Raw genomic sequence first — 461,373 nt, 5'->3', positions numbered from 1 at the left:
CGATAATGTTTGAAAATGGAAGAGTTAAGCATATTGAATTTTTAACTAGAGAAAATTTATATTCGAGCGTGCATTTAACCATTTTTCGTGATGTGAGTAAAAATCTTGAAATGCAGGAGCAAATTCGGAAATCAGATACCTTAAATGTTGTTGGTGAACTGGCTGCAGGGATTGCCCATGAAATTAGGAATCCAATGACGGCTTTAAAAGGGTTCATCCAATTGCTTGAGGATGGTGTCAAGGGTGATTTCTCTACATATTTTCATGTTATTACCTCTGAAATTAAGCGGATTGAAACCATAATCACTGAATTTTTGGTGTTGGCAAAGCCTCAAGCACTTAAAATTTTCAAACAAGATGTCCATACAATTCTGAAGGAGACGCTTGAGTTGCTTGCCGCTCAAGCTCTACTGGAAAATATTCAATTTGAGACGAACTTTGAAGAAGAAGAGTTTACTGTTTTCTGCGAAGCAAATCAGCTAAAACAAGTATTTATTAATATTATTAAAAATGCATTGGAAGTCATGCCGGATGGCGGTTCTGTTCGTATTAAGACGAGAAGATTTTCCGAGAAGTACGTTTGTATATCAATTATCGATCAAGGGATGGGAATCTCGGCGGAAATGCTGAAAAAGTTGGGTGAACCTTTTTATACGACAAAGGATAGAGGGACAGGGCTGGGGCTTATGGTTAGCTATAAAATTATTGAGGAACATAAGGGCTATATCGAAGTGGAGAGTAAAGTTGAGAAGGGGACTAGCTTTCATATATATTTACCATTCGCGAGTTAAACAGGAGGATGAAGATAGGTTGCTTGCAATTTGAAGAGTAGCAGATGAATTTTCTTCCCCTATTTTGTTATTTTTTCAGAAAGCATAAGTAAGTCTGAATGTTAAGAAGGAATCCCTCTTCAATGGATTCCTTTTTTGAATTTCATACCTCAACGCTAATTTCATTGAAATTAACGGAGGATTCAAATTTAGAATCTAATTGAGATTTACAGGTTTAATGTAAAATCCAACGGTTATTGCTTGCCATTTTGTTAATGAAATTCTATTTTCCTTGAAGTGAATGAATCTCTTTATGCACTCTATTAACTTATTACTTATTGATAATTTCGTTCTAGTTTGCTAATGTGGTAAACTGTCGAGGTATTTTAGCAAGTAACAAAACAGTGAAAATTAAATATGAATAATATTGGCTCAAGGTCCAGAGTTAGCAGTATGTAAAAACGATTTAAGACTTAGGATCCTAAATCAAAACAAGTAGATTATGATAAGAAATTCCCGTCATATCATGTCCGCTGAAGGGTCAGGCTTTATCGCAATTTAAGAAGTTTTGTCTTTTTTTGCGAATCTATTTACATATAAGGCATATTTTGTAATACTTCATTATTATAATGTAACTTTAAAAGGGCAGGAGTAGTGAGTGTTGTTATGAATTCTAGGAGTACTACGGAAATTTGTTCTGAAATTCGAATGAAGCGTTGGGAAATGATGGAGTTGGCAAAAATGTATGGGATGAGTCATGAGTATACCCTTCGCCAAAGCGAGCAACTTGATAAACTGATAAATGAGTATTTAATCCTTCAACATCATTCGTCAGTTGAAGTGAGAAATAAACGAGAAGAAATGGTTGTTATTGTACAGAAGCCCTTTAATGATGATTTTACATATTAAATGGATCTGAATGAAATGACTTTGTAAATTAGAAATGGAAAAACATAAAAGGGAGTAAACTCTCATATGGTGTATATATTTTTTTTCAATCCTGTTAGTAATGAACTATGGAAACATAAGAACAAGGATGGAATATAAATATATATATGCGGAGAGAGAAGCCGGGCTGCTTTGTTTTAAGAGATTGATGAACGTTGTGATGTGCTGTCTGCTTATATGATTTCAAAAGATTTGATACAAAGATCATTAAAAATAAGGGGATAGTTTATATTTATTTTTCTCTTAGTTTGGACAACTTGCAGAGGAGTGAACAGAGGAAGACTCTGAGGACATTCTTTGTGTTGCAGGAAAAGTTCAATTTGGTTAAAAAACTAGAAAAGTTCAATTAGTTGGGAAAATAGAGTGTTAGGTTTATATGTCGGAGTAAGTTAACTCAACAGAGGTACATAGTATTCTTTTATGATTGAGGGGTTCAATAACTAAACCACTTTCTAAATATACAGAAAATTACAGGTGGTTACTTGTATGAAGGCAGCTTCATAGGTGTATCTGGCTTAAATGACAACTTTAAAAATATATCATTAGTCTGAGATGCAAAAACTAAAGGCTGACTCATTTTAAAGGGCCAGCCATGAATGCACGAGAATTATAAAATTTCCAATAATATAACCATAAACAATAGGCCGACAATGAAGGAATAGGTGGATGTGCGCTCATTTCCATCCCCATGGCTTTCAGGGATTAATTCTTTATAGACGATGAAAAGCATAGCACCAGCGGCGAAAGCGAGGCCGTATGGAACTAAAAAACCAATGTAAGAAGTTAAATAAAAACCTATTAGGCCTGTGATTATTTCGATGGTACCGGTTAATGTGGCTATGATGAACGCCGTAAACTTTCCGATTTTTTGATTGATTAAAAACAAGGCGACAAGCAAACCTTCCGGAGCATTTTGCAGACCAATAGCAAAAGCAATTAAATTGCCCGTATCAGCTGCATCTGAGGCGTAACTGACCCCAACAGAAAGACCTTCCGGGATATTATGCAGTGTAATGGCTGTAATGATAAGCAAAGCCTTTTCGTCGAATTGAATGCCACTCTTCGTATGACCGAGATCGATATGTGGAATGTTTTTCTCCATAATTGTTAATGTCATGACCCCGAGAAAAACCCCAATAACAAGCTGAATATACCCCCCAGTGGCTAAAGACTCGGGAATCAGGCTCAGTAACGAAGCAGCCATCATAATACCGGCAGTAAATGCCAGAAGCGTGTCTCTAAAGCGATGTGTGATTGAACCTTGAATGAACAAGATGGGTAACGCACCGGCCCCTGTAGACATAGCAGATAGGATGCTGCCTAATAAAACTCCACTCATAAATTTCTCCTTTGTATGGTACTTATCGTTACTTTTGTGTGTTTTCTGAGTGAAACAATATATTGTATTGAGATGATAAAAATAGGTTCCAGGAAAAACTCATTTGGTAGTACTGTAATTCTTTATGTGTTTTATTCTTCGGCATACCATTTTTTTAGAGTGAGATCAGTTGGAAGCAACAAACTGATGATTCCTAACAAAGGCAAGAATCCTACAAGCTTAATCATGGATGCGATTCCGATGACATCTGCAATTGCCCCCAATGAAACAGATCCTATGGCGCCCATTCCAAATGCTAGGCCGACGGTCAAGCCAGCCATTGTTCCTACTTTGCCTGGAACTAGTTCCTGTGCGTAGATTACGGTAACTGAAAAGCTGCTCATAATAATAAATCCCGCGATCAATAATAGGATAAAGGCGGCTGTAGGCGGGACGAATGGCAACAGAGCGGTTATAGGCGTACTGGCAGCGAAAGAAAACAAAATCACGTTTTTACGGCCGAACCGGTCCGCAAGAGGTCCGCCGAAAAACGTTCCTACAGCCCCAGCAGCTAAAAAGGCGAATAGGAAGATCTGTGCGGATTTTATCGTGAATAAATGCTGCTCGATTAAATAAAAACTGTAAAAGTTCGTCATACAAGAGACATACCAGGAACGGGCAAAAATAATGAATAAAATTAAGACCAGAGCTTTGGCCACTTTATGGGAGCGCTCTTTATTAATTACTTTAGCTGCAACCTTTTTCGGCTTGAAGTGCACCAGCTTTTGAGAATACCATTTGGCAATATACAGTAATAGCATAACGGCTGTAAAGGCAACTAAGGCAAACCAAAGTGCACCTTTTTGACCAAATGGAACAAGTACGATGGCAGTAATGAGAGGGGCGAGAGCTTGCCCGCTATTCCCACCAACCTGATAAATTGATTGTGCCAGGCCTCTCCTAGGACCTCCAGCCATGTATGCAACCCGGGAGCCTTCCGGATGGAAAATGGCTGACCCAAAGCCCATTAGAATGACTGCACCAAGGATTATAGTATAGTTTGGTGCAAGTGCGAGAACGATGACCCCGATTAAAGTGCTGGTCAATCCAATAGGTAATGCAAAGGGAAGTGGCTTTTTATCTGTATAAAAGCCAACAGCAGGTTGGAGAAGCGATGAGACGATATTCAAGCAGAATGCAATCATCCCTAGCTGTGTATACGTTAGAGACATTGATTTTTCAAGAATGGGAAACATGGCCGGTACAACGGCCTGAAGGGAATCATTCATTAAATGACATATTCCTATGATAATCATGATCTTCAGTGTCATATCTTTTTTTTGCGGTTCTGGTTTAAATGCAGTGATACTTGCCATATGTATATTTCCTTCTTTCTAAAATAAGAATCTTACATATTCCAATCATTCGCTCGCAAGTGTGCTCTGTATGTATTACACCCTTGTTTAAATCAATTGTTAGTGTTCGTATTGCCCAACATATGAGAAATAAACTCATAAATGATCGTATTACTCCAAGTTGTCATTTAATATGGGTAAACTAATAATAACTGTTGTACCTTTTAAAGGTTTACTTGTAAGCTCGATCGTTCCATTAAAAAGTTCAATAATTCGCTTGCACACGAAAAGACCTAATCCAGTTCCTTCTTTTTTGGACGTGTAGAATGGCTCGAACACTTTACTGATGTCTTTTTCATTCAGCCCATGCCCAGTATCGATGATTTCTATTTTTGCCTTTTCATTTTCTCTGTAAATTTGTATGGTTAGCTTTTTGCCAAGTTCCATTGCCTCCAGGCCATTTTTGGTAATATTAAGAATGACTTGTTTGAGTTGGTCCTTTGTACAATAAACCATGATTGGTTCCTTTACGATGTTCCATTCCAGCTCAATATTTAAGTAACGTGCTTCGGATTCTATTATTGGTCTTAATTCAGCAATAATACTGCGAATATCGTATAAGGATAAAGTATGTACTATGGGTTTTCCTAAAATTAAAAACTCGCTGACAATGCTATTTATTCGTTCAATTTCTTTCATGATGACAGAATAATAAAACTGGTCTTGTTCTTCAGGGTGTTTTTCAACAAGTAATTGGACTAGTCCCTTAATGCCGGTGAGGGGATTTTTTATTTCATGTGCAGTACTAGCCGCCAGTGTACCGACAAAATCAATTTTCTGCATTTCGTTTAATTGCTTTTGTTTTTTCTTCTCTCTACGAACTATTTGTTCCTCCACAACTATATATATCATGTGAGTAATAAAGAATGTGAAAAAGACAAAAATTAAAAAAACATTCATGTTGATGGTGTTAAGCCGGTCGGGCATTTTAACGGAAAAAGTCCAATCTACTTCAGTCAAAGGAACATTCACCCATGTTGAATTTCCAGTAACTCCTTCGGCATTTATCTCCAGAATGCGAGTTTTATTGCTCGTTTCTAGTTTCACCGATTGATTAGGGATAAGCATTTTTAAACCGTTTTCTATATAATCCAACCTAATATGTGCCAATAAAAAACCTTGAACCTTTTTGTCGTTATCCAAAATAGGGGCGAAAATGGTAAAATAATTAAAACTCGAGTTATTTAGCTCCCTCTTCCCAACAACAACGGCTTTTTGGGTTTCAACTGCCTTGTCTATATCATCCTGTTCAATTAAAAAGTAATGGAGGAAATCCTTATTTGTCCCTGAAATAGAAATGCCATCTTGATTTAGCCAATATACTCCTGCGTACCTCGGATCTGTATCTTTAATCCAGTTCATAAGGAGTTTTGTTTTTTTATCCTCCATATATAGAACAGAACTGCTAAGACTTAGCAGTTCCAGATTTTCTTTCGTTTCACTGATAACTTCGTCTATGTATTCTTGACAAACTGATCCAACCCATTCAGCTTGATCTTGTCGCTCTTTATGGATGGATTGTTCTAAGTACATCCAAAAAATGATAGATAGAATAATTAATGGTAAAATAACAATAAGCAGATATGTGGTAAATTTATGCCTAGTTTTCATGATTGTCACTACTTTAGCTTTTTTTTCTAGTATATCAAACTGTATGATTAAACAATAGTACATACTGATTAGTCAAATTGACAAAGAAGCCGTAATGTCATATAATAACTTTTAATTCAAGATATTTTAATTAAAAATTTTAAGGTTGTGAAGTTATGGAGAATAATAACATCCAACAGTCTTTAAAGCTGTTTATTGTGATGTCGAGAGCTCATCGGTCCATTAATGATGTTGTAAATAAACATATAGCTGAAGAGGGTTTGAATCCAACAGAGTTTGCAGTACTAGAATTGCTTTATCATAAAGGTGATCAACCTCTTCAGCAAATAGGTGGAAAAATCCTGCTCGCGAGCGGTAGTATAACATATGTCGTGGATAAGCTCGAACAAAAGGAATATCTACAGCGGATAGCATGTAAAGAAGACCGCCGTGTAACTTTTGCCAAAATAACGGATAAGGGAAAGGCCTTTATTGAAGGAGTATTTCCTGAGCATGAAAAAAGAATCGATGATATCATGAGTGTTCTCACAAAAGAGGAAAAGGCTACCGTGATAGAATTACTTAAAAAAATTGGTTATTCCGCTCAAAAGTAGCTTATTAAACCAGCACCTTTAATTAATAAATTAGGTGCTGGTTTTTTTTTGGTCGTTTTATCGATTTTCTCGCACAAATAAATCTGTGGGTTTACCTGGTTTGGTTAGCACATACAAGGGGAAACATGGCTAGGGAAATCCGTATTTGTTTCTAGGTATAGGCAGGTTTTTCTTTTTACTGTGGCGAATTTAACTATATCACGATAACCATTAAAAGGAGGATGTATAAGACGGCTTCTATTGATGGTAATTGTGGCATTTAGGCAAATGTCTTAGATAAAATGTATAAAAAGGAGTGTACATATGAAATTTAATGAGTATGAATATAGACGTCCTGAAATGGATGAAATCAAATCGAAGTTCACGAAAGTTTTGGAGAAGTTTAGGGATGCACAAGAAATAGACATACAAGTGAAAGCGATGGAAGAAATAAATGAAATTCGAAATTATGTAGGTACCATGTTAAATTTGGTCTATATTCGACATTCCATTGATACAAATGATGAATTTTATAAAGCTGAGAACGACTATTTAGATGAATTCTCTCCTGAAATGGAGGAGCTGACTTCCATATTTTATACTGAGCTTGTTCGGTCGAAGTTTCGTCGGGAGCTTGAGATGAAATGGGGGAAACAACTATTTGACTTGGCAGAGGCCCAACTCAAAACGTTTTCACCTGAGATTATTCCGCATCTGCAAAAAGAAAATAAACTATCAAGCGAATATTCACAGTTAATCGCCTCTGCAAAAATTGAATTTGAAGGAGAGGAGCGTACACTTGCACAACTTCAGCCTTTTATGGAGTCAGCGGACCGTGAGCTAAGAAAAAATGCAAGTGAAGCATATTACAGCTTCTTTGAAAAACAACAGGCAGAATTGGATCGAATATTTGATGAACTTGTGAAAGTACGGCATGAGATTGCGACTATGCTAGGGTATAAAAATTTCGTCGAGCTCGGATATAATCGAATGACAAGGACTGATTATAATGCGGAGATGGCTGCTGCATTCCGTAAGCAGGTGAAAGAGGATGTGGTACCGCTTGTTACCCGATTGAAGGAACGTCAGCGTGAACGACTTGGATTGGAGAATCTATGCTATTTTGATGAAAATTTTCAATTTAGAACGGGGAATGCGATCCCTAAAGGTGATGCTGAGTGGATCATCGAAAATGGCAAAACGATGTACCGTGAACTTTCAACTGAAACGAATGAGTTTTTTAATTTTATGATAGATAACAATTTGATGGACCTTGTGGCGAAGAAGGGAAAAGAAAGTGGTGGTTACTGTACCTTCATAGAAGATTACAAAGCTCCATTTATCTTTTCAAATTTCAATGGGACCTCCGGAGATATAGATGTTTTAACACATGAGGCGGGTCATGCATTCCAAGTATACCGGAGCCGTAACCACGATATTCCGGAATATTACTGGCCTACATATGAGGCTTGTGAGATCCATTCGATGAGCATGGAATTTCTTACATGGCCATGGATGGAGCTGTTTTTTAAAGAAGATACAGAAAAGTATAAGTTCTCTCATTTAAGTAGCTCACTTGTATTCCTGCCATATGGGGTAGCTGTGGATGAATTTCAGCACTTCGTCTATGAAACTCCCGACGCCTCTCCACTTGAAAGAAGACAGGCGTGGCGTAAAATCGAGAAGGATTATTTGCCTCACCGTGATTATGAAGGAAATGAATTTTTAGAAAATGGAGGATATTGGCAGCGCCAGAGCCATATCTATCAGTCTCCATTTTATTATATCGACTATGCATTGGCTCAAATCTGCGCCTTCCAATTTTGGAAAAGATCAGTAGAGGGGGATGTGGCGGCTTGGGAAGATTATTTGAATCTGTGCCAACTTGGAGGCAGCAAGTCTTTCCTTGGTCTCGTAGAATCGGCGAATCTGAAGTCACCATTTGCTGATGGGACAGTTCAGTCCGTTGTCAAGGTGATCGATGAATGGCTTTCCTCCGTCGATGATCAAACATTATAAAAGGTGATGAGCTGAGTTTTAAGTGGAAATAAGTATCACAATAAATTCCATGATGAGCCACAACTTAATCGTTGTGTTAAAACGCTTGAGGATATTTTTCCTTAAGCGTTTTTTTACGTTCCCTGCCAAGTGAACTAACTTGTATCTATTGTTTTGGTCTATTAGATACTATTCATTTCTCATTTACTCAGTGCTGTGTTAAAGGTTAATGTTCTTAGAAAGTTTAAAAGGGGCAGCTCTAAAATAAGTCTACTTTATATATTGTTTGAAAGAGTTTAATATCAACAAGATTATTTTACAGAGCCTAAATCAATAGGGAATATTACTTGGCTTGTCTTAAATGCCTCCACCTGACATATAAATGTAGAGAGGAGGGGAAAGTATGCTGTCAAGGTGGTCAGGGATTTTTCAGATTGCAGCCGTTTATGTAGGTACAGTCGTTGGAGCTGGTTTTGCAACTGGAAGAGAGATTGTCGAGTTTTTTACCCGTTATGGCATTTATGGCTTTATCGGGATTTTAATAGCAGGTTATATTTTTATTTTTACCGGAACGAAGATCATGCTTATTTCTACAAGGATAAGAGCTACTTCTTATGAAGAGTTCAATCAATTTTTATTCGGTAAGAAGTTAGCAGGAATCATCAATATCTTTTTCCTTATCATGCTGTTAGGTGTGACGGCCGTCATGATTTCGGGTTCAGGGGCAGTTTTCGAGGAACAACTTGGCGTTCCTAAAAGTGTGGGAAGCTGGTCTACCATCATCTTGGCATCATTAGTTCTGATGATGGGGATGCGCGGCGTTTTCACAGTCAATTCTTTTGTTGTTCCAATCATGATCTGTTTTAGTTTGATTCTCTTTTTCTCTACTTTGGGAAATGGTGACTTTTTGTCTTTTCTTACGCAAGTTCCTGATGAAGGGATTTCCTTGAAAATGATTTTCTCTCCATTTGCATATACAGCCTTTAACCTGGCTTTAGCGCAGGCCGTTCTGGTTCCGGTTGCCAATGAAGTCCGCGACGAAAAGATTATTAAGCATGGGGCCATCCTTGGTGGTATCTTTCTCACAATAATCTTACTAACTGGGCATTTTTCACTTATGACACTTCCAGATGTAACTAGCTATGAAATTCCCTCGGCGGTTATTATGAGAACTGCAGCTGGGCAGTTATATTGGATGTTTATTTTGGTGATTTACGGAGAAATCTTCACTTCGGTTATTGGGAATATTTATGGATTACAAAGGCAAATTAGCAGCTATGTTAAAGTACCAAGCATGCTAATCATAGCTATTATTTTTTTAATAGCTTTGATCATCAGTGAATACGGATATGGAAGGCTATTAGGATATATCTATCCGGTATTTGGATACATAAGTCTGCTTTTTTTAATGCTGGTCTGGAAAAGCAAGGCAGGGAAGGAGAAATGAAAAATGGAGGGAAAAGAAGGTATGAGCTTTTCCCTCCGTCTGGAGTCAATGAATTATTATTTTCTCATCAGCGTTTTAGCCATCTCTAGAAAGGCATCTCGGTAATCTTGATTCCTCTTAGTGAACATTGTTAAGCGGACAGGGGATTTTTCACTTTTGAGCAAAATGGATGTAATCACATCATCCCCTTTTACGACTTCAAATCCCGACCCGTTATCAACGTCAAGTGCTGGATCCTCAATTGTTTCTGAAAGACTTTTAAGTTGGGTTTGGACATTTTCTTCGACTTCATCCCAATTAACATCACCCGTTAATAATTCAATTCTCATAAAAATGGAGTCATCTGTAGTCAGGAATACTATATCTTTACCTGGTTCCTCAGCACTTAACTTATATTGCTGCAGAACATAGAGGCTGAATGGTTGATTATCGCTATTTTTTAAGAAAGCTGTTTCTTCTTTAGCCTCCCCATTACTTGTATATTGCAGATTTTGTTCCATTAGTCTTACTTTGTTGTTATGGTCGGAACTGCTATCATTGCCATTAGAAGCACCGCCTTTGTTCTCTTCCTTCACTGAATCTTCCTGTGGCTCAGCCGTCTTCTCATCTGTGGTTGTCCCACAGCCAGTCAGCAGAAATGCAGCCAATGTGGCTCCACCTAAATAAGGTGTCCAATTAGTCATCTTTTTTCCTCAACTTTCTGGAATGTTTTCTAATGTGTGTTAAGTGATTTCATGCCTTCCAAAGGTCTGGTGACGAATCAACTTTTATATATAGACGGTATGAAATGAAAAAAAGTTACAAAAAATAACAGATTTGAACGAATTATTAATTAACTAAAGTGAAAACGGAATGGTTTAAGAAACCATTCCGTTTGATTACGTTAAATTACCCTATGATTTTATAGTTCTTATGATTGACGACCGTTTTCTGTTCAAGTTCTAAATCACGGTAATTTTCCATATACGTGACGTCCACGATTACTGAGTTCTCGTTCACTTTCTCGACGATTCCTTGTAAGCCTTCTCTAAATTCAATGATATTTCCGACTTCCGCTTTCTTCATGGTAATCATCCTTTCCCATTTCATTTTCAATGATCAAAAAGTAACTATGGAGTAATTGGATTATTCGAACATCTTGCCGTTTAGATTTTGACCTGGGGAGTGCAAGTAAGAGAATTAGATATCTCTTCGGTCGGCAGAGCAGTAGGTTGAACTTTTAAAGAAAGTAAAAATTGAATAAAGCAGTAGTAATGATATGGCATATTTTGGTATCTTATGTAAGCGCATGACTATGCCAACCTGTATGTAAATAGATGGTATTTAAAATGCCAATCAATTTACATTATGATATTTTACTATACAGTTTGCACTATTTTGGGTGATTCGTAAAGAATAATGTAGTAAAGTAAGGAACAAAAAAATCTGATTTATATTTGGAGTTAGGCTTATGTTAAAATAGAAACGGAATTTCTCCTGTCTGATTATTATTGAAACGATTAAAAATTAAGGAGGATATTAGAATGGATGCTCAAGAAGCGAAAGATGTACTTGATAAATTGGCAAACCGTGAAATGAATGAATTCAGGATAAAAAAGGAAGACTTTTTAGGTTTTCGTGAAGTGCTTGTGAAAAGAGAAGACTTTAAACATTTTCGAGGAAATGCCCAGCATAACGGTGAAATAATTTATACTTATTTAGAAGAAGCGAGAAGTTAAGGGAATGGATATTAGGGGTGGCTCAGTATGATGAGCCACCCCTTTTCCTATTTACCAAGAAAAATCCGTTTTTTTCCTTAATTTAAGGAGGGCGGATTTGCGCCATGATTTAACGGCTGCAGTGGTTACCTGATACATATCAGCAATTTCGGATGTGGTTTTATTCCCAATAAATGTATGGAGTAGCCACCGTTGCTGGTTTAGTGTCAAGGTTTCCGTATAGATTAAGATATTTTCTAAAACGAAAGCCTCTTCATGCATTGTAAAACGGTCCTTAACTTCAAGGATAGCGGAATCAAAGGGCCTGGTATGTGTTTCATATTTATGATGACGCTTTAGCTCGTTAATGATCCTGCCTTTTATTACGGTATAAGCAAAGTTCGAGAATTTTCCGTTTTCTTCATTGAACTTCTCATATGACTCCCATAAGGCAATCAAACCAATTTGAAAAAAATCATCCTTATTTTTATAGATTGAGAGAGAGCGGATAATGTGATGAATCATCGGGGTGAATTCAACCGTTACAGCTGAGAAATCTTCCATTAGGCAACACCTTTGGAAAAGTGCACTTTACATGTATTCCCGGGTGCTTTTACCTTAAGTAATTCTCCCAGCAATAGCGAAATAGCCTAATGGTAAAATGGATGAAATTAAAGATGAGTTTTATGACTTTAAATAGTAACTTAATCAAGTGAAGGGTGAAATTTAGAAGTATTGTAAGGTGTTTTGTATGTTCGGGATGATCAAATAAAAAACACATCCAAATGCTTGGATGTGTCAGACTGTAGACAAACTCGATGAAAATCGAGTTTGTCTACAGTTTTTTTGAGGGGTTGTAAAAATTCGACGTTGATTTCCACTCCAGGCACTCGCTTTCCGCGGGCGGTCAGGGAGCCTCCTCGGCGCCTTTGCGCCTGTGGGGTCTCCCTTGGACACGCATTTCCCGCAGGAGTCTCGCACCTTCCGTTCCAATCAACTTTGTTTTAACAATTAGATATAACCACTTTTGCCTACAGTCCTTTTTGTTTTAATATAGAAGTATTAAAACTTGAGGTGATGACGATGCTTTCGAAACATAATTCTATTCAGCGAGATCAACTTGAAATGATTACTTTGGATCAACTGGTGCCAGCGAACCATTTGGTTCGTAAAATTGAGGGAGCCATTGACTTCACTTTCATTTATGACTTGGTGAAAGATATGTATTCAGAGATAGGGCGCCCAAGTATTGATCCAGTTATTTTAGTTAAATTGACATTCATTCAATATACCTTCGGTATTCGTTCGATGCGTAAAACGATTGAAGAAGTTGAAACGAATATGGCTTACCGTTGGTTTTTAGGTTACGGTTTCCATGATAAAGTACCTCACTTCTCAACGTTCGGGAAAAATTATGAGCGTCGCTTTAAAGATACAGACCTGTTTGAACGGATTTTTTATCGTATCTTAATGACAGCTTCAGAAAGAAAGTTAATAAGTGCAGAGCACGTATTCGTTGATTCAACACATGTGAAAGCCAGTGCGAATAAGCGAAAATTCGAAAAGAAAATCGTTCGTAAGGAAACACGAGCATATCAAGGACGCCTTCAAGAAGAAATAAATCAAGATCGTGAAAACAATGGAAAGAAGCCTTTTCCACCGGATAAATTTGATAAAGAAGAAACCAAAGAAATTAAAGAAAGTACAACTGACCCTGAGAGTGGCTACTATGTAAAAGATGAACGAACAAAACAGTTTGCCTATTCATTTCATGCGGCTGCGGACCGCAACGGTTTTGTGCTGGGGACGATTGTAACACCGGGAAATACGCATGATAGTCATATCTTAGAGCCTCTTGTTGAACAAGTGATTGAGAAAGTTGGAAAACCTGAAGCTGTTGCCGCAGATGCAGCTTACAAAACACCAGCCATTACAAGCTACCTTTTTGGGAAAGAAATCACACCAGCTTTACCCTATACACGTCCACGAACAAAAGAAGGGTTCTTTCGCAAGCATGACTATGTTTACGATGAACATTTTGATTGTTATCTCTGCCCATCGGGCGAGATTTTAAAGTACTCAACAACAAATAAAGAGGGCTATCGCGAGTACAAATCACCCAAACACACTTGTGCGACATGCTCATTTTTATCACAGTGTACAGTAAGCAAAGACCATCAAAAAGTGGTGACACGCCATATCTGGCAAAATTATATGGAAGAAGCAGATCATCTGCGTCATCACAAGGATGTAAAACCTATATATGCGAAACGTAAAGAAACAATAGAGCGTGTATTCGCAGATGCAAAAGAAAAGCATGGTATGCGTTGGACTACTTTAAGGGGACTTAAAAAATTGTCGATGCAGGCGATGCTTACTTTCGCTGCCATGAATTTAAAGAAGATAGCCAATTGGACATGGCAAGGTCCAAGAATGGCTTAATAAAGTGGGCTCGTAGAGGCCCAATCTCTTAATCATGAGCAAAATTCAAAGGGAATTTCAAAAGGGGTCCGGAATTAAAACATTCCGAACCCCTTTTGTCTACAAACTGACACATCCAAATGCTTGGATGTGTTAAATAAATATACTAATTCATTTTCCGACAGGTTTTCAGATCTGGTTGATGACTTTTCATCTTCATTCAAAGTAAAGCCGTAAACATATGAGGCTATTCTTTTCTTTTACCAGATAATTTTCTCACGCAGTTTAATGTCATCACTATTAATTATAAAAGTAAGTAATAGATAGAGGTCGACTTTCTTGAGTAGTTGAAGAGTAGTCTGGAATTTTACATAGCGGGAACTAATACTAAGAACAGATATGTACCCATTTCACCTTTTGTATTTTATGTGAGATCTAGCAAAAATAATTCAGGGTGATGTATTTTGTTAACGCTGCGATTTACGGAATCCAGCATTTAGAGCGTCTTGTTCGGTACAAAAAAGTTCTTCTGGTTTAGTTATTTCGTAATATTGGCCAGTAGGTATGTGATAGATTTTATCGCCCTTAGAATTTATATTACCTTTAATTTCAGGTTTACTGCAAGATGTGCTTTTAGCGTTTTTTTTCTCTGTTACTACTTCAGTATTCGAATCATCAAATCCTTTTGAGGTTGCATAGTTTTCTATCGACCAGATGCCTATTTCTTCTTTTTTGGCTTGTTTCTGAATACCCTCTAATTCATCAATATATTTTGTGTTCGGGGCATAAACATAGGCGACACGGGCTAGTCCTTTTTCAAGCAGGAGTTTATTCACCATTTTTCCATCTACATAAAAATAGGCTAGCAGCCGTCCATATTTATCTCTCTCACTGATGCCGGTTTCTACTTCGACTTCCGAGCCTGCAGGCATTAACTCTTTGGTGAACTTGCTTGCTTCAGGTCCAAAAGGCTGAACAGGCTTAGAGGGATGTACGGTTTCTGGTGTATCTATTAATAGAAGCCTGACCGTTTCTTCATTTCCACTCGGCAGTTTAATTTTTACTGTATCTCCGTCGATGACCCTGACAATCTTGGCCGTGAACGTCTTGCCTTTTTCTTCATTTGAAGAATTGCTGCTGGATTTTGTGTCTGAATTGGACGTCGAATCCTCTTGTTTAGTTGATTCATTAGTTAGGTTATCTGATACCTCCTGACAGCCAAATAAAGTGATCATGCAGATGGCAATTAGGAGAAGCACATGCAGATAAGAATGAGATAAGGAATTACGGTTCATTATTAAGCCTCCAGTTCAAAGATATTTTCCATGTAGTCATGGATATGTGGGCAGGAATAATACTAACCTATTAAAATGGGAAAGAAAATGAAAACTCATCAAGTTTTTACAAACTTTACTATCTACTATGACGAATGTTTCTTATAATAAAATCGTGGATAATGAAAGGTAGGCTTGAAAAAGTATGTTTAGGCTAGAAAAGATTAGATATAAAGGTATTTTAAATATTGATAGTATGAAAATTTCAGCAAATAGGGTTACGTGTTTGACTGGAGAAAGTGGAGCCGGAAAAACTTCACTGCTCCGATTATTGAACAGAATAAATGAACCGGACAGCGGCTCGGTATTTTATCAAGATCAGTTGCTAGATAACCTTAATCCGATAGAGCATCGTCGTAAAGTCACGATGCTGTCTCAGACACCTTTCACTATACCGGGCACGATTGAAGAAAATCTTCAATTGGGTCTAGAATTGACAGATAGAGAAAAGAAATCGAAGGCAGAGTTCGTGAAAGCCCTTGATACGGTTCTATTGCAGAAGTCTTTATCCGATGATGCGGAGATTCTGTCTGGCGGTGAGAAACAAAGGCTGGCACTGGCAAGATTACTTTTGTTAAAACCCGAAGTGTATTTGCTGGATGAGCCGACAGCTGCGCTTGATGAGGAAACAGAATTGAAGGTCATGAGCAGATTTTTAGCAGAAGTGAAGCGAGGAAAAGGAACGGTCATCATGATTACCCATTCCAAACAACTTGCGGACATATGTGCTGAAAAGATGATCATTCTGAAAAAGACGAAGGAGGGGGACTATTAATGGACAGTAACGGGATAATAGATATTGAGTTCTGGCGTCTATGTGCGGCCTATCTATTTGTTGTGCTGCTTCTTATTATCGTGAAGTGGCGCGGCATTTCACGGGAAAAGCAAATCATTCTCGCTACGGTTCGGATGACTGTTCAACTCATTCTCGCCGGTTATGTATTGACGTATATATTTGAAAATCCAAACCCATTACTTTCTATAGGGTTTTTATGTGCGATGTCCCTTTTCTCAATCCATAATATTTTTAAGCAAATATCATTTACGCTTAATAAGAAAATAAAACGAATGGTTATTCTTAGTATGCTGACGGGCCCCTTGGCCGCTTTGTTTTATTTTAATCTAGTCGTCATACATTTCACTCCATGGTATGAGCCGAGGTATTTTATCCCGATTGCAGGAATGATTGTCGGGAATGCGATGACTGGGGTTACATTAGCGTTAAAAAACCTGCATGACGGGATTACTAGTAATCGTGAGAAGGTAGAAGCAATGTTGATGCTTGGAGCCACTCCAGCAAAAGCGGTCAAAAAATATGTCGATGCAGCATTTGATTCAGCCGTGCTGCCCACCCTGAACAATATGCTTGGTATGGGAATTATTTTCCTTCCAGGAATGATGACAGGGCAAATTCTGTCGGGGATCAGTCCACTCATCGCAATTGAGTACCAAATTGCCATACTGATTGGTATTCTCGGCAGTGTTTCGCTAACTGTGATTCTTTTCATTATGCTGAGTTTTAGAGCTTTTTTTACCAAAAATGCACAGCTATCCATTTAAACATTAAAGAACCTGAAAAGTAATAGTTGCAGTTCTATCCATATTTTTGTACTATTTTTTAGGTACTAGATAGTTTTGGTTTGTTTGTTGGGTATGATAATGCTATTCTGAAAAGGAAGAGGGCATTTCTTTTTTCGTTACTTTTTCTAACTGAATAGGGAATACCGCTTACATAACCTATTTTTTGTTATTTTATCTTAAAGGAGATTGATTTATATGGTAGAAAAAACATTTACAGTAACTGCAGAAACAGGTATACATGCTCGTCCAGCTACATTGCTTGTACAAGCTGCCGGAAAGTTTGATTCAGAAATTAACCTTGCACATAAAGAGAAAAAAGTGAACCTTAAGTCTATTATGGGTGTAATGTCTCTAGGTATTGGTAAAGGAGCAGAAATTACTATTTCTGCTGAAGGAAGCGATGAAAATGATGCTCTTAAAACACTAACTGACACATTGAACAGAGAAGGATTAGCAGAATAATGTCCACTTTGATAAGTGGAATAGCAGCTTCTAACGGAATAGCCATCGCTAAAGCCTATCGACTAATTGAACCAGAATTATCAGTTGAAAAAAGAAGCATAGAAGATGTCGAGGCGGAAATATCCCGTTTTAAGGAAGCTATTCAAAAATCAACAGTTGAATTAAAAGTAATAAGGGATAAAGCCGAACAGGATTTAGGAGCAGATAAGGCTGCCATTTTTGACGCACACCTACTTGTATTGGCTGATCCGGAACTTATAACTCCAATTCAGGATAAAATTCAATCGGAAAACGTCAATGCTGAGTTTTCTTTACATGAAACTGCAAGCATGTTCATTACTATGTTTGAACAAATGGATAATGAATATATGAAGGAACGTGCTGCAGATATTCGTGACGTTACGAAACGGGTGCTGTCGCATCTTTTAGGCGTACATATTCCAAATCCTAGCATGATTGCTGAAGAAGTGATCATCATTGCTGAGGATTTGACGCCTTCTGATACAGCTCAATTGAACCCAGTTTACGTTAAAGGATTTACGACCGATATCGGTGGACGTACATCTCATTCAGCAATTATGGCACGTTCATTAGAAATCCCAGCTGTAGTTGGGGCTAAATCGGTAACCGATTCCATTGTAAATGGCGATTTGATCATTGTAGATGGCTTGAAGGGTGAAGTGCATATTAATCCTACTCCTGAACTCGTGAAACGCTATGAAGAGGCCCAGGAAGCCTATGCTTCACAAAAAGCTGAGTGGGCGAAGCTAGTTCATGAACAAACGGTTACACAAGATGGTCATCATGTTGAACTGGCTGCCAATATCGGCACGCCTAAGGACCTAGAAGGTGTTCGCCAAAATGGCGGTGAAGGAATCGGCTTATATCGGACGGAGTTTCTTTATATGGGCAGAAATGACTTTCCAAGTGAAGAAGAGCAGTTCGAAGCATACAAAACCGTACTGGAAGGGATGGCAGGAAAGTCTGTTGTCGTCAGAACGCTTGATATAGGCGGAGACAAAGAGCTGCCATATTTACAGCTTCCTAAGGAAATGAATCCATTCCTTGGATACCGCGCGATTCGTCTCTGTTTAAATGAGCAAGAGATTTTCCGGACCCAGCTTCGTGCCCTGCTTCGGGCAAGTATCTACGGAGACTTAAAGATCATGTTTCCGATGATTGCTACATTATCTGAATTCCGGGAGGCTAAAGCCATCTTGGCAGAAGTGAGGCAAGAATTACTTGATAATGGTGTCCAAGTTGCTGAGAAAATTGAGGTCGGAATCATGGTTGAAATTCCATCAACTGCAGTTATGGCAGACATTTTTGCTAAAGAAGTCGATTTCTTTAGCATAGGCACGAACGACCTGATTCAGTATACAATGGCTGCTGATAGAATGAATGAGAGAGTTTCTTATTTATATCAGCCATATAATCCAGCGATTCTACGCCTGGTTAAAATGGTCATTGATGCAGCTCATAAAGAAGGAAAATGGGCTGGAATGTGTGGCGAGATGGCAGGAGATGAAGTAGCTATTCCAATTTTAATCGGAATGGGTCTCGACGAATTTTCCATGAGTGCCACTTCGATTCTAAAAGCACGCTCCTTGATTAGCCAACTTTCGCTTGATGAGATGAAAAAACTGTCTCAGGATGTTTTGGTGATGGATACAAATGATAAAGTGAAAGAAGCTGTACTTAAAGCAGTAAATATATAATCAAAAAAGTCAGCACTTCATCCACAGAGAAATCCTCGGATGAAGTGCTGTAAAATTTTATATTACTTTTTTAAAAATATGTTTAATGAAACACCATGTGGGTATATAAAAGCAAGCACAGTTGTTTAGCTCGATTAGAGCAGCTGACATTCTCATTTCCCCTTTGACGCCGGTTGGGCTTCCCAACCGGCAATTTTTTGTGTGTTTTAAGAGAACTTCAAAAAAACACATGAAAAATGATTATTCAGATTTTTCACTTTTCAAATGAAACGATATAATGAAAGTATATTTTAATGAAAATGGGGGAGTTGGAATGGACTTACATTTGCAAAAGAAAAATGCTTTGATTTTGGCTTCAAGCCAAGGATTGGGGAAGGCAATAGCGGCAGAACTAGTTAAAGAAGGAGCCAATGTCATGCTTGCCAGCCGTGATGAAAAAAAACTTGCGGTTGTGCAAAGAGAATTATCACAGCTTGGGGCAGGCAAAGTGGCTTATATGGTAACGGATATAACAAAACCTGAAGATATTAAAACCTTAGTTGAGCAAACTGCAGTAGAGTTTGGGGGTATTGATATCCTTATTAATAACGCTGGAGGTCCTCCAGGGGGTGCATTTTCTGATTTCAATGATGAAGAATGGCAACAATCTTTCGAACTGAATTTACTGAGCTTCATTCGGACGATTCGAGAGAGCCTGCCACATCTAAAAAAACAAGGTGGTAAAATTGTTAATATTGCTTCTTCGTCTATTAAGGAGCCGATTCCAGGACTTGTATTATCGAATACATTCCGGACTGCAATTGTTGGATTATCAAAAACGTTAGCAACTGAGTTAGCTCCAGACCAGATATTAATCAATACGGTTGGTCCGGGTAGAATCGCAACAGACCGCATTCAGCACCTTGATCAATTTAATGCAGAGAAACAGGGAGTCACTACTGAAGAAATTACTGAAAAATCGATAAATAAAATCCCTCTTGGCCGTTATGGGGAGCCTGAGGAATTTGCGAGATTCGTTACTTTCCTTGTCTCAGGGGCTAATACATACTTAACTGGCCAGTCCTATTTAGTTGATGGAGGCATGGTAAAGTCTATTTAATAAAGTAATTAATATAAGTAGAATTGAGGAGATTGGTCTTGACGAAAATGAACACAGTAATCGGATTTATTGGTATAGGAGTAATGGGAAAAAGCATGGCCGGAAATCTACTAAAGGCAGGATATGAGGTATATGTCTATACTAGGACGAAAGAAAAGGCTAGCGATCTAATCTCTCAGGGGGCAAAATGGGCAACAACACCTAAGGAAATCGCACAGCAAACTAACGTAATTATCTCCATGGTTGGATACCCAAGCGATGTCGAAGAAATATATCTTGGTGAACATGGGCTTATCGAGAATGGGAAAAAGGGTACCTATTTAATTGATATGACTACCTCCACGCCTTCTTTGGCCGTAAGAATAGCTGAAGAAGCGAAGAAAAAAGGCATGGAAGCACTTGATGCCCCCGTTTCTGGAGGGGATATCGGTGCACGGGATGCAAAACTTACCATTATGGTCGGCGGAGACATTAAGGCTTTCGAAGCTATTCAGACAATTTTTGATATCATCGGCAGCAATGTTGTCTATCAAGGTCCAGCGGGATCGGGACAGCACACGAAAATGTGTAATCAAATTGCAATTGCATCTAATATGATCGGGGTTACTGAAGCGATCTCTTATGCCAAAAAGGCCGGTTTGGATCCAGACCGCGTTCTGCTGAGCATATCATCGGGGGCTGCCGGAAGCTGGTCATTGTCTAATCTTGTACCTCGAATGGTAAAAGGTGATTTTGAACCTGGTTTTTATATCAAGCATTTTATTAAAGATATGAAAATTGCACTTGATGAAGCGGAAAGAATGGGAATGGATGCTCCTGGATTAACCTTGAGCAAATCCTTATATGAGAACCTTGCAGAGGCTGGCGAGGAAAATAGCGGTACTCAGGCTTTATATAAACACTATAATAAATAAAGTGCTACCTTCTCTTTCTTTTGAATAAGCTGAAAGCGACAGCCTTTACAAAAAGGAGCGATCGTTTATGGGCGAATTCGATGACATTAACATGAAATTTCAAGAATTAGAAGATGGCCGATACATTGTCCGGATTGAAGGTTTTAAACGCGAAAAAACCATTAACCAAACAAAGCCCATTCGATGGGAGTTAAAATTAATGAATGAAAGTCCACTAATTCTGCCGGTGAAATTCAGCCATATTGAAACAAATGCCGGTTTCCAGATTCTGATGCGTGAGTTAAAAAGTTTAGGTCATTCGAAGCCGCGCTCCGCAAAGGAATTTGAAGAAGTGATGGCAGATTTACTTGGATCAATCGTTGAGGTGAGCCTTACGACAACAAATAAGGAAGAAGGTTATCGCGAAATTCGGTTTTTACGGAGATTATATTAACCAAATAAAAAGTTTTGTGGAGAATTGTTAGTAGCATGAAAATTTTTAAGAATAGGAAAGTGGCCTTCAATAGTTCAATCAATTGAAGGCCACTTTTTTGTTCAATTATTCTTAAGTAAAAAAGCTTCAATACGGTCTAAAGCCATTTTCAGAGTTTCCATTGAATACGCATATGAAATCCTAAAGTACCCTTCACCTAGTGAAGAAAAAGCATCACCGGGGACTACAGCCACTTTTTCCTGTTTCACAAGTTTGAGACAGAATTCAAGTGAAGAAGTGAAACCTTCAGGCAGCTTCACAAAGAAGTAAAAGGCACCATTTGGTTTGACTATTTCTAAATTCATTGCTTGTAAGCGGTTGTATACGTATTCTCTTCTCAGGGCATACTCGGACTTCATGGGAAGGGCATCATCCTTGCCAGCTGTTAAAGCAGCCAGAGCAGCCCTTTGAGAAATGGAAGAGGCACAGGTCACATTATATTGATGGACCTTTAGAATATGCTGAGAGATAGCTACAGGCGCAAATAGAAGGCCAATTCTCCAACCGGTCATCGAATGAGACTTGGATAAACCGTTTAAGACGATGGTTTGGTCCTTTAAATAAGTGGCAATCGATACATGTTTTTGATCAAATACGAGCTCGCTGTATATCTCATCCGCCAAAATGAAGATATCTTTGCCCCGTACGAGCTCGGCGATATCCTTTAATTCGTCAGCAGACAATGTGACTCCAGTTGGATTTGAAGGATACGGCAGAACGATGCATCGTGTATTATCAGTTATGTATTGTTCAATGATATCTGCAGTTAAACGAAATCCATTTTTGGTTGTATCCGCATAGATAGGGGCTGCTCCACACATTTTGATAATCGGTTCATAACCTGGATATACAGGGCCAGGGAGTATCACTTCATTCCCGGGGGTGAGAATAGTCCGGAATGTAACGTCGATACCCTCGCTTGCACCTGAAGTCACTATGACTTCATTCGCTGGATCATAGGTAAGCTGGTATTTATCTTTTACATATTCAGATGCGGCTTCCCTTAATTCTAAATAACCGGCATTATGAGTATAAACAGTATAATCATTATCAATAGCTTGTTTGGCCGCTTCTTTAATATGCAGCGGGGTTGGAAAATCTGGCTGTCCTATCGTTAAGGAAATGGTTCCTTCGATATCTGCGACCATATTGTAAAATTTACGGATTCCTGATATTTGAACTTCTTTTACTAGAGGGTTTACTAAATGCTCCATCTATGAATATCCTCCCTTTTCATACTTCATGAGATTATGTACTATGTTTGACGGATTCACTCTATTTTATCATTTAGTTTGGATGGGGGAGAAATACTTTTTGAGATTAATGAAATAAAGGTATAATGAGAATTAAGAAAATTTTGAGGGTTGATACATATGATAAGGACTTGCGCTATAACTTCAGATCAGGAAGTCAATTTTGATTTGCCACTAGTAGAAATGAATAATCCGGATATTGAGTGGTATTGGGTAGATTTTTCAAATCCTACAGAAAAGGAAATTGAACTTTTATCGAGTCATTTTCACTTTCATCCGCTGGCTATTGAAGACTGTCTGGATGACTTTAACCAGCGTCCAAAAATGGATTTTTATGAGGAGTACCAATTTATTGTTATACATGCTCTCAGGCAAAAGGTCTTTAGAGCTGTCGAACTTGATATGTTTGTGGGCGAAAAATGGTTAGTCACATTTCATAAGGAGGAGCTGCTGGAACTTGAGACGGTGTGGAAGGAAATCCATCAAAATAACATGCTAAAGCAGGGTCCTTTTTTTCTAATGCATAGATTGATTGATCGGATCGTCGATGAATTTTTTCCACCTGTATATAAAATGGAAAGCGAATTAAGTAGTATCGAGGATAATACCGAAAATGAAACCATTACAGACTTGATGGATCAGTTATTTGATTTACGTACGGATATGTCAAAACTTCGCCGAACTATACTACCGATGCGTGATTTACTTTACAGGATGATTTCGTCCGAGCGGCTAAATTATTTAAAAGATCAGCATCTGTATTTTAATGATGTTTACGATCACCTACTTAAATTAACGGAAATGTTGGAATCATACCGGGATTTTTCATCTGATATCCGGGATAGCTATTTGTCTGTTAACTCTAATAATATGAATTCGACGATGATGACTTTGACTGTCATTACTACCATTTTCATGCCGCTGACTTTTATAGTAGGTGTGTATGGGATGAACTTTCAATATATGCCCGAATTAAACTGGCACTATGGCTATTTCCTGGTCCTCGGAATGATGGGGGGAATTGCGCTGATGATGTTTTTATACTTTGTTAAAAAAGGTTGGCTGAATCCTAGAAAAAGATCAAGAAAGAGCTAAAAATATCCAGCCAATCAGCTTTTTCAATGAAATCTATATTAATTTGATACTTTATTTTGATATAATTTAAAAAAAGAATAAAATACCAAATTTATGAATATGAGGTGTTTGAATGGAAGTTGGGGTTGTTGAAAGGCCAGCAGTGGAAAGAGGAGAGTATGCTGGATTTTGGTCGCGCTTTGGCGCGAATATTATTGATGGTATTATAATCGGAATCCCTACCGGAATCATATCGGTTATTGTAAGTATTTTTTGGAGTGGCGCGATGATGGAATTACAGGAATCGACAATCGATCCTAATTACGAGGCATCATTGAGTGATATATTCGTTTTCATGGCAGGAGCAATTATCATTCTATTTTTATCTTTACTTATAAGCTTTCTTTATTATACTTTATTACATTCCTCGAAATGGCAAGGCGACTGTCGGAAAAATACTCCTAAATATTAAAGTGACGGATTTAAATGGAGGACGAATAGGGTTTGGTAGAGCTACAGGGCGTTATTTTGCGACGATCATATCAGGGATGATCTTTTATATCGGCTATATCATGGCAGGGTTTACATCGAAAAAACAGGCACTTCACGATATGATTGCAGGAACGGTAGTAGTCAAAAAATGATCATGGAAAAAAGGGGACTCTGATATGAGCTCCCTTTTTTTGTTTGGCTTAAATAGATAATCTCTTCTTGATTCTATTTTTCTTACCATTGCACTAAACAAAAGACGAAAGAAACCGAATTATTAGGTATGAGTTCATTTAAAATATCATCGTAGGTCTATTTGACCAAAAAAAATATTTTATTAGATAATGGATATATATGAAAAAGTAAGGGAAGGGCGAGATAAAGCAATGGAAGCAAATAAAGGGATTTTACTAGAAAGTGGAACGAATGAGCTAGAGATTGTTGAATTCGGCATAGGAAAGAATAAATTTGGCATTAATGTAATTAAGGTAAAGGAAATCATTAATCCAGTACATATCACGCTTGTTCCTCATTCACATCCAAATGTTGAAGGAATTATTGAGCTTCGCGGGGAGGTACTACCGGTTGTAAATGTAGCGGATGCCCTAGGATTTCCAGCATCGGGAACACCAGAGCAAGATAAATTCATAGTCGCTGAATTCAATCAGCAAAAAGTGGTGTTCCATGTCCATACGGTGACACAGATACACCGCATCTCTTGGACTCAAATTGAAAAGCCTTCGGATATGTATCAGGGATTGGAAAGTCAGATTATCGGTGTAATAAAATTAAACAGTGAAATGATTTTATTACTTGATTTTGAAAAAGTAGTGGTTGAAATCAATCCGGATTCAGGAATCAGCGTCCAGCAGGTCAAAAAGCTGGGTCACCGGCAAAATTCAGAAAAGAGAATACTTATTGCAGAGGATTCTCCATTACTGAGAAAGCTACTGTTTGATACATTGTCAGAAGCGGGGTTTAAACACCTAGTGTTTTATGAAAATGGGCTAGATGCATTAAATTATTTAGAGAGTTTGATCGAATCAGGAAAGCAGGTTGTTGAAGAAGTGCAATTGGTGATTACTGATATTGAGATGCCTCAAATGGACGGTCATCATCTAACTAGAAGAATCAAGGAAAATAGCGAACTTACTGTATTGCCAGTCATTATTTTCTCCTCATTGATTACGGATAGCCTGCGCCATAAAGGGCAAGTCGTCAGGGCTGATGCACAAATCAGCAAACCTGAAATTGCTGCTCTAATAGATTTGATAGACAAATTTGTTTTATAGTATTGGAAAACGGGCCGAGGGTGTATAATCTCTCGTCCCGTTTTTATTATCCAATTTTTACCCTTTAATACTTGGAACCTTTTCCTAAAAAAGAGGAGGGGAATGGATTATGAAATGGCTGCTTGACCGGGCCCCGTCCGTAAGGCCTTTTCTCAGTATTGGTAGAGTTCGGCTGCTTTTCACCTGCTTGTCCAACGTAAGTTTGTAAGATTTGCTTTGCCTTGGATAATGACAAGGAGGCTTTAGGGTTCCGTATGGATGCTGCCCTGCTGCCGAGGTGGGGTAGATTTTTCAAGTCTTCCTTAGTAGGAGGTAGGTGAAAAACATATGATCCGCATTCGACAATTACGTCGGATTGTTGTGCGGCAAAGCGAGGGTTATCAGAGAAATGAAGTCCAATCTTCTTCGCTTTTCCTTCTTGCATTAGCTTGTTTAATGCAAGCCGTTTTAAATTATATAAATTTTTAGGTTCCAATGCAGTCTTCGCATGTTTATTTACAATAAACACGGCCTGGGCAAGGGAGTTAATCGAAAACTCATCCATTTCAGAATGTCCTTTCGTGTGGTTCATTATAGAAACTCCTTTTCTTCATAAGGTGAGAAGGAAAGAAACATGCTTCCTTCAATAATTTCCTGCTTTTATAGTAATAATAAATAGAGACGGTGCCTAAGAGCCTGATTATAATATGAAATAAATGCATTTACATCTCTAGGGGATGACAATCCATTCCCAACACTTTACCATCTATGCATTTCATATTATACCACTTCAAAATATATAAGGAAGTAAAATTCTATTTCACACCAATCATTCATTAAGAATGGGGACTAGAGAAACAGGTTGTACCAACTATATGGAAAAGAAAAAAGAAGGCGTTTCATGACGCCTTCTGTGCAATCGTTAATGTGTGTATATATTAATATTTTCAGACACTCCAGCCTGTGCGCCAAATTGTTGCGGATATCCAGCCTGTGCGCCAAATTGTTGCGGATAGCCCTGAAAACCTTGATAAGCAGGATAAGGAGGATAAGCGGGCGGATAGGGAGGAGGATATGGCGGGTAAAGTGGACGGTTGTTGAATAGCAAGGGGCCTATTGCTAATCCTGCAACAAAAGCAACAGGCGCTAATAAAGGAAAGAAAGGAAAGAATCGTTCGTCATTCCAATGTTCAGGTCCATATTCATTTCCGTATTCATTCGCGTATGCATTTCGGTATTCATTCTGTAGCATTATAGTTTGTGGATAGGGGTAGTAAGGAAAATACTGTGTTTGCATAAATAGCCTCCTTTTCTCAAATTCTTTACATAGTATGGTTTTTTTTCAGAAAAGAGCCTGTATCATCTTAATCTGTTATAATGAATCTACTTGTGAGAAAAAATTTGAGGTGATTACAATGTTACGGTTTAAAAGTGTTTTGGCCGTAGGTTTTGGAGGAGCAGTCGGAGCGTTGCTGCGTTATTTAGTTATCTTGACAACTGCCCACTCCTTCTTCCCATTTGGAACCCTCTTAATTAATATAGTAGGAAGCTTTATACTTGGATTGTTAAACGGCTATTTTGCTACAAAGAAAAATTCGCTTGTTTTTTTAGCCTTGGGCAGTGGGCTATGTGGGGGATTCACCACGATGTCCACATTTTCACAGGAAATAGTGAATCTTTTGCAGATATCATTGATTTATACAGGAATGTATCTGGGAGCCACGGTTTTATTTGGTTTAATTGCAGGTTTTCTGGGACTGAGCTTTTTTGATAGACGAAGAGGTGAGACCGTTTGATTCAGGTTCTTTCAGTTTTTATTGGAGGTTTTTTGGGTGCTGCCTCGAGGTATGTATTACAAATTATTTTTAATAAGCTGTTGCCAACAGGCTCCATTCCTATTAGTATTTTACTGATTAATCTAATAGGCTCTTTTGGTTTAGGAATCATCTTTCCTAATAAAGAAGATTGGGCTTTATCGTTGCAAGCTTTTCTTACAATTGGTTTTTTAGGAGCATTTACGACATTTTCCACATTCAGTATGGAAACGCTCGAACTTATGAGAAAACACCGTTACATAGAAAGTCTTATCTATGTAACAGTGTCGGTTTTAGGTTGTATTGGTACTTTCCTATGTGGCTATTTAAGTATGATATAACTTTTTATTTTGTTTACTCCATGTCTTTCTGGTAAAAAAATCCTGGTTATTCAAATATTCTTCTAATGCTATAATTCAAAAGGATACATTAGGAATAATGAAGAGTAACCAGTTGTTTTCTTCGCACAGGTTTTGTTAATAAGTCTGGCGACTTTCCTCTGTGTACTTTTCATCTCACTATTCTGCCTGGAATTCATAAATTGTTAACTCAGGACGTGAAAGAAAACGATACGGAAGCCGAGTTGTGCCAAGCCCTCTATTAACATGTAATGTTAACGAATCAATTTCATACGTGCCTTCACGATACTTTTCTGCATATGGAGGAGTGACAAGGGCTCCTGCAAAAGGAATTTGTACTTGGCCTCCATGACTGTGACCGCTTATTTGATATTTGATGTTGTACTTACTTGATATGTCAGCAAGGTCAGGAGCATGCGAAAGCATAATGACGTACACTTCTTCTGGAATTCCTGAAAGGGCTTTTTCAAAATCTGGTTGTCCAAGCATCGCATCATCTACCCCGGCTATGTAAATTTCTTCAGCCGTTAGTAATGAAATCTTAGTAGAGGTATTTTGCAACATGGTAAAATGGGATTTCTTCATGATATCGCTGTATATCTCAGAGCCATACCCCCCATGATCATGGTTACCGTAGATGCAGAACTTTCCAAGAGGCGCTTTGAGCTGATTTAAAACAGGCGGGATTTTCTGTTGAGCATTGTATTTATTAGGCTCGTCCATTAAATCTCCGGTAAATAAAATAACATCCGGATCTAATTGGTTTATCTTATTGACAATTGCTTGTAAATCATTAAGCTGAAATTGAAAGCCTAAATGAGTGTCACTGAATTGAATCATTTTCATACCATGAAAACCTTTTGGGATAAGAGGGTGGCTGATAATGTTATGCTTGATTTCTAACCATTTTGGTTCCACATTGTGGGCATAGTACCCTCCGCCAATACTTAATCCGGTTACGGTAGCCAATGTGCGAAGGCCTTTTTTTAAGAATGTTCTTCGGGAAATGGATTCACTCAAATTAATCAACCTATCTAATTTTAAAATGTTACTTCCTCATATTAACAAACAATATACATAAAATGAAGAAAATATCTTCTATACGCATATGAAAAACATGTAAACTGGAGTTTAAGAATATCCGGTTTTAAATTGAACATCTATACGGAGGTAACATGATGATCGAACCAATGTTTATTACACTGATTATACTTCTATGCGCAATTGCGCTTTTTATACAAGGAAAATTTCGCGCGGATTTAATTGCACTTGGTGCATTAGCAATATTGGGATTACTGGGAATACTTACATTGGATGAACTTATAGCTGGGTTTGCGAATCAAGTCGTAATAATGCTTGCGGGATTATTTATCGTAGGGGCTGGTCTGTTAAATACAGGAATTGTAGAGAAAGCGGGAAATAAGCTGTTAGGCTTTTGTGGTGGAAGTGAATGGAAATCGCTGTTAATTGTCATGGTGACGGCAGGAATTTTAAGTGCGTTTTTAAGTGGCGCAGGTATTGTTTCCATTTTGCTCCCGCTCGTAATGAGTATGGCTTTACAACAAAAAACTAGCCCGACAAGGTATTTATTGCCACTTGCCTATGCATGTAGTATTGGTGGGCTGCTAACACTGACTGGAACACCCTCCAATATGATTGTAGCTGATGTATTAAAGCAAAACGGTATAGAAATTTTATCTTTCTTTGATTTTACACCTATAGGCTTAATCGCTTTTGCATCGGGTCTATTCTTTATGTTAACGCTTGGCCGTCTGTTACTTCCGGAAAAAACAATTGCAGCCAACAATAGTGTAAAAGGGTTGTCTGCAGGGGAACTTGCTGGTATGTACAAAGTGTATGACCGTTTGCACTATCTGCACATACCTGCTACTTCCGATATTGTTGGAGAAAGGTTGTCCGACCTACAGCTTCCTATTCAGTATGAATTAACTTTGATCGAAATTCAGCGGAAACCAAAAGATAAGCAATTGCCGCTGTTGCAAAAACAACTAACGATATCGGCCAGAGCGGATGAAGTACTTCATCCTGATGATATTATTCTGGTGTTTGGAGAGGAAGAATCTGTTGAGAGATTGGCGCTTAACTATGAACTAGAGTTTAAACACTTTAACACTGAACAAATAAAAAAACATTTTCTGAGCAGTAGATTTGGATTGACTGAAATTTTGATTGTTCCGAATTCGGATTATGAGAATCAGACACTAATTGACGTTCATTTTCGTGAAAAATATCAATGTAATGTATTGGCAATTAATCGGAATGGTGAATATATTCAAGCGGATGTTGGTACTGAACGGCTAAAACCTGGCGATGCAATTCTGATACATGGAGAATGGGAAAACATCGAGAGGATCTCCTCGGATTTACAGGATGTTATTGTAATAGGCAGCACCTCAGATGATGGATTAACAGTCGAATCTAAGGCTAAAGCATGGATTGCTTTATGCATTACTGCACTAATGGTCATACTTTTGTCGATAGAGTCTATTCCTGCTGTTCTATCGGTATTGACGGCTGCTTTGTTGATGGTAGTCACCGGCTGTGTCCGTTCCATGGAGGATGCCTATCAAAAGATAAATTGGGAGCCTGTACTATTAATTGCAGCTATGTTTGGAATAACAGCTGCATTGGACAATACTGGTGGCGTGAGAATGATAAGTGATTGGCTGGCAGTGCTATTCAGTAATATCGGTGCACATGGTGTATTAGCTGTTTTTTATCTCCTGACTTTAATTTTAAGCCAGTTTATCCCGTATGGAGCAGCGACAGTGATCATGGCACCTATTGCTTTAACTTCCGCGGTGAATCAAGGAATTGATCCTGTTCCTGTGTTTCTATGTCTTGCTGTTGCAGGCAGTCTGTCGTTATCCACTCCAAGGGTTGCTACGACAAATGCCCTTGTCATGACAGCAGGCGATTATAAGTATAAGGACTTTATCCTGATTGGGATTTCCATACAAGTCTTTATCGGTGTTATTATGGTCATCACGATTCCATGGTTTTTTCCGTTTTAATGCATAAGGCATTGTTCTGTAAATGGACAATGCCTTTTTTCATTGGAAATCTTTTTTTATTTGAAAACAACTAGGAGGCTGAAAATATTACTAAAATAAAAAGGAGTTATTGGGTAGGAATTAAAATTATTTATTATCAACAATAGAAACTAATGGTATAATTTTTGCATATTGGTGTTTCGTAATTAGGAGGAATACATCATGGATGCAGAAAAAATATTAAAGAATTTAGACAGGGTGACACCATTCTTTCAACCGATTTTCAGCGCAGATCAGCATCAAGTTATCGGTTATGAAATTTTAGGACGCTATGAGGAACAGTCAGAATATAAAAGTCTTGGCACGTTTTTTCACGATTCTTCTGTGCCGGAAGAGTATAGAGTGGAAGTGGATAATTACGTTCTAGAAATAGCCCTTGAAAGAATAAAGGACTATGGGGAAGACTTTCTTATCTTTATTAACAGAGATCCAAATATGCTTATGCTAGATCATGGAGAAGAGTTCATGGAGATTTTGCATCGTCATTTTCAACCGGAAGAAATGCATCGGATTGTTCTGGAATTATCAGACACCATCAGTGCGGAAAACTTTGATCCTTTACAGCATGTTCTCGCTTACTTTAAAACATATGGCATCAAAATAGCTTTCGATCATTTAGGGAAAGATACCCAGCTTGATCAAATTGCACAGATTTCTCCGAATATTTTAAAAGTTAACTTAAACCAACTCCGTATTTCAGGTGGAGATGCGTATCAGGTCATCCTTTTTTCTCTAAGCATGCTTGCTCGTAAAATCGGCGCCAATTTATTGTTTGAGAACATTGAGTCTGAGTACCAGCTCCGCTTTGCTTGGAAGAACGGAGGCCGTTATTATCAAGGTTATTTTTTGGCTAAACCGGACGGCGAGTTCATTAATAAAGATTTACTTCGTGAAAAATTCCATCAAGAATGCCAGTCCTTTATTTCATTAGAAACAAAAAAGCTGGAAGCTGTTTATCAAAAGACTTTGCAATTCAACGAAAATATGCAAACCTTTTTAAAACAGCAAAAGCGGGTTGGCTCACATGAAGAATTTCTCGGGATTTTGGCAAAAAAATTAGATTCAGTAGGATTCCGTCTTTATATTTGTGATGAAGAGGGATATCAAAAATCCCCTAATATTCTTAATAAGGATGGGCAATGGATAGTACAGCCTAATTATATGAATAAAAATTGGAGCTGGCGACCTTATTTCCTAGAAAATATCGTCAAGATGCGCAATGAAAAAAAGGAATTCTATCTGATTTATACAGTGATATTGAAACAGGAGAAACCATTCGAACCTTTTCTTATCCATTGAATAATAAGGAATACATATTCTTTGATCTATCATATAGCTATCTATACGAAAATGAAGCATTGTTATAAAAATAACTATTGTATATAATTGCTCAAAATGTGTAACGATAAGCAAAAATAATGCGCTTGGAGGAGACATATTTTGAGCACGTATATCTGGATTCTACTCATAGTCGTAATAATCATGGCGTTATATCTGCTCTTTTATACATATTCTGTAGCAAAGACACAGAAAGTAAAAGAGAGATATGATTCAAGTATCGATGAATCTGTTAAAGAACATCCTTATTTAAGGAACCCGGTTTTTGTTTCTCTCTTCATTGGAACAATTTTAATTGCCGGTTTTATTTTTTACTATGCATTTCAATAAAAGAGTGAGAAGGGGATTTCAGTACAATGAAATCTTCTTTTTTAATACAAAAAAGTAAGACATGTTTAATTAGGTTTCAGAATGCACTTTGATCTAGTATTTTTTGTTTTGGCTTTGTTCTGTTCGGGTATTGAAAAGCATAGACAATAAACATATCCATTCGAAGACAATCTATAACTAGGAGATGATAGTATGAGGAAATACTTAGTTGCGTGCATGGCGGGTGCTTTTCTTTTTTTAGGGGGTGGGTTCACAGTTTCTGCGGAGGGCTTACATAGAGAAGAAGTGCTCTCTTTTGTACAGGAGGCACTGGTGAATCAAGGATCAATCAGTGAGGAAGTACGCACGAAAAAAGCGATTAAAGAGAAATTGGATACCCATTTCTCCGAGGATTTCATCGAGAAGTTTGTCGAAGCGAATGTGGTGAAAGTTAATGGAGGGTTTACTGCATCTGGATCTGATTTTGCTCCCTATTATATTCCATTTTTTAGTTACGATGAGAATACAAAAGTCGTATATGGTAAGGGCGGTGAATTCATTTATGTTCAGGAAGAATTCCCAGTATCAGAGGATGGACCTGTTTCAACGGGTAAACATGTTGAATCTGTTACTTTGAAAAAAGTGAATAATGAATGGAAGGTAGCGGACGTGAGGTATGAAAGTGAAAATCTAAAATAAAGAGCACACCAAACAAAAGCTTCTTTTGTAGTCGCCTAAACTATTTGAAGAAGATGGGGGAATATAAAGTAGGTAAAAGTCTAAAGGAGGTTCAGGCCTTCTTTAGACTTTTTGTTGTTAAATATTCAGTTCTTTTTTGATTTCGTCAAGTTCAAAGCCGATAATAGCTTTTCCATCAATTACGACAGTTGGCGTGGAATAAGCGCCATATTTATTTGTTAGTTCTTTACGTGCATTCCCATCTGCTTTAATATCTTTTTCTTTATATTCGATATTGTTATCATCAAAGAACATTTTCATGATCTTGCAGGGAGGGCAATCCGGTTGGGTATAAAGGGTAACGTCTTTCATTTCATTCCTCCAGGTATGCTTAAAGTGAGTACTTTCTAATTATAGAGAATACCCTTCCATTTGAATAGAGATATACATTATATGTCTGCCTATTTATTCTTTTCGCGTTTTTCCAAGTAGTCAATCAAACCCATAGAACAGACCTTAAGGTCCAGGCGAATTATTTCAAAAACGGAATGATCCTTTGTGATGCCCTTTTCTCCTAAATGAGTAGCGACTGTATTGAATATATTTTTGCTGGTTGCGGCGACCTGCTCCTTAAAGCTTGTGTATTCTTTGAAGGCTGTTTCTGCTGTCTCAACAAAAATAGGCAACCAGTAATGAAGTTGCTTATAAACTTCGTTTGGATTTTCCGATACGCCGTAATGGCCAAAATATATCCGTTCAACTCCAATACTCGCATACAGGTCTGCTGCAGCAAGCATCGCTTCAGGATTAAATTGATTTGGTGATGTGGAAGGTAGATAAAATTCAATGCCATCTTCATTTAGCTCACGATAGTAAATACCTACTGTATCACCGGAAAACATACCTTTTGAAACAGAATCGAATATGCTGAAGTGGTGATTGGCATGCCCTGGAGTGTCATAAAAGGTCAATGTAGACGAGTCGCTCGTTTGAAGAGATTCCCTATCTTGTTTAATAATCATTTTATCGTGCGGTATAGGCAAAATCGGGTCAAAAAGTTTGTTGAATTCTTCACCATAGACTGCTTTAGCTCCAGCAATTAATCTTGTCGGGTCTTCTAGATGTCGTGCTCCTTTTGGATGAACAATTACTTTGGCATTCGGGCAATGCTGTAAAAAAAGTCCAGCTCCCCCTGCATGGTCCAAGTGAATATGGGTAAGAATGATATATGTAATATCCTCGGGGGTGATTCCCAGGTCATCAAGTCCCTTTAATAAATGGGGGATAGATGGGCTGGCGGACGTTTCAACTAAAGTTATGTCCTTATCGGCAATTACATATGTACCTGTCCGATTCTTTCTATTCAAATCAAAACCATCGATTAAATAAATCCGATAACCAAGTTCACTAAAGTTTTGCAATAGAATCTACCTCCAGGAAATTTTTTATGTACAAAATCCAATCCTTATTTTATTCTGTTAATAGTGTCATGTAAAGAATGAAGTTTTAAATTATTCTGAATTTATTTCAGCGTGGCTACTGGATAGAAAAGTATGGTATAGTGAAACCTATCGAAAAGGTTTTATTCAGAAAGGAGAGTGAGTATGTCTCAATTACAGGGCATTCTTACCAGATTAAAAAGTCTTCAAGAGCAAGCAAAGGAATCTGAATCTGCTCAGCGTTTTTTTGAAATAGATGGCGTGAAAAAATGCCAGGTTACATATTTCAGCAAAACAGAAATGTTCGAGCTTGAAGTATACAGTGATAAAGGGAAATCATCCAAATATCAGTTCGATAATATTGATATGATTACCATTGAAATCTTTGATCTTCTTCAATCTTAAAAAGATTACGAAAAAAGCCGCATTCCTTTTGGGAATACGGCTTTTTATTATTGAAAAATCAACTCACTTTTTACTTCGTGTATGAAGAAGGGATTTTTACGACACCTTAATAATTGGAGGGATGTAAATGAAAAACCCTATGGTAATATGCCCTGCTTGCGGTGAGGAAAGGGAAATGGCAGATGTATTGACGGCACAGTCCAACCAAAATGTAATATATCAATGCCCGGAATGCGGGTTTAAACAGGTTAACATTAAAACTAGTAAAGGCTAAGTATTTCTTTAGAGAATCCTCAGTTTGGGATTTTATAGGTATTGGAATGAGTCTTTTCTGCTTACATATGTTAAACTAGAAAAAGAGCTGTATATAAAAACATATGGTAAGGGGTTTTAACATGATCGGTACTCATGATGGGGATTTATTGGAATCCAGCGTGAAAGACTTAATGATTTCTTCTGAACGCGTGGCCCACGTGCAGGTAACCAATAATTTAGAACATGCACTATTGGTATTAACAAAGAGCGGTTATACGGCCATTCCTGTGTTAGATCCGATGTATAAACTGCATGGCTTAATTAGCACACCAGTCATTCTTGACTCGATTTTGGGACTGGAACGAATTGAATTTGATAATCTAGAGAATAAAAAAGTTTCCGAAATTATGAATATAGACATACCTCGCCTGCATATTGAAGATACCTTGACTAAAGGTGTAGAATTGTTAATTGACCATCCGTTTGTCTGTGTAGAGAATGATGAACACCTTTTTGAAGGAATCCTAACGAGAAGAGCTATCTTGAAAAAAGTATTTAAACAAAATACATTACCTGAATAAATATGTCAACGCTAAACAGTACAGTTTACCTAAAACTCGCCAATTGGCGAGTTTTCTTGTTTTTACATATTCTATATAGAGGGCGGTAAACCCTAGAGCTATTACATATTTAGGAAAGGATGCGAAAATTGGTACAATCAGTAAATACTTCGGAAGTACAGAATAAAAAATTGAAACGTCCATTCATCCTAGCTGCTGCCATCATGATGGCTATGTTTATGAATGCAATTGAAGGAACTATCGTTTCGACGGCAATGCCGGCTATTGTCAGTGATTTGGGTGGTTTTTCTCTATATAGCTGGGTGTTTTCTGGATATTTGCTAATGAACGCCGTGACAGTCTTAATTTATGGAAAGCTATCCGATATTCTTGGAAGGAAACCTGTTTTATTATTTGGAATTATTGTCTTCTTAATTGGTTCCATTCTCTGCGGTTTCTCCAATTCGATGACGGAGCTCATTATTTATCGCTTTGTACAGGGTTTTGGGGCGGGGGCAGTAGCACCTGTTGCTTCAACAATTGTGGGGGATATTTATAAAAATGAAGAGAGGGCCCGTGTTCAAGGGTATTTATCAAGTGTATGGGGCATTTCAGCGGTAATCGGACCGGCACTGGGGGGCTTGATTGTTGAATCACTTACATGGAAGCTTGTATTCTGGGTCAACATTCCTCTTGGCTTACTTTCTTTTGTAGGGATTTGGTTCTTCCTTCATGAAAATATCGAAAAGAAAAAACGTGATATTGATTACTTGGGTGCAACGCTATTGACGTTATCGATATCCACCCTTATGGTGGTTCTCGTACAAGGAGGCGTAAAGTGGTCTTGGGCTTCCACACCGGTTGTCTCCCTTGTAATAGTGGCTGTTATAGCCTTTGTCTTGTTTATTGTACAAGAAAAGAGGGCATCCGAACCAATGATGCCATTTGAAATCTGGCAGGAGCGCTCCATCTTAATCGCAAATCTTGTTTCCTTGACAACTGGGGTGATGATGATTGGATTAACGAGTTTTCTTCCGACATTTGTTCAGGGAGTGATGGAACGTTCTCCAACAGTAGCAGGTTTTACACTAACCGCCATGTCAATTGGCTGGCCGATTGCATCTATGGTTTCAGGTAGACTGTTGTTGAAAATAGGTTTTAAAACAACTTCGCTTCTTGGAGGGTGTTCGCTAATTCTCGGAAGTTCGATTTTAGTATTGATGAAGCCTGAGGCAGGGCCGCTTATCGCTGCGATGGGATCCTTCTTTGTTGGTGTGGGGATGGGCTTGACCTCGACTTCCTTCATTGTTGTTATTCAGAAAACGGTCAGTTGGGAACGTAGAGGGATTGCGACTGCTTCGAATATGTTCATGCGTAATTTAGGAAATACGGTTGGAGCTGCTTTGCTAGGGGGAATTATGAATACAAGGCTTCAAGCATATTTAAACGAGCATGCACCAGTCAATTCGGGAGTGACAATTGACACCGCAAATAAGCTATTGAACAGTAAAGAAAGGGCTTTGCTTCCTGAAAATGTTGTGAAGGTTTTACAGGAAGGACTTACATTGTCGCTACACACGATTTATCTCATTGTCCTAGTCTTTTCTGTAATTAGCTTCATATTACTGACGAGACTACGCAAGAAACAGTAGACCTGTGGCAGTCTAACTAAAGAGGCTGCCATGTGTTAAGAAATGAAATTCATAATCAAAGCAACTGTCAAATCAAAAGAAGTGAAGGCATACCAGTTAATCCGCCGCTTCCGGCCAATGTGCCTATAAAGGATGCTGTAAAACTGATAATCAGCAATAAAATGATCGTCATGGGTACCACTCCGTTTCTTTTCTCTTGTATTATAAGCGGACTTTGTTGATAATTAAATTTAAATAAATTTAATCAACAAGATAAGAATTAATTATCAAGAGGCTGGTGTGTATGTCATTTTCAGAATTTCATTTATTATCCGTACTTGCTCAGGAAATGAATATGAGAAAAGCAGCTGAACGGTTATTTGTTTCCCAACCTGCTTTATCTCAGCGTTTACAAACGATTGAAAAGGAATGGGGCTCAAAGCTGTTTCTCCGTTCGCAAAAAGGTCTTTCGTTGACACCTGCTGGAGAAGCAGTTATTCGTTTGGCCAATGAAGTTTTAGAAAAAGAAGAAAAGGTTAGAGAAAGTATCCAGGCGATGGATCATGAAGTATATGGTACTTTGAAAATTGCCTGTGCCTCAATAGTAGGACAGAATTGGCTGCCTCAAGTTTTGAAAAAGTTTGTCCAAAAATATCCGTATGCCAAAATCTCTTTAATCACGGGCTGGAGCAGTGAGATTTTAAAGTCCTTGTATGAAGGCCAAGTACATATTGGTATCATTAGGGGAGCACCAGATTGGAAAGGGGTAAAACAGCATTTATTTACGGATATGCTTTATTTGGTCGACACTGAAATGAAGGAACTGAACCAAGTATTCGAAACAGACCGGCCATTCATTCAGTTTAAAAGCGATTCAAACTATTATCAGGAAATTCAGGACTGGTGGCACCGGCAATTTAAAACGACCCCAAAAAACACCATCGTGGTCGATCAAATCGAAACATGCAAACAAATGGTGTTTAATGGGATAGGATATGCTATTCTCCCAGCAATCACTTTACATGATAAAGATACAAATATATTCAAAATCCCCCTTTTAGATGGGCATAATCATTCAATTGAACGAGATACATGGCTTTGTGGCTATGATTCTGCTTTTCAGCTTAAGCAGGTCCAAGCATTCACAGAAGTAGTGAAAGAGCATATTAGGGACCAAGGAATGTTATAGTTCATTTGCCGAAAATGTCAATGGGGTAGAATAATATATATCAATGACATTCAACTTGTCTTGCCGTCAGTTGTCTGGTAAATTAAAGACGAGTAATGATACATATTTAGGAGGTTTTTCGAGAATGAATAAAATGGATGCAAACGAAATTATTTCTTTTATCTCAAATAGTAAAAAATCAACACCTGTAAAGGTATATATCAAAGGTGAATTAGAAGGCATAGATTTTGGTCAAGCTTCTAAAACTTTCATTACAGGTAATACCGGAGTTGTATTCGGTGAGTGGTCTGAAGTTGAAGTGGCTATTGAGACAGCTGGAACAAAAATTGAGGATTATGTAGTTGAAAACGACCGTCGTAATTCCGCTATTCCTTTATTGGACTTAAAAGGCATCAAAGCTCGTATCGAGCCTGGCGCAATTATCCGTGACCAAGTGTCAATCGGAGATAACGCAGTGATCATGATGGGCGCATCGATCAATATTGGATCTGTTATTGGTGAAGGCACAATGATTGACATGAACGCAATACTTGGTGGACGCGCAACAGTGGGTAAAAACTGTCACGTAGGTGCAGGCGCTGTTTTAGCAGGTGTTATTGAGCCTCCTTCCGCGCAACCTGTTATATTAGAAGACGATGTATTAATCGGAGCTAATGCAGTTGTTCTTGAAGGTGTAAAAATCGGTCAAGGTTCAGTTGTAGCGGCAGGCGCAATTGTAACGAAAGACGTTCCTCCATACTCGGTGGCTGCTGGTATTCCAGCAAAAGTGATTAAACAAATTGACGAAAAAACTAAATCTAAAACTGAAATCATGCAAGAACTTCGTCAACTTTAATTTCTAAAGTAAATAGGTGTCAAGAGCGTGGATAACTATATCCACGCTTTCTGTATAGGGAGGGAATAAGATGGAAACAAGTCCGTTTGCCGCCATCCGGCGTGATTTGCATAAAATACCGGAGATAGGTTTTCAAGAATTTAAAACGCAGCAATATCTACTGAATTACATAACGAAATTGGCGTTAGAGCGAATGGAAATAGAGACTTGGCGAACAGGGATATTTGTGAAAATAAAGGGACGGAACCCCCGAAAAATAATTGGCTATCGTGCGGATATAGACGGTCTACCGATTAAAGAGGAAACTGGATTACCTTTTACTTCTAATCATGAGGATTATATGCATGCTTGTGGCCATGATTTTCATATGAGCATAGGTCTAGGAGTTTTGACATATTTTGTGGAAAACCCGATTGATGATGACTTACTATTTATTTTTCAGCCGGCGGAAGAGGGGCCTGGTGGAGCTGAACCAATGCTGAAATCCGAAACGATGAAAAAATGGAAACCGGATATGATTCTTGCTTTGCATATAGCTCCAGAGTATCCGGTTGGAACGATTGCCGTTAAAGAAGGTCTTTTATTTGCCAACACATCTGAATTATTTATTGACCTGAAAGGGAAAGGTGGGCATGCAGCTTACCCTCATCATACAAATGACATGGTCATCGCTGCCTGCTCACTTGTCGGGCAACTACAAACTATCGTTTCCCGCAATGTGAATCCGCTTGATTCAGCTGTCATAACTGTTGGAAAGATTACCGGAGGCACCGTCCAAAATATCATTGCAGAGACAGCGCGCTTAGAAGGGACAATACGCACGCTTAATCCTGAATCAATGGTAAAGGTTAAGTCACGGATTAAAGCACTTGTAGATGGTATTCAAGCGGGTTTTGAATGCGTGGCAGAGATTGACTATGGCGCGATGTACCATCAGGTATATAATGAGGAGCAGTTGACACAGGAATTTATGGAATATACGGAGCAGTCATCAGAGGTCTATTTATATCGCTGTACCGAAGCGATGACTGGTGAAGATTTTGGATACATGCTAAAGGAAATTCCAGGTTTCATGTTCTGGCTAGGGGTTTCATCCGAATACGGTTTACACCACGCTAAGTTAACTCCGGATGAAAAAGCAATTGAACTTGCCATCAATCATTTAACAAATTATTTAACGTTTAAAGGCAATAAAGCTTAATTGCTTTTCCGTACTAGGATAGGAAGTGTGCTTTAAGGAGCGAGACGCTGTATATCCTAATAGAATGAAAGATGTTGGAGGGCTTACTGTGAAAAAGGAATTTGCAGTGATTGGACTTGGTCGTTTTGGCGGCAGTATAGTCAGGACGCTAGCTGAAGAAGGTTTAGGAGTTCTGGCTATCGATGCAAATGAAGATCGTGTCAATGAATTTGCTAGAATTGCTTCACATAGCGTAGTAGGGGATACGACTGATGAAAGTGTCCTCAGAAATATTGGAATTCGTAATTTTGATCACGTCATTGTAGCGATCGGTGAAAATATTCAGGCGAGCATCTTGACGACGCTTATGCTTAAAGAGTTGGGTGTCAGCAATGTTACGGTAAAGGCGCAGAATGATTATCATGAGAAGGTACTACGTAAAATCGGTGCTGACTTTGTTGTGCACCCGGAGCGAGATATGGGGAGAAGGATTGCCCATAATATCGGGTCTAATAATATTCTCGACTATTTGGAGCTTTCTGATGAACACTCCATTGTTGAAATTGTAGCAAGCCAAAAGATGAATGGGAATTCAATATTTGATCTTGATATCCGTGCTCACTACGGGCTAAATATTGTCGCTATTAAAAGAGGAAATGAAATCAATGTCTCTCCACAAGCAAACGATTTAATTCATAAAGGCGATATATTGATAGTTATTGGAGCAGATTCCGACATCAATCGTTTTGAGAAAAAGATTGTAGAATGAAATTGAGACCTCTTCCATATCGAACAGGCTCACTTCTTTAGGAAGCTTTTAACCTATAGTGTACGTAGAATGTAAGGAAATAGTATTAAACTAAAAAAAGCCCCAGCCAGTGTAATGGCTGGAGGCTTTTTTTAGTTTATTGAACCTCCATGATGATCGGTAGGATCATCGGACGGCGTTTTGTTTTTTCATATAAGAATGGAGACAATGTATCTGTAATTTCATTTTTAATTTCGGACCATTGAGTAGTTTTGCGATCCATTACTTTATTCAGGTGCTTAGTGATTAAGGATTGAGCATCGCTAATAAGGTCTCCAGATTCTCTCATATAGACAAATCCACGTGAGATGATGTCCGGACCGGATGCAATTTTGAATTCCTTCATATTAATGCTGACAACGACAACGACAAGACCTTCTTCAGAAAGAATCCGACGGTCGCGTAAAACGATGTTTCCGATATCGCCGATGCCGCTTCCATCAATATAAACAGAACCTGAAGGGATTTTCCCAGCGATTTGTGCTGTGTTTTCACTTAACGAAAGCACTTCACCATTATCCATGATAAAGCAATTTTCTTCAGGAACCCCGCAATCAACTGCATGTCGGGCATGAAGTTTCTGCATCCGATATTCACCATGAATTGGCATGAAGAATTTTGGCTTAATTAAACGAAGCATAAGTTTTTGTTCTTGTTGGCCGCCATGCCCGGATGTATGAATATCATTCAATGGACCTGAAATGACGTCTGCGCCTGCACGATATAATTGATTAATTGTTCTAGAAACACTGATTGTGTTACCTGGAATAGGTGAAGAAGAAAACACAACTGTATCACCAGGTATAATTTGGATTTGACGGTGAGTACCGTTCGCAATCCGCGAAAGGGCTGCCATTGGTTCACCTTGGCTACCTGTACAAAGGATGGTTACTTTGTTAGCAGGCATCCGATTTAATTGCTGCACATCAATAAATGTATCTTTAGGAGCTACAATATAACCAAGGTCTTGACCAATAGCAATAGCTGAATCCATGCTACGGCCGAAAACAGCAATTTTACGGCCATTTGCTACAGCTGCTTCTACTACTTGTTGAAGACGATGGATGTTTGATGCAAATGTTGCAAATATAATCCGTCCGTCCACTTTACGGAAAATGTCTTGAATGGTATCGCCAACGCGGCTTTCAGACATCGTGAAGTTCTGTACTTCACTATTCGTACTGTCTGAAAGTAAGCACAATACTCCTTCTTTACCGATTTCCGCCATCTTAGTTAAGTTTGCAGGTTCGCCTACAGGTGTAAAGTCGAATTTAAAATCACCAGTATGAACAATTTGTCCAGGCGGTGTTTTTACAACGATTCCATAAGAATCCGGGATGCTGTGAGTTGTGCGGAAGAAAGAGACGGAAGTTTTCCGAAATTTAATCACTTCATCTTCACTGATTTCGATCATGGTTGTCTGACGTAAAAGACCGTGTTCTTCCAATTTATTACGAAGTAATCCAAGTGCTAGCTTACCGCCATATACAGGGACATTCACTTTTCTTAATAAATAAGGAATCCCGCCAATGTGGTCTTCATGGCCATGAGTGATGAAGACACCTTTAATTTTATCTACATTTTTCTCTAAATAACTGTAGTCAGGAATCACATAGTCAATTCCGAGAAGTTCGTCTTCCGGAAATTTAATTCCAGCATCAATAACGATGATTTCGTCTTGAAATTGAACAGCATATGTGTTCTTACCGATTTCGCCTAAACCGCCCAAGGCGAATACAGCTGTTTGATCATTTTTTACAAATTTCATAAATTATAGCTCCAATACTTTATAATCTTCATTTTGTTTTTCATATTCTAAATATGCTCCAGTTACTGCTGTTACGAATTCTACGTTATAAGGTTCTTTTTTTAATTTTAAACGAACGTCACGAACGGATTCACCTTCGACAAACATTGTTTTAGTATTCTCCCTGATGGGAACCTCTGCTATGGTTACTTGATAGTATACCTTAAATACCATTTTAATCTCTCCTCACTTGTTTGCATTGCTTTTTTCATTATATATAAAAACAACAATTTTTTCATGTTTTTCAACATCATGTAAAAATAAACCCAGCTCCGCCATAAAAACGGAAGGGGTTTTAGTTAACTGATTATACCAATGTCTTAAAAGTATATAAAAAATAGTCAGCCGAATCAGGTATTCAATTCATCGCGGCCTTCTCTATTCTTTTATCCTATCCGTTTTTACTATGTGTAAAACTTAAATCGATAAAGAAAAGTTTTTGGTCAACTTTTTTAGGGTGGAAATCAGTTTGACTGCGTTTATTCTATTGTGTTACGAAGTCTTTTTTCGCAACCGATTTCTTGCTTTAAGTGTCTAACCCTTAGTACAGCGTTCCATTAAGAGACAACGCTTCATATTCCGAATGCAATATGTACTTACTTGAAATTTTCAAAGCCAAGATAGAAGAAGGCTTAACAAGAACTTTACAACAAGGAAGAAGCCCTCCGCAAGTTTTTGAAGGGCTGTACGAAAAAAACTCGCATTTGGATGACGGCCAAGGCACAATAGGTACGGCAGTTCATGCGATTGATTTTTTTCTTAAAAGATCATTCCACTGTTTTACAAGCTTTTTACGAAGCTTTTTTAACATGGCGATCACACTCCCTTAATTATTATTGTATAGGATTATTCAATAAAGTAAATATGTCTTTACAAGTACTTGGCCCATTTTTGTAAAAAAAGGCGTAATACTCAGTAGATAACTAGGCTTTTAGAGGTAATATAGAAAAGGTGCAGATTTGGGAGGAGAGAGTAGGAAGAATAAGTTGAGCTTTAATGAATTTTATTTACAGTAGTATATGCTCATTTGTAAATAAAAAACGTAGCAATAAATGTTAATTGACAGGTGTGGGTTACTTGACTTATCTTTATGACAATTATTAAATGGGTACATATTAAAAAAGGAAAACTGAATGAATTGGAAGTGAAGAGTTAGTGAAAATCGTATTCTTTGATATTGATGGAACATTGCTAGATCATGAAAAAAAGTTACCTGCCTCAACGAAAAAAGCTATTAAGCAATTACAAGACAATGGGGTTTTTGTTGCGATTGCTACAGGTAGGGCTCCGTTCATGTTTGAATCTTTAAGGGAAGAGCTTGGCATCGATACATTCGTAAGTTTTAATGGACAATATGTTGTTTTTGAAGGTGAAGTCATTTACAAAAATCCTTTAAGTTTGTCTGAAATAAAAAGGCTTCACGAACATTCTGAAAAAAATAATATACCAATTGTATTTATGAATGAAGAGACAATGAAATCTAGTGTACCGCATCATAGCAGAATTGAGGAGGCATTAAGCAGTCTGAAGTTTCCACATCCAGAACTTCATGCCGATTTTTACGAAGATCATGACATATACCAAGCGTTATTATTTTGCTCTGAGGATGAAGAAGGGAAATTTGTTGGTCAGTATGATAAATTTCATTTTATTAGATGGCATACGTATTCGACGGATGTACTTCCATTCGGTGGGTCAAAGGCAGAAGGTATAAAGATATTAATGGAAAAAGTCGGATTTGGCCTTGAGGATGTTTATGCATTCGGGGATGGGTTAAATGATATAGAGATGTTAAAAGTAGCGGGATATGGCGTGGCAATGGGGAATGCCAGTCAGCTTTTGAAGCAGGAGGCCGACTTTGTAACGAAGGATGTCGATAATGATGGTATACTTTACGGATTAAAAGAACTTGATCTGATCTAGAACTAAAAACTCCCGTCAACTGATGGGAGTTTTTTATCACTTAGTTAGCTCATCTTTCTACCGCAACGGAATTTTCTGGAATGGTAAAGGGATCTTTTGGATTAATATGATCATAAAACAAGATTCCGTTCAGATGGTCGATTTCATGTTGAAAGCAAATGGCTGGGGTCCCTTTTAAGCGGAGCTGAACCAGTGTTCCATCCAGAGTCGTACCTGATACCATTATTCGAGCATAACGTGATACATAACCAGAGATTGGACGATTAACTGAAAGACAACCTTCACCTGTCGTTAAGTAGGCTTTCTCCACTGAATGGCTAATGAGTTTAGGATTGAAAAGAGCGTAGCTATACAGTTCACCATTTTTATCTTTTAAATGAACGGCAATCATCCGTTTTGAAACATTTACCTGTGGTGCGGCCAAGCCTATCCCAGCTCTTAAACCATATTGAGCTGAAATTTCAGGATTCTGGCTATTTTGGACATATTCCATCAAGCTGGTTAAAAGTTGCTTATCTTCATCAGAAGCCGGCAGTGGTACTTCCAACGCGACTTTTCTTAATATTGGATCGTCTTCGTTAACAAAATCATCCATAGTAAGCATAATCTTTCACCCCATTAAAAATTTATAATATATGTATAGGGTTATTTTAACAAAAAAAATACGAAAAGTTAATGGACTGTATACTTAGGCTTTTGGATTGATAAAAGAGAACATGATAGGGATAGGATCAATACTCAAATCCCTATCCCTATCATGATTGTATAAACCGATTGTGATCTTTTTTTAAAAATCATTCATTTTTTTGTGAAATCAGGGTAAATAGATAACATATTCGGGTAAAGGTAGTAGTAATTATCTGTTTAGCAGAAGCAGGCGCCGACAATGATAAGCAGGATGAAAAGGACGATGATTAGAGCAAAGCCGGATCCAAAGCCGCCTCCACATCCCCCTCCACCTCCCCCATAACCATAGCTGGGTGCGACGGAAACCGGATAACAACAATCCTGGGTGTAACCTCCATACATAATTTTATACCTCCGTTTTTATATTGTTAAAGTATTGACCACTCTAAGTTGAAACGGTCTCTACAGCCTATGCAATACGGTTTAAAGGGTGTAGGCTAAAGCCTAGTAATGGAAAATTCCTGCTTAGAATATGATTAGTACAAGAGTCTGCAATCATCTAAAACAGATGAGTAGAAAAATATCCTACTTCAAAGAACTATCAGGAGGAGCTGTCGATGTTGAAACGTTTTCGTCTATATTTTGTTTTACTTCTTTCCTTAACAATTATGACCGGTTGTTTTAGTAGTTCACCGGAAGAAAAAATCCATAAAATTCTTGAAAAAACTACGGAGAAGGAAAGTGATTTTACCGAGCATCAAGAGCCACTTAATAAATTGGAGAATAAAGAAAAAGAGCAATATGATAAAATTATTAAACTTGGAATGAATGAATATGAACAAATCGTTGAACTTTCAGATGAAGCAACTAAGAATATTGATGAACGCGAGGCTATTATTGAAAAAGAACATAACAGTATGCAGGCCTCAAAAAAACAATTTAATAAGATAGAAGAACAAATTGGGAAAATAGAAGATAAGAAGGTAAAAAAAGAAGCCACTGAAATGAATAAGATAATGAGTGAACGATATAGCACGTACGATACCCTATATGAAGCTTATCAGCAAAGCTTAGAGTATGATCGTGAATTGTATGAACTATTTAAAAAAGAAGATTTGAAAATGGATGAGTTACAAGGCCAAATCAAGAAAATCAATACCTCATATACAAAAGTGTTGAAAACGAATAGCCAATTTAATGAATTAACTGAAAAATCTAATCAGAAAAAAGAAAGTTTTTACAACAGTTCAGGAATAGAAATGGCAGATTCAACCAAAAAATAATTATTTAATGGGCTGTGGGTAATACCCATAGCCTATTTTTTATGCATTCATTAGTTTATTAACTAAAAAATTCTAGAATAATTTTTTTATTCAATATATAAAAGAACTCCTAAATATAAAAAATGAAGAAACTGTACTAAAAAAATTCTAAAATAGAAAATCTAACAGCAGAATGAAATGAAAGCGTTTAAAAATTTTCTCGAAATATTATTTTAAAGTCTCAAATGCCTTTAGTTAAAGCAATTTGGGAATCGATTGGATAGTCAATAGAAGTGTAATATTATACTTCAGTACCTATAAATTAAAAAAAGGAAGAAAATTTATAGTACAGTTACAAAATCAAAACTAACACAGTGATGAAGATTTGGCGTTGGAAATTCTATTGAATCTTAAAAATAAGGAAATACAAGTGATTGACTTGACGTGAATGCATCTTGTAAACTAAATTTATAAAAGTTCTTGTATCATTTTTCTTGATTTTTTTTATGGTACAGAATAAGATTGAGACATATTAACCATATCCACGTTTGAGGGATTAGGCTTAAGGGAAAAATAAAAGAATGCATTGTTGAAGAAACTATAAAGCAAAATATTTTTGCTTATAGAATAATAATAGCAAACCTTTTTAATGAAAGGATGAGGTGCCAAATGGCTCAAAAAACTAAACAAGCTAAATTTAATGTTCAGAATCAGCTTAAGAAAGTGGAAGAACAATTTGAAACTTTTCAAATTATAAATGAAGAAGGAGAAGTCGTTAACGAAGCGGCAATGCCTGATTTAACTGATGAACAACTACAAGAATTAATGCGCCGCATGGTTTATACGCGTATCTTGGATCAACGTTCAATTTCATTGAACCGTCAAGGGAGATTAGGGTTCTATGCACCGACTGCCGGTCAAGAAGCCTCGCAAATCGCTTCCCAGTATGCATTGGAGAAAGAAGATTTCATTCTTCCAGGTTATCGTGATGTGCCGCAAATTGTTTGGCATGGTCTGCCGCTTTGGCAAGCATTCTTATTCTCAAGGGGACATTTTAAAGGGAATCAAATCCCGGAAGATGTTAATGTAATTTCACCGCAAATTATTATCGGTGCTCAGTATATTCAGGCTGCAGGTGTAGCTTTAGGTATGAAAAAACGCGGTAAAAAAGCAGTAGCAATCACATATACGGGTGACGGTGGTACATCACAAGGGGACTTCTACGAAGGAATCAACTTTGCAGGTGCATTTAAAGCACCAGCTATTTTCATCGTACAAAATAACCGTTTTGCAATCTCAACACCTGTTGAATTGCAATCAGCATCGAAAACATTAGCCCAAAAGGGTGTGGCTGCAGGTATTCCTGGCATCCAAGTTGATGGTATGGATGCGTTGGCCGTTTATACAGCAGTTAAAGAAGCTCGTGAACGTGCAATTAATGGTGAGGGCCCTACATTGATTGAAACATTAACTTACCGTTATGGACCACATACGATGGCTGGAGATGACCCGACACGCTACCGTACTTCTGATATGGATAATGAGTGGGAATTGAAAGATCCATTGGTTCGTTTCCGCAAGTTCTTGGAAAACAAAAAACTCTGGAATGAAGAATTAGAGAACGAAACAATAGAAAAAGCAAAAGACGATATTAAAGAAGCAATCAAAATGGCAGATGCAGAACCTAAGCAAAAGGTGACAGACCTTATTGAAAACATGTATGAAGAAATGCCTTATAACTTAAAAGAACAATATGAAATTTATAAAGAGAAGGAGTCGAAGTAAGCCATGGCTCAATTGACGATGATTCAAGCAATTACAGAAGCATTACGTACAGAACTTAAAAATGACGAGAATGTACTCGTTTTTGGAGAAGATGTTGGTCTTAATGGTGGAGTTTTCCGTGCAACGGAAAATCTTCAAAAAGAATTCGGCGAAGATCGTGTATTCGATACTCCTCTTGCTGAATCTGGAATCGGTGGATTAGCGGTCGGTCTTTCTTTACAAGGTTTCCGTCCTGTTCCTGAAATTCAATTCTTCGGTTTTATATATGAAGTAATGGATTCCGTAAGCGGTCAGCTTGCTCGTATGCGCTACCGTTCAGGCGGACGTTACAGTGCGCCGGTTACAATTCGCTCACCTTTCGGAGGTGGAGTGCATACTCCGGAAATGCATGCTGATAGCTTAGAAGGTTTAATGGCTCAGCAACCAGGGTTAAAGGTAGTTATCCCTTCCACTCCTTACGATGCTAAAGGCTTATTGATTTCAGCGATTCGTGATAATGACCCTGTCATTTTCCTTGAGCACATGAAATTGTACCGCTCTTTCCGTCAGGAAGTTCCTGAGGAAGAATATACAATTCCATTAGGAAAAGCAGATGTAAAAAGAGAAGGAACGGATTTGTCCATTATTACGTATGGTGCGATGGTACAGGAATCAATCAAGGCAGCTGAAGAATTGGCTAAGGAAGGTCATTCGGTTGAAGTTGTTGACTTAAGAACTGTATCTCCATTGGATATTGATACAATCATTGCATCAGTGGAAAAAACTGGACGCGCTATCGTTGTTCAAGAAGCACAAAAGCAAGCTGGCATAGCAGCGAATGTTGTCGCGGAAATTAACGAACGTGCTATTTTAAGCTTGGATGCACCAGTACTACGAGTGGCTGCTGCTGATACAGTATTCCCGTTTTCTCAAGCTGAAACAGTATGGCTCCCTAATTATAAAGACATTATTGAAACGGCGACTAAAGTCTTGAAGTTTTAACTATCTTGAGTAATCGGAATGGTAGTAACTGCTTGAGGAAGTAATTCGCATTAGAAGAATTACAAGATAAAGGACTTTATTCAAAGCACTAAGTATGATTTAATATAGGAGGTTGAACTCAGTGGCATTCCAATTTAGACTCCCTGATATCGGAGAAGGTATACACGAAGGTGAAATAGTGAAATGGTTTGTTAAACCAGGAGATAAGATCCAAGAAGATGACGTGCTTTGCGAGGTTCAAAACGATAAAGCCGTTGTTGAAATTCCATCACCAGTGGAAGGTACCGTGGAAGAAATCCTTGTTCAAGAAGGAACGGTTGCCGTTGTCGGTGATGTACTTGTAACATTCGATGCTCCAGGTTATGAAGATCTTCAGTTTAAAGGGGATCATGGAGAAGAAGCGAAGGCAGAAGGTGAGAAGAATACGGAGGCCCAGGTTCAAGCTACGGCTGAAGCTGGACAGGAAGTCAAGAAAGAGGCTGCTCCGGTTCAAGAAAATAGTGCAGAAACGGGCGCGGGATCACAACCACAGGTTGAGGCGGATCCTTCACGACGTATTATCGCCATGCCTTCTGTTAGGAAATATGCACGCGAACAAGGGGTAAATATTCGTGAGATTTCTGGTTCTGGGGATAATGGCCGCATCATGAAAGAAGATATCGATGCTTTCAAAAACGGCAAAACGGCTCCACAGCAACCAGCAGCTCAAAGTGAAGCTTCACAACAAAACGATACGGAAACAACCGAAAAACAAAAAGTTTCAATTCCAGAAGGGCAATATCCTGAAACTCGCGAGAAAATGAGCGGTATGAGAAAAGCGATCGCCAAAGCAATGGTTAAATCCAAACAGACAGCTCCACATGTAACATTAATGGATGAAGTCGATGTGACGCTACTAGTTGCTCATCGTAAGAAATTCAAGGAAATTGCTGCAGAAAAAGGAATTAAGCTTACATTCCTACCTTATGTTGTTAAAGCGTTAACAAGTGCATTGCGTGAATTCCCTATGCTTAACACATCGTTTGATGATGAGGCAAGTGAAATTATCCATAAACACTATTACAATATCGGAATTGCGGCAGACACAGACAAAGGACTGCTCGTTCCAGTTGTAAAAGATGCAGATCGTAAATCAACTTTTGCTATTTCACAAGAAATTAATGAATTAGCTACGAAAGCTCGTGACGGAAAATTGGCTCCTAACGAAATGAAAGGTGCTTCATGTTCCATCACGAATATCGGTTCCGCAGGCGGTCAGTGGTTCACACCTGTAATCAATCATCCAGAAGTTGCCATTCTAGGGATTGGACGCATTGCCGAAAAAGCAATTGTACGCGACGGGGAAATTATCGCCGCTCCAGTTCTGGCATTATCACTGAGTTTTGATCACCGCATGATTGACGGGGCTACTGCTCAGCATGCATTGAATCACATCAAAAAGTTATTGAACGACCCAGAATTATTGCTAATGGAGGCGTAAACAATGGTAGTAGGAGATTTTCCAATCGAAACAGATACTTTAGTGATCGGTTCAGGCCCAGGGGGATATGTTGCGGCAATTCGCGCAGCACAGCTTGGACAGAAAGTAACGGTCGTTGAAAAAGGAACAATTGGCGGAGTTTGTTTGAATGTAGGCTGTATCCCATCAAAAGCTTTAATTTCAGCGGGACACCGTTTCCATGAGGCTCAACATTCAGAAGACATGGGTATCTTTGCAGAAAAAGTTACTGTTGATTTTTCTAAAGTACAAGCTTGGAAAGGTACTGTTGTAAAAAAATTAACTGGCGGCGTAAGCAGCCTGTTAAAAGGTAATAACGTTGAGGTTGTAACAGGCGAAGCTTATTTCGTTGATGAAAACAGCATCCGTGTTATGAATGATGACTCAGCTCAAACATATACATTTAAAAACGCAATCATCGCTACTGGTTCATCACCAATCGAGATTCCGTCCTTTAAATATACGAAACGTGTACTTAATTCTACTGGAGCTCTTGCTTTGGAAGAAGTTCCAAGTTCTATCGTAGTAATCGGTGGAGGTTACATTGGTACAGAGCTTGGCGGCGCATTCGCCAGCTTTGGAACTAAAGTGACTATACTTGAAGGTACGGAAGAGATTCTTTCTGCAGGCTTTGAAAAACAAATGGCAGCACTTGTTAAACGTAACCTTAAAAACAAAGGTGCTGAAATTGTTACTAAAGCAAATGCTAAAGGTGTGGAAGAAACTGAAACAGGCGTTACCGTTACTTATGAAGTAAAAGGCGAAGAGAAAAAAGTCGAAGCCGATTACGTTTTAGTAACAGTAGGTCGTCGTCCGAACACTTCAGAAATTGGTCTTGAACAAGTCGGAATCAAAATGACTGACCGTGGTTTAATCGAAACTGATAAACAATGCCGTACAAGCGTGAAAAACATTTACGCAATCGGTGATATCGTTTCTGGACCACAATTGGCTCATAAAGCTTCTTATGAAGGTAAAATTGCAGCTGAAGCCATTGCAGGACATTCATCAGAAATCGACTATCTTGCTATTCCGGCTGTTGTATTCTCTGAACCAGAACTTGCTTCTGTCGGATATAATGAAAAAGAAGCGAAGGAAGCTGGAATCGAAGCGCTTGCTTCTAAGTTCCCATTCGCTGCAAATGGACGTGCTCTTTCATTGAACAATACGGACGGATTTGTGAAGCTAATCACTCGCAAAGAAGACGGATTGGTTATTGGAGCCCAAATCGCAGGACCAAATGCTTCTGATATGATTGCAGAACTTGGTTTAGCTATCGAAGCAGGAATGACTGCTGAAGATATCGCGATGACAATCCATGCACATCCAACTTTAGGAGAAATCACTATGGAAGCTGCTGAAGTAGCCCTAGGAACTCCAATTCATATTATTAAATAATTGATACCAAAAAAAGCGTGTCGCCATTTGCAGTGCGCTTTTTTGGTTTTTATAAATAAAAAATAAATTAAAACTGGTACAAATTTAATGTCTTCTCCCAAATTAGGATATTTTCTTTACTCAATTTAAATGAAAAGTGCAAAATGCGCATAAGCTATACAAAGGTCTTCATACTTTTTTTCTATAAAAGGTTTAAATTGAGTAAAAGAGGAAAAAAATAGAAAGAGCGATGTACTGAAGAATAAGGATGCCGATTAAACAAAGTGGCTGATTATTCAATTTAAATGGGGTGGATCACTTGAAAAATTATCTGGTAATCCTCTTTCAACTAATCGTTTGGAGCGGATATACATTGGTTGAATGGCTTTCTGTTAATGATCGTTTTGTTTTTAAGGTATTTATGTTTCTGGTTTTTTCTTATTTGGCCATTTACATTGGTAAAATGATTTTAAAATCCAACAAGCGGACAATGCTTGTTACCATAATCAGTTTACTATGTTACGGTGTAATGCAAATTCTTTTGGAAACGTTAGTACCCATTTATTGAATTTTGAATCTTTACAATGACACATGAAAAACACGGAGGAAACATGATCACCAAAGTAGTAGTTATGTTTGTATTTGCTTCACTTTTATTAATTGGTTGTAATAATTCAGTTTCCAATCAAACTGAAAAAAAAGAACCAAAAAGTGTGGAAACAACTACCACTATCCAAGATGAAACCAAACAAGAGCAAGATATGAAAGAAGAAGCTTCAAAAACAATTAGGAATTCAGAGAAAGAAAATTTTCAGGCCGAGTACCGGTTGAACAAAGATAATTGGTCATTTGAACCAATTCAGGATGCAGAACCTAAGGTTGTCTTGTTGACGTTCGATGATGCACCTGATAAGTACTCGTTAGAAATTGCAAAAACACTTCAAAAACTTCAAGTGCCGGCGATATTTTTTGTAAATGGACATTTTCTTGAAAGTGATGAAAAGAAATCGATGTTAAAAGAAATTCATGATATGGGCTTTTCCATCGGTAATCATACTTATTCTCATGTCAATTTGAAAGAGCTGACAGAAGAAGAGCAAAAGCGGGAAATAGTAAAATTGAATAATTTGGTGGAAGGCATTATCGGGGAACGCCCTAAGTATTTTAGGGCGCCTTTTGGATCTAATACCGATTTTTCCAAAAAAGTTGCTGCAAATGAAAAAATGCTGGTCATGAATTGGACATATGGATATGATTGGGAAAAGGAATATCAAGATAAAAAAGCATTGAAAGAGATCATGTTGAACAATCCTTATTTATCCAATGGAGCCAGTTTACTGATGCACGACCGAAAATGGACGAGAGAAGCGATAGAGGATATTGTGAAAGATTTTCATAAGAAAGGATATAAGATTCTTGACCCAAAATTAATTGAAACGCCTGAATGATTTGAAGTTACGGCCACTATCAGTTTTTTATTTTCTTGGATAGTAATACATCACTCGCTTGTTAAAGAGATGGAGCTGTGCTCGTAACTTCTTTGCAAGGAATTTGCATAATTCATTAGCTTTCCCTTTATCACCGAATGTTGCCGTTTCTGGGAGGGTGAATTGGATATAAGATTGAATTCGCTCTAGTCCATCTTCGTCCTGTACGATTTCTTGGTCGACTCCGATTAGTATCATGTGATATCTGTCCACATTGGATTGGAGATAAATTACTTTATCTTTCATCTTTTCAGGCTCTTTCATTTCATAAGGAAAGGCCTTCTTATCATAATCCCAATTGAGTTGTTTTCCCGTTTTAGCGGTGATCATTTGGTAATATGTGAGTAATTCCTTCACGTCTTCAATGGTTACGGCTTCTTTCACAGACTCAGGAACGAGCTTGATATAGGCATTTTCAACCATTTGAATCCCCCTTAGCTCTATAGATTTTAATTGTATTTTAACATTTTATGGTTGTTTTATATACTTATCTATATGTAAATTTAAAGGTAAAATTCCTTTTTCACTCTGCTAGGTTAGTTTGTTAATGTTTTTAAAAATTGTTAAAGTGTGTTGGCTTCCAGTTTTTATTTCGATGTAAAATTTATACAGATGATAGTTAATAAGAGGTGGGAATCATGAATATATTATGAATATACAATTTGATGAAGATATTAATGTTTTACAAAAAAGGGGCTGTATCACTTAATTTAAAGCGATACAGCTCCTTTACTATGTTAAAGGGGTGTAGGGGATGATGCTTACCGGTAAAGTTTTAACAATAAGTCAATCAAAAAATCATTTTTAATAAAGAGATGGTCACCCTTTCTCCCAATATCCCCTTATTTTTGATGAAGGAGAAACTGTGATTTCAGGGGAACTTTCATGGTCAACCTCTTGCATTTGCAATGGATTTTTTTAAGATGGGTGTTGCAGAAATTGCTAGTATATCAGAACGGAGGATTGAACGACTCGTAAATCCACAGCTGAATGATCTGCCGCCTTTTTTGAGCGCAAGACCTGGGCTACAGTAAGGTGCAATGATTATGCAATATTGTGCGGCATCGCTCATATAGGAAAATAAGGCGCTGGCCCATCCAGCAAGTGTAAGACTCCATTCCATCTTCAGCTAATCAAGAGGACATGTGAGCATGGGTACGATTGCAGCAAGACACGCATACCAGATCATTCAAAATATACATGGCATGTAGTTGGCGATTGAATGTATTACAGCGATGCAGGGGGGCGAATACCGGGGAATCGAACGAATGGCTCCGAGAACCCTTCGTTTCTTTGAAAAGGCCAGGGAGATTGTACCGAGTATTACAAAGGACCGTATGTTTTCCACTGATATTGAGGCATGTGCGTCCTGGTTGAAGACTTACGATTTTGATGAACTAATGCAAGTGTAAGCATGAATTTATATATAGGGTGAAAAAGGTCACAAATGGACAAAGAAGAATTATTTACAGGGGTTTATAAAACAGACAATAACAATCACTGGAGAACTCGTAACTGACATTCTGCCGCCTATGATTATGAGGAGGTTAATTTCAGGGTGTTGACAGATTCAACATCTACTCAGGATACTTTGTATGGATAAATACCATGTTTAGGTTAGACCGTAGAACAAGCTAAACGACTTCGAATAGCCTAACCTTTAACCAGCTACTTTAATATGGAGAATGGAAGAGTCGTTGGATTCGCTTCGTGATAAAATGTATCAGCCTACTGTGAAGCTTTGAGTCTCTGTCCTTCTAACCATTTTAAGGGGGCTTCAATCCAGAGAGAAATAAATCAAAGGCATTGAATGAAATGAATTTAAGGGAATTTTATATATGTTATACTTAATAGCTTGAAATTATAAATGTGTTATATTATAATTCATATAAAGCGGTTACATTTAATGATTAATGCATACAATATAGAGGAAGGGGTTGTAAAAATGGGAACTATCGTATGTCAAACTTGCAATAGCACGATTGAACATTTTGAAGATGAAAAAGTAAGTGTACTTTATACACACAATCACAACTGCCACAGCTGTGATACGGCTGCCTCTGAAAAATAATAAAAAAGATAATCTCAGATATTAATAGAATTCGAGGGTGTTTCAGGAGCTGTAACCTGGGGCACCCTTTTTTTGCTTGTACAGTAGGAACTCAGAATTTGGCAAATCCCTTTCTGAACTTTATCTGTGTAAAGCACGGGCAACTGGAATGGGGTGGGCCTTTGGAGTCGCATAAAAAAACCAGAGCAGTTTGTTTATGCTCTGGTTTTTGATATTCAATCAGTTTTTAATAATTCGTAAATATTTAATTTCTGGATCCTCTGGACCTTGAACTGGTAGACCAACCTCGATATTTTTCTGAATGTATGTGATATTATCTTCTGTTATCAGTTCACCAGGTATAAAAATTGGAATCCCTGGCGGATAGACCATGATGAATTCAGCACTGATTTTGCCAACAGATTCCTCGATAGGAACCACTTCAGTTTCTGCGTAAAATGCATCTCTCGGTGATAAAGCAAGAGGTGGTGTATCGGGAAGCAGGACTTCGATTTTTTCATGATCAGCAGCCATTTCTTTAAACTCATCCGATAAGTCTTTAAGGGCAGCGATTAACAAATCTGCTTCTGTTTTAGAGTCCCCTGGTGTGATTAGGCAAAGGATGTTATACAAATCAGAAAGTTCTACTTCAATATTATGTTTTTCTCGAAGCCATTTCTCAACGTCGTATCCGGTTATATTCAATTCTTTAATGGAGATGATTAGTTTTGTCGGATCATAACTATAGGTTGCCTTACTACCTAAAATTTCGCTTCCAACACAGTATAAATAAGGAATCTCATTAATAGCTGTCCGGATATACTCTGCAAGCTTGATAGCACCATCTATCATTTCTCTGCCAACGGTCGCAAGTTGTCTTCTTGCGGTATCGAGAGATGCAAGAAGAATATAGGAAGTTGAGGTAGTAGTGAGCATACTCAAAATTGCCTGGACCCGATTGGCAGAAATTAAACCATTCTTAACATTTAAAATGGAACTTCCTGTTAGTGATCCACCCAGTTTATGAACACTCGTAGCGGCCATATCAGCTCCAGCTTGCATAGCGGACATAGGCAAGTCTTCGTGGAAGTGAATATGAACACCATGGGCTTCATCAACCAGTACAGGTATTTGGTAGGAATGAGCAACTTCTACAATTTTCTGCAAATCAGCAGAAATGCCGAAATAGGTCGGATTGATTACGAGTAAGCCTTTTGCATCGCTGTGTTCCTTTAATGTTTTTTCAACAGCATCAATGGTAATTCCATGTGAGATTCCCAAGTCTTTGTCAATTTCAGGATTGATGAAAATAGGAACCGCTCCTGAAAATACAATAGCAGACATAACAGATTTATGTACGTTCCTCGGGACGATGATTTTATCCCCAGGACCGCAGACTGCCATGACCATCGTCATGATTGCACCGCTTGTTCCCTGAACGGAAAAGAATGTATGGTCGGCCCCAAATGCTTCTGCAGCAAGGTCCTGGGCTCTTTTAATGATTCCCTTTGGCTGGTGGAGATCATCGAGTGGTGCGATATTGATTAAATCTATAGATAGTGCATTTTCTCCAATAAAATCACGAAAATCAGCGTCCATTCCTTTTCCTTTTTTATGACCTGGAATATGAAATTGAACGGGATTTTTTTTGGCATGCTGTAATAAGGCAGTATATAATGGTGTTTCATTCTGTGACAATTCTTTGTGGCCCCTTTTCAATATAATAGGTACGAAATATCCAGGGAAATATACTCCCTTTCTATTTACAGTCGTATGTTTCTCCTATTTGGAGTAACCTTAAAAAACGGTTAGTAAGCTCTTGTGGATAGACATAAAACAAATGAATTATAGCACGTCTTACATATAAATGCCTAGCGTGAGTTTAATGTAAAAAATAACAGCTTGAGTTCTATTGTACATACCTTGTAATAGCAGGAAGGAATATTTACCAGTTCAAGAGTTTTTCTTTTAAATCAAAAACAATTTGAACTATGAGTTTTAAAATTGAATGAAAAAACAATATTTGCCATAATAAAGGTGTAATAGAGAGTGTTCATTAATAAAACTCACTCAGAAGTAAAAGGGGGATGAAGATTTTGAATTGGAAAACTCGTGTGACTGATTTGTTAGGGATTCAATACCCGATTGTGCAAGGAGGATTGGCGCATTTAGCTTATGCAGAACTAGCTGCGGCTGTTTCGAATGCAGGGGGCCTAGGGCAGGTAACAGCGATGTCGTTGGATAACCCTGATCAATTGGTAGAGGAAATACGAAAAACAAAATCATTGACGGACAAACCGTTTGGCGTTAATTTTGCAATTGGTCAGCACGGAAGACCATATGAACATATGCTTGAAGCAGCACTAAAAGAGGAGATTGCCGTTGTTTCTGTAACTGGTGGGAATCCAGCGCCATTTATCGATTATGTTAAGGATACTCCGGTGAAAAAACTTGTGCTAGTTGCGGCAAGAAGGCAGGCAATCAAGGCTGAGCAGCTGGGTGCAGACGCAGTGATGGTAGTTGGTCAGGAGGGCGGAGGACATTTAGGACGCGATGATATCGGAACCTCTGTATTAATTCCTCAAGTGGTAGACTCCGTGAAAATTCCAGTCATCGCCTCAGGTGGTTTCGGTGATGGGCGCGGGTTGATGGCGGCGTTGGCACTTGGAGCCGAAGGGATTGAAATGGGCACCAGGTTCATTGCAGTAAAAGAATGTGTTCATGCCCATGAATTATACAAAAATGCCTTGGTTTCCGGTACAGAAAATGATACCGTTGTCATTAAGCGGTCTATTGGTGCACCAGCCCGTGTTATTGCAAATGGTTGGACTGATAAAATTCTTGAAATAGAAAAGGAAGACGGCGGATATGAGCAACTGCAGAATTACATAAGTGGAAAAGCAAACCAGCGTTATATCCATGATGGAGTTGAAGGTGAAGGATATGCTTGGGCTGGACAAGTAATGGGTCTGATTCATGATGTACCAACGACGGCTGAGCTATTCAGTCGGATTATCAGCCAAGCAGAGGCAATTCGCTCAAAATGGGCAGACTGATAATAGTCTCCCAAGCAACAGGAATAACTATCTAGAAGGAGCGTGTAAGCATGGATTATCAATATCCAATGGATCTTGATTGGTCAACGGAAGAAATCGTCGATGTTATTAAATTTTTTGAAGCAGTCGAAAAGGCATATGAAAGTAAAATACAAAAAGAAGCTTTTATGAAAGCATATCGAAGGTTTAAGGAAATAGTCCCCGGCAAAGCGGATGAAAAAAAATATACGGATGAGTTTGAGTCTGTCAGCGACTATTCCGCATATCTTGTTATTAAGAAAGCAAAAGAAATCGAAGACGATGACTGGATACGAATGAAATAATAAAAATATTATTTTTAGAAAACTCCATTGACTTCATGAATAGATTGTTTTAACATAATAATCAAGAAATGATAAAGGCAATGACGAAGAAGAGTACCTTAATGCTGTTCTGCAGAGAGCCAGTGGTTGCTGAAAACTGGTGAACAAATTTAAGCGAATGGACTTCCGAGCCCCAAACCGAAACGGATTGACGGAGTAGGCTTTGGCGATTATCTCATCGTTAATGGAGATAGGCATATAATATTTATAATGCCGTAAAGTGAGCTTATTAAGCTAATTAAGGTGGTACCACGGGTTCCTCGTCCTTTGGATGAGGGCCCTTTTTGTGTTTTTTTAAAATGGATAATTAAATCTATGATTAAGAGTAGTAATCTTTTTAGAGTCGTCACAGAGAGCCGGAACAGGTGGAAACCGGTACGATATAAGAAGGTGAATGGACTTATGAGTGGTTTCTTGAAATAAGTAGGGAAACTCGGCTTCCACCGTTAATGGGTTTGGCAAGAAATGTATAATTTCTTGCTTGAGAGGGGAAAATAATATGTTTTTCCAACTTGAGGTGGCACCGCGGTATACCGTCCTCTGCAGACACATAATTTGTGTTTGCAGGGGGCTTTTTTTATGCATTTACAATTATTGTGAAGATGAACTGGAGAAAGATTTTAGAGAAAAAATATAAACACAACTCCGAATATGTTTGCCTAAAGGTATAGCAATCGGAAGTTTTCATTATTGGATTGAAAATTAGGAGGTAATATTAGATGAATCATTTGGATGAAAAAAAGATACTCCGTTTCAAAATGGAAACGATTGAAGGGGATATTCATACACCGATTGCCATTTTTCAAAAATTGGATGAAGAAAAGAAGTTTTTATTGGAAAGTTCGAATTCACATCATGATAATGGTCGCTACTCCTATCTAGGATCAAACCCATATTTGGAGGTGACGTCATTAGGTAATCAAGTATATGTGAAGGATTCTAATACAGGTGAGAAACTCGTAAGGAACATCAATATCATTGAATTTCTGAAAAATCAATTGTTGGTAGAAATAGAAGATTCCCCAGTTCATCTTCCGCCATTTAATGGTGGGGCAATCGGGTATATGGGCTATGATATTATTCGTCTTTATGAAAACATCGGTCCGGTGCCACCTGATTCTCTTCAAATGCCGGATGCTCATTTCCTTTTCTTTAAGGAACTGTATATATTTGATCATGTACTTCAAAAGATTCATCTTTTGACTGCGGAAGAGGATAGCGAAGTAAGCCTAATGGGAATGAAGGAGAAAATCAATCGGCCTAGTAAACCCTCAAAGGAAATATCGTCAGAATCTTTAGAATTTAATTCTAATTTCAGCCAGGATGAATTCGAGAAAATGGTACTTGAAGTAAAGGAAGCGATTGTGGCAGGTGAAGTTTTCCAAGTCGTCTTGTCACAAAGGTTTCAGGCCGACTTTGATGGAGAGCCTTTCGATGCTTACCGCCGTCTCCGCTTAGCCAACCCATCTCCCTATATGTTTTATATCGAATTTGGTGACTATACTATTATAGGTTCCTCCCCTGAAAGTTTGATCAGTGTTTCAGCAGGAATGGTTCATGTTAACCCCATTGCCGGTACACGACCAAGAGGGAAGACGGATGAAGAAGATAAAGGCATGGAAAAAAGCCTGCTGATGGATGAAAAAGAACTCGCTGAACATAGAATGCTTGTTGATCTCGGAAGAAATGATCTTGGGAGGGTTTGTGAAATAGGCTCAATCCACCTTACCGAGGAAATGGAAATTCAAAGATATCAACATGTCATGCATATTGCCTCAAAGATTAGCGGAGAACTTAAGGAAGGATTCACGAGTTTAGATGCATTAACGGTATGTCTTCCTGCAGGTACTGTCTCAGGAGCCCCTAAAATTAGGGCAATGGAGTTGATTAACGAACTTGAAAATTGTAAACGCGGGATCTATTCAGGGGCAATAGGATTTATCGGTTTTGGTGGAGATCTAGATATGGCTCTTGCAATCCGGACGATGATCATAAAAGATGGCAGTGCGTATGTACAGGCCGGAGCAGGAATTGTATATGATTCAGATCCAAAAACAGAATATGAGGAAACACAAAATAAAGCACGAGCGCTCATGGAGGTTAACACAAAATGATTTTATTAATTGATAACTATGACTCGTTTACTTATAACCTTTATCAATATTTAGGGGAAGTAGAAAAAGAAATCATCGTGAAAAGAAATGACGAAATCACCATTGCTGAAATTGAGGAAATGAATCCTAAGGCAATCGTTATTTCACCAGGGCCAGGCCGTCCAGAAGATGCTGGAATTAGCATGGAAATCATACGTTCTTTTTATAAGAAGCTTCCGCTTTTAGGTATTTGCCTTGGTCATCAGGCTATTGGTGCAACCTTTGGGGCAAATGTGATTGGGGCCAAATATATCATGCACGGCAAAACATCGGTTATCGAACATGACGGAACAGGGGTATTTGTCAATCAGAATCCACAATTTCCAGTGATGCGTTACCATTCCTTAGTAGTTGAAAGGGAAAGCTTACCTAATGAATTAACTGTTACGGCGAGCGCAGTGGATGATGGAGAAATCATGGCTTTAAAACATCAAGATTATCCGCTTTACGGTTTACAATTCCACCCTGAATCTATTGGAACGAAAATCGGTAAGGAACTATTACATGAATTTTATAAGATTGCCGAGACATATCAATTAGAGAAGAAAGAATCCATTTTATAATCACAAAAAACAATTGGGGGAGTTAGTAGTGAAGGAGTATTTAGAAAAGTTAGCAGAGCGTCAAACATTGACGGAAGATGAGATGAGTATAGCAGCCCAAGCGTTATTTTCTACAGATATTACGGAAAGCGAGATGGCGGCTTTCATTATTGCTCTAAAAGCAAAAGGTGAAACGGCAGGTGAAATTGCAAGCCTTGTCCGAGTCATGAGAAAAGAAGCAAGAAGTGTGAAAACAAACTGCCTTAATGTGATGGATAATTGCGGAACTGGTGGAGATGGCTCACAAAGCTTCAATATTAGTACCGCTTCAGCCTTCGTGCTGGCTGGTGCAGGTGTTAAGGTTGCCAAACATGGAAACCGCAGCATTTCAAGTAAAACAGGAAGTGCAGATGTTTTGGAAGAGCTCGGTGTTAATTTGTTCTTAGAACCAGAAATGATGAAAGAACTGTTAGAGGAAAATGGAATCACTTTCTTATTTGCCCCTTCTGTACACCCTAATATTGCCCGAATCATGAAAGTGAGAAAAGAATTGAAAATCCCGACAATATTTAATCTGATAGGACCATTAACGAATCCCGTTCAGCTCGATACACAATTATTAGGTATTAACCGCCGTGATATGCTCGAGCTATTTGCAGAAGTACTTCATAAATTAGGCAGAACACGTGCGGTTGTCATCAATGGTGCAGGTTTTATGGATGAAGCCAGCCTACAGGGAGAAAATTCACTCGTGCTTCTGGAGCAAGGGGATATTATCCCTTTTACACTCCATCCTGAGGAAGTGGATTTGCCGATTTACGGAAATGACGCAATCCGTGGCGGTGATGCAAAAGAAAATGCTGATATTATGCTCCGTCTCTTAAAAGGAGAAAAAGGTGCATATCGTGACACCGTTTTATTGAATGCAGGTTTGGGTTTATACGCCCATGGAACGGCAGCGACGATCAAAAAAGGAATTACCTTGGCGGAAGAAAGTCTGGACAGCGGATCGGCTCTTAAAAAATTAGAAAATCTAATTGCCTATGGCAACAGAAATAAGGTGGTAATGTAAATGGATAATATTTTAACGAAAATTATTGAACAGAAAAAAGTAGAAGTAGCACAGTTAAAAGAAATGGGTTTAGATGATGGGGAAATGATCAATACAGTCAGACCTTCTCTTGTAGAAAAATTGAAAACGGCGAAATCAATCGCGGTTATCGCGGAAATTAAACGAGCATCCCCATCAAAAGGAGACATTAAAATGAATGTCGATCCAATCGAGCAGGCTCTTTCTTACGAAAAAGGTGGAGCCGCAGCCATATCGATATTGACGGATGAGGTCTTCTTTAAAGGGTCAATTGCCGATTTAAAAAACGTGAGCCAGGCTATACAAATTCCAAGGTTATGTAAAGATTTCATCATTGATGAAATTCAAATCGACCGTGCCTATCAAGCTGGTGCGACTATCATTCTATTAATTGTGGCAGCTCTTTCAAAAGAACGCCTTCATGATTTATATCAATATGCAAAACATAAAGGGCTTGATGTATTAACAGAAGTCCATGATGAAGCCGAGTTAAAGCAAGCACTTGAGCTTAATGCAGAGCTGATAGGTATTAACAATCGAAATTTAAAAACATTCGAAGTGGATTTGGCGGTTACGGAACGACTTGCGAAGCTACTTGATCCAAAACGTCACATCATTATCAGCGAAAGTGGAATCAAGACAAAAGAAGACGTACAGCGTGTGAGGGAAGCAGGGGCGAGGGGCATTTTAGTTGGAGAAACATTAATGATATCTCCTAACCTTCCAAATACGATGGCAGAACTGCAAATGAGTTTATAAGGAGATTAATATGTTTGTAAAAATTTGTGGGATAAAGACATTAGCAGCGGCTCAGACAGCTGTAACATTCGGTGCAGACTTTATTGGGTTCATTTTTGCAGAAAGTAGCCGGAAAGTTCATCCCGAAATAGTATGTGAAATAGCAGGGAATCTCCCTGCACACGTAAAAAAAGTCGGAGTGTTTGCTAATCAAACCGAACAAGAAGTGATACGAAGTGCTGAAATTGCCGGATTGGATTATATTCAGCTACATGGTAACGAGTCTGCCAGTTTTGCTGAGAGAATGCCTCTCCCGGTTATTAAGGCCTTTGCCATCCAGTCAGAGAAAGATCTTGAAAGCCTTCACGATTATCCGGCTGATTTTCTACTAGTAGATCTTCCTAAAGGAAATTCTGGTAAGGGAATGACTTTGGATTGGGATATGCTTCGTAAAGCGGGCTTACCAAAGGAGAAAATTTTTCTAGCTGGAGGATTGACTTCAGAAAATGTCGGAAAAGCGATTACTGCCGTATCACCATTCGCAGTTGACGTAGCGAGTGGTGTCGAAACAAATGGATTAAAGGATGCTGCAAAAATAAAAGCTTTTATTACTAAGGCGAAAAATACAGCCGGAAAAGAGGAATAAATAGATGAGTACTTATACACAGCCCGACCAAACTGGTCATTTTGGAGCATATGGTGGCCGTTTCGTTCCGGAAACCTTAATGGCGGCAATAACAGAGCTTGAAGAAGTATATGAACAATCAAAAAAAGATCCAGAATTCCAAAAGCAACTGAATTACTACCTTACTCAATATATTGGCCGTGAAACGCCCCTTTATTTTTCAGAAAATTTAACGAAACTTGCTGGTGGTGCCGATATTTATCTGAAGCGTGAGGACCTAAATCATACGGGTGCCCATAAAATCAATAATACGATTGGTCAGGCTTTGTTAACACAGAAAATGGGCAAGAAAAAAGTCATTGCCGAAACAGGTGCAGGACAGCATGGAGTGGCAACGGCGACAGTTTGTGCTTTGCTGAAGTTAGAGTGCATCATTTTTATGGGAGAGGAAGATATCAGGAGACAGAAATTAAATGTTTTCCGGATGGAACTTCTGGGTGCCAAGGTTATATCTGTATCACAAGGAAGCGGGACACTAAAGGATGCAGTCAATGAGGCGTTACGGTACTGGGTAGCTAATGTGGAAGACACTCATTATATTATGGGGTCAGTCCTTGGGCCGCATCCATTCCCTGTTATTGTACGCGATTTTCAAAGCGTGATTGGCAAGGAAACGAAGCGTCAGTATTCCGAAGTGGTACATGCCCTTCCTGATGCCATAGTCGCTTGCATAGGCGGTGGCAGCAATGCAATGGGTATGTTTTATCCATTCATTGAGGATGAAACGGTTAAATTATATGGAGTAGAAGCAGCAGGTCATGGTCTTGATACACCGTTACATGCTTCAAGCTTAACAAAAGGAAAGCCAGGGGTGCTTCATGGGGCATTCATGTATGTATTGCAGAACGAAGATGGCCAGATTCAGGAGGCACATTCGATTTCAGCAGGGTTAGATTATCCGGGGGTTGGACCGGAACACAGTTTTCTAAAAGATACAAATCGTGTGACATATACTTCAGTTACCGATCAAGAAGCCCTAGAAGCTCTCGTTTTGCTTTCAAAGGAAGAAGGGATCATACCTGCATTGGAAAGTTCACATGCCATCTCCTACGGTTTAAAACTTGCCAAAGAAATGGAGAAAGGGACAGGCTTGGTAATTTGCTTATCTGGCCGTGGCGATAAGGATGTTGAAACGGTCCAATCTATATTAGGGGGTAGCGAACATGAATAAATTAACAAAAGCGCTGCAGGAATGTGAATCTAGGGGAGAAAAAGCATTTATTCCTTACATTATGGCAGGAGATGGCGGTCTTGAACGGCTAAAGAGCCAACTTATATTCCTTGAAAAAAGCGGGGCAACAGCTGTCGAATTAGGTATCCCATTCTCTGACCCTGTTGCTGATGGACCGGTTATCCAACAGGCGGGAATCCGTTCTTTGGAGAATGGTACAACTTTAAAAGATATCCTAAAAAAAGTGACTGAAATCAAAGGGGATGTAAACATTCCAATCATTTTAATGGGGTATGCAAATTCTATTATGGCATATGGCCTTAAAGAATTCACAGAAGATTGTCTTCAGGCAGGAATCGCCGGATGTATCATCCCTGATTTGCCAATTGAAGAAGAAGCTGTCTTTTCAACTATAAAAACTGCAGGGATTGTACTGATCCGTCTCGTGACGCTCACGTCTTCTAGAGAACGGATTACTCAGATTACGGCAGGGGCAGAGGGTTTTATCTATGCTGTGACTGTAAAGGGCATTACGGGGACCCGTGATGCCTTTGGAGGAGAACTCGGAGGCTATTTAAAACAGGTAAAAGACCTAAGCCCTGTTCCTGTTCTTGCCGGATTTGGCATCTCTACTCCAGATCATGTCCGCAATACGGTGCAATCCTGCGATGGTGTCATCGTCGGAAGCAAGATAATCGAATGCTTTGAAGCGGGTAAAGAAAATCAAATAAGTGAATTGATACAAGCAAGTAAAGAATTGGTGCAAAAATAAGAAAAGGAGAGCCTTTAATGGCTCTCCCTTTTCTTTATTTATATTAAAGTATGAATGCTCTATTCATCTATTAATTCCAATGCAATACGTGGAATATGTGTTTATTTTAATTTATATAAGGGTAAAAGATGCTCAAAAGCATCATTAATGGTTTTAATGAAATCATCATCATTTAATTGAATGGCTTCTTCGCGAGAAATTCTTATCCCGCAAAGAATTTCAGCTTTCTTTACTGTCTGCAAACGATTAAACATTGAATTCAAATCATCAACCGAAAGGCCATCATGAGGGATTACTTCAGGTTTCGTATGATCCATCGACCAAACATAATGTGAGGGAATATTTTTTATGAATTGCTTCGCATTTTGCTCTAGATGCCTCCCGATTTCAACTTTATTAGGAGCTTCATAAATGACTGCGAACCAAATGAACATATGTGTTTCCCACAAACCAATTTGGAAATGTGGCATCATTTTATAACCTCGGCTGTTGGCAGCAAAGGCAACCCAAGTGTCGTTAGGAGGGTTTACTTTCCTTCTAGCATGCTTAGCAACATGAGGGAACATCTCTTCGCCGGTCATCACAGATAATTGTTGTGAAAAGTGCTCACCAAGTGCTTGTAGCTTGGGTTGGATCTGCTCTTTTAAGGCATCCATTCGCGGTTCCAATCCATCAATTTTAAAAACATTAAAATCATCAGCTGAAAAACTTGCTATATTCATTATCATCTCTCCTACCGTAATATCTGCACATATTGTAGCATAAGTAAAAGTAATAATTGAAAAATAACGATTTAGTTCATTATCGAAAAATTCCTTTAAGTTAAAAGAACAAATTAGTTGCTATTTGTGGTAGGAAGACATATGATAAAATAAAAATAAATTCAGAAAATTAAGTTAATTGACGAAGGGAGAATGTTAATTATGAAACAAGTCATGAACCAAGCATTAAAAGCTAAAGAAGTTGAAAGACATAGAGCTGCAGTGTTAAGAATGGAAATGGACTATGAATTAGCAACCCTTTTTGAAGCAATTAGTGAAGAGAATGATCAAAAGAGGTCACAATGCAAGCAAAGGCTTGAGCGTATCCGGTTAGAATTGCTAAAACTTAAAGCCTTGTAAAATGATAAAGCTGCAGAGATCGTGAAGGAGAATTAATGAACGAAATGAATCAAATTCAATACAAGAAATTCTATTATAGATGATGAACGGACACTTATTTTATAAAAAATAATGTGTCCGTTTTTCGTTAAATGAACAAAATAGTAGTAAAAGCTGGTCTTTGATTTTTAAAATGGACTACTTTCCTGTTAATTAGGAAAAAAATTATCAAAAGTATACAAAAAATGCATGAGGATAATTAGCTTATAAGCTTAAATGGAGTGAAGAATCGTGAATTAAATAACCCTTATTATTCAAAGGTATTTTAAAAATTGGTAAATTTATGATGTTAAAAACTTGAAGACTTGATATATTTGCTTTAATCTTTAGTAGAGCATGTTAGTGTAGTTTCTGATTACAAAGGACGGGGATATAATAATGGCATCGGTTAAGGAAATGGATTCATATGCGAAATTATGGATGAAAGAAGCAGGGTCGAAGCTGAGAGCGTCCTTTGAAACCAAGCTGAATATTGAAATTAAAACGAATCCTAATGATTTGGTTACCAATATGGATAAGGCAATAGAAACGTTTTTTTGCGATAAAATTACCGAAACTTTTCCCGAACATCGTATATTTGGGGAAGAGGGAATAGGTAATGAGATAAAAGATTTAAAAGGAACGGTGTGGATTCTTGATCCAATTGATGGAACATTGAACTTTATTCATCAACAGCGGAATTTTGCGATTTCTCTTGGGATTTATGAGGATGGTATCGGGAAAATAGGTATGGTTTATGATGTCGTAAATGATGAACTGTACCATGTAATTAAAGGGGAGGGGGCATTTATGAACGATCAAAGACTCTCTCCGCTGAAAGAGGTATCGGTTAGCAAAGCCATCCTTTCCATGAATGCAAGCTGGGTAACGGAAAATCGCCGGATTGATCCGAGTCTTCTAGCCCCGCTTGTGCGTGATGCGCGCGGGACCCGTTCATATGGCTCAGCAGCATTGGAGTTAGCATACGTGGCTGCAGGCAGGCTAGATGCTTATATAACTATGCGGCTTATGCCTTGGGACTTTGCCGGTGGAGTTTTACTGGTTGAGGAAGTGGGCGGAGAAGTAAGCAATATAACTGATAAAAAATTGGATTTTTTAGAGGGAGATTCATTATTTGTCTCTAAGCCTGGACTGCACAAAGAGGTTTTTGAGAAATATTTAACAGGTAATACTAGCCTTTAATACCCCTGGCCTAAGTCATTGGTAATGTTCAAAAAGGATATTAAAATGGATAAAGTAAGACTAAAGACTTAGGGGAGTGGAGAATATATTTTACTTGAAAAAATTAGCAAAAAAAAACTCGCTGTTTACAGCGAGTTTTTTATATTATAACTTTCCTGCTTCGCGTAATTTTTTCTTTTGAGTAAAACCAAACCCCATAATCCCGCAAAGTACAACGATTGCAGACTAAGATTCCAAGTAAGCTTTTTTCAGCAATAAAGATGCCTATAGAGCCAATACTTGATGCTGCTAGTATCGCTAATATTAAGAAATTCCATTTAATATTCATTAATATCACCCCTAATATATCTATTGTACATAATTTCTGTATTTGTTTCTACTATGTTTGTGATATAATATGTAAGTTAATACTAGTGATACGTTATACACAAACTTTTTTAGGAGTGAATTTTTTGAAATTAAGAGAAAATATTCGTAATATAGCCATCATTGCCCACGTTGACCATGGTAAAACAACTTTAGTGGATCAGTTGCTTAAGCAATCTGGTACATTTCGTGAAAATGAACATGTGGAAGAACGTGCGATGGATTCTAATGCTATTGAAAAAGAACGCGGAATTACGATTCTTGCGAAAAATACAGCAGTTCAATACCAAGATACAAGAATCAATATTTTGGATACACCTGGTCATGCTGACTTTGGTGGTGAAGTAGAGCGGATCATGAAAATGGTTGATGGTGTTTTACTTGTTGTTGATGCATATGAAGGATGTATGCCGCAAACTCGTTTCGTGTTGAAAAAAGCATTGGAACAAAAAATAACGCCAATCGTTGTCGTGAATAAAATTGATAAAGACTCTGCCCGTCCAAACGAAGTTGTGGACGAAGTAATTGACTTATTCATCGAACTTGGAGCTGAAGAAGAACAATTAGAATTCCCTGTTGTCTTTACTTCAGGTATTGCTGGTACAGCAAGCTTGGATTCAGATCCTACCAAACAAGAAAAAGACATGACCCCATTATTCGAAACAATCGTCGAAACGATCCCTGCACCAATTGATAACACTGATGAACCACTTCAATTCCAAGTGGCTTTACTTGATTACAATGATTATGTAGGACGTATTGGTGTTGGCCGTGTATTCCGTGGGAAAATGCATGTAGGTCAACAAGTTTCATTAATGAAACTTGATGGATCAGTTAAGCAATTCCGTGTAACGAAAATCTTTGGTTATATTGGCTTGAAAAAAGTTGAAATCCAAGAAGCTGTTGCCGGTGATTTAATTGCTGTTTCTGGTATGGAAGATATTAACGTTGGGGAAACAGTTTGTCCTATTGAACATCCTGATGCCCTTCCAATTCTACGTATCGATGAGCCAACATTACAAATGACTTTCCTTGTAAACAACAGCCCATTCGCAGGCCGTGAAGGTAAATTCGTAACAGCTCGTAAAATTGAAGAGCGTTTGAAAAGCCAATTGCAAACTGATGTTAGCTTAAGAGTTGAAAATACAGATTCTCCAGATGTCTGGGTTGTTTCCGGTCGTGGAGAGCTTCACCTTTCTATCTTAATTGAAAACATGAGACGTGAAGGTTATGAACTGCAAGTTTCTAAACCTGAAGTTATCGTTCGTTTGATTGATGGAGTGCGTTGTGAGCCAGTTGAACGTGTTCAAATCGATGTACCTGAAGAGCACACTGGTTCTATCATGGAATCCATGGGAGCTCGTAAAGGCGAATTGTTAGATATGACTAATAGCGGAAGTGGTCAAGTTCGTTTACTATTCACGATCCCAGCTCGTGGACTTATTGGTTATTCTACTGAGTTCTTAACAATTACACGTGGTTATGGTATCATGAACCACTCATTTGACAGCTACCAACCAATGGCCCAAGGTCAAGTCGGTGGAAGACGTCAAGGTGTACTTGTATCAATGGAATCTGGAAAAACTACACAATATGGTACGATGCAAGTAGAAGACCGCGGTGTCATTTTCGTTGAGCCAGGTACGGATATTTATGAAGGTATGATTGTCGGAGAACATAACCGTGATAGCGATTTGACTGTTAATATCGTAAAAGCGAAACAAATGACAAATATGCGTTCAGCTAATAAAGACCAAACTTCTTCAATGAAAAAACCAAGAATTATGTCTCTTGAAGAAGCTCTAGAGTATTTGAACGACGATGAGTACTGTGAAGTAACTCCGGAATCAATCCGTCTTCGTAAAAAGATTCTTGATAAAAACGAACGTGAAAGAGCAGCTAAAAGAAAAAAAGTTGCTGTTGAAGAAAAATAAATAGCAAGAGGAGGAGAAAAGATTGGATATCCAAGAGCGATTATCATTTTTTGCAGCTTTGTACAGAGTGGATGAAAATCCTGAAGCAGGAATGTGGTATTTATATTTAACGATTTTTGGATTATGCATCCTTGTCTATCAGCTAGGTTTTGCCAAAAAGTTACCTTTGCTAAAAAATGTGATTATTTACGCGGTAATGGCACTTGGGTGTACCCTTCTTTCTTTCTTTGCAGTGTTTCTGCCAATGGGGGAAGCATTAGTCATCGCATCGCTTGTTCTAGGGATTTATAGAATTCGTCTTCATAATTCGAGAAAAGAAGAACAGGCATAAGATGATGAAATCATTACAAGATGCTTTATACAATTGGTTGACGATTAGAGTTGTCTGTGATGCAAGACCTGATGATTCAGCTGCGCGCGAAACAGAAATGTTTTTCATGCAGATGCTGAAAAATGATCATCAAGTAATCATTGATTCCGTTTCAAAAATAGAACCTTTTTATTTCGTTGAATTTCTAATAGGAGACGAAATGAAAAAGCAACGTTTTCCTATTGAATTGATTGATATTATGTTGGATCAAATACAACTAGAACCAGATAAGTATAAAAATATTGAGTGATGATAAAAAGAACCGTGCGAATTTCGCACGGTTCTTTTTATATTGCTTTTGGAAGAAATATCGCGTAAATAAGATGTAAGAGAGACCACAAAAAGAAAGCAGCCAGATCGAATGGATGGGCAACTTCCGTTTGTGAAAGCAAGGATAATGGAAAATAAAGCAGAATCACAGGAGTGATGATGCAAATAGCAAGTGTGTATGTTTTCCATTTGCGAAATATGCTCCAAGTATGAAGGATATATACATAACTAAAAGTAATTGTAAGTGAGACAAGGAGATGGAAAAAGAACAACGTTGCCTCACTCCAGGGGATTGCCCCGATTACTGGAAGGAAATCTACATTTAATAAAAGCTGATACACTTGTTTTCCTGAATACATTTCCATCCACTTCATTAAGAAGCCGAGCATGATCCCATTAATCAGGCCAATCAAACAGACCTTTTTTAATGTTTTACCATTCATCTTCATTTTTGATAGTGCGGTAAAGACGGAAATTCCCGGTGGCAATCCGTTCGTTTGTACGCTCTTCTATGCGTTGATTGCATGTATTGCACATATAGGTATGTATAGGACGGTTACGAAGTTTCTTTGCTTCTGGACTATCATCTGGTATAGATTCAATTTGATCACATATTACACATTTAACCTTCATATTATTTGAACCTCACTTCAATTTCAATATGCTTTTAAGTATACCAATATTTTTATGGTAAAACGAGGATAAAGTGAAACTTACATGTGAGTGACTAATCATTATTAAGGTTATGACTGTATAAAAGACAAAAACCCGAAGGTCTCTTCGGGTTGGGGTTATTTACTCTTTATAGTGATTAGCTTGATCATTTTGCTCCTCATCAAGCTGTTTTCTTTCCTTTTTATCTTTAAGTTTAGCCTTTTCGTTTTCAATGACTTTTGTGGGCGTTGGGGTTAAAATATCACCTGGAACCTCAGGAATGACTCGACTGGTGATGTCAGCCAGTTCATTTAGTATTCCTCTTACAGGTTTGCCATTATTAATATCCTTAGCCACCTCCCTAATTCGTTCATTTATATCAGGATCAGCGACGATGATAGCATTTGCTCCGTTTGGATCTTTTTTGAAGCTTTCACCAACCGAGTATTTAATCGTTCCTACCTGTGAACGTTCAATGTCTTGGTCAATATCAATTCCGACTATGGCATATTTGCCAAGTACGACTGCAGTGGCATCATTCACCTCGGGAATGGATTTAGCCAGACCAGTGAGTCTTTTTGCTGTTTGCTGACCAGTTTTTCTATCCGTTTCCTGAACAGACGAATTATTAACTTTAGTTAGATTACTTTTTGTGTTATCTTGTGACTGTTCATTATTATTATTCATCGAGCAGCCTGTCATTAACAGAACAGTAGCAAGAGATAAAATAAGTTTCCGCAAATGTCCATCCTCCTTTTAGGAAATTACCTTTCCGTTAATTACAGCCTGTCCACTCCAACTAAGTCTGATGCATAAATTGCAGTAAACCTGCTGTGTTCCATATGATCAAAGCTCACTTTGCAGGAAGTTTTCTTTATAGTCTGTAAATGTTCTTCTATCTTTATGCAAAGGAACATATATTTTATCAACAGTCTCGTCCGCTACATAACTGCTGAGTGCAGTCAATGGTAAGACATATCCGATAAAGAGCAGGCAGGAGGCGTCATATTGGGGAAAAAAATCTATGTTTTAGATACGAATGTCCTGTTGCAGGATCCGTATGCGATTTACTCATTCGAAGATAATGAAGTAGTCATTCCAGCAGTTGTTTTAGAAGAATTGGATTCGAAAAAAAGGTATATGGATGAAATCGGAAGAAATGCCAGGCAGGTATCAAAATTGATCGATAGCTTTCGTGAAAAAGGAAAGCTTCATCAAAGCATTCAGCTTCATAATGGAGGTAGCTTAAGAATTGAACTTAATCATCGTTCATTTCATAAACTTCAGGAAATTTTCGTGGAGAAAACAAATGATAATCGAATATTAGCAGTTGCAAAAAATTTATCTTTAGAGGAAGAAACAAAGGAAGATGGGAAGACGGTCATTCTTGTCAGTAAAGATACTCTAGTGCGTGTAAAAGCTGATGCGATAGGGCTTGAGGCGGAGGATTTTTTAAATGATCGTGTTGTTGAAATGGACCATATTTATGGAGGGCATAAAGAAGTTTTTGTGTCGATTGACAATCTGAATAAGTTTTATGAAAAAAGTCATCTTAAGCTTGAAGAACTGACAAAAGATTTATACTACCCTAATCAATTCTTGCTGATGAAGGATACATTGGGAAGTTCAGCCTCAGCGATTGGGATTGTAGATGAGAACTGCAGATATGTTAAGAAACTAATGTATGAAGGAGAACATATTTGGGGAATTAAGCCGAGAAACGTTCAACAGACGATGGCCCTTGATTTGTTACTTCGTTCTGACATTCAGCTTGTGACGCTTATTGGTAAGGCTGGGACAGGAAAAACGCTATTGGCATTGGCAACAGGATTGATGCAAACAGAAGATTTATCTCAATATAAGAAGCTTCTAGTAGCTAGGCCTATTGTTCCGGTCGGTAAAGATATTGGTTATTTACCTGGGGAAAAAGAAGAGAAGCTTAGACCTTGGATGCAACCTATTTTTGATAATCTGCAATATTTGTTCAATACGAAAAAACCAGGGGAATTGGACGCAATTCTAGCTGGCATGAGTTCGATTGAAGTAGAAGCTTTAACCTATATCAGGGGTAGGAGTATTCCGGATCAGTTCATCATCATAGATGAAGCGCAGAATCTAACGAAACATGAAGTGAAGACCATATTAACAAGAGTAGGGGAGCGGAGTAAAATTGTTTTGATGGGGGATCCGGAGCAAATCGATCATCCTTATTTAGATGAATATAATAATGGTTTGACCTACGTTGTAGAAAAATTCAAGACCGAGCGTATTGCTGGCCATGTTAAACTGATAAAAGGAGAAAGATCCGGTTTAGCTCAGCTTGCTGCTACACTTTTATAAAAAAACGGCAAGGGAAATTTCCCTTGTCGTTTTAAATAATGCATTCAGGCTTCTATAACTATGGTACATGTACTTTTATTTAACAGTGAAAGATCGTACATTCTTAATTGGGTTATTGATATTAGAGGCATCTCCAAAATAAATTTCCATAGGTCCGCCCTCGGTTACTTTAATTGGCTTTCCATCCTTGGAAAAGCCAAGGAAAAATTCAAGCGCTACTTCGAATGGAAATGTAAGCTCTTTTTCATCAGTTGTAACAATAACTTCTGTTACACCGGTTTCAGGTTCGGCGTTTTTCAAAAAAGGTTCAAAAGGAATGCCAAAAGTCCCCTCCATCAATCTTTGCTTCTCAAACTTTCGTTCCGTTTTTAATGTAGGAGGCATGGTAGCGCCCTCTTGAATTTCCTTTTGCCAATGTTTGGACGCTGCAATTGTATACTCTTCTAATTCATTGACTTGAACTCTCTCAGCATTGAAGTATGTATCGATTTCAATTTTACGGTCATCAAAAATCCACACTCCAGGATCTAGAGTAATTGGATATTTCACTTTTCCATTAATAAACACGATGGGTTCCAAATATCTCATTCCTTTCTGTTGCTAACATTCTTATATAAGTATAATCAATTATATAAGAAATGTCACATTATCTAGGATAGTGATTATATCTACTGCCGGGTTTATGAGTATAGAGGCTGATTGTGTTATTTCAGTGTTTGGATTATTCAATTTGTTTGTCAATGTCCTTGCTTTTTCACACAACAAAAGGTAGAATTTAATGATAAGATAAGTTAAGATATAATCGCTCTGAGCGGGGGGATTTAACATGGCATCTGATATGCTTGTCAATCATCGAGAAAAAGCTTATGCTTTATTAAAAGCAGATGCTGACAAGATTCTAAAACTGATAAAAGTTCAAATGGAGAATCTCACTATGCCTCAATGTCCTTTATACGAAGAGGTACTTGATACACAAATGTTCGGTCTATCACGAGAAATTGATTTCGCCGTACGTTTAGGCTTAGTAGAGGATACAGAGGGCAAGTCCCTTTTGGAAACTCTTGAAAAGCAATTGTCAGTTTTGCATGAAGCATCATTAAAAAAATAATATACAAAACATACTAACTCAAACAAATCTCGATGATTGTTTGAGTTTTTTATTTATATACAATACTAGGTAATAGTGTTATACTATAATTCAATAGTGTTATACTAATTAGTGCGATTGAAGCTCAAAATGAGCTTTTTTATTGGGTATGGAATGTTAATAGAAATAATTTCGGGAAAATCTATCACCACATATTCGAATTCGCATTTTAGTTGATGAACTCTTTTTTCATAAATAGAAAAATGGAGTAAACTTGTGCAGATTGTAAGATGATCTTCAATCAGTATTGAATCTTTAGTTCTAGAACTATAGATATTGAGGGGTCAAAAGACGGAAAATCCCTGTGCTTTTATACGAATATACATAATTTTTTATTTTTTTATTGTATTCAGTTTATTTTAGTATTATGGTTATATTAATTGTTGAAAAAATACAAAGTTAACATATTGATAGTATATTATAATAATTTCAATGTATTTTAACTAATTGGCAAAGTTCTATTTTTGTGTATTTATTTTTCAGAAACGTATAAATGCATAACTGAAAAATATATCGAAATATAATTATGTTGAGGAACGACGATTTTAATAGGACTGTCTCCATTGTTGGAGAAATAAACGTGTGAATAAAAAGTTGTGAAGTTTATCACGCTTTTTTTCTATATATTCAATAAAAATACATATTGATTAGGGTGGTAGCAATGGTGAAACGTATAGAAAAAGTACTTGCGGCAAATCGTGGAGAAATAGCGATTCGGATTTTTCGGGCGTGTACGGAATTAGATATTAGTACAGTTGCAATCTATTCAAAAGAAGATTATGGATCTTACCATCGATATAAGGCGGATGAAGCATACCTAGTTGGGGAAGGCAAAAAGCCGATTGATGCATACCTGGATATTGAAGGTATTATTGCAATTGCTAAGATGAGCGGAGTCGATGCGATTCATCCTGGTTATGGTTTCCTTTCAGAAAACATTGATTTTGCTAAACGTTGTGAAGAAGAAGGCATTATCTTCATTGGACCAGAATCAAGGCACCTAGATATGTTTGGAGACAAAGTAAAAGCAAGAACACAAGCAGAACTAGCTGATATTCCGGTCATCCCGGGTAGCGAAGGTCCTGTAACAAGTGTGGTAGAAGTGAAAGAATTTGGTGAACAATACGGTTTTCCAATTATTATAAAAGCGTCTCTAGGCGGCGGCGGGCGCGGAATGCGAATCGTTGAGAAGGTTGAAGATGTTGAAGAGGCTTATGATCGCGCAAAATCTGAAGCCAAATCAGCCTTTGGTAATGATGAAGTCTATGTAGAGAGATTTATTCAAAATCCAAAACATATTGAAGTTCAAATTTTGGCTGATACTCACGGGAATATCGTGCATTTATACGAACGTGACTGTTCTGTTCAGAGACGTCATCAAAAAGTTGTAGAAGTGGCACCTTCTGTTTCGCTTTCAGAGGACTTACGTGAAAGAATTTGTGAGGCAGCAGTCAAATTGTCAAAAAATATTGACTATGTCAACGCGGGTACTGTCGAATTCCTTGTTGCAAATGGTGAATTTTACTTTATTGAAGTCAATCCAAGGGTACAGGTTGAGCATACCATTACTGAAATGATTACAGGTATCGATATTGTTCAATCACAAATCATGATTGCTGAAGGACATGAACTTCATGGCAAAAAGATTGGGATTCCTGAACAAGCTGGTATTAAAACACATGGTTTTGCAATACAGTCACGGGTAACAACTGAGGATCCATTGAATAATTTTATGCCAGATACTGGAAAAATGATGGTGTATCGTTCTGGTGGAGGTTTTGGTGTTCGTTTGGACGCTGGTAATGGGTTCCAAGGGGCTGTTATCACACCATATTATGATTCACTTCTCGTTAAACTTTCGACACATGCGCTTTCATTTGAACAGGCTGCATCAAAAATGGTTCGTAACCTTAAGGAATTCAGGATTCGTGGAATTAAAACGAATATTCCATTCCTTGAAAATGTTGTAAAACATGAGAATTTCATTAGTGGTGAATACGATACTTCCTTTATTGATTCAACACCGGAACTATTTACCTTCCCAGTCAGAAAAGACCGTGGAACAAAAATGCTTTCATATATCGGTAATGTTACGGTAAATGGATTCCCAGGAGTGGAAAAAAAGAAAAAACCTGTTTTCGATTTAGCGCCAATTCCAAATGTTGCCGGACTGCCGCTTATCTCGGGTACGAAGAATATTCTGGAACAACAAGGTGCAGAGGGGCTTGTTAATTGGATTAAAGATCAGAAAGAGGTATTGATTACTGATACGACTTTCCGTGATGCACATCAATCTTTATTGGCAACCAGAATTAGGTCGAAAGATATTCTTGATATCGCTGAGCCTACGGCGAAACTTCTTCCTAATTTGTTTTCTATGGAAATGTGGGGCGGGGCAACTTTCGATGTAGCTTATCGGTTCTTGAAAGAAGATCCATGGGACCGTCTATTAAGCTTTAGAAAAAAAGCACCGAATGTGCTTTTACAAATGCTATTAAGGGCTTCAAATGCAGTGGGTTATAAAAATTACCCTGACAATGTCATTCGCGAATTCGTTGAGAAATCAGCGGATGCAGGAATTGATGTTTTCCGGATCTTCGACAGTTTAAACTGGGTAAAAGGTATGGAAGTGGCGATAGATGCAGTCCGTCAATCGGGTAAAATTGCTGAAGCGGCCATTTGTTATACTGGGGATTTAAATGATCCGTCACGTAGCAAATATAATATCGAGTACTATAAAAATATGGCGTTGGAGTTAGAACATGCCGGTGCTCATATTTTAGCTATTAAGGATATGGCTGGACTTCTGAAACCGGATGCTGCTTACCGTCTGGTATCAGAATTGAAAGAAACAACTTCCCTTCCAATCCATCTGCATTCTCATGATACGAGCGGAAATGGAATTTACATGTATTCAAAAGCGATTGAAGCTGGCGTGGATATTGTTGATACGGCGATTGGATCTCTAGCAGGATTGACTTCACAACCAAGTGTACAAACGCTTCAATATGCATTAGAAGGCTCAAGCAGACAGCCTAAATTGGAAGTTGATTCACTAGAGCGGTTAGGCGAATACTGGGGAGAAGTCAGGAAATTTTATCATGACTTCGAAAGTGGAATGAACGCACCTCATACTGAAGTATACAAACATGAAATGCCTGGTGGTCAATACAGTAATCTGCAGCAGCAGGCTAAAGCGGTAGGGCTAGGAGAACGCTGGCATGAAGTTAAAGAAATGTATCAGCGCGTTAATGCAATGTTCGGAGATATCGTTAAAGTAACGCCTTCTTCTAAAGTTGTAGGAGACATGGCCTTATTTATGGTGCAAAATAACCTATCTGAAGAAGATGTCCTTACAAAAGGCCAAACCATTGATTTCCCTGATTCCGTAATAGAGTTATTCGAAGGCTATTTGGGTCAACCGGTTGGGGGATTCCCAAAAGAGCTTCAGGAAGTTATCTTAAAAGGAAAAAAACCTATTACTGTAAGACCGGGTGAATTGTTGGAAGACGTAGATTTTGGCGCTTTAAAAGAAGAATTGTTCAAGGAATTGGGACGTGCTGTCACAGATTTCGATGTACTTGCATATGCCCTATATCCAAAAGTATTCTTAGATTACAATAAAACTATTGAATTGTTCGGCGATGTTTCAAACCTTGATACGGCCACTTTCTTATATGGCATGAGATTAGGGGAAGAAATCGAAGTTGAAATTGAAAAGGGTAAAACGCTTATCGTTAAATTAGTATCAATCGGTCAACCATTGGCTGATGGAACTCGTGTTGTGTATTTTGAATTGAATGGTCAATCTCGTGAAGTAATCATTAAGGATGAAAACATTAAATCTTCTGTTCAATCCAAAGTGAAAGCAGACTCAAAAAATAAAGAGCAAATCGGTGCAACAATGCCTGGTACGGTAATTCGTGTTGTCGTCGAAAAAGGGGATCAAGTTAAGCAGGGTGATCACCTAATAATTACGGAAGCCATGAAAATGGAAACAACCGTGCAGGCGCCATTCTCTGGGACTATTAAAGACATTTATGTTAAAGATGGTGAAGCGATTAGTACTGGTGATTTATTGATTGAAATAACTAAGTAATACCACTGACTAAGGACATTGTTATCGAAGTTGGGCATATTAGTACCCTTGAGATTTCAAGCTGCTGTATGCCCTCCTTTGGGTTAAGTTGGTTACATCGAATTTGTCTTTCTTATACAAAAAAGCCATCATTCTGAGGAAATGATGGCTTTTTTTGAATCTATTAATTGAACAATCAGACATTAACGAGCGGGTATGGTTGGTGTTATTTCTTGTTCATCCTGTCCGTTGACGGTATGTGTTGCACTCCCTTTTTTAACGGCTAATGCATTTTTTTTGCTTCTAGAAGTCAGCAGCATTAAATAGCTCATTACGCCAAAAAAGCAAGCTATGAATAAGGCATGTGCCAATGCAATATATAAATTCTGTCGTGAAAAAATAATAAAGGCTCCAGCGGTAACTTGTAAAAAAACGAGAATGAATGCAGCAATCCAACCGCCATATATTACTTTTTGATGTTTGTAGTATTTATGGGCAATAAATGACACGTAAGATACCCAAATGAATAATGCCCCAGCAATGGCTCTGTGACCCATCTGAACCCATTCATATAGGTTGGAAGGGAGTGCAAGACTGTCATTTACACATAAAGGCCAATCCTTACAGATTAAACTAGATTCTGTATGTCTCACAAGTGCACCCGTATATACGACTATTAGGGTGAAAATTAGTATGCCAATAATATGAAATCTCATCCGCTTATCAACTATAAGTTTTTCAGCTTCGAACTTCTTGTCTACTTCAAAAATCAAAAGTGTTAATAAAAAGACAGAAGCAAAGGAGATTAGTGATATACCAAAATGGAGAGCCAGAACGAAATCAGATTGTGACCAAAGAACCGCTGCTGCTCCAATAAGCCCTTGAAGAACTAGAAAACTAAAAGAAATAACAGATAAAAAGCGTGCTTCACGAATATGCCCTATTTTTCTCCAAGACATATAAGATAAAACTAAAACCATGAATCCTCCAGCACCTGAAACAAGTCGATGGGAAAACTCAATAACTAATTCAAGCGTAATTTTGTCAGGGATCAATTGACCATTACATAATGGCCAGGACCTGCCACATCCCATGCCGGAATCCGTCTTAGTGACTAAAGCTCCACCAAGTAAGATGAAAAGCATTACAATCGTAGTTAAAACAGCAAACCATTTAAGAGACGATTTCACTAGAAGTCCCACCTTTTTCTCTGGAGCCAAATTAGTTAGTTCCATAAATTTCATACTTAAATAATAGCATAAGATATTGCATAAATATTTGTCGAACTTTCTTGATATTACACAAAATAGAATGATTTTACAAGTTCAGTTAATATTATACCTATTAAATAAAACGCCTGAAATAGTTGAAAGTTACAAGAGACTTTGATAGAAATAAAGGGAGTGTAAATCTTTAAGTAGGAGCAAAATAGAGATATAGCCTAGGGGGATGATGATAATAACTGACTATATATGTTATTAATAAAAGACATGAAACACCAGCAAACACAGTAAAATTCATGCGACACAAATTGGTCAAAAATTATCCAAAAAAATTTCACAAAAGCTTCCAAAAATGTGTTTTAATATATTGAAGAAATGATTTTACTAAATTTTACTGTTATTAAGCATGATATAAAGAATAAAAGCTCTAGAAGGATTCCATTGACAACGGTCATTGGTAAATAGTTTACTTTTTGTTTACGCTTCTTTGGTTACAAATATCGAAAAGTATGAAATAATGTTCTATAGTATCGTAAGTAACTTTTTTTACATTTGCGTCTTTGGTGAATGATTTAAAGGAGGAAAACAAATGTCAGAAACAAGGGGTATGTCAGAAGCTGTCATGAAGGACAGTAAAGCCGCCCTTCAATCGGATATACCGGAAACAACAGTTTGGAAGGATTTTCTCTCACTTATTAAAGTGGGGATTGTCAATTCAAATATAATTACAGCTTTTACCGGAGTATGGTTAGCCCTTCATTTTTCAGGGCTTAGCTTTTTAAGTAATCTTGATGTAGTGTTTTATACGCTTGCAGGCTCGGCGCTCATTATGGCTGGATCTTGCAGTTTTAATAATTACTATGATCGTGATATCGATCATTTAATGGAAAGAACGAAAAATCGGCCAACAGTAACTGGAAAAGTACAGCCTTCAAAGGTATTGGTGTTAAGCTTTGGCTTGATTGCTGCTGGACTAATTTTACTGGCTTTGACTAATATGACAACTGCCATAATCGGTGCATTTGGCGTATTTGCCTATGTTGTCTTATATACTATGGTTTTTAAGCGGAGATTTGTCTCAAATACAATTATAGGCAGCATTTCCGGTGCCGTTCCTCCACTTATTGGCTGGGCTGCCGTTGATCCTGGTCTTGATACTATGGCGTGGGTTTTGTTCGCTATTATGTTTTTGTGGCAGCCTCCTCATTTTTATGCGCTTGCAATGAGACGTGTCGAAGAATACCGTGCAGCGGGAGTGCCAATGCTTCCAGTTGTAAAAGGGTTCAAGGCCGCAAAAAGATCGATTATGTTATGGATTATTGTATTAATGTTTATTCCTTTCTTTTTAACACCTTTAGGTACTCCGTTAGTTGTTCTGGTCGCTCTATTGAGCACAGGTTGGCTTATTTTAGGAATAAAAGGGTATAGAAAGAAAGATGATGTTAAATGGGCAACATCCATGTTTGTATATTCTTTAAACTATATGACCATTTTATTTGTAGCGATGGTTATTGTCACACTCATTTAGTATTAGTTAAATAATGTATATTGCGACCTGTTCTTTGACAGGTCGCGACTTACTTATCAATAATTGTCCACTAACCGCCAACCATACATATAAACTGAGAACGCATCAAGAGAGTACTTCATAAGAGCGGTTACATGAGCCATTTTAATAATTCCTTAGATTAGGGATTCTTTCTTTTTTTAGAAATTGACATAGAGAGAATATTCGCAATTGCGCCCATTTTTATTTTTGTGAGAAAATTTTGACGAAAGAGGGGTTTCTGAAGCTATGAAAAAAAGGCTGCACAAATGGCGCCTAATTGCTTTGCTGGGTATTGTAGGACTTGTCCTTTCGGGCTGCGGCGAACCATTCCTATCCGCGCTGAAGCCAGCTGGCAATGTTGCGCAATCTCAGTATGATTTACTGATATTGAGTACGTTAATCATGGTACTGGTTATTATTGTTGTGGTTATTTTGTTCGTTGTAGTGTTACTGCGCTTCCGCCGAAAGGAAGGCGACGAAACAATACCGAAACAAATTGAAGGAAGTCATAAACTTGAAATTATCTGGACTGTTATTCCTATCCTTCTTTTAATTGTTCTGGCTGTTCCAACTGTCGTCACAACTTTTGACTTAGCTGACACAAAAGCAATGGATAAGAAAGATAAGGATGGAAAGACGAAGGACGCACTTGTAGTAAATGTTAGGGCGAACCTTTATTGGTGGGAGTTTGAATATCCAGACCTTGGTGTTGTTACAAGTCAGGATTTGGTCGTACCAACTGACCAAAAAGTGTATTTCAATTTAACTGCTTCAGATGTTAAGCATTCATTCTGGGTACCGGCTGCCGGAGGAAAGATGGATACAAATACAGATGGAGTTAATCAGTTTTTCTTAGAATTCGATAGTAAAAAGGCAGAAGATTCGAACAATTTATTTTACGGGAAATGTGCTGAGCTTTGCGGACCTTCCCATGCTTTGATGGATTTTAAGGTGGTAACAAAATCTAAATCCGACTTTGAAGCATGGACTAAGGATATGAAGTCTGCAAAAGAACCCACTGTTACTGGTGATTTAGCAAAACAGGGTGAAGACGTCTTTAACCAAAGCTGTATCGGTTGTCATGCGGTTACGCCTAATGACAGTAGACCTGAGGCTGCCCGTCAAGCTCCGAATCTGGCTACATTTGGTGAACGTGAGAAAGTAGCTGGAGTTTTGGATCATACTGAACAAAATGTGAAAAATTGGATCAAGGATCCTGAGAAGTATAAACCGGGTAACACGATGACCGGTACTTACGGTGAACTTTCAGATTCACAAATTAATGCACTAGCAGCTTATCTTTTACAGCTGAAGGTGGAAGGAAAATAGAACATTGATTAAGGAGGTTAAATCGTGAGTACGTACGCTAATAAAAAAGGATTTGGCGCTACGATTTGGGATTATCTGACAACGGTAGACCATAAGAAAATCGCCATCTTATATCTTATTTCTGGCGGATTGTTCTTTGTGATCGGCGGTTTGGAAGCGATGTTTATTCGTATCCAGCTTGCAATCCCAAATAATGACTTTGTAAGTGCCGGATTTTATAATGAAATTTTGACCATGCACGGCACGACGATGATATTCCTGGCAGCCATGCCATTAGTATTCGCTGTAATGAATGCAGTTGTGCCATTACAAATAGGGGCTCGTGATGTTGCGTTCCCATTTTTAAACTCATTAGGTTTTTGGTTATTTTTCTTTGGAGGTATATTCTTAAATCTTTCATGGTTTCTAGGAGGAGCACCTGATGCAGGCTGGACATCGTATGCATCACTTTCTCTGCACTCTGAAGGCCATGGTATTGATTTTTACGTCCTAGGATTACAGATATCCGGACTGGGAACATTAATTGCAGGGATCAACTTCCTTGTAACCATTATAAATATGCGTACGCCAGGTATGACCTACATGCGTATGCCGCTGTTTACATGGTCAACGTTTGTTGTTTCTGCATTAATATTATTTGCTTTTCCTCCACTTACTGTAGGATTAGTGTTAATGATGTTTGATCGGATGTTTGGCTCAAATTTCTTTGATGTAGCAGCTGGAGGTAATACGATTATTTGGGAGCATTTATTCTGGATATTCGGTCACCCAGAAGTATATATTCTGATTCTTCCGGCGTTTGGTATTTTTTCTGAAATTTTTGCGACATTCTCTCGAAAAAGATTATTTGGTTATTCATCGATGGTATTTGCAACCGTTTTAATCGGTTTCTTAGGTTTCATGGTTTGGGCCCATCATATGTTTACCACTGGTTTAGGTCCTATCGCAAATGCAATCTTTGCGGTGGCTACTATGGCTATCGCTGTACCAACGGGTATTAAGATATTCAACTGGATTTTTACGATGTGGGGAGGAAGCGTCAAGTTCACGGTTCCAATGCTTTATGCAGTTGCCTTTATTCCTACATTTACCATGGGTGGCGTAACAGGTATCATGCTCGCATCCGCACCTGCTGATTATCAATACCATGATAGTTATTTCGTTGTTGCACATTTCCACTATGTAATTGTCGGTGGGGTTGTATTAGGTTTATTGGCTGGAATCAATTTCTATTGGCCGAAGATGTTTGGAACTATGTTAAATGAAAAATTGGGGCAGATCACATTTTGGACGTTCTTAATTGGTTTCCATCTAACATTCTTTATTCAACATTTCTTAGGGCTAATGGGGATGCCTCGTCGCGTATTTACATTCTTGGACAATCAAGGTCTCAATACAGGTAATATGATTAGTACCGTTGGAGCCTTCTTAATGGCATTTGGTGTCTTGGTAATGGTCATCAATATAATCATTACATCTGTGAAAAATGAAAAAGTAGGCAATGATCCATGGGGAGATGGTCGTACGCTTGAATGGGCTATTCCATCACCACCGCCATTTTATAACTTCAAACAACTTCCGCTTGTGCGTGGTTTAGATCCTTACTGGGTTGAAAAAATGGAAGGAAAAACGGAAATGACTCCTGCAGAACCACTTGGGGATATCCATATGCCAAATTCATCTATTCTTCCTCTAACGATTGCTTTCGGTTTATTTGTAGCCGCATTCGGTGCTTTATATAATATGGATGATAAGACATGGACCCTACCTATAATCATTGTTGGACTTTTGATTACATTTGGTTCAATGTTAATCCGTTCCGTTAAAGACGATCATGGATACCATATTCATAAAGAAGACCTTATGGACGATAAAGATAAGGGAGGTAAGGCATAATGCAAGCAGATGAAAGATTCACGGATGCTACTTGGCCTGCTTCTCCCGAGAAAGCGACTTTAGAAGGTAAAAATAAGTATTTGGGATTCTGGTTGTTTCTTGGTGGAGAGACGGTATTATTCGCCTCACTATTTGCAACTTACCTTGCTTTAAAGGATAAAGTTCCAAATGGTGATGCAGCCCTAGCAAAAGATTTATTCGAATTACCACTTACTTTTGTTGCGACTATGCTGTTATTGACTAGTTCATTAACTAGTGTGTATGCAATGTATCATATGAAAAATAATCACTTTAAACAAATGCAGGCTTGGCTTGTGATTACGGTTGCACTTGGTTTTGCTTTCCTAGGTCTTGAGATTTATGAATTTAATCACTATGTTCATGAATATCATCATACTTTTACGAGTAGTGCGTTCGGCTCCGCTTTCTATACGTTAGTCGGCTTTCACGGAGGACACGTTGCTTTCGGTTTGATGTGGATTATTTCGCTGATGGTTCGTAATGCAAGAAGGGGCTTGAATTTATATAATGCGCCTAAATTTTATGTTGCGAGTCTATATTGGCATTTCATTGACGTAGTCTGGGTGTTTATCTTTACAGTCGTATACTTAATGGGAATGGTGGGATAACTGATGGCGAATGAACAATCAAATTCAGCGAACCCGAATGTCGATTTAAAATATCGCCGTAAGAAAAATGCTGAAGAGATGAAACATCAAGTGATATCATTTACACTTATGATTTTCTTTACATTAATTGCTTTTGCTGCAGTTGGAATTGAAGGATTTTCACATTGGTTCATTAAACCAGTCATTTTGCTACTGGCAGCCGTACAAGTGGTTTTCCAATTGTATTATTTTATGCATATGAAGCACAAAGGGCATGGTACTATTGCATTGTTTTTATTCTCTGGCCTTGCAGTCGGCTTAATAACTGTCCTTGTTTTCACAACGATTGTTTGGTTATAAACCATAAAGAAAATCGGCTATTGATTAATAGCCGGTTTTCTTATGTCTCATTCATTTGTTAGGAAAATAATCCAAGTTTATCTATATTTGTTACTAATTTTTATTTTAGGTATAATGAAAGTAAGAAAAAGTTTATGACGAGGTGATTTTTTGTCTATTGATATTTTCGGCTTTCGTGCTTTGTGGAGTCCATACTATTTTGCCGCCCTCGTACTTATAACGGTTGGATATTTTTGGTTGGCGACAAAATACAGAGGGAAGTTTCCGGGTAGTTCATCGCTTTCCGTAAAGCAGGTAACTTATTTCTTAATAGCAATGTTCCTTCTTTATATGGTAAAGGGTTCCCCGCTGGATTTATTGAGTCATATCATGTTCAGTGCCCATATGTTTCAAATGGCTCTGCTTTACTTGGTGATTCCGCCATTATTTATCATTGCGATACCAGACTGGTTCTGGAGATCTTTCATAGGTTCAAGGGGAGTGAAACCGTTATTTCAGTATTTCACGAAACCCCTCGTGGCTCTTTTGCTATTTAATGTCCTTTTCTCTTTGTACCATATCCCGTTAGTTTTTGACTTTATTAAAACGGGGATATGGTTTCATGCTGGCTACACGGCGATCTTATTTACAACTGCAGTTCTGATGTGGTTTCCTCTTGTTAATCAACTTCCAGAACAAGAAAGTCTATCAGGTGTTAAAAAAGTAGCTTATATTTTTGGCAGTGGTATTTTAATGACACCAGCTTGTGCATTAATCATTTTTGCTAATTATCCGATGTATGATACGTTTACGAATGCGGAATCATGGGCCAGTGCGATGGAGCTTTGCGTGCCTGCTTCAGCATTGTCCAATTTATCACTCAGTGGTCCAGAAATGTTTAATGGGCTGCCGTTACTTGAAGACCAGCAGCTTGGCGGGGTACTTATGAAGGTTATTCAAGAAATCGTTTTAGGATATGTTTTAGGAGTCATTTTCTTTGCATGGTTCAAGAAGGAAAATGGAGAGCAAAATGGGATTGATCCGATTCCTTCAGAATTTCAGACTGTAGAATAGTCGTATCATAAAGGACTTGTCTAGTAACGGACAAGTTTTTTATGATGTCATCGCCATTACGGTGCTGCCTAACGAAGACTTTAATAGGGATAAGAGGCCACCTTTTTTATAAATCGTAAAAGCTAGTGATTAGTCTTAGCTTTTCTATAAAAGTGAGCATTCTGTTAAAAATCCTTGATTTTATTGTATTTTATGATTACCTCTTATAAAATGGTAGTTGATTAATAAATATAGAGAGGACTACAATTCTTATGTCTTTACCAATCCTTCCAACGATAAGTACAGCTTTCATTGTATTAAGTGCCATCACTGTTGCAATAGGCTGGTATCAAATTAAACAGCGCAAAATCGAGACCCATAAGAAGACAATGATGGTAGCTGCAGTTTTTGCGGTAATCTTTTTCACTATCTACCTTTCACGAACAGTCTTTATTGGCAGTACGTCATTTGGTGGACCTGATGACATTAAAATTTACTATACGATTTTTTTGATTTTCCACATAACGCTTGCTACGACAGGAGCTGTTCTTGGAATTATTATGCTTACCACTGGGTTTAAAGGCAATTTTGCCATCCATAAAAAAATTGGGCCTACGACAAGTATTATTTGGTTCTTCACTGGAATCACTGGAGTAGCCGTTTATATTCTGCTTTATGTCATTTATCACGGTGGAGAAACAACATCTTTAATAAAGGCAATTCTAGGGTTTTAAAACAAAGAAAAAGCCTGGTGCAAAAAAGCATCAGGCTTTTGTTATAGGTATTAAAAAAAGAGAGAGCATCTATAGACACCCTCTTTTTTTACTGTATTTTTTGCTAAAGGCTTTTACAGGCCATTAAATTGTGTGAGTTCTTCTTTGATCTGAGCAAGGATTTTTTCACTTTGCTTCACTAATGAAGCAGGGAAGTCCTCTCCTTCGCCGTATTCAACGCCGTGTGGATAATAGTGTTTTCCTAATAGAGGAACCATTAGTTTGATGACGGCTCTGTGAGCGCCTACATCGCCTTCTGTAGCAAAGCCAAGTATTCGCAGATAGAACGTGCCTTCTTTTATTTCAAATTTACGATCGAAACTAACTCTTTCGTAATCCCATTGTTCTGCACGTATTAAACCATATTGCGGCATTAGGTCATCTAGTCGGTTTAAGTCGGCTGTGATGTTCTCGATTCCAAAGCTTTCAAATTTCACGAGTAGTACCTCCTATGTTTACATTTGAGAATTAAAATGACATACCAGGAAAATGTTATGTACATAAAATATTTAAATAATTCTCCAGTATGTTTATAATATACCATTTTATCCTATATTTTATAATAGTACGAAATGGTGGAAGTTGCAATGAACTCAAACATGGTATTTTCATCATTCACAAAAGTTACACTTTTTAAAAATAAATTAAATGGAGTGGCATTCCATTGTAAATTAGAAAATTATGATTGAACAATGATATAATCAGGAAAGAAAGATGTGAGCATTGTATACATAAATTAGATAGAGAGAGGGAGTGTTCCTCTGCGCGGGTTAGGTAAGGTAACGGTATTAATTATTATTTTTTTTGTAATCGGTATTTATCTTAATATCGGCGGTGAAGATGAAGGTAATCCCCTAATTGATGGTAACAAAGGTGTTAACCCTAATGAACATATAAATGAGAAAAGTACTTCTTCTGAAAAAGAGGTGACTGAAGCTACAGAAGGTTTGGCAGTTACAATTGGGAAAAATGCGAAAGAGATAGAAAAAGAATTCGGAGAACCTGATCGAATTGATATGTCCGCTTATGGCTATGATTGGTGGGTTTATAAAAAAGACTATAGTAATTATTTTCAATTAGCCATTGAAAATGAAAAAGTGGTTTCTGCATATGGTATAGGTGATAAGGTTAATGTTGCGCCATTTAAAATCGGACAATCCATTGATGCCATCTATTCTAGTTTGTATGTAGAACCAACTGTTGATATTGAGGTTGGGGATAGTTCCTATCGTTTTGAATTGTCGGAGGAAGATATGAACATGAGGCCTTTGATTGAACTTGGGGATATTCATGTACAGTTGTATTTAGATAAATTCTCAGGAACGGTTTCAAGTGTTCGGTTTTTGAATGATTCTACCCTTTTAAAACAACAGCCTTATGAGTTGACCTACCATGGTAAGCTTGTGAAGGTGGAGGATCTTTCTGAGAAAGACTGGGAAAAGGTGGAGGAAGGCAACGAACAGCAAATATTCGATATTACGAATATCATGCGTAGCAGATTTGATTTGAAGCCTCTAGAATGGGATGATTCTGCAGCGGAAGTTGCTTACCTTCATAGCCGTGAAATGAGGGATACTCCTGAAGGGACAAAGGTCCCTGAAACAAAAGGGGATTTGGAAAAGCGTCTGAACGCAGGTCACGTTAAATACAGTGCAGCAGGTGAAAATATTGCTAAAGATTACGTGGATGCAGCGGCAGTCATGGAAGGCTGGCTAAATAGTAAGGGCCATCGGGATGCGATGCTGAATGAGGACTTTACAGGTTTGGGTGTAGGGGTTTATAAAAAGTATTATACACAGAATTTCATAAGAAAATAAAAATGGATCCCTTATGGGATCCGTTTTTATTTTCTAATTATTATATTTTCAAGATGAAAAAGTTGCCTGTCGATACCGCGCAAAGTTCGCCATCATCGCGGTATACCTTTCCTTCGACGATAATCGTTTTATTGCCTCTATGTATTAACTCACACTTACATGTTAAATGATCACCAATAGCGGGTTTTACATACCGAACTTGTATATCTGTCGTTACTGTAGCGTACCCTTCTGGAACTGTTGAGTTGGCAAGGTTCCCCATACACGAATCTATCATGGTAGCAATCATTCCGCCGTGGGTAATGTTCAATTCATTATGTACAAGTGGTGTGTTAGGCATGGTCATTGTAAGTGAGGTATCCTGTTGGCTTACATCCTTATTTAACTGCAATAGGCTTGAAATATAGGAATACTTCTTTTGTTCTCTTTTTACTTGTATTCCTGAGATTATTCCCGATAAAACGGCTAACTCTGTTTCATCTGCTGACTTTGCCAGTTTTTGAAAGTCTTCGACTAAATCCCTGAAATCTATCATGAAAATACCCCCTCATTTTCTAATATTATACTATAAGGAAATGTAATTAAATTCGGAATAGAAATGCCATGCACTTTTTATTTCATTTTAGCATATGGTGAACATAGGCGATGTCTTAGTGTGAGGTGAGAGTAATGGCAAAAAAAAAGCGCCCCTCCGTCGATGGATTTCGGGAGTTTGTCAAGGAGCATCCTTATTTAGTAAATGAAGTGAGAAACAAGCAAGCAACATGGCAGGAACTTTTTGAAGAATGGTACTTACTCGGAGAAGATCATTCACGCTGGCAGGCTGACGGCAGTGTGAATGAATCTATAGTGAAGTCTGAACCTCAATCACAGCCGGTAGAAAAGGGAGATCAAAGTACGGAGTTGATAGGTTCGTTAATGAGTGCAGTTAAAAATATGGATATGGGTCAGATACAACAATATATTACAAATGCCAATCAGGCAATTGGGGCAATACAGGGAGTGCTATCGGCTTTCCAAGGGAATAAATCAGGTGGTGATTCCAATCCGCCCCCGAAGGACAATGGGAAGAGAGCGAATCCATTTATATTTAACAAAGATTAAGTAGTGAAGAGGGGAGGGCTTTTCATGCGCCAGAATGTATATGAATTCATTCAAACAAATGAAGATATGCGTAATTACTTGAGGGTTCAACCTGCATGGTACAAAAGGTTAATGCGGAATCCACATGAAGTGGACGTATTCGAAACGGAAGCGAAATACTATTTTGAGAAGTCGATACCACATCGGGTTTCTAAATTTTCAGAAAGCGTTCAGGTTGCTTCTATGATGCTTCATATGTTTCAAGCGATGAATACTCCAGGAGAATGAAGAAAAAAAGAGTAAATTACTCCTTTTGGCGAACAATAAAGGCAAAAGGGGGACGATGATATGAGAAGATTCATTATGGTTCTAACAGTGTTGATGGCAGCGACAGGTTGTGGAAAGAAAATACCGGAACCTGAAAATTTAGGAGCAGCTCTACAAAATGTTTCTAACTTAAAAGCTGCCACCACTGTCTCAACCGTCCAAAATTTGGATGAGAACTTTCAGGTGAAAACTTTTGTGAAAGGGAACTCTGTATATGTTGAATGCTACCTAAAGGATTATGGTTTTTCTGAAACAAATCCTAAACAATTGGCAACTGTGTCGGTATCTATTGATAATCAAAAGAAAAAAGATATGCGGACAGCGGCTTTTATCTTAAAGGATGTTCCAAATGGCATGCATAAGATTAAGCTGGAGATTTTAAATGGTTCAGGTAAAAAAACAGGATTACAAAAAGAGTTTGAGGTACATATCACTTCCTCTATTTAATCAAACCATTAGCATCTGATAGTAAGAAATGTTAAAATGATGGTGGAGGTGAGCTTGTTTATGCTTGCTACTATGGAAATTATCGACATTTTACAACAGGCTGACGGATTAGCTGAAATAATCCTTCATTCTGAAATAGGAGAAGAATATCTCCTTAGTTTATATAAATTACAGAGCGACAAAGAGGCACAGCAGAAGATTTCAAAGTTTACTTCTTTAAAGGATCTGTTTGAAGATGTTCAAAGGTTCGGTAAATATCATCCGGACTACAAACGTATCAATTTAGAGACTAGAGAAGCTAAACGAGATATGGATATGCATTCTACCGTTGCCCAGTTTAAGAGGGCAGAGACGGAATTGCAATCCGTTCTTGACGAAATCAGCGGACGAATTGGCCGGGCAGTTTCTGAGCAGGTTAAAACCCCTGCGGGAAATCCATTTTTTGTATCTTCAGGTGGGTGCTCAACCGGAAGTTGCGGTACTGGTGGAAGTTGTGGATGCTCTGCTTAATAGGAAAAAGCCTGGTCCTTCCAGGCTTTTTTTTATTGCAGTGTTAACTTCTAAATAGAATGCAGTCCGGACAGAGATTCCCACAGCAAAACATCTTTTGTTGTGGTACATAAAAACGGTGGCGGAATACAAATAATTGGTTTTCCTGCCGGACGAAAATGGTTTCGCAATGGAGTTGCTTGCCTCTCATTGAACGGCTTGTCGCTTTTTTATTAAGAGAAAGAGATTATTTTTTTCGTTTTCCTTATCCTTCTGAGAATAATGAATATATATAAATGGAATGCCCGTAATTTTCTTTAGCGAGGCTTGGCTTATCTCTTCATTATCTACTAGATGTCCGATAAATTGATTCCAGATTTGGTCTAAATCCATCTCTTTTTAGGCTCCTTTCTTATTATTTATATTCATAATAGTAAGAGAATTTAGTTTATAATCTTTTTTTCTTGGTTGAAAGTACAGATTCTGCTATGCTAAACTTAGTTAAAACCTTTATAAAAGGGAGTTATTGATATGCTTGGAGCGAGACAAGGAATTATCGTCTATTTACATACATTAAAACAAGCCAAAATGCTTAGGAAATTCGGGAATATCCATTATGTTTCAAAAAAATTGAAATATGTAGTCCTTTATACAAACATGGATGAAGTCGAACCACTGGTAGAAAAGCTGAATAATTATTCGTTTGTAAAAAAAGTTGACCTATCTTATAAGCCTTTTTTGAAAGTGGAATTTGAAAACTCCAAACCAGATAAAGCGAAAGAATATGATTATAAGATGGGAATTTAAAAAAAGCTGACTCATGCGGAGTCAGCTTTTTTAATTCAGGACATCTATTTTTCTTCAACCTAATGGAGGTAGATATCTATTCATTCGTAATATACCAATCAAATGCTGATAGTATAACTCGATTTCTGCAAAGAGGACTGAAGATTTTACATCGATTTCAATAATGGATTTATCTAGTTCCTCTGCTAATTTCTCAAAAAGCTCATAGCGTTTGTTTACGGTAACATGAGGGTTAGGAATTCCTTCACGGCAAATATAAAGCGGCTGGAATTTCCCTGGATCTGTAGGTTGCATGACAACAACTAATGAAGTTACCTTTTTATCATTTATCGTAGTGTGTAGAGCTAAAAGCCTTGCAACACGATGCTTTTGATTGCGTCCTACTTCAAGCAGCTCATATATATCAGAATAACCTTGTCCAAGTTCAATAAAACGTTGAATCAATTAAACCTCTCCTAACTAACTTATTATTCATTACTTTATCATTATCTCCTTTAAAAGAGAAGGACAATTTCATTGTCTAATCATGACAAAGCCCAACGAGTAATGGAGGTTTATCAAAAAAAAGCCCTGCAAAAATCTGCAGGGTCCTTCTATGTCTAACTTAGGACTAGAAGGCAAAGGGAGAGGAGAAACCGGAGGAAGAACTTATGGGGAAACGTAAGCCTTCTCCGCGGTTGGCAACAACACCTAATAAGGAATGTTGTTATTCACATTATTGCCAAATACAACTTAAATATTCAAAATGTAAGAGATTTATAAAAAGAATGGATGAAGAATAGGTGTTGTAATTGGGTGTAGGAAAATATAATTTGATGTTTGTCTTAGGAAGAAGGTTGGCTTTTATTATTGGCTAGATTTTTCTAATATGTTAGGATAGGAAAGTAACAGAAATTTGTCATAAAATGTGGTGAGAATGATGAGGGTCGTTTCTGGAATTTGTAAAGGAAGACCACTAAAGGCTGTACCGGGAACAGGAACCCGGCCGACTACGGATAAAGTTAAAGAATCCATTTTTAATATGATTGGTCCTTATTTCGAAGGTGGGCTCGTACTTGACTTGTTTGCTGGTAGCGGTGGACTAGGAATTGAAGCATTAAGCAGGGGAATGGATAAAGCCATATTTGTAGACCGAGACTTTAAAGCAAATCAAACGGTTAAGGCAAATTTGGAGATATGTAAGTTTTCAGAACGTGCAGAGGTTTACAAAAATGATTCAGAACGTGCATTGAAAGCTTTGGTGAAAAGGGAAATAACCTTTCAATTAATCTTTCTTGATCCACCTTATAAGAAACAAAAGCTTGTGGATTTACTTGAAGAAATACATAAAAACCGATTGCTAAGCAATACGGGGTATATTGTTTGTGAGCATGGCCATGATGTTACATTGCCTGAGCAAGTTGGTGACTTTACTGTTAAGAGAAAAGAAGTTTATGGTGTCATTGCTGTTACGATTTATCATTGGGGGAACGTAAACGAACAGGGGGAACTATGAATGTCAAAAATAGCGATTTGTCCGGGAAGTTTTGATCCAATCACATTTGGTCATCTTGATATCATTCAGAGGGGAGCGAATGTATTTGATGAGGTATATGTGGTCATTGTGAACAATTCAGCAAAAAATTCATTGTTTACGGTAGAAGAAAGGCTGGAGTTAATTACAGAAGCAACGGCTCATATGCCAAATGTTAAGGTGGATTTCTATCAGGGACTGACGGTCGACTATGCTGAAAGCGTTTCCGCGAATGCGATTATCCGAGGATTACGGGCGACTTCTGACTTTGAATATGAAATGCAGGGAACTTCAATGAACCGTTTCCTGAACAATAACATAGAATCGTTCTTTATCATGACAAAAAATCAATATTCTTTCTTGAGCTCAAGTATCGTGAAAGAGGTTGCGAAATATGGCGGTGATATTTCTGAACTAGTGCCTCCTGTCGTCCAAAAAGCCTTGACTAAGAAGTATGAGCAACAAAAAGAATAGAAAAAAGAGCATTGCCGACCTAGGCAATGCTCTTTTTTCTATTTAAGAAAGTCCTTTGAATAGTCGTTTGGCGAATATCATGATGTAAAGGGTTAAAAAAGCGAGGGTTAACAACGGGCCAAAATCAAGCATATTCTGATAAAGAGAGCTTGCACGTTCACCTGTCGATCCGCTGACTGGGAAGGCATTAAATGGGTTGCCGCTGTAATTATTGCCTTTATAGAATGGCTCCCAAAGCAATACAGTGAAAATGGATGCAAGAAAACCATGTGCTATTCTAGCTAGAAAAAATGGCATGAACCGAATGTCTGTTGCGGCTATAATACTGGCTACTTGCGCTTGAATGCTGAATCCATTGAAAGCTAGGATGAAACTTGTCATTACAGTCTGCTGAAGGAGGCTCGCATTTTCGACTGAGCTGGTTAATTTTGAGCCAAGAGTCATTTCAAACAACCCTGAAATGAACGGGAGGCTTAAAGAATCAGGGAAATTCATAATATGTAATATTCCTCCGACCCACGAGGCTAGCAGTCCGGTAATATTCATATGAAATAAAAGTTTATTGACTACCGAAAAAAGAATGATGAATCCACCAATCATTAGAAGAGTTTGGATGGAGGATAGAACAGCATCTCCAAGCAAACTTCCAAATGGTCTCTTTTCTTTTAGCCGGGTTCGATGCATCTGGCTAAAGGCTTGTCTAATGGAAGGTAGTTTGGTGATTCCTTTTGACTGGGACTTTTCCTCTTTCCAACGGTAAAAGCGCATTAAAATTCCTACACAAAAATTTCCTAGGTAGTGGGAGAGTGCAAGGATGATACCTAATTGAGGATTATGGAAGAACCCTACAGCAACGGCAACAAACAGGAATAATGGATTTGATGAATTAGTAAAGCAAACAAGTCTTTCAGCCTCAATGCGGGTCACCTGTTTCTCTTGACGAAGCCTTACGGTGAATTTGGCTCCGGCTGGAAACCCAGAGGCAAGTCCCATCGCCCAGACAAAACCGCCCACTCCGGGTACCCGAAATAAAGGGCGCATGAACGGCTCGAGTATGACTCCAATGAATCTGACAACACCAAAACTGATTAATAACTCTGAGAAAATTAAGAAGGGTAGGAGAGAAGGAAAAACAATTTTCCACCACATATTCAGCCCACCTTTGGAAGCTTCAAAAGATTCCTGGGGGAAAATGATTAAGCCAATTGTCATTATCGTGACGGTGAGAGCTAATAATACTGTTTTAGATTTTGATTTAAGCAAAGTTCAGCCTCCTCTTGAAGGGATACTAAATAAGGGCAGTTCGTTTCGTCTATATAAAATACGAACTTCCTTTTCTCTAAAAGTAATGCACAGTATGGGTTATCGATTGTAAAAACATGATAAAATGAAGATACTAGGTACTAGAAATGGCTGTAATATTTCAATTTCATTACATTGGGAGTCTTTGTTCGTGCTACCATGCTTGTTTCACTGTCAATATAAACAATATGCTTCTATAAATCTGTTTAAGACCATAACTTTGTATGAGTGTTATTTCAATATTTTGAACTTCTTACAGAGAGGGGGGATTTCTTTGTCAAAACCAAAGATTGGGCTTGCACTTGGGTCTGGAGGAGCAAGAGGCTTTGCCCATATTGGCGTGATAAAGGTGTTGAAGCAAGAAGGCATTCCGATAGATATGATTGCTGGAAGCAGCATGGGGGCGATGGTTGCTGCCTTTTATGGCGCAGGTTCAGATATTGAGAGGCTCTATAAGCTGTCGAGGGCTTTTAAACGAAAATATTATTTAGACTTTACGATACCTAAAATGGGTTTCATTTCAGGTAAACGGACAAAAGATTTAATTAGAGTATTTACATATGGAAAGAAATTTGAAGAACTTGATATTCCTGTAGCAGTGGTTGCTACGGATATAAAGACTGGGGAAAAAGTCATTTTTCAGGAAGGTCCTATTGCCCCTGCTGTCAGAGCAAGCATCTCAATTCCTGGTATCTTCATTCCGGAAAAAATCGGAAATAGACTTCTTGTCGATGGAGGCGTTGTTGACAGGGTTCCTGTTTCTGTAGTGAAGGATATGGGAGCGGATATCATAATAGGAGTAGATGTTGCTCATGTTAAACAAGATATGGAGATAAACTCTATCTATGATGTTATCATGCAAAGCCTCGATATCCTTCAAATGGAATTGGTTAAAAGCAGGGAATTTGCCTCAGACGTCATGATCCGTCCTAGGGTTGAGAAATACAGCTCGAAATCATTTACAAACATACAGGAGATAATTAGTATTGGAGAAGAAGCTGCAAGAGGAAAGATCGATCAAATTAAGCAAAGCATTGTTACTTGGAAGGAGTCATTTGAAGATGAGCCGTAAAATGTATGTACGCACTTTCCTGGTGGCCGCTATACTACTGATAGCATCTGCTCTTTATTCCCTACCTTATTATGTGTCAAAACCAGGAATGGCTAAAGAATTAGAGCCAATTATTGAGGTTTCCGGTGGTGATGAAGCGGAAGGTAGCTTTATGCTGACCACGGTAAGGATGGGCAAGGCTAATATTTATTCCTATATGCTGGCAAAGTGGAGTGATTATCAGGAAATTTATCCGGAGACATCGATTCGTAGCGAGGATGAAACCGATGAAGAATATAATATTAGGCAGTTGCATTTGATGGATGGTTCTAAAAATAATGCAATCCAAATAGCTTATGAAAAAGCAGGGAAAGAAGTGGATTACGAATACTTAGGTGTATATGTTTTGGACGTGCTAAAAGGAATGCCAGCTGCTAAAGAACTGAAGGCGGGCGACCAAATCATTCAGGTGGATAATGTGAAATTTAAGTCCGCAGAGGAATTCATGGATTACATTAATGGGAAAAAGGCTGGAGACGAAGTTGAATTAGTGTATAAGAGGGAAGAGACAGAGAAAACAGCTCATCTCTCGTTGCAGTCTTTTAAAGATGATCCAAGTAGGGTTGGGATAGGCATTTCTCTCGATGATAATCGAAGGGTCATAACGAAACCTGCCATCGCCATAGATTCTGAACAAATAGGTGGTCCTTCAGCTGGATTGATGTTTTCTTTGGAAATTTATAATCAATTAACAGAGGGAGATCTCACAAAAGGCTACGATATTGCGGGGACAGGAACGATGTCAGATGATGGAACAGTTGGCCCAATAGGAGGGATTCAGCAGAAAATTGTCGCTGCCGATAAGTCCGGAGCGGAAATTTTCTTTGCGCCAAATGAAAATGGAGCAGCTGGTTCGAATTATGAAGACGCATTGGTTGTAGCAAAGGACATTGAAACAAAAATGAAAATTGTCCCGGTTGACAATTTTGAAGATGCGTTAGATTATCTAACGAAATTAAAGGAAAAAGAAGAATAAAAAAAGCGCAAGCAGTTCATCTGTTTGCGCTTTTTTTTGTTAAATTTCGATGTCAAAAACACTGCTGAATTTCACTGCGAAATAAACTGGTGGGACTTGGCGGCCTGGGTCAACCTGTATTTTCTTTATTTGATAATAATTGGTGATTCGTATTCTCGTTTCATTAAGGAAGCTTGATATGGGTCAGGTAAGCCCAATGCATATACCTGTGCCGCCCGTAAGTCCGTTTCAATGCCATGCTTTTGATATGCTGATAGTTTAGAGATGAGCGGAACCGGCAAGCCTTTCTTGACGGTGCGAAGGTACTCCTGCCCCCGGGCATTCATGCCAAGGAGTCTGATATATGAAGGTAGATCATTGTGTATCATTTTTCCCTTTAAGGTATGTGTGAAAATATGGACGCACATCCGCTGGAGTCGTGTCCAGGTATAGCGCTTTGTCTTCATTGCGGCCATGAAGTCTGAAAAGGTTGTAGCTTGTTTTGCCATTTCCTTAAATCGGTGCTCAATGCCTTCTTCGATTTCGTAAATTTCTGCCAACTCCATGAGTGAAGAGGATAGAATCCGGTATTTCAACATAGGCCAATACATTTCCCAGTCATGTAAGGTACGGTAGGTCGATAAATAATGCTCAAGGCCGATTCTTGTTGATTGTGGAATATAGCCAGCAACAGGATCCAATTCCTGTTTTTGTTCCATGATGGCTTTCCGGATTCCTGTTGCACTTGCTATCGACTCGGAAGATAACTGTGTATCATGGTATCCGGCCGCAACCCGTTGAATCGTATAGGGTTGAATTGAAAAACCGTTTTTTAGGGCAACACTAACATATTCTTTACCAAGAATATTATTTGGCTTCGTCAAATCCAGAACATCATCATTTTGGATTATTGATTGAAAAGCCAGGGAGGCACTTGTCGGATAGCTGTTACCGGCATCCATGGCCGATTTAATGGCTGCATCGAATGCTACAGAATTGTCAGAAAGAATTTTATGTGCCGTTATGAATGGTTCAATTCGGCCATCCTCGCTTCCAAAGCAAAAAGAGTCGCAGCCAAGGTATTCCAAAAGAGAAATCGAGCCTTTTGCAAAGATCTCCGCCTTCTGGGTTGCAAAGGCATAGGGAAGCTCGATGACAAGGTCAATGCCGCCGCGTAAAGCCATTTCTGCCCTTGCCCATTTACTGACAATAGCAGGTTCACCGCGCTGTAAGAATGGTCCGCTCATAACCGCTACCACGACATCTGCCCCTGTATTTTCTCTACTTTCTCTAGCATGTAAAACATGTCCATTATGAAAAGGGTTATATTCGACTACTAAACCGCAAGCTTTCATTCCTTCACCTCAGAGAAAAACTTTGTATTTTTTCAACTTAGTGCTAAAATAGTATTTCAAGTAAAATTACTATAATGATTCTTCGTGATTTTTTGTTTAAAATGAATCATAAACTTGGATAATCAGTTAGGATGACTACATTATAGTGTAAAGAAAAAATATTGACAAACTTATAATTGAAAGCTATAATTATTTTTGTTGCCTTGAGGTGATTTCATTTGAAATGGACGATTAGTCAACTTCAAAAAATTCGGGACAAAGATTTACGGTTTGATGAACTAGTGGATGTCTTAGACATTAAGGAAAGAGACCCGCAAATTCGCGATGTTTCTCCGATTAGAGTAGCAGGAAGAGCTGATATCAACTCGACCGAGATTACTTTTCACTTGCATCTTTCAGGTGAATTAACATTACCATGCTCCCGTACACTGGTAGACGTGAAATATCCGATTGATATTGATACAAAGGAAACCTTTCTTTTAAAGGCAGAAGACACTGATTTCTACGGAGATGATGTCACTGTTGTGGAAGGCGATGTTGTAGACCTTATACCGGTAATTAAAGAAAATTTATTGCTAGAAATTCCGATGCAGGTTTTTTGTGAGGATGTCGATTCGAACGAAGCTGCTCCTCAATCTGGGAAAGACTGGGCTGTTATTTCTGAAGAAGAAAGTAAACATAAGGTTGATCCGAGATTTGCAAAGCTTGCCGACTTTTTTGACAACAATAAAGAATCTTGATTGGAACGAAAAATCGTTAATTCGATTTTTCCAGCTTTTTTATATTTTTTAAGGAGGTGGGAATAATGGCTGTACCTTTTAGAAGAACGTCGAAAACTGTAAAAAGAAAACGTCGTACACACTTCAAGCTTCAAGTACCTGGTATGGTAGAATGCCCAAGCTGTGGTGGAATGACTCTTTCACATCACGTTTGTAAAGAATGTGGAACATACAAAGGAAAAGAAGTTGTCGCAAAATAATTTCTTGACCTACTTGAAAGCTTTGCTTTCTTGATGCAACACGCTAATCAAAGCACAGAGATATTTCTCTGTGCTTTTTTTACTAAGATTTTTGGCAGAATATTTAGAATTTTTTGCAGCTTGACAGACAATTTATTGGAGAAGGTGTTTACATGAATAAGGTGCTAATTGTTGAAAAGGATGTACGCGGTTACATGAAGATTTTATTTAATAGACCGGAAAAAAGGAATGCTGTGAATTATCAATTAATGGACGAACTTGAGGCGGTTTTGTCAAAAGCGGCAAGCGACGACGAAGTAAAGATGCTGGTCCTGACAGGGGCAGGCTCTCAGGCGTTCTGTTCAGGTGGGGATTTAAGCGAGTTTCATGACCTCTACACAGAGGAAGAGGCCTTTACCATGTTATCAAAAATGGGTAAGATTCTTTATTCACTAGCGGTTTTTCCAAAACCTACACTAGCACTTCTTAATGGGAGTGCTGTCGGTGGCGGGTGTGAAATAGCGACTGCTTGTGATTTTAGATTGGCAAAAAGTGGAGTGAAACTTGGTTTTGTACAGGGGACACTTGGGATTACGACAGGATGGGGCGGTGCTTCGCTTTTACTTGAGAAAATACCAGAGCAAAAAGCGCTGAAACTATTGTTGGATGCAAAAATACATAAAGCTGAAGAAGCCAGGGAATTTGGTTTCGTAGATAAGATAATCGAAGAAGATACGAATGGATGGGAAGAATTTGTAGAAGATTTACTTCGTCATGAGACAGGAGTACTGATGGCTTATAAAAAATTATTGGTCAAGAAATGGAAGGATAGCGGGATTAAAGGAAGAATGGAAGCGGAAATTCGTGAATGTGCTAAACTATGGGCGACTGATGCACATCATGCTGCAGTCGATCGATTTTTAAACAAGAAAAAATAAATGTTACACCCTCTATATTTCTTCTATCTTTCCTAGCATGTGCATATTATGAAGTAAAACTTGCTGGGAGGTAGAGAGATGTCACTTACGAGACAAGATGCATGGACACAGGATGAGGATTTGTTGCTGGTTGAAGTGGTATTAAGGCATATTCGAGAAGGCAGTACACAGTTAAGGGCATTTGAAGAAGTAGGGAAGCAGGTATCGAGAACATCAGCCGCTTGTGGATTTCGTTGGAATTCTTTTGTAAGAAAGCAATATAAATCAGGAATTGAGCTGGCCAAAAAGCAAAGGAAAGAACAGGCTGTAAAGGAAACCGAATTTGAAATGGAAACTGTAGTAGCAGAATTCAAGACTATTGAACAAAAGACAAACGAGGAAAGGGAAAATGAATCTATTACCTTTCAGGAAGTTATATTATATTTAACGAAAATGGATGAATTAATCCAACTTGATAGTAAGGAAAAAGAACGAATTTCTGAGCACTCACTTTTACTTGAACAGGAAAATGATCGTTTACAGGATGAAAATAGACTGCTGAAAGAAAACTTGAAAGTGGTAGAGGAAGATTATCGTGCGTTAATGCAAATTATGGAGCGGGCTAGAAAGCTCAGTGTGCTAGAAGACGAAAAGGCGAATCCGAAAGTTAGTTTCCAAATGGATAAAAACGGAAATTTGGAAAGGGTTAATAAATAAAAAAAGCGGGTGGAAATATCCGCCCGCTTTTTTTATCAGCTTATTCTTGTGTATCTATGTTAATGTTCTCTTCTTGTTTGACAAATGGGCTCCAAATTAGCGGGTTTTCTCCAAGGTCCCGGTCCATATCATAGGAAACAGCAGAGAAATCCATTTTTTTCCAAAAGTCTTGTGAATGAACTCTTGGGTTCGTTTTGATTGGCATGTTCAGACTTTTAGCGAATTCAACTAAAGCTCTTCCATAACCTTTTTTCTGATAGTTAGGCAAGACTTCAAGTTTCCAAAGAACGAGGAAGTCTCTTGTATTATCAAAATACTGGTCAAAATTAGCACTTTTTTTGTACAGACTCATCCTTGCTACAAGTTTGTCACCATAAAAGATACCGTAAAAAGGTGATTGGCTGTCATTTTCAATGATGTTACCTTCTAAATCATCGAGCATTGACAGTTCCTGTATCCCGTATTCTTTGAATTTTTTGAATTCCTCAAGCGTTTTAAAATTTACAAGTAATCTCTCCACCTTGTATTCCATAAAAAAGCTCCCCCTTAATTCTGATAAACCTCTTCCAACAATACCTTTGAAAGTACCTCAATGCTAAGTTATCATGTGGAATTCCAGCTTAAGGCATAAATCTAGTGTGGCATCAATCGATTCATCCTTGCTGACTAAATGCTTACAGCCGAGTATCCCCCGCCCTTTTTCCTTCGATTTCTCGTCGGCGTAAGATTGGAGGTATCTTTTGTTCCTATAAAGTCAAAAAAATGGCTCGGCTTTTATATCTAATATACCATTAATTTATCTCATAAAGAAGGAAATAAAACTTAGGCTGTCGTATTTATAATTCGCTCCCCTTATTTTTATAGCGAGCGGAAAAGAGCATGGGGATAGCGATGCAGGGGTTTCTTCGATCGAGGGGAGGAATCGCCGCAGGTTAAAAAAGAAAATGTGTTAAAATAGTAAATATATATCAAAAAGTAAGGAAGGTTATTATGAGAATTGGAATCATAGGGGGCGGGGCAATCGGTTTGTTGTTCGCATCTCGTTTGAGTGGGAATCATAGTGTTACTCTTTATACTCGTACAATGGAACAAGCATCCATTATAAATCGTGATGGTCTGTGTCTTATTGAGAATGGGGAAAGCCGGTTGCTGACAGGGATAGTTTCGAAGGCTATGGAAGAAGGTACATCGAGTGAAGATCTTATCATAATAACTGTTAAGCAATATCACCTTTCGCAAATCTTACCCGTTATTGAACGAATACAAGTTCCATTGCTATTCTTGCAGAATGGCTATGGACATATATCTTATTTGAAACAGCTGCAATCACCAGTCATCTATGTTGGGGTAGTGGAGCATGGGGCACTGAAACATGACCAGAATACTGTGGAGCATACGGGACTCGGTATCACGCGGGTGGCATCCTTCAAAGGAAGTCTTGATCAGCTGTCGTTATTAGATGAAAAAATCAATCGTTTTCCTTTTTCTAAGAGTGAGAACTATCACTCTATGCTGATAGATAAGCTGATCGTTAATGCAGTTATTAATCCATTAACAGCGATACTATCTGTGGAAAATGGAAAATTAATCAGTAATCCCTTTTATTATCAGCTGTTTCAGGCTCTTTTCGAGGAAATTTCTGCTATTTTAGAATTGCCAAATAAGATGGGGTCATTTGAACATGTAAGATCCGTATGCTTTGCAACAGCAGAAAACCGATCTTCCATGCTTAAAGACATAGAAAATGGCAGGAAAACGGAAATCGATGCTATTTTGGGTTATATCCTCTCGGAGGCAAAGAGGAAAGAGAAAAGTGATTGCGTAACGGCTTCTCTATATAAGATGGTTAAAGGAAAAGAGTTTCAGGGGGGATGAGGGTGTGCCGAACTTTGTATCAAGTCTTGCTGCGATTTTTATTACCTTGCCCTTTATAGGGTATATTCTATTTTTTATCGGTGCTAAACAATTCACTGGAAACCATAGACGATCCGTTCAATTTGCGATGGATATGAGTACATTGCTTTTCGTTTTATCAGTCCATTATTTAATTATTACAATTTGGGATATACATATTCTTTGGGTGATCATGCTGATCATGATTGTCAACGCATTTGTTGTTGTTCTTGTCCATTATAAGGTGAAAGAAGAAATCATTTTTCATAAGGTTTTAAAAGGTTTTTGGAGAGTGAATTTTGCTTTCTTTTTTTGCGCTTACCTACTATTATTTTCCATTGGTTTGATTACAAGTATTACGAAGATATTGACTACATAACATAGAACATAACATCAATTTTCTGCTGCTGGGCAACTTCTTTTGTTTTCTTAAAACAGAATGTTATACTCTAAAAAGAATTGTAGTTGCAGAGAAAGGGAGAACAGAAATGGAGATGAAAGATCTCGCGTTACCATCTTTAAATCGATTTGCATCGGACTATTTACAAAACCGTCTTGAAACTGAGGAGTATTTTCACTATGACCTGTCCAATCCGGACATATATCGTAATAGATACCTTGAATTGATGAACCGTTCGTTTTTACGAGGGGAGTTATCAGATTACATACAACAATACATGTCTCGTTTTCCAAGCAGTGATGCTGTTAATGGAAATATTGAAAGGTTGCGCAGTAACGATTCAGTGGTCGTGATTGGCGGGCAGCAGGCTGGTTTATTGTCAGGTCCGCTTTATACGATTCATAAAGTGATATCAATCATTAAGCTTGCTGAAGAACAAGAAAAAGAACTAGGGAAGTCTGTAATTCCTGTTTTTTGGATAGCTGGTGAAGATCATGATTTAGCTGAAGTCAATCATGTTTATGTGATGAAAAACAGTAAACCTAATAAAAAGACATACCCTTCATATCAGCCATATAAAACAATGGTTTCGGATATGGAGCTTGATACGGAAAAGGCAGATAAGTGGTTCGAAGAAATCATTGAAACTTACGGAGAAACAGCCTTTACGAATAAACTTCTTATTGATATTAAAGAAACAATCGAGCAATCGAACACATTCGTCGACTTTTTTGCCCGTCTGATTCACGAATGGTTCCATGAATATGGCCTTTTACTTGTCGATGCTGGTGATCCGAAACTAAGGGAAATAGAAACAGGCTTCTTTGAATCGATGATTAAAAAAAGTGAACGGATTGCAGAAGTTGTCGTGGAGCAACAATCATATATGCATGCTCAAGGCTATGCAAAAATGATAGAAATGGATAAACAGGCAGCTAATTTATTTTATTATGATACAGATAAAAAAGATCGATGTTTACTCGAACGGGTAGATGGTATGTTCAGCGGGAAGAACGGAGAGGTTTCATTTTCTGAGCAGGAACTCTTGCAGATAGCCAAAGGTCATCCAGAACAACTAAGCAATAATGTCATTACTCGTCCGCTTATGCAGGAAATGCTTTTCCCGGTATTAGCCTTTATTTCTGGACCGGGGGAAATTGCTTATTGGGCAGAATTGAAACAGGCATTTGAGTTGTTTTCAATGAAGATGCCGCCAATCGTTCCGAGGTTAAACATCACGCTTGTAGAGCGTGGCGTTCAAACTGATCTTGAGGAAACAGAACTCGAGTTGGAGACCGTGTTGACTGAAGGAACCACGAATGCTGTTCGATGTTACCTTGATACTGTGAAGGATGAGACGATTGATCAATTATTCGGGCAGTTGAAATCGCAACTTGAAGATAATCATGAAAAGCTATCAGTGCACGCTGTTTCGTTAGATAGAGGTCTTGAGCCGATGTTGAATAAAAATATCGAATTCATCCAAAAGCAATTGGATTTCATGTATGGGAAAATTGGTGACCGTACTAAGGAACGCCACTCGGTTGTATTGAAAAAGTTTGAACGGATAGCAAATTCGCTGTATCCTCTTGAATCACCACAGGAGAGGATTTGGAATGTTTTTTATTACTTGAATCAATATGGACCAGATTTTGTTCGGGAAATTATGAAACTGGATTATCAGTTTAATAACCAGCACAAATTGATTTTTTTGTAGAAAAACTCACCTGATTGGATGAGAGTGGTGGGCTAATGATTTTGAATAAAGAGACTCACCTACCTTTAGGAAGAATGGGAGTATAAAAATCAGCAGAAAGACAGGCGGCCAGCCTGTCTTTTTTTTGTTGGTGGCCATTTGCATGTAAGCCTTCGACAGTATTAGTGTGACTGTGTCTTAGTGTGCGTTAATTCGAGTGAAATGGTGTTGTCTTTAAATAAATTGGCTAAATAAACTTAAGGAGAAAAGAAGGGAATTTTTACTTATAAGGAGAAAGTAAAAACAAGTGGAGAAAGGTGGGGGAATGTGGTACATTGAGATTAGAATGTGGGGGTTGTGGGTATGTTCATGGGAGAGTACCATCATAACATCGATATAAAAGGCCGTCTGATTGTCCCAGTTAAATTCAGGGACAACCTTGGGGAACAATTTGTACTGACCCGTGGACTTGATCAATGTTTATTTGGTTACCCTATGGAAGAGTGGAAGCTGCTTGAAGAGAAGCTGAAAGCCCTGCCTTTAACTAAAAAAGATGCCCGAGCCTTTACCCGTTTTTTCTTTTCGGCAGCAACAGAATGCGAAATAGATAAACAAGGGCGAATAAATATTCCCACGCCGCTTACTTCATATGGCCAATTGGAAAAAGAATGTGTAATTCTTGGTGTTACCAATCGTATTGAGATTTGGAGCAAATCCCTTTGGGAAAACTATTTTTCAGCTTCAGAGGATTCTTTCGCTGAGATAGCAGAAAATATGATTGGCTTTGATATTTAAGGCTGCCCTCAGAAATAGAGTTACTCAATAACCGATTGGAAGGATGTCTAGCATGTTTCAACATACAACAGTGTTATTAAAAGAGACGGTTGATGGATTAAACATCAAACCTGATGGAATTTATGTAGATTGTACTTTAGGAGGGGCAGGTCACAGTCAATACTTGCTCTCACAGCTATCTGACAAGGGCAGACTTTATGCTTTTGATCAGGATGAGACGGCGATTCAGAATGCTAAGGCTAAATTAGAAAGCTATGGAGACCGTATTGTACTCGTTCCTAATAATTTTAAATACTTAAAAGAAGAGTTGAATGCCCGGGGAATCGAGAAAGTGGATGGGATTCTTTATGATTTAGGTGTGTCATCTCCACAGTTGGATACACCAGAGCGAGGATTCAGTTATAACCATGATGCGCCACTGGATATGAGGATGGATCAGAGTGCTGCTATTTCTGCATATGATGTTGTGAATACTTGGTCATTCCATGAATTGATGAGAATCTTCTTTCAATATGGAGAAGAAAAATTTTCTAAGCAAATTGCCAGGAAAATTGAAGCAGCTCGTGAAATAAAACCGATTGAAACAACGTTTGAGCTTGTAGAGCTAATTAAAGATGGAATTCCTGCACCGGCAAGAAGAAAAGGCGGACACCCCGCGAAACGAGTATTTCAAGCAATACGAATTGCTGTAAATGATGAACTTGGTGTCTTTGAAGATTCTTTAGAGCAAGCTATTTCCCTATTGGATATAGAAGGAAGAATATCTGTCATTACATTCCATTCACTAGAAGATAGAATTTGTAAAACAGTATTTAAAAAAGCCAGTGCCTTGCCTGACCTTCCGCATGGACTTCCAGTTATTCCTGATGAATTTAAACCGCCTATGAAATTAATCACGAGAAAACCAATCTTACCTTCAGAAGAAGAATTGGAAGGGAATAATCGTTCCCGTTCAGCTAAGTTAAGAATTGCCGAGAAACAATAAATATAGAAAAATCAGTAAGGGGGAGCATGAATGAGTTCCATAGCCAAAAAAATACAAGAACAGCAATATGAAGACCAGCAGCAACAACAGACACATCAAACAGTGGTCATCCGTAAAGCGAAGATATCCATTGGTGAAGTAATCTTACTATGTGCCCTTGCTATTATGGTTACCTTTTTGGGAGTGAAAATAGTTTCTAACCAAGCGGCCATTTATGAAACGAATAAAGAGATCCAGCAAGTCGAAGTATCAATTGATAAACAGAGTAAAGTGAACGAAGATTTGAAAGTGCAGGTTGATGAACTCAGTACATACGAAAGAATTTGGAAAAAAGCTGAAGAGCTAGGGTTCAAGTTAAATAAGAATAATGTGAAGGGTGTGCAGTGATAATGCAGAAACAAAAAAATATGAAGCATGGAGCAGCCGGATTATTCTTCTTATTCGGCCTGCTCTTTTTTGTATTAATCTGCCGCTTTTTGTATATTCAGGTGACAGGCACAGCCGGTGGTGAGGTATTAGCTTCGAAAATCGACAAGAAATATGAAAGAGAACAGGTCATAGAAGCTAAAAGGGGAAGTATCCTCGATACAAAGGGTGAAGTCATTGCCGAGGATACTTCTTCCTATATTTTAAGGGCTGTACTTAGTGAAAAGGAAACTGAACATGTCAAAGACCCAGAAATGACGGCTGCTAAACTTGCTAAATATATAGATATGGATGAGCAGGACATCTATGAGCGCCTTACGAAAAAAGGGGCATACCAGGTGGAGTTTGGGAAGGCCGGCAAGGATTTGACTCAGGTTGTCAAACAGAAAATAGAAAAATTGGAACTGCCGGGAATTACATTTGGAAGAACGAATAAACGCTTTTATCCGAATGGAATCTTCGCTTCGCATCTAATTGGCTATGTAGAAAAAGATGAGAAAACCGGAGAAATGGCTGGTAAGTTCGGAATAGAAAAGTACCTCAATAAAGAATTGCAGGAAACGGATGGAAAACTGACATATGACAGTGACAAATGGGGAATTCTTTTACCGGATACGAAGGAAAAGGTGGTAGCTCCGGATAATGGTAATGATGTAATGCTGACCATCGACAAGAAAATACAAACTTTCTTGGAAGATTCGTTGAGTAAAGTGCAAGAAAAGTATGATCCCGAGCAAATCATAGCGATTGTATCCAATCCCAAAACGGGGGAAATTGTAGCGATGGGGCAAAGACCTACCTTCCATCCGACAACGAAAGAGGGGCTTACGGATACGTGGCGTAACCTTGCTATCGAAGAATCATTCGAACCAGGCTCAACCATGAAAACGTTCACCCTTGCAGCTGCTGTGGAAGAAGGGGTCTTTAATCCCAATGAAAGTTTTACTGCCGGCACTTACAAGACGGGAGCGGGCTCCATCGGTGATCACAGCGGAATCGAAAGAGGAAAAAGTATGACCTTTCTTGAAGGTGTACAACGTTCTTCCAATGTCGCTTTTGCGACATTGGCAATGGATAAAATCGGTGCAGATACCTTCCGAGAATATTTGACGAAGTTTGGTTTCGATAATAAGACGGGGATTGATCTGCCGAATGAGATAACTGGTAAAATTCAATATAAGTATAAGCTTGAAAAGGTTACAACATCTTTTGGGCAAGGCTCAACCGTTACACCGATTCAACAAATCCAAGCAGCCTCGGCAATTGCCAATGATGGAAAAATGATGCAACCGTATGTGATTAAAAGTATTTCCGATCAGGATACCGGAAAAGTATTGAAAACGACAAAACCAAAAGTATCAGGTGAACCGATTTCAGCAGAGACTGCTAAACAAGTACGTGACTATTTGGAAACGGTAATCTCTGCGAAAAAAGGAACAGGGAAAAAATATGCAATTGAAGGATACGAAGTAGCAGGGAAAACAGGTACAGCTCAGATTGCCGGTCCAACAGGCCGATATTTAGAAGGGAAGAATAACTATGTATTCTCCTTTTTAGGTATGGCTCCAAAAGATGACCCACAACTGGTCATCTATGTGGCGGTCAAAAAGCCAAACTTAGGTGCCACTTATGTAGGAGCGGATCCATTGTCTGAGATATTTAATCCTGTCATGCAAAATAGCCTGCAATATTTAAATATAAAGCCTTCTGATGTGAAAAAACAAACAGCCAATAAAATTGAAGACTATACTAATCAATCTGAGAGTTCTTCTGTTAAGGAGCTGGAACAGTTAGGATATGAAGTTAGTACGATCGGAAGCGGTCGGAAAGTTCTCGATCAATCACCTAAAGCAGGGAGCACCCTCTTACAGGGTGAAAAAATAATCCTTCGAACAGAAGGTGATATGAAAGTTCCTGATATGAAAGGATGGTCCTTACGTGATGTAATGAAATTAGCTAAGGTTGCGAAGCTGGATCTCCAAACTTCAGGAACAGGTTATGTGAGTAAACAGAATATCAAGGTAGGTAAAAAGGTTAAGGAAGGGGACTCTTTCAATGTTGAATTGTCCCAACCCGAAGGCGCTGCCGATAATTTATCAAGTAATGAGAATAAAGGGTCTGATTAAAAATATAGATATAAAAAAAAAGAGGGTGATCCAAATAGATCACCCTCTTTATTTTTTTTGATTGTTTTCTTAGTCTAGCATTGAGTAGACAAGCATATATATTGAAGCATGTATGAAATGGAGGTGCCTGTTTTTGCGTGTTTCAAATGTTACGGTCCGAAAAAGGCTGGCAATCGCATTGGCAGTAGGTCTCATTGTGTTTTTTATCATTGATATCCGCTTAGGGATTGTTCAATTTTATCTTGGGGACAAGTTGACCGGTTTGGCTAAGGATTCCTGGAGCAGGAATATTCCTTTCGAGGCCAAACGTGGTGAGATTTTAGATCGGAATGGTGTCGAACTGGCAACGAATATATCAGCACCTACAGTATATGTCATCCCGAGACAGATTGAGAACCCCGGTGAGACGGCGGAACAGCTGGCTTCAATATTAGATATGACGAAGGAAAAAGCTTATCAATGGTTAACGAAACAGGCGATGAGTGTCAGAATTCCGGAAGGTAGAAAGATATCTCATGAAAAGGCGAAAGAAATTAAAGCATTAGGGATAAAAGGCGTGTATATCGCCGAAGATTCAAAGCGTCATTACCCATTTGGGGAATACCTCTCGCATGTGCTTGGCTTTACGGGTTCGGATAACCAGGGATTGATGGGAATTGAATTATCCTATGATAAGGAGCTAAGTGGGGAAAAAGGATTTGTGAAATTTTATTCAGATGCCAAAGGGAAAAGGCTTGAGAATATGGCAGATGACTATAAGCCGCCTGTTGATGGAGATAACTTGAAACTGACGATTGATAGCAGAATTCAGACAATAGTCGAACGGGAGCTCGATAATGCAGAGGCGACTTATAATCCTGATGGTCTTATTGCCATTGCGATGGATCCTAATACCGGGGAAATATTGGCGATGTCGAGCAGGCCGACTTTTGACCCAGCTAATTTTCAAAATGTACCCTCTGAAGTGTATAATCGCAATTTACCAGTTTGGAGTATTTATGAACCGGGTTCGACTTTTAAGATCATCACCCTTGCTGCAGCGCTTGAGGAAGGGAAGGTCGACTTACAAAATGAACACTTTTACGATTCCGGGCATGTGGAAGTCTCAGGGTCCACGCTGCATTGTTGGAAAAGGGGAGGACATGGAGACCAAACTTTTCTAGAAGTTGTTGAGAACTCATGTAACCCTGGTTTTGTAGAGCTTGGTAACCGTCTTGGCAAAGATAAGCTGTTTAAATATATTAATGATTTCGGTTTTGGACAAAAAACTGGAATTGATTTAACAGGAGAAGGAAAAGGAATCATGTTTAATATGGATCGGGTAGGCCCAGTTGAGCAGGCAACAACTGCGTTTGGACAAGGTGTTGCTGTAACACCTATTCAGCAGGTCACAGCGGTTTCGGCAGCAGTTAATGGAGGAACATTATATACACCTTACATTGCAAAGGAACTGGTTGATCCAAAAAATGGCGATGTACTAATGAGAAAGACCCCCCAGGCGAAAAAAAGGGTGATTTCAGAAGAAACTTCCAAGAAAGTCCGTGAAGCACTTGAATCCGTTGTTGCAAAAGGAAGCGGTAAAGGAGCATTCGTGGAGTCGTATCGGGTCGGTGGGAAAACGGGTACTGCCCAAAAAGCGGAAAATGGCCGATATTTAGAAAATAATTTTATACTCTCATTTATTGGTGTCGCTCCGGCGGATGATCCGCAAATCGTCGTCTATATAGCGGTTGATAATCCTAAAGGAACGGTTCAATTCGGTGGCGTTGTTGCCGCACCAATCGTCGGAAATATCATGGAAGATTCATTAAGAGCCATGGGTGTAAAGCCAAGGAAAAACCAGATTGAAAAAGAAACGCTCTGGACGGATCCTGTTATGATCGAGGTACCAAATGTTGTAGGTATGAGCAGGAAAGAGCTGCAAACCCAGCTCATTGATCTTAAACTTGATATAGCCGGTAATGGGGATAAAGTCATAAATCAAGCTCCGGATGCAGGGGTTAAAGTAAAAGAAGGCTCTACAATAAGAATTTATCTTGGCGAAAATACAGAATAAGTATAAAATAATATATGATTAGTTAAGGCGGCTGAAGAATCATCAGCCGCTTTGTTTACGGAGTCGTGTAAACCCCGTATAATAAAAATTGGTTTCTCGACAAGCCAAAGTTAATCACATATAATGAATCCTCAAATTAAGTTGAGAGGGATGGAAAAATGAAGCTTCACAAATTACTATCTTATTTACACTCCTTATTTAAGTATGAAGGAGAAAATCCTGAGATCACCTCCATTGAAAATGATAACCGTAAAGTCAAAGACGGAAGTTTATTTGTTTGTATAAAAGGTTATACAGTCGATGGTCATGATTTTGCCCAATCAGCTGTCGAACATGGAGCTTCGGCAGTGATCGCCGAACGGCCGCTTGACTTGAATGTTCCAGTAATTGTAGTCCGTGATTCAAGCAGAGCCATGGCAGTCCTTGCAGATGCATTTTTCGGCCATCCGACCCAAAAGTTGCGCTTGATTGGAATTACAGGTACGAACGGCAAAACGACGACCAGTCATTTACTTGAAAAGATTTTCGAGGATCAAAAGGAAAAAACAGGATTGATTGGCACCATGTATACGAAAGTTGCTGACAAGGTGTATGAAACTAAGAATACGACGCCAGATAGTGTTACGTTACAGAAAGCTTTTCATGAAATGACCGAAGCAGATGTCTCAACGGCTATCATGGAAGTTTCTTCACATGCGCTTGAGCTTGGGCGTGTCCACGGATGTGATTATGATATTGCCGTTTTTACAAATTTAACGCAGGATCATTTGGATTTCCATAAAACCATGGACAGATATAGGCAGGCAAAATCATTATTTTTCTCCCAGCTTGGCAATGCCTACATAGAAAATCGTCCCAAATATGCTGTGCTTAATGCTGATGATGCTGCAACAGATGATTTCATCAAGGTGACCGCTGCTACAGTTGTTACATATGGAATTGACAAAGAAGCTGATATTAATGCCAAGGATATAAAGATTGATGCAAAAGGCACAGCATTCACCTTGACTGCAGGTAAAGAAGAGCGTGAAGTTCAGCTGCAGCTAATTGGTAAATTCAGCGTCTATAATGTTCTAGCAGCCATTTCTGCTGCTCTATGCGCCGGGAACGATTTGGATGAGACCATAAAATCTATTGAGGAAATAGAAGGTGTTGCCGGCCGTTTTGAGCTTATTTCGGCGAATCAGGATTTCCCGGTCATTGTTGACTATGCTCATACTCCGGACAGTTTAGAAAATGTTTTAAAGACAGTCGGGGAATTTGCTGAAAAGAAAATTTTTGTAATAGTGGGCTGCGGTGGAGATCGTGATAAAACAAAGCGTCCAATCATGGCTGAAATAGCTTGCAGATTGGCGTCTGACCCTATATTCACTTCAGATAATCCCCGTAGTGAAAATGCCGCCCAAATCCTGAGGGATATGGAAGCTGGTGTAGCTGGTAAAGAATATACGGTTATCGAAGATCGCAGACAGGCAATCGATTATGCTGTTTCCAAAGCCAAAACAGGCGACGTTATCTTAATAGCGGGAAAAGGACATGAAACGTATCAACAAGTCGGTGACGAAGTACTTCACTTTGATGACCGTGAAGAAGCAGAAAAAGCGATTCAAAGAAGGTTGGGTTCAGTCTGAATCATAGATATTTGACCCACCGGACAAACATGAAACGACAACAAGTAGAATTTATATTTGAATTGTGTTAGGAATGAGGGAGTAAGGAATGTTGGAACAAGTAATTTTTTATACAATTTTGGTGGCGTTTTTAGTAACCGTTCTTCTATCGCCGATTTTTATCCCGTTTTTAAGAAGATTGAAATTCGGGCAAAGTATTCGGGAAGAAGGCCCACAATCACATCAAAAGAAAACAGGAACACCTACTATGGGCGGACTGGTTATATTATTATCGGTGACCATCGCTACATTAATAATGACTTTTAAATTTTCGGTACCATCTACCGAAACGTATTTATTATTATTCGTTACTTTAGGATTTGGTTTATTAGGTTTCTTGGACGATTTTATCAAAGTGGTCATGAAGCGGAATCTAGGCTTGACTTCGAAGCAAAAACTATTGGGCCAAATCGTGATATCAGTCATTTTTTACTTCGTCTTTAAGCAGACAGACCGTTTTAATCCGGAATTGACGATTCCTGGTACTGATTTTGCGATTGATTTTGGCTGGTTTTATCTCTTTATCGTGATTTTCTGGCTAGTCGGTTTTTCTAATGCCGTCAATTTGACGGATGGGCTTGATGGACTTGTCTCAGGTACGTCTGCTATTGCTTTTGGTGCTTTTGCAGTACTAGCTTGGAGTCAGTCACAATATGATGTTGCTATATTTTCTGTAGCAGTTGTCGGTGCTGTTTTAGGTTTCCTTGTCTTCAATGCACATCCTGCAAAGGTATTTATGGGGGATACAGGGTCCTTAGCTCTTGGGGGAGCGATTGCTACCATTGCCCTGTTAACTAAACTTGAAATACTGCTGGTAATCATTGGTGGCGTCTTCGTCATTGAAACGCTATCGGTCATTTTACAAGTAGGATCGTTTAAAACCACTGGAAAGCGTATTTTTAAAATGAGTCCGCTTCACCATCATTATGAGCTTTCTGGCTGGTCGGAATGGCGCGTCGTCGTGACTTTCTGGACAGTAGGGCTACTGTGTGCGGTACTTGGAATCTATTTAGAGGTGTGGATATAATTGAAAGAGACTGTAAAGTATTCAGAGAAAAAAGTATTGGTATTAGGATTGGCGAAAAGCGGAGTGATGGCAGCTTCGCTTCTACATAAATTAGGTGCTTTCGTGACGGTTAATGACATGAAGCCATTATCAGAAAATCCGGAGGCGCAGGGGCTTCTTGAACAGGGAATCAAAGTCATTTGCGGTAGCCATCCGATAGAACTGCTTGATGAAGGATTTGAACTGATTGTAAAAAATCCAGGAATTCCCTATCGAAATCCACTTGTTAAAGGTGCTTTGGAAAAAGGGATTCCGGTTATCACGGAAGTTGAACTTGCCTATCAGATCAGTGAGGCTCCTTTCATAGGCATCACGGGTACAAATGGGAAAACGACAACGACAACGTTGATTTTTGAAATGTTGAAGACCGGTGAAAAATCACCACTTATTGCTGGGAATATTGGGACGGTTGCCTCTGGTGTTGCTGAGAAAGCAAAATCTGATGACGCGATTGTCATTGAATTATCATCTTTCCAGCTGATGGGGATTGAGGAATTCCGTCCTGAAATCTCAATCTTGACGAATTTATATGATGCGCATCTGGATTATCATAGCTCCAAGCAGGAATATGCTGAAGCAAAGGCTGCGATTACGAAAAATCAAATAGCTTCAGATTTCATGATCTTTAATGCAGATCAAGATGCTGTTTTGGCTATGGCAAATAAGTCCAAGGCCGAGCTTGTACCATTTTCAACTGAAGTAAAACATGAGAATGGAGCATATGTCGAAGATTTTGCTGTCTTTTTCCGAGGGGAAAAAGTGATTGATGTTTCAGATATCGCCCTTCCTGGAAAACACAATTTGGAAAATGTGCTCGCGGCAATTTCAGCGGCCAAACTTAAGGGTGTTGCTAACGAAGCTATTCAAAAAGTATTAAAAACGTTTTATGGTGTAGAGCATCGTCTGCAGTTTGTGGCGACGGTTGAAAATCGTAAATTTTATAATGATTCGAAAGCCACAAACATTCTTGCTGCCTCCAAAGCTCTAACATCATTTACAGAACCTGTAATCTTATTGGCAGGCGGGTTGGATCGTGGAAATGAATTTGACGAGTTAAAACCTGCTATGAAAAATGTCAAAGCCGTGATTACGTTTGGTGAAACGGCAGAAAAAATTGAACGGATAGCCAAAGAAATAGGAATAACGAATATAAAACGTGTCGATAATGTAGAAAAGGCCGTACCGGCTGCTTTTGATTTATCAAATGAAGGCGACTGTATTCTCCTCTCCCCGGCTTGTGCAAGCTGGGATCAATATAAAACTTTTGAGCAAAGAGGAGACATGTTTATGGAGGCCGTGCATAAACTGAAATAAGAGCTTTCGCAGAAGGAAGTGAACCTGCTTCTACGTTGACATCTTGGAAAAAAGCGATAATGAGCCGTTATCGCTTTTTTTTTGACTAAAGTGCTGACAAGCAATCAGCATACATGTTTTATATTCGTACAGGCTCGAAAAACTTCCTAGAGGTGGATGTCCGTGCCATTAAAAAAATCCAATCCTGATCTCATTCTCATTATCGTCACCTTAAGTCTCTTGACCGTAGGTTTAATCATGGTTTACAGCGCGAGTGCCATTTGGGCGACTTATAAATTTGATGATTCCTTTTATTTTGCAAAAAGACAGCTGCTGTTTGCCTGTGTTGGGGTTATAGCAATGTTTTTCATCATGAATGTGGATTACTGGACGTGGAGAACTTGGGCCAAAATCCTAATCATCATTTGTTTCATTATGCTACTGGCTGTCCTGGTTCCTGGTATCGGAATGGCGAGAAATGGTTCTAGGAGCTGGATTGGTGTAGGGGCCTTTTCGGTTCAACCATCAGAGTTCATGAAGCTAGCGATGATTGCTTTTTTAGCTAAGTTTTTATCTGAACGGCAAAAGTTGATCACCTCCTTTAAAAAAGGGATGCTCCCATCTTTGGGCCTTGTATTTTTAGCATTTGGACTAATTATGTTACAGCCCGATCTTGGGACGGGAACGGTCATGGTTGGAACATGTATCGTGATGATTTTTATTTCAGGAGCAAAAATCAGCCATTTTGTTGGCTTAGGGTTAATCGGGGTACTAGGTTTTGTTGGTCTGATTTTGTCGGCTCCGTACCGGATAAAAAGGATCACTTCGTTTCTGGATCCATGGGAAGACCCTTTGGGGAGCGGCTTTCAAATGATTCAATCGTTTTATGCAATCGGACCCGGGGGATTGTTTGGTCTCGGTTTGGGCCAAAGCCGGCAGAAGTTTTTCTATTTACCAGAACCACAGACCGATTTTATTTTCGCAATACTTTCTGAGGAACTTGGCTTCATCGGAGGCTCGATGATTATCTTGTTATTTTCGCTTATGCTCTGGCGGGGCATTCGAATCGCTCTTGGTGCACCAGATTTGTATGGGAGCCTTGTAGCGGTGGGGATCATTGCGATGGTCGCCATTCAAGTGATGATCAATATAGGTGTTGTCACTGGTTTGATGCCTGTTACTGGAATTACCTTGCCGCTTTTAAGTTATGGGGGTTCATCCCTAACGCTCATGCTGATGGCCATCGGTGTACTACTGAATATTAGCCGCTATTCAAGGTTCTAACCATAATAAAACATGTGTTATATCAAAAGGAAGCCCTGTTCAAATGAACTGTGCCCCATTTTACGGACAGTATAAAAAAGTGCCTAAGCGGCTAATAAGTGGTCCCGGTATTGTACCGGGGCCATTTTCTTTAGCCCCCATTGATAACGATGTTCATTATATTCTTCAATAACTCGATCAATTTCTTCCTTCACATCCGTTAAATTAGTACATGTTTTATATTCTGCCAAATCCTTAAAGTGGCCAAAGAAACTTTCCATTGGCGCATTATCCCAACAGTTTCCCTTGCGGGACATGGATTGGGTTATCCCAAGTTCCTTCACTTTGCGTTGAAATAGCGGATGGGTGTAATGGAACCCCTGGTCAGAATGAAGGATTGCACTCGGGTGGAACTCGTGACACACAGCCTGCTTTAGCTTATTTAAAGTCTCGTAAGCGATATCCATTTCTAATGAAGTAGATAAATGGTACGTAACGATTTCTTTTGTGGCGGCATCTTTTACGCAGGATAAATACGCTTTTTGGCCTTTCCCATAATAAAGATAGGTAATGTCAGTAAGCAGGACCTTCCCTGGCACCTCCTGATTGAATTCACGATTAAGGAGGTTTGGACAAGTAAGGTGCTCCTTGGTTGCCTTGGCCATCTTCCGATACGGGTTGGCCCTTCTGATTTTCGCTAGGAGATTATATTTTGTCATCAACCGTCTGATTTTCTTATGATTCATTACGGCCGAGTAGTCATTCTCCATAATCATTTTGATTTGGAGGGCGCCTACTTTTTCCTTTTTACTGATGAAGATATTTCTGATCAATTTTATGTCCAATTCATCCTGTTCTTCACGAAGCTCACGGTAAGGAGCTGCCTTTAACCAATCATAGTAGCCACTTCGACTTACACCAGCCAATTTGCATAGATAAGAAACAGCCTTCTTTAATTGGTGTATTCTGATCGTCCTTTCAATCAGATAGAACTTCTCAGCAGCAGTTAGAATCATTTCTTTTTCAGAGCCTGCCTTTCTAGCTCTTCCAGCTTTTTTAGGAAGTCATTTTCTGCTTCAAGGAATTTGATTCTCGCCTCGGCCTTCCTAAGTTGATCCTCTACAGACTGTGGCTTGGAAGTGGGGCGTCCTGTACTTCCTTTTCCACGGCGTTCCGTAAGGAAGCCTTCCTCACCAAACCTTTCAAAGGTACTACGCCAGCGCTGTAGACAACGTTTGGGTTGTTTCTTTCCAATTATTTCGAGATTAATTCCCTGGTCAATGAAAATTTGAGAGGGGGCTTTCCCCTTTTTATATTCCTTAACAGCTTTTGTCTTAAATTCAGGACTATAGGAAATAGATCGCTCGGAAGCACTAATGATATTTGGATTCTTTTCAAGTTCTTTAATCTGAAATTCAGTATATATATTCTTACTCATAGAAACCCTCCGTCCATACTCATTACATCTATTGAAACATAAAAAAACCCGGATAAGGGACACTTTTTTATGTGTGTCCGTTATCCGGGGTATAGTTCACAAACAGTAGGCTTCCTTTTTTATTCTTTAGCTGAAAACCGTTGTGGGGAAGATAGTAGCGGGTACATTGATGCAATTTAGAAATATCTGAAATGCTACATAAAAATTACCATGTATGAATGTTAGGGATTCTATAATAAATATTGGCAATACGGCTTTGTTTAGACTATAGTATAAGAGGGTTAGGCCGCATTGGCGCTTACTTCTGCTCATATTTCTGCTTTTAAATAAAAGGTGTTATTATTTTTGTATAATAAGAGACCTCGTAGGGTGAGGATATGAAAATTATAATTTGGAATTTTTGGAACAACAAGGAGGTTTATCATGAATAAAATGATAAAACAATTAACAGAACTGCAAATCGGCAAAGTTCTTGAACAGGAACCACTTGCGAATCATACAACTATGAAAATTGGGGGACCGGCTGATTTATTCATCGTGCCATCATCCATTGAAAATATAGAAAAAACGATGCAGGTCATCAAGGAACATGCCACACCTTGGAGAGTGATTGGTAGGGGCTCGAACCTCTTAGTCAGCGATGGCGGAATTGAAGGTGTAGTGCTGAAATTGGGCAAAGGACTTGACCATCTTGAGATAAATGGCCCGGAGATTAAAGCAGGGGCTGGTGTGTCTCTTGTTAGCTTGTCTGTACAAATTAGCAAAAAAGGATATGCAGGTCTGGAATTTGCCAGTGGAATTCCTGGCTCAATTGGTGGAGCGGTCTATATGAACGCTGGTGCACACGGTTCCGATATGAGTGAAATTCTAAAGGAGGCGCATGTTCTGTTTGAAGATGGAACGTTGGCCTGGCTTTCTAAGGAGGAAATGGAGTTTTCTTATCGAACTTCAATACTTCAAAAGAAAAAACCAGGAATCGTACTGGAAGCCATTTTTCAACTAACTGAGGGAAATAAAACTGAAATAGTAGAAAGAATGCAGAATAACAAAAACTATCGTAAGGATACCCAGCCGTATAATCTACCATGTGCCGGGAGCATATTTAGAAATCCGCTGCCACATCATGCAGGGAAATTAGTGGAGAATGCTGGCCTAAAGGGACACTCCATTGGTGGAGCACAGATTTCCCCTATGCATGGGAACTTTATCGTTAACACAGGAAATGGAAGTGCAGCAGATGTTCAAGCATTGATACAGCACGTGAAGGACACTGTGTATGACAAGTTTGAAATTGAATTGGAAACCGAAGTGGAAATAATCGGACGGAAATAAAAGAAGATTTATTTTTCATATCCAAATATTGTGGTATAATGTGTTACCTGAAAAGTATAGTAATAAGTTTTTCTTAAATTTGTCATGATTTAATATAGTGTCAAAAACCATCCATTTTTTCAGGAAGAGGTGAAAGGGATGGAAAAGGGGAAAATCGTTTCTATTGAGGACCGCATCCCGAAACTAAAACAATTAAGAAAAAGTAAAGCAAACAGACGACTTGTTCTTTTGCTTTCCCTTTTCTTCATTCTGATTGCTTGTGTGTTATATTTCTTATCCCCTTTGAGCTATGTTCAATCCGTGCAGGTAGAAGGGAATCGTTATATTACTTCTAAGCAAATTGTTAAATTAAGTGAAATAAAGAAGGATCGAAGTATTTGGAAGGTTGATACAGGATCAACAGTAGCAAATATTAAAAAAAATCCGGAAATAGCGAGCGTTAAGGTTACACCTATATTTCCCAATTCTATAAAAATTACAGTTTCTGAACATAATAGAATGGCGTATCTATCCAATGATGGGAAGTTTTCACCTATTTTGGAAAATGGTTCTGTTTTGGAAGAGTTAGCAACTGGTGAAATTCCAGTATTTGCCCCGGTTTTAATTGGCTTCAAAGAGGGTAAAGCATTAAAGTTGCTTTTAGAGGAGTTGGACAAGCTTCCTGTCGAGATTCAGAACGCTATATCGGAAATCCATCATGCTCCAACTAAAACTGATGGTTACCATATCGTAATGTTTATGAATGATGGATATGAAGTAAGTGCTACAAGTCGAACTTTATCCGAAAAAATGATTCACTATCCATCGATTGTCAGTCAGTTGGATCCGAAGGTAAAGGGTGTCATTGATCTAGAAGTCGGTTCTTATTTCAAAGCCTATAAACCTGCTGAACAAAAGGAAGACACTAATGAGGAAAATTAATAGCAAACAGGTGATTTTATCCCTTGTTAGTGTTGTTCTAGGATTTATGATTGCCTTTTCTTACAATTTAACGAAAGATGGTCAAGGAGTAGTGAAAGATAAAGCGTGGGATCAAGAATATGAACTCAGGCAGCAATTAATAGAGCAAGAGAAGCAGAACCGGGAACTACAGAAGGAACTCCTTCAAAAGCAAGCAAAAGTATCCAACATAGAAAAAGATTTAGCACAGGAAAAGCAGCTGTTTTTCAATCTAGCAAAGGATACCGAGAAATATCGGATGTACCTTGGAAAAGTGAAAGTGAAAGGTACAGGCCTTCAGGTAACACTTGAAGATGGTTCCGATATTGATTCAGAAGCCAATGTGAATAATTACCTGGTTCATGAACAGCACGTCTTCAAGGTTGTCAATGAATTATACATATCAGGGGCAGAGGCTGTCGCGATTAACGGTCAGAGGCTAGATCATGATTCGTATATAGTCTGTAATGGACCTGTGATTACAATCGATGGTCATCAGCACCCTGCTCCATTTATCATTTCGGCGATTGGGGACCCCGATATCTTAGAGGCTTCCTTAGATATACCAGGTGGTATAAAGGAACAGTTGGTTAATGAAAATGTTATTTTTACTATGGAAAAGCAAAAGAAAATCATTTTTGATCCAATTATTGGAGGGTGAATAATCGCCGGATTCGATGAAAGATTGGTGAAACACTGGAAATGAGAAAAAAGCTATCTTTTAGTTTGATTACTTTGATTGCTGGCTTCATGCTTGCTATTCAATTCAATTTGGTAAATCAGCCAGTAGTTTCTGATACCAGAGATATGTGGCAACTGAAAAATGATTTATTAAAAGAACAGCAGTCCCAGGTTGAATTATTAGAGAGTATTAGTAAGCTTGAGGAGAAAATTGCATCCTATGAAACAAAGAAAAATGAAAGTAAAGAAGAATTATTGCGTGAAACACTTTCTGAATTTAAGACTGACGCAGGTTTGACTGAGATAACGGGAAAAGGAGTCAGTGTGTCTGTCCAACCTATAAAAGAAGGTCTCCTACTTGGTGAGAAGATAGAGTATATTTCCCCTGTATTATTAAGAAGGCTCATTAATGAAATGTATATGTTTGGCGCAGATGAAATTTCCATTTCGGGACAACGGTACATTTCTACATCAGTGATTCGTGATATTAATGGGAAGCCAAAAGTAGACGGATATTCGCTCACTGATTACCCGCTTGAAATACAAGCCCTAACCGTTAATCCCAAAAAACTAAAACAGCGTATTCAAGGTTCTGAACTAATGGATGATTTCTTTATAGATAATTTTGAAGTTCAAATTACAACTCCATCTAGTGAACTGACATTGCCAGCATATCAAAATACGATTAATGTGGAACACATGGAGCCCATTATAGATGGAGGGGAATCGTAATGTGGCTTCCAGTTTTTGGACTGTTAATTGGGATTACCCTAGGCTTTTTGGTGGATTTTGATATTCCTCATGAATATTCAAATTATCTTTCCATTGCCGTCCTTGCTGCTTTTGATACCTTATTTGGAGGAATACGGGCACATTTGCAAAATCTTTATGATGAAGTTGTATTTGTAACGGGATTCTTCTTTAATATTGTTTTAGCCGCAGGTTTGGCTTTTCTAGGTGTACATCTTGGTGTAGACTTGTATTTAGCCGCAATCTTTGTGTTTGGCGTTAGACTCTTTCAAAATATCGCACAGATTAGAAGAATATTAATTGATAAATGGTCGATTTCACGGAAAAAACAGAAAAAAATCTATAATTTTAAAGGGAATTACGTGATAAATGACGAATAGTTTAAGGCAGTATCTAGTTTGGAAATGATATCCGTTTTTTTGAGAAGCGAACAATAACCATCATAAAGAGCTAAACCTACGAGTTTTATCCAAAACATATTAGATAATCTAGTTTATTATCATATTAGCGAGTTGCAATTAGGTTTGTTATTCAATTATGAATAGGTCTTTCAATATAAAAATGTTATTCTACTAATACATGTATAAAACCGAAGGAGGTGCCATGGAATGAACAGCAACGAAATTTACGTAAGTCTTGACATCGGTACATCCAGTGTAAAAGTTATCATTGGGGAAATGGTCAATGACACATTAAATATAATCGGCGTAGGGAATGTTAAATCAGAAGGGCTCAAAAAGGGTTCGATCGTCGATATAGATGAAACCGTCCAATCTATTCAAAAAGCTGTAGAGCAAGCTGAGCGAATGATTGGGATGGAGATAAAAAAAGTAATCGTCGGTATCAGTGGAAATCACGTCACGCTTCAACCTTGTCATGGGGTGGTAGCAGTATCCAGTGACAATAAAGAGATTACTGAGCATGACGTTTTCCGTGTTAGAGAAGCAGCGGAGTTAATAACGATACCATCCGACAGGGAAATTATCGACGTGGTACCGATTCATTACAAGGTTGATGAACTTGATGAAATCAGTGATCCAAGGGGCATGATAGGTGTTCGTTTGGAAATGAGAGGGATATTAATCACGGGTCTGCGGACAATCTTACATAATACTCTGAGGTGTGTGGAAAGAGCTGGGTTAGAAATAACCGATATTGCTCTTCAGCCCTTAGCAGCAGGTGCCCTTGTATTATCCAAGGATGAAAAAGAACTTGGTGTGGCACTTGTCGATATTGGCGGAGGTTCTACAACTCTGGCAATTTTCGAACAAGGCTATTTACAATATACGTCTGTGATTCCTATAGGCGGGGAGACTCTTACGAAAGATCTTTCCATCGTTCTAAGGACAACGATGGAAGAAGCTGAAAAAATTAAAGTTAAGCATGGACATGCCTATTATGATGACGCGTCTGAAGATGAAGTATTCCAAATACCAATCATCGGCAGCGACCAGCAGCAGCCCTGCAATCAGTTAATGCTTTCAGATATTATTGAAGCAAGGGTGACCGAAATATTTGAGCTGATTCAAGATGATTTGAGGAGACTTGGCTTCCAGGATGTCCCGGGAGGTTTTGTGTTGACCGGTGGTGTCGTCAAGATGCCAGGAGTCCTGGAGCTTGCTCAATATGTGTTCCAAAATCGTGTGAGGACGGCAGAACCGAATTATATCGGAGTTAGAGAGCCTCAATACACGACAGCTGTAGGTCTGATTAAACACGCATGCAAGAAAGAGAGAATGCAAAAAAACACCGCTAATAAAACTCCTGTAGCAGCTGGACAAGCACAAGAAAATAATGACCAGCGCAGTCAAAAAGTTTCTCAGAAAAGTAAAGAGAACACGGCTAAAAAACAAGGTGAAAAAGGTGAATCTAAATTCAAAAAAATCCTGGGTTACTTTTTTGAATAACAATCATAAAGAATCGGGAATTTCGTCAAAATAGGAGGATTGTCATGTTGGAGTTTGATTCTAATTTAGAACAATTAGCAACGATAAAAGTAATAGGTGTTGGCGGCGGCGGAAACAATGCGGTAAACAGAATGATCGAGCATGGCGTACAAGGTGTTGAGTTTATTTCAGTCAATACTGACGCGCAGGCTCTTAATCTATCAAAAGCAGAAATCAAAATGCAAATCGGTGGTAAGCTTACACGTGGATTGGGTGCTGGTGCCAACCCGGAGGTAGGAAAGAAAGCCGCAGAAGAAAGCAAAGAACAAATTGAAGAAGCGCTTAAAGGTGCCGATATGGTTTTCGTAACTGCTGGAATGGGTGGCGGAACAGGTACAGGAGCTGCGCCGGTTATTGCTGGTATTGCTAAAGATTTAGGAGCACTTACGGTAGGTGTAGTCACACGTCCATTCACATTCGAAGGCCGAAAACGTGCAACTCAGGCACAAGGCGGTATTTCTTCCATGAAGGAATCGGTTGACACACTAATCGTCATTCCAAACGACCGTCTCCTCGAAATTGTTGATAAAAGTACGCCAATGCTTGAAGCATTCCGTGAAGCGGATAATGTTCTTCGTCAAGGTGTACAAGGGATTTCAGATCTAATTGCCGTCCCTGGTCTTATTAACTTAGACTTTGCCGATGTTAAGACAATCATGTCCAACAAAGGTTCAGCTCTTATGGGCATTGGGATTTCCTCAGGGGAAAACCGTGCAGCAGAAGCAGCGAAGAAAGCTATTTCCAGTCCCCTCCTTGAAACATCCATTGATGGTGCTCAAGGCGTCCTGATGAATATTACTGGTGGAACGAACCTAAGTCTTTTTGAAGTTCAGGAAGCAGCCGATATCGTGGCTACTGCATCCGATCAAGACGTAAACATGATTTTCGGTTCGGTTATCAATGAAAATCTTAAAGATGAAATCGTCGTTACAGTTATTGCAACTGGATTTAACGAGGTTGAATCTTCAATACGGCCTGCTGGACGTCCAACGCTTGGACAACAGCAGCAACCTAGACCTCAGACACAACAAACGCCACAGTCAAATGTTAAGCGTGAAGTGAAGAGAGAAGAAGTCAATGAGCAGCCTGTGCGTAATACTAATCAAGGTGATGAGGCTCTGGATATTCCAACCTTCCTTCGTAACCGTAATAGAAGGCGTTAATTTCTTAACCATAATGAACCGTTCCCAATGGGAACGGTTTTTTTGTGTTTAAAAAAATCTCTGCTGAAAAGCTGAATTTTGATTGAAATCATCAGATAAGCGCATTAAATACTCTATGGCCTTCAAAAAGGTACTATCAATAGCTTTACACGGTTTCTCTGTATCTGACTAATGGGTTTCTAACTAAGAGTAAACTGAGAAGTGGCTTAGGGTTATTCATTGCACTCAATGCCCTATTTTAAACGTAGTAAAAACAACTAGACATTCTCATTTGAAAAATAGGTGAAGGACGTTTCCGAGCAGACGTTCTATTTGTATTTTGAACTTTCATCATCTTAAGGAGAAAAAGATAACGGGCGGGAAGAAATTCTTTATCTTTTGAAACATAAATCGACAGCAATAAAAGGGAGCAGGATAGTCTCTATGACTTAATTGAAAATATCAATAGCTGTTTTTCTACAAAAAGGGAAAAAATGACTGAAAAACTCTTAAGTTTTCAGTACAAAAAGTGACACACTTTCTAAGGGAAGGTACGCTATACTTTTTGCAAGTGGAAGGTTAGTTCCTAAAAGGAGGGGAGGGTTTTTGACCTTATATTTAGATGTGATCTGGTTGTTGAATTGGTCATTTGACTGCCTCCTTCTATATTGGACTGCAATTATTCTCAAACGAAGGGTTGCTCTATGGCGGGTTTGTGTCGGTGGGCTGATTGGTTCCTTCATTATCGTATTGGCGTTCACTCCTTTTTATGCAATTGCCGACCGAGTTTACATGAAGATTTTAGTTTCTCTATTTATGGTTCTGGCTACCTTTGGGTTTAATAGGTTCAACCTTTTCATGAAGTCGGTAGCTACTTTATATTTTGTGACGTTTTTATCGGGAGGAATCCTTCTTGGCCTTCACTATTTGTTTGAATTTCAAATAGTTTCCAAGGACACTAGCCAATATGCTGGAATCAATCGTTTTGGTGACCCTGTCAGCTGGATATTTGTGATGATTGGGTTCCCGCTTGCTTGGCAATTTTCCAAGCGCACACTCGAGGGGATGGAGATGACAAAGCTTACACATGAACAAATGGTTTCAGTATCGGTTAAAATTTCAGACTTTGAAGGAACATTTAATGGGCTGGTGGATAGTGGAAATCAGTTATATGATCCGATTACCCGCTCTCCAGTAATGATTATCTCCCTTTCAGGGGGGGAAGAAGGAATCCCAGCAGATATGCTAGACCTGTTTAAAAACCCTGATAGCCTGGTTCAGCAGGAGGAACAGCCTGAGTATTCGTGGACTGGACGAATGCGAGTTATCCCTTATAAAGTTGTCGGTCATGAACATCAATTGTTAACTGCGATTAAGCCGGATTTTATTAAAATCGTTCAAGGTGAAAAAGAGTATCATGTCAAGCAGGGACTCGTTTCGTTTACCTTTCAGCAACTTTCTCCCGACAATAGCTATCAATCTATTGTTCATCCAAAAATGTTAACCGGCATACCGGTGCAAAATGCCTCCTGAACCACTGATTCATTCAAAAATTTTACCCATTAACCGTTTATTTAGAAGGGAGAATTATTTTGAAGAAATTCATTCTTCGACTCACTTATTTTTGGTACAAACTATTGTTCATGCTCGGATTGAAAACGGACGAAATATTTTATATAGGAGGGAGTGAGGCGCTGCCACCGCCGCTTTCAAAAGAAGAAGAGGCAATACTGATTAATAAATTGCCTAAGGGCGATGAAGCTGCACGATCGATTTTAATCGAACGAAATTTAAGGCTGGTTGTCTATATTGCAAGGAAATTTGAAAATACAGGTATCAATATAGAAGACTTAATCAGCATCGGTACCATAGGTTTAATTAAGGCTGTAAATACATTCAACCCCGAGAAAAAAATTAAATTAGCTACATATGCCTCTAGATGCATAGAGAATGAAATTTTAATGTATTTACGAAGGAATAACAAAATACGTTCTGAAGTGTCTTTTGATGAACCACTGAATATTGACTGGGATGGAAATGAGCTCCTGCTATCGGACGTCCTTGGTACTGACGATGATATAATTACGAAGGACCTGGAGGCAAATGTGGACCGCAAGCTGCTAACGAAGGCTCTAACGCGACTCTCCGAACGTGAAAAACAGATAATGGAGCTTCGTTTTGGACTTGCAGGTGGAGAAGAAAAAACCCAAAAAGATGTTGCCGATATGCTGGGAATTTCCCAATCTTATATTTCACGTTTGGAAAAAAGAATTATTAAGAGGCTTAGAAAAGAATTTAATAAAATGGTGTAAAAAAAATGATGGGCGCAAATACCAATTAAATCAATGCTTTGAATGCAATAATGAAAAATAATGGTGATTTTCTGTTCAAGCCTTGTGCATATTTTTTTCTCCCGCGGAAATACTGTTTTTTGTACAGCGCTCCTGTGAGGAGGGAATAATTTTGTCTCGTAATAAGGTTGAAATCTGCGGTGTGGATACATCAAAATTACCGGTTTTAAAGAATGAAGAAATGAGAAAACTCTTTAAAGAACTGCAAGATGGCGATATTTCAGCAAGAGAGAAACTGGTAAACGGGAATCTTCGACTCGTTTTAAGCGTTATTCAGCGCTTTAACAATCGGGGAGAGTATGTAGATGATCTATTTCAGGTAGGCTGTATAGGGTTGATGAAGTCGATAGATAACTTTGACTTAGGTCAAAATGTTAGGTTTTCAACGTATGCTGTACCAATGATTATTGGAGAAATCAGAAGATATCTCCGTGACAATAATCCGATTCGAGTTTCCCGTTCTTTAAGAGACATTGCTTACAAAGCTTTGCAGGTTAAAGAAAAGCTCATTAGCCAAACTCTTCGAGAGCCGACAGCTGAAGAAATCGCCAAAGTGTTGGAGGTACCTCATGAAGAAATTGTTTTTGCATTAGATGCAATACAAGATCCAGTTTCCCTTTTTGAACCGATTTATAATGATGGCGGGGATCCGATTTATGTACTCGACCAGCTGAGTGATGAGAAAAACAAAGATAGTACTTGGATTGATGAAATAGCAATAAATGAAGGCATGAGACGGTTGAATGACCGGGAAAAAATGATTCTTCGAAAACGGTTTTTCCAAGGGAAGACGCAAATGGAGGTAGCTGAGGAAATCGGCATTTCACAAGCGCAGGTCTCCCGATTGGAAAAAGCAGCAATTAAGCAAATGAATAAAAATATCCAACAGTAGAAGCTGAGCATGAGAAAAAGTTGGCTGAAGCGGGTAGGGACAAAACGTCCAACTACCCGCTTATCAGCAACTTATCCATAGCGGCTTTTTTATTATGTTTAAAAACTCTGAAGAAGTACTTCACAAACACCATGAAGGTACGTTTATTTATTGTAATCTTCATCCTTAAGTGAATCATGTCATATACATAGAAATAGGACCTTCATTTATGATGAAAATTTGAGGAGCTGAGTGAAATGACTAGAATTTCTGAATTTCAAATTAAGGATATCGTCAATATAGCTGATGGGAAGAAATTAGGTAATATGTCAGATCTTGAAATCAATACAGCTACAGGGAAGATTGAAGCGATTATAGTCTCCAATGGCACCAGGTTAATGGGGTTTTTCGGGAGGGAACAGGACATCGTGATTCCTTGGCGTAAAATAAAAAAAATCGGTGCGGATGTCATTCTTGTTGAACATCAGACAGTATTTCAAGCAGAACTGAAAGATGAAAGGTTTTAGAGGGTGCAGGGTGCAAATATATGATACACTAGACTAAAAATAAAGAGGTTTAAATCATGAAAGAACCATTTGTTATAATAGAAGACCAATATTTGCTCATTGACAGCTGGAGACATCAAAACCTCCAGCTTGTAGCGGGCTTCTCCACGAAAGATGGGGGAGTTAGTTCTGGAAACTTTAAAACGTTGAATACCGGTTTTCATGTAGGGGATAAGCTAGATGATGTCCAGGAAAACCGCCGAATTTTAGCAGAAAAGCTATCTTTTCCGCTCGATGAATGGATAGGAGCCGAGCAAACGCATGAAACATATATCCAGCAAGTGACCAGTCTCGATGCCGGGAAAGGCGCAGCAGATTATGCTTCAAGCTTTAAGGCTACCGACGGGTTTTATACGAAGGATAAAAATGTTTTATTGACCCTTTGCTATGCTGACTGCGTGCCCTTATATTTTCTGGCTCCAGCACATGGTATGATTGGAGTGGCGCATGCTGGCTGGAAGGGTACCGTTAATGGAATTGCACGAAAAATGGTTGAAGCTTGGCAGAGTAAGGGTATAAAGTCAACGGAGATATTTGCTGTAATTGGACCATCGATTTGTTCAAAGTGCTATGTTGTTGATGATAAAGTGATAGATTTGGTGCAGAATTTGCTGGAAGATAATGACGAAAAGCCCTATAATTTAATCAGCGAAGGACAATATCATTTAGACCTTAAACAGCTTAATGCAATGGTTCTTCAAAAATCGGGAATTCCAAAAAGTCAGATTGACGTGACATCATATTGTACAAGCTGTAATCATGACTTGTTTTTTTCGCATCGCCGTGATAACGGAAAGACAGGTAGATTGATGAGTTTTATTGGTTGGAAGGAGGATTTAGGGAAGCAGTGAAAGTAGTAGATAATTTAAAAAACATCGAAGAAAAGATAAATAAAGCATGTGAAATTAGTGGAAGGAACCGTGATGAGATAAAGTTAATCGCGGTGACGAAATATGTTTCCATTGAGAGAGCAAAAGAGGCCTTGGAAGCAGGCATATTCGATTTAGGTGAAAATCGAGATGAGGGTTTATTGAATAAATATGAAGTGCTGAAGGATGAACCAAACTGGCATTATATTGGCTCCATGCAAACACGCAAAGTAAAGAATGTCATTGATAAAATTTCGTATATTCATTCATTGGATCGTATTTCTTTGGCAGAAGAAATACAAAAACGGGCAAATGAGCCGATAAACTGTTTAGTCCAGGTTAACGTTTCAGGTGAAGAATCTAAACATGGAATAGATCCTGAAGCGGCACTTGATTTTATACAAGGGCTATCGACTTTAGATAAGGTAAATGTTGCTGGATTAATGACAATGGCGCCTTTGACAGATGATGAACAATTATTGCGCAGATGCTTCCGAAAATTAAAGGGACTTCAAGTGGAATTCCAAAAAGCTGGCTTAAGACATGCTCCATGCACTGAATTGTCCATGGGGATGTCCAATGATTTTACGATTGCGATTGAGGAAGGCGCTACAATGATTCGCATTGGTACAGCACTGGTAGGCGAAGAATTATAAGGAGGTACGCATAGATGACGTTCGTATCAAAATTTAAATCTTATTTCGCGCTGGATGATGAGTATGAGTACAAGGAAGAAGTGGTGGAAGAAGAGGAGGCTGAACAAAAAGTCGTGAAATCAGGTAAACAACAGCAGCCCGCTTCTACAGGAAATAACTCCAATAAGAATATCGTAAGTTTGCAAAGCGTACAGAAATCTTCTAAAGTAGTATTGTTGGAACCTCGTGCTTATGCAGAAGCCCAAGAAGTTGCGGACCATTTGAAAAACCGTCGTGCCGTTGTTGTGAACCTTCAGCGGATTCAACATGACCAAGGAAAGCGAATCATTGATTTTTTAAGTGGAACTGTCTATGCAATCAGCGGGGATATCCAAAAAATTGGAACAGATATATTCTTATGTACTCCGGATAACGTCGATGTTTCGGGTAATATTACCGGTTTCGCCGCCGAAGAGGAGTATGAAGAAGCGAGGTGGTAATGTTTAATGGGTTTAGTGCTTCAAGGTTTATATTATTTAATTGAAATTTATTCAATGGCATTAATCGGTTACATATTAATGTCATGGTTCCCTAATGCTCGGGAAACATCGATTGGCCAATTCCTGGAAAAGATTTGCGAACCTTATTTAGAACCGTTCAGAAAATTTATACCACCCCTTGGCATGATCGACCTTTCACCGCTTGTGGCCTTGTTGGTTCTTAACTTTGCCAGCGGATATGGAATCTATTATCTGCAAACTTTAATCGGGTGATTAACTTTTAATCTGAAAATGCGTATTTCTTACTACACAGTTGGATAATGCCCCACTGTGTAGTAGCGCAACGAAGAAGTCAATATTTATATCCTGATGAGCGACCATTAATTAGACAAGTAAGGAGCAATTATTCAATCATGAGTATTTATCAGCATTTCAGGCCGGAGGAAAAGGATTTTATCGATCAGGCAGTGAATTGGATTGACCAGGTGAAAAATTCTTATGCTCCAAAACTTTCTGATTTTCTCGATCCGCGTCAGCAGGAAATCCTTTCTTCCTTATTAGGGAATGATTCGGATGCAAAGCTGCAATTTTATGGCGGGAGTGATTTCGTTGAACGAAAACGTGTGCTCATTTACCCTGATTATTACTCTCCTGAACCATCAGATTTCAATATCTCCTTATACGATATCTCCTATCCAAAAAAATTTGTTACATTAGAGCACAGGCAAATACTTGGAACCTTGATGTCTCTGGGGGTAAAACGTGAAAAATTTGGTGATATAATAGTGACAGATGAGCAAATTCAATTTCTCGCTGCCGAAGAGATGGATTTATATCTCGTAGGAAACCTAGAAAAAATCGGTAGCGCTTCCGTTACGATTAAAAGGCTTCCCATCGAGAATATCATCAAGTTGAAAGAAAATTGGGAAGAGCAAGTAACTACTGTTACTTCTTTAAGGCTTGACAGTGTTTTATCGTCCGTCTTGAATATTTCTCGTCAAAAAACACAAGTGCTGATAACATCGGGAAAAGTAAAGGTGAATTTTAAGCAAACAGATAATGTTTCGGAAGAATGCCGCGAGGGTGATACACTTTCTATCAGAGGTTTTGGTAGATGTAAATTAGCCTCAATAGATGGAAAAACCAAAAAGGATAAGTGGAGAATCTCATTAGGCAGACAAAAATAATTCAATCGCAAGCAGGATTCATACATTTATTGTCGAATATAGAGTTTTAACATACTAGAGTAGAAACCGTTCTGGAGGTGCCGTAATGCCCTTAACCCCGATAGATATACATAACAAGGAATTTGGTAAAGTATTTCGAGGGTATGATGAAGATGAAGTAAATGAGTTTCTCGACCAGGTCATTAAAGATTATGAACTGATTTTGAGAGAGAAAAAAGAACTTGAAGAAAAATTAAACGAAACTTATGATCGTTTAGGACATTTTACGACCATTGAGGGTACACTTAATAAGTCGATTATTGTCGCACAGGAAGCAGCAGAAGAATTAAAGCGCAATGCTCAAAAAGAAGCCAAGCTGATCATTAAGGAAGCTGAGAAAAATGCTGATCGGATCGTCAATGAGTCGCTTGTGAAAGCAAGAAAAATAGCGATGGATATTGAGGATTTGAAAAAGCAGTCAAAAGTATTCCGGACACGTTTTAAAATGCTTGTCGGAGCACAGCTTGATTTGCTGGACAATGACGATTGGGATCATCTTCTTGATTATGAAGTAGATGCGACTGAAATAGAACTAAATGAAAGAGTGGAAGAGGAAATTTAAAGGTTTCCTTGACTTTAAACACTTTTTTCGCATATAATTTTTTAACAATACTATTCATGATGACATTAGACGATGACAGGGACAGTAGATTCTTCAAACACTTATATTTAGCGAGCCGGGGATGGTGCAAGCCCGGAATAAGCGAAGAATTTGAATATCACCCTTGAGTTCTGAGTTGAACCTGCTGTTGCAGTAAGTAAACGATGCGTTTCATTCACGTTACGAATGCTCGAGAGGATGGATTCGCTTTATTGTGAATCTTTCTAGCCAGGGTGGTACCGCGGGAAGCAAAGCTTTCTCGTCCCTTTTTTAGGGATGAGAGGGCTTTTTATTTTGTCCGGATATCAAGTCATCGGTTCGAATGAATTTGTGTAAAGACGGATGGAGGATTTTATAATGGAATATAAAGATACCTTATTGATGCCTAAAACTGAATTTCCAATGCGTGGTAATTTACCGAAACGTGAGCCAGAAATCCAGGAAAAGTGGAAAGAAATGGACATTTATAAAAAAGTGCAAGAACAAACTGAAGGACGCCCTTTATTTATTTTGCATGATGGACCTCCATATGCAAACGGCGATATCCATATGGGCCATGCAATGAATAAAGTTTTAAAGGATTTCATTGTCCGCTTTAAATCAATGAGCGGTTTTCAAGCACCATATGTACCGGGCTGGGATACGCACGGACTACCGATTGAAACGGCACTAACTAAAAAAGGTGTAAAGCGGAAAGAAATGAGCGTAGCTGAATTCAGAAAGCTATGTGAAGAGTATGCGTACGTACAGATCAACAATCAACGTGAGCAGTTTAAACGTATTGGGGTTCGCGGAGATTGGGAGAATCCTTATATTACCCTAAAACCTGAATATGAAGCACAACAGATCAAGGTTTTTGGTGAAATGGCGAAAAAAGGCTATATCTACAAAGGAAAAAAACCTGTTTATTGGTCTCCTTCAAGTGAATCAGCCCTAGCGGAAGCTGAAATTGAATATCAAGACAAACGTTCTGCATCTATCTATGTTGCTTTTGAAGTCACAGATGGAAAAGGTGTAATTGAAGAAGGCGTAAAAATCATTATTTGGACAACAACACCTTGGACGATTCCAGCTAACCTTGGAATCTCATTGCATCCACAATTAAATTATGTGGTGGTATCTGTCGAAAATGAAAAATATTTAGTAGCTGAAGCTCTTCTTGAATCAGTTACAGAAACTCTAGGCTGGGATAACCCAACTATATTGAAATCGGTAAAAGGTAGCGAACTGGACCGTGCCGTTGCTAAACACCCTCTTTATGACCGGGAATCACTTGTTATGTTGGGCGAGCACGTAACAACTGAGGCTGGTACTGGTTGTGTTCATACTGCACCTGGACACGGGGAAGATGACTTTATCGTCGGGCAAAAATATGGCTTGGATGTTCTTTGTCCTGTAGATGAAAAAGGTGTCATGACAGAAGAAGCAGGGGAATTTGCAGGATTATTTTATGATCAAGCAAACAAACCAATTACGGAAAAATTAACAGAAGTGGGCGCACTATTGAATTTGACGTTCATTACCCATTCTTATCCACATGACTGGCGGACGAAGAAACCGACTATTTTCCGTGCAACGGCGCAATGGTTCGCGTCAATTAAAGACTTCCGTGGTGAACTGCTAAAAGCGATTGAAGAAACGAAATGGGTGCCGGCATGGGGTGAAACACGCCTGTTTAATATGGTCCGTGACCGTGGAGATTGGTGTATTTCCCGTCAGCGTGCATGGGGCGTGCCAATTCCAGTATTTTATGCAGAAAATGGTGAACCAATCATCACGGATGAAACAATCAACCATATTTCAGAATTATTCCGCGAACAAGGGTCAAACATCTGGTTCGAACAGGAAGCGAAAGATCTTCTTCCAGAAGGGTTTACCCATGAAGGCAGCCCGAACGGTATCTTCACGAAGGAAACGGATATCATGGATGTATGGTTTGACTCAGGTTCTTCCCATCAAGCAGTACTTGAAGAAAGAGATGATCTGCAGCGTCCTGCTGACCTTTATTTAGAAGGTTCGGATCAATACCGCGGCTGGTTTAACTCATCTCTTTCAACAAGTGTGGCTGTAACAGGAAAAGCACCATATAAAGGTGTGTTAAGCCACGGGTTCGCTTTGGATGGTGAAGGCCGTAAAATGAGTAAATCGATTGGGAACGTTGTACTTCCATCTAAAGTCATGAACCAACTTGGCGCAGATATTTTACGCCTTTGGGTTGCTTCTGTGGATTACCAATCAGATGTAAGAGTTTCAGATCCGATTTTAAAACAAGTTTCTGAAGTGTATCGCAAAATCCGCAATACATTCCGCTTCCTGTTAGGTAATTTGGATGGCTTTAATCCTGATACTGATAAAGTGGTATTCCAAGAATTACGTGAAGTCGATCAATATATGCTAGTAAAATTGAATAAGCTGATTACTCAATCGAAACAAGGCTATGAGAATTATGAGTTTGCTACAATTTATAATATGGTCAATAACTTCTGTACGCAGGACTTAAGTTCGTTCTACCTTGATTATGCGAAAGATATTTTATATTGTGAAGCACCTAACGGTAAAGATCGTATGGCGATCCAAACGGTTCTTTACGAATCATTGGTCGGCTTAACGAAATTGGTGTCACCAATTCTTTCTCATACAGCTGATGAAGTATGGGCGTTCATTCCAGGTGTAACGGAAGAAAGTGTACAATTGACATTGATGCCCGAAGCAATTTCAATCGATAATGCTGAAGCCATTGAAGAAAAATGGACGGCATTTATGGATGTCCGTGATAATGTCTTAAAAGCATTGGAAGAAGCTCGTAATCAGAAAGTTATCGGAAAATCACTGAACGCAAAAGTGATGGTATATGTAAATGAAGAAACAAAGAATCTGCTTGATAGCATCGAAGAGAGCTTTGAACAGTTATTCATCGTATCCGAGTTTGTAATCGCTGGCGATGTGGCAAGTGCCCCAGCAGAAGCGGTAAAACTTGAGGATATTGCTATTCTTGTAACAAAAGCAGAAGGTGAAACGTGTGAACGTTGCTGGAATGTTTCAAAAGAAGTAGGCCAAGTGGAAGAACATTCAACACTTTGTCCACGCTGTGCAACTGTAGTGAAAGAGCATTATGTGAATCAATAATTTAAAAGGAGGGCCGGTTCCCATTAGATGAGGGGACCGGCCTTTTTCATGGGAAATGGTATCTAGTGTGTGAAACAACCAAAATCATTTGCGAAAATAAATTGTTTCCTAAAAAAGGAAAAGAGCACCTTGTCAGCCCAAGCTTATATTCTCCACGTGCTGATTGAGGTCTTCTGTTTTTCGTATTAGTCATTATTTCTAGTTTATGCTACAATTCAAAAGTGAAGATTTGATTAGTTTGGGGGAAAAAATGTGTTTTATTACTTAATTGCCCTTTTGGTCATAGCTTTCGATCAGCTGACAAAATGGATGATTGTGAAAAAAATGGAGTACGGAGAAAGCATTGAAATTATTGAAAACCTTCTATATATCACCTCGCATCGTAACCGTGGGGCCGCATGGGGAATTCTACAAGGTCAAATGTGGTTTTTCTACATCATCACCATCGCTGTCATTATTGGACTTGTCTATTATATTCAGAAAATGGCGAAGGAAAGCCGTTTGCTTGGAGTTTCACTTGCGCTCATGCTAGGCGGTGCGATTGGTAATTTTATCGACCGTGTTGTTCGTCAGGAAGTAGTCGATTTCGTTCATACCTATATATTCAGCTATAGTTTCCCGGTATTTAATGTTGCTGATGCTGCGCTTTCAATTGGTGTCGGACTGCTCGTGATTCATATGTTTTTAGAAGAAAAAAACGCTAAGGAGTAAGATAATGGATAAAAGGTTATACAGCATCGATGAAACACTAAAAGGCGTTAGGATTGATAAGGCTCTTTCTACATTAAATGAGGAATGGTCACGTACTCAAGTCCAGCAATGGATTAAAGATGACCACGTTTTAGTTAATGGGTCTGCAATAAAAACGAATTACAAATGTATTACAGGCGATACAATTGAAGTAACGATTCCTGAACTTGAGGAATTGGATGCAGTCGCTGAAGAAATGAATTTGGATATCTATTATGAAGATGCAGATGTGCTGGTTGTTAATAAACCGAGCGGTATGGTAGTCCACCCAGCGCCAGGACATGTATCTGGTACCCTTGTAAATGGATTGATGGCTCACTGCCAGGATCTTTCTGGAATCAACGGTGTAATGCGTCCAGGTATCGTCCACCGAATCGATAAAGATACATCAGGTTTATTAATGGTTGCTAAAAATGATATGGCGCATGAAAAGCTTGTTCAGCAACTGGTTGATAAAACTGTTACCCGTAAGTACCAAGCTGTAGTTCATGGGGTTATCCCGCATGACTTCGGAACGATTGACGCTCCAATTGGCCGTGATAAAAAAGAACGCCAAAGCATGACGGTGACAGACTCTAACTCCAAAAATGCTGTAACTCATTTCCGTGTCATCGAACGTTTCACTGCTTTTACTTTGGTGGAATGTCAGCTTGAAACAGGAAGAACTCATCAAATCCGTGTTCATATGAAATATATCGGATTCCCGCTTGCAGGAGATCCAAAATATGGTCCGAAGAAGACGTTGAAGTTAGATGGACAAGCATTGCATGCCGGTTTGCTTGGTTTCGTTCATCCTCGTACAAATGAGTATATGGAATTCGAAGCACCAGTTCCGGAAGAGTTCGAAAATCTTATTAATCAATTACGTAGAAGTAAGGATTGACAATAGAGTTTTTATGATATATTATAATAATAACTTAATGAGAACCTTTAACACAGTCCAGAGAGACTGAGAAGGAAACGGATACGCTAAATGGGATAATTGTACCCATAGCGATGAAATCCTCACGCCTTCTGGGTGTGAGGATTTTTTGTTAAAGGGGACCAATCAGATGAAAGAATTCGGGGTGGCCAATATGTTGAATGAGAAAGCAATAGTACTTGATGAACAGGCCATTAGCAGAGCCTTGACGAGAATTGCCCATGAGATTATTGAGAAAAATAAGGGGATTGAGGATTGCGTCTTAATTGGGATTCGTACACGCGGGATTTTCTTGGCTGACCGACTTGCAAAGCGCATCAATCAAATAGAAGGTAAAGAAATTCAGTTAGGTGAACTTGATATTACACTTTACCGCGATGACCTATCGAAAAATACGAATGATGGTGAACCGGTCGTAAAAGGTTCAGACATTCCAGTCAATATTAGCGATAAGAAAGTGATTTTAGTAGATGATGTTCTCTTTACCGGTAGAACCGTTAGGGCGGCAATGGATGCACTTGTGGATCTGGGAAGACCTTCACAAATCCAGCTCGCAGTATTAGTTGACAGAGGACATAGAGAGTTGCCGATCCGTGCAGATTTCGTTGGGAAGAACGTTCCAACATCACAATCGGAAAAAATCACCGTTACTTTAACAGAAGTAGATGAAGTAGATCAAGTCACTATACTAGAAAAATAAACAACAACATGAAAATTAAATAAAACCCTTTTAAAGACAGTCCAGAGAGGCTGGCAAAGGGGAGTGAATTGGGAGATCTATGCCTATGTATAGGTAATGATCTTCTGAGAAACCCTCTTTGTGTAATACTGCAAAGAGGGTTTTTGCAGTTTTGATGCAATTTTCATGAGGGGGATATGAAAATGGAAGAAATAAAAAGTGACGTCGTACTTGATGTTGAAGACGTACCTAGAGTTGGCCAGTGGATAACATTAAGTATCCAGCACCTATTCGCAATGTTTGGTGCAACGGTGTTAGTGCCATTCCTAGTAGGGTTAAGCCCGGCTGTGGCTTTGGTTTCAAGCGGCTTAGGAACATTATCCTACTTGTTGATTACCAGAGGTCAAATACCTGCTTATCTCGGTTCATCCTTCGCCTTCATCACGCCAATTATTTTGGCAAAGGCGTTGGGCGGACCGGAAGCGGCCATGATTGGCTGCTTTGCAGCAGGACTCATATATGGAATAGTAGCCTTGATTATCCAAAAAGTCGGTTTACGCTGGTTAATGAATTTGCTGCCTCCGGTTGTGGTTGGACCAGTTATCATTGTAATCGGGTTAAGCCTCGCTGGAACGGCTGTAGACATGGCGATGTATGATCCGCAAGATAAATACAGTGTCACATATATTATAATAGCGCTAATAACTTTAGCGGTAACCATTATCTGTAACGTTTTCTTTAAAGGATTCATTAACTTGATTCCCATTTTAATGGGGATTATAGTTGGCTACAGCTGTTCAGCAGTTGCGGGAATTATAGATTATGAACCAATTAAATCTGCACAATGGTGGGAAATGCCGAAATTCATGTTTCCTTATATAACCTATACACCAATCTTTTCATGGGAAGTCATTGCTATCATGGTCCCTGTGGCCGTCGTCACATTATCAGAACATATCGGCCACCAGATGGTACTGAGTAAAGTAGTTGGCAGAAACTTTTTGGAAAAGCCCGGTTTACATCGATCCATCCTAGGGGATGGAGCCGGAATCATGATTGGTTCCCTCATCGGTGGGCCACCACTAACATCATATGGTGAAAATATCGGCGTCCTGACGATGACAAAGGCATTTAGCGTGTATATCATCGGCGGAGCTGCTTTAACTGCAATCGTCTTTGGCTTTAACGGTAAGATTTCAGCAGTCATCAGCTCGATTCCTACAGCTGTGATGGGTGGAATATCAATCTTACTTTTCGGTATCATCGCTTCAAGCGGATTAAGGATGCTGATTGATAATAAAGTTGATTTTGATAAAAAACGCAACATGATGATAGCTTCAGTCATCCTGGTACTTGGAATCGGCGGAGCGTTTGTACAATTATCGGATAAGGTATCGCTATCTGGAATGGCACTTTCAGCGATTGTTGGAATCTTGCTTAACTTGATATTACCGGACAGAGAAAAAATTTCCGGAGACATCTTTGAAAAATAAGTTAAACTGTATCACACAATATATCACCTTTTAAAAGAAGTCCAGAGAGGCTTGAAAGGGTGTTGCTGTAAAGACAAATGAGAACGGGAAATAAACCAGTCCTAGTTCTTGTAAGTCTTTATTACCTACACCCTGTCCTTATTGGCGGGGTGTTTTTTTTTACCCCGCATCACAACAAATTGTGAAAGGAGCAGGATCAATGAAAAAATTATTGACGATGAATGAATTGACCATAACTGAAATTGAAAAAATTCTACAAGAAGCAGAGGGGTTTGCTAATGGAACGAGCTGGAATCCTAAACAGCAGACCATGGTTGCCAATCTATTCTTTGAACCGAGTACACGTACGAAATCAAGCTTTGAAATGGCTGAAAGAAAATTAGGTCTTGAGGTCATTCCTTTTGATGCCGGGACATCATCCGTTTTAAAAGGAGAAACCTTATATGACACAGCAAAAACGTTTGAATCAATAGGTGTCAATGCCTTAATTATCCGCCATGAACAGGATAATTACTTTGATGAACTAAAAGAAAAACTCAACATTCCAATAATCAATGCAGGTGATGGTTGCGGAAATCATCCAACGCAGTCATTGCTGGACTTATTGACGATAAAACAAGAGTTTAATAGTTTTACCGGTCTGAAGATTGCAATAATTGGGGACGTAATGCATAGCCGAGTGGCAAAATCGAATGCAGAAGCCTTAACTCGTCTAGGAGCGAATGTCGTATTTTCAGGTCCGCCTGAATGGTTTGATAGAAACAACAGCTTAGGGAGATATGAAGACATCGATCAAGCGATAGCGACATCGGATGTGGTTATGCTACTTCGGATTCAGCACGAAAGACATAATGAAAAATACAATCAGGCAAATGGGGATTATTTGGAAAGATTCGGTTTAACCAAACAACGTGAAAAAAATATGAAACCGGGTGCGATCATCATGCATCCTGCACCAATAAATCGCGGCGTTGAAATTGACAGTGATTTAGTCGAATGTAGCCGTTCAAGAATTTTTAAACAAATGCAAAATGGTGTGTTTATTAGAATGGCCGTATTAAAAAATGTGCTAGAACAATTTGAGGGAGGAATCATCCATGAAAACTGTCATCAAAAATGGAGTATTGCTAGATAATCAAAATTCATTCAAGAAAGCAGATATTGAAATAGAAGGAAAAATCATCACGAAAATCGGAGAGAACCTGGCAACAGAAAATTGTGAGGTAATAGATGCCAAAGGGTTACTTATTACACCAGGATTTATTGACCTGCATATCCATTTACGCGAGCCAGGCGGCGAGCATAAAGAAACAATAGCAACTGGAACGCTTGCAGCAGCAAGAGGCGGTTTTACCACTGTAGCAGCGATGCCTAATACAAGACCTGTTCCTGATACAATTGAAAATCTTGAAGCACTTAACCGGAAAATTGAAGAAACAGCACATGTTCGTGTACTGCCTTATGCATCCATCACGATTAGAGAGGCTGGCAAAGAATTGACTGACTTTTCTTCTTTAAAACAAACTGGGGCTTTCGCCTTTACAGACGACGGCGTTGGTATCCAAGAAGCCGGAATGATGCTGGCTGCGATGAAACAGGCTGCCGCTCAAGATATGGCTATTGTTGCTCATTGTGAAGATAATAGCTTAATCAATAAAGGCTCTGTACATGAAGGAAGATACTCCAAAGAACAAGGAATCAATGGAATCCCATCTGTATGCGAAGCTGTACATATAGCCAGGGATATCCTGCTTGCGGAAGCAGCGGACTGCCATTATCATGTCTGCCACATTTCTACGAAAGAATCGGTGAGAACTGTAAGAGATGCCAAACGCGCCGGTATCCGGGTCACAGCGGAAGTTACACCTCATCACTTATTGCTGTGTGAAGATGATATCCCAGGACTTGATCCGAATTATAAAATGAATCCGCCTTTAAGAGGAAGAGAAGATCGTGACGCATTGATCGAAGGCCTGCTGGACGGAACAATCGACTTTATTGCTACAGATCATGCTCCGCATACAGCTGAGGAAAAAGCTCAAGGGATGCAGCTAGCTCCTTTTGGAATTGTGGGACTAGAAACGGCCTTCCCGCTGCTTTACACAGAATTAGTCAAAAAGGATGTAATCACCTTAAAGCAATTGGTCGACTTCATGACCATCAAACCATCTGAGAGTTTCTCACTTCCTTATGGACAGCTAAAGGAAGGTGCTACTGCTGATATCGTATTAATCGATTTGGATACTGAAAAAGAAATTAATAAAGAAGAGTTTGCTTCAAAAGGTAAAAATACACCTTTTAATGAAAAGAAATGCTATGGCTGGCCAGTTATGACGATTGCAGAAGGAAAAACAGCTTGGGAAAAAGGACGTGTTCAAGGATGAAAAGACAGCTTATTTTAGAAGATGGAACGGTATTCCTCGGCGAAGCATTCGGAGGGGACGTAGAAAAAATAGGTGAAGTTGTTTTTAATACAGGGATGACAGGATATCAGGAGATTTTATCTGATCCATCCTATTGCGGCCAAATAGTTACGCTAACTTACCCGCTAATCGGAAACTACGGAATAAACCGAGATGACTTTGAATCTATCAATCCAGCGATATCAGGGTTCGTCGTTAAGGAAACAGCTGATCTTCCTTCCAACTGGCGCAACCAATTATCTCTTGATGAATATTTGAAAATGAAGAACATACCTGGCATAAGTGGAATTGATACGAGAAAGCTGACAAGAATCATTAGGAAATCAGGTGCACTTAAAGGAGCGCTCTGCAATATCAATAAAGATGCTGAAGAGATTGTTTCCCAGCTAAAAGCAACGGTGATTCCTTCTAATCAAGTGAAGCAGGTTTCAACAAAAGCTGCCTACTCAAGTCCTGGAAGAGGCCCCCGAGTCGTTCTTGTTGATTATGGCATGAAGCATGGTATTTTACGCGAGTTGACGAAGCGTGGTTGTGATGTTGTGGTTGTACCTTATAACGTTACGGCAGAGGAAGTGCTGCAATATCATCCAGATGGAGTGATGCTTTCAAACGGCCCTGGAGACCCGAAAAGTGTTCAGGAAACGCTTGAAATGATTCGTATAGTGCAGAAAGAAGTACCGCTATTTGGAATTTGCCTGGGTCATCAGTTATTCGCGCTGGCTAACGGTGCAGATACAGCAAAATTGAAATTTGGTCATCGAGGATCAAACCATCCGGTTAAAGACCTTCGTACTGGAAAAGTATCCATCACTTCTCAAAATCACGGATATACAGTCGAGGAGCTTTCTATTGAAAACACTGACCTTGTTGTGACACATACAGCATTAAATGACGATACAATTGAAGGCTTACGCCATAAAAAATATCCGGCTTTCACAGTTCAATATCACCCGGAGGCTTCACCTGGTCCGGAAGACGCCAACTACTTATTCAATGAATTTTTACAAATGATTGAAGCTGCACCTACGAAGGGGGAAAAAACATGCCAAAACGCACAGATATAAAAAGCATCCTAGTAATTGGTTCTGGTCCAATCGTAATCGGCCAGGCTGCTGAGTTCGATTATGCAGGAACTCAAGCATGTATTGCCTTAAAGGAAGAGGGTTACCGAGTAATCCTAATTAACTCAAATCCTGCTACAATCATGACAGATAGCGAAATGGCGGATGCGGTATATATCGAGCCGATTACTCTGGAATTTGTTAGCAAAATCATCCGTAAAGAGCGCCCTGATGCTCTGCTTCCGACTCTAGGAGGACAAACGGGTTTGAATATGGCTGTTGAACTAGCCGATGCAGGGATTTTGGAAGAATGCAATGTGCAGATCCTTGGTACGAAGCTTTCCGCTATCCAACAAGCAGAAGACCGTGATTTGTTCCGAACCCTGATGAACGACCTTGGGGAACCTGTTCCTGACAGCGATATTATTCATAATTTGGATGAGGCTTATACGTTCGTGGAACGAGTCGGCTATCCAGTTATCGTACGCCCAGCCTTTACACTAGGTGGAACAGGCGGCGGGATTTGTGATAACGAAGAGCAGTTAATCGAGATTGTTGAAGGTGGCCTAAAAAGCAGCCCGGTTCATCAATGTCTGCTTGAGAAGAGTATTGCCGGTTTTAAAGAAGTGGAATATGAAGTAATGCGTGACTCCAATGACAATGCGATTGTCGTTTGTAATATGGAAAACTTTGATCCTGTAGGAGTACATACAGGAGACTCTATTGTTGCGGCACCAAGCCAAACGTTAAGTGACAGAGAGTATCAAATGCTTCGAAATACGTCATTGAAGATTATCCGCGCCTTGAAAATTGAAGGCGGATGTAATGTTCAGCTTGCGTTAGATCCAAACAGCTATCAGTATTATGTCATCGAAGTTAACCCAAGGGTTAGCCGTTCGTCAGCACTTGCTTCAAAAGCGACGGGATATCCGATTGCAAAGCTTGCGGCCAAGATAGCAGTTGGTTTAACGCTTGATGAAATGATGAACCCGGTTACAGGCAAAACATATGCCAGCTTTGAACCTGCGCTTGACTATGTAGTCACGAAAATTCCACGCTGGCCTTTTGATAAGTTCGAAAGCGCCAACCGTAGACTCGGTACACAAATGAAAGCGACTGGAGAAGTCATGGCAATCGGTCGTACATTTGAAGAATCAATTTTAAAAGCTGTGCGCTCCCTTGAAGCAGGACTTTATCATCTCGAGTTGAACGACGAGTTCGAGGATGAAAAAATAGAAAAAAGGATTCGGAAAGCAGGAGATGAGCGGTTATTTTATATCGGTGAGGCACTAAGAAGAGGCAAAACAATCGAAACCATTCACGAATGGAGCCAGATCGATTTATTCTTCCTGCATAAGCTGAAAAAGATTATAGACTTTGAAAAAGAGCTTCGTGAACATTCATTCGATTGTGAAGTCCTGAAGAAGGCTAAGGAACTTGGCTTTTCTGATAAAACGATTGCAGATATATGGGAAGTTACTGAAAAGAAAATTTATGAGTATCGGAAACAACAAGGAATTGTGCCGGTTTATAAAATGGTCGATACATGCGCAGCGGAATTTGAATCGGAAACACCATATTTTTACGGAACATACGAAGATGAAAATGAATCAATTGTTACAGATAAGAAAAGTGTCATTGTGCTAGGATCGGGTCCAATACGGATTGGACAGGGGGTAGAGTTTGACTACGCGACCGTTCATTCAGTCTGGGCCATCAAAGAGGCAGGCTATGAAGCGATCATCATCAACAACAATCCGGAAACGGTTTCGACGGATTTCAGTATATCTGACAAGCTTTATTTCGAACCATTAACACTTGAAGATGTGATGCATGTTATCGATTTGGAAAAACCAGAAGGTGTTATCGTCCAATTTGGTGGTCAGACTGCCATCAATCTTGCAGATGGTCTTGTTGAAAGAGGAGTGAAGATCCTAGGTACTTCTCTAGAAGACTTGGATCGTGCGGAGAATCGTAATAAATTCGAAAGTGCTCTTAAGGATTTAGGAATTCCGCAACCAAAAGGTAAAACTGCCACATCTGTAAATGAAGCTATCGTCATAGCTGAAGATATCGGCTATCCAGTTTTAGTAAGACCTTCGTATGTTCTCGGAGGAAGAGCAATGGAAATCGTCTATAAACAAGAAGAATTGCTGCATTACATGAAAAATGCGGTGAAAATCAATCCGGATCATCCTGTCCTGATTGACCGTTACTTAACGGGGAAAGAGGTCGAAGTCGACGGGATTTCTGATGGCGAAACGGTAGTTATTCCTGGAATCATGGAGCACATCGAGCGCGCAGGCGTCCACTCCGGTGATTCGATTGCCGTCTACCCTCCGCAAAGCCTAACGGAAAAACAAAAAGAAGTGATCATCGATTACACGACTAGATTGGCAAAAGGCTTGAATATTATCGGTCTCTTGAATATTCAATATGTCATCAGTGATGACGAAGTGTATGTCATTGAAGTAAATCCGCGTTCTAGCCGCACGGTTCCATTCTTAAGTAAGATCACGAATGTGCCGATGGCGAACTTGGCCACGAAGGTCATTTTAGGACACTCTCTTGAAAGCCAGGGCTACCAATCCGGTATAGTTCCGGAACAAAGCGGAGTCTTTGTAAAAGTGCCGGTCTTCTCCTTTGCAAAATTAAGAGGTGTGGACATTTCACTCGGACCTGAAATGAAATCGACTGGTGAAGTAATGGGGAAAGACAGTACACTTGAAAAGGCTTTATACAAAGGTCTTGTTGCTTCCGGTTTCAAAATTCAAGGTCACGGTTCAGTCTTGTTAACGATATCGGATAAAGATAAGCAAGAAGCACTATTGCTGGCAAGACGTTTTCATAATATTGGCTTCAAGTTGATTGCCACAAGCGGAACCGCCGCCCTGTTGGAGCAATCTGGTATCCCAACTGCGGTTGTTGGTAAGATTGGTGAAGAGGGAAGAAACCTTTTGGATGTTATCCGAAATGGGGACGCACAATTCGTCATCAACACTTTGACGAAAGGGAAACAGCCGGAACGAGATGGTTTTAGAATACGTCGCGAATCTGTTGAAAATGGAGTGACATGTCTGACATCCCTGGATACAGCAGAAGCCATTTTAAGAGTAATTGAATCAATGACCTTTTCGGCAGAAGCCATGGGGAAAACGGAAAAAAGTCGTGAGGTGAGCTATACATGATCAAGAAGGAAACGATGAAGGTGTTGACTCATAAAGAACTGGCTCCATCCATATTTGAACTTACCCTACAAGGTGAATTAGTTTCAGAAATGAAGCAACCGGGCCAGTTTGTACACGTAAAGACAACTGAAGGCAACGAGCCTTTGTTAAGACGCCCGATTTCGATTTCTTCTTATAACAGTAGTGAAAAACAGTTCACGATGATATACCGGGCTGAAGGGAAAGGAACGACACTGCTGTCACAGTGTAAGCAGGCAGAAGGTGTAGATATCCTCGGTCCGCTTGGCAACGGCTTTCCGGTTCATGAAGCAAATAAGGGAGAAACAGCTCTATTGGTTGGTGGTGGGATTGGTGTCCCACCTCTGTATCAGTTATCGCAGATGTTGGTTGCTAAAGGAGTTAGGGTAATACATGTACTAGGCTTCCAAACGAAGTCTGCCATTTTTTACGAAAAAGAGTTTAGTAAATTAGGTGATACCTATATTGCCACAGTAGATGGATCGTATGGAACAAAAGGATTTGTTACGACAGTAATTGACAAGTTGGATACGGAGTTTGAGACAATCTTTTCCTGCGGGCCGACACCAATGCTAAAAGCATTGGAAGCGGGATATCGTGAAAAAAAACTTTACCTGTCTCTTGAAGAAAGGATGGGCTGCGGAATTGGTGCGTGTTTTGCCTGCGTGTGTCATACAGGAGATGATCCGAATGGTTTCAGTTACAAAAAAGTATGCAGTGACGGACCCGTATTCCGGGCAGGAGAGGTGGTATTATGAGCAGACTTTCAGTTGAGTTACCAGGATTACACCTGAAAAATCCGGTCATGCCAGCATCTGGTTGCTTTGGATTTGGTCGTGAATACAGCCAGTTCTTCAACTTGGATGTACTGGGAGCAATTATGATTAAAGCGACAACTCCTGAGCCGCGGTTCGGTAATCCAACCCCGCGTGTTGCGGAAACTTCTTCGGGAATGCTGAACGCGATTGGTTTACAAAATCCAGGTTTGGCTAAAGTCATCAATGAAGAACTGGACTGGCTAAGTGGGTATGATGTCCCTATTATCGCTAACGTTGCGGGATCTCAAATAGCTGATTATGTAAAAGTGGCTAGTAACATCAGTAAGGTAGGAAATGTGAAGGCTCTTGAGTTGAATATTTCTTGTCCAAATGTAAAAGAAGGTGGCATCGCTTTTGGTACGGTTCCGGAAGTTGCCAAAGAGGTAACCAAGGCAGTCAAGGAAGTCTCCTCTGTGCCTGTTTATGTGAAGCTTTCTCCAAATGTCAGCAATATTGTGGAAATGGCCAAAGCGGTTGAAGAAGGCGGTGCCGACGGGCTGACAATGATTAATACACTAGTCGGTATGCGTTTGGATTTAAAAACAGGTCGACCGATTCTATCGAACAAAACTGGTGGGTTATCGGGTCCTGCGATTAAACCAGTTGCTCTCCGGATGATTTATGAGGTAAGCCAGCAAGTATCGATTCCAATCATTGGAATGGGAGGAATCGCTTCAGCGGAAGATGTCATTGAGTTTTTCTACGCAGGTGCGAGCGCTGTTGCAGTGGGAACCGCTAACTTCGTGGATCCGTTTGTATGCCCAACGATCATTGAAGAATTACCCAATCTGCTGGATGAGCTAGGATTTGATCATATTTCACAATGTACCGGAAGGAGCTGGAAGCAGAATGAAGCAGTCGCTAATTATCGCGCTTGATTTTCCCAACCTTATACAAACAGAACAATTTTTAAAACAGTTTTCATCTGAAAAACTAGCTGTAAAAGTGGGGATGGAATTATTTTATCAGAATGGACCGTCAATCATTTCTTACGTAAAAGAACAAGGCCACGATGTGTTTTTAGACTTAAAGCTTCATGATATTCCGAACACAGTCAAAAAGGCAATGACAGGTCTGGCAGCTTTAGGCGCTGACATGGTAAATGTCCATGCGACAGGTGGCCGAAATATGATGGAAGCAGCTCTGGAAGGTCTAGATAGTGGAACAGCTGCAGGAAAAAAACGTCCGTTATGTATAGGGGTTACACAGCTGACAAGCACGTCACAGGAACAAATGAATCTTGACCAAAACATTGCCGGCTCTCTAGAGGATTCGGTGCTTCATTATGCAAAGCTTACTCAGCAGGCCGGATTAGACGGCGTTGTTTGTTCGTCGCATGAAGTAAAGACAATTCATGAACGTATTAGCCCGGAATTTTTAACGGTCACACCTGGTATCCGTAATGCAGGTGGCCAAACACACGATCAAGAAAGAATTGCCACGCCTGAACAGGCAAGAAATTTTGGAGCTGATGCCATCGTTGTAGGTAGAGCGATAACTGGGGCGAAAGATCCTTTAACAGCATACTTAGATATGAAAGCAACCTGGGAGGGAATATCATGTTAAACCAAACTATAGCCGAACACCTATTAGAAATTAAAGCAGTGTACCTACAGCCGAATGAACCATTCACATGGGCATCTGGAATTAAATCCCCTATATACTGCGATAACCGCTTAACCCTTTCTTACCCTGAGGTTCGTAAGGAAATAGCAGAAGGATTGAAAGTATTAATTGAACAGCATTTCCCTGAGGCTGAATTGATTGCCGGTACTGCAACGGCTGGCATTCCGCATGCGGCTTGGGTGAGTGAAAAATTAGATGCACCAATGTGCTATGTTCGCTCCAAAGCAAAGGAGCACGGTAAGGGCAATCAAATCGAAGGTCGTGCTGTTCCAGGACAAAAAGTTGTGGTTGTGGAAGATTTGATTTCAACCGGTGGAAGTGTAATTACGGCCGTTAACGCGCTTAAAGAAGCTGGCTGTGATGTCCTTGGGGTCGTTTCTATCTTTTCTTACGAACTGGAAAAGGGAAAAGAAAAGTTCCTTGCTGAAGGCATTACGAACTATTCATTAAGTGACTATTCTACCTTAATCAAAGTCGCTAACGAAAAAGGCTACATCACAGAAGGCGAACTGGAAAAGTTGAAAAAATGGCGGGAAAACCCGGAAGATACCGCGTGGATTTTAGCATAAAAAAGTGTGTCCCAATCTTGTAGATTGGGACACACTTATATTTTTGTATTTAAATCAATCCTTTACAGCTTCTGCTTCTTTTAAGCGAATGACTGTATCTGCATCTGGTGTAATATATACGGTTTGCTGCTGTTCATAGATGACAAAGCCGGGCTTCGAGCCATTCGGCTTCTTCACATGGCGAACTTGCGTAAAGTCTACGGGCACCGAACTTGATTGCTTTGCTTTACTGAAGAAGGCTGCTAAAACTGCTGCTTCTTTTATGGTTTTTTCACTTGGTGATTCATTCCGAATCACAACATGTGACCCAGGGATGTCTTTTGTATGAAGCCAAATTTCATCGCGACGTGCAAATTTATTCGTTAAATAATCATTTTGTTTATTGTTTTTCCCGACAAAAATGAGATCTCCATCTGTGGAATAATATGTTTCAAGTTGTGGTTTTGCATTGGCAGGCTTTTTCATGCCTTTTTTCTTTTTTTGACGAATATATCCTTCTTCCTGAAGTTCCTCGCGTATTTCCTCAATATCTTTAGGTGAAGCTGATTGGAGTTGCTGATGCAACGCTTCAAAGTAGGCTAATTCCAATTTTGCTTTCTGGATTTGCTCTTGTACGACACCGACTGCATTTTTGGACTTTTGGTATCTAGAGAAGTACTTTTGCGCATTATCAGATGGGTTTTTTAATGGGTCAAGAGGGATTATGACCATACTTTGTTCATCATCATAATAATTGACCACTTCAATTTCCTTCATGCCTTTTTTCATTTGATATAAGTTAGCTGTCAGCAGTTCACCGAACAATTGGTATTGTTCTCCGCGTTCCGTTTCCTTTAATGTTCGTTCGAGTTTGCCGATTTTTTTAGAGTTCTTTTCAATTTCATTCGCAATGAAACGGTCTACATCCTGACTCTTTTGCTTTACCCGATCTCGCTCTGCCTTTCCAAAGTAATACCGATCGAGCATTTCGCTTAAGGAAGAAAATGTTCGGTATTTTCCAGTCAGGTGCTCTAGCGAAAGCATATAAAACACATCTTTGCTGCCGTCTTGTTTTATAGTTGCGGTATATTTTTGTTCCGATATTTCCTTGATAAGACTTGAAAAGGCCGATGGAAGAGTGGTACTGTTGGCTAACCCTGCCCGATAAACGGCCTCCTTTGCAACTAACGGAGAAACTCCAGAAAATTGGGCAACAAGTTGACGATCGAGTTTTCCCGCATTAAAGTCGATATTTTTCCTTATATCATCCTCAGTAGCATCAAAGGGGTTATGCTTTTCTTGTGCGGGGGGCACTTTGTATTCCTGCCCAGGTAATATCGCCCGATAGCTGTTCACAGCGTAAGAGACATGCTTAATGCTGTCTAATATCATATTCCGTTCTTTATCAACTAAAACAATATTACTGTGACGACCCATGATTTCCACGATTAACTGCTTTTGCGAGACATCACCAAGCTCGTTACGACCCTTCACCTCAAAAATAATCATCCGATCTAGTTCATATTGATAAATATCTTCAATCGTATAGCCTTCGAGATGCTTTCGAAGCAGCATACAGAACATTGGCGGCTCTTTTGGATTTTCATAACTTTCTTCTGTCAACTGTACTCTTGAATAGCTTGGATGGGCTGATAATAAGAGTTTATGGTTCTTACCTCCAGCGCGAACAACCAGGATAACTTCATTTTTATAAGGCTGATGAACTTTATTGATGCGTCCACCTTTTAGTATAGAAGCGATTTCTTCCGTCATCGCTTTCGTAAATAATCCATCAAATGACATTCTATTTTTACTTCCTTTACATAAGATTTTCTATGACTCCATTGATTTTAATTGATGTTAGTTACAGAGAGTTTTTCGTCCTATAATTAACTCGCAAAAATGGCATTTGCAAGTTTAGAAAAACTCGATGAAGCGAGCTTTAAAATGTTCAGGTAAATTGAATTGATCAATTCTTATATGTACCTAGTTTAAACTAGCCAAAGTTTACCTTTTAAGGTGGCCTATTTTTATACGCAGTTGTTCGTCCAATTTTGGATAAGGTTCATTCATCTTTCGCATTTCTGTTTAATTATAGCATTTTTTTGGACGAGTCTGAATAATCATGGAAGAAGAGCAGGTTGTTTTATGTATTTAGTATGCGGACAGGTGTTGGATGAGCAGAGCTAGAGCGCCTGTTTGGTTGTATACAGGGGCCTATTTCATTCTATTCAAAGGGATGTGTGATACTTGATGGAGTTCAAGGAAATGAATAAGCAAGAAATGGAGAGAGCGCTTCAAACAAACGTTACACACGGTTTGGACGATGATGAAGTAAAGGACAGGCTGCATAAGCATGGTTTTAACGAATTAAAAGAAGGAGAAAAACAGTCAGCCATCCTTTTATTTTTCGCACAATTTAAAGATTTTATGGTCATTGTTTTACTTGCGGCGACCTTGGTCTCCGGTATTTTGGGTGAATATATCGATGCGATTGCCATCATGGCGATTGTTTTTTTGAATGGAGTGCTAGGCTTTTTTCAAGAACGAAAGGCCGAAAAATCCTTGGATGCCCTGAAGGAAATGTCAGCACCACAAGTCCATGTTCTTAGGAATGGGCACTGGCTGAAGATTCCATCTAGAGAAGTCGTGGTGGGGGATATCTTGAAATTTTCGAGCGGGGATAGAATTGGCGCCGATTTACGGATTGTTGATAATTCAAGCCTTGAGATTGAAGAGTCGGCACTTACCGGTGAGTCGCTCCCGGCTGTTAAATGTTCTGATCCGATAATTAATGAGTTAGAAGGTATCGGTGATCAGGAAAATATGGCTTTTATGGGAACCATGGTTACAAGAGGGAATGGAGTCGGTATTGTTGTCGCTACAGGCATGAATACTGCGATGGGGAAGATTGCCGACTTGCTTCAGACAGCTGAAACAAAAGAAACACCTTTACAGCGCCGTTTAGAGCAGCTAGGTAAAATTTTAATCGTCACGGCGTTGATATTAACGGTGATCGTCGTACTGACTGGAGTCATTCAAGGACATGATCTCTATACAATGTTTTTAGCAGGCGTTTCTTTAGCAGTTGCGGCGATTCCGGAAGGATTGCCAGCAATTGTGACTGTAGCCTTGTCGTTAGGCGTTCAGCGTATGATCAAACAAAAAGCGATCGTACGTAAGCTTCCAGCGGTCGAAACGCTTGGTTGCGCAACAGTGATTTGCTCAGATAAAACAGGTACACTGACGCAAAACAAAATGACGGTGACTAAAATTTGGAGTGGAGGTAAAACCTGGGATGTCAGCGGGACTGGATATAATCCGATTGGGGAGTTTTCATTAGGTGGAGTTTCCGTTGCTCCGAAAAACCACAAAGCTTTGCTTCAAATGATGACATTTGGACTGCTCTGTAACAAAGCTGAACTAAACGAGAAAGGAAAACAATATGTCCTTGACGGAGATCCGACAGAAGGGGCGATGTTGGTTGCCGCAATGAAGGCAGGTTTGACAAGGGAATACTTATCTACTCGGTTCACGATAGTGAAGGAGTTTCCATTTGACTCGGGCCGGAAAATGATGAGCGTTATAGTGAAGGATGATAAAGAGAATCATTTCGTCATCGTAAAAGGGGCCCCTGATGTATTGCTCGCCCAGTGCGACACGATTCTATGGGAAGGGAAGTCGGGCCCGCTGAATCGGGAAAGTAAGGAAAGAGTTCAACAAGACATGAGTGAGTTAGCTTCACAGGCACTGCGGATGATTGCCGTTGGTTATAAGCCACTTTCAAAAGGAACAATTCTGCTCCATGAAACAGAAGCTGAGCGCAATTTGACCTTCATGGGACTGCAGGGCATGATTGACCCTCCGCGTCCAGAGGTGAAGCAGGCGGTTAAAGAGTGCCGTGATGCGGGAATCAAAACCGTCATGATCACTGGTGACCATGTAATAACCGCAAAGGCGATAGCTAAAGAACTTGGTATTTTAAAAGGGAAAGACCTCGTACTAGAAGGCAGACAATTATCAGATATGGAAGTCGGAGAGCTTGAGGAAATAGTAGAAAGTGTTTCGGTGTTTGCTCGCGTTTCCCCGGAACATAAGCTAAAAATCGTAAAGGCATTGCAAAATAAAGGACATGTAGTAGCGATGACAGGAGATGGAGTCAATGATGCACCAGCAATAAAATCAGCGGATATTGGTATATCTATGGGAATCACCGGGACAGATGTTGCCAAAGAGGCTTCCTCCTTGATATTGGTTGATGATAATTTTGCAACAATAAAATCAGCCATTAAAGAAGGCAGAAATATCTATGAAAATATCCGAAAGTTCATTCGTTATTTGCTCGCATCCAATGTTGGAGAGATTTTGGTTATGTTTTTTGCGATGCTATGCGGCTTGCCTTTACCATTAATTCCGATCCAAATTCTATTCGTGAACCTCGTTACGGACGGTCTTCCTGCGATGGCTTTGGGGCTTGATGCGCCAGAAGACGATGTGATGAAGAGAAATCCTAGAAATGCAAATGAAGGTGTATTCGGCAGAAGACTTGGATGGAAAATTATCTCTCGTGGTTTTCTAATTGGAATTTCAACTCTGATAGCGTTTTACGTGGTATATCGAGCGAACCCTGATAATCTGACTTATGCACAAACGATCGCATTTGCTACCCTTGTTCTTGCTCAACTAATCCACGTTTTCGATTGTAGAAGTGAACGATCAATCTTTTCGAGAAATCCATTTGGTAATCTATATTTAGTGGGAGCTGTGCTGTCTTCCCTTTTGTTAATGCTCGCCGTCATGTATGTTCAGCCCTTGCAAGCGATATTCCATACCGTTCCGATTTCGGGGAGAGATTGGCTTTTAGTATTAGGAATGTCGTCCATCCCAACTTTTTTACTAGCAGGAACTTTTTTAGCAAGAAAAGCACAATGAAATATGATATAATCTTTAAGGTGGTAGAGTCTTGCTCTATTACCTTTTTATTTTTATAGCCTTTTATTTATAAGCTCAAGCGTCCGTGCTGAAGCTGAAATATAATTAATGTAAACGCCAAGTTACTACATTATGCTTGATAGGAAGTGAAGCCATGGTTACCAGTATGACGGGCTATGGAAGAGAAGAAGCAGCAAACGAACAGGTCAAGATTTTTGCCGAAATCAAGACGGTGAACCATCGTTTTTGTGAATATACGATTCGAATGCCGCGCCAACTTTTGGTTTTGGAAGAAAAAGTGAAGAAAAAGGCGAATCAATACATAAGAAGGGGACGGGTGGAAATCTTCATTACAGTAGAAGGTGATAGCCTAGTTTCCAAAAAGGTCAAGATCGATTGGGATCTTGCTGATCAGTATGTGAGTTTGATGGATAAGGTTAAAGGGAAATACAACCTGGAAAGTTCCGTTACATTACAGGATATGCTACAACTTGAATCAATTTTCGTGACGGAAGAAGTACCGATTGTTCCCACCGATTTGGAAGCCTTACTCATGGAGGCTGTTTCGGGGGCATTGGAAAACTTGAAAAAAATGCGGACTCAGGAAGGTCAGGAGCTGGCCCAGGATCTGCAACATCAGCTGAAAAAGTTTGGTGAGATTGTAGTGGGGGTTAAAAACTATGCGCCTTCAGTTGTCGAGAAATATAAAGCACGGTTGGCAATCAAGCTAGCTGAGTTGACAGAAGGATTGATTGAGGATAGCCGTATTGTGACAGAAGCGGCCATTTTTGCTGATAAATGTGATATAAATGAAGAGCTGACGAGACTTGAAAGTCATGTACAGCAATTTTCAGAAACGCTTACACATGGTGAACCAATTGGTAGAAAACTTGACTTCCTTGTTCAGGAGATGAATCGAGAAGTCAATACAATTGGATCAAAGGCAAATGATTCGACCATTACTAAAGAAGTGGTTGAAATGAAAAGTCTGCTTGAAAAATTAAAGGAACAGGTTCAAAATATCGAGTAGTCGGTTTATGATGAACCTATCAAGGTGACAATAGAATATGAATGGGGGACAAAAATGTCAATAAAGCTCATTAATATTGGATTTGGGAATATCGTTTCCGCAAACCGGATCGTATCCATCGTGAGTCCTGAATCAGCTCCGATTAAAAGGATTATCCAGGATGCTCGAGATCGCGGATCCTTAATAGATGCTACATACGGTAGAAGAACAAGGGCCGTTATTATTACAGACAGCGACCATGTTATCTTATCAGCGGTTCAACCAGAAACGGTTGCAGCAAGGCTTCAAGATAGAGATGACAGCGTAGAAGAGGGGTAACTAAAAGAATATGAGAGAAAAAGGTTTATTAATCGTTTTGTCCGGTCCATCCGGTGTTGGTAAAGGAACAGTAAGGAAGGCGATCTTTTCTCAGCCTGGTACGGCATTTGAATATTCAATTTCGATGACGACACGACTGCCACGCCATGGTGAAGTGGACGGAGTAGACTATTTCTTTAAAAAACGTGAGGAATTCGAAGCGTTAATTGAAGAAGGTAAACTGCTTGAATATGCTGAGTTCGTCGGCAATTATTATGGAACACCTGTGGATTATGTTCGTGAAACAATCGACTCTGGAAAAGATGTTTTTCTGGAAATCGAAGTTCAAGGAGCCAAACAGGTCAGGGAGAAATTTCCTGAAGGGCTTTTCATTTTTCTTGCACCCCCAAGCTTGACTGAACTCGAAAGCCGAATTGTAACACGCGGTACCGAGACAGAGGAAGCGATTAAAGGGCGGATGAAAGTAGCTAAAGAAGAAATAGAACTTATGGATCTGTATGATTATGTCGTTGAAAATGACCATGTGGATGCTGCTTGTGCTAGAATTAATGCAATTGTAATTGCCGAGCATTGCCGTCGGGAAAGAGTTGCTGTTTTATATAAAAAAATGTTGGAGGCGGAATAAACTATGTTATATCCATCAATTGATTCCCTATTACTAAAAATCGATTCAAAATACTCACTTGTATCAGTGGCAGCTAAACGTGCCAGAGAAATGCAAATTAAAGATAATTGCCTCATTAATAAACCAGTTTCTCATAAATCTGTTGGTCGTGCCCTTGAAGAAATTCATTCTGGAAAATTGACTTACGATAATTCTTACGAGGAAAACTAAGCGAACACATAAGCTTGACCTATCGGGCCTGACACCCTAAAGCAAACAGGATGCGTTACATTTGAAAGTTGCTTCCTTCCTGCGGCCAAGGTGTCAGGCCTGTTTGTTTTGATTTTTATAAATGCTCCTTAAGCAGACGGAAAGCATTGAAAAAGCAGGCATAGACATCACAATAATGCAAAAAACCATATGTTGCTGCGCATATCAAATGAAATTTCTTCTGTAATCCTTCATAATTAAGAAAAATAGAATATATAGTTAGGGGAAATTTGCATGCTTAACGATAAAAAAGTTCTTCTTTGTGTCACCGGCGGAATTGCTGTATATAAGGCTGCTGCCCTGACCAGTAAGCTCACACAGGCAGGTGCCCAAGTTAAAGTAATCATGAGTGATTCGGCACGTCAATTTGTGACGCCGCTTACCTTTCAAGCACTTTCGAGACATGATGTTTATACTGATACATTTGATGAAAAAGATTCTTCAGTTATTGCCCACATTGACCTGGCTGATTGGGCAGATATCATCCTTGTGGCTCCAGCTACGGCAAATGTTATTGGCAAGATAGCCAATGGAATCGCAGATGATATGGTCACGACGACAATTTTAGCAACGGTGGCTCCTGTTTGGGTGGCACCCGCAATGAATGTCCATATGTACGCACACCCAGCGGTCCAAAAAAATATAGAGACACTTCGTACGTTCGGGTATCAATTCATTGAACCAGGTGAAGGGTATTTGGCTTGCGGATATGTTGGGAAGGGTAGATTGGAGGAACCGGAAACGATTGTAAAACACCTCAATCTATATTTCGGTGAAAGAAAATTACAACCTCTTAAAGGAACGAAATATTTGATAACTGCTGGACCGACTCGTGAAGCAATCGATCCGGTTCGTTATGTGACGAATCATTCCAGCGGGAAAATGGGCTATGCACTTGCTGAGCAGGCAGCTGAGCAGGGGGCTGAGGTGACATTGATTACCGGCCCCGTAAGCTTGACACCTCCTTCAAAGGTCAAGGTCATCCATGTGGAATCAGCAGCAGATATGTATGATGCGGTTTTTGAACAATATAATACTAGTGATGTCGTGATCATGACGGCCGCAGTGGCAGACTATAAACCGAAATTATATCATGCTCAGAAAATGAAAAAGCAGCCGGGTGAAAATGTGATTGAATTTGAACGGACAAAGGATATCCTTAAGGAACTAGGTGAGAATAAAACCCATCAGATATTGGTAGGATTTGCAGCGGAAACGAATAATGTTGAAGAGTATGCAAGAGGGAAATTAGCGAAAAAGAAAGCAGATATAATTGTTGCTAATAATGTTACCGTTGCCGGGGCAGGTTTTGGCACGGACACAAATATTGTGACGATTTTCAATAAAGATGGACGTGCTACCGACCTTCCTAAAATGAGTAAAGCGGATATAGCCAAAAGCATTCTGTCAGAAGTATCTCGCATGCAAAAGGAATGATGTCTTATGGATATTGCATCCGTTATTGTGGATGTACCTGCAAAACAAACAGATCGAGAATTTGACTATCGCATCCCTGAAAAATGGAAACAAGTCATCAAGCCTGGAATGCGCGTCATTGTCCCATTTGGCCCGAGAATGGTACAGGGCTTCGTGACCGGATTAAAATCCAAAAGTGATTTTGCGAAATTACGCAATATCAAAGAACCAATGGATTTGGAGCCAATTCTAAATGATGAATTGCTTAAGCTGGGTGACTGGTTGACCAAAGAGGCCATGTGTTTTAAAATTTCAGCGCTTCAGGCAATGCTTCCTGCTGCAATGAAAGCAAAATATGAAAAAGTGATCAATATCATTGAAGATAAAAAGGAGCAACTTCCACCTCTCATTCAAAAGCTTTTCGGAAAACATGATTCATTATCCTGGAAAGATGTGATTGAAGGTGAGCATGCCTCCCTTTTTCAAAAAGAAGTACAAAACGGCAATTTAGAGCTAATGTATTATGTGAAAAACCGCCTCAATAAGAAGACGGTCCGTATCATTAAACCGTTACTTTCCCCAGAGGAATTGAAAGAAATGGCTTCTACACTTTCCGGTAATGCAAAAAAACAACAAGAACTTCTTCAATACTTTATTGAACATCCAGAACCAGTCTCGCTTAAGGAACTGCTTGAAATGGTTAATGCCTCAAGCGGCACGGTAAAGTCCCTTGTATCAAAAGGGGCTTTAGTGGAACTGGATCAGGAAATATACCGCGACCCCTATGAAAATCGTGTGTTTGAAAAATCCAATCCCTTTACTTTAACGGATGAACAAGCAGCTGCCTTGAAGCCCATTCAGGAGAAAATAAAACATGACGAACATGAAGTTTTCCTTTTATATGGTGTAACAGGAAGCGGGAAGACTGAAGTGTATTTGCAGGCGATTGCCTCTGTCATGGATAAAGGTAAGGAAGCCATTATGCTGGTTCCCGAAATCTCCTTGACGCCACAAACGGTGAAAAGGTTTAAGGAACGCTTTGGTGAGCAGGTAGCGGTCATGCATAGTGGTTTGTCTGTGGGCGAAAAATATGATGAATGGCGGAAAATCCACCGAAAAGAAGTAAAAGTAGTGGTAGGGGCCCGTTCAGCCGTATTTGCGCCTTTTGAAAACCTGGGCCTAGTCATCATTGATGAGGAGCATGAATCCAGTTATAAGCAAGAAGAAACGCCCCGCTATCATGCGAGGGACGTTGCAATTCAAAGAGCGAAATCATATTCATGTCCGGTCATTCTCGGTAGTGCCACTCCGACTCTTGAATCCTTTGCACGTGCCAAGAAAAACGTCTATCAGTTATTGACTCTTAGTCAGCGGATGAATAAAAATGCGTTGCCGGCAGTGGATATTGTTGATATGAGGGAAGAATTAAGGACGGGAAATCGATCGATGTTTTCAGAGCTGCTCTTTACGAAGTTGAAAGACCGGCTTGAAAAGGGGCAACAGGCGGTGTTGATGCTAAATAAACGAGGACATTCCTCCTTCGTGATGTGTCGAAGCTGTGGATTAGTCATCAACTGTCCAAATTGTGACATTTCACTCACCTATCATCGCTTTAATGATATAATGAAATGCCATTATTGTGGATTTGAGGAAGGAATGCCTTCTGATTGTCCTGAATGTGCTAGTGAACATATCCGATTCTTCGGTACAGGTACGCAAAAAGTGGAGGAAGAACTTGCAAAAATTCTCCCAGATGCACGAGTAATACGAATGGATGTCGATACAACAAGTAAAAAAGGTTCACATGAGCGGTTGCTGAATGCCTTTGGTGAGGGAAAGGCTGATATATTACTCGGCACCCAAATGATTGCCAAGGGACTTGATTTTCCCAATATCACTTTAGTTGGAGTCCTTTCAGCTGACACAATGCTCCATTTGCCCGATTTCCGTTCATCGGAAAAAACGTTCCAACTGCTGACACAAGTAAGTGGAAGAGCAGGACGTCACCAACTCCCAGGAGAGGTAGTCATTCAAACCTATACGCCTGAGCATTACAGCATCGAGCTTTCAGCTATGCAGGATTATGATTTCTTTTTTGAGCGAGAGATGTATCTCCGCAGGCAAAGTCATTACCCTCCCTATTATTATGTTGTGCTTATAACTGTTTCACATGAAGACTTAATGAAAACAGTGAGTGTCACGGATAAAATCACAAATTATTTAAGTTCACGATTGAATCGGGATTCTATCGTACTCGGTCCTGTTGCTTCGCCCATTAGTCGAATCAACAATAGATATCGATACCAATGTCTGATAAAATACAAACGAGAGCCGGATCTTAATCAGCATTTACGAACACTTTTAGAGCATTATCAAAAAGAAACGGCCCAAAATCATCTGCAGATTTCAATAGATTTAAATCCGCAGATTATGATGTAATTGTTTTAACATTGGATGATTACCGCGAGCTGTTCAGAGCTTGCGTTTTTATATAGTGAAGTTTTGGTTTTTATATTTAGGAGGGTACCTTTAATTTTGGCTATTTTACCGATTGTCTTGTTTCCTGAAAAAATTTTACAACAAAAATGCGATAAAATAACAAGTTTTGATAAAAAATTGGCTAAGCTGTTAAATAACATGTACGAAACGATGGTTGAAGCTGATGGCGTTGGCCTTGCTGCACCTCAGGTTGGCGTGAAAAAGCAAGTCGCGGTCGTTGAAATAGATGAAGGATCTGGTGTAATCGAACTGATTAATCCAGAAGTGCTAGAAGTGGAAGGCGAACAGACAGCCGTTGAAGGCTGTTTGAGTTTTCCAAGTATATACGGGGAAGTATCGCGCCCATACCGCGTCAAGGTGCGGGCACAGGACCGAAAAGGATCCTTTTTCGAAATAGAAGCGGAGGATTTCCTGGCTAGAGCGCTCCAGCACGAAATAGATCATTTGCAGGGAGTGTTATTTACAAGTAAGGTTTTACGCTATATTACGGAAGAAGAGTTAGAAAGGTTTGAAGAAGAATGACAAAAATTATTTTTATGGGAACACCGGACTTTTCAGTACCGGTACTTAAAAGAATCCTTGACGAAGGCTATGACGTGATTGCGGTTGTTACACAGCCTGACCGTCCAGTGGGTCGCAAAAAGGTGCTAACACCTCCGCCTGTTAAGGTTGAGGCTGAAAAACAGGGAATTCCCGTTTATCAACCCGAAAAAATCCGTGAAAAAGAAGATTTAGAAAAAATCATTGCATTGAAACCTGACTTAGTGGTGACGGCTGCTTTCGGACAAATTCTCCCGAATGAATTGTTGGAAGCTCCAAAATACGGATGTATTAATGTACATGCCTCCCTGCTTCCTGAACTACGTGGAGGAGCACCTATCCATTATTCCATATTACAGGGGAAAGAAAAGACAGGAATAACTATCATGTATATGGCCGAGAAACTTGATGCTGGGGATATATTAACGCAGGCAGAAGTTACCATAGAAGAAGAAGACAATGTCGGCACTCTACATGATAAATTAAGCAAGGTCGGTTCGGATTTACTTGCAGAAACATTGCCAAAGCTTATAAATGATGAGTTAAATGCGATTAAGCAAGATGAAGATAAAGCAACTTTCGCACCTAACATTAGGCGGACGGAGGAAAAAATCGACTGGTCGAAAACAGGGGAAGACATCTATAACCATGTACGTGGCCTGAATCCATGGCCTGTTGCCTATACACTCTTAAATGAATCCATTTTAAAAATTTGGCAGGCAAACAAGCTTGAACATAACAATCAGGCAGTGCCGGGGACGATTATTGATGTACGTAACGATGGTTTCGTCGTTTCGACAGGCAATGAGACGGCTATACTAGTTACGGAACTGCAGCCTTCAGGAAAGAAAAAAATGCCGGCGAAAGATTACTTGCGCGGAGCCGGGTCGTTCATTAAAGCAGGCATGAAGTTAGGAGAACAGAATGAAGCAAACTAAAAAGGGAGTACGTGAAATTGCTCTCGATATTTTGGAATCTGTAGAAAAAAACCAATCCTACAGCAACCTTTTACTTAACAACTTGATTAAAAAGCACCAGTTATCCGGTGTGGATAGTGGGTTGCTAACAGAAATAAGCTACGGTACGATTCAGCGGAAAATGACTTTGGATTACTATTTGAAGCCATTTATTAAGCAACCGAAAAAAACGCTAAGCTGGGTCATCAACCTACTTAGGCTCTCCGTTTATCAAATGATTTATTTAGATAAAGTACCAGATCACGCGATTATTTTTGAAGCTGTCGAAATCTCGAAAAAGCGTGGCCATAAGGGAACGTCTTCAATGGTCAATGGTGTGCTTCGTAATATTCAAAGAAATGGTGTAGCTCCTCTTGATGATATCAAAGATGAGCTTGAGCGCCTCTCAATCGAGGTAAGCCATCCTGCTTGGCTAGTCAAGCGTTGGGTAGAGCAATTTGGCTATGATAAAACCAAGGAAATGTGTGAAATTAACTTAACAGCTCCACTGCAGACGGGAAGGGTTAATTTAAAGCAGATTTCTCGCAGTGAACTAATCAGCATTTTGACAGAAGAAGGCTATGATGTTGAAGCAAGTGATGTTGTTCCAGAAGCAATTGTTAGCTATAAGGGAAATCTTGCTCATTCAGAAAGCTATAAATTGGGGTATCTATCGATTCAAGACGAAAGTTCGATGCTAGTCGCTCATGCGTTAGGAGCCAATGACAATGATGCTGTTCTCGATTGCTGTGCTGCACCTGGAGGTAAGACAACTCATATCGCAGAAGGCTTAACCACAGGACAAGTATATGCCCTTGATCTTCATGAGCATAAGGTTAAACTCATTAAAGAGCAGGCAGAGCGGCTAAAGCTAAGAAACAACATTAAGACAATGGCCCTTGATAGCAGAAACGTCCAAGAACACTTTAATAAAGAAGGGTTTGACCGGATTCTTATAGATGCACCATGTTCAGGATTAGGTGTTATGCGCCGGAAGCCGGATGTAAAGTACACAAAAACAAAAGATGATATAATGAAACTCTCAAGTATACAAAAACAGTTATTGGAATCAGCTGCCCCGCTAGTAAAACAAGGCGGACGGTTAGTATATAGTACATGTACGGTGGATAAAGAAGAAAATGATAAAGTTGCTGCAGCATTTTTGGAAAACCATCCGGATTTTGAAAGTGATACGACATTGGCCACAAGAATGCCTGAAAGTGTTCAGCCATTTATTGAAGGCCATACGTTGCAAGTGTTCCCGCAATATTTTAGCAGTGATGGATTCTTTATTGCGAGTTTTAGAAAGAAGGTGCTGTAAATGGCAGAGATTACTAAATCATCAAGAGTAAAAAAAGACACAACACCAGAAAAACCATCGATTTATTCATTAGAGCTTCACCAAATTAAAGAATGGCTGGTTGAAAACGGCGAGAAGGCATTCCGTGCAGATCAAATTTATGACTGGCTTTACAAAAAGCGTATTTCTAGTTTTGAAGATATGTCCAACCTTTCGAAATCTTTACGCGATAAACTGGAAGAAAAGTTCACATTCACTACATTAAAAACATTGATTCAGCAAACGTCAAATGACGGGACCATGAAGTTTTTATTTGAACTGCATGATGGATATTCGATTGAAACGGTATTAATGCGCCATGAATATGGAAACTCTATCTGTGTTACAACACAGGTGGGTTGTAGGATTGGTTGTACATTCTGTGCATCAACTCTTGGCGGCTTAAAACGAAACCTTGAATCAGGAGAAATCGTTGCCCAGGTCGTTAAGGTACAACAGGCACTTGATGAAGTGGAAGAACGCGTTAGCTCAGTCGTAATCATGGGAATCGGTGAACCGTTTGATAACTATGATAATATGATGTCTTTCTTGAAGAATATAAATCATGAAAAAGGCTTAAACATTGGAGCACGTCATATTACCGTTTCAACAAGTGGTATCATTCCAAAAATTTATAAGTTTGCTGAAGAGAGCATGCAAATCAATTTTGCGGTTTCCCTTCATGCCCCTAATACAGAATTGAGAAGTAAATTGATGCCAATCAACAAGGCCTATAAACTGCCAGACTTGATTGAAGCCATCAAATACTATACAGAAAAAACAGGGCGCCGGGTCAGTTTTGAATATGGTCTATTCGGAGGCGAAAATGATTCAGTGAAACACGCCGAAGAATTAGCCGATTTAATAAAAGACATTAAATGCCATGTCAACTTAATTCCGGTTAACTATGTACCGGAACGCGACTATGTACGTACACCTCGGGACCAAATTTTTGAGTTTGAAAAAACATTGAAAAAGCGTGGTATTAATGTAACGATCCGAAGGGAACAAGGCAGTGATATTGATGCAGCCTGCGGCCAGCTTCGGGCCAAGGAGCGCAAAGAAGAGACGAGGTGACCCTATGAGGGCAATATTTAAAACTGACCGTGGAAAAGTCCGCCAGCATAATGAAGATAATGGCGGAATCTTTAAGAATTCGGAAGGCGTTCGCCTTGCCATCGTTGCAGATGGCATGGGCGGCCACCGAGCCGGAGATGTAGCAAGTGCAATGACGATCGACCTTTTGAAAAAGGGCTGGGAGGAATCCAACGGGATTGATACAGCAAATGATGCAGAGGATTGGCTGAGAAAGAAAATTTTCTTGGTTAATCAATTGCTTTTTGAACATGCCGAGGCGAATACAGAATGCAAAGGCATGGGGACAACTATTGTTGCAGCCATTTGTACTGATAAATTTTCAACTATTGCCAACATCGGGGACAGCCGATGTTATTTGTATAATGAAAGTGGTTTTAAGCAGGTCACTGAAGATCATTCGCTTGTTAACGAATTAGTCCGTTCAGGCCAGATTTCTAAGGAAGACGCCGAGAATCATCCACGGAAAAATGTTTTATTACGAGCCTTAGGTACAGAAATGCAAGTGGAAATGGACATTACGACAGTCATTTTTGAAGAAAGTGATTTACTTTTGCTTTGCTCGGACGGTTTAACGAATAAAGTGAGTGAACAGGAACTTGAAGAAACAGTTACCAATGAGCAATCACTTGAAGAAAAGGCGAATTCGTTAATAGATAAGGCCAATCACTATGGTGGAGAAGATAATATCACCCTTGTGCTTGTTCAATTTGTCGATGAAAGCGAAAGCAGGTGAACTCAATGTTGATTGGTAGAAGAATCAACGGCCGTTATAAACTGATCGAGATGGTCGGTGGCGGCGGTATGGCGAATGTTTACCTTGCAAGGGATATGATTTTGGACCGTGATGTAGCGTTGAAAATCCTTCGCATGGATTTTAATAATGACGAGGAGTTCATCAAGCGTTTTAATCGTGAAGCACAATCAGCAACAAGTCTAGCTCATCCGAATATTGTAAGTATTTATGATGTTGGTGAAGAAGATGCTATCTATTATATTGTCATGGAATATGTGGACGGTTTTACACTAAAGCAATACATACAAAAATATTATCCGATTCCAGTTGAAAAAGCCTTGGATATCATGAAGCAAATTACGGCAGCGATTTCCCATGCCCATCATAACGGGATTATCCATCGGGACATCAAGCCACAGAATATTTTGATTGATAAAGAAGGAACCGTCAAAATTACGGACTTTGGTATTGCATTGGCCCTAAGTGCAACGAATATAACTCAGACGAACGCAGTCTTAGGCTCTGTTCATTATTTATCTCCAGAACAGGCTAGAGGCGGAATGGCCAATAAGAAATCTGATATTTATTCACTTGGTATCGTCATGTTTGAATTGCTAACGGGGAGATTACCCTTTTCAGGTGAATCTGCCGTTTCGATAGCTCTTAAACATTTACAATCAGAAACTCCTTCGCCAAAACGCTGGAACTCTGAAATACCACAAAGTGTGGAAAATATTATCTTAAAAGCGACAGCAAAAGATTCATATTACCGCTATGAAAGTGTAGATTCAATGGAAGATGATATTCGAACGTCGCTTAATCCAGAGCGTTTAAATGAATCTCCTTTTGCTATTCCTGAAGATCATGATGCAACAAAGGCCATACCAATCATCACGGATGATCAACTTTCAAGTATTGATGAGACAATAGTAAGGGGCCCGGAAAAAAACACTCTAGTCTATGCGGATGATGAGGATAGTGAGTCAGAAGCGGACACTAAAACAAAAAAGAAACAGAAGAAACAGAAAAAACAAAAAACAAAGTCAAAACAAAAAGATAAAAAACGAAAAAAATTGTCTACCATTTTAGTTACCATCTTTTTAGTTCTTGCCCTGCTTGCTGTTTTATTTATAACTCTTGCACCGACGATGCTTGATTCGAAGGAAGTTACCATCCCTGATCTTAAAGGGAAAGAGTTGGATGATGCTATTACTGAATTGGTTAATTTGAAACTGGTTGTTGGAAATACGATTGAGATTGAAGATGAAGAGGTCGAAAAAGACCTAGTGATTAAAACGAACCCTAAGCAAGGCAAGACGGTCAAGGTAGGTGCGAAAATTGATATTTACCAGAGTGTTGGTAAAGAAACGATTTCGTTGTCTAGCTATGAAGGCAGAAAGTATTCAGATGTCGAATCCTTCCTTGAAAAAATGGGGTTCAAGGACATTGTCGTGACCGAAGAGTATGATGACAGTGCAGCAGGTACGATAATAAAACAAACTCCTTCGGGAGGTACCGAAATCGTACCATCCGAAACGGAACTAGAGTTTACTATAAGTAAAGGTGCAGATCGATTAAGCTTAAAGAACCTAACCGGTTTCAATGAAGCTGGCCTAAATGATTACTCTAATGACAGTGGAATAAAGATTGAGGTGGAAGATAAAGTCTATAATGATTCCATTGCAGAGGGGCTTGTCATATCTCAGTCACCTGAACCGGCTACTAGAGTCGAACAAGGTAGTACGGTGAAAGTAGTCCTTTCAAAAGGGAAAGAAGAGATCCCTCCAAAAAAGGTAACAGAGGAAATTACGATTGAGTATGATCCAGTAGAGCCAGGCAAAGCGCAAGAGGTCCAAATTTTCATTGAAGATATCAACAATAGCATGACGGAGCCTCAAGAATCATTTTTAATCGTAGAAACGGAAAAACGAAAGATTGATCTAATGGTATCTCCAGATAAGAAAGCCGGATATAAAGTCATGCGGGACAATCAGGTCATTATCGACGAAGCCGTCTCTTATCCAAATTAAATATATTAAATTAGGAGTGTGGCTATGCCCGAAGGAAAAATTATTAAAGCATTAAGTGGATTTTATTATGTTCTTGATGGAGAAGAGGTTTTTCAATGCCGAGGCCGTGGAGTATTCCGAAAAAATAAGGTAACACCTCTTGTTGGTGATTATGTGGTTTATCAGGCGGATAATAAAACAGATGGGACTGTAACCGAAATAAAGCCACGTAAGAATGAATTGATTCGTCCTCAGATATCAAATGTAGATCAAGCCATTCTTGTGTTTTCGGCCGTTGAACCTGATTTCAGCCCAGCCTTGCTTGATAGATTTCTCGTTCTTATTGAAGATAACGAAATCGAACCCATTATCGTTGTAACGAAGATGGACTTAGTGACTGCTGAGAGCAAAGAGAAATTGTCTCAGTATATCAAAGACTATCAGAAGTTGGGCTATACAGTGCTGGAGACTTCTTCAGTTTCCACTGGTGGTATTGAAGAGCTTGTTCCTTATATAGAAGGAAAAACAAGTGTATTTGCCGGTCAGTCAGGGGTTGGGAAATCTTCATTGCTGAATGCAATCAATCCTGAATTGGCTTTAAAGACAGATGATATATCGTCCCACTTAGGACGTGGAAAGCACACCACGCGTCATGTAGAATTGATTCATATTGGTTCTGGACTTGTTGCGGATACACCTGGATTTAGTTCACTTGAATTTATGGAAATGGAAGCTGAACGCTTATCCTATTGCTTCCCAGAAATGCATAAGCATGGAGAAGACTGTAAATTTCGGGCTTGCTTGCATGACAAAGAGCCGAAGTGTGCTGTGAAGGAAGCGGTTGATACAGGAGAGATTCCACGGTATCGTTATGAGCACTATATGCAGTTTTTAGAGGAAATTAGAGATAGAAAGCCGAGGTATTAGAATGGTTAAAATTGCACCATCTATTTTATCAGCTGATTTTGCAAAACTTGGAGAAGAGATTCTGGATGTGGAAAGGGGCGGGGCGGACTTTATCCATGTGGATGTCATGGATGGTCATTTCGTGCCCAATATTACGATAGGCTCATTAATTGTCGATGCTATCCGACCGGTGACAAGGCTTCCGCTTGACGTCCATTTGATGATTGAACACCCTGATCGTTATATCGAAGCATTCGCGAAAGCGGGAGCTGATTATATAACTGTACATGTTGAGGCATGCACGCATTTGCATCGCACGATTCAGTTAATAAAATCTTTTGGTGTGAATGCAGGCGTTGTGCTTAATCCGGCTACTCCGGCTTCCTTAATTCAGCCTATAATCGAAGATATTGACATGGTGTTGTTAATGACTGTTAACCCAGGGTTTGGCGGGCAAAAGTTCATCGCATCCGTACTACCGAAAATTGCTGAAGTGAAGGCGATGGCAGACAAATATAATCCAAAGCTTGAAATTGAGATTGATGGCGGAGTAAATGAAGAAACGGCTAAACTTTGTATCGAGCAAGGGGCAACCGTGCTTGTGGCCGGATCTGCCATATATAATCAAGAAGATCGCCATGCAGCTATTCAAAGGATTCGTGGAAACTAAAAGAAAAAAGCCGACATTATCATATTCGTATGATAGTGATCGGCTTTTTTTACACAGAAAGTATGTGCTAATAAATAAAAACGATGTTTCTGTAACGATATGAGCGATAAGAATATTTTATGAAGAAGGATGATTTCATGATTATTAGTATAATGGCTGGAGGCCCTGAGAATTTGTGGCCGGATTTAACAGTATATAAAGAGATGACAGATTTATGGGTTGGAGTCGATAGGGGAGTGTGGGCGCTGCTTGAAAATGATATAGAGCCTAGGTACGTATTCGGCGATTTTGATTCAGTTTCAGAAGATGAATATATGAGTATTAATCAAAGACTGGAACATATCAATCTATATCCTTCTGAGAAGGATGAAACAGATCTAGAAATTGCTTTTAAATGGGCTGTAGAACAAAAACCAAGTGAAATTCATATATTGGGTGCTACAGGAGGGAGATTGGATCATTTTCTTGGTAATATCCAGTTACTTCAGAAAGAAAGCATCCTTCCTGTTCATAAGGAAATAGATATGTACATAGTTGATAAACAAAATATATTTTCAGTAAAGACACCGGGCTCTTATAAGGTCACTGCATTGAAAGACAAGAAGTATGTGTCTCTACTCCCTGTTACAGCAGAAATCACCGGCATTACACTCTCAGGCTTCAAATATCCGCTAATTGACGCAAGGCTAGAGATAGGGTCGACACTCTGCATTAGCAATGAACTAATTTCTGATTGTGGGAATGTTTCATTTGAGGAAGGCATATTAATGGTGATAAGAAGCAGTGATTAAAATTCATGCTTAGAGCAGATTCGGATATATACGATCATCCTATATCCGCTTAAAAGCTTATGTTGTAATAGAAAAAATTCCACTTCATCTTATTTGTGGGATGCAAAGAGGAGGGGCATGATGAAATTTTATACGATTAAATTGCCAAAAGTTCTGGGCAGTTTGGTAAGGGCTATGCTCGGAGCGTTTAAAAAAGGCTGATACTTATCTCCATAACACCTCTCTATTTAGGGGGGTGTTATTTTTTCGGAATGATTGGAGGACAATGAAAAGAATAGGCAAGCCATTAATGGGTGATGACTTTATTGAATGAGGACTAGGCCAAATCAAATAAAGCATACCCATTAAAAATGCAGCCATTTCAAATAAAAAGGCATCCTGAGAGGATGCCGTAACATTATACGCGTTCTACTTTGCCCGATTTAAGAGCTCTTGCAGAAACGTATACACGTTTAGGTTTACCGTCAACTAAAATACGTACTTTTTGAAGGTTAGCGCCCCATGTACGCTTGCTAGCGTTCATTGCGTGAGAGCGGCTGTTACCAGAACGAGTTCTTCTTCCAGTGATTACACATTTACGTGCCATGTTAAATTCCCTCCTAACTACAACAAGCTTAAGTTTTTCAAAGTCGTCTTAAGTCTTTGTAAAATACTTTAATAATTTATCATACCTACCGTGAGAATGCAATACTTCAGTTAATTACTTTCAAGAAAAAAACCTTGACATACATACTTTAAAATTGAATTATAATAAGAACCGTAAGACATTTACTTTTAAAACAATAGACATTATAGTAAAATGTCTTTAGTTGATTTGATTTTTGGGAGGGAAAAGAAAATGTCTATCGAATTACAAACAAAATATGGACAAATTGATATCTCTAATGATGTGATCGCTACTGTAGCCGGCGGCGCAGCTGTGGATTGCTACGGAATTATAGGAATGGCTTCCAAAAAACAATTTAAAGACGGCATTGCCGAAATTTTAAGAAAAGAAAACTTTACAAAGGGTGTAATAGTGCGTCAAGTAGAGGAAGAAGTTCATATCGATATGTATATTATCGTGAGTTATGGAACTAAAATCTCGGAGGTTGCACATAATGTGCAATCAAAGGTAAAATACACTCTGGACAAAACTGTCGGATTAGCTGTTGAATCCGTTAACATTTTTGTACAGGGAGTTCGTGTGACGAACCCTTAAGCAATAGGAGGAAAGTTTTGTGTCAATTACAAGTTTAAACGGAATGCGCTTTGCAGAAATGATCATTCAAGGAGCCAATCATTTAGCAGCTAATGCCCAAATGGTTGATGCATTGAATGTTTTCCCTGTTCCGGATGGTGATACTGGAACAAATATGAATTTATCAATGACTTCCGGAGCGAAGGAAGTACAAAATAATGTGCAGGAACATATCGGGAAAGTGGGTACTTCTCTTTCAAGAGGCCTATTAATGGGCGCACGCGGTAATTCTGGGGTTATCCTTTCACAACTTTTCCGAGGTTTTGCTAAAGCGATTGAACATAAATCGGAAATTAATAGTGAAGAATTTGCCCAAGCTTTTGATGCAGGTGTTCAGACAGCGTATAAAGCCGTTATGAAGCCTGTTGAAGGTACCATTTTAACGGTTGCGAAAGATGCTGCCAAGCAAGCGGTTTCATCGGCAGCTAAGCACCAGGACCTTATTCAGGTAATGGAAGAAATCGTAGCTGAGGCAAATGCTTCACTAAAACGCACACCTGATCTTCTTCCTGTATTAAAAGAAGTGGGAGTTGTTGACAGTGGCGGACAAGGGTTGGTTTTCGTGTATGAAGGCTTCCTTGCTGTATTGAAGGGTGAAGCTCTTCCTGTCCGATCAGCAAACGGTCCAAGCATGGATGAATTGGTCAGTGCCGAGCATCACATGAACGTGCAAGGACATATGAACACTGAAGATATCGTGTTTGGCTATTGCACAGAATTCATGGTCCGATTGGAAAGTGACAAGCTGGCTAACAATTCGTTTGATGAAGAAAAGTTCCGCAACGATTTAAGTGAATACGGAGATTCATTATTAGTCATCTCTGATGATGAAGTTGTAAAAGTACATATTCACTCAGAACAGCCTGGTAACTGTCTTAATTATGGACAGCAATATGGTAGTTTAATCAAGATGAAAATCGATAATATGCGCGAACAGCATACAGCGATTGTTGGTGAAACGAATGCGTCGCTTCAAACGAAGCCAAAGTCGAAAGAAAAATACGGTGTTGTGTCGGTAGCTATGGGCACAGGTATCAGCGAGCTATTCAAAAGCATCGGTGCTAAATCGGTTATTGAAGGCGGACAAACGATGAACCCTAGCACAGAAGACATTGTTAAAGCAGTCGAAGAGGCGAATGCCGAACATGTCATCATCTTACCTAATAATAAAAATATTATTATGGCTGCCAATCAAGCTGCAGATGTTCTGGGAGATTATGTGACTGTTATTCCTACGAAGACAGTGCCACAGGGCATGGCTGCATTGTTGGCTTTTAATCCATCACAAGATGCTTCTGAGAATAAAAAGGCGATGATTGAAGCCCTTTCACATGTGAAAACGGGTCAGATTACTTATGCTGTCCGGGATACGAACATTGATGGCCTTACAATCAAGACCGGAGACTTCATGGGAATCGATGAAGGAACCATCAAAGTGAAAGATAAAGACAAATCTCAGGCAGCAAAGGACCTTCTTTCTGAGATGATCAATGAAGATTCCGAAATCCTGACCATTTTATATGGAGAGGATGCAACTAAAGAAGAAGTAGAGGACCTTGTTGCATTTTGTAATGATAATTTTGAAGACGTTGAAGTTGAAGTCCATAACGGAAAACAACCGTTATATTCTTTCATTTTTTCAATTGAATAATTAAGGCATCATTAAAATAAGGGACTGAACCGTCGCTTTGTTATGATACTGTAAGAATAAAAGGCAATAAACTGCATATGTCATTAGGCTATGCAGTTTATTTTTGCGATATAGGATAATAAACAGCTTTGATGGAGCGACTGTAAATCTGGGTACTATATAAATAACTCCCAGCGTGTTCCTTTGAGTTCAGTTCTAAAGAAGGAGGAGTAGATCATGAAATTTAGAAGTGTATTTGATATCATTGGCCCAGTAATGATTGGTCCTTCTAGCTCTCATACAGCAGGAGCTGCAAGAATCGGTAGGGTAGCCAGGAATTTATTCAACAGGGAACCAAAATGGGCCCGTATTTCCTTTTATGGTTCATTTGCCCAAACCTATAAAGGCCACGGAACAGATGTAGCCATTGTAGGAGGCCTGCTTGATTTTGATACATTTGACGAGAGAATCAAAGAATCTCTTGAAATAGCTCGTAAAAAGAAAATGAAAATTACTTTTCGGGAAGAAGAAGCCGTCCCGGAACATCCTAATACTGCGAAAATAACGGTGGGAGATGATGATGGTGAGCTTGAGCTTGTCGGAATATCGATTGGAGGGGGTAAGATCGAGATTATCGAATTGAATGGGTTTAAATTGAGGCTTTCTGGCCATAACCCTGCAATACTGGTTGTTCATGATGACCGCTATGGTGCAATTGCCAATGTTTCAAACATTTTAGCTAAGCATCAAATTAATATTGGCCAGATGGAAGTGTCCCGCAAAGAGAAAGGGAAGATGGCTTTGATGACCATAGAAGTGGATCATAATCTAGAAGACCTTGTCATCGATGAAATTGCAGCACTCCCTAACATTACTCAAGTGGCAAGGATTGTTGATTAATAGGGCAATCGTTTCCACTTAGGAAGGAGAGGATAATATGTTTCGAAATGTAGCGGAATTAGTAGAATTAGCAGAATCAAAGCAGAAAAAAATATCAACTCTCATGATTGAACAGGAAATGGAAGTAACGGGTAAAAGCCGTGATCAAATTATCGATCAAATGGGAGTTAACTTGGATGTGATGGAACAGGCTGTTGAAAAGGGACTGCAAGGTGTACGTTCTGTTTCAGGCCTTACAGGTGGAGATGCAGTTCTTCTTCAGAATTACATTAAATCTGGAAATGCTTTATCAGGTGAACTGTTGTTGGATGCGGTCAGCAAAGCTGTGGCAACAAACGAAGTGAACGCAGCTATGGGGACTATCTGTGCAACACCCACTGCAGGTTCTGCTGGTGTGGTACCTGGCACCCTTTTTGCTTTGCAAAATAAATTAAAACCGAATCGGGAACAGAAAATTGAGTTTTTATTTACAGCAGGTGCGTTTGGTTTTGTTGTAGCGAATAACGCATCCATCTCTGGAGCGGCAGGAGGCTGCCAGGCGGAAGTCGGCTCGGCTTCGGGTATGGCGGCTGCAGCAATCGTTGAATTGGCGGGAGGGACGCCAGCACAAAGTGCAGAAGCGATGGCAATTACTCTAAAGAATATGCTTGGTCTTGTGTGCGACCCGGTTGCTGGGCTCGTGGAAGTACCGTGTGTGAAGCGAAATGCAATGGGTGCAGCAAATGCAATGGTTGCCGCTGATATGGCGTTAGCAGGGATTACAAGCCGGATACCGTGTGATGAAGTCATCGATGCGATGTACAAAATCGGACAAACGATGCCGTCAGCTCTGAGAGAAACAGCACAAGGAGGTTTAGCGGCTACACCGACTGGACGGGAGTTGGAAGCAAAGATCTTTGGCTTGCCGCTAAATAAAAAGTGAACGTTGCTTTACAGGAACCCATAACAGCAGTTAAAGGCATTGGGGGTGAAACGGCTGCGGCCTTGCAGGAAATGGAGATCCATACCGTCGTAGATCTCCTTGAACATCTTCCTTATCGCTATGAAGATTATCGATTGAGAGATTTAGAAACGGTTGAACATGATGAGAGGGTTACTGTAGAAGGGAAGATTCATACGGTTCCGACTTTAGGTTACTTTGGGAAGAAAAAATCCAGGCTGACGATCAAATTACTTACAGGCAGATATTTGATAAATGTCATTTTTTTTAATCAGCCTTATCTGAAACCGAAGCTTGCGATTGGCGAAACCGTCACGGTGACTGGAAAGTGGGACCGACATCGCCAAACCATTACTGGCTCCGAATGTCATGTCGGGGACCATAGTCGGGAAAAAGAGTTCGAACCCGTGTATTCAGTAAAGGGAAATATTACTGTAAAAGGGATGCGTCGCTTTATCGCCAATGCTTTTTCTCAATATGGGGCCATGATTGAAGAAAATTTGCCACCACAGCTGTTGGCCACATACAAACTGATGCCGCGTAAAGAAGCTCTTCGCATGATGCATTTTCCTATATCGGCTAATGATGTCAAACAGGCCAGACGCCGTTTTGTGTATGAAGAATTTTTATTCTTTCAATTGAAAATGCAGGCGCTTCGTAAAATACAGCGTGAGCAGTCAAAAGGAACTGGACAGGACATTGAGGGAGAGCAAGTGAATGCATTCATAAAAACCCTACCTTTTCCTTTAACAAACGCTCAAAATAGGGTCGTCGAAGAAATTTTAAATGACATGAAATCTCCTTACCGGATGAACCGTTTGCTTCAAGGGGATGTTGGGTCAGGAAAAACCGTGGTTGCCGCTGTTTGCTTAAATGCAACGATTTCAGCTGGTTTCCAAGGCGCACTTATGGTCCCAACTGAAATTTTGGCTGAGCAGCACACTCAATCATTGAAGGCAATGCTAGAACCCATCGGAGTAAAGGTAGCCTTGTTGACGAGTTCAGTGAAAGGCAAGAAGCGCAGAGAACTATTACAGAATCTTGAATCAGGGGAACTAGACCTTTTGATAGGAACTCATGCATTAATCCAGGATGAAGTGAATTTTAGGAACCTCGGTCTTGTCATAACCGATGAACAACATCGTTTCGGGGTGGAGCAGCGTCGTATCCTTCGTGAAAAAGGCGAAAATCCAGATGTTCTATTTATGACGGCAACACCAATTCCGCGTACGCTTGCGATTACTGTGTTTGGAGAGATGGACGCTTCGACCATTGATGAAATGCCGGCTGGACGCAAAGCTATTGAAACGTATTGGGCGAAGCACCAAATGCTTGATCGGATTTTAACTTTTGTGGAAAAGGAACTTAAGCAGGGTAGACAGGCATACGTCATTTGTCCTTTAATTGAGGAGTCGGAAAAGCTTGATTCTTTACAAAATGTTCTTGATGTTCATGCAATGATGACACAGTACTTTGCGAACCGTTATAAAGTAGGGCTTATGCATGGGCGTTTGCCAGCGGATGAAAAAGACGAAGTAATGCAGCAATTTAGTTCCAATGAAGTGCAAATTCTTGTCTCGACAACGGTTGTCGAAGTTGGCGTAAATGTCCCTAATGCAACGGTGATGGTCATTTATGATGCTGAACGCTTTGGTCTATCCCAGCTACATCAGTTGCGAGGGCGTGTAGGACGGGGAAGTGATCAGTCTTTTTGTATTCTTCTGGCTGATCCGAAGACAGAAGTCGGCAAAGAACGAATGAAAATCATGACCGAGACAAATGATGGCTTTGTCCTATCCGAGAAAGATTTAGAACTTCGAGGCCCCGGGGACTTTTTCGGCAAAAAACAAAGCGGGCTTCCTGAGTTCAAAGTAGCCGACATGGTCCACGATTACCGGACCCTAGAAGTTGCTAGGACAGATGCCGCAAAATTGATTGCCTCACAAAGCTTTTGGCATTCACCAGAATATGCACCTCTAAGGGCTTATTTAGAGAGAACAGGCGTATTAACTGGAGAAAAGCTGGATTAATGAATAATAAAGAAAGCCATTAACAGATTGCGAGAATTTCTACAATATCTTGCAATCTGTTTTTAAAATATATATACTACTATTAGTACCTAGTCATAATACTACGGATGGTGACCTTCAAATGCGAAGAAACAAGAAGGAACGCCAGCAATTATTAATCGAAACGATTAAACAGAATCCTTTTGTAACGGATGAGGAGCTGGCTGAAAAGTATTCGGTGAGCGTCCAAACAATTAGGCTCGACCGTCTTGAATTATCGATACCGGAGCTTCGAGAACGTATTAAAAGCGTGGCCGAGAAAAAATTCAGTGACGAAATTAGAGCTTTGCCTTTGGATGAAATCATCGGGGAAGTAATTGATCTTAATTTAGATGAAAATGCAATTTCTATTTTAGATATAAAAAAAGAGCATGTCTTTAAGCGGAATGGAATTGCAAGGGGACATCACCTTTTTGCCCAAGCAAATTCTTTAGCTGTCGCGGTTATCAATGATGAACTGGCATTAACAGCGAAAGCATCCATTTTATTTACTCGTTCTGTTAAAGAAAATGAAAGAGTGGTAGCTAAAGCGAAAGTTAAAAACGTGGACCACACTACAGATCGTTCCGTGGTGGAAGTCAGAAGCTACGTGGGAAATGAACTGGTTTTTAAAGGCGAGTTCGATATGTATCGCTCTTAACTTTCTAGAAAAGGATGAAAGAACATGAAAATAACGATAGATGCAATGGGTGGCGATAATGCTCCCAAGGCACAGGTGTTAGGGGCAATGAAAGCTGTCGAGGCCTTTTCCGATGTAGAAATAACCTTGGTAGGCAATAAAGCTGAAATTAGTCCATACTTAACGGAACATGACCGGATAAGTGTTATACATACAGAAGAAAAGATTTTAAGTACCGATGAACCAGTTCGTGCAGTTCGCCGCAAGAAAAGTGCTTCGATGGTATTGGCAGCTCAACAGGTGGCTGACGGAGAGGCAGATGCATGCATTTCTTCCGGTAATACAGGTGCATTAATGGCTGCAGGCTTGTTTGTTGTAGGTAGAATAGAAGGAATTGAACGTCCTGCATTGGCTCCGACCTTACCGACAATCGATGGAAAAGGTTTTGTTCTTCTTGATGTAGGTGCGAATTCCGATGCGAAACCGGAGCATCTGCTTCAATTTGCCATAATGGGTTCTGTATATGCAAAAAAAGTACGAGGTATTGAAAAGCCCCGCGTCGGACTTTTGAATATCGGGACTGAAGAAAAAAAAGGAAATGAACTGACGAAGCATGCTTTTACATTGCTGCAGCAATCATCAGAAATTTCCTTTATCGGTAATGTAGAAGCAAGGGATCTCCTTAACGGACCTGCAGATGTAGTCGTAACGGACGGCTTCACTGGCAATATGGTATTGAAGACCCTTGAAGGTACGGCTATGAGTGTCTTTAAAATGGTAAAAACAGCGTTGATGAGCAATCTGAAGAGTAAGATTGCTGCAGCGCTAGTGAAACCGGAACTAAAAGGCATTAAAAATAAAATGGATTACTCGGAGTATGGTGGTGCCGGCTTATTCGGTTTGAAGGCACCTGTCATTAAGGCGCATGGATCTTCCGATGCGAACGCTGTCTATAATGCAATTCGCCAGACACGTGATATGGTTAGCCATGACGTCATTCCAACCATTGCGAAGACGATAGAAAAAGATCAATAATTTATAGAGGTAGGGGATTAACTGATGGGTAAAATTGCTTTTGTCTTTCCAGGACAAGGTTCACAGTCAATAGGAATGGGTCAGAACTTATTTCAGGAAAACGAGCGAGCTCAGCAAATTTTCCGAACAGCGGATGAAAAACTTGATTTTCCACTTTCTGAGCTTATCTTTAATGGAACACAACAAGAATTAACGGTAACCTACAATGCGCAACCCGCATTATTGACTACAAGTTATGCCTTTGTTAGGGCATTAGAAGAAGAAGGCATCAAACCCGATTTTACGGCAGGACATAGTTTAGGAGAATATACTGCATTAGTAGCGTCAGGTGCTATTTCTTTTGAAGATGCCGTTTATACTGTCCGTAAGCGTGGCGAATTCATGGAAGCTGCGGTACCGAATGGTCAAGGCTCAATGGCTGCGATTCTAGGAATGGACCGTGAAGCACTTACTGAAATAACTGCTGAAATTACTGTAACAGGGGAATCTGTTCAATTAGCTAATATAAATTGTCCGGGGCAAATTGTCATTTCAGGGACTACAGAAGGCGTAAAGCTGGCTAGTGCAAAAGCAAAGGAAAATGGAGCAAAGCGGGCACTTCCACTTGAAGTAAGCGGGCCGTTTCATTCAGAATTGATGAAACCAGCGGCTGAGAAATTACAGAATGTACTTGATGAAGTGAGCTTTCAACAAGCGGAAATACCAGTGATTTCAAATGTAACGGCAAACCCTATTACCGCTCCGGCAGAAATTAAAGAAAAATTAATTGAACAGCTGTACTCACCTGTACTTTGGGAAGATTGCGTAAAAAAACTACTTGAATTAGGTGTTGATACGTTCATCGAAGTAGGTCCTGGAAAAGTATTAGGCGGATTAATAAAGAAAATTGATCGTTCTGTTAACATTTACTCAGTTTCCGATCTAGATACTCTAACTAAAACAGTTGAAGCATTGAAGGGGGTATAAGCATGATCTTAGAAGGTAAAAAAGCACTTGTAACTGGAGCATCCCGTGGTATTGGAAGGGAAGTTGCTTTAGAACTTGCTCGACAGGGAGCAGATGTTGCTATCAATTATGCTGGCAGCGAATCGAAAGCCAATGAAGTGGTAAGTGAAATCAAGGCATTGGGCCGTAAAGCATTCGCGATTCAATGTGATGTTGCAAATAGTGAATCGGTAACAAGCATGATCAAAGAGGTCATCGAACAGTTTGGCCGAGTAGATATTCTAGTTAATAATGCTGGTATCACACGTGATAACCTACTGATGCGGATGAAAGAAGAAGAATGGGATTCAGTCATTAATACGAATTTAAAAGGTGTGTTCCTTTGCACAAAAGCAGTCACTAGACAAATGATGAAGCAACGTAGCGGAAGGATCATCAATATGGCATCAATCGTCGGCGTTAGCGGAAATGCAGGGCAGGCTAATTATGTAGCGGCCAAAGCTGGTGTGATCGGCTTGACTAAAACTACAGCCAAGGAACTTGCATCAAGAGGGATTACGGTCAATGCGATTGCTCCAGGCTTTATATCGACGGATATGACAGGGGAATTGCCTGAAGATATCCAAAAAGCGATGCTGGATCAAATTCCACTGGCACGTTTTGGTGACCCTAAAGACATAGCTGCAGTGACGTCTTTCCTGGCTTCAGATGCAAGCAAATATATGACTGGACAAACACTTCATGTTGATGGCGGCATGGTTATGTAGATTTTCTTGATTTTTTTCAAAATTAATTTATAATGTTTTGAGGGGAGGTGAACACATTGGCAGATGTATTAGAAAGAGTAACTAAAATCGTTGTAGATCGTTTGAACGTTGAAGAATCAGAAGTGAAACTTGAAGCTTCTTTCAAAGAAGATCTTGGTGCCGATTCCCTAGATGTAGTCGAACTAGTTATGGAATTTGAAGACGAGTTTGATATGGAAATTTCGGACGATGATGCTGAAAAAATCGCCACAGTAGGTGATGCTGTGAATTACATAAAAAGCACTATGTAATGAAATGTCCTTTGACTAAAAGCTCCGTTTTTTAACGGAGCTTTCTCTTATACTTAAAGAAGCCTGAAGCAGCGGCCGATTTTAAGGGAATAAGTATACATCCAACTGAGCCTCCGTCTGCCTAGCTGTAAGCCGGCCGGCTAGTTTTCATTAAGCGGATTATACTGTATGATGGTACATAGGAAGGCTTGACAGGAATTCCTGCCAAGTTTCTTTTTATATATTGGAAAAATATGTTTTTTTGAACCGTTGTGGAGGGTTTTGTGTGATACGTAGGAACGGAAATAATCGTAAACCATCAATCAAAGATAATAAATTTAAACAGTTACAAGAAAGTTTAGGTTTCTATTTTCAAGATGAAAATTTATTGAAACAAGCTTTTACACATTCATCTTATGTGAATGAGCATCGCCGTAAGCCTTATGAAGATAACGAAAGGCTTGAATTCTTAGGAGACGCTGTACTTGAACTGACTATATCTAAATACTTGTATCAAAAATATCCGATGATGAGTGAAGGGGAGCTTACAAAATTAAGGGCAGCCATTGTCTGTGAGCCATCACTTGTTGCCTTTGCCAATAGTCTTTCTTACGGGGAATATGTATTACTCGGAAAAGGGGAAGAAATGACAGGCGGAAGAGAACGTCCTGCCATGCTTGCGGATGTATTTGAAGCTTATATAGGGGCTTTGTACCTCGATCAAGGATTAGAGCCAGTTGTGCAGTTTTTGAAAAATGTTGTATTTCCGAAGATAGACGAGGGTGCTTTTTCTCATGTGATGGATTATAAGAGCCAGCTTCAAGAGCTCATACAGAGAGATGCTATCGGTGTCCTGCAATATAAAATTTTGCATGAAAAAGGGCCGGCCCATAATCGTGAATTTGTTTCGACTGTCTCTTTGAATGGAGAAGATTTGGGTTCTGGAGTAGGAAAATCGAAAAAAGAAGCGGAGCAGCATGCTGCCGAGCACGCATTGATCGTTTTAAAAGAAAAAAGCTCAACAAGATAGTTGAACAGTAGAGGAGGAAAGGTCATGTTCCTCAAACGCTTGGACGTTGTAGGATTTAAATCTTTCGCAGATAAAATTTCGATTGATTTTGTACCTGGTGTCACGGCAGTGGTTGGACCAAACGGAAGCGGTAAAAGTAATGTGACCGACGCAGTCCGATGGGTACTTGGAGAGCAGTCTGCAAAATCGCTGCGTGGTGCAAAAATGGAAGATATCATCTTTTCAGGAAGTGACACGAGAAAAGCGTTAAATTTTGCAGAGGTGTCCTTGACCCTTGATAACGAGACCAATACCCTGCCGATTGACTTTCATGAAGTCAGTGTGACAAGACGGGTGTATCGATCGGGTGAAAGTGAATTTTTCATTAATAATCAAGGTTGCCGACTGAAAGATATCATTGAATTGTTTATGGATTCTGGTCTTGGTCGCGAAGCATTTTCTATCATTAGCCAAGGGAAAGTAGAAGAAATCCTAAGCAGTAAGGCAGAAGAAAGACGTGTTATCTTTGAAGAAGCAGCCGGCGTCTTAAAATATAAAACAAGAAAACGTAAAGCTGAATCGAAGCTAACGGAAACACAGGATAACTTAAACCGGGTCCATGATATTCTCCATGAATTAGAGGGCCAAGTGGAACCGTTAAAAATTCAATCTTCCCTCGCCAAAGAATATTTGGAGAAGAAAGAGGAGCTTGAACAAATAGAAGTAGCTTTAACCGTTTTTGAAATAGAAGAACTTTATGCAAAATGGGAAAGCTTGTCCCAAGAGCTTGAAAAACATAATGAGATGGAGCAACAAATGGGTGGCCAGCTTCATGAGCGGGAAGAGCATCTCAAAAATGTCCGGGGCAATCTAGCCACACTTGAGACATCAATTAATGGACTTCAGGAAATACTGTTGAATGCAAGTGAAGAGCTTGAAAAGCTTGAAGGCCGTAAAGAAGTATTGAAAGAACGAAAAAAAAATGCTGCCCAAAATAAGTCACAGCTTGAAAAAGCGATCGTAGAAGGCGAAGCAGCGGTTGAGCGTTTGTCTTCACAAAAGGAAAGTGAAACGGAAATTCTAAATGCACTCAACTCCGAAGTAAAGGGCATACAAGAAATTTTACATGAAAAGCAAAAAAGCCTAGGCCTATTCAATAGCGATATCGAAGCCATGATCGAAGTGAAAAAGAGTGATTACATCGAGTGGTTGAACAAGCAAGCATCGGCAAAAAATGAAAAGCAATACCTGCTTCAGCAGCTTACACAGCAGGAACATAAAAATGCCAAGCTTGATCAGGAAAACGAAAAGTTTTTAAAGGAAAGAACAGATATCACCGCAAAAAAAAAGGAATATACACAGCTGATGGAAAAGGTGACCAAGCAGCTTGAAGACCATGTTTCTTTTTTCCGAAATCAGCAGAATAAACTAAATGCAGCAAAAGATACGTATCAAAAACAAGAAACGACACTATATAAGGCCTATCAATTCCTTCAACAAGCAAAATCACGCAAAGAGCTGCTTGAAGAAATGGAAGAGGATTATGCAGGCTTTTTTCAAGGTGTTAAAGAAGTTTTAAAAGCGAAAGAAACCCTTCGAGGCATTGAAGGGGCAGTTGCAGAATTAATTAAGGTTCCAAAGGAATATGAAACGGCCATTGAAACGGCACTGGGTGGAGCGATGCAGCATGTGGTTGTAGAGCGCGAAGAGCATGCACGTGAAGCCATCTCCTTCCTGAAGAAAAATCGGTACGGCCGAGCGACTTTCTTGCCTTTATCAGTCATAAAAGGAAGAGAGATTTCACCGAACCAATTATCGATGCTGAAAAACCATGCTGCTTTTGTCGGGACTGGTTCTTCATTAATCCAATATGATGAAAGACATGCAGCAATCGCGGCAAACCTACTTGGCACCGTCATTATCACGACAGATTTAAAGGGTGCTAATGACCTGGCAAAAATGGTGCAGCACCGTTTCCGCTTTGTAACGCTTGAAGGGGATGTCGTCAATCCAGGTGGTTCAATGACAGGTGGAGCGCTTAAGCAAAAAACAACCTCTCTGCTTTCAAGGAAAACTGAATTGGAAGAACTGCACCAAAAACTTGCCGCCATGGAATCGAAAACGAACCAGCTTGAAAAGCAGGTCAAACAGTTTAAAGTGGATGTTGGTGTTCAAGAGCAAACGCTTGAACAAACCAGAAAAGCAGGTGAAACCCTTCGTTTACAAGAACAATCTCTAAAGGGTGAACTTCGTGAAGTGGAGCTGCAGGAAAGAAATGTGAATGATCGTCTGCATCTTTATGATTTGGATAAAAATTCATATTTAGAAGAGCAACAGCAAAAAACAGCTAGACTGGAAGAATTGGAAGAGCTCTTGGATTCATGTAAAACTGAAATTGAAGAGCTTGACCGATTAATTGCTGATATGACGAAACAAAAACAATCTCAACAAACCTCAAAAGAGAGCCTTTCTGAAGAAACAAATGAGTTAAGAGTTACATTGGCCTCTAAACGTGGACAGCTACAAAACCAAAAAGAAAAGATGGAGCGCCTTGAATCTGATCTTGAAAAAGAAACAAGCAGACTTGCTGAAAATAAGGATGATTTGGGACTCTTGACTAATGAAATGACTGACAGTTCGAGTGGAGAAGAAACACTTGAGGATATGGCACAGCAGAAATTGCTTGATAAAAATAGAGCAATTGAAGAAATTTTTGTGAAAAAACAAGAAAAAGCCGAAATGCAATCGCAGGTTGAAGCGTTTGAAATATCCTTAAAAGAGGAAAGCCGTCTTTATAAGGGTATCGTTGAAGTGATTAAGGATGAAGAGGTTAAACTAACCCGACTTGATGTGGAATTAGAAAATCGACTAGACCATTTACGCGAGGAATATACGCTATCCTTTGAAGGGGCTAAAGAACAGTATCCATTGGTGATGCCTGTAGAAGAAGCTCAAAAGAAGGTGAAGCTCATCAAACTTGCCATCGAGGAATTAGGGACGGTTAATTTAGGGGCTATTGAGGAATACGCGCGTGTGGCCGAACGCTATGAGTTCCTTCTTAGCCAAAAGGAAGATCTTCAGCAGGCGAAAGATACATTATTCCAAGTTATCGATGAGATGGATGATGAAATGAAACGCCGCTTTGCGGATACCTTCTATGCGATTCGTGAAGAGTTTGAGCAAGTCTTTAAAGCGTTGTTTGGCGGGGGTAGAGCTGAGTTGAAGCTGACAAATCAAGATGATTTACTTAATACGGGAGTAGATATCATTGCTCAGCCACCGGGGAAAAAATTGCAGAATTTAAGTCTCTTATCCGGTGGAGAACGAGCGTTGACCGCGATTGCACTTTTATTCTCCATTTTAAAAGTTCGACCAGTGCCTTTCTGTATCCTTGATGAAGTCGAGGCAGCTCTTGATGAGGCGAACGTAGTACGTTTCAGCCAATTTTTAAAGAAATTCAGTAGGGAAACACAGTTTATCGTGATTACTCATCGTAAAGGTACGATGGAGGAGGCAGATGTCCTCTATGGCATTACGATGCAGGAGTCAGGTGTCTCCAAACTCGTTTCCGTCCGCATGGAAGAATCAGAGAACTTTGTAGAAGTATAAATTCATGAATTAGAGGAAGTGGGACAATGAGTTTTTTCAAGAAGCTAAAAGAAAAATTTACGACCCAGGAAGAAAAAGAAGTAGAAGTATCCATTGGCGAAAAATTTAAGCAAGGTTTAACTAAGACGAGGAATTCCTTTACTGGACGGGTTAATGAACTCGTTGCCCGTTACCGGAAAGTGGATGAAGACTTTTTTGAAGAACTTGAGGAAATCCTTATCCAGGCTGACGTAGGCTTCGATACGGTAATGGAATTAATCGATCAATTAAAAATGGAAGTGAAACTCCGCAATATCTCTGATACGAGAGAAGTGCAATCTGTTATTTCCGAAAAACTTGTTGAAATCTATCAAGGTGATGAGGAAGAGACATCAAGCCTGAACATACAAGAAGATGGTTTAACTGTCATTCTGTTTGTCGGAGTGAATGGGGTAGGTAAAACAACGACAATTGGTAAACTTGCTCATAAGTTTAAGGCAGAAGGTAAATCGGTTGTATTAGCAGCTGGTGATACATTCCGTGCCGGAGCGATTGAACAGCTCGAGGTATGGGGAGAACGTGTTGGTGTCAGTGTAATCAAGCAAGGAGAAGGTTCTGATCCTGCCGCGGTTATGTTCGATGCCATTCAGGCTGCTAAGGCACGTAAGGCGGATATCCTGATTTGTGATACAGCTGGACGTTTGCAAAATAAAGTGAATTTAATGAAGGAATTGGAAAAGGTGAAACGTGTAATTGAACGTGAAATACCTGGTGCACCACATGAAGTGTTACTTGCTCTTGATGCAACAACAGGACAAAATGCGCTTATTCAAGCGAAGACGTTCAAGGAAGCGACCAATGTTTCTGGAATAGTCTTAACGAAGCTTGATGGCACAGCGAAAGGTGGAATTGTCTTGGCAATCCGCAACGAGCTATCTATTCCCGTTAAATTTGTCGGGCTTGGTGAAAAAATGGACGATCTTCAGGAATTCGATGCTGAGAAATATGTATACGGCCTCTTTGCTGATATCATTGATAAAGAAGAAACTTAATATTTTTTGGTAGTCCGGAAGGGATTTTCTCTTCCGGATTTTTTTGTCAATTTTTTTGCGCATCTCCATTACTTTTTGAAATTCGCTTTACTTTTTTCCTAAATACTGTATACTTTTTCAGTATTTGGTCGTCTATTTAATTAAAGAAAAGGGGGAGTCAGGTTGTTCAGAAAAATACAGGGAATAGCTGCTTGTTTATTACTTTTTAGCATATTTTTACATATGTTGGCGCCACAGGCAGAAGCAGCTGACCCGAAGATTAAAATATCGATTGAACAAGGTTTTGATGGATACATAAAGCGTTCAATGGCAATGCCAATGAAAGTGCAAATTGAAAATAAGGGAGAGGCCTTTAGCGGTACGCTTATGTTTCAATTTCAATCCACTTATGAGTACGGTGGGGCACAGGCCCTAAAAGTAGAGTTGCCAAAGGGAAGTTCGAAAACCTATTCGATTTCACTTCCGGGCTACACAGATGATAATTACAATGGAAACGTATTGAATAAGTCGATTTATCTCTATGAGGGAGATTGGCAGAATGGTAAAGAAGTAGACTATTCAGGTCCAAAGATATTAACACCGAAATATTATGATGAAAGTCAGGACATAATTGGTGTATTAAGTCAAAAGTACGACCGGTTGACTGAATTAAGGGTTTTGCCATCAACAGACTCCACGATGATTGAACTGACAAAGGAAGAACTACCAAGTCGTTCTATGGGCCTTGAAATGTTAAGTTATTTGATTATTGACGAATATGGAATTGCTGCTTTGGATGCAGCGCAGCAAGAAGCGTTAAAAGGCTGGATCAAATCCGGGGGTATTTTAATTGCTGGAGCATCACCAAATGGAGCACAGCAATATGGATCCATTTATGATCTTCTACCGATGAAAATGGATAAAGAGGTTAAGCTTGAAACTGCTCTTTTTGCCAAAAAGGAAAAGGATAGGCCTTCCTTTAGCTATATACCTGGCTTTATAGGTGATGTAGAGAAGGGAGCGGAAATTCTCACAAAAAGCGGTGAATTTCCGGCAGTTGTGAAAAAACAGTACGGCAACGGGGTAATTGTTCAAACAGGCTTTTCACTTGGAGACCAGCCGCTAGCTTCATGGAAAGGGTATGGTACCTGGCTTGAAAAGATTTTAAATCAGGCAGACATAAACTCATTTTCTTCAACGGAAAATTTCTTGGAGCAGGCGCAATGGGAATTGAATGAGCCCAATAGCTATTTTGATGATACTACCTTATCGATCGGACAATTATTTTTTCTACTGTGTGCTTATATCGTAATTATTGTACCTATTTTATATGTAGTTTTGAAAAAAATCGACAAAAGAGAGCATGCATGGTGGATTATTCCTTTGATTGCCTGCATCACGTCAGTCTTGACTTTTACTGTCGGGGCGAAAGACCGTCTTGCTCAGCCGCAACTGAATCAACTCGGAATCTATCATTCTAAAGATGGTCAACTTGTCGGGCTTCAATCTGATGTCCTCCTCTCCAATAAAGGTGGGGATTATGCACTGTCTTTCCCGAAAAATGAGATGACAGCTTTGCCAATGACGCAGGAAAGCTTAGGAGGAAACATTAAACGGTCACCAATCCTTGAGGAAAAAGCGGTAGATACAGAACTTATCTTTCCAAACGTTGAATATTGGTCAACTCGGTCATTACTTGGAAAAGTTTATAAAGGGAATGTTGGTCAATTCAAGACTGATTTGACAGTTGAAAATAAAACCTTGACCGGAACGATTCATAATGAAACACCATATGACTTTAAAGAATTGCTAATCATGTCAGGCCAAGAAAGAATTAATCTTGGTAAGTTAAAAAAAGGGGAAACGTTAACGGTTAAAGAAAAGTTGAAGGGAGACTTCTTGATTGAGCCTTATGCTGTGACATCAGGACCGATGAATAACTGGAACGCAGGACAAAAAATAGACCTCGATAAAATCCGAAGAGATCAATTGCTTTATGTAACGGAAACTTTTTTCTTTAGCGGGGTAAATGCCGGTACCGACCCTGTCATTGCTGGGGTGACCAGTGATTCAATAGTCGATATTAAAGTATCGAAAAAGCCAAAAAAGAATATAGATAATCTTATTTTTCAAACTTTCGAACCAGAAACAATTTTTTCTGGTGATGTAACCCTGTCGAAAGAAATGTTCAAAAGCTGGGTGGATGTCATCCGCGGTTCTTATGATGAAGAAGCAGGAATCGGAGAACATTGGTTTGAAATAGGTGAATATGAATATATCAGTCAAGTTCCTTTAATCATGAAAGATCATTCGTTTAAAGCGAAGCAATTGTCGATTAAGTTCAGTAAACAAAAAATTCAATATGAACTCTATAACTTTTCAACTGAAAAATATGAACCTATACCTGCTGAAGAACGGTCTATTTCGATTGAAGGACAAGAAGAGATCTCTTCTTATATTTCAAAAGAAGGAGATATTCAAATTAAGATAATTAAAGAAAGGGAAGACGATTCAAGTTTAAGGGTGCCGGAAATCAATGTAAAGGGAGAAGTGACGAAATGATAGAGATTTTACAGTTAACGAAGAAGTATGGCAATTTCACCGCATTGGATCACCTGGACCTGCAAATTGACAAAGGAACCGTGTTTGGATTCGTCGGACAAAATGGTGCCGGAAAGTCAACGACCTTTTCCATCTTGGCTACCCTTCTTGCTCCAACGTCAGGTACCGCCTATATTAATGGCTACAATATTTCGAAGGAGCCAAAACAAGTGCGCAGCCAAATCGGTTATATGCCTGATTTCTTTGGGGTGTACGATCAATTGAAAGCTGAGGAGTATTTGGACTTTTATGGTGCTAGCTATGGAATTCCCCTGTCGGAACGGAGTAAACTGATTCCTCAGTTACTTGAACTAGTTAATTTATCCGATAAACGTGAGTCTTATGTTGACTTGCTTTCGCGTGGAATGAAGCAGCGACTATGTTTGGCACGGAGCCTGATCCATGACCCGGAGGTGCTTATTCTTGATGAACCGGCGTCGGGCCTTGATCCACGTGCTCGGGTGGAAATGCGTGAGATATTAAAAGAGTTAAAGAATATGGGGAAAACGATTTTGATTTCATCACATATTTTACCGGAGCTTGCTGAGATGTGTGATGTACTTGGCATTATCGATCAAGGGAAATTGAAAGCGCAAGGAACTGTTGCAGAAATTCAGCATAAACTTCAAGGCGAAAAGAGTCTTATCGTAAAAGTACATCAGGATGTTGAGCGTTCCATTGCTTTTTTTGAAGACAATCCTGACATTAGTCAAATCAGCGTCCATCTTGATGGGGAAACGATTCAGTTTTTATTCAAAGGAGATGCATTTGCCCAACAAAAACTGTTGAAGTCTTGCATGTTACAGGATTTGCCCATTGTCTCATTTGCTGAAATTGAGACGGATCTTGAGGACGTATTTATGGAAATTACGAAAGGGGTCGAACTGTCATGAAAAGCTGGCTGATGAATCCTGTCTTAAATAAAGAATTTAAACTGCGGTTTCGCTCTTTCAAAAGTTTTTTAGGTGTTTTATTTTATGTTCTTGCTATTGGAGCTATCGTCATTGGCATGATCTTTATCCAATCGCTATCCAATATAGGGGGGCATATTGATCCTGATTCAAGCCGGTCGATGTTCATATTTTTAGCGGTAGTTCAGTTAGCTTTGATTCTTTTCATTACACCAGGGCTGACAGCTGGGGTCATTTCCAGTGAGCGAGAGCGACAGACCTTGAATATTCTATTGACGACGTCGCAAAGCTCCGCGGGTATTATTTTTGGAAAGTTAATTTCATCCATTTCCTATTTGTTATTGTTAGTGGTTGCTAGTTTGCCGCTATATAGCATCGTGTTTTTATTTGGCGGAATTTCACCCGCACAACTTTTAATGGTATTAGGGTTCAATGTTTTTACTGTCATCGTGTATGGCAGCATAGGCGTACTTTTCTCTACACTCGTACGTAAAACAATAGCCGCGATGGTAACCACTTATGGGGTCACATTGTTTTTAGTCGGGGGAACAGCCCTATTGACTTTGCTTTTCTCCAGCATGGCTTTAGGATTGCAGGGGAATTCTGTTACACCTACAACAAACCCTCTGCCTTATATAGCGGCTATGCTTAATACACCAATTGTCATGATCGGTTTCATCGAACCTACTTACTCCGAGGAAATCCAGAAGTTAGCGGGCATTGATTTCCCCCTATGGGCTGCACATTTGATCTGCTATACCTTACTGTTAATCGGCGCCGTTTTACTTAGCGTAAAGAAACTTCGGGTCGGTATGAAGGCTAGACGATGAAAAAGGAAAAAATAAGTGATGAAAGTCAGTTTCTCAAACTTCTAAAGCCAATTAAACAGCAACTTTTAATACAGTTGTTGCTGAAAGAGGGGCAGCTTCTGCTCCTTGCTGTGGCTGTATGGTCATTTTTGCTGTTGTTTATAGCTCGCATAATGGTAATTCCGTTTATTTTACGTTACTTTTTCATAGGTTTAATATGTCTGTTAGCATTTTTTCTATATAGAGTCGTAAAACGGAAACCAGACAAAAAGATGGCAGCTTTGTTGTTTAATAAATTTGTTCCGGATGACAGAGTCGTAACAGGGTTTGCTTTTTTAGGAAACGCTGGTGAACTTGAAACGCTGCAACTTCGAGATGCAATCCGTCATATGAAAATCCATCAAGAGAAAGTACTAAGCCGGAAGAAAAGGTGGTTCTATCCTAAATGGTTGACGTCAGCATTGTGCTTAGCGGTATGTGTGCTTCTGTTCATTTTTTATCCAAACAAGGAAATGAAAGAAGCACAGAAGTTGGAAAAAGAAGTGAAGATTGTTGAAGAAGTGAAAAAAGAGCTTGAAAAAAAAGCGAACGATTCTAAAGAACCGGCAGTTGAAAAGGCATTGAAAGAGGTAAAGAAAAAAATGGCCCTTGAGAAAGATGGCGAAAAGGCGCTTGAGGCCCTCGCTAAACAATCAAGTGAGCTGCAATTAAAAGAGGTGAAGCAAAAAGAAAAGCAAAAACTCCTTGAAGAATGGCAGGAACAGACGAAAAAATCAGGATTTTCCGAGCTTGCAAAGGCACTTGCACAAAAAGATATGTCTAAGGTTGAAAAGGAACTGCAAAAGTTGAATGAAAAGTGGGATGAGCTTCCTGATGAGCAAAAACAGGCACTCGAGAGTTTGACAGAGCAGGAGAATCCATTAAGCGAAGAAGAATTAGAGGCACTAATCAAACAGTTGGAGGAAGCAATGAAGTCAGCTGAGCTTGTAAAGCAGCTAGCTGAGGCCAACCAAGCGGTCCACCAAGCGGGAACGCAACTTCAGAATCAACTGAGTCAAAATGGAATGCCTTCTTCTCAACTAGCCTTTACTAATAACAAGGGAGCACAGGGGAGCAAGGCTGCCAACCAACCATTAGGTCAGCCCTCAACTTCAGCTTCTCCAAACGGGCAGCCTAATTTACAGTCAGGTAACTCGGCTCCAAATCAACAGGGTCAAGGCGGACAAGGACAACAAGGGGGTCAAGGAGGGCAACAAGGCGTCGGACAAGGCCAACAATCAGGACAAGGCGGTAATGGCGGTGGCGGGAAAGGAGGCACTAAAGGCGGAAAGGGTCAAGGAACGAGGGAAATGCTGACAATTCCCGAAATGACTGATGGGAAACAGAATACAGAAACCGATAACGGCCAGCTTGGTGAGGGAAGTGGCGAGGAAGAGGAGGCAGATGGCCCTGTATTAAAGGGGAATCTTCGAAATTATGAAGAGGTCTATCAGCAGTATGAGAATTCTTATCGCCAAAGTACTGAGAGGCTCAGACTGCCGTCAGATTTAAATAATCTTGTCAAAAATTATTTTAACAAGCTTGATCCGGAAAGGTAGTGGGAAAATGAACGAGAAAGAACAGCAATTTAATGAAGCAGCAGTGCTGATTGATAAGGTCAAGCAGGAGATTTCCCGTTTCATCGTTGGACAGGAGGAAGTGACCGAGCAAGTTTTATGGAGTATTTTTGCCGGCGGCCATGTGCTGCTTGAAGGGCTACCGGGACTCGGAAAAACGATGCTTGTTCGGACGATATCAGAATGCATGGATTTAGAGTTTTCCAGGATTCAATTCACACCGGATCTAATGCCATCCGATATTACGGGAACGATGTTGTTACAGCCTGATGAAGACGGGAAGCAACAATTTATTTTCCATGAGGGGCCGCTATTTTCGCATATCGTCCTTGCTGATGAAATCAACCGGGCGACACCAAAGACCCAAAGCTCGCTACTTGAGGCAATGGGTGAGAAAACTGTGACCGTGATGGGAGAAACGAAACAGCTTGAACAGCCGTTCTTTGTGCTTGCGACCCAGAATCCGATTGATATGGAGGGGACATATCCACTTCCTGAAGCACAGATGGACCGGTTTATCTGCAAAATTCATGTCAGTTACCCATCAAAGGAGGAATTGAAGCAGATTGTTCTTAGAACGACTGGCAAAGAAACCATAAGGATTGAAAAAGCAGCTTCAATTGAGGATGTCATATTTTTGCAGAAACTCGTAAAAGAGGTACTTGTCTCAGATGAAATGCTAGATTATGCGGTTTCCATTATTGCCAGTACTCATCCAAATACAGAGGAATCTCCGGAAGTAGTCCAAAAGTATGTGCAATTTGGAAGTGGCCCCCGTGGACTGCAAAGCTTAATAAAAATGGCAAAGGCAAGAGCTCTGTTTGCAGGACGCTATCATGTTTCTGCTGGAGACTTAAAGCAAACGGCTTATCCTGTATTAAGGCATCGACTTTTACTCAACTTTGAAGCGGAAGCAAGCGGGGTGCTGGCCGATTCCATCATTGCTGAAGTCGTTGAATCGGCTTACAAATTAGGTAAAGGACTTTCAGTGTGATGGGTTCTTATGCTTTTTTAGAAAGATTGCAGAAAAAAAGATTACTTGTGAAAACACGGAGACGTGGGATGCATAAAGGCTCAAGGAAATCGAGTGCGTTTGGCACCTCCCTTGAATTTTCCGATTTCCGGGCCTATCAACCAGGAGATGACGTTAGGCAAATTGATTGGAATGTCTATGGACGAACACAAAAGCATTATATTAAACGGTTCCTCGATGAACAAGAGTTGTCGGTAGCTATATATTTGGATGTGACCTCGTCGATGCGTGCTCTCCCGGATAAATGGGAGCTGGCACGCCAGCTTGCAGCTTCGTTAAGTTTTGTCGTCCTTGCTGGTGAGGACCGGCTGGCCTTTATTCCAGTTGCGTCCAAGACTGCCCATCCGATTCGCCGAAAGGGAGCGGTTCACCGAAAAGGCGTTTTTCGGGAGATTGCTGGTTTAGAAGATACCGAGAAAAGTGGTCATTTTTATGATCAGTTGGGCAAGGTAATGTTGAAGAATCATCAGCTGTCAATCATTATTTCCGACGGTCTTGAGCCCCTTGATAAAGTGGAGGCGACCTTGAGGAAAATGCGTTCTGCAAAACAAGAAATCTGGTTCATTCAATTGTTGGGAAAAGAGGAACTAAATCCTGCTTTTAACGGAGACTTAAAACTGGTCGACAGTGAAATGGATACAGCAGTCAACGTAAGCATCCATCCTTCGCTCATTGGAAACTATCAGACTCGTCTTAACAAACATAACCAAAAGCTTGAAGGGGTATGCCGAAGTTTTGGCTGCCATTACATTCTTATCAGTGCTAAAACTGATATACAGACGATTTTATTTCAAGACTTTCCACGCCATGGGCTAATGAATTGAGGTGAAGATATTATGCATATTTCTAATCCGCTCTTTTTTCTATTAATAATCTTTATCGCTGCCGTGATTTTGTTCTATTTTTTCCGGAAGCAATATGAAACGACAACGATTTCATCCAATTTATTATGGGAGCAGGTCCTGAATGAATGGCAAGCTTCCCCATGGCTTCATAAATTGCAGCATAACCTTTTATTCTGGCTACAGATTCTTGTGCTTCTTCTCCTTATGTTTTCGTTAGTCCGTCCCTTTTGGTTTCAAAAAGGAATTCCGGGCGATCACCTTATCCTTATAATCGACACATCCGCTACAATGAGTGCAAAAGATGGGGAACTTACCCGTTTTGAAAAGGCTAAACAAGAATTGATGGAGATGCTTAAAGAAGTAGATAATCAAGAAGTGACTATCATAGAAGCTGGTCAAAAGCCCATCATCCGTGCTAATCATGAGACTAACCACGCTGTACTGAAAAAACAAACAGCAGCATTAGAGTTAACGTATGATCATGAAAATATTGATAAAGCACTGAAATTAGCGGACTCACTTTCCAACGGAAAAGAAACGGTCATCCATCTTTTTTCTGATAGGGTTGTGAAAGATGACCTTAGCGGGCTATCTGAAAATATACCGATTGATGTACATAATTTTAGTAGTCAAAATGACAATCTGTCATTACTTTCATTTGGTACGGCCAACCGCAAAGAAGGCATTACCGGAGTGGCTGTCGTTGAAAATCAAACCAAGAAGGATAAAACCCTAGAATTCCAAGTTACGAATGGAAAAGAAGTTCTTTTTATCAAAAAACTGTCTGTTAAAGCCAATAGTGAGAAAACGGTCGATATTCCAGTACTCAAAGAAAAGCCTTATTACACGGCTTCCATCAATGCGAATGATAATTATTCCGCTGACAACGAAATGACGGCTATTCAATCGGCGATTTATGAAAAGGTTTATGCAGTCGGAAATGTGAATGCTTTTCTCATTAATGCTCTTGAAACAATAGGGCTTGACGTCATCCAACTTGAAGATAAAGAAAAAGTTAGAAAGGATGGGGTTGTGATTGCTCAAGGGATGGAACTAGAAGAACTTGGTTCATATCCGCTGCTATTTGTGAACGAGGCTAAAAAAGGAAAACAAAAATTAACAGAAAAGCTGTTAGGAACGGATGATCCCTTGATGGAGTATGTTCAAACAGAGAAAATTTATATTGAATCAACATCCCCTCCTATCAATAAACAATGGACAAATGTACTCGTAAGCGGCGACCTTCCACTCATTCAAAAAGGAACATATCAAGGCCAACCAATCATTGCCTTGAACTTTTCTGTTGCTGATAGTGATTGGCCGTTGCAGCCGGGTTTTCCAATCTTTTTATATAACTCATTTCAATGGCTGACACAGCAAACGAATTTTCTGGGGTACTACCAGCCTGGTGAAGAAAAGTGGTTGAACCTTGGGAAGGATACACAAAAACTAGCTATTTTCTCTGAGTCTGGAAATAATCTCTATTCCGTAGACTTACAGAAAGAAGGTTTTAAGACTCCAAGTATGCCTGGTACATACGAAGCAGTATCAGGAGATCAGGTGTTTTATTTTTCCGTGTTGCTTGACGAACGTGAAAAAGAAATCATCTCTGCTCCTTCATTCAGTATAAATTCAAAATCGACCGAAATGAAAGTGGTATCCGATAATAAACAGAATTTTTTATGGTATTGGCTAGCATGTGCGGCCCTTCTACTGTTGATGTTCGAATGGGAGGTGTATCGTCGTGGGCGTTGAGTTTACCTATCCTCTGATTTTTCTATTACTCATTCCCTGTGCAGGACTTATTTATTTTTATCTCCTTAAATCCCGACATCAGGCTAAGCGAAAGGAAACGACGGTGGTTGCGGTACTGCGGTCCTTGATCTTTTTACTCATCATCTTAGCTCTTACAGTTCCGCAAATATTACTGCCTCTCAAGGGATCTACGGTCGTTTTTTTAGTCGATCGTTCTGCAAGTGTCAAAGATTCGGAAGCTAAAACGCTTGCCTGGATTGAGAAAAGCACGGAGGAAATGGATAAAGATGACTCGTTTGCGGTGGCTGCATTTGGTGACAGTGCTGTTGCCGAGCAGGCAATGACGACAAAACATTCATCCACTACTCAATATAGTGGCAAAGTTGATGAAGATGCAAGCCGTTTAGAGTCTGGAATTCAGTTTGCCTCATCGCTTATTCCGAGTCACTCAAGCGGCAGGATTGTGCTTTTTTCGGATGGCAATGAAACTTCCGGCAATGCCGTGGAAGGGGCAAAATTACTAAAGAACAAAAACATCGAACTCGATGTGATCCCTTTAATTGAGGAGGCTGGCGAGGACATTGCTCTCAGGAATTTAACGATACCTCCTTCCTTATATCAAGGAGAAAAAACGGAGCTCTCTTTAGAAGTGGATAGTAATTCAGCAAAAAAAGCGACCGTTCGTATTTCACTGAACGATCAGGAAATTATCAAAAAAAACGTGGATGTAAAGGAAGGGTCCAATTTATACACATTTAACCATACTGTAGATGATACAGGTTTACAGGTATACAAAGCTGAAATCATTGCCGAAAAGGACACCTTTACGGAAAATAATCAGCTACAGGCGATTACGAAAGTAAAAGGGACGCCAAAAATTCTGATTGTCGAGGCAGAAGGGACCGGTCGGATTGAAAAAATTCTGAAAGGAAGCGGACTGATTGTTGAGACGACCGTACCAGAAAAGTTGCCGACTACATTATCTGGCTTTTTACAGTATCAATCGATTGTGTTTAACAATGTTTCCGCAACCTCTGTCACGGAAAATCAGATGAAATTAATCGAACAATCCGTCAAGGAATTCGGCAATGGGTTCGTGATGACTGGAGGAGAAAATAGTTTCGGACTTGGAGGGTATTTCAAGACTCCAATTGAGCATCTGCTACCAGTGGACATGGATATCAAAGGAAAAAAAGAAATGCCTTCGCTCGGATTAATGATTGTTCTCGACAGGTCAGGCAGTATGGTTGGCAACAAGCTTTCATTAGCAAAAGAAGCCGCGGCCCGGTCCGTAGAGCTTTTACGTGAGAAAGATACCTTCGGGTTCATTGCCTTTGATGACCGCCCTTGGGAAATTATCGAAGCCGGTCCACTCACGGATAAGGAAGAAGCCATGGGGAAAATCCGTTCGCTTGCTCCAGGAGGTGGTACGGAAATCTACAGTTCTCTTGAGATGGCGTATAACAAGTTAATGGATGAAAAGTTACAGCGTAAGCATATTATTTTGTTGACGGACGGTCAGTCAAATACTTCTAGCGATTATGAAGCATTAATCGAAGACGGGAAGGAAAAGAACATAACACTTTCAACGGTGTCCATTGGCAGCGATGCCGATAAGAACTTGCTCGAGGACTTGGCCGATTTCGGAACGGGGCGTTTTTACGATGTCACGGATGCCTCCTTAATTCCGAGCATTTTATCACGTGAAACGGTGATGGCAAGCCGTTCATATATCGAGGACAATCCGTTTTATCCATCCATACAGGATACTCCTGAATGGAATGGCTTGTTTAATGATGGAGTACCTAAGATGAATGCATACATCGCGACAACGACGAAACAGCGTGCTTTCCTGCCGTTGGTCAGTGAAAAAGAAGATCCAGTCCTCGCTCAATGGCAATATGGAATGGGGACAACGGTGGCCTTCACTTCGGATCTAAGTGGCAAATGGTCTGGCGATTGGCCTGCTTGGGGTAAGTGGGGCTCTTTCCTCAATCAATTGGTCACAATCACGCTTCCTAAATTCGAAAGTGAGCCATATACTCTTACACAGGAAAATAGTGGTGAAGAAACCGTGATTATGCTAGAATCAGCCTCACAAAACAACTTGCCTTTATCTGCAAATGTGGTTTCGGAAAATGGACAAATAGTTGATGCGAATACAAAACTCGTCGCTCCCGGGAAATATGAAATTATTATTCCGAAGCAGTCTGGTATGTATTATATCAGTGTAAAACAGGAAAACAATGAGGGTGGTACGAACCTGTATCAAACAGGTTTCACTGTGCCCTATTCAGAAGAGTACCTGCAGCAAGGTCTAAACAAGTCGCTTATCAAGGAATTGTTGGCTGTTTCGGGTGGCCAGGAGTTGAAAACGGAGGCTCAGGCATTCCGTGATTTACAGACCACATCCAGACAAAAGCAAAGCATTAGCCATTGGCTTCTATTAACGGCGTTCCTACTTTTATTTGTAGAAATTACAATACGGCGTTTTGGCTTGCATAGAGTTATGCACCTATTTGCAGGAATTCCTAAAAAGACAGGAAGTAGATCATTAAAATCGGCTGAAACAGTCAAGAAACTGAAAACTGTGCAAGAAGCGACACATAAAACACGTATAACAGGGAAGGCAAACCTGAAATCAGAGTCTAATAATCAATCTGTAAGACCAGTGACAGAACGCAGGAAACAGAACCAACCTGAAAAGAAATTAACCGAATCAGAACGAGAGAGCCAGATGAAACGCCTTCTGGAAGCGAGAAAACGAAAAAAATAATGCTTTCCAAACAAGTGGTAAGGAGTTTAGCTTGACATCAAATAGGCAACGCTATACAATATAAACTTGTAAAGGGTTTTCACTTAACAGCAGGGAGGCTTGCTAAGATGCTTGAAAAGACAACGCGGATTAACTATTTGTATGACTTTTACCAATCGTTGTTAACAGAGAAGCAGCAGAGCTATATGTCCCTCTACTATCTGGATGATTACTCTCTTGGGGAGATTGCCGATGAATACGAAGTGAGTAGACAGGCAGTCTATGATAATATAAAAAGAACAGAAGCAATGCTTGAGGAATACGAAGCAAAGCTATTGTTATTTCAAAAATTTCAAGAGCGTAACCAGTGGATTGCGAATATGAAGGAACTCATAGAAAAGGAATCCTTTTCAAAAGAGAAGCTGCTTGACGCAATCACAACGCTTGAGAAGTTGGATTAGGAGGCGGCAATATGGCATTTGAAGGATTGGCCGACCGACTGCAGAGCACGATGCAAAAGATCCGCGGAAAAGGGAAGGTCAACGAAGCAGACGTTAAAGAAATGATGCGTGAAGTTCGATTGGCCCTACTTGAAGCGGACGTTAACTTTAAAGTCGTGAAGGAATTTGTAAAGCGTGTAAGTGAACGTTCGGTAGGCCAGGAAGTGCTAAAAAGCTTAACCCCCGGTCAACAGGTAATTAAAGTAGTTAAGGAAGAATTGACGGAGCTGATGGGCGGCGAACAGAGCAAGATAGCCGTTGCCTCGAAACCACCGACTGTCATTATGATGGTAGGGCTTCAAGGGGCAGGTAAAACGACAACCACCGGAAAGCTTGCCAATCTTCTTAGAAAAAAATACAACCGCACGCCATTGCTCGTTGCGGCTGATATTTACCGTCCGGCGGCGATTAAGCAGCTTGAAACACTTGGCAAACAATTAAGCATGCCTGTTTTTTCCCTTGGGGATCAGGTCAGTCCTGTTGAAATTGCCAAACAGGCGATCGAAAAAGCGAAGGAAGAACATCATGATTATGTGTTGATTGATACCGCAGGTCGTCTTCATGTTGATGAAAACCTGATGGGCGAACTGAAAGATATCAAAGAATTGACCAAACCGGATGAAATCTTCCTCGTTGTTGATGCGATGACCGGGCAGGATGCTGTCAATGTGGCCCAAAGCTTTAATGAGCAGCTTGGCCTGACTGGGGTCGTATTAACGAAACTTGATGGGGATACACGTGGTGGTGCGGCACTTTCGATTCGTTCAGTTACCAACACGCCGATTAAATTCGTCGGTATGGGTGAAAAATTGGATGCACTTGAAGCATTCCATCCAGAACGGATGGCTTCAAGAATCCTCGGTATGGGTGATGTATTAACCCTTATCGAAAAAGCACAGGCCAATGTAGATGAAGAAAAAGCGAAAGAATTAGAGAAAAAGATGCGTACCGCTACTTTTACCTTTGATGATTTCCTTGAGCAACTTGGTCAGGTGCGTAATATGGGACCGCTTGATGACATTTTGAAAATGATTCCTGGTGCGAACAAAATGAAAGGGATGGATAACCTTCAAATCGATGAGAAACAGATCGGTCATGTTGAAGCTATCATCCGTTCAATGACAACGCAGGAAAAGGAACATCCAGAAACCATGAATGCATCCCGCAAAAAACGGATTGCCAAAGGAAGCGGCAGATCTATTCAAGAAGTGAACCGTTTACTAAAGCAATTTGAAGAAATGAAAAAGATGATGAAACAGGTTACAAACATGCAAAAAGGGAAGAAAAAGGGATTCAAATTCCCGTTCATGTAAGGTTTATTTTAGGTCGAAACGAGGCGTAAATACAGGCTGAAGCCATGTATTTCAACACTTTTTTTACCTGTTAAGAAAAAAACCTTTACAAACATACAAGACATTTGATATTATACTATCTTGTGTGAAACTATTCGGAGGTGCTTATTTAAAATGGCAGTAAAAATTCGCTTAAAACGTATGGGAGCTAAAAAATCTCCTTTCTATCGTATTGTAGTTGCAGATTCTCGTTCACCACGTGACGGACGTTACATTGAAGTTGTAGGAACTTATAACCCGGTGACTCAACCAGCTAAAGTTGACATCAACGAAGAGCTTGCTCTTAAATGGTTACAAGATGGAGCTAAACCATCTGATACAGTTCGTAACTTATTCTCAACACAAGGCATCATGGAAAAATTCCATGTTGCAAAAAACAGCAAGTAATCGACGGTAGTTGATGAAAGCTTTAATTGAAACAATTGTTTCAGCACTTGTGGATTATCCGGAAGAAGTCATCGTGACTTCGAAGGAAGAGTCCGACCGAATTGTTTATGTCCTCTCCGTTCATAAAGAAGACATGGGCAAGGTCATCGGTAAACAAGGGCGTGTTGCTAAGGCGGTTCGGACTGTGGTATATGCAGCAGGATCCTCACAGCAGAAGAAAATCTATTTGGAGATTTCCGAATAAGGAGGGCTAATACCCCTCCTTTTTTTGTACTTCAAGAAAGTTGAATTCCGACTTTAATCATATTCAAATACGACTCGGAGTTTAAACTTTACGCCTTTTTAAGACGCATCTTTTACCGATTTACGTTATACTTAAGAGAATGACCCCCATTTTTCAAAAAGATTACCCTATCATACATATTTTTTGAATGAAATAAGAAATCATAGATAATAGGAGGTGCTGGAATGAAAATTCTCCAAAATGTAATCGTTAACCAAGTATTAACGGAATCCAGCAAGAATCAGCTCCTCGAGAAGTACAAATCAAAACGTCTACAGCTTCAAAAAGAGAGTGAACAGCTTCGTTTTGAACTGAAAAAACTTGAAAAAACTAGGAACCTTCAGCCCGCTAGTCTCCGTGCTCATTTTGAAAAAGAAATAAACCAAAGGCAAGAAAAAATCAAACTGCTTGAATTTCAAATGGAACAGTTGGAAATCCTTCCTACTGGAAGCGAACTGAAGGAACGGGAAGTTCAAAGTATCATTGAGGTAGAAATTGGGGCAGATTGGGACGAACTTATGACAACGAAGACTATTGTCATTAAAGATGGAATCGTCTCGGAAATTCGTTAGAGGTGAAAGAATGGAAAATTGGTTTAATGTAGGTAAAATTGTCAACACACATGGTCTTTTAGGTGAAGTCCGTGTTATTTCATCAACAGACTTTCCGGAAAAGCGTTTCAAAGTAGGCAATACGCTGTATTTATTTAGAGAAACAGAGAAAAAGCCTTTGCCACTTATTATCAGGTCGCATCGCAACCATAAAAACTTTAACTTATTGACGTTTGAAAACTACTACAACGTCGGTCAGGTCGAGGCTTTCCGGAATGGAGTCTTGAAAATTAAGGAAGCTCAGCTAGGTAAATTGGATGAAGGTGAATTCTACTTCCATGAAATCATCGGCTGTTCGGTGTTTACAGATGAAGGTGTAGAAATAGGGGAGATCATTGAGGTTCTAACGCCGGGCGCCAATGATGTTTGGGTCATTAAGAAAGCTGGCAGTAAGGATATTTTAATTCCATATATTGATCAAATTGTGAAAGAAGTAGATATATCTGCTAAAAAAGTTATCATCACACCGATGGAAGGGCTTTTAGACTGATGAAAATCGATGTACTTTCGCTATTTCCAGAAATGTTCGAAGGGGTATTTGGCTCGTCAATTTTAAAAAAGGCCGCAGAAAAACAGGCTGTCAGCTACAATGTGACCAATTTTCGTGATTATGCAGACAATAAGCATTCGACAGTAGATGATTATCCGTATGGTGGCGGTGCAGGGATGGTATTGAAGGCACAACCCATCTTTGACGCCGTAGAAGCCCTTAAAGGGCACGCTGAGCAAACGCCACGAGTTGTCTTGCTATGTCCACAGGGAGAGCGTTACACGCAGAGAAAAGCTGAAGAGTTTGCGAAAGAAGATCATCTTATTTTCATTTGCGGACATTATGAAGGGTATGATGAGCGCATCCGGGAGCATATTGTCACAGATGAAATATCAATAGGTGACTTTGTGCTTACAGGTGGTGAATTGGGTGCTATGGTTATTATAGACAGCGTTGTTCGCTTGCTTCCGGGCGTGTTAGGAAATGTAGACTCCCCGATTCTTGATTCATATTCTTCTGGTTTGTTAGAGCATCCCCATTATACTAGACCTGCAGATTTCAGGGGAATGAAAGTTCCTGATACGCTTATATCCGGTAATCATAAAAAAATCGATGAATGGCGGATGAAAGAGTCATTACGCAGGACGTGGAATCGACGACCGGATTTGCTCGAAAGCTATGAACTTTCGAACGTTGAAAAAAAATTATTGTCAGAGATTCAAAAAGAAGACTGATGTCTATTGCATCAGCATCTAGAGTATGATAGGATATACCTTGTGACTTGGGCAAAATGCTCAGTCTTATAACGATGTTCCGCTGCAAACAATTAGTATTTGTAAGAGCGTCCAGGAGGAGTTGAAATCGATGCAAAATCTTATTAACGATATCACAAAAGAACAACTTCGCACAGATCTTCCATCATTCAGACCTGGTGACACAGTACGTGTACACGTAAAGGTTATTGAAGGAACTCGCGAACGTATCCAGTTGTTTGAAGGCGTTGTAATCAAACGTCGTGGCGGCGGAGTTAGTGAAACTTTCACAGTACGTAAGATTTCTTACGGCGTTGGAGTGGAACGTGCTTTCCCTCTTCACACACCAAAAATTGCGCAATTAGAAGTTATCCGTCACGGTAAAGTACGTCGTGCGAAACTTTATTACCTACGCGAACTTCGTGGTAAAAAAGCACGTATTAAAGAAATTCGTCGTTAATTCTTCGAATATCTCTATGCGGGTTTGCCATGATTCACATATGGTGAGTAACCAAACAGTATTATGCAAAAAAGGAGCTTGTTTAACAGGCTCCTTTTTTTGCACTTGAAGAAAAAATAATCGCTCATCAGGGTGAAGACTATAAAGAATCCTGCTCGCTATAGCGTCCGCGACATGTTAAAATAATTGTTGATATGCTTTCTAAAAGGGTGGGTAAGGATGACGAAAAAGAAAAATGAATTGTGGGAATGGACTAAGGCGGTCATAATCGCGGTTATAGCAGCCACGCTGATTCGTTATTTCCTCCTGGCTCCGATTGTCGTGGACGGCAATTCCATGATGCCGACATTAAAGGACACGGACCGCATGCTCGTAAATAAAATCTCCTATTCAATTAGTGAACCGAAAAGATTCGATATTATTGTTTTTGAAGCCCCTGAAGGCAAGGATTATATAAAACGGGTCATTGGGTTACCAGGCGAAAAAATAGAATATAAAGATGATACGCTTTACGTGAATGGAAAAGCCTATGCAGAGCCATACTTGGATGAATATAAAAAGCAGTTGATTGATGGCGGGGCTTTGACAGAACCATTTACATTAAGCGATGTTATAGAACAAGAAACCGTGCCTGAAGACCATCTATTTGTCTTAGGAGATAATCGCCGTTTTAGTAAGGACAGCCGCCATATTGGCGTAGGTGTTGTTCCTTACAATAAGGTGTTAGGTAAAACTAAATTAGTTTATTGGCCGATTGAAGATTTTCGATTGGCGGAATAGTAGGAAGGTTGATTCCATTGACAATACAGTGGTTCCCTGGCCATATGGCCAAAGCAAGAAGGGAAGTAACAGAAAAATTAAAACTGATCGATATCATCTTTGAACTTGTGGATGCCCGGATTCCTGCATCTTCACGAAATCCGATGATCGATGAAATCATACAGCATAAACCAAGGGTTATCCTTTTGAATAAGGCTGATATGGCTGATCCGGTAAAAACCAATGAGTGGCTTGAGTATTATAAATCACAAGGTAAAACGGCAATCGCTATTAACTCACAGGCAGGAAATGGCTTAAACCAGATTACAGCTGCCTCTAAGAAACTTTTAAAAGAAAAGTATGATCGGATGGAATCAAGAGGAATTAAGCCGCGTGCGATTCGTGCTATGATTGTCGGTATTCCGAACGTAGGGAAATCTACTTTAATCAATCGTCTTGCTAAAAAAAACATTGCCAAAACAGGGAATACACCTGGTGTTACGAAAGCACAGCAATGGATAAAAGTAGGAAAGGAATTAGAACTTCTGGATACTCCGGGGATCCTCTGGCCTAAATTTGAGGATCAGGAAGTTGGCTTAAGACTAGCGCTAACAGGAGCAATCAAAGATACGATTTTAAACTTGCATGAAGTTTCTTTATACGGCCTTCGCTTTTTGGAAAGAGAATATCCGGATCGTTTGAAATCCCGTTATAATCTGGATGTAATTCCTCAAGAAACGCTAGAACTATTTGATGCAGTTGGAAAGTTCAGAGGTTGTCTAGCATCTGGGGGCTTTATTGATTATGATAAAACCGCAGAATTGGTCGTTCGAGAAATCCGTTCTGAAAAGATGGGGCCGCTCACGTTTGAGCTACCGATAGAAAAAGAAGAAGAAAATACCCCCGAATAACTTCTTTTGAGGTTAGAGAACACAGACATGATTCTTAAAAGGAATGTCTGTGTATAGGGTTGATACGGAGCTGGAGGTAGATGTCAAAAGGTTTTTTTACCTTTTGATGTCTCTTTTCCGCTCCGTATTTTTGTTTAAGCTGTAGAAATGAAACAAGACTGCCGATAATTAAAATGATAGGTGATAAATGATGAAAACTGCCATGAGTATAAAAGAAATCTCTTCAAAATTAAAAACAGTAAGCGAGCCAGAAGATTCGTTCTTAAAAGAATGCCAGGAGGATGGACGAAAAGGAGTAACAGACTTAGTAAGTAAATGGCAAAGAGCCTATGAAAAAGAGCTACAGGTAAAGAATAATTTTATGAAAATGACGGAGTTTGAACGGGAGTTGCGAAAACAGGGATTTTCAGTTCTTGCCGGTATCGATGAAGTAGGAAGAGGGCCGCTAGCGGGACCGGTTGTGACTAGTGCAGTTATTTTACCTGAATCTTTTTATCTACCAGGGCTAAATGATTCTAAGAAAATTCCTGAGTCAAAGAGGGAACTATTTTATGAGACTATCTTAAAGGAAGCTGTATCCATCGGGGTGGGCATTGTACATAGCGAAGAAATTGATGAAATCAATATATATCAAGCTACGAAAAAAGCCATGATTGCGGCGGTGAACAATCTTTCAGAACTCCCGGATCATTTGCTGATTGATGCGATGGAACTTGAAGTGCCGATTCCTCAATTTTCACTCATAAAGGGAGATGCAAGAAGTATTTCTATCTCTGCTGCCTCTATTATCGCTAAGGTGACACGTGACAGGATGATGAAGGGATATGGGGAAGCGTATCCAGAATACGGATTTGAAAAGCATATGGGGTACGGGACTAAACAACATTTAGAAGCACTCGATAATCACGGGCTTACACCTTGGCATAGGAGGAGTTTTGCACCTGTAAAGGAAATCGCCGCACGAACGAACGATTAAGAGAGAGGGCGAGAGAGATGCAATCGATAACAAGCGGTCAATCCGTGTCGTCACCCATTGAAATAAAGGGAAGTACGAGTTTGAAAAACGGACAAATCCTTTTCGGAAAAGTGAATAGGATTTATCCTAACCAAATAACGGAAGTGCAGATTGGCCATCAAAAAATGATTGCCACACTCGATATCCCACTTCAGGCTGGAGAAATGTATTGGTTTCAAGTACAGCAGCCAAATGAGGGGAAGGTTGTGTTAAAAGTACTGGATTCTCCGAATGTGAACTTTTCTAGTTTAAAAGGAGCGGCTGCACAATTGCTCTCTCATCTTGGCATATCTCCAGAACCGGAGGCAGCCAGCCTTGCCGAGTATTTACTGAAAAATCAACTCCCAATTACAAAGGATACTTTTATGTCTGCTTTGCAATGGGTAAAAACTGCTGATGCAAAAGAATATGGCCTGTCTATCATCAAAAGAATGTTCCTTCAGCAATTACCTTTTGTTGAAGAAGTATTTGTAGCGTTGTTAGCACAAGCAAAAGGCGAACCTTTTCACAAATTGCTCAGTGGCCTGCAGCAACAATTAAAGGACAGTGATTCGGAAACATCAGTAAAACTAAAAGGCGTATTAGACTCGTTACATGTAGCTAAACAGGATCAGCTTCAATAAACTGGTCTACAGAAACTTGTTACCACTTGGATCGATTCCAGTGCATCACCTGAATTGAAAACCGGGGCATTCTCCCTGCTTCAAAAGACTGGTTTCATTCAAATGGGGATTACTGAGGCTGGCTTTTTGGAGAAATTAGTTGTCGAATCGGCGGAAATATCAGGATCTACTAAGAACTCAGTGACCGATAAACTACAACAGGGACTGCAATTGCTATCTGATGCAAAAAATGGAACGTTGGGGAAAGTTGAAAAGGTCGAATATAGTCTAAATCGGTTATTGAACGGTCTTGATTATGTAGAAGCAGAAACGTCTACTGATACGAAATCAATTCAGCAAAAAACCATTTCTACAGAAGAACTGTCCGCTCTTGCTTCCCGCTTGCTTGAGCGTACGTTTGCAGAAGCATCAGTCGGAAATAGAATAGCGGGTGCCGAAATAGAGGTAAATGACCTAATAGCCCATTTAAATAAGGATACAGAGAAAGTTACCGAGTCGAAGGGGAAAGTGACAGAACTGTTGATTCAATCGCTTAAGCGACGTCCTGAGGCGCTCTCCGTTACGAATGCTGAGAAACTAGTGCTTACACAAGTGCTGGAAACTGAATTTCAAATAATCGATTTCACGAATGGTGCCTCTGTTGCGCAACAACTTAAAGAGTGGACGAAGATGCTTGGACTACAGTTGGAACATGCTCTTGCTAATATGCCTGGAGATGGTTTGGAAGATTTAATAAAGGATTTAGAGACCCTCAAACCGTTGCTACTTAAACTTCTGAACGAGCAAAATCCGGCATCCGTTAAGGAACTGGCAGAACAAATTTTGAATCGAATTACTGCTCAACAGGTTTTTTCGCAGGAAACGGGCCCCTTGCAGAACTTACTCCTTACATTGCCTCTTAATCTTGGGTCTTCTCAAACGGACTTAACGTTGCAATGGAGCGGAAGGAAAAAAAAAGATGGCAAGATAGACCCCGATTATTGTCGAATCCTGTTTTATTTAGAGTTAGAACGTCTTAAGGAAACGTTCATTGACATGCAGGTTCAAAACCGTGTCATAAAAGTGACGGTCATTAATGAGTATAGTAAAACAATAGAAGCAGCCGCCGACAATTATCTTACACTGTTGAAGGCGAATCTGGAAAAAATGGATTACAGATTATCCGGAGTTTTATTTGAAAATCCAGTGAGCAAAAAAAATACTGACACGAAATTTAAATCCGCCCTTTTTTCAGAAAAAGAATCATATAGTGGGGTGGATATTCGGATATGACGAATGAAAAACGAAAAGAAGCGATCGCTTTAAAATATGACCCGGAGATTTCGAAATCCCCTGTCATCTTGGCAAAGGGGAAAGGTAAAACTGCAGAAAAGATTCTAGATAAAGCAATGAAACTGAATATCCCTGTTCAAAAAGATGAGTCGTTAATCTCCCTTTTGGGGCAATTGGATATTAATCAAACGATTCCGGAAGAATTGTATGAAGCGGTTGCAGAGGTATTTGCGTTTGTTTATAAAGTTGACCGGGACTTGAATCGGTAAGATTCAAATTATTTGGGTTGATTTATGTGAATTTATGGTTGGTTTATGTAGAATTTTAGGAAATGCACTTAAAAATTTTTATTATATTAAAAACATACTAAACTATCAGAAAAAGGATAAAGCTACGGCTTTGTCCTTTTTCTTTTTCTGAAAATTTAAAATTTTTTAGAAAGATAACTATAATGTTTCAGAAAAAGATAGATGAAAAAAATGATGAAAAAAGGCTTGTAAACAAAGTGTTTATACTAAATGAAAAACGGAATGGCTATTTTTAGAATGGAGATTTCGGACCGGGATAAATACTATTTTTAAAAAATAAACATATTAATGGACTATATTTTTTCCATTTTATACACCGACCTAGAAGTATATTGTAATAATTTTTTTAAAATATTACGAAAGAAAATCATGCACGAAGGAGAATTTTGTTGTAATATGATAGAGAAAACACGCATTAAATATAAATGTTGTTTTTTGGTAGTTGGTTTTTAGTAGATAAGGAGGATGGGAAATGAATATCCATGAGTATCAGGGGAAAGAGATTTTGAGACAATACGGGGTATCTGTTCCGAATGGCCGGGTTGCCTTTACTGTTGATGAAGCAGTAGAAGCAGCGAAGGAGTTAGGTACAGATGTTGTTGTCGTCAAAGCTCAAATTCATGCGGGCGGCCGCGGGAAAGCCGGCGGAGTTAAGGTAGCAAAGAATCTTGACGAAGCGCGTACATATGCAGAAGAGATTCTTGGTAAAACGCTGGTGACCCATCAAACAGGACCTTCAGGTAAAGAAGTTAAGCGTTTACTTATTGAAGAAGGCTGCGACATTACGAAGGAATATTATATTGGACTGGTCCTTGACCGTGCAACAAATAGTGTGGTATTGATGGCTTCTGAAGAAGGCGGAACGGAAATTGAGGAAGTTGCTGAAAAAACTCCAGAGAAAATTTTCAAGGAAGTGATCGATCCGGTTGTTGGTTTAACTGGCTTCCAGGCACGAAGAATCGCTTTCAATATCAACATTCCGGCTTCACTAATAAATAAGGCGTCTAAACTGATGGTCAACTTATATACAGCATTCGTTGAAAAGGATTGTTCAATTGCTGAAATCAACCCATTAGTTGTGACAGGCGACGGCAATGTAATGGCACTAGATGCAAAATTGAATTTCGATGATAATGCGATTTACCGCCATAAAGACATTGCGGAGTACCGTGATCTAGATGAAGAAGATGCTAAAGAAATTGAAGCATCCAAACACGGTCTTAGTTACATATCGCTTGACGGAAATATCGGTTGTATGGTTAATGGTGCGGGGCTTGCAATGGCAACGATGGACATCATTAAACACTATATGGGAGACCCGGCTAACTTCCTTGACGTTGGGGGCGGAGCTACAGAGGAAAAAGTTAAAGAGGCTTTCAAAATCATCCTATCTGATCAAAAAGTAAAAGGTATCTTTGTAAATATCTTCGGAGGAATTATGAAGTGTGACATCATCGCGACAGGTGTCGTAGCTGCTGCAAAAGAGCTAGGCTTGGATGTCCCTCTTGTTGTCCGTCTTGAAGGAACGAATGTGGATCTTGGGAAAAAGATTTTGAAAGAGTCTGGTTTAAATATTACGGCTGCTGAATCAATGGCAGATGGAGCACAAAAAATAGTATCACTTGTAGGATAATAGGCAGGGGGGAACATAATGAGCGTTTATATTAATAAAGATACGAAAGTGATCGTTCAGGGAATCACTGGCTCAACAGCATTATTTCATACAAAACAGATGTTGGAATACGGCACGAAGATCGTGGGTGGAGTAACTCCGGGTAAAGGTGGAACAGAAGCGGAAGGGGTACCTGTATTTAATACAGTTTCCGAAGCTGTCACTGAAACCGGAGCAAATGCATCTGTTATCTACGTACCTGCTCCATTTGCAGCGGATGCCATTCTTGAAGCGGTTGATGCAGAACTTGATCTTGTAATTTGTATCACGGAGCACATTCCTGTCCTTGACATGGTTAAGGTGAAGCGATATATGCAAGGCAAAAAAACTCGTTTAATTGGACCAAACTGTCCGGGTGTTATTAGTCCGGAAGAGTGTAAGATTGGTATTATGCCAGGGTATATCCATAAAAAAGGTCATGTAGGCGTGGTTTCTCGTTCTGGAACTTTGACGTATGAAGCCGTTCACCAATTATCACAAGCAGGCATCGGACAATCATCCGCTGTCGGTATCGGTGGGGATCCTGTTAACGGAACTGATTTTATTGATGTACTTAAGGCATTTAATGAAGATCCAGAAACTCATGCGGTGATCATGATTGGGGAAATCGGTGGCACAGCAGAAGAAGAAGCAGCAATCTGGGTGAAAGAAAATATGACGAAGCCAGTTGTCGGGTTTATTGGTGGCCGCACGGCTCCAGCGGGTAAACGTATGGGACATGCTGGTGCTATTATTTCAGGCGGTAAGGGAACAGCTGATGAGAAAATCCGCGTTATGAATGAATGCGGTATTAAAGTAGCCGAGACTCCATCCGTTATGGGCGAAACTTTGATTTCTGTCCTTAAAGAAAAAGACATGTATGAACCTTGCAAAACACACTAATCTAAGATGGGCCGACCTGTTTTTTGGGTCGGTCTTTATTTCACTTCAATCTCCCCGAAACACATCTTAACAACCGCAATTAATCTTCTTTTAAAAATTTCCGATTAGGGGTGCTTCTAATTGAACAGGAAAGAAAAATTAATCCACCTCCATCATTGCCGTGGAGCAGGATGGAAAACGATCCAAACAATTCTGGCCTATAATCCATCCCTTTCTTCTCTTTTCACAACCACGTACACCGAATGGGCTGAAATCCTTCCTATACCTTCAAATAAATTAAATCTCTTTCTGAAAGATTTACATTCTCTTAATACGATTAAAAAGGTAAAGCAATACGAATTTAACCAAATTAAATGTCTAACTATGTTTGATGAAGATTACCCGTTTTTGCTGAAGCAGATATTTGATCCCCCGTGGGTGCTTTATTTTAAAGGCGATAAACAGCTTCTAGAGAAGAAGAGTACTCTAGGTGTCGTTGGAACACGTAAGCCAACCTGGTATGGACTGGAGGCCTTAAAAACGATTTTACCGCCACTTGTGCAGAAAAACTTTGTCATCATCAGTGGAGTGGCAGCTGGAATCGATGCGGCTGCACACAAAGTCGCATTGGATAAAGGTGGAAATACGATTGGAGTTTTGGGCGGGGGACTTTTGCAAATTTATCCAAAATCTAATATCCCGCTTGCAAGAGAAATAAGCAATAAAGGGTTATTGCTTTCTGAGACTCCACCGGCGATGAGGGCGGAACCTTGGATGTTTCCGCTGCGCAATCGTATTATTAGTGGATTATCCAAGGGAGTATTTGTGGTAGAAGCTAAAGAAAAGAGCGGTTCCCTAATAACTGCACAGGCAGCTCTTGATCATGGCAGAGAGGTATTTGCACTTCCAGGTAACGTATTAAGCCCAGAATCATTAGGGGCCAATCAATTAATTCAAGATGGAGCCAAACTTGTTTTGAGTTCGTTACAGATTGAGGAAGAATTTTGAACAATATAATATAGAAGATATACGGAAAAATTGAAGGGGAAATAGCAAAAAAGATGCTTTTTTAGATGAATAGGTTGAAATTTTAGTCAAAAAGGTTGAAAATATTGTAAAACTGTTATAAGTTTTGCAAATGACACCTCTTGTTAAAATACCTAAAATTAAATAAATCAGCATGCTTTGAAAAATAAAGAGGTGTTGACAAATGAAATTTGAATGATTAATAATAGTGAAGATTTATATTACCTCTTTGAGGAGGATTTATTGGATGTCAGAATATTTAGTGATTGTGGAATCGCCCGCAAAGGCGAAAACAATTGAACGTTACTTAGGAAAAAAATATAAAGTAAAGGCTTCCATGGGGCATGTACGCGATTTGCCTAAAAGCCAAATGGGTGTCGATGTTGAAAATGAATATGAGCCTAAATATATAACTATCCGCGGCAAAGGCCCGGTTCTAAAAGAATTGAAAACAGCTGCAAAAAAAGCAAAAAAAATCTATCTCGCAGCTGACCCCGACAGAGAAGGTGAAGCGATTGCCTGGCATTTAGCTCACAGTCTCGATGTCGACATTAATTCAGATTGCCGTGTGGTATTCAATGAGATTACGAAGGAAGCGATCAAAGAATCATTTAAATCACCAAGACCCATTAATATGAAGTTGGTTGATGCACAGCAGGCAAGGAGAATATTGGATCGTTTGGTCGGATACAATATCAGCCCGCTTTTGTGGAAAAAAGTGAAAAAAGGCTTAAGTGCAGGACGAGTTCAATCGGTTGCTGTTCGGATGATTATTGACCGAGAGAAAGAAATCAAAGACTTTGTACCGGAAGAGTATTGGACAATCAGGGCAGATTTTGTTAAAGGAAATGAACAGTTTGAAGGTTCCTTTTTCAGCCTTGGTGGTGAACGGAAAGAATTAAACACGGAAGAAGATGTCAAGAAAGTACTTGCTTCTTTAAGCGGCGGCGAATTCACCATTGGTACCGTGACGAAAAAGGAAAGAAAGCGTAATCCAGCTGCACCTTTTACGACTTCTTCCTTGCAACAAGAAGCCGCGCGGAAATTAAATTTCCGTGCCAAGAAAACCATGATGCTTGCTCAGCAGCTTTATGAAGGAATTGAGCTCGGAAAAGAAGGTACAGTCGGGCTAATCACTTATATGAGAACGGATTCGACCCGGATTTCGGATATTGCCAAGCAGGAAGCCCATAGCTTTATTCAAAACAGTTATGGTGATGATTATGTTCAGGTTGAACAGCGCAAGGAGAAAAAACAGACAAATGCTCAGGACGCGCATGAAGCGGTTAGACCGACAAGCACATTACGTGAACCAAGTTTAGTGAAGGAGTTTTTATCTAGAGATCAATTCCGTTTATATAAATTAATTTGGGAACGCTTTGTTTCAAGTCAAATGTCTTCGGCTGTAATGGATACAATGAGCATTGACCTTCACAACGGTGATGTCATTTTCCGGGCAAATGGTTCTAAAATTAAATTTCCAGGTTTCATGAAGGTATATGTTGAAGGTTCGGATGACTCAGTGGAAGAAAAGGAAAATGCCCTTCCAGATGTAAAAAAAGGAGATCAATTCTTTTCAAAAGATGTCGAACCGAAGCAGCATTTCACACAGCCACCGCCACGCTATACAGAGGCGCGTCTTGTCAAAACACTAGAGGAACTAGGCATAGGCCGGCCGTCTACATATGCTCCTACATTGGATACGATTCAAAAACGTGGCTATGTTACGCTTGATAATAAGCGATTTATCCCGACTGAGCTTGGTGAAATTGTCCTTGAATTGATACGTGAATTCTTTCCGGATATTCTAGATGCAGAATTCACTGCCAAGATGGAACAGGAATTTGATAGTGTCGAAGAAGGAAGCGTTGAATGGATTAAGGTCATTGATGAGTTTTACAAAGATTTCGCTATTCATTTGGCTAAAGCGGAAGTCGAAATGGAGAAAATTGAAATCAAGGATGAGCCTGCAGGGGAAGATTGCGTAGAATGCGGACATGAAATGGTCTTTAAAATGGGTCGATATGGAAAGTTTATGGCTTGCAGTAATTTCCCGGATTGCCGTAATACAAAACCAATCGTTAAAGAAATCGGAGTGAAATGTCCGAAATGTAAAGAAGGCAACATCATTGAGCGAAAAAGTAAAAAACGCCGACTGTTCTACGGTTGTGATACTTATCCAGGATGTGACTTCATTTCATGGGACAAACCTCTACCTCGTAGTTGTCCAAAATGTGAAGGTACGCTAGTTGAGAAAAAACTCAAAAAAGGCGTGCAGGTACAGTGTATGGATTGTGATTTCAAAGAAACACCTCAAGCTTAGAAAAGGTGGACTAATTACTCCCATATTTCTAGGTTCAATTGAGAAACTCAGAATAAAATGTGGACTCGGCATCTGCCGAGTTTCTTTATGTTCATGGATGTGTGCTATCATCATAATAAGAGGATTTTATTTCCAAGAAGAAATTGGATAAAGCCTGAAACTTTTTTATTTGGGTCATGTAATGTAAAATTCAGTGGACAAGTGTATTAACTTAAAGATATAATTCCTCTTTGTGTCCGTTATCCATCTTAGGAAACTTGGGTTGTAGGAAGAATGCAGGATTGATGGCATAGGGTTTATAATTGTTGTCAGCAGGAACGAGTATTTTATGGGTAAAATACATACATATCGTTAAAAATGAAGTCTTTTATAAAAGCAATTTTAATGATAAATGATCCTGTCTTATCATATCTATACATGGAGGTTCGAAAAATGAAAGAAGCAAAAGTAAGTGTAATCGGCGCTGGGCTTGCAGGAAGTGAAGCGGCGTGGCAATTAGCTAAAAGAGGAATTAAAGTAGATTTATACGAAATGCGTCCTGTAAAACAAACACCAGCACATCATACCGACAAATTCGCTGAACTTGTTTGTTCCAATTCACTTCGGGCAAATACCTTAACAAATGCTGTAGGTGTTTTAAAAGAAGAAATGCGGATTTTGGATTCTGTTATCATATCTGCAGCAGACGCCTGTGCTGTTCCTGCCGGAGGTGCACTTGCTGTCGATCGTCATGAATTTGCCAGTCTTGTTACGGAAAAGGTGAAAAATCATCCAAATGTTACTGTCATTAATGAAGAAGTGACAGAAATTCCTGAAGGTCCTACTGTCATTGCCACTGGTCCGCTTACAAGTCAGTCTCTATCTGACAGCTTAAAGCAGATTATGGATGAAGAATACTTATATTTCTATGATGCTGCTGCTCCAATTCTTGAAAAAGAAAGCATCAATATGGATAAGGTTTATTTAAAATCCCGTTATGATAAAGGGGAAGCAGCCTATTTGAATTGTCCGATGACGGAAGAAGAGTTTGATCGTTTCTATGAAGCATTGATTTCTGCTGAAACTGTTCCTCTTAAAGAATTTGAAAAAGAAATCTTTTTCGAAGGGTGTATGCCAATTGAAGTGATGGCATCACGTGGGAAGAAAACGATGTTATTCGGACCATTGAAGCCAGTTGGTTTAGAAGATCCGAAAACAGGAAAACGACCATTTGCTGTAGTCCAATTGCGACAGGATGATGCAGCTGGTACTCTTTACAACATTGTTGGTTTTCAGACACATTTAAAATGGGGACCGCAAAAAGAAGTACTGCAGCTTATACCAGGATTGGAAAATGCTGAAATTGTTCGTTATGGAGTAATGCACCGCAACACTTTCATTAACTCTCCTAACGTTCTAAAACCTACGTACCAGTTCAAAAATCGCGATGACTTATTCTTTGCCGGTCAGATGACGGGTGTCGAGGGATATGTAGAGTCAGCTGCATCAGGATTAGTTGCGGGTATCAATGCCGCGAGAATCATCCAAGGGTTGGAGCCTGCCATTTTCCCTGCCGAAACGACAATGGGTAGTATGGCAAGGTACATTACATCGACAAATGGGAAGAGCTTTCAGCCGATGAATGCCAACTTTGGCCTGCTTCCAGACCTTGAAGTAAGAATCAAAGCGAAGAAAGATCGGAATGAAATGCATGCTAAACGCGCTTTAGACACAATTCAGAACTTTGTGAAAACTTTGTAAAATATTTGCCTGCTGTTTTAAAGTATGATACTATTTATTAGCCTTTGCGAGGTGTTTCCATGATTAATCAAAATAAGGCATTATCATCCTTCATTGAATATTTACAAATAGAAAAAAACAGTTCACATTACACCATTGAAAATTACAAACGGGATATTCACGAATTTTTTTTGTTCCTGAATGAACAAGGGATTACCGATGTCACGTCTGTCGAATACTTTGATGTCCGGTTGTTTTTAACGAATTTATATGAGAAAAAACTTTCTAAGCGAACTGTGGCAAGAAAAACATCTTGCCTGCGGAGCTTTTATAAATTTTTATTACGTGAAGGTGATGTGAAGGATAATCCTTTTTCTCTTGCTTCTTTACCTAAAAAGGATCAAAAGCTGCCACGTTTTCTTTATGAGGAAGAAATGAATCAGTTATTTTCTTCTTTAAAGAAAGATTCACCGATAGGAATAAGGAACACTGCACTATTGGAATTACTGTATGCTACGGGCATTAGGGTTAGTGAGTGCTGTGAAGTTAAACTGCAGGATATCGACTTGTCTCTAGGTACAGTACTCGTCCATGGAAAAGGGAAGAAAGATCGCTACGTTCCAGTTGGAAGATATGCTCAGGAAGCGATAGATTTTTACATACGTACAGCTAGGATGGAAATGACTTCGTCTGACGCTAAGGCGCATGCTTATTTATTTGTTAATTCTCGTGGAGACCCTCTGACAGCTAGGGGAGTTCGCTATATTTTAAATGAATTGATTAAAAAGTCAGCCGCAGAGGGAAGTCTTCACCCCCATATGCTAAGGCATTCCTTTGCTACACACCTATTAAATAATGGGGCGGACATACGTACAGTACAGGAATTGCTTGGTCATTCAAAAATTTCATCAACGCAAGTGTATACGCATGTTACAAAAGACCAATTAAAAAAAGTCTACAATGCATCACATCCGCGAGCTTAAATGTTGAAAGGGGACTCTTTATGACAACAATATTTGCAGTACATCATAAAGGTGAATGTGCCATGTCCGGTGATGGGCAGGTTACTTTAGGAAATTCAGTAGTGATGAAGCATACGGCAAGGAAAGTAAGGAAGATCTTTAATGGTAATGTCCTTGCAGGTTTTGCAGGTTCGGTTGCAGATGCATTCACTTTATTTGAGATGTTCGAAGCTAAGCTGGAAGAGTATAATGGCAATCTTCAACGTGCTGCCGTCGAAATGGCGAAGCAATGGCGAAGTGACAATGTACTGAGAAAGCTGGAAGCGATGTTAATTGTCATGGATAAAAATGATCTGCTTCTCGTTTCTGGTACCGGAGAAGTAATTGAACCGGATGACGGGATTCTTGCAATAGGATCAGGAGGAAATTATGCACTGGCAGCCGGCAGGGCATTAAAGCGTTTTTCTAGTGAGTATTTATCAGCCAAGGAAATCGCCCAATCATCTTTACAAATTGCAGCGGAAATTTGTGTGTTTACGAATACGAATATAATCGTGGAAGAGTTGTAAGGAGGAGCGCATAATGTCAAAAAAAGCTAATTTAACACCGAGGCAAATCGTTGAAAAACTGGATCAGTATATCGTGGGACAGCGGGAGGCAAAACGGGCAGTGGCAGTGGCTCTCCGGAATAGATACCGCCGTTCCCTTCTATCGGATCAACTTCGTGATGAAGTCGTTCCGAAAAACATATTAATGATTGGACCGACCGGCGTTGGGAAAACAGAAATTGCTCGGAGAATGGCTAAATTGGTTGGTGCTCCTTTTGTGAAAGTTGAAGCAACGAAATTTACCGAAGTTGGATATGTCGGGCGGGATGTAGAATCCATGGTGCGTGATTTGGTAGAGACATCTGTCCGCCTCGTGAAGGAAGAAAAGATGGCCAGCGTAAAAGAACGGGCAGAGGAAAATGCGAATCGCCGGTTAATAGAATTATTAGTGCCATCAACAAAAAAACAGAGCAATTTTAAGAATCCACTTGAAGTTTTTTTTGGAGGCAGTAACAATCAAGATGAGCAGGATCCGGATGAAAATTCCGAAGATTTAAATCTGCAGCAAAAAAGAAACATTGTAGCTGATAAACTGGCTAAAGGTGAGTTAGAGAATGAAATGATCACGGTTGAAGTGGAAGAACAGGCCGCTTCAATGTTTGATATGCTCCAAGGTTCGGGAATGGAACAAATGGGGATGAATATGCAAGACGCGCTAGGAAGCTTGATGCCAAAGAAAAGTAAGAAGCGCAAATTGAAGGTCAGTGAAGCGAGAATTGTTTTAACGAATGAAGAAGCGGCAAAATTGATTGATATGGATGAAGTTACTTCGGATGCTGTGTACGGTGCTGAGCAGAACGGGATTATCTTCATCGATGAAATCGATAAAATCGCCAGTAAGCAATCTGGGGGTTCATCAGCGGATGTGTCGAGAGAAGGGGTTCAAAGGGATATTCTACCAATTGTTGAGGGTTCAACAGTTGTGACTAAATATGGTTCGGTTAAAACGGATCATGTGCTGTTCATTGCGGCCGGAGCCTTCCATATGGCTAAACCATCCGATCTTATTCCTGAATTACAGGGAAGGTTCCCGATCCGTGTAGAATTGAACAAATTAACTGTAGACGACTTTGTCCGGATTCTTCATGAACCAGATAATGCTTTGTTAAAACAATATGTAGCTTTGTTAGAAACTGAAGGTATAGAAATTGAATTTTCTGACGATGCTGTTCGTAAGATAGCTGAAGTGGCCTTCGAGGTAAACCAGAACACAGACAATATTGGTGCAAGACGACTTCATACTATTTTAGAACGGCTTCTTGAAGACTTGTCGTTTGAAGCTCCAGAAATCACGATGGAGAAGATTACAATCACTCCTCAGTATGTCGAAGAAAAACTGGGATCAATCGCCCGAAATAAAGATTTAAGCCAGTTTATCCTTTAAGAATGAAACAAATGGCAATATGTTTGCCCATGCAATGAACATAAAATTACGGAAATACAACTTCATAGTCTATTGTGAACCATGGTATTTTTAGGAGGAACAAATCAAATGAACTTATTAGCAAAAACAAGAAAAATTAATGCAATGCTCCAAAAAGCAGCAGGAAAAGCAGTTAACTTCAAAGAAATGGCAGAAAGCTTAAGTGAAGTTATCGAAGCAAATGTGTTCGTCGTCAGTCGACGTGGAAAATTACTCGGCATAGCAGTAAGTCAGCAAATCGAGAATGAACGTATGTACAAAATGTTAGAAGATAAGCAATTCCCTGAAGTGTATACTAAAAACTTATTTAATATTCCAGAAACATCTTCTAACCTGGATATCGAAAGTGAGTACACTGCTTTCCCAGTAGAAAACAAAGAGCTTTTTGCAACTGGATTAACAACGATCGTACCGATTATGGGTGGAGGAGAACGTTTAGGAACATTGGTTCTTGCTCGTTTACAAGAGAAATTCCACGATGACGACTTAATCTTAGCTGAATATGGTGCAACGGTAGTCGGTATGGAAATCCTTCGTGAAAAATCCGAAGAAATCGAGGAAGAAGCACGTAGTAAAGCGGTCGTTCAAATGGCCATTTCCTCATTATCATATAGCGAATTAGAAGCTATTGAACATATTTTTGAAGAGCTTAAAGGTAATGAAGGTCTACTTGTAGCATCGAAAATTGCAGACCGTGTTGGTATCACTCGTTCGGTAATCGTAAATGCGTTGAGAAAGTTAGAAAGTGCAGGGGTTATCGAATCACGTTCACTTGGTATGAAAGGTACGTATATCAAAGTATTGAATGATAAATTCCTTCTTGAACTAGAAAAACTGAAAAATAACTAACAAAGAAAAAGGCAGTCCTTAAAAAAAGGGCTGCCTTTTTTGTGTGTAATTTGAACGACAAGCTAGCAAGAACTTCAAAGCTAATCGGTATGAAAAATGCGTTATGCAAGAAAAAAAGGCAATTCGAATTGAGAATTTAAATTTGAAATGTGAGTATTTAGATATTATTCTGATGTCACTGGAAATATAGTGAAATTCTTCAAAATAAGAGTAATTATATTACTATAACTATAGTGATAATGTAAAAAATAACTTGTAATGAATTCCCTCCCTTCTTAATCAAAGTGTTACAAAATATCTGTTGATATTAGTAGCGGTTTTAAGAGTCCTAATTATGAAATAAGATGCTGAATTTGTCGAATATAAATTCACTTTAAAAATTTTCATTTTTTTTAAAAAAATATTAATATAGAATTTTAAAGAAACCGTTATAAAATAAGGCTAAAAAAACAATATTGTATAAAATCACTTATGAAAAAATATTGTAAATTAGTTCTAAAGTATCAGGTATATAGATTCTTTTTTCGGTATGATAAATAAGGAACTAGAGATAAATTTTGACTAAAATGTCGAAAAAGTATGTAAAATGTAATAAATCGTAATAATTGAACTGGAATAATACTAAAAAAAGCAGTAAATTTGAGCAAATTGTGACATTTTTCGACAATAATAGGTCTAAAGTCTTAAAAATGTTTGTGGACATAGTTATAATGTTTCTTTAGAATTAAACCATGAATACGTTGGGTTAATTTATTTCTTAAGTTATTATCTGTTTAAAATGGAAAGAGGTGAGCGATAATATGGAATTATTTTCAAATACTTTTCAATCACTTGAAAACGCTCTGAATTATTCTAATACAAAACAAAAGATTATTTCACAGAATATTGCGAATTCAGATACACCGAATTATAAAGCTAAAGATATCTCCAAAAAACAGTCGTTTCAAGCAGAGTTAGAATCTTCCATCCAATCATACCGTACCGATGAAAGACACCTAAGTTTTAAATCAGAGGGCGGTGAATCCTCTTCAATCGTGACGCAGAGGAATGTGCAATACAACAATAATGGAAATAGCGTGGACATTGATAAAGAAATGACTGACCTTGCTGCAAACCAAATTTATTTTAATGCAGTATCCGATCGACTTTCAGGTAAATTCAAATCATTGGAAACTGTAATTAGGGGAGGTAAGTAATGGGGATTTTCCAAAGTATAAATACGACTGGCTCAAGCCTAACTAGTCAAAGGTTAAGGATGGATGTGATTTCTTCCAATATGGCGAATGCAGATACGACCAGAGCGGAATATGATGCAGAAACAAAGGAGTGGAAACCATACTCGAGAAAAGCAGTTGTGCTACAAAGTAAGGAAGGTAGTTTTTCAAGCTTTTTAAACGCAGCCACTGGGAAAAACAGCGGGATTGGAAACGGTGTAAAGGTTACGGAAATAGTAAAAGATGAAACGCCTTTTGAGTTGGATTATAATCCAGAACACCCCGATGCCAATGATGATGGATATGTGGAAATGCCAAACGTCGATCCGCTTAGGGAGATGGTCGACTTAATGAGTGTCACACGATCATACGAAGCAAATGTGACAGTTTTGAATGCATCAAAGGGAATGATGATGAAAGCATTGGAAATCGGCAAATAAACTTGAATGGGGAGTGGAGATATGGAGGGGATTTCTCTTTCGGCAGGGAGCAATACATTTAATGTATTGAAAAATGACCAGAGTAATACAAATACACCATACGAAGCACATCGGAATTTTGCGTCCGTATTAAAAGAATCGTTGAATAAAGTTAATGAAACTCAAGTTGCATCAGACAATCTGACAACTAAACTGGTTAACGGTGAAGATGTTGAGCTTCATTCAGTGATGATTGCTTCACAAAAAGCCAGTGTTACAATGCAGGCTACACTAGAGGTCCGGAATAAGGTGGTTGAAGCCTATCAGGAAATGATGAGAATGAGTATATAGCATTCATTTTTTAAACCTCATTATATAAAGAAAAATGGCCAGGGGGAAAAAGATTCCCCCTTTCATAAATTCATAGACTGACCGGGGGATTTAAATGAATGATGTACTAGTGAATTTGAAAAATAAAATAACTGCTTTCTGGACTAGTCGCAGTAAAAAACAAAAAGTCCTCATGATTAGTGCAACCGCATTGATTATCATCGTCATTATGGTTGTCTCGGTTTTTGCCTCCCGTACAACACTGGTACCCTTATATTCTAATTTAACGCCATCAGAAACGGGAAGTATTAAAGAGAATTTAGATAGTCAAGGAATTAAGAACGAAATTTCAGACAACGGTAAAACGATTAAAGTTCCTGAAGAAAAGTTGGATACACTTAAAGTGGAGCTTGCAGCTGAAGGGATCCCGGACTCAGGAAGCATCGACTATTCATTTTTTAGTCAGAGCGCTGGTATCGGAATGACCGAAAATGAATTCAATGTTATTAAATTGGATTCGATGCAGACGGAACTAGCCAATTTAATAAAGAAGATTGACGGGGTTGAAGATGCGAGTGTGATGATTACACTTCCGGATAAAGGGGTTTTTGTAAGTGATACAGCAGGTGAAGCGTCAGCATCAATTGTTTTGAATACGAAATCCGGCTATAAATTTGAAGAAAATCAAATTAATTCACTTTATCATCTTGTATCAAAAAGTGTTCCGAACCTGCCTACAGATAATATCGTCATTATGAACCAAGATTTTGAGTATTATGACCTTGAAAATCAAAATTCTAATTTCGCGTCTGCTTTTGTTACTCAAAACGAAATAAAAAAAGAAATTGAACGCGATATTCAAAGACAAGTACAAAATATGCTAGGAACAATAATGGGCAGAGATAAAGTTGTCGTTTCTGTCACAACAGACATTGATTTCACTCAGGAAAACAGGGAAGAGAATATAGTTGAACCGGTGGATGAAGAAAATATGGCAGGAATTGAGATTTCTGCGCAAAGAATCAATGAATCGTATAGTGGGGATGCAGCTGGGGCTGGTGGCATTCCGCAAAGTGAGGACTCCTCTGATTCATTAGGATCTAGTTATAAAGAGGGAACAAACGGATCCGGTGATTATGAAAAAGTTGATGAAACAATAAATAGTGAAGTGAACCGAATAAAGAAAGAAATAGTGGAAAGTCCATACAAAGTAAAGGATTTAGGTATCCAGGTAATGGTCGAGCCTCCTACGGCAGATGATCCAAACTCCTTATCTCAGCAGAGTGTAGATGATATTACACGAATCCTTAGCACAATAATCCGTACGACAATTGAGAAAAAAGCTGAAGGGGAAGAACTTACAGACGATGAGCTAAATAAGAAGATAGCGATTTCCGTTCAACCTTTTAACGGAAAAATGACAATTCCAGAAGATGGAACGAGAACTTCAGTGCCCATTTGGGTTTACATTGTAGGTGGAATATTATTATTAGTCATTATCATTCTATTATTCTTATTTTTCCGGTCAAGAAGGCGATTAGAAATGGAAGAGGAATACGTGGAGGAAGAGGAAGAAGAAGTCGTATTCGAGGTTCCAGATTTAAATACAGAGAAGGAAACAGAGGCATCGTTAAAAAGAAAACAACTTGAGAAACTGGCAAAAGAAAAGCCGGATGAATTTGCAAAATTATTAAGAAGTTGGATAGCAGAAGATTAGACTAGGAGGCTATGCAAGTGACAGAAAGAAAAAAAAAGGACGGATTGACTGGCAAACAGAAAGCTGCCATCCTCCTTATTTCCTTAGGCCCGGATGTTTCTGCATCCGTATATAAGCATCTTTCTGAAGAGGAAATTGAGAGATTGACTCTTGAAATTTCGGGAGTTAGAAAAGTAGATTCGCAGGACAAAGAAGAAATTTTAGAGGAATTTCATAATATAGCTTTAGCACAGGATTACATATCACAGGGTGGGATTGGATACGCGAAGCAGGTTCTTGAAAAGGCGTTAGGGACTGATCAGGCGGCGGCAATCATAAACCGCTTAACATCTTCCTTACAAGTTCGTCCATTCGACTTTGCAAGGAAGGCAGATCCTGGACAGATATTGAATTTTATCCAAAATGAGCATCCGCAGACGATTGCCTTAATTTTATCTTATCTTGATCCAACACAGGCAGGCCATATTTTGTCTGAACTTCCCCAAGAGGTGCAGGCCGATATTGCAAGAAGAATCGCTTTAATGGATAGCACTTCGCCGGAAATCATTAATGAAGTAGAGCAGATATTAGAAAGAAAACTATCTGCAACTGTTACCCAGGATTATACCCAGACTGGCGGAGTCGAAGCGGTTGTTGATGTATTGAACGGAGTTGATCGCTCAACAGAAAGAACTATCTTAGATGCACTTGAAACCCAAGATCCAGAACTTGCAGAAGAAATCAAGAAACGGATGTTTGTCTTTGAAGATATCGTGACTCTTGATGGAAGAGCCATTCAGCGTGTTGTACGGGAATCTGAAAATGAAGATCTCAAACTTTCCCTTAAAGTGGCAAGCGATGAAGTGAAGGAAATCGTTTTCCGTAACATGTCGAAACGAATGGTCGAAACGTTCCAGGAAGAAATGGAATATATGGGTCCTGTACGTTTGCGGGATGTAGAAGAAGCACAATCCAGAATTGTTGCTGTTGTTCGCCGCCTTGAAGAAACGGGTGAGATTGTAATCGCCCGCGGCGGAGGGGATGATATCATTGTCTAGAATTATTAAGTCCCACCAAGCAAATCAGGAGAAAAGCAATAAGATAACGATAAAAATTCGCTGTTTGGACTCACTTGAAACAGAAAGCGAGGATGAAGGGCAAATCGTTCATTATTTTCAATCAGATGAATTTCTAAACCAAGCCAAGCAGGAGGCAGAATCTCTATTAATAGAAGCAAAACAAAAAGCCAAAGCGGTTGCTGATGAAGTCCAGCAAGCCCGCGAACATTGGGAGAAGCAAGAAAAAATAATGTATATCGAACAGGCTCAAAAAGAAGGGTATCAGCAGGGAATCGAAGATGGAATCCAAAAGGGCTATAACGAGGTTGCAGGGGAGATCGCTTTTGCAAAGAAAGTGGTAGAGTCCTCTAAAAAAGATTATAAGCAACATATCGAATCATCTGAATCAGTTATTTTGGATCTTGCAATGAAAGTGGCGGGGAAAGTTATTGGCCGTCAGCTTGAAAATGATGAAGAGTCTTTTTTATCCATCGTAAAGAAAGCCATTAAAGAAGCGAGGGATTATCGGGAAGTGCAGCTGCATATTCATCCGATTCAATACCAATCGATTCTTACTCATAAGGAAGAGTTGATTTCAATCTTTCCAAAAGAAACAGAATTGTATATTTATCCGGATGATGATCTAAATGAAAGTAGTTGTATCATCGAGTCGGAGAATGGAAGAATAGATGCCAGCGTTGATAGTCAGCTACAGGAAATTAAAATGAAACTAACTGAGTTGCTGGAAGGTGAGTAAAGATGAAAGCGAAGGATCTCTTACCCTTAGTTGATGAAGTCGATCCATTTAAACACTATGGACGAGTCAAACGTGTCGTAGGGTTAATGATAGAATCCCAAGGCCCTGAAAGCTCTGTAGGCGACGTTTGTTATATCTATACAGGTATACAAAAAAAGAAAAAGAAAATATTAGCGGAAGTTGTCGGTTTTCGTGATGAAATGGTCATTTTAATGCCGTTTACAGCGGTAAGTGATATTGGACCAGGATGTATTGTTGAAGGAAGCGGACGAAGCCTTGAGATAAAGGTAGGCAGTGGATTAATAGGTAAGGTTGTCGATCCTTTAGGACATCCAATCGACGATTCGCTGCTTCCAAAAGGACTTGCTACGGTTCCGGTGGATCAAGATCCACCCAGCCCTATGGAAAGGCCTCCGATTGATGAACCGATTGATGTAGGTGTACGTGTGATTGATAGTTTATTAACAGTAGGGAAAGGCCAACGTGTTGGCATCTTTGCTGGGAGCGGTGTTGGAAAAAGTACTTTGCTTGGCATGGTAGCACGGAATACCACGGCTGACTTAAACGTGATTGGCCTTGTTGGTGAACGTGGTCGGGAAGTCCGTGAATTCATTGAGAAAGATCTTGGTCCGGAAGGATTAGCAAGATCAATTGTTGTTGTAGCGACATCTGATCAGCCAGCGTTGATGAGAATTAAAGGTGCTTTGACGGCTACTGCCATTGCAGAATATTTTCGTGACAAAGGATTGAACGTGATGTTAATGATGGACTCCGTCACAAGGGTTGCGATGGCCCAAAGGGAAATCGGACTTGCTGTCGGAGAGCCACCCACCACAAAAGGCTATACGCCATCCGTTTTCGCTATCCTTCCAAGACTACTAGAAAGAACAGGCACAAATCAGTTAGGATCCATTACAGCTTTTTATACGGTTCTTGTCGACGGTGATGATATGAATGAACCAATCGCCGATGCAGTCAGGGGAATATTGGACGGTCATTTCATCTTAGACAGAAACTTAGCCAATAAAGGACAGTTTCCGGCTCTCAATGTTCTAAAGAGTATAAGTCGTGTCATGAATAATATTGTTGAGGAAAGGCATAAAAAGTCAGCAGAAAACTTACGGGCAAGTTTATCAACCTATATTGAGTCTGAAGATTTGATTAATATAGGTGCCTATAAAAAGGGTTCTTCAAAGGAAATTGATAACTCCATTAATCGATATCCGGAAATCATTTCATTTTTAAAGCAAGGCACTCATGAAAAAGCACCCAAAGATAAGAGTATTATCAACCTCGTAAAATTGATGGAGAAAGGTGATTAGCAATGATTTATCAATATAAATTTGAGAAGATCCTAACCATCAAGGAAAAAGAAAAAAGGGACGCACTTTCTAAATATAATGCTGCTCTAAAAACTTTTGAAAAAGTAGCCGAAAAATTGTATAAGCTCTTAAAGAAAAAAGAAGACCTTCTGGAATTCCAGCAGGAAAAGCTCCGAAATGGATTATCCGTTCAGGAAATTCGCCATCATCAGTTATTTATGGACAATATGGAAAAGCTCTTAAGCCATTGTCAACAGGAAGTCATTGAAGCCCGTTACAAAATGAATGTCCTGCAGGAAGTATTATTGGTAAGAAATATTGAAGTCAAAAAGTACGAGAAAATGAAAGAAAATGAGTTTCTTAAATTCCTGGATGTCATAAAGGAAGCTGAGAATAAACAAATGGATGAAATATCTATCCGGCAATTCTTTAGCAAAGGGCGTTAGGTGATAGAATGCGTAAAAAAGTTGAATCTACTGGATTAGATGAATTAAAAGAAAATAAAATAAGCAAATTTCAATGGTTTCTTGTAATCTTCATCCCTCTAATCTTTGCGGTAACTGTAGCCATGGTAGTTTTCTCAGTTGCGGGGGTTAATGTAGTGGAAAAGGCTAAGGAGATGTCCGCTAAAATCCCCTTCGCCGAACTTATTCAAAAGGATGAGGTAAAAGAAAACTCAGCCAAAGACACTGAGAAAGTTTCAAGAAAACTGGCGAAGTTAGAAACCGAAATAGAAAACAAAGAAAAAGAGATAGAGAAGCTGGAAGGAATAATTGATACACGAGACAAGGCCGTTGAAAAGGCTGAAGCAGAAAAACAGCAGCTTCAGTCTGAAGTGAAACAGCTTAGAGAAAGTCAGGATGGGAGTAAAAAGGCTTTCAAAGATATAATACGCACTTATGAAACCATGGCACCAAAGAAGTCAGCTCCTATCATTACAGAAATGAGTGATGAAGATGCTGTTAAGATCTTGGCAAGTATGAAAGCTGATACTTTAGCGAAGGTATTAGAGCAAATGACAACAGCAGATGCTGCCAGGTTAACGAAGAGACTATCGGAGCAAAGTTCTTAAGGGGAAGCTTTAAAGGAGGTGAATAATATATGAATTTGGCCATTAATTCTTTATTCCCCTTGGCAGCAGTAAGTCAAACTGTTCAATTAAAGCAAAACCAGGGGATGAAATTGGGGTTTGGTTCAGTCCTTCAATCCGCCGTAGGGGTAGATTCAGGCAGTCCATTAGATACTGAATCCTTTCGTCTTTCCAATGAGGGGTTGTCAACTCTAAAGGATTTACTAGATATTTTGAAACTTAACAGTCTAAGTGACCTTGAGGAAGAAAGTGTTGCTGAAGATCCTTTAGTAAACAATCAAGGGGATGTTAGAACCCTCCTATTCCAGTTACTAAAAAGGCTTAGCGGTAATAATGAAGAGACTCTTACAGAATTCTTTACGACTATAGAGGAAATCAATTTAGATCAAGAACCGGAAGACTTGAGGTTGGATTCACAAAGCCTGTTATCAGCCAATGTCATGGAACTATATACAATCCTAAAACAGGTTGCTTCGTTGAGTGAAGAAGAGTGGAAACAGCTCCCGTTAGAGGGGACAGCGAATCTATTAAAGTTGGTAAAACTTCACGATCTTTTATCAGAGAATAAAGATATGACACAAGATGAAGCAACCATCCATAAGCAAATGAAAAATCTGCTTGAAGAGATATCAGGAAAACTGGAAAAATGGCTGCCTAATCAGCATCAGAAAACAAATACTAACCTTGATTTTTCTCTTCTTTTGGAAAAAGGGCAAAATAAAACATTGGAAACTGTGAAAAGCGCATTCTCACAATTAACTGGAAGCGACAAGGAAAGTAAAGATGGAACAAATAGTACCGGTCTGACTTTAAAAACAGCGGATAGTAGTAACTATCAAGGTTCGGGTATGTCATTTCTAATGACAAAGCTTGAACAATTCGTCTTGACGGCTGCTAAGGGTGGACAAACTGTCAGTCAGGAAGAGTTTGTTAAACAGTTTGAAAGTATCTTGAGTAAAGCAAATTTCACAGGGGCTAACGGTGTAAATAAACTGTTAATAAAATTGAATCCCGAACACCTAGGGTCACTTAGAATTGAGTTGATTCAAAAGGATGGCATGATGACAGCAAAAATTTTGGCCACATCGGCGCAAGCAAAAAATATGCTGGAGAAACAGATTCACGGGTTAAAGCAAGCCTTTAACGGCCAAAATATCCAAATTGAAAAAATTGAAGTATCACAGGCTTACAATGCTTTCAACTCTGAGAAATTCAGCCAGAAAGATGCGGATGAACAAAATAGACAACAAGAGAATAAGAGGGAAAGCAATGACGAGACGGAAAGTGAATTTACAGGCTCCTTTGCAGAAGCTCTGCTAAATCTAGAAGTGTAGGTGAAGAAATGACGACCATTGATACGTCACTATTATTATCAAGCTATCAATCAGATAGAAAAACAGGCGATTCACTCGGAAAAGATGATTTCCTGAAATTATTGCTTACCCAGCTGCAAAACCAAGATCCTTCCAGTCCGATGGACAATACAGAATTTATAGCCCAAATGGCCACTTTTTCTTCTTTGGAACAAATGATGAATATAGGATCCCAAATAGATGAACTAATTGGGTTAAACCAACAAAATAGTCTAATGAACTATAACTCATTCGTTGGTAAGGAAGTAACTTGGCATATATTGGATGAAAGCGGTGAGAACCTTGCGATAGAAGAAGGTGTAGGTATCGTGGAATCGATTCAATATAAAGGTGACAATATTTATTTCATTTTAGAAGATGGCACAAAACTTCAACCAGCAAATATTTCGGCAATGAAACAATCAAGCACGACATCTAACAGTTTGACTAATGCAAGTGAATTAATAGGCAAACGTGTCACATGGAATGATGAAGAAAATGGAGACCTTTCTGCCGTTGTTACATCAGTATCCATGAATAAAGGCAAGGTGCAGATAGAAGTGGATGATCAAAGCGGCACAAAACTATCATTAGATCAATTGATCAAAATCGCTAGTGCTTAAGGAGCGGAATAATGGATAAACTCGGTTTTCAAGCAAATTCCGCTCAGATGATTCCACAAACAAAAACTACTCCCTTAAGACAAAGGCAAATGATCCAACAAGGATTTCAACAGCATTTTCAAGAAGCCATATCTACTAATGAAAAGCTGACGATTAGTAAACATGCACAAATGCGGATGGATCAAAGGAAAATAGTAATAGAGCAACAAACTTGGGACAAAATAGCCGATAAAGCAAATGAGGCCAAAAAGATGGGTGTGACAGAATCTCTTATTATTATCGATAACGCGGCACTCGTAATCAGCACTAAAAATAACAAAGTCATTACTGTTGTGGATCGAGAGGAAGCCTCGTCTCAAATTTTTACGAATATCAATGGTACCATACTATTAGATTAATAGGCCGGACCTAGTATAGGAAGCCTAGGCTGTGGAATGACAGAAGCAGTCACGATATGAAAGGGGAGCTTATAATGCTTCGTTCAATGTACTCAGGAATAAGCGGATTGAAGAACTTACAAACAAAATTAGATGTTATTGGGAATAATGTGGCTAATGTCAACACCTATGGTTTCAAAAAAAGTCGTGTAACATTCAGTGATACGATGAACCAAACAATATCTGGTGCTAGTGCCGCGACAGCAAATAAAGGTGGTACCAATTCTAAGCAGATTGGATTGGGGTCAACTATCGCAACAATTGACACCATTCATACTCAATCAAGCTTGCAAACTACTGGACGCGATCTTGATTTGGGTATATCTGGAGATGGATATTTCGTCGTCAAAGAAGGAGATGTATTATCTTATACACGTGCTGGTAACTTCTATTTAGATGATAATGGCACGCTTGTAAATTCTAATGGAATGAAAGTGCAGGCCTACAAGGTTGATGCAAACGGAAAACCATCAAAAACAATCGGAGATGTATCTGTAAACGTTAATGCGGTTTTACCTGCTGTAACAACTACAAAAGTATCCGTAAGTGAAAACTTGGCAGCGGACGCAATTGAGGGTTCCGTATTCAGCCAGCAAATAAAAGTTGTTGATGAAAAAGGTAAAGAACAAACAACAACTATTTATTTCAAGAAAAATGGTGAGAATAATTGGGGAGTTTATGATCAGGATCCAACTTCGGACTCTGAACTAGAGCCTTTAACTACTCTTAGTTTTACGGATGGTAAATGCGATGTGACAAGCGATGTTAACCTATCAATTGATATTAGTAAAGGTGATGACAGTGATGATAGTAAAAAAATAAAATTAGATTTCGATTTCTCTACTCTCACCCAAGATAAAGGAACAACTACAGCTATGGTCAACCCGAATGGTAATAAAGAAGGGAAACTGGAGAGCTTTAATTTTGGGCCATCAGGTGAAATTAGCGGTATCTACTCAAATGGGAAAATTGTGACTTTGGGTCAACTGGCTATTGCCAAGTTTACAAATGCATCCGGATTGACTAAAACAGGAGGCAATATATTCCAAGAATCAATAAACTCTGGTACAGCAAACATCAATGTCGCAGGTGAAGGACGCGGAACAATTGCATCAGGTTCTTTGGAAATGTCCAACGTCGATTTATCAGAAGAGTTTACGGAAATGATCGTCGCGCAACGTGGATTCCAATCGAATTCAAGAATTATCACGACGTCGGATGAAATTTTACAAGAGCTGGTTAACTTAAAACGATAAGTTAAGGGAGGGAGGAGCCAGGTGCTTATTTGCTCTGGCTCCTAAATATTATTATTAAAGTCACAAGGCTGAATGGCAAAAGCTTTCATATCAATGCATTGTACATAGATACGGTCGAATCGTTGCCGGATTCGACTATTACGTTTACAAATGGGAAGAAAATCGTGGTGCTCGAGAAGGAAGAAGAAATAATTCAAGCTATTATACAATTTTATCGTACCGTGAATGTTCTGGGATTGCGTGATGATGAGGAGGAAAGGTTATGAAAAAAAAACTATTGACTATTATGTTGATTATGCTGGTGGCAATTACTCTTGTTGGCGTAATAGCGGTCGTGGTTGTTACAAAGTTATCTGACCCCACATCTGCAGAGGGTAAACCCTCCATAGATGAAATTATCAAATCATCTGTTGAAATTCCTGAAATTACAACGAATCTTTCGGGTAATGATTATATCAAAATCTCATTTATGGTCCAAACAGAAAATAAAAAAGCAAAAGAAGAGTTGGAAAAAAGAAGTTTTCAGGTGAAAAACATTATTATTGCCGAACTGTCCGAAATGAAAGCGGCAGAGTTAACTGGTAAAAAGGGCAAGGAAAAACTTCAGGATACGTTAAAGACTAGAATTAATGAATTAATGGAAGAAGGAAAAGTTGAAAAGGTTTATATAACCTCCTCGATTCTTCAATGAGAACATCCTTGCTTCATTAAATAAGAAGGGGAAGCTTTGGAGGTGAGTGCTAATGTCCGGGGAAATATTATCGCAAAATGAAATCGATGCTTTGTTATCGGCCATTTCTACAGGTGAAATGGATGCAGATGATTTAAAGAAAGAAGAAGTAGAAAAAAGAGTGAAGGTGTACGACTTTAAAAGAGCACTTCGGTTTTCAAAGGATCAAATCCGCAGTTTGACTAGGATACACGAGAACTTTGCAAGATTGCTTACAACTTATTTCTCTGCTCAGCTGAGGACATATGTTCAAATATCCGTAGCATCTGCAGATCAAATTCCATATGAAGAGTTTATACGTTCAATACCTAAGATGACCATTTTGAATGTGTTTGAGGTACCGCCTCTGGATGGCCGTATCATTCTTGAGGTCAATCCGAATATCGCTTATTCCATGATGGATAGAGTTTTGGGAGGACGGGGTATCAGCGTTAATAAAGTCGACAGTTTAACTGAAATAGAAACAAAGATCATGTCAAATCTATTTGAAAAGGCTTTTGAAAATTTACAAGAAGCTTGGGGGACGATTGTTGATATCGAACCGGTAATGACAGAGTTTGAGGTGAATCCGCAATTTTTACAATTGGTTTCACCAAATGACACAGTTGTAGTCATATCTCTAAATACGCAAATCGGTGAAACGAGCGGAATGATTAACATTTGTATTCCTCACGTCGTTTTAGAACCAATCATACCGAAGTTGTCTGCTCACTACTGGATGGAAAATTCTCAAAAAGAAAGAATTCCTGAGGAAATCAAGGTTTTGGAAAATCGTATTAGGAATGCAGATCTCTCAATTATTTCCGAATTAGGAACTACGGATATCGCTATCCAGGATTTCCTTCTGCTTGATGTAGGTGATGTCATCGATTTAAATCATGCTATCGATAAGCCTTTAACAATTAAAGTAGGGGGAATTCCGAAATATAGTGGACAACCAGGCAAAGTAGGTAAAAAACACGCCATCCAGATTCTTAATATTTTGAAAGGGGGAGACGAAAATGATAAGTGATGAAATGCTTTCACAAGACGAGATAGATGCCCTTTTAAAAGGTACAAGTGATATAGAAGATGAGGTGAACTTTCTTTCGATAGAAGATTATTTATCAATGATGGAACTGGACGCGCTCGGTGAAATTGGGAATATCTCTTTCGGGAGTTCGGCCACTGCTTTATCCACTTTGTTGAATCAGAAAGTGGATATCACTACCCCGGCGGTTACATTAATTGAAAGGGGTAAGATTGCGGAAGAATTCCCGCATCCCTATGTAGCCATCCAAGTGCAATATACAGAAGGTTTTACAGGCATTAATATGCTTGTCATCAAACAAAGTGATGCGGCGATCATTGCCGATTTGATGCTTGGCGGTGATGGTTTGAATCCTTCAGAGATGCTAGGAGAAATTCAACTAAGTGCGGTCCAGGAAGCAATGAACCAAATGATGGGTTCGGCTGCTACATCAATGTCGACCATTTTCAGTAAAAAGGTAGATATTTCACCACCAAGCATCGATTTACTGAACTTTTTAAATGGTGAAGGTGAAAGTGCAATACCGGATGAGGATTTATTTGCAAAAATTTCTTTCCGTTTAAGAGTGGGGACATTAATTGATTCCAACATTATGCAACTGTTGCCTTTAGAATTTGCAAAAGGGTTAGTCAGTGAACTATTAAATGGAACAAGTGAAAGTGAAGCCGATGAAAATAAAATGGAACAGATACAAACCAACCCAACACAGAGCAATTCTCTTCAAGAGCCGGTATCATTCCAAAATCCTGTATCGAATCAGCCGACAAATGAGAATTATGGACATAGTGGTTACCAAACAAAACCGACATACAAAATACCGAATGAACCGCAACATTTTGGAGTTTCATCCCTTCCAACAGGACAACCGGTAAATGTTCAGCCAGCCAGTTTTTCCAGTTTTCAGCCGTATCAGCTTCAAGAGTCCGAAACGAAAAATCTTAGCATGCTGATGGATATCCCATTGCAGGTAACCGTAGAGCTTGGGAGAACAAAGCGCTCTGTCAAAGAAATTCTAGAGCTGTCATCTGGTTCTATAATTGAATTGGATAAATTAGCTGGTGAACCGGTGGATATCCTGGTAAACAGCCGCTTAATTGCAAAAGGCGAGGTTGTTGTGATTGATGAAAACTTTGGAGTTCGTGTTACGGATATTATGAGTCAGAGCGATCGACTAAAAAAACTTAGATAAATTTGGAGGACAAAAAAATGGCAAATAAAATTTTAATTGTTGACGATGCAGCATTTATGAGAATGATGATAAAAGATATCCTTTCTAAAAATGGTTTTGAAATTGTTGGAGAAGCAGCAGATGGTGCTCAGGCAGTAGAGAAATATAGAGAAACGCATCCGGATCTTGTAACGATGGATATTACTATGCCTGAAATGGATGGAATCACAGCATTAAAAGAAATTAAAAAGGTAAATCCGCAAGCGAAGGTCATAATGTGTTCTGCAATGGGGCAACAAGCAATGGTTATTGATGCAATCCAGGCAGGGGCAAAAGACTTTATCGTGAAACCATTTCAGGCAGACAGGGTATTGGAAGCCATAAATAAAGCATTAAGTTAATGAAGTAAGAGGGTGTCTTCATATTGTTTTTTATTAAAAAATGGCTTCAGGTCTCACTTGTGATAGCAGTTTTCTTCTCAGGGGCCATTCAGGCGAGTGCGGAAGATCTTGATAAAACAGTTAAGGATGTTTATGAACAGCCAGATGATTTGAAAACGGATAAATCAAAAGACTCCCAAACTACCAAACAAGCTTCAAATCCCGAACAAGTGGGGATAACTATTTGGGAGTTTCTAAGGATGATCTTTGCGACCATTTTTGTGGTGGGGCTTTTATATATCATATTAAAGTTCATAAATAAAAAAAGTAAATCGTATCAAAAAGCAAATTCAGTAGAGAATTTAGGCGGCACAAGCCTTGGAGCAAATCGATCGGTTCAGCTTGTTAAAGTGGGCGGTAGAATATTAGTAGTCGGAGTTGGTGAAAACATACAGCTCTTGAAAGAAATAGATAATCCCGAGGAATATGAGCAGTTAATGAAAGATTACAACGAAAAAATGGATCAAATGATTCAGCCAGGAGAATTTGCCACGAAATTGAAAAATAAGTGGCTGAAAAAAAGAGAAATCGAAACTAATAGTTTTTCCTCAGAGTTCAAAAATCAGCTCGATCAAATGTCTGATAGTAGGAAGAATCTGTTAAATGAGCTTGAAAGGAAAGGAAGAGACAATGAATGAGTTCATGGAGTTTTTTAATAACAGCGATCCCACTAATGTCTCTACTTCCGTCAAACTTGTTCTCCTGATGACTGTTTTATCGCTTGCTCCAAGCATTTTGATTTTAATGACATGCTTTACAAGAATCATTATTGTCCTCAGTTTTGTGAGAACGTCGCTTGCTACACAACAGATGCCGCCGAATCAAGTCCTGGTTGGTCTAGCTCTTTTTATGACATTTTTTGTAATGGCACCGACTTTTCAGGAAGTGAACGAAAAAGCATTAACTCCTCTATTTAATGAAGAAATAGATTTAGAAGAGGCGTATGAGCAGACTGCGATTCCTTTTAAGGAATTTATGAGTGCCCATACAAGGCAGAAGGACTTGGCCTTATTTCTAGAATATGCCAAGGTCGATAAGCCGGAAACGATACAGGATATTCCCTTGACCGCATTTGTACCAGCTTTTGCAATTAGTGAAATCAAAACAGCCTTCCAAATAGGTTTTATGATTTTCATTCCATTTCTGGTTATTGATATGGTCGTTGCAAGTGTCCTGATGTCGATGGGGATGATGATGTTACCACCAGTCATGATTTCCTTGCCGTTTAAAATCCTCCTCTTCATTCTTGTTGATGGTTGGTATTTAGTAGTGAAGTCTTTATTACAGAGTTTTTAAGCAGGTGAGAAAAAATGAGCGCAGAGTTTGTTATTGATGTAGCAGAAAAAGGAATTTATATGGTATTGATCATAGCTGGCCCCTTGATGTTGATAGCTCTTGTTGTAGGACTATTAGTAAGTATCTTTCAGGCGACCACACAGATTCAGGAACAGACCTTGGCCTTCGTTCCAAAAATTGTGGCTGTCTTATTGGCACTTATTTTACTCGCTCCATGGATGCTAAGTCATCTATTATCATACGCAAATGAAATATTCGGTAACTTGAATCGATTTGTAGGGTAGAGAATGGAGGATATATTTCCGTACTTTCCTGCATTTTTATTAATAGTGGTCAGGGTTACAACCTTTTTCGTGGCAATGCCGATTTTTTCGTATCGATCTATACCGATACAGCATCGAATCGGACTTGGGATTTTCCTTGCTTGGATTATGTACTATACCATTGAAGCGCCGGTTCTAGCTTTGGATGTCACATTTTATTTATTAATCATAAAGGAAGCATTTGTAGGGCTTTTCATCGGGTTTGCTGCCTATATGATTTTATCAGCGGTTCAAGTTGCAGGTGGGTTAATTGACTTTCAAATGGGTTTTTCAATCGCCAATGTCATCGATCCGCAAACAGGGGCTCAAAGTCCATTAATGGGACAATATCTATATACGATTGCCTTATTATTTCTTTTAAGTACAAACGGTCATCATTTGCTTTTGGATGGAATTTTTTATAGCTATCAGTTCATCCCGATTGATCAATTATTTGTGCCCTTTGGGGACCAGGCATTAATAGAGTACTTGGCCAAAGCATTTAGTAAGACATTCATGATTGCGTTTCAAATGTCAATTCCAGTAGTGGGCAGCATTTTTTTAGTGGATGTCACGCTTGGAATTCTGGCAAGGACAGTTCCCCAATTAAATGTATTTGTTGTCGGAATTCCAGTGAAAATTATAGCAGGTTTAGCGGTTATAGTGATAGTCATGGGAATGATGATGACGGTTGTTACCCAACTTTTTAATTTCTTACTTGTGACGATGCGTCAGTTAATGCAGCTGATCGGAGGAGTATAACATGGGGTGGATTCAGCTGGATTTACAGTTTTTCGCTGGTGAAAAGACGGAAAAGGCGACTCCAAAAAAACGTCAGGATTCGAAGAAAAAAGGACAGGTAGCTAAAAGTCAGGATGTAAATACCTCTGTGAATTTAATTGCTGTGTTTTCGGTGCTATTGATGATGGGACCTTATATGTACAATCATCTTCTCGGTCTCATGAAAGAATATCTGCAACACTTTACGATTGCAGGATTCAGTGAGGAAAATATACAAATTACTATGATAGAGGTTTTGAAGGAGATGGGACTTATCCTCGGTCCTGTTTTTGCAGCAGCGGTGATTGCAGGAGTTTTGGCTAATGTGATGCAAATTGGGTTTATGTTTTCTACTGAGTCAATTCAGTTTAAACTTGAAAAATTGGATCCTATTAAAGGGTTCAAACGTATTTTTTCCTTGAGGGCCATTGTTGAATTATTGAAATCCATTCTTAAAATATCATTTGTAGGTTTAGTTGCCTTTTATGTACTTTGGCAGCGTATGGACGAGATTATGATTTTATCCCAGATTTCTGTGGAAGAAGCAATGGCAACATTGGCAGATATTACGATAAAGGTAGGGTATTATGCTGCCGTGGCTTTATTGTTCATTGCTCTATTAGACTATTTGTATCAAAAATATGACTTTGAAAAAAACATCCGGATGTCCAAACAGGATATTAAGGATGAATATAAAAATTCCGAAGGTGACCCGTTAATTAAATCAAAGATTAAGCAAAAGCAAAGGCAGATGGCAGCGCAGAGAATGATGCAGGAAGTGCCAAATGCTGATGTCGTCATCACAAACCCGACGCATTTTGCGATTGCTTTAAAATATGATGAAAATAAGGCGGAGGCTCCGTTTGTAGTGGCAAAAGGCGTTGATTTTGTAGCTCAGAAAATTAAATATATTGCTAAAGAAAACGATGTGATCATGGTAGAAAACCGTCCTTTGGCAAGGTCCTTATATGATCAAGCGCAAATAGGCCAGGCGATTCCTGAGGAATTTTTTAAGGCAGTCGCTGAAATACTCGCCTTTGTTTATAAAACGAAAGGTAAGCTGTAAGGAAGTAAAATGTGACCCGCTAGTTAGGAGAGAAGAACATGCGAGCAAGAGATTTAGTTGTCATATCGAGCGTCATCATGATTGTTGCCATGTTGGTCATTCCATTACCAACATGGTTGTTAAGTATTTTACTTCTTTTAAATATATCTCTTGCGCTGTTGGTTCTATTGACTACGATGAATATGAAAGAGCCTTTGGAATTTTCAATATTTCCTTCCTTGCTCCTTTTACTGACATTATTCAGGCTGGGGTTGAATGTGTCGACGACACGTGCCATTTTGACATATGGTGATGCTGGCGGTGTAGTCGAAACCTTTGGCTCGTTTGTAGTCGGAGGGAACGTGCTTGTAGGTTTAGTTGTATTTATCATTTTGGTTATCATCAATTTCATCGTCATCACGAAAGGTTCTGAACGGGTGTCAGAAGTGGCAGCAAGATTTACGCTAGATGCGATGCCTGGGAAACAGATGGCCATTGATGCAGATTTGAATGCTGGGATGATCTCAGAAAATGACGCACGTACCAGACGAGAAAAAATCAGCAATGAAGCTGACTTTTATGGATCCATGGACGGAGCGAGTAAGTTTGTTAAAGGAGACGCCATCGCCGGTATTATCATTGTCATCATCAATTTGATTTTTGGAATGATTATTGGTGTCATGCAATTGGATATGAGTTTTGGAGAATCTGCTGTTCATTTTTCCATGTTATCAGTTGGAGATGGAATTGTCAGTCAAGTGCCTGCCTTATTGATTTCAACAGCAACAGGAATAGTCGTAACCCGGGCAGCCTCGAATGGTAATCTTGGATCAGATATTGTTGAACAGTTATTTCAATTTCCAAAGATGCTTTACTTGACTGCAGCAACAATTTTTTTGCTAGGTTTATTCACGCCAATTTCAGATATATTTACGTTTCCAATTGCAGCGTTATTAGTCATAGGAGGGTATACGATTTCTAGGATACCACAGCCGAATGAAAGTGAAATACAAGAAATGGAAGAAGTGTTGGAAACAGATGAAATGAAAAGTCCAGAAAGTGTCGTTAACCTTTTGAGTGTCGATCCAATCGAATTCGAGTTTGGATATGGACTAATTCCCCTTGCTGATGCCAATCAAGGGGGAGACTTACTAGACCGTGTCGTCATGATCCGCCGACAACTGGCAATTGAAATGGGACTTGTCATTCCAGTCGTCAGAATACGAGATAATATCCAGTTGAACCCTAATGAGTATCGGCTAAAAATTAAGGGAAATGAAATTGCAAAAGGGGAATTGCTTCTGAATCACTTTTTGGCAATGAGTCCAGGAATAGAAGATGAATCAATAGAAGGAATCGATACGATAGAACCATCATTTGGTCTACCAGCTAAATGGATTAGGGATGATATGAAAGAGCATGCAGAGATGATGGGCTATACAGTTGTAGATCCTCCAAGTGTTGTATCCACACATTTAACGGAAGTCATAAAAGCGAATGCTCATGAGCTTTTGGGCAGGCAGGAAACGAAACAATTGATCGATTATCTTGGTGAATCATCACCAATTCTTGTAGAAGAGGTCACCCCGAATCCCTTGTCGATAGGTGATGTACAAAAGGTATTGGCAAAATTGTTAAAGGAAAAAGTTTCTATAAGGAACTTATCAATCATTTTCGAAACACTTGCTGATTATGGTAAGTTGTCGACGGATACAGATTTGCTTACTGAATATGTACGACAGAATTTAGCCAGGCAGATTACTAATTCCTTTATCGTAGAAGAAAATCGAATAAAAGTCATCACGTTATCGGGAAAAGTAGAAAAAACCATTGCAGATGGAGTGCAACAAACTGAACATGGAAACTTTTTATCACTAGATCCAAATATATCTCAGTCCATATTGGAGGCAATTGCGGCCAAATTGGATGAGCTGACGTTAATGGAACATCAACCAATCCTACTTTGTTCTCCAGCAGTACGGATGTATACCCGGCAGTTAACAGAACGTTATTTTCCTAATGTACCGATTCTTTCATACAATGAACTCGAATCGAATGTAGAAGTACAAAGTGTAGGGGTGGTGAATATCGATTGAAAGTAAAGAAATATAGGGCACCATCAATGGCCGAAGCTATGAAGCGAATAAGAGAAGAATTAGGCAGTGATGCGATTATTTTAAGTTCAAAAGCTGTCTATATTGGTGGTTTCCTAGGATTATTTAAAAAACGGAATATCGAAGTCATTGCAGCCATCGATCCAGTTTCACAGCCCAACCAAATGGTAACTAAACAAAAAACGAAGAAGTTGCCTGTGAAACAAGAAATATCGAGTAATAGCACTATTACACAGGAAGGTAACAATGAAAGTACGGATCTATTAAAAGAATTAGAAGGTTTAAAGGATATGATTAAAAGTATACAAATCACATCTGATAGACACTATCCGGGAAAACTGCAGAAAATCAATGATTATCTCACAGAGCAGGAAGTGGATGTACAGCTTCGCTCGCAAATCATGGATGAATTACTTGAAAAATGGTTTGCTCTCAAACAACAATCCACTGACGAAGAAGTACAAGGTTGGTTAGAAGAAGCCTTATTTGAAATATTGGAGAAGGTTCAAAACGGGAAACCCGGTCTGCAAAAAAAATATATTAATATTGTTGGACCAACAGGAGTTGGTAAGACAACCACCCTCGCTAAAGTAGCAGCAGAGACCATGCTTAGGTATGGTAAAAAAGTGGCTTTCATTACGACAGATACATACAGGATTGCAGCAATAGATCAGCTTAAAACGTATGCAAAGATTTTAAATGTTCCGATTGAAGTAGCGTATAATTTGGAAGATTTTAAAAAAGCAACGGAACGTTTTTCTCATTATGACTATGTATTTATAGATACTGCTGGAAGGAATTTTCGCAATCCACAGTATGTTAAAGACCTTAGTGAAATTATTGATTTTACAGATGAGATGGAAACATATTTAGTTTTGTCATTGACTTCGAAGCAAAAGGATATGGAAGATATTTATCGGCAGTTTGCTAGCATACCAATTAAACAGGTCATTTTTACTAAAGCTGACGAGACATCTACTTTCGGGGCTATATTTAATTTTATACACGCTCATAAACTAGGAGCCGCTTATATTACAAATGGACAGAATGTACCAGATGATATTAAAAAAGCTACATCATTACAGCTATTGAAAATGGCTTTTGGGGCTAAAAAATATGAAAGATCAAGCTGAGAACTTACGAAGAAGACTGGAAACCCACCAAAATCAATCAGTGGCTAAAACTCTTGCCATTTTAAGTGGTAAAGGTGGCGTCGGAAAATCTAACTTTTCTTTGAACTTTTCCCTCGCTTTATCTAAACGAGGAAATAAGGTCCTGTTGTTCGATATGGATTTCGGGATGGGAAATATAGATATTTTGATTGGTGAACATTCATCTTACAGTATCGTTGATTTCTTTGAAAGTGGTCGTAGCTTGATAGATATTATGACGACAGGCCCAGAGAGTATTTCAATCATTACGGGTGGAACAGGGCTGACAAGCCTCTTTTCCCTCGATGAAAACAAGTTTATGCGGTTTAATGAAGAATTTAGTTTGCTGTTGACGGATTATGATTATATTTTGTTTGATATGGGGGCAGGTATAACTCAGGACTCGGCAAAATTTCTGTTATGTGTTGATGAGTTAATCGTTATTACGACGCCTGAACCGACTTCCGTAATGGATGCCTACTCTACAATGAAATACATACATTCCGTCAAAAAAGAAATTCCATATTTTCTGGTTTGTAATAGAGTTTTCACAAATAAGGAAGGCAAAGAAACGATTATGCGGCTTCAAAATGCACTTAAGAAATTTTTGGGGCTGGAAAGTGTAGCACTTGGTTACCTGCCGGACGATAGAACTGTTTCCAAAGCTGTTTCAAGACAAATACCCTTTATCCTTTTTGATTCTGAAGCTAATGTATCTAAAGCTCTTATGGATATTGCATCGAGATATACAAGCCATTCATTTGGTGGAGAATTGACTTTACAAAAAAGCAACTTCCTTAGCAATATGAAGAGATATCTTCTTGGAAAGTAGGTCTCCTTACATGGATAAAGTTAAAGTGCTGATTGTGGATGATTCTGCGTATTTGAGAAAGTTCGACACCTTAGATGTAGAGATGCAGGTTATGAATGGAAGAGAAGCATTAAATCGGATTATGGATGAATGTCCAACTGCTGAAATCATGTTTTCAAGCACGATGAAAGAAGGAATGGAAAATACCTTTGCTTCTATGTACAGTAGAGCCTTTGACTTTGTGGCTAAACCTTTAGGTGCCATTTCACTGGATTTGTACAAAATTAAGAAAGAACGGGTTTGAAAAAGTTATGGCAGCCAGCCGTGAGAATGTTCACAAACTACAAAAAAATGCAATAAATATTGAGGGAAATCCATCGTTTTGGGGAAAATATAGTAAAAAAGATACAAGAGAAATATTAGAAAATGAAAAAAATAAAAATAAATGGTCCAATTGGAATAAAAAAATTATAGTCATTGGTACATCGACTGGAGGACCAAGGGCTCTTCAGACAGTATTGACGGGACTCCCAGAAACAATTGATGCACCTATTCTTGTTGTCCAGCATATGCCCTCTGGTTTTACAAAATCCTTGGCTGACCGTCTAAATTCATTATGTAGGATTCAAGTGAAGGAAGCAGAGGATGGGGAACTGATCCAAAAAGGAGTTGCTTATATTGCCCCTGGAGGTCTTCACCTGAAAGTGAGAAAAGTGGGGATGAGCATTGCAGTACTTTTGGATCAATCCGAACTGCGTAGCGGACACCGCCCTTCAGTAGATGTGCTGTTTGAATCAGTAAGTGAAATTACTGATTTTGCGAAAATAGCTGTCATCATGACCGGGATGGGGATGGATGGTTCAAGTGGGATGATTAAGTTGAATCAATCGGGTCCTTTAAAAGCGATTGCAGAGTCACAGAAGACATCAATCGTATTTGGAATGCCGAAAGCGGCGATTGCTACCAATTTGATAGATAGCATAGAGGATGTAGAAACAATAGCTAACGCAATAATTAGCTATTGTTAACAAGTGGAGGTGGAGATTGCATGGATATGAATCAGTATCTAGAGGTATTTATTGAAGAAAGTAAAGAACATCTTCAAACGTGCAGTGAACAGCTGTTGGTACTTGAGAAAAACCCGGAAGACCTTTCAATTGTTAACGAAATCTTTCGTTCCGCTCATACTTTAAAAGGGATGTCGGCCACCATGGGGTATGAGGATTTAGCGAACTTGACCCACAAAATGGAAAATGTGTTGGATGGGATTCGAAACAGTCAAATTATTCTTACCCCTGAATTGTTTGATGTGATATTTTTAGCCGTTGATGATTTAGAAGCAATTGTCATGTCTATTGCTGAAGGTGGCGATGGAAAAAGAGATGTGAAGAATGTTGTTCGTCAGCTGCAATTGATTGAAAAAGGGGAGTCGCCTGTTTTCTCTTCTATCGCAGAGACTGCAGCTGCATCTACTGTTCATGAAAAGGAAGAAGTGACAAGTGGTGAGTACGATGAATTTGAATTGACAGTCCTGCAGCAGTCCAAAGAACAAGGATTCGACAGTTATGAAATTTCGATAGATTTGCGTGAAGACTGTCTTTTAAAAGCAGCGAGGGTATTTATGGTATATGAGGTGCTTGAAAAATCAGGTGAAGTAATCAAGTCCAATCCACCAGTTGAACTTTTGGAAGAAGAACAGTTTGATCGGAAGTTTACAGTTACGGTGGTAACAAAAGAATCGAGTGAAGAGCTTCATAAAAAAGTCATGAAGATTTCTGAAGTGGAAAAAGTTGATATAAATGCTCTTAATCTTGACGATCTACGACACACTGCCAATGCTAAGGAGGAAAAAAAAGCTGCAGTGGATAACCAGGCCCAAGAAAGGAACGCCTTGCTTTTAAGTGAGAATAAGGAGACTAAGAAGACTAAGAAGCAGGCACCTGTTAAGCCGGCCTCAAGTAAGACTATTCGGGTAAATATCGAGCGGCTTGATATATTAATGAATTTATTTGAGGAACTTGTAATTGATAGAGGTAGACTCGATCAAATTTCAAGCGATTTGGATAACCAGGAACTGCATGAAACAGTTGAAAGAATGTCCCGGATAACCAGCGATTTGCAAACAATTGTGTTGAATATGCGGATGGTTCCTGTAGAAACTGTATTCAATCGTTTCCCTAAAATGGTTCGTCAATTAGCAAGGGATTTGAATAAGAAAGTAGATTTGGAAATCATCGGAGCTGAAACAGAACTTGATCGTACAGTTATAGATGAAATTGGTGATCCACTCGTCCATTTATTAAGAAATGCAATGGATCATGGAATTGAAACACCTGAAGAACGTCTAGCGAAAGGGAAGAATGAAGAAGGGAAAATCCTTTTAAAAGCGTATCACAGCGGCAACCATGTTTTCATTGAAATTGACGATGATGGAGCGGGAATAAATAAAGATCTTGTCTTAAACAAGGCCTTTTCCAATGGAATTTTGACAAAGGAAGCTGCTGCTACTTTAACAGATAAGCAAATCTATGAATTAATTTTTGCTTCAGGGTTCTCAACAGCTGAAACCATTTCAGATGTATCAGGACGTGGTGTAGGGCTGGATGTGGTTAAAAATACGATCGAGTCATTGGGTGGGTCTGTAACGATCGATTCAAAAGAGAACGAAGGATCTATATTCCTTATTCAACTTCCCCTTACATTATCGATAATTTCTGTAATGCTGGTTGAAATCCAAAAGGAAAAATATGCTATTCCACTTTCTTCTATTATAGAGACTGCGATTATAAAAAAAGAAGATATCATGAATGCTCATAATCAACAAGTTATTGACTTCAGGGGGAAAGTTCTACCGCTCCTGTTCCTGAAGGAAATTTTTGAAGTGCCTGTGCATCAGGAAGAAGAGGAATTTCTCTCTGTGGTTATTGTCAGAAAAGGTGATAAATTGGCAGGATTAGTTGTGGATTCATTTATTGGACAACTCGAAATCGTCTTGAAATCTCTTGGTAATTATTTAACATCTGCTTTTGCGATATCTGGGGCAACGATATTAGGTGATGGTCAAGTTGCTTTGATCATTGATTGCAACACATTGATTCATTGACCGATAGAGAAATAGAGAGGAAACGACGGTCAGCAGGGTTTAACCGTGGTTATGCAATGGGCGGAAGAGTTCTGATTTAAGTGGTTGTTCGCATTCAGGCATCGTGAAGGCTACTCTCTGCTATCATCATAAATTTAAGAGGAGGAGAATAGATGTCGACTACAAATCTCGTTCAAGATATGAAAGTAATTGTATTTCAAATTAAAGATAAAGAATATGCCATTCCAGTAGATAAAGTTAGTGGAATTGAAAAACTTTTGCATATAACAAGAGTTCCTAAGGCTGTTCAGCTTGTTAAGGGAGTCATAAATCTAAGGGGTGTAATTACCCCAATTATTGATTTACGGGTCCGTTTTGGTCTTGAAGAGTTAGAATACAACGACTCTACAAGGATTATCGTGGTCATTTTAGATGATATGGAAGTGGGGTTAATAGTAGACTCTGCCAATGATGTATTGGATATTCCAGTTGATAGTATCGAACCGCAGCCGGAAGTTGTTGGTCATTCGGCGTCAGAATACATTAGCGGCGTGGCTAAAATTGAAAAACGACTGCTCGTGTTAATTAATTTGGAAAAGGCTTTAAGTCTTGAAGTAAATGAAAATATGAGAATAGAAGGATAATCATATGTCGTTTATTGAGAAAATTAATCCCCTTCAGCTCGATATCTTGAAGGAAATTGGCAATATTGGCGCAGGGCACGCAGCCACTGCACTTTCGGCAATTCTTAATAGGAAAATTGATATGAATGTTCCTAATGTCCGAGTGGTTTCCTTTGATGAAATGTTGGAAATGGCTGGTGGGGCTGAACAAGTTGTTGCTAGCATTTTCTTGCGAATAGTAGGCGATGCTTCCGGTAGCATGTTTTTCATCCTTTCTCTACCTGTGGCTGAATACTTCATTCAACAGATGACAGGAGATGAAACCTTTTCAATAGATTCCACTCCATATACTGATTTGGCGCTTTCTTGCCTTCAGGAATTAGGGAATATATTGTCGGGATCCTATCTAACTTCTCTATCAGATTTCACCCAATTGAATTTATATCCATCTGTTCCGTCATTGAGTATTGACATGGTAGGAGCAACAATCAGTTATGGATTATTGGAATTGTCACAAGTAAGTGACACGGCCATTGTCATAGATACTGTACTTGAAAAGGATCAGCTATTTGCGGAATCTATAGACGGACATTTCTTTCTGTTACCCGATCCTGAATCTTTTGATATCATTTTCTCCTCTTTAGGAGTGACAACAAATGACTGAATTATTACAGGTCAAGGTTGTAAAAGTCGGCATAGCAGATATGAATATTGTAAAACCTCCCTATTCGATCCGTACTTCTGGTCTAGGATCATGTGTTGGAGTTGTGATTTATGATGAAAAAAAAAAGATTGCCGGTTTGGCTCACGTCATGTTGCCTGACTCTTCACTCGCTAAATCGGGACATATTAACGTTGCCAAATTTGCAGATACGGCGGTAAAGGAATTAGTGCAGCGCTTAGTAAAAGAAGGGGCAAGATTGATTTTTTTAAAAGCAAAGATGGCTGGTGGGGCACAAATGTTTCAATTTGCCTCTGGAGGGGATTTCATGAGAATAGGGCCCAGAAATGTGGAAGCCGTCCGGAAAGAATTAGCAGACTTGCACATCCATGTTGTTGCTGAAGATGTGGGTGGGAATAGCGGTAGAACAATAGAATTTAATTCGAAAGATTGTATGTTAAATATCCGGACCGTGAATAAAGGGACAAAAAACATATAATAAGGGATTACGACTTGTCAGAAAAAAGTGCAACTTGAAATGACAGGAACACTTGCAATCAAAATATTGTTGCATCTAGAGCCTTCGAGGGCAGTTTTGATTACAAAATGTATACAATGTTAGGAGGAAGTCCTATGTCTAATCTGAATATCGGAGAGGAACAGTTATGCTGGGAAAATTGGATTGACTGCAGAGATCAACAAGCCGGGGACATTTTGGTTAAGAAATATATCCCACTTGTATCTTATCATGTCCAACGCATTTCAGTGAGCCTGCCTAAAAATGTGAGCCGTGATGATATAAGGAGTTTGGGGATGATGGGGTTATTCAATGCCCTAGAACGATTTGATCCAAAACGTGATCTGAAATTTGACACATATGCTTCATTTCGAATTCGTGGCGCGATACTAGATGGATTAAGGAAAGAAGATTGGCTCCCGCGAAGTGCTAGAGATAAAGCCAAGAAAATTGAGTCTGCGATCGAAAAATTAGAGCAGAAATACATGAGGAATCTCTCGCCAAATGAAATTGCATCTGAATTAAATATTCCGGAAGATGATGTATATGCTGCATTAAATGAGAATTTCTTTGCCAACGTTTTATCAATGGATGAGAATCCTCAAGAGCAAGATGATAAAGAAGGCACAAACTTTCATATTAAAGATGAAAAAGCAAATCTACCTGAGGAACATCTGTTAAGGGAAGAACTGTATGTGGAATTAGCCAAAGTTATAGAAACACTTAATGAAAAGGAACAGTTGGTTTTACAACTTTTTTATAAAGAAGAGCTTACTTTAACCGAAATTGGACAAGTAATGAGCCTATCTACTTCGCGGATTTCTCAGATCCATTCTAAGACGATATATAAACTAAGAAACGCGATGCAGGATAAAAAGAATTAAGCAGTAATATAGAGAGGGTAAAGGGGCATGGAGGCTGGGTTTCATATCATGCTGTTAAAGAGTTCCTTTCCATTTTCTATCCGAGAGATGGAATCTGGAAACGGTTGAGGATTTCTTCCCTAAGTGCATAATAAATAATATCACCCAGATTAAATCGTCATGTGTTCGAAAATAGACCCTGTACAAGGTATATAAATTACATAGTATTCTATATTGGTGCCTGAAAGTGTAGTTTGAGTTGTGTTTTGCATCCCAATTGTAGAGTAAACCAGCAATACTCTTCAAATCGCCAACAAAAAAATCCACTGCCCAGTTCAGGTCCATCCATCCAACTTAATTGGTTACGATGACGATAATACTTGCTAGTTCCTTGTTCAGTATTTTGAGTTAAGGTCAGAAAGAGTACTGTAAATGCCGTTTTTATAGAAAGGGGTGGGTTGTCATGAGTTTTAACGCGATCGAGATGCAAATTGCTCTTTCAAGAACCCAAGATGCAGGGAAAATCCAAGAGCAAAATCAACAAAAAAATTTAATCCAACAAGATCATGCTGCCCATCAAGTTCGAGAGAATCAAGAACGGAAACAAAAGACTGTAGTAAGTGAAGAACAAAAGCTTCCCGCTCATTTTTATGAAAAAGAAGGGAATGCCGATAAATGGCAGTTTCTTAAAAAAGATAGGCAGAAAGAAAATAAGAAAAAAACAACAACAGTGAAAAAAGATTCTCATCCGTATAAAGGAATCAGGATTGACTATTCGGGTTAAGAGGAGGCACCATGTTAGTAATTTTTATGTTTCTACTGTTTCTTTTAAACATACTCACCATTTTCGCCGTTGTCGTTTTATATCTCCGTCAAAATCGTTTATGTAAGCTCGAAAAAGACCAAAAAGCCATCATAAGTGAGATGGAAGAACTTTTGTCTGGTTATTTAATGGAAATGAAGGAAGATAACGAGACGTTGGTAAAGACTTTTACGAATTCAGTTGCATTAAAACCCAAGCGTGAGCATGAAGAACAAGAACGTGCGGTAGTGAAGAATTCCACGAGAGATAACGAAATCAAGCGAGAGAAAAAAATGTTGCTCGATTACAAAGAAGGGCGGCATATGGGAACAAAAAAGCAAGCTACCGAAGCCTATAAAAAACAGCCAGAAGATAATGAGGAGCATAGATTTCCCTTAAAATCGGAAGATAGATTGGGCCTTTCTTCAGAAGCCCCTTCTCTGTCCAACCAGGAGTATGAAAAAGAATTTTCAGGCATGTTACAGGTTGGATTAAATGAATTATCATTAAATGAACAAGTAGAATATTTAGCGGATCAAGGCCATTCTATAGAAAAAATCGCAAAAAAATTAAATCGCGGCAAAACAGAAATTGAACTTTTATTAAAGTTTCGCATGAATAGATAATTTGTGCTTGATTGTGTCGTATCATTATGATATATTATGAAATGGTGTTAATACACACGCCCCGTGATTCTAACAGATGGTGCTGTTTAGACAGTTTCTGTATGAAAATGATCGGTGCGGAGGAAAAACAAAACCATTTAGGAGGAACTAAAATGTCAGTCATTTCTATGAAACAATTGCTTGAAGCTGGTGTGCATTTCGGACACCAAACACGTCGCTGGAACCCGAAAATGAAGAAATATATCTTCACTGAGCGTAACGGCATCTACATCATCGACCTTCAAAAAACAGTTAAAAAGGTTGAGGAAGCTTATAACTTCGTTAAAGAACTAGCTGCTAACGGTGGAACTGTTCTTTTCGTTGGTACTAAAAAACAAGCTCAAGAATCTGTTAAAGAAGAAGCTATCCGTTCTGGTATGTACTATGTAAACCAACGTTGGTTAGGTGGAACTTTAACAAACTTTGAAACAATCCAAAAACGTATTACTCGTCTTAAAGATATCGAAAAAATGGAAGCAAACGGAACTTTCGAAGTACTTCCTAAAAAAGAAGTTATCCAACTTAAAAAAGAATGGGATCGCTTAGAGAAATTCTTAGGCGGTATTAAAGATATGAAGACTCTTCCAGATGCGATCTTCGTTATCGACCCTCGCAAAGAGCGTATTGCTGTTGCGGAAGCACACAAATTACACATTCCACTTGTTGGTATCGTTGATACAAACTGTGATCCGGATGAAATCGATGTAGTTATTCCTGCGAATGACGATGCAATCCGTGCTGTTAAATTATTAACAGGTAAAATGGCAGATGCTATCTTAGAAGCTAAACAAGGCGAAGAAACAGCAACTGAAACAACAACTGCTTAATAGGCAAAAAAGGTTGCTTAATTAGTAAGAAAAAAAGGTGATAAGAGGATAATGCCTTTTATCCCTTTTTTTTGCACTAAATAAGCATACATAAATCCCGGGCGAATTTTTTAAAAACGTTACGGTTGATTTTCAGGGAATGAAGATAATATGACATCAGGGTTTTGTCCATAAGACTGACCGGTTGATGGTTTTTTGAGAATTTTGCTATAATTTGTTGTTTTTATTGATAAAAACAGGTATTATCTGGCGAAATGGGTAAAGACTGAATAAACTGCATTTAATTTGAGGAGGATAAATATTATGGCAATCACTGCACAATTAGTTAAAGAATTGCGTGAAAAAACTGGTGCCGGCATGATGGACTGTAAAAAGGCGCTAGTACAAACTGAAGGTGATATGGAAAAAGCAATCGATTTCCTACGTGAAAAAGGAATTGCGAAAGCTGCTAATAAAGGAGACCGTATCGCTGCTGAAGGTTTAACTTCTATCGTTGTTGAAGGAAACCAAGCAGTTATCCTTGAAGTGAACTCAGAAACAGATTTCGTTGCTAAAAACGAAGGCTTCCAAGCTCTTGTTAAAGAATTGGCTGCATTCCTTCTTGCTAACAAACCTGAAAGCGTTGAAATTGCTCTTGAGCAAACAATGGAAAATGGAGCAAAAGTTGCAGATCATATCAATGCAGCAGTTGCTAAAATTGGTGAAAAATTAACTCTACGTCGTTTCCAAGTTGTTACAAAAACAGATAATGACGCATTTGGCGCATACCTTCACATGGGTGGACGTATCAGTGTGCTTTCTGTTCTTGAGGGTACAACTGATGCAGAGGCAGCTAAAGGCGTTTCAATGCATATCGCTGCTATTAACCCGAAATATATTTCACGTGACCAAGTGGATGCAAGCGAACTAGACCGCGAACGTGAAGTTCTTACACAACAAGCTCTTAATGAAGGTAAACCAGAAAAAATCGTTGCGAAAATGGTTGAAGGACGTATCAACAAATTCTACGAAGAAATCTGTGTGAACGAACAAGCTTTCGTTAAAAATCCAGATCAAAAAGTTGGACAATTCGTAGAATCAAAAGGTGGAAAAATCCAATCATTCGTTCGTTATGAAGTAGGCGAAGGTCTTGAAAAACGTCAAGAAAACTTTGCTGAAGAAGTAATGAACCAAGTTAAAAAAGACTAATTGCAAGAAAATGATTGAATAGGGAACACTATAGTGTTCCCTATTTTTTGAAATGTCATGAACTTTTGGTAGCAAGAATAACAGGATGAACGAACGAAAAGATTACATAGTTGGAGGTTTTCATGAGTAACGCTAAATATAAACGTGTTGTACTAAAACTCAGTGGCGAAGCATTAGCCGGTGACGAAGGATTTGGAATTAACCCTGCAGTAATTAAATCAATTGCTGAACAAGTTAAAGAAGTAGCTGAACTTGATGTAGAAGTTGCTGTAGTTGTCGGTGGCGGAAACATTTGGCGCGGGAAAATCGGAAGTGAAATGGGCATGGATCGTGCTAATGCCGATTATATGGGTATGTTGGCTACAGTCATGAATTCATTGGCTTTACAAGATAGCCTTGATCAACTTGGAATTGAAACACGCGTTCAAACTTCCATTGAGATGAGACAAGTGGCAGAACCATACATTAGACGCCGTGCGATCAGACATCTTGAGAAAAAGAGAGTTGTAATTTTTGCAGCTGGTACAGGTAATCCTTATTTTTCAACGGATACTACTGCGGCCTTGCGTGCAGCTGAAATTGAAGCTGACGTTATCTTGATGGCGAAGAATAATGTGGATGGCGTTTATAATGCTGACCCTGTTAAAGACAAAAATGCTGTGAAGTATGATGAACTTTCTTATCTTGATGTGATTAAAGAGGGATTAGAAGTAATGGATTCGACTGCGTCCTCACTTTGCATGGACAATGATATACCATTGATTGTCTTCTCGATTATGGAAAAAGGTAATATTAAACGAGCCGTTTTAGGCGAAACGCTTGGAACAATTGTAAGGGGGAAATAAAAGATGCCGAAACAAGTTATTTCAAATGCGAAAACGAAAATGGAAAAAGCCATTGGAGCTTACACACGTGAATTAGCCAGCATCCGTGCCGGCAGGGCGAATGCCTCGTTGCTAGATAGAATATCTATTGATTATTATGGTTCTCCAACCCCGATTAATCAGCTTGCTGGTATTTCTGTACCGGAAGCTAGACTTTTAGTGATTCAGCCTTATGACAAAACCGTCTTAGGTGAGATTGAAAAAGCGATTTTGAAATCTGACTTAGGTTTAAATCCTTCCAATGATGGATCAATCATCCGTATTGCCATTCCTGCGTTAACTGAAGAACGTAGAAAAGAGCTTGTGAAGGTTGTCAAGAAAGAAGCGGAAGAAGCGAAAATAGCAGTCCGTAATGTTCGTCGCGATGGTAATGACGATTTGAAAAAACTTGAAAAAAATGGTGAAATCACTGAAGATGATTTACGCGGCTATGCTGATGACATCCAAAAGATGACTGATGGCAATATCACGAAAATCGATGAGATTACGAAAGATAAAGAAAAAGAAATTTTGGAAGTATAATCTCTTCTTAAAATATAAAATAAAGAGGGCCGAATCCATACTGGTCATGTCTTAGTTCTAACATATAGGTGTGCTAAAAAGAGAAAACTGTTATAATAAGGTTTCTCCGATAATGATTACGCCTTGAGTTAGTAAGTCTGCATGCAAACGTTGGAGGTGGTCCTTTTTTGTATTTTTCATTGCAAATGATAAACTGTTTTTTTAGAAAAAAGAAGTGATAATTTCTCCCCTTCTGACTTCTAATTAAGAATTTTTTTCATAATAATATGAGAACAAGTTTTTTTTTGATATTATAATAAAGATTCTGTTCTTTTTCGCAGAAAGCTTGATATACATAGAGCGCGAATATTTTTAACTTTGTAGAGAGATAAGTACAACCTAATGGGGGACTAACATATGTATTCACTATGGAAGCGTTTCGTTAAAAAAGATGCTTCTTCCGATGTAACAAATAGGATTCAGCATATTAAGAAGTTTGATGTTCCTCAACATATTGCCATTATTATGGATGGAAACGGCCGTTGGGCCAAAAAGCGTGCACTGCCACGCGTGGCCGGTCATCATGAAGGAATGAAAACCGTTCGTAAAATTACGAAAGTAGCCAATAAATTAGGAGTAAAAACATTAACCGTCTATGCGTTCTCCACTGAAAATTGGAAACGTCCGAAAAGTGAAGTCGACTTTTTAATGAAGCTTCCTCAGGAATTTCTCGGGACCTTTTTACCTGAGCTTATTTCTGAAAATGTAAGAGTAGAGACGATTGGCGACTTGTCTCTCATCCCGTCACATACTCAAAACGCCGTTAAACGGGCAATGGAAGATACTAAGAATAATGATGGGATGATTTTAAACTTTGCTCTAAACTACGGAAGCCGCGGAGAAATCGTAACCGCAGTGAATAGCATCGTTCATGATGTTAAGAATGGTATAATAAAGGAAAATGTTTCGGAGGAAATACTGACAAGTTACTTAATGACTAAGCATTTGTCAGATCCAGATTTACTAATTCGCACAAGCGGTGAAATCCGTTTAAGTAATTTCATGCTATGGCAGGCGGCTTATACAGAGCTATGGTTTACAGATGTATTATGGCCGGATTTTAGTGAAGAGCATTTATTGCAGGCAGTTGAGGAGTATCAAAAGCGTTCACGAAGATTCGGTGGCGTTTAATGTAGAAGGCGAGGAAAATGGAATAATGAAACAGCGAATTATTACGGCGGTCGTTGCTGCCGCTATCTTCATTCCAATAGTTATTTTAGGGGGAATTCCCTTTTTACTGCTGGTATATCTGCTAGCGTCCATTGGTTTGTATGAACTGATGAAAATGAAAAATATGCGTGTGGTCTCTTTTGAAGCGATTCTTTCACATATCTTGTTGTGGGTACTTTTACTACCCAATGAAAATACCGCTTTTTTAGCCAATATTAATTACGATAAAGTCCAAATTTTCTTAATGGGCGTTTTACTGCTACTTCTTTATACAGTCGTTTCAAAAAATCGTTTTACTTTTGATGACGCAGGCTTTTTAGTGATCACGATCCTATACCTAGGCATGGGATTCTACTATCTATTTGAAACACGTGATTCGTTGGGTCTGGGTCTGATATATATATTGCTTGCATTATTTACGATTTGGGCAACCGATTCAGGAGCATACTTTATCGGTAAGTCACTAGGTAAAAGAAAGTTATGGCCTGAAATCAGTCCAAATAAAACGGTGGAGGGATTTTTCGGAGGGATATTCTCCGCGTTGATAGTGGGTGTGCTATTTTATGTTTTCTCTTCCCTCGACTATACATTATTACAATTGTTATTGATTTCTTTAATCATTGCGATTTTCGGCCAATTGGGAGATCTCGTTCAATCGGCTTATAAACGTCATTATGGGGTAAAGGATTCAGGGAAGCTTCTTCCAGGTCATGGAGGAATTTTGGACAGGCTTGATAGTTTGATATTTATTTTACCGATTTTGCATTTATTGCATGTATTATAATACAAATAAAGGCATAGGCAAGTGTTATATAAATTAGGAGATGAACAATTTGAAATATATCAGCCTTTTGGGTGCAACAGGTTCGATTGGCCAACAAACAGCGGATGTAGTGAGGGCTCATCCTGATCAATTCAAAATAGTGGCGCTTTCAGCCGGGAAAAATATAGAATTGGTCAGAACTTACATACAAGAGTTTGAACCGAAACTTGTTTCAGTACAGACTAAAGAGGATTATCATGTTTTAAAAAGTGAATTCTTCAGCAAAAAAGATATCGAGTTCATGTACGGAGATGAAGGACTGACCGCTGTTGCTGTTTATGATCAAGCTACAATATTAGTCAATGCCGTCATCGGAAGCGTAGGACTCTATCCAACTTTACAGGCAATAAAGGCTAAAAAGGATATTGCAATCGCCAATAAGGAGACACTGGTGACTGCAGGTCATTTGGTCATAAATGAAGCTAAAAAAGCTGGAGTTAGATTACTCCCTGTTGATAGTGAGCACTCAGCGATTTTCCAGGCGTTACAGGGTGAAAAGGAAAAGAATATCGAACGTCTAGTCATTACTGCATCAGGCGGAAGCTTCCGGGATCGTACCCGAGAAGAATTGAAAGGTGTAACGGTGGAAGAGGCCCTAAACCATCCGAACTGGTCAATGGGTGCTAAAATTACGGTAGACTCCGCTTCGATGATGAATAAGGGGTTGGAAGTCATTGAAGCCCACTGGCTATTCGATCTTCCTTACGATAAAATTGATGTATTGCTACATAAGGAGAGTATCATCCATTCCATGGTTGAATTTCATGATTCCAGCGTGATTGCCCAACTGGGCACACCCGATATGCGCGTACCGATTCAATATGCACTTACTTATCCAGACCGTCTGACATTCGTGGGGCGTAAACGTCTGAACTTGGCTGATGCAGGGAAACTTCATTTTAGCGATATGGATTTCACCAGATATCCTTGTTTGCAATTTGCCTATGAAGCAGGTAAAATGGGCGGAACAATGACAACGGTTTTGAATGCAGCCAATGAAGCAGCAGTAGCTGCATTTTTATCTGGAAAGGTATCATTCCTGGAAATTGAGACTTTGATTGAAAAAGCGCTGAATCAGCATTCTGTCATAACACTTCCGGATTTAGAAACCATTCAGGAAGTAGATTTAATGACAAGGCAGTATATAGAATCTTTAGTGAAAGATAGGTGACCGGAACATGCAGACTTTAGAAACGATTATAGCGTTCATTATCATATTCGGTGCTCTTGTATTTTTCCATGAGCTTGGACACTTAGTGTTTGCAAAGCGTGCCGGAATTTTATGCCGTGAGTTCGCAATCGGTTTCGGACCAAAAGTATTCACGTATAAAAAGAAGGAAACCGTTTATACGATTCGCCTGCTTCCTCTAGGTGGGTATGTGCGTATGGCTGGCGAAGATGCTGAAAATATTGAGCTGAAGCCGGGTTATCGCGTAGGATTAATTTTTGATAATGAAGAGTATGTTACAAAAATCATTTTGAACAATAAAGATAAATATCCTGATATCCGGCTTGTTGAAGTAGAAGTGATCGACCTTGATCACAAACTGATTCTTACAGGTTATGAAGAGGGAGAGGAAGATACGTTAAAAACCTTTACCATTCATAAAGAAGCGGTAATCGTTGAAAATGGTGTGGAAAATCAGATTGCACCTTATGACCGACAATTTGCCTCAAAGTCGCTTGGACACCGCTTCCTTACGATTGTAGCTGGGCCAGCGATGAACTTTGTTTTGGCGTTTGTCATTTTTGTGTTGATTGGTTTGTTTCAAGGGGTTGTTGTGGATGAAGCAAAACTCGGTGAACTGACTGCGGATGGTTCGGCTATAAATGCCGGGTTAAAATCTGGGGATGTTATTCAATCGATTGAGGGAGCAGAAGTCTCATCTTGGGGAGATGTTCAGGAAAGCATACAAAAAAACCCTGGACAAGAAATAGAGTTTGTCGTTGATAGGGACGGGAAAACATTAGAAGTACCCGTTGTTCCTCAAGAAGTGAAGAGAGATGGCAAGAAAATTGGAATTATCGGTGTCTACCCTCCAGTTGAAAAAGCACCGATTAAAGCAATACAATACGGTTTTACCGAAACATATTTTTGGACAAAACAGATCTTTATTATTCTTGGTGACCTTGTAACGGGCGGCTTTACGATCGACAGTCTATCAGGCCCTGTAGGAATCTATAAATCCACAGAAGAAGTTGCAAAACAAGGTATATTCACGTTGATGAAATGGGCAGGACTGCTCAGCATTAACCTAGGAATTATGAACCTTCTTCCATTACCAGCGTTGGATGGAGGAAGACTGCTATTCTTCGTGGTAGAATTCTTAAGAGGAAAACCAATTGACCGCCAAAAAGAAGGAATGGTTCACTTTATCGGGTTTGCATTGCTGATGTTGTTAATGATTGTCGTTACTTGGAATGACATCCAGCGATTCTTCTTATAAAACATGTTCGAATAAGGTATAACAGGCCAGCAGAATTATCTGTTGGCTGTTTCTAATCATGGGAATGGAAATCACCATTTTCTTAAGTTTTTTAAACGTTTTGGGGAAATAGTTTGTTTTCTAAGTAAATCGTAAGTATAATCGAGAATGAGTATATTAAATCAGCTTTTCTGAATATCTCAGAAAGTCTTTTTTTGTATTATATGACCGTATAAAAGCTACGGTATGTAATTATCCGTGGCGGCAGTTTAATTTAAAGGAATTATTGAAGAGGTGCAGATATGAAACAAAGTATGACGTTAATCCCTACATTGAGAGAAGTACCTGCAGATGCAGAAATTAAAAGTCATCAGCTTTTATTACGTGCAGGATTTATGAGACAAAATTCCAGTGGGGTATATAGTTTCATGCCGCTTGGGAAAAAGGTGCTTCAAAAGGTTGAAGCCATTGTTCGGGAAGAGATGGATAATGCTGGTGCAGTTGAGCTATTAATGCCTGCTTTACAACAAGCGGAATTCTGGCAGGAATCTGGACGCTGGTATACATATGGTCCAGAGTTGATGCGTTTGAAGGACCGCAACAACCGTGAATTTGCGCTTGGTGCCACACATGAAGAAGTGATTACAAGCCTAGTTCGTGATGAAGTGAAGTCTTACAAGCGTCTTCCTTTAACAGTATACCAAATTCAAACGAAATTCCGTGACGAAAAGAGGCCGCGCTTTGGATTGTTGCGTGGACGTGAATTTATCATGAAAGATGCTTATTCTTTCCATGCTAATCAAGAAAGCCTTGATGCTGTTTATAAAAAATTATATGCGGCGTATGCAAATGTATTTAGCCGCTGCGGTCTTGATTTCCGTGCGGTCATTGCCGATTCAGGAGCTATGGGTGGAAAAGATACACATGAATTCATGGTCCTATCTGAAATAGGGGAAGATACAATTGCCTATTCAGATACGTCTGATTATGCAGCTAATATTGAAATGGCACCAGTAAGTGTGAACTATGAAAAAAGTTCAGAAGCACAGGGTGCACTTGAAAAAATTCATACACCTGGGCAAAAATCAATCGAGGAAGTAGCAACATTCTTAAAAACGGATGCTACGAAGTTGATTAAATCGTTGTTGTTTAAAGTGGATGAAAAATATGTGCTCGTATTGGTGCGCGGTGATCATGAAGTCAATGATATTAAGTTGAAGAATTTCTATAACGCATCAGTCGTAGAAATGGCAGATCCAATCGAGACGAAAGAGGTTTTAGGCTGTGCAATTGGTTCTCTAGGACCAATCAATGTCACTTCTGACGTAGAAGTGATTGCGGATGTTGCTATCGAAGTAATGGTCAATGGAATCTGTGGTGCAAATGATGAAGACTACCATTATGTGAATGTAAATCCAGACCGTGATTTTAATGTAGCCAACTATTTGGATCTTCGTTTTATTCAAGAGGGTGACCCATCACCGGATGGAAACGGAAAAATTCAATTTGCTAAAGGTATTGAGGTTGGTCACGTATTCAAGCTTGGGACAAAATATTCCGAAGCGATGAACGCGACCTTCCTTGATGAAAATGGACGATCACAGCCGATGATCATGGGTTGTTACGGAATTGGTGTATCTCGCACACTTGCAGCTGTAGCCGAGCAATTCAACGATGAAAAAGGATTGGTTTGGCCAGTGAACTTAGCGCCATACCAAGTTCATTTGATTCCAATTAATATGAAGGATGAAGCGCAGTCTGCACTTTCAGAAGAATTGTATAATGATTTTAAAACACAAGGCTTGGAAGTTCTGATGGATGATCGTCAAGAACGTGCCGGTGTTAAATTTGCTGATTCAGACTTAATTGGACTTCCTGTCCGTGTAACAGTCGGTAAAAAGGCTTCAGAGGGAATTGTCGAAGTGAAAATCCGTAAAACTGGTGAGGTTCTTGAAATTGAAAGAGCTGAACTAACTCAAAAACTTCGCGAAATATTAGGATAATTATTTTGAAAAATAGCGAAGGGAGGCATCATTCAATTGAATGATGCTTTTCCTTTTCCTACATTTAGATACTCGTGAAAGGTACGTGTTATGTTATAATAACCACTGATATTAGAGTGGAAATAATAATGAATAAAATCTTAAGAGATAGTAGATAAGGGGAGAGAGGAAATGGATCAAAATCCTAATAGCGGTAGAGAGAGATTTCAACTCTTGCTCCAGCAGATGGACTTGACTGAGGATGCCTTTGTGAACTTTTTCATTGGTGCCGAAATTGATAAGCTCTCAATTGAGAGAGAGTCCAAAACATGGCATTTTGCCTTTAATATACCTGCGTTAATTCCTTGCAGTGTTCATACAAGACTTGCTACTCAATTAGCAAGTACCTTCGCCCATATTGCGAAGGTCTCATTCACTTTGAATGTAGCTAACCCGCAAGTGACCGAACAATTAGTTAAAGAGTATTGGAAAAACTGCATAGGCGAGCTTCAAGGCATGTCTCCAGCTCTATTGTCACTACTAAATGAGCAAGAGCCTACAGTAAACGGATATAAAATTATCGTAAGTGCACGAAATGATACTGAGGCCGGTCAGTTGAAACGAAAATACTCTGGACTCATTTCGAATATCTATCAAACGTTTGGTTTCCCTCCACTGACTCTTGATGCGGAAGTAAAGGAAACAGTTTCGAATCCTGATTATCAGAAGTTTTTGGAAGAGAAACAAAAGGAAGACGCGGAAAAGGGGCTTGCTGCCCTAGTGGAAATGCAGAAGAAAGAATCGGAAAAAGGTGGAGACGATGGCGTCTACGAAGGACCTGTTAAGATTGGTTATACGATTAAAGAAGATGCTGATTTCCGAAGAATTGAACAGATTATCGATGAAGAGCGGAGAATTGCAATTGAGGGCTTCGTATTTGATGCGGAAGTCCGAGAGCTTCGCAGTGGCCGTAGCTTACTGACGTTCAAAGTGACGGATTATACCAGCTCAATATTAGTCAAAATGTTTTCACGTGATAAAGAAGATGCCGCAATTCTTGCCCGTGTGAAAAAGGGAATGTGGGTACGTGCTCAAGGTAGCATTCAAAATGATACATTTGTACGGGATTTGGTTATGATTGCAAATGATATAAATGAAATCTCTAAACAGGGTCGACAGGACAAGGCTCCTGAAGGGGAAAAGCGGGTCGAACTGCATATGCATACTCCGATGAGTTCTATGGATGCGGTGACACCGACTTCTGCCCTTATTGCCCAGGCAGCCAAGTGGGGGCATAAGGCTGTTGCCATCACGGATCATGCAGGTGCCCAATCATTCCCTGAAGCTTATAGTGCCGGGAAAAAGAATGACATTAAAATTCTTTACGGCGTCGAAGTGAATCTTGTAAACGACGGCGTGCCGGTTGTCTATAATGAGGCGCATATTGCATTGGCTGATGCCACCTATGTCGTGTTTGATGTAGAAACGACAGGACTGTCTGCCGTTTATGATACGATAATTGAATTTGCTGCAGTAAAAATTCGTGATGGGGACATTATTGATCGATTCGAGTCATTTGCGAATCCTCATCATCCGTTATCCAATACGACCATAGATTTGACGGGAATCACTGATGATCTTGTAGAAAATGCTCCAGAAGTCTCGGAAGTACTCGAAAAGTTCAGGAATTGGGCAGGAGATGCCATACTCGTTGCTCATAACGCGACATTTGATATGGGCTTTTTGAATATAGGTTATAAAAACATGGGATATCCTAAGGCAGCGAATCCAGTTCTGGACACATTGGAACTAGCCCGATTTTTATATCCGGAGTTTAAAAACCATCGTTTAAATACATTATGTAAAAAGTTCGATATCGATTTGACTCAGCATCATAGGGCCATATATGATGCCGAAGCTACAGGCTATCTTATGTTGAAGATGCTAAAGGATGCGATGGAAAAAGACATTACCCATCATGATCAGCTAAATGACAATATGGGTAAAGGAAATGCTTATCAGCGTTCCCGTCCGTCCCATTGTACGCTGATTGCGCAAACACAGGCTGGTTTAAAAAACCTTTTTAAATTAATTTCGATATCACATATTGATTATTATTATCGTGTACCTCGGTTACCGCGTTCCCAACTTAAAAAGTATCGTGAAGGAATTCTCGTTGGATCCGGATGTGATAAAGGGGAAGTTTTTGAAGGGATGATGCAAAAGGGTTTTGAGGAAGTCATAGATATCGCTGAATTTTACGATTATCTTGAAATTCATCCGAAGGAAGTATACCAGCATTTGATTGAGCTTGAATATATCAGGGATGATAAATCGTTAGAAACAATCATCACAAATATCGTCAAGCTTGGTGAGAAATTGGATAAGCCTGTCGTTGCCACAGGGAATGTTCATTATTTGGACCCAAACGACAAAATTTACCGTAAAATCCTTGTGAATTCACAAGGTGGAGCGAACCCGCTGAATCGTCATAAGCTGCCGGATGTACATTTCCGGACAACTGATGATATGCTGAGGGCCTTCTCATTCCTTGGTTCTGAGAAAGCCAAAGAAGTTGTGGTAACTAACACGAATAAAATCGCTGATATGATAGATGAAATCAAGCCTATCAAGGATGAGTTATACACGCCTAAAATTGAAGGCGCAGAAGAAGAGATGCGTGAGATGAGTTACGGCATGGCAAAGAAGATATACGGAGAGAACCTGCCGGAAATCGTAGAAGCTCGTCTTGAAAAAGAATTGAAAAGCATCATTGGCCATGGATTTGCCGTTATTTATTTGATTTCTCACAAACTAGTTAAAAAATCTTTGAATGATGGATATCTCGTGGGATCACGGGGGTCGGTGGGATCTTCGTTCGTTGCAACGATGACTGAAATTACTGAGGTAAACCCACTGCCGCCGCATTATGTGTGTCCAACGTGTAAAAAATCGGAATTCTTCAATGATGGTTCTGTGGGTTCTGGATTTGACCTGCCAGATAAAGACTGTCCAGATTGCGGCATTGCTTATACAAAAGACGGACATGATATCCCGTTTGAAACCTTCCTTGGCTTTAAAGGGGATAAGGTTCCTGATATTGACTTGAACTTCTCCGGTGAATATCAGCCGAAGGCCCATAACTATACTAAGGTCTTGTTTGGAGAAGAGTATGTTTACCGCGCTGGAACGATTGGTACGGTAGCTGAAAAAACGGCGTATGGCTATGTAAAAGGTTATTCTACCGACAATAATATCCATATGCGGGGAGCTGAGACTGACCGTCTTGTTGCTGGATGTACAGGAGTAAAACGGACTACTGGACAGCATCCAGGTGGAATCATCGTTGTTCCGGATTACATGGATATTTATGATTTCACACCTATTCAGTTCCCAGCGGATGACCGAACTTCCGAGTGGAAAACGACTCACTTTGATTTCCATTCAATTCACGATAATATTTTAAAACTTGATATTCTTGGTCACGATGATCCTACTGTAATCAGGATGCTTCAGGATTTGAGCGGCATCGATCCAAAAACGGTTCCGACAGACGATCCTGAAGTAATGAAAATATTCAGTAGTACCGAATCATTAGGAGTAACGGAAGATCAAATTATGTGTAAAACTGGAACGCTCGGTATTCCAGAATTTGGTACGCGTTTTGTTAGGCAGATGCTTGAGGACACGAAACCTACAACATTTTCCGAGCTTGTCCAGATATCCGGATTATCTCATGGTACCGATGTATGGTTGAGTAATGCACAGGAGCTGATTCACAACCGAATATGTACACTTAGCGAAGTTATCGGTTGTCGGGATGATATTATGGTCTATCTGATTTATCAAGGGCTCGATCCTTCTCTGGCGTTTAAAATTATGGAATCAGTACGTAAAGGGAAAGGGCTCTCCGAGGAATTCGAAGCAGAAATGAGAAAAAATGAGGTGCCGGAATGGTATATCGATTCATGTAAAAAGATTAAATACATGTTCCCGAAAGCCCATGCTGCAGCTTATGTATTAATGGCTGTCCGGATTGCTTATTTTAAAGTGCATTTACCTTTATTATATTATGCCGCTTATTTCACAGTTCGTGCCGATGATTTTGAAATCGATGCGATGACGCGGGGATCTCAGGCGATCAAAACTAAGATTGAAGAAATCAATGTAAAAGGATTGGATGCTTCTACTAAGGAAAAGAATACATTGACGGTTCTTGAACTTGCCTTAGAAATGTGTGAGCGCGGATACAGCTTTGCTAAGGTGGATTTGTATAAATCTAGTGCAGACCAATTCATAATTGAAGGTAACACGTTGATTCCACCATTCAATTCAATACCAGGTCTTGGAACAAATGCGGCCATCAATATCGTTAATGCACGTAAGAATGGAGAATTCCTCTCGAAAGAAGATTTACAACAGCGAGGGAAAGTATCCAAGACGATTCTTGAATACCTTGATAAACAAGGCTGTCTAGAGTCTCTGCCTGAACAAAATCAGTTATCTTTATTTTAAAAGAGAAGCTGATGATAAAAAGGAAGAAACAGACATGATATTTGCATAAATATCTTGATTATGGTATATTTTTATTGGAAATACTAAGAGGAACCAATGGCAAGAGTGGGGAAACCCACTCTTTCGTGTTGTATTGACCATTTATTTTGAATCCGAAACCAAGCGCATACAACGCACGTATGGAGGAAACAAATGAGTAAAAAGGTAACGGAAGTTGTAGAAGAATTAGCATTACCAATTCTTGAAGAATTGCAGCTTGAATTAGTTGAAGTGGAGTATGTGAAGGAAGGTAAAAGCTGGTTCCTTCGAGTTTACATTGATAAAGAAACAGGCGTAGATCTTGAAGATTGCGGAAAAGCGAGTGAAAAGCTCAGTGAAAAGCTTGATGAAGTTGATCCAATTCCACAAATTTATTTTCTCGAAGTTTCATCTCCCGGAGCTGAAAGGCCTCTGAAAAAAGAGAAAGATTTCCTTAATGCTATCGGTAAAAATGTTTACATAAAAACATACGAGCCCATTTTAGATGAAAAAGAATTTGAAGGAATCTTAACCAGCTTCGATGGGAACGAAGTGACGCTTGAAATCAAAATCAAGACAAGAAAGAAAACAATCGTCATTCCATACGAAAAGGTAGCCAAAGCAAGATTGGCGATTACCTTCTCTTAAGTCAAGCAAATCAATAATTAAATATCCGTAAGGGGGATCACCATGGGCAATGAGTTATTGGATGCTCTCTATATTTTAGAAAACGAAAAAGGAATTTCCAGGGAAGTTTTAATCGACGCGATTGAGGCCGCTCTTATATCGGCATATCGTCGTAACTTTAACCAAGCGCAAAATGTGCGTATCGATTTGAATCTTGGTAAAGGAACAATGCGTGTATTTGCCAGAAAAGACGTTGTAGATGAAGTATTCGATTCACGTCTGGAAATTTCTGTTGAAGAAGCAAGAGCGATTGATCCCAACTACCAGCTAGAGGATATTGTCGAAATGGAAGTAACGCCAAAAGATTTCGGCCGCATTGCTGCACAAACAGCGAAGCAAGTTGTTACTCAAAGAGTGCGTGAAGCAGAGCGCGGCATCATTTATGCTGAATTCATTGATCGCGAAGAGGATATCATGACAGGGATTGTTCAACGTCAGGATTCTCGATTTATCTATGTGAGTCTAGGTAAAATCGAAGCATTGCTTCCAGTCAATGAACAAATGCCTAATGAGCAGTATAAACCTCATGATCGTATTAAAGTTTTTATCACAAAAGTTGAAAAGACGTCCAAGGGGCCGCAAATTTTTGTATCCCGTTCACATCCTGGACTTTTAAAACGTTTATTCGAAATCGAAGTGCCTGAAATTTTTGATGGAACAGTAGAAATTAAGTCAGTTGCTCGTGAAGCAGGTGACCGTTCAAAAATCTCCGTGCACTCTGAAAACGAAGAAGTCGATCCGGTCGGTTCCTGCGTAGGCCAAAAGGGACAACGTGTCCAGGCCATCGTCAATGAATTAAAAGGTGAAAAAATCGATATCGTTAAATGGTCGGAAAATCCGGTTATCTTTGTTGCGAATGCTTTAAGCCCTTCAAAAGTACTTGAAGTTATCGTAAAAGAAGAAGAAAAGGCGACAACTGTAATCGTTCCGGACTATCAGCTTTCACTTGCAATTGGTAAGCGTGGACAAAATGCTCGCTTAGCTGCCAAACTTACTGGTTGGAAAATTGATATCAAGAGTGAAACAGAAGCCCGTGAAGCGGGTATTTACCCGGTTGAAGAACAGGAATTCCTTTTAAGCAGGGATAGCTATGTGAATGAAGAGGATATAGATTTCGAAGAGGATAACGAGTAAATTTAGAGGTGAAAAAAGATGAATAGCCGAAAAAAAATCCCGATGCGTAAATGTGTGGCCACAGGCGAAATGAAGCCGAAGAAAGAACTCATACGTATCGTTCGATCTAAAGAAGGGGAAGTCAGCCTTGATCCGACCGGGAAAAAATCGGGAAGGGGAGCTTATTTGACTCTTGATCGGGATGTTATCGAGCTGGCCAAAAAGAAAAATGTGCTGGCTAATCACCTTAGTACCCAAATCGATTCCTCCCTTTATGAACAATTGCTTGAATTAGTGAATAAGGAGAAATACTAACACCATGACCCAACAACAACAATGGATGTCTCTATTAGGTTTGGCCAATCGAGCACGCAAGCTAATTTCGGGTGAAGAATTAGTGGTTAAAGAGATTAGAAGCGGTAATGCCAAAGTTGTTATTTTATCCGCGGACGCTTCAAAAAACACTGAAAAAAAAATATCTGATAAGTGCGCATTTTATCAGGTTCCTTTAAAAAGAGTCGAAAGCAGGTCTATGCTCGGCCATGCGATTGGTAAGGAAGCTAGAGTTGCCGTCGCAGTTCTGGATGAAGGTTTTGCACAAAAACTCCGAACGCTGCTCGATTAAATTTTACGGGGGTGAACGTATGACAAAATTGCGTGTATATGAATATGCAAAACAAAAGAACGTTTCAAGCAAGGAAGTAATAACTAAACTTAAAGAAATGAATATAGAGGTAACAAACCATATGACAGCATTAGACGATTCAACTGTAAATAAATTAAACGATTCAATTAAGCCTAAAAGCGAAGATAAAAGCCCAGCTACTGAACCAAAAGCTAACGCTACGGTTGCAAAATACGAAGCTGAAGCAGATGAGAAGAGTACAGTTAATAAAGAAAAGCTAAAGAAAAAACCTCCCGTTAAACCTGTAGGTACGAAAAAACCAGCAGGACAGTTTAGTAGAGGTAGAAATAACCGAAATAAAAATAATAAACAAAGACAACAAGCACCACAGGCTCCTGTTACTAAACGTAAAGAAAGAGAACTTCCAGAGAAAATTACGTTTTATGAGTCTTTGACTGTTATGGAACTTGGTAAAAAACTTCACCGTGAACCGTCTGAAATCATTAAAAAGCTTTTCATGCTTGGTGTGATGGCTACAATTAACCAAACATTAGATAAAGATGCTATAGAATTAATCTGTACAGAATACGGTGTATTGGCTGAAGAAGAGATTCGTGTTGATCTAACTGACCTTGAGTCATTAGTGACTGAAGATGCTTCTGAAGATTTGATCGAACGTCCGGCTGTTGTAACGATCATGGGACACGTTGACCATGGTAAAACGACATTGCTTGATTCTATTCGTCATACGAAAGTAACTGAAGGCGAAGCAGGCGGAATCACTCAGCATATCGGTGCTTATCAAGTTAAAGTTAACGACAAAAAAATTACATTCCTTGATACACCAGGACATGCTGCGTTTACAACAATGCGTGCTCGTGGAGCTCAGGTTACAGATATCACAATCCTAGTTGTAGCAGCGGATGATGGTGTTATGCCTCAAACGGTTGAAGCGATTAACCATGCTAAAGCAGCAGAGGTTCCAATTATCGTCGCTGTTAATAAAATGGATAAAGAAGCCGCTAATCCAGACCGCGTTATGCAAGAATTGACAGAGCACGGTTTAGTTTCTGAAGCATGGGGCGGAGATACAATTTTCGTACCTATTTCAGCTAAAAATGGCGAAGGAATCGATAGCTTGTTGGAAATGATTCTACTAGTTAGTGAAGTAGAAGAATATAAAGCAAATCCAACTCGTAAAGCAAACGGAACGGTTATCGAAGCACGTTTGGATAAAGGGCGCGGCTCTGTAGCAACATTGCTTGTTCAAAACGGAACGTTGAAAGTCGGAGATCCAATCGTTATTGGTAATACATTCGGCCGCGTTCGTGCAATGCTTAATGACCTTGGCCGTCGTGTTAAGGATGCAGGTCCTTCTACACCGGTTGAAATCACAGGTTTGAATGAAGTTCCACAGGCTGGGGACCGTTTCATCGTCTTTGAAGATGAAAAAACTGCCCGTCAAGTTGGGGAAGTTCGTGCGCAAAGACAGCTTGCTTCACAACGTAATGAAAAATCTCGTGTAACGCTTGATACATTGTTCGAGCAAATGAAAGAAGGGGAAATTAAAGAATTGAACATCATCTTAAAAGCGGATGTTCAAGGTTCTGCTGAAGCAGTTGCCGCTTCCCTGAATAAAATAGAAGTAGAAGGCGCAAAAGTGAAAATTATTCACACTGGCGTCGGGGCTATTACAGAGTCTGACATTATCCTAGCTACGGCTTCTAATGCAATCGTCATCGGATTTAACGTCCGTCCTGATGTGAATGCGAAGCGTGCGGCTGAATCAGAAAATGTTGATGTCCGCCTTCACCGTATCATTTATAAAGCTATCGAAGAGATCGAGTCGGCTATGAAAGGGATGCTTGACCCTGAATTTGAAGAAAAAATTATTGGTCAGGCTGAAGTTCGTACAACTTTCAAAGTATCTAAAGTTGGTACGATCGCTGGTTCTTATGTTACAGAAGGAAAAATCACACGTGATAGCGGCATTCGCTTAATTCGTGAAGGTGTCGTCATTTACGAAGGTGAAATTGATGCATTGAAACGTTTTAAAGATGATGTAAAAGAAGTGGCAACGAACTATGAGTGCGGTATTACCATTAAAAATTACAATGACCTTAAAGAAGGCGACGTAATTGAAGCTTATGTAATGGAAGAGATAGAGCGTAAATGATCGTTGGCTCTGTCCAATGTGAGTGCATCATCTATGACACCCATTCTTTGAAAGAAAAACGAGCCGTTTTGCAGCGTGTTATGACACGGCTTAAACAGAAGTTCAATATATCGGTAGCAGAAACGGATTTTCAGGATCTATGGCAACGAACAAAGATTTCTATCGTAACCGTTTCATCTTCAAGGAAGGCTACTGAGAGAGAACTTCAAAATGCCCTTAAATTTCTAGATTCTTTTCCGGAAATAGAGCGAACAATAACAGATATAGACTGGCTTTAGGCTAGCGAGGTGATATTATGAGCCTTCGTGCAAATCGTGTTGGCGAACAAATGAAAAAAGAGCTGAGTGAAATTATCGGCCGAAAAATTAAAGATCCAAGAATCGGATTTGTAACAGTAACAGATGTTGACGTTACAGGCGATCTACAACAGGCAACTGTTTATATTTCCGTGTTGGGTGATCAGGAACAACGGGAAAAAACTCTTCAAGGCCTTGCAAAGGCAAAAGGATTTATGCGTTCAGAAATTGGGCAAAGAATCCGTCTTCGCAAAACCCCGGAACTGTTTTTTGAATTTGATGAATCGGTTGATTACGGAAATCGAATCGAATCGTTAATTTCACAAATCAATTCAGAGGAAAAACCGGCTGGAAAAGACGAATAATAAGCAAGCAGAAAAGGAGGTCGACTCAATAAGTGCTTTGCACTTCTTGGGGTCGATCTCTTTTTTTTGAAATGACAGGAAAACGTAGCAAAAAGTAAAAGACACCTTTCGAATTTAAGTTCATATTGTTTGTGCAAGCTGACAGAGGTGCTTCCACTTTTAGAAAATGAGGTGAAAGTGTGAACGGTATTCTACCATTATGGAAACCAAAGGGATTGACATCCCATGATTGTGTTTTTAAATTAAGGAAGATATTAAAAACAAAAAAGGTTGGGCATACAGGCACTTTAGATCCTGATGTCACAGGGGTTTTACCGATTTGTATCGGTAGGGCAACAAAAGTCGCCGAATATTTGACAGAGGCAGGTAAAGCGTATGAAGGGGAAGTGACCCTTGGTTTTTCAACGACAACGGAAGATGCAAGCGGCGATAAGGTAGCTGAAAAAAGGATTACTCAAGTGATTCAGCGTGAACAAATTCTTGAAGTTTTAGAATCATTAACAGGAAAAATTGAACAGACTCCGCCGATGTTTTCAGCTGTTAAGGTAAACGGGAAAAAGTTATATGAATACGCTCGGGCCGGAATCGAAGTGGAGCGACCGACACGGGAGGTTACCATTTACGAAATCACCCTTCTAGATGAACGTTCTGAATTCAAAGGAGAAACCATTTCTTTCCGTTTTCGTGTTAAGTGCAGTAAAGGAACATATATTAGAACGCTTGCTGTCATGATAGGTGAAAAATTGGGATTTCCAGCACATATGTCAGACCTAACGCGGATTGAATCAGCTGGTTTTAAGCTTGAAGACTGTCTGACATTCGCTGAGGTGGAAGCATTCATGGAAACCGGACAAACAGATGAGTTTCTGCTGCCCTTAGAGCGAGGATTATTTCATTTGCCCAAAATTCAGATTAGTGATAAAGTAGCAAAGAAAGTACTTAACGGTGCGGTATTGGAACAGGCTAAGGATGTTGTTGTTGAGAAAGGTCAGCCTTTTGTAATGGTTGATCCATCTGATAAGGCTATTGCCATTTATCAAATACATCCGACAAAAGAGGGATTAATTAAACCTGTAAAAGTTTTGGCACAAGAATTATAGACCGTTTTGCCGTCGGAAAGAGGAGATTGAAAGGTGAAAGTGATCGCAATAGAGCATCCTCATCAATTTAATTCGGATGATTTTCCGGAGCTTGTAATGGCGCTTGGATTTTTTGATGGCATACATAAAGGGCATCAAATTGTTATTCAAACTGCCAAGCAAAAAGCCGATGAAATGAATCTTAAGTCAGCAGTTATGACATTTGACCCACATCCTTCCGCAGTATTGGGGAGGAAAACGGAAAATATTCGCTATATTACACCACTCGAAGATAAAATAGATATCATAGAATCGATGGAGATAGATTATCTGTTTATCGTTCATTTCAGCAAGGAATTTGCTTCGGTGTTGCCGGAACAGTTCGTTGACGAATATATTGTCGGGCTGAATGTCCGTCACGTTGTAGCCGGCTTTGACTATTCATATGGCCGCTACGGTCAAGGATCGATGGAAGAGTTGCCTGTATACGCACGAGGAAGGTTTACGCAGACGGTTGTTGCGAAACAAACACTTGAAGATGAAAAGGTAAGTTCGACCAGAATCAGAGAAACACTTAGTAACGGTAACTTTTCCGACTTTTATCATTTGGCAGGCCGCCGTTATTTAACGAAAGGGCATGTCGTTCATGGTGAAAAACGAGGCAGGAAGTTGGGTTTCCCCACTGCTAATATTGAAGTAAGTGACGATTATATATTCCCAGCTGCTGGGGTATATGCTGTCAAGATTAATATAAGCGGCCAATGGTATAATGGGGTTTGTAATGTCGGTTATAAACCTACGTTCCATGAAGAAAAGCCGAAATATCCAACCGTAGAGGTTCATGCTTTGGAGTTCTCGGGTGATATTTATGGCAATCAAGTTTCGGTAGAATGGCATACTAGGCTGAGAAGTGAGCAGAAATTTTCTGGACTTGAAGCGTTAGTCGCACAGATTGAAACTGATAAGCAAAATGCGCTAGCTTATTTTTCAAAACTGAAAGTATAAACGGTTAGCAATAGACAATACTTGCAATTTTAATGAAAAACATGTATTCTATTGTATGTATGAAAATAACCATTGCTTGGCTAGTCGAGACTCCGACGCTGGCTCGGTAATAGGTGATTTTACAGAATTTTAGGAGGAATAATAACATGGCTATTACACAAGTACGCAAAAACGAACTTATCGCTGAGTTCAGAACTCACGATACTGACACTGGATCTCCAGAAGTTCAAATCGCAGTATTAACAGAAGAAATCAACAACTTGAACGGTCACTTACGCACACACAAAAAAGACCACCATTCACGTCGCGGTCTTCTTAAAATGGTAGGTAAACGTCGTAATCTTTTAACTTACCTACGTAACAAAGACGTTACTCGTTACCGTACACTAATTAACAAATTAGGTCTACGTAGATAATTTTTTCAGGAAGGCGGGAAATTTCCCGCTTTTTTGATGTTAATCAAATGATTTGGACGTGTTCTATTTTTAGGCTAAGCCTTCGTCCTTGGGACTCGGCAGGAGCCGGGTCTTTTTCTATTTATAAATGATTAGGATATACATAATTGAATGAATGAAAATTTTATTCATTTTACTGTTAATGCTTGTTTTTTTCGTGCATAATAGGAATAGTTTGGTTTTAACTTGAGTTCAGTTACTTTCACATATAATGATTTAATCCAATACAGGTTTAGGTAAACTAAGCCTCTAAGTGAAGATTCAGAGAGGGGTTTAATAAATGGGACAGGAAAAACATACGTATTCATTTGACTGGGCCGGCCGTAATGTAACGGTAGAGATTGGCCAATTGGCCAAACAAGCGAACGGAGCAGTTTTAGTCCGTTATGGAGAAACAGCTGTATTAAGTACAGCAACAGCTTCAAAGGAACCTAGAAATGTCGACTTCTTCCCTTTGACAGTCAACTACGAAGAAAGACTGTATGCAGTCGGTAAAATTCCAGGTGGCTTCATCAAACGTGAAGGCAGACCGAGTGAAAGAGCAATTTTAGCAAGCCGACTAATTGACCGTCCAATCCGTCCGCTATTTGCAGATGGCTTCCGGAACGATGTTCAAATTATCAGTATGGTTATGAGTGTTGATCAAGATTGTTCTTCTGAAATGGCAGCGATGCTTGGTTCATCCCTTGCACTTTCAGTTTCCGATATTCCGTTTGAAGGTCCAATTGCTGGAGTTGTAGTCGGAAGAATTAATAATGAATTCATTATTAACCCTACTGTTGACCAACTTGCAAAAAGCGACATTAACTTGACAGTTGCCGGTACGAAAGATGCTATCAACATGGTTGAAGCTGGAGCAAATGAAGTACCAGAAGAAACTATGCTTGAAGCAATTATGTTTGGTCATGACGAAATCAAGAAGGTTATTGCATTCCAAGAGAAAATTGTTGCTGAAATCGGCAAGGAAAAGCTACAAATCTCTCTATACCAAGTGGATGCAGAACTAGAAGCAGAAGTAAAAGGTCATTGTGAATCAGACCTTAACAAAGCTGTACAAGTTCAGGAAAAACATGCTCGTGAAGATGCTATTAAAGAAGTAAAAGATCGCGTGTTGGCTCATTATGAGGAAGAAACTGATGAAGCTAAACTAAAACAAATCAAAGAAATCCTAAATAAATTGGTTAAATCAGAAGTCCGTCGTTTAATTACGGAAGAAAAGGTACGTCCAGATGGCCGTAACCCGGATGAGATTAGACCATTATCATCTGAAGTAACTATTCTGCCTCGTACACACGGTTCTGGTTTGTTCACACGTGGACAAACTCAAGCACTTTCTATCTGTACATTAGGTGCCCTTGGCGATGTACAGATTTTGGACGGTCTTGGAACCGAAGAGTCGAAACGTTTCATGCATCATTATAACTTCCCTCATTTCAGTGTTGGTGAAACAGGCCCGATTCGTGGTGCAGGACGTCGTGAAATCGGACATGGTGCACTTGGTGAAAGAGCATTAGAACCGGTTATACCGAATGATAAAGACTTCCCTTATACAATTAGACTTGTGTCTGAAGTTCTTGAATCTAATGGCTCAACATCGCAAGCAAGTATCTGTGCAAGTACGCTAGCAATGATGGATGCTGGTGTTCCGTTGAAAGCTCCAGTTGCAGGTATTGCAATGGGTCTTGTTAAAACAGGTGAGCACTACACGATCTTAACAGATATTCAAGGCATGGAAGATCATCTAGGAGACATGGACTTTAAAGTTGCTGGAACGTCAAAAGGTGTTACAGCCCTTCAAATGGATATTAAAATTGAGGGTCTTTCAAGAGAAATTCTTGAAGAAGCATTACTTCAAGCTAAACATGGCCGGATGCACATTTTGGAATCAATGATGGCAACAATCAATCAACCGCGTGAGCAATTATCCAAATATGCTCCGAAAATCGTTACAATGTCTATTAATCCAGACAAAATCCGCGATGTCATTGGACCGAGCGGTAAACATATCAATAAAATCATTGAAGAAACTGGCGTAAAAATTGATATCGAACAAGATGGAACGGTATTCATTTCTTCTACAGATGAAGCAATGATTCAAAAAGCGAAGAAAATTATCGAAGATATCGTGCGTGAAGTCGTTGTAGGCGAACTATACTTAGGTAAAGTTAAACGTATTGAAAAATTCGGAGCGTTCGTTGAAATCTTCAATGGTAAAGATGGTTTGGTCCATATTTCTGAACTGGCTGAAGAAAGAGTCGGTAAAGTGGAAGATGTCGTTTCACTTGGCGATGAGCTATTAGTTAAAGTTACTGAGATTGATAAGCAAGGAAGGGTTAACCTTTCCCGTAAAGCGGTCCTTAAAGAACAAAAAGAGGCAGCTAATCCTTCTCAGTCATAATAGAAATAAAAATTCGGCATGCGGTTCCTAGTGAATCTGCATGCTTTTTTGTTTTAAAGGATTCATCGTTATATATGGAAATTCGCAATAAAAGTATGTAATGTTCTACCTTGTCCGTTTTCTTCATACATTTTTGTATGAAGGGGGCGTAAAAAATGAATAATAAATGGAAGCAGATAGTTGCGATAAGTGCCATTGCAGGTATATCATGGTTATTAGTGCAAAATCCATATACACATATTTATTTGACCCAATTAACAGATCATTCAGTTGCGTCAATGAAGCAGGAAGATGAGCTTCTTTTACAAATAAAAGAATCAACAAAAAAATATGAGATTGCACCACAGGATGCACGAATAGATTCGGTTTGGAAAACCGTTCCTGCATATAATGGCCTAAAGGTAAATATTGATGATTCGTATAAAGCTATGAAGAAGGAGGGCGGATTCGATAAGGATAAACTGGTATATCAACAAGTTCCAGCAAAGATTCATTTAAACGATCTCGACCCGGCTCCGATTTACCGGGCCCATCCGGAAAAGCCAGTGGTATCATTTTTAATCAATGTGGCCTGGGGTAATGAATACTTACAGGATATGTTGGCTGTGTTAAAAAAACATAATGTCAAGGCAACATTTTTCCTTGAAGGTAATTGGACTAAGAAGAACCCAGAATTGGCGAAGATGATTAAGGGTGGAGGACACGAAATCGGAAACCACTCCTATTCACATCCGAATATGCAAAATATTTCCTCTCAGGCTACACGTGAGGAAATTCGTAAAACGAATGAAGTCATTGAAGCGGTGACAGGTGTGAAGATGAAATGGTTCGCCCCTCCAAGCGGAAGCTACCGAGACGAAACGGTAAAAATCGCGGATTCTCTCGGTTTAAAGACAGTTATGTGGAGTGTGGATACGATTGACTGGCAAAAACCAAGTCCTGAAGTACTTCAACAGAGGGTGCTTTCTAAGGTTCACCCGGGAGCATTTATTTTAATGCATCCTACAGAATCTACCGCGAAATCATTGGAAACGTTAATTATTAATATAGAAAAGAAAGACTTAGATGTTGTTACCGTTTCAGAAGCAGTAGATGAAGAGCGGTTGAATCCATAACGTTATGGTTACGAAAGCAGCATAGAATGATTGGGAGGAATGTTAGTTGATTAAGAAATACACTTGTCAAAATGGAGTAAGAATTGTATTAGAAAATATTCCAACAGTACGTTCAGCAGCAATTGGAGTATGGATCAAAACAGGTTCACGAAATGAAACACCAGAATTGAATGGGGTTTCCCATTTCCTTGAACATATGTTTTTCAAAGGAACAACTACGAGGAATGCACGTGAAATTGCCGAGTCGTTTGACAGTATTGGCGGACAAGTGAATGCATTTACTTCAAAAGAGTACACATGCTATTATGCAAAAGTTATGGATAACCATGCTAGCTATGCGCTTGAAATCCTTGCTGATATGTTCTTCAACTCCACTTTTGATGAGGAAGAATTGAAAAAAGAAAAAAATGTCGTCTACGAAGAGATTAAAATGTATGAAGATACACCTGATGATATTGTCCATGATCTCTTAAGCAAGGCGGTATACGAAAATCATCCCCTTGGCTATCCAATACTAGGTACGGAAAGTACACTTGAAACATTCAATAGTGAGACATTAAAGAAATATGTTCACGATATGTACACGCCTGATAAAGTCGTCGTTTCCATTGCAGGAAATGTGGATGAAAAATTAATTCAAGAAGTCGAAAGCTACTTTGGCTCGTACCAAGGAGGGGAAGAGCGTCTTGAATTGGTGAAGCCGGCATTCCATGAAAATAGGATCACGCGTAAAAAAGAAACTGAGCAAGCCCATCTTTGCCTTGGTTTTAAAGGGTTAGAAATTGGTAATGACAAAACATACAGCTTGATTACCTTGAATAATATTCTTGGTGGAAGCATGAGTAGCCGTCTATTCCAGGACGTTAGGGAACAACGCGGTCTTGCATATTCTGTCTACTCTTACCATTCCAGCTACCAGGATACAGGTTTGGTGACAGTGTATGGAGGGACAGGCACAAGTCAGCTTGATAGTTTGTATGAAACCATTCAGGAAACACTGGATACACTAAAAAAAGACGGTATCACGGAAAAGGAATTGCGCAATAGTAAAGAGCAACTTAAAGGAAGCTTAATGCTAAGCCTTGAAAGCACGAACAGCCGCATGAGCCGTAACGGGAAAAATGAGCTTATGCTGGGTGAGCACCGCTCTCTTGATGATATCATTATCAAGATTGATGAAGTGACAGAGAATAGCGTCAATGAAATGGCAAACCAAATCTTCAAGGAACATTCCTTGTCATTGGTGAGCCCGCTGGAAAATTGGGACAAATAAAAATTCACAAGCCTGAACTTCTGTTTATTATATAGAAGAGCAGGCTTTTTTTTTTAAAAGCTTTTGAAAATACAAGGACCTTTCGGTAAGTACAATTTTTAGATAAATGCCTTCTAAGTTCACCTTTTTCGGATATAGATTGAATAGAAGGTGAAAAAAGGGGGAGCTTGTATTGAGATTGAGTGAATTAAGTGGTAAAGAAATTGTTGATGTGAACAGAGCGGAGAGATTAGGTGTTCTTGGTCAGACGGATTTGGAAGTAGATGAAACTGGACAAATTACCACGTTGATTATTCCTTCAGTTAAGTGGTTCGGACTCTTAAGAAATGGCAGTGAAATTCGCGTCCCATGGGAGCATATTAAAAAAATAGGAACGGATATGCTCATCATCGATTTTCAGGAGGGACTTCCCATTAAAGATGGCGAGCATATGGACGGATAAACCAATTTATAGCATGGATGGTTACTATTGAAACTATTCATCAATATAATAAACGCCTTAGCAGGCATTTGCTAAGGCGTTTTTGCTTTTCTTATCACCGTTTTTTAAGTAAAAACATAAGATGGCATGGTAACTAGAGAATGTAGCAAAAACCGAATTGCTTCTTGAGGAATATTTACCAAGAGGCGAGGGATGTTAGGATCTTTTATATAAAGAAGGTGACGGTTTTAATGCTCACAGGCATGCAAATCGCTGTAATTGGTGGAGATGCGCGTCAACTTGAAGTTGTCCGTAAACTGACAGAGCTTGATGCAAAGCTACTATTAGTAGGTTTTGAACAGCTCGACCATGCTTTTACAGGAGCGGTTAAGGAAAAAATGGAGGATATAAATTTTAATGAATTAGATTCGGTTATTTTACCAGTCCGAGGTACTGATACAAATGGTAAGGTGGAAACGATTTTTTCCAGTGAAGAAGTTGTTTTGAGCGAAGAAATGATAAAAAAGACCCCAGCCCATTGCGTTTTTTATTCAGGGATTAGTAATGATTATCTTGATGGAATATTTAAGAAAGCGGACCGCAAACTCGTACTACTATTTGAACGTGATGATGTGGCTATTTACAATTCGATTCCTACTGTTGAAGGAGCAATCATGATGGCCATTCAGCATACGGATTTCACAATCCATGGCTCGAATGTATCTGTTCTCGGACTGGGTAGGGTTGGTATGAGTGTAGCTCGGTCATTCCAAGCCCTTGGAGCAAAGGTAAAGGTTGGAGCAAGAAAAAGCGAAGATATTGCGAGGATTTGTGAAATGGCGTTAACCCCCTTTCATTTAAATGATATTGCTGCAGAAATGAAAAATGTTGATATATGTATTAATACGATCCCTTTTCCGATTATTACGGCCAAAGTAATTGCAAACATGCCCGTCCATACATTAATTATCGACCTTGCTTCAAAACCGGGGGGGACGGATTTTCGTTATGCTGAAAAAAGGGGAATAAAGGCACTTTTGGCTCCGAGTCTACCGGGGATAGTTGCCCCAAAAACAGCGGGTCAGATCTTAGCGAATGCACTTGGGCTTTTGATCCAAGGTGAGTTCATGAAAAGGAAGGGGAAAAAAATATGAGTCTCCAAGGAAAACGGATTGGTTTCGGATTAACAGGGTCGCATTGCACATACGATGAAGTGTTTCCGGAAATAGAAAAGATTGTAAATGAAGGGGCGGAAGTAATACCAATAGTAACATCGACAGTTCAAAACACGGAAACCCGCTTCGGAAAGGGCGAGGACTGGGTTGAAAGAATCGAAAAATTGACGGGGAATCGTGTCGTTGATACAATCGTCAAAGCAGAGCCTTTAGGACCTAAATTACCGCTCGACTGTATGGTAATTGCTCCTTTGACAGGTAATTCAATGAGTAAAATGGCTAATGCTCTTACCGATTCGCCTGTACTTATGGCTGCAAAAGCAACGATGAGAAATCACCGTCCTGTTGTGGTCGCCATATCAACAAATGATGCGCTTGGATTAAATGGTGTCAATTTAATGAGGCTAATGGCCGCAAAAGATATTTATTTTGTTCCTTACGGCCAGGATAACCCCATTGGTAAACCAAGTTCCATGGTTGCCAGGATGAGCATGATTCGGGATACAATCATTGCAGCTATAGAGAGAGAGCAAATTCAACCAGTTATTGTCGAAAGGTTTAAGGATGATTTAAACTGATCATGCGCTCTAAGTAAGCTCCTAGTTCCTAAAAACTGTAATATATGCATAACTTTGTAGCGGTAGATGCAGAATATTTTGTTAAAGTGCGACCCTTTGGAATGTTAATGTGATAAAATAAATGATATTCTGAACAAGAAGAAGTAAATCTAACAACCAACTAACTTTTAGAGATAGAAAAGGAGTATTGACAAATGACTGAGACACAGGGATTGCATATTGCAGTTGTGGGAGCAACTGGAGCTGTAGGACAACAAATGATTTCAACACTTGAACAACGGGACCTACCGATTAAGAAAATCATCTTTTTATCATCGGCTCGTTCCGCAGGAATCAAACTTTCATTTAAGGGCGAAGAAATCGAAGTGCAGGAAGCAAAACCTGAAAGCTTTGAAGGTGTCGATATCGCTTTATTCAGTGCTGGAGGAAGCGTGTCTAAGGAATTGGCACCAGAAGCAGTGAAACGCGGAGCAATAGTAGTAGACAATACGAGCGCATTCCGTATGGATGAAAATGTGCCGCTTGTCGTACCGGAAGTAAATGAAGAAGACTTAAAACAGCATAATGGGATCATTGCCAACCCGAATTGTTCAACTATCCAAATGGTTGTGGCATTAGAACCTATCCGCCAGACTTATGGCTTATCAAAAGTTGTTGTTTCTACTTATCAGGCTGTTTCTGGTGCAGGAGTTGCAGCAATAAACGAATTAAAAGAACAAGCTCGCGACTTGCTGGATGAGAAAGAAATCAAACCGAAAATTTTACCGGTAAAAGGAGATGAAAAGCATTATCAAATCGCTTTTAATGTCATTCCCCAAATCGATAAATTCCAGGATAATGGATTCACTTTTGAAGAAATGAAAATGATTAATGAAACAAAGAAAATTATGCACATGGAAGAACTTCCTGTAGCCGCAACATGTGTAAGGCTTCCTGTTGTAACAGGTCATTCAGAGTCTGTTTATATTGAAGTTGAAAAAGAAGGCATATCTGCTTCTCAAATCAAAGATTTGATGAAAACAGCACCTGGAATTGTATTAGAAGATGAGCCGGAACAACAAGTTTATCCAACACCTGCTTCATCTGTCGGAAAGAATGATGTATTCGTTGGACGGATTCGCAAAGATTTAGATGAAGATAAAGGCTTCCATTTATGGGTGGTTTCCGATAATCTATTAAAAGGAGCAGCTTGGAACTCTGTTCAAATCGCTGAAAGCCTTTTAAAATTAGGTTTGGTAACAGTTAAGTAAGAAATTATATATTCTTAAAGAACTGAACAATACATGATAGAGAGTTTTTGTCAGCTTCCCGAACCGGGAAGCTGGCTTATATTTGGGGTGTATGGATTATGAAAATTATCGTCCAGAAATACGGAGGAACATCTGTCCGTGATGAGGAAAGCCGTTCATTTGCCAGAGGGCATATTGAAAAGGCAATCAAAGAAGGCTACAAAGTGGTGGTTGTGGTTTCAGCCATGGGAAGAAAAGGCGATCCCTATGCAACAGATACCTTACTATCTCTAGTAAATGGAGCGAAAGCCAGCCTTTCAAAACGAGAACAGGATTTACTTTTGTCAGTAGGAGAAACGATATCTTCTGTCGTATTTACGAACATGCTGTTAGAACATGGTATTAATGCCGTGGCTTATACAGGGGCTCAGGCGGGATTTTTGACTAATTCCGACTATTCTAGTGCCAAAATAATGGAAATGAAATGTGACCGTCTCGTGAAAGAACTGGAATTGAAGGACGTTGTCGTTGTTGCAGGATTCCAGGGTGCAGCTAAAAACGGGGACATTACGACTATTGGCCGTGGCGGAAGCGACACATCAGCTGCAGCATTAGGTGCTGCTTTACAAGCTGAAAGGGTCGATATTTTTACGGATGTGGAAGGAATAATGACTGCCGATCCACGTATTGCCGAGCAAGCTCGTCCATTATCAGTCGTTTCTTATACAGAAGTTTGCAACATGGCTTATCAAGGTGCCAAGGTCATTCATCCCCGTGCTGTTGAAATTGCCATGCAGGCAAAAGTTCCGATCAGGATCCGTTCAACATACAGTGATGGATTAGGAACACTTGTCACAGGTGTAAATAAGGGAAGCCAGGGTAGTGACATACGGGAAAGACTAGTTACAGGAATAGCTCACGTTTCTAAAATAACCCAAATTAAAGTACGAGCGAAAAAAGACCAATATAATTTACAAGCAGAAGTTTTTAAAGCGATGGCCAATGCCTCCATTTCCGTTGACTTTATCAATATTTATCCAAATGGCGTTGTTTATACGGTTTCGGAGGAGATGACAGAACTTGCTCTTTCTATTTTGGCCGAGCTTGGTCATGAACCTGTAATTGAGCGGAATTGTGCTAAAGTTTCTGTAGTCGGTGCAGGCATCAACGGAGTGCCAGGCGTTGCAGCGAAGATTGTCACAGCGCTTTCTGAGAAAGAAATTGCTATTCTTCAATCTGCTGACAGCCATACGACTATTTGGGTTTTAGTAAAAGAAGAAGATTTAGTAGAAGCTGTTAATTCACTTCATTATGCATTTCATTTGCATGAAAGTGAAGCATAATAAGCATACAAGTTTTATTAATTAAAGAGGTGTTATATGATGATATTTGGTAGAGTATCAACGGCAATGGTCACCCCTTTCGATAGCAAGGGAAATGTTGATTTTCAAAAAACGACTTCATTGGTCAATTACTTATTAACGAATGGAACGGATTCACTTGTGCTTTCGGGCACAACTGGGGAGTCTCCAACTTTATCTTCGGAGGAAAAAATCGCCTTATTGCGTCATGTTTCGAAGGTTGTAGAAAAACGGGTACCCGTCATCATGGGTACGGGAAGCAACAATACGTATGCTTCTATTGAGTTGACAAAAAAGGCAGAACAAAACGGTGCAGATGCGATCATGCTTGTGGCTCCGTATTATAATAAAACGAATCAAGAAGGTCTTTACCAACATTTTAAAGTAATTGCAGAAAGTACGACGCTACCTGTAATGGTATATAACATCCCAGGTCGTGCTTCTGTTAATATTGAACCGGAAACAATTATCCGTCTTTCGAAAATTCCCAATATCGTAGCAGTAAAAGAAGCGAGCGGGGATTTAAACGCGATGACTCAAATCATTGCTGAAACGGATGATGATTTTGCGTTATACAGCGGGGATGACGCATTAACGCTGCCAGTACTAGCGATTGGCGGAGCAGGAGTAGTTTCAGTTGCTTCCCATATTGCCGGTAATGAATTACAAAAAATAATAGAAGCTTTTATCGGCGGGAATACGGCCGAGGCGGCCAGGCTACATCAGGAGCTGTTGCCACTTATTAAAAGCTTGTTTGCAGCGCCTAGCCCTGCCCCAGTTAAAACAGCTCTTCAGTTATTTGGAATTGACGTAGGTTCAGTCAGGCTACCAATCGTGCCATTGACTGAACAAGAGCGCCTATCTTTAGCCTCCGTATTAAAAAAATAAATAGTTTCTGAACAAGCTGATCGATTTATGATTGGCTTGTTTTTACATAAAGATGTATTTGTTTGGAAAATAAAGACGATTTTCTTTCCAGTTATAGGATAAAAGTTTATACTTTTAATTATCTTTCGATTAGAAAAGGATAAAAGTCATGTGTTCACCCTTAGTACAGGGAATGGATGCCTTCTACATAAATGCAGGACTATTTTTAAAATAGGAAATAAAGTAAAAAAATTCCTTAGAAAATGGTATGTGTTGTCATGTTTTTTGAACATCGGTTATAATGAAATCATTGGGAAATTATGAACGGCGATTTTTTAAGGAGGATATTCGATTGGGTAAAGATAAAAATAATGGAATAAAAGTTATTTCTCTTGGAGGACAAGGGGAACTTGGTAAAAATATGTACGTCATTGAGGTAAATGAAGACCTCTACCTTCTTGATGCAGGATTAATGCTGCCAGAAGAAGAAATGTTGGGAATTGATGCGGTAATTCCTGACATTTCTTATTTGATGGATAATAAAGAACGGGTACAGGGTATTTTCATTACCCATGGTCATGAAGACCATATGGGTGCGCTTGCTTATGTATTAAAATATTTACCGGTACCTGTTTACGGTACAAAGCTTACACTTGCTTTAATCAAAACAAAATTAAAGGAAGACGGCTTTAATGGCAGGGCAACATTTACTGAGATCGATTCAGATTCTCTTTTAAGTTTCCCTCAAGCAGCCGTGTCCTTTTTCAGGACAAACCATAGTATTCCCGATTCTGTCGGAATTGTAATCCATACGCGTGATGGAGCCATCGTCTATACAGGGGATTTCAAATTTGATCAAGCTGCAACCGATCTTTATAAACCAGAAATCGGTAAAATGGCAAGTATTGGAGAAGAGGGTGTCCTTTGCTTGCTATCTGATAGCACAGGCGCGGAAAGACCGGGTTATACGCCATCTGAAGCAGTTGTGTCAAGGGATATTACAGAAGCCTTCCATGCAGCTTCTGGAAGAATTATTGTTGCTTGCTTTGCTTCAAATATTAATCGAATTCAGCATGTCTTCAATGCAGCGGCGGCTAGTCGAAGGAAAGTGGCTGTTGTGGGTAAAAGCTTGCAACGTGTCTATGAAACAGCCTTAAATCTTGGATACTTAAAGGTCGAGGAAGAGCTGATTATCCCGGTCAATGAAATTAACAAGTATAATGATCGTGAAATCGTTGTATTATCGACTGGGCATCAAGGAGAGCCTATTGCAGCGCTTCAAAAAATGGCGAAACAAACTCATAAGCAGGTAACGATTAAAAAGGGAGATACAGTCTTGATAAGTGCATCCCCCTTACAGGGCGGCGAACTTATTTTATCGAAAACGGTCGACCTACTTTACCGGGTAGGTGCAGAGGTAGTATCTGCTAGTAAATATAAAGTGCACGTAACGGGTCATGGCAGTCAAGAAGAACTGAAAATGATGATTAACTTGATGAATCCTAAATTCCTTATCCCAGTACACGGAGAATACCGTCATTTATATGCCCATCAAAAAGTAGGAATTGCTGCAGGGATAAAACGGGAAAATATCGTGATTGCTGAAAAAGGTGATGTCATCGAATTAAAAGGTGACAAAATGGGCCTCTCCGGCAAAGTCACTGCAGGAAATATCTTAATTGACGGGAGCGGTGTTGGAGATGTGGGTAATATCGTACTCCGTGATCGTCGCTTGTTATCACAGGATGGCATTTTAATCGTCGTTGTCACATTGAACCGTCAAGATAAAAGTATTGCAGCTGGCCCGGAAATCATTTCACGAGGTTTCGTATATGTACGTGAATCAGAAAAAATGATTGGGGAAGCTACTGAGATTGTAAGTGAAATCGTGAAGAAAAATGGATCGCGCCAACCTTTCGATTGGTCTACTCTGAAACAGGAAATGCGTGATGCCTTAAATCAATTCTTCTATGAAAAAACGAAACGCCGTCCAATGATTTTACCAATAATCATGGAGTATTAAGTAAAAAAAACCTGACGAATTATTGTCAGGTTTTTTTTATCTAAGTGAAACCTCTTTATCTTGAAGAATGAAGTCTGAGACTCGTGACATAATAAAGCTATAGGCTTTAGAGAAAGGGGTTGGCATAGTGGATAATGCACCATTACCAAATGAAAATGAAGGCCGGCAGGAAGGTAAAAATTCGACTTTGATTGAAAAAATCCAGCAGCTGGGAACTACAAACGTCCCGCAACTATCACAGGACTCAAAAATCCATTGTTTGACGATCATTGGACAAATTGAAGGACATATGCAGCTGCCGCCTCAGAATAAAACGACCAAATATGAACATGTTATTCCACAAATTGTGGCAATTGAACAAAATCCTAATATTGAGGGACTACTAGTTATTTTAAATACAGTAGGAGGAGACGTTGAAGCGGGACTAGCCATTGCAGAGATGTTGGCATCCCTATCCAAGCCGTCCGTGTCGATTGTACTTGGCGGGGGCCATTCTATTGGTGTTCCGATTGCTGTTTCCTGTGACCATTCCTATATAGCTGAAACAGCGACTATGACTATTCATCCTATACGTTTGACAGGTCTTGTCATAGGAGTGCCGCAAACCTTTGAGTACTTGGATAAAATGCAAGAACGAGTTATTAAATTTGTTACGAGGCATTCCAACGTCACGGAAGAAAGTTTTAAAGACCTAATGTTCGCTAAAGGAAATCTAACCCGAGATATTGGCACGAATGTGATTGGTGCCGAGGCGGTTGAAATTGGGATGATTGATGATGTTGGTGGAGTCGGTCAAGCCATGAGAAAACTAAATAGCTTTATGGATGAGAGAAGGCCAAAAATAGCAGGGGAAGAGGGGCTTCTACAATGACACTCTACACCATTGTTCCTGAAGAAATCATTTTCCCTCATCATCATGAGAAGACTGCGAATTTAATTGAAATGATATATAATGGGGTTCATGTGATGGTTGAACATGACGGAGGGAGAATGTTTCGTATCGATCGAATTGTGAGCACAAACCCTGAAGATTATATGAATGTTCACATTCAGCCGGGTGCTGTCATCAATGTTTTCGACCAGTTGAAAAGCTAGAAAAAACGCTAATATAGGTAAATTATGATATACTAAGAAAAAAATTGGCAGCCGCTTGGCTGCTTTATTCATTATATGAAAGAATTGTCATTATGAGTTGTAATTTAGCTGTATCAAGGGACAAGGTCATTTTTATTTGGTATAATTAGTGAGCGAACATTTGTTTTGTGAAGGGAAATCACTACAGGATGTTGAATAGGATGGATAGAATAGTTTCATGAAGAATCAGGTGATGTTATGGCAAAGAAGAAACGCAGGAAAAAGAAAAGTACAGAGAAATTAAAAATTACGCTGAAATATGAATTAATTGGCTTGACTTTAATAGGGTTGGCAGTCATCGCAATTGCAAAGCTTGGGGCAGTTGGAAAAGGGACGGTCTTTTTAATCCGCTTCTTTATGGGAGAATGGTATATCCTCTTTTTACTGGGAGCGATTGCAGCCGGATTCTATTTGATGATTAAAAGAGAAGTCCCTTACTTGCTGAAACGACAATTAATAGGAATGTATTTCCTTGTCGCGAGCATGCTGTTACTTAGTCATGTAACTCTGTTTAATATGCTTGCAGATGGAGGCCCATTTACGAAGCCGAGCGTCATTTCGAATACATGGGAATTATTCTGGATGGAAGTGACCGGCAAGACAAGTACCAAGGATCTTGGCGGTGGAATGATCGGTGCGATTTTATTTGCTGCTTCTTATTTCTTATTTGATGAAGCGGGATCAAAAATAGTTTCATTCCTCTTTATCATTGTAGGGGGCGTGTTATTGACCGGCAAAACGTTAGGAGAAACTCTTGGTAAATTTTTCATGGGTCTTGGCGGCTTTTTTATAAAGCAATGGTCCGCTTTCAGAGACGATATGAAAACATGGAATGATGACAAAAAAGAAAAGAAAAAAAATCCAGTTAAAAAGAAAAAACGTGAAAAAGAATCGGTGGAAGAAACAGTTCAGGCCATTCAGTCGGAAGATGAAACACAGCAAATGGCAACGGAACGGATCATTTCAAGCTTTGCTGATAAAGCCTATGGCGACGAACCGGAAGTACTTCCGGTTAAAGCGACACCTTCAGTTGAAAGTACAGAGGAGCAGGATGATGCTGTTCCGCCTATGAATTTTACAGAAATAGAAAATAAAGAATATCTTTTACCGCCGCTCTCTTTATTATTGCGACCCAAAAAAACAGACCAAAGCGGGGAGTATCAATTAATCCATGAAAACGCGGCAAAGCTTGAACGCACTTTCCATAGCTTTGGAGTTAAAGCAAGGGTCACACAGGTTCATTTAGGCCCAGCTGTAACCAAATATGAAGTACATCCGGATGTGGGTGTCAAGGTCAGTAAAATTGTCAGCCTTTCCGATGATCTGGCCCTGGCTCTAGCAGCGAAAGATATCCGTATTGAAGCACCAATTCCCGGTAAATCGGCGATTGGAATAGAAGTCCCTAACTCCGAAGTGGCGATGGTGTCACTACGGGAAGTTTTAGAGGCGAAAGAAGTTGACAAGCCTGATGCGAAACTGCAAATCGGTTTAGGACGGAATATTTCGGGTGAAGCGGTTAAGGCGGAGCTTAATAAAATGCCGCATTTACTTGTAGCGGGAGCGACAGGCAGTGGGAAATCCGTTTGTATTAACGGTATTATCACGAGTATCTTGATGCGGGCAAAACCACATGAAGTGAAGATGATGATGATTGATCCTAAAATGGTGGAGCTTAATGTATATAATGGAATTCCCCATTTACTGGCCCCAGTTGTGACAAATCCCAAAAAAGCTGCTCAGGCTTTGCAAAAAGTGGTCAGTGAAATGGAACGTCGCTATGAGCTATTTTCCCATTCTGGTACGCGTAATATTGAAGGTTATAACGATTATATTAATCGGTATAATATTGAGGAAGATGCCAAGCAGCCGCTCCTGCCTTATATCGTAGTTATTGTGGATGAATTGGCTGACTTGATGATGGTCGCCTCAAATGATGTGGAGGATGCCATCACACGCCTTGCTCAAATGGCACGGGCTGCTGGTATCCATTTAATCATTGCCACTCAGCGGCCGTCTGTCGATGTTATAACAGGGGTCATAAAAGCGAACATCCCATCCCGGATTGCTTTTAGTGTATCATCGATGACAGATTCAAGAACAATTCTGGATATGGGGGGAGCCGAAAAACTGTTAGGACGAGGTGACATGCTATTCTTGCCTGCGGGAGCTTCGAAACCGGTTCGGGTCCAAGGTGCCTTTTTATCCGATCATGAAGTCGAGGAAGTCGTCACATATGTTATTTCGCAACAGAAAGCTCAGTATAATGAAGAAATGATTCCGGACGAAATACAAGAGACTTCTAGCGGTGAAGTCGAAGATAGTTTGTACGGGGATGCTGTGTCCTTAATTATAGAAATGCAGACGGCATCTGTCTCGATGCTGCAACGTCGTTTCCGGATTGGCTATACCCGTGCTGCCAGATTAATTGATGAAATGGAAGCAAGAGGAATTGTCGGTCCATATGAGGGCAGCAAACCACGAAATGTATTGTTATCTAAAGATGAACAGGATGAAGCTCATTTATCATAGGTAATTAAAAAACCGGGCAGGCGCCCGGTTTTTTAATTGATCATTGCTTCGTCTAAATGTTTAAGGCAGAAGTCAGAAATCATTGCTTCTTCCTCTTCCTCTAAATCAAAATCGAGTACTTCGTCGTTCCCTTTTTCATAAATATCATATTTAATCAGCTTGCCTACTTGTTCTTCAACAACAAATAGTACCCGGATATATAAACCATTCTCTGAAAAGAGCTCGTCTTCTTCCGGTACTTCAATATCCAAGAAATACTCGAAACGCTCTCCGGATAAAATCCCGAATGGATCATTCAATTTTTCAACGCTGTATTCTGTAATGTTTAACATCATGTGTTCATCCCTTCAAAGAAGATAAATACTATTATACAGGAAAAAAGTATCTTGAAAAGAAAGCTACCGATTTTCATTTTGCATTTATAAAAAAATATTTTATCTGATTTAGGAGAATAATCGTACAACTTCTACGGCCTTTACTAGAGTAAAAGGCACAGGGGAGGGTAATTTATCCTAAATTCTTTTATGTTAAATAGTAAAACACTATTTATTTATATCGAAAAAAATGTTATATTATTTTCGATTAGTAGGAATGATTCAACATCAGAGGTCTGATGTCTTAAGAAACTAGCTGGGGGAAACTGTATGTCAATTAAATCAGATAGTCGACATTTATATTTGCAGGTCATTGATTACCTGAAGCAGGATATTGAAGCAGGAGTTTATCAGGAAAATGAAAAATTCCCTTCTGAATTTGATCTTGCAAAAAAACTGGGAGTGAGTAGGGCGACACTTCGAGAAGCGCTGCGGATTTTAGAAGAAGAAAACATTATCATTCGCCGCCATGGAGTTGGAACTTTTGTCAATCCAAAACCTCGGTTTACTTCTGGTATCGAGCAATTAAAAAGTGTCACGAACATGATTGAAGAGGCAGGGATGAAGCCGGGTACGATTTTCTTAAGCTCGACGGCTCAAGAACCTACAGACGAGGATATCCGCAGGTTTTCTTGTTCACCAGTTGAACGCATCGTGAGTATTGAACGTGTAAGAACAGCAGATGGCGAGCCGGTTATCTACTGTGTCGACAAAATTCCTGAATCAATTCTTTCAGAAAATTTTGACCGTAATGATGAGTCTCTTTTTGATATATTGGAAAGAGATGCGAATCGGAAAATTACGCATGCCGTAGCAGAAATTGAGCCGATCGGGTATCATGAGAAAGTTTCTCCTATCCTGAAATGTTCGTCAGAAGCCGCATTACTCGTTCTGAAGCAGATGCATTTGGATGATTGGGACCAGCCTATCCTATATTCTGTAAACTACTTTAAAGCCAATATGTTTAGTTTTCATGTTCTTCGGAAGCGAGTTTAGTTCAAAACTCTTACATACGGATGAATGCAAGCGTTTGTTTCGATTCTTAAAAATTGATCAAACGTATGTAAAAAAAATTTACCGAGATGTGAAAACGCAAACATGAATGACTTTTCAGAACATTCCTGCTGAAAAATTATAAATCTTAGGGGGTAAAAAATTGAAAAAGCGCAAATTAGGTCTAGCTCTTTCACTTGTTCTTGCTGCTGGTACGCTTTTAGGAGCATGTGGTAATTCAGAGAATGATGATAAAGAATCTTCAAATGGGAAAGAAAAGAAGGATAACTTCACAGTAGCTATGGTTACCGATACAGGCGGCGTCGATGATGAATCGTTCAACCAATCAGCTTGGAAGGGAATTCAGGAATTCGGTAAAGAAAATGATTTGGAAAAAGGTAAAGATGGATACAACTATCTTCAATCTAAATCGGATGCTGACTATGCTAAAAACTTGAATACGCTTGTTCGTGAAGATTACAAACTTATCTACGGTATCGGTTTCCTTTTAGCCGAGTCTGTTGGTGAAGTGGCTGACCAACGTCCAGATTCACAATTTGCTATTGTGGATACAGTTGTAGATAAAAAGAATGTAGCCAGCATTAATTTTAAAGAACAGCAAGGATCATTCCTTGTTGGTGTAATTGCCGGTCTACAAACGAAAACAAACAAAGTCGGTTTTATCGGTGGAGTTGAATCTGAATTAATCAAGAAATTCGAAATTGGCTTTAAGGCTGGGGTTTTATCTGTAAATCCGGATGCGAAGGTAGAAGTTAAATATGCCGGAGATTTCAATAAAGCTGACATCGGGAAATCTACTGCAGGATCTATGTATTCTTCAGGTATTGATATCATTTATCATGCTGCTGGCGGAACTGGAAAAGGTGTATTTACTGAGGCAGTCGAGCAAAAACAAAAAGATCCTAAGAGAGAAATTTATGTTATCGGTGTAGACAGTGACCAAGCTAAATTAGGAGCAGTTCCTGGAACAGACGACAACGTTACTTTAACTTCTATGATAAAACGTGTTGATGTTGCAGTTAAAGACCTTTCTACGAAAGCCAAAGAAGGAAACTTCCCAGGTGGAGAAGTTATCGAATACGGTATCAAAGAAAATGGTGTAGGCATTTCTGATACAAAAGATAACGTAACTGAAGAATCTTTAAAAGCGGTTGAAGAATGGACAGAGAAAATTAAATCAGGTGAATTCGTAGTTCCTGGTACGGATAAAGAATTCAAAAAACTTGGTTTATAAGCTGTGATTTTAGAGAGAGTAGGGAGGCATAATTGCCCTCTATTCTTTCTTTTCTACATATAGTTCCTGGAGACTGTAAAATATCGAATGAAAAACTATGATAGAATCGTAGTTTTTCATTTGGTTTTTTCAAAAAAACCAAATTGGTAAGGAACAGCAATTTTTAATTAAGAATCATTTACACTCATTTTAGGAGTTGATAATACGTGGAATATGTAATTGAGATGCTCAATATCCGAAAGGAATTCCCAGGCATCGTCGCTAATGATAACGTAACCCTTCAAGTGAAAAAAGGGGAGATTCACGCATTATTAGGTGAAAATGGTGCGGGTAAATCTACATTGATGAATGTTTTATTCGGCCTATACCAGCCAGAGCAGGGAGAAATCCGTGTAAATGGCAAGCCAGTCAAGATTACCAGTCCGAACATTGCCAATGAATTAGGGATTGGGATGGTGCATCAGCATTTTATGCTTGTTGACCCTTTTACAGTAACAGAAAATATAATTTTAGGAAAAGAACCTTCCAAAGGAGGTAAAATCGACTTAAAAGAAGCGAGTGAGGAAGTTAGGAAACTATCAGAACAATATCAGCTTCGTGTCGACCCTTATGCAAAAATTGCAGATATTTCAATAGGGATGCAGCAGCGTGTCGAAATTCTAAAAACGCTATACCGTGGTGCAGAGATACTGATTTTCGATGAGCCAACAGCTGTGTTGACTCCTCAAGAGATTAAGGAACTGATTTTTATAATGAAGGCTTTGATCAAAGAGGGGAAATCAATCATTTTGATTACTCACAAACTTAAGGAAATTATGGAGGTTTGTGATCGGGTAACTGTCATCCGCAAGGGGCAGGGGATTGGGACAGTGAATGTCAATGAAACGAATCCTAACGAATTGGCCAGCTTAATGGTTGGTCGGGAAGTTCTATTTAAAACGGAAAAAACGGCAGCCTCCCCCTCTGATGTTGTTCTTGATGTTAGCGGACTAGAAGTCAAGGATTCACGGGGAGTTTCAGCTGTCCGGAACTTGGAATTAACGGTTCGTGCAGGGGAGATTGTCGGGATTGCCGGTGTAGATGGCAATGGTCAATCGGAATTAATTGAAGCATTAGCAGGCTTAAGGAAGACGACAGCAGGGTCCATAAAATTAAATGGGAAAGAAATTAGGAATCTAAAGCCGCGCAAAATTACTGAATCAGGCGTGGGTCATATTCCAGAAGACAGGCATAAGCATGGCTTAGTTCTCGATTATAGCATTGGAGAAAATATCGTCTTGCAAACATATTATCAAAAGCCCTATTCAAAAGCTGGTATTTTAAATTCAAAGAGAATCTTTGAAAAAGCGCGTTCATTGATTAAAAGTTACGATGTTCGGACTCCAAGTGAATATACGCCAGCTAGGGCCCTTTCTGGCGGGAATCAGCAAAAGGCAATCATAGGAAGGGAAGTTGATAGGAACCCAGATCTATTGATTGCCGCGCAGCCAACTCGCGGACTCGATGTTGGGGCGATTGAATTTATTCATAAACGCCTGATTGAACAGCGTGATGCAGGAAAAGCGGTACTCCTCATTTCATTTGAATTAGATGAAATCATGAATGTGAGCGATAAAATTGCCGTTATTTATGAAGGAGAAATCGTCGCCATTGTCAATCCTAAAGAAACGACTGAACAGGAGCTTGGTCTTCTTATGGCTGGCAGCAAGCGTATGGAAGCAGGTGGAAAACAAAATGTCTAAGTATTTTTCTAAATTAACAAGTCCAGTGATAGCGGTTATCCTTGGCTTAATTGTTGGGGCTATCATCATGTTAGTAAGTGGCTATGATCCAATTGCAGGGTATGGCTCCATGATTGGTGGAATTGTTGGAGATTCGTATTATGTAGGAGAATCCGTCAGGACAATTATTCCTTATATCCTCGCTGGTTTGGCGGTAGCCTTTGCTTTTCGTACTGGTCTGTTCAATATCGGAGTCGAAGGGCAATTAATTGTTGGTTGGCTGGCCGCAGTATGGGTAGGGATTGCCTTTGATCTTCCAAGAATTATCCATTTGCCATTAGCGATCTTAGCGGGAGCAGCTGCAGGTGCTTTGTGGGCATTTATTCCGGGATATTTAAAAGCTAAGTTTCGAGTACACGAAGTAATCGTTTCTATTATGCTGAACTATACAGCTTTATATGTAACGAATTATTTAATTCGGAATGTAATGACAGACAAGCTTGATAAAACTGAAAGAATTGCTGATACAGCATCACTACGGTCGCCTTTCTTTGAAAGCATTACGGATTTTTCCCGTATGCATTGGGGAATAGTCGTAGCTATTATTTGTGTAATCATCATGTGGTTCATTCTCGAAAGAACAAAAACGGGATTTGAACTGAAAGCGGTAGGATTCAATCAGCACGCATCAGAGTATGCAGGGATGAGCGTTAATAAAAACATCATTCTTTCCATGGTTATTTCTGGTGCATTTGCAGGCCTTGCTGGTGCCATGGAAGGCTTAGGAACCTTCGGTTATGCTGCGGTCAAAGGTGGATTTACAGGTATGGGCTTTGATGGGATTGCAGTAGCCTTACTAGGAGCAAATACGGCTATTGGAGTAGTTCTTGCTGCTTTATTATTTGGCGGTCTGAAGGCAGGGGCCTTAAATATGCCGCTCGAAACTGGCATACCAAGTGAAATTGTGGATATTGTCATAGCATTGATTATTTTCTTCGTCGCATCCAGTTATTTTATTCGTTGGATTGCCGCTCGATTTAAGAAAGGGGTGAAATAAGTGGATTTTTACCAAGTATTACAAATTATTATTCCATCTATGATTGCTCTAGCTGCTCCACTTATATTCACTTCACTCGGAGGAGTGTTTTCTGAACGAGCAGGTGTCATAAACATTGGTTTAGAAGGATTAATGGTCATTGGTGCTTTTACGGGAATTGTTTTTAACTTAATGTTTGCAGATGTTTTCGGGCAATGGACTCCATGGCTGGCTGTTTTAGCGGCAATGATTGCTGGATTGTTATTCTCAGTTCTTCATGCTGTGGCGTGTATAACTTTTAGAGCTGATCAAACGGTAAGTGGGGTTGCAATCAACTTATTGGCTGTAGGCCTCACTATGTTTTTAGTGAAGCTGATTTATGACAAAGGCCAAACAGATCGAATTACAGAAACATTCCCAAGGATTGATGTTCCTTTATTAAGTGATATTCCATTTATAGGTCCTATCCTTTTTTCAAATGGTTATTATATTGTCTATATAGCCATTTTGATATCTTTTGTCGTATGGTATGTACTTTATAAAACCCCATTTGGTTTAAGGATTCGTGCAGTAGGGGAGCATCCTATGGCTGCTGATACGATGGGTGTCAATGTTACGAAAATCCGCTATGCAGCGGTTCTGCTATCTGGTGCATTTGGCGGAATCGGCGGTGCGATTTATGCTACTATTTTTTCGAATGAATTTAATCATGCGACAATTAATGGTCAAGGATTTATGGCCATTGCCGCTATGATTTTCGGTAAATGGCATCCAATCGGTGCGATGGGGGCAGCGCTATTCTTTGGATTAGCCCAGAGTTTAAGCATTGTAGGATCGAGCCTTCCTTTCTTCAAGGACATCCCATCCGTTTACCTATTAATCGCGCCTTATGTACTAACAATCATAGCATTAACAGGCTTCATTGGCCGCGCAGATGCTCCAAAAGCTTCTGGCCAGCCATATATTAAAGGGAAAAGATAAGTTATTAACCGGTCCGCTTTATGTGCTGACCGGTTTTTCCTTGTGAAAGAGAGGAAAGATTTTAAGCAATATGTGGAGTCCTTGTTGAAATAAAAAAAATAGCTGTAACTTGCATGATTTTTCCTTTCGCATGTATATTTTAAGTAGATGTTTAAAAGGTTACCTATCTACAAACAATAAGCTAATAAAGTTGAATTATATATTGAGGAGGATTATTCATGTCTATTGCTTCCGATACAATTACGGAAAAAAGCGGCTACAGGCTTCACGTGGTCCGCACGGATAAATATAAAACGAATACTCTCGTTCTGAAAATGAAAGCACCGTTGACAAAAGAGAACGTTACATATCGTGCATTACTGCCATATGTGCTACAAAGCAATACAAGTAAATATCCTACAACACCCGAGCTTCGATCTTATCTTGATGATCTTTATGGAGCAGGGTTTTATGTCGATGTCGCTAAAAAAGGAGAATACCAAATCCTAAGCTTTACAATCGATATCGTCAATGAAAAATTTCTAAGTGACCCGACGCCGCTTCTTGAAAAGGCTTTTATGTTGTTATCCGAAGTGATATTTCATCCAAAGAAAAATGGTGAAGCCTTTGACCACAAAACGGTCTCTAATGAAATTCGGTCATTAAAACAGCGGATTCAATCAATTTCCGATGATAAAATGCGGTATTCTGCAACACGTCTTGTTGAAGAAATGTGCAAAAACGAACCATATGCTCTAGAAGCGAGCGGGAATCTACAAGACTTGGAGACGATTACCCCTGAGTCCCTTTTTACCTATTATAAAAAAGTATTAACTGAGGATGAAATTGATTTATATGTGATCGGAGATATCGACGAAGCAGAAGTTGAAGTCTTAGCTGACAAATATGTCTCCCTCCTTCCAGATCGTGTGGCGGCAAGGCTGCAGAGGGATACAGGTAAAGAAGTAGGTAAGGAAAAAGAAATCATTGAGAATTCTGACGTGAAACAAGGAAAATTGAATATAGGTTATCGAACCTATGTCGCGTATGGTGATTCGGATTATTATGCATTACAGCTATTCAATGGGATTTTTGGTGGCTTTTCACATTCAAAGCTTTTCATCAATGTCCGGGAGAAAGCTAGCCTTGCCTATTACGCAGCCTCTAGGCTCGAAAGCCATAAAGGCCTTCTAATGGTTATGGCAGGTATTGAAAATGCCAACTATAAGCAAGCACTAGATATTATTAATGAACAAATGAATGAAATGAAGCAAGGGAATTTTTCTGAAGAAGAACTGGCACAGACAAAAGCGGTCATTAAAAATCAACTTCTTGAAACCATTGACGTTTCGAGAGGTCTGGTCGAAATTTTATATCATAATGTGGTTTCCGGCCATGATATCTCACTCGACGAATGGTTTGCAAAAACAGAGCAGACGACAAAGGAAGAAATCGTCGCCGTTGGTCAAAAAATTCAGCTTGATACGATCTATTTCCTAACAGAAGCGGAGGTGCAAGGGTAATGGAGAAAATAGTATTTAGTCAATTGAAAGAAGAGCTTTTCCATGAAAAATTGGAGAATGGCCTTGAAGTATATATTCTCCCGAAAAAAGAGTTTAATAAATCCTTCGCGACGTTTACAACGAAGTATGGTTCAGTCGACAATCATTTTAAACCATTGAATCAAAAAGAATTCTCGAAGGTGCCTGATGGAATTGCACATTTTCTAGAACATAAGCTTTTTGAAAAAGAAGATGGTGATGTTTTTCAGCAATTCTCAAAGCAGGGAGCATCTGCAAATGCCTTCACTTCGTTTACCCGGACAGCTTATCTATTCTCAAGCACTTCCGACTTTGAAAGGAATTTAACGACGTTGATCGACTTTGTTCAGGACCCATATTTTTCGGAAAAGACTGTAGAGAAGGAAAAAGGAATCATTGGGCAGGAAATTAATATGTATGATGATAATTCTGATTGGCGATTATATTTCGGGACGATTGCAAACATGTATCATCAACATCCTGTGAAAATTGATATTGCCGGTACAGTGGAATCTATTGCTGGTATTACGAAAGACATGCTTTACGAATGTTATAATACGTTTTATCATCCAAGCAACATGCTGTTATTCGTTGTAGGCCCGGTTGATGCTGAAAGTACCATGAAGTTGATTCGGGATAATCAAAATAATAAAGAATATCAGGAACAGCCGGAAGTAGAGCGTAAATTTGAAGCAGAGCCGGAAACGGTTGCTAAAGATAAGGAAATATTAAAAATGAATGTTCAGACACCGAAAGTGATGGTGGGAATCAAGGCTACCGATGTTTATCAATCCGGTGTACAACTATTGAAAAGGGAGTTGGCGACCAATATTTATTTAGAAATGTTGTTCGGCAAAAGTTCTCCTCTGCACGAAACAATGTACGAGAAGGGTTTGATTGATCAAAGCTTCTCTTATGACTATACGCAGGAACAAGGTTTTGGGTTTGCATTAATTGGCGGGGATAGTACAAAACCTGAAGAACTAACAGAGTCTTTATTGGAAATTCTGCAAAAGTCCAAATCTGGAACCGGCTTGAGTGAAGAAAGCCTGCAGAGGACGATTAAGAAGAAAATCGGTTCTTTCCTTCGTTCTCTGAATTCACCGGAATATATTGCGAATCAATTCACCCGATATGCTTTCAATGATATGAACTTGTTTGATGTGGTATCGGTATTGGAAAAACTTACGATTGAAGATATAGGGAAGGTCGCCAAGGAATTTATATCCGATGAACGGATGACAGTCTGTCATGTACTTCCAAAATAATATATAAAGGGGGCGTAAATGTGGGGAAGCGTTTTGCCCTTATTACGGGAGCTAGTGGAGGAATCGGCAGGGAAATTGCTTTAAAGCTCGCCGAGGAGAACTATTCACTTTATCTACATTACAACAGCAACGAGGAAGCGATTCTGAAGTTGATTGAAGAGCTTAAACAATATCAGGTTGAACTTATTCCGATTCAAGCAGATTTAGCCGCAGCGGACGGATACAAGAAACTGGCGCAAAATATTTTTGCCCTTCATGCCATCGTTCTTAATAGTGGCAATAGCTATTATGGACTCATATCCGACATGGATGAGCAAATCGTTAATGAAATGGTTCAGTTGCATGTAACGAGTCCTTTCCAATTATCAAAGGAACTACTTCCGAAATTAATGTATCAAGAACAGGCTGCCATCGTGGCCGTCACATCCATTTGGGGACAGACGGGTGCATCTTGTGAAGTGCTATATTCAATGGTCAAGGGCAGTCAAAATGCTTTTATCAAGGCGTTAAGCAAAGAGGTATCCCTTAATGGAATTAGGGTCAATGCAGTTGCTCCCGGGGCGATTTCCACTTCTATGCTTGAGTCTTTCAGTGCCGAAGACTTGGAAATCATAAAAGGCGATATTCCTATGGGACGTATGGGTAGTTCGAAGGAAGTAGCCGAGGCCGTGTTTTATTTACTGTCTGACAAGGCCTCTTATATAACCGGGCAAATCTTAGGAGTAAACGGTGGCTGGTACACCTGATTTTTTTAATACTATGTATAATTCTTTCGTTTCCTTCACAAAATATCTATGTACTATTTTGAAGGAAAGGGTGACCATTCATGTCTGTACTAGACAATTGGGATCAATGGAAAAATTTCTTAGGCGACAGATTAAATCAAGGTGAACAACAAGGTTTGTCAGAAGGTGCTGTTAACAACTTAGCTTTCGAAATTGGTGATTACCTTGCTCAGCAGGTTGATCCTAAAAACGATCAAGAGAAAGTACTTGCTGACCTTTGGTCGGTTGCAAGCGATGATGAAAAACATGCCATGGCAAGCGTTATGGTCAAGTTAGTTGGAAACAATGGAACAAAGTAAATTTTCAAGCCAAAGGCCCTGTTATTTAAATAACAGGGCCTTTGGCTTGAAGATAACTACCTGATCTATCCTCTAATATAAAAATGAACACTTTTATAGGGTTTTTCCTTTTAACTTATCACGAAATACTATATTATAGAAGCTAGACAATAATAATTAATGGTTACAGACCTTGAAATTTACGATGGATAAGTTTTGCTCGAATGTTGGGTAAAAGCTTCTAGGCTTAAGGAGTGTTATCGTGGAGAAAAAAGAATGGTATTTTGAATATGAAATTCAAGTCAACCGTCCAGGTTTATTGGGGGATATTTCATCCCTGCTGGGTATGCTATCCATCAATATCATCACTATTAACGGTGTCGATGAAGGTAGGCGAGGTTTACTTCTAATGGCAGAAGATAGCCGGAATATAGAAAGATTCGAATCAATCCTCCATACGATGGATACGATAAAGGTCATTAAGCTTAGGGAACCTAAATTACGTGATCGTCTTGCTGTCAGGCATGGGCGTTATATTCAGCGCGATGCTGATGAAAAAAACACGTTCAGGTTTGTACGTGATGAACTAGGGTTGCTTGTCGATTTCTTGGCCGAGTTATTTAAACAAGAAGGTCATAAGTTAATCGGGATTCGAGGCATGCCCCGCGTAGGGAAAACCGAATCTATCGTAGCCTCGAGTGTATGTGCTAATAAAAGATGGTTATTTGTGTCATCCACCCTTTTAAAGCAGACTATCCGCAGTCAGCTTATTGAAGATGAATATAACAATGATAATTTGTTTATTTTAGATGGGATTGTTTCAACTCGCCGTGCAAATGAGCGTCATTGGCAGCTAATCCGCGAAATCATGAGGCTTGATGCTGTCAAAGTCATCGAACATCCTGACGTTTTTGTACAAAATACGGAGTATACTCTCGAAGACTTTGATTATATTATTGAATTGCGAAACAATCCAGATGAAGAAATAACATATGAAGTTGTCGACCAAAAAGACCAGTTTTCAGGGTCGGAATTTGGTTCCTTTGACTTTTAAAATGGCAGGTGTTTTATTTGACTGAGTTAGGTAATCGATTAAAGGAAGCTAGGGAAGCCAAAGGGCTTAGCTTAGAAGATTTACAAGAATTAACGAAGATTCAAAAGCGTTACCTCATTGGAATTGAAGAGGGCAATTACAGTATGATGCCTGGAAAGTTTTATGTACGGGCATTCATTAAGCAATATTGTGAAGCGGTCGGACTGGATTCAGAAGAGATTTTTGAACAGTACAAGAGTGAAGTGCCTTCAGTTTATAGTGATGAACTACCTGAACAACTTTCGAGGGTCCAATCCCGGAAAACGATTCCTGCTGGGGACTCCAAAGTTGTAGAAATGTTACCTAAAATCCTGGTTGCCGTTTTAGTTATTGGTGTTGCTATTTTAATTTGGGTGCTAGTATCCAGTAATATGAGTAAGCCTGATAGTGACGATAAAAAGAACGATAAACAGAATGAAGTGGGATACAATAAAAGTGATGAGTTTAATAATAAAGAACAAGAGAAAGAAGACAAAAAGCAAGATGAAAAGAAAGAAGATACATCTGACAAGAAAGATGATGCAGATGACACTGTAGATGAAAAGACACAGCAGGAACTTGCCGTTGTCAGCACTAGCGGTAAAAATAGTACGTATGAATTGAAAAATACAGATACCTTTAAATTAAAGGTGACTTCTAAAGGCTCACCGTGGGTTGGCATTAATAACGGAGAAGGGAAATTACTATTCCAGGGCACAATTAATAAAAACGAAAGCCAGGAAATTGATTTCACTAATGAAAAAGAAGCTGTCATTAATGTAGGTAGAGCGTATGAAACTGAAATTTTTGTGAATGATGAGAAGCTGGAGTATTCCATTTCGCCGACTGAAATGGCTACGCAATTGGTTACGATACAATTTACGAAAGCCGAATAGTCATCTTTAGATGACTATTTTTCTCTTTATATTTCAAAGGTTGAAAATGGTTTGCCCGGCATATAACATTGGCTTTTGAGTTAAATTATACATAGGAAATATCTTGGCCTTAGGCCTCATATTATTTAGATTGAAAACGCATTGCCCAAAAAGCAGGCGTAAATTTTGGAGGTTAAAAGTTTGAATCTGCCTAATAAGATTACAGTAGCAAGAATCTGTTTAATACCAGTTTTTTTAATCATCATGCTCGTACCTTTTTCATGGGGGACTCTTACCTGGGGAGAGTACAAATTACCAGTTGCGCATTTAGCGGGAGCTATTCTCTTTATTATCGCTTCTACTACGGATTGGATTGATGGTCATTTTGCCAGAAAATATAATATGATTACTGATTTAGGGAAATTTTTAGATCCATTGGCTGATAAACTTCTGGTTTCGGCTGCATTAATTGTATTGGTTGATCTAGATTTAATGTACGATCAGTCTTGGATTGCTATCGTTATCATTAGCCGTGAATTTGCTGTGACTGGATTACGATTGGTATTAGCTGGTACAGGGGAAGTAGTTGCAGCGAACCAGCTTGGTAAAATCAAAACATGGGCACAAATAGTAGCTATTTCAGCATTATTGTTGCATAACCTACCATTTGCCCTCATTTCGCTGCCGTTTGCTAATATCACTTTATGGATTGCATTAATCTTTACGATATGGTCTGGTTTGGATTATTTTATAAAAAACAAAGAGGTATTTGTTAATTCTAAGTAAACGAATGGGTGGTTTGAAAATATGGATGCAGAAATCATTGCAGTAGGCTCTGAACTTCTTTTGGGACAAATTAATAACACAAATGGAAGATTTTTATCACAACAGTTTGCCGAAATGGGTGTCAATGTTTTTTACCATACTGTCGTCGGAGATAATGACCGACGATTACAACAAGCCATAGAAATCGCAGAATCCCGGGCAAACTTGATTGTATTTACCGGTGGACTTGGTCCTACTAAAGATGATTTAACGAAGGAAACGATCGCTCGCCATATAGGAAAAAAACTCGTTTTTAATGATGAAGCACTTCAATCCATTGAAGCGTACTTTGAAAAACGCGGCCGGACGATGACGGAGAACAACAAAAAGCAGGCTCTCGTCTTAGAAGGCAGCGAGGTCTTGGCAAACGATCATGGCATGGCTCCGGGGATGATCTTGGCGAAATCCGGAATCACGTATATGTTGCTTCCTGGTCCTCCGAGTGAAATGGAACCAATGTTTTTAAGCTATGGTTATGAATCGATTATGAATAAACTTGAAAAGCATGAACGGATCGACTCCAAGGTTCTTCGGTTTTACGGGATAGGGGAAGCTGAACTGGAAACAGTGATTGAAGATCTTCTTGTCAATCAAACGAATCCCACAATCGCTCCACTGGCTGCTGAAGGGGAAGTAACGTTAAGGATTACCGCTAAAGACTCTTCTAAAGAAAAATGTGAGGAGCTTATTTTAGAAGCGGAAAAAGAAATTTTAAACAGGGTCGGCAAGTTTTATTATGGAAGTGATAATACTTCGCTCATAAAAGAACTTGTTAAAGAATTAACGGTCCGAAAGCTTTCAATAGCGGCAGCGGAAAGCTTGACCGGCGGTATGTTTCAAGAGCAACTTACAACGATACCAGGCGCCGGAAAAGTGTTCAAGGGTGGTATTGTCAGTTATACAAATGATGCGAAGTCGAATGTTTTGGGCATCAGTGACGCGACAATCTCGAAAAATGGCGTAGTCAGTGGTGAGTGTGCAATGGAAATGGCTTCTAATGCCCGGGAAAAGTTCGATGCGGATGTAGGTATCAGTTTTACGGGTGTTGCAGGGCCTGATGAACAAGAAGGCAAGCCAGTAGGTACGGTCTTCATTGGAATTTCTTACCGTGATGGAGACACTCACTTTAAAGAATTGAGTTTATCTGGAAGCAGGGCGCAAATCCGTGTTCGTAGCGTGAAGTACGGCTGTCATTATTTATTAAGAGACTTATAAAAGACGAAGCAGAGCTTTTTAAAGGCTCTGTTTTTGTTTGATTTAAGAAGTTTCTTTCATGTAAAAAAAGGGAAAAGAAAAAACAGTTAATTCTATAAAAATGCTTTTTCAAAGACGTTATTGAATGAAAATGATGATTTTCTTCAGGAGAAATACTTTTTTGTAAAGAATATTCCAATGGAAAAAAACGAATGAATGTTCGACTTTTTGCTTGGCAAAATAGTAAAAAGAGTATATAGTAAAGATAGGTTTTGAGACAAGATACAAACCTTGTTCTCAAATAATTGCTTACGTAAGAACATCTTTAATCGGACAGCCGATTATTTGAATATAGAGGAGGAAATTGAGTGAGTGATCGTCAAGCGGCTTTAGATATGGCGTTAAAACAAATTGAAAAACAATTTGGTAAAGGTTCTATTATGAAACTTGGAGAACAGTCTGATCGAAGAATCTCAACGATTTCAAGCGGTTCTTTAGCATTGGACGTAGCATTGGGAGTAGGCGGATACCCAAGAGGCCGGGTCATTGAGATATACGGACCTGAAAGCTCAGGTAAAACGACTGTTGCATTGCATGCAATTGCAGAAGTACAAAAGACTGGAGGCACGGCTGCATTCATTGATGCTGAGCATGCTTTAGATCCAGCATATTCAGAAAAACTTGGTGTGAATATTGATGAGTTACTGCTTTCTCAGCCTGATACGGGTGAACAAGCACTTGAGATTGCTGAGGCGTTAGTGCGAAGCGGCGCGGTAGATATCATTGTTATCGACTCCGTAGCGGCTCTTGTTCCAAAAGCTGAAATCGAAGGTGAAATGGGAGATTCCCATATGGGTCTTCAAGCCCGGATGATGTCACAGGCGCTTAGAAAGCTGTCTGGTGCCATTAATAAATCAAATACCATTGCTATATTCATTAACCAAATCCGTGAAAAAATCGGGGTTATGTTCGGGAATCCAGAAACGACTCCAGGTGGCCGTGCATTGAAATTCTATTCAACTGTTCGCCTTGAAGTACGTCGTGCTGAACAATTGAAACAAGGTAATGAAATTGTCGGTAATAAAACCAAAATTAAAATCGTAAAAAATAAGGTAGCTCCCCCATTCCGTCAAGCAGAAGTCGACATTATGTATGGTCAAGGGATTTCTCAGGAAGGTGAAATCATTGATATGGGTGCAGATCTTGATATTGTCCTTAAAAGCGGCTCTTGGTATTCATACAATGAAGAGCGTGTCGGACAAGGACGGGAAAATGCGAAAATGTTCTTGAAAGAAAATCAGGATATTGCTCTGGAAATTTCACAGAAAATCAGAGATCATTATAACCTTGATGGAGAGCATGAACTACCAGAAGAGACAGAAGAGGAACATTTTGAATTACTTGATTAATGATAGAAAAAGACCTAAGCTTGTTTGCTTAGGTCTTTTTCTATATCTTGTGAAGTCAAGTAAAATGAAAAAAGTACAAAATTTTCAGCGAATTTATCGGTCGTGAAAACAGGTTTACAGTCTTTTTCCATAATAATGTTGTACAGAATAGCGATTGATATTAATAAAACTTGAATAATCATTGATACATAAGGGACAAACGCTTGACAATAAAAATTCTCAACTATACAATTAATATGTATATTTTACAATTTTTCAAACTAAAATTTTGAAAATTAAGTGCTGTATATTGAATTTATGTGCAATGTACTTGCCGACAGTTCAACATTTTATGTAAAAAGTTCATAGCAAGGGGAGGTGAAACGATGGAACCCATGACAATCATCTTCACTTTGCTTGGCCTAATCGTCGGTGCAGTTGTTGGTTATTTTATTCACAAATCAAAATTTGAGAGTAAAATAGCAGGGGCAAAGGGCTCTGCAGAACAAATCCTTGAGGATGCAAAACGTGAAGCGGATGCTCTTAAGAAAGAAGCCTTGTTGGAAGCAAAAGATGAAATTCATAAAGTTCGCTCTGATTCTGATCGAGAATCTCGTGAAAGAAGAAGCGAATTACAAAAACAAGAAAATCGGTTATTGCAAAGAGAAGAGAATCTTGACCGGAAGGATGAAACGTTAGACAAACGTGAAAGCCTTTTGGAGAAAAAAGAGGATTCTCTAAACCAAAGACAACAGCATATTGAAGAGATGGAAAGCAAAGTGGACGAGATGGTTCGTAAGCAGCAAACAGAGCTTGAACGTGTTTCCGGCTTAACTCGTGAAGAAGCTAAAGCAATCATTATAGACCGAATGGAAAACGAGCTTGCTCACGATGTAGCGCTTATGATTAAAGAAAGTGATACCCGTGCCAAAGAAGAAGCTGATAAAAAAGCAAAAGAAATTCTTTCTCTTGCCATTCAGCGTTGTGCGGCTGATCATGTCGCAGAAACCACCGTTTCTGTAGTAAATCTTCCAAACGATGAAATGAAAGGCCGGATTATCGGACGTGAAGGCCGAAATATCCGGACATTAGAAACGCTAACAGGTATTGACCTTATTATTGATGATACTCCTGAAGCTGTCATTTTATCTGGATTCGATCCAATCAGACGGGAAACGGCACGCTTGGCTCTTGAAAAACTAGTTCAGGACGGTCGGATTCACCCTGCACGTATTGAAGAAATGGTTGACAAAGCAAGACGTGAGGTAGATGAACATATTCGTGAAATTGGTGAACAAACAACATTTGAAGTTGGTGTTCACGGGCTCCATCCAGATCTCATCAAAATACTCGGTCGTTTGAAATTCCGTACCAGTTACGGTCAAAACGTGCTGAAGCATTCAATTGAAGTGGCCCAGCTTTCAGGGTTGCTTGCTGCTGAGCTTGGTGAGGATGAAGTTCTTGCCCGCCGTGCAGGTTTATTGCATGATATAGGGAAAGCAATTGATCATGAAGTAGAAGGCAGTCACGTTGAAATTGGCGTGGAATTGGCAACCAAGTATAAAGAGCATCCAACTGTCATCAACAGCATCGCTTCACATCATGGTGATACAGAACCAACTTCCATTATTTCAGTGCTTGTGGCAGCCGCTGATGCGTTATCAGCTGCAAGACCAGGTGCAAGAAGTGAAACGCTGGAAAATTACATTAGAAGACTCGAAAAACTTGAAGAGATTTCCGAATCCTATGATGGAGTGGAAAAATCATTTGCAATTCAAGCCGGACGTGAAGTGCGGATTCTAGTGAAACCAGAACAAATAGATGATCTTTCGGCACATCGACTCGCACGTGATATCCGGAAAAGGATTGAAGAAGAGCTCGATTACCCAGGTCATATAAAAGTTACGGTTATCCGTGAAACAAGAGCAGTAGAATATGCCAAATAATATTTGGTAATGAAAACGAAGTGGTGAAAACCACTTCGTTTTCATTTTGCTTATAAAGAGCTATTATGGGGTGATTTTTAAAATTATAATTCCATATTATGTTACAATACATACATTGAATATTCTTATCATTAGAAATGTGGATTTAGAAAGGGTTTTACTATGAAATTGCTATTTATTGGAGATGTTGTAGGGTCTCCTGGCCGTGATATGGTCCAAGAATACCTTCCAAAATTAAAAGAAAAGTATAGACCGCATATCACGGTTATTAATGGGGAAAATGCTGCAGGTGGCAGGGGGATTACGGAAAAGATTTACCGTAGTTTTCTACAGTGGGGAGCACAGGCAGTAACGATGGGGAACCATACATGGGATAATCGCGATATTTTCAATTTTATTGATGAAGCGAAATATCTCGTCCGTCCAGCGAATTTTCCAGAGGGAACTCCCGGAGAAGGAATAAAATTTATTAAATTGAACCAGCAGGAAATTGCGGTCATAAATTTGCAAGCGAGGACATTCATGCCTGATTTGGATTGTCCGTTCAAAAAAGCGGAAGAACTCGTGTTGGAGGCTCAAAAAAGGACACCAATCATCTTTGTCGATTTTCATGGTGAGGCTACAAGTGAAAAGCAGGCGATGGGTTGGTTCTTAGATGGAAAAGTGACAGCCGTTGTAGGTACACACACACATGTCCAGACAGCCGATAACCGGGTTTTACCCGAAGGGACCGCTTATATATCAGATGTAGGTATGACAGGCCCGTATGATGGCATTCTCGGCATGGAGAGAGGGGCAGTCATCCATCGCTTCTTGACCAGCCTTCCTGTTCGTTTCGAAGTACCTAAAGAAGGGCGTACCCTATTAAGTGCTGTGCTCATAGATATTGATGATAAGACGGGCATGGCTAAAAAAATAGACCGAATACTCATCAATGAAGATCATCCGCTTTACACATGAATTGAATGGACAGACAGTCAAATGACTGATTGTCCATTTTTTTATTCAATAATAAATCGATTGGTGGACAATCCCTGTTTTCTTTGTCATACAAGTTTTACTTCCTGAATATAGTAGCAGTGGAAAGTGTTATAACTATTGAGCCAAGTTATAATCGGCAGGGAAAACAAGGAGGACTAGGAATGGAAATATTAAAGGTTTCAGCAAAATCTAATCCTAATTCTGTAGCAGGCGCACTAGCGGGAGTGCTCAGAGAAAGAGGAGCAGCCGAAATTCAAGCAATCGGTGCAGGTGCGTTAAATCAAGCCGTCAAGGCAGTAGCAATCGCAAGAGGGTTTGTCGCACCTAGTGGAGTTGACTTGATTTGTATTCCTGCCTTTACAGATATACTTATTGATGGCGAAGAGAGAACGGCGATTAAGCTAATCATTGAACCAAGATAATTTCATATGTGGGTGCCTGTTTGTCGGCTGGCGAGCAGGTTCTTTTTTGTACTAAAATTCAAATGACGAAAAACCTTAGCCATTTTATAATAGATCATATTAGCTATGAAAGTTAAGCAAGGGAGGAGGATCATTTTGGCGATTTTTGATGCGCATTGTGATGTGTTAATGAAGATGTTTATAGATCCAGATATTTCTTTTTTGGACAGTGAAAAGTTACATATAACAAAACGGGGATTATTGGATGCAGGAGGAAAGGTCCAATGTTTTGCAATTTATATTCCAGAAAAAGTCCACCCAGATATGAGATTTCAGGCAGCCTTAGCGATGGTTGATATTTTTCATGAAAAGATTTTATCAGAGCCGGAAATGAAATTTATACGGAGCAAGACTGACATCGATAATCTAAAAGAAAAAGAAATCGGTGCTATGCTTACATTGGAAGGCTGCGATTGTATTGGAAATGATTTATTAAAGCTAAAAACACTTCTCCATCTTGGTGTTTCTTCAGTAGGGCTAACATGGAATTATGCCAACCTTGTGGCTGATGGAGCATTAGAAACAAGAGGAAGTGGGTTGACACGATTTGGAACAGAGGTTGTGACCTTATTAAATGAGCAATCGATTTGGTGTGATTTATCCCATTTATCTGAAGCTGGTTTTTGGGACACATTAAAAAGAGCGGATTTTCCAATTGCATCCCATTCGAATGCTAATAATTTATGTTCGCATCCGCGGAATTTAAAAGACAGCCAGATAAAAGCCCTTTTACAAAAAAATGGCGTGATAGGGGTAACCTTTGTTCCACAATTCCTATCCAGTGGTTATTCGGCTTCAATAAAAGATATCCTGAACCATATAGACCATATATGCAGTTTGGGCGGGGAAAAACAAATTGGGTTTGGGTCTGACTTCGATGGAATAGAACATATGGTAGACAAATTAGCATCCTTTAATGATTATCATAACTTAATCAATGAGCTGAATAGTCTTTATTCTGCTGAGTTTGTAAAAGGACTCCTTTTTGAGAATTTCACTCGGAATTTTCCACGTTAAAAGGTGATAAATTTAATTCTGACTATATAGATATGAATAAATATTCTGAAAATATAAAAAATGGAGGCAAAAAGGTTGCAATTTAATGATTTAACCGATAGAATTGAAAGCGTTTAGTACACCTTTCCTAAATAGAACGATTTATATACATAGTCTAATGTTCTGGCGAGAGGTGCGGTTAAATGCATTTATATACGAACGTTCTAAAGGAGTGTAAGACATGATCAATCAACTTTCATGGAAAGTTGGCGGACAACAAGGTGAAGGTATTGAAAGTACAGGAGAAATATTCTGTATTGCCCTCAATCGCTTAGGTTATTACTTGTATGGCTACCGTCATTTCTCATCCCGAATTAAGGGAGGACACACGAATAACAAAATTCGTGTAAGTACTACCGAAACTCGTGCTATCTCTGATGATTTAGACATCTTAGTTGCTTTTGACCAAGAAACAATTGACGTCAATTATAAAGAATTACATGAAGGTGGCATCATAATCGCTGATGCAAAATTCAAACCTGTCTGCCCAGAAGATACAAAGGCAGAATTATATATTGTTCCATTTACGGAAATCGCTGCAGAATTAGGCACATCATTAATGAAAAACATGGTGGCTATCGGTGCGACATGTGCTGTACTTGGTATGGAAATTTCCGTATTCAACGATGTTGTTGATGAAATCTTCGGTCGTAAAGGCGAAGAAATCGTTAAAAAGAATATGGATGCCATTACTGCTGGCTACAAAGCCATGGAAGTACTGCTTGGAGAAAAGCTTGGCGCAATGGAGCTAGAAAAAGCAGACGGACAGAAACGTTTATTCATGATCGGAAACGATGCTATCGCTCTAGGAGCTGTTGCAGGCGGATGTCGCTTCATGGCAGCATACCCAATTACTCCTGCCTCTGAAATTATGGAATATCTAATCAAAAAACTTCCACAATTGGGCGGTACTGTCATTCAGACAGAAGATGAAATAGCTGCAGCCACAATGGCAATCGGTGCAAACTACGGTGGTGTTCGTGCTATCACAGCTTCTGCTGGTCCAGGACTTTCCTTAAAAATGGAGGCAATTGGCTTAGCGGGTATTACCGAGACGCCTATTGTCATTGTTGATACACAACGTGGCGGTCCTTCTACTGGACTTCCTACGAAACAAGAGCAATCTGATTTAATGGCCATGATTTATGGTACACACGGTGAAATCCCAAAAATCGTCATGGCCCCAAGTACTGTTGAAGAAGCATTTTATGATACGGCAGAAGCGTTCAATCTCGCGGAGGAATATCAATGTCCGGTTATCATTTTATCCGACTTACAGCTATCGCTAGGTAAACAAACGGTTCAGCCGCTTGATTACAGCAAAGTAGAGATCAGACGCGGTAAATTGGTAGATTTTGAAATTGAAGAACCAGAAAACAAATCATACTTCAAGCGTTATAAAGTAACGGAAGACGGCGTTTCACCTCGTGTTGTTCCTGGTATGAAAAATGGAATTCACCATGTTACTGGTGTTGAACATGATGAGACAGGGAGACCTTCTGAGACTGCTGTGAATCGAAAAGCGCAGATGGATAAACGGATGCGTAAGCTGAATAATTTAGCTAACACATTCCATACACCTGTATACAAAAACACACCGCATGAAGAAGCGGATTTACTAATTCTTGGTTTTAACTCTACCCGTGGTACGATTGATGAAGCAATTGGTAGACTAGAAACGGATGGGGTAAAAGTGAATCATGCGCAAATTCGTTTGATTCATCCGTTCCCAACCGATGAAGTTCTATCTTTAGTACAATCGGCTAAGAAAGTAGTAGTAATCGAAAATAATGCGACTGGACAATTGGCTAATATTATCAAGATGAATGTCGGACATGTTAATAAAATTAAAAGCATCCTAAAATATGATGGCAACCCATTCCTCCCGCATGAAATTCACACACAATGCAAGGAGATGTTCGAATATGGCAACGTTTAAAGAGTTTCGTAATGATGTTAAACCTAACTGGTGTCCTGGCTGTGGAGATTTCTCCGTTCAGGCTGCCATGCAGCGTGCGGCAGCCAATGTAGGATTGGAGCCGGAAAACTTAGCTGTTGTTTCTGGTATCGGCTGTTCAGGACGTATTTCCGGTTACATCAAGTCATATGGCTTCCACGGAATTCATGGCCGCTCTCTGCCGATTGCCCAAGGAGTGAAAATGGCCAACCGTGAATTGACCGTAATAGCTTCAGGAGGAGACGGAGACGGTTTTGCAATCGGGATGGGACATACTATTCATGCAATCCGTCGTAATATCGATATAACGTATATTGTAATGGATAACCAAATTTATGGCTTGACAAAAGGTCAGACTTCTCCGCGATCAGCTGTTGGATTTAAGACAAAATCCACTCCTGAAGGATCAATCGAGCAGGCTGTCTCACCAATGGAATTAGCGTTATCGGCTGGTGCTACATTTGTTGCACAAAGTTTTTCGACTGACTTAAAAGACTTGACTGCTATCATTGAAGCAGGGATCAATCATAAAGGGTTCTCCTTTATCAATGTTTTCTCTCCATGCGTAACATATAACAAGATTAATACGTACGATTGGTTCAAACAAAACTTAACAAAATTAAACACGATTGAAGGATATGATTCTTCAAATAAAGAACAGGCCATGCAAACATTAATGAAGCATGACAGCCTTGTGACAGGGATTATTTATCAAGATTCTTCACGCCCTTCTTATCAGGAGTTAGTACCAGGATATGCAGAAAAAGCGTTAAATAAATCTGATCTAACTCTAGATCAAGCTCATTTTGATAAACTTGTTGCAGAATTTATGTAAAAGTGAAAAGGTTCACCCCTATAGATGGGGTGAACCTTTTTTGTGAAAAATTAAGCGCTCCAGTAATTATGCCTCATGCTAGAACGCTTACTGGTAGCTTAACAATCGTTATGGCATCCGCCGAAGTTACGGTTAAAAGAAACCGCGACCGAAACCGCCACAAAAACCGCCACCGAAACCGAAGCCACAACGATTCCTTCTTCTACAACAACAACGGTCATTGTCGTGATGATGATGATGATGATGGTGACGTTCACAATCGCGGTCACGATCACGATCGCGGTCACGGTCACGATCGCGTCTATCACAGCGTCTCACTCGACGACAGAAATCGTCTTCGTTCCTTTCATGGTGATGGTGGTCACGATTATTATTTTCAGAACATGACATATAAGTCACTCCTTTAATTATTTTTGTTGTACGAGATATCTTATTCAAGAGCGGACAGGATGCTATGGGATCATGACCTTATTAGTGAAAATGTACGATAGCCCTAAGATTATGATTAGTCAATAAAGGTAAAATGGCCCGTACATTAGGAATACTGGTATTTTTTTAATCGGTTTTTCATACCTTTAATATATTCAGGAAAATGTAGCCCTATTTCAGGGGGAGTGTATATGTTGAAAGGGAAAATGAAAGCAGTTGTCAAACATCACCGAGGATATGGGGCACAATTGCAAGCTGTCGACATTCCAGATATTCGTGAAGATGAGGTGTTAATTCGAGTCAAAATGGCTTCAATCTGTGGGACGGATATTCACATTTTCACCTGGGATAAATGGTCACAGGGAAGAGTGAATCCACCATATGTATTTGGGCATGAATTTGCCGGAGAAGTGATTGAGGTAGGGGGGAGGGTGAGTAATGTTTCAGTTGGTGATTACGTTTCCGCCGAAACCCATATCGTGTGCGGTACATGCCGGCAATGTTTAACGGGACAGTTACACATTTGTAAAAATACAAATATTATTGGTCTCGATACACAAGGGTGCTTTGCTGAATATGTAGCTTTGCCAGCCAAGAATCTTTGGAAAAATCCGATTGACATGCCACTTGATATAGCTACGATCCAAGAACCGATGGGAAATGCCGTCCATTCTGTGCTTGCTGGTGAAGTGCTTGGTAAAACGGTGGCGATCATTGGTTGCGGACCAATTGGGCTTATGGCAGTGGCTGTAGCAAAGGCTGCAGGTGCAGATAAAGTTATCGCTCTTGATGTTAATGATTATCGACTTCAGCTGGCAAAAAAGATGGGGGCTTCGCACACAATTCATTCAATCAAGCAAAATCCTCTGGAAATCACGGCAAGACTCACAGATATGGATGGGGTGGATGTGGTCTGCGAAATGAGCGGTAATCCTACGGCCATCGATCAAGGGTTTAAAATGGCTACAAATGGCGGGAGGATATCAATTTTGAGCCTGCCAGCTCAGCCGGTCACGCTTAATATAACGGAGGATATAGTGTTCAAGGGTCTTACTGTCCAAGGAATAACAGGAAGAAAAGTGTTCTCAACCTGGCAGCAGGTTTCGAGCCTGCTAGGGAGTGGGAAAGTTGATGTCACACCGATGATTACGCATCGTTTTTCGCTAAGTGACTTTGAAAAGGGTTTTGAACTGATGATAAAGGGACAGTGTGGTAAGGTACTCTTAATACCTTAGCCAACTTAAAAGGAGGAGAAATGAAGGGTTTTGAATATTAAAAGAAGAAGTAGATGCTTTAAAAAAAGCCGGAAAGGAACTAGGAATATTTTAATTAAGTAAAAGGAAGAGGCTTAGTTCGTCACATGGAATGTGGTGAATTGAGCCTTTTTTAGAACCTATAATTACAGAATTTGTGAAATTTTTCTTACAAATGAAGTAGGCACGACAGAATGATTGTTTCTTGCTGGTAAAAGCTTTATACTATGTTAATGTGGATATATCACACTTAAAAGCTAATATTTACTGGTAATTTTATAAAATACGTATAAAAATCTTTAGAACAAGACAGGTCTTGAAATAGTTAGGGAAACAAATAAACTAACTATTTTGAAAGGAGATTAACATGAACGAGAAACAACGATTAGAATCACAACAAGTACACGCTGAAAATCCAGCGGACAAAAAATCCGACAAGGACTACAGTAAGTACTTTCAGGCCGTTTATATTCCGCCGTCCTTAAAAGATGCGAAAAAACGAGGTAAAGAAGAAGTCGAATATCATGATGATTTTGCGATTCCAGAAGATTTCCGTGGAATGGGAGAAGGCAAAAAGTTCTACATTCGTACATACGGTTGTCAAATGAATGAACATGATACAGAAGTCATGGCTGGTATCTTCACGGCCCTAGGCTATCAACCGACAAACACGGTAGATGATGCTAACGTCATTTTACTTAACACTTGTGCGATTCGGGAAAATGCAGAGAATAAAGTGTTCGGGGAACTCGGCCATTTAAAATCATTAAAATTGGAACGACCTGATTTATTGCTTGGTGTTTGTGGTTGTATGTCTCAAGAAGAATCAGTTGTAAAAAGAATCCTTGAGAAACATCATTTTGTTGATATGATTTTCGGAACTCACAACATTCATCGTCTACCCCAAATTCTAAATGAAGCTTATCTTTCAAAGGAAATGGTCATTGAGGTTTGGTCTAAAGAAGGCGATGTAATTGAGAACCTTCCGAAAGTGCGTAAAGGCAAAACGAAAGCATGGGTCAATATCATGTATGGCTGCGATAAATTTTGTACTTACTGCATCGTGCCTTTCACGAGGGGAAAAGAAAGAAGCCGCCGTCCGGAAGATATCATTCAGGAAGTTCGTCATTTAGCGGCACAAGGATATAAAGAAATAACACTGCTTGGTCAAAATGTGAATGCATATGGTAAAGATTTTACGGATATTAAATACCGTCTCGGTGATTTGATGGATGAAATCCGCAAGATTGATATTCCGCGTATTCGTTTTACAACTAGTCATCCACGTGACTTTGATGATCACTTGATTGAAGTCCTAGCAAAAGGTGGTAATCTTGTAGACCACATCCATCTTCCTGTTCAATCAGGAAGTACGGAAACGCTTAAGATTATGGCTCGTAAATATACGCGCGAACAATATTTAGAGCTAGTTAGAAAAATTAAAGAAGCGATCCCAACTGCATCTTTAACAACAGACATCATTGTCGGCTATCCGAATGAAACGGAAGAGCATTTTGAAGAAACAATGTCTTTATACCGAGAAGTTGGTTTCGACGCTGCTTATACCTTCATTTATTCACCACGCGAGGGAACACCAGCCGCGAAAATGCAGGATAATGTACCGATGGAAGTAAAAAAAGAACGCCTGCAACGCTTGAATGCCCTTGTTAATGAAACGTGTGCGTTAAAAATGAAAGAGTATGATGGACAGATTGTAGAAGTCCTTGTAGAAGGAGAAAGCAAGAAGAATCCGGATGTGTTAGCAGGTTATACAACGAAAAATAAGCTTGTGAACTTCAAAGGACCAAAATCTGCCATTGGCCAAATCGTAAAGGTGAAAATCACTGGAACGAAAACATGGTCATTAAATGGGGATATGGTTGAAGAAGCTACAGCAATTGAGGTGGAGTAAAATGACGAAATATACAAAAGACGATATTTTAACAAAAGCGGCAGAGTTGGCTGAAATGATTGCCAGCACAGAAGAAGTCGATTTCTTTAAACGGGCGGAAGCTCACATCAACGAAAACCAAAAAATCCGTGAAATGATCGCGAGCATCAAAAGCTTGCAAAAGCAGGCTGTTAACTTCCAACATTATGGAAAAGAGAAAGCATACGGCCAAGTACAGGCCAAAATTGATGCACTTGAAAAACAATTAGACGAACTTCCGATTGTCCAAGAATTCAAACAATCACAAGTTGATGTAAATGATCTTTTACAAATGGTCTCCTCACAAGTTTCTAATAAGGTGACGGATTTAATTATTGAATCAACCGAAGGAGACATCCTTCGCGGTGAAACAGGTTCGCAGGTACAGGCTGGCGGCGGAAGCTGTTCATAAACTTTTCTAAAACCCTTCTGATTTCAGGAGGGCTTTTTTATACTCGTAAATCCTTATACAGTGCCCATTCGTGACACATATCCCAAAACATGCGCATAAAATAACCTAGGTTTAAAACAATACAGCAGTTTTCAAACAATAAAAATTCTACGCACACTAGACTTTTACCACGCATAGGATGAATGGAAACTGTATGAGGAGGGTTCGCTAGCATGTCACAATATAGAGAGATAATTACTAAAGCGGTGGTGGCAAAGGGACGGAAATTCACAAAGTCCTCACACACCATTTGCCCGGCTCATCATCCTTCTAGCATTCTAGGTTGTTGGATCATCAACCATAAATACGATGCAAAGAAAGTCGGCAAAAAGGTAGAAATTCACGGCAGCTACGAAATCAACGTTTGGTATTCCTATAACCATAATTCAAAGACGGAAGTTGTTACTGAAAAAGTACAATATACCGACGTGATTTCGCTGAAATACCGTGATCCGGATTGTCATGATGACCATGAAATCGTTGCACAAGCTGTCCAACAGCCTAATTGTTTAGAAGCTTGCATCTCCCCATGTGGACAAAAAATCATTGTCCATGTGGAAAGAGAATTCTTTGTAGAAGTCGTCGGCGAAACAAAAATTTGTGTCGCTGTAAATCCAGATGGCCGCTGTGAGGATGACTGGGGCTCTGATTTCGATGATGAGGAATTCGAAGATTTAGATCCGGATTTCCTAGATGAATTCGAAGACGAATAGACGAATAGAATATAGAAAGTCACTACCGGATGACATTCCCTTCATCCGGTTTTATTTAATTTGAAGAGGGACAGGCTTTATGCAGGCATATTGATATACCAGTCCCAATAAGTTTACGGATAAAATGTTAAGTTTTACTTGTTAATACCTGTAGAGAATTAGTGAATTTATCGGCTTTACTCACAGGTTCAGGGATTTACCATGCAATTTCGAATACAGGCAATGTTGCTTTCCCATATGTTATAATAAAAGACATATGTGAGTAATAGATTTTAGTTAGGAAAGGTTTTGAAGGAATGGCTGGATATACTCCGATGATTCAACAATATTTAAAAATTAAGGCAGAGTATCAGGATGCCTTTTTATTTTTTCGTTTAGGCGATTTTTATGAAATGTTTTTTGATGACGCGCTGAATGCGTCACAGGAGCTCGAAATAACATTAACGAGCCGAGAAGGTGGAAGTGAAGACCGAATTCCAATGTGCGGGATTCCGTATCATTCGGCGGCTAATTATATTGATATATTGATAGAAAAAGGATTTAAAGTGGCGATTTGTGAACAGACAGAAGATCCTAAGCAAGCCAAAGGGGTAGTTCGCAGGGAAGTTGTCCAGCTGATTACGCCGGGAACGAAAATGGATAGCAAGGGTCTTCGTGAAAAAGAAAACAATTACATTGCGACGATCACTCATTTTTCTAATGACCAGTTTGGTTTTGGATACAACGATTTATCGACAGGTGAAAATAAGGTCACTTTGATTGAGAACTTTGATGAGGTACTGAATGAATTTGCTATCCTTGGTGCGAGCGAAGTTGTTATTGCTGCTGATTTTAATGAAGAATGGAAAAAGAAACTTCAGGAACGGGGCGCTGCCGCTTTATCATTAGAGGACAATTTGGAACATAGTGAGTCGTTCGTTCCTTTACTGCATCTATTAAAGGACGAAAAGCAGATGACAACGACCTCTCGTTTATTGAATTATTTATATCGTACCCAAAAACGAAGTCTTGATCATTTGCAGCCGGTTCTTGCATATGAGACGTCACACTATATGAAAATTGATTATTATAGCAAACGAAATTTGGAATTGACCGAAACCATCCGTTCCAAAGGTAAAAAAGGATCATTATTATGGCTTCTTGATGAAACGAAAACAGCAATGGGTGGACGTATGCTTAAGCAGTGGATTGACAGACCACTCATTAATAAAAAACAAATTGAGCGGAGACAAAGTCTTGTTGAAACACTGAAAAGTCAATACTTCGAACGTCAAGACCTCCGTGAGCGCCTGAAGGAAGTGTACGATTTGGAGCGGCTTGCCGGACGAGTCGCCTTTGGAAATGTTAACGCGCGGGACTTGATCCAGTTGAAACGTTCGTTGCAACAGGTGCCTGTCATCCGTGAAATTGTAAAGTCAATGGCCTCTAATCAGGATATTTCTGTTCTTGCCGATAAATTGGATCCATGTGAAGAAGTGACAGATTTGCTCGAAACTGCGCTTGTTGAAAACCCGCCGTTGTCCGTTAAGGAAGGGAATATTATTCGAGATGGTTTCCACACTGAGCTGGATACATACCGAGATGCCAGTAGGAACGGAAAAACTTGGATTGCTCAGCTTGAACGAGAGGAACGGGAACGCACAGGGATTAGGTCATTGAAAATCGGTTATAACCGTGTGTTCGGTTATTATATTGAAGTCACCCGGGCTAATCTGCATCTGCTTGAAGAGGGGCGCTATGAACGGAAGCAGACTTTAACGAATGCTGAACGTTATATCACACCTGAATTAAAAGAAAAAGAAGCGTTAATTTTACAAGCCGAGGAAAAAAGCATCGGTTTAGAATATGACTTATTCCTCAATCTTCGCGAAGAGATAAAAAGCTATATCCCGCGTTTACAAGATCTAGCGAAAGGCGTCAGTGAGCTAGACGTTCTACAGTGCTTTGCCACTATTAGCGAAGAGCGTCATTATGTGAAGCCGGTCTTTTCAGAGAATCGAAGAATTGTTTTGAAGGAAGGACGACATCCTGTAGTCGAAAAAGTGCTTCAATCACAGGAGTATGTCCCAAATGACTGTTTTATGGATAGCGAACGTGAACTACTCTTAATTACAGGTCCGAATATGTCCGGGAAAAGTACGTATATGCGTCAGATTGCGTTAACATCTATTCTGGCACAGATTGGCTGTTTTGTATCAGCAACTACAGCTGAATTACCTATTTTTGATAAAGTGTTTACTAGGATTGGAGCGGCCGATGATCTGATTTCCGGCCAGAGTACGTTTATGGTCGAGATGCTCGAAGCAAGAAATGCGATCACTAATGCGACTGAAAACAGTCTGATTTTATTTGATGAAATTGGACGTGGGACCTCCACTTACGATGGTATGGCACTTGCTCAGGCCATCATAGAATATATTCATGAAGAAATTGGAGCAAAGACACTCTTTTCAACACACTATCACGAATTGACTGTACTCGCATCGGAGCTACCTAAATTGAAAAATATCCATGTTAGTGCAATTGAGCAAAATGGAAATGTTGTCTTCCTTCATAAAATAAAAGAAGGACCAGCAGATAAAAGTTATGGAATTCATGTGGCTAAGCTTGCTGATTTGCCGAAACAGTTAATTGACCGTGCAGCAGATATTTTAGCACAGCTAGAAAATGAAAATGGCCAAGCAAAGGAATTGCCTGCACAGCCAGCCGTTGTTTCAAAAGAACAAATTACTGAAACTGCTCCTAAAGCTGAGGTCAATGAGGCACAGCTATCCTTTTTCAGAGAAGAGGCTCCTAAAGAAAAAATAAGTTCTTCTCCTAAGGAAAAAAAGGTGCTCGATGACATTAAATCGCTTGATATCCTGGAAATGACACCACTTGAAGCGATGAATATTCTTTATAAATTGCAAAAGAAACTAAAATGAAATATTGAAGTGAGGCGATGAAAATGGGAAAAATCATACAGCTTGACGAGGCTTTATCGAATAAAATCGCTGCTGGCGAAGTTGTTGAACGCCCTGCCTCAGTCGTGAAGGAACTTGTGGAAAATGCCATAGATGCTAACAGTACCATCATAGAAATCGAACTAGTGGAGGCTGGACTTGGTTCTATCCGAATTGTAGACAATGGAGATGGGATATTAGCTGATGATATTGAGGCAGCTTTTAAACGTCATGCTACAAGTAAAATAAAAGATGAGAATGACCTTTTCCGGATTCGGACGCTTGGTTTCCGAGGCGAAGCTATGCCGAGTATCGCTTCAGTTTCCCGTTTCGAACTGAAAAGCTGCACAGGTGAAGGAGTAGGAACACGTATACTTCTTGAAGGGGGCATCGTTAAGGAACTCGAAGCTTCTTCCAGTCGGAAAGGTACGGATATCATGGTTTCCGACTTGTTTTACAATACACCTGCCCGGTTGAAATATATGAAAACAATTCATACCGAACTCGGTAATATTACGGATGTCGCTAACCGGCTGGCACTTTCCCACCCGGATGTTTCGATTCGTTTATCACACAATGAGAAGCGTATCCTGCATACGAATGGTAATGGGGATGTGCGGCAAGTACTAGCAGCAATCTACGGTATGAATATCGCGAAAAAGATGATTCCGATTCAGGCAAGCTCTTTGGACTTCACTCTATCTGGATATATCGTTATGCCCGAGGTCACTCGTGCCTCACGGAATTATATATCAACGATGATAAACGGTAGGTTTATTAAAAACTATGCACTTGTGAAAGCAATCTTGGATGGATATCATACGCTTCTTCCTATTGGACGTTTCCCGATTGCTTTATTAAATATTGAAATGGATCCAATTTTGGTCGATGTCAACGTTCATCCATCTAAAATGGAGGTAAGGCTTAGTAAGGAACAGGAATTGTACAATCTTGTGTCGGAAACAATTAAATCTGCTTTCAAAAAACTGTCTTTAATTCCAAGTGGATATACACCCTCACCAAAGCTGGAACAGGTAAAAAGTGAGCAAACTACGCTAGATTTAGATCATGTCGTGGAAAGCGGGAAGCGGGTCCTTGAAGAAGCAAAGAAAGAAGCCTCACTCCTGAAGAATACCTTGATTCGAGAAAATCAGGAACAGAAGAACTATCAAGATCCTGTTGAAGAAATCGTGAATATCGAACCAATAGAGGAATTAGTTTACAGAAGTGACGAACAGCAGCAAATGGAAGACACGTATATCCCGGTCATTCCGGAAGACGAAAGAAGACCATATTTCGAATCCGCAAAAGGGTATACAACATATACAGTCGAACAAGAGGAAGAGATCGAAATCGATGAATCGGCAAGCCGCATCCCGCCCATGTACCCAATAGGGCAAATGCATGGTACGTATATTTTCGCCCAAAACGAAAAAGGCTTGTATATCATCGACCAGCACGCTGCCCAGGAACGGATTAAATACGAATATTTTAAAGAAAAAGTCGGACGTGTCGAAAACGAGCTACAGGATATGCTGGTTCCCATCACACTTGAGTTCTCGACCGACCAATGTATCCGAATCAATGAATACCAGCATGAACTAGAAAAAGTAGGCGTCTATTTAGAGGAGTTCGGCTATAATGCCTATATAGTTCGGTCACACCCTCAGTGGTTTCCTAAAGGTATTGAACAGGAAATCCTTGAAGAAATGATTGAACAATTGTTATCTATGAAAAAAGTCGACATCAAAAAACTCCGCGAAGAAGCGGCGATCATGATGAGCTGTAAAGCCTCTATAAAGGCAAACCGTCATCTGCGGAATGACGAAATTCAAGCACTATTAGATGAACTAAGACAAACAACAGACCCATTCACCTGCCCACACGGAAGACCTATCATCATCTCATATTCGATTTATGAGATGGAGAAGATGTTCAAGCGGGTTATGTAATTATAAACGCTGGAGAACCCTTTATTTACAAGGGATCTCCAGCGTTATTTTGGTGAAATGACCACTAAATGACCACATTTATTGGTCTATGCTCTTTTTACCTAGAGCTTTTGAAAAGTTCTCTGCTGAAGAGTCCTGTATATTCTAAGTAACATGACTATATTTATCTAAGGTTATAGAAACATTTGAATGTCCTAATCTTTCTGATACCACTTTAGAATTTTCTCCGATCTCCAACATTATAGTTGCATGTGTATGTCGTAAATCATGAAATCGAATCCTCTTCATTCCTGCAAGCTTACTATCATAAAGAAACTGCTTGAGTATCGTATTGGGATTGACTGGTTCTCCGCCAAAAGCAGAAACGACAAAGTGATCCTCTATTAACTTCAACCCCACTTTTAATAGTTGTGCCTGTTTCTTATTCCTTTTTCCGTTATGTGTTTTAGGTGTTTGTAAAACAAGACCTTGACCTGAAATATAATAAAGGGAATGCTGCACAAAAATTTTCTTTTTGTTAAAATCCATATCCTTCCATTTTATCAATGGAATACATGTGGTGGTGTTCCTATGCAGCTAAGGATGGAAGACCAAAACAAGTTTCCAATTTGGGTAAGTGTATTTGGAAATTAAAAAATGCTGTATATGGCAATATTTTTTTGTTATGTAAAATTAGCCGAAAATATATAAAAATATGTATATTTTTCGACTTATAAAAATGTTCAATTAGGTACTAAAGTGCCAGTTCACCGTTCGCTAAACAAAGACATCATCTCAACTTGTTCTATATCACTCTTTTATTACGATATCTTGCTTTGAAAAAGCGTACTCCAATCAAATAATTTTTTAATTCTGTGTACTAACAACTGTACTTGAACTTAGGCTCTGTCTGAATATAAAAGGCATTTCTTACTTGTGCACTCCAATTTGCAAAGGCTGATCTCCATTCAGGAGTGTTAAAGAATTGATCTACAGTTTGAGTTTCAGAATGCCAAACTATAAATAGGTTGAGTGGGGCAATTCCTCCTGCCCAAATTCCATTATTTGCGTCAGTATCTTCTTCCCTTACTAATAATAAGGGTAGACCAAATTGAAAAGCCATTGAAGGTTCTACTTGTGAATAAACTGATCCTTCCCAGAACGGAGTGGATGGTGGAAGGGGTCCCTCATTGACGCCAACTGTCTTAATTTGAAAACGACGGAGGTTTACTGCCAACATTCCATAGCTTGATGAAACTAACCGACGAATATCGGTTAAAATGGCTTCGGGATAACTTTCGCTTAAAGGTAATGTACGTGGAAAAAGCAAAGCATTCTCAATCTCAAAAATTAGACGGTTTAGAAACTGTCGTTGGTTATCATTTAAATGAGTTGTCGTACTTAAAAATATGGGAATACGATAAGCACGGTCAATACACTCTTGGTGTGCCGATGATGAATATACTTCTTCCTTTAAAGGTTCATTTTTAGAATTGCTTGAGGAATCTGTACCTTTATTATCTTTATATTTATCTTTATCTTTATATTTATTTTTATCACTACCCACTTTTCTCATCTCCTTTTTTAATTAATATATGGGAAGGGATTAAGTATTGATTGGACATAACAATCTGACTTCTATCCCTTTTTTTGATAAGGACTTTAAAGAACAAAAACTAATAATTTATGCCTAAATTTGATTTTTTTGTTTTAAACCTACAGACTGATTAGTATTTGTACTATCAAATCAGGGTGACGATGGAAAAGGAGGATTATAAGATTTTCCGATTAAACCAGCAGGAATCTATTTTGGATTAAATAAAATAATGAAGACCACAATAAGTGGTCCCTTTTATTTGTTCAAAAATCAACATTAATGTTTAACAAAGCCTAATAACGAAGGGATGTTTTGAAATGGCAAATTTAAAAAGAAACATGATCGAATTGGTAAAAGAAGTGAAGGAAGCTGAAATTGAAACGGTAAAGTATCTCACACCTGAATTTATTCCTTTTTCTGTAGTTTATGAAGCAATCGATATGACACAAGAAATTGATAAAAGCGAAGAGGCTAAAAGTGCTGCATCTTAAAAAGAATTGATTGATAAACTGTTAGATTTTGTAGCAAACAAGATTTATAACAAGCAAAAGAAGAACTATTCAATGGCCTTCATGCCCCAGATGATATCCAAACCCTGCAAGAACAAATTATTTTTGTGCACAGGGCCGTCAAAATGATGAAACAAATAAGTTTTTGGCGGTGAGAAGCACCCATAAGCCGAATAGTTCTTTTTATTTTGTATACAAATGGGGTGAAAAAGATGAATGTTTCAATTGGGTTATTGATCACTCTTATTGGTTCATTATGTACGGAAACAGGGGCTGTCCTAGGATTGTTAACATATAGCCGAAATAGAAAAAACGATATCAAAAGTAATGTCAAAAATGATGCTACAGAATCGGCAATCATTAGAACAAAGTTAGACAATATTGGTCAATCAGGTGATTTAATTAGGATAGATTTTAAAGCATGTGATCAACCTTGGACTGCATTATTAGAAAGTTAGTTCTTTGATGAAGAACTAAATAACTTACTAAAGCCCCTATTGTATAAAGTATATTGAATATGTTGTGAGAAATATCTCATTGAATCAATTTGAATTTGTCATACAAAGCTTGTAATTTTTATAACCTTAGAAAGAAGTTAATTATGATCAGAAAGGAGCGGAAATATGCTTCTCTCTAAATTTGTAGATGAACTTCCTATCCCACCTATTTTAAAAGCTCGATGGAAAGATCAATTTCATACTTATTATGAAGTGAATATGACAGAATTTAAACAATCACTCCATAGTGAGTTAAATGATACAACTGTATGGGGCTATGAAGGCAGCTATCCAGGACCTACAATTGAAGTAGAGAGCGGAGAAAAAGTGTTTATCAAATGGATCAACAATCTTCCAGAAAAACATCTTTTGCCGGTAGACTATACGGTACATGGTGCCCATTTGGATGTACCAGAAGTACGAACGGTAGTACATGTTCATGGCGCTAGTGTTGAACCGGAAAGTGATGGCTACCCGGAGGCTTGGTTTACAAAAGGATTCAAACAAGTGGGTCCATATTTTAGAAAGCAAATATATCAATATGATAATAACATGCGGGCTTGCAACCTCTGGTATCATGATCATTCACTTGGTATCACAAGACTCAATGTATATTCTGGATTGGCAGGGTTTTACTTTGTAAGAGAGCAACGGGAAAGGTTATTAAATTTACCAGCTGGTCAATACGAAATCCCACTTATGATTCAAGACAAAACCTTTAATTATGATGGTTCTCTTTATTACCCAAGAAAGCCAAAAAAACCAGTTGTGGAATTAGAAACATCGATAGTTCCTGAATTTTTTGGGAATACAATCCTAGTGAATGGCAAAGTATGGCCCTTTTTAAAAGTGGAACCACGTAAATATCGATTTAGGCTGCTTAATGCATCTAACACCCGTTTCTATAGGTTCAAGCTTGATTCGGGACAACTTATTTATCAAATCGGAACGGATGGAGGATTAATGGAATATCCGATAGGAGTCAAAGAAATCATATTGGCACCTGCAGAAAGAGCAGATGTCATCATTGATTTTACCAATCTTGAGGAAATGAATATTATCGTGAAAAATGACGCTCCCGCACCTTTTCCAGATGGGGATCCTGCAAATGCAGTAGGTATAGTGATGGAATTTAGAGTCTCTCTTCCTCTTACAAGTATTGATACCAGTGTTATTCCGTCGTATATGGAGCCTTTTCCAAAGATTATTGAACAGTCGGCTTCAAAGGAGAGATACTTAACTTTAAATGATAATATGGATCAGTACGGACGGGAATTCATGTTATTAGATAATAAACCGTGGGATGCTCCTATTACAGAAAATCCAAAATTGGGATCAACCGAAATATGGTATCTAATTAACTTAACTACAGATACTCACCCTATTCATCTTCACTTAATTGATTTTCAAATATTAGACCGGAGAGATTTCGATGTAGAAAAGTATAACAAGGAGAGAATTATCCATTATACGGGCCCCGCGTTGCCACCCGAACCACAAGAACGAGGAGGGAAGGATACAGTTAGAGCTAATCCTAAACAAGTAACTCGAATTATCATGAAGTTTGGTCCCTATACAGGATTGTATGTTTGGCACTGTCATATATTGGAGCACGAGGATTATGAGATGATGAGACCATATATTGTTATCCGATAATAGACTGTATCCTGTCAATCCTCAATGCACGCTAGGGTATATTTTGATACAGAGCATGCGGTTTTTTTGAATGTATTCAAGGAGATTTGAAGCGTAATATAAAAACTAGTGATAAAGTTACTTTTTACTCATTTATTTAATTTTATCAATCCTATGTATTAATGACTTTTCATTTCCGAATAGAAAACTTGTGGTCATTTTTGTGGTCATTCATATTATGGTGGTCACCCAATGTGGCAAATAAGTATTATTAAATCCAGCACATACTTGGATACGATTATTCAATACTAGGATTTATCTTTTTCAAATTTCGTATTCCGACTAGTTTCTTCTATAATATATGAGAATTTAAAATTGATTCCTCTCTATAATTTAGTGGAGTATAGCGAAAATATATGAAATCGACTTTTTAAAAGAGTCATGTAATTAATAGCAATGGAGAACCCTTTTTATATAGGGTTCTCCATTGTTTTTTGAATGAAAAAATCATTTAATAACACCTATTTATTTTTCTAAACCTGTCTTTCAAATTTTTTAAAAAATTATCAGAAGATGAGTAAACTTTTAGTAAAAATAATACTGAGGATTAGATGGAATTTGATAGTTATATGCCGGAGTTGTATACATTTGGTTTTCATAGTGATTTATATACTGCTGCGGATATTGATGTGTAACCCCTTCACTAGCTCTGTTGCAGTTAGCAGGTGGACCAATAAATGTTGCTGGTTTGACTGGTGCAATTGCTTTTTTCCATTGGTTTTCATCCATGCAATAGGTATGCGCCATAATATCCGGAGGTGTCAATTTCAAGATATCCGAACCAAGAATTACTTCGGGCGTTGGTGCATTAAAAATAGCAAGTAGATGTGTGTCATCAACAGTCGCCACTTCATAATGCCACCAACCTTGTGGAACGTTGGCTACTTGACCAGGTGTAATAGGATAATTCTGTATTTGTTTTGTAAAAGGATTCAGTAATGAAACAGTTGCAGCTCCAGAAATACAGTAAACTAGTTCTGCAGCATTTTGGTGATAATGCGGTTCCACCACATTGTTGACGCTCAGGAAAATATCTAGTAAAGACGTATTTTCAAGTGTGTTCAATTGTTTGACACCTAATACATTTATATAATTTTGATTATCTTTTTTTACGAGGAGACTTTTATTTATATCAAAAGTGAATTGTGTTGATGGTGAAGTGTAGTCCATATATGAAACCATAGTATATCATTCCTTTTAAAAATCGAAGTTTAATGCAGGATATGTATATATTCATTTTAATGTGCAAATGCCTAGTTAAAAATAAATTGTTGTACAGTTTGTAACAAATGCAAATGGGAATCCGATGTAAGAGTAATATAATAATTAATTCACCTAAGGTGTTTATAAAATAAAAGCACTTCAATTTAATACTATTAATTTAAATAATATAAAAAGTTCAGACGTATAATTTCAAACGTCTGAACTTTGTTTAATTGGTTATATTAAATAGTAATGCTTAATTTTATTGTGCGAGAACTAGGAAGTTCCTTGACCCAGCTAGGATAAATTTCGATTGTAAGTTAGATATATATTCCATTTTATTCTGTGGCAAACAGCTCTATAAAAATCCAAAACATTAATTCGTATCAAGGCCTGTTGGCATATACCTTACTTTTGATAGACATTGAAGAATAGATGTACAAACCAAAGCAGTGATTGACTTTATTGCATGTCAAGTAATGAAAATCAATCGTAAAAAGAAACGGCAATTCAGTTTTAGATTGCCTAGATGAGACTCTTTTTGTAGAGATTAGCCAGAGTTTGACGATATGGGTACCCATATTAGTTTTGTATTTAACGCTAGAAGATAGAAGGTATTAATTGAGCATTATTCTTCTATAATATTGAAATGAAATGGCTTATCTGAATTTTCACTATAGTCTAATTTTAAATAAGCAGAATTTTCCCATTGCGTGTTATGAAATTACAGTGATATAATGTTTCCTATGATTTTAAAAGTTTAACATAGGAAGTGGCTAAATTGTCGAACAATTCAAAAGAAAGTAAATTCGTCCCGTACGTATCTGCATCTAAATCTCTACCAGAATTAACTGTAACAGCTATAATTCTAGGGATTATTCTTGCCGTCGTATTTGGGGCAGCAAATGCATACTTAGGCCTACTTATTGGATTAACTGTCTCTGCTTCAATACCCGCAGCGGTAATCTCCATGGCTATTTTAAGAGGGATTTTTCGTAGGGATTCAATTTTAGAGAACAATATTGTGCAAACGATGACCACAGCAGGTGAGGCCATTGGTGCCGGTGCTGTATTTACTATTCCAGCATTATTCATGTGGGATATCGAAGTGAGTCAAGCATTTATCATTTTCGTTGTATTAACGGGGGGATTCCTAGGAGTCTTTATGATGGTTCCCCTTCGTCAACTTTTAATTGTGAGAGAACATGAAACATTACCTTATCCTGAAGGTACGGCATGTGCTGAAGTACTGAAGTCAGGTGAAAAAGGTGGTACAAGTGCCAAGTTAATCGGAGCCGGATTAGTAATCGGTGGAGTTGTTAAAGCGCTTGGTGATGGATTTAAGCTTTTCAAAACAGAAGTTGAAACAGGAATTTCGAATTTTAAAAATGCAGTAGTTGGTCTTGATGCCTTTCCTTCTCTTTTGGGAGTAGGTTATATCATTGGACCACGTGTTGCTGGTCAAATGCTAGGTGGAGGGTTATTAGCCTGGGTCGTTCTTATACCAGCAATTAGTTTCTTTGGAAGCACCAATACAACAGCTATTTTCCCTTCTGATGTACCAATCGGTGAATTGGACGCATGGGGAATATGGGATAACTATATCCGTTATATTGGAGCTGGTGCAGTTGCTACTGGTGGATTAATCACTTTAATTAAAACATTACCTATTCTTTTCAGTTCAGTTTTTGATACTCTTAAAGGCGTAAAAGCTAATAAAGGACATCTTAAATCTGGTTCTATACGTACTGAAAAAGACATACCAGCTAAATACGTTTGGTTGGGAACAATCATTGTTATTTTAATCATTGCTTTCACACCTATAACAGATGTAGGAATCATCGGTGCGATTGCAATTGCGATTTTTGGATTTTTATTCGTAACAGTGGCTTCAAGGGTTGTTGGAATCGTCGGAAGTTCTTCTTCCCCTGTTTCTGGAATGACTATAGCCACACTATTAATTGTAGCGATTGTTTATAAAGCTACTGGTTTTACAGGTACAACGGGAATGGTGGCCGCTTTAACCGTGGCTGCAATCATTTGTACAGCACTTGCTGTTTCAGGTGACGTTTCTCAAGATTTAAAAACAGGTTATATCGTAGGTGGAACGCCATGGAAACAACAAGTTGCTATGATGATTGGTGTTGTCGCTTCTGCATCAGTGATTGGGTTTATCCTAGTTCTTATGGATAATGCCTATACAATGGGATCTGCAGAACTTCCTGCACCTAAAGCGGCACTTATGAAAATACTTGCTGAAGGTGTTCTTGGAGGAGACTTACCTTGGACCCTTATCTTTATCGGTGCGGCCATTGCCATCACTTTAGAGTTTTTCGGTCTAAATTCACTAGTTGTTGCAGTAGGTATTTACTTGCCAGTTCATACTAGTGCCCCAATTATGATTGGTGGATTTGTACGTTTCTTCGTTGAATACTTCGCGAAAACAAAAGAAGCACTAAAAGCACGAGTAGATAGAGGTACATTATTTGCATCTGGATTAATAGCAGGAGAATCATTAATTGGTGTGTTTATTGCAATATTGATTGCAGCAGGAGTTCAAGTTCCAGCTGCTGCGAAATTAGCAAGCAATCTGATTCCATTCTTACTATTCCTTGCTCTAGCTGGATTGCTCTGGTTCATATCTAGCAAAGGGAAAAAAGAAGATGCTTCGTAAACGCAAATCACAAAAGAGGAATCTGTTAACAATGGTTCCTCATTTGGAAAGACGCGTCACTTTGGAACATGATTCTTCGGAAGCAACCTTTTTGATCATTCAACGGACCAATTTTGTGGAAAGAATAACGATTCGTTTTTTCAAACAGCCTTCAGTTCGCCGAATCAAGCTAGATAAATTTGGAGCATTTGCTATTCAACAAATGGAATTCCAAAGAAATGTTAATCAGATTTCTGAAGCTATGAGCGAACATTTTGGTGAGGAAGCAGAACCAGCCCTACCACGGTTAATGAAATTTTTGGAAATTCTTGAGGTTCATGATTGGATCATATGGGATGCAGATGAAGAGAAATGAAAAACAAGCTGAAGCATATTTTGATGCTTCAGCTTGTTTTTTGCTGTTTTGGAAAGAAAGTCTAGTATAGAGAAAACATATAGAATAATTATTCGAAATGATATCAAGGTAGTCAGGAATTTTATTTCATTATTTCAAGTTACACCTATTTATATATTAAAAAATGAACGACGAGTATAATTATTTGTAATCTGTTTATTGTAGGTGTATTCTAGACATGTTGGGCATAAATAAAAAAAAGTAAGAACGTTATATTCATGAAAAGCAGGTGGAGAATTATGGGGAGAGTACAAGGTAAAGTAGCGTTAGTGACAGGTGGAGCATCTGGTATTGGATTATCTATATCCACATTAATGGCTAAAGAAGGCGCAAAAGTCGTGATAGCTGATTTTAATGAAGCAGGAGCTAAGGAAGCGGCAGAAAGCATTAAAAAACAAGGTGGAGAAGCAACCGGAGTATTTTTAGATGCTGGACAGGCAGATTCGATTAAGGCTGCTGTTGACTTTACAATAGAACAATACGGAACTATTACAGTACTAGTTAATAATGTTGGCTTAACTAACTTACATAAAGATCTTGATGTCGTGAATTTAGATTTGGATGAATGGGATCGACTTATGGATGTAAACTTGAAAAGTGTACTATTAGGAAGCAGATTTGCTATTCCACACATGATTAAAGCAGGTGGAGGTTCCATTATCAATACTGCATCAATGGCTGGGTTTGCGGGCGATGCCGTACGATCAGCTTATGGCGCGTCAAAAGCAGGTGTTGTGAACCTGACTCGTTATATCGCTGCACAATATGGTAAAGATCATATTCGTTGCAATGGTGTGGCACCAGGCCTTATTTTAACTCCTGCAGCAAAGGATAATATTCCTCCAGCTGTACTCGATATATTTGCCAAGTATAATGCATTGCCATACCACGGTGAAGCGGATGATATCGGATATACCGTTGTATTCCTTGCATCTGATGAGTCAAAATTCATTACAGGACAGACGATCCAGGTGGAAGGCGGCCACTATATGGCCAACCCAAGTATCTCCGATTTCAATGAATTTGTAGCAAAAGCACAGTCGAAATAACGATAGAGTAGATATTCATATAATAAACTTTACCCCGAATAGCACTTTCATCATTCGGGGTTTTTAACATTAGCTAGAAGGCATCTTATGAAAATAATAATGAAAAAATACAATCCTCGACATAAACAAGGGCTTACGATTAAATTAATTTTTTTATATAATAAACCATGAAAAATCACAATTCCATTTAAGCAGGTGTGTCTTAATGAAAGAAACATATTATGATGAATTGCTAAACATCAAAACAGTAGGAGAACAAAAGGAATTTAATAAGTCTTTGCATTATCATCGTTATGAGCCAACGCCATATAGCGCACTAGAACAATTATTCAAGAAGTATCAATTAAAAAGTAGTGATCGCATTGTGGATTTTGGTTGTGGTAAAGGGCGATTGAATTTCTTTATTCATTACTTATTTCAAGCTTCTGTTGTTGGAGTAGAAATGAATAGAACTTTCTATATAGAAGCTATTGAAAACCGATATAGGTATATGAAAAAAACGAATAAAAACAAAGATAATATAGAATTTCATTGTTGTTTGGCAGAAAATTACGAGATTGATTTGCGAGACAATCGTTTTTATTTCTTTAATCCGTTTTCCGTGCAAATTTTCATGAAAATCATTAATAATATATTGCTTTCATTCGAAAAGGAACCACGGGAAATCGAATTGGTTTTATTTTATGGATCAAAAGATTATATCTTTTTCTTAGAAAATCAAACCGCTTTTGAAATGAAAGAAGAAGTAATGTTACCAGATTTGTCTGAGCATAATCCTTATGAGAAATTTGTCATATATCAATTGTTATAGTAAACAAAACTCTTTTTGGAAGGTAAACTATTCATAAAAAAAGTTTCAAATCGAAATGGATATTTTGCATTGAAGGAAAGGTAGTTTCTCCTTAATTATCCAAACTCAAAAAACTTGTGAAATTTATCTATTTATTATAATTTTTGTAGAAAGTTCACTTAATTGTGATATTTTATATCTAGGACAGAAATCTGTTACTTTACCAGTAAAAGTGCACTTCATTGATATGAGGATGTAAACAGCGGTGATCCTGCTAGTAGTTAACCGCAGATTCTGTCACTGGTAGATAATCATTTGCGGTTTATTTTGTAAGGGGGATGATGGAGAAATGGGAAAAACAAAGAATCGGTGGCTGATTGCTGCCTCGGCAGTTGGGATTCACCTGTCGATTGGTTCTGTGTATGCTTGGAGCGTATTTACGAAACCACTCGCAAGTGAATTCGGATGGGATTTGACTGATATTAGCTTAACATTTAGTATTGCAATTTTGTTTCTTGGCCTATCCGCGGCATTTCTTGGACATTTTGTTGAAAAGTATGGTCCTAGAAAAGCTGGCATACTCTCAGCCGTTTTTTTTGGCTTAGGTATATCGGGTGCTGGTGTAGCGATCAACATGGAATCATTGCCTTTACTTTATATTGCATATGGAGTTTTCGGTGGAATCGGACTTGGCGTAGGGTATATCGCCCCAGTATCGACTTTAGTGAAGTGGTTTCCAGATCGTAGGGGGCTAGCGACTGGTCTAGCCATTATGGGCTTTGGATTTGCGGCACTGATTAACTCACCAATCATTCAAAGTTTGATTGGTTCTATTGGAATTGCTAATACCTTTTTTACTCTTGGAACCGCTTACTTTATTATAATGATAGCTTCATCTCTTTACTTGGAGCCCCCGGAGAAAGACTGGCTACCTGATGGGTATAAAGAAAAAATTAAAATGGGAAAAGTGAAGCCATTGCAGGATCTTTCGCAACTAACGGCAAACGAGGCAGTAAAGACAAAACGTTTTTATTATCTCTGGCTTATGCTGTTTATTAATATTACCTGTGGGATTGCTATCATTTCAGCAGCATCTCCACTTGCTCAGGAAAGTATTGGATTGAGTGCCGTAGCGGCAGCTGCCCTAGTTGGGGTTCTTGGTGCTTTTAATGGCCTTGGACGTATAGGTTGGGCATCTGTGTCAGATTTCATTGGTCGCCCGAATACGTATACCGTATTTTTTTCCATACAAGTCATCGCATTCCCACTCTTGACATTTACGGATAATCCAGTTGTTTTTCAAATTTTATTAGCGATTATTTATACCTGCTATGGGGGAGGGTTTGCTTCGATTCCAGCGTATATCGGTGATTTGTTCGGAACAAAGCAGTTAGGTGCTATTCATGGGTATATTTTAACGGCATGGGCAGCAGCAGGTCTTGTTGGACCGATGTTCGCTTCATGGATTAGAGAAACAACAGGTAGCTATTCCCAAAGCTTAATCGTTTTCACAGGTTTTTTCGTGGTTGCTTTGATCATCTCTATATTGATTCGCTTGGATATAAAGCGCTTGAAAAATATCAAGACTAACGATATTAAACAAATCGGTGTTTGATAATATCCTGACAAGTCTATTAATTGAATGTAAACATCTCCGAAGGATTGAGAAATCATAAATAAGTATGAATTGGAGTTCAGCAATAAACACCTTTTTATATTAAAGCTTTGTAGAATAATCTTGGTAAAGTCTATATTATTAGCCACAGCAATCTTTATAATGATTGCTGTGTTTTTGTATTTGAAAAACCATGATTAAATAAAATATTGAATTAACCTTTTTAAATGAATTAAAAATGAGAAAACTTCATATGGCACAATATAGGGAACATTATATTCCTTAGATTAAGAGAATTACATATAAATAAACGAATTGCCTTATTGAAGCAAGTATCAGTCTTTTTTAGTGTTTAAATACTTAATAGTTTCGTTCAATAACAAAGTGTGCACGGTCGCCTCTAAAGAGGGTCTTAGAGAATTCAATAACCGATCCATCATCCTCATATGTGTATGTTTCTAACGAAAAACAGGGTGAACCATTAGGGACTTCTAACTTATCTGAAATGGAGTCATCGGCAAGGGAAAATTCCAAGTGTTCGACTGTTTTTTTTACTTTTAAACTAAACTGTGTTTCAAGCACACTAAAGAGTGATTTTTCACAGGCTTCAATATTCAGCCCAGGCGTTTTGTACCAAGGGAGATAGGCTATTTCATATTGAAGTGGGACATCGTTTACGTAACGCACACGCTCTAGCTTATTGACAGGATCACCTACGTTTTGCTTGAAAAGATTGGCTAGGGTAGCGTTTGCTTCGATAACCTTTAAGCTTATGACCTTTGTAGAGGGGTTTTTCCCTTGCATCGTGACTTGCTCAGAGAACTTTTCAACCGTGCTTGTAAGAAATTGCTTCACTTTATTTTCCGAAACGAAAGTCCCTTTGCCTTGAACACGATAGATATAGCCTTCGACAGTCAATTGCTGTAAAGCAGTGCGAACTGTTGTCCTGCTTACTCCGTATATTTTACAAAATTCCGCTTCAGTTGGTAATTTTGTATTCGTTTGATATTCGCCGTTTTTTATTAGATCGATAATTGATTCCTTAACTATGGAATGCAATGCCGCTTCTTTATTCATGGTTTCCAAAGTGATTCCTCCTTAACTCTTTCCAATATATACATTAAGATTATCTCGGATAAGTTCAATAATCAACATTAAATAATAAATTTGTAGTAACAAGTAAAAATTTGTGTTGATATTTTCTATATTTGTAACTACAATATAAATACAGAGGCAATAATACCCAGTTTAGTAATTATCTTTTAAGGAGAGTGATGTGAAAAAGACAAATCATTGGTTAAGCAAAAAATGTGTGATTTCATTTATTGTAAAAATACAGAATAATCAATTATTAAAAAGGGGGTAATTTCAATGAATATCTTATTATGTTGTTCAGCCGGAATGTCTACAAGTTTGCTAGTTACCAAGATGGAAGACAGTGCAAAGAAACAAGGAGTAGATTGTAAAATATGGGCTGTTGGTTCTGCAGAAGTGAACAACGAAATGGATAAGGCTGATGTCATTTTATTAGGTCCACAGGTTCGATATCTTCTTTCTAAGTTACAGGAAGCAGGAAAAGAAAAAGGAATTCCAGTCGCAACCATCAATCCAATGTTCTATGGTCTATGTAATGGTGAAGAAGTACTAAAACAAGCCACTACTTTAATAAAAGGAGAATAAGGATATGATGACTTTTATTGATAAGTATATTATGCCTGGAGCTGTAAGGGTAGGGAATAACCGTCATTTACTTGCAATTCGTGATACGTTGATTGGAATGATAGCGATTACAATGATCGGGTCGTTTGCTGTCCTGTTTAATAACCTTGGGCAAGTCATCAAGCCTTATGGAAGAATGATGGAGGCCATTTTCGGCCCTGCATGGAATACGCTTGGCAGTGATATTTGGTTTGGAACCTTTGCGTTTATGACGGTATTCGCTGTGTTCGGTATTTCTTATAAACTAGCAAGATCGTACGGGGATGACGGTTTTGAAGCAATGTTGGTTTCTGCAGCCTGTTTTTTCTTATTATTGCCTCAAATCGGCAATGTCACTTTAACCATCGATGATAAGGATGTTACAGGTGGAGCGTGGGGATTCGTCAGCGTAAATTATTTTAATGCAACAGCCTTATTTACAGGAATAGTCGTTGCCCTTTTAGCAACAGAGATATTTGTTAGACTTTCAAGAGTAAAATATTTAGTCATTAAATTACCTGATGGAGTACCACCAGCAGTAGCTCGTTCATTTGCAAAGTTAGTGCCGGGTATGGCAACAATCTTTTTTGCTGGTGTGTTCGGACTACTTTTCCGTAAAGTTACAGATGGACAGGTATTAAATGACTGGCTTAGTAAAGTAATTGTCTCCCCCTTACAAAGTGCTGTAGATTCACTGCCATTTGCCATTTTACTAGTATTTCTTGTTCATTTATTATGGATGATTGGTTTACACGGACCAAATATCCTTGGTGGAATTACAACACCGCTTTTTGAAAGTTCGGGAGTGAAAAATATTGATTTATACGCACAAGGTGTCAAAGATATGGACCAATACGGAGTACTGGCAGGTTCTTTCCTAGATGCATTTGTTTATTTAGGTGGATCTGGAGCAACATTGGGTCTGATCATTGCAATGGTCATTGCCGGCCGAAAACGTTATAAACAGATGATTGCACTTGGAGGGGCACCAGGGGTGTTCCAGATTAACGAACCCATTCTATTTGGATTGCCTATTGTTCTGAACCCAATGTGGTTCATACCATTTGTCCTCGGTCCAGTAATTACAACAGTTATTTCTTATATAGCAGTAAGTAGCGGAATGGTTTTTCCAATTGTCGCTAAGATACCTTGGGTTACACCACCGATTATTGGAGGATTTCTTGCTACTGGGGGACATATGTCGGGAGCGGTATTAGCTGCTATAAATTTAGTCATTTCAACAGTGATTTATTTACCATTCGTTTATGCCCAAGTGAAGATAGACACAAAAAATAAAACAGAGCTTACAAAAGATTCAGAAACGCTAAACGTTTAAGAAAGTAGTGATAAAAGTGGAAAAAGAAGAATTATACCAATTATCATTTCAACTGATTTTATATAGTGGAAATGCGAGAAGCTTCGCAATGGAAGCCATGCAAGAAGCGAAGAAAAAAGAATTTAATTCTGCTAGATTGAAAATCGCTGAGGCAGAAACAGAATTATTACAAGCCCATAAATTTCAAACTCAATTAATCCATGCAGAAGCAGGGGGAGACCAATTTGACCTTCCAATTCTCCTCGTGCATGCTCAGGATCATTTAATGACAGCCATGACGTTAAAGGATCTTGCGATAGAAATGATTGATCTGCGTGAAGAGTTTTTAAATGCAGATGCTGTGAAGGAGGGGACAGCAGAATGAGTAAGGGGTTAAAAATTGTCACAATTGGCGGCGGCTCGAGCTATACGCCGGAACTGATTGAAGGTTTTATTAAATACCATGAAGAGCTTCCTGTAAGCGAGATTTGGCTTGTGGATATCGAAGCGGGAAAGGAAAAGCTTGAAATTGTTGGGGACTTGGCAAGAAGGATGGTTGAAAAGGCTGGTGTAAAGATTGATGTTCATCTAACATTAGACAGAAAGAAAGCGCTTAAAGGAGCTGACTATGTAACAACTCAGCTACGTGTTGGTCAGCTCGCTGCTAGGGCTCTTGATGAAAAGATTCCACTGAAACACGGAGTTATTGGACAGGAGACGAACGGACCAGGTGGACTTTTCAAGGCATTTAGAACAATTCCTATTATTCTTGATATAGCTCGTGAGATGGAGGAAGTTTGTCCGGATGCATGGTTGATTAACTTCACAAACCCTGCTGGTATGGTAACGGAAGCTGTGTTACGTCACAGTAATATTACCAAAGTCATCGGACTTTGCAATGTACCGATTGGTATGGAGCGTGGAGTAGCCGATTTAATGAACGTGGAGCCCTCAAGAGTGCGGATCGACTTTGCTGGTTTGAACCATATGGTTTACGGCCTCGATGTATTCGTTGATGGGAAAAGTGTGAAAGATCAAATCATTAATCTGATAACAGATCCAGCTAAAGCCGTTACAATGAAGAATATTCACGCAATGGGCTGGGAGCCAGAATTCCTTAGAGCTTTAAATTTGTTCCCTTGTCCATACCACAACTACTATTACAAAACAGGAGATGTGCTTGCTCAAGAGTTGAAGGATGCTGAAAAAGGAGAAACACGCGCTGAGGTGGTTCAAAAGCTTGAAGAAGGATTATTCGAGCTATACAAAGACAAGGGGCTGGCTATTAAGCCACCACAGCTTGAAGAGCGAGGAGGCGCTTACTACAGCGATGCAGCAGTGCGTTTAATTTGCTCGATGCATTCGGATAAGTGTGACATTCAAGCGGTAAATACTATCAACCATGGTGCAATTGAGGGAATTCCGTATGGTTCGGCTATTGAAATTAGCTGTGTGATTACTAAGGATGGTCCGAAACCAATTAACGTAGGAGAGCTTCCAGTGGCGATTCGTGGTCTAATCCAGCAAATCAAGTCATTTGAAAGAGTGTCCATCGAAGCTGCAATCTCAGGTAACTATGATACTGCATTGCTTGCTATGACGATTAATCCTCTCGTTCCAAGTGACCGGGTTGCGAAACTTATTTTAGATGAAATGCTTGAGGCGCATAAAGATTTCTTGCCACAGTTTTTTGAAAAAAAGGAATTGCAGGATAACCTATCATGATTGAAGTTCTTGTAAATGCAGATGATTTCGGGTTAACTAAATCAGTAAATTATGGAATTTTGGATAGCCACAAATATGGAATTGTCAATTCAACAACAATCATGATGAATGCAAAAGCAACGGAGCATGCGATTGAAATCGCAAAGAGGACGCCCTCGTTGAAAGTCGGTATACACTTGGTATTGACATGGGGGACACCTTTGTTGAGCGATGTGCCGAGTTTAATTGACGATTCCGGACACTTCAAGAAACAAGGGGTGGTATATGGTGAACCAGCCGACATTTCTTTGCTTGAATTGGAAAGAGAGTGGTCAGCTCAGATTGAAAGATTTTTAGAATTTGGTCTTTATCCGTCTCATTTAGACAGCCATCATCATGTACACGGGATTGAAAATTTTCTGCCGGTTGTAAAAAATCTGACAGAGAAATATCAACTTCCTGTGCGTAATGCTGGAAAACATTTTGCTGGTGTCCAAACCGTTACAGATGTTTTTCTTGATGATTTTTATGGAGAAACGGTGGTTGAAGATTATTTTCATAATCTCAAGGGTCGGGTAATCGATGGGCAAAGTGTGGAAATAATGACTCATCCTGCTTATATGGATGAAGATTTGATGCAAGTATCTTCCTATAATAGTAATCGCTTAAAGGAGACCAGGATTTTGACAAACGCAAGATTGCCAGAGGGTTTTATCCTTAGATTTGGCATCAACCAAGTTATTTAGTAGGTTCTTTTAGGGGCAAAGATTGTTTCTATATTTTATCGACTTTCAAAAAGGGACCATTCATCTCAAGGATGAATGGTCTCTTTCTATCCTTAGATAATGTATGGAATTTCTCTAAATGGGGGGGGTTATGTAGGTATCTTCTGTTCAGGATTTGTGAAGTAGGGGAGGAAAGCCAAGAGACTTGGGTTGAAGTTTTTGGTGTAGTTGCAGACGTATCAATGAAAAATCCTTAATAATCTATATGAACTGGACCACGGGACTGAGAAAAAATATCTAGAATAGCTATTGTGAGTATGACCCTCGATCAAGCAATCATTTATTTTACTTCACGTTCCCCTTGTTCCAGTTCATGGAATACTCGATTTCCAAGCTTCCATTTAAAAATAATCATTTAAAATGGAAGCTTTCAATCATAGTGCAATATTACATTTCTTTAGTTCAACATTTCACTTAATAAGCAAGGCTGAACATTGCCTTAATATGAGACAGGTAACGAACATTACTTGCTTCTTTCATTAATGAAGCTGGTAGACCTTTAAGTGGGGTGTTATTAGCTCCAACTGTAGCAACAGCATCCTTACGACCAAGGCTAGCAAGTGTTCCTGAGTTTACAGGTGAAAATTCTTCTAGTTTTTTGCCTTCTAATGCTGCATATAGGTTGTAACCAACAAGTTCTCCCATTTGCCAAGCATTTTGTGCAGTTGGTGCGTATGGGCGGCCACCTTCTGGAGGGAAAGCAACAGCACTATCTCCTACAACAAATACGTCATTATGAGATTTAGATTGTAGATACTCATTAACAGTTGCTTTACCACGATCTACTTCAAGACCTGATTCACCAACGATAGGAAGAGCAGCAACGCCACCAGTCCAAACAAGCGTATTAGCAATGATAGTTTGTCCATCTTTCAAAGCAATTTCATTTCCTTTAACACCCGTTACAGGCAGACCTGTTAAGAATTCAACGCCACGTGCTTCTAAGCTTACCACTGCACGTTCAATTAAAGGATCAGGTAATACTGGAAGGATTTTTGGACCAGCTTCAACAAGCTTGATTTTCAAGTCTTTGAAGTCTACGCCAAATTGTTTAGCGATTTTAGGGAAATGATCAACGATTTCACCGACTAACTCAACGCCAGTTAATCCACCGCCGCCGATTACAATCGTTGCATCTGCTTCATTTTTTGTTTGTGCATATTCACGAATACGATCTTCGATATGTTTGTAAATTTTGTTAGCATCATTTACAGATTTTAGCACCATGCTATTTTCTTCAAGTCCTGGAATACCAAAGAATCCTGTTTGGCTACCTAAAGCTACAACAAGAGCATCGTATGATAAAGTAGAACCATTAGAAAGTTTTACTTCTTTTTTATCTACTGAGAAAGATTCCACTTTCGAAATGGTAAGATCGATATCTTTTCCTTTGAAAAGTTTCTCTAAAGGTATTGAAACAGCTGGTTCAGAAATTGATCCGCCTGCAAGACGGTGAAGTTCTGTGATGATTTGGTGTGTTGGGTATTGGTTCACCACTGTTACTTGGACTTCATCTTTATTAAAATATTCACGAACAGTTAATGCAGATAGTAATCCAGCATAGCCTGCACCTAAAATGACGATTTGTTTTGACATATTAATCCCCCGTCCTTACTAATTGAAAGTTTAAAGATTTATTTTTTTAGACTATTTCGTTCTGCTGAAATTTCAAGAAAAGCACTCGCGAAACGGAAAAGCTTTTGTGCTTGTGGGTCTTTCATCATTCTTAACAAACCGAAAAGACCGATTACATCATTGTTTTCTTCTGCACGATCTTTAGCTTCGATTGCATTAGTCGCAAGCCCTTTCACTGAATCAACTACAGGTACAGCGATTTCTGTAATCGCACTAACCGTATCCTTTTTTAATACTTCATCAGTTGCTACTGATTGAGCAAAATCATAAGACTTTGTCAAGATACTTACTAGTTCAGTCAATTTTGGCAATTGCTCAACTAAAGTATTCAATGATTCCTGAACCTCAGGCTTTAAAAGCTGATCCAGAATATCCAGTTGTTCTTGGTTTGCAGTGAAATTAAATGATTCTTGTTCAGGCTTTGTTTTTGAAGCTACATCTACCATATCTATTTCCCCTTTACGTTAAACTTAATTTGCTTTGTATTAAATTTAAATCTTCACTACTTATCATACGACTCTAGACACTTAATTTCAAATATATTTTTTATGTTATGAATATAACTTTAAAGTTATTAATTTAAGTTAGTATTTGGGATTTATCATTCATCTTAATATTTCAAGAAAACATTAGAAGTATTCTATGTATAACACTTATTTCCATGGGGATTTAAATAGACTTCTTCCTCCTCAGTAACAGCATTTTACACCAAAAATAGGAGACACTTTACTTCCTTGAAATAATGTTAGTACCAAACAAATAATAATTGGACGTTTTCACGTGTACTCCATGTCATTAGGATTACTAGAATTTATAGTTGTTATTCAGGATTTTTTAGAAACTAATTATTTTGTTCATATGAGAAAAAAGTCAAAGAGGAACCATGAACTTCTTGCGGCTTTTGCTGACCAGTTGTTCAAGACGAAAAGATAAGTAAATGAGGCACAGATCCTTACTTAATAAAGTTTTTTTCTTTTCTTATCTTATCGTTGATATATTCAGGAAAGGGATTTTATTAATGCATTTCTAAATATCAAAAATACATTTTGAGGTAATCTTGGATCCGCAAGTGAGAGGAATGAGGTAGATAGTATAATTTTTACTTCATTAAATTGTTTTTTATTTTGGATTATCGTTTATGCTTCATTTCTAGGGAATTAAATTTCGAATGTGGATATTACTTACTTCCTTGTGCTTTTGGTTTAATCTTGAGTGTCAAAAGCGTATAAAAGCTTTCAAACACGAAAACTTTTCAAAAAAATCTCTGAGGTTAAAGTTCTTCAAACGGATCTAGGCAATTTAAAGCAGTGAGCTCAGTGAGTATATTCAAATCCAACTGAAATTAAAAGTAGGAGGGACCACTTGAGGTAAATACCGAAGTTAGGTGCATGGTGGATGCTAAAGCCTATCTAGGATAAGAAACTTGGGTAGGAGCATCTTTGGTTTTCGACGGAGGTAGGGATAAGGCTGATTTAAACATACTGTGTTAAATCCTCCAAGGAAAAATAAAGTAGTTTGGAGGAAGTGTGGACCGTTGGTGAATGAATCATTCCATTTGAAACAATTGAAGAAGCGATTAAAGTAGTTTAAGTATTTTCTTCTTCAATGTAGTGTAGTGCTTTGAGAAAAACGCAATATTTAAACAAAGAAAAAATCCCTGTTTGCGATTAAAAAGTAGGGATTTTTTTGCATCATAATGAATAAGGGAAAAGGATTCGGATTGGTGTTTATTCAAGAAAAGCACCCGTTAGCTTAATGATAGCTTGATGTTATCTTAATTGAAAACTCACTCTTGTGTTTCAATGGTTTCCTAACCCATAAACAGATTCCATTGCCCCAATCATTGATAGAATAGTGCTCCATTTATTAGGATTTGCTATTATGTTCCACAGTTATGACGACATTTCCCTTCTTGTGTCCTTTCTCGACATATCTATGAGCTTCAACTATCTCTTCAAACGCATAGTATCTGTCAATGACCACTTTTAACTTCCCCGTCTCAACAAGTTCTTTGAGGAAGTTTAGAGCTTCGGAATTTTCAGGTGAATTTTGACCCAAAATTAATTTCCTGTTGCTTGTCAATTTGGTCCATAGCATTCGCACACCAGGTAATGGTACAGTGACGTTTATATAGGTTCCGTCCTTCTTTAGGGATTTCATACAACCTGAAAACGAACTTTTGTCTACCGCTTCAAAAATAACATCGTAAGTCTCGCCCTTACTCGAAAAATCTTCTCTAGCGTAATCAATTACCTGATCGGCTCCCAGAGATTTTACCAATTCTAAATTCGTGGTACTGCATACCCCTGTAACATCTGCTCCGAAATACTTGGCAATCTGTACTGCATAACTTCCTACACTTCCTGAAGCACCATAGACAAGAACCTTTTGACCACTCTTAATGTTAGCTTTTCTAAGATAAAACAATGCTGTTCGTGCCCCAATTGGAATGGCAGCGGCTTCTTCAAAAGATAAATTGTTGGGTTTAATAGATACTGGTCCATTTTCAGGTAGACACTTATACTCGGCATAAGCACCATAACCAATTTGGGAAGCTGCAAAAACCTGGTCACCTTCCTTAAACTGCTTGACATCTTTACCTACTGACTCAACTTCCCCAGATAACTCCAAACCCAATATAGATTTTTTGGGACGTCTAAAACCAAGTGTTATTCGAGCAGGCAGCCAAACAGAAAGAGGAACTGTAAAACTCCTTGACCGAATATCTGCTACTGTTACGGTAGTCGCTTTTACTTTTACCAGTATTTCATTTTCCTTAGGAGTAGGTTTTTTTACCTCTTTCAACTGAAGAACGTCGGGTGGACCGTACTTTGTATACACAATTGCTTTCATTTATCCTCCTCCACTTCGTTCTATTCATTCATATCTACGAACACGAATAAATAGAACGAAGTTTTCACTCTTTATTATCAACTGCTGCCTTCCAACGAGATGTTCAGTATTGGGCATAACTTCTACTAGTGTTTCTGCAGCCTTCTTCGCAACATTTGTTGCACCTGCTTTTGATATAGCTTTGTATAATTTCTCTTCAGTCGATGCTTTCGTGTGTAACCCAATAGGATATTCTAAAACTATTTCATAACAGAAGGAGAACCCAATTTCTTGAAAGCTTTGTTCAAAACTGGGTGAGTAACCTATAATAATTTTTGAACTTGATTTTTGCTTCGAGTAAGTTGAATATTTAAATACCAATATCGCATAACGGTTCTAAATAGGGATTGTAATACCGTTTGTGGTCTAATAAGGGTAACGCCTTGCATGAAGATGTAATAGCTTATGCCATCCCTAAAAGACACTACCTTTGCACCCATTGAATTTGAGTTTCATTGATCCCTAAATTATTTTTGCGAAATTCTCCAACAGATTTATTTTCAACTTGGAACAAATCATACCCTTCATTTAGTAAAGCCTGTTGAACCAAATATGAATAATGTCCACAAGTGGGCTCTAGTAAAATCAAAAAATCCTCTTTTGTTATACTAAACTGTCTTTCTATTTGTCTTAGAGCTTATAAAAACTGAGCAATTCCAGAACTATCGATGTTGAATTTCATGGTTTTAGTGCGTTTCCAAGCTATCCTTTCGGGTGTAAAAAAGCATATAATTTAATACAAGAAGCGACATGAAAGCTAGCTCCTATATTAATGTCAGGATTATATTGAAGATGAAAACAAGAGTAATTGAACAAGAATGAGTCTTTATGAGCATCTTCTAAACCCAAAAATGCCCGCATTTCAAGTGAAATGTGAGCATTTTTTTATCTACCTTAAATTAATTAATATTAAATATCTTATGCTTCATTCAATAAGAAACTAACTATGAAGGACATCATATACGTTGGCTATTTTAGAACTTCTTTAATGAATGTCGTCAGGATAATAGATAAGTATGTAAAAACTAACTAGTTCTTTTGAAGAGTTTATATAGCTATGTTCAGTACTAGAACTAAAGTTAATTGTTTCATTAGTAGTTAATACAAACCCCTTACCATGTATATCAATTGTAAGTTCACCACTTTTTATCAGTATATATTCTTCACCGAGATGCTTTTCTGATATATGACTATATCCAGGCTTTAAGTCTACTGTAAAAATTTCGAATTTTTTTTCTGGATGATATGGAAAGATAGAATAGACAAGATAATTTCCATTATTATCAATTACTGGAGGTAGTTGATTAATGTTTATTTTTTCAATTTGTGGCTTTACAGCTTCCTTCATAAAAACAGAAAAAGATACTTGCAATCCATTTGCAATTTTCCATAGAGTAGTGACGGTTGGACTAGACTTCCCTTTTTCAATTTGAGCTAACATCGCTTTGCTAACTCCCGTAAGATTAGCTACTTTATCTAAACTCAATCCTCGTTTTTTTCTTAAATTGACAAGATTATTGGCTATAACCTCTTCAATAGGTTCCATAAATAATCCTCCATTAAACTTATTGTTGTTTATTATAACATACAAATGTACAATATAACAAACAAGGAGGTATTAATGAAGTGTTAAAAGTAATTGATATGGACGAAAACATTCTTACATTTCATCAAGGGGTAAAAGATTGCATTCCAACCTTAATAGGATACATCAGTATTGGAATTGCAGCAGGAATTGTTGGAGTATCTTCAAATCTGAGTATTTTAGAAATTGCTTTATTATCAACATTAGTTTATGCAGGTGCATCTCAGTTTATCATTTGTGCATTATTAGTGTCAGGAAGTCCAATTTCAGTCATTATATTAACGACTTTTATTGTGAATTTACGAAATTTTTTATTAAGTATGACCCTAGCTCCTCACTTTACTAAATATTCTTTAATGAAAAATATTGGTATTGGAGCACTTGTTACGGATGAATCATTTGGTGTTGCCATTAACAAAATTATTAAAGGTGAAAAGATTAATGATCAATGGATGAATGGATTAAACATAACAGCCTATATATCCTGGATCATATCCTGCGTTTTAGGAGCGATCTTTGGTAAATGGATTTCTAATCCAGAAATATTAGGATTAGACTTTGCTTTAACAGCAATGTTTTTGACATTACTTGTTTTACAATTACAAAGCATTAAAGAAGGCAAACTTAAGCTTTACATATCTCTAGTCCTGTATGTTGTAATAACAATGTTCCTTCTATGTATGTTTGTTCCTTCTCATATAGCTATTATTTTAGCGACTATTATTGTTGCAACAATCGGGGTGATGAGAGACAAATGAGTTTTAACTTAACCATTATTCTTGTGATTTTGGGATGTGCAATTGTAACCCTTATTCCAAGAATTATTCCATTTTTGGTTGTAAGAAATATTACTCTTCCAATGCCCATAACTAAATGGCTTTCATTTATCCCTATTTGCATTCTTACAGCACTTGTCGTTGACAGCATTATCATTGAAGATGAATCTCTAATATCAATTGATTGGAGTGTACTTACTGTTATTGTACCAACTCTAATTATAGCCTTATGGACGAAGAGTTTATCAGTTACAGTAATAGCTGGAATAGTTCTTATGGCTATTGTAAGGTATATATTCAATTAACAGTTTTAATAAATGCATATTAGATTAGCTAATATTTAATTAATTTCATATTTGAGAATCAAAGGTGTTTATTCAGTTATCGGGAGCATGAGTTTAAGAATGGGGGTCGCCACGCCATAAAATCGTCACATTCAACCTTTTAATAGGGGTGTGGTGATTATTGACATTTTGGATAGGATACAGAACTTGAATGTTGAAAACCAATACCTGTGTTTTTGCTTCTTTCATTCTTGCTATATAGACTAAATCTTTTGTTTTATGTTCTAGTTTTAAGACCTTCTTCTACACATTTTTTCAAAATTTATATTCGCTCTAAGCGGGGAGAAATCCTTTTTTAACAACGTTTGTTCTTAAGTTGACATAGAATTGTAATAAAAAAATATCAGAAAATACTGAAAAAATTAGTAAAATTATGTTAATATATTTAAAAAAAGTATTTTTCAAGGGTCTCATCGAGAGAAGAGCTAGGGGGCGTTGTCAAAGCTTTAATGGTCGCTAGGACTTATTCCGTGAATTATCATCGTAAAGAATAATCAACTTGGCTATTTATTTTAGCAAAAAGACTGAATTTTGGCTGAAAGGTAATAGGTAAGATACCTATATTGTTAAAAAACCTCAAAAATAGCCCCTAATTTGAAATTTCGAAGTGAATATTTCTTGAAGAATCAGGATTAGCATGTAGTGAAGAGTAATATATTAATAGTATGTTGCTACACATAAAATTGAAATGGAGTTGATAGAATGGTAAATATTACTGGATACGGAAAAGGCTCGCAAGATGCAGTAAATAACTTTGAAAAATATGTGGGTTTTGAAATCCCTGGGGATTATAAACAATTTCTCCTTGAATATAATGGTGGTACCACTACTGTACAAAACTGCAAGTTTTATGTGGATGCGTTAGACACCCTCGTTTGTTTAAATGTATTATATGGATTGGATCTTGAGGAAAAAGAGCTTGATTTACAGAAATGGCATGAGGAGAATAAAAAAGACTTACATAAGAATTGTATAATCATAGGTAATGACACGTATGCTGGTAAAATCTTGCTTATATATAACGAAGAGGAAAAAGGAGTTTATTTCTGGGATCAGGGTTGGTATTCGGATCCATCAAGCCAGGATGAAAATATATATAAGGTTGCAGAAAGTTTTAAATCTTTCATTGAGGGACTGAAGATCCCAGAGGAAATCTAATTTTATTTGAATCCCCTTGATTGGCTCTGACCTTTCAAGGTTTTTTATTGTGAATTTACAAAGAAAGCACAGATTGATATGATTTCTGAGTAGAAGGGAAATTATTACATAAACAAGAGATGCATTTTCGAATAGGTATATTGATTTCGTAACTTGTAAAATTTGGTATTGAAAACTATTCGTTAGAGGAGGAAAAGATGTATAAAATCTTTTTGGTTGAAGACGATGTCAAAATAGCTGCAATATTAATCAATTATTTAAAAAGATACGGGTATGAAGTTTCTGAAGCTAAGAGATTAGACCATGTCTTTGTCGAGTTTAAAGAGATGAAGCCTGATTTGGTTTTAATGGATATTAATCTACCTTTTTTTGATGGCTTCCATTGGTGCCGCCAAATGAGGACGATTTCAAAAGTTCCCATTTTATTTATCTCAGCAAGGACTGATGAAATGAACCAAGTCATGGCAATTGAACATGGTGGTGATGATTATATTACAAAACCATTCCATTTGGAAGTCGTACTAGCGAAAATAAAGAGTGCTCTTCGACGGGCATATGGCGAGTATGCTGGAACATCATCACTCCATCAACAGGTAAAAGAAATGGATGGATTAACCCTTTATACGGAAAAGGCGATGATTGAATACCAGCAAAATCAGGCGATATTAACCCAAAATGAGTTTCGTTTATTGAATTGTTTAATTCGACAGTACGACACCATTGTTTCTCGTGAAGATTTACTTGAAGCCTTATGGAATGATGATTCATTTGTTGATGATAATACTTTGACAGTCAATGTCACAAGGGTACGGAGAAAACTCGAAGACATTGGCGTCAAACATGCCATACAAACCAGCAGAGGAAAAGGGTATCGGCTCAAGGTAATGGAAGGTGAAGATAAGTGAATCTACTTTCCTTTATAAAAGACCGTCTTTATTTTATATTTTATACCATTCTATTAGGATGTTTGCTTATTCTTACATATGTATTAGTCATTCTAGAAGCGGGAAATCAGATATCGATATCTAATATCTTCTATATGATTGTTCTCTCCATTTTTATGCTGTTACTATTTTTAGCGATTGATTACATAAGGCATTACCGTTTTCTTAATCAGTTAGTAAGGATGAAGCAAGAACCGAGTTTGACTTTTGAATTTGTCGAAATCTTTATGAATCCTGTGACAAAGGAACAAAAAACATGGATTGAGCTTTTTCACCAAATGAACCAGGCTACTATTACGCAATTACAAGAACAAATAAAAATGAAGGAACAATATGAGCTTTTGATTCACCAATGGGTTCATCAAATGAAGACGCCTGTTTCAGTCATTTCTTTACTAATTCAAGAAGGGAAAAGGACATTTTCGGATGAGTCGATGAAGGGTTTTCTTAAAGAGCTTGGAGAGGAAAATGACCGTTTTCGCAGGGGGCTGGAAATTATTTTACACGGAGCAAGGCTGCAGCGTTTTTCTGAGGATGTAAAGGCCGAGCCGATTGATTTAATAAATCTAGTCAAGCAAGTAATTAACGAGGAAAAAAAACAGTTCATTCAACGGACCATTTATCCCAAGCTTGAAACTGAGAATGAGAATTTTCAAGTGCATTCAGATCGTAAGTGGCTCCACTTTTCCATCAGTCAAGTTGTCTTTAATGCATTGAAGTATTCAAGGCAGGGAGTGGGGGATACTATTACGTTCAGCATTACAGAAAAAGGTCGTGATATTGTCCTTTGCATTACGGATCAAGGCATAGGAATTGCCCCTCATGACTTAAAACGAGTGTTTGATCCATTTTTTACAGGAGAAAATGGACGAACACAACAAGAGTCGACGGGAATGGGATTATACTTAGTAAAGGAAATCGTTAACAGGCTTGGACATAGGGTTAGCATTCAATCGACTGTTCCTGAGGGATCTACAGTGCAATTTCTCTTTAACACAAATACCTTACATGAAAGATGACAAAATTGTAAGGTTGTTAGGCGGTTATGTAATAAACATCGATGTGAGCCTCCTGCTTTATTCTTTATACTTTACTTTAGAAAGAGGAGGTCATATAGATGGCGATATTAAAAACAGAGCAACTATCCAAAACCTATTTTCAAAAGCAAGGAAATTTATTTCATAAAGCGTTAGACAACTTTACCATGGATGTTCAAAAAGGGGAGTTTGTTGGGGTGATGGGACCATCCGGGAGCGGAAAAACAACTTTGCTGAACCTAATGGCAACCATTGATAGGCCCACTTCTGGGAAAGTCATTCTAAATGAAAAAAACCCTAATGAATTGAAAAACCGTGATCTTGCTTTGTTTCGCAGGAGGGAAATTGGTTTTGTTTTTCAGGATTTTAACCTTCTTGATACACTCACAGTTCGTGAAAATATTCTTCTTCCTTTAGCGTTAGATCATTATGAACAGCAAGAAATGGAAGATCGAGTAAATCAGTTGGCACATCTTCTTAGTATAGAGGGAATTTTAGATAAACGGACTTTTGAAATTTCTGGAGGTCAACAGCAACGAACCTCATGTGCAAGAGCAATGATTCACGAACCATCAATTATTTTAGCGGACGAACCGACAGGTAATTTAGATTCCAAATCTGCCAAGCAGGTGATGGATACCTTCACAACGCTTCAGAAGGAAAAAGGGGCATCCATACTAATGGTCACCCATGACCCAACTGCTGCTAGTTTTTGTGATCGGATTCTATTTATTAAAGATGGTAAGTTCTTTTCAGAGGTTCACAATGAGGGGTAAGACAGAGCTTCTATCAACGGATTTTAGATACGTTGAGTGTACTGGGAGGTGGCTATCATGAACCTTCGACATCTCGCTAAGAGAAATATCCAAGGAAATACCCAACGTTATCTTGCCTATTTTTTCAGCATTGTCTTTTCCGTTTCAATCTTTTTTATCTATGCATCCTTTATCTTTCATCCTGACATAGTCAATGCAAATATTAGTGGTGGGCAGATTGTGCGTGTTGCGCTTATTGCGGCTGAAATAGTAATCATTGTTTTTTCCGTTTTCTTTATCTCTTATTCTAATACAGCTTTTATACAGCCGCGAAAAAAAGAGTTTGGTTTGCTCACACTATTTGGAATGTCTAAATCTCAACTTAGAAGACTAATTTATATGGAGCAAACGATTGTGTCTCTTGTATCGATTGCGATTGGGGTAGGTTTGGGATTTTTATTCTCAAAGTTGTTCCTAATGATTGTTTCGTCTTTATTAGCGGTCGATGAACCATTAGCATTTGTCTTGGTCCCTAAAGCCTTTGTTTATACGATTGTTGGTTTCTTTTTATTATTTCAGTTATTATCACTCCTATCTTTGTTACAAATCGAAAATTTAGAGGTAGTCGATTTACTAAAAGATAAACAAAAACCAAAAAAGATGCCATTCGTATCCAAGTGGTTAATTGCATTATCCGTAATTTGTTTAAGTATTTCTTATTTTTTGGCAGCTACTATGACACTAAACAATTCATTACTACGAGTATTGCCGATTTTATTTTTCGTGCTGATTGGTACTTATTTTTTATTCAGCCAAAGTATTGTTGCTATGTGCAGAAGGCTGTATAGGAAGAAGAAAAGCTTATATAATGGGACGAATTTAATTACTCAAACTAACCTTATTTTTGATATTAAGAATTATTCGAGATTATTCTTTTTGACTTCGATTATTACTGCTGTCATTTTGACAGCAGCTGGAACGCTTTTTATGTTCACTGCAGATTTAAAGAAGCAGGGAATGGATAACATTCCACAAGCAATCGGCTGGATAGAAAATGATGCTTCTGTTTATTCCGTTATTGAGCCTTCAGAAGTAGAGAAAACCTTAAAGAAAGATGGATTTAAGGTACCCTACAAAGTCAATGTGACAGGTGTGCCGGTTACAACTATGATTCCCCAAATAGGTACAGGAGAACCTAGTGAAAATCAGTCATTATTAATCTCGGAAAGAGACTATAACAAAGTCGCAGCATTTCGAAAGCTAGACCCTGTCGAGTTGTCGGGAGATGAAGCGTTATTTATTTTTCCTTATGCAACACTAGATTCTCAATTCGTACAACGAGGTGATCAAAAGGAACTTCATTATGGAAAAAATATCATACAGGTAACTATGTTAGGGCAGCGGAATCAAACCGTAATAGCCCCAATCGGATTAGCAACTACTCTGATGGTTGTCGATGATAAGTTGTATACTGATATTACTGATAATGTGCCTCTAAAACAAAAGGTAAGGGTGCGCGGGTACGAAGTTAAAGATTGGGAGGATGCAATAGAAGCATCTGAGAAAATCGAAAAAATAGCTATTAACCCTGAACAGAATAAAGTGCAAACAAGAGCACCGATTTATGAGAAAGTGAGGCAGGGAAGTATGTTAACACTATTTATCGGCCTGTTTGTCAGTTTATTATTCTTTATCGTCCAAGGAAGCATGATGTATCTTCGTGTGTTTACGAATTTGGAAGATAAAAAAATCCAAATTAATGCTCTGCATCGAATGGGGTTAACAGGAAAAGAAATCCGCAAAATCCTAAGTGCTGAGATACGCATTCTATTTTTTGTTCCTTTTGTAATTGGGATGATTCATGCGATCGTTGCTTTCGTCGCATTAAGTAATTTATTGGGCTCTAATTTGCTCGGCTATTCGGCTATAGTTATCGGAACCTATTTTCTTCTTCAGCTACTATATTACCAAGTAACAAAGATAATGTATGAGCGGGCAGTTATTAGTACGATTAAATAGAATAAGGTGCCAATTAAGAAGGAATCAGACGCTTATTCTCTGATTCCTTCTTGTTTGATATTAAGATATTGAATCCAGAGGTTTTTTCTGGTGTGAGCTACGACTATGAGTGGGAACCTTTGGTGTTCCCTTTCAAATGTTTCTATCCTCATTCTTAAGGAACAGGCCAAATTCAATTTGATTTTTTCAAAATCTATAAGTAGTTCAATAGTGCCAGCAAGAGTGAAACAGACTGTTTTTTGGTTTAGCTAGATAATATGTTACTAAAAGGTGAATGAAATAATGTGAAAATTGGTATGTATTGTACTCATAAAACCTTTTCATTCTTGAAATATTTTCATATAAAGGGTAAAATTATTTATTTCAAGAGGCAATAGAATATTATTGGCTTTTTTGAATGTTAATAACATAGTTTAGGTGGGGGAACGTATAGTTAGATGTTGGATTTTATTAGTTTATTTGTAAAATATAAGGAAATGGAATGGTTTTTTTAGTTTATAAAAATTGGATTTAAAGTAGTTTGAAATGTAAAGAGTTTCAGGATCATAGCAAGTTGAGAAAAATTCAAAAGAACGAAGTGAATTATCTGGTAATTATTTGATTAAATATAGTCTTATAAGCCTGCTATTATAGAGGTGATTTGATTTTTCTCTATTTCTTTGTCCCTTTATATAGTAAACTCAGAATGGGTTCGTTAACTTTTAACTGCTAGAGATGAGGTAAATTTAATGCTATGAAAAATAAAAAGTTAAGGGCATTTCTTTATTTGACCATTATTTTATTAATACTATTTATTCTTCTAAACATGTTTTCTACTTATTTAAGTATTAAAAATTCTGTTCAGAAATCTGTTGCGAATCAAAACTTGGTAGTCGCTAAGTCTATTGCTGACTCAATGGATATAGAGGCGTATAAACGTTTCCTCAATAACCCAGTAAAGAGCCAAGAATATACGGATATAGAAACCTACTTAGAGGATGCACGGGAAAAAATTGGGGCTTTGTATGTATATACTCTGATGGTGGATAATCCGAAAGAATCGAGAGCTATGATTACCGGGTTTTCTAAAGATTCTAAAAAGGAATTTCCTATTGGAGGGGTGTGCACGGTTCCTAAAAAGCAGGTCAAACAAGCCTATGAAGGAAAAAGCTTTATTACTGGAATACTGAAGGATCCAGCATATGGCGAATATTTGACTGTAGGGGTGCCAATAAAAGATCATGAAGGCGCCATTATTGGTTTTTTAGGTATTGATGTGAGCGCAGAGGATATTAATACCATTAACGGAAAGGTATTAAAAAGCAGTATTGCCATCCTCGTTTATAATGGGGGCTTTGTTATTATGCTGTTAGTTACCTTTTTTGTGATTCAAAAATGGTATCAAAAAGAATTGAAACGGGAAGTGGGGGATACTGAGGATACGTATCAATCAGAATTTCAATCACTTATCGCTTCTGTCCGCTCATTAAGACATGATTTTTCAAATCATATTCAAGTTATACATGGACTTCTCAAGCTTGGTGAAAATGGTAAAGCATTAGATTATTTAACCGGTCTCTCAAAAGAAGTGCGATCGATTGAATCGATGAAATTGGATGTGAATCATCCTGGCTTATCTGTACTTTTAGAGACGAAAAAGCTCTCAGCCCAGAATTATAACATCGATATTACACTTGATGTTTCTCCTAATTCTTTCAACATGGTCAAAACAATTGACTTGATTAAAATGTTATCGAATGTAATCGACAATGCTATTGAGGCAACGACTGAATTACCTGAGCAAGAACGCCGAATGAATATAATCTGTAAAGCCAACGAAGAAAAGTATACGTTTGAGGTTACCAATACCGGACCTATGATTTCTACTATAGATCGGGAAAATATTTTTGTCAGCGGCTTTTCTACCAAAAAGGCACAAAAGGGGGAGATTAGAGGACAAGGCCTGTTTATCGTAAAAGACTTAGTTAACAGGTATGATGGTGACATTACCGTAAAGTCTAATGAGACAGGAACCACCGTTACGATGATGATACCTGTATATGGAAGAATGAGCTAGTTCCTTTTGTAATAGAGAATTTAATGATAGGAAAGTAAATAGACCGGTTTGATACGGTCTATTTTTCTTTTTTTATTATAGAATGCATTACATACAGATTTAGGTGGTTAATAATATGGTTTGTCTCTTATTTAATCTCTCAAGTTTCATTCCCTTATTCATAATAATTTTAAGTATCCCATTTATTCAGAACCTTCTTTTAGTACCTTTAATAACTATGTTGCTAGGAGCCTTGATACGACTGGCCTTACGAAAGATTACTTATGAAAAATACAGACATCCGATAAGGGGGCATCATCAGTAACCTTTTCGAATGGATTGGTAAATTACGAAACACACTACTATAGAAGAAACTATATTTTTTACAATAGAGGTCTGTTTTACTTTGAAGTCAAGATGGCCGGTCAAGCAAGTTTGAATATCTATTTCTTTTCACCATTACTTTCAACGGGAATGAAAACCTTATGTTGATTGTTCGAAAGTTTTTTAAGTGTTTGATATAAATATTTTTTGTTGTGCCTATTCCTGGAGCCATTTGATGTAAAGAACGCTGAACAACACCCTCCCAGTCGATATGTAATAGCGAATATAAGCAAGTATCGAATTCAGTAGAGGATACATTACGTAATAGATAATGGTATGTTTCTTCATAAATCATTTTTCTCGACTCCTTTTAGGGTGCGTAGTCATCTTTTCTCCAGAGAGAAAAGCACCTTTATCGTCTAAATAAACCTTTTAATGAAAAAAGTAGCATCACTTAAAAAAATATTAATCACCTTGTTTTAGTGAATATTATTCAGGGTGGTTTCGATAGAAGATGTGAATAAACTAATAGCTTTTGGACATAATGGATAGATGTTTGGCTGCTTTCCCCGAGATTATGATAAGATAGGGAAAAATCATATAAGGCAGTGAGAATGTTGAAACAACAAAAAAGAAAACTTCTCGTTATCATCGGACCGACTGCTGTTGGTAAGACGAAAATGAGCATTGAGTTGGCTAAACAATTTAATGGTGAAATTATCAGTGGAGATTCCATGCAGGTTTATAAAGGGATGGATATAGGGACTGCGAAAATCAAGAGAGAAGAAACAGAGGGAATTCCTCATTATTTGCTTGATATTAAGGAACCGGATGAACCATTTAGCGCGGCTGAGTTCCAGGAGCGTGCTAATGCATGTATCGAGGATATCCAAAACAGAGGAAAACTCCCTATTATCGTCGGTGGTACAGGTCTATACATACAATCGGTCATTTATGATTATCAATTTTCAGAAGCGCCATCTGATCCCAGTTACAGGGGTATGTTGGAAAAACAAGTTAAGGAATTAGGAATCGATCCTGTTTTTGAACAATTACGGAGTGTTGACCCAGAAAGTGCAAAACGTATTCATCCTAATAATGTAAGAAGGGTAATCAGAGCACTTGAGATTTTTCATTGTACAGGAAAAACGATGAGTGAGCAGTTGGATGAACAGCCGACAGAAATGAAATATGATACGTGCATCATTGGTTTGACAATGGATCGGGAAAAATTATACCAGCGTATTGATCAGCGCGTCGACGGGATGATAGAAGAAGGGCTGATTCAAGAGGTTCAGTCATTTTATGATCAAGGTTTGAGGGATTGCCAATCAATACAGGCTATTGGCTATAAAGAGATCTATGATTTTATTGATGAAAGAGCATCATTAGAGGAAGCAATAGAGGCTTTAAAGCAAAATTCTCGCCGATATGCTAAAAGGCAATTGACTTGGTTCCGGAATAAAATGGATGTAATTTGGTTTGATATGACCAATCTAGAAGATTTTTCAAAAAAAATACATGAAATATCTGGGTTTATAGCAGGAAAGCTTTTCAATAAAGGCGAATACATAAATTTAGAGAGAAAAGAGGAGGACTAATACATGAAACAATCAGTAAATATTCAAGATCAGTTTCTTAATCAATTACGAAAAGATGGTACGTATGTGACGGTATTTTTATTAAACGGTTTCCAAATTAGAGGACAGGTTAAAGGGTTCGATAATTTTACTGTTTTATTTGAATCAGAGGGCAAGCAGCAATTAGTCTATAAACATGCGATTTCTACATTCGCTCCACAACGTAATGTCCAAATTGATTACGAAGTGAAGGAATAATCATATAAATGGATCAAAAAGACAGGCTTCGCTTATAGCGACCTGTTTTTTTTTTTTGAGCCTACTCTTGTATCTTTTTCAAGGATTCGATTATTTTACGCACACGTTTTGAATATATATTAAGGGACGGATTATTTTCCGGGAAAGCGCAGGAAATGACATTTTCAAAAAAAGAATTGATGAAATGGAGATAAAATTGTCGTATTTATATTCTAGAGGTGAGAATCCTGTTTAATTAAGTCGCCGTTTGAAGAGGGAATTAGCTAATTATTCTAAAAGCTTAGGAAATCATGAAGAGTAATAAGGGAATTTCCCGATTGGTTTAGTTTAAAGGCTGTGCTCATTACTACGGCATATGGCCATCATAAATCGAATGAAAATTGTGGCGTCAGGGGTCCAAGATGGAGAGGTGAATGCATTGGAACAACCGATCCGTATGAAAAATAACGGGCAAATCAACATTGTGTTTAATGCGGAAAATAGAAAAGCGCTACAAAAGGATCTGCCGATAAAAGAAAAAGAAATTTTAGTGCAAGAAATTCCCCACCAGCATGTAGCATTAAAGGAAATTGAAGATGAATTAAAAGCGCTAGTTGGCATGGAAGAAATGAAACGGATGATAAAAGAAATATATGCCTGGATCTACATCAATAAGCAGCGGGAAACAAGAGGGCTGAAGACTGGTCGTCAAGCGCTCCATATGATGTTTAAAGGAAATCCTGGAACAGGGAAGACCACTGTTGCACGTTTAATTGGAAAGTTGTTTCAAAAAATGAATGTACTCTCGAAGGGGCATTTAATTGAAGCGGAGAGGGCAGATTTGGTCGGAGAATATATTGGTCATACGGCCCAAAAAACGCGTGATTTAATTAAAAAGGCCATTGGCGGGATATTATTTATTGATGAGGCCTATTCCTTGGGGAGAGGAGGCGAAAAGGACTTTGGCAAAGAAGCCATAGATACGCTCGTGAAACATATGGAGGACCGACAACACGAATTCATTTTAATTCTTGCAGGATACTCACGAGAAATGGATTATTTTCTCAGTCTAAATCCTGGCCTTCATTCCAGGTTCCCGCTTGTTGTAGATTTTCCAGATTATACGATTGATCAGTTGATGGAAATATCTGATCGAATGCTTCAGGAACGTGAATATATTATGAACAGGGATGCTGAGAGAAAATTAAAAGATCATTTAATCATATTACGTTCGTTTCGTGGACCTATATCGTTTTCTAACGGCCGCTATATCCGAAATGTTCTTGAAAAGTCGATTAGGGCGCAGGCAATGCGGCTATTAATAGAAGATTCGTTTGAAAAAGTCGATTTACTCACTTTAACCAGCCAGGATTTAATTTTTGAGGATGATGAGAAAGAATGACATACGAAAGCCCACCAAAAATGGCGGGCTTTCAGATTTATGTTTTTGGTACCCATTTTTTATTAGGAAGGTGCCAATTATATGTGTAGGAAAGGACGCGCAATAAAGTGATAGCGGTAAAGAGCGTATATAGCTGCCATGACTGAGATAAGACTCCGCTGCCTAACGCTAAGCCTGCAATGATGGCCCAGACTGCGTAGATTTCTTTTCTAAAGACTAATGGTTTTCTTCCGGCCAGCACGTCACGGACTACCCCGCCGCCGCATCCTGTTAACGCAGCTGAAACAATAATGGCGCTTATGGGATGATTCAGATCAACCGCATACATGGCCCCTTGTATAGCAAAGGCAGAAAGACCAATCGCATCACTTAAGTTCCCCCATCTGTCCCAATGCTTTGATAGAATGGTAGGAAAAACAAAAACGATGGTGATAGATACTAATGCAATGATAAAATAGAAACTTTGATCCCATAATGTTGATACAGGTACACCAATCAATAAATTTCGGATTGCTCCTCCACCAAAAGCGGTTACGATTCCTAAAATATAGACTCCTAAAATATCATACTCTTCTTCCATGGCAATAATGGTCCCGCTTATGGCAAATGCAATTGTACCTATGAGGCTTAATACTTCCCATGTCATATGTTTTTCCCTCTATGTCTTTTCAATTTGATGTTAAAGTCAAATTTGATTTTAGCATGTTATCGAATAATTTAAAATGGTTAAAATCTTTGTTTTTACGAAAGTTTTATAAGTTTAATTTTTTTTGTTATGATTAACTGAAATCTTTCATAAAGGTGGTGCCGATTTGGATGAATCAATGAAGGAAACGGCTGTATTAATAGGATGCCAAACAACAGAGGCTGACGAGCGTTTTGAATATTCGTTGGATGAGCTGGCTTCGTTAGCGAAGACGGCGAATGGCGAGGTGCTAATGACAATCACTCAGAAAAGGGAAAGGGTTGATCCGTCTACATATATAGGTAAAGGAAAAGTGGAGGAACTTCAGAATTTAGAAGAAGAGTTGGAGCCGGATCTATTTATCTTTAATGATGAATTATCTCCAAGTCAGATTCGTAATCTTTCTAAACATTTGCAAGCAAGGATCATAGATCGGACACAGCTTATTTTAGATATTTTTGCTCAGCGAGCGCGCTCAAGAGAAGGGAAGCTGCAGGTTGAACTGGCTCAGCTTCAATATTTATTGCCGCGTTTGGTGGGGCAGGGTACGGCAATGTCCAGGCTTGGAGGCGGAATCGGTACAAGAGGACCTGGAGAAACGAAGTTAGAAAGCGACCGCCGCCACATTCGTGGGAAAATTGATGAAATCAAACAACAATTAAGCGGGATAGTTAAGCATCGTGAACGGTATCGCGACAGAAGGAAACGAAATAAAACCTTTCAAATTGCCCTGGTCGGATACACGAATGCGGGTAAATCAACGCTGTTCAACCGTTTAACTGAGGCAGATTCTTTCGAGGAGAACCAGTTGTTTGCTACACTTGATCCGATGACTCGAAAAGCCATTCTTCCTAGCGGATTTACCGTGCTACTGACGGATACTGTTGGCTTTATACAAGATTTGCCGACTTCTTTAATCGCAGCATTTCGCTCGACACTCGAAGAAGTGAAGGAAGCTGATTTATTGCTCCACGTTGTCGACTCCTCAAGTTCGGATTACTTTAATCACGAGAAAACGGTACACGATTTGCTAAATGACTTAGAAGTCCCTTCCATTCCACAGCTAACGTTGTATAATAAGAAAGATAGGATTCACACTGACTTTGTAAGGTCATCTAGTAATGCTTCATTATTAATAAGTGCCTATGATCATTCAGACCTGAATCAAATCATGGAAGAAATTGAAAAGTATGTGATTGATGAAATGATCCCGTATAATGTTTTCCTCCCTTCAAGTGAGGGTAAACTATTATCACAGCTGAAAAATGAAACCATATTGCGCACTCTCTCCTTTAATGAAGGATCGGAAAGATATGAATGCAAAGGTTTTTGTCTAGCTGATCATCCATTAACCGGCCAGCTAGAGAAATATTCATTATAAAGGGGAATTTAGATGTATCAGCAGTTAACACATGGAGAAGTGTTAAAAAACATTGCCCAGGAAGTAGAAGCAATGATTTCTCCGTTACATAAACAAGTTGATGAACGAATTGAAGAAAATCAATTTCGTGTGTTACAAAGTTATCAAGCACATCGAGTGAGTGATTCTCATTTCATCCCTACGACAGGGTACGGATATGATGATATCGGCCGCGACACTCTTGAATTGATTTATGCCGATGTCTTTGGTGCAGAAGCGGGATTGGTGCGTTCACAAATAATTTCGGGTACACATGCGATTTCAACTGCTCTGTTCGGCATATTACGTCCAGGGGATGAATTGCTGTACATAACTGGAAAGCCATATGATACATTGGAAGAGATTGTCGGTATCCGAGGCTCGGGTATCGGATCTTTGCGTGATTTTCAAATTAGTTATAAGGCTGTTCCGTTATCGGGATATGGAACAGTTGATTTTGAAGCCGTTAAACAGGCAATTCAACCGAATACGAAAATGATCGGAATCCAACGCTCAAAAGGGTATGCTACACGTCCTTCCTTTACGATTGATGAAATTAAAGAGATGATTTCTTTCGTTAAAGAGATAAACCCAGAAATCGTCGTGTTCGTAGACAATTGTTATGGGGAGTTTGTTGAAACTCAAGAGCCGTGTCATGTAGGGGCAGATTTAATGGCTGGTTCTCTCATTAAAAACCCAGGTGGCGGAATAGTAAAGACAGGTGGATACATTGTCGGTAAAAAAGAATTGGTCGAAGCTTGCTCTTATCGTTTAACATCACCAGGAATTGGTGCGGAAGCTGGTGCCTCGCTTTATAGTTTGCAGGAAATGTATCAAGGATTCTTTCTTGCGCCCCACGTCGTTGGACAAGCCGTTAAAGGTGCCATGTTCACTGCTGCCTTTTTAGAAAAAATCGGTATGAATACGTATCCTAGATGGGATGCGAAACGCACCGATTTAATTCAATCTGTCCAATTTGATGACCGGGATAAAATGGTTGCCTTTTGTCAGGCCATTCAATATGCATCACCAATCAATTCGCATGTGACACCATATCCTGCATATATGCCTGGCTATGAAGACGATGTGATCATGGCAGCAGGAACCTTTATTCAGGGAGCAAGCATTGAACTGACAGCAGATGGTCCGACAAGAGCTCCTTATGTTGCCTATGTTCAAGGTGGATTAACATATGCTCATGTTAAAATCGCCGTGTTGACTGCTGTGAATTCTTTAATGGATAAAAAACTGATCCAATTGTAATAAGAATACTAGCTGAATTTTTTCAGTTTTCGTCTCAGAATCCAGTTTAACTGGATTCACAGAAAAAATAATAGTCATAATATTTGATAAGTTACAAATCATTTTGCTTTTCTAAAAATATCACGTCATAAAATGTAACATCATCTTGACAAGTTTAATAACATGTAATATGATTATATCAGATAAAAAAAGGAGGATGCTAAGAATGAGTGGCAACAACATTCGGCGTTCGATGCCTCTTTTTTCCATCGGAATTGTGATGCAGCTAACTGAATTGTCTGCGCGTCAAATTCGATACTACGAAGAGCATCAACTAATTACTCCTATGAGAACAGATGGAAATCGTCGGGTTTTTTCTTTAAACGATATTGATCGACTACTTGAGATTAAAGATTTAATCGAACAAGGAGTCAATCTGGCCGGCATAAAAAAAATTTTCACTGTAAAGGAACAGAACTTACCTAAGACTCAAGATTTAGAACAAGCGGAAAAGATAAGACAGGACCTTAGTGACGAGGAGCTTCGTAAGCTTCTACGTACTGAGCTTTTACAAGGCAGTAAGCATCGAACATCTCTTCGACAAGGGGATATGTCCCGTTTTTTCCAATGAAAAATATGATTTATGAATTATTATTTAGGGGGAATTAAAATTGGCAAAGTTCACACGTGAAGACATCACTCGTTTAGCAAAAGAAGAAAATGTTAAGTACATCCGTTTACAGTTTACTGACATTTTAGGAACGATTAAAAACGTTGAAATCCCAGTTAGTCAATTAGAAAAAGCTCTTGATAACAAAATGATGTTTGACGGATCTTCTATTGAAGGCTTCGTACGTATCGAAGAATCTGATATGTACCTATATCCTGATTTAAATACATGGGTTATCTTCCCTTGGACTTCTGAAAAAGGTAAAGTTGCTCGTCTAATTTGTGATATTTATAATACAGATGGAGCACCTTTTGATGGAGACCCTCGTACTAACTTAAAACGTGTCCTTGCTGAAGCAAGAGAAATGGGCTTCACTGATTTTAATCTTGGACCTGAACCAGAATTCTTCTTATTCAAACTAGATGCAGCTGGAGAGCCAACTCTAGAATTGAATGATAAAGGCGGATACTTTGACCTTGCACCTACTGACCTAGGAGAAAACTGCCGTCGCGATATCGTTCTTGAACTTGAAGAAATGGGATTTGAAATTGAAGCATCCCACCATGAAGTAGCTCCAGGACAACACGAAATTGACTTTAAATATGCAGATGCAATTTCAGCATGTGATAACATCCAAACTTTCAAATTGGTTGTTAAAACGATTGCTCGTAAACATGGTTTACACGCAACATTCATGCCTAAACCATTGTTCGGTGTTAATGGATCAGGTATGCACTGTAACGTTTCTTTATTCAAAGGAAGCCAAAATGCCTTTTACGATACAGAAGGAAAATTAGAACTAAGTAAAACAGCAGAGCAATTTATCGCAGGTATCATTAAGCATGCTCCTAGCTTCACAGCGGTAACAAACCCAACTGTTAACTCATACAAACGTCTAGTGCCTGGTTACGAAGCTCCTTGTTATGTTGCTTGGTCTGCTAAAAACCGTAGCCCATTAATTCGTATCCCAGCTTCACGCGGTGTTAGTACTCGTGTTGAGGTACGTAGTGTCGATCCAGCAGCCAATCCATACTTGGCACTTGCTGTAATATTGAAAGCTGGTCTTGACGGTATCAAAAACAACCTAACTCCTCCAGCTCCAGTTGACCGTAACATTTATGTAATGAATAAAGAAGAACGTGAAGAAGTAGGAATCGTAGATCTACCAGCTACTTTATATGCTGCATTGGAAACATTAAAATCCAATGAAATCATCAAAGAAGCTCTTGGTGATCACTTGCTTGAACACTTCATCGAAGCAAAAGAAATTGAGTGGGATATGTTCCGCACACAAGTTCACCCATGGGAACGCGAACAATATATGTCTACTTATTAATATCAAAATAAGCTTTGAAACCCTTGATGCCATTGGTGTTGAGGGTTCTTTGTTTTTCGGGCATCTTTTCATTAATTCTAATGGATTTACCAACCTGCCCGATTTTTGCCCGAAAAAAATCCAAAAAAATTATTCAAGGACATTTTTCATATGCTCCTCAAATTTACCCATAGTGTCCTTATCTATTTTTTTACTAATATGAGAGTATACGTCCGCTGTAATTTGCATACTACCATGTCCTAAACGCTCTTGTATATATTTCATGCTTGCTCCTGCTTCTAACTGCAATACTGCATGAGTATGACGTGTAGAGTGAATTGGTAAAGGTGGAATTCCAGCTTTTTTTAAGATACGAGCAAATGAATTAAAAAGGCTTGTTTTAGGCATGTAGTTTCCGTCATTTCGGCAAAGCACTAAATTTAGGTCATGGTGGAAATCATCTTGTAAAGCCAACTTGTTTTGGTTTTGAAACTTCTTGTGAAAAAGTAAATCGTTTGTAATGGTTTGGCTGATTGTGATAACACGTTTTGAATTATAGGTTTTTACATCACCGAACATTTTACTTTTATCTTTACTAGCTTCTTGAAAATCAAGGGATTTATTAATAGTAATTGTCTTTTCTTTTAAATCAATGTCTGTCCATTGCAAGGCAAATTGCTTCACCCTTACGCATACCGGTTTCAATAAGTACTTTATAAAATATCCAGTAAATATATCCATACTCATAGGTCGCTTTTAAAAAATTACCAATCTGTTCTGATTCGATGAACTTTATTCCGTTGTTATTACGTTCACCTTTTATAGTAACTCCAGTACATGGATTCATATTGGTTTTACCCAAGATTAAGGCCTTTTCAAAGGCATTGTACATTGTACCGTGTATGATTTCTATTGTTCTTCTGCTATATTTTTTTCAGTTAGTTGGTTAATGAATTTCTGATACATTAAGGGTTTTACATCTTTAAGTAATATATTTTTGAAATATGGAATGATGTGATTCTCAATATTACGCTTGTGTAATTCAAATGTATTTTTAGCTACTGCACCCTTTTTATGTTCATTTAACCACATGTTCAGGTACGTATTTAATGATTCAGCAGTTATTTCGAATCCTTCGCGAATCATTTTTTCTACTTCCTCAGCAGCTAATTGGGCTTCTTTTTTACTTTCAAATCCTTTTTTAGATTTTTCTTTAGTCTTTCGTGTTATTGGATCCTGATAATAGATTCGATACTCCCAAAAATCCTTGTTTAAGCCCTTCTTTTTGTATTTATAATATTTAGCCATATTTTCTCTCCTTCCCAATAATATTGAGTGGATTAAGTCTAATGGTTAAATCGTGATGATAGATAGAGTCTCCGTATATTTCTATATACCTGTCTAATGCTTCTTGTAAGAACTCCTCAGTAACGTTTAAAAAATCAGCAACTTCATATCGATTTGTGCATCCATATTCGTAGGCAGCCACAAAGCAAGATAATGGTAATATCTCGTTATATGCCCAGCGCCTTGCAATTTTTTCTTGTTTAACGTTATTTAGATTAGTTTGATCAATAATATTTCCTACAGTTTTGAAGTGGTGACCCAATTCTTCCGCTAAAATGCATCCTTTTTCTACTTTTGTTTGCCGTCTTTCTATTATGATGTGACCGTTCCTGTATAATCCTTTAAAACCATATTCAAGTTCTTTTTCTCTCACAGGTATTTCTTCATATTCGAAAAGTAATTTATTATAATGCATCTGGGAGTACACGCCCTTATTTGTTATCGTCTTGGAAGATAAAATCAATGTATTTTAAAACATCTTTCATCTTTTCTTCTGTAACTTCTTTTCCATTCAAGTGAGCTGCTATAGTTTCAATTGCTTTGCAATTTTTTTTGTTTTCTATAGAAGATTCATCTTCGGTTATGCCCATTATATATTCTGGTGATGCATCAAAAAAGTCAGCGAAAATTCTAATTATATCCATTTTAGGTTCTGCTAAATTATTTTCATATCTTGAAATCATACTTTTACTAATTTTTGTTTCATATTTCTCATTAATCTGTTTTGCTAATTGTTCGATACTAATTCTTTTTGAAGTTCGCAAATTTTTAAGAATAGATCCAAATGAGTACATAAACTAGATTCTCCTTCTTCTATATTATTCATATCTAATATACTAACTTATTCGTTCCTATAATGCAATGTATTATATAAAATTCGTTCCTTAAAAGGAATATTATTCGTTGACATATAAAATTTATTAACCTATACTAAAGGTGTTCCTTAAAAGGAACGAATTGAGAGTGAGGTGAAAAAATGGCAAACATCAATCAAAGCACCTCTCGTAGACATAAACCTTACAGGAAGATTAAGGCTTACTTAGTAGAAAACGATATTTCTCAAAAAGAGCTTGGTGTCTTACTTGAGAAGAGCCAAAGTGCAGTCAATCAAAAGCTGAATGGTACGGGAGGAGATTTTTCTTTACAGGAAGCAAGGCTTATGTCTGAACATTTAGGCATTCCAAGTGGATTTTTTTTTGAAGTAAACGTTCCTATAAAGGAACGAATGAAATGAGGTAATCATATTTTAAATGTTCAAATCGATGAAGTAGAATTCAAAAAAATCTATCTTGACGAAATAAAAGAAAAAATGAAAGAGATAGATGTTGAACTGGTCTTTTGGGACGCAAGAGAACTGGAAAGAAGAACTTGTATGTCTTGGAACACAATTCAGAAAGAGTTCTTCTTCGATCCAGACTTTCCTAAAAGGAAGGTTGGGGGCAAATGGTATTTTCCAGCCAAGGAGACAAGAGATTTTTTATTAGTATGGATTGAGCGTAAATCATCTTAAAAGGAGGTTAACTCATTGGATGAAATTATGGTTTATGGATTGTTCACTCTGCTCGTATTTTTAGTTGGATGTATGTGTGGGAGCTCATTAACAGAAGGGCGATTGAAGGGAGGTGAGTGAGTTGAAAATTAAATCCAAAGAATGGTTATCAATGTCTGAGTTAGACCGTTATATGGAAATATACCGTGCTTATGTTAAAAGTCAAAAATCAAGTAATTAATGTTCAAGGGGGATATTGAAGCCTTACAAAATATATCGGCTTCAGAAAAGGAGGACAAGTAATGGAAATTCAAATTATTCAACAAAATGGTCAGTTGCTTGTAGATAGTAGGGAAGTTGCTGAAATGGTTGGAAAAAAGCATGCGCATCTTTTAAGAGATATCGCAGTATATAAAGATGTAATTGATATTAATCAGAATCCAAATTTGGATTCTGCCAACTTCTTTATAGAAAGTTATTATATGAATGATAACAACCAAAAATACAGCCGTTTCTTATTAACTCGTAAAGGCTGCCACATGGTGGCTAATAAAATGACTGGTGAAAAAGGGGTGCTTTTTACTGCTGCTTACGTAACCAAGTTCGAGGAAATGGAGAATAAGTTAAAAGGTCCAAGGGTACTTACGGCAAAAGAACAATTGAAAGCATCAATGAAATTAAGCCTTGAAACCTCTGAAGAAGTTGGAGTGTTGAAAGAGGAAGTTGCTGAAATTAAAGACATCTTAAAAAACAAAATGACCATAGATCACGCTAAACAAAGTGTTATACAGTCACAAATTAATATTCGAATAGGTAAATTGTGGGGTATCGAAGAAACAAAGCAGAATTTTTCAAAACGTAAACTTTACTCCAATCTTCATTCTAATTTACATCGTGCATTCATGGTAACTAGCTATAAGGATGTAAAGGATTCGGAATTTGATGAAGTGTTATCGTGGGTAAAAACATGGAGACCACTAATTTAAAAAACCGATGCTACCAACATCGGCCCATAAAAAACAATTCTAATAATATTATATCATGCAGGACAAGTTTTATATCAAGGAAGTGAAATATATTGGCAAAATACAGACACATTCATGTTGAGTTTTGGCAAGATCCAAAAGTTTTAGAGGAAATGACTCCAGAGGATAAATTCTTTTATTTATACTTACTATCCAATCCTAACACTACCCAAATAGGAGTATATCAAATAACCAAAAAACAAATGGCCTTTGATTTAGGTTATTCAACGGAATCAATCAGCAGCCTTCTCGAACGGTTTATCAATATGCACAAACTTGTGAAGTACAACGAAAAGACAAGAGAAATGGCTATCATCCATTGGGGTAAATACAATCTGAACAAAGCTGGAAAGCCTGTCATTGATTGTGTGAAGAAGGAATTATCACAGGTTAAAGATAAAACTTTGCTCTTGGAGATCATGAATCACATCCCAAACGAATCAATTTCTAATGAGTTTTCACGTTACGTGTACGATACGTCGACGATACGTGGACAAAAAGAAAAAGAAAAAGAAAAAGAAAAAGAAAAAGAAAATAATAATATCAACGCGGTTGTCTTCTACCAAGAAAATTTCGGAGTCATTTCTCCTTTCCTTGTTCAAAGCATAGGAGTATGGGAAGAAGACTTATCTCCAGAAGTAGTAATAGAAGCTATGAAACGAGCATTAGCCCAAAACAAAAGAACTTGGAGCTATATCGAAGCAATCCTTAAAAACTGGAACAACCTTAACCTAAAGACGATTAATGATGTTCAATCTCATGAATTGAGACGTAAAGGGGGCGTTACTCCTGAAAAGCCTGAAAGCTACATTGACAACCTTTTCTAAAATTCAAGTTGTCGGACAGAGAACCTGCGATAATTGCGGTTCCACTGTACCGATAGTAAAAAATCATAAAGGCGAAGAAATAAGTGATTGCCTAACTTGTGAGAATAAAGCGTTAGAAAAGGAGATGACAGCCTTTAAAGATGAGATGGACCAGCATAGGAACTTAAATATCATTCAGCAATTCGAACGCTACAGTCTCATACCTGGAGACATACAGACAGCTTCCTTCGAGAACTACATACCTGATCACAACAGCAAAAAGGATGCTCTAAAAAAATGCCTATGGTTTGCAGAAAACTTTGAGAACTTAACTAGATTTCATTCATTGCTGCTTAAAGGCAGTTATGGAATAGGAAAATCTCACCTATCGCACTCCATTGCCAAGTACCTAAAGGATCTAGGGAAGAAGGTTATTTTCATCGACACGCCTTCTTTACTGAGAATGATACGGCAATCTTACAATGACTCGAGTTTTTCAGAATCAGATGTTTATAGATTATGTGCGGAAGCAGACCTATTAATCCTGGACGATATAGGGGCCGAATACGTGAAGCAGGAAAAGGGCAAAGAAAGCTGGGCATCGGAAATCCTGTTTCAGATCATAACGTCGCGTCTGGACAAGCCTAAAGTTTTCACGACTAATCTATCCTCAAAAGAGTTATCGTCCAAATATGGCACACATGGGGGTCGTATTGTAAGCCGAATGATGAAGGGTACACGGTTGGTTGAGATGGAAGGTAAGGATTATCGGACACAGGGCTGGTAAACACAAATTATGAGGGAGGAAGGTTAGTATGAAAAAATTTGATGGTTCATCTGACGCTTTAAGAGAAGTGAAAAGAATTGCTTCTGATATGGATATCAACGACAAAATCTATCTTGCCTATAACGAATATTATGAAAGATTTTTTGTAACAGATGATAGTGATGAATTATCAGAAGAAATACATCAGCGTTGGTGCGATAGTGGTTGTGATAGCACTCCTGACAGTGAAGCAAAGGAATACAAGGTTTGGGAATATTCCTTAGCTGAAAACAAAGAAAAGTATCCGAACACATATAGATGGGCAAGCAAATCTTTAATTCGTTCTGAAAATCCATTAATACGTAGAACTAAAGAAGTTGAATGTGATTACTTAGTTGATTTTGTAATAGGGCATTAATGTATGTGCGCTAAATGCTACGGATTAGGAAAAACCTCAAATAAAATAGGCGAGGGCTTGGAGTGGATCACTCCTTGCTCCTGCCTTCTAGACTGGGAAACTACGAGAAAACCACAGCTTGAAAAACTCTTGAAGGAAGCGAGGGAGAGGGATGAGAAATGCAGAGAGCATTGTAATCAAGAATACAGAAGAGAAATATCTGTACAGCAAGTGTTATAACGTCTATATCATGCTTGAGGACGAAGATATCGACTGGTATTGGGATGAATCAGAAATTATGGAATTCGACCTGATGTTCAATGAAGGTGCGACTGTATTAGAGCTTTCTCAGCATTTTTGCCGACCTACTGTTGAAATAGCCTTGCTAACTATTGACCGGGATTTAAAAGGGCTGCTGGAAGTTAATCAGAATGCAAATTGAGGATATCCAAGTTGAATACTATAACTGTGGTCGGATTATATACAATCCTGAACTTCATGATAAACAAGGGACCTTATGGAGCGAAGAAGATATAGAGTACCTTTGTAAATATGAATCCATTGATAAATCAGAAACCGTTGCCATGGCGTTAGGCAGAACATGAGGGACGGTAGCAGAAAAACTAAAGTGCTAAGAAAAAGAGGTATTTTCGAATACTACAAGCATTTAAATGACGGTTCACTGAATATAGAGAAGCAGCACTAAAAGGACTGGACGAGAGGGAATATGGAAAATGAATTTTAACGAATACCAACAATTATCAAAAAGAACAATGCCAGAAACTTATGATGGAAAAGTATTAGCGAACTATGCATTAGGACTTACGGGGGAAGCTGGTGAATGTGGGGACATCATCAAGAAAGAGGTATTCCATGGTCACAAAAGGGATGTTCAAGCGATCAAAAAAGAACTGGGTGACGTATTACATTATTTAACCGGATTGGCGACTATATACGGATGGACATTGGAAGAAGTGGCGAACACCAATATCGAAAAACTAATGCTTAGGTACCCAGGTGGTTTTTCTAAAGAGGCAAGCATCCGAAGAGTCGATGAAAAATGAACGAACAGGATCGAGATTTCCTTATAGAGATTTTAATCATGAAAATGAATTACAGCAGAGTTTATTTCGAAAAAATGAGTATTAAAGAATTAGAGTTTTATTATTTAGACTCACTTGTGGAGATGGGAGAGTAATTATTGTGACTGAACAGTTTTAATGGATAGTGAAGGAGGAATTATATGAACCAACTATCATTCTTAAACACAACCATCAATAAAGAAGTTAAACGCAAGGCTGAGAAGCTAATGAGTCGATATAAGATTTTGGATGCGATTATAGAGAGCAAGAAAATGGATCTCGAACCAAGACTGACTCAAAACCCTGAGCCATCAGAAATTCGACGGGGGAATCAATTCTATAGCTCAGTAGAAAATTCAGTAATAACTGAGTTTGAGATAGAGGAATACGAAAGGACCAAAAGGAAATTGCATCTAGTGTACGAGAGCTTAAAACCCATTCAACAATATATATGGGAAGATCGATACATTTTAGGCAAAAGAGATGTAGAGGTTTATAACGAATTAGAATTAACAGACAAGACATATTACCGGGCAAAAAGAGAAATGGTCGCAATTGTTGCTGAAGCATTCGGATTAATAAATAATGTGGGATAATTTGACCGTAATTTGACCGTAAAAACGACATGAATTATTAGTTTTAAGGTAGTAATATGATAGTATGGAAAATTAAAAATCACCCTTAATGAAAGGGCAATTTTGGTGATAGGGCGGCTGCTCCTTGCAAGGCGGCCGTCTTTCTTTGTCTAAATGGATTGTCCTTGTAGTACCAACACGCATGGGGTTGGGCAAGGCCAAACTATTTTATATTCTTTGTAAACTAGGCATACAGAAATACATGATCCACAACACATATATGTGATTGTAAAGTCTTGTGCCTAGTTTAGAGTGAATATTAGCAGGAAAAACAGTACCTTTTGTCGAATTAATTGACGAAAGTGAGGTATTTGAATTATGTGGAAAGATGAGTATAGAAAATTAATGTTTCCCGTTAATAGGTCTGATGTTAAATTGGAAGAGGCTATGAGGATAAAATTCAAAAACATACCTCCTTCGTTATTTAAATATAGACCAGTGAGTAATTTTTCGATTGATAATTTATCTAATGATACAATTAGATTAACTAAAGCAACAGAGTTTAATGATCCCTATGATTGTGCTTTACAAGTAAGTCAAGAGAACGCAATGTACGATAGTATGAAAGATGATGAAGAACATCTTAAAAAAATAACAGAAGTATTAAAGAAGCATGGAATAAAATTTGAAGATAATAAAGATGGAATAGAAAATGTGAAATATCAATCTTATAAAGATTTGTTAACAGAAAGCTTTTCAAAATTACCTATAATTAATGGAGACACTGAAAAAATAGAAAGCGTAGTAACTCAAATATTAGATAATTTAGGGAATCTACATGAAGATTACAGTAAGAGAATGATAAGTCAATTTCAAAAGGGTACATTTGTTTCGTGTTTTAGTGAAGAAGTAAATTCCATTCTTATGTGGAGTCACTATGCATATAATCACACAGGTATTTGTATCGAATACAACTTAAAACAATGTGAGGAGAATGATGTCTTAACTCGATGTCTTCATCCTGTAAATTACACTAATAAATTATTCGACATTGCTGACTACATAAAAAAAGGTAAGGAGAATTTAAATACTCTTTTTATAACTTACTGTGGTATATCAAAATCTATGGATTGGTCATATGAAAAGGAATGGAGACTGATTTTTAACTTAGGATCTAAAAATGAATCTTTTAATAGACGAATAGTAAAGCCGAAAGCAATATATTTAGGAGCAAAAATTAGTGAAAAAGATAAAAACCATGTTATAGATATTGCAAAAAGTAAGGGGATATCAGTTTTTCAAATGAAAATGAGTAGTAACGAATTTAAGCTTGTCTATGATGAAGTATTAGGTGAGTAATTAAATAAGACTACAAAGGCATCCATTAATTTGGGTGCTTTTTATTTGCAGGAAATTAGTCCCTTTTTGTCGAAGTTATAGGTTATAAGGAGGAGTTCTAATGAAATATACGATTGATGTTTATAAAATGATTTTTACCACACACAGGTTGAAGAAAGATGGTTCATTTAAAGAATTCAAAGGTCAGCATGAAAAAGAATTATCTGATGATGATTATACATTTGATGATTATTATGAGGCTAGACAATGGAAAGAAAACCAAACCGTTGTTGAAGTTGATGGGAAAAGAGTAGAAGTAAATCCAACAAGCAGTGGTCTAATCGACCCTACTGTGAGAATTCGTCCCCACAGAACAGGCAAACCGAAAAAATCGTATATTACCAAAGCGGAATTGCAAAAGGTACTTTTGGCCGGTGATGATAACTACAATAATTGTTTAGTAATTGATTTCGATGGTTATTTACATTTAGTCCCCTTTAAACAAGCATTAAATGAACCATATGCGGTGAGGTTCGAAACGTTCGGAGCGGGAAATGGATATGTGGGTAGAGAAAGTAGCTTAAATCACATAGATGACACATATTTAGCGCTGTTACAAAGTTGGGCTATCCACTTGACTAGTCATGATAAAGTATACAGAGATTATACGAGTGGGGAAACAAAGGAAGAGACATTAAATGAAATTTTGGAGTCTATTGAAAAACTTTAAAGAAGAAGCATCCATTAAATTGGGTGCTTTTTTTATCGGGGTGAGAACGATGAAACCTTATAAGATAACTCCCGAGCAGGAGAGGAAGAACCTTGAAAGACTCAGGAAAGAAAAGTTCAGCGAACGAGAATCACGGGAACTAAGAGGGGAAACCAGGGATATTTATAGGCGTCGAAAGGGTGGAGCCTATATTAATAAATGATTAAAGGCTGCTAACAATGTGTTGTTTGTCCTTCAACTTTAAAAAGGGGGTGTATCGGATGAACGTCGTCCAACCCATTCGTAATAAGGTGTTGCTTCAGGAAATGAAAGATTTCCTGAAAAATAATAATGAACGAAATTACATCATGTTTTTGCTTGGGATCCATACCGGCTTGCGTATCTCTGATATTCTTCGTTTACGAGTGAGGGATGTATTAGGATGGGACATCGTCTTAAAGGAAAAAAAGACGGATAAACATAAGGAAGTGAAGATGTCCAATGAATTAAAACGGGCGATTCGGAGCTATGTGAAAGACAAGCCCAAGAGTGAGTATTTAATCAAAAGCCGTAATGGGAAAAATAAACCGATTACAAGAGGAATGGCCTATGTGATATTGAACCGGTTGGCTGAAGAATTCGGACTTGAACGAATCGGGACCCATTCCCTTCGAAAGACTTATGGGTATAATCATTACAAGAAATTCAACGATGTCGTAGCCCTTCAGCAGATTCTCAATCATACAGACCAACGAGAAACCTTAATCTATATTGGAATTAAACAAGATGAACTAAATAAAATGCAGGGGAAAATTGATTGGTGATTTCCTTTTTTTGAGTTCACTGATTTTTTTTTCTCTTTTTTAATTCGCTTCAACCTGACGGTTGTTCAATTCATTTTCAGAGACAAGGAAATCCTTTGTGACTGTATGGTTAGAAGGGTGCGTGTGAATTATACACAATCTGGATTTTAACTAATTCAAAGGGGTATTTTTGTGACATTTTACATCGAAAAAGCAAAGGAAAGTCATTAATTCTGTTTATATAACTTGGTCAATAATGTAAAATGATTTTGGGGTGAATTAATGATCAAGATATTAAACAATCCAGATATTAATTGGAATGCTATTTCTGCAATTACAAATATTTTTGTTGTAATCGCTACTTTTATCACGTTGATTGTTACTATATGGTTATCAATAAGAAATACTACACCAAAGGGAAAGATAGCTATTGGAATCTCAGATAAAGCATATATTCATTTTATAAATACAGGTGTAGTAAACATTACTTTATTAGGAATGTATATTTCATTAAAAAGAAAAGATTCTATTAACTCAGTACTGGGGCAAAGAATTGAAAAAACTTTGTATCCTTCAGAAAACTTTGAATTTGGAATTCCTCATAATCGATTATCAGCGCTGTTAATAGAAAAAAATATAAGATAAATTATGAAGTGGAATTGTATGTCAATTTAATTGATTCATATAGAAGGGTTCACACTCGGAAGTTTATCTACAAAATTCATAATCCAGAAATTGAAGTAAGGTTGAATACTTCACATAGGGATAAAGAGTAACGGATCAAATAAATGAATTGATAAGAGCATCCTTTCGAGGGTGTTTTTTTCTAACGACAATATTGAATCCTTAACTAGACGATTCTACACAAAGAGGATGATTTAAATGGGCAAACAGTTTAACGGTTTTTTGATACTTTTTCTTTCTATTGGCCTTGTTACTTTATTAATTGATGTAGGAACCGGTAAGACAGGATCCACATTTACATTATTTATCTCATTGGTTAACGTTATAGTGATGGGGGTATTAACTTATTATATTTATATAGTAAACAAACGTGTCGTAGAAATAAGTGAGGGAACCCTGAAAATAACTAGTCAACAAATGATTAATCTGGAAATGAAAGAAACCAATCATTTATTAGGTAAATTAGATGAATATATAAATCATAATGATATTATAAAAAAAGTAACACTGCTCCATTTGCCAATATCAGAAAAACATAATTATTTACAATTTGAATCTAACAATATGAATCTAGATAAAGAATATATATCAAAAAGTGACTGGAATAGAGTTATATGGAAGACGGATTATGAACTAACATTAAATGATAAAGAAAAAGAAATGGTTAAGTATATTGAAAGTAGATTCAATAATGAGGTGCCAAGTGGGGTAAAAGCAAGGCTGAAATTAAAAGACTTAAAAGAAAGTTATAAATATCTTTTGTTATTTAAATCGGATGTAGATTTCTATAGATTTAAAAAGAACTCAGAGTTGCCAAAAGATATTATAAATATATTAGAGATATTTATGGATAGAATATTAGTTAGTAATATTGATGATAACTCTATTTATCCTAATCTATTAATTGATCGTCATGATGCAAAGTCAATATACTTAGCATCCAAACAAATAAATAGTTTTTTGGAAAATTTAAAAGGCTTGATAATTGAAGAACAGTTAGCTGTAAAAAATAATTTAAGCGTCGGTTGATAAGCTTTTTGTTATGAGCATCCATTTATTGGATGCTTTTTATTTTGGTAAAGAAAAGTGAGGGCGGAGTATGGATGGCTGAATACAAGACAGGGGAACAGAAAAAGAAGTTCTATCGGTCAAGTGATTGGGAAGCTTTAAGGCAACTGGCACTTGATCGTGACAATCATGAGTGCCAGCAGTGCAAGCGAGAAGGCAAGGTTCATGTGGACTCAATCAAAGTAGAAGGTGAACGTAAGAGTGTGGAGCTCAACGTCCATCACAGATATGAAATCGAATATTATCCGCAGTTTGCTTTGGTGATGGACAACCTTGAAACAGTTTGCCTGAACTGTCATAACAAGTTGCATGGTCGAGTGTTCGGTGAACAAAAAAAGAAACGTTGGGATGATGAGTTGTGGTAGTACCCCCCCTAAAATACTTCATCATTTTTTTCAAACCCGGGGACCGGGGAGGGGGGCGTTTTCCCAGATTCATTATTGTTTTTTTAAGTAGGGGGGTGAAATCATGGCAGTTAAGGTAAGAAAGTTAAAGATTCAGCTAATGGAAAAAATTGATCAGACTGATTGGATGCAAGTTGAAAAAGTCGAAAGGTACATCAACCTCATAGAACTCTTTAATAGTTTGGATAAAGATATAAAAAAACATGGAACCATGATTGAAGTAGTGAATGGATCTCAACAATTTAATAAACCGAACCCTGCAATTGCTGAAAAAGTAAAAATAAGTGCCTCTTTATTGAGTATAGAAAAATCTTTTGAATTTGACATAGAAAAAGAAACTCAGCATAGTGCTAGTGATTTGGTTTGATCTCGAATAAATATGTTAGTGAATATATTGAGCTATACGAGTCAGGAAAGATTCAACTTAATAAAGAGCGCATCATGTTACTGGAGTATTTACAGGAACATATACTAATCAGGGATGATTTATATTTCAACGAAAAGCTTATAGAAGACTTCGTGAAGTTTGCTGAGAAATGGTATTTTCCCTTACAGCCTTTTCAGAAGTTCTTAGCAGCATTCGTTTTTCTTTTTTATAAAGAGGATAATTCGGTTTTTTATGAACAATTTTTAATCATGATGGCAAGGGGTGGCGGCAAGAATGGATTTATTTCTGCCTTAAGTCATTTCTTCATCAGTCCCTTGCATGGGATACCAAGATACAATATTTCCATAGTTGCAAATAGTGAACTTCAAGCAAAAACATCCTTTAAGGAAATTTATGATGTTATTGAGGCCAATGAGGTATTAGATGATTTATTTTATAAAACGAAGGTTGAAATAACAGGCAACGATACAAAGAGTATTCTGCAGTATCACACATCGAATGCAGGTTCTAAAGATGGACTTCGTGATGGCTGTGTAATTTATGATGAAATTCATCGATACGAAAATTTTGATGTCGTAAATGTATTTTCAAGTGGTCTTGGTAAAGTGGACAATCCTAGGGAATTTTTTATAGGGACAGATGGATTTGTACGTGAAGGGTTCTTGGACAAAATGAAAGAGCGTGCCATGAACATTCTAAAAGGAGAAGACCTTGATGACCCTCTATTTCCTTTCATTTGCAAAATAGATGATCCTATGGAGGTTGACGATCCCGGGCTTTGGGAAAAGGCGAATCCAATGTTTAGTGAGCCAAGGAGTACGTATGCTAAAAGGTTGTTTAAGAAGGTGCTTGCTCAGTTTAAACAGCTCGTAAATAATCCCTCTAACAGAGAAGAGTTTATGACGAAACGTATGAATCTCCCTGAGGTCAATTTAGAAAAAGTTGTTGCCCCGTGGGAGGAAATCATTGCAACAAATAGGCCAATCCCAGACTTGCAAAATAAAATGTGTGTTGGTGGGTTGGACTACGCAAGCATAAAAGACTTTGCTGCCTGTTGTTTGCTGTTTAGAGTGGATGGTGCTTATGTTTTAAAAACGCACTCATTTGCTCGGAAAGGATATTTAGATGTTGCGAAGTTGAAACCGCCTATTTTTGAATGGGCTAAAGAAGGTCATCTAACTATAGTGGATGAACCCTCCATTAACCCGCAACATATTATCGATTGGTTTTTAGAGCAACAAGAAACCTATGCTTTAACTAAAATCATAGCGGATAATTTCCGTATGGATTTATTAAGGCCACTATTTGAAGCGAATGGATTGGAATATGAGATTATCAAAAACCCACGAGCTATACACAGTTTATTGGCACCACGTATAGAAGACGCATTTGCAAATCAGAAAATTATATGGGGCGAAAATCCTCTAATGAATTGGTATACGAACAATGTAGCCGTTAAAATACGTTCCGATGGAAATAAAGAGTACATCAAGAAAGATGAACATAGACGTAAAACAGATGGCTTCCAGGCTTTTGTTCATGCTATGTACCGGGCTGATGAAGTCGAGGATATGGATATTAGAGGAGCGTTAGATTTAATGGACAGTTTAGACTTCTAAAAAGGGGGTGAAAACAATCGGGTTATTTGACAGTATCTTTCAAAAAAATAAGGCCTTAGCTTCGTCCTATGATTACGAGTTCACGATTGAAGCATCAAAAAAAGTGTATTTAAAGGAAATTGCATTAGAAACATGTATAAATTTTATCGCTCGAACCATATCACAAACGGAATTTCGGTACATGCGTGATAATGAACGAATACGTAATGAGTTAGATTATGCCTTTAATGTACGTCCTAACACAGATATGAGCGCTTCGGACTTTTGGCAAACGGTAATAGCTAATTTAATAAGTGATAACGAAGTGTTAATCATTCCTTACCAGGATCAACTATTAATTGCAGACTCATTCCTACGTAATGAATACGCATTATTCCCAGATACATTCCAGAGTGTTACGGTGAAAAATCTCACGTTCAACAACAAAGTGTGGAATATGGATGAAGTTATTTATCTTACTTACAACAACAAGCGTTTAACAACTTTTATGGATGGATTAATTAATGATTATGCCGAGTTATTCGAATCGTTAATTGAATCATCTAAACGAAGTTATCAAATACGTGGGGCTATCAAGTTCGACACAGCCCAAAATTTGAATGATACAGAAAAAACACAGTCTCTCATTAACAAAATTACAGGTGCTGTGAGGGATAAAGTGACAGCTATTTTCCCTTTGTTTAAAGGCATTAGTTACGAAGAATTTTCGAATGGAAGTGTAAAAGGACCAAGTGCCGAGGATATTAACAAAGTAAAACGAGCCTTGATAGACGATGTAGCTAACATTTTGGGTATCCCTATTAATTTATTACATGGTGATGTTGCAGAGCTTGATAGCGGCTTAAAAGCTTATATAAAGCTATGTATCAATCCACTGGTTAAGAAAATAACAGATGAATTAAACGCTAAAACAATCACACGTCAGGAATACCAAAATAGTGAACACATTAAAGCAATTGGCGTAAAAGTGAAAGATGTATTTGAACTTTCTGCAGCGTTTGATAAGTTAATTGCGTCAGGTGCATTTACACAAAATGAATTGCGTGAGGAAGCTGGATTTGATCGTTCAGACAATCAGAAACTTGACGAATTTATATTAACTAAAAACTATGAAAGTATAGATGAACCGAAGGAGGGTGAAAAAGAATGAAGAAAAAAATCCAACAAGTAGCACATAAATTTTCAAACAATCTTGAAGGCGATGAACATGAAATGACTATAAGCGGTGCTATTGGTCAAGGGGGTTGGTTTTATGATGCAACGTCAGCTAAAGATGTACGAAGCGCTTTAGATGGTGTGACTGCTTCTACAATCCGCCTTAAACTAAATAGTGGTGGTGGAGATGCTTTTGACGGCATTGAAATTTACAATTACTTAAAAGATCATAAAGCGCATGTCATTGTTGAGGTTACAGCCCTCGCAGCTTCAGCGGCTTCAATTATCGCGATGGGTGCTGATGAAATTATTATGCGTACTGGTTCGAATCTAATGATTCATGAAGCAGCAACATTTGCTTATGGTACAAAAGGCGACATTCAGAAGACCATGAATGCTTTAGAAACGATTGATGATTCAATTGTATCCATCTATAAACAACGTACAGGGTTAAGCTCTGAGGAAATCAAAAAAATGATTGAAGCTGAAACATGGTTAACGGCTGAAGAAGCATTGGAAAAGGGATTTGTGGATTCGATTGAAACCGTTGAAGATCCAAAAGGGCAAGAGAAAAATAATTTTCCCCAAAATGCAAAAGTGAATATCAACTTTACCAACGAACAAATAGACAGCATCGTTGCTAAAGTAACAGCTAATCTTCAGAAGAATAAAAACCAAACTAATGAACCTGCGCCTGTGGCGAAAAAACGAGGGTTCATTTTTTAATTGGAGGAAAAATAATGACAATCAAATTAAATAATCATACAAAAGCCTATGATGAGGCTAAAAAAGCATATGCACAAGTGGTAAAAAACGAGAGCTCAACTCCTGAGCAAATCGAAACAGCTTGGAACAGTATGCAAGATGAGCTCGTAAATTCCTTAACAACGCAAATTACCCAAGCTGTACAAACACAAAATGCAGATCAAACGATTTTAGCGACTCGCGGTGTGAATGTTTTAACTTCTGAAGAAACGAAATTTTTCAATGCTGTGGCTCAATCTGACGGCTTTACAGATGATATTATCCTTCCAGAAACAACCGTTGATCGTATTTTTGAAGATTTAACAACGGATCACCCTTTTTTATCTGAAATCAATTTGCAAAAAGCAGGTCTTTTAACTCGCATCATCAAGTCTGATCCTTCAGGTGCTGCCGTATGGGGTAAAGTATTCGGGGAAATTAAAGGACAACTTGATGCTGCGTTTAGCGAAGAAAATGTTACACAATCTAAATTGACTGCATTTGTTGTACTTCCTAAGGATTTAGAAAAATTCGGACCAGCTTGGATTGAGTCATACGTTCGCACACAAATTACCGAAACTTTTGCAGTGGCATTAGAAAATGGCTTTATCAACGGCGTTGGCCCAATTAAAGATCAGCCGATTGGATTAATTCGTGATTTAGAGGCATCTGTAAACCCAACAACTGGACACGCTAAAAAAGCAGTTGCTGGAACTCTTACATTTGCTGATTCTAAAACAACGGTAAAAGAACTATCCCAAGTAATGGAATACCTTTCCACTAAATCAAACGATAAATCTGTCAAAATTGAAGGGAAAGTTGTTTTAGTCGTTAACCCTACTGATGCATGGGCAGTAAAAGCCCAATACACTTTCTTAAATGCGAATGGAACCTATGTTACAGCCTTACCTTTTAACTTGCGTATTGTAGAATCTGAATTCGCTGAAGCTAAGGAATTAATTGCTTTTGTAAACAATCGTTACGATGCTTATACAGCTGGTGGCGTACAAATTAACAAATATGACCAAACACTTGCTTTAGAGGATTGCAATCTTTACACTGCTAAACAATTCGCTTTTGGTAAAGCCGAGGATAATAAAGCAGCAGCGATTTATACACTATCTATTAATACTCCAGAAGGGTGATTAGATGGCTAAATTTAAAGTATTAAAAACATTCAAGGATATCCATACGAAAAAGATTTATAAAATCGATCAAGAAATAGACATGACAGTAAAAAGGGCTACAGAGGTTGAAGAAAATCTCGATAGCTCTTTTTTAAGTAGAGTAGAAGAAAAAGAAGATGAAAAGTAGGTGATTCAATTGGAAATCACAGACGAATTATTAGTTAATTTTAAAAAGCGTATGAAAATCTCACACAGTATTGAGGATGACACATTAAAAGACATCCTCTCTGCATCTGTGGAGGACATTAAAACGAAGTGTGGGTATTTTACTGTTGAATCGAATGAACGGGCTAGAGAGCTTGTATTTGAACGCTCACGCTATATTTATAACGATGCCTTAGAATTCTTTAATGATAATTTTGCATCACAAATTACATCATTAGCTTTGGAGCTTTATATGCCTAGCGGGGAGATTGCTGATGAAGCCAAAGTTTAATCCGAATAAAATCGGGAGCGGTGAATTAAGGACGCCTGTTAGTTTTTATCAATACGCCCCACATAATGGTCCAGAGCCAGGCGAAGGTGTAATGGATAAGGTATATGAGTGTTTTGCGGAGGTTTACAACGCAAGCATGAAAGATATCGAGATTCTCAACTCCGGCAGGGAACAACAGCAGCTGAAATTTATGAATACGAAAAATGCTGTGACTATTAATATCCGCGATTCAATCGGTGAGTATTTCCCCGACACTGAACACTACGCAGAGTTGCAGGATGATTGTTATTCAAAAATGGTAGATGGTGAACGTAAATATATTCGCTTTAACGTGATTGACGTTCGTCCCAACTTAACAAAAAACGATTTTATTACTGTTTTATTGGCGGTGATAACATGAGTGTTGAATTTAGAGGGTTCGAGGAAGTTTATAAAAAACTGCAAAATCAATTGTCAGAACAGGCTTTAGGCAGAGTGTCCAACAAAGCCTTAACTGCAGGAGCCCAAGTGGTTGCAGCAGCCATTTCCCACGAATTCGAGGCATTTAAAGATACCGGAGCCTCCGAGGATGAAATTATCGTAGGTAAGGTAACAAACCGAAACGGTTTTAAATCGGTATTAGTGGGGTGGAATGGACCGAAAGAGCGTTATCGATTAGTCCATCTAAATGAATTTGGTTATAACCGAAATGGGGGAAAAATAAAACCTAGAGGCTACGGATCTATTCAACGAGCAGTTTCGAATAGTGAAGGAGCCTTTTTGCATACGGTCACGAAGGAGCTGAAAAAACAATTATGACAGATGGATTAATGGTGATCTATAACCAGCTAATTTCAAATGAATTAATTGTTTCCCTTTGTGAAGACCGTATTAAATTTTATGAATATCCCGAAACAGGAGATGCCAACAAACCTTTTATCGTGATTGATCCATTGGATGTTCCTGTCCCAACTGTTTATGCCAGTAATGAATATCATGCCAATGAATATTTGTATCAAATTGACGTGGAATCTACGAACCGTTTGCTAGTCAAAGAGATTCAGGCTGAGATAAAAAAGGAATTGAAAAAACTTGGTTTCGGACAGTTAAAAGATGGTTTAGATGAGTATTTCAAAGAAACAAAACGCTATGTTGATGCTAGACGTTATCAAGGACTAATAAAAGAAGAGGTGTTGTAAATGGGTATTAGAGTAGGTTTCAAACGAGCCACGTTTGTCATTTTAGATAAAGATGGTAAAGCAACAAAAGATGTTTTTGTTGTAGAAGGTAAGGCCGATAAGGGTGGTACAACGGAAGCAACCATTTCAGGTATATCTCCGGAATCTATAAAGGTCTATGCATCAAATGTAGCTTATTACGTGTCGGCAAAAGGCACGGGTGACGTTAAAGCGGAAATTGGTATTTTAGACTTACCAGAAGTTATGACAGAAGCAGTGCTTGGTCGTAAGAAACACACTGATGGCTTTACATTGATTGGTGAACGTACAGAGCCACCGTATGTTGCGGGATTACTTGAATCGGAAGATGCATCAGGCCAGCCAGTTTTATTTGCTTTGTTAAAAGGTAAAATGTCTATTGGTGACGTGTCACTCAAAACCAGTGAAGATAAACAAGCGACACCAGAAGATGAAAAGCTGACGATGGAATGCATTGCAAATAACGATGGTGAAACCATTGCTTATGGCGTCGGTACTGAAATAGTAGCAAAATTAAAAACATATGCATTTCCTCCTGGAATACCAGTGGGATAAATAGAAGCCTTCCTTTTGGAGGGCTTTTTCATTTTTAAAAAAATTGGAGGAATTAAACATGTACACATTAGAACTAACCAATCCAAAAACAAAAGAAGTCACTACACATACGCAAGTATGGGTAAGCGGTAAACAATTATTAACAGCATTAAAGCTGAATAATTCCGTCTATGAAGATGATGAAGAATCTACAATGGCTCTTATCAGTTTCGTTGCTGATTTATTTGGAATTAAAGCGAATGACATTTTGGAAGGTATCCAGGCACATGATTTGATGCAAAGAATGTATGAAGTATATTACAAAGTTCTTGGTTACAGCGAAAAAAAGAGTCAGAAGTTGATTCAGTTTATGAAGGACGGAGAAACAGAAGCGGAGCTGGATTAACACCACAAGAAGCCATTAAAAATCTGAATGCGCTATTTCTGAATTTAATGCAGCAGGGCATGAGTTATAACGATGTGGTAAATGCAGATTACTATCATTTGATGGAAATTTTAAATAATGATGAAAAACCTAAAGAAGAAAAAACGATGGATTTAGCAGACTTTGTGAAATCACTCTCTTAAGAAAGGAGGTTAAACATTGTTAGGAAACCAACCACTTGGAAAAATGATTATTGAAATGGATTTATCGTCTGCCAATTTCACAAAATCTTTAACTGCTGTAAATCGTTCGATTAAAGGCGCAGAGCGTGAAATGAAAGCCAATATGGCTGTGTTGAATAATGCTGATGATAAATATGGTGCACTAGGAAAGCAAGTAGAAGGCTTGAATAAAATCATGTCTTTGAACGAAAAACGTATTGAGCAGTTAAATGAGAAACGTAAAAAAGAACTCAAGACAAACGCTGAAAGTTCAAAGGTTATTCAAGACTTAAATAAAGAAATTAACACAGCTATTCAACGACAAAGTGCTTGGGAAAAGCAATTAAAAAATGGCAGAAGTAAAATGGTTGACTATAAAACTTCAACCAAAGATTTAGAATCTGAATTGGCTAAACTACAAAAAAAGACTGACGACAATGTCGCGAGTCTGAAAAAAAGTGGTTTAGCCTTTTCTGCGCAAAAAGAAAAACTCAAAGGATTAAGTGAACAGACTAGAAAACATCAACAAATTGTTGATAGTCAAAAGTTAAAAGTTGAAGAGCTATCAAATGAATTTGGCAAAAACTCAAAAGAAGTTTTGGAAGCAAGACAGAAATATCGTTCTTTAATTCTTGAACAAAATAAATTAAATGAATCGTTCAACAATCTAAATCAAAAAATCAGTACCGTTAGACCTGGTATTGGTAAATTAGCAGATGATATAGGAAAAGCTGAAACTAAGCTTCGCGGATTATCTGATCGCGCTATATCCACTGGATCAAAATTAAATGAAACAGGTCGATCAATTTCATCTAGTTTTAGCGGTATTACTTTAGCAGGTGGTATAGGTTTAGGTTATACCATCAAACAAGCGGCTGATTTTGAACAAGCTATGGCTGACATTAAAGCACTCATGAACCCCAAAGAATGGCAACAATACGGGGCACAAATGAACAGTCTAGTTAAAGAACTCGGAATTGAAACGAAGTATAGTAATAAAGAAGTTGCAATAGGTTTGCAAGAGTTAATTAAAGCTGGTGTTGATCTAGATGCAATCATGAGCGGTGGGTTAAAATCATCCCTTTCATTAGCAACAGCAGGTGAATTGGAGTTAGGTGCCGCGGCAGAGATTGCTTCTACCGTATTAAACTCATTTAAAGATGATGGTATTAATATGGCTAAAGCAGCAGATTTGCTTGCTGGTTCGGCCAATGCTTCTGCAACGTCTGTGGAAGAAATGAATTATTCATTATCTCAGGTTTCAAGTGTTGCAGGACCAATTGGTTTTAGCTTTGCTGATACAAACACAGCATTGGCAGTATTTTCCCAAGCTGGGCTTAAAGGTTCAGATTCTGGAACGTCTCTAAAAACAATGTTAATGCGATTGTCACCACAAACTAGTGATGCAGCGGATATGATGGCTGAGCTTGGCATAGCAACAACAAATACAACTGCCGGATATAAGTATTTAGTTGAAAAAGGAATCGAACCAGCATCAAGAACGATTCCTGATTTGGATAAGGCATTCCAAAAGTTAGCAAAACAAGAACTTGGCTCTGGAGCATCTAAAGCAAAATTAAGAAAAGAGTATGATCGTCTTCAAAAAGCGAGTGGTTATCTTTCATCTTCATTCTTTGATGAGCAAGGTAATGTTAAATCCATGTCTGAAGTTTTCAATATTCTTCAAGTTTCTACAAAGAACTTATCAAAAGAACAAAAAATCAATGCTTTTAATACAATATTTGGTTCCGATGCTATTCGTGGGGCAATGATTGCTAGTAAAGCAGGTGCTGAAGCATTTGATGAAATGGGAGTATCCATTAATAAAGTTAGTGCCGATGATGTAGCCGCAACTAAAATGGATACATTAAAAGGCTCTATTGAAAAAATGAAAGGTGAAGCAGAGAGTGCTGCAACTACATTCGGAACTGCGTTGATCCCAACCATCAAAACAGCAGCTGGAACCATCGAGGATGTAGTTGGGTGGTTCAATAAACTAGATGAAGGCACTCAACATTCCTTAGCAAAATGGACAGCGATAGGTGTGGGTGTTACTGCTGTTGGTGCTGCACTTGGATTTTTAACCATTGGTATTGGTGGTTTAGTCACTGGTTTTGGAAAAATGACTCGTGGCGGGGCTGACATACTTAAATTTTTATCAAATGGTGTCATCAATTTAGGCAGTTTTAGTTCTATGACGCGAGGTAGTACACAATCTTTAAATGCTGAGACAGTGGCTCTTAATTCAAATACAGCGGCATTGCAACGAAACAATGGCGCTCGTGGCGGTGGAACGTCAGTTGGAAGAAGAAGTAAAGGCGAGAAAAAAGCACTAGCAAGAACAACAGCAGCTACTCCAAATGTTTCTGCCACAGGAAGTAGAGTGGCCAATAACGCTGGTAAGGTTGGTAAAGGTGCTAAGGCATTAAAATATGTAAAAGGTGCTGCGCCAATTGGAGCTGTTATTGGGGTCGGTGCATTAGGGTATGAATTAGCTACTGGTTCTGGAACAAAAGAATCGATTGGTGGTAGTATTGGTGGAACATTAGGGGGAATGGGCGCGGGTGCTCTAACAGGCGCGGCTTTAGGTTCTGTCATCCCTGTGTTCGGTACAGCGATTGGTGGGATTGCGGGAGGCATTATCGGTGGGATTGCCGGTGATAAAATTGGTTCATCCATTGGGAAAAGTTTTGATAAACAAGATAAGAAGGAAGCTGCACGTAAAAAAGCGATGAAAACGGCGGAAAGTGGGGCTTCGCTCAGTCTTAAAATCAATGGTGTTTCAGCGTCCACCCAAAAGGTACTAGGTGAGTATGATAAGTTATATACGGGAACAAAAACCAAGCTCAATCAAATAATGTTATCCAATACTACGATTAATAAAAAGATTAAAGATGACACCATCAAACAATATGATTCAATGACCAATAATGTACTTTCATCCTTAAAAAATCGACACCAGCAAGAACGAGTAGAAGCCATAAAGGCTTTAAATTCTAATAAGGCATTATCCCAACAAGAAAAAAATGAAGCTCTAAAAAAATTAGATGAAAAGCACAAAGCTGAAATTGGGAAAGTCAAAGGTGACAATGAGCGCATTAAACAAATTATGAGTAATGCCTCTAAACAAAAAAGAGAACTTAACCGTAGCGAAAAGCGCGAAATTAACGATATTAATGATCGGATGTATAATACAAAAATTAAAAAGACGGTCAAGAGTGAAAATGAGCTAACCGCAATAAATCGGCAACGAAGTAAGCAACGCTATGATATTACTACAAAAGAAATGAACAATACCATTAAAGCAGCCGAAAAAGAATATAAAGAAACGGCTAAAAATGCAAAGGAAAAACAAAGAAATAAAGTTCATCATGCTGAAGTACAATACAAGAAATTAGGCGTCATATCTAAAGCTGAATATGAAAAAATTCGTGATAATGCTCAAAAAGAAAAAGAAAAGACCATCGATCAAGCTAAAAAGAAAAGAGATGGCGTCGTAGAGAATGCAACACTCCAAAAAGATGAGTCTATTAAAGCTTCTAAAAAACAAAAAGAGAAAAATATTGAAAATGCCCAAAAAGAAACAAGTGGAGTAGGAAAAGCGTGGGATGGTTTAACAGGTTTCTTGAAAAACATGGTTAGTTGGGTTAAAGGTTTATTTGGTAATAAAGATAAAACTTTTTCCCCTCCTAAATATAAAGCAAGTTATCCTGGAAGCATTGCCCAAAACGCTAAAGGGACTTTTCAAGGTCCGTTTAAAGGCGGTCTATCTTTTGTAGGTGAAGAAGGCCCTGAGCTTGGATACTTACCAGGTAAAGGATTAGGGTTGGTTGGTACAACAGGTACTGAACTGATGAATTTACCAAGAGGTTCAGCTATTCTTCCTCATAACAAAACAAAAGCTGTATTAAGCAGTTATAGTTTCCCTACAAATTCGATTCCAGGATTCGCTAAAGGTACAGGCGATGATGATTCATTTATGGATTACATCATTAATGGTTCTAACAAGGTTGTAGACGGCATTGGAACATTAGGCGGAAAAGCTGTAGATGCTTTCGATATCATCACAAAAGGACCATCTAAGTTATGGAGTAGTTTAACAAAGTCATTAAACTATAAGGATACTTTTCCTGATTTCGCAAACTTATGGGCAGGTGGGAAAGGCGTTGTACCGTGGGCAAAAAATCAAGCAATGGATTATTTCAGTTCATTGTTCGATGGATTCGGTGGAGGCTTCGATGATAGTATGGGCCCTGTGGGTAAGGGAGTTGAAAGATGGCGGGGTACTGTCATGAAAGCATTGGGAATGAACGGTCTTCCTGTTACAGCAGCTTATGTGAACGCATGGTTAAGACAAATCAAGTCTGAATCAGGCGGCAATCCACATGCTATCCAATCATCAGGGGTAAAAGATGTCAACTATTACTCTGGAAATTTAGCTCGTGGCCTCGTCCAGGTGATCCCGCCAACATTTGCCGCACATTCATTTCCGGGGCATAAGAATTGGAGTAATGGTTTAGATAGCTTGCTTGCAGGTATGCACTATGCTAAATCACGTTATGGTTCTAATATGCTTAAATACATCGGTCATGGTCATGGGTACGAAAATGGTGGGATCATCACCAAGGAACATTTGGCGATGGTAGGTGAAGGGAATAAACCTGAAGCGATTATACCACTAAGTCCTAACAAACGTAGTAGAGCGTTAGAATTACTGGCTTCAGTCTCTAGTAAAATACTTGGTGATCCGACTAAAACTAGCCATAGCGATAATGGTCTTATGTATTCCCTATTGAAAAAACAGGATGCTCAATTGGAATTATTACAGCAGCAACTTGGACTTTTATCGAAGATTCTATTAAAAGACAATAATACGTATATAGATGGAAAAGAAATTCATAATGCAGCAAAAAAACAGCAAAACAAAGTAGATGCTTTATTCAAACTGGCTAAAGGCGTATAACGTGCTTTTAGCTTTTTCTTTTTCAGAAAGGAGAAATAAACAAATGAGCATTGAAACCAAATTTAATTATTGTGGTTTCGACAGCCGCAGCGACTTAGGTTTAATGGTAGTGAACATAAAAAGAAATATCCTGGCAGAAACAACCGAGCAAACCACAACGATTCCTGGCATGTTTGGAACAATATACGAGGGCCTTTCTTTTGGATCTAAAACATTTACGATTGACGTTTTTTTAGAAGCCAGCAGCGAACGCGATAGAGTTTTAAAAATGAGGGAGTTAGCCAACCTTTTTACACAAACAGGAGACGGCGACGAATACCCCTTAATCCTTTCGGATGAAAGCGATGTAATTTGGTACGTTCACCCGGTAGAAGTGAGCGAACCGCAGCGAGTAAGCCAGTCAGATAACAGCGTTTTATTCTCTATTAAGTTTTCATCCTCTGAAGGTGTGGCCCTGGGCGAAAAGGTAGAACAAACTTTAACCAAACAAACTACAGTTATTACGCCCGGTGGAAATACAACAACCTACCCTATTTTTACGGTAGTACCAACAGCGGAAACGACTTCTATTGCTATAGCTTCAGACGATGAAAGTTATATATATTTAGGCGCTGGCTTTGACCAGGAAAACCAGGACAAGCCAATAAATAAACAGCCAAGGATTTTAAACGACGCATGTAACACCCTGGCAAGCTGGACAAAATTAACAGCTGCCAATCTTACATTTAATATTGAAAACGGCGTGATAAGTAGCGATAGCGATATGAGGACAACAGGCCAGGCCTTAAGAGTGGCCTTAAAAGATAACGAGGATTATTTTGGGGCTAATGTGTCTAAAAAATGGCATGGTCCAGCCCGGCAGCAATGGTTTTCTAAAGCGCTTAAAGATTGGAAAGTCGAAGCTCATCTATATCTTAGAAAAGGTTATGCCCGCGCTAGGAATAAAATAGAGCTGTATTTATTGGATAGTGAAGGCCGCCGAGTAGGAAAGATCATGCTAAAAGATGCCGAAAATAGTTATGAGGTATTAGCAAGCGCTCAAATAGGATACGATTCAAACGGCGTCGCAAAGTCTGTTTACAACAGCAACAACGACAGCAGCGTAAAAAGAACGAAGAATGGATCTAATGCAAAGAAAACGATCAAATACAAAGAGACAGTTAAAGTCACAACAGGGAAAGGCAAAACGAAAAAGGCGACGACAAAAGTAGTCTCTAAAACTATGGCTTTGCCCCAGGATTTAGACGAAAACACGTTTACTGGTTTTTATGGAGTATGTACGTTTCAAAAGGTAGGAAATAAATATTCGGCTACCTTTCAAAAGTGCTTAAGTAATGGAAAACCGATAGGAAAGAAATGGAGCGGCACATATACTGACAGCACAAAAAAATTTGGCGACGAGATAGCGGGCGTAGCTGTTTATATAGGTAAATATGATATTACCGAGGATTCCAAAGGTGTGAAATACAAAGCGAACCCCGCAGCTTTAACCGATATTAAAGTCTATGAGATTTTAGGCGATACGGTAGAAATAGTAGCAAGGGCCGGGGATGAAATCGTCATTAATTGCGAAGAAAATAAAGTCTATCGAAATGGATCTTTATTTTTAGAGAATCTATACATTGGAAGCGAATTTTTAACCATGAGCGGCGGCGTTCCTAGAAGCTTTACAGTAAGCCCCGAACCAGGAAGCGGCGCTAGTTGGTGGCTGGATTACAGCCCACGTTATAACTAAGGTGGTGGAAAACAGATGATTTATATTTTAAATAGCGACGATAAAATTATAGGCTATTTAGACAATAACAACGCCGGGGCATGTCCTTTTTATAACGATGTGCATAGCTCTAAAATAGCAGACGAAAGCGGCAAGATATGGGCCGAGACTTTAACACTAGATGTTCCCTATGGTTATGAAGAAACGGATTTATTGGACACAGGAACGCAGCTACTTATTGCAGATAGTAACGAACGTTTTAAACTATTCACTATTTACGACAAAAGCGACGTTATAAACGGTCTGGGCCATTTAAAAAAGGTGGATGCTATTAATTCTTTAGCCTGGAAATTAAATCATACTTATGTAGAGGAAAAGAGCTGGACGGCTGCAAGCTCTAAAGATGTTATCAGCTATATTTTTCAGCGCAGTGGCTGGACATTAGACGAGTTTAACGACTTCTTTAGTGGCGGGACAAAATCTTATACAGTAAGCGAAGGGAAAGCCCAGGCTGCTTTAGATAATGCAACAAAAGACTTTTCTATCGAATTAGAAGCATACGCCGTAATTTCAAAAGGGAACATTATAGAAAAGCGCGCCTTTTTTACTGAACGACTAGGAGAAGTAACAGGCGAGCGTTTTGAGTATCGGCACAATTTAAAAGGAGCAACCCGAACCAAATCTAATCTAGAATTTTATACAAAATTGTATGTATTCGGTGGGCAAAATACAAAGGGTGAACGCGCTACTATTACCAGCGTAAATAAAGTAAAAGTCCCAGGATCTAATAATTATGAATATCTGCCTTTTATTTTAGACGAAGAAGCAAACGACAAATATAACAACGGAAACGCCTATTTAGAAGGATTTATAGTAAAAGAGGATATTATCAGACACGAAGGCCTTTTAACATGGGGCCGGGAGCAAATGAAAACATATAACCACCCTAAATATACGTATATCGTAGACGTAGCTTTATTGGATACTTTGCCAGGGCTAGGCGATACAATAGCCGTTATAGATCACGAAATGAATCCACCTTTAACCATTACGGCCCGCGTATTAGAAACGAATTACAGCCAGGCCGACAGCTCAGCGGATAACGTCGTATTTGGTGAATTTGTCACCATAAACACTGTTACCCCTAATGAGATATGGAAACTTCAAGCCCTGGCTTCGCAGGCCCTACAGGCTATACAGGAAAAAACAAGTTGGAAAATTGAAATGTTTACGCCCGATGGTTTGGACTTTAGCAGCAGCGCTGATAAGAAGCGGCTTATTGTTCGCGTATTTGAGGGCCTGGACAATATAACGGCTCAAATACCAAAAGAGGGCTTTTTGTGGGAAATGCTAGACAATGAGGGCGCCCATGTAGAGAAATGGGAAGAAGCTCATATAGGAGTGGGGAACGTAATAGAAGTAGGCCGGGAAGTAGCAGCTTATACAATCCGGTGTAGCGTGAACGACGAAACAACAAAGCCAGTAATTTTTGCAGAAGAAAAGGACTTTGCTTTCTTTTGTCGTCTGCAAAATGAACCGAACCCAGGCGACACAGATTTTAATTCCAGTGTGGCCCAATATGCAGCCGTAGACGCGACAAACAATCATATCTATTGGACGCAGGGCTATAGAGGATCTTTGGTAACAGCGGCAGACATTGCAGCCGGGGAAAGTTTCTCTATAACACGTACTGATTTAAGCGGCACTATTTTAGATAGAATGGTATGTAAACATGGCGGGCATGGCTCACATTTTGGCCTAAAAATCGAAAGTGGAAAAGTATATATTTATTCTCCCTTTAAAGATGTGGCCCAAAATAAGGTGTATTTAGTCAAGTTCCCTTATACAGCGGGAAAGCTGCTTAAATGGGGCGATAGCTCAATTAAAAGCATTTACGCTATAAATACCCGGTTTAATTTAGATGATAAAAACGGATATTATTTATTAATTAGTGGAGTAAGAGAAAAAGCAACTTTTAAAATTGCAAGGAAAGCCGATATGGACGCGGGGATCTATAAAATCTTATATTCTTTAACTGCTACAGACTTCGGCGTTTCTGCTAACCAAGTCTATCAAAGTGCTACTTTAGATTTCCCCTATTTGTATGTGACCTATGGAGGGTCAAACGGAAATATTTCAAACGGCGATGCCCCTACTTTATATTGTGTAGATGTCCGCAGCCGTTCTTTAGTCTATAAAATTAACTATACCTTTACAGAAGGAACAATAACGCCAGAAGACGAACACCACGAAGCCGAAACGGTTAATTATTACTATGATAAAGACGGTACGAAGTGGATTTTACAAGGCTTTGCCTTTTCCCACGAAGTAGAAGAATGGAAGCGTCGGAACAATGTTTTATATCGAGCAAAAGAAACGATTAGAACGGAATAGTTAAACCAGGTATATTACTAAGAAGAAGTCTTAAGCCTTTATTTTAGGAGCTTAGGACTTTTTTAATTTATAGAAAAGGGCGTTTTTTATGATAGTAGGAACGGTAGACGCTTCTTTTACAGATAACAAACTTTTAGCAGGAGAAGCAGACAAGAAAGCTGTAGATGCAGACGCGAAAGCCGTAGACGCAGACAAGAAAGCTGTAGACGCAGCAGCGAAAGCAGAAGCCGCACAAACCCAAGCTAATACAGCTTTAACAAGCGCAAATGGTAAAAACAAAAACTTCTATGGATCAGCAGAACCGACAGGGCAGAAAACTAATGATTTATGGTTTAAATACAATGCTAACGGAATATGTGTGGCTATATATCGCTGGAATGGTACGGCCTGGACGAATGAAGTAGATCAAGATAAAATTCAGCAATCTATAGATGCAGCCAAAAAAGAAGCTGCGGCAGCAAGCTCAGCCGCAGACAAGAAAGCAGCAGCTGCACAGGCTCAGGCCGACGCAGCTTTAACAAAAGCACAATCTGGCTTTGACGACGCCCAAACCGCTTTAGGAAATGCAGCTACAGCGGATTCTACAGCCAAGAAAGCTATAGACAACGCCGCAGCCGTTAAAGTTATCGCAGATGCTAATACAAAAAATGTGGCTACAGTAAAAGCTACAGCCGACGGCCTACAAACAGCCGTATTTAATAAAGATGGCACTAGCAAAATAACGCAAACAGCCAACGAATTAATGAGCAAAATCGAAGCGACAGACGGCAAAGTAAGCGAAGTAACCCAAACGGCCAGCAGCTTAGGAAGTCGCTTAACCTCAGCCGAAGGGAATATAAGCGCAGTAACGCAAACCGCTAACAGCTTAGGAAGTCGTTTAACCTCAGCCGAAGGAAAAGTAAGCACAGTAACCCAAACAGCCGACGGCCTACAAACAGCGGTATTTAATAAAGATGGTAGTAGCAAAATAACGCAGTTAGCGGATGTTATTGATTCGAAAATAAGCAAGGTTGATGCCGATGGAAAGTATGCAACACAATCTCAATTAACACAAACTTCTACTAGTTTACAAAGTACGATTACTCAGACTATTAATGATTTAGAAATTGGTGGAAGGAATATAGTCTTAAACTCGACTTGGAATAATGGTATTAGCGGATGGACAAATCCATGGGGTACGACATACAGTATTGTACCGCCAGAGGATGATAAACCAAATTCATCTATTTTAAAAATAGTACCTGCTTCAACGACATCTCAAAAAGCTAGTGATGCCTTTAGAATTGAGGTAGGTAGAAAATATACAATTAGTTTTGATGTAAAAATAGATACAGTAAAAAATAACACTGGAATATTATTTATTGTAAGGTCTTTTAACGCTAAAGATACAGGTACAGGTGCGGCAGATTCTGTATGGAGTCAAACATTTTTAAAATTTAATGATATTACGGTTGCAAATAAATGGATTGCTTTTACTTTTACTTTTACCCCAACAGCAGGTGAATGGCTAAGAGTTATACCATATAATGCAGACGGTGCAGGAGGAACACCATCTTATTTTAGAGAGATTATGGTTGTTGAGGGTGATAAATCAACTAAGGGTTGGACACCAGCACCAGAGGACATGGCAACACAATCACAAATATCTCAATTAGTAGACAATATTAATTTGAGAGTAAAAGAAAATGATGTCGTCAACCAAATCAATTTATCAAAAGAAGGTATATTGATAGACGGTAAGAAAGTTCATATCACAGGACAGACAACGATTGACGATGCTTCAATCAGTAGTGCAAAGATTGTTTCTTTGTTAGCGAGTAAAATAATAGCAGATTCCTTATCAGTTATTAGCGCAAATTTAGGCAATGTTACGGCTGGGAATATAACTGGTGTTAATATATCGGGTTCTACCTTGAAAATATCCAATAAACCTAAGTATGAGGACGGGACTACCTTTGTTCAGATGAAAAACGGGGAAATCTTTGTAACAGATATTAACCCCGATACCGTAAGTCGAGCGAATGCGAACGATGTTCACATTAATAATGGGGCTATATGGATGACCGGCAATAATGCTGCCGGGATTGGAATATATGAATTAGATCTTGCACCAAAATATATTCTTTTTTCCGAATTTAACGCGAACAACACACTCAAATATCAAACAAATATTAGGGCCGAATTCTTGGAAAGCCCCAAAGTGACCACTATTGATCTAACGGTAAATGGTAAGACGGCACTTAATGGTAATGTAGTTATTAATGGCCAATTGATCGTACCGGGTATTGGTAGTGATGTGAACATGAACAATTATAACCTCAAAAACGTAAATCACATGACTATTAATGATTACGGTGGTAATGAGGGTATTGAGTGGTTAGGTGGGAACAATTGGAAAATATTTGAGTCACCGGACGATACTTCTAATAATCCAGGTGCTTTCCAATTCTTCACAGGTTCTACAAGACGGGCAACTATAGGGGCCACGGGTAATATTTACGCTACTGGTACCCTATTCAGGATTCAAGGCACTGGTGGAAGTTATGAAGCTGAAGGGAAACTGTCTTTACTGAATAAAACAGGTTTATCCGAGTTTCATCTAAGTTCTGATGCTACAAGTCCATTCATTCAGTCAATGGACATATACAATCGTACTTATTCCTTTGCCTCTAATGTATACGTAACAAGTAATGGAGTACTTGGGCGGTCAACTTCAGCGAGAAAGTACAAGCTGGACATTGAAGATAGTAAAGTTGATCCTCATAGACTGCTAGAGATTAACCCTAGATCATGGTACGACAAATCGGCCACTGAAGCCTATGCAGATGCGTTGACGGCTGAACAAGCTGGGGAAATTGTTGATTGGGACGATGTAGATATTCCAGGCATAGAACGGGTGCACGGGCTAATTGCTGAAGAAGTTATCCAAGCTGGTCTTCCTGAATTTGCATCCTATGGTGAATTCGATAAAGACGGGAATCGTGAAGTAGAGGGGCTAATGTATGACCGCCTTTGGACTTTGCTTATTCCTATTGTTCGGGAACATAAGGAAGAAATCGCTTTACTGAATGCGACGATGAAGCAGCAGCAACAAACCATAGAGAATATGGCCGCTTTAATGGCAAAAATGGAACAAAGAATAACAGCATTAGAGAATTAAAGTTTTTTTCAACAGAATAAGGGTGAGGAAAATATATTCAATCCGTTTTCAATCACATTCGATATCAGCAACATATCCGAGTCTTCTCTTAATTAGGGAATGGCTTTTTATTATGCATAAATTGAAAATCAAGGAGGTCGTGTTTTGACAATTGAAATCGGGGTTTTAATTGCAACTGCCAGTTTTCTTATTGGTTTCTTTACATTTAACAGAAATAGGGACAAGGACGTCAAGAGTGATGCTACAGAATCGGCTATTATAAGAACAAAATTAGACAATATTGGTCAATCGGTTGATTCAATTAGAATTGATTTTAAAGCTAGTGATCAACGCTGGACTGCTTTGTCAGAAACCGTTATTCGTATTGATGAAAGCACAAAACAGGCACATAAACGTATTGATAAATTCGAAAACAAAGGAGAGATTTAAATTGGATAACGAAATCATGCAACAAGTATTAATCTTTACAACTCTTTTAGTACCAATAGTCACAGCGGTGGTCCAAGTCGTTAAAAGCACCGTCACTTTGCCAAACAATGTTCTCCCAATATTAAGCTTAGTTGTTGGACTGGGAATAGGTTCAGTTGCTTTTCCGTTCACAGATATGGATATTGTTTTAAGGTTATGGGCGGGCGCATTTGCAGGTCTTGGTGGTACTGGTCTTTATGAAGTGTTCAATAATCGTATAGGAACTACAAAATAAGCTACCCATCGGGTGGCTTTTTATTTTAATGCACTGTAAAAATAGGTTTATTGTATGTATTGTCCAAATATCGGGGCAAGATATTTGATATGGTTTTAAAGAGAAGTGAAGAAGGAGTGAAGTATGCTTTTTCATATTATGGTTGGTTTTATACTTCCTTGGGTCCTAGGGTTTTATTTGTTTAGAAATCAAACAATGCTTTTCATTATTTTTTATCCGATGGGTTCAGCTACGAGTTTTCTAATAAATGAAATTGGATCTACCTACTTTTGGAAAATGGATAAAGTCTTAGCTTTAATTTGGTATGATCTAGGTCTTTATCCTATAGCGTGCTGTTTATTTATTTGCAGCATTCTTTTAAAAAAAATGTCAACCCTAATTACTTTGTTAGTCTTTACATTAGGTACAAATTTTTTGGAACTTTTAACGGTGTTACTTGGTAAATTAGAATACCAGAATGGATGGAATATATATTGGTCTATAGTCAGTTATTTGCTGGCCTATTTAATCGTTTATGGTTATTACAAATTAGTAAGTAAGTTTGTTTCATTTAACACATGGATGTTTAAGTGATAAGAGGAAACAAAAGAACGCCTTAGATGAGGCGTTTTTTTATTACCCAAAAATCAAAAACATTCATTTTAAATTAAAAAAGGAGACGATGGAAAATGAATTTTACTAAACTTCATCAATTGGTTGATAAAAGGGGTAAATTAATATCCAAAGGAACTTATTCAAAACGCACAAAAGCAATTACCCACCGAGTTTGGCACCATTCCTTAACAAAGAAAGATTTGGGTGGTTCTGATGCTGCAAGCTTCGCGGGTTACCATGTAAACACGCTGGGGTGGCCGGGGATAGGGTATACATTTGTTATCGAGCCTAAGAATGTTATTAACACACCAAACGGTAAAAGAGCTCGGATTGTATATGCGAACGATATCGACCGCAGGACCTATCATGTGGGGAATAGCAATCAGTTCTCTCTAGGCATCTGCGTTGCTGGAGATTATCGATATGACACTATGGATGATGCCACACTTGCCAGTATTGCAGAACTTCACGCTGCACTTGTTAAAGATGGGATTGGGAATTATGATAAGGCCCATAATGAAATGCCAGGTTATAGTTGGAAAGCATGTTGTCAGTATAACTACAGGGATGCTTTTGATTGGAAAGGTTCAAAAACTCCAGCCAAACCAGCACCGGCTCCAAATGTTTATACAATCCAAGAAGGTGAAACTTTATGGAGCATTTCACATAAGGACGGTACCGGTGGCGTTCAAGTTGAAGATTTAATAAAAGCGAATCCTGGTATCGATCCAACTAAATTAAAAATAGGTCAGAAAATCAATTTTGGAAATGCTAAAGAGGTTATTGTACAACCGGATATAAAAGAGGATGACGAAACTTCGAACAGTGGAGATGAAACAATTAGATCCATTCAAAAAACTTTAAATAGCCGTTATAAAGCTGGTCTAATTGTGGATGGATTAAATGGCCCTAAAACCAAATCAGCACTTATCAAAGCACTACAAACAGAACTTAATAAACAATTTAATAAAAAACTTGTTGTGGATGGTAAATGGGGAGCTAAAACTAAGGCTGCCATCGTCACAGTTGAAAAAGGTGCAAAAGGCAATCTTACATGGATACTACAAGCTGCACTTTACACTGAAGGGTATAATCCTGGGTCACTTGATTCTATCTTCGGAAAAAGAACTGAATCAGCATTATCTAAATTCCAGAAAGCTAAAAAGATAACTGCAGATAAGAAGGCAGGTAAAGCTACTTTCACTAAATTGTTTGCAGCATAATAAATAGCCCTTACTTTGAGTAGGGGCTATTTTTTGTTGATGCACTGTTAAATGTGTTATTCAATTTCTTAATGAACAAAAGGGGGGGGAATATTGGTAATATATACTATGTTAAATATCTCAATTATTCTTGAAAGTACCCCTATAATTTGACATTATTTGTATGAGGAGTGATTAATAATGCCAAAATTGCATATTTCAAAAGAAGAATTAATCGAACTTTATATAAATCAAAAACAGAGTCTAAATACCATTAGTAAAAAGTTTAATTGCCATGTTAATACAATTAGAAAACGTTTAAATGAATATAATATTCCTATTCGTTCAAAAGGAGAGTCGTTAAGGACTAATTTTGAAAGTAAATTAGGGGGATCTCTCACGGTGGAGAAAATTATGGAGAAAATAAATGAAGGAATGTTTATTTATGAAGTAGCAGAGTTTTTTGGAGTAAATCGTAAATCCATTACAAAGAGACTTAAAGAGGCCGGTATCGAACTAGCTCAACTTGAAAGCCATCAGAAATTACTGGCCGAAAATAATATTAAACAAGGTAAGGAGAGGTGGGCAAATGACCCTACTCTTCAAAAAATGCATAAGAAAAAATTGGAGGAAATAAATAAAAAGAGATCAGAAAAAGCCCAATTAAGATATGAAATGGCTCATTTAAAAGATTACGGCGAATATAAAAAGGCTTGTGAGAGAATTGCTAACCGATTCCATGGAACAGAACGTCCCGAAGGTATGCAAATTGACCACAAATATAGTATTCACGATGGATATTTAAATGGGGTTCCAGCTCCGGTCCTGTCACATCATTTTAATCTTAGACTGATAACAGCTGAGGAAAATAATTCCAAGGGAACTGGTAGTGTTATTACCCTTGAAGAACTTTATAAAGGCACGGGCGAACCGTGGGATGGCAGGAAAGAAATAAAAGTCTTAACAAGAACTTGCAAGGGATGCGGAAAGTCTATCAAGTTTACAAATCAACATAAAAACACTAGATTTTGCAAGGAAACTTGCCGTAGTAAGTATAAATATAAAGAAGAAGTTGCTAAAAGCAAAACCATTAATAGAAAATGTGTGATTTGCGGAAAATCATTTCCAATAAAAGAGATATTTAAAACTGCTACATGCGGTCCTGAATGTCGAAATAAACACACTCACCCATGGTCGCGCCAAGCGCACGATTAATCCCAAAAATGAAAGAAGCAGCGGCCAAGAGCTGTTAAAAAATAATCGGAATAATCGGAGTAAGTGTCCCATTTAAGTAATCCTTAGAAGAAGCAGCCACAAAAGAAGCATTTGTGGAGAGTAGTTCCATAGGGCATAAAGGAAGACCACAATATGTGGTCTCTTTTATTTGTTCAAAAATCAATATTTATCTAGCCCAAGGAAGGAATTTCTTTCTGTCTTTTATAGGAACAAATGTTCGTGTATAATGTATGGAAGGAGGGATTTTTCTGATGGGGACAATTCGTGATAGAGGGCTCATTAAATGGCAAGCAGCATTGATTATGCCAGAACATAAAGCTTTAAATAAAAAAATAGGTGAGGTTGATTATTTCTTAAATAAAAAGCCTATCCTTGATGAATATCAGGTTGAGGAGTTTGAAAACAATATTCACTATGCGATGGAATATCATTTACCAATAAGCTTTACATTACATAATGAGGGAAATACAAAAGAATTGCATGGTTATTGTGTGTACATACATCCTGTCACCAAAGAGTTACGCATTCAGAATAAAGACAGTTCCTTTGAGTATATTCAGTTTGATGAGATTATTGATGTAGTCGTCGAGGATTAATATAAAAGCCCTCCTCTTAATTGAGAAGGGTCGCTTTTTATGATTGTAATCTATATATATATGCGTCTTCAATAAAGCTGTTATTTATTCTATTTCTTGAAAGTCTAAAACCGGTGAGAGCATCTGGCTCTGTAACAATTACTACTGCAAGTAATTTAATGAGAGGGTGATTAGGACTAACTACAGAAATGTTGTCTAATGTTATTCCAAATTCACCTTGAGTATTTTCAAGTATTCTTAGTGCTTTTTTAACTAGATTATACGCCCTTTTAGGGCTAGTGAATTCTGCTATCCTAGATGCAATAATTAATCTCCAATTTTCTTCATCAGGATTATATAGCCATAATGCCGAGTGAACATTGATTTCTTGCCTATCTAATTGCTTTATAAGAATTCTTCCATCGTTAAAGTCTTTTTCTACCAATGCTGTTTTATCCATTGGAGAACCCCCTCATATGGATCTGCTACTGCTTCAAAAATATCCTGGGCCTCTATATCGGTATGTTTTTTATACCGAGCCTGTTCAGACCAATCTTTAATAACAGCCCAGTTTACCTCAAGCTCATCGGGGACAGTAATTCCAACAACAGTTAATAATGTAGATAAATTGTGAGAATAAATTTTGTTTACAATATTTTTATCTGGATAGTCAAACTGTTTGGTCATTTTTGCAACACAGGCTTTAAGAGCACATTCTATTACATAGCCAGATAAATAATAAGAACCATCATAACATTCATTTTCAAGTAAAACCTTTGCGTCACGAAGTCTTATTTCTGCAAGTTCCTGGAATTCTCCCCTATTCATTTCATTCTCCTGTCATATTTTATTATGTGAAGTTTTTAAATATAATATAACACTCTTGAACTTTTCAAAAAGGAAAATCCCCCTAAATTATAGGCTTACCCTTCTTTACTAACTCCGTAATATTAATATCCTCGTTATAAATCACTTGATCTATACGAAAATCCTCACTAGCGGCGAAGCTAATTTTAATTTGTTGAATCCACTCAGATGCAGCAATAGCTGCTGTCCAATCTGGATCTTTTTTAAAATCTATATTAGGAACAGGGAAGCTGCCACTTTGTAAGAAATTCGTTCCTTTAGAATGTAAGTAAACTTTGATATTAATGTACATCACTTGGATTCCCTTTCACAATCATCCTTACCTGAGTTTACGCATTCTGAATAATTTTCAGTCCACTGTTTTTGTTCTCCACTACTCATTTTCGACCATTCATATTGATCAACAAAACCATCACTATTTAAATCATTTGATTTAGTTTGCTTTTGTTGAGATTCCTGGGGTTTTTGTTGTGCTTGTTGTTGTACTGCCAATTGGGCCTGTCGTTTTTTTTCAGCGATCCTCTCACGTTCTTTTCTTTCAGCCTCTTCTTTTGCTTTCTTTTCCGCAATGATTCGTTCTTCTTCTTTTATTTTCTGTGCTTTAATGATTTCCTTTTTTTTAATTTCTTCTTCTTCGTATTTAATTTCTGCAATTACCGTTTCCAGCTTATCGAGTCTATTGTCTTTTCCAATAGTGGTGACCTTTCCATGATTGCATCCACCTAATAAAGATATTGCTAGGACAATAGGGAATAGAATTTTTCTCAATTCTCATCCTCCTTATATAAATCATCGACCTTAACATCTAATAATTTAGTCAATCTGAAGGCTATTTCAATTTTAGGATAATTTATTACTCAGATAGAGACTTTAAGAGGTAAAATGCCTAACTATCCAGCTGCAAATTACTTTCTAGCTATAATTAAAAGGGGACCACTAATATTGTGGTCTCCTTTTGTGTTATATGGAACTAAAGCGCCGGTTAGTTCATTAAGAAAATTAAGAATTGCGTCCCTTAAGGTTTTAGTTAACTAATGAATTTATTCTTGGATCAGTTTTTCAAGTTAGCTGGCTTAAATATCATTTTACTTGGTTCAGTCGTACTACCATCAGGCAATTATACATCAATTTTAAAGCGTTCCCATTTGGATCATCAAAGTAAATCTGTCATATCATCACCTATTCACTTGGTTTACTAAACGAAAAAAGCTACTCTCGAATAGCTTTGCTGTTATTCACATAGTTGTATTATCCTTTCACTGAGTGTTTCTCTATCATCCTTATCACCAATTCCAAATATATTAATATATTCATTTAATTTTTCAGGGGACGTGCTTAACATTACATAAGCTAAATAAAATAAACTTATTCCTGCTTCAAAGTAAAGATCCTTTTCTCTAGGTTTAAGCCACTCATTTGCAAAGAGAATAATCTTCTCCTGATATTCATGTAATGAATTGATTACTTCTTCAATGGAATTTAAACCAAGGAATTTCAATCTCTTAACATTACTTTCTATTCCATCTTCATCAGATGAGTGAAGAGGGAATTGGGAAATTTTAGAGATTTCCAGGTCTACATGTTTTATAATACTATCCTTTTCATCTAATAATTGTCGTAATGTTACTTTATCAATTAACACATTAGCTGGAGTTGCTTTAATCACTTCTTTAATGCTTATATTATATTCTTCTAATGTTTTTCTTATCTTTACAAACTCTTCGTCTGCAATTTCTAAGAGACCAGCCAATCTTGAAAAATCTCGTCTAACTACATTTGGAATTGAAAGTTTGTTTTTATAACCCAAATCATGTTCAATTTCAGCCCATGCGTGTTGTAGTATCGACCGAATTTGAATTTCCACTTTTAAATCTTTAAATCTAATGTACTCCGAAAGTCCTACCCTCGTACTATTCAATTTAACGACATAATGTAATGACAAATAGCCAAATCTATCAGGGTCTAATTTAATTCTCTTATCAACTGAATTTTCTTCATCAACTTCAAATTCCGATTGAATAATACTAGCGATTTTATCAACATCTTCCGAAAAATAGGTAATAATTCTTAAACCTGAAACATCGGTTATATCACTTAAATTACTATATTTTCCATCGGATTTGTTTACCTTCAACTCCAAACTACTTTCCTGTTTCACCCTAGATTCAATCGAATGATATCTAAGGTCATTCTGCTTTAGTATATCAGTAATTAAACCATTTACCTTTTTACAAAATTCTTCGTGCAGTTCCTTGCTTGCCTTATATTCATCTAAAATTGGATTACGTACTGTTACTTCCATGTTCATCTCTCCTTGAGTCAGTATGTGTCTAACATAATAATACAATAATATCCAATTGATAAATACATATTTGTACATATAACAAGAACATTAAATTAAAATAGAATAAAACAGCCCCGGTAGTTCAACAAGAGAAAAGTGAATTGTAAGATTCATGTCAGGAAAAACCTTTTCTGCGATTAATTAAGAGTGTCCATAAAATCAGAATCAAAGTATAGATTAGTCATAAGCTTGTTGACGATTCCATTGAAATAAGCAAATGGTCCTTTATACATGTTAACTCCACTTTTAACCTTCATAGCAAATTCCTTAAATGCTTTGGTGCCGATCGCTATTTCTTGTTCCCTAGTGAATGCTCTTTTGTTAGCAGAATAATCAACCACTCGATTACATTGCTTAACAACTTTCCAAAACTCTTGAATTGTAATAGCTTCATGATAAAAAGAACTTGCTAGGTTAGCAAAGTTATCTGGAACCCATGCAGCTACAAAATTAGCTTTAGGTAAGTTATCAACAGATTTATCCAGATGAGAAAGAGAAGGGGCGTTGTTACGTTCTTTAAATGTTTTAATATTTTGTTTTAATGAACTAGTAGTTGTTTTAATGGTAGGACATTTAGTAAGACTTTTAGTAGGTTGCTTGTCGGACAATTCATCTTTCACAGGTTGAATAATAATTGCGTTAGCTGTTTGCATCATATCCTTTTTTCTCTTCATAGGTACTTGTTTAATCATGCCTAGATCCACTAGTTTCTTCATTAGACGTTGAATTGTTTTATAAGAAACTTCAAGCTTATCTGCAATCGTATTTTTGCACATGTAGCTTACACCAAATTGCTTACAGCTGTGGCGTTTAAGAACTTCCAGCAATGCAATAAGTCTAGCTTGGACATCTGCACGCTTAATAGACACACGAATGATGTCTCTATACACACGTACTGCTTTATTCATTTCTTCTCTTTCTGTGAATGATGATAGGTTGTCATATGATTCATCGTTTGCTATTACATCGATACGTTTCTTCATTAATATGCTGTCTCCTCTTTGGAAAAAAAAAGCAACAGATTGCCAAATGTAAGCAAACTGTTGCTTTTAACTCTATGCATGATATAAAATACATGCATAGAGTACAGCAAATGTTTGCCTATCGTGAGTAGGCGGACGGTATAAGAGTGTTGGTAGCACTACTTATACACGCTGTGCTCTTTTGTTTTTTCTTATTATAAAAATTGAACGATATGTAATAAATACTGCCCGATAATCACCCGATAAATGCCCGATTAATCTTGAGCTGATTTGAGTTATTATGAATGGTCAAGTCACAAGAAACCTTATAGATAGGCGTTTTCTTGAAAGTCTGAGTCACATTTAAAGGTCAGTATATGTTCCGCACACAAGTTCACCCATGGGAACGCGAACAATATATGTCTACTTATTAATAGCTTAAAAGCCTTGGCATTACTGAGTTTCTCAGTTGCCAAGGCTTTTTTTATTTTAGTGATATTTCTATGAGTTGGATGATTGACCACATTTCATATTATGTTGAGCATAATCCATGTATTTTGAATAACCAACCACACCTTTTTCTTCGAGTTCTTTTGAAACGTGAGCATAAACATCTGCTGTTGTTTGAATTGATTTATGTCCCAGTCGTTCTTGTACATCTTTTAAACTTGCTCCAGATTCAAGAAGTAAAACAGCGTGAGTATGTCGTAAACCGTGAATGGTTATATGTTTTGTAATTCCTGCTTTTCTACATATGCGAATAAAAGCCCTCTGTAAGGTGGATTTTGAATAGGGGAGGCCATTTCCTCGTTCGAAAACAAGAATAGTTTCTCTATGATGCCTTTCTGCCAATTTCAGTTTTATTTCCTTTTGCTTAATAACATGACGCGTTAATAGAGCAGTAAGGCTTTCGTCGATTAAAATTTTTCTATAAGATGTTTCGGTTTTAGGTGGTCCGAACATTTTATCAATATCCAAAACATCATAATTTAAAGTTTTGTAGATTTTAATTTTATTATCAGTGAAATCTAAATCTAATACCTGGAGAGCTAAAGCTTCACCTTTACTTAAACCAGTATCGATTAGTGTTTTAAATAAAATAAAATAGTTCCAATTATCTTAATTATGTCTCCTAAAATGAAAGTGGGTGTTGAAATTTGAAAAAAAGAACCACTTATAAAGAAGTGATTCAGAAAAAGCAATGTGTAGTTTGTTCAGATAACGAAGCTGAATTACAAATTAATTAAGAACAGTGGGTATGTAAATCTTGTGCTCAGTACATGAATGATTTAGGAAATGAAGTTAATTAAATTTTATTCCAGATATAAACAAATTGACTTGCTTCGGATTCTAAAGCAATTAACATGTCTTCATTATAATCATTCTTTATATAAAATTTGTTCTTATGCAAATTTAAAACAGAATGATTAACCTCGAAATTGAACGTTTTATCATAGCTTGAAGTATTTAGCAGTATCAGTGATGAGTTAATGTTTCTCTTATCAACCTTATCATTTTTTCCTTTGAAATAAAGTTTAATGAGGTGTGGAACACCGTTAATTAAAAGACCTAATTCAGAAGAAGAGCGAACTGAAAGTTTATCGCCAATCCAGACAGACTTTCCAGGATCAAACCATATCGTTTCTTTCTTATTTAGGAATTTTAAATATTGTCTGATTGCATATATATAGTTCGGTTGTTTTTTTATATCAATCCTTGGAATTAGGTTCTCAAAACAATTTTTGTTTAAATCATTTTTATGATACGAAACAATCTGATCTCTAAGTTGCTTCCAATAATCGAAGGCTGGATGATACTCTTTTTGATATTTGATTTTTCTTACCATGTTGGTTTTTGCTGAAACTCCTTTCAGAGTAAATTCAGTAAACTGCGAAAGACCAATATTAATTTTTTGAGTAGTATTCATATAGTCACTTCCATCATTAAAAGATTCGACAAACATTTGGAGAAATCTCACAAATAAAAACTAATAAATTATGTGACATATTGCATAAATATGATGGGAATAGGGAAATAATGAATGCTTAAAAATAAAGTCAAGAAAGTTAAGTTCTTAGAGTTTAGAGGTTTGTATAGTTCATAAACGTCTGGCCGGAAAAACTGGAGGACATTCATTAAAGATAGGAAACTAGAATTCCTGTTTTCAATGGATGTCCTTTTTTATTTAGAAAAAGAGAGAAGGAATTGAAATGGAAAAAGAAAAAAAGAAAGAAAAATCAAGTACCTAATCAAATGGAAAGTGGATCGGTATCGGACGGACAAACGCACGGGCGCCATCAGTCCGGTAAAGCCAAGTCGTTATGTACAATATGCTTATGATGAACTAGAACGTCAAATTCCTAAAGAATAGAAAGAGGTGCCAGGACACATGAAAAGAAGAAGTGATATGCCGGCTGTTGATGAAAAAAAGACCAAAAGAGAAGTGTAGAAGGCGATTTCAGAATATCGAGATTTCTTAATCACACTTCCTATTTTTTAAATGCCAAAAGTGACACCCTCTTATTCATTGGTGCCTCCTTCTAACACCAACGCGTTTCATTCCAGCACGGAAGATGCAGCACTAGAACGGATTGAATTTGAGCAAAACCGATCGGATTGTTTAACTAAAATGCACGATGCGGTGAATAGTTTGAAAGATATCGAGAAATTGATCATGGTGAAAAAGTATCTTCTCCATGATCAACACGGTTACGACCTGTTAATTTGGACTGAATTAGGGCTAGGAAATACCAAGTATTATGCCATTAAAGGAGAGGCCGTGTTGCGCCTGGCCTTCGCCTTGAAAATCGAAGTCTATAAAAAAGGGGGTGTTTCGAATGAACGTGGTCCAACCCATTCGTGACAAGGCCCTGCTGCAGGATATGAAAGACTTCCTGAAACAGAATAATGAACGAAATTACATTATGTTTTTGCTCGGAATCCATACAGGCCTACGTATCTCGGATATTCTTCGATTACGGGTAAGGGATGTGCAAGGATGGGACATTGTCCTGAAGGAAAAGAAGACGGATAAACATAAAGAAGTGAAGATGTCGAATGAATTGAAAAGGGCCATCCGCAGTTATGTGAAAGACAAACCCTCGAATGAGTATTTGATTAAAAGTCGAAACGGAAAAAACAAACCGATTACAAGGGGAATGGCCTATGTGATTTTGAGTCAGTTGGCGGAGGAATTTAGACTGGAACGAATCGGGACCCATTCTCTTCGAAAGACGTACGGGTATAATCATTACAAGAAATTCAACGATGTCGTAGCCCTTCAACAGATCCTGAATCACAAGGATCAACGAGAAACCTTAATTTACATAGGGATTAAACAAGATGAACTCAATAAAATGCAGGGGAAAATCGATTGGTGATTTCCTCTTTTTTGTGTGTTCTTTTTCTTTTTGTCCTATTAAATTCACTTCAACCTGGCGGTTGTTCAATTCATTTTTAGGAAAGGGGATATTCCTTGGGACTGTAAGAAAAGGTGGTTGCCTGTGAAGTATACACAATCTGGATTGTAACGAATTCAAAGGGGGTATTTTCAGCCCATTTTGCATCGGAAAGGGCAAAAGGAAAGGCGAACGATTCGCGAACGATTTCCGAACGATAAACGGACACTTATTCATTTTGACTGTGATAAAGTAATAGTATGGAAGTTTTGAAGATGCTTCTAAATGAGGCGTGATGGTTTTTAGTTGTTGCGACTTATCCCCTTTTTTACCTCATTTTAGGTATAAAGAAGGGGATTATCTCCTTTTGTCGAATTAGATGGCAAGGGTGGTGATAATATGCCGACATTTGAATATAAAGTCTTAACGTATAATAATCGTGATACTTATAATACTGATAGATTACTAGAGTCTAAATTAGTAAAACTTGGTGAACAAGGTTGGGAGTTAGTTTCAGCTTTACCTGTTGTTAATGGATCGGGTTCTGAAGGCGAAATTTCAGTTTACACGGATGACATTAAATTTATATTTAAAAAAGAAAATTAATTTTATGTAAGCATCCTTTCGAGGGTGCTTTTTATTTTGAAGAAAGAAGGAATTATCGACTAAAATAGGGAATATTTTACTATCTGACATTTGTTTTAAAGATTGAAGTTTACAAATGAATGCACCCATTATGGGTGTTTTTCTTTGAAACAAGTAATTATAACACGCAAATATGGAAAAGATAGGAGTTGATAAAGATGTTATCCGATAGGGATATACATTCTTACCTTAGTAAAGAAATTGTTATTCATCCATATTCTGAAAGTAATCTGACGCCACTTGGTTATAATCTCAGTCCCAGTGATTTTGTGTTCTCTTTACAGGAGAAAGATTTAATTCTAGAAAAAGACGGCTATTATCACATTAAACCACATGATACAGTATTAGTACTAACTAAAGAATCAGTGTGGATTTCAAAAAAAATTGCGGGTACTTTTCATTCAAAGGTAGGAGTGGTTTCTAATGGATTCGGACATATTTCAACAACTTTAGATCCTAATTGGAATGGACCACTTTTGATTTCTATTAACAACCCTACAAAAATGGAGTTGAAATTACCGGTTGATAAGACATTTATCACCTTAATATTTTACAAATTGCGTACACCATCATCTAAAGATCATGATAATGTTTCTAGCAGAAAAGATATTTTAAAATCAATATCAGATAAAATTCTAGAAAAAGATTTATCTGATAGCCAAAGAAACTTTATAGCTAAGACTAATACCATTTTTAACGATCAAAATATTTCTCAAGAGTTTTCAGAAAAGGTACGAAGTATTTCAACGGAATCTAAAAAACCAATTATAAATGCTATAAAACGGAGCAGAGTGAAGTTTGGATTGAATGTAATAAAATATTATGGATTAAGTGCTCTTTGTATTATTCTTATCTTAGTAACTACTCTCAGGATAATTATTCATTTCAAACCCATAAAGATGTTAGAGTTTTTATTGGTACTTGATCAAGCTACAGTTGTTGCACTTATAACAATAGTAATCGGATTACTGTATATTACAAAGCCCATCAAGGAGGAAATAAAATAATGCAATATCAACTAAAGATCAGTTTATTAAATGGTGAAGCTAAACTTCCTTATCAAGCTCATCCAGGTGACGCAGGAATGGATTTATTTTCAGTTGAAGAAAAAATTATTAAACCATCGGATTCAGCACTAATAAAAACCGGTATAAAAATTGAGCTTCCACCGGGGACAGAAGCACAAATTAGACCAAGGAGTGGTTTAGCTTTGAAACACTCCATCACTGTTTTAAATAGCCCAGGTACTATCGATGAAGGTTATAGAGGTGAAATTGGTGTAATTTTAATTAATCATGGTAAAGAAAATTTTAAAGTAGAGAAACAAATGAGAATTGCACAAATGGTGATTTCCCCAGTAATTAGTGTAGACATTTCGGAAACTGTTGAATTATCCGAAACTGCGAGATCTGAAGGTGGTTTTGGTTCCAGTGGAACAAAATAAATAGTAAATAATCTGGCAGACAAACGGCAAACTTTTGACAGAAAGTCGGCAGGGCATTAGGAATTATATGTGTTAAATTTATATTATCAAGAAAATAAACAAAGCCAATATTGGTGATAGGGCGGCATTCCTTGCAGATGCCGTTTTTTTCTGTCTTTATTTGACGAACGATAAAGATTGTACACTAACTTTCTTAGCCTGATAATTAGAGGGCGAATGGAGGTGGAGTGAAACAATGTATATGGACTAGAACAGCTACCCTGTCACTATGCCTTATTGCTGTTAATAGTAGCTTCGCTGGTATTGGACGAACATTGTGAATTGTCAATTTTTGGACTTTTTTGTAATTTTTTGTTTACATATAATTACTATAATGGTATTATTTATTCAGTAAAATATAGTATTTAAGGAGAGGACACAAGATGAAAAGGAAATTAATGAAGGTTTTTTCCGTAATTATGGCAACATCTATCGCCATAATTGGTTTTGGATTAATGCCAGTACAAAAAGCGGAAGCAGCAACCGCATGTGATACTACATCGGGGAGTTATGCTATTTGTGGTTCCGATGATGGATCTAATGTAAATGCAAGTATAACAATTACTAGTCATACATATTCTATATCGTATTGGACAATGTATCTTCAACGTTATGAAAATAGTAAATGGAACACAATAGGAACAAGAACAGGTTATATTGAATGGGGTGATAATTCATATAGAACATTTACAGATGTATCGAAAAAGAATGCGAAAACAAGAATTTATGTAAAGTTTTATTCAGATGCAGCTCATACAAAAAGTGAGGGTGCCCATGCAACACAGTCGTGGATTAGATAAGAGACATTTCATTAACAGAAGAAAGGATTGTATAAAACTCCACTTTTTTATACAAATTACAGGCTTTTTTCAAAGCCAAAAATGTTGATACATCAACCATGTATAAAACTATTTAGAACAATATATAGGACACAAAGTGATTTTTAATTTACATGAATCCGCTAAGGAAAATAAGTCAATGAAAGCTTTCTATAGTACACATGCAGATAATCATTATGTAAGAAACACTTTGATAACAGTAGATCAATTGGGCATGTGGGTAGAAGGATTTCAAGAGACTACAGTTTATTTCGATAACGATTTGAAAGCAGTAGATCCACCAAAAACAGAATGGATTACATACCATGTATTAATTAGATGGGAATTCATTCAAGATGTGTTTGTAGTAGAGAATCCAAGTTTAAATGAAAATTGGTTTAGATAAATAAAGTTTTAGTGAGCATCCATTAATTTGGGTGCTTTTTGTTTTGCAGGAAATTATCTCCTTTTGTCGAATTATTGGGTGAAAGGAGCGTTAAAAAGTGGATATCATATCATCATTATTAAAAAATAAGTACGTGGTCTATTTTCTTATATTCATAATATTATTTCCAATTATAATGAATGTTTTAATATTTAGTTGGGGAACAACCATAACTCATGGAGACTTAGATACATGGATAGGTTTTTTTGCAACATATTATGGCGCAATTATAGGTGGAATAATTGCAGGAGCATTGACTTTGATAGGAGTAAAGATGACTATTAATTCAACTATGGAAGGTGTAAAAAGAACTATTAATCAACAAAAAAATCTTCAAAAACACGAAATTATGATTCAGACTGAAAAAGAAAGATTAACCAAATTTTATGGACCTATGAGTATGCTTAGGAGTCAATTTGATTTTAGACATAATGCCCATAATTTTTCTGATTTAGATTTTGATGAACAGAAGCTTTTTTTGCAGGAATTGAGCGACAATTTACTTTATACTGATTCGGAAATATATATCAAGGCCATAGAAATGAGATGGGCATTTAAAGATGGGGATTACTCTTATCTAAATGAGGCTTATAAAGAGATTACAGAAATAATCACAGATGAATTGCATTCTATACGAAAATTATTACGGTTACCAACAATAGAAATTTAAAATCAGTGCACTCATTCGTTGAGTGCTTTTTATATGGTTAATCATACGAAGGTATGTCCGTACTCCAATTAGAGTACTCTAAAATTTTTTCCTTCATTAGAGCGAAATTCCTAAAGAAAATCTTTAAAGAAAATATATAAAGAAAACCCTCTGAAGGGATTCTTTTAAGTTTATATCATCGAGAATAAAGGAATGGGCGGCACTCAAATGGTGTCGTCTTTTTACGGATAAAGAAGGGAAATAAATCTTTGTGTCGAATGTAGTAGGCAGAAAGGGGTGTTTTGAAATGAAATTTAATATTGTAGTAGTTCCACCAGATGGGGGAGAAGCAAATTTCTCAGCTCCTATAAAGGGTAACAGAATCCCTCAAAAAGGTGAGTATATTCAATTGACAGAAGAAGATGGCACTTCATATTTTTTAGTTAGAAATATTATATCTTGTTTTGAAGAGGATGATTCGTCAGTGAAAGACTTTAGTGAAACTGGAATTCATGTTGAAGTTGAGCCTCTTGATTATGAGATGCAATCACCTTCACAACAAAGGATGATAGAAAGATATAAAACCGAAGGATATACTGTTAAACAATATATTCCGTCAGGATATTAAGGGGGCGAACAATGAAAGATCCAGGAGTGGTCAGTAGTGAACATTTAGATCCAGGTACAGTTGGAAACTGAATAAGAATTTGGAGGCACTCATTTATGTGCTTTTTATTTGCGGGAAATTAACTTTTTTTTTTGAATGTATAAGCAAAAAGGAGGGGAAGAATGAAATAAAAGAACTAAACTAGCTGTCTTCTATCAATTTTATAATTTAGAAAAAGCACTAACCTTTGAGGTCAGTACTTTTTTGCGTTTGTGATGGCTATTCATTTAATGTTATCTATACCAGTATCCTGAATAAACAGTACCATTTACTATTGGACTTGAATGAGACGAATCAAAATAATAAGTTACCTTTATTCTAGTTTTAGCATTTTTTTTCGATACATTTGTAAATGTTCTACTTGAAGGGCTTCCCCAGTCTATGTATCCATTCCGAGTTCCAATTGTTTGATAGCTTCCATTTACATTTCTTTGCAAATCCATTTTCCAATAAGTCTTACCATAAGTCTGAAATCCAGATCCGTATATTTCTCCAATAACATTGTCACCTGAATCTTTCCCACATACTTTAAAAGTTCTATTAAGTTCTGTACCTGAAGAAGTATCATTACAACCTGATGCTGCTGATGCGCTTGATGTAAATGTAAATAGTCCAGTAATCCCTATTACTGAGATCAACATGACAATATACATTTTTTTGATGATTTTTTTCATTTTTTAACACCCCTTGAATAATTTTCTAATACCAGAACCATAGTATCATAAGTTAGAAAATATTACATATAATCGCTTAAAAATAGGTATTTTTTCCTATTTTTTATGAGGATAGAATATACTAAAGAAAATCTTAATGAAGCATGTAAAGGCATTAGAAGAAGCAGGGTTCAAAGTTTTATATATACAAAACCCTCATGCAATCTATGCAAAACTTGCTCCTAGAATTGAAATGCTCTTTGCCCAAAAACGTATTATTTTTGGTGATAATCCATTGATGAGGTGGAACACAAATAACATTGTTGTAAAAGTTAAAAATGATGGAAATAAAGACTTTGTCAAAAAAGATGAAGTTAGGAGAAAGACAGATGGATTTTCAGCTTTTGTCTACGCTCTGTGGCAAGCTGATCAAATACTAGTCGATGATGTGGACTTTTTCTTAGATGATATAGAATTTTAATAGGCTCTGTAAAAGGATGTTGTTGATTATCTTGTTGAACTATCGGGGCAGGATAGCTCTATAAGAAATTGAACCAATATGTAATAATTGTTAAAAGTAAATTAGAGAGAATAGGAGAACAGCTAACAGGTGCATTGAGGGAGATTATGAAATGAGTTAATGTGATTAAAGCCTTGTCGCTGTTGGTCCTATGGTTGTTTTTTTAAATCTCCTTATCTTTATTGATTCTTTCTTTATCTCTATTGAAAAATTATCTCCATTGAATAAATTACTATTTTCACGCAATTAAGCAGAATTATTAATTTTAATAAAGAGTTTATTTTCTTTAATTCCCAAATTTACCCTTCACTCCTTTGTTTTGTGTTAACATATATTGGGAATTACAAAAAAGGGGATGGGTTTATTGAAATTAGTAATGAAAAGTTTCGTTTTTGCATTGTTTTTCTTGTTAATCGTTCCACAAGTTAGTCTAGGTTATAGTGAAGAGGATGTCGAAGAAGATTTAGAATTAGGAGAAAGCATCATGGTTGAAGGTGAATTATCAGGACCTGGATATGGAACTAAAGCAGTAGATAGAGTAGTCAAAACTCTAGAAGGACCAACCAAAGTAAAAAAACGCGTTAGGTATTTAACAGGTTCATGGGTGAAGGCAAGCTCATACCAATGGTCCAAGAGTAATTCTGCAACCTCAACTGTGTCATCTGATGCAGGTGCAAGTGCAGGTGGTATTTCGAGTTCTTTAGGAGTTTCAAATTCAGTAACCACTACATATTCTGTTGCCATAACTATTCCCGCAGACAAAAAAAAGTTCAGTAAACTAGCTTTCTATAGCGATTTTAATAAGAGGTATGTTCGAGTATTGCTGTATAATTTTAATGGGATATTGTATTCTGACAAAAAAACTAATCATTATGCTCCACGTAAAGACACTTATTTACAGGTCGTATATCAATAATTTTTGAGAGAAGAGTGTTTATGGTAAAAAATAAGAAAATTATTATTGGATTGATAATATCTGTATGTGTGATTTCGGCTTTTTTTATACTAACGAAAACCGACCATAAATATGGAAAAAAAGTAATCAAACTGATGAAGTAAAACTTAAGTTTGCGAATAACTTAATAAGTTACATTATTGAAGATAAAGAAGGTATGTCATTCAACATTTTTGGTGTTCAAAATATTAAAGACAAGGATTCTTCTCTCGTGGACGTAGTATCATCTATTGAATTAAATAATCCTAATATAAGGATTGTCGATTACCAAGTAGATACTGGAATTGTTCATAAAAACTATAAATTAGTTAATATTCTTGTTACTTTAAAACCATTAACAAATAATGTTGAAACGGCTGACCAACTTTTAATTCAGTTTAATAACGAGAATACAGAAACTTATGATATTGGAAGTATAACAGTACAAAATGATATGTCTTATCAAAATAAACACTTTGAACCATCAGGTCAATATACTGTTGCATATCCGTATTTAGGTTTAGATATTAATCTTAGAAACAAGACAGACCAGACTATTTCTCCATCTAAAATTTCTGATCTTACGAAAAATCTATCCTATCAATTTGATAGACCTTTCGAATTTCAACCACATGATAAAAAACACATTAAAATTAATACCTTTTATAAAGGTAAAAAGGAATTTGATTTTATGACTGTTTCACCTATTCTTTCATATACTTTTGATAACGAAAGTTATCTTTATAATATGCCAGGAGTTGTTTATGGTATTCTTGATTCTGACACTGATAAGATAGAAAAAATGATTAAGTAACGGTAGAAAATATGTTCGGTGAATACAGACTAGTCGACTATTAAACCATCAATCTAAAACAAAAAGATTAGCCTTCGCGCTAATCTTTTTGTTTTAGAAAATCTCCTGTAGTTATAAAATAAAGTCGTACCGTTTATAAAAAGGTTGCACCGTTTTGTATAAAGTTTAATCGTTTATAAAATGATAAACCAAAATCAAGTATTGATTTTGGTTTTCCTTCATGAACTAACGGGTGCGTTAGTTCCATAGGATCCAATAAAGTAGACCACAATAATATAAGTGGTCTCTTTTATTTGTTCAAAAATCAACATTAATGATTAACAAAGCCTTTTTAAAAAAGGAGGTGAGATATTGGGAATATTAGATCTGATGAAAAGTAGAAATAAAGAACTTGAATTCATGTTTGATTTTGATTTAATCCAAGATACTTCCAAGAAAATTCACATGAAGCAATTGGCTATCCAAACCTGTATCAATATGATTGGCCGTACCATTAGCCAATCGGAATTTTATGTGAAGAAGGATAAAAAGATTGTGAAGGACGAAATGTATTATCGGTTAAATGTCAGACCGAACCCGAACATGTCAGCCAGTCAATTTTGGCAAACTGTTGTTCACAAGCTGATCTATGACAATGAGTGTTTGATCATCCAGTCGGATACCGAGGATTTATTGATTGCGGACTCTTTCACACGAGTTGAATATGCCTTGGTCAATGATTCATTTAAAGATGTAACCATTAAGGACTTTACGTTTTCTCGAACATTTCAAATGAACGATGTTATTTATTTGGAATATAGCAACAAAAAGCTATCGACTTTGTTTGATGGCTTATATTCCGATTATGGAGAACTATTTGGTAGGATCATAGAATTTCAGAATCGCAAGAATCAAATTCGCGGTTTGGTAGATATAGAGGCTGTCAGTGATAAATCAGAAAAGACACAGGAAAAACTACAGAATTATATCAACAAAATTTATACTGCTTTCACAGACAAATCTGTAGCTATTGTTCCACAACAAAAAGGCTTTAAATTAGAGGAATTGAAAAACGCTACTCAGCTTCAAAGTGTGGATGAAGTCGCCAAAGTAATTGATGGTTTTTTAGATCAGGTTGCAAAAGCCTTAGGAATTCCGGTTTCCTTACTTCACGGTGATATGGCTGATGTAGAAAAGCCTACTCGCAATTACATGACTTTTTGCATTGATCCTTTCTTGAAAAAAATCAAAGATGAATTGAATGCCAAGATGATCGATAAAAAGGAATACTTGGCAGGGAAGAAGATGGAAACTAAACGGGTTTCTTACAGTAATATTTTTGATGTTGCCACTGCTGTCGATAAGTTAAGATCATCCGGTACTGTAAACGGGAATGAACTGCGTGAGGAACTTGGTTTGGAAAGGGTGGACGACCTTATGATGGATAAATACTTTATCACCAAAAACTATCAAGAAAGTTCAGAAGCACTTAAAGGAGGTGAGAAAAATGAAGCATAAAATCAAAGGTGATATTATCAATTGGAATTCGAGTATTTGGGATTTTAACTATCAAATGAAGTCTATAAAAGAAGATGAGGATATTGATTTATCTGTTAATTCTTATGGAGGCGATGCCTTTTTAGGAATTGACATTTGTAATACTCTTAAAGATCATAAAGGACTTGTTACTGTGACGATAACAGGCATGGCGGCAAGTGCTGCATCCGTTATTTGTATGGGTGCTGATAAAATACAAGCGCATGCAAATACCATGCTGATGGTCCACAATGCTCAAACATTTGTAGCTGGAGACGCTAAAAAACTTCGAAAGGCTGCTGATGATGTTGAAAAGGTAAGCCAAGCTGTACTGAAATCATATACAAATCGGGTAGATGAGGATACTATGAAAAAATTACTCGATGATGAAACATATCTTACTGCTGAAGAAGCATTAAAATATGGGCTAATTGATGAAATCATCGATGCTGAACCAGAAGAAGTCGAATCTGAAATCTTTGAGAACAAAGCAAAAGCATTTAACAATAAAATTACGGCTGCTGTTGCACCAAAGCAACCTATCTCTGCATCAGCATCAGGCATCGACGAAAACACATTAAAACAAATGTTAGCTGAATTTAAAAATGAAATCAAAAATGAACTTAAAAAAGAGCCTGATCAAGACCCTGTTGAACCAAAACAGAACTTGAGCACGCTCTTTTTACATTTATAGGAGGTATGGAAAATGACAATTAAATTTAATAATTTTGCAGAGAAAAAACAAGCATTTGCTAAAGCAACACAGGAAGGTAGTGCTGAAGATCAGTCTGCTGCGTTAAATAATATGCTGGAAGCGTTGGCTCAGGACGTACAGGGCGATATTATGAATCAAGTTAATACATCAATGCTTGACCGTTCCATCATGCAAGCCAGGGGCGCTAATGTTCTTACGAGTGAAGAGACAAAGTTTTTCAATGTCGTGATTGAAGAGGGTGGGTTTAAAGATACAGAAACACTGCCTAAAACAACACAAGAACGGATTTTTGATGATCTAGTTGAAGGGCATCCTTTACTGCAGCAACTAGGTATTCAAAATCTTGGTGCGGTTACAGAATTCATTTATGGAGATCCGGAAGGTGCTGCAGTATGGGGCCCATTATTCGGAGACATCCAAGGGCAACTAAATGCAACATTTAGAAAAGAGTCTATCAGCCAACTTAAGTTAACAGCTTTTATTCCTCTATCAAACGACATGCTAAAACTTGGACCTGTATGGGTGGAGCGCTATGTTCGGACTATGATTTCGGAAGCAATGTCCGTTGGTCTTGAGCGTGGATATGTTGCAGGGACAGGGAAAGACATGCCGATTGGATTGTTAAAAGATTTGAAGGGATCTGTTGTGGACGGAAAATATCCTGACAAGGCATCTGCCGGTATCCTTACATTTGAACCAGGTAGGGCGACAATCAATGAATTAAAAGGTGTTGTCGAAAAATTATCTATTCGTCCAGTTGGGAAAGATGAAGAAGAAAAGGTCCGCAATGTGGCTGGAAAAGTTGTAATGATTGTCAATCCCTTTGATAACTTTAGCATCCAAGCTAATGCGACCGTCCAAAATGCTGCAGGTATATACGTGACAAGCTTGCCATTTAATCCAAACATTACTGAATCCATGTTTGTGCCAAAAGGCAAAGTTGTATTCTTTATTCGTGGTGAGTATATTGCAGCTGTCGGTGGAGCGATGGAAGTGAAGAAATTTGACCAAACACTTGCCATGGAAGATGCGACACTTTATATCGCGAAACAATATGCGACGGGTAAACCAAAAGACAATTACGCAGTACAAGTTTATGACTTAGACCTAGACTTGGAAGGCGGTCTAGAGGGGTGATTTAATTGGTCAAGGATGAACTATTAAAAGAATTTAAAGAGCGTATGCATATATCACATTCAAGCGAGGACGACAATTTAAAACGATTGTTGTCCTTTTCTATTGTGGATTTGCTAGACAAATGTGGACAATTCGATGTAGAAAGAGACGAGAGGGCAAAGGAGCTAGTCTTTGAACGTACTCGTTATGCCTATAATGATGCCCTTGAATACTTCAACGATAACTTTCTTAGTCAGCTTAATAGTTTAGGATTATCGATCGCATTAAAAGAGGGTGAACCAGATGCAGCCGTTTAAATATAAACCGCCAAGAGTGAAGACGGGGGATTTACGTACTTTTATAACTTTTTATGAGTATGCACCCAATAATGGTCCCGAACCTGGGGAATCTGAAAAAAAGATTCTTTATGAAGGGTGGTCAAAAGTTGTTAACGTTTGGCTAAAGGATTTGGAGATTGCTAAGTCTAATGGAACTTTATCAGATATAACCATCACCATTAGAGACCCACATGCTGACTATATTCCGACTAATAAGCATTATCTTTCCATCGATGCTCCTGAATACCTAGACAAACGCTATAACATCAAGCATGCTCAACCCGATTTGCAAAATAAGGAGTTTATCACAATCGTAGCGAGGCTAACCGAATGAGTGTAAAGGTCAAAGGTGAAAAAGCACTGGTTGTAGAACTTGAAAGACGTATTGGAAAAATGAAGGCGCATCAATTAAGTGATAAAGCCTTAAAACGTGGTGCCCAAGTATTTATAAAGGAACTAAAAAGTCAATTTGCATCCTTTAAAGATACTGGGGCATCCATTGAAGAAATGAAAATATCAGAGCCGATGTGGGTAGCTGGTGTTAGGACTGTTAAAGTTTATTGGCGTGGTCCGAAAGAACGTTTTCGAATCATTCATTTAAATGAGTTTGGCACTGTGCAAAACCCAAACCCAAAAGGGAAGGGTTCAATTGCAAGAGCAATGAGAAATGTTGAAAGGGCTTATCGAGAGGCTATTAAACAAGCAATAAGGGAGGGGATATAATGGATGTTCTAGGGATGATATATAATACGTTGATTGCAGACCCATACATCAAGGAAAAGGCTTCTGGGAGAATCAAATATTATGAGTTTTCCGGAACTGGAGATGTTACTGCACCATATATCATCATATATCCATTAGATGTCCCACTTCCTAAAGATTTCGCTGATGATACATGGCTGACATATGATTGCCTATTTCAAATAGAAGTTTGGTCAAAGAATAGGCTGGCCACAAACGAATTATCCGGACGTATCCGTAACGTCATGTGGAACTTTGGTTTTTCCCAAGGAACGGGTGTGGGTGAATGGGATGAAGATACAGGTATTATTCGAGATGCAAGAAGGTATCGGGGAAAATTATACAGAGACGATTTAGACACTTTTTAAGGTGTCTTTTTTTATTATTTAAAATAGGAGTGATTAATTTGGCAGAAGAGAAAAAAAGCTATCGAGCATCAACCGGTGTGAATGAATTTTATTATGCGGTTTTAACAGATGACGATGACCATTCATTTACGGCTGGTGAAATTACCCGGATTAAATTTCTACAAAATATTGAGGTAGAAATGCCGCAAGAAGCGATGAGGGCGTATGGGGATAATGGTACAGCTGAAATTGCTATTTCAGGTGGAAATGTAACAGTATCCACTCAATTTCACAAAGTACCGATTCAGGATAAGAATATTTTATTTGGTTTAGAAAAAGTGGATGGTCTTTCTTCTATTGGCGGTGAGGATGTGCCACCTTATGTGGCAGCGGTATTTACCAAGACATTTGAGGACGGTTCTAAAGAGTGGGTGGGGCTTACAAAAGGAATGTTCATGCGTTCTAAAATTTCCGGTAAAACCAAAGAAGAAAACAAAGAATTTGATAATGAAGAAGTTACTGGAGAATTTATGGAGCGTTATGTTGAGGGAGCCTCTTCTGAAAAATCTGTTCTTTTCGGTGCTGACAAAAAAGGAGAAACAGATAACCGTGATTCTTTATTTCAAAAGATATTTGGCAAGCCTTATCCAGGAACAACTGGAGAGCAAGGTGGTGTGGAAGGATAATGACAAACTTTAAAGCTGTTGTAATTGAAGATATCCAGGTCAACAGATTAGTAGTATTAGCAGTCAAAGAAAAAGAAAATGAAATAAATATTCGTTTAGCCCAAGAAGGCGAAGTTCCTGACTTTTTAGCAACAAGAGCGATCACAGAAGGTGAAGAGGTTTATGTGACCATTAAGAATAGAGAAACGTGGAAGGTCGAAGCGGGAGAAGACATTCAAGCAGGAGTTTCTGTTGGGACTGGTAAAGATGGAAAAGTAGTTGAAGCTCTTGGAGAAGATGCACTTCCTATCATCGGATATTCCATAAATGCGGCAAGTGCGGGGGAAGTTGTTAGCTATGTCCGTAACGTAAAAGGCGGAGGAGAAGGTGTTCCGGGCCCAAAAGGCGACAAAGGCTCTACTGGTGCTAAAGGTGACAAGGGTGTTGATGGATTCCCGACGGAAGAACAGTGGAGCGAATTATTAGCAAGAGTAGAGACACTAGAAGGATAAAGAGCAAGAATATTCTTGATTTAAGGCTCTGTTAAAGGGTGTTGTTGATTTTCTCGTTGAACTAATGGGGCAAGTTAGTCGAGTATGGATATATTTTTAGAAACAAGATTTGTTTTATAGAAAAAAATTAAGTAGTAGCCCTTTCTAATTAATGACTGAGCACATTTTACTATAATTCCACCATTATCCTGAACATTTTTTTAATAAAATCATTAAATAATGAGAGGACAACCTCAAAGAATGGGAGGAATGATTTATGTGTGGTTCTAATGGAATGGGCGGTTGTTGCCCTCCAGCACAAACGTTTCAAGAACGAATTTGTGGTAATTTTAGTAATCCAGGTATTGGGGTAATAGATCAGGTGGTATTTAATGCTCCAATTGGCGATTATATCGAAGGGACTTTTGAAATTTTTAACTCTGCATCCAGCTCAGGAGTTGTAACAGGTACAGTCAATACTTCAGTCGGTCCTTCTGTTGGTGTAGGACCCGTTCCACCAGGAAATACCTTTGCAAGTGCAGTGAGAAATCCGACTTCTTTCAGCCTTGATATACCAGCAGGATCAAGTGGTACGTACTGTATTACTCTGTATAAGCGTGTATTAGCATAGTTTAGTTAAAAGTAAAAAGGAGTTCTCATTTTGTATAGAGGACTCCCTTTTGTTGAGAGCAACACTGGGTGTTATTTGAAACGAATGTCTGAAATTGTAATAGTGTATAGAGTTGTCCGTATACAGAAATGAGGAATCATTTGTGGGAAATGACAAGAACAAGAAATGTAAATGTAAATGTAAATGTAAATGTGAATGTAAATGTGAAAAAAAGAAAAAAAAGAAGACCAGGTCACCTGAGAAAAGTTGCTTTCCTATACCAAATTGCGATAAAAAAATCTTCTGTACGGATATTTGTGGAAATATACATTTAGATCAGGATGTTCACGATTTGGAGATTTGGAAAAAAGAGCTGAATGAAAAAACGATGGTCACCGTTTCCGTTTTCAACAGTGCCTGGAGTATTAGTTCTCTTCAAGTTTTCGTGGTTTGTATGGAGGGAAGTCCTGTAGTATTAAATATACCAAAAGGAAACACACTTTCCGCAACCATAGAAGATGTTATTTCTATTTTCGTGGTACATGAAGAGGGAGGAAGAGTCGAGGGTAAATTCTGTTTAGAAATTTGTTTTCCTTTCCGTGACAAAAAATCCTTCTTCAACTAACGGGTGATATCCTATTAGCTGGTTTAGTTGAAGAAGAAGCACTAAAGAAGACCACAATAAGTGGTCTCTTTTATTTGTTCAAAAATAAACATTAATGTTTATCCAAGACTAATCTAAAAAACGAAGGGATGTTTTGAAATGGCAAATTTAAAAAGAAACATGATCGAATTGATAAAGGAAGTGAAGGAAGGTGAAATTGAAACGGTAAAGTATCTCACACCTGTATTCATTCCTTTTTCAGTAGTTTATGAAGCAATCGATATGACACAAGAAATTGATAGAAGCGAAGATGCTAAAAGTGCTACATCTGAAAAAGAATTGATTGATAAACTGTTAGATTTTGTAGCAAACAAGATTTATAACAAGCAATTCACAAAAGAAGATTTATTTAATGGTCTTCACGCACCAGATGCTATCCAAACCTTACAAGAACAAATTATGTTTGTGGCTCAAGGCCACCAAAATGATGAAACAAAAAAGTTCTTGGCGAAGAAAGGTTAACGGATGAAGACTTTTCCCCAGCCAAGCAAAAAGAATATATGGACAAACTCATCCTTAATCTCATGAAAGATGGTAAGGATATCAACGAAATATTGGGTATGCCTTACCATTTTTTACTTGAAATATTAAGAGAAGAAAATAAACCAAAACAAGAGAAATCCTTAATCGCCGCATTCGGAGGTTAGGGATTTTTATATTGGTATGAGAAGGGAGGGTGATTGATGGAGAAAATAGAAGGCCTTTCGATTGGACTTGACCTTGACTCCACAGCCCTCAATCGTGGTCTAACTGGGGTAAAAGATAAGTTAAGGACTGTAAACAGTGAAATGAAGGCAAACATGTCAGCTTTTGACCGTGGTGATCGTTCTATTGGGAAATACGAAACACGTTTATCTGGATTGAATAGGAAACTAGAAGTCCAAAAAGAGGTCACGAAACAAGCCAAGGCTGAGTACGAAAAGATGGACAGAGAGAATGGAGAAGGCTCCAAAGAAGCGGATAAAGCTGCCAAAAGCTATAACAATGAAGTTGCTGCTCTAAACAACTTAGAACGCTATGTTGGTGGTGTAAAAGAAGAACTAAAAAAAATGAAAGAAGAACAACGAATTGCTTCTTCTGGATGGACAAAAGCTGGCGACTCTCTTATTAATTTCGGAAGTGGTTTGAAATCTATATCAGACAAAACAAAGGATTTAGGAAAAAGTTTAACCAAGAAACTTACTTTACCTGCTGTAGGGGCGGCATCGGCACTAGCGAGCATAGCGCTGGTTAAAGGGTTTAATCGCCTAGTCGGAATAGATACAGCCAAAGCAAAATTAAAGGGGCTGGGTCACGATGCTAAAGGCGTAGAAAAAATAATGGAGTCAGCCCTCGAATCCGTTAAAGGGACATCATTCGGATTGGACGAAGCTGCAACAACGGCAGCTAATGCTGTGGCTGCTGGAGTTGAAGAGGGGACGGAATTAACAAGGTATTTATCCTTAACTGGTGATGCGGCAGCAATAGCCGGGGCAGGGTTAGGTGAGATGGGATCTATCCTAAATAAAGTCCAGACATCTAATAAGGCTTACAACGGGGAATTACAGCAATTATCTGACAGGGGATTGCCCGTTTATCAGTGGTTGGCAAAGGAAGCAGGAGTGACCGGAGAAGCGGTATTTAAAATGGCTTCCGATGGTGAAATATCCTCCGAAATGCTGATGAATGCCATTGAAAAAAACATTGGCGGAGCAGCTGGAAAAATGGGTGAAGAATCATTTACTGCTGGGATCGCTAATATGTGGGCGGCTGTTGGTCGCCAGTTGTTGAAAAGAGGTTTTATATGATTAGTTCTGTATCTACTAATCAATTAAATTAATCGATAGAGTTGCAAAGGGATTATTTTAAATCTGAACTTTTGAAAATGAATTATTTCAAAACTCCTGAGGGTCGACAATTATATGAACTTTCCTTATCCGAATTAGAAAGCATTTTTGATACTGAAAAAGCAAAAAGCCAAAGCGAGGAAAATACATGACTCGTAAAGGAAAACGTCGGTTGAAAAAGTCTCTGGTAAAGAGAAAAAAGGATAGGTTGACTCGTGCATTCAGAAACATTTTTGTTATGTCGGGTTATTTGGAAGAGTAGAGGAGGACTGTTATTGATGGCAAAGAAAATTCAACCGGTTATCATTCGTCGTCAAAGGAAGTATGAAGCTGAGCAAGCTATCAATGATTTAGAGGCGAGAGGATTTGAGGTTATTTCTCCTCTTAAACAGCAAAATCCTCAATCTGAAGTGCTTCATAATCTTTCGTTCGAACAGAGGAGATTCAAGGTAGAAGATTTTTCTTCTCCTTGGATTGCTAAGTTAAGAAGAATCGAAGAATAGACACAAACTGTGATTGTTACAGTCCGAAAAAAGTAACTATCCTCGGACGAAATAGCTACTTCTAAAATCGGTTTCCTATATTTAAGGGAGAAATAGGTGTTCTGCTCATTTTAATATATGTGTCAAAGATTGAAAGATAAAAATATTATCTGTTTTGATGGAAAGTCTTTATAAAATGTTCATATTCCAACATTCCCAGTTTGAAATATTACTTATTACACTGTATTTAATCTTATAATCGTCAACGAACTGTAAAACAATTTTTCACTTGATAGGCTTCTTTCCTCTCTCTTGTTAGTGGTAATCAGACTTTAAGTGCCTGTCATTACAACATAGTAGGGCCTGACTAATTCAATTTTACTAGTAAGGCAGATGGGAAAAGGTAGATTATTTAAGACGTTTGGGATAAGATGAGTCCCCTTCTTTAATTTTGGAAAAAAGATTTATTCTTGTTTCATCAGGTTTATTTTCTGATTGCATTTTCGAATTAATATTTAATTTGGTGGAGAGTTGTGTAAGTGCATGCTGAATTTTTTCTATATCTTCTTTGGTTGCGAATTTCTTATTATTAGTGAGTAAATATCCTAATTGTCCACTGGGTTCGATAGTGGCCCATTGTACATCTTTTATATTTTCTATCCCATTTTGTCGTAGGAGCATTTCAAGTGCATCAACAGAAAGTCGAAGTTTTATTAAATTTTTTTCATTTATTGAGCCATTCTCGATAACAATCTTTGACTTGCCAGTTAAAAAAATTTCGGCAACATCCCATTTCATTTGGATGTATTCAATTAGTAGTAAAGTTCCAATGAGAATGGTTGCAATCGCAAAAGTAACCCAAAGATTTTCGCCAATAACAGGGTGTATTAAAAGGGTCCCTATAAAAATCATGATAACAGTTGTTTCAGTAGTCATTTTGGAGACAGACCTTCTACCTGAAATGCGTATTAATAATATTCCAAAGATGACAATTAACATCGTTTTCCATATCCAACTTATATCCATAATTTAGCACCGCCACGTTACTTGGTGCTATATAGTCTTTGATTAATAGTTAGTTGATATACAGTTTTGATAAAAATAATGCGGGACACAGACGAACGATATCGCAGATCGAGGGAAAGGAAGGTATCAACGATATGGGCTATTCCCGAGAAGAACAAGAAACTTCGTTGATTGATTTTTGACAACAGTACAGGCTAGTGGAGCGTTTACTCTATTGTTCCTAAACACATTCGAAAACTCTCTAATTTCCGTCTTTGTGTTCAAATGCGTAATAAAAGGTCTTGATATATATCGTAAGCCTGTTTTAACTTAGGGCTGACAGAAAGGCACTTATTCAGCACTTCTGATTCAGTGCCGATGAAGCGGTCGCAAGAATGAGTAAACAATTGGCAACCATTGCAACTGATATGAATCATCTATATAATTAGATGAATTACGTATAAATGGAATCCCTAATAAGGGCCATTTACTAGATTTCCTAGATGAAATTAATATGATGGCTGTGCATCGGCGAATCAGTTTAAACTCGTAAATGTGAATGATAACAAATTCAAAACTTAACAAAATCGGAGGAATAAAAATGGCAAAACCAAACATGTGTCAAAGCTGTGGAATGCCCATGAAAGTGTCAAGTGACTTTGGAACTGAAAAGGATGGGACACCGTCAGAAAAATACTGTCACTATTGTTACGAAAATGGTGAATGGATGCATCCTGATGTAACATTCGATGAATTTTATGCATTCAGTTTAAAAAGGTTTCAGGAATCAGATATGAATCGGGTTGAAAAATTTTTTCTCAATAAAATGTATACAAAAAAATTCTTAAAAAAATTAGAGCGCTGGCGCTAAAACACAAAATTGTGCAGGTGATGAATATGAAAACGAAATCAGAATCAAAATCAGGTGGTTGGAAGCCATTTTATTACCTAATCAAACAATCCCATCCGTCCGAGAAAAAAACTGGAATCTTAAATTATTGGAATAACGCAGGAGTTGTAATTCTCTAAGGTGCATGAGTGTAGTTCTAACTGCCAATTGGAGGGCTTTTTTTATTTCACTAACGAAGAATTTATGTAAATTACTTCAACTAACAGATGCTTATCTTCAATAAGATAACTAAAAGATATTTCATAATCGGGCGCTTTAATGAAGTAACTAAAGCCTAATTTCTCGGTGTTAAAAGTGAGAAATTAGGCTTTTTATATTTGGATTGCTTTACCGTTGTAAATCTGTTTTTTACTGATGTTACTCCCTTAGCGTATGTTTTTCGCGTTTTGTTGGTAGGACCCCAGTAGGAACAAACTGTGCGGTAACTAAAAAACTAAATCGCAACAAATTTCAAGTCGTCTCTAAATTTTGAAACGGCTTTTTATTTTAGGCTCTGTTAAAGGATGTTGCTGATTTTCTTATGGCGGAATAGATAAAAAAGGCCGACCAATAAGGGTCGGCTTTTTTTTAACTATTTTTAACAACATGCGCCATATCCGTAACCGCCGCCGTAACCGCCGCCGTAACCGCCGCCGTAACCGCCGCCGTAACCGCCGCCGTAGCCGCCTCCACCAACAAAGCTAGCTCCAACAATGATTAAGAGTATAAACAAAACGACTATAAAGGCGAAACCTCCACCAAATCCAAAGCCGTCGTCACACCTTGATTCACAACCTGACATAAAGACATCTCCTTGTTTGTTTTTTAAGGAGGAAAAACTTAAATGGGTTATATTACCTTATGCTCTAATCAGGAAAATGACACTTAATCTTTAACAAAGCTTTATTTAAATAAAAAGGAGACGATGAAAGATGAACTTTTCTAAACTACCCCAATTAGTCGATATGAGAGGGGAATTAAAATCAAAAGGCATGTATTCAAAACGTACGAAAACAATCACTCACCGTGTATCACCATTCACTTACAAAAAACATTTGCCCGGATCTGATGCAGCAAGTTTCGCGGATTACCATGTAAACACGCTGGTGTGGCCCGGGATAGGATATACATTCATCATTGAACCTAAGAATGTTATTAACACGCCGAACGGAAAAAGGGCTATGATTGTATATGCGAATGATATAGACAAACTCACTTATCATGTAGGGAACAGCAATCAATTTTCGCTTGGTATCTGTGTTGCTGGAGACTATCGATATGACGATATAGATGAAGCCACACTTGCAAGTATTGCAGAACTTCACACTGCACTTGTTAAAAATGGGATAGGGAAGTGTGATAAAGCCCATAATGAAATGCCAGGTTATAGTTGGAAAGCTTGTTGTGAGTATAACTACAGAGAAGTTTTTGATTGGAAAGGTTCAAAGACACCAGCTAAACCATCTCCAGCACCTGATGTTTACACTATCCAAGAATGTAAGAAAAGGCGGGGCATGTGAATTATACACAATCTGGATTATAACTAATTCAAAGGGGTATTTTAACCTTATTTTGCATCGGAAAGGCAAATAAAAGTGGATGAATTAATGGCTCTATATTAGAGGGAAGGATTTCCGAACGATAAACGGACACTGATTCATTTTGCATGTGATAAAGTAATAGTATGGAAGTTTTGAAGAAGACTTCTAAATAAGGCGTGATGGTTTTTAGCTGTTGCACCTTTTCCCTTTTTACCTGAATGGTTTATTATTCGTGGTTGCTTGGAATATGGCCGAGCGACACTTCTTTTTGTTCACTGTAAACCAGACAAAATGTGATGATTACTGTTCTTTTGAAATATTATTATTCCTTTTCTTTTTTACTAAAAGAATGATAGCAATGATAAAAGCTATTAAGCTATATATCCAGGTAAACATAAAAGCAATGCCCAATCCGATATTTGCATCCACATATTCGCTGTTCACATGATCTATGGCTAAATATAGAAGCGGCGCACCTCCAATGATGAGCAGGATGACCAATAGAACATTCTTTTTCGTATTCCTGGTTGATAAAAAAATAATAATGAAGGATAGCAAGAGAAACGCTTCTGAAGCTATCGTCAAAGTTACCAGATTGCTCATAATAATTCACTCCTAATCATAGTTGCATAAATGGAATACATTTTTTTAGATGTGTTCCCTTATATCTATGTTCTATTTCGTCCCTTTTTCATAAATCCCAAAATATTTTTTATTTAACTTGTTTACTGCTGATTATAGAAACTACTGCCGCACATGCATAACTACATGATCGTTTAACAAGTGACCCGGTTAGTGTAGCCGTGCTGTCTGGTTTAGAGTGAATATTGGCATCACTCAGGACATGCAGAATAAATACCAAACAGGGTTGAGAATCAAAAAAACCTTTTTTTGTCTAAACAGTTAGATATAAAAACTTTATTGTTCAACTCGATTATTTAAGGGGCCTGAAAGCTTTATAAAGCAACGTTTTGAGTTAAACTCCTTATGTCTTGAAGATAACTCAGAGGGGTGTTTTTGGCTAGATTTAAGCGGAATTCGATATGGAATAGTAATGTTTATACATATTAAATCGAAACAATGACCGTACAAAACTTCCATGAATTTGGGTGCTAAAGATTAGCCTAAGTCATAACCGAATTTACAAAGTGACTCGTATGAGTCGCTTTTTTGTTTGAAAAGAGAGGCAGTCCAAATCAAAGAAATGGAAAAGGTGCGCTAGGAGCATCACCCTCAAATTTTAAAATCCCAATTAGTAACAGCTGAATGGATTGTTTATTGGTCTTAATTACAATATCTTACCAATTAGCTCAGGTGATGAAGTGAATCATTTGAAAATTAACCACTTTTCATATAATCTTACACATAATGGTTACTAAAAGTTAGCTTTCTCAATAAATAAGAGGTTAACAGGAGGAATTCAAATGAATCAAATAAAAACTAAGCTTTTTGAACCTGTAACAATTGGTGCATGGGACTTAAAAACAAGAACAGCAATGGCTCCTATGACACGGTCGTTTGCTGATGATAAAACTGGTGTTGTGAATGACCTAACCGTAGAGTATTACCGAAAGCGAGCTCAAGATGGAATCGGACTTATCATTACGGAAGGTGTTGTAATTTCACCAAGAGCAAAGGGTAATCCTGGCGTTCCTGGGCTCTACACTCAAGAACAAATTAATGGTTGGAAAAAAGTTACCGAAGCTGTACACGCTGAAGGCGGAACCATTATTGCGCAAATCTGGCATGTCGGCCGTGCAAGCCACCACGAAATTGCAGGAGGACTTCCACCACAGGCTCCTTCCCCTTTTGCTGCTGAAGGAAAGGTTTCACGATTCGGAAAACCTTTTGATATTCCTGAGGAAATGACAGAGACAGATATTGCAGAAGTAGTCAGCCAATATGCGCAAGCTGCAAAAAATGCGATGGAAGCCGGCTTTGACGGCGTGGAAATTCATGGTGCACATGGCTACTTAATCGACCAGTTTAACTCTGACACTTCCAATAAAAGAACGGATCGGTACGGCGGTGATTTAAAACAACGCCTGACATTTATGAAGGAAGTGCTAACAGCAGTCATTGATACGGTTGGAGTAGACCGTACCCTTATTCGTTTCTCGGCTTTAAAAATTGACCAGCCATCTTACATGTGGGAAGATCCTGAATCAGCGATTCAAACGTTTATTGAAGCTGTTAAAGAAACAGGCGTCAAAATGATTCACCCTTCTACAATGGAATTTACCAAACCGATTGCCAGAGGGCTAACCATGCATGAATTGGTACGTCGCCACTGGGATGGAGTTATAGTTGGTGTAGGCGGGCTTGATGCTGAAACAGCAGAAGACGCACTAAAAAAAGGCACCATTGACGTTGCTGCGATTGGCCGTCCGCTTATCGCCAATCCGGATTATCTTGCACGAATTAAGCAGGATAAAAAACTTGTTGATTACGAAGCAAAAAAACATTTAATTCAATTGGTTTAAACATTTAATTCAATTGGTTTAATAGAGAAAAAACAGGAAGCTTACTTGTTCATGTCAGCGTACCTTCTTTTCGGGGCAGGTTAGTTTTGAAGTTAATTAGGGGATTTGCAGGAATGGGAGTAAGTATGGTAGGTACAATTATACTTGGAATAAGCCTAATAATCCTAATTTTAATATTAATTACTGATTCAAATAAGTAAGAAAATTGAAAAGAACCATTTGATTGATTAATGATGTTCTTCTTAAACTAACGAGAGCGATACTTCAATAAGAGGTATCGTTTTTCTTATTGAGCTAACAGGTGCGTGAAGGATTCCTAGACAAAGTGAAAGAACGAGCTATGAACATCCTTGAAGGAAAAGACCTGGTTGACCCTTTATTCCCTTTCATCTGCAAAATTGGATGACCCTAACGAGGTTGATAATCCCGACTTTTGGGTAAAGGCGAATCCTATGTTCAGCGAACCAAGGAGCCCATATGCCAAAGGATTATTCAAAAAGGTTTTAACTCAATTTAAGCAACTTGCTAATAATCCAGCTAACCGAGAAGAATTCATGACCAAAGGGATGAATCTTCCGTAAGTGGACTTGGCAAAAAGTGTAGCAAGCTGGGAAGATATCCTGGCCACAAACAGACCATTCCCTGACTTATCGCACCGAACCTGTGTAGGCGGTTTGGATTTTACCAGTATCAAAGACTTTGCTGCAGTCGGGTTGCTTTTTAAAGTCGGTGAGGATTACGTTTGGAAATCCCATTCATTCATTCATTCATTCATTCATTCATTCATTCGTAAAGGATTTTTGGATATCGTTACGCTAAAGGTATCTATCAAAGAATGGGAACACCTAGGGCACATCACCATTGTGGATGAGCCTTTTATTGATATCCGTCATATTGTTAATTGGTTTGTAGAGATGCGTGGGCAATACGGACTGACGAAAATTGTAGCTGATACTTTCCGTTTGGATTTAGTAAGAACCGCATGAGAAGCTGAGGGATTTGAATTAGAATTTATAGGTAATCCTAAAGCCATTCATTCCATATTAGCGCCGAGGGTAGAAACATTGTTCGCTAAGAGTAATATCATCTTTGATGACAACTCACTCATGCGTTGGTATACCAATAATGTCTATGTTCACATTAAAAAGGATGGGAACAAGGAATATTTGAAAAAAGACGAATTTAGAAGGAAAACAGATGGTTTCCAGGCGTTTATCCACTCTTTATTTAAAGCAGATGAACTTTTAGTGGATGACGTGGACTTTTTCTTGGATGATATAGATTTTTAAAAGGCTCTGTTAAACGATGTTGTTTATTTTCTTGTGGAACTATCGGGGCAGAATAGTTGAAGAGTCGCTGTTTGATCTTTATTCAACAATTGGGCCACTTAGTTTAGTAAGAGGTTGAATAAAACCCCACTTTTTTATGATCATCCTTCCTAGAGATTTCTCCAACTTATACAAGCCTTACCCAACCAAATATTTCTGTTCCATATCCTATGATCATTGTTATTAATCCTTTAATATATCCCCAGCATTATCAGTCTAGGTTGCATATTTTTTATTATTTACATTAAATATGATGTATAGGTACATTTTTTTGAATTTTAAACGAAGAAAGAAAAATAAGAAATTTGGAAAATGAATTGTTTCATAGTTTAGCCCGAATACTAAATTAAGGTTAGGGGTTGAATTGATGGTATTAAAAATACGACTGACAGGACGAGTCATCTTTAAAGGAGAACCAGGATATGAACAGGCACGCCTAAACTGGAACCCGTACGTTGATACCTTTCCCCTTGTATTTGTTTTTGCTCAAAGCACGAAGGATGTTACAAATGCTATAAAATGGGCACGAATGAACAATGTGCCGATTCGGGTTCGGAGCGGACGACATGCATTGGACAAAAATCTTTCAATAGTTAAAGACGGTATTGTTATCGATGTGAGTGATATGAAAAAGGTGCAGTTAATTAGGGAGAAAGAAGTAGCTATCGTCCAAACTGGCATCAATGTAGGTCCACTAGTAAAGAAATTAGCACAGGAAGGCTTCATGGTCCCATTCGGAGATAGCCCAACCGTTGGAATTGGCGGAATCACCTTGGGTGGAGGGATGGGGCTACTTCAGCGATCAATTGGCTTTATCAGTGACAATCTCATTGGATTGGAAATGGTTGACGCCAATGGAACAGTCTTAAAGGCAAACAAAAACAACAATTCAGACCTTTTATGGGCTTCTCGCGGTGGAGGTGGGGGTAATTTCGGAATTAATACTGAATATAGGTTCAAGGTACATCATGCCCCCGCTGAAGCAACAGTATTCGAAATTATTTGGCCATGGAACCAACTAGAGAAAGTTTTCAAGGCGTGGCAAAAATGGGCTCCTTTTGTTGACAACCGACTAGGTTCTATATTAGATATTTTCTCTAAAAATAATGGGTTGCTTCATGCAACAGGACTATTCCTGGGTTCAAAAACGAAACTAACTAGCTTGTTAGAGCCTTTAACGAGCGTAGGTACTCCAACAAAGGTGTTTATCCAAGAATTGCCCTATCCGAATGTTGTTGAACATCTGATACCAGATGAACCAATCCCTGGAAGAGCAGACCGGAACTATAAATTTTCATCGGCTTGGGCGACATGTCTGTTTCCGGATGAAGCAATCAAGATCATGCGCAGTTTCCTAGAAGAATCGACCGGAACCGAATCCAGTTTCTTTTTTCTGAACTGTGGTGGCGCTGTAAGTAGAATCTCTTCTGAGGCGACTGCTTTTTTTTGGCGCAGTCCGAAGTTTTATTTGGAGTGGAATACAACCTGGACACAAGACTCTGAGGCATCAAGGAATCTTGCATTGGTTGCAAGAACACACCAGCAGTTGAATCCTTTTGTTGAAGGGGCCTACGTAAATTCTCCAGATCAGAATATTATAAACTTTGGACCGGCTTATTATGGAACCAACTTTGATAGATTACAAAGAATAAAAGCCAAGTATGATCCCGAAAATGTATTCCACTTTCCGCAAAGTATACCCCTAAATTTTAAATATATCTTTTGCATTTATCATTTTTTATGTATTCAGATATCTAGAATTGTTAGTAGGAAGTAACAACTTCCAATAACTGGCATTATGGTGCGACTAAGATCAACATTAATGTTAAACAAAGCCTTAAAAAAGGGAGGTGAGAAATTGGGATTTTAGTGAAAAGCAGAAATAAAGAACTTGAATTCATGTTAGTCTTTGATTTAATCGAAGACACTTCCAAGAAATTCACATGCAGCGAACATGTCAGCCAGCCAATTTTGGCAGACTGTTGTTCACAAGCTGATATATGACAACGAGTGTAAGATCATTCAGGCAGATTCGGAAGATTTATTGTTTGCTGACTCTTTTTCACGAATCGAATATGCCCTAGTAAATGATTCATTCAAAGATGTAACCATTAAAGACTATACGTTTTCCCGTACATTTCAAATGAGTGATGTTATTTATCTGGAATACAGCAATAAAAAGCTATCTCCATGTTGGATGGTCTGTATTCCGATTGTGTGGAACTATTTGGTAGAATCATAGAATTTCAGAAACGCAAGAACCAGATACGTGGCGTTGTTGATATAGAGGCTGTCAGTGATAATACGGAAAAAGGGCAGGAAAAACTACAGAATTATATCAACAAGATTTATAAAGCTTTCTCCGGAAAGTGCATGGCTATTGTTCCTCAACAAAAAGGCTTTAAATACGAGAAAATGAAGAATAGCCAATCACAAAGTGTATACGAGGTAAACAAGGTTATAGATGGTTTTCTCTTGCGGCTTTTTTTCGGCGGATCGAGTGTGGGAACCTCTCAAACGCAGTGGGCATAAGCTGATAGTATATGTCGATTTGAAAGGATGTCTTGTACATGTTTCCTTATCTTCAAGAAATTCATCAATTCCCCTATCCCGATTATAGGTCTATGCCCCACGGCTATTATTACTCCCCTTATTCTGAAGGATGGTGGCTCTGGAGCGATGGTGCCCCCGAATCGGATGAAAGATACCGTTTACCCGCACAGCAACGGCTTACCTTCGTACTTGTGCATGGTTCTTGGGCTGACGCTCACTTCTGGGACGACGTTGCGGCGGTTCTGCGCAGTCGAGGGCATGCCGTCTATACGCCGGAATACGCAGGTCACGGCAAAGATCCGAACAAAGATGTCACGCATGAGATGATCACGAAGTCCGTCGTTGATTTTATAACGAAACTGGACCTACGCAACTTTGTTCTCGTCGGGCACAGCTTCGGCGGAACTGTCATCCAAAAGGTTGCAGAACAGGTACCGGATCGCATAAAACGCCTTGTCTTCTGGGACGCGTTCGTACTGAAAGACGGCGAATCAGTTGCCGACGAGTTCTCGCCCAAAATGAGGCAAGGTTTCGAGCAGCTCAGAGCCGGCTCGAAGGACGATACGATCATGCTTCCGTTTCCGCTGTTTCGGGATTTGTTCGTCAATACGGCCACTTTGGAGGAAGCCAAACGGATGTATACAGGCATCACTCCGGAACCGGCTAAGCCGCTTTTCGAGAAGCTAGATCTTAAAGCGTTCTACGCGCTGCCTACGCCCAAAAGCTATGTCTATTTCTACCAAGACAACGCATTGCCACGAGGAGAGGGCTTCGGCTGGCATCCGCATATGTCCATACGGCTCGGCCAGTTCCGCCTGATCGTCAGCGACGGCGACCACTTTACGGACACGCGTACAAGGCCGGATATGGTGGCGCAGAAGTTTTACGAGGCGGGCCGGGACTGACGTGCTGTAAGAGCATTTTATTGTGTGGCCAGAGCAAGATCGATCCGTAATCTGCCAAGATTCGGGAATTGATCGAAAAGGAAACAGGAGGTATTTAAAAAGGCCATCCTTTGCAGGGTCCCTCTTTAAGTATTAGTAGTATCTAATTAACTAACACTTGAAGTGTTTCCAAATACTCAATATAGAATTAACGGAAGTAGTAGGAACAACTAGGCAGTGATTATAAGCATGAACTTTCTAACAGCGATTGTTCCACTTGGTTTTGCTTTGTATGGAGTATATAAAAATCAGTATTTAGTAACCAAGAAAGCTCAGAAATAAGAAGAAGTTTCGAAAAAACAAGGATTAAAATAAGCTGCCCACTGGGTGGCTTTTTATTTTAAATTAAAAGGAGACGATGGGAAATGACTATCAAAAACAAAAACGAAAAGTGGCTATCCTACACGAAAAAATTTCAAATGCCCGAATGGATTACTTACATAAAGTTTCTACCGAAATCATCAAAAACCACGATGTTATTGGAATGGAAGACTTGCAAGTGTCGAATATGATAAAAATCACAAACTAGCTAAAGCTATTAGTGAAGTATCTTGGTACCAATTCAAAAAAATGTTGGAATACAAAGCAAAATGGTATGGCAAACAAATCGTGACCGTATCTAAAACGTTTGCTTCTAGCCAATTGTGTTCTAGCTGCGGTTACCAAAATAAAGAGGTTAAACATCTGAATCTTCGTGAATGGGAGGTCCTTTTTGTTCTACTCACCACGATCGAGGTATTAACGCAGGACTCAATCTAATGAATGAAGCCATAAGGCTTCTAACCGTAGGAACTACGGGAATAGCCTAATTAAAAATTGGCCGATAGGCTAATGTTCTTAGGAATCCCCAACTTCAATCAGACCGTAAGGTCGATAAGTGGTGGGTAGTTCAACCATGAACTAATGAATTAAATATCTTTTTTAATTTTGTTCAACAATCGTGCCATTTTGTGGAATAACTCTTTTTAGAAATTGGATATTTATGTGAAAACTATGGAGAAGAATGTGGAGAATTATACTTAAGTTCCAAATACAGGAGAACCTTGTCTAAGAAGTCGCGGAATATAACTTCTTCAAAGACGACGAGTAATCTCAAGAGGACAAGCAACATAATATCTGCTCTATTGTAAGAGAAATACAAATATTTGGGATGAAATTAAGATGTTCGGCTTTTAAATTTCCTGAAAAATAAACAAACGAAGGAACATGATTGCTCTCTTGTTTGTTTTATATTTCAATTCAATTAAATCCAAGAAGGAGATTTATCTGGTATTAAGTAGAATTTTATAGTTATAAATCATGGAACAATTTCAAAAACAGTACCTTGGTGAAAATCAGTCACTTTCATAGAGCCATAAACCCCTAAATATAGTCTTGTTTGATCCAGATTCGTTCCCAAATTAACATAATAAGCTGATTGAGACCCAAAATTATAATCGGTTTCAATAACACTAAAATCATTTAGTTTACAATCTGTACCTACCCTGGTATAAGCTAAAACCCCTCTAACCGGTGGCTGAGATTCTTTATCCTTGGCAAGATCGGTAAACACAACGCTTCCCGTTAAATTGGGGATTCCATTCCCCATATATGGCTGAACTCCCGTAAGTGCAGTTCCTCCAAACTTATCGGGTCGGGGATCTTTATGAAAATAACTAGTTATAGGCTGAATACGCTTCACTGAAGAATTTATTGCTTCATTGTAATAAGCAATTGTTTTCTCATCCAAAGTTGGATTTGCAGAGCAGCCCCTTATAAACGAAGTAGGAAAAGCACCTTCCCATCCTCGCCAGCCAAAGTTAATAATTCCTTCTAGGTCAGGTTTAGATTTCATTAAAGAAGCTTGAATAAGCTGAGTAACCGGTATTGGTTTATAATGAACGAATGAAAAAATCGACTCTACCAAATCCTGTCCGACATTTCCCACATATTTGATATACTGATTATAAAACTTTTGAAATGAAATGCCTGGTATATTGCGAACCCCTTTGGCAATTACCGTAAGCGTTTCTTGAATAGGTGCGGGAAGTTCATTAAAACGTGTGATTACCGGTGGATTATAGATAAATGTATTCTTAACTATATCAATTTCAATTATTTTACCAGCAATTTCCATATCATCCTGACTTAAATTAAATGGATCATAGCCTGATCCACCATCTCCGGTTGTTAAAACAAGGTTTCCGGTTTCAGGTGAAAAGTTTAAGCTATTGACACCATTATGATTGAAAAATGGTCTTCTTAAGTTAAGTAATGTTCGTCGTTTTTGAGGTTGACCATTCGATTGTAAAATCCATTCTTCAACTGTATCAATATGATCATATTGATTTTCTCTATTTATCCATCTTAGGTTTAAAGTTCTGGGATTACACGGGTTAGGCCTAAAAGGTTCAGAAAGAGCACCTGGACCTTGTGTTCCAGCTACTGAATAATGAAGATAAAACAGACCGTTATAATTAAATTCTGGATGAAACGCTAGCCCTAGCAGTCCTCGTTCATCATATCCTCCACGAGAAACACCTAGTTCAGAATCACCAAGTTTTATGATTCGGGGGCGAATATCTAAAAAAGTCCTTATAACCCCGTCCCCTATGTAAAAGATCTCTCCTACCTGAGTTACAATAAATAATCTTTCAATTGAGTCACCCGGAAGTATTGCTGTTTTCAAAACAGTGGGTAAATTTATTTTACTTACAATGGGCCGTAAACTAACCTTAACTTTTATCAACTAACTTTACACTCCTTCTTATTGTTTTCTTTTATAAGAATATGATTAGAACTGTTCTATTAGAATCAAATTAGGGCCGGGGAATTTCGGGAATTTACTTAATAATATAAACATATATAGAACAATCTCTTTCTAAACATCTTCAATAAGAATTTCAGCTTGAATCCGTATTTTTGTCGGTTGTCCTTCATAAATAACATCTACGGTTCCAATTTCTTTTACTTGGTTGTCTTCTTTCATTAAATAGTATTGATTTCGTCTTAACTAAAACCTGAATCCAATATAGAGGATGATAACGGTTTAAAAAAAGTTCTACCTCTTCAAGACCAAAATTCATTCCTGCTGCATATGATGCTTCTTCGTAGTCATTTGTATTATTTTTTAGTTAACGATAAAAATAGCCGGACAAACGTTGGCTCGTTTTGAACGTCACAGTTCATCAAATATATTCGATTTTTCAACTCAACAGTCATTCGGCCATGTCGGTGAAATGTCTATCGACCAAACCAGGGATATGGACTTTGTATCCGCGGAAAGAACTTTGGCTTTAAAGTCGTACGAGTCAATCTTAAAACCGGCAAATTAGGACTTCCTTGTGAATAAAAAAGGTGAGGAGAATTCCCATGGTTGTATTCGTCCAGTTCAAGCAAAATTTAGTCCGAAGGAAAAGTCTTTATATATTGTCGATTTTGGAATCTTAGGAATTCGGACTATTGGAAAAAAACGATCCCTAAAACCGGTTCTATATGACGCGTTAAGAAGGATAGAGGACTTGGACTTTAATTGAAATGACAGCTGTTTACTCTGAATTACCACTCGAAATATGATTGATTTTCTTTTCTTTTTTAGTGATGTTAGTAGGTATAAGTGATGTAATGATGGCGATTGCATAGATAAATGCGTTTTATGTGAAGTTTCTTATGTACCGAAAAAAGGATGGAGTAATAAAGCTTATGTGCTGTAAGAAGAGAAGGAGGAACTCATGAATTGGTTTAGCATTTTATCACATGAATCATACATGCTCCACCATTATTTTAAAACGTTTTCTTATTCTGAAAAGCTCGTATTAGCCGCCCTTTTTTCTGCACTTGCAGCTATCCTGCAGTCAACCGGAAACTTTCTCCCAGGGATCGGTTATTTAATCAGTCCTTTTGCCACTCTCCCTATCTTGATTTGTACCATTATATCTATTCCCTTTGGGCTTCAAAGTTATGTTTTAACGTTTCTTTTACTGATTCTGATCCAACCTGGCGAATCTTTTGTTTTCCCGTTTACAACAGGGATAGTAGGTTTAGGACTTGGAATAGCTCTTCTTATTTTAAAAAGACGAATTGGCATCATAGTTTTTACGTCTATATTATTAATGGGTGGAATTTGTTTTCTTTTATATATTGTCCATTTCCCTGTTTTAGGACCAATCGCCAGTACATCTCTTTCATTAAAGGTTATAGGATTTATTTACATTTTTTCTTTTATATATAGCTGGGTATGGGTTGAATTAAGCAGGTTTATCTTTAAGAAATGGTATAAATTGATGGGGGAAAAATAGGTAAGCAAGTTTAGGGCACATTGCTAGGAATATGACATGCACTCTTTCTTTGTAAAGGTTCATATAGTTTAATAAGATGTTAGTCACAAAAGAATTTCTTGTTAAAAGTATACTCATATTAGGATCATTTTCGCTACTCCGTTAACGGGCGCTTTAATGAAGTAACTAAAGCCTAATTTCTCGGTGTTAAAAGCGAGAAATTAGGCTTTTTATATTTGGATTTCTTTACCGTTGTAAATCTGTATTTTCCTGATGTTACTCCCTTAGCGTATGTTTTCCGCGTTTTGTTGGTAGGACCCCATACCCATCAAGCTAACAACGTAAATGACTAGATATGAAATGATCCTTGTTTCAAAACTAGCGAGTGATGGAATAGTAGGCATACCGAAGAAGCCTATTAAAACGCGATTTTTTCGCTAGGCAGCTTGTCTATGCTTCACCGTCGTTTCATACACGACCCCTAGAATATCAAATACAGTCATCTTCTTATACCTATGACATTTACGACTGTTCTTTTTTAGCAGCTGATAAAGGCGATGCAGAATGTTCAAAAGTTCTTCTGTGCCAACTGCTATCGCTTGAAACAGTAACGGAAAGTAATCTTTAATCATATAAATCGCTTTGTATTCACTCAACTCCTGCTTTTTCTTTTCAAGCAGAAGCTGTCGCATTTGAAACATCGTAGAAGAACAGAGGAGAATGCCAATGAGTTGTCCATATAAATGGCACTCTAGGCGTTCTTTTTTGATCGTTTTGCATTCATCAATTTCAAAGAATGACTTCCATGTTTTAAATAAAATCTCAATCTGCCAACGCAGGGAATAGAGGGAATGGACATAATCAGTGGGGACTTCTTCTGGCGATGTGTTCGTGATATAGACGTTCATTCCCATCAAGCGCTTACTTTTCTCCTTCATAACAATGCCTTTCTTCTTTTCACGTATCGCTTGGTTTTTCAGGCGTGTTTGCGTTTGGTCGTCGGTTAAACGATGAATCATGACACGTGCTGGAAGCTTCTGATTTTGGCCCATGTATGCCTCGTGGATTTCTATCGTTTCACCAGGGGGTAGACCAGACATCATTTGTGTCATATCAAGCTGGATGTATTCGGTGTTCTTTTTTAACGTGCCATTGTTGAAGAATTCGGGCTCAGGGTTCTTGATATAAATGCGTGTATTCAGCTTCAATCGCGAGATAAAGTAAGCCTCTTTATCATGAATGGCTTGTAAGTCTCCTAAATCGAAGTAACCAAGATCACGCAAACACAAATCGCCTGCCTCTACGGTTTCAAGGCAGATGGTACCGTATGTTTTATCATTATTCTTTCCTGGTCCAAGTTGCACGTTAAGAAATTGACCACTAAGTAAATCATATTCCAATTGGATTTTCACGCCTGCCGTATTACTACGCCCACCAGAACCTCGATAGTCAGTGGCGAAATGATCAGGCAGTTGAAAAACTGTCGCATCTAAAATACGGATACGATTGAAAGTAGAGATCATGTGTGCAGAAAGCGATTGATTTGAACAGAATTTTTGTGTGAGAAGAGAAGTAAAGACTTCTCGAAGAAATGCGACAGCTGCTGGATTAAAGCGTTGATTCAGCCCTTCTGGGCTTATTAATAACACCCGTCGAAGCCTCTAAACGACTACATAATTGCGTAAGTGATGTACTAGCGACTTCTTGGCTGAGCCAAACGCAAAGGGCGATAAGTCCATTTGCTTGATACTTACTAGATCGTTGTACAAAGCCCACCTGTTTGGCAGTTTCTTGTAGGACAATTGGAGATAGAAAACGTTGTAATTCTTGTGCAAAAAGTGTCAGTTCACTGGAGATGATAGGATTCATAAAAAAAACACCATCCTTTCTCGTAAACCCCAATAGGGGCATGGAAGCTGTGCGTCTACTTGCCATTGTGTCGTTACGAATCTATTTGTATTTGAAGTACCATTATTAATAGACTTTTTGACTACTTTTGTATTCGTATCAACTATATCATCATTCATTTTACATTATCTGTAGTCGCTAGTTCTTCGGATACACTCTCGGTCCCTACCATTTCACGTTCTACCAGTAGACAGACCGCCTCACTGATAGATAAACCTAGTTCTTCGCAGTAACCCTTGAAAAAAGAAGACCCCTCCATTTAGTGAAAGGAGGGGTCTTCTTTGTCAAAAACTAAACATATTAATTAGTAAAGACCCCTAATTAGTACCTTATTGGATCTTTGATTGCAAAAACGATGATGATTCCAAGAAATAAAATTATAAATATTCTCTGTTTTATTAACCATGTTCGTAAACGTTGTATTTGGGCCTTTTTTGAACTATTACATCTTTACTATTCTAAAAGTTTTATAACCTGTAATAGCATTAAAGCTTCTTTCTACATAATCATTTGTATGACCAGAAAGTTTAAGATTGCTAGATGACTTTGAATAAACCCACATACCATGAGTATATCTATCTGCATCAGCTTTCTTAAATTGTATTACATCGCCAGCCTTAGCATTATCAATGATTTTCTGTTTACTTGTACTGCTATACCCCTTTTGTGTTCTTGTTAGGTGGGAATACATATCTGGAACTACTGACCATGATTTACTTCTTCCCTTTCCACCTTTTGGTAAGCTCTTAATATACCAATACTTATTATCGGATGTTAATTTTGCGGTGCTTTGATTAACAACCTGTCTTCTTCCACCAGCAGATAATATTTGAGAGACAAAGTTAGTACAATCATTTGAATATTCAGGGTAGTTTGGGTTATAGTCATGGGCATATTTTTTAGCATAATTTCTACCAGCAGCAACATCTACTGTCCCAGTTTTATATGCTACAATTGTGCTTTCGCTTGTCAATTCATCTGCTGCTTCTTGTTCTTCAATTTCCTTTGCCATTTCACCAAGTGTTATGTCACTAATTGAATCTAATTCGGCACTAATTTCTTCTTCAGATTCATTTAAAGACAATACGCTATCTTTTTCTACTTCAGTTTCTACTATTGATGTTCTATACAAATATTCTGCTAAATAAGCTGTAATCAATCCGTAATCATCTCTAGGTGCTAATTGTTCGTCAGTATCATTATCTAATTGTTCAATAACGTATGTAGTAAATTCCTCTGAACCAATATTAAATGAGTACCCGTTTGCTTTCAAATACTCAACTAAAATATTTTCTACTTCTCCAAATGTATAATCATCCCTTTGCTTCTCAGCCGCCGAACCTTGATTAGCATTCAGAAAAAGTCCAAAAACTAATAATGTAAAAACAAAACACGAAATTAATTCTTTTTTCATATAACTCCTCCTAATTTTTAGTGCAAATTTAATTATAAACATAAAAAGTAAAAAATGTAATATAATTCAATTTTATACAAATTAATTCATTAAAAAAATATACCCTTATCAGAAGATAAGGGTATTACTAGTATTGATTTTGTTCACTTTGTACTATTTATCCAATTATCAACTTCTTTTTGTATCTCTTTTTCCAATTCGTGAACAGTATCTTCTTTTTGGTTAATTGCTTTTTTGGCATATTTTTTAGGAAACATTTCTTCAATTGATTTTGTATATTCAGCGCCATCTTCTGGAATCCTATACTCTTTTACTACATATGCATTTTTCTCTTTAGCTAATTTAATCAAAACAGGATAAGAAAACCCAGCTTTAATTTCGTCACCAGTCCCTTTATCATATCCCTCATAAACAGTGTGAAGATAAACGCTAGTTATACCATCTTTTTCCTCAGTCCCATAAATCTTGTGAGCTTCGAATTGTTTATCAGTCGAACTGACAGAATCTTTACCTTCTTCTATTATTGTATCTGTAATGATTTTATCCATATCCTCTGTCACTGTAACCTCACTATTAGAACATCCAATAATAACTACAGATAGAGCTAGAAACATGGCTAGGACCTTATTCTTTCCTAATGAGAATTTCAAAAAAAAACCTCCTGAACAGTCTAATGTATTTATCCTTTTATTAACAGTTAAATTATAACATTTTTTTTGTCGTATTTTATAATTTAAAATGGTGGATTGGTTTTGCCTTAACTTAACTTTTGTAATTACTTTATTCCCAACATCTTTTTCATGAAATTCCCCTTATATAACTTTTTATAACTACGTTACCTTAATTTACCATAAGCTATTAAAGTAAACTATCTTTTTTTATAAAAATAAAATATGAACATGATATTTTCACAAACCCAGTGATATCAATGGGTTTATGGTAACTCTAAAAATGCGCATGACAAAAAAAACCACATGCCCATCAAGGCAAGATATCATAATACCCCAGAACGAAAATTTTGTGCATCTTACTCGTTATTATCGTTTTGGGGTAACTCGTTATTGTTAGCTTGATGGCGATGTGGTAGGACCCCAATAGGAACAAACTGTGCGGTAACTAAAAAACTAAATCGCAACAAATTTCAAGTCGTCTCTAAATTTTGAAACGGCTTTTTATTATGCATAAATAGAGCGTTCAAAGAGGTCATGTTTTGACAATTGAAATCGGTGTAATCAACTGCTAGTGTTATTATTGATTTCTTTACATTTAACAGAAATAGGGACAAGGATGTTAAAAGTGATGCTACAGAATCGGCAATTATAAGAACAAAATTAGACAATATTGGTCAATCAGTTGATTCAATTAGGATTGATTTTAAAGCTAGTGACCAACGTTGGACTGCATTGTCAGAGACTGTTATACGTATAGATGAAAGTACAAAACAGGCACATAAACGCATTGATCAAATCGAAAAAAAAGGAGATGTTTAATATAGAAAACGAAGTCATGCACCAAGTATTAATTTTTAAAACTATTTTAGCACCAATAGTAGCAGCAGTGGTTCAAGTCGTTAAGCAAACCGTTACTATACCAAACAATATTTTTACCTAACTTAAGCTTGGTAATCGGACTAGGAATAGGTTCAGTTTCTTTTCCATTCACAGATATGGATATTGTTTTGAGGTTATGGGCTGGTGCATTCGCTGGTCTTGGTGGAACAGGGCTATATGAGTTAATAGCAAAAAGAGAAGGAACTTCAAAATAAGCTGCCCGTTGGGTGGCTATTCTTTTAAAAAAAGAGGAGGATATTAATATGACAACTATAAAAGGAATTGATGTTTCACATTGGCAAGGTGTAATTAATTGGAACAAAGTCGCAAAAGATGGTGTGAAGTTTGTATTTATTAAAGCAACCGAGGGAACGAGTTATTCTAAGCTTTCCTACTTTAAAGAAAATGCTCCTAAAGCTTTGTCAGCGGGATTAAAAGTGGGGGCCTATCACTATGCTAAGTTTGCTACTGAAGCAGAAGCAAAGGCTGAGGCTGCGTATTTTATAGATTCTATCAGTTCTATTGGTTTAAATTACCCTGCTGTTCTTGACCTTGAAGAAAACAAAAAAAATGCAAAGAAAAAGACGCTAACTGACGCCGTTATTGCATTTTTAGAGGCCATTGAAGATGCAGGACATACTGCTATGTTATATACAGGTAAATCCTTTCTTGAAAATGCTTTAGATGAATCAAGATTGAAGAAGTATACTTTGTGGATTGCTCGATACAACAGCACATTGGGACGTAGCGCAGATATTTGGCAACATTCTGATTCAGGTAAAATAAATGGTATTAGCACAAAGGTAGATTTAAATGTAGCCTATAGGGATTTCACGGACACAGAAAATACTGTTAGCCCGCCAATACATCCAGTACATCCACAACAACTTATACTGTAAAAAAAGGCGACACACTTAGCTTGATTGCAAAAAAATACAAAACAACCGTAAAAGCCCTAGTAAGTCTTAATGGAATTAAAGACCCAGACAAAATTAATATCGGTCTGAAACTTAAAGTCACTGGATCAGTATCAACAAATAGTACCAAAAAGTAACATACTGTTAAAAGTGGCGACACCGTATCAGCATTAGTTAAAAAATACGGAAGTTCCACAACCCAAATTAAAAATTGGAATAGTTTAAAGGATATCGATAAAATTTATGTCGGTCAAAAATTACGTGTGAAATAAGTAAAAGTCCTTCTCTTAATTTAGAGGGGACTTATTAGGATTTAAGTCTTATTCAACTCCCCGTTATTTAGGAACTTTTACTACCTTTTAAGAGATATATTACTGAATGTGGTTTGCCCCCGTTAGCATTCGTGAGAAAAATTAACCTAACCGAGCGAGTTCAAAATAATTATTTGAACTTCTTCATTTTCCTCTTTTCAATATATATCCAACTATAATAGAACAGCCAGAAGACCAAGGGTACTAAAAGTACATAAGGTTTAAATTCTTTTGAATGATGATATTGATATATTATTAAAATTATTCCTATAATCAATGCTGGCGGTAATAGAATAAAATATTTTTTCTTATCCAATTTACCTCTCACCAGTACATCGTTTTGTCATTCAAAACACTCCTCTCACTAAAAATGCAATCAATCCATATATTAACATAAATTCATTCCTCTTAATCAAAATTATTTCGGTTGATTAGAATGACAATCTACATTTTTATAAATTCCTTATTAAGCTAAACAGTCCAGTTACAATTAAAAAGGCAAATCATCCTGAATGATAGGCTTAACCTTCTTCACTAACTCCGTAATATCGTTTTCTCCGTTTTAAACTACTTTGTCAATCCGGAAATCCTTACTAGACCCGTGTTTGCTTTGAATTTCTATACAAATCATCCACTTTAACACCTAATAAAAAATTAGTCTGCAGAATTGAAGGAAAAAGGCATGGTTTTTACCAAATCGATGATGATTTATAATTTAAAATTTTTACCATTTATATTGATTGCTATTTCTTCTTTTTTTTGATTTTGTTTTGGAACTTCTTCTGGTTTTACACGATTTGTATTCGGTGTGTAAGTTTTGTGAGTTATAGGATGAGGTGGTCCAATTACGACCGATTCTTTAATTGGAGTTAATACATCGGCTATTTTTGTAGCATCAACACCATATGCTAGTTGGAAAACTTCTGGAGGTGTTAGTCGTAACGTATCAGAACCTTCTGCTGCTTCACGTTGGTCATTGTTAAAAAAGAGGTGGAGATGCAATTTTTCTGACTTAGGTATAATCCAATGCCACCAAGCCATCGGAATAAAAACAACTTGACCAGGTTTCACCATATAGGTATGCAATTTATTAGTATCTGGGTCAATAAGTGAGATTTGGGCTTCACCTGAAACTATAACATCTAACTCCCAAGCGTTAGGATGCCAATGTGGTTCCCGAATATGTCCCTTTGTAAGATAGAGGTCTGCAAAAGCACCACCCACCATTGCAGGAATTTGGGTCGAGGTTATCTCATATAAAACATTTTCAGGGTCTCTTTGGTGGAAGATACTATTCTTTGAGTCAAAAAAGAGATTAGGTGTTCCGCTTGTTTTTTTTATGTTTGTATTGTCAGGGACAAATCCAGTGTTCCTGTTCAAAGGTTGGTGAGTTATAGGAATAGGCGGTCCAATTACGACTGATTCTTTAATTGGATTTAATGCACTGGCAATTTTGTTAGCATCAACACCGTATGCAAGTTGAAAAACCTCTGGTGGTGTTAGTCGCAACATGTTAGAACCCTCTGCTGATTCAAATAGGTCATTGTTAAAGAACAGGTGCATATGCAATTTTTCTGACTTAGGTATAATCCAATGTCACCAAGCCATGGGAATAAAAACAACTTGACCAGGTTTTGCAATATAGGTATGCAATTTATTAGTATCTGGGTCAACAATTGAGATTTGGGCTTCACCCGAAATAACAACATCTAACTCCCAAGCGTTAGGATGCCAATGAGGTTCCCGAATATGTCCCTTTGTAAGATAAACGTCACTAAAAGCACCATTGCAGGAAGTTGTGTCGAAGTAACCGTAAATACAACATTTTCAGGGTCTCTTTCGTGGAAGATATTATCCTTCGAGTCGAAAAAGAGATTAGGAGTTCCACTTGTTTTTTTTATGTTTGTATTGTCAGGTACGAATCCAGACTTCCCCATGAATCTTCCTCCCATTGCCTAAGAATTTTTATATAATGCGAATAATAAGGTATTACTATAATGTTATATGGGATAACGACATGCAATATGAATCAGATAAGTACCTATAGGCAACTGAAACCTATTACATAAAATGAACATAAGGTGAAGGTTGTAATAGGGAGCCTCTTATCTTTTTCGTTTACACTACAATAATTACTGGCGGAACAAGTCACAAAAAACTTAACCTAGTTAAAAGGATGCTTTTATTAAACAGGGGGATGATCGCGACGGCATCTTTCTTTTCTTTTGATTAAAGGGGCGGGGCGTTGAATATGATGCCGTAAGTTATGAGGAATCGTATACATAAAGCCTGTTGACATAAAAACATCAATTTTCATATACATAGGCTATAACCTAATAATAGGTTGGCGGTGTGAAATGAATAATGAAATTTAAAGAGATCTTTGGTTCTGTGATAGTAGTTGTGGGAACAATTTCTGCTGCGATTGGAGCTTCGCCACTGTACTTCATAAAAACTAATTTGCGTGAAGACCTAAGTTTGTGGAGGAACGTCTTACAGTCAGGGGGTAATGCTTTACAAGCTGAAGGGCAAGGAGACGCCCTTCGAAAAATTGGGAAGGAATTTCAGTCAATTGGGAATACTACCGTCATTACTGGGTTGGTTATTAACTTAAAAAAACAAACAGCACAGAAAATATTCATTACCGGGAACTGGATACAAGCGTTAGGTGGACTTATTAACGTGGGACACGGAATCGAGCTCAATCCCCTCCCAGGCCATTCAGAAAACATTATTGGAAACCTATTACTATCTACAGGGAACTCATTACAGGCTATTGGAGGAGTATATGAATAAGAAAAGAACAGAAACACAGATAATAACTCAAATCAGCTCAAGATTAATCGGGCATTTATCGGGTGATTATCGGGCAGTATTTTAATTCTAATGGATTTACCAGCTTCCCGATTATTGCCCGAAAAAAAGTTTCCACTAATCAATTAAATAAATCCATAGTTTTGCAAAGGGATTTTTATAAATCTGAACTTTTGATAATGGATTATTTCAAAACTCCTGAGGGTCGACAATTATATGAACTTTCCTTACCCGAATTAGAAAGCATATTTGATACTGAAAAAGCAAAAGTGAGGAAAATACATGACTAATAAAAAGAAACGTCATTTGTGTAAATCTTTACTACCGGGCTTGTTGCTTTCTCTTGAAAATTAGACGGAACCAAACAAACTGTATCAAAACTGCAATAATTACACCGACCAGAGTATCTGTCATTCTATCTATGGCATAATGTTTCGTTTGGTGTTCAAGTACAAAGACAAATAATATCGTGAGTGCGACTTGATGAATTACTGTTTTGTTAAATTTTAACCACTGTGTGATATAACATCCTAAAAGAATTAATAGTCCTAAATTCCATCCATTTATACTCATATGTCTTGCAATGAGTACAATTACGGAAATACCAATCATGGTTCCAATTACACGTTGTATGGATCGTTGGACCGTTATGTCAATTGTTGATTGAAGGCATAGGATGACCGTGAGTGGAGCTAAGTAAGGATGATCAGAACCCAATAGTTTTGATAATTCCCAGGACAGAGTAGAACCTATTGCCATTTTCCATATTAGAATTGAAAAGTTCTTATTTGGAACTTCGTGTTTTTTTGTTTTCATATTCACCTCGGTGTAATATTCTACCTTTTTATAGAATCCTTCCTATGGTGAATTTTTATGTATATAGATTAATTGTTTTTTTATGTAGTTGAACAAGCCTAAGAAGAAAAAGAAGGTGACCAAAGTATGACGCTGAAAGGGAAACGTCAGGAAGAAGGGTATTAATGTCCAGGCATATGCAGCCGATTATTATACGTCGTCAAAGGAAGTATGACGTTGAACAAGATATCAAGGATTTAGAGGCGAGAGGATTTGAGGTTATTTCTCCTCTTAAACAGCAAAATCCTCAATCTGAAGTGCTTCATAATCTTTCATTCGAACAGAGGAGATTCAAGGTAGAAGATTTTTCTTCTCCTTGGATTGCTAAGTTAAGAAGAATCGAAGAGTAGACACAAACTGTGCAGTAAAAAAGCCAATTAGAATTTTCCAATCAGCTCCTGTTTTTTAGATTTTTACCGGTTTCAGTACCCGCATTGAAAATAGATACTACCATAATAAAGAAAAAAAGAATTTGTATTGCTGAGTTGGCTTTCCAATATCCCAAAAAATTCATGAACACAAGAATGACAAATAAAAGAGCAGTAACTATGGTTATAAAAAGGCGTACGTTAAGAGACATTTTATTCCCTCCTTATATATGTAAAATATATTTATAAAAAGGTTACCATGATAAAGTTGGTTTTAAAACCATTAATTGATTTTATTACTGCACAGTTCGAATAAGCCATGCATTAGGCAATTAAGGAGGGTGCTAAATTGAAGTACATTTGCAATGATTGCATATTAATTATTGAAATCCATGGGAAACTAGCTCCTCGTAAGAAGGCCCATTGTCCAAATTGAGGGGATAATGTTGCTACGGAAAATTACATTACGCCTTTAAATAAAACAGCAATTGGAGAGCAAAAACATTATAGAAATTATTATTGGTAAACAAAGAAATGGTCCCATTGGAACCATATCACTTGCATTCATCAAAGAATATGGGGTGTTCCTCAATCTGGAGCGCAGACATGACGGTTTGAGAGCTTTATCATGAGTCCGTCAAAAACAAGCATACATCACTCCGTTTGTTGATTGAATTTCTGGTATACGAAAAAAACACGGTCAACTTTACTGACGATAAATCAGTACTCGATCTTTTTTTAAAGGAGAATAATAGGCCGAGAATGAATGAGTTGTTGAAAGAATATCAGAAAAGTATTTATGGGTCAGCTATATGATGCTGCACAATCTCAAAACCAAATGAAACGGAATTTTGTCTTGGGAAAGTTGATAGCACTTGAAGTGACTAACTCCCATCACGGACAGTCCATTGAATTACTGGATTATGATGATTTGAAATATGAGTTAGTTCTAGCAGAGTATAAAGAAATCAATGCAACCAGTGACGCTAATAAGTGGTTTTAGGAGGAAAAGCAAATGTTAAAAATTATTGATTTAAATACTTTCGCAAAAGAAAGATAGGGGGTGGATCAAGTGGCATAGGAAGCGAAAATTAGTTTAGAAGCAAATATGATTTATATTGTGAGCAACCGAAAACTCACTCCGATGATTCTACCAATTGGAGTTTTCGGGGAAACAATGATTATGTGGCAAAACGATAATGCTGTTCCAAAAGAGAGCATCGGAAAATCAAAGAACCAAATCGATTAAAAGAATGCTTGGATTGCGTTAAAGTGGCTGAAGAATAGTGGACAATGACTGTGAAGGAAGAATGTAGAAAAAGTAACTTCCGGAATATAGGATCAGTTTGATATGGATTTTTGATATTTGTACAACCACTTATCTAACTCTTGACTAGATTTAATCGTTTCGGGATGAGAAAGTCCTTTTAAGGTTCCAATTTCAATCAAATGGGCTCTCAAGCAATCAATATTGCTTTTCATTTCATTAAGGGATAACACTTCAGTTTTCAAAACCTTTCTCTTGTTCATTTGTAATAATCTTCAAAAAATAAAATCAATAGGTAATATTATAGATAATATTTAACAAAGAGACAAGAGTTTTACAAAATCTTATCAAACAACTATTAACTAGACCCTTATCATTATTGACTGGACCTCATAAGTATAGGGATAAAATTACCGTACAGTATGAATAAGCGACCCATATTCCTCATTTTTGAATTAATAAAATATGAAAAAGAATGTAACGAAGTAGGTGAATTGATATATTCAAACTGTGAGAGAAGGAGAAAATTAATAATAAAAGCCCCAAATAGGGGCTTAAATTTAATATCTGAATGGCATCGGCGGACAACAAGGATTATGTGGCATTCCACAAATAATGTTTTGAGTGCAACACTCATTCACCACAGATTGTGTATGCGGGAAATAATGTTTATACGTGTTCACATGCTTATTCACGGTTGTAGTATGTGAAGGATGAACAACAGGTATCACCGTGTTCGATACATTCGTATTAACAAATTGCTTTGTAGGTGAAATTTGAGGTGGATCATACTGAGTAGGAAAAGTTTGTGGCGGACAATATTGTGGTGGACATTGGCCGCAGTTTGTAGAACCCCATGATTTATTATACATTTCAAAACCTCCAATTATTATTTTATAAACCTTTGATAGTTTATGAACTGCAATAATAAATGGACTAGTATTAATGCCTCTTTTCAATACACCTACATTGAAAAAGCTAAATTTATATTGCACATATACAATTTCTATATGATAATATTGCGCAGTTCGAATTAACTATGACGATATGTAACAGCATTCCAAATGTATCTAATCCAACATTTTGATGCGTTTAAAGCTAGACCACACTTATGCAGACAAAATCTGTGAGATAAAGTAATTCAGTTTTCCGGCCTTTATGCGTCTCTGATAATTAATCACAAATAAAAATAACATCAGTTAACAGTAAGATATCGCACTGTATTTTTTCTAACCGTTAAATCATTGCATTTGTAATAATCATCTATATTTATTATTGGTTTCATTTTCGGTAAAATAGCTATTTTTTTCTTACTAAATTAACAGGTGCAAGAGGTTAATAGGGGGCTGCTGATGCACTGACTCTTTTACACGAATCGAATATGCGATTTTTGAGGATACTTTCACAGATGTGACCGTTAAAAATTTTACTTTTAACCGTTCCTTCAAAATGAACGATATTATTGACCTGGAATACAGTAATAAAAAGCTATCAACTATGCTTGATGGTCTATATGCCGAATATGGGGAACTATTTAGTAGAATCGTAGAATTTTAGAAACGCAAGAATCAGATACGTGGTGTGGTTCATATAGAGGCTGTCAGTGATAAAACGGAATAAGGGCAGGAAAAACTACAGAATTATATCAACAAGATTTATAGAGCTTTCTCCGGAAAGTCCGTGGCTATAGTTACTCAACAAAAAGGCTTTAAATACGAGGAAATGAAGAATAGTCAATCACAAAGTGTGGACGAGGTAAATAAGGTTATAGATGGTTTTCTCGACCAAGTTGCAAAAGCGTTGGGCCTTATGTGGCAGCAGTGTTTACCAAGACATTTGAGGACGGATCTAAAGAGTGGGTGGGCTTACAAAAGGAATGTTCATATGTTCTAAAATTTCCGGTAAAACCAAAGAAGAAAACGAAGAATTTGATAATGAAGAAATAACTGGAGAATTTATGGAGCGTTATGTTCAAGGGGCTGGAAAATCCTGTTCGGAGCTGACAAAAAGGTGAAACAGACAACCGTGATTCTCTATTCCAAAAGATATTTGGCAAGCCTTATCCAGGAAAAAATGAAGGAGAGCAAGGTGTAGTTGAAGGATAATGTCAAACTTTAAAGCTGTTGTAGTTGAAGATATTCCCGCTAACAGATTAGTAGTATTAGCAATCGAAGATAAAGAAAATGAAATTAATATTCGTTTAGCTTAAGAAAGAGAACCTGACTTTTTAGTAACAAGAGCGATCAAAGAAGGCGAAACTGTCTATGTAACTATTAAGAAAAGAGAAACGTGGAAGGTCGAAGCGTGAGAAGACATTCAAGCAGGTGTTTCTGTTGAAACTGGTGAAGATGGAAAAATCCTTGAAGCTCTTGGAGAAGAGGCGCCTCCTATCAGCGGATATTCAATAAATGCGGAAATTGCAGGGGAGGTTGTAAGCTATGTCCGTAATGTAAAGGACGGAGGAGAAGGTGTTCCGGGTCCGCAAGGCTCAAAGCGACAAGGGTGCTGATGGATCCCGACGGAAGAACAGTGGAACGAAATAGTAGCGAGAGTAGAGACACTAGAAGGATAAAGAGCTGGAATACTCCTGCTATATCTTTATTTAATTTAATGCTCTATTAAATGATGTTGTTGAATAACTTGTCCTCAAAAGGGTTTGTATATTCATCTTCTGTCAATAATGGTTATGAAATCACAAATGAGCTGAGTAAGCTAGAAAAAAGGAAAAAAATTTTGCTCTTCTTTGTTTTTTTACCGTTTGTATATAACTTACCGTTTTGTCGTGAAAGGAACTTATCAAAATGCTCGAGAAGGGTAAAATCGGAAGCCGTCAACTGACGATATTAGTGATATTATATACGGTTGGTGATTCTATTTTAGTTATTCCCTCCATTGTCGCTTCTGAAGCAAAACAAAATGGTTGGGTTTCTGGTATTTTTAGCGTGGCGATAGCACCGTTATTGGTTGTCTTTTTATATGACGCTTTAAGGAAATGCTATCCTGATTTAACATTAGTGGAATACAGCCAAAAAATTTTGGGTAAGTGGCTGGGAATAGCGATTTCGCTTCTATTTATAAGCTACTTTTTTATAACCACAGCGACTTACCTGAGAGAAATTGGTGATTTTATGACAAGTCAGATTATGCCTGAAACTCCAATTCAAGTGATCATGTTTCTTTTTATGAGTATCGTCCTCATGTCCGCACGTCTCGGTTTGGAACCTTTGGCCCGAAGCGCGGAAATATTGTTTCCTTTTGTTGTAATACTTTTATCATCATTGATGATTCTTCTATTGCCTGAGATTAAATTTCAAAATCTGCAACCCGTCTGGGAGGGAGGAGTGAAACCAGTTATACGGGGGTCTATACCATTTATTGTCTTTCCCTTTATAGAACCGGTTGCGGTTCTGATGATCCTCCCGTTCGTGAGTCAAAAAGACAGAATAAGAAAAAGTCTGTTTGTCGGTCAATTGTTGGCTGGAAGTGTTTTGATCATAATAACAATGTTAGCCATTCTTGTTCTTGGTGTCGATTTAACAGCAAAAGAAATTTATCCAAGCTATAAATTGGCTCAGAAAATCAATATCACTAATTTCCTGACGAGGCTGGAAGCAATACTAGCCATAATATGGTTCATCACAATTTTTATTAGATTTAGTTTGTTTTTTTATGTGACCGTTTTAGGTCTGGCACAAACGTTAAAATTGCAAGATTATCGTCCTTTGGTTTTTCCATTTGGTATGATTTTGATTGTCTTTACATTGATTATGGCACCCAATACCGTCTATTATAGTAACTTTATTTCAGACATCTGGCCTTTTTATGCAATGACATTCGGGTTTCTGTTACCATTGTTATTACTAACAATCGCCAAAGTTCACAAAAAATGATGGACCAAACTAAGATTGGGTATTATTTGTTAAGTAACTTCTGTGGAATTCTGTAATTTTTACACAAACCATCCATGAAAACCTTTATAGTTATCTTAACAATAAACGCTATTAGAAGATTAGGTGTTATACCATTAAAGGGCGCAGTTCTTTAATAAGGCATGCTTTCCTTATTGAACTAACAGTTGAAATAGTTCCACAGGATGAACTAAAGAAGACCACAATAAGTGGTCTCTTTTTATTTGTTCAAAAATCAACATCAATGTTTATCAAATCTTTAAAAAACGAAGGGATGTTTTGAAATGGCAAATTTAAAAAGAAACATGATCGAATTGGTAAAGGAAGTGAAGGAAGGTGAAATTGAAACGGGAAAGTATACAGAATGTATTAATACTTGGGGAGGTGAACTTAGGGACCGTGTGGAAATTGAGGATAATAGGATAACTGGTCGATTTATCGACATCCTGCCTAGAAGAGGGGAAGACATAGGTAAACGGTGGGAAATCGATAAAGACATCCTATCTATTACGGAAAACAAGAAGCAGAATTCCACGAATGTACATATCTCTAGGTAATGAACCTAAACATCCTACTTATCTTTACATAATCTAAATCAAATAAAGAATTGGGGGAATTACTAAAAATGTATGATTTAATAATAAATGAAGATATAAATGCAAATTATTTAAGAAGAATTGCTGTTGGTGTTGGTGGTATTGGTCACATCGGAGGTTTTGGTCATGTCGGAGGTTTTGGTGGTGTTGGTCACGTTGGTCACGGTAGTGGTGTTGGAGGTAGTGCTGGTGGAGCTCCAGTTGGAGGTGGAATTCCTTTTGAAGAAGGTCTTGCTGCAGGAGCGTTGTTTGCAGGACCCTATTATGGTGGCTATGGATATGATGGTTATGGATATCCAGGATATGCTCCCTACCCCTACCCATACCCCTACCCATACCCATACTCATACTACCCTTATTGAGAAAAGAAGTTAGTGGCTAAGAGCAACTATGAGAGAGCGAATATGAAATTGTATAGATACTTCTAATTTTAAGGCCCTTCTCATTAGAGAGAGGCTTATTTCTGTTTAAAAAGGCAAATCATCCTCAATTATAGGCCTACCCTTCTTAATTAACTCCGTAATATCATTGTCTCCGTTATAAACCACTTTATCTATCCTGAAATCTTTACTAGAACCAAATTCATTTTGAATCTGTTGAATCCACTCGTAGGCTGCAATTGCAGCGGCCCAATCAGGAGCTTTCTTAAATCCCGAATTAGCGACTGGGGAATCCTCCAAATCTGCAAAAAATTAGTTTCTTTTGTATGTAAGTACCATCTATATTTAACATTCATATTCCCATCAATCAATGGCCTGTAATAACGCCAAGTAATAAAATTAAATAACCATAAATAATGTTAAGTTCAATGGAATGCAATTTCCTTAATTGGGGAAGAGATTTTTTTACTTTCTAAAGAACGTGTGCTCGTTTGTAATGATTAAAAAGGGAGGTCCTCTTAAGATGTCTATTCGTGACCGAGGAATTCTAAAGTGGCAAGTAGCCTTAATTTTACCTGAGCATAAAGCATTTCAAAAGCAAATGAACGAAGACTATTTTAGACAAGAAAAACCAATTCTTGATGATTATCAAAAAGAAGAATATGAAAATCAAATTCATTACTCGATGGAAAACCATTTGCCGATAAAGTTTCAATTATATAATAAGAGGTTTCCTAGAGAATTACAGGGTCATAGTGTATACATATACTCAATTAATAAATTGTTACATATTCAAAAGAAAGATAATTCATTTGAATATATTCAGTTTGATGAGGTTATTGGTGTGATCGTAGAGGATTAAAAAAAGTCCTTCTCATAGTTGAGAGGAGCCTGTTTTTCTGTTAAAGAAGGTTGTGAATTTTCTGCTTGACCATTGGCGCAGATTCTTCTGTAGCTCTTTGAAATATAGGTTAAACAAATTTATGCTATAACTCTTGATAAACGTACAAAAGCATGTTTTGAGAAAAGATTGTTTATTTTTGTGTTCCTTCATCAACTCGAACAAATCATATTTGCACCAGAACCCATTTGCTAGTGAGGATATAGCAATTTTAGTAGGTTGATTAACTGATTATGAGTCTGAATTTCCTGGGGCAGCACTTAAAGTGTTTTAAGCTAGAATACACTTGTATAGCGTCAGACTGTATGTCCCACTTGTTCCTGCGGGCATTTGAATAACAAAAGAAATCGGATTTTGTACAGTTTTACCAATCGTATTTCCTGGTGGTACTGGCCCGATCGTAGTTGTAACAGGAGCTGTTGATGAATTGACTGTACCTGTTACAGTTGAAACGCTTGCAGCAGAATTAAAAATCTCAAAAGTCCCTTCAATGTAAGCACCAACGGGAGCAGTAAATACCGTCTCATCTACTACTCCAATTGTTGGACCATTAAAATTACCACAAATGCTTTCTTGATATCTGAGCAGGAGGACAACAAGAGTCACTAAAACACATTGTATATTTCTCCTTTCGAAAAATTTTTTCCAGATACGTTTTATCTGTGCGATACTTAATCTTCATTCCTGTAATAGAGTATGAAAGATTTATAGAAATTTCTTATATATCTTGTCCGTTTTAAAAGATATAGAGTAATAACTTAGAAAAAGGTATTCCTTTATATCTTTATTACGCTAGAACACGCTTATACAAATTGATACAATATGACCCACTATCTCCAGCACCTGCTGTAATAGTAAAACTAGTAGGTTGATTAACTGATTGTGAGTCAGTATTTCCTGGAGCAGCACTTAAAGCTATTGCTGGAGTTGATGTCCCCGTAGCCGTTACTGTAGCCGTACTAGAAGCTGAGTTGAAAATTTCAAAAGTTCCTGAAGAATAAGCGCCTGCTGGAGCAGACCATATTTCAACACCTGCTAAAGGTCCGTTAAAATTACCACAAATTTTTTCTTGAAACACCTGTGCAGGAGGGCAGCAACCTCCGTTAATTCCATTTGAACCACACATTATGAATTCCTCCTATTTACTATTAAACAGCTTGTATTAGCCATTCAGTATTATAGAATGTAAATTTTGCAATCTTGCAACTGACATGAGTGTAACATTTGCTGAATTATTTTTATTTCATTAAAAGAACTAGAAAAGGTGGAAGGCAATTTCCCTTAAAAATGAGGAATACAGGGGAAGGATAAAGAATAGAATAGAACCCCTTGAGGTCTTATTTATCTTTTTTATGTTTACGTTGGTCATCACAAATAACAGGAAAGCATACTTCCAAAAAATATTTCCCCTCAGTTCTCCCTGTGTCTATCCTAAATACGATAATCGATTCGGCAGCATCTACTGTTGCTGAAAGCGTATTGCCAGAAGGAACGGAGAATTCAACTGGGCTTCCATCATTTCGAATCACGAGAACCTGAACCGATGCAGTGCTCATAGCGCTATTGAATACAGAGATTGTTACGGTAGCGTCCATCGCAATTTTCGCTTTCCAAATTTCTAGACTCGGAACCTGCTCGGTCAATAACAGATTACCACATGTGCTATTGCATACAATTGGTACTGACATTTCTGTAGGTACATTTACTTTCACTTTGATTTTTTTCTCGACTTTGCATTTGCATTTTTTGTGCCCACAAACTCTACATTTTTTATGCTTGCATCTGCATTTACTGTGCTTGCAATCTGAACATTTTTTTTGTTCACTCAAATTACTAGCACCTCCTAATTCAAGTTACTATATTTCTATTAACATACTGGACAAGTTGCCTGTACTTATAGCTCGAACAATGGTTTTATGATTAAAAATGGGACTACTTTTGGCGTATTTATGGGAATCACGTTACTTCATTTAAAATGTTTGCTATTGGATTAAGTGATTTGCTTCAAAAATGGAGGTTGCTGAATTTATAAAAACAAATCATGAAGACCTATAGGTGAACCCATAAAAAACATTAGGTGATCCGAAATATAATTGACAACCATCTGACCACATAATAAAAATTAAAAGGTGAAAAAACTTAATGGGAATTTGTATACAATCTATCTAATACCTTATTAAATAAGCATATATGTATCATTCTGAAAAAGTAAGAAAGGCGAAGATATGTTCCGCACATAAGTTCACCCATGAGAACGCGAACAATATATGTCAACTTATTAATAACTAAAACCCTTGGCGCCTTTCGTGTCAGGTTTTTTTATTTTGTGGGCAGATTTTCCGGAAATATATTAAATAGATAATTGCCCATCGATTGCCCACCAACGTGAGCAAAAAAAATACATCAATTATTCTATTGATGTATCAGTTTGTAGACAAAAGGGGTTCGGAATGTTTTAATTCCGGACCCCTTTTGAAATTCCCTTTGAATTTTGCTCAAGAATAAGAGATTGGGCCTCTACGAGCCCACTTTATTAAGCCATTCTTGGACCTTGCCATGTCCAATTGGCTATCTTCTTTAAATTCATGGCAGCGAAAGTAAGCATCGCCTGCATCGACAATTTTTTAAGTCCCCTTAAAGTAGTCCAACGCATACCATGCTTTTCTTTTGCATCTGCGAATACACGCTCTATTGTTTCTTTACGTTTCGCATATATAGGTTTTACATCCTTGTGATGACGCAGATGATCTGCTTCTTCCATATAATTTTGCCAGATATGGCGTGTCACCACTTTTTGATTGTCTTTGCTTACTGTACACTGTGATAAAAATGAGCATGTCGCACAAGTGTGTTTGGGTGATTTGTACTCGCGATAGCCCTCTTTATTTGTTGTTGAGTACTTTAAAATCTCGCCCGATGGGCAGAGATAACAATCAAAATGTTCATCGTAAACATAGTCATGCTTGCGAAAGAACCCTTCTTTTGTTCGTGGACGTGTATAGGGTAAAGCTGGTGTGATTTCTTTCCCAAAAAGGTAGCTTGTAATGGCTGGTGTTTTGTAAGTCTGCATCTGCGGCAACAGCTTCAGGTTTTCCAACTTTCTCAATCACTTGTTCAACAAGAGGCTCTAAGATATGACTATCATGCGTATTTCCCGGTGTTACAATCGTCCCCAGCACAAAACCGTTGCGGTCCGTGACCGCATGAAATGAATAGGCAAACTGTTTTGTTCGTTCATCTTTTACATAGTAGCCACTCTCAGGGTCAGTTGTACTTTCTTTAATTTCTTTGGTTTCTTCTTTATCAAATTTATCCGGTGGAAAAGGCTTCTTTCCATTGTTTTCACGATCTTGATTTATTTCTTCTTGAAGGCGTCCTTGATATGCTCGTGTTTCCTTACGAACGATTTTCTTTTCGAATTTTCGCTTATTCGCACTGGCTTTCACATGTGTTGAATCAACGAATACGTGCTCTGCACTTATTAACTTTCTTTCTGAAGCTGTCATTAAGATACGATAAAAAATCCGTTCAAACAGGTCTGTATCTTTAAAGCGACGCTCATAATTTTTCCCGAACGTTGAGAAGTGAGGTACTTTATCATGGAAACCGTAACCTAAAAACCAACGGTAAGCCATATTCGTTTCAACTTCTTCAATCGTTTTACGCATCGAACGAATACCGAAGGTATATTGAATGAATGTCAATTTAACTAAAATAACTGGATCAATACTTGGGCGCCCTATCTCTGAATACATATCTTTCACCAAGTCATAAATGAAAGTGAAGTCAATGGCCCCCTCAATTTTACGAACCAAATGGTTCGCTGGCACCAGTTGATCCAAAGTAATCATTTCAAGTTGATCTCGCTGAATAGAATTATGTTTCGAAAGCATCGTCATCACCTCAAGTTTTAATACTTCTATATTAAAACAAAAAGGACTGTAGGCAAAAGTGGTTATATCTAATTGTTAAAACAAAGTTGATTGGAACGGAAGGTGCGAGACTCCTGCGGGAAATGCGTGTCCAAGGGAGACCCCACAGGCGCAAAGGCGCCGAGGAGGCTCCCTGACCGCCCGCGGAAAGCGAGTGCCTGGAGTGGAAATCAACGTCGAATTTTTACAACCCCTCAAAAAAACTGTAGACAAACTCGATTTTCATCGAGTTTGTCTACAGTCTG

General features: G+C 38.4%; 464 protein-coding genes, 14 pseudogenes and 2 other annotated features (1 of these 480 only partly in view). Of the genes and pseudogenes, 398 read left to right on the top strand and 80 right to left on the bottom strand.

Features of this window, described 5'->3' with window-relative positions; all coding sequences use genetic code 11:
* Both JFU50_RS02385 and JFU50_RS02380 read left to right on the top strand, forming a co-directional pair.
* A protein-coding gene (locus JFU50_RS02385) for a PAS domain S-box protein (RefSeq protein WP_201221541.1) crosses the window boundary here: on the top strand, window positions 1–791 show its end. The gene continues 1,369 nt to the left of window position 1, outside the view; 791 of the gene's 2,160 nt are visible here — the last part of the coding sequence; its start codon lies off the left edge, out of view; it ends in the stop codon at window positions 789–791.
* Between the two features lie 645 nt (window positions 792–1,436).
* Entirely contained in the window at window positions 1,437–1,679 is a 243-nt protein-coding gene (locus JFU50_RS02380) for an aspartyl-phosphate phosphatase Spo0E family protein (protein ID WP_201181650.1), read from the top strand.
* Window positions 1,680–2,325: 646 nt separating this feature from the next.
* Here the strand turns inward: JFU50_RS02380 and JFU50_RS02375 are convergent.
* The 3 genes from JFU50_RS02375 to JFU50_RS02365 all read right to left on the bottom strand — a co-directional run bounded on the left by JFU50_RS02375 (window position 2,326) and on the right by JFU50_RS02365 (window position 6,062).
* Window positions 2,326–3,057 (bottom strand): ZIP family metal transporter, encoded by a 732-nt coding sequence (locus JFU50_RS02375; RefSeq protein ID WP_201181648.1) that lies wholly within the window; start codon window positions 3,055–3,057, stop codon window positions 2,326–2,328.
* 131 nt (window positions 3,058–3,188) lie between these two features.
* The gene (locus tag JFU50_RS02370; protein WP_201181646.1) at window positions 3,189–4,412 is read right to left on the bottom strand and encodes an MFS transporter; all 1,224 of its coding nucleotides are present in this window, start codon (window positions 4,410–4,412) and stop codon (window positions 3,189–3,191) included.
* A 150-nt stretch (window positions 4,413–4,562) separates the two neighbouring features.
* Window positions 4,563–6,062 (bottom strand): ATP-binding protein, encoded by a 1,500-nt coding sequence (locus JFU50_RS02365; protein ID WP_201181644.1) that lies wholly within the window; start codon window positions 6,060–6,062, stop codon window positions 4,563–4,565.
* 155 nt (window positions 6,063–6,217) lie between these two features.
* Between JFU50_RS02365 and JFU50_RS02360 the strand changes: the two genes are divergently transcribed.
* The 3 genes from JFU50_RS02360 to JFU50_RS02350 all read left to right on the top strand — a co-directional run bounded on the left by JFU50_RS02360 (window position 6,218) and on the right by JFU50_RS02350 (window position 10,079).
* Window positions 6,218–6,655 (top strand): MarR family winged helix-turn-helix transcriptional regulator, encoded by a 438-nt coding sequence (locus tag JFU50_RS02360; RefSeq protein ID WP_053345129.1) that lies wholly within the window; start codon window positions 6,218–6,220, stop codon window positions 6,653–6,655.
* Window positions 6,656–6,958: 303 nt separating this feature from the next.
* Window positions 6,959–8,653, top strand: a complete 1,695-nt coding sequence (locus JFU50_RS02355; protein ID WP_201221539.1) for a M3 family oligoendopeptidase — start codon at window positions 6,959–6,961, stop codon at window positions 8,651–8,653.
* 382 nt (window positions 8,654–9,035) lie between these two features.
* Complete coding sequence (locus JFU50_RS02350) at window positions 9,036–10,079, top strand: YkvI family membrane protein (RefSeq protein WP_057213407.1); 1,044 nt, start codon at window positions 9,036–9,038, stop codon at window positions 10,077–10,079.
* 56 nt (window positions 10,080–10,135) lie between these two features.
* Here the strand turns inward: JFU50_RS02350 and JFU50_RS02345 are convergent, their stop codons facing one another.
* On the bottom strand, window positions 10,136–10,762 hold the full coding sequence (locus JFU50_RS02345) for a hypothetical protein (RefSeq protein ID WP_201221537.1): 627 nt from the start codon (window positions 10,760–10,762) through the stop codon (window positions 10,136–10,138).
* A gap of 205 nt (window positions 10,763–10,967) precedes the next feature.
* Window positions 10,968–11,144 carry a YkvS family protein gene (locus JFU50_RS02340; RefSeq protein WP_082527747.1) on the bottom strand — a complete coding sequence of 59 codons (177 nt, stop codon included), beginning with the start codon at window positions 11,142–11,144 and terminating at the stop codon, window positions 10,968–10,970.
* 458 nt (window positions 11,145–11,602) lie between these two features.
* Here JFU50_RS02340 and JFU50_RS02335 point away from each other — a divergent pair, with 458 nt between their 5' ends.
* Window positions 11,603–11,797, top strand: coding sequence for a hypothetical protein (locus tag JFU50_RS02335; RefSeq protein WP_201221535.1), 195 nt, complete (start codon window positions 11,603–11,605; stop codon window positions 11,795–11,797).
* A 51-nt stretch (window positions 11,798–11,848) separates the two neighbouring features.
* Here the strand turns inward: JFU50_RS02335 and JFU50_RS02330 are convergent, their stop codons facing one another.
* On the bottom strand, window positions 11,849–12,340 hold the full coding sequence (locus tag JFU50_RS02330) for a sigma-70 family RNA polymerase sigma factor (protein WP_201221533.1): 492 nt from the start codon (window positions 12,338–12,340) through the stop codon (window positions 11,849–11,851).
* Window positions 12,341–12,859: 519 nt separating this feature from the next.
* On the opposite strand from JFU50_RS02330, the gene JFU50_RS02325 reads away from it, so the two are divergent.
* Window positions 12,860–14,218, top strand: a complete 1,359-nt coding sequence (locus JFU50_RS02325; RefSeq protein WP_201180978.1) for an IS1182 family transposase — start codon at window positions 12,860–12,862, stop codon at window positions 14,216–14,218.
* Between the two features lie 446 nt (window positions 14,219–14,664).
* Here JFU50_RS02325 and JFU50_RS02320 read toward each other — a convergent pair whose 3' ends face one another.
* Entirely contained in the window at window positions 14,665–15,492 is an 828-nt protein-coding gene (locus tag JFU50_RS02320) for a thermonuclease family protein (RefSeq protein ID WP_242485307.1), read from the bottom strand.
* Between the two features lie 235 nt (window positions 15,493–15,727).
* Between JFU50_RS02320 and JFU50_RS02315 the strand changes: the two genes are divergently transcribed.
* The 7 genes from JFU50_RS02315 (at window position 15,728) to JFU50_RS02285 (ending at window position 21,738) form a co-directional block, all read left to right on the top strand.
* Window positions 15,728–16,306, top strand: a complete 579-nt coding sequence (locus tag JFU50_RS02315) for an ABC transporter ATP-binding protein (RefSeq protein WP_242486116.1) — start codon at window positions 15,728–15,730, stop codon at window positions 16,304–16,306.
* Window positions 16,306–17,091 (top strand): ABC transporter permease, encoded by a 786-nt coding sequence (locus JFU50_RS02310; RefSeq protein ID WP_201181633.1) that lies wholly within the window; start codon window positions 16,306–16,308, stop codon window positions 17,089–17,091. Before JFU50_RS02315 ends, JFU50_RS02310 begins: the two co-directional genes overlap by 1 nt.
* 216 nt (window positions 17,092–17,307) lie before the next feature.
* Window positions 17,308–17,574, top strand: a complete 267-nt coding sequence (locus JFU50_RS02305) for a phosphocarrier protein HPr (RefSeq protein ID WP_053345137.1) — start codon at window positions 17,308–17,310, stop codon at window positions 17,572–17,574.
* Window positions 17,574–19,292: a phosphoenolpyruvate--protein phosphotransferase gene (ptsP, locus tag JFU50_RS02300; protein ID WP_056530621.1), complete on the top strand. Its 1,719-nt coding sequence runs from the start codon at window positions 17,574–17,576 to the stop codon at window positions 19,290–19,292. The genes JFU50_RS02305 and ptsP overlap by 1 nt, the downstream gene beginning before the upstream one ends.
* 313 nt (window positions 19,293–19,605) lie before the next feature.
* Window positions 19,606–20,391: an SDR family oxidoreductase gene (locus JFU50_RS02295; RefSeq protein WP_201181630.1), complete on the top strand. Its 786-nt coding sequence runs from the start codon at window positions 19,606–19,608 to the stop codon at window positions 20,389–20,391.
* Window positions 20,392–20,438: 47 nt separating this feature from the next.
* Window positions 20,439–21,305 (top strand): NAD(P)-dependent oxidoreductase, encoded by an 867-nt coding sequence (locus JFU50_RS02290; RefSeq protein ID WP_201224990.1) that lies wholly within the window; start codon window positions 20,439–20,441, stop codon window positions 21,303–21,305.
* Between the two features lie 67 nt (window positions 21,306–21,372).
* A complete protein-coding gene (locus JFU50_RS02285) occupies window positions 21,373–21,738 on the top strand; it encodes a hypothetical protein (RefSeq protein ID WP_053345139.1) in 366 nt (121 codons plus the stop codon).
* A 101-nt stretch (window positions 21,739–21,839) separates the two neighbouring features.
* Here the strand turns inward: JFU50_RS02285 and JFU50_RS02280 are convergent, their stop codons facing one another.
* The gene (locus tag JFU50_RS02280) at window positions 21,840–22,991 is read right to left on the bottom strand and encodes an aminotransferase A (protein WP_056530612.1); all 1,152 of its coding nucleotides are present in this window, start codon (window positions 22,989–22,991) and stop codon (window positions 21,840–21,842) included.
* A gap of 159 nt (window positions 22,992–23,150) precedes the next feature.
* On the opposite strand from JFU50_RS02280, the gene corA reads away from it, so the two are divergent.
* The 4 genes from corA (at window position 23,151) to JFU50_RS02265 (ending at window position 25,885) form a co-directional block, all read left to right on the top strand.
* Window positions 23,151–24,125: a magnesium/cobalt transporter CorA gene (corA, locus tag JFU50_RS02275; RefSeq protein WP_201181629.1), complete on the top strand. Its 975-nt coding sequence runs from the start codon at window positions 23,151–23,153 to the stop codon at window positions 24,123–24,125.
* A gap of 112 nt (window positions 24,126–24,237) precedes the next feature.
* On the top strand, window positions 24,238–24,576 hold the full coding sequence (locus JFU50_RS02270) for an RDD family protein (protein WP_242489018.1): 339 nt from the start codon (window positions 24,238–24,240) through the stop codon (window positions 24,574–24,576).
* A 1-nt stretch (window position 24,577) separates the two neighbouring features.
* Window positions 24,578–24,748, top strand: a complete 171-nt coding sequence (locus JFU50_RS30565) for an RDD family protein (protein ID WP_446728107.1) — start codon at window positions 24,578–24,580, stop codon at window positions 24,746–24,748.
* Between the two features lie 231 nt (window positions 24,749–24,979).
* Window positions 24,980–25,885, top strand: a complete 906-nt coding sequence (locus JFU50_RS02265; RefSeq protein ID WP_201224989.1) for a chemotaxis protein — start codon at window positions 24,980–24,982, stop codon at window positions 25,883–25,885.
* A gap of 64 nt (window positions 25,886–25,949) precedes the next feature.
* Here JFU50_RS02265 and JFU50_RS02260 read toward each other — a convergent pair whose 3' ends face one another.
* Together JFU50_RS02260 and JFU50_RS02255 are read right to left on the bottom strand one after the other, a co-directional pair.
* On the bottom strand, window positions 25,950–26,456 hold the full coding sequence (locus JFU50_RS02260; protein WP_201221531.1) for a YkyB family protein: 507 nt from the start codon (window positions 26,454–26,456) through the stop codon (window positions 25,950–25,952).
* Window positions 26,457–26,786: 330 nt separating this feature from the next.
* The gene (locus tag JFU50_RS02255) at window positions 26,787–27,116 is read right to left on the bottom strand and encodes a hypothetical protein (RefSeq protein WP_397444176.1); all 330 of its coding nucleotides are present in this window, start codon (window positions 27,114–27,116) and stop codon (window positions 26,787–26,789) included.
* 163 nt (window positions 27,117–27,279) lie between these two features.
* Here JFU50_RS02255 and JFU50_RS02250 point away from each other — a divergent pair, with 163 nt between their 5' ends.
* Together JFU50_RS02250 and crcB are read left to right on the top strand one after the other, a co-directional pair.
* Entirely contained in the window at window positions 27,280–27,660 is a 381-nt protein-coding gene (locus JFU50_RS02250) for a fluoride efflux transporter FluC (RefSeq protein WP_056530599.1), read from the top strand.
* A complete protein-coding gene (gene crcB / locus JFU50_RS02245) occupies window positions 27,657–28,019 on the top strand; it encodes a fluoride efflux transporter CrcB (RefSeq protein WP_201181625.1) in 363 nt (120 codons plus the stop codon). Before JFU50_RS02250 ends, crcB begins: the two co-directional genes overlap by 4 nt.
* A 177-nt stretch (window positions 28,020–28,196) precedes the next feature.
* Here crcB and JFU50_RS02240 read toward each other — a convergent pair whose 3' ends face one another.
* Window positions 28,197–29,057, bottom strand: a complete 861-nt coding sequence (locus tag JFU50_RS02240) for a metallophosphoesterase (RefSeq protein ID WP_056530593.1) — start codon at window positions 29,055–29,057, stop codon at window positions 28,197–28,199.
* Between the two features lie 158 nt (window positions 29,058–29,215).
* On the opposite strand from JFU50_RS02240, the gene JFU50_RS02235 reads away from it, so the two are divergent.
* The 4 genes and pseudogenes from JFU50_RS02235 to JFU50_RS02220 all read left to right on the top strand — a co-directional run bounded on the left by JFU50_RS02235 (window position 29,216) and on the right by JFU50_RS02220 (window position 33,457).
* A complete protein-coding gene (locus JFU50_RS02235) occupies window positions 29,216–31,072 on the top strand; it encodes an SLC13 family permease (protein ID WP_242485305.1) in 1,857 nt (618 codons plus the stop codon).
* 201 nt (window positions 31,073–31,273) lie between these two features.
* Window positions 31,274–32,478 (top strand): annotated as a pseudogene (locus JFU50_RS02230) (EAL-associated domain-containing protein).
* A gap of 73 nt (window positions 32,479–32,551) precedes the next feature.
* On the top strand, window positions 32,552–32,779 hold the full coding sequence (locus JFU50_RS02225; RefSeq protein ID WP_098175462.1) for a hypothetical protein: 228 nt from the start codon (window positions 32,552–32,554) through the stop codon (window positions 32,777–32,779).
* A gap of 192 nt (window positions 32,780–32,971) precedes the next feature.
* Window positions 32,972–33,457 (top strand): DUF3993 domain-containing protein, encoded by a 486-nt coding sequence (locus JFU50_RS02220; RefSeq protein WP_201221529.1) that lies wholly within the window; start codon window positions 32,972–32,974, stop codon window positions 33,455–33,457.
* 117 nt (window positions 33,458–33,574) lie between these two features.
* Here the strand turns inward: JFU50_RS02220 and JFU50_RS02215 are convergent, their stop codons facing one another.
* Window positions 33,575–33,808 (bottom strand): glutaredoxin family protein, encoded by a 234-nt coding sequence (locus JFU50_RS02215; RefSeq protein ID WP_116821754.1) that lies wholly within the window; start codon window positions 33,806–33,808, stop codon window positions 33,575–33,577.
* 89 nt (window positions 33,809–33,897) lie between these two features.
* Complete coding sequence (locus JFU50_RS02210; protein WP_201221527.1) at window positions 33,898–34,857, bottom strand: MBL fold metallo-hydrolase; 960 nt, start codon at window positions 34,855–34,857, stop codon at window positions 33,898–33,900.
* A gap of 183 nt (window positions 34,858–35,040) precedes the next feature.
* Between JFU50_RS02210 and JFU50_RS02205 the strand changes: the two genes are divergently transcribed.
* The 8 genes from JFU50_RS02205 to JFU50_RS02170 all read left to right on the top strand — a co-directional run bounded on the left by JFU50_RS02205 (window position 35,041) and on the right by JFU50_RS02170 (window position 41,699).
* Window positions 35,041–35,280: a YkuJ family protein gene (locus JFU50_RS02205; protein WP_034314086.1), complete on the top strand. Its 240-nt coding sequence runs from the start codon at window positions 35,041–35,043 to the stop codon at window positions 35,278–35,280.
* A gap of 127 nt (window positions 35,281–35,407) precedes the next feature.
* Window positions 35,408–35,554 (top strand): hypothetical protein, encoded by a 147-nt coding sequence (locus tag JFU50_RS02200; protein WP_169787513.1) that lies wholly within the window; start codon window positions 35,408–35,410, stop codon window positions 35,552–35,554.
* 121 nt (window positions 35,555–35,675) lie between these two features.
* Window positions 35,676–36,116 (top strand): cyclic-di-AMP-binding protein CbpB, encoded by a 441-nt coding sequence (gene cbpB / locus JFU50_RS02195; RefSeq protein WP_053345153.1) that lies wholly within the window; start codon window positions 35,676–35,678, stop codon window positions 36,114–36,116.
* 119 nt (window positions 36,117–36,235) lie between these two features.
* Window positions 36,236–37,747, top strand: a complete 1,512-nt coding sequence (locus JFU50_RS02190; protein ID WP_201221525.1) for an MDR family MFS transporter — start codon at window positions 36,236–36,238, stop codon at window positions 37,745–37,747.
* Window positions 37,748–38,030: 283 nt separating this feature from the next.
* Window positions 38,031–38,915, top strand: coding sequence for a LysR family transcriptional regulator (locus JFU50_RS02185; RefSeq protein ID WP_053345155.1), 885 nt, complete (start codon window positions 38,031–38,033; stop codon window positions 38,913–38,915).
* Between the two features lie 124 nt (window positions 38,916–39,039).
* Window positions 39,040–39,750 carry a 2,3,4,5-tetrahydropyridine-2,6-dicarboxylate N-acetyltransferase gene (gene dapD / locus JFU50_RS02180; protein ID WP_053345156.1) on the top strand — a complete coding sequence of 237 codons (711 nt, stop codon included), beginning with the start codon at window positions 39,040–39,042 and terminating at the stop codon, window positions 39,748–39,750.
* Between the two features lie 70 nt (window positions 39,751–39,820).
* A complete protein-coding gene (locus JFU50_RS02175) occupies window positions 39,821–40,951 on the top strand; it encodes an N-acetyldiaminopimelate deacetylase (RefSeq protein WP_201221523.1) in 1,131 nt (376 codons plus the stop codon).
* A gap of 88 nt (window positions 40,952–41,039) precedes the next feature.
* Window positions 41,040–41,699, top strand: coding sequence for a potassium channel family protein (locus JFU50_RS02170; protein ID WP_157444071.1), 660 nt, complete (start codon window positions 41,040–41,042; stop codon window positions 41,697–41,699).
* Between the two features lie 136 nt (window positions 41,700–41,835).
* Here the strand turns inward: JFU50_RS02170 and rnjA are convergent, their stop codons facing one another.
* A complete protein-coding gene (rnjA, locus tag JFU50_RS02165) occupies window positions 41,836–43,506 on the bottom strand; it encodes a ribonuclease J1 (protein WP_053345159.1) in 1,671 nt (556 codons plus the stop codon).
* A gap of 3 nt (window positions 43,507–43,509) precedes the next feature.
* Window positions 43,510–43,719, bottom strand: coding sequence for a DNA-dependent RNA polymerase subunit epsilon (locus JFU50_RS02160; RefSeq protein WP_053345160.1), 210 nt, complete (start codon window positions 43,717–43,719; stop codon window positions 43,510–43,512).
* Window positions 43,720–44,135: 416 nt separating this feature from the next.
* Between JFU50_RS02160 and JFU50_RS02155 the strand changes: the two genes are divergently transcribed.
* Window positions 44,136–44,375, top strand: a complete 240-nt coding sequence (locus JFU50_RS02155) for a hypothetical protein (RefSeq protein ID WP_053345161.1) — start codon at window positions 44,136–44,138, stop codon at window positions 44,373–44,375.
* A 325-nt stretch (window positions 44,376–44,700) separates the two neighbouring features.
* Window positions 44,701–45,468: a Cof-type HAD-IIB family hydrolase gene (locus tag JFU50_RS02150; RefSeq protein WP_236694876.1), complete on the top strand. Its 768-nt coding sequence runs from the start codon at window positions 44,701–44,703 to the stop codon at window positions 45,466–45,468.
* A gap of 49 nt (window positions 45,469–45,517) precedes the next feature.
* Here JFU50_RS02150 and def (JFU50_RS02145) read toward each other — a convergent pair whose 3' ends face one another.
* Together def (JFU50_RS02145) and JFU50_RS02140 are read right to left on the bottom strand one after the other, a co-directional pair.
* Complete coding sequence (gene def / locus JFU50_RS02145; protein WP_201181618.1) at window positions 45,518–46,072, bottom strand: peptide deformylase; 555 nt, start codon at window positions 46,070–46,072, stop codon at window positions 45,518–45,520.
* Between the two features lie 260 nt (window positions 46,073–46,332).
* Entirely contained in the window at window positions 46,333–46,497 is a 165-nt protein-coding gene (locus JFU50_RS02140) for a YjcZ family sporulation protein (RefSeq protein ID WP_201221521.1), read from the bottom strand.
* A 215-nt stretch (window positions 46,498–46,712) separates the two neighbouring features.
* On the opposite strand from JFU50_RS02140, the gene JFU50_RS02135 reads away from it, so the two are divergent.
* The 7 genes from JFU50_RS02135 to JFU50_RS02105 all read left to right on the top strand — a co-directional run bounded on the left by JFU50_RS02135 (window position 46,713) and on the right by JFU50_RS02105 (window position 54,446).
* Entirely contained in the window at window positions 46,713–47,378 is a 666-nt protein-coding gene (locus JFU50_RS02135; RefSeq protein ID WP_201221519.1) for a YkyA family protein, read from the top strand.
* Window positions 47,379–48,026: 648 nt separating this feature from the next.
* A complete protein-coding gene (gene pdhA, locus JFU50_RS02130) occupies window positions 48,027–49,142 on the top strand; it encodes a pyruvate dehydrogenase (acetyl-transferring) E1 component subunit alpha (protein ID WP_201181610.1) in 1,116 nt (371 codons plus the stop codon).
* 3 nt (window positions 49,143–49,145) lie between these two features.
* Complete coding sequence (locus JFU50_RS02125) at window positions 49,146–50,123, top strand: alpha-ketoacid dehydrogenase subunit beta (protein WP_053345166.1); 978 nt, start codon at window positions 49,146–49,148, stop codon at window positions 50,121–50,123.
* 121 nt (window positions 50,124–50,244) lie between these two features.
* Complete coding sequence (locus JFU50_RS02120; protein ID WP_056530562.1) at window positions 50,245–51,603, top strand: dihydrolipoamide acetyltransferase family protein; 1,359 nt, start codon at window positions 50,245–50,247, stop codon at window positions 51,601–51,603.
* Between the two features lie 3 nt (window positions 51,604–51,606).
* Window positions 51,607–53,019 carry a dihydrolipoyl dehydrogenase gene (gene lpdA, locus JFU50_RS02115; protein WP_053345168.1) on the top strand — a complete coding sequence of 471 codons (1,413 nt, stop codon included), beginning with the start codon at window positions 51,607–51,609 and terminating at the stop codon, window positions 53,017–53,019.
* 289 nt (window positions 53,020–53,308) lie between these two features.
* Window positions 53,309–53,566 carry a hypothetical protein gene (locus JFU50_RS02110; protein ID WP_309446312.1) on the top strand — a complete coding sequence of 86 codons (258 nt, stop codon included), beginning with the start codon at window positions 53,309–53,311 and terminating at the stop codon, window positions 53,564–53,566.
* A 16-nt stretch (window positions 53,567–53,582) separates the two neighbouring features.
* A complete protein-coding gene (locus tag JFU50_RS02105) occupies window positions 53,583–54,446 on the top strand; it encodes a polysaccharide deacetylase family protein (protein ID WP_242489017.1) in 864 nt (287 codons plus the stop codon).
* Between the two features lie 27 nt (window positions 54,447–54,473).
* On the opposite strand, the gene JFU50_RS02100 is transcribed toward JFU50_RS02105, so the two are convergent.
* On the bottom strand, window positions 54,474–54,908 hold the full coding sequence (locus JFU50_RS02100) for a DUF1885 family protein (RefSeq protein WP_201181604.1): 435 nt from the start codon (window positions 54,906–54,908) through the stop codon (window positions 54,474–54,476).
* A 415-nt stretch (window positions 54,909–55,323) separates the two neighbouring features.
* Between JFU50_RS02100 and JFU50_RS02095 the strand changes: the two are divergent.
* A pseudogene (locus JFU50_RS02095) lies at window positions 55,324–55,897 on the top strand (aromatic amino acid lyase); the annotation flags it as partial.
* A 533-nt stretch (window positions 55,898–56,430) separates the two neighbouring features.
* The gene (locus tag JFU50_RS02090; RefSeq protein WP_098175446.1) at window positions 56,431–56,556 is read left to right on the top strand and encodes a GapA-binding peptide SR1P; all 126 of its coding nucleotides are present in this window, start codon (window positions 56,431–56,433) and stop codon (window positions 56,554–56,556) included.
* A gap of 219 nt (window positions 56,557–56,775) precedes the next feature.
* Here JFU50_RS02090 and JFU50_RS02085 read toward each other — a convergent pair whose 3' ends face one another.
* Window positions 56,776–58,233: an aminotransferase class I/II-fold pyridoxal phosphate-dependent enzyme gene (locus JFU50_RS02085; RefSeq protein WP_201181602.1), complete on the bottom strand. Its 1,458-nt coding sequence runs from the start codon at window positions 58,231–58,233 to the stop codon at window positions 56,776–56,778.
* 398 nt (window positions 58,234–58,631) lie between these two features.
* On the opposite strand from JFU50_RS02085, the gene JFU50_RS02080 reads away from it, so the two are divergent.
* The 9 genes from JFU50_RS02080 to trpA all read left to right on the top strand — a co-directional run bounded on the left by JFU50_RS02080 (window position 58,632) and on the right by trpA (window position 67,104).
* Window positions 58,632–59,591, top strand: coding sequence for an NAD(P)H-dependent flavin oxidoreductase (locus JFU50_RS02080; RefSeq protein ID WP_053345179.1), 960 nt, complete (start codon window positions 58,632–58,634; stop codon window positions 59,589–59,591).
* 50 nt (window positions 59,592–59,641) lie between these two features.
* A complete protein-coding gene (locus JFU50_RS02075; protein WP_053345180.1) occupies window positions 59,642–59,914 on the top strand; it encodes a UPF0223 family protein in 273 nt (90 codons plus the stop codon).
* Window positions 59,915–59,985: 71 nt separating this feature from the next.
* Window positions 59,986–60,224 (top strand) — a binding site (T-box leader).
* A gap of 35 nt (window positions 60,225–60,259) precedes the next feature.
* Window positions 60,260–60,497 (top strand) — a binding site (T-box leader).
* Window positions 60,498–60,672: 175 nt separating this feature from the next.
* Window positions 60,673–62,067, top strand: a complete 1,395-nt coding sequence (trpE, locus tag JFU50_RS02070) for an anthranilate synthase component I (RefSeq protein WP_201221517.1) — start codon at window positions 60,673–60,675, stop codon at window positions 62,065–62,067.
* Entirely contained in the window at window positions 62,064–62,669 is a 606-nt protein-coding gene (locus JFU50_RS02065) for an anthranilate synthase component II (protein WP_201181598.1), read from the top strand. Before trpE ends, JFU50_RS02065 begins: the two co-directional genes overlap by 4 nt.
* Window positions 62,670–62,697: 28 nt before the next feature.
* Window positions 62,698–63,720, top strand: coding sequence for an anthranilate phosphoribosyltransferase (gene trpD, locus JFU50_RS02060; RefSeq protein WP_201181597.1), 1,023 nt, complete (start codon window positions 62,698–62,700; stop codon window positions 63,718–63,720).
* Complete coding sequence (trpC, locus tag JFU50_RS02055; protein WP_201181595.1) at window positions 63,721–64,497, top strand: indole-3-glycerol phosphate synthase TrpC; 777 nt, start codon at window positions 63,721–63,723, stop codon at window positions 64,495–64,497.
* 10 nt (window positions 64,498–64,507) lie between these two features.
* A complete protein-coding gene (locus JFU50_RS02050) occupies window positions 64,508–65,122 on the top strand; it encodes a phosphoribosylanthranilate isomerase (protein ID WP_057213461.1) in 615 nt (204 codons plus the stop codon).
* Between the two features lie 4 nt (window positions 65,123–65,126).
* Window positions 65,127–66,332: a tryptophan synthase subunit beta gene (gene trpB, locus JFU50_RS02045; RefSeq protein ID WP_053345186.1), complete on the top strand. Its 1,206-nt coding sequence runs from the start codon at window positions 65,127–65,129 to the stop codon at window positions 66,330–66,332.
* A complete protein-coding gene (gene trpA / locus JFU50_RS02040) occupies window positions 66,325–67,104 on the top strand; it encodes a tryptophan synthase subunit alpha (RefSeq protein WP_053345187.1) in 780 nt (259 codons plus the stop codon). Before trpB ends, trpA begins: the two co-directional genes overlap by 8 nt.
* 101 nt (window positions 67,105–67,205) lie before the next feature.
* Here trpA and JFU50_RS02035 read toward each other — a convergent pair whose 3' ends face one another.
* The gene (locus tag JFU50_RS02035; RefSeq protein WP_201221515.1) at window positions 67,206–67,826 is read right to left on the bottom strand and encodes a YktB family protein; all 621 of its coding nucleotides are present in this window, start codon (window positions 67,824–67,826) and stop codon (window positions 67,206–67,208) included.
* 201 nt (window positions 67,827–68,027) lie between these two features.
* Here JFU50_RS02035 and JFU50_RS02030 point away from each other — a divergent pair, with 201 nt between their 5' ends.
* Together JFU50_RS02030 and JFU50_RS02025 are read left to right on the top strand one after the other, a co-directional pair.
* Window positions 68,028–68,225, top strand: a complete 198-nt coding sequence (locus JFU50_RS02030) for a hypothetical protein (protein ID WP_053345189.1) — start codon at window positions 68,028–68,030, stop codon at window positions 68,223–68,225.
* Between the two features lie 417 nt (window positions 68,226–68,642).
* Entirely contained in the window at window positions 68,643–69,446 is an 804-nt protein-coding gene (locus tag JFU50_RS02025; protein ID WP_201221513.1) for an inositol monophosphatase family protein, read from the top strand.
* Between the two features lie 139 nt (window positions 69,447–69,585).
* On the opposite strand, the gene JFU50_RS02020 is transcribed toward JFU50_RS02025, so the two are convergent.
* Entirely contained in the window at window positions 69,586–69,774 is a 189-nt protein-coding gene (locus JFU50_RS02020) for a DUF5325 family protein (RefSeq protein ID WP_446728106.1), read from the bottom strand.
* Window positions 69,775–69,898: 124 nt separating this feature from the next.
* Between JFU50_RS02020 and typA the strand changes: the two genes are divergently transcribed.
* Genes typA through JFU50_RS02005 form a run of 3 tightly spaced genes read left to right on the top strand, consistent with a single transcriptional unit; the run spans window position 69,899 to window position 72,366 of the window.
* The gene (gene typA / locus JFU50_RS02015) at window positions 69,899–71,746 is read left to right on the top strand and encodes a translational GTPase TypA (protein WP_201221511.1); all 1,848 of its coding nucleotides are present in this window, start codon (window positions 69,899–69,901) and stop codon (window positions 71,744–71,746) included.
* A gap of 22 nt (window positions 71,747–71,768) precedes the next feature.
* Window positions 71,769–72,077, top strand: a complete 309-nt coding sequence (locus JFU50_RS02010; protein WP_053345193.1) for a YlaH-like family protein — start codon at window positions 71,769–71,771, stop codon at window positions 72,075–72,077.
* 4 nt (window positions 72,078–72,081) lie between these two features.
* Entirely contained in the window at window positions 72,082–72,366 is a 285-nt protein-coding gene (locus JFU50_RS02005) for a hypothetical protein (RefSeq protein ID WP_053348008.1), read from the top strand.
* A 37-nt stretch (window positions 72,367–72,403) separates the two neighbouring features.
* On the opposite strand, the gene JFU50_RS02000 is transcribed toward JFU50_RS02005, so the two are convergent.
* From JFU50_RS02000 to JFU50_RS01990, 3 genes are all read right to left on the bottom strand, one after another.
* The gene (locus JFU50_RS02000; RefSeq protein WP_201221508.1) at window positions 72,404–72,835 is read right to left on the bottom strand and encodes a hypothetical protein; all 432 of its coding nucleotides are present in this window, start codon (window positions 72,833–72,835) and stop codon (window positions 72,404–72,406) included.
* On the bottom strand, window positions 72,819–73,019 hold the full coding sequence (locus tag JFU50_RS01995) for a YlaI family protein (RefSeq protein WP_072272690.1): 201 nt from the start codon (window positions 73,017–73,019) through the stop codon (window positions 72,819–72,821). The genes JFU50_RS02000 and JFU50_RS01995 overlap by 17 nt, the downstream gene beginning before the upstream one ends.
* 162 nt (window positions 73,020–73,181) lie before the next feature.
* Window positions 73,182–73,781 (bottom strand): YhcN/YlaJ family sporulation lipoprotein, encoded by a 600-nt coding sequence (locus JFU50_RS01990; RefSeq protein ID WP_201221506.1) that lies wholly within the window; start codon window positions 73,779–73,781, stop codon window positions 73,182–73,184.
* 267 nt (window positions 73,782–74,048) lie between these two features.
* Between JFU50_RS01990 and JFU50_RS01985 the strand changes: the two genes are divergently transcribed.
* Entirely contained in the window at window positions 74,049–75,380 is a 1,332-nt protein-coding gene (locus JFU50_RS01985) for a PhoH family protein (RefSeq protein ID WP_053345196.1), read from the top strand.
* A gap of 75 nt (window positions 75,381–75,455) precedes the next feature.
* Here JFU50_RS01985 and JFU50_RS01980 read toward each other — a convergent pair whose 3' ends face one another.
* On the bottom strand, window positions 75,456–75,959 hold the full coding sequence (locus tag JFU50_RS01980; RefSeq protein WP_201181581.1) for a peptidyl-prolyl cis-trans isomerase: 504 nt from the start codon (window positions 75,957–75,959) through the stop codon (window positions 75,456–75,458).
* 247 nt (window positions 75,960–76,206) lie between these two features.
* On the opposite strand from JFU50_RS01980, the gene JFU50_RS01975 reads away from it, so the two are divergent.
* Together JFU50_RS01975 and pyc are read left to right on the top strand one after the other, a co-directional pair.
* The gene (locus tag JFU50_RS01975) at window positions 76,207–76,488 is read left to right on the top strand and encodes a YlaN family protein (protein ID WP_053345198.1); all 282 of its coding nucleotides are present in this window, start codon (window positions 76,207–76,209) and stop codon (window positions 76,486–76,488) included.
* A gap of 700 nt (window positions 76,489–77,188) precedes the next feature.
* Entirely contained in the window at window positions 77,189–80,626 is a 3,438-nt protein-coding gene (pyc, locus tag JFU50_RS01970; protein ID WP_201221504.1) for a pyruvate carboxylase, read from the top strand.
* Between the two features lie 182 nt (window positions 80,627–80,808).
* Here the strand turns inward: pyc and JFU50_RS01965 are convergent, their stop codons facing one another.
* Entirely contained in the window at window positions 80,809–81,795 is a 987-nt protein-coding gene (locus tag JFU50_RS01965) for a COX15/CtaA family protein (RefSeq protein ID WP_201221502.1), read from the bottom strand.
* 622 nt (window positions 81,796–82,417) lie between these two features.
* On the opposite strand from JFU50_RS01965, the gene cyoE reads away from it, so the two are divergent.
* The 7 genes from cyoE (at window position 82,418) to JFU50_RS01930 (ending at window position 89,336) form a co-directional block, all read left to right on the top strand.
* Window positions 82,418–83,356 carry a heme o synthase gene (cyoE, locus tag JFU50_RS01960; RefSeq protein ID WP_201221500.1) on the top strand — a complete coding sequence of 313 codons (939 nt, stop codon included), beginning with the start codon at window positions 82,418–82,420 and terminating at the stop codon, window positions 83,354–83,356.
* Between the two features lie 267 nt (window positions 83,357–83,623).
* Complete coding sequence (coxB, locus tag JFU50_RS01955; RefSeq protein ID WP_053345202.1) at window positions 83,624–84,706, top strand: cytochrome c oxidase subunit II; 1,083 nt, start codon at window positions 83,624–83,626, stop codon at window positions 84,704–84,706.
* A 24-nt stretch (window positions 84,707–84,730) separates the two neighbouring features.
* Window positions 84,731–86,602: a cytochrome c oxidase subunit I gene (gene ctaD, locus JFU50_RS01950; RefSeq protein WP_053345203.1), complete on the top strand. Its 1,872-nt coding sequence runs from the start codon at window positions 84,731–84,733 to the stop codon at window positions 86,600–86,602.
* Window positions 86,602–87,231 carry a cytochrome (ubi)quinol oxidase subunit III gene (locus JFU50_RS01945; protein WP_098175429.1) on the top strand — a complete coding sequence of 210 codons (630 nt, stop codon included), beginning with the start codon at window positions 86,602–86,604 and terminating at the stop codon, window positions 87,229–87,231. Before ctaD ends, JFU50_RS01945 begins: the two co-directional genes overlap by 1 nt.
* 3 nt (window positions 87,232–87,234) lie before the next feature.
* Window positions 87,235–87,570, top strand: a complete 336-nt coding sequence (ctaF, locus tag JFU50_RS01940; protein ID WP_053345205.1) for a cytochrome c oxidase subunit IVB — start codon at window positions 87,235–87,237, stop codon at window positions 87,568–87,570.
* A gap of 150 nt (window positions 87,571–87,720) precedes the next feature.
* The gene (ctaG, locus tag JFU50_RS01935) at window positions 87,721–88,623 is read left to right on the top strand and encodes a cytochrome c oxidase assembly factor CtaG (protein WP_201181577.1); all 903 of its coding nucleotides are present in this window, start codon (window positions 87,721–87,723) and stop codon (window positions 88,621–88,623) included.
* Between the two features lie 251 nt (window positions 88,624–88,874).
* Window positions 88,875–89,336, top strand: a complete 462-nt coding sequence (locus JFU50_RS01930) for a DUF420 domain-containing protein (protein ID WP_053345207.1) — start codon at window positions 88,875–88,877, stop codon at window positions 89,334–89,336.
* Between the two features lie 113 nt (window positions 89,337–89,449).
* Here JFU50_RS01930 and JFU50_RS01925 read toward each other — a convergent pair whose 3' ends face one another.
* On the bottom strand, window positions 89,450–89,812 hold the full coding sequence (locus tag JFU50_RS01925; RefSeq protein WP_201181576.1) for a YugN family protein: 363 nt from the start codon (window positions 89,810–89,812) through the stop codon (window positions 89,450–89,452).
* 489 nt (window positions 89,813–90,301) lie between these two features.
* Here JFU50_RS01925 and JFU50_RS01920 point away from each other — a divergent pair, with 489 nt between their 5' ends.
* Window positions 90,302–91,192, top strand: a complete 891-nt coding sequence (locus JFU50_RS01920) for a CAP domain-containing protein (RefSeq protein ID WP_342366264.1) — start codon at window positions 90,302–90,304, stop codon at window positions 91,190–91,192.
* 40 nt (window positions 91,193–91,232) lie between these two features.
* On the opposite strand, the gene JFU50_RS01915 is transcribed toward JFU50_RS01920, so the two are convergent.
* Window positions 91,233–91,727, bottom strand: a complete 495-nt coding sequence (locus JFU50_RS01915; protein WP_201221498.1) for a PaaI family thioesterase — start codon at window positions 91,725–91,727, stop codon at window positions 91,233–91,235.
* Window positions 91,728–91,861: 134 nt separating this feature from the next.
* On the opposite strand from JFU50_RS01915, the gene JFU50_RS01910 reads away from it, so the two are divergent.
* From JFU50_RS01910 to JFU50_RS01895, 4 genes are read left to right on the top strand one after another with little or no spacing between them, the layout of a single operon-like run.
* A complete protein-coding gene (locus JFU50_RS01910; protein WP_201221496.1) occupies window positions 91,862–92,296 on the top strand; it encodes a YlbD family protein in 435 nt (144 codons plus the stop codon).
* Window positions 92,297–92,320: 24 nt separating this feature from the next.
* The gene (locus JFU50_RS01905; protein WP_053345212.1) at window positions 92,321–92,563 is read left to right on the top strand and encodes a YlbE-like family protein; all 243 of its coding nucleotides are present in this window, start codon (window positions 92,321–92,323) and stop codon (window positions 92,561–92,563) included.
* A gap of 60 nt (window positions 92,564–92,623) precedes the next feature.
* Window positions 92,624–93,049, top strand: a complete 426-nt coding sequence (locus tag JFU50_RS01900) for a hypothetical protein (RefSeq protein WP_201181571.1) — start codon at window positions 92,624–92,626, stop codon at window positions 93,047–93,049.
* 60 nt (window positions 93,050–93,109) lie between these two features.
* Entirely contained in the window at window positions 93,110–93,559 is a 450-nt protein-coding gene (locus JFU50_RS01895) for a YlbF family regulator (RefSeq protein ID WP_201181569.1), read from the top strand.
* Between the two features lie 186 nt (window positions 93,560–93,745).
* Here the strand turns inward: JFU50_RS01895 and JFU50_RS30560 are convergent, their stop codons facing one another.
* Window positions 93,746–93,931, bottom strand: coding sequence for a hypothetical protein (locus JFU50_RS30560; RefSeq protein ID WP_242489016.1), 186 nt, complete (start codon window positions 93,929–93,931; stop codon window positions 93,746–93,748).
* 138 nt (window positions 93,932–94,069) lie between these two features.
* Here JFU50_RS30560 and JFU50_RS01885 point away from each other — a divergent pair, with 138 nt between their 5' ends.
* A complete protein-coding gene (locus JFU50_RS01885) occupies window positions 94,070–94,345 on the top strand; it encodes a YlbG family protein (protein ID WP_048684554.1) in 276 nt (91 codons plus the stop codon).
* Window positions 94,346–94,399: 54 nt separating this feature from the next.
* Here the strand turns inward: JFU50_RS01885 and JFU50_RS01880 are convergent, their stop codons facing one another.
* Window positions 94,400–94,789 carry a DUF7147 family protein gene (locus JFU50_RS01880; protein ID WP_201181561.1) on the bottom strand — a complete coding sequence of 130 codons (390 nt, stop codon included), beginning with the start codon at window positions 94,787–94,789 and terminating at the stop codon, window positions 94,400–94,402.
* Window positions 94,790–95,264: 475 nt separating this feature from the next.
* On the opposite strand from JFU50_RS01880, the gene rsmD reads away from it, so the two are divergent.
* Both rsmD and coaD read left to right on the top strand, forming a co-directional pair.
* Entirely contained in the window at window positions 95,265–95,840 is a 576-nt protein-coding gene (gene rsmD / locus JFU50_RS01875; protein WP_201181559.1) for a 16S rRNA (guanine(966)-N(2))-methyltransferase RsmD, read from the top strand.
* On the top strand, window positions 95,841–96,332 hold the full coding sequence (gene coaD / locus JFU50_RS01870; protein ID WP_053345217.1) for a pantetheine-phosphate adenylyltransferase: 492 nt from the start codon (window positions 95,841–95,843) through the stop codon (window positions 96,330–96,332).
* A 42-nt stretch (window positions 96,333–96,374) separates the two neighbouring features.
* Here the strand turns inward: coaD and ylbJ are convergent, their stop codons facing one another.
* Complete coding sequence (ylbJ, locus tag JFU50_RS01865; protein WP_201221494.1) at window positions 96,375–97,595, bottom strand: sporulation integral membrane protein YlbJ; 1,221 nt, start codon at window positions 97,593–97,595, stop codon at window positions 96,375–96,377.
* A gap of 313 nt (window positions 97,596–97,908) precedes the next feature.
* On the opposite strand from ylbJ, the gene JFU50_RS01860 reads away from it, so the two are divergent.
* Both JFU50_RS01860 and JFU50_RS01855 read left to right on the top strand, forming a co-directional pair.
* Window positions 97,909–98,706: a patatin-like phospholipase family protein gene (locus tag JFU50_RS01860; RefSeq protein WP_053345219.1), complete on the top strand. Its 798-nt coding sequence runs from the start codon at window positions 97,909–97,911 to the stop codon at window positions 98,704–98,706.
* Window positions 98,696–99,721: a SepM family pheromone-processing serine protease gene (locus tag JFU50_RS01855; protein WP_056526530.1), complete on the top strand. Its 1,026-nt coding sequence runs from the start codon at window positions 98,696–98,698 to the stop codon at window positions 99,719–99,721. The genes JFU50_RS01860 and JFU50_RS01855 overlap by 11 nt, the downstream gene beginning before the upstream one ends.
* 125 nt (window positions 99,722–99,846) lie before the next feature.
* On the opposite strand, the gene JFU50_RS01850 is transcribed toward JFU50_RS01855, so the two are convergent.
* On the bottom strand, window positions 99,847–101,055 hold the full coding sequence (locus JFU50_RS01850) for a nucleotidyltransferase (protein WP_201221492.1): 1,209 nt from the start codon (window positions 101,053–101,055) through the stop codon (window positions 99,847–99,849).
* 218 nt (window positions 101,056–101,273) lie between these two features.
* On the opposite strand from JFU50_RS01850, the gene JFU50_RS01845 reads away from it, so the two are divergent.
* The 4 genes from JFU50_RS01845 to JFU50_RS01830 all read left to right on the top strand — a co-directional run bounded on the left by JFU50_RS01845 (window position 101,274) and on the right by JFU50_RS01830 (window position 103,647).
* Window positions 101,274–101,795, top strand: coding sequence for a YceD family protein (locus JFU50_RS01845; RefSeq protein WP_201181555.1), 522 nt, complete (start codon window positions 101,274–101,276; stop codon window positions 101,793–101,795).
* A 65-nt stretch (window positions 101,796–101,860) separates the two neighbouring features.
* The gene (gene rpmF / locus JFU50_RS01840) at window positions 101,861–102,034 is read left to right on the top strand and encodes a 50S ribosomal protein L32 (RefSeq protein WP_034313929.1); all 174 of its coding nucleotides are present in this window, start codon (window positions 101,861–101,863) and stop codon (window positions 102,032–102,034) included.
* Window positions 102,035–102,186: 152 nt separating this feature from the next.
* On the top strand, window positions 102,187–102,951 hold the full coding sequence (locus JFU50_RS01835; protein WP_201221489.1) for an enoyl-CoA hydratase/isomerase family protein: 765 nt from the start codon (window positions 102,187–102,189) through the stop codon (window positions 102,949–102,951).
* Window positions 102,952–103,029: 78 nt separating this feature from the next.
* A complete protein-coding gene (locus JFU50_RS01830; protein ID WP_201221487.1) occupies window positions 103,030–103,647 on the top strand; it encodes an RsfA family transcriptional regulator in 618 nt (205 codons plus the stop codon).
* A 40-nt stretch (window positions 103,648–103,687) separates the two neighbouring features.
* Here the strand turns inward: JFU50_RS01830 and JFU50_RS01825 are convergent, their stop codons facing one another.
* A complete protein-coding gene (locus JFU50_RS01825; RefSeq protein ID WP_053345225.1) occupies window positions 103,688–104,179 on the bottom strand; it encodes an N-acetyltransferase in 492 nt (163 codons plus the stop codon).
* Between the two features lie 458 nt (window positions 104,180–104,637).
* Here JFU50_RS01825 and JFU50_RS01820 point away from each other — a divergent pair, with 458 nt between their 5' ends.
* The 12 genes from JFU50_RS01820 (at window position 104,638) to spoVE (ending at window position 119,337) form a co-directional block, all read left to right on the top strand.
* On the top strand, window positions 104,638–105,522 hold the full coding sequence (locus JFU50_RS01820; protein ID WP_201181552.1) for a 2-dehydropantoate 2-reductase: 885 nt from the start codon (window positions 104,638–104,640) through the stop codon (window positions 105,520–105,522).
* A gap of 4 nt (window positions 105,523–105,526) precedes the next feature.
* Window positions 105,527–105,919, top strand: a complete 393-nt coding sequence (locus JFU50_RS01815; protein WP_053345227.1) for a DUF3397 domain-containing protein — start codon at window positions 105,527–105,529, stop codon at window positions 105,917–105,919.
* A gap of 109 nt (window positions 105,920–106,028) precedes the next feature.
* A complete protein-coding gene (bshC, locus tag JFU50_RS01810) occupies window positions 106,029–107,657 on the top strand; it encodes a bacillithiol biosynthesis cysteine-adding enzyme BshC (protein ID WP_201221485.1) in 1,629 nt (542 codons plus the stop codon).
* Between the two features lie 342 nt (window positions 107,658–107,999).
* Window positions 108,000–108,431 carry a division/cell wall cluster transcriptional repressor MraZ gene (gene mraZ, locus JFU50_RS01805; RefSeq protein WP_053345229.1) on the top strand — a complete coding sequence of 144 codons (432 nt, stop codon included), beginning with the start codon at window positions 108,000–108,002 and terminating at the stop codon, window positions 108,429–108,431.
* Between the two features lie 52 nt (window positions 108,432–108,483).
* Window positions 108,484–109,416 (top strand): 16S rRNA (cytosine(1402)-N(4))-methyltransferase RsmH, encoded by a 933-nt coding sequence (gene rsmH, locus JFU50_RS01800; RefSeq protein WP_201181542.1) that lies wholly within the window; start codon window positions 108,484–108,486, stop codon window positions 109,414–109,416.
* A 30-nt stretch (window positions 109,417–109,446) separates the two neighbouring features.
* Complete coding sequence (gene ftsL, locus JFU50_RS01795; protein WP_201181540.1) at window positions 109,447–109,803, top strand: cell division protein FtsL; 357 nt, start codon at window positions 109,447–109,449, stop codon at window positions 109,801–109,803.
* Between the two features lie 2 nt (window positions 109,804–109,805).
* On the top strand, window positions 109,806–111,968 hold the full coding sequence (locus JFU50_RS01790; RefSeq protein WP_201181535.1) for a penicillin-binding protein: 2,163 nt from the start codon (window positions 109,806–109,808) through the stop codon (window positions 111,966–111,968).
* A gap of 133 nt (window positions 111,969–112,101) precedes the next feature.
* Window positions 112,102–114,024, top strand: coding sequence for a stage V sporulation protein D (locus JFU50_RS01785; protein WP_201181533.1), 1,923 nt, complete (start codon window positions 112,102–112,104; stop codon window positions 114,022–114,024).
* 158 nt (window positions 114,025–114,182) lie between these two features.
* A complete protein-coding gene (locus tag JFU50_RS01780) occupies window positions 114,183–115,655 on the top strand; it encodes a UDP-N-acetylmuramoyl-L-alanyl-D-glutamate--2,6-diaminopimelate ligase (protein WP_201221483.1) in 1,473 nt (490 codons plus the stop codon).
* An 88-nt stretch (window positions 115,656–115,743) separates the two neighbouring features.
* Window positions 115,744–116,721 (top strand): phospho-N-acetylmuramoyl-pentapeptide-transferase, encoded by a 978-nt coding sequence (gene mraY / locus JFU50_RS01775; RefSeq protein ID WP_053345236.1) that lies wholly within the window; start codon window positions 115,744–115,746, stop codon window positions 116,719–116,721.
* Window positions 116,722–118,074 carry a UDP-N-acetylmuramoyl-L-alanine--D-glutamate ligase gene (gene murD, locus JFU50_RS01770; RefSeq protein WP_201181531.1) on the top strand — a complete coding sequence of 451 codons (1,353 nt, stop codon included), beginning with the start codon at window positions 116,722–116,724 and terminating at the stop codon, window positions 118,072–118,074.
* Window positions 118,075–118,236: 162 nt separating this feature from the next.
* Window positions 118,237–119,337 (top strand): stage V sporulation protein E, encoded by a 1,101-nt coding sequence (gene spoVE, locus JFU50_RS01765; protein ID WP_053345238.1) that lies wholly within the window; start codon window positions 118,237–118,239, stop codon window positions 119,335–119,337.
* Between the two features lie 83 nt (window positions 119,338–119,420).
* Here the strand turns inward: spoVE and JFU50_RS01760 are convergent.
* Window positions 119,421–120,754 (bottom strand): IS3 family transposase gene (locus tag JFU50_RS01760; RefSeq protein WP_201221481.1). Its coding sequence is split into 2 segments (ribosomal slippage): window positions 119,421–120,382 and window positions 120,382–120,754, totalling 1,335 coding nucleotides; the frame shifts between segments, so codons are not numbered across the junction.
* A gap of 423 nt (window positions 120,755–121,177) precedes the next feature.
* Here JFU50_RS01760 and murB point away from each other — a divergent pair.
* The 30 genes from murB to pyrE all read left to right on the top strand — a co-directional run bounded on the left by murB (window position 121,178) and on the right by pyrE (window position 151,836).
* Window positions 121,178–122,086 carry a UDP-N-acetylmuramate dehydrogenase gene (gene murB, locus JFU50_RS01755; protein WP_201221479.1) on the top strand — a complete coding sequence of 303 codons (909 nt, stop codon included), beginning with the start codon at window positions 121,178–121,180 and terminating at the stop codon, window positions 122,084–122,086.
* 138 nt (window positions 122,087–122,224) lie between these two features.
* Window positions 122,225–123,007, top strand: coding sequence for a cell division protein FtsQ/DivIB (locus tag JFU50_RS01750; protein WP_201181529.1), 783 nt, complete (start codon window positions 122,225–122,227; stop codon window positions 123,005–123,007).
* Window positions 122,994–123,686 (top strand): DUF881 domain-containing protein, encoded by a 693-nt coding sequence (locus JFU50_RS01745; RefSeq protein WP_201181527.1) that lies wholly within the window; start codon window positions 122,994–122,996, stop codon window positions 123,684–123,686. The genes JFU50_RS01750 and JFU50_RS01745 overlap by 14 nt, the downstream gene beginning before the upstream one ends.
* Window positions 123,687–123,727: 41 nt before the next feature.
* Window positions 123,728–124,438 (top strand): DUF881 domain-containing protein, encoded by a 711-nt coding sequence (locus tag JFU50_RS01740; RefSeq protein WP_053345242.1) that lies wholly within the window; start codon window positions 123,728–123,730, stop codon window positions 124,436–124,438.
* Window positions 124,438–124,836: a small basic family protein gene (locus JFU50_RS01735; protein WP_201221477.1), complete on the top strand. Its 399-nt coding sequence runs from the start codon at window positions 124,438–124,440 to the stop codon at window positions 124,834–124,836. The genes JFU50_RS01740 and JFU50_RS01735 overlap by 1 nt, the downstream gene beginning before the upstream one ends.
* 228 nt (window positions 124,837–125,064) lie before the next feature.
* The gene (gene ftsA, locus JFU50_RS01730; RefSeq protein WP_201181525.1) at window positions 125,065–126,363 is read left to right on the top strand and encodes a cell division protein FtsA; all 1,299 of its coding nucleotides are present in this window, start codon (window positions 125,065–125,067) and stop codon (window positions 126,361–126,363) included.
* Window positions 126,364–126,407: 44 nt separating this feature from the next.
* Complete coding sequence (gene ftsZ / locus JFU50_RS01725) at window positions 126,408–127,565, top strand: cell division protein FtsZ (protein WP_053345245.1); 1,158 nt, start codon at window positions 126,408–126,410, stop codon at window positions 127,563–127,565.
* 585 nt (window positions 127,566–128,150) lie between these two features.
* Window positions 128,151–129,077 carry a sigma-E processing peptidase SpoIIGA gene (gene spoIIGA, locus JFU50_RS01720; RefSeq protein WP_201221475.1) on the top strand — a complete coding sequence of 309 codons (927 nt, stop codon included), beginning with the start codon at window positions 128,151–128,153 and terminating at the stop codon, window positions 129,075–129,077.
* Window positions 129,078–129,136: 59 nt separating this feature from the next.
* Entirely contained in the window at window positions 129,137–129,856 is a 720-nt protein-coding gene (gene sigE / locus JFU50_RS01715; RefSeq protein ID WP_201221473.1) for an RNA polymerase sporulation sigma factor SigE, read from the top strand.
* Window positions 129,857–130,007: 151 nt separating this feature from the next.
* Entirely contained in the window at window positions 130,008–130,787 is a 780-nt protein-coding gene (gene sigG / locus JFU50_RS01710; protein ID WP_053345248.1) for an RNA polymerase sporulation sigma factor SigG, read from the top strand.
* Between the two features lie 236 nt (window positions 130,788–131,023).
* On the top strand, window positions 131,024–131,293 hold the full coding sequence (locus JFU50_RS01705; protein WP_053345249.1) for a YlmC/YmxH family sporulation protein: 270 nt from the start codon (window positions 131,024–131,026) through the stop codon (window positions 131,291–131,293).
* Between the two features lie 56 nt (window positions 131,294–131,349).
* Window positions 131,350–132,183: a peptidoglycan editing factor PgeF gene (gene pgeF, locus JFU50_RS01700; protein WP_201221471.1), complete on the top strand. Its 834-nt coding sequence runs from the start codon at window positions 131,350–131,352 to the stop codon at window positions 132,181–132,183.
* A complete protein-coding gene (locus JFU50_RS01695) occupies window positions 132,180–132,857 on the top strand; it encodes a YggS family pyridoxal phosphate-dependent enzyme (protein ID WP_201221469.1) in 678 nt (225 codons plus the stop codon). The genes pgeF and JFU50_RS01695 overlap by 4 nt, the downstream gene beginning before the upstream one ends.
* A gap of 14 nt (window positions 132,858–132,871) precedes the next feature.
* Window positions 132,872–133,336, top strand: coding sequence for a cell division protein SepF (locus tag JFU50_RS01690; RefSeq protein ID WP_056526587.1), 465 nt, complete (start codon window positions 132,872–132,874; stop codon window positions 133,334–133,336).
* A gap of 6 nt (window positions 133,337–133,342) precedes the next feature.
* Window positions 133,343–133,609, top strand: coding sequence for a YggT family protein (locus JFU50_RS01685; protein WP_053345253.1), 267 nt, complete (start codon window positions 133,343–133,345; stop codon window positions 133,607–133,609).
* A 140-nt stretch (window positions 133,610–133,749) separates the two neighbouring features.
* Entirely contained in the window at window positions 133,750–134,523 is a 774-nt protein-coding gene (locus tag JFU50_RS01680) for a YlmH family RNA-binding protein (RefSeq protein ID WP_201221467.1), read from the top strand.
* An 85-nt stretch (window positions 134,524–134,608) separates the two neighbouring features.
* Window positions 134,609–135,124 carry a DivIVA domain-containing protein gene (locus tag JFU50_RS01675; RefSeq protein WP_053345255.1) on the top strand — a complete coding sequence of 172 codons (516 nt, stop codon included), beginning with the start codon at window positions 134,609–134,611 and terminating at the stop codon, window positions 135,122–135,124.
* A 396-nt stretch (window positions 135,125–135,520) separates the two neighbouring features.
* A complete protein-coding gene (ileS, locus tag JFU50_RS01670; protein WP_201181509.1) occupies window positions 135,521–138,289 on the top strand; it encodes an isoleucine--tRNA ligase in 2,769 nt (922 codons plus the stop codon).
* A 252-nt stretch (window positions 138,290–138,541) separates the two neighbouring features.
* Window positions 138,542–139,000, top strand: coding sequence for a signal peptidase II (lspA, locus tag JFU50_RS01665; protein ID WP_053345257.1), 459 nt, complete (start codon window positions 138,542–138,544; stop codon window positions 138,998–139,000).
* 4 nt (window positions 139,001–139,004) lie between these two features.
* Window positions 139,005–139,922, top strand: a complete 918-nt coding sequence (locus JFU50_RS01660) for an RluA family pseudouridine synthase (RefSeq protein ID WP_201221465.1) — start codon at window positions 139,005–139,007, stop codon at window positions 139,920–139,922.
* Window positions 139,923–140,115: 193 nt separating this feature from the next.
* Complete coding sequence (pyrR, locus tag JFU50_RS01655; protein ID WP_056527097.1) at window positions 140,116–140,661, top strand: bifunctional pyr operon transcriptional regulator/uracil phosphoribosyltransferase PyrR; 546 nt, start codon at window positions 140,116–140,118, stop codon at window positions 140,659–140,661.
* Between the two features lie 182 nt (window positions 140,662–140,843).
* Complete coding sequence (locus JFU50_RS01650) at window positions 140,844–142,133, top strand: solute carrier family 23 protein (protein WP_201181507.1); 1,290 nt, start codon at window positions 140,844–140,846, stop codon at window positions 142,131–142,133.
* Window positions 142,134–142,332: 199 nt separating this feature from the next.
* Window positions 142,333–143,268, top strand: coding sequence for an aspartate carbamoyltransferase catalytic subunit (locus tag JFU50_RS01645; protein ID WP_098175396.1), 936 nt, complete (start codon window positions 142,333–142,335; stop codon window positions 143,266–143,268).
* Window positions 143,231–144,517, top strand: coding sequence for a dihydroorotase (locus JFU50_RS01640; RefSeq protein WP_056526604.1), 1,287 nt, complete (start codon window positions 143,231–143,233; stop codon window positions 144,515–144,517). The genes JFU50_RS01645 and JFU50_RS01640 overlap by 38 nt, the downstream gene beginning before the upstream one ends.
* On the top strand, window positions 144,514–145,620 hold the full coding sequence (locus JFU50_RS01635) for a carbamoyl phosphate synthase small subunit (RefSeq protein ID WP_098175394.1): 1,107 nt from the start codon (window positions 144,514–144,516) through the stop codon (window positions 145,618–145,620). Before JFU50_RS01640 ends, JFU50_RS01635 begins: the two co-directional genes overlap by 4 nt.
* Window positions 145,599–148,805 (top strand): carbamoyl-phosphate synthase large subunit, encoded by a 3,207-nt coding sequence (gene carB / locus JFU50_RS01630; protein WP_201181504.1) that lies wholly within the window; start codon window positions 145,599–145,601, stop codon window positions 148,803–148,805. The genes JFU50_RS01635 and carB overlap by 22 nt, the downstream gene beginning before the upstream one ends.
* Window positions 148,802–149,581 (top strand): dihydroorotate dehydrogenase electron transfer subunit, encoded by a 780-nt coding sequence (locus JFU50_RS01625; RefSeq protein ID WP_053345264.1) that lies wholly within the window; start codon window positions 148,802–148,804, stop codon window positions 149,579–149,581. The genes carB and JFU50_RS01625 overlap by 4 nt, the downstream gene beginning before the upstream one ends.
* Window positions 149,578–150,519, top strand: coding sequence for a dihydroorotate dehydrogenase (locus JFU50_RS01620; protein WP_201221463.1), 942 nt, complete (start codon window positions 149,578–149,580; stop codon window positions 150,517–150,519). Before JFU50_RS01625 ends, JFU50_RS01620 begins: the two co-directional genes overlap by 4 nt.
* Entirely contained in the window at window positions 150,491–151,207 is a 717-nt protein-coding gene (pyrF, locus tag JFU50_RS01615; protein ID WP_201221461.1) for an orotidine-5'-phosphate decarboxylase, read from the top strand. The genes JFU50_RS01620 and pyrF overlap by 29 nt, the downstream gene beginning before the upstream one ends.
* Window positions 151,201–151,836: an orotate phosphoribosyltransferase gene (gene pyrE / locus JFU50_RS01610; RefSeq protein ID WP_056526619.1), complete on the top strand. Its 636-nt coding sequence runs from the start codon at window positions 151,201–151,203 to the stop codon at window positions 151,834–151,836. The genes pyrF and pyrE overlap by 7 nt, the downstream gene beginning before the upstream one ends.
* Window positions 151,837–151,890: 54 nt before the next feature.
* Here pyrE and JFU50_RS01605 read toward each other — a convergent pair whose 3' ends face one another.
* On the bottom strand, window positions 151,891–153,618 hold the full coding sequence (locus tag JFU50_RS01605) for an Rqc2 family fibronectin-binding protein (protein ID WP_201221459.1): 1,728 nt from the start codon (window positions 153,616–153,618) through the stop codon (window positions 151,891–151,893).
* A gap of 450 nt (window positions 153,619–154,068) precedes the next feature.
* Here JFU50_RS01605 and JFU50_RS01600 point away from each other — a divergent pair, with 450 nt between their 5' ends.
* From JFU50_RS01600 to spoVM, 17 genes are all read left to right on the top strand, one after another.
* On the top strand, window positions 154,069–156,747 hold the full coding sequence (locus JFU50_RS01600; protein WP_201224987.1) for a calcium-translocating P-type ATPase, SERCA-type: 2,679 nt from the start codon (window positions 154,069–154,071) through the stop codon (window positions 156,745–156,747).
* 154 nt (window positions 156,748–156,901) lie between these two features.
* Complete coding sequence (locus tag JFU50_RS01595; RefSeq protein ID WP_053345269.1) at window positions 156,902–157,777, top strand: YicC/YloC family endoribonuclease; 876 nt, start codon at window positions 156,902–156,904, stop codon at window positions 157,775–157,777.
* Between the two features lie 54 nt (window positions 157,778–157,831).
* Window positions 157,832–158,095 (top strand): extracellular matrix/biofilm regulator RemA, encoded by a 264-nt coding sequence (gene remA / locus JFU50_RS01590; RefSeq protein ID WP_034313813.1) that lies wholly within the window; start codon window positions 157,832–157,834, stop codon window positions 158,093–158,095.
* A 10-nt stretch (window positions 158,096–158,105) separates the two neighbouring features.
* Window positions 158,106–158,720, top strand: a complete 615-nt coding sequence (gene gmk, locus JFU50_RS01585; RefSeq protein ID WP_034313809.1) for a guanylate kinase — start codon at window positions 158,106–158,108, stop codon at window positions 158,718–158,720.
* A 3-nt stretch (window positions 158,721–158,723) separates the two neighbouring features.
* Window positions 158,724–158,930: a DNA-directed RNA polymerase subunit omega gene (gene rpoZ / locus JFU50_RS01580; protein ID WP_056526628.1), complete on the top strand. Its 207-nt coding sequence runs from the start codon at window positions 158,724–158,726 to the stop codon at window positions 158,928–158,930.
* A 273-nt stretch (window positions 158,931–159,203) separates the two neighbouring features.
* A complete protein-coding gene (coaBC, locus tag JFU50_RS01575) occupies window positions 159,204–160,406 on the top strand; it encodes a bifunctional phosphopantothenoylcysteine decarboxylase/phosphopantothenate--cysteine ligase CoaBC (protein ID WP_201221457.1) in 1,203 nt (400 codons plus the stop codon).
* A gap of 6 nt (window positions 160,407–160,412) precedes the next feature.
* Window positions 160,413–162,824 carry a primosomal protein N' gene (priA, locus tag JFU50_RS01570; RefSeq protein WP_201181489.1) on the top strand — a complete coding sequence of 804 codons (2,412 nt, stop codon included), beginning with the start codon at window positions 160,413–160,415 and terminating at the stop codon, window positions 162,822–162,824.
* Between the two features lie 96 nt (window positions 162,825–162,920).
* A complete protein-coding gene (gene def, locus JFU50_RS01565; RefSeq protein ID WP_201221455.1) occupies window positions 162,921–163,406 on the top strand; it encodes a peptide deformylase in 486 nt (161 codons plus the stop codon).
* Window positions 163,403–164,362, top strand: coding sequence for a methionyl-tRNA formyltransferase (fmt, locus tag JFU50_RS01560; RefSeq protein WP_201221452.1), 960 nt, complete (start codon window positions 163,403–163,405; stop codon window positions 164,360–164,362). Before def (JFU50_RS01565) ends, fmt begins: the two co-directional genes overlap by 4 nt.
* On the top strand, window positions 164,349–165,701 hold the full coding sequence (rsmB, locus tag JFU50_RS01555; protein WP_201221450.1) for a 16S rRNA (cytosine(967)-C(5))-methyltransferase RsmB: 1,353 nt from the start codon (window positions 164,349–164,351) through the stop codon (window positions 165,699–165,701). The genes fmt and rsmB overlap by 14 nt, the downstream gene beginning before the upstream one ends.
* Window positions 165,702–166,796, top strand: coding sequence for a 23S rRNA (adenine(2503)-C(2))-methyltransferase RlmN (rlmN, locus tag JFU50_RS01550; RefSeq protein ID WP_201181486.1), 1,095 nt, complete (start codon window positions 165,702–165,704; stop codon window positions 166,794–166,796).
* Between the two features lie 4 nt (window positions 166,797–166,800).
* On the top strand, window positions 166,801–167,550 hold the full coding sequence (locus JFU50_RS01545; protein WP_201181485.1) for a Stp1/IreP family PP2C-type Ser/Thr phosphatase: 750 nt from the start codon (window positions 166,801–166,803) through the stop codon (window positions 167,548–167,550).
* A 5-nt stretch (window positions 167,551–167,555) separates the two neighbouring features.
* On the top strand, window positions 167,556–169,580 hold the full coding sequence (gene pknB / locus JFU50_RS01540; RefSeq protein WP_201181484.1) for a Stk1 family PASTA domain-containing Ser/Thr kinase: 2,025 nt from the start codon (window positions 167,556–167,558) through the stop codon (window positions 169,578–169,580).
* A gap of 24 nt (window positions 169,581–169,604) precedes the next feature.
* Window positions 169,605–170,486 carry a ribosome small subunit-dependent GTPase A gene (rsgA, locus tag JFU50_RS01535; RefSeq protein ID WP_201221448.1) on the top strand — a complete coding sequence of 294 codons (882 nt, stop codon included), beginning with the start codon at window positions 169,605–169,607 and terminating at the stop codon, window positions 170,484–170,486.
* A gap of 1 nt (window position 170,487) precedes the next feature.
* Window positions 170,488–171,135, top strand: coding sequence for a ribulose-phosphate 3-epimerase (gene rpe / locus JFU50_RS01530; protein ID WP_201181483.1), 648 nt, complete (start codon window positions 170,488–170,490; stop codon window positions 171,133–171,135).
* A gap of 137 nt (window positions 171,136–171,272) precedes the next feature.
* On the top strand, window positions 171,273–171,926 hold the full coding sequence (locus JFU50_RS01525) for a thiamine diphosphokinase (protein WP_201181481.1): 654 nt from the start codon (window positions 171,273–171,275) through the stop codon (window positions 171,924–171,926).
* Window positions 171,927–172,046: 120 nt separating this feature from the next.
* Window positions 172,047–172,127 (top strand): stage V sporulation protein SpoVM, encoded by an 81-nt coding sequence (spoVM, locus tag JFU50_RS01520; RefSeq protein ID WP_034313769.1) that lies wholly within the window; start codon window positions 172,047–172,049, stop codon window positions 172,125–172,127.
* Window positions 172,128–172,323: 196 nt separating this feature from the next.
* Here the strand turns inward: spoVM and rpmB are convergent, their stop codons facing one another.
* Window positions 172,324–172,512 (bottom strand): 50S ribosomal protein L28, encoded by a 189-nt coding sequence (gene rpmB / locus JFU50_RS01515; RefSeq protein WP_034313767.1) that lies wholly within the window; start codon window positions 172,510–172,512, stop codon window positions 172,324–172,326.
* A gap of 252 nt (window positions 172,513–172,764) precedes the next feature.
* On the opposite strand from rpmB, the gene JFU50_RS01510 reads away from it, so the two are divergent.
* From JFU50_RS01510 to JFU50_RS00960, 111 genes and pseudogenes are all read left to right on the top strand, one after another.
* On the top strand, window positions 172,765–173,127 hold the full coding sequence (locus tag JFU50_RS01510; RefSeq protein ID WP_053345282.1) for an Asp23/Gls24 family envelope stress response protein: 363 nt from the start codon (window positions 172,765–172,767) through the stop codon (window positions 173,125–173,127).
* 19 nt (window positions 173,128–173,146) lie between these two features.
* A complete protein-coding gene (locus JFU50_RS01505; RefSeq protein WP_201221446.1) occupies window positions 173,147–174,817 on the top strand; it encodes a DAK2 domain-containing protein in 1,671 nt (556 codons plus the stop codon).
* Window positions 174,818–175,033: 216 nt separating this feature from the next.
* Complete coding sequence (gene sdaAB / locus JFU50_RS01500) at window positions 175,034–175,696, top strand: L-serine ammonia-lyase, iron-sulfur-dependent subunit beta (protein ID WP_201181477.1); 663 nt, start codon at window positions 175,034–175,036, stop codon at window positions 175,694–175,696.
* A gap of 37 nt (window positions 175,697–175,733) precedes the next feature.
* Window positions 175,734–176,618, top strand: a complete 885-nt coding sequence (sdaAA, locus tag JFU50_RS01495) for an L-serine ammonia-lyase, iron-sulfur-dependent, subunit alpha (RefSeq protein WP_053345285.1) — start codon at window positions 175,734–175,736, stop codon at window positions 176,616–176,618.
* Window positions 176,615–178,666 carry an ATP-dependent DNA helicase RecG gene (gene recG, locus JFU50_RS01490; protein ID WP_201181475.1) on the top strand — a complete coding sequence of 684 codons (2,052 nt, stop codon included), beginning with the start codon at window positions 176,615–176,617 and terminating at the stop codon, window positions 178,664–178,666. Before sdaAA ends, recG begins: the two co-directional genes overlap by 4 nt.
* 121 nt (window positions 178,667–178,787) lie before the next feature.
* A complete protein-coding gene (gene fapR / locus JFU50_RS01485; RefSeq protein WP_056526665.1) occupies window positions 178,788–179,345 on the top strand; it encodes a transcription factor FapR in 558 nt (185 codons plus the stop codon).
* Window positions 179,346–179,369: 24 nt separating this feature from the next.
* Window positions 179,370–180,359: a phosphate acyltransferase PlsX gene (gene plsX / locus JFU50_RS01480; RefSeq protein WP_056526668.1), complete on the top strand. Its 990-nt coding sequence runs from the start codon at window positions 179,370–179,372 to the stop codon at window positions 180,357–180,359.
* Window positions 180,360–180,383: 24 nt separating this feature from the next.
* Window positions 180,384–181,325, top strand: coding sequence for an ACP S-malonyltransferase (fabD, locus tag JFU50_RS01475; RefSeq protein ID WP_201181473.1), 942 nt, complete (start codon window positions 180,384–180,386; stop codon window positions 181,323–181,325).
* A gap of 2 nt (window positions 181,326–181,327) precedes the next feature.
* Window positions 181,328–182,071, top strand: coding sequence for a 3-oxoacyl-[acyl-carrier-protein] reductase (gene fabG, locus JFU50_RS01470; RefSeq protein ID WP_201221444.1), 744 nt, complete (start codon window positions 181,328–181,330; stop codon window positions 182,069–182,071).
* A gap of 56 nt (window positions 182,072–182,127) precedes the next feature.
* Window positions 182,128–182,361, top strand: a complete 234-nt coding sequence (locus tag JFU50_RS01465) for an acyl carrier protein (protein WP_053345291.1) — start codon at window positions 182,128–182,130, stop codon at window positions 182,359–182,361.
* 268 nt (window positions 182,362–182,629) lie between these two features.
* Window positions 182,630–183,370, top strand: a complete 741-nt coding sequence (gene rnc / locus JFU50_RS01460; RefSeq protein ID WP_053348012.1) for a ribonuclease III — start codon at window positions 182,630–182,632, stop codon at window positions 183,368–183,370.
* Between the two features lie 24 nt (window positions 183,371–183,394).
* On the top strand, window positions 183,395–186,958 hold the full coding sequence (smc, locus tag JFU50_RS01455; RefSeq protein WP_201221442.1) for a chromosome segregation protein SMC: 3,564 nt from the start codon (window positions 183,395–183,397) through the stop codon (window positions 186,956–186,958).
* A gap of 26 nt (window positions 186,959–186,984) precedes the next feature.
* On the top strand, window positions 186,985–187,989 hold the full coding sequence (ftsY, locus tag JFU50_RS01450) for a signal recognition particle-docking protein FtsY (RefSeq protein WP_056526680.1): 1,005 nt from the start codon (window positions 186,985–186,987) through the stop codon (window positions 187,987–187,989).
* A gap of 162 nt (window positions 187,990–188,151) precedes the next feature.
* Window positions 188,152–190,530 (top strand): hypothetical protein, encoded by a 2,379-nt coding sequence (locus tag JFU50_RS01445; RefSeq protein ID WP_201221440.1) that lies wholly within the window; start codon window positions 188,152–188,154, stop codon window positions 190,528–190,530.
* Window positions 190,527–191,462, top strand: a complete 936-nt coding sequence (locus tag JFU50_RS01440) for an ABC transporter ATP-binding protein (RefSeq protein ID WP_056526687.1) — start codon at window positions 190,527–190,529, stop codon at window positions 191,460–191,462. The genes JFU50_RS01445 and JFU50_RS01440 overlap by 4 nt, the downstream gene beginning before the upstream one ends.
* Entirely contained in the window at window positions 191,459–192,310 is an 852-nt protein-coding gene (locus JFU50_RS01435) for an ABC transporter permease (RefSeq protein WP_201181466.1), read from the top strand. The genes JFU50_RS01440 and JFU50_RS01435 overlap by 4 nt, the downstream gene beginning before the upstream one ends.
* Window positions 192,307–193,887 (top strand): hypothetical protein, encoded by a 1,581-nt coding sequence (locus tag JFU50_RS01430; RefSeq protein ID WP_201221438.1) that lies wholly within the window; start codon window positions 192,307–192,309, stop codon window positions 193,885–193,887. The genes JFU50_RS01435 and JFU50_RS01430 overlap by 4 nt, the downstream gene beginning before the upstream one ends.
* 7 nt (window positions 193,888–193,894) lie before the next feature.
* The gene (locus JFU50_RS01425; RefSeq protein WP_201181464.1) at window positions 193,895–194,899 is read left to right on the top strand and encodes an AAA family ATPase; all 1,005 of its coding nucleotides are present in this window, start codon (window positions 193,895–193,897) and stop codon (window positions 194,897–194,899) included.
* A 26-nt stretch (window positions 194,900–194,925) separates the two neighbouring features.
* A complete protein-coding gene (locus tag JFU50_RS01420) occupies window positions 194,926–195,762 on the top strand; it encodes a DUF58 domain-containing protein (RefSeq protein ID WP_242489015.1) in 837 nt (278 codons plus the stop codon).
* A 12-nt stretch (window positions 195,763–195,774) separates the two neighbouring features.
* The gene (locus JFU50_RS01415) at window positions 195,775–197,538 is read left to right on the top strand and encodes a vWA domain-containing protein (RefSeq protein WP_201221436.1); all 1,764 of its coding nucleotides are present in this window, start codon (window positions 195,775–195,777) and stop codon (window positions 197,536–197,538) included.
* Window positions 197,528–200,314 carry a VWA domain-containing protein gene (locus JFU50_RS01410; protein WP_201221434.1) on the top strand — a complete coding sequence of 929 codons (2,787 nt, stop codon included), beginning with the start codon at window positions 197,528–197,530 and terminating at the stop codon, window positions 200,312–200,314. The genes JFU50_RS01415 and JFU50_RS01410 overlap by 11 nt, the downstream gene beginning before the upstream one ends.
* Window positions 200,315–200,421: 107 nt before the next feature.
* The gene (locus JFU50_RS01405) at window positions 200,422–200,754 is read left to right on the top strand and encodes a putative DNA-binding protein (RefSeq protein WP_056526708.1); all 333 of its coding nucleotides are present in this window, start codon (window positions 200,422–200,424) and stop codon (window positions 200,752–200,754) included.
* A gap of 11 nt (window positions 200,755–200,765) precedes the next feature.
* The gene (gene ffh, locus JFU50_RS01400; protein ID WP_053345298.1) at window positions 200,766–202,106 is read left to right on the top strand and encodes a signal recognition particle protein; all 1,341 of its coding nucleotides are present in this window, start codon (window positions 200,766–200,768) and stop codon (window positions 202,104–202,106) included.
* Between the two features lie 153 nt (window positions 202,107–202,259).
* Window positions 202,260–202,532, top strand: coding sequence for a 30S ribosomal protein S16 (rpsP, locus tag JFU50_RS01395; RefSeq protein WP_053345299.1), 273 nt, complete (start codon window positions 202,260–202,262; stop codon window positions 202,530–202,532).
* A gap of 13 nt (window positions 202,533–202,545) precedes the next feature.
* Window positions 202,546–202,776, top strand: coding sequence for a KH domain-containing protein (locus tag JFU50_RS01390; protein WP_053345300.1), 231 nt, complete (start codon window positions 202,546–202,548; stop codon window positions 202,774–202,776).
* Window positions 202,777–203,000: 224 nt separating this feature from the next.
* Window positions 203,001–203,387, top strand: coding sequence for a YlqD family protein (locus JFU50_RS01385; protein ID WP_053345301.1), 387 nt, complete (start codon window positions 203,001–203,003; stop codon window positions 203,385–203,387).
* Between the two features lie 10 nt (window positions 203,388–203,397).
* Entirely contained in the window at window positions 203,398–203,916 is a 519-nt protein-coding gene (gene rimM, locus JFU50_RS01380) for a ribosome maturation factor RimM (RefSeq protein ID WP_053345302.1), read from the top strand.
* Complete coding sequence (gene trmD / locus JFU50_RS01375; RefSeq protein WP_201221432.1) at window positions 203,916–204,650, top strand: tRNA (guanosine(37)-N1)-methyltransferase TrmD; 735 nt, start codon at window positions 203,916–203,918, stop codon at window positions 204,648–204,650. Before rimM ends, trmD begins: the two co-directional genes overlap by 1 nt.
* A gap of 130 nt (window positions 204,651–204,780) precedes the next feature.
* Window positions 204,781–205,128, top strand: a complete 348-nt coding sequence (rplS, locus tag JFU50_RS01370) for a 50S ribosomal protein L19 (RefSeq protein WP_053345304.1) — start codon at window positions 204,781–204,783, stop codon at window positions 205,126–205,128.
* A 219-nt stretch (window positions 205,129–205,347) separates the two neighbouring features.
* A complete protein-coding gene (gene lepB / locus JFU50_RS01365) occupies window positions 205,348–205,908 on the top strand; it encodes a signal peptidase I (RefSeq protein ID WP_053345305.1) in 561 nt (186 codons plus the stop codon).
* Window positions 205,909–205,925: 17 nt separating this feature from the next.
* A complete protein-coding gene (gene ylqF / locus JFU50_RS01360; RefSeq protein ID WP_053345306.1) occupies window positions 205,926–206,798 on the top strand; it encodes a ribosome biogenesis GTPase YlqF in 873 nt (290 codons plus the stop codon).
* A gap of 190 nt (window positions 206,799–206,988) precedes the next feature.
* Entirely contained in the window at window positions 206,989–207,774 is a 786-nt protein-coding gene (locus JFU50_RS01355) for a ribonuclease HII (protein WP_201221430.1), read from the top strand.
* 17 nt (window positions 207,775–207,791) lie between these two features.
* Entirely contained in the window at window positions 207,792–208,436 is a 645-nt protein-coding gene (locus tag JFU50_RS01350; protein ID WP_201221428.1) for a hypothetical protein, read from the top strand.
* A gap of 102 nt (window positions 208,437–208,538) precedes the next feature.
* The gene (locus JFU50_RS01345; RefSeq protein WP_207198768.1) at window positions 208,539–209,708 is read left to right on the top strand and encodes a hypothetical protein; all 1,170 of its coding nucleotides are present in this window, start codon (window positions 208,539–208,541) and stop codon (window positions 209,706–209,708) included.
* The gene (locus JFU50_RS01340) at window positions 209,705–209,977 is read left to right on the top strand and encodes an EscU/YscU/HrcU family type III secretion system export apparatus switch protein (protein ID WP_201181453.1); all 273 of its coding nucleotides are present in this window, start codon (window positions 209,705–209,707) and stop codon (window positions 209,975–209,977) included. Before JFU50_RS01345 ends, JFU50_RS01340 begins: the two co-directional genes overlap by 4 nt.
* Before the next feature lie 511 nt (window positions 209,978–210,488).
* Complete coding sequence (gene sucC, locus JFU50_RS01335; protein ID WP_053345310.1) at window positions 210,489–211,649, top strand: ADP-forming succinate--CoA ligase subunit beta; 1,161 nt, start codon at window positions 210,489–210,491, stop codon at window positions 211,647–211,649.
* A gap of 18 nt (window positions 211,650–211,667) precedes the next feature.
* On the top strand, window positions 211,668–212,570 hold the full coding sequence (gene sucD, locus JFU50_RS01330; RefSeq protein ID WP_053345311.1) for a succinate--CoA ligase subunit alpha: 903 nt from the start codon (window positions 211,668–211,670) through the stop codon (window positions 212,568–212,570).
* Between the two features lie 120 nt (window positions 212,571–212,690).
* Window positions 212,691–213,557 carry a DNA-processing protein DprA gene (gene dprA / locus JFU50_RS01325; protein ID WP_201221424.1) on the top strand — a complete coding sequence of 289 codons (867 nt, stop codon included), beginning with the start codon at window positions 212,691–212,693 and terminating at the stop codon, window positions 213,555–213,557.
* A 265-nt stretch (window positions 213,558–213,822) separates the two neighbouring features.
* Window positions 213,823–215,898 carry a type I DNA topoisomerase gene (topA, locus tag JFU50_RS01320; protein ID WP_053345313.1) on the top strand — a complete coding sequence of 692 codons (2,076 nt, stop codon included), beginning with the start codon at window positions 213,823–213,825 and terminating at the stop codon, window positions 215,896–215,898.
* A 417-nt stretch (window positions 215,899–216,315) separates the two neighbouring features.
* Window positions 216,316–217,638, top strand: coding sequence for an FADH(2)-oxidizing methylenetetrahydrofolate--tRNA-(uracil(54)-C(5))-methyltransferase TrmFO (gene trmFO, locus JFU50_RS01315; RefSeq protein WP_328114025.1), 1,323 nt, complete (start codon window positions 216,316–216,318; stop codon window positions 217,636–217,638).
* A 59-nt stretch (window positions 217,639–217,697) separates the two neighbouring features.
* Window positions 217,698–218,600 (top strand): tyrosine recombinase XerC, encoded by a 903-nt coding sequence (xerC, locus tag JFU50_RS01310; RefSeq protein WP_201221422.1) that lies wholly within the window; start codon window positions 217,698–217,700, stop codon window positions 218,598–218,600.
* A gap of 20 nt (window positions 218,601–218,620) precedes the next feature.
* Window positions 218,621–219,148 carry an HslVU peptidase proteolytic subunit gene (gene hslV / locus JFU50_RS01305; RefSeq protein ID WP_056526739.1) on the top strand — a complete coding sequence of 176 codons (528 nt, stop codon included), beginning with the start codon at window positions 218,621–218,623 and terminating at the stop codon, window positions 219,146–219,148.
* 13 nt (window positions 219,149–219,161) lie between these two features.
* Entirely contained in the window at window positions 219,162–220,571 is a 1,410-nt protein-coding gene (gene hslU / locus JFU50_RS01300; protein ID WP_056526744.1) for an HslU--HslV peptidase ATPase subunit, read from the top strand.
* Window positions 220,572–220,679: 108 nt separating this feature from the next.
* Window positions 220,680–221,459, top strand: a complete 780-nt coding sequence (gene codY / locus JFU50_RS01295) for a GTP-sensing pleiotropic transcriptional regulator CodY (RefSeq protein ID WP_053345318.1) — start codon at window positions 220,680–220,682, stop codon at window positions 221,457–221,459.
* 800 nt (window positions 221,460–222,259) lie between these two features.
* Window positions 222,260–222,655: a flagellar basal body rod protein FlgB gene (gene flgB / locus JFU50_RS01290; RefSeq protein WP_201181449.1), complete on the top strand. Its 396-nt coding sequence runs from the start codon at window positions 222,260–222,262 to the stop codon at window positions 222,653–222,655.
* Complete coding sequence (gene flgC, locus JFU50_RS01285; protein ID WP_056526749.1) at window positions 222,655–223,113, top strand: flagellar basal body rod protein FlgC; 459 nt, start codon at window positions 222,655–222,657, stop codon at window positions 223,111–223,113. The genes flgB and flgC overlap by 1 nt, the downstream gene beginning before the upstream one ends.
* 21 nt (window positions 223,114–223,134) lie before the next feature.
* The gene (gene fliE / locus JFU50_RS01280) at window positions 223,135–223,443 is read left to right on the top strand and encodes a flagellar hook-basal body complex protein FliE (RefSeq protein ID WP_201183374.1); all 309 of its coding nucleotides are present in this window, start codon (window positions 223,135–223,137) and stop codon (window positions 223,441–223,443) included.
* A gap of 94 nt (window positions 223,444–223,537) precedes the next feature.
* Window positions 223,538–225,139: a flagellar basal-body MS-ring/collar protein FliF gene (gene fliF, locus JFU50_RS01275; protein ID WP_201221420.1), complete on the top strand. Its 1,602-nt coding sequence runs from the start codon at window positions 223,538–223,540 to the stop codon at window positions 225,137–225,139.
* A 17-nt stretch (window positions 225,140–225,156) separates the two neighbouring features.
* Entirely contained in the window at window positions 225,157–226,176 is a 1,020-nt protein-coding gene (gene fliG / locus JFU50_RS01270; RefSeq protein WP_397443419.1) for a flagellar motor switch protein FliG, read from the top strand.
* Window positions 226,169–226,933, top strand: coding sequence for a flagellar assembly protein FliH (fliH, locus tag JFU50_RS01265; RefSeq protein WP_201221415.1), 765 nt, complete (start codon window positions 226,169–226,171; stop codon window positions 226,931–226,933). The genes fliG and fliH overlap by 8 nt, the downstream gene beginning before the upstream one ends.
* Before the next feature lie 2 nt (window positions 226,934–226,935).
* Window positions 226,936–228,255 carry a flagellar protein export ATPase FliI gene (gene fliI / locus JFU50_RS01260; RefSeq protein ID WP_201181443.1) on the top strand — a complete coding sequence of 440 codons (1,320 nt, stop codon included), beginning with the start codon at window positions 226,936–226,938 and terminating at the stop codon, window positions 228,253–228,255.
* A gap of 2 nt (window positions 228,256–228,257) precedes the next feature.
* A complete protein-coding gene (fliJ, locus tag JFU50_RS01255) occupies window positions 228,258–228,701 on the top strand; it encodes a flagellar export protein FliJ (protein WP_201221414.1) in 444 nt (147 codons plus the stop codon).
* Window positions 228,702–228,709: 8 nt separating this feature from the next.
* Window positions 228,710–229,327, top strand: coding sequence for a MotE family protein (locus JFU50_RS01250; RefSeq protein ID WP_201181438.1), 618 nt, complete (start codon window positions 228,710–228,712; stop codon window positions 229,325–229,327).
* A 29-nt stretch (window positions 229,328–229,356) separates the two neighbouring features.
* Window positions 229,357–230,679, top strand: a complete 1,323-nt coding sequence (locus JFU50_RS01245) for a flagellar hook-length control protein FliK (protein WP_201181436.1) — start codon at window positions 229,357–229,359, stop codon at window positions 230,677–230,679.
* A gap of 8 nt (window positions 230,680–230,687) precedes the next feature.
* Window positions 230,688–231,320, top strand: coding sequence for a flagellar hook assembly protein FlgD (gene flgD, locus JFU50_RS01240; RefSeq protein ID WP_201181434.1), 633 nt, complete (start codon window positions 230,688–230,690; stop codon window positions 231,318–231,320).
* Window positions 231,321–231,331: 11 nt separating this feature from the next.
* Entirely contained in the window at window positions 231,332–231,718 is a 387-nt protein-coding gene (locus JFU50_RS01235) for a TIGR02530 family flagellar biosynthesis protein (protein WP_242485300.1), read from the top strand.
* 74 nt (window positions 231,719–231,792) lie between these two features.
* Window positions 231,793–233,013: a flagellar basal-body rod protein FlgF gene (gene flgF / locus JFU50_RS01230; protein ID WP_201181432.1), complete on the top strand. Its 1,221-nt coding sequence runs from the start codon at window positions 231,793–231,795 to the stop codon at window positions 233,011–233,013.
* Between the two features lie 50 nt (window positions 233,014–233,063).
* On the top strand, window positions 233,064–233,279 hold the full coding sequence (locus JFU50_RS01225; RefSeq protein ID WP_053348013.1) for a flagellar FlbD family protein: 216 nt from the start codon (window positions 233,064–233,066) through the stop codon (window positions 233,277–233,279).
* Window positions 233,276–233,704 carry a flagellar basal body-associated protein FliL gene (gene fliL, locus JFU50_RS01220; protein WP_201221406.1) on the top strand — a complete coding sequence of 143 codons (429 nt, stop codon included), beginning with the start codon at window positions 233,276–233,278 and terminating at the stop codon, window positions 233,702–233,704. The genes JFU50_RS01225 and fliL overlap by 4 nt, the downstream gene beginning before the upstream one ends.
* Before the next feature lie 52 nt (window positions 233,705–233,756).
* Window positions 233,757–234,755 carry a flagellar motor switch protein FliM gene (gene fliM / locus JFU50_RS01215; protein ID WP_053345333.1) on the top strand — a complete coding sequence of 333 codons (999 nt, stop codon included), beginning with the start codon at window positions 233,757–233,759 and terminating at the stop codon, window positions 234,753–234,755.
* The gene (gene fliY / locus JFU50_RS01210; protein WP_201221404.1) at window positions 234,745–235,962 is read left to right on the top strand and encodes a flagellar motor switch phosphatase FliY; all 1,218 of its coding nucleotides are present in this window, start codon (window positions 234,745–234,747) and stop codon (window positions 235,960–235,962) included. Before fliM ends, fliY begins: the two co-directional genes overlap by 11 nt.
* Window positions 235,963–235,979: 17 nt before the next feature.
* Window positions 235,980–236,342, top strand: a complete 363-nt coding sequence (locus JFU50_RS01205; RefSeq protein WP_053345335.1) for a response regulator — start codon at window positions 235,980–235,982, stop codon at window positions 236,340–236,342.
* A gap of 23 nt (window positions 236,343–236,365) precedes the next feature.
* Entirely contained in the window at window positions 236,366–237,019 is a 654-nt protein-coding gene (locus JFU50_RS01200; RefSeq protein ID WP_201221403.1) for a flagellar biosynthetic protein FliO, read from the top strand.
* Window positions 237,012–237,677 (top strand): flagellar type III secretion system pore protein FliP, encoded by a 666-nt coding sequence (gene fliP, locus JFU50_RS01195; RefSeq protein WP_053348014.1) that lies wholly within the window; start codon window positions 237,012–237,014, stop codon window positions 237,675–237,677. The genes JFU50_RS01200 and fliP overlap by 8 nt, the downstream gene beginning before the upstream one ends.
* A gap of 14 nt (window positions 237,678–237,691) precedes the next feature.
* Window positions 237,692–237,961, top strand: a complete 270-nt coding sequence (fliQ, locus tag JFU50_RS01190) for a flagellar biosynthesis protein FliQ (protein ID WP_056526792.1) — start codon at window positions 237,692–237,694, stop codon at window positions 237,959–237,961.
* Window positions 237,962–237,964: 3 nt separating this feature from the next.
* Window positions 237,965–238,741 (top strand): flagellar biosynthetic protein FliR, encoded by a 777-nt coding sequence (gene fliR, locus JFU50_RS01185; RefSeq protein WP_057213627.1) that lies wholly within the window; start codon window positions 237,965–237,967, stop codon window positions 238,739–238,741.
* A 1-nt stretch (window position 238,742) separates the two neighbouring features.
* Window positions 238,743–239,825, top strand: coding sequence for a flagellar biosynthesis protein FlhB (flhB, locus tag JFU50_RS01180; protein WP_201221401.1), 1,083 nt, complete (start codon window positions 238,743–238,745; stop codon window positions 239,823–239,825).
* Window positions 239,826–239,863: 38 nt separating this feature from the next.
* Window positions 239,864–241,900 (top strand): flagellar biosynthesis protein FlhA, encoded by a 2,037-nt coding sequence (gene flhA, locus JFU50_RS01175; RefSeq protein ID WP_201221400.1) that lies wholly within the window; start codon window positions 239,864–239,866, stop codon window positions 241,898–241,900.
* Entirely contained in the window at window positions 241,897–243,051 is a 1,155-nt protein-coding gene (gene flhF / locus JFU50_RS01170) for a flagellar biosynthesis protein FlhF (RefSeq protein ID WP_201221397.1), read from the top strand. The genes flhA and flhF overlap by 4 nt, the downstream gene beginning before the upstream one ends.
* Window positions 243,035–243,901: a MinD/ParA family protein gene (locus JFU50_RS01165; protein ID WP_201221395.1), complete on the top strand. Its 867-nt coding sequence runs from the start codon at window positions 243,035–243,037 to the stop codon at window positions 243,899–243,901. The genes flhF and JFU50_RS01165 overlap by 17 nt, the downstream gene beginning before the upstream one ends.
* A gap of 10 nt (window positions 243,902–243,911) precedes the next feature.
* A pseudogene (gene cheB, locus JFU50_RS01160) lies at window positions 243,912–244,908 on the top strand (chemotaxis-specific protein-glutamate methyltransferase CheB).
* A gap of 20 nt (window positions 244,909–244,928) precedes the next feature.
* Complete coding sequence (locus tag JFU50_RS01155; RefSeq protein WP_201221393.1) at window positions 244,929–246,983, top strand: chemotaxis protein CheA; 2,055 nt, start codon at window positions 244,929–244,931, stop codon at window positions 246,981–246,983.
* 152 nt (window positions 246,984–247,135) lie between these two features.
* Entirely contained in the window at window positions 247,136–247,606 is a 471-nt protein-coding gene (locus JFU50_RS01150; protein ID WP_201181416.1) for a chemotaxis protein CheW, read from the top strand.
* 4 nt (window positions 247,607–247,610) lie between these two features.
* Window positions 247,611–248,249, top strand: coding sequence for a chemotaxis protein CheC (locus JFU50_RS01145; protein ID WP_201221391.1), 639 nt, complete (start codon window positions 247,611–247,613; stop codon window positions 248,247–248,249).
* Entirely contained in the window at window positions 248,242–248,745 is a 504-nt protein-coding gene (locus JFU50_RS01140) for a chemotaxis protein CheD (protein WP_201221389.1), read from the top strand. The genes JFU50_RS01145 and JFU50_RS01140 overlap by 8 nt, the downstream gene beginning before the upstream one ends.
* A gap of 134 nt (window positions 248,746–248,879) precedes the next feature.
* Window positions 248,880–249,647 (top strand): FliA/WhiG family RNA polymerase sigma factor, encoded by a 768-nt coding sequence (locus tag JFU50_RS01135; RefSeq protein WP_201221387.1) that lies wholly within the window; start codon window positions 248,880–248,882, stop codon window positions 249,645–249,647.
* 442 nt (window positions 249,648–250,089) lie between these two features.
* Window positions 250,090–250,410, top strand: coding sequence for a hypothetical protein (locus tag JFU50_RS01130; protein ID WP_201181413.1), 321 nt, complete (start codon window positions 250,090–250,092; stop codon window positions 250,408–250,410).
* Between the two features lie 140 nt (window positions 250,411–250,550).
* A complete protein-coding gene (locus JFU50_RS01125; RefSeq protein WP_201221384.1) occupies window positions 250,551–251,054 on the top strand; it encodes a hypothetical protein in 504 nt (167 codons plus the stop codon).
* Window positions 251,055–251,206: 152 nt separating this feature from the next.
* Window positions 251,207–251,920, top strand: a complete 714-nt coding sequence (rpsB, locus tag JFU50_RS01120; RefSeq protein WP_056526825.1) for a 30S ribosomal protein S2 — start codon at window positions 251,207–251,209, stop codon at window positions 251,918–251,920.
* 303 nt (window positions 251,921–252,223) lie between these two features.
* On the top strand, window positions 252,224–253,108 hold the full coding sequence (tsf, locus tag JFU50_RS01115) for a translation elongation factor Ts (RefSeq protein WP_056526827.1): 885 nt from the start codon (window positions 252,224–252,226) through the stop codon (window positions 253,106–253,108).
* Between the two features lie 122 nt (window positions 253,109–253,230).
* Window positions 253,231–253,953: a UMP kinase gene (gene pyrH, locus JFU50_RS01110; protein ID WP_053345351.1), complete on the top strand. Its 723-nt coding sequence runs from the start codon at window positions 253,231–253,233 to the stop codon at window positions 253,951–253,953.
* A 3-nt stretch (window positions 253,954–253,956) separates the two neighbouring features.
* Window positions 253,957–254,514, top strand: coding sequence for a ribosome recycling factor (gene frr / locus JFU50_RS01105; protein ID WP_201181410.1), 558 nt, complete (start codon window positions 253,957–253,959; stop codon window positions 254,512–254,514).
* Window positions 254,515–254,910: 396 nt separating this feature from the next.
* Window positions 254,911–255,684 (top strand): isoprenyl transferase, encoded by a 774-nt coding sequence (locus JFU50_RS01100; protein WP_056526832.1) that lies wholly within the window; start codon window positions 254,911–254,913, stop codon window positions 255,682–255,684.
* Between the two features lie 25 nt (window positions 255,685–255,709).
* Window positions 255,710–256,507 carry a phosphatidate cytidylyltransferase gene (locus JFU50_RS01095; RefSeq protein ID WP_056527103.1) on the top strand — a complete coding sequence of 266 codons (798 nt, stop codon included), beginning with the start codon at window positions 255,710–255,712 and terminating at the stop codon, window positions 256,505–256,507.
* A gap of 49 nt (window positions 256,508–256,556) precedes the next feature.
* A complete protein-coding gene (dxr, locus tag JFU50_RS01090; protein WP_201221382.1) occupies window positions 256,557–257,717 on the top strand; it encodes a 1-deoxy-D-xylulose-5-phosphate reductoisomerase in 1,161 nt (386 codons plus the stop codon).
* Window positions 257,718–257,724: 7 nt separating this feature from the next.
* Entirely contained in the window at window positions 257,725–258,993 is a 1,269-nt protein-coding gene (gene rseP / locus JFU50_RS01085; RefSeq protein WP_201181405.1) for an RIP metalloprotease RseP, read from the top strand.
* Between the two features lie 281 nt (window positions 258,994–259,274).
* Window positions 259,275–260,975: a proline--tRNA ligase gene (locus tag JFU50_RS01080; protein ID WP_201181403.1), complete on the top strand. Its 1,701-nt coding sequence runs from the start codon at window positions 259,275–259,277 to the stop codon at window positions 260,973–260,975.
* Window positions 260,976–261,146: 171 nt separating this feature from the next.
* Entirely contained in the window at window positions 261,147–265,469 is a 4,323-nt protein-coding gene (locus tag JFU50_RS01075; protein ID WP_201181402.1) for a PolC-type DNA polymerase III, read from the top strand.
* A 192-nt stretch (window positions 265,470–265,661) separates the two neighbouring features.
* On the top strand, window positions 265,662–266,135 hold the full coding sequence (rimP, locus tag JFU50_RS01070; RefSeq protein WP_053345358.1) for a ribosome maturation factor RimP: 474 nt from the start codon (window positions 265,662–265,664) through the stop codon (window positions 266,133–266,135).
* Between the two features lie 42 nt (window positions 266,136–266,177).
* The gene (gene nusA / locus JFU50_RS01065; protein ID WP_053345359.1) at window positions 266,178–267,308 is read left to right on the top strand and encodes a transcription termination factor NusA; all 1,131 of its coding nucleotides are present in this window, start codon (window positions 266,178–266,180) and stop codon (window positions 267,306–267,308) included.
* Window positions 267,309–267,326: 18 nt separating this feature from the next.
* On the top strand, window positions 267,327–267,602 hold the full coding sequence (gene rnpM, locus JFU50_RS01060) for an RNase P modulator RnpM (RefSeq protein ID WP_053345360.1): 276 nt from the start codon (window positions 267,327–267,329) through the stop codon (window positions 267,600–267,602).
* Between the two features lie 4 nt (window positions 267,603–267,606).
* On the top strand, window positions 267,607–267,912 hold the full coding sequence (locus tag JFU50_RS01055; protein ID WP_056526846.1) for a YlxQ family RNA-binding protein: 306 nt from the start codon (window positions 267,607–267,609) through the stop codon (window positions 267,910–267,912).
* A gap of 19 nt (window positions 267,913–267,931) precedes the next feature.
* Window positions 267,932–270,088 (top strand): translation initiation factor IF-2, encoded by a 2,157-nt coding sequence (gene infB / locus JFU50_RS01050; protein WP_201181401.1) that lies wholly within the window; start codon window positions 267,932–267,934, stop codon window positions 270,086–270,088.
* Window positions 270,085–270,366, top strand: coding sequence for a DUF503 domain-containing protein (locus tag JFU50_RS01045; protein WP_053345363.1), 282 nt, complete (start codon window positions 270,085–270,087; stop codon window positions 270,364–270,366). The genes infB and JFU50_RS01045 overlap by 4 nt, the downstream gene beginning before the upstream one ends.
* Before the next feature lie 17 nt (window positions 270,367–270,383).
* The gene (gene rbfA, locus JFU50_RS01040) at window positions 270,384–270,749 is read left to right on the top strand and encodes a 30S ribosome-binding factor RbfA (protein WP_053345364.1); all 366 of its coding nucleotides are present in this window, start codon (window positions 270,384–270,386) and stop codon (window positions 270,747–270,749) included.
* A gap of 179 nt (window positions 270,750–270,928) precedes the next feature.
* A complete protein-coding gene (truB, locus tag JFU50_RS01035; RefSeq protein WP_053345365.1) occupies window positions 270,929–271,849 on the top strand; it encodes a tRNA pseudouridine(55) synthase TruB in 921 nt (306 codons plus the stop codon).
* A 33-nt stretch (window positions 271,850–271,882) separates the two neighbouring features.
* Window positions 271,883–272,833, top strand: coding sequence for a bifunctional riboflavin kinase/FAD synthetase (ribF, locus tag JFU50_RS01030; protein WP_201221380.1), 951 nt, complete (start codon window positions 271,883–271,885; stop codon window positions 272,831–272,833).
* A gap of 146 nt (window positions 272,834–272,979) precedes the next feature.
* Window positions 272,980–273,249 (top strand): 30S ribosomal protein S15, encoded by a 270-nt coding sequence (gene rpsO / locus JFU50_RS01025; RefSeq protein ID WP_053345367.1) that lies wholly within the window; start codon window positions 272,980–272,982, stop codon window positions 273,247–273,249.
* A 319-nt stretch (window positions 273,250–273,568) separates the two neighbouring features.
* A complete protein-coding gene (pnp, locus tag JFU50_RS01020; RefSeq protein ID WP_056526855.1) occupies window positions 273,569–275,686 on the top strand; it encodes a polyribonucleotide nucleotidyltransferase in 2,118 nt (705 codons plus the stop codon).
* Window positions 275,687–275,841: 155 nt separating this feature from the next.
* On the top strand, window positions 275,842–276,801 hold the full coding sequence (locus JFU50_RS01015; protein ID WP_201221378.1) for a polysaccharide deacetylase family protein: 960 nt from the start codon (window positions 275,842–275,844) through the stop codon (window positions 276,799–276,801).
* Between the two features lie 46 nt (window positions 276,802–276,847).
* The gene (locus JFU50_RS01010) at window positions 276,848–278,074 is read left to right on the top strand and encodes a M16 family metallopeptidase (protein WP_053345370.1); all 1,227 of its coding nucleotides are present in this window, start codon (window positions 276,848–276,850) and stop codon (window positions 278,072–278,074) included.
* Window positions 278,075–278,246: 172 nt separating this feature from the next.
* A complete protein-coding gene (locus JFU50_RS01005) occupies window positions 278,247–278,516 on the top strand; it encodes a YlmC/YmxH family sporulation protein (RefSeq protein ID WP_053345371.1) in 270 nt (89 codons plus the stop codon).
* A gap of 230 nt (window positions 278,517–278,746) precedes the next feature.
* Window positions 278,747–279,649 (top strand): dipicolinic acid synthetase subunit A, encoded by a 903-nt coding sequence (gene dpaA / locus JFU50_RS01000; protein ID WP_201221376.1) that lies wholly within the window; start codon window positions 278,747–278,749, stop codon window positions 279,647–279,649.
* Window positions 279,646–280,248 carry a dipicolinate synthase subunit B gene (locus JFU50_RS00995; RefSeq protein ID WP_053345373.1) on the top strand — a complete coding sequence of 201 codons (603 nt, stop codon included), beginning with the start codon at window positions 279,646–279,648 and terminating at the stop codon, window positions 280,246–280,248. Before dpaA ends, JFU50_RS00995 begins: the two co-directional genes overlap by 4 nt.
* A gap of 194 nt (window positions 280,249–280,442) precedes the next feature.
* On the top strand, window positions 280,443–281,498 hold the full coding sequence (gene asd, locus JFU50_RS00990; protein WP_201221374.1) for an aspartate-semialdehyde dehydrogenase: 1,056 nt from the start codon (window positions 280,443–280,445) through the stop codon (window positions 281,496–281,498).
* A gap of 98 nt (window positions 281,499–281,596) precedes the next feature.
* Entirely contained in the window at window positions 281,597–282,820 is a 1,224-nt protein-coding gene (dapG, locus tag JFU50_RS00985; protein WP_053345375.1) for an aspartate kinase, read from the top strand.
* A gap of 36 nt (window positions 282,821–282,856) precedes the next feature.
* Window positions 282,857–283,726 carry a 4-hydroxy-tetrahydrodipicolinate synthase gene (dapA, locus tag JFU50_RS00980; RefSeq protein WP_053345376.1) on the top strand — a complete coding sequence of 290 codons (870 nt, stop codon included), beginning with the start codon at window positions 282,857–282,859 and terminating at the stop codon, window positions 283,724–283,726.
* Window positions 283,727–284,057: 331 nt separating this feature from the next.
* A complete protein-coding gene (locus JFU50_RS00975; protein ID WP_201181394.1) occupies window positions 284,058–285,728 on the top strand; it encodes a ribonuclease J in 1,671 nt (556 codons plus the stop codon).
* Between the two features lie 124 nt (window positions 285,729–285,852).
* Complete coding sequence (locus JFU50_RS00970) at window positions 285,853–286,599, top strand: ClpP family protease (RefSeq protein WP_180319959.1); 747 nt, start codon at window positions 285,853–285,855, stop codon at window positions 286,597–286,599.
* On the top strand, window positions 286,596–286,823 hold the full coding sequence (locus tag JFU50_RS00965) for a YlzJ-like family protein (RefSeq protein ID WP_201181392.1): 228 nt from the start codon (window positions 286,596–286,598) through the stop codon (window positions 286,821–286,823). The genes JFU50_RS00970 and JFU50_RS00965 overlap by 4 nt, the downstream gene beginning before the upstream one ends.
* Window positions 286,824–287,060: 237 nt before the next feature.
* Window positions 287,061–289,391 (top strand): DNA translocase FtsK, encoded by a 2,331-nt coding sequence (locus tag JFU50_RS00960; RefSeq protein ID WP_201221373.1) that lies wholly within the window; start codon window positions 287,061–287,063, stop codon window positions 289,389–289,391.
* A gap of 32 nt (window positions 289,392–289,423) precedes the next feature.
* Here JFU50_RS00960 and JFU50_RS00955 read toward each other — a convergent pair whose 3' ends face one another.
* The gene (locus JFU50_RS00955; RefSeq protein WP_098175318.1) at window positions 289,424–289,723 is read right to left on the bottom strand and encodes a DUF6509 family protein; all 300 of its coding nucleotides are present in this window, start codon (window positions 289,721–289,723) and stop codon (window positions 289,424–289,426) included.
* Window positions 289,724–290,035: 312 nt separating this feature from the next.
* Here JFU50_RS00955 and JFU50_RS00950 point away from each other — a divergent pair, with 312 nt between their 5' ends.
* The 20 genes from JFU50_RS00950 (at window position 290,036) to JFU50_RS00855 (ending at window position 312,192) form a co-directional block, all read left to right on the top strand.
* On the top strand, window positions 290,036–290,761 hold the full coding sequence (locus JFU50_RS00950) for a GntR family transcriptional regulator (protein WP_201181386.1): 726 nt from the start codon (window positions 290,036–290,038) through the stop codon (window positions 290,759–290,761).
* Window positions 290,762–290,921: 160 nt separating this feature from the next.
* A complete protein-coding gene (locus tag JFU50_RS00945) occupies window positions 290,922–292,013 on the top strand; it encodes a BMP family lipoprotein (RefSeq protein ID WP_053345382.1) in 1,092 nt (363 codons plus the stop codon).
* Window positions 292,014–292,219: 206 nt separating this feature from the next.
* Window positions 292,220–293,755, top strand: coding sequence for an ABC transporter ATP-binding protein (locus JFU50_RS00940; protein ID WP_201181384.1), 1,536 nt, complete (start codon window positions 292,220–292,222; stop codon window positions 293,753–293,755).
* A complete protein-coding gene (locus tag JFU50_RS00935; protein ID WP_056526880.1) occupies window positions 293,748–294,791 on the top strand; it encodes an ABC transporter permease in 1,044 nt (347 codons plus the stop codon). The genes JFU50_RS00940 and JFU50_RS00935 overlap by 8 nt, the downstream gene beginning before the upstream one ends.
* On the top strand, window positions 294,792–295,751 hold the full coding sequence (locus JFU50_RS00930; protein WP_201181383.1) for an ABC transporter permease: 960 nt from the start codon (window positions 294,792–294,794) through the stop codon (window positions 295,749–295,751).
* Between the two features lie 218 nt (window positions 295,752–295,969).
* On the top strand, window positions 295,970–297,253 hold the full coding sequence (gene yfmF, locus JFU50_RS00925) for an EF-P 5-aminopentanol modification-associated protein YfmF (RefSeq protein WP_201181382.1): 1,284 nt from the start codon (window positions 295,970–295,972) through the stop codon (window positions 297,251–297,253).
* Entirely contained in the window at window positions 297,253–298,539 is a 1,287-nt protein-coding gene (gene yfmH, locus JFU50_RS00920; RefSeq protein ID WP_201181381.1) for an EF-P 5-aminopentanol modification-associated protein YfmH, read from the top strand. Before yfmF ends, yfmH begins: the two co-directional genes overlap by 1 nt.
* Window positions 298,540–298,559: 20 nt before the next feature.
* A complete protein-coding gene (ymfI, locus tag JFU50_RS00915) occupies window positions 298,560–299,285 on the top strand; it encodes an elongation factor P 5-aminopentanone reductase (RefSeq protein WP_201181380.1) in 726 nt (241 codons plus the stop codon).
* An 80-nt stretch (window positions 299,286–299,365) separates the two neighbouring features.
* Entirely contained in the window at window positions 299,366–299,623 is a 258-nt protein-coding gene (locus JFU50_RS00910) for a DUF3243 domain-containing protein (protein ID WP_201181379.1), read from the top strand.
* Between the two features lie 241 nt (window positions 299,624–299,864).
* Window positions 299,865–300,656, top strand: a complete 792-nt coding sequence (locus tag JFU50_RS00905; protein WP_201181378.1) for a DUF3388 domain-containing protein — start codon at window positions 299,865–299,867, stop codon at window positions 300,654–300,656.
* An 8-nt stretch (window positions 300,657–300,664) separates the two neighbouring features.
* Window positions 300,665–301,570, top strand: coding sequence for a helix-turn-helix domain-containing protein (locus tag JFU50_RS00900; protein WP_342366263.1), 906 nt, complete (start codon window positions 300,665–300,667; stop codon window positions 301,568–301,570).
* 180 nt (window positions 301,571–301,750) lie between these two features.
* Window positions 301,751–302,335 (top strand): CDP-diacylglycerol--glycerol-3-phosphate 3-phosphatidyltransferase, encoded by a 585-nt coding sequence (gene pgsA, locus JFU50_RS00895; protein WP_053345391.1) that lies wholly within the window; start codon window positions 301,751–301,753, stop codon window positions 302,333–302,335.
* 21 nt (window positions 302,336–302,356) lie between these two features.
* Window positions 302,357–303,589 carry a competence/damage-inducible protein A gene (locus JFU50_RS00890; protein ID WP_201181375.1) on the top strand — a complete coding sequence of 411 codons (1,233 nt, stop codon included), beginning with the start codon at window positions 302,357–302,359 and terminating at the stop codon, window positions 303,587–303,589.
* Window positions 303,590–303,936: 347 nt separating this feature from the next.
* The gene (gene recA, locus JFU50_RS00885) at window positions 303,937–304,977 is read left to right on the top strand and encodes a recombinase RecA (RefSeq protein ID WP_053345392.1); all 1,041 of its coding nucleotides are present in this window, start codon (window positions 303,937–303,939) and stop codon (window positions 304,975–304,977) included.
* A 365-nt stretch (window positions 304,978–305,342) separates the two neighbouring features.
* Window positions 305,343–306,902, top strand: a complete 1,560-nt coding sequence (rny, locus tag JFU50_RS00880) for a ribonuclease Y (RefSeq protein ID WP_053345393.1) — start codon at window positions 305,343–305,345, stop codon at window positions 306,900–306,902.
* A 162-nt stretch (window positions 306,903–307,064) separates the two neighbouring features.
* On the top strand, window positions 307,065–307,862 hold the full coding sequence (locus JFU50_RS00875) for a TIGR00282 family metallophosphoesterase (protein ID WP_201181374.1): 798 nt from the start codon (window positions 307,065–307,067) through the stop codon (window positions 307,860–307,862).
* 182 nt (window positions 307,863–308,044) lie between these two features.
* Window positions 308,045–308,305, top strand: a complete 261-nt coding sequence (gene spoVS / locus JFU50_RS00870; RefSeq protein ID WP_029281188.1) for a stage V sporulation protein SpoVS — start codon at window positions 308,045–308,047, stop codon at window positions 308,303–308,305.
* 135 nt (window positions 308,306–308,440) lie between these two features.
* The gene (locus JFU50_RS00865) at window positions 308,441–309,361 is read left to right on the top strand and encodes a dipeptidase (RefSeq protein WP_242489014.1); all 921 of its coding nucleotides are present in this window, start codon (window positions 308,441–308,443) and stop codon (window positions 309,359–309,361) included.
* Between the two features lie 220 nt (window positions 309,362–309,581).
* Window positions 309,582–311,339: a 2-oxoacid:acceptor oxidoreductase subunit alpha gene (locus tag JFU50_RS00860; protein ID WP_056526902.1), complete on the top strand. Its 1,758-nt coding sequence runs from the start codon at window positions 309,582–309,584 to the stop codon at window positions 311,337–311,339.
* On the top strand, window positions 311,326–312,192 hold the full coding sequence (locus JFU50_RS00855; protein WP_056526905.1) for a 2-oxoacid:ferredoxin oxidoreductase subunit beta: 867 nt from the start codon (window positions 311,326–311,328) through the stop codon (window positions 312,190–312,192). The genes JFU50_RS00860 and JFU50_RS00855 overlap by 14 nt, the downstream gene beginning before the upstream one ends.
* A 98-nt stretch (window positions 312,193–312,290) precedes the next feature.
* Here the strand turns inward: JFU50_RS00855 and JFU50_RS00850 are convergent, their stop codons facing one another.
* Window positions 312,291–312,500 carry a hypothetical protein gene (locus tag JFU50_RS00850; protein ID WP_201181372.1) on the bottom strand — a complete coding sequence of 70 codons (210 nt, stop codon included), beginning with the start codon at window positions 312,498–312,500 and terminating at the stop codon, window positions 312,291–312,293.
* A 315-nt stretch (window positions 312,501–312,815) separates the two neighbouring features.
* Here JFU50_RS00850 and tdh point away from each other — a divergent pair, with 315 nt between their 5' ends.
* The 6 genes from tdh to mutL all read left to right on the top strand — a co-directional run bounded on the left by tdh (window position 312,816) and on the right by mutL (window position 321,862).
* On the top strand, window positions 312,816–313,856 hold the full coding sequence (gene tdh, locus JFU50_RS00845) for an L-threonine 3-dehydrogenase (protein ID WP_201183370.1): 1,041 nt from the start codon (window positions 312,816–312,818) through the stop codon (window positions 313,854–313,856).
* A gap of 385 nt (window positions 313,857–314,241) precedes the next feature.
* Window positions 314,242–315,786 carry a tRNA (N6-isopentenyl adenosine(37)-C2)-methylthiotransferase MiaB gene (gene miaB, locus JFU50_RS00840; RefSeq protein WP_053345400.1) on the top strand — a complete coding sequence of 515 codons (1,545 nt, stop codon included), beginning with the start codon at window positions 314,242–314,244 and terminating at the stop codon, window positions 315,784–315,786.
* 1 nt (window position 315,787) lies between these two features.
* Window positions 315,788–316,216 carry a RicAFT regulatory complex protein RicA family protein gene (locus JFU50_RS00835; RefSeq protein ID WP_053345401.1) on the top strand — a complete coding sequence of 143 codons (429 nt, stop codon included), beginning with the start codon at window positions 315,788–315,790 and terminating at the stop codon, window positions 316,214–316,216.
* 212 nt (window positions 316,217–316,428) lie between these two features.
* On the top strand, window positions 316,429–316,968 hold the full coding sequence (locus JFU50_RS00830; protein WP_056526911.1) for an outer spore coat protein CotE: 540 nt from the start codon (window positions 316,429–316,431) through the stop codon (window positions 316,966–316,968).
* 296 nt (window positions 316,969–317,264) lie between these two features.
* Window positions 317,265–319,892 carry a DNA mismatch repair protein MutS gene (gene mutS, locus JFU50_RS00825; protein WP_201221365.1) on the top strand — a complete coding sequence of 876 codons (2,628 nt, stop codon included), beginning with the start codon at window positions 317,265–317,267 and terminating at the stop codon, window positions 319,890–319,892.
* Between the two features lie 23 nt (window positions 319,893–319,915).
* A complete protein-coding gene (gene mutL, locus JFU50_RS00820; RefSeq protein ID WP_201181369.1) occupies window positions 319,916–321,862 on the top strand; it encodes a DNA mismatch repair endonuclease MutL in 1,947 nt (648 codons plus the stop codon).
* Window positions 321,863–322,006: 144 nt separating this feature from the next.
* Here the strand turns inward: mutL and JFU50_RS00815 are convergent, their stop codons facing one another.
* Both JFU50_RS00815 and JFU50_RS00810 read right to left on the bottom strand, forming a co-directional pair.
* Entirely contained in the window at window positions 322,007–322,408 is a 402-nt protein-coding gene (locus tag JFU50_RS00815) for a site-specific integrase (protein WP_201181368.1), read from the bottom strand.
* 313 nt (window positions 322,409–322,721) lie between these two features.
* Entirely contained in the window at window positions 322,722–323,417 is a 696-nt protein-coding gene (locus JFU50_RS00810) for a hypothetical protein (RefSeq protein ID WP_201221361.1), read from the bottom strand.
* Between the two features lie 338 nt (window positions 323,418–323,755).
* Between JFU50_RS00810 and gpG (JFU50_RS00805) the strand changes: the two genes are divergently transcribed.
* The 3 genes from gpG (JFU50_RS00805) (at window position 323,756) to JFU50_RS00795 (ending at window position 326,100) form a co-directional block, all read left to right on the top strand.
* Window positions 323,756–323,929 (top strand): phage tail assembly chaperone G, encoded by a 174-nt coding sequence (gene gpG, locus JFU50_RS00805; RefSeq protein ID WP_201181366.1) that lies wholly within the window; start codon window positions 323,756–323,758, stop codon window positions 323,927–323,929.
* Between the two features lie 206 nt (window positions 323,930–324,135).
* Entirely contained in the window at window positions 324,136–324,405 is a 270-nt protein-coding gene (locus tag JFU50_RS00800; protein WP_207196309.1) for a hypothetical protein, read from the top strand.
* 165 nt (window positions 324,406–324,570) lie between these two features.
* Complete coding sequence (locus JFU50_RS00795) at window positions 324,571–326,100, top strand: multicopper oxidase family protein (protein WP_201221356.1); 1,530 nt, start codon at window positions 324,571–324,573, stop codon at window positions 326,098–326,100.
* A 564-nt stretch (window positions 326,101–326,664) separates the two neighbouring features.
* On the opposite strand, the gene JFU50_RS00790 is transcribed toward JFU50_RS00795, so the two are convergent.
* Window positions 326,665–327,321, bottom strand: coding sequence for a cupin domain-containing protein (locus JFU50_RS00790; protein ID WP_201221354.1), 657 nt, complete (start codon window positions 327,319–327,321; stop codon window positions 326,665–326,667).
* An 802-nt stretch (window positions 327,322–328,123) separates the two neighbouring features.
* Here JFU50_RS00790 and JFU50_RS00785 point away from each other — a divergent pair.
* The 5 genes from JFU50_RS00785 to JFU50_RS00765 all read left to right on the top strand — a co-directional run bounded on the left by JFU50_RS00785 (window position 328,124) and on the right by JFU50_RS00765 (window position 333,864).
* Window positions 328,124–330,016, top strand: coding sequence for an OPT family oligopeptide transporter (locus tag JFU50_RS00785; protein WP_201181360.1), 1,893 nt, complete (start codon window positions 328,124–328,126; stop codon window positions 330,014–330,016).
* On the top strand, window positions 330,006–330,371 hold the full coding sequence (locus JFU50_RS00780) for a PqqD family protein (protein WP_053345410.1): 366 nt from the start codon (window positions 330,006–330,008) through the stop codon (window positions 330,369–330,371). The genes JFU50_RS00785 and JFU50_RS00780 overlap by 11 nt, the downstream gene beginning before the upstream one ends.
* Before the next feature lie 278 nt (window positions 330,372–330,649).
* Window positions 330,650–331,459 (top strand): SDR family NAD(P)-dependent oxidoreductase, encoded by an 810-nt coding sequence (locus JFU50_RS00775; RefSeq protein ID WP_098175292.1) that lies wholly within the window; start codon window positions 330,650–330,652, stop codon window positions 331,457–331,459.
* A 205-nt stretch (window positions 331,460–331,664) separates the two neighbouring features.
* On the top strand, window positions 331,665–332,270 hold the full coding sequence (locus JFU50_RS00770) for a methyltransferase (protein ID WP_201181358.1): 606 nt from the start codon (window positions 331,665–331,667) through the stop codon (window positions 332,268–332,270).
* 328 nt (window positions 332,271–332,598) lie between these two features.
* Window positions 332,599–333,864: an L-lactate MFS transporter gene (locus tag JFU50_RS00765; RefSeq protein WP_201221352.1), complete on the top strand. Its 1,266-nt coding sequence runs from the start codon at window positions 332,599–332,601 to the stop codon at window positions 333,862–333,864.
* A gap of 360 nt (window positions 333,865–334,224) precedes the next feature.
* Here the strand turns inward: JFU50_RS00765 and JFU50_RS00760 are convergent, their stop codons facing one another.
* Complete coding sequence (locus tag JFU50_RS00760; protein WP_201224986.1) at window positions 334,225–334,941, bottom strand: GntR family transcriptional regulator; 717 nt, start codon at window positions 334,939–334,941, stop codon at window positions 334,225–334,227.
* 294 nt (window positions 334,942–335,235) lie between these two features.
* On the opposite strand from JFU50_RS00760, the gene JFU50_RS00755 reads away from it, so the two are divergent.
* From JFU50_RS00755 to chbG, 5 genes are read left to right on the top strand one after another with little or no spacing between them, the layout of a single operon-like run.
* Complete coding sequence (locus JFU50_RS00755) at window positions 335,236–335,544, top strand: PTS sugar transporter subunit IIB (RefSeq protein ID WP_053348020.1); 309 nt, start codon at window positions 335,236–335,238, stop codon at window positions 335,542–335,544.
* A gap of 4 nt (window positions 335,545–335,548) precedes the next feature.
* On the top strand, window positions 335,549–336,898 hold the full coding sequence (locus tag JFU50_RS00750; RefSeq protein ID WP_201221350.1) for a PTS sugar transporter subunit IIC: 1,350 nt from the start codon (window positions 335,549–335,551) through the stop codon (window positions 336,896–336,898).
* Window positions 336,899–336,914: 16 nt separating this feature from the next.
* Window positions 336,915–337,262, top strand: coding sequence for a PTS lactose/cellobiose transporter subunit IIA (locus tag JFU50_RS00745; protein ID WP_056526942.1), 348 nt, complete (start codon window positions 336,915–336,917; stop codon window positions 337,260–337,262).
* Window positions 337,259–338,602, top strand: a complete 1,344-nt coding sequence (locus tag JFU50_RS00740) for a 6-phospho-beta-glucosidase (RefSeq protein WP_053345416.1) — start codon at window positions 337,259–337,261, stop codon at window positions 338,600–338,602. Before JFU50_RS00745 ends, JFU50_RS00740 begins: the two co-directional genes overlap by 4 nt.
* The gene (gene chbG, locus JFU50_RS00735; protein WP_201221348.1) at window positions 338,599–339,327 is read left to right on the top strand and encodes a chitin disaccharide deacetylase; all 729 of its coding nucleotides are present in this window, start codon (window positions 338,599–338,601) and stop codon (window positions 339,325–339,327) included. Before JFU50_RS00740 ends, chbG begins: the two co-directional genes overlap by 4 nt.
* 453 nt (window positions 339,328–339,780) lie before the next feature.
* Here the strand turns inward: chbG and JFU50_RS00730 are convergent, their stop codons facing one another.
* The 5 genes and pseudogenes from JFU50_RS00730 to JFU50_RS00710 all read right to left on the bottom strand — a co-directional run bounded on the left by JFU50_RS00730 (window position 339,781) and on the right by JFU50_RS00710 (window position 345,439).
* Complete coding sequence (locus JFU50_RS00730; RefSeq protein ID WP_201221346.1) at window positions 339,781–340,962, bottom strand: NAD(P)/FAD-dependent oxidoreductase; 1,182 nt, start codon at window positions 340,960–340,962, stop codon at window positions 339,781–339,783.
* Between the two features lie 38 nt (window positions 340,963–341,000).
* Complete coding sequence (locus JFU50_RS00725; protein WP_201221344.1) at window positions 341,001–341,447, bottom strand: DUF1641 domain-containing protein; 447 nt, start codon at window positions 341,445–341,447, stop codon at window positions 341,001–341,003.
* A 1,420-nt stretch (window positions 341,448–342,867) separates the two neighbouring features.
* Window positions 342,868–343,854, bottom strand: coding sequence for an NAD(P)-dependent alcohol dehydrogenase (locus JFU50_RS00720; RefSeq protein WP_201221342.1), 987 nt, complete (start codon window positions 343,852–343,854; stop codon window positions 342,868–342,870).
* Window positions 343,855–343,923: 69 nt separating this feature from the next.
* Window positions 343,924–344,667: pseudogene (locus JFU50_RS31890) on the bottom strand (IS110 family transposase); the annotation flags it as partial.
* 211 nt (window positions 344,668–344,878) lie between these two features.
* A complete protein-coding gene (locus JFU50_RS00710; RefSeq protein WP_201221340.1) occupies window positions 344,879–345,439 on the bottom strand; it encodes a helix-turn-helix domain-containing protein in 561 nt (186 codons plus the stop codon).
* A gap of 98 nt (window positions 345,440–345,537) precedes the next feature.
* Between JFU50_RS00710 and JFU50_RS00705 the strand changes: the two genes are divergently transcribed.
* The 11 genes and pseudogenes from JFU50_RS00705 (at window position 345,538) to spoVK (ending at window position 358,089) form a co-directional block, all read left to right on the top strand.
* Window positions 345,538–346,236: an AzlC family ABC transporter permease gene (locus JFU50_RS00705; protein ID WP_201183366.1), complete on the top strand. Its 699-nt coding sequence runs from the start codon at window positions 345,538–345,540 to the stop codon at window positions 346,234–346,236.
* Window positions 346,233–346,559: an AzlD domain-containing protein gene (locus JFU50_RS00700; protein ID WP_201181351.1), complete on the top strand. Its 327-nt coding sequence runs from the start codon at window positions 346,233–346,235 to the stop codon at window positions 346,557–346,559. The genes JFU50_RS00705 and JFU50_RS00700 overlap by 4 nt, the downstream gene beginning before the upstream one ends.
* A 741-nt stretch (window positions 346,560–347,300) precedes the next feature.
* Entirely contained in the window at window positions 347,301–347,756 is a 456-nt protein-coding gene (locus JFU50_RS00695; RefSeq protein ID WP_201181350.1) for an SMI1/KNR4 family protein, read from the top strand.
* A 197-nt stretch (window positions 347,757–347,953) separates the two neighbouring features.
* Complete coding sequence (locus JFU50_RS00690) at window positions 347,954–348,661, top strand: response regulator transcription factor (RefSeq protein ID WP_201221338.1); 708 nt, start codon at window positions 347,954–347,956, stop codon at window positions 348,659–348,661.
* Window positions 348,658–349,719, top strand: coding sequence for a sensor histidine kinase (locus tag JFU50_RS31715; RefSeq protein WP_201221336.1), 1,062 nt, complete (start codon window positions 348,658–348,660; stop codon window positions 349,717–349,719). The genes JFU50_RS00690 and JFU50_RS31715 overlap by 4 nt, the downstream gene beginning before the upstream one ends.
* Before the next feature lie 98 nt (window positions 349,720–349,817).
* Window positions 349,818–350,593 (top strand): annotated as a pseudogene (locus JFU50_RS00680) (ABC transporter ATP-binding protein).
* The gene (locus JFU50_RS00675) at window positions 350,571–352,511 is read left to right on the top strand and encodes an FtsX-like permease family protein (RefSeq protein ID WP_201221334.1); all 1,941 of its coding nucleotides are present in this window, start codon (window positions 350,571–350,573) and stop codon (window positions 352,509–352,511) included. The pseudogene JFU50_RS00680 and the gene JFU50_RS00675 overlap by 23 nt, the downstream one beginning before the upstream one ends.
* Window positions 352,512–353,244: 733 nt before the next feature.
* Window positions 353,245–354,567: an ATP-binding protein gene (locus JFU50_RS00670; protein WP_201221333.1), complete on the top strand. Its 1,323-nt coding sequence runs from the start codon at window positions 353,245–353,247 to the stop codon at window positions 354,565–354,567.
* 917 nt (window positions 354,568–355,484) lie between these two features.
* Complete coding sequence (gene miaA / locus JFU50_RS00665) at window positions 355,485–356,471, top strand: tRNA (adenosine(37)-N6)-dimethylallyltransferase MiaA (RefSeq protein WP_201181343.1); 987 nt, start codon at window positions 355,485–355,487, stop codon at window positions 356,469–356,471.
* A 3-nt stretch (window positions 356,472–356,474) separates the two neighbouring features.
* Complete coding sequence (hfq, locus tag JFU50_RS00660; protein ID WP_034313436.1) at window positions 356,475–356,708, top strand: RNA chaperone Hfq; 234 nt, start codon at window positions 356,475–356,477, stop codon at window positions 356,706–356,708.
* Window positions 356,709–357,126: 418 nt separating this feature from the next.
* A complete protein-coding gene (spoVK, locus tag JFU50_RS00655; RefSeq protein ID WP_053348021.1) occupies window positions 357,127–358,089 on the top strand; it encodes a stage V sporulation protein K in 963 nt (320 codons plus the stop codon).
* Window positions 358,090–358,126: 37 nt separating this feature from the next.
* On the opposite strand, the gene JFU50_RS00650 is transcribed toward spoVK, so the two are convergent.
* Window positions 358,127–358,735, bottom strand: a complete 609-nt coding sequence (locus JFU50_RS00650; protein WP_201181342.1) for a trimeric intracellular cation channel family protein — start codon at window positions 358,733–358,735, stop codon at window positions 358,127–358,129.
* A 178-nt stretch (window positions 358,736–358,913) separates the two neighbouring features.
* Here JFU50_RS00650 and hflX point away from each other — a divergent pair, with 178 nt between their 5' ends.
* The 4 genes from hflX (at window position 358,914) to glnA (ending at window position 363,421) form a co-directional block, all read left to right on the top strand.
* Window positions 358,914–360,155 (top strand): GTPase HflX, encoded by a 1,242-nt coding sequence (hflX, locus tag JFU50_RS00645; protein ID WP_201183364.1) that lies wholly within the window; start codon window positions 358,914–358,916, stop codon window positions 360,153–360,155.
* A 12-nt stretch (window positions 360,156–360,167) separates the two neighbouring features.
* Window positions 360,168–361,436 carry a methionine gamma-lyase family protein gene (locus JFU50_RS00640; RefSeq protein WP_201181341.1) on the top strand — a complete coding sequence of 423 codons (1,269 nt, stop codon included), beginning with the start codon at window positions 360,168–360,170 and terminating at the stop codon, window positions 361,434–361,436.
* Window positions 361,437–361,641: 205 nt separating this feature from the next.
* Window positions 361,642–362,046, top strand: a complete 405-nt coding sequence (locus JFU50_RS00635) for a MerR family transcriptional regulator (protein ID WP_201181339.1) — start codon at window positions 361,642–361,644, stop codon at window positions 362,044–362,046.
* Window positions 362,047–362,086: 40 nt separating this feature from the next.
* Window positions 362,087–363,421: a type I glutamate--ammonia ligase gene (gene glnA, locus JFU50_RS00630; protein ID WP_053345435.1), complete on the top strand. Its 1,335-nt coding sequence runs from the start codon at window positions 362,087–362,089 to the stop codon at window positions 363,419–363,421.
* Between the two features lie 129 nt (window positions 363,422–363,550).
* Here glnA and JFU50_RS00625 read toward each other — a convergent pair.
* The 3 genes and pseudogenes from JFU50_RS00625 to JFU50_RS00615 form a co-directional block, all read right to left on the bottom strand.
* Window positions 363,551–364,708 (bottom strand): annotated as a pseudogene (locus tag JFU50_RS00625) (tyrosine-type recombinase/integrase).
* On the bottom strand, window positions 364,701–365,162 hold the full coding sequence (locus JFU50_RS00620; protein ID WP_201221332.1) for an ImmA/IrrE family metallo-endopeptidase: 462 nt from the start codon (window positions 365,160–365,162) through the stop codon (window positions 364,701–364,703). Before JFU50_RS00620 ends, JFU50_RS00625 begins: the two are co-directional and overlap by 8 nt.
* A gap of 16 nt (window positions 365,163–365,178) precedes the next feature.
* Window positions 365,179–365,541, bottom strand: a complete 363-nt coding sequence (locus JFU50_RS00615) for a helix-turn-helix domain-containing protein (protein WP_201221331.1) — start codon at window positions 365,539–365,541, stop codon at window positions 365,179–365,181.
* Between the two features lie 182 nt (window positions 365,542–365,723).
* Here JFU50_RS00615 and JFU50_RS00610 point away from each other — a divergent pair, with 182 nt between their 5' ends.
* The 40 genes from JFU50_RS00610 to JFU50_RS00420 all read left to right on the top strand — a co-directional run bounded on the left by JFU50_RS00610 (window position 365,724) and on the right by JFU50_RS00420 (window position 400,320).
* Window positions 365,724–365,981 (top strand): helix-turn-helix domain-containing protein, encoded by a 258-nt coding sequence (locus JFU50_RS00610; RefSeq protein WP_201221329.1) that lies wholly within the window; start codon window positions 365,724–365,726, stop codon window positions 365,979–365,981.
* A gap of 9 nt (window positions 365,982–365,990) precedes the next feature.
* The gene (locus tag JFU50_RS00605) at window positions 365,991–366,257 is read left to right on the top strand and encodes a group-specific protein (RefSeq protein ID WP_201224985.1); all 267 of its coding nucleotides are present in this window, start codon (window positions 365,991–365,993) and stop codon (window positions 366,255–366,257) included.
* 281 nt (window positions 366,258–366,538) lie between these two features.
* Window positions 366,539–367,222, top strand: coding sequence for a Rha family transcriptional regulator (locus JFU50_RS00600; protein ID WP_201221327.1), 684 nt, complete (start codon window positions 366,539–366,541; stop codon window positions 367,220–367,222).
* A gap of 92 nt (window positions 367,223–367,314) precedes the next feature.
* Complete coding sequence (locus tag JFU50_RS00595) at window positions 367,315–368,088, top strand: DnaD domain-containing protein (protein WP_201221325.1); 774 nt, start codon at window positions 367,315–367,317, stop codon at window positions 368,086–368,088.
* Complete coding sequence (locus JFU50_RS00590; protein WP_201221323.1) at window positions 368,072–368,854, top strand: ATP-binding protein; 783 nt, start codon at window positions 368,072–368,074, stop codon at window positions 368,852–368,854. Before JFU50_RS00595 ends, JFU50_RS00590 begins: the two co-directional genes overlap by 17 nt.
* 28 nt (window positions 368,855–368,882) lie before the next feature.
* Complete coding sequence (locus JFU50_RS00585; protein ID WP_201221321.1) at window positions 368,883–369,251, top strand: hypothetical protein; 369 nt, start codon at window positions 368,883–368,885, stop codon at window positions 369,249–369,251.
* Between the two features lie 151 nt (window positions 369,252–369,402).
* A complete protein-coding gene (locus JFU50_RS00580) occupies window positions 369,403–369,672 on the top strand; it encodes a hypothetical protein (RefSeq protein ID WP_201221319.1) in 270 nt (89 codons plus the stop codon).
* Window positions 369,662–369,835 (top strand): hypothetical protein, encoded by a 174-nt coding sequence (locus tag JFU50_RS00575; RefSeq protein ID WP_201221317.1) that lies wholly within the window; start codon window positions 369,662–369,664, stop codon window positions 369,833–369,835. Before JFU50_RS00580 ends, JFU50_RS00575 begins: the two co-directional genes overlap by 11 nt.
* A gap of 129 nt (window positions 369,836–369,964) precedes the next feature.
* Entirely contained in the window at window positions 369,965–370,294 is a 330-nt protein-coding gene (locus tag JFU50_RS00570; protein ID WP_201221315.1) for a nucleoside triphosphate pyrophosphohydrolase family protein, read from the top strand.
* Window positions 370,291–370,428: a hypothetical protein gene (locus tag JFU50_RS00565; protein ID WP_201221313.1), complete on the top strand. Its 138-nt coding sequence runs from the start codon at window positions 370,291–370,293 to the stop codon at window positions 370,426–370,428. Before JFU50_RS00570 ends, JFU50_RS00565 begins: the two co-directional genes overlap by 4 nt.
* A 45-nt stretch (window positions 370,429–370,473) precedes the next feature.
* Window positions 370,474–370,908, top strand: a complete 435-nt coding sequence (locus tag JFU50_RS00560; protein WP_201221311.1) for an ArpU family phage packaging/lysis transcriptional regulator — start codon at window positions 370,474–370,476, stop codon at window positions 370,906–370,908.
* A 357-nt stretch (window positions 370,909–371,265) separates the two neighbouring features.
* Window positions 371,266–372,246 (top strand): DUF2971 domain-containing protein, encoded by a 981-nt coding sequence (locus tag JFU50_RS00555; protein ID WP_201221309.1) that lies wholly within the window; start codon window positions 371,266–371,268, stop codon window positions 372,244–372,246.
* 100 nt (window positions 372,247–372,346) lie between these two features.
* Window positions 372,347–372,955, top strand: coding sequence for a hypothetical protein (locus JFU50_RS00550; RefSeq protein ID WP_201221307.1), 609 nt, complete (start codon window positions 372,347–372,349; stop codon window positions 372,953–372,955).
* A gap of 260 nt (window positions 372,956–373,215) precedes the next feature.
* Window positions 373,216–373,758 carry a tyrosine-type recombinase/integrase gene (locus tag JFU50_RS00545; protein ID WP_201221305.1) on the top strand — a complete coding sequence of 181 codons (543 nt, stop codon included), beginning with the start codon at window positions 373,216–373,218 and terminating at the stop codon, window positions 373,756–373,758.
* Between the two features lie 261 nt (window positions 373,759–374,019).
* Window positions 374,020–374,382 (top strand): hypothetical protein, encoded by a 363-nt coding sequence (locus JFU50_RS00540; RefSeq protein WP_201221303.1) that lies wholly within the window; start codon window positions 374,020–374,022, stop codon window positions 374,380–374,382.
* 237 nt (window positions 374,383–374,619) lie between these two features.
* Window positions 374,620–375,450 carry a hypothetical protein gene (locus JFU50_RS00535; RefSeq protein WP_201221301.1) on the top strand — a complete coding sequence of 277 codons (831 nt, stop codon included), beginning with the start codon at window positions 374,620–374,622 and terminating at the stop codon, window positions 375,448–375,450.
* A gap of 74 nt (window positions 375,451–375,524) precedes the next feature.
* Entirely contained in the window at window positions 375,525–375,854 is a 330-nt protein-coding gene (locus tag JFU50_RS00530; protein WP_201221299.1) for an HNH endonuclease, read from the top strand.
* 103 nt (window positions 375,855–375,957) lie between these two features.
* A complete protein-coding gene (locus JFU50_RS00525) occupies window positions 375,958–376,260 on the top strand; it encodes a P27 family phage terminase small subunit (protein ID WP_201221297.1) in 303 nt (100 codons plus the stop codon).
* Window positions 376,257–377,900, top strand: coding sequence for a terminase TerL endonuclease subunit (locus tag JFU50_RS00520; protein WP_201221295.1), 1,644 nt, complete (start codon window positions 376,257–376,259; stop codon window positions 377,898–377,900). The genes JFU50_RS00525 and JFU50_RS00520 overlap by 4 nt, the downstream gene beginning before the upstream one ends.
* A 7-nt stretch (window positions 377,901–377,907) precedes the next feature.
* On the top strand, window positions 377,908–379,050 hold the full coding sequence (locus tag JFU50_RS00515) for a phage portal protein (RefSeq protein WP_342366262.1): 1,143 nt from the start codon (window positions 377,908–377,910) through the stop codon (window positions 379,048–379,050).
* Window positions 379,047–379,781 (top strand): head maturation protease, ClpP-related, encoded by a 735-nt coding sequence (locus JFU50_RS00510; protein ID WP_201221293.1) that lies wholly within the window; start codon window positions 379,047–379,049, stop codon window positions 379,779–379,781. The genes JFU50_RS00515 and JFU50_RS00510 overlap by 4 nt, the downstream gene beginning before the upstream one ends.
* A 14-nt stretch (window positions 379,782–379,795) precedes the next feature.
* Window positions 379,796–380,944 (top strand): phage major capsid protein, encoded by a 1,149-nt coding sequence (locus tag JFU50_RS00505; RefSeq protein ID WP_201221291.1) that lies wholly within the window; start codon window positions 379,796–379,798, stop codon window positions 380,942–380,944.
* A 4-nt stretch (window positions 380,945–380,948) separates the two neighbouring features.
* Window positions 380,949–381,113: a hypothetical protein gene (locus JFU50_RS00500; protein WP_201221289.1), complete on the top strand. Its 165-nt coding sequence runs from the start codon at window positions 380,949–380,951 to the stop codon at window positions 381,111–381,113.
* A 9-nt stretch (window positions 381,114–381,122) separates the two neighbouring features.
* Window positions 381,123–381,422, top strand: a complete 300-nt coding sequence (locus tag JFU50_RS00495) for a phage gp6-like head-tail connector protein (protein WP_201221287.1) — start codon at window positions 381,123–381,125, stop codon at window positions 381,420–381,422.
* Window positions 381,406–381,822, top strand: a complete 417-nt coding sequence (locus tag JFU50_RS00490) for a phage head-tail adapter protein (protein WP_201221285.1) — start codon at window positions 381,406–381,408, stop codon at window positions 381,820–381,822. The genes JFU50_RS00495 and JFU50_RS00490 overlap by 17 nt, the downstream gene beginning before the upstream one ends.
* Window positions 381,819–382,220: an HK97 gp10 family phage protein gene (locus JFU50_RS00485; RefSeq protein ID WP_201221283.1), complete on the top strand. Its 402-nt coding sequence runs from the start codon at window positions 381,819–381,821 to the stop codon at window positions 382,218–382,220. The genes JFU50_RS00490 and JFU50_RS00485 overlap by 4 nt, the downstream gene beginning before the upstream one ends.
* Window positions 382,217–382,600 (top strand): DUF3168 domain-containing protein, encoded by a 384-nt coding sequence (locus JFU50_RS00480; protein ID WP_201221281.1) that lies wholly within the window; start codon window positions 382,217–382,219, stop codon window positions 382,598–382,600. Before JFU50_RS00485 ends, JFU50_RS00480 begins: the two co-directional genes overlap by 4 nt.
* Window positions 382,601–383,173, top strand: a complete 573-nt coding sequence (locus JFU50_RS00475) for a major tail protein (protein ID WP_201221279.1) — start codon at window positions 382,601–382,603, stop codon at window positions 383,171–383,173.
* Between the two features lie 58 nt (window positions 383,174–383,231).
* Window positions 383,232–383,558: a phage tail assembly chaperone G gene (gene gpG, locus JFU50_RS00470; protein ID WP_201221277.1), complete on the top strand. Its 327-nt coding sequence runs from the start codon at window positions 383,232–383,234 to the stop codon at window positions 383,556–383,558.
* 59 nt (window positions 383,559–383,617) lie between these two features.
* Window positions 383,618–383,740: a hypothetical protein gene (locus tag JFU50_RS31340; RefSeq protein WP_274608342.1), complete on the top strand. Its 123-nt coding sequence runs from the start codon at window positions 383,618–383,620 to the stop codon at window positions 383,738–383,740.
* Window positions 383,741–383,756: 16 nt separating this feature from the next.
* Window positions 383,757–388,721 carry a phage tail tape measure protein gene (locus JFU50_RS00465; protein ID WP_201221275.1) on the top strand — a complete coding sequence of 1,655 codons (4,965 nt, stop codon included), beginning with the start codon at window positions 383,757–383,759 and terminating at the stop codon, window positions 388,719–388,721.
* Window positions 388,722–388,764: 43 nt separating this feature from the next.
* Window positions 388,765–390,456, top strand: a complete 1,692-nt coding sequence (locus JFU50_RS00460) for a distal tail protein Dit (protein WP_201221273.1) — start codon at window positions 388,765–388,767, stop codon at window positions 390,454–390,456.
* A 15-nt stretch (window positions 390,457–390,471) separates the two neighbouring features.
* Window positions 390,472–392,829, top strand: coding sequence for a phage baseplate protein (locus JFU50_RS00455; RefSeq protein WP_201221271.1), 2,358 nt, complete (start codon window positions 390,472–390,474; stop codon window positions 392,827–392,829).
* An 88-nt stretch (window positions 392,830–392,917) separates the two neighbouring features.
* Entirely contained in the window at window positions 392,918–395,989 is a 3,072-nt protein-coding gene (locus JFU50_RS00450; RefSeq protein ID WP_201221269.1) for a gp58-like family protein, read from the top strand.
* A gap of 144 nt (window positions 395,990–396,133) precedes the next feature.
* Complete coding sequence (locus tag JFU50_RS00445) at window positions 396,134–396,418, top strand: hypothetical protein (RefSeq protein ID WP_201221267.1); 285 nt, start codon at window positions 396,134–396,136, stop codon at window positions 396,416–396,418.
* A gap of 1 nt (window position 396,419) precedes the next feature.
* On the top strand, window positions 396,420–396,692 hold the full coding sequence (locus tag JFU50_RS00440; RefSeq protein ID WP_397444158.1) for a holin: 273 nt from the start codon (window positions 396,420–396,422) through the stop codon (window positions 396,690–396,692).
* 123 nt (window positions 396,693–396,815) lie between these two features.
* A complete protein-coding gene (locus tag JFU50_RS00435) occupies window positions 396,816–397,265 on the top strand; it encodes a hypothetical protein (protein ID WP_201221265.1) in 450 nt (149 codons plus the stop codon).
* Between the two features lie 95 nt (window positions 397,266–397,360).
* Window positions 397,361–398,509 carry a peptidoglycan-binding protein gene (locus JFU50_RS00430; RefSeq protein ID WP_201221263.1) on the top strand — a complete coding sequence of 383 codons (1,149 nt, stop codon included), beginning with the start codon at window positions 397,361–397,363 and terminating at the stop codon, window positions 398,507–398,509.
* A gap of 180 nt (window positions 398,510–398,689) precedes the next feature.
* On the top strand, window positions 398,690–399,703 hold the full coding sequence (locus JFU50_RS00425) for a hypothetical protein (protein ID WP_201221261.1): 1,014 nt from the start codon (window positions 398,690–398,692) through the stop codon (window positions 399,701–399,703).
* Window positions 399,704–399,975: 272 nt separating this feature from the next.
* Entirely contained in the window at window positions 399,976–400,320 is a 345-nt protein-coding gene (locus JFU50_RS00420) for a YolD-like family protein (RefSeq protein WP_201221259.1), read from the top strand.
* A gap of 37 nt (window positions 400,321–400,357) precedes the next feature.
* On the opposite strand, the gene JFU50_RS00415 is transcribed toward JFU50_RS00420, so the two are convergent.
* The 8 genes from JFU50_RS00415 to JFU50_RS00380 form a co-directional block, all read right to left on the bottom strand.
* The gene (locus tag JFU50_RS00415; protein WP_201221257.1) at window positions 400,358–400,759 is read right to left on the bottom strand and encodes a hypothetical protein; all 402 of its coding nucleotides are present in this window, start codon (window positions 400,757–400,759) and stop codon (window positions 400,358–400,360) included.
* Window positions 400,738–401,127 carry a HEPN domain-containing protein gene (locus tag JFU50_RS00410; RefSeq protein ID WP_201221256.1) on the bottom strand — a complete coding sequence of 130 codons (390 nt, stop codon included), beginning with the start codon at window positions 401,125–401,127 and terminating at the stop codon, window positions 400,738–400,740. Before JFU50_RS00410 ends, JFU50_RS00415 begins: the two co-directional genes overlap by 22 nt.
* Window positions 401,128–401,209: 82 nt before the next feature.
* Complete coding sequence (locus JFU50_RS00405) at window positions 401,210–401,458, bottom strand: hypothetical protein (protein WP_201221254.1); 249 nt, start codon at window positions 401,456–401,458, stop codon at window positions 401,210–401,212.
* A complete protein-coding gene (locus JFU50_RS00400) occupies window positions 401,458–401,934 on the bottom strand; it encodes a hypothetical protein (RefSeq protein ID WP_201221252.1) in 477 nt (158 codons plus the stop codon). Before JFU50_RS00400 ends, JFU50_RS00405 begins: the two co-directional genes overlap by 1 nt.
* A gap of 463 nt (window positions 401,935–402,397) precedes the next feature.
* Window positions 402,398–403,468 (bottom strand): GTP pyrophosphokinase, encoded by a 1,071-nt coding sequence (locus JFU50_RS00395; protein WP_201221251.1) that lies wholly within the window; start codon window positions 403,466–403,468, stop codon window positions 402,398–402,400.
* 179 nt (window positions 403,469–403,647) lie between these two features.
* Entirely contained in the window at window positions 403,648–404,493 is an 846-nt protein-coding gene (locus JFU50_RS00390; protein ID WP_201221249.1) for a helix-turn-helix domain-containing protein, read from the bottom strand.
* A 480-nt stretch (window positions 404,494–404,973) separates the two neighbouring features.
* Window positions 404,974–405,573: a site-specific integrase gene (locus tag JFU50_RS00385; protein WP_201224982.1), complete on the bottom strand. Its 600-nt coding sequence runs from the start codon at window positions 405,571–405,573 to the stop codon at window positions 404,974–404,976.
* Between the two features lie 205 nt (window positions 405,574–405,778).
* The gene (locus JFU50_RS00380; RefSeq protein WP_201221247.1) at window positions 405,779–406,399 is read right to left on the bottom strand and encodes a hypothetical protein; all 621 of its coding nucleotides are present in this window, start codon (window positions 406,397–406,399) and stop codon (window positions 405,779–405,781) included.
* Window positions 406,400–406,981: 582 nt separating this feature from the next.
* On the opposite strand from JFU50_RS00380, the gene JFU50_RS00375 reads away from it, so the two are divergent.
* The 9 genes from JFU50_RS00375 to JFU50_RS00335 all read left to right on the top strand — a co-directional run bounded on the left by JFU50_RS00375 (window position 406,982) and on the right by JFU50_RS00335 (window position 412,538).
* A complete protein-coding gene (locus JFU50_RS00375) occupies window positions 406,982–407,335 on the top strand; it encodes an ArpU family phage packaging/lysis transcriptional regulator (RefSeq protein ID WP_446728105.1) in 354 nt (117 codons plus the stop codon).
* Window positions 407,310–407,852 carry a tyrosine-type recombinase/integrase gene (locus JFU50_RS00370; protein WP_201221245.1) on the top strand — a complete coding sequence of 181 codons (543 nt, stop codon included), beginning with the start codon at window positions 407,310–407,312 and terminating at the stop codon, window positions 407,850–407,852. The genes JFU50_RS00375 and JFU50_RS00370 overlap by 26 nt, the downstream gene beginning before the upstream one ends.
* Before the next feature lie 417 nt (window positions 407,853–408,269).
* Window positions 408,270–408,476, top strand: a complete 207-nt coding sequence (locus tag JFU50_RS00365) for a DUF4177 domain-containing protein (RefSeq protein WP_201221243.1) — start codon at window positions 408,270–408,272, stop codon at window positions 408,474–408,476.
* A gap of 197 nt (window positions 408,477–408,673) precedes the next feature.
* On the top strand, window positions 408,674–409,522 hold the full coding sequence (locus JFU50_RS00360; RefSeq protein WP_201221241.1) for a dCTP deaminase: 849 nt from the start codon (window positions 408,674–408,676) through the stop codon (window positions 409,520–409,522).
* Window positions 409,522–409,959, top strand: coding sequence for a dUTP diphosphatase (gene dut, locus JFU50_RS00355; RefSeq protein ID WP_201221239.1), 438 nt, complete (start codon window positions 409,522–409,524; stop codon window positions 409,957–409,959). The genes JFU50_RS00360 and dut overlap by 1 nt, the downstream gene beginning before the upstream one ends.
* 458 nt (window positions 409,960–410,417) lie before the next feature.
* Window positions 410,418–410,798, top strand: coding sequence for a hypothetical protein (locus tag JFU50_RS00350; protein WP_201221237.1), 381 nt, complete (start codon window positions 410,418–410,420; stop codon window positions 410,796–410,798).
* A gap of 178 nt (window positions 410,799–410,976) precedes the next feature.
* Window positions 410,977–411,222, top strand: coding sequence for a hypothetical protein (locus JFU50_RS00345; RefSeq protein ID WP_201221235.1), 246 nt, complete (start codon window positions 410,977–410,979; stop codon window positions 411,220–411,222).
* Between the two features lie 175 nt (window positions 411,223–411,397).
* Window positions 411,398–411,931, top strand: coding sequence for a hypothetical protein (locus tag JFU50_RS00340; protein WP_201221233.1), 534 nt, complete (start codon window positions 411,398–411,400; stop codon window positions 411,929–411,931).
* A gap of 286 nt (window positions 411,932–412,217) precedes the next feature.
* On the top strand, window positions 412,218–412,538 hold the full coding sequence (locus tag JFU50_RS00335; RefSeq protein WP_201221231.1) for a hypothetical protein: 321 nt from the start codon (window positions 412,218–412,220) through the stop codon (window positions 412,536–412,538).
* A 272-nt stretch (window positions 412,539–412,810) separates the two neighbouring features.
* On the opposite strand, the gene JFU50_RS00330 is transcribed toward JFU50_RS00335, so the two are convergent.
* On the bottom strand, window positions 412,811–413,251 hold the full coding sequence (locus JFU50_RS00330; RefSeq protein ID WP_201221229.1) for a hypothetical protein: 441 nt from the start codon (window positions 413,249–413,251) through the stop codon (window positions 412,811–412,813).
* A gap of 151 nt (window positions 413,252–413,402) precedes the next feature.
* Between JFU50_RS00330 and JFU50_RS00325 the strand changes: the two are divergent.
* The 19 genes and pseudogenes from JFU50_RS00325 to JFU50_RS00235 all read left to right on the top strand — a co-directional run.
* Window positions 413,403–413,711, top strand: a pseudogene (locus JFU50_RS00325) (terminase TerL endonuclease subunit); the annotation flags it as partial.
* 403 nt (window positions 413,712–414,114) lie between these two features.
* A complete protein-coding gene (locus tag JFU50_RS00320) occupies window positions 414,115–414,666 on the top strand; it encodes a hypothetical protein (protein WP_201221225.1) in 552 nt (183 codons plus the stop codon).
* A 250-nt stretch (window positions 414,667–414,916) separates the two neighbouring features.
* Window positions 414,917–415,498, top strand: a complete 582-nt coding sequence (locus JFU50_RS00315) for a hypothetical protein (protein ID WP_201254485.1) — start codon at window positions 414,917–414,919, stop codon at window positions 415,496–415,498.
* A gap of 351 nt (window positions 415,499–415,849) precedes the next feature.
* Window positions 415,850–416,995: a phage portal protein gene (locus JFU50_RS00310; RefSeq protein ID WP_446728104.1), complete on the top strand. Its 1,146-nt coding sequence runs from the start codon at window positions 415,850–415,852 to the stop codon at window positions 416,993–416,995.
* Window positions 416,985–417,707 carry a head maturation protease, ClpP-related gene (locus JFU50_RS00305; protein WP_201221221.1) on the top strand — a complete coding sequence of 241 codons (723 nt, stop codon included), beginning with the start codon at window positions 416,985–416,987 and terminating at the stop codon, window positions 417,705–417,707. Before JFU50_RS00310 ends, JFU50_RS00305 begins: the two co-directional genes overlap by 11 nt.
* Window positions 417,708–417,719: 12 nt before the next feature.
* A complete protein-coding gene (locus JFU50_RS00300; protein WP_201221219.1) occupies window positions 417,720–418,865 on the top strand; it encodes a phage major capsid protein in 1,146 nt (381 codons plus the stop codon).
* A 44-nt stretch (window positions 418,866–418,909) separates the two neighbouring features.
* A complete protein-coding gene (locus tag JFU50_RS00295; RefSeq protein ID WP_190271699.1) occupies window positions 418,910–419,161 on the top strand; it encodes a phage gp6-like head-tail connector protein in 252 nt (83 codons plus the stop codon).
* Window positions 419,148–419,516, top strand: a complete 369-nt coding sequence (locus tag JFU50_RS00290; protein WP_201221217.1) for a phage head-tail adapter protein — start codon at window positions 419,148–419,150, stop codon at window positions 419,514–419,516. Before JFU50_RS00295 ends, JFU50_RS00290 begins: the two co-directional genes overlap by 14 nt.
* A complete protein-coding gene (locus tag JFU50_RS00285) occupies window positions 419,513–419,905 on the top strand; it encodes a hypothetical protein (protein ID WP_201221215.1) in 393 nt (130 codons plus the stop codon). The genes JFU50_RS00290 and JFU50_RS00285 overlap by 4 nt, the downstream gene beginning before the upstream one ends.
* Entirely contained in the window at window positions 419,905–420,291 is a 387-nt protein-coding gene (locus JFU50_RS00280) for a DUF3168 domain-containing protein (RefSeq protein ID WP_201221213.1), read from the top strand. The genes JFU50_RS00285 and JFU50_RS00280 overlap by 1 nt, the downstream gene beginning before the upstream one ends.
* A 38-nt stretch (window positions 420,292–420,329) precedes the next feature.
* A complete protein-coding gene (locus JFU50_RS00275) occupies window positions 420,330–420,956 on the top strand; it encodes a major tail protein (protein ID WP_201221211.1) in 627 nt (208 codons plus the stop codon).
* Window positions 420,956–421,447 (top strand): head fiber protein, encoded by a 492-nt coding sequence (locus JFU50_RS00270; protein ID WP_201221209.1) that lies wholly within the window; start codon window positions 420,956–420,958, stop codon window positions 421,445–421,447. Before JFU50_RS00275 ends, JFU50_RS00270 begins: the two co-directional genes overlap by 1 nt.
* Before the next feature lie 256 nt (window positions 421,448–421,703).
* Entirely contained in the window at window positions 421,704–422,057 is a 354-nt protein-coding gene (locus JFU50_RS00265; RefSeq protein ID WP_201181322.1) for an S-Ena type endospore appendage, read from the top strand.
* 142 nt (window positions 422,058–422,199) lie between these two features.
* Entirely contained in the window at window positions 422,200–422,661 is a 462-nt protein-coding gene (locus JFU50_RS31710) for an S-Ena type endospore appendage (RefSeq protein ID WP_342366261.1), read from the top strand.
* A 138-nt stretch (window positions 422,662–422,799) separates the two neighbouring features.
* Window positions 422,800–423,162: a phage tail assembly chaperone G gene (gene gpG / locus JFU50_RS00255; RefSeq protein ID WP_201181320.1), complete on the top strand. Its 363-nt coding sequence runs from the start codon at window positions 422,800–422,802 to the stop codon at window positions 423,160–423,162.
* A 38-nt stretch (window positions 423,163–423,200) separates the two neighbouring features.
* Complete coding sequence (gene gpGT, locus JFU50_RS00250) at window positions 423,201–423,347, top strand: phage tail assembly chaperone GT (RefSeq protein ID WP_201221205.1); 147 nt, start codon at window positions 423,201–423,203, stop codon at window positions 423,345–423,347.
* A gap of 36 nt (window positions 423,348–423,383) precedes the next feature.
* Window positions 423,384–424,487 carry a tape measure protein gene (locus JFU50_RS00245; RefSeq protein ID WP_201221203.1) on the top strand — a complete coding sequence of 368 codons (1,104 nt, stop codon included), beginning with the start codon at window positions 423,384–423,386 and terminating at the stop codon, window positions 424,485–424,487.
* A gap of 41 nt (window positions 424,488–424,528) precedes the next feature.
* Window positions 424,529–424,678, top strand: a complete 150-nt coding sequence (gene fbpA, locus JFU50_RS30545; RefSeq protein WP_207205080.1) for a Fur-regulated basic protein FbpA — start codon at window positions 424,529–424,531, stop codon at window positions 424,676–424,678.
* A 126-nt stretch (window positions 424,679–424,804) separates the two neighbouring features.
* Window positions 424,805–425,029, top strand: a complete 225-nt coding sequence (locus JFU50_RS00235; protein WP_201221201.1) for a hypothetical protein — start codon at window positions 424,805–424,807, stop codon at window positions 425,027–425,029.
* A gap of 387 nt (window positions 425,030–425,416) precedes the next feature.
* On the opposite strand, the gene JFU50_RS00230 is transcribed toward JFU50_RS00235, so the two are convergent.
* Complete coding sequence (locus tag JFU50_RS00230) at window positions 425,417–425,944, bottom strand: DUF421 domain-containing protein (protein WP_242489013.1); 528 nt, start codon at window positions 425,942–425,944, stop codon at window positions 425,417–425,419.
* A gap of 670 nt (window positions 425,945–426,614) precedes the next feature.
* Between JFU50_RS00230 and JFU50_RS00225 the strand changes: the two genes are divergently transcribed.
* Both JFU50_RS00225 and JFU50_RS31335 read left to right on the top strand, forming a co-directional pair.
* Window positions 426,615–426,884 (top strand): zinc ribbon domain-containing protein, encoded by a 270-nt coding sequence (locus tag JFU50_RS00225; protein ID WP_201221197.1) that lies wholly within the window; start codon window positions 426,615–426,617, stop codon window positions 426,882–426,884.
* A gap of 26 nt (window positions 426,885–426,910) precedes the next feature.
* Complete coding sequence (locus JFU50_RS31335) at window positions 426,911–427,042, top strand: hypothetical protein (protein ID WP_274608341.1); 132 nt, start codon at window positions 426,911–426,913, stop codon at window positions 427,040–427,042.
* Between the two features lie 548 nt (window positions 427,043–427,590).
* Here JFU50_RS31335 and JFU50_RS31885 read toward each other — a convergent pair.
* Window positions 427,591–427,704, bottom strand: a pseudogene (locus JFU50_RS31885) (YjcZ family sporulation protein); the annotation flags it as partial.
* A 130-nt stretch (window positions 427,705–427,834) separates the two neighbouring features.
* Between JFU50_RS31885 and JFU50_RS00215 the strand changes: the two are divergent.
* The gene (locus tag JFU50_RS00215) at window positions 427,835–428,422 is read left to right on the top strand and encodes a peptidoglycan recognition protein family protein (protein ID WP_201181308.1); all 588 of its coding nucleotides are present in this window, start codon (window positions 427,835–427,837) and stop codon (window positions 428,420–428,422) included.
* A 321-nt stretch (window positions 428,423–428,743) separates the two neighbouring features.
* Here JFU50_RS00215 and JFU50_RS00210 read toward each other — a convergent pair whose 3' ends face one another.
* On the bottom strand, window positions 428,744–429,046 hold the full coding sequence (locus JFU50_RS00210; RefSeq protein WP_201181306.1) for a hypothetical protein: 303 nt from the start codon (window positions 429,044–429,046) through the stop codon (window positions 428,744–428,746).
* A gap of 821 nt (window positions 429,047–429,867) precedes the next feature.
* On the opposite strand from JFU50_RS00210, the gene JFU50_RS00205 reads away from it, so the two are divergent.
* The 8 genes and pseudogenes from JFU50_RS00205 to JFU50_RS00170 all read left to right on the top strand — a co-directional run.
* Complete coding sequence (locus tag JFU50_RS00205) at window positions 429,868–430,926, top strand: alkene reductase (protein WP_201221193.1); 1,059 nt, start codon at window positions 429,868–429,870, stop codon at window positions 430,924–430,926.
* Between the two features lie 301 nt (window positions 430,927–431,227).
* A pseudogene (locus JFU50_RS00200) lies at window positions 431,228–432,215 on the top strand (terminase TerL endonuclease subunit); the annotation flags it as partial.
* A gap of 406 nt (window positions 432,216–432,621) precedes the next feature.
* Window positions 432,622–433,956: pseudogene (locus tag JFU50_RS00195) on the top strand (FAD-binding oxidoreductase); the annotation flags it as partial.
* A gap of 252 nt (window positions 433,957–434,208) precedes the next feature.
* The gene (locus JFU50_RS00190; protein ID WP_201221189.1) at window positions 434,209–434,496 is read left to right on the top strand and encodes a hypothetical protein; all 288 of its coding nucleotides are present in this window, start codon (window positions 434,209–434,211) and stop codon (window positions 434,494–434,496) included.
* Window positions 434,472–434,786: a hypothetical protein gene (locus JFU50_RS00185; protein WP_201221187.1), complete on the top strand. Its 315-nt coding sequence runs from the start codon at window positions 434,472–434,474 to the stop codon at window positions 434,784–434,786. Before JFU50_RS00190 ends, JFU50_RS00185 begins: the two co-directional genes overlap by 25 nt.
* Window positions 434,787–434,824: 38 nt before the next feature.
* Window positions 434,825–435,712, top strand: a complete 888-nt coding sequence (locus tag JFU50_RS00180; protein ID WP_201221185.1) for an alpha/beta hydrolase — start codon at window positions 434,825–434,827, stop codon at window positions 435,710–435,712.
* Between the two features lie 228 nt (window positions 435,713–435,940).
* Window positions 435,941–436,033: a phage holin gene (locus JFU50_RS00175; RefSeq protein WP_201181296.1), complete on the top strand. Its 93-nt coding sequence runs from the start codon at window positions 435,941–435,943 to the stop codon at window positions 436,031–436,033.
* Window positions 436,034–436,121: 88 nt separating this feature from the next.
* Window positions 436,122–436,560: pseudogene (locus tag JFU50_RS00170) on the top strand (RNA-guided endonuclease TnpB family protein); the annotation flags it as partial.
* A 488-nt stretch (window positions 436,561–437,048) separates the two neighbouring features.
* Here JFU50_RS00170 and JFU50_RS00165 read toward each other — a convergent pair.
* Window positions 437,049–438,479 carry a PQQ-dependent sugar dehydrogenase gene (locus JFU50_RS00165; RefSeq protein ID WP_201221183.1) on the bottom strand — a complete coding sequence of 477 codons (1,431 nt, stop codon included), beginning with the start codon at window positions 438,477–438,479 and terminating at the stop codon, window positions 437,049–437,051.
* 982 nt (window positions 438,480–439,461) lie between these two features.
* Between JFU50_RS00165 and JFU50_RS00160 the strand changes: the two genes are divergently transcribed.
* Window positions 439,462–440,028 carry a hypothetical protein gene (locus tag JFU50_RS00160; RefSeq protein ID WP_201221181.1) on the top strand — a complete coding sequence of 189 codons (567 nt, stop codon included), beginning with the start codon at window positions 439,462–439,464 and terminating at the stop codon, window positions 440,026–440,028.
* 416 nt (window positions 440,029–440,444) lie between these two features.
* Here the strand turns inward: JFU50_RS00160 and JFU50_RS00155 are convergent.
* From JFU50_RS00155 to JFU50_RS00140, 4 genes and pseudogenes are all read right to left on the bottom strand, one after another.
* A pseudogene (locus JFU50_RS00155) lies at window positions 440,445–441,876 on the bottom strand (IS4 family transposase).
* Window positions 441,877–442,030: 154 nt separating this feature from the next.
* Entirely contained in the window at window positions 442,031–442,174 is a 144-nt protein-coding gene (locus JFU50_RS00150) for a hypothetical protein (RefSeq protein WP_201221179.1), read from the bottom strand.
* 183 nt (window positions 442,175–442,357) lie between these two features.
* On the bottom strand, window positions 442,358–443,329 hold the full coding sequence (locus JFU50_RS00145; RefSeq protein WP_201221177.1) for an amidase domain-containing protein: 972 nt from the start codon (window positions 443,327–443,329) through the stop codon (window positions 442,358–442,360).
* Window positions 443,330–443,472: 143 nt separating this feature from the next.
* Window positions 443,473–443,979 carry a hypothetical protein gene (locus JFU50_RS00140; RefSeq protein WP_201221175.1) on the bottom strand — a complete coding sequence of 169 codons (507 nt, stop codon included), beginning with the start codon at window positions 443,977–443,979 and terminating at the stop codon, window positions 443,473–443,475.
* A gap of 968 nt (window positions 443,980–444,947) precedes the next feature.
* On the opposite strand from JFU50_RS00140, the gene JFU50_RS31705 reads away from it, so the two are divergent.
* Together JFU50_RS31705 and JFU50_RS00130 are read left to right on the top strand one after the other, a co-directional pair.
* Window positions 444,948–445,094 carry a hypothetical protein gene (locus tag JFU50_RS31705; RefSeq protein ID WP_309558915.1) on the top strand — a complete coding sequence of 49 codons (147 nt, stop codon included), beginning with the start codon at window positions 444,948–444,950 and terminating at the stop codon, window positions 445,092–445,094.
* Between the two features lie 48 nt (window positions 445,095–445,142).
* Window positions 445,143–445,778, top strand: a complete 636-nt coding sequence (locus tag JFU50_RS00130) for a GH25 family lysozyme (protein WP_201221173.1) — start codon at window positions 445,143–445,145, stop codon at window positions 445,776–445,778.
* Between the two features lie 1,037 nt (window positions 445,779–446,815).
* Here the strand turns inward: JFU50_RS00130 and JFU50_RS00115 are convergent.
* From JFU50_RS00115 to JFU50_RS31875, 3 genes are all read right to left on the bottom strand, one after another.
* Window positions 446,816–447,619, bottom strand: coding sequence for a cupin domain-containing protein (locus JFU50_RS00115; RefSeq protein WP_201224980.1), 804 nt, complete (start codon window positions 447,617–447,619; stop codon window positions 446,816–446,818).
* A gap of 84 nt (window positions 447,620–447,703) precedes the next feature.
* The gene (locus tag JFU50_RS31880; RefSeq protein WP_446728159.1) at window positions 447,704–447,856 is read right to left on the bottom strand and encodes a cupin domain-containing protein; all 153 of its coding nucleotides are present in this window, start codon (window positions 447,854–447,856) and stop codon (window positions 447,704–447,706) included.
* Complete coding sequence (locus JFU50_RS31875; protein ID WP_201225214.1) at window positions 447,817–448,044, bottom strand: hypothetical protein; 228 nt, start codon at window positions 448,042–448,044, stop codon at window positions 447,817–447,819. Before JFU50_RS31875 ends, JFU50_RS31880 begins: the two co-directional genes overlap by 40 nt.
* Before the next feature lie 427 nt (window positions 448,045–448,471).
* On the opposite strand from JFU50_RS31875, the gene JFU50_RS00105 reads away from it, so the two are divergent.
* The gene (locus JFU50_RS00105) at window positions 448,472–448,903 is read left to right on the top strand and encodes a DUF6944 family repetitive protein (RefSeq protein ID WP_242485295.1); all 432 of its coding nucleotides are present in this window, start codon (window positions 448,472–448,474) and stop codon (window positions 448,901–448,903) included.
* Between the two features lie 62 nt (window positions 448,904–448,965).
* Complete coding sequence (locus JFU50_RS31690; RefSeq protein ID WP_309558917.1) at window positions 448,966–449,211, top strand: Fur-regulated basic protein FbpA; 246 nt, start codon at window positions 448,966–448,968, stop codon at window positions 449,209–449,211.
* 31 nt (window positions 449,212–449,242) lie between these two features.
* Here the strand turns inward: JFU50_RS31690 and JFU50_RS00095 are convergent, their stop codons facing one another.
* Window positions 449,243–449,737 carry an FUSC family protein gene (locus JFU50_RS00095; protein ID WP_201181293.1) on the bottom strand — a complete coding sequence of 165 codons (495 nt, stop codon included), beginning with the start codon at window positions 449,735–449,737 and terminating at the stop codon, window positions 449,243–449,245.
* Between the two features lie 164 nt (window positions 449,738–449,901).
* On the opposite strand from JFU50_RS00095, the gene JFU50_RS00090 reads away from it, so the two are divergent.
* Window positions 449,902–450,126, top strand: a complete 225-nt coding sequence (locus JFU50_RS00090; protein ID WP_201181292.1) for a hypothetical protein — start codon at window positions 449,902–449,904, stop codon at window positions 450,124–450,126.
* Window positions 450,127–450,167: 41 nt separating this feature from the next.
* Here the strand turns inward: JFU50_RS00090 and JFU50_RS00085 are convergent, their stop codons facing one another.
* Complete coding sequence (locus JFU50_RS00085; protein ID WP_098177535.1) at window positions 450,168–450,356, bottom strand: hypothetical protein; 189 nt, start codon at window positions 450,354–450,356, stop codon at window positions 450,168–450,170.
* 270 nt (window positions 450,357–450,626) lie between these two features.
* Between JFU50_RS00085 and JFU50_RS00080 the strand changes: the two are divergent.
* The 3 genes and pseudogenes from JFU50_RS00080 to JFU50_RS31325 all read left to right on the top strand — a co-directional run.
* Window positions 450,627–450,776 (top strand): annotated as a pseudogene (locus tag JFU50_RS00080) (DnaB-like helicase C-terminal domain-containing protein); the annotation flags it as partial.
* Between the two features lie 167 nt (window positions 450,777–450,943).
* Entirely contained in the window at window positions 450,944–451,147 is a 204-nt protein-coding gene (locus tag JFU50_RS00075) for a hypothetical protein (protein ID WP_201181291.1), read from the top strand.
* A 117-nt stretch (window positions 451,148–451,264) separates the two neighbouring features.
* The gene (locus tag JFU50_RS31325; RefSeq protein WP_274606901.1) at window positions 451,265–451,393 is read left to right on the top strand and encodes a hypothetical protein; all 129 of its coding nucleotides are present in this window, start codon (window positions 451,265–451,267) and stop codon (window positions 451,391–451,393) included.
* Between the two features lie 92 nt (window positions 451,394–451,485).
* Here JFU50_RS31325 and JFU50_RS00065 read toward each other — a convergent pair whose 3' ends face one another.
* On the bottom strand, window positions 451,486–451,674 hold the full coding sequence (locus JFU50_RS00065) for an aspartyl-phosphate phosphatase Spo0E family protein (protein WP_098177536.1): 189 nt from the start codon (window positions 451,672–451,674) through the stop codon (window positions 451,486–451,488).
* Window positions 451,675–451,971: 297 nt separating this feature from the next.
* Window positions 451,972–452,283: a CotD family spore coat protein gene (locus tag JFU50_RS00060; protein ID WP_201181289.1), complete on the bottom strand. Its 312-nt coding sequence runs from the start codon at window positions 452,281–452,283 to the stop codon at window positions 451,972–451,974.
* An 808-nt stretch (window positions 452,284–453,091) separates the two neighbouring features.
* Here JFU50_RS00060 and JFU50_RS30390 point away from each other — a divergent pair.
* From JFU50_RS30390 to JFU50_RS00035, 4 genes are all read left to right on the top strand, one after another.
* Entirely contained in the window at window positions 453,092–453,304 is a 213-nt protein-coding gene (locus JFU50_RS30390; protein ID WP_201181286.1) for a hypothetical protein, read from the top strand.
* Between the two features lie 908 nt (window positions 453,305–454,212).
* Complete coding sequence (locus JFU50_RS00045) at window positions 454,213–455,301, top strand: GerAB/ArcD/ProY family transporter (RefSeq protein WP_201221168.1); 1,089 nt, start codon at window positions 454,213–454,215, stop codon at window positions 455,299–455,301.
* A 302-nt stretch (window positions 455,302–455,603) separates the two neighbouring features.
* Window positions 455,604–455,876, top strand: coding sequence for a hypothetical protein (locus JFU50_RS00040; RefSeq protein ID WP_201181282.1), 273 nt, complete (start codon window positions 455,604–455,606; stop codon window positions 455,874–455,876).
* Between the two features lie 68 nt (window positions 455,877–455,944).
* Window positions 455,945–456,277: a hypothetical protein gene (locus JFU50_RS00035; protein ID WP_201221166.1), complete on the top strand. Its 333-nt coding sequence runs from the start codon at window positions 455,945–455,947 to the stop codon at window positions 456,275–456,277.
* A 105-nt stretch (window positions 456,278–456,382) separates the two neighbouring features.
* On the opposite strand, the gene JFU50_RS00030 is transcribed toward JFU50_RS00035, so the two are convergent.
* Window positions 456,383–456,595 (bottom strand): hypothetical protein, encoded by a 213-nt coding sequence (locus JFU50_RS00030; protein WP_201183530.1) that lies wholly within the window; start codon window positions 456,593–456,595, stop codon window positions 456,383–456,385.
* Window positions 456,596–456,818: 223 nt separating this feature from the next.
* Here JFU50_RS00030 and JFU50_RS00025 point away from each other — a divergent pair, with 223 nt between their 5' ends.
* The gene (locus JFU50_RS00025) at window positions 456,819–457,157 is read left to right on the top strand and encodes a YolD-like family protein (RefSeq protein WP_201221164.1); all 339 of its coding nucleotides are present in this window, start codon (window positions 456,819–456,821) and stop codon (window positions 457,155–457,157) included.
* 309 nt (window positions 457,158–457,466) lie between these two features.
* Here the strand turns inward: JFU50_RS00025 and JFU50_RS00020 are convergent, their stop codons facing one another.
* The 4 genes and pseudogenes from JFU50_RS00020 to JFU50_RS00005 form a co-directional block, all read right to left on the bottom strand.
* On the bottom strand, window positions 457,467–457,802 hold the full coding sequence (locus tag JFU50_RS00020) for an S-Ena type endospore appendage (protein ID WP_201181276.1): 336 nt from the start codon (window positions 457,800–457,802) through the stop codon (window positions 457,467–457,469).
* Window positions 457,803–457,983: 181 nt separating this feature from the next.
* Complete coding sequence (locus JFU50_RS00015; RefSeq protein ID WP_201181274.1) at window positions 457,984–458,322, bottom strand: S-Ena type endospore appendage; 339 nt, start codon at window positions 458,320–458,322, stop codon at window positions 457,984–457,986.
* 211 nt (window positions 458,323–458,533) lie between these two features.
* Window positions 458,534–458,884, bottom strand: coding sequence for an S-Ena type endospore appendage (locus tag JFU50_RS00010; protein WP_201221162.1), 351 nt, complete (start codon window positions 458,882–458,884; stop codon window positions 458,534–458,536).
* An 845-nt stretch (window positions 458,885–459,729) separates the two neighbouring features.
* A pseudogene (locus tag JFU50_RS00005) lies at window positions 459,730–461,089 on the bottom strand (IS1182 family transposase).
* Window positions 461,090–461,373 lie beyond the last annotated feature (284 nt).

This window comes from Peribacillus sp. TH14 (assembly GCF_016651145.1).
In the GTDB taxonomy this organism is placed as follows: domain Bacteria; phylum Bacillota; class Bacilli; order Bacillales; family DSM-1321; genus Peribacillus; species Peribacillus butanolivorans.
This window is presented reverse-complemented; position numbering and strand designations above follow the sequence as displayed.

What these genes read in the sequence shown, in the direction of transcription:
- JFU50_RS02380 (WP_201181650.1), top strand. Translation starts at nt 1,437, where the DNA reads ATGAATTCTAGGAGTACTACGGAAATTTGTTCTGAAATTCGAATGAAG.
- JFU50_RS02375 (WP_201181648.1), bottom strand. Translation starts at nt 3,057, where the DNA reads ATGAGTGGAGTTTTATTAGGCAGCATCCTATCTGCTATGTCTACAGGG.
- JFU50_RS02370 (WP_201181646.1), bottom strand. Translation starts at nt 4,412, where the DNA reads ATGGCAAGTATCACTGCATTTAAACCAGAACCGCAAAAAAAAGATATG.
- JFU50_RS02365 (WP_201181644.1), bottom strand. Translation starts at nt 6,062, where the DNA reads ATGAAAACTAGGCATAAATTTACCACATATCTGCTTATTGTTATTTTA.
- JFU50_RS02360 (WP_053345129.1), top strand. Translation starts at nt 6,218, where the DNA reads ATGGAGAATAATAACATCCAACAGTCTTTAAAGCTGTTTATTGTGATG.
- JFU50_RS02355 (WP_201221539.1), top strand. Translation starts at nt 6,959, where the DNA reads ATGAAATTTAATGAGTATGAATATAGACGTCCTGAAATGGATGAAATC.
- JFU50_RS02350 (WP_057213407.1), top strand. Translation starts at nt 9,036, where the DNA reads ATGCTGTCAAGGTGGTCAGGGATTTTTCAGATTGCAGCCGTTTATGTA.
- JFU50_RS02345 (WP_201221537.1), bottom strand. Translation starts at nt 10,762, where the DNA reads ATGACTAATTGGACACCTTATTTAGGTGGAGCCACATTGGCTGCATTT.
- JFU50_RS02340 (WP_082527747.1), bottom strand. Translation starts at nt 11,144, where the DNA reads ATGAAGAAAGCGGAAGTCGGAAATATCATTGAATTTAGAGAAGGCTTA.
- JFU50_RS02335 (WP_201221535.1), top strand. Translation starts at nt 11,603, where the DNA reads ATGGATGCTCAAGAAGCGAAAGATGTACTTGATAAATTGGCAAACCGT.
- JFU50_RS02330 (WP_201221533.1), bottom strand. Translation starts at nt 12,340, where the DNA reads ATGGAAGATTTCTCAGCTGTAACGGTTGAATTCACCCCGATGATTCAT.
- JFU50_RS02325 (WP_201180978.1), top strand. Translation starts at nt 12,860, where the DNA reads ATGCTTTCGAAACATAATTCTATTCAGCGAGATCAACTTGAAATGATT.
- JFU50_RS02320 (WP_242485307.1), bottom strand. Translation starts at nt 15,492, where the DNA reads ATGAACCGTAATTCCTTATCTCATTCTTATCTGCATGTGCTTCTCCTA.
- JFU50_RS02315 (WP_242486116.1), top strand. Translation starts at nt 15,728, where the DNA reads ATGAAAATTTCAGCAAATAGGGTTACGTGTTTGACTGGAGAAAGTGGA.
- JFU50_RS02310 (WP_201181633.1), top strand. Translation starts at nt 16,306, where the DNA reads ATGGACAGTAACGGGATAATAGATATTGAGTTCTGGCGTCTATGTGCG.
- JFU50_RS02305 (WP_053345137.1), top strand. Translation starts at nt 17,308, where the DNA reads ATGGTAGAAAAAACATTTACAGTAACTGCAGAAACAGGTATACATGCT.
- ptsP (WP_056530621.1), top strand. Translation starts at nt 17,574, where the DNA reads ATGTCCACTTTGATAAGTGGAATAGCAGCTTCTAACGGAATAGCCATC.
- JFU50_RS02295 (WP_201181630.1), top strand. Translation starts at nt 19,606, where the DNA reads ATGGACTTACATTTGCAAAAGAAAAATGCTTTGATTTTGGCTTCAAGC.
- JFU50_RS02290 (WP_201224990.1), top strand. Translation starts at nt 20,439, where the DNA reads ATGAACACAGTAATCGGATTTATTGGTATAGGAGTAATGGGAAAAAGC.
- JFU50_RS02285 (WP_053345139.1), top strand. Translation starts at nt 21,373, where the DNA reads ATGGGCGAATTCGATGACATTAACATGAAATTTCAAGAATTAGAAGAT.
- JFU50_RS02280 (WP_056530612.1), bottom strand. Translation starts at nt 22,991, where the DNA reads ATGGAGCATTTAGTAAACCCTCTAGTAAAAGAAGTTCAAATATCAGGA.
- corA (WP_201181629.1), top strand. Translation starts at nt 23,151, where the DNA reads ATGATAAGGACTTGCGCTATAACTTCAGATCAGGAAGTCAATTTTGAT.
- JFU50_RS02270 (WP_242489018.1), top strand. Translation starts at nt 24,238, where the DNA reads ATGGAAGTTGGGGTTGTTGAAAGGCCAGCAGTGGAAAGAGGAGAGTAT.
- JFU50_RS02265 (WP_201224989.1), top strand. Translation starts at nt 24,980, where the DNA reads ATGGAAGCAAATAAAGGGATTTTACTAGAAAGTGGAACGAATGAGCTA.
- JFU50_RS02260 (WP_201221531.1), bottom strand. Translation starts at nt 26,456, where the DNA reads ATGAACCACACGAAAGGACATTCTGAAATGGATGAGTTTTCGATTAAC.
- JFU50_RS02255 (WP_397444176.1), bottom strand. Translation starts at nt 27,116, where the DNA reads ATGCTACAGAATGAATACCGAAATGCATACGCGAATGAATACGGAAAT.
- JFU50_RS02250 (WP_056530599.1), top strand. Translation starts at nt 27,280, where the DNA reads ATGTTACGGTTTAAAAGTGTTTTGGCCGTAGGTTTTGGAGGAGCAGTC.
- JFU50_RS02235 (WP_242485305.1), top strand. Translation starts at nt 29,216, where the DNA reads ATGATCGAACCAATGTTTATTACACTGATTATACTTCTATGCGCAATT.
- JFU50_RS02220 (WP_201221529.1), top strand. Translation starts at nt 32,972, where the DNA reads ATGAGGAAATACTTAGTTGCGTGCATGGCGGGTGCTTTTCTTTTTTTA.
- JFU50_RS02215 (WP_116821754.1), bottom strand. Translation starts at nt 33,808, where the DNA reads ATGAAAGACGTTACCCTTTATACCCAACCGGATTGCCCTCCCTGCAAG.
- JFU50_RS02205 (WP_034314086.1), top strand. Translation starts at nt 35,041, where the DNA reads ATGTCTCAATTACAGGGCATTCTTACCAGATTAAAAAGTCTTCAAGAG.
- JFU50_RS02200 (WP_169787513.1), top strand. Translation starts at nt 35,408, where the DNA reads ATGAAAAACCCTATGGTAATATGCCCTGCTTGCGGTGAGGAAAGGGAA.
- cbpB (WP_053345153.1), top strand. Translation starts at nt 35,676, where the DNA reads ATGATCGGTACTCATGATGGGGATTTATTGGAATCCAGCGTGAAAGAC.
- JFU50_RS02190 (WP_201221525.1), top strand. Translation starts at nt 36,236, where the DNA reads ATGCGAAAATTGGTACAATCAGTAAATACTTCGGAAGTACAGAATAAA.
- JFU50_RS02185 (WP_053345155.1), top strand. Translation starts at nt 38,031, where the DNA reads ATGTCATTTTCAGAATTTCATTTATTATCCGTACTTGCTCAGGAAATG.
- dapD (WP_053345156.1), top strand. Translation starts at nt 39,040, where the DNA reads ATGAATAAAATGGATGCAAACGAAATTATTTCTTTTATCTCAAATAGT.
- JFU50_RS02175 (WP_201221523.1), top strand. Translation starts at nt 39,821, where the DNA reads ATGGAAACAAGTCCGTTTGCCGCCATCCGGCGTGATTTGCATAAAATA.
- rnjA (WP_053345159.1), bottom strand. Translation starts at nt 43,506, where the DNA reads ATGAAATTTGTAAAAAATGATCAAACAGCTGTATTCGCCTTGGGCGGT.
- JFU50_RS02160 (WP_053345160.1), bottom strand. Translation starts at nt 43,719, where the DNA reads ATGGTATTTAAGGTATACTATCAAGTAACCATAGCAGAGGTTCCCATC.
- JFU50_RS02155 (WP_053345161.1), top strand. Translation starts at nt 44,136, where the DNA reads ATGTACTTACTTGAAATTTTCAAAGCCAAGATAGAAGAAGGCTTAACA.
- def (WP_201181618.1), bottom strand. Translation starts at nt 46,072, where the DNA reads ATGCTTACTATGGATGATTTTGTTAACGAAGACGATCCAATATTAAGA.
- JFU50_RS02140 (WP_201221521.1), bottom strand. Translation starts at nt 46,497, where the DNA reads ATGTATGGAGGTTACACCCAGGATTGTTGTTATCCGGTTTCCGTCGCA.
- JFU50_RS02135 (WP_201221519.1), top strand. Translation starts at nt 46,713, where the DNA reads ATGTTGAAACGTTTTCGTCTATATTTTGTTTTACTTCTTTCCTTAACA.
- pdhA (WP_201181610.1), top strand. Translation starts at nt 48,027, where the DNA reads ATGGCTCAAAAAACTAAACAAGCTAAATTTAATGTTCAGAATCAGCTT.
- JFU50_RS02125 (WP_053345166.1), top strand. Translation starts at nt 49,146, where the DNA reads ATGGCTCAATTGACGATGATTCAAGCAATTACAGAAGCATTACGTACA.
- lpdA (WP_053345168.1), top strand. Translation starts at nt 51,607, where the DNA reads ATGGTAGTAGGAGATTTTCCAATCGAAACAGATACTTTAGTGATCGGT.
- JFU50_RS02105 (WP_242489017.1), top strand. Translation starts at nt 53,583, where the DNA reads ATGACACATGAAAAACACGGAGGAAACATGATCACCAAAGTAGTAGTT.
- JFU50_RS02100 (WP_201181604.1), bottom strand. Translation starts at nt 54,908, where the DNA reads ATGGTTGAAAATGCCTATATCAAGCTCGTTCCTGAGTCTGTGAAAGAA.
- JFU50_RS02090 (WP_098175446.1), top strand. Translation starts at nt 56,431, where the DNA reads ATGGGAACTATCGTATGTCAAACTTGCAATAGCACGATTGAACATTTT.
- JFU50_RS02075 (WP_053345180.1), top strand. Translation starts at nt 59,642, where the DNA reads ATGGATTATCAATATCCAATGGATCTTGATTGGTCAACGGAAGAAATC.
- trpE (WP_201221517.1), top strand. Translation starts at nt 60,673, where the DNA reads ATGAATCATTTGGATGAAAAAAAGATACTCCGTTTCAAAATGGAAACG.
- JFU50_RS02065 (WP_201181598.1), top strand. Translation starts at nt 62,064, where the DNA reads ATGATTTTATTAATTGATAACTATGACTCGTTTACTTATAACCTTTAT.
- trpC (WP_201181595.1), top strand. Translation starts at nt 63,721, where the DNA reads ATGGATAATATTTTAACGAAAATTATTGAACAGAAAAAAGTAGAAGTA.
- JFU50_RS02050 (WP_057213461.1), top strand. Translation starts at nt 64,508, where the DNA reads ATGTTTGTAAAAATTTGTGGGATAAAGACATTAGCAGCGGCTCAGACA.
- trpB (WP_053345186.1), top strand. Translation starts at nt 65,127, where the DNA reads ATGAGTACTTATACACAGCCCGACCAAACTGGTCATTTTGGAGCATAT.
- trpA (WP_053345187.1), top strand. Translation starts at nt 66,325, where the DNA reads ATGAATAAATTAACAAAAGCGCTGCAGGAATGTGAATCTAGGGGAGAA.
- JFU50_RS02035 (WP_201221515.1), bottom strand. Translation starts at nt 67,826, where the DNA reads ATGAATATAGCAAGTTTTTCAGCTGATGATTTTAATGTTTTTAAAATT.
- JFU50_RS02030 (WP_053345189.1), top strand. Translation starts at nt 68,028, where the DNA reads ATGAAACAAGTCATGAACCAAGCATTAAAAGCTAAAGAAGTTGAAAGA.
- JFU50_RS02025 (WP_201221513.1), top strand. Translation starts at nt 68,643, where the DNA reads ATGGCATCGGTTAAGGAAATGGATTCATATGCGAAATTATGGATGAAA.
- JFU50_RS02020 (WP_446728106.1), bottom strand. Translation starts at nt 69,774, where the DNA reads ATGAATATTAAATGGAATTTCTTAATATTAGCGATACTAGCAGCATCA.
- JFU50_RS02005 (WP_053348008.1), top strand. Translation starts at nt 72,082, where the DNA reads ATGAAATCATTACAAGATGCTTTATACAATTGGTTGACGATTAGAGTT.
- JFU50_RS02000 (WP_201221508.1), bottom strand. Translation starts at nt 72,835, where the DNA reads ATGAAGATGAATGGTAAAACATTAAAAAAGGTCTGTTTGATTGGCCTG.
- JFU50_RS01995 (WP_072272690.1), bottom strand. Translation starts at nt 73,019, where the DNA reads ATGAAGGTTAAATGTGTAATATGTGATCAAATTGAATCTATACCAGAT.
- JFU50_RS01975 (WP_053345198.1), top strand. Translation starts at nt 76,207, where the DNA reads ATGGCATCTGATATGCTTGTCAATCATCGAGAAAAAGCTTATGCTTTA.
- pyc (WP_201221504.1), top strand. Translation starts at nt 77,189, where the DNA reads ATGGTGAAACGTATAGAAAAAGTACTTGCGGCAAATCGTGGAGAAATA.
- cyoE (WP_201221500.1), top strand. Translation starts at nt 82,418, where the DNA reads ATGTCAGAAACAAGGGGTATGTCAGAAGCTGTCATGAAGGACAGTAAA.
- coxB (WP_053345202.1), top strand. Translation starts at nt 83,624, where the DNA reads ATGAAAAAAAGGCTGCACAAATGGCGCCTAATTGCTTTGCTGGGTATT.
- JFU50_RS01945 (WP_098175429.1), top strand. Translation starts at nt 86,602, where the DNA reads ATGCAAGCAGATGAAAGATTCACGGATGCTACTTGGCCTGCTTCTCCC.
- ctaF (WP_053345205.1), top strand. Translation starts at nt 87,235, where the DNA reads ATGGCGAATGAACAATCAAATTCAGCGAACCCGAATGTCGATTTAAAA.
- JFU50_RS01930 (WP_053345207.1), top strand. Translation starts at nt 88,875, where the DNA reads ATGTCTTTACCAATCCTTCCAACGATAAGTACAGCTTTCATTGTATTA.
- JFU50_RS01915 (WP_201221498.1), bottom strand. Translation starts at nt 91,727, where the DNA reads ATGATAGATTTCAGGGATTTAGTCGAAGACTTTCAAAAACTGGCAAAG.
- JFU50_RS01910 (WP_201221496.1), top strand. Translation starts at nt 91,862, where the DNA reads ATGGCAAAAAAAAAGCGCCCCTCCGTCGATGGATTTCGGGAGTTTGTC.
- JFU50_RS01905 (WP_053345212.1), top strand. Translation starts at nt 92,321, where the DNA reads ATGCGCCAGAATGTATATGAATTCATTCAAACAAATGAAGATATGCGT.
- JFU50_RS01900 (WP_201181571.1), top strand. Translation starts at nt 92,624, where the DNA reads ATGAGAAGATTCATTATGGTTCTAACAGTGTTGATGGCAGCGACAGGT.
- JFU50_RS01895 (WP_201181569.1), top strand. Translation starts at nt 93,110, where the DNA reads ATGCTTGCTACTATGGAAATTATCGACATTTTACAACAGGCTGACGGA.
- JFU50_RS30560 (WP_242489016.1), bottom strand. Translation starts at nt 93,931, where the DNA reads ATGGATTTAGACCAAATCTGGAATCAATTTATCGGACATCTAGTAGAT.
- JFU50_RS01885 (WP_048684554.1), top strand. Translation starts at nt 94,070, where the DNA reads ATGCTTGGAGCGAGACAAGGAATTATCGTCTATTTACATACATTAAAA.
- rsmD (WP_201181559.1), top strand. Translation starts at nt 95,265, where the DNA reads ATGAGGGTCGTTTCTGGAATTTGTAAAGGAAGACCACTAAAGGCTGTA.
- coaD (WP_053345217.1), top strand. Translation starts at nt 95,841, where the DNA reads ATGTCAAAAATAGCGATTTGTCCGGGAAGTTTTGATCCAATCACATTT.
- JFU50_RS01855 (WP_056526530.1), top strand. Translation starts at nt 98,696, where the DNA reads ATGAGCCGTAAAATGTATGTACGCACTTTCCTGGTGGCCGCTATACTA.
- JFU50_RS01850 (WP_201221492.1), bottom strand. Translation starts at nt 101,055, where the DNA reads ATGAAAGCTTGCGGTTTAGTAGTCGAATATAACCCTTTTCATAATGGA.
- rpmF (WP_034313929.1), top strand. Translation starts at nt 101,861, where the DNA reads ATGGCTGTACCTTTTAGAAGAACGTCGAAAACTGTAAAAAGAAAACGT.
- JFU50_RS01835 (WP_201221489.1), top strand. Translation starts at nt 102,187, where the DNA reads ATGAATAAGGTGCTAATTGTTGAAAAGGATGTACGCGGTTACATGAAG.
- JFU50_RS01830 (WP_201221487.1), top strand. Translation starts at nt 103,030, where the DNA reads ATGTCACTTACGAGACAAGATGCATGGACACAGGATGAGGATTTGTTG.
- JFU50_RS01825 (WP_053345225.1), bottom strand. Translation starts at nt 104,179, where the DNA reads ATGGAATACAAGGTGGAGAGATTACTTGTAAATTTTAAAACGCTTGAG.
- JFU50_RS01820 (WP_201181552.1), top strand. Translation starts at nt 104,638, where the DNA reads ATGAGAATTGGAATCATAGGGGGCGGGGCAATCGGTTTGTTGTTCGCA.
- bshC (WP_201221485.1), top strand. Translation starts at nt 106,029, where the DNA reads ATGGAGATGAAAGATCTCGCGTTACCATCTTTAAATCGATTTGCATCG.
- mraZ (WP_053345229.1), top strand. Translation starts at nt 108,000, where the DNA reads ATGTTCATGGGAGAGTACCATCATAACATCGATATAAAAGGCCGTCTG.
- rsmH (WP_201181542.1), top strand. Translation starts at nt 108,484, where the DNA reads ATGTTTCAACATACAACAGTGTTATTAAAAGAGACGGTTGATGGATTA.
- ftsL (WP_201181540.1), top strand. Translation starts at nt 109,447, where the DNA reads ATGAGTTCCATAGCCAAAAAAATACAAGAACAGCAATATGAAGACCAG.
- JFU50_RS01790 (WP_201181535.1), top strand. Translation starts at nt 109,806, where the DNA reads ATGCAGAAACAAAAAAATATGAAGCATGGAGCAGCCGGATTATTCTTC.
- JFU50_RS01780 (WP_201221483.1), top strand. Translation starts at nt 114,183, where the DNA reads ATGAAGCTTCACAAATTACTATCTTATTTACACTCCTTATTTAAGTAT.
- mraY (WP_053345236.1), top strand. Translation starts at nt 115,744, where the DNA reads ATGTTGGAACAAGTAATTTTTTATACAATTTTGGTGGCGTTTTTAGTA.
- murB (WP_201221479.1), top strand. Translation starts at nt 121,178, where the DNA reads ATGAATAAAATGATAAAACAATTAACAGAACTGCAAATCGGCAAAGTT.
- JFU50_RS01750 (WP_201181529.1), top strand. Translation starts at nt 122,225, where the DNA reads ATGGAAAAGGGGAAAATCGTTTCTATTGAGGACCGCATCCCGAAACTA.
- JFU50_RS01745 (WP_201181527.1), top strand. Translation starts at nt 122,994, where the DNA reads ATGAGGAAAATTAATAGCAAACAGGTGATTTTATCCCTTGTTAGTGTT.
- JFU50_RS01740 (WP_053345242.1), top strand. Translation starts at nt 123,728, where the DNA reads ATGAGAAAAAAGCTATCTTTTAGTTTGATTACTTTGATTGCTGGCTTC.
- JFU50_RS01735 (WP_201221477.1), top strand. Translation starts at nt 124,438, where the DNA reads ATGTGGCTTCCAGTTTTTGGACTGTTAATTGGGATTACCCTAGGCTTT.
- ftsA (WP_201181525.1), top strand. Translation starts at nt 125,065, where the DNA reads ATGAACAGCAACGAAATTTACGTAAGTCTTGACATCGGTACATCCAGT.
- ftsZ (WP_053345245.1), top strand. Translation starts at nt 126,408, where the DNA reads ATGTTGGAGTTTGATTCTAATTTAGAACAATTAGCAACGATAAAAGTA.
- JFU50_RS01705 (WP_053345249.1), top strand. Translation starts at nt 131,024, where the DNA reads ATGACTAGAATTTCTGAATTTCAAATTAAGGATATCGTCAATATAGCT.
- pgeF (WP_201221471.1), top strand. Translation starts at nt 131,350, where the DNA reads ATGAAAGAACCATTTGTTATAATAGAAGACCAATATTTGCTCATTGAC.
- JFU50_RS01690 (WP_056526587.1), top strand. Translation starts at nt 132,872, where the DNA reads ATGACGTTCGTATCAAAATTTAAATCTTATTTCGCGCTGGATGATGAG.
- JFU50_RS01685 (WP_053345253.1), top strand. Translation starts at nt 133,343, where the DNA reads ATGGGTTTAGTGCTTCAAGGTTTATATTATTTAATTGAAATTTATTCA.
- JFU50_RS01680 (WP_201221467.1), top strand. Translation starts at nt 133,750, where the DNA reads ATGAGTATTTATCAGCATTTCAGGCCGGAGGAAAAGGATTTTATCGAT.
- JFU50_RS01675 (WP_053345255.1), top strand. Translation starts at nt 134,609, where the DNA reads ATGCCCTTAACCCCGATAGATATACATAACAAGGAATTTGGTAAAGTA.
- ileS (WP_201181509.1), top strand. Translation starts at nt 135,521, where the DNA reads ATGGAATATAAAGATACCTTATTGATGCCTAAAACTGAATTTCCAATG.
- JFU50_RS01660 (WP_201221465.1), top strand. Translation starts at nt 139,005, where the DNA reads ATGGATAAAAGGTTATACAGCATCGATGAAACACTAAAAGGCGTTAGG.
- pyrR (WP_056527097.1), top strand. Translation starts at nt 140,116, where the DNA reads ATGTTGAATGAGAAAGCAATAGTACTTGATGAACAGGCCATTAGCAGA.
- JFU50_RS01650 (WP_201181507.1), top strand. Translation starts at nt 140,844, where the DNA reads ATGGAAGAAATAAAAAGTGACGTCGTACTTGATGTTGAAGACGTACCT.
- JFU50_RS01645 (WP_098175396.1), top strand. Translation starts at nt 142,333, where the DNA reads ATGAAAAAATTATTGACGATGAATGAATTGACCATAACTGAAATTGAA.
- JFU50_RS01640 (WP_056526604.1), top strand. Translation starts at nt 143,231, where the DNA reads ATGAAAACTGTCATCAAAAATGGAGTATTGCTAGATAATCAAAATTCA.
- JFU50_RS01635 (WP_098175394.1), top strand. Translation starts at nt 144,514, where the DNA reads ATGAAAAGACAGCTTATTTTAGAAGATGGAACGGTATTCCTCGGCGAA.
- carB (WP_201181504.1), top strand. Translation starts at nt 145,599, where the DNA reads ATGCCAAAACGCACAGATATAAAAAGCATCCTAGTAATTGGTTCTGGT.
- JFU50_RS01625 (WP_053345264.1), top strand. Translation starts at nt 148,802, where the DNA reads ATGATCAAGAAGGAAACGATGAAGGTGTTGACTCATAAAGAACTGGCT.
- JFU50_RS01620 (WP_201221463.1), top strand. Translation starts at nt 149,578, where the DNA reads ATGAGCAGACTTTCAGTTGAGTTACCAGGATTACACCTGAAAAATCCG.
- pyrF (WP_201221461.1), top strand. Translation starts at nt 150,491, where the DNA reads ATGAAGCAGTCGCTAATTATCGCGCTTGATTTTCCCAACCTTATACAA.
- pyrE (WP_056526619.1), top strand. Translation starts at nt 151,201, where the DNA reads ATGTTAAACCAAACTATAGCCGAACACCTATTAGAAATTAAAGCAGTG.
- JFU50_RS01605 (WP_201221459.1), bottom strand. Translation starts at nt 153,618, where the DNA reads ATGTCATTTGATGGATTATTTACGAAAGCGATGACGGAAGAAATCGCT.
- JFU50_RS01600 (WP_201224987.1), top strand. Translation starts at nt 154,069, where the DNA reads ATGGAGTTCAAGGAAATGAATAAGCAAGAAATGGAGAGAGCGCTTCAA.
- JFU50_RS01595 (WP_053345269.1), top strand. Translation starts at nt 156,902, where the DNA reads ATGGTTACCAGTATGACGGGCTATGGAAGAGAAGAAGCAGCAAACGAA.
- remA (WP_034313813.1), top strand. Translation starts at nt 157,832, where the DNA reads ATGTCAATAAAGCTCATTAATATTGGATTTGGGAATATCGTTTCCGCA.
- gmk (WP_034313809.1), top strand. Translation starts at nt 158,106, where the DNA reads ATGAGAGAAAAAGGTTTATTAATCGTTTTGTCCGGTCCATCCGGTGTT.
- rpoZ (WP_056526628.1), top strand. Translation starts at nt 158,724, where the DNA reads ATGTTATATCCATCAATTGATTCCCTATTACTAAAAATCGATTCAAAA.
- coaBC (WP_201221457.1), top strand. Translation starts at nt 159,204, where the DNA reads ATGCTTAACGATAAAAAAGTTCTTCTTTGTGTCACCGGCGGAATTGCT.
- priA (WP_201181489.1), top strand. Translation starts at nt 160,413, where the DNA reads ATGGATATTGCATCCGTTATTGTGGATGTACCTGCAAAACAAACAGAT.
- fmt (WP_201221452.1), top strand. Translation starts at nt 163,403, where the DNA reads ATGACAAAAATTATTTTTATGGGAACACCGGACTTTTCAGTACCGGTA.
- rsmB (WP_201221450.1), top strand. Translation starts at nt 164,349, where the DNA reads ATGAAGCAAACTAAAAAGGGAGTACGTGAAATTGCTCTCGATATTTTG.
- rlmN (WP_201181486.1), top strand. Translation starts at nt 165,702, where the DNA reads ATGGCAGAGATTACTAAATCATCAAGAGTAAAAAAAGACACAACACCA.
- JFU50_RS01545 (WP_201181485.1), top strand. Translation starts at nt 166,801, where the DNA reads ATGAGGGCAATATTTAAAACTGACCGTGGAAAAGTCCGCCAGCATAAT.
- pknB (WP_201181484.1), top strand. Translation starts at nt 167,556, where the DNA reads ATGTTGATTGGTAGAAGAATCAACGGCCGTTATAAACTGATCGAGATG.
- rsgA (WP_201221448.1), top strand. Translation starts at nt 169,605, where the DNA reads ATGCCCGAAGGAAAAATTATTAAAGCATTAAGTGGATTTTATTATGTT.
- rpe (WP_201181483.1), top strand. Translation starts at nt 170,488, where the DNA reads ATGGTTAAAATTGCACCATCTATTTTATCAGCTGATTTTGCAAAACTT.
- JFU50_RS01525 (WP_201181481.1), top strand. Translation starts at nt 171,273, where the DNA reads ATGATTATTAGTATAATGGCTGGAGGCCCTGAGAATTTGTGGCCGGAT.
- spoVM (WP_034313769.1), top strand. Translation starts at nt 172,047, where the DNA reads ATGAAATTTTATACGATTAAATTGCCAAAAGTTCTGGGCAGTTTGGTA.
- rpmB (WP_034313767.1), bottom strand. Translation starts at nt 172,512, where the DNA reads ATGGCACGTAAATGTGTAATCACTGGAAGAAGAACTCGTTCTGGTAAC.
- JFU50_RS01510 (WP_053345282.1), top strand. Translation starts at nt 172,765, where the DNA reads ATGTCTATCGAATTACAAACAAAATATGGACAAATTGATATCTCTAAT.
- sdaAB (WP_201181477.1), top strand. Translation starts at nt 175,034, where the DNA reads ATGAAATTTAGAAGTGTATTTGATATCATTGGCCCAGTAATGATTGGT.
- sdaAA (WP_053345285.1), top strand. Translation starts at nt 175,734, where the DNA reads ATGTTTCGAAATGTAGCGGAATTAGTAGAATTAGCAGAATCAAAGCAG.
- fapR (WP_056526665.1), top strand. Translation starts at nt 178,788, where the DNA reads ATGCGAAGAAACAAGAAGGAACGCCAGCAATTATTAATCGAAACGATT.
- plsX (WP_056526668.1), top strand. Translation starts at nt 179,370, where the DNA reads ATGAAAATAACGATAGATGCAATGGGTGGCGATAATGCTCCCAAGGCA.
- fabD (WP_201181473.1), top strand. Translation starts at nt 180,384, where the DNA reads ATGGGTAAAATTGCTTTTGTCTTTCCAGGACAAGGTTCACAGTCAATA.
- fabG (WP_201221444.1), top strand. Translation starts at nt 181,328, where the DNA reads ATGATCTTAGAAGGTAAAAAAGCACTTGTAACTGGAGCATCCCGTGGT.
- smc (WP_201221442.1), top strand. Translation starts at nt 183,395, where the DNA reads ATGTTCCTCAAACGCTTGGACGTTGTAGGATTTAAATCTTTCGCAGAT.
- ftsY (WP_056526680.1), top strand. Translation starts at nt 186,985, where the DNA reads ATGAGTTTTTTCAAGAAGCTAAAAGAAAAATTTACGACCCAGGAAGAA.
- JFU50_RS01440 (WP_056526687.1), top strand. Translation starts at nt 190,527, where the DNA reads ATGATAGAGATTTTACAGTTAACGAAGAAGTATGGCAATTTCACCGCA.
- JFU50_RS01435 (WP_201181466.1), top strand. Translation starts at nt 191,459, where the DNA reads ATGAAAAGCTGGCTGATGAATCCTGTCTTAAATAAAGAATTTAAACTG.
- JFU50_RS01430 (WP_201221438.1), top strand. Translation starts at nt 192,307, where the DNA reads ATGAAAAAGGAAAAAATAAGTGATGAAAGTCAGTTTCTCAAACTTCTA.
- JFU50_RS01425 (WP_201181464.1), top strand. Translation starts at nt 193,895, where the DNA reads ATGAACGAGAAAGAACAGCAATTTAATGAAGCAGCAGTGCTGATTGAT.
- JFU50_RS01415 (WP_201221436.1), top strand. Translation starts at nt 195,775, where the DNA reads ATGCATATTTCTAATCCGCTCTTTTTTCTATTAATAATCTTTATCGCT.
- JFU50_RS01405 (WP_056526708.1), top strand. Translation starts at nt 200,422, where the DNA reads ATGCTTGAAAAGACAACGCGGATTAACTATTTGTATGACTTTTACCAA.
- ffh (WP_053345298.1), top strand. Translation starts at nt 200,766, where the DNA reads ATGGCATTTGAAGGATTGGCCGACCGACTGCAGAGCACGATGCAAAAG.
- rpsP (WP_053345299.1), top strand. Translation starts at nt 202,260, where the DNA reads ATGGCAGTAAAAATTCGCTTAAAACGTATGGGAGCTAAAAAATCTCCT.
- JFU50_RS01390 (WP_053345300.1), top strand. Translation starts at nt 202,546, where the DNA reads ATGAAAGCTTTAATTGAAACAATTGTTTCAGCACTTGTGGATTATCCG.
- JFU50_RS01385 (WP_053345301.1), top strand. Translation starts at nt 203,001, where the DNA reads ATGAAAATTCTCCAAAATGTAATCGTTAACCAAGTATTAACGGAATCC.
- rimM (WP_053345302.1), top strand. Translation starts at nt 203,398, where the DNA reads ATGGAAAATTGGTTTAATGTAGGTAAAATTGTCAACACACATGGTCTT.
- trmD (WP_201221432.1), top strand. Translation starts at nt 203,916, where the DNA reads ATGAAAATCGATGTACTTTCGCTATTTCCAGAAATGTTCGAAGGGGTA.
- rplS (WP_053345304.1), top strand. Translation starts at nt 204,781, where the DNA reads ATGCAAAATCTTATTAACGATATCACAAAAGAACAACTTCGCACAGAT.
- lepB (WP_053345305.1), top strand. Translation starts at nt 205,348, where the DNA reads ATGACGAAAAAGAAAAATGAATTGTGGGAATGGACTAAGGCGGTCATA.
- JFU50_RS01355 (WP_201221430.1), top strand. Translation starts at nt 206,989, where the DNA reads ATGAAAACTGCCATGAGTATAAAAGAAATCTCTTCAAAATTAAAAACA.
- JFU50_RS01350 (WP_201221428.1), top strand. Translation starts at nt 207,792, where the DNA reads ATGCAATCGATAACAAGCGGTCAATCCGTGTCGTCACCCATTGAAATA.
- JFU50_RS01345 (WP_207198768.1), top strand. Translation starts at nt 208,539, where the DNA reads ATGGGGATTACTGAGGCTGGCTTTTTGGAGAAATTAGTTGTCGAATCG.
- JFU50_RS01340 (WP_201181453.1), top strand. Translation starts at nt 209,705, where the DNA reads ATGACGAATGAAAAACGAAAAGAAGCGATCGCTTTAAAATATGACCCG.
- sucC (WP_053345310.1), top strand. Translation starts at nt 210,489, where the DNA reads ATGAATATCCATGAGTATCAGGGGAAAGAGATTTTGAGACAATACGGG.
- sucD (WP_053345311.1), top strand. Translation starts at nt 211,668, where the DNA reads ATGAGCGTTTATATTAATAAAGATACGAAAGTGATCGTTCAGGGAATC.
- topA (WP_053345313.1), top strand. Translation starts at nt 213,823, where the DNA reads ATGTCAGAATATTTAGTGATTGTGGAATCGCCCGCAAAGGCGAAAACA.
- trmFO (WP_328114025.1), top strand. Translation starts at nt 216,316, where the DNA reads ATGGAGGTTCGAAAAATGAAAGAAGCAAAAGTAAGTGTAATCGGCGCT.
- xerC (WP_201221422.1), top strand. Translation starts at nt 217,698, where the DNA reads ATGATTAATCAAAATAAGGCATTATCATCCTTCATTGAATATTTACAA.
- hslV (WP_056526739.1), top strand. Translation starts at nt 218,621, where the DNA reads ATGACAACAATATTTGCAGTACATCATAAAGGTGAATGTGCCATGTCC.
- hslU (WP_056526744.1), top strand. Translation starts at nt 219,162, where the DNA reads ATGTCAAAAAAAGCTAATTTAACACCGAGGCAAATCGTTGAAAAACTG.
- codY (WP_053345318.1), top strand. Translation starts at nt 220,680, where the DNA reads ATGAACTTATTAGCAAAAACAAGAAAAATTAATGCAATGCTCCAAAAA.
- flgB (WP_201181449.1), top strand. Translation starts at nt 222,260, where the DNA reads ATGGAATTATTTTCAAATACTTTTCAATCACTTGAAAACGCTCTGAAT.
- flgC (WP_056526749.1), top strand. Translation starts at nt 222,655, where the DNA reads ATGGGGATTTTCCAAAGTATAAATACGACTGGCTCAAGCCTAACTAGT.
- fliE (WP_201183374.1), top strand. Translation starts at nt 223,135, where the DNA reads ATGGAGGGGATTTCTCTTTCGGCAGGGAGCAATACATTTAATGTATTG.
- fliF (WP_201221420.1), top strand. Translation starts at nt 223,538, where the DNA reads ATGAATGATGTACTAGTGAATTTGAAAAATAAAATAACTGCTTTCTGG.
- fliI (WP_201181443.1), top strand. Translation starts at nt 226,936, where the DNA reads ATGAAAGCGAAGGATCTCTTACCCTTAGTTGATGAAGTCGATCCATTT.
- fliJ (WP_201221414.1), top strand. Translation starts at nt 228,258, where the DNA reads ATGATTTATCAATATAAATTTGAGAAGATCCTAACCATCAAGGAAAAA.
- JFU50_RS01250 (WP_201181438.1), top strand. Translation starts at nt 228,710, where the DNA reads ATGCGTAAAAAAGTTGAATCTACTGGATTAGATGAATTAAAAGAAAAT.
- JFU50_RS01245 (WP_201181436.1), top strand. Translation starts at nt 229,357, where the DNA reads ATGAATTTGGCCATTAATTCTTTATTCCCCTTGGCAGCAGTAAGTCAA.
- flgD (WP_201181434.1), top strand. Translation starts at nt 230,688, where the DNA reads ATGACGACCATTGATACGTCACTATTATTATCAAGCTATCAATCAGAT.
- JFU50_RS01235 (WP_242485300.1), top strand. Translation starts at nt 231,332, where the DNA reads ATGGATAAACTCGGTTTTCAAGCAAATTCCGCTCAGATGATTCCACAA.
- flgF (WP_201181432.1), top strand. Translation starts at nt 231,793, where the DNA reads ATGCTTCGTTCAATGTACTCAGGAATAAGCGGATTGAAGAACTTACAA.
- fliL (WP_201221406.1), top strand. Translation starts at nt 233,276, where the DNA reads ATGAAAAAAAAACTATTGACTATTATGTTGATTATGCTGGTGGCAATT.
- fliM (WP_053345333.1), top strand. Translation starts at nt 233,757, where the DNA reads ATGTCCGGGGAAATATTATCGCAAAATGAAATCGATGCTTTGTTATCG.
- fliY (WP_201221404.1), top strand. Translation starts at nt 234,745, where the DNA reads ATGATAAGTGATGAAATGCTTTCACAAGACGAGATAGATGCCCTTTTA.
- JFU50_RS01205 (WP_053345335.1), top strand. Translation starts at nt 235,980, where the DNA reads ATGGCAAATAAAATTTTAATTGTTGACGATGCAGCATTTATGAGAATG.
- fliP (WP_053348014.1), top strand. Translation starts at nt 237,012, where the DNA reads ATGAATGAGTTCATGGAGTTTTTTAATAACAGCGATCCCACTAATGTC.
- fliQ (WP_056526792.1), top strand. Translation starts at nt 237,692, where the DNA reads ATGAGCGCAGAGTTTGTTATTGATGTAGCAGAAAAAGGAATTTATATG.
- fliR (WP_057213627.1), top strand. Translation starts at nt 237,965, where the DNA reads ATGGAGGATATATTTCCGTACTTTCCTGCATTTTTATTAATAGTGGTC.
- flhB (WP_201221401.1), top strand. Translation starts at nt 238,743, where the DNA reads ATGGGGTGGATTCAGCTGGATTTACAGTTTTTCGCTGGTGAAAAGACG.
- flhA (WP_201221400.1), top strand. Translation starts at nt 239,864, where the DNA reads ATGCGAGCAAGAGATTTAGTTGTCATATCGAGCGTCATCATGATTGTT.
- JFU50_RS01165 (WP_201221395.1), top strand. Translation starts at nt 243,035, where the DNA reads ATGAAAGATCAAGCTGAGAACTTACGAAGAAGACTGGAAACCCACCAA.
- JFU50_RS01155 (WP_201221393.1), top strand. Translation starts at nt 244,929, where the DNA reads ATGGATATGAATCAGTATCTAGAGGTATTTATTGAAGAAAGTAAAGAA.
- JFU50_RS01150 (WP_201181416.1), top strand. Translation starts at nt 247,136, where the DNA reads ATGTCGACTACAAATCTCGTTCAAGATATGAAAGTAATTGTATTTCAA.
- JFU50_RS01145 (WP_201221391.1), top strand. Translation starts at nt 247,611, where the DNA reads ATGTCGTTTATTGAGAAAATTAATCCCCTTCAGCTCGATATCTTGAAG.
- JFU50_RS01140 (WP_201221389.1), top strand. Translation starts at nt 248,242, where the DNA reads ATGACTGAATTATTACAGGTCAAGGTTGTAAAAGTCGGCATAGCAGAT.
- JFU50_RS01135 (WP_201221387.1), top strand. Translation starts at nt 248,880, where the DNA reads ATGTCTAATCTGAATATCGGAGAGGAACAGTTATGCTGGGAAAATTGG.
- JFU50_RS01130 (WP_201181413.1), top strand. Translation starts at nt 250,090, where the DNA reads ATGAGTTTTAACGCGATCGAGATGCAAATTGCTCTTTCAAGAACCCAA.
- JFU50_RS01125 (WP_201221384.1), top strand. Translation starts at nt 250,551, where the DNA reads ATGGAAGAACTTTTGTCTGGTTATTTAATGGAAATGAAGGAAGATAAC.
- rpsB (WP_056526825.1), top strand. Translation starts at nt 251,207, where the DNA reads ATGTCAGTCATTTCTATGAAACAATTGCTTGAAGCTGGTGTGCATTTC.
- tsf (WP_056526827.1), top strand. Translation starts at nt 252,224, where the DNA reads ATGGCAATCACTGCACAATTAGTTAAAGAATTGCGTGAAAAAACTGGT.
- pyrH (WP_053345351.1), top strand. Translation starts at nt 253,231, where the DNA reads ATGAGTAACGCTAAATATAAACGTGTTGTACTAAAACTCAGTGGCGAA.
- frr (WP_201181410.1), top strand. Translation starts at nt 253,957, where the DNA reads ATGCCGAAACAAGTTATTTCAAATGCGAAAACGAAAATGGAAAAAGCC.
- JFU50_RS01100 (WP_056526832.1), top strand. Translation starts at nt 254,911, where the DNA reads ATGTATTCACTATGGAAGCGTTTCGTTAAAAAAGATGCTTCTTCCGAT.
- JFU50_RS01095 (WP_056527103.1), top strand. Translation starts at nt 255,710, where the DNA reads ATGAAACAGCGAATTATTACGGCGGTCGTTGCTGCCGCTATCTTCATT.
- rseP (WP_201181405.1), top strand. Translation starts at nt 257,725, where the DNA reads ATGCAGACTTTAGAAACGATTATAGCGTTCATTATCATATTCGGTGCT.
- JFU50_RS01080 (WP_201181403.1), top strand. Translation starts at nt 259,275, where the DNA reads ATGAAACAAAGTATGACGTTAATCCCTACATTGAGAGAAGTACCTGCA.
- JFU50_RS01075 (WP_201181402.1), top strand. Translation starts at nt 261,147, where the DNA reads ATGGATCAAAATCCTAATAGCGGTAGAGAGAGATTTCAACTCTTGCTC.
- rimP (WP_053345358.1), top strand. Translation starts at nt 265,662, where the DNA reads ATGAGTAAAAAGGTAACGGAAGTTGTAGAAGAATTAGCATTACCAATT.
- nusA (WP_053345359.1), top strand. Translation starts at nt 266,178, where the DNA reads ATGGGCAATGAGTTATTGGATGCTCTCTATATTTTAGAAAACGAAAAA.
- rnpM (WP_053345360.1), top strand. Translation starts at nt 267,327, where the DNA reads ATGAATAGCCGAAAAAAAATCCCGATGCGTAAATGTGTGGCCACAGGC.
- JFU50_RS01055 (WP_056526846.1), top strand. Translation starts at nt 267,607, where the DNA reads ATGACCCAACAACAACAATGGATGTCTCTATTAGGTTTGGCCAATCGA.
- infB (WP_201181401.1), top strand. Translation starts at nt 267,932, where the DNA reads ATGACAAAATTGCGTGTATATGAATATGCAAAACAAAAGAACGTTTCA.
- JFU50_RS01045 (WP_053345363.1), top strand. Translation starts at nt 270,085, where the DNA reads ATGATCGTTGGCTCTGTCCAATGTGAGTGCATCATCTATGACACCCAT.
- rbfA (WP_053345364.1), top strand. Translation starts at nt 270,384, where the DNA reads ATGAGCCTTCGTGCAAATCGTGTTGGCGAACAAATGAAAAAAGAGCTG.
- rpsO (WP_053345367.1), top strand. Translation starts at nt 272,980, where the DNA reads ATGGCTATTACACAAGTACGCAAAAACGAACTTATCGCTGAGTTCAGA.
- pnp (WP_056526855.1), top strand. Translation starts at nt 273,569, where the DNA reads ATGGGACAGGAAAAACATACGTATTCATTTGACTGGGCCGGCCGTAAT.
- JFU50_RS01015 (WP_201221378.1), top strand. Translation starts at nt 275,842, where the DNA reads ATGAATAATAAATGGAAGCAGATAGTTGCGATAAGTGCCATTGCAGGT.
- dpaA (WP_201221376.1), top strand. Translation starts at nt 278,747, where the DNA reads ATGCTCACAGGCATGCAAATCGCTGTAATTGGTGGAGATGCGCGTCAA.
- JFU50_RS00995 (WP_053345373.1), top strand. Translation starts at nt 279,646, where the DNA reads ATGAGTCTCCAAGGAAAACGGATTGGTTTCGGATTAACAGGGTCGCAT.
- asd (WP_201221374.1), top strand. Translation starts at nt 280,443, where the DNA reads ATGACTGAGACACAGGGATTGCATATTGCAGTTGTGGGAGCAACTGGA.
- dapG (WP_053345375.1), top strand. Translation starts at nt 281,597, where the DNA reads ATGAAAATTATCGTCCAGAAATACGGAGGAACATCTGTCCGTGATGAG.
- dapA (WP_053345376.1), top strand. Translation starts at nt 282,857, where the DNA reads ATGATGATATTTGGTAGAGTATCAACGGCAATGGTCACCCCTTTCGAT.
- JFU50_RS00965 (WP_201181392.1), top strand. Translation starts at nt 286,596, where the DNA reads ATGACACTCTACACCATTGTTCCTGAAGAAATCATTTTCCCTCATCAT.
- JFU50_RS00960 (WP_201221373.1), top strand. Translation starts at nt 287,061, where the DNA reads ATGGCAAAGAAGAAACGCAGGAAAAAGAAAAGTACAGAGAAATTAAAA.
- JFU50_RS00955 (WP_098175318.1), bottom strand. Translation starts at nt 289,723, where the DNA reads ATGTTAAACATTACAGAATACAGCGTTGAAAAATTGAATGATCCATTC.
- JFU50_RS00950 (WP_201181386.1), top strand. Translation starts at nt 290,036, where the DNA reads ATGTCAATTAAATCAGATAGTCGACATTTATATTTGCAGGTCATTGAT.
- JFU50_RS00935 (WP_056526880.1), top strand. Translation starts at nt 293,748, where the DNA reads ATGTCTAAGTATTTTTCTAAATTAACAAGTCCAGTGATAGCGGTTATC.
- yfmF (WP_201181382.1), top strand. Translation starts at nt 295,970, where the DNA reads ATGTCTATTGCTTCCGATACAATTACGGAAAAAAGCGGCTACAGGCTT.
- yfmH (WP_201181381.1), top strand. Translation starts at nt 297,253, where the DNA reads ATGGAGAAAATAGTATTTAGTCAATTGAAAGAAGAGCTTTTCCATGAA.
- JFU50_RS00910 (WP_201181379.1), top strand. Translation starts at nt 299,366, where the DNA reads ATGTCTGTACTAGACAATTGGGATCAATGGAAAAATTTCTTAGGCGAC.
- JFU50_RS00890 (WP_201181375.1), top strand. Translation starts at nt 302,357, where the DNA reads ATGGATGCAGAAATCATTGCAGTAGGCTCTGAACTTCTTTTGGGACAA.
- rny (WP_053345393.1), top strand. Translation starts at nt 305,343, where the DNA reads ATGGAACCCATGACAATCATCTTCACTTTGCTTGGCCTAATCGTCGGT.
- JFU50_RS00875 (WP_201181374.1), top strand. Translation starts at nt 307,065, where the DNA reads ATGAAATTGCTATTTATTGGAGATGTTGTAGGGTCTCCTGGCCGTGAT.
- spoVS (WP_029281188.1), top strand. Translation starts at nt 308,045, where the DNA reads ATGGAAATATTAAAGGTTTCAGCAAAATCTAATCCTAATTCTGTAGCA.
- JFU50_RS00860 (WP_056526902.1), top strand. Translation starts at nt 309,582, where the DNA reads ATGATCAATCAACTTTCATGGAAAGTTGGCGGACAACAAGGTGAAGGT.
- JFU50_RS00855 (WP_056526905.1), top strand. Translation starts at nt 311,326, where the DNA reads ATGGCAACGTTTAAAGAGTTTCGTAATGATGTTAAACCTAACTGGTGT.
- miaB (WP_053345400.1), top strand. Translation starts at nt 314,242, where the DNA reads ATGAACGAGAAACAACGATTAGAATCACAACAAGTACACGCTGAAAAT.
- JFU50_RS00835 (WP_053345401.1), top strand. Translation starts at nt 315,788, where the DNA reads ATGACGAAATATACAAAAGACGATATTTTAACAAAAGCGGCAGAGTTG.
- JFU50_RS00830 (WP_056526911.1), top strand. Translation starts at nt 316,429, where the DNA reads ATGTCACAATATAGAGAGATAATTACTAAAGCGGTGGTGGCAAAGGGA.
- mutS (WP_201221365.1), top strand. Translation starts at nt 317,265, where the DNA reads ATGGCTGGATATACTCCGATGATTCAACAATATTTAAAAATTAAGGCA.
- mutL (WP_201181369.1), top strand. Translation starts at nt 319,916, where the DNA reads ATGGGAAAAATCATACAGCTTGACGAGGCTTTATCGAATAAAATCGCT.
- JFU50_RS00810 (WP_201221361.1), bottom strand. Translation starts at nt 323,417, where the DNA reads ATGAGAAAAGTGGGTAGTGATAAAAATAAATATAAAGATAAAGATAAA.
- gpG (WP_201181366.1), top strand. Translation starts at nt 323,756, where the DNA reads ATGGCAAATTTAAAAAGAAACATGATCGAATTGGTAAAAGAAGTGAAG.
- JFU50_RS00795 (WP_201221356.1), top strand. Translation starts at nt 324,571, where the DNA reads ATGCTTCTCTCTAAATTTGTAGATGAACTTCCTATCCCACCTATTTTA.
- JFU50_RS00790 (WP_201221354.1), bottom strand. Translation starts at nt 327,321, where the DNA reads ATGGTTTCATATATGGACTACACTTCACCATCAACACAATTCACTTTT.
- JFU50_RS00780 (WP_053345410.1), top strand. Translation starts at nt 330,006, where the DNA reads ATGCTTCGTAAACGCAAATCACAAAAGAGGAATCTGTTAACAATGGTT.
- JFU50_RS00775 (WP_098175292.1), top strand. Translation starts at nt 330,650, where the DNA reads ATGGGGAGAGTACAAGGTAAAGTAGCGTTAGTGACAGGTGGAGCATCT.
- JFU50_RS00770 (WP_201181358.1), top strand. Translation starts at nt 331,665, where the DNA reads ATGAAAGAAACATATTATGATGAATTGCTAAACATCAAAACAGTAGGA.
- JFU50_RS00765 (WP_201221352.1), top strand. Translation starts at nt 332,599, where the DNA reads ATGGGAAAAACAAAGAATCGGTGGCTGATTGCTGCCTCGGCAGTTGGG.
- JFU50_RS00760 (WP_201224986.1), bottom strand. Translation starts at nt 334,941, where the DNA reads ATGAATAAAGAAGCGGCATTGCATTCCATAGTTAAGGAATCAATTATC.
- JFU50_RS00755 (WP_053348020.1), top strand. Translation starts at nt 335,236, where the DNA reads ATGAATATCTTATTATGTTGTTCAGCCGGAATGTCTACAAGTTTGCTA.
- JFU50_RS00750 (WP_201221350.1), top strand. Translation starts at nt 335,549, where the DNA reads ATGATGACTTTTATTGATAAGTATATTATGCCTGGAGCTGTAAGGGTA.
- JFU50_RS00740 (WP_053345416.1), top strand. Translation starts at nt 337,259, where the DNA reads ATGAGTAAGGGGTTAAAAATTGTCACAATTGGCGGCGGCTCGAGCTAT.
- chbG (WP_201221348.1), top strand. Translation starts at nt 338,599, where the DNA reads ATGATTGAAGTTCTTGTAAATGCAGATGATTTCGGGTTAACTAAATCA.
- JFU50_RS00730 (WP_201221346.1), bottom strand. Translation starts at nt 340,962, where the DNA reads ATGTCAAAACAAATCGTCATTTTAGGTGCAGGCTATGCTGGATTACTA.
- JFU50_RS00725 (WP_201221344.1), bottom strand. Translation starts at nt 341,447, where the DNA reads ATGGTAGATGTAGCTTCAAAAACAAAGCCTGAACAAGAATCATTTAAT.
- JFU50_RS00720 (WP_201221342.1), bottom strand. Translation starts at nt 343,854, where the DNA reads ATGAAAGCAATTGTGTATACAAAGTACGGTCCACCCGACGTTCTTCAG.
- JFU50_RS00710 (WP_201221340.1), bottom strand. Translation starts at nt 345,439, where the DNA reads ATGGAACCTATTGAAGAGGTTATAGCCAATAATCTTGTCAATTTAAGA.
- JFU50_RS00705 (WP_201183366.1), top strand. Translation starts at nt 345,538, where the DNA reads ATGGACGAAAACATTCTTACATTTCATCAAGGGGTAAAAGATTGCATT.
- JFU50_RS00700 (WP_201181351.1), top strand. Translation starts at nt 346,233, where the DNA reads ATGAGTTTTAACTTAACCATTATTCTTGTGATTTTGGGATGTGCAATT.
- JFU50_RS00695 (WP_201181350.1), top strand. Translation starts at nt 347,301, where the DNA reads ATGGTAAATATTACTGGATACGGAAAAGGCTCGCAAGATGCAGTAAAT.
- JFU50_RS00690 (WP_201221338.1), top strand. Translation starts at nt 347,954, where the DNA reads ATGTATAAAATCTTTTTGGTTGAAGACGATGTCAAAATAGCTGCAATA.
- JFU50_RS00675 (WP_201221334.1), top strand. Translation starts at nt 350,571, where the DNA reads ATGAACCTTCGACATCTCGCTAAGAGAAATATCCAAGGAAATACCCAA.
- JFU50_RS00670 (WP_201221333.1), top strand. Translation starts at nt 353,245, where the DNA reads ATGAAAAATAAAAAGTTAAGGGCATTTCTTTATTTGACCATTATTTTA.
- miaA (WP_201181343.1), top strand. Translation starts at nt 355,485, where the DNA reads ATGTTGAAACAACAAAAAAGAAAACTTCTCGTTATCATCGGACCGACT.
- hfq (WP_034313436.1), top strand. Translation starts at nt 356,475, where the DNA reads ATGAAACAATCAGTAAATATTCAAGATCAGTTTCTTAATCAATTACGA.
- JFU50_RS00650 (WP_201181342.1), bottom strand. Translation starts at nt 358,735, where the DNA reads ATGACATGGGAAGTATTAAGCCTCATAGGTACAATTGCATTTGCCATA.
- hflX (WP_201183364.1), top strand. Translation starts at nt 358,914, where the DNA reads ATGAAGGAAACGGCTGTATTAATAGGATGCCAAACAACAGAGGCTGAC.
- JFU50_RS00640 (WP_201181341.1), top strand. Translation starts at nt 360,168, where the DNA reads ATGTATCAGCAGTTAACACATGGAGAAGTGTTAAAAAACATTGCCCAG.
- JFU50_RS00635 (WP_201181339.1), top strand. Translation starts at nt 361,642, where the DNA reads ATGAGTGGCAACAACATTCGGCGTTCGATGCCTCTTTTTTCCATCGGA.
- JFU50_RS00620 (WP_201221332.1), bottom strand. Translation starts at nt 365,162, where the DNA reads ATGCATTATAATAAATTACTTTTCGAATATGAAGAAATACCTGTGAGA.
- JFU50_RS00615 (WP_201221331.1), bottom strand. Translation starts at nt 365,541, where the DNA reads ATGTACTCATTTGGATCTATTCTTAAAAATTTGCGAACTTCAAAAAGA.
- JFU50_RS00610 (WP_201221329.1), top strand. Translation starts at nt 365,724, where the DNA reads ATGGCAAACATCAATCAAAGCACCTCTCGTAGACATAAACCTTACAGG.
- JFU50_RS00600 (WP_201221327.1), top strand. Translation starts at nt 366,539, where the DNA reads ATGGAAATTCAAATTATTCAACAAAATGGTCAGTTGCTTGTAGATAGT.
- JFU50_RS00585 (WP_201221321.1), top strand. Translation starts at nt 368,883, where the DNA reads ATGAAAAAATTTGATGGTTCATCTGACGCTTTAAGAGAAGTGAAAAGA.
- JFU50_RS00580 (WP_201221319.1), top strand. Translation starts at nt 369,403, where the DNA reads ATGAGAAATGCAGAGAGCATTGTAATCAAGAATACAGAAGAGAAATAT.
- JFU50_RS00575 (WP_201221317.1), top strand. Translation starts at nt 369,662, where the DNA reads ATGCAAATTGAGGATATCCAAGTTGAATACTATAACTGTGGTCGGATT.
- JFU50_RS00570 (WP_201221315.1), top strand. Translation starts at nt 369,965, where the DNA reads ATGAATTTTAACGAATACCAACAATTATCAAAAAGAACAATGCCAGAA.
- JFU50_RS00565 (WP_201221313.1), top strand. Translation starts at nt 370,291, where the DNA reads ATGAACGAACAGGATCGAGATTTCCTTATAGAGATTTTAATCATGAAA.
- JFU50_RS00560 (WP_201221311.1), top strand. Translation starts at nt 370,474, where the DNA reads ATGAACCAACTATCATTCTTAAACACAACCATCAATAAAGAAGTTAAA.
- JFU50_RS00555 (WP_201221309.1), top strand. Translation starts at nt 371,266, where the DNA reads ATGTGGAAAGATGAGTATAGAAAATTAATGTTTCCCGTTAATAGGTCT.
- JFU50_RS00550 (WP_201221307.1), top strand. Translation starts at nt 372,347, where the DNA reads ATGAAATATACGATTGATGTTTATAAAATGATTTTTACCACACACAGG.
- JFU50_RS00545 (WP_201221305.1), top strand. Translation starts at nt 373,216, where the DNA reads ATGAACGTCGTCCAACCCATTCGTAATAAGGTGTTGCTTCAGGAAATG.
- JFU50_RS00540 (WP_201221303.1), top strand. Translation starts at nt 374,020, where the DNA reads ATGATCAAGATATTAAACAATCCAGATATTAATTGGAATGCTATTTCT.
- JFU50_RS00535 (WP_201221301.1), top strand. Translation starts at nt 374,620, where the DNA reads ATGGGCAAACAGTTTAACGGTTTTTTGATACTTTTTCTTTCTATTGGC.
- JFU50_RS00530 (WP_201221299.1), top strand. Translation starts at nt 375,525, where the DNA reads ATGGCTGAATACAAGACAGGGGAACAGAAAAAGAAGTTCTATCGGTCA.
- JFU50_RS00525 (WP_201221297.1), top strand. Translation starts at nt 375,958, where the DNA reads ATGGCAGTTAAGGTAAGAAAGTTAAAGATTCAGCTAATGGAAAAAATT.
- JFU50_RS00510 (WP_201221293.1), top strand. Translation starts at nt 379,047, where the DNA reads ATGAAGAAAAAAATCCAACAAGTAGCACATAAATTTTCAAACAATCTT.
- JFU50_RS00505 (WP_201221291.1), top strand. Translation starts at nt 379,796, where the DNA reads ATGACAATCAAATTAAATAATCATACAAAAGCCTATGATGAGGCTAAA.
- JFU50_RS00500 (WP_201221289.1), top strand. Translation starts at nt 380,949, where the DNA reads ATGGCTAAATTTAAAGTATTAAAAACATTCAAGGATATCCATACGAAA.
- JFU50_RS00490 (WP_201221285.1), top strand. Translation starts at nt 381,406, where the DNA reads ATGAAGCCAAAGTTTAATCCGAATAAAATCGGGAGCGGTGAATTAAGG.
- JFU50_RS00485 (WP_201221283.1), top strand. Translation starts at nt 381,819, where the DNA reads ATGAGTGTTGAATTTAGAGGGTTCGAGGAAGTTTATAAAAAACTGCAA.
- JFU50_RS00480 (WP_201221281.1), top strand. Translation starts at nt 382,217, where the DNA reads ATGACAGATGGATTAATGGTGATCTATAACCAGCTAATTTCAAATGAA.
- JFU50_RS00475 (WP_201221279.1), top strand. Translation starts at nt 382,601, where the DNA reads ATGGGTATTAGAGTAGGTTTCAAACGAGCCACGTTTGTCATTTTAGAT.
- gpG (WP_201221277.1), top strand. Translation starts at nt 383,232, where the DNA reads ATGTACACATTAGAACTAACCAATCCAAAAACAAAAGAAGTCACTACA.
- JFU50_RS31340 (WP_274608342.1), top strand. Translation starts at nt 383,618, where the DNA reads ATGAGTTATAACGATGTGGTAAATGCAGATTACTATCATTTGATGGAA.
- JFU50_RS00460 (WP_201221273.1), top strand. Translation starts at nt 388,765, where the DNA reads ATGAGCATTGAAACCAAATTTAATTATTGTGGTTTCGACAGCCGCAGC.
- JFU50_RS00455 (WP_201221271.1), top strand. Translation starts at nt 390,472, where the DNA reads ATGATTTATATTTTAAATAGCGACGATAAAATTATAGGCTATTTAGAC.
- JFU50_RS00450 (WP_201221269.1), top strand. Translation starts at nt 392,918, where the DNA reads ATGATAGTAGGAACGGTAGACGCTTCTTTTACAGATAACAAACTTTTA.
- JFU50_RS00435 (WP_201221265.1), top strand. Translation starts at nt 396,816, where the DNA reads ATGCTTTTTCATATTATGGTTGGTTTTATACTTCCTTGGGTCCTAGGG.
- JFU50_RS00430 (WP_201221263.1), top strand. Translation starts at nt 397,361, where the DNA reads ATGAATTTTACTAAACTTCATCAATTGGTTGATAAAAGGGGTAAATTA.
- JFU50_RS00425 (WP_201221261.1), top strand. Translation starts at nt 398,690, where the DNA reads ATGCCAAAATTGCATATTTCAAAAGAAGAATTAATCGAACTTTATATA.
- JFU50_RS00420 (WP_201221259.1), top strand. Translation starts at nt 399,976, where the DNA reads ATGGGGACAATTCGTGATAGAGGGCTCATTAAATGGCAAGCAGCATTG.
- JFU50_RS00415 (WP_201221257.1), bottom strand. Translation starts at nt 400,759, where the DNA reads ATGGATAAAACAGCATTGGTAGAAAAAGACTTTAACGATGGAAGAATT.
- JFU50_RS00410 (WP_201221256.1), bottom strand. Translation starts at nt 401,127, where the DNA reads ATGAATAGGGGAGAATTCCAGGAACTTGCAGAAATAAGACTTCGTGAC.
- JFU50_RS00405 (WP_201221254.1), bottom strand. Translation starts at nt 401,458, where the DNA reads ATGTACATTAATATCAAAGTTTACTTACATTCTAAAGGAACGAATTTC.
- JFU50_RS00395 (WP_201221251.1), bottom strand. Translation starts at nt 403,468, where the DNA reads ATGGAAGTAACAGTACGTAATCCAATTTTAGATGAATATAAGGCAAGC.
- JFU50_RS00390 (WP_201221249.1), bottom strand. Translation starts at nt 404,493, where the DNA reads ATGAAGAAACGTATCGATGTAATAGCAAACGATGAATCATATGACAAC.
- JFU50_RS00380 (WP_201221247.1), bottom strand. Translation starts at nt 406,399, where the DNA reads ATGAATACTACTCAAAAAATTAATATTGGTCTTTCGCAGTTTACTGAA.
- JFU50_RS00370 (WP_201221245.1), top strand. Translation starts at nt 407,310, where the DNA reads ATGAACGTGGTCCAACCCATTCGTGACAAGGCCCTGCTGCAGGATATG.
- JFU50_RS00365 (WP_201221243.1), top strand. Translation starts at nt 408,270, where the DNA reads ATGCCGACATTTGAATATAAAGTCTTAACGTATAATAATCGTGATACT.
- JFU50_RS00360 (WP_201221241.1), top strand. Translation starts at nt 408,674, where the DNA reads ATGTTATCCGATAGGGATATACATTCTTACCTTAGTAAAGAAATTGTT.
- dut (WP_201221239.1), top strand. Translation starts at nt 409,522, where the DNA reads ATGCAATATCAACTAAAGATCAGTTTATTAAATGGTGAAGCTAAACTT.
- JFU50_RS00350 (WP_201221237.1), top strand. Translation starts at nt 410,418, where the DNA reads ATGGCAACATCTATCGCCATAATTGGTTTTGGATTAATGCCAGTACAA.
- JFU50_RS00345 (WP_201221235.1), top strand. Translation starts at nt 410,977, where the DNA reads ATGAAAGCTTTCTATAGTACACATGCAGATAATCATTATGTAAGAAAC.
- JFU50_RS00340 (WP_201221233.1), top strand. Translation starts at nt 411,398, where the DNA reads ATGAATGTTTTAATATTTAGTTGGGGAACAACCATAACTCATGGAGAC.
- JFU50_RS00335 (WP_201221231.1), top strand. Translation starts at nt 412,218, where the DNA reads ATGAAATTTAATATTGTAGTAGTTCCACCAGATGGGGGAGAAGCAAAT.
- JFU50_RS00330 (WP_201221229.1), bottom strand. Translation starts at nt 413,251, where the DNA reads ATGAAAAAAATCATCAAAAAAATGTATATTGTCATGTTGATCTCAGTA.
- JFU50_RS00305 (WP_201221221.1), top strand. Translation starts at nt 416,985, where the DNA reads ATGAAGCATAAAATCAAAGGTGATATTATCAATTGGAATTCGAGTATT.
- JFU50_RS00300 (WP_201221219.1), top strand. Translation starts at nt 417,720, where the DNA reads ATGACAATTAAATTTAATAATTTTGCAGAGAAAAAACAAGCATTTGCT.
- JFU50_RS00295 (WP_190271699.1), top strand. Translation starts at nt 418,910, where the DNA reads ATGCATATATCACATTCAAGCGAGGACGACAATTTAAAACGATTGTTG.
- JFU50_RS00290 (WP_201221217.1), top strand. Translation starts at nt 419,148, where the DNA reads ATGCAGCCGTTTAAATATAAACCGCCAAGAGTGAAGACGGGGGATTTA.
- JFU50_RS00285 (WP_201221215.1), top strand. Translation starts at nt 419,513, where the DNA reads ATGAGTGTAAAGGTCAAAGGTGAAAAAGCACTGGTTGTAGAACTTGAA.
- JFU50_RS00280 (WP_201221213.1), top strand. Translation starts at nt 419,905, where the DNA reads ATGGATGTTCTAGGGATGATATATAATACGTTGATTGCAGACCCATAC.
- JFU50_RS00270 (WP_201221209.1), top strand. Translation starts at nt 420,956, where the DNA reads ATGACAAACTTTAAAGCTGTTGTAATTGAAGATATCCAGGTCAACAGA.
- JFU50_RS00265 (WP_201181322.1), top strand. Translation starts at nt 421,704, where the DNA reads ATGTGTGGTTCTAATGGAATGGGCGGTTGTTGCCCTCCAGCACAAACG.
- gpG (WP_201181320.1), top strand. Translation starts at nt 422,800, where the DNA reads ATGGCAAATTTAAAAAGAAACATGATCGAATTGATAAAGGAAGTGAAG.
- gpGT (WP_201221205.1), top strand. Translation starts at nt 423,201, where the DNA reads ATGGACAAACTCATCCTTAATCTCATGAAAGATGGTAAGGATATCAAC.
- JFU50_RS00245 (WP_201221203.1), top strand. Translation starts at nt 423,384, where the DNA reads ATGGAGAAAATAGAAGGCCTTTCGATTGGACTTGACCTTGACTCCACA.
- JFU50_RS00235 (WP_201221201.1), top strand. Translation starts at nt 424,805, where the DNA reads ATGGCAAAGAAAATTCAACCGGTTATCATTCGTCGTCAAAGGAAGTAT.
- JFU50_RS00230 (WP_242489013.1), bottom strand. Translation starts at nt 425,944, where the DNA reads ATGACTACTGAAACAACTGTTATCATGATTTTTATAGGGACCCTTTTA.
- JFU50_RS00225 (WP_201221197.1), top strand. Translation starts at nt 426,615, where the DNA reads ATGGCAAAACCAAACATGTGTCAAAGCTGTGGAATGCCCATGAAAGTG.
- JFU50_RS31335 (WP_274608341.1), top strand. Translation starts at nt 426,911, where the DNA reads ATGAAAACGAAATCAGAATCAAAATCAGGTGGTTGGAAGCCATTTTAT.
- JFU50_RS00215 (WP_201181308.1), top strand. Translation starts at nt 427,835, where the DNA reads ATGAACTTTTCTAAACTACCCCAATTAGTCGATATGAGAGGGGAATTA.
- JFU50_RS00210 (WP_201181306.1), bottom strand. Translation starts at nt 429,046, where the DNA reads ATGAGCAATCTGGTAACTTTGACGATAGCTTCAGAAGCGTTTCTCTTG.
- JFU50_RS00205 (WP_201221193.1), top strand. Translation starts at nt 429,868, where the DNA reads ATGAATCAAATAAAAACTAAGCTTTTTGAACCTGTAACAATTGGTGCA.
- JFU50_RS00190 (WP_201221189.1), top strand. Translation starts at nt 434,209, where the DNA reads ATGTCAGCCAGCCAATTTTGGCAGACTGTTGTTCACAAGCTGATATAT.
- JFU50_RS00180 (WP_201221185.1), top strand. Translation starts at nt 434,825, where the DNA reads ATGTTTCCTTATCTTCAAGAAATTCATCAATTCCCCTATCCCGATTAT.
- JFU50_RS00175 (WP_201181296.1), top strand. Translation starts at nt 435,941, where the DNA reads ATGAACTTTCTAACAGCGATTGTTCCACTTGGTTTTGCTTTGTATGGA.
- JFU50_RS00160 (WP_201221181.1), top strand. Translation starts at nt 439,462, where the DNA reads ATGAATTGGTTTAGCATTTTATCACATGAATCATACATGCTCCACCAT.
- JFU50_RS00150 (WP_201221179.1), bottom strand. Translation starts at nt 442,174, where the DNA reads ATGGAGGGGTCTTCTTTTTTCAAGGGTTACTGCGAAGAACTAGGTTTA.
- JFU50_RS00145 (WP_201221177.1), bottom strand. Translation starts at nt 443,329, where the DNA reads ATGAAAAAAGAATTAATTTCGTGTTTTGTTTTTACATTATTAGTTTTT.
- JFU50_RS00130 (WP_201221173.1), top strand. Translation starts at nt 445,143, where the DNA reads ATGACAACTATAAAAGGAATTGATGTTTCACATTGGCAAGGTGTAATT.
- JFU50_RS00115 (WP_201224980.1), bottom strand. Translation starts at nt 447,619, where the DNA reads ATGTTGCGACTAACACCACCAGAGGTTTTTCAACTTGCATACGGTGTT.
- JFU50_RS31875 (WP_201225214.1), bottom strand. Translation starts at nt 448,044, where the DNA reads ATGGGGAAGTCTGGATTCGTACCTGACAATACAAACATAAAAAAAACA.
- JFU50_RS00105 (WP_242485295.1), top strand. Translation starts at nt 448,472, where the DNA reads ATGAAATTTAAAGAGATCTTTGGTTCTGTGATAGTAGTTGTGGGAACA.
- JFU50_RS00095 (WP_201181293.1), bottom strand. Translation starts at nt 449,737, where the DNA reads ATGAAAACAAAAAAACACGAAGTTCCAAATAAGAACTTTTCAATTCTA.
- JFU50_RS00090 (WP_201181292.1), top strand. Translation starts at nt 449,902, where the DNA reads ATGTCCAGGCATATGCAGCCGATTATTATACGTCGTCAAAGGAAGTAT.
- JFU50_RS00085 (WP_098177535.1), bottom strand. Translation starts at nt 450,356, where the DNA reads ATGTCTCTTAACGTACGCCTTTTTATAACCATAGTTACTGCTCTTTTA.
- JFU50_RS00075 (WP_201181291.1), top strand. Translation starts at nt 450,944, where the DNA reads ATGGGTCAGCTATATGATGCTGCACAATCTCAAAACCAAATGAAACGG.
- JFU50_RS00065 (WP_098177536.1), bottom strand. Translation starts at nt 451,674, where the DNA reads ATGAACAAGAGAAAGGTTTTGAAAACTGAAGTGTTATCCCTTAATGAA.
- JFU50_RS00060 (WP_201181289.1), bottom strand. Translation starts at nt 452,283, where the DNA reads ATGTATAATAAATCATGGGGTTCTACAAACTGCGGCCAATGTCCACCA.
- JFU50_RS00045 (WP_201221168.1), top strand. Translation starts at nt 454,213, where the DNA reads ATGCTCGAGAAGGGTAAAATCGGAAGCCGTCAACTGACGATATTAGTG.
- JFU50_RS00040 (WP_201181282.1), top strand. Translation starts at nt 455,604, where the DNA reads ATGGCAAATTTAAAAAGAAACATGATCGAATTGGTAAAGGAAGTGAAG.
- JFU50_RS00035 (WP_201221166.1), top strand. Translation starts at nt 455,945, where the DNA reads ATGTATGATTTAATAATAAATGAAGATATAAATGCAAATTATTTAAGA.
- JFU50_RS00025 (WP_201221164.1), top strand. Translation starts at nt 456,819, where the DNA reads ATGTCTATTCGTGACCGAGGAATTCTAAAGTGGCAAGTAGCCTTAATT.
- JFU50_RS00015 (WP_201181274.1), bottom strand. Translation starts at nt 458,322, where the DNA reads ATGTGTGGTTCAAATGGAATTAACGGAGGTTGCTGCCCTCCTGCACAG.
- JFU50_RS00010 (WP_201221162.1), bottom strand. Translation starts at nt 458,884, where the DNA reads ATGTCAGTACCAATTGTATGCAATAGCACATGTGGTAATCTGTTATTG.